This window comes from Sphingosinithalassobacter sp. CS137 (assembly GCF_014334115.1).
Lineage (GTDB): Bacteria > Pseudomonadota > Alphaproteobacteria > Sphingomonadales > Sphingomonadaceae > Sphingomonas.
Genome location: NZ_CP060494.1, coordinates 57,672 through 514,305 on the forward strand (window position 1 = coordinate 57,672; position 456,634 = coordinate 514,305).

Below are 456,634 nucleotides of genomic sequence, written 5' to 3' on the forward strand. Positions count from 1 at the left end.
ACCTTCGCGATGATGGCATTTTCCTTGGGCTTGCGCGCCTCGAACAGCTCGGCGACGCGCGGCAGACCGCCGGTGATGTCGCGCGTCTTGGCCGATTCACGAGCGACACGGGCAAGCACGTCGCCGCCTTGCACCTGTGCGCCGTCCTCGACCGAGATCACTGCACCCGGCTGGAGCATGTAGCGACCTGCCTCCTCGGCGCTTTCGCCGGTGAGAGTGAGGCGCGGACGCAGATCCTCCTTGGCCTTGGCGGCACCGCGGTATTCGGTGACGACGCGCTGGGCGATGCCCGTTGCTTCGTCGACCTGCTCGGTGAGCGTCTTGCCATCGATCAGGTCCTGGTACTTCACGACACCCGGGTTTTCCGTGATCACCGGTGCGGTGAACGGATCCCATTCGGCCATCCGATCGCCCTTGGACACGATGTGCCCGTCGTCGAACATCAGATAGGCACCATAGGGGATGCGGTGCACCGCGCGCTCGCGGCCTTCCTCGTCGAGGATCGCCAGCTCGCCCGAACGGCTCAGTACGACGCGGCGGCCGCGCTGATCCTGGATGACGCGCAGATCGCGGAACTCGACCTTGCCGTCGGCCGGAGCCTCGAGGTTGGACTGTTCGTTGAGCTGCGCCGCACCGCCGATGTGGAAGGTGCGCATCGTGAGCTGCGTGCCCGGCTCGCCGATCGACTGGGCGGCGATGACGCCCACCGCTTCGCCGATGTTCACCGGCGTACCGCGGGCGAGATCACGCCCGTAGCACTTGCCGCAAACGCCGATCTTCGCTTCGCAGACGAGCGGCGAGCGGATCTTCACGCCCTGAACGCCGATCGATTCGATCTGCGCGACCATCGGCTCGTCGAGCAACGTGCCGGTGGGGATCACCACTTCGTTGGTCTTGCTGTCGACGATGTCCTCGGCCGTGGTGCGGCCCAGGATACGCTCGCCGAGCGACGCGATGGTCGAGCCGCCCTGCACGATCGCCTTCATCTCCAGCGCGCGCTGGGTGCCGCAATCCTCCTCCATGACGACGCAGTCCTGCGACACGTCGACCAGGCGGCGGGTCAGATACCCCGAGTTCGCCGTCTTGAGCGCGGTGTCGGCCAGGCCCTTGCGGGCGCCGTGAGTCGAGTTGAAGTATTCAAGGACGGTCAGGCCTTCCTTGAAGTTCGAGATGATCGGCGTCTCGATGATCTCGCCCGACGGCTTGGCCATCAGGCCGCGCATGCCGGCGAGCTGCTTGATCTGCGCCTGCGAACCGCGGGCACCCGAGTGGGCCATCATGTAGATCGAGTTGATCGGCTTTTCGCGGCCGGCATTCTCGCCGTCCTCGAACCGCTTCACCGCCTTGATCTCGTCCATCATGGCGCTCGCCACCTGGTCGCCGCAGCGGCTCCAGGCGTCGATCACCTTGTTGTACTTCTCCTGCTGCGTGATCAGGCCGTCCTGATACTGCTGCTCGTAATCCTTCACGAGCGCACGCGTTTCCTCGACCATTCCCTCCTTGGCGGCGGGGATGATCATGTCGTCCTTGCCGAACGAGATGCCGGCCTTGAACGCGTGCTGGAAGCCGAGCGTCATGATGCCGTCGGCGAACAGAACCGTCTCCTTCTGGCCGGTGTGACGATAGACCTCGTCGATCACGTCGCCGACGTCCTTCTTGGTCAGCAGGCGGTTGATCGTCTCGAACGGCACGCGGTGCGACTTGGGCAGCTTCTCGGCGAGGAGCATGCGGCCGGGGGTCGTCTCGACGCGCTTGAGATATTCGTTGCCGTCCTCGTCGGTCTGCGGAACGCGGGCAGTGATCTTGGTGTGCAGCGTCACGGCGCCGGTATCGAGCGCGTGATGCACCTCGGCCATGTCGCCCAGGATCATGCCTTCGCCCGGCTCGCCTTCCTTCTCCATCGAGAGATAGTAGAGGCCCAGCACCATGTCCTGCGACGGCACGATGATCGGCTTGCCGTTCGCGGGGCTGAGGATGTTGTTGGTCGACATCATCAGCACGCGCGCTTCCAGCTGCGCCTCGAGGCTCAGCGGAACGTGCACGGCCATCTGGTCACCGTCGAAGTCGGCGTTGAACGCCGAGCAGACGAGCGGGTGGAGCTGGATCGCCTTGCCTTCGATCAGCACCGGCTCGAACGCCTGGATGCCGAGACGGTGAAGCGTCGGCGCGCGGTTCAGAAGCACGGGGTGCTCGCGAATGACTTCGTCGAGGATGTCCCAGACTTCCTTGCGCTCCTTCTCGACCCACTTCTTCGCCTGCTTGAGGGTCATCGAAAGACCCTTGGCGTCGAGGCGCGCGTAGATGAACGGCTTGAACAGCTCAAGCGCCATCTTCTTGGGCAGGCCGCATTGGTGCAGCTTCAACTCCGGACCGGTCACGATGACCGAACGACCCGAATAGTCGACGCGCTTGCCGAGCAGGTTCTGGCGGAAGCGGCCCTGCTTGCCCTTGAGCATGTCGGACAGCGACTTGAGCGGACGCTTGTTCGCACCGGTGATGGTGCGGCCGCGGCGGCCGTTGTCGAACAGCGCATCGACGGCTTCCTGCAGCATGCGCTTTTCGTTGCGGACGATGATGTCCGGCGCGCGCAGCTCCATCAGCCGCTTGAGGCGGTTGTTACGGTTGATCACGCGGCGATAGAGGTCGTTCAGATCCGAGGTCGCGAAGCGGCCGCCGTCCAGCGGGACCAGCGGGCGCAGTTCGGGCGGGATGACGGGAACGACGTCGAGGATCATCCATTCGGGGCGGTTGCCCGATTCCAGGAAGCTCTCGACGACCTTGAGCCGCTTGATGATCTTCTTGGGCTTGAGCTCGGACTTGGTGACCGCGAGTTCCTCGAGCAGCTCCTTGCGCTCGTTCTCGAGGTCGAGATCCATGAGCATGATCTTGACCGCCTCGGCGCCGATGCCGGCGGAGAAGGCGTCCTCGCCATATTCATCCTGCGCATCGAGCAGCTCGTCCTCGGTGAGGAGCTGGAACTTCTCGAGCGGAGTCAGGCCCGGCTCGGTGACGATGTAGCTCTCGAAGTACAGCACGCGCTCGAGCTGCTTCAACTGCATGTCGAGCAGCAGGCCGATGCGCGAGGGCAGCGACTTCAGGAACCAGATGTGCGCGACGGGGGCGGCGAGCTCGATATGCCCCATCCGCTCGCGGCGGACCTTCGACACCGTGACTTCGACGCCGCACTTTTCGCAGACGATGCCCTTGTACTTCATGCGCTTGTACTTGCCGCACAGGCATTCATAGTCCTTGATCGGACCGAAGATGCGCGCGCAGAACAGGCCGTCACGCTCGGGCTTGAACGTGCGATAGTTGATCGTCTCGGGCTTCTTGATCTCGCCGAACGACCAGCTGCGGATGCGGTCAGGCGACGCAATGCCGATCTGGATCTGGTCGAAGGTTTCCGGCTTGGCCACCGGGTTCGCGAAATTGGTCAGTTCGTTCATTTCTTGGTCCTTCCAACTCCCCTCCCGCGCGCGGGAGGGGAAGGGGCCCAGGCGAAGCCTGGGAAGGGGTGGGCACCCGGTCTCAGCCATTCACTCCGCTACAGGCCGGGAGCCCACCCCCCGGCCCCCTCCCGCATGCAGGAGGGGGAGTGTCGTTCTTACTCCGCCGCCTCGGGCAGCTCGCCGATATCGTCCTCGTCCTCGTGGTTCTTCAGTTCCACGTTGAGGCCCAGCGAGCGCATTTCCTTGACGAGCACGTTGAAGCTCTCGGGAATGCCGGCCTCGAAGGTGTCGTCGCCCTTGACGATCGCCTCATAGACCTTGGTGCGGCCGACCACGTCGTCGGACTTCACCGTCAGCATCTCCTGCAGCGTGTAGGCGGCGCCGTACGCCTGAAGCGCCCACACCTCCATCTCGCCGAAGCGCTGGCCGCCGAACTGCGCCTTGCCGCCCAGCGGCTGCTGGGTGACGAGGCTGTACGGCCCAATCGAACGCGCGTGGATCTTGTCGTCGACCAGGTGGTGCAGCTTGAGCACATATTTGTAGCCCACCGTCACCTTGCGGTCGAAGGCGTCGCCGGTCCGTCCGTCGAACAGCGTCACCTGACCCGAATCATCGAGCCCGGCCAGCTTCAGCATCGCCGACACATCGGCCTCGACCGCGCCGTCGAACACCGGCGTGCCCATCGGGACGCCCGCGCGGACATTCTCGGCCAGATCGACGATCTGATCGGTCGACCGCTGCTCGATCTCGTCGGCATAGCTGTCGCCATAGACCTCCTTGAGCAGCCCCTTCACCGCTTCGGGCGGCTCGCCCGGCTGCGGGTTCGGGTTCGCCTCGCGCCACGCGTCGAGCGCGGCACCGATCTTCCGGCCCAGGCCGCGCGCGGCCCAGCCCAGATGCGTCTCGAAGATCTGCCCGACGTTCATGCGCGAGGGCACGCCCAACGGGTTGAGCACGAAATCGACCGGGGTGCCGTCTTCGAGGAACGGCATGTCCTCCTGCGGCAGGATGCGGCTGATGATTCCCTTGTTGCCGTGGCGGCCGGCCATCTTGTCGCCCGGCTGAAGCTTGCGCTTCACCGCGACGAATACCTTGACCATCTTGAGCACGCCCGGTGGGAGCTCGTCGCCACGCTCCAGCTTCTCGCGCCGATCGTGGAACTTGTCCGTGATCTTCTTGGCAGCCTCGTCGTACTGGGCCTTCACCGCTTCGAGGTTCGACTGCATCGCGTCGTCCTGAACGGCGAACTTCCACCATTCGTGACGATCGACCGAATCGAGCAGATCCTCGTCGATTACCGAACCCTTCTTGATGCCCTTGGGCGCGGCCGTGGCGGTCTGCCCCAGCAGCATTTCCTTCAGGCGCGACCAGGTGGCGCGATTGAGGATCGCGCGCTCGTCGTCCGAGTCCTTCTTCAGGCGCTCGATCTCCTCGCGCTCGATCGCCATCGCGCGCTCGTCCTTGTCGATGCCGTGGCGATTGAACACGCGCACTTCGACGACGGTGCCGGCAACGCCGGGGGGCAGGCGCAGCGACGTGTCGCGCACGTCCGACGCCTTTTCCCCGAAGATGGCGCGGAGGAGCTTTTCCTCCGGAGTCATCGGGCTTTCGCCCTTGGGCGTGATCTTGCCCGCGAGGATGTCGCCCGGCTCCACTTCGGCGCCGATGTAGACGATGCCCGCCTCGTCGAGGTTGCGCAGCGCTTCCTCGCCGACGTTCGGGATGTCGCGGGTGATGTCCTCCGGCCCGAGCTTGGTGTCGCGGGCCATGACCTCGAATTCCTCGATATGGATCGAGGTGAAGACGTCGTCCTTCACGATGCGTTCGCTGATGAGGATCGAGTCCTCATAGTTGTAGCCGTTCCACGGCATGAACGCGACGAGCACGTTGCGCCCCAGCGCCAGCTCGCCGAACTCGGTCGAGGGACCATCGGCGATGATGTCGCCGGCGTTCACCAGATCGCCCACCTTCACCAGCGGGCGCTGGTTGATGCAGGTGTTCTGGTTCGAACGCTGGAACTTCATCAGCGTGTAGATGTCCACGCCCGATTCGTTCGCATCGACTTCGCCGGTGGCGCGAACCACGATACGGGCCGCGTCGACCTGATCGACCACGCCGGCACGCTTGGCCGAGATCGCGGCGCCCGAATCGCGGGCCACCGTCTCTTCCATGCCGGTGCCGACGAACGGCGCCTCGGCGCGGACGAGCGGCACCGCCTGGCGCTGCATGTTCGAGCCCATGAGCGCGCGGTTGGCGTCGTCATTCTCGAGGAAGGGGATCAGCGAAGCCGCGACCGACACGAGCTGCTTGGGGCTCACGTCCATCAGCGTGATCGTCTCGCGCATCGCCATCAGGAACTCGCCGGCCTGACGGGCCGAGACGATTTCCTCGACGAAGCTGCCGTCCTCGTTCAGCTCGGCATTAGCCTGGGCGATCGTGTGCTTCGCCTCTTCCATCGCCGAGAGATAGACGACTTCCTGCGACACCTTGCCGTCGATCACGCGACGATAGGGCGTTTCGATGAAGCCGTACTTGTTCACGCGGCTGAACGTCGCGAGCGAGTTGATCAGACCGATGTTCGGCCCCTCGGGCGTTTCGATCGGGCAGATACGACCATAATGCGTCGGGTGAACGTCGCGCACCTCGAAGCCCGCGCGCTCACGCGTCAGGCCGCCCGGCCCGAGCGCCGAGACGCGACGCTTGTGCGTCACTTCGGAGAGCGGGTTGGTCTGATCCATGAACTGCGAGAGCTGCGACGAACCGAAGAACTCGCGCACCGCGGCGACAGCGGGCTTGGCGTTGATCAGGTCGTTCGGCATCACCGTCGACACGTCGACCGAGCTCATGCGCTCCTTCACGGCGCGCTCCATGCGGAGCAGGCCGACGCGATACTGGTTCTCGAGCAGCTCGCCCACCGAACGCACGCGGCGGTTGCCGAGATTGTCGATATCGTCGACTTCCCCCTTGCCGTCCTTCAGGCCGACGAGCGTCTTCACCACCGCGAGGATATCCTCGGTGCGCAGCGTCGTCACCGTATCCGGGCAATCGAGCTCGAGGCGCATGTTGAGCTTGACGCGGCCCACGGCCGAAAGGTCGTAGCGCTCGGGATCGAAGAACAGGCCGGCGAACAGCGCCTCGGCGGTTTCCAGCGTCGGCGGCTCGCCAGGGCGCATCACGCGATAGATGTCGGACAGCGCCTGCTCGCGCTCCTCGGCCTTGTCGACCGCGAGCGTGTTGCGGATCCACGGGCCGGTCGAGACATGGTCGATGTCGAGCAGCTCGACGCGATCGATGCCCGCCTTGTCCAGCTTCTCCAGATTCTCGGCGGAAACCTCGTCGCCCGCCTCGATATAGATCTCGCCGGTGGACTCGTTGATGAGGTCATAGGCCGAATAGCGGCCGAAGATCTCCTCGGTGGGGATCAGCAGCGCCTCGAGACCGTCCTTGGCGGCCTTGTTCGCCGCGCGCGGGCTGATCTTCTGCCCGGCGGGGAACACGACTTCGCCCGACTTGGCATCGACGATGTCGAACATCGGCTTCGAGCCGCGCCAGTTCTCGGGCGCGAACGGAATCTGCCAGCCGTCGGGACCGCGCACGAAAGTGACGGTGTTGTAGAAATAGTTGAGGATTTCCTCGGAGTTGAGGCCGAGGGCATAGAGCAGCGTCGTCACCGGCAGCTTGCGCTTGCGATCGATGCGGACGTTGACGATGTCCTTCGCGTCGAACTCGAAATCGAGCCACGAGCCGCGATAGGGGATGACGCGCGCGGCAAAGAGATACTTGCCCGAAGCATGCGTCTTGCCGCGATCGTGATCGAACAGCACGCCCGGCGACCGGTGCATCTGCGAGACGATGACGCGCTCGGTGCCGTTGATGATGAAAGTGCCGTTGTCGGTCATCAACGGCATGTCGCCCATATAGACGTCCTGCTCCTTGATATCGAGCACGGAGCGGGCTTCCGTATCGGGATCGACCTCGAACACGATGAGGCGCAGGGTGACGCGCATCGGCGCGGCATAGGTGATGCCGCGCTGGCGGCATTCCTCGGTGTCGAACTTGGGCGGCTCGAGCTCGTAGTTGACGAAGTCGAGCTCGGCCGTGCCGGCGAAGTCGCGGATCGGAAACACCGAGCGCAGCGTCTTCTCGAGCCCCGAGACATAGTCGATCGAGGGGTCGGACCGCAGGAACTGTTCGTAGGATTCGCGCTGAACCTCGATCAGGTTCGGCATCTGCACCACTTCGTGGATGTCGCCGAACACCTTGCGGATGCGGCGCTTCAGCGTGCCGCCCTCGATTGCCTTGGTTGCCATGGGTATGGATCGCCTCGCTCAGGTCAAAACTCGTCCCGGATTGCTGCCGGGGCAGGCGCATTCCAACGCGAAAAAGCCGCAAGTCTTCCGGTTTGGAAAACAGCAGCTTTCAGCGACTTGTCGGAACCTCCGCGATCCATCCGTCCGGTGCACTGCGCGACGGCGCACCATTTCTCGATCGTGAAGTTGGAAACGGGGATATAGGGAGCGGGGAGCGGCGTGTCAAACAGGGTCGCGACGCCCGACCTGTCACCGAAATACCACCGCCCAGTCATTTCCGCGTCGCAACGAAATTGTCGCTGCGGTGCAGCGCAACTGTCATTGTTCCACCCCAAGGGGCCCTCCGCAACCCACGGAGGAAACAGTGAAGAACAAGAAACTCGGGATCGTGCTCGCGCTTATGGGGTCCGTTTCGGCGACTGCGGTGCAGGCGCAGGACGCGGCGAGCCCTGCGGGCGGCCAGGTCGACGCCAACGAGATCGTCGTCACCGCGCAGAAGGTCGAGCAGCGCGCCGTCGACGTGCCGATCACCATCTCCGCGGTCACTGCCGAGCGCATGGAGCAGCTCGGCGTGGACGACCTCGACGAACTGGCGAACTATATCCCCGGGCTCAACGTCCAGGAGCAGAGCGCCAACAACCCCGGCATCGTGATCCGCGGCATCACTTCGGACAGCGGCTCGGCACAGCAGGCCGCGCGCGTCACCCTCTATTACAACGGCATCGACATCTCGCGCTCGCGCGGCTCGTACCAGGCGATCTACGACCTTGATCGCGTCGAAGTCATCAAGGGTCCGCAGGCGACGCTGTTCGGCACCGCATCGGCGGTGGGTGCGATCAGCATCATCTCGGCGCGTCCGCGTCCCGGTTTCTCGGGCGAACTGACCGGCGGCATCGGCAATTATGACGAGCGGCTGCTTGCCGGGCACCTGAACGCGGGCAGCGACGTGATCGCCGGCCGAGTCGCCTTCGAATGGAAGCAGCGCGACGGCTATGTCGAGAATCTCTCCGACACGCAGGACGATCTCTATGCGCAGGACCAGCTCGGCGTTCGCGCATCGCTCCGCTTCACGCCGTCCGATGCGCTGACGCTCGACCTGATCGGTACCTATGACCGCCAGCGCAACAGCGGCACGCCGTTCATTTCGGGCAACTTCCCGACCTCGGCGGGACCGGCGAACGTGTTCGGCCCGGCCAACCTGTCGGGCTCGCCCGTTTCCGAAGCGGCGCTGGGCGCGGCGGAGCTGGGCCTCGACCGCGACGTCTATGACGTGAACCTGACGCTCGCCTATGAGTTCGACGAGGGTTGGACCTTCACCACCGTCAATGGCTATCGCGAGTTCGACTCGCTCGAGATCTTCGACGCCGACGGCTCGGCCGCCTGGTATCTCGAATTCGCCGAGGGCGCCTATGGCTGGCAGGCGAGCCATGAATCGCGCTTCACCTATACCGACACCAACGTCCGCGCGAATTTCGGCTGGAACTTCTTCCATGAGGACGGCCGCCAGGAAGTGCCCTTCTCGAGCGAGGAAGGCATCTTCCTTCAGTGCACCGCGCGGCTCGTTCCGGGCCTGCCCTGCATCGCGCCCGACGGCACGGTAGCCGCTGCCGCGGCGACGGCGCTGATCACGGGCGGTGCGGCGACGGTGCTGCCGTACCGCTCGATCTTCGGCAATGTCGGTGTCAACGACAGCTATTCGGTGTTCGGCGACCTGACCTGGTTCGTGACGCCGCGGCTCGAGCTGACCGCGGGCGTGCGCGCGCTGATCGAGCAGCGCAAGTCGGGCTTCTTCGCCGACGTTCCGAACACGGTGATCACCGGCGGGCCGCTGATCCCCAGCCAGCGCGACACCAACGGCACGATCTGGAGCCAGGACAGCTTCCAGGCATTCCTGCCGCGTTTCAACGCGCTCTATCGCGTCACCGACGCGGTGAACGTCTTCGCGACGATTTCCAAGGGCCGCCGTTCGCCGTCGGTCAGCGTCGGCGCCACCTCCGTGTCGGTGGTCCCCGAGGAGACGGTGTGGAACTATGAAGCCGGCGTGAAGGCCGCGACCGGCATCGTTTCGGGCTCGCTCGGCGTCTATTACCAGAAGTATGACGACTTCCAGGTCTCGCGCATCGTCAGCGATCCCAACGATCCTTCGGGCCGACCGGTCGGCTCGACCGTCACCGAAAGCGCCGGCTCGGCGAGCAACCTCGGCGTCGAGGCCGAAGTGCAGGTGCGCCCGACCAACTGGCTGAGCGTGTTCGGCAATATCGGCTATATCGACGGCGGTATCGACGACGAAGCGGCGAACGGGATCTACGCCGGCGATCGCTTCCGGCTCCAGCCCGAAGTACAGGCGGCGGCCGGTTTCACCATCGACGCGCCGCTCGGCAACGGACTGCGCGTGTTCGCCACGCCCAGCGTCACCTATCGCAGCAAGATCTACTTCGAGACGCCGAACAGCGAAGCGCTCTCGCAGGAAGGCGTCACGCTGGTGAACGCGCGTGCGGGCGTGAGCTTCGCCGACGAGCGGATCGAGATCGCGGGCTATGTCCGCAATCTCACCGACGAGGACTATCTGCTCGACGCCGGCAACACCGGCGGTTCGTTCGGCTATCCCACCTTCATCCCGGCCGAGCCGCGCTTCTATGGCGTGGCGGTGACGGGTCGCTTCTAAAGGGGGAGAGGCGCCGCGCGGCCGCAAGGTCGCGCGGCGCCTCTTTATTCGAGGTTCCGAACGCCTCCCGAGCATGGGGTGGCGCGCTCGGCCTAACGGCCGCTGCGCCCAAGCACTTCGTCGATCCGCGCGGCCAATTCGGCGTCGGGCTCGCGCGCGCGCGCTTCGAGCAGCGCCTCCACAGCATCGGCCGGCCAGCGATCCGCACCCCAGCGCTCCAACGTGCGCAGCGCCATATAGCGTGCGCGCATCAGCCGCCCGGAAAGCGCGATGCGCACCAGATCCCAACCGGTCCCGGGGAAGCGATCGAGCTCCTGCACCAGCGTGGCGAGGGCATCGTCTTCCGCCGTTTCGGGCGCGAAGCTCTTCTCCAGTCCCGGCCCCGATCCGATCGCCGACAGGTCGCAGCGCGCGCGTGCCACATCCAGCAGCCGTTCGACCCGCGCGGGATCATCGGTCTGCATCAGCTCCAGCCAATCCTCGCCGCGCCTGTCGATCAGCCGCTCGTACCGCCGTAGCCACACGTCGAGCCCGCATGCCGCGCCGACGCGGCACGCCTGCCAGAAATCGGACGGATCCTCGGAAACGCTGAGTCCCTCGGCGACGCTGCGCCAGTGCGGCCGGGCCAGATAGTCGGCCGTCGCGACCGCGAGCGAGCGCAGGTCCGCGTCGGTCCAGCCATCCGGCGGCGCGGGGTTGCGCTGCTCGGCGTGCAGCGCCTGTCGCATCGCATCAACGGTCAGAAAGCGCCGCAGCACCGTCAGCGGAGAGGCGGAGAGGTGGCGCAGATAATCGGCAACCGCCTGCGCGCCTCCCGGCTCCTCGAAATAGCCGATGCCCGAATCCGGGTGCACCAGGTTTCCGATCAGCTCGGTCAGCGAGTCGAGCATCGGCTCGTCGAGCGTGGGACGGGCAAGCGCCTCGAACAGCCCCCCGATCTCCGCGCACTCGGCGGCGATCTCGTCCGCCATCATCGTTCGGTGTCCGTCGCGCAGCAGCCAGTCGCGAATGTCCGGGTCGGTGGCGCCCCACAACCGGCGGATCGCCTGGACGCGGCCCCAGCCGCCCGAGCCGCGCGCAATGGCGTAGACTGCGCGGTGCGGGTCTGGGGCCAGCTTCGCCGCGGCCACGGTGGCGAACAGCGTCAGTTCGGGCCATCGCGCGAGCAGCGACAGCAGGGGCAGGTCGTCGGCTGTCCCATAATAGCCGAGCAGGACGATCGCGAGCTTGACCGAGCTGGGATGCGGCGAGCGGCGGGCGAGGCTGCGCGCGACATTGGCGGCGGCCTCGGGTGCGAGCGCTTCGCCCCGGATGCGCTCGATCAGCGCGTCGGCGATCGTGACGGCGCCGGTCTCGGCCCAGAGCGCATCGAGATGCGCCAGCGCGTCGGGAGAGGGGTGGCGCACGGCCCGGCCGAATGCGGCTGCGGCGGCGCGCACGGCGGTCTGCGCGGCGCTGTCGTCGCGTTGGTGGAAGCTGGCGTCGGCCAGCCCAGGCGCCAGGCGAAGCGTGCCGGTATCGCGATCGTCATGCGGGATGCGCACCGCGCCCTCGGCCCGCTCCGCCGCGGCGTGCGCGATCTGGTCGTGAATCGCGCGCGGCGGGCTCATGGCGCAAGGATTGCCCAGCCAAAGGCGCCGCGCAAGAAAAAGGGGCGGCCCGTTTCCGGACCGCCCCTCTTTTTCTTCGCCGCGTACGGCGTCGAGATTACTTGAGCTCGACGGTGCCGCCGGCTTCCTCGATCTGCTTCTTGAGCTTCTCGGCCTCGTCCTTCGACACGCCTTCCTTGACGGCCTTCGGCGCGCCTTCGACGAGCGCCTTGGCTTCGGTCAGGCCCAGGCCGGTGATGGCGCGGACTTCCTTGATGACGTTGATCTTCTTGCCACCGTCGCCGGTGAGGATCACGTCGAACTCGTCCTTCACTTCTTCGGCCGGAGCCGCACCGCCGCCGCCGGCCGGGCCGGCAACCGCAACCGCCGCAGCGGCCGAGACGCCCCACTTCTCTTCGAGCAGCTTCGAAAGCTCGGCAGCTTCGAGAACGGTCAGCTCGGAGAGCTGGTCAACAAGAGCATTCAGGTCAGCCATTTGAGTTTCCTTCGGTAAATCGGTTCAAAAACAGGGATGCAGTCGCGAAAGCCTTATGCGGCTTCCTTGGCGCCATAGGCACCGAACACACGCGCCAGCTGGCCCGCCGGTGCCTGAGTGACCGACGCGAGCTTCTGCGCCGGAGCCTGGACCAGGCCGACGATCTTCGCGCGCAGTTCATCAAGCGACGGGAGCTCTGCGAGCGCCTTCACGCCATTCACGTCGAGCAGGGTGCTGCCCATCGCGCCGCCGACGACCTCGAGCTTTTCGTTGGTCTTGGCGAAATCCACGACCACCTTGGCGGCGGCAACGGGATCGACGGATGTGGCAAGCGCCGTCGGACCGGTCAGCAGGTCGGCGAGACCCGCATAATCGGTGCCGTCGATCGCGATCTTGGCAAGACGGTTCTTCGCGACCTTATAGGTGGCGCCGGCATCGCGCATCTTATTGCGGAGGTCCGTGGACTGGGCCACGGTCATCCCGAGGTTGCGGGTGATGACCACCACGCCGACCCCGTTGAAGGTGCGGTTCAGCTCGGCAACAGATTCGGCTTTTTGGGCGCGATCCATGCCGTTCTCCTCATCATGCTCCGGCACGAGCCGGAGCGGTTACGCCGGGAACGGGCGGATGCCGCGTTCCCAAATCGTCCGAGGGGCATGATCGTCGCGGCCAGAGGCATCCCTGGCTGACCCGGACGCTCCATCGCACGGAAGCTGCCGGTAAATCCTTCCCCGTCTTGGCGAGAAATCAAGACCGGCAGATTCCGGTCACTCGCTGTCTCGGACGGCAACGCCGGCAGGGCAGGGCCCGGCCGGCGAAGGCGCGCTGATAGCGTGAACCGGCGAAAAGTCAATCGCCGGCGCGGCGGATCAGTTCGCCGGCTGCTCCAAAGGAGCGTCGTTCGCCGGCACGCTGCGATCGACGCGGGTCGTCATCCCGGTCGCGGCGGCATCGTCAAGCAGTTGCTCGTCGGTGGTCAGCTCGCCGCGCGAGGGGATTTCGACCGGTGCGGCGTCTGCTGCAGGCGCCTCGGGAAGCGTGAAATTGTCCATCGGTTCGGCGAGCATCGGCTCTTCGGTATTCGCGGTTTCGACGATCGTCTCGATGTTCATCTCCTCGCTTTCCACCTCAGCGGGCTCGGAGGAGCAGGCGGCGAGCGAAAGCGCGGCGAACGACGCCAGGACGAGCGGCAGACGGACGGAACGAAGCATCGAAGTCTCCTCAGTTGGCAGCGAGCTGCTGGGCGGCGCGGCGCTCGATCTTCGCGGCGAGCATGCGGTCCCAGTCATAAGGGTCGTCGAGGAACACCATCCCGCCGTCGGGCGTGGCATAGGCGGTCCAGTAGAGCAGGTACACGGGCACCGATGCGGTCAGCTCGGCGCGCGTCGTCTCGCCGGAGGCGATGGTCGCGTCGATCGCTTCGGGCTGCCAGTCGGGATTGTCGGCCAGCAGCATCCGCGCGAGCGCCGCCGGGCGGGCGAGCCGCACGCAGCCGTGGCTGGCGAGGCGGTCCTGCCGGTCGAACGCCGCCTGGGCAGGCGTGTCGTGGAGATAGACCGCATAGGGATTGGGGAAGTCGAACTTGTAGCGGCCGAGCGCACTCAGATCGCCCGCGCGCTGCTGAAGCCGCGAATTGCCATTGCCCAGATCGATCACGCGAAAGCCGTTGCGCGCCAGATAGCCGGGATTGCTCCGTTCCTTTGGCCACAGTTCGGCATTGGCGATCGAGGTCGGCACGTTCCACGGCGGATTGAGGACCACGCTGTGGATCTCGGAGCGCAGCATCGGCGTCTCGTGCCCGGGGGCGCCCGTGACCGCGCGCATCGAACCGGTCGGACGATCCTCGTCGAATACGGTGAGCACCGCGGCGGCGATGTTCACCTGAATGCGGCGCGGCTGGAGCTCGCGCGGCATCCAGCGCCAGCGCTCCATGTTCGCCATGATCTGGCGGATGCGCTCGGCAACCGGCTTGTTGAGCGCCCGCAGCGTGCGGCCGCCGGCGATCCCGTCCTGACCCAGGCCGTAGCGCGCCTGGGCGCGCTTCACTGCTTCGGTGAGCTCCGCGTCGAAGACCTGGCCGGTGACGACCACCTGCGCGTCCTCGACCGCGAGCCGCGTGCGCAGCGCCTGAACGCGTGCGCCCGTATCGCCTTCGCGCAGCGGCGCGCCAGCGGGGATTTCGCGCCAGCCACCGCTCGCCTCGACCTGGCGGTACCGCGCGAGGCCGTCGCGCAGCCCGTCGTAGCCGGCATAGGGCGGCGGCAGCGCGCGCAGCCATTGTTCGAGCCGGTTCTGGGCGACTGCCTCGGCAAAGGCGAGGAGAGGATCATAGGGATCGGGGCGCAGGCCCCAGTCGGACTGGAAATCCTCGGCAGCGAGGCGTCCCGAATGGACCGCCCGGGCATAGTCGAGCGCGGCGCGCACGAGAGCGTCCCCCGCCAGGGGTTGCCGCGCGTCGGTCGGGCCGTAGCGCAGGCCCTGGCGATGGTGGAGATCGGCCAGCAGCGCCGACAGCTCGACTGCCTGTTGCGCGCTCAGGGCCGGGAGCGGGCGCGGTGCCACGGCGGCGGGGGTCATCCCCGCCGGCGATCCCGGCAGCGGCTGGACGAGCGGTGTAGGGGAGGGAGCCGGCGCCGGGCGCGCGGTCTGCGCCGACGTCGGCAACGCGAGGCCGATCCCGCCGGCGGCGGTCAGGGCGAGAAACGTGGATCGGGTGATCCGGGGCATCCAATCAAGTCCTTCTGAACAGCCTGAACGGCGACGGCGTGCTTCCCACCATAAAGCGGCTTGCTGTTTGCTGAAAGCAGCATCGCCGTGCTCCTGTCACAGCCGGTGTCGGCGAGATAGCGGCTTTGTACGCTATCCGCGCGATACCCACATGAGCGCGTTGCGCGACTCCCTGTCCAGGGGCGATGCCTGGCTGCGTACCCTGCTGAAACGAAAAGGGCCGGGATCGCTCCCGGCCCTTTCCTATCTTCGGCTGATGCGGCCTCAGGCGGCGCTGACTTCCGCCACATCGACCTTCACGCCCGGGCCCATCGAGCTCGAGAGCGCGATCTTGCGGACGTACTTGCCCTTGGCGCCCGACGGCTTGGCCTTGACCACCGCATCGACCAGCGCGTCGAAGTTGGCGCGCAGATCTTCGGTCGGGAAGCTCGCCTTGCCGATGCCGGAATGAATGATGCCGGCCTTTTCGACGCGATATTCGACCTGGCCGCTCTTGGCGTCCTTGACCGCCTTGGCCACGTCCATCGTCACCGTGCCGAGCTTCGGGTTCGGCATCAGTCCCTTGGGCCCCAGCACCTTGCCGAGACGGCCGACGATGCCCATCATGTCGGGCGTGGCGATGCAGCGATCGAAATCGATCGTGCCGCCCTGAATGGTTTCCATCAGGTCTTCGGCGCCGACGATATCGGCACCGGCGGCCTGCGCCTCCTCGGCCTTGGCGCCGCGCGCGAACACCGCGACCTTCACGTCCTTGCCCGTGCCCTTGGGCAGGTTGACGACGCCGCGGACCATCTGGTCGGCGTGGCGCGGATCGACGCCCAGGTTCATCGCGACTTCGATCGTCTCGTCGAACTTGGCGTTGGCATGGTCCTTGATGAGCTTGAGCGCTTCATCGACGCCGTACAGCTTCTCGCGGTCGACGGTCCATGCCTGCTGCTTCTTGGTCTGCTTCGCCATGATCTCAGCCCTCCACCACTTCGAGGCCCATCGCGCGGGCGGAGCCTTCGATGATCTTGGTCGCGGCCTCGAGATCGTTGGCGTTCAGGTCCTTCATCTTCACTTCGGCGATCTCGGTCAGCTTCGACCGTGCGATCTTGCCCGCGGAAACCTTGCCCGGCTCCTTCGAGCCCGACTTCAGGTTCGCCGCCTTCTTGATGAGGAAGGTGGCCGGCGGCGTCTTCGTCTCGAACGAGAAGCTGCGGTCGGCGTAGACGGTGATGATCGTGGGGATCGGCATGCCTTTTTCGAGCTCGCCGGTCGCCGCGTTGAACGCCTTGCAGAATTCCATGATGTTCACGCCGCGCTGACCCAGCGCAGGGCCGATCGGCGGCGAGGGGTTTGCGGCGCCCGCAGGCACCTGCAGCTTGATATAGCCGGTAATCTTCTTTGCCATTGCTCTCACTCTGTCACGGGGCAGCCGGCAGTGCGGCCGCCCGGTTCAAGTTCAGCGGTCCAAGCGGCCCGAGCCTAAACGGCCCCGCCTCCCGCAGTTCCATTGCCGATGCTCCGGAAGCGCGCGCGTCTAGCGCAAAGCCGGCGCCGAAGCAACTGCGCAAGGCGACGGGAGACTTGTCGACTGCTACACGTTCGGCAGCCATTGGAACCGAGTGGAGTGGACTTTATGAATCGCCGTATCGCCAGCCTGACGATCCTTGCCGCCGCAACCTGCGCTGCCGCTCCGGTCGCAGCACAGGATCGGGACGGAGGCGACCGCTGGCGCGTCGGCGTGGGCCCGCAACTCACGCCGAGCTATCCCGGTGCCGATACGCTGAGCCTCGGCCCGTTCTTCGTTGTCGACCGCAGCGACGACGGCGGGCCGCTCGAATTCGAGGCGCCGGACGAATCGACTGGCTTCGCGGTGCTGGAGACGGGCGGTTTCGCCTTCGGGCCTTCAATCGGATTCGAAGGGTCCCGCAAGCCCGAGGATGTCGGCGCCGCAGTCGACGAGGTCGGGTTTACCTTCGAACTCGGCGGGTTCGTCGAATATCGGTTCGACGCGCCGGTTCGGTTGCGGCTCGAGGCGCGGCGCGGCCTCGGCGGTCACAAGGGCTGGGTGGGCGTGGCGAGCGCCGACTATATCCTGCGCGAGGGCGACAAATGGCTGTTTTCGGCAGGGCCGCGCGTCACGCTGGCCGACGAGAGCTACCATGAGGCCTATTTTGGCGTCTCGCCTGCCGCCGCGGCGCGCACCGGCTTGCCCGAATTTGACTCGGACGGCGGCGTCCATGCGGTCGGCGCCGCGGCCGGTTATCTGACGCAGCTGAGCCCGCGCTGGGGGATCTACGGTTATGTCCGCTACGATCGGCTGGTCGGCGCCGCGGCCGATTCGCCGCTGGTGCGCAGCTATGGTTCGCGCGACCAGTTCTTCGGCGGCGCCACGCTGACCTACAGCTTCGGGCGCGGCATCGACTGAGATCGAACGGAAAGAGGCCGGCGCCTCGCGGCACCGGCCTCTTTCGAACGTTGCCCTGCCGGCGATTACTTCGAGCGCTCGACCTGTTCGAAATCGAGCTCGACCGGCGTTGCGCGGCCGAAGATGCTGACGCTGACCTTGACCTTCGACTTGTCGAAGTCGAGCTCTTCGACGATGCCGTTGAAGCTGGCGAACGGGCCGTCGAGCACCTTTACGCTGTCGCCGATCTCGTAATCGACCTTGACCTGCTGCTTCGGCGCGGCGGCGGCTTCCTCCTTGGTGTTGAGGATGCGCGCGGCCTCGGCCTCGCTGATCGGCTGCGGCTTGCCCGACGAGCCGAGGAAGCCGGTCACCTTCGGCGTGTTCTTCACCAGGTGATAGACGTCGTCGTTCATCTCGAGCTTCGCGAGCACATAGCCGGGAAAGAACTTGCGCTCGGACTGGACCTTCTTGCCCCGGCGGACCTCGGTGACGGTCTCGGTCGGAACCTCGACATTCTCGACCAGCTGCTCGAGACCCATGCGGGTTGCCTCGGACATGATCGCGTCACGAACCTTGTTCTCGAAGCCCGAATAGGCGTGGATGATGTACCAGCGCGACATTGGATTCCCTGTTTATTCGGCCAGCGCCAGAAGCGCGCCGACGATCGCGTCGAAGACCGAGTCGATCCCGAAGAAGAAGAGCGCGAGCAGCGTCGTCATGATCATCACCATCACGCCGGTCATGATCGTTTCGCGGCGCGACGGCCAAACGACCTTCGCGGTCTCGGCGCGCACCTGGCGCATGAATTCGACGGGAGAGGTTTTCGCCACAGTCTCTGCTCGCTTCTCTTCGTGCGACTGCGAGGCACGGGTCCGCTGCCCGGTCCTTCCGAAAGGAACCGGTGCGGCCAACCAACGCTGTCGGATTGGGTACCGCATCTAGCGAGTCGCGGGGGCATGTGCAAGCGGCAGGCTAGCGCAGGCCGCGCATCCAGAACTGCATCGGGTGCGGATCCGATTCCGCGCGATCGATGTCCTTCCACTCGAAGCTGGTGGTGAGCCCTTTCACGGGGGCATAGCCGCGCTTGCGCCAGAAGCCGTCGAGCGGGCGATTGTCCGCAGGGCGGAGGGGGTGGTCGGAAGGTCGGACGACGGCGCAGAAGGTCGTTCGGTCGGCGCCGCAGGCGCGAGCGTGCGCCTCCCGGGCATCGAAGAATGCGTGGCCGACGCCGCGGCCGCGATACTCGGACAGCAGTACCGACTCGCCGAAATAAAACAGGTCGTCGATCGGGATGTTGCGTTGTGCGAAGGGGGATCTAACCTCCGCATCTTGCCCGGTCATAGGCGATGCAGTGGCCGCTCCCACGATCGTTCGGCCGTCGCGCGCGACGACGAGAACCGCGTGCGGCGCGCAGGCGAAAGCGCGCAGATACTCGCGCTCGTAGCGCTCGTCGCCCTGGTACAGATAGGGCCATGCGCGGAAAACGGCGATCCGCAGGCGCGCGAGTTCGGCGATCATCGGTTCAATCGAGGCGCCGGTGAGCGACAGGATTTCAGGAGAGGGCATCGCTCGCTTGTCGCGAAGTCGCCGCGCCGAGGCAAGGCGAGTGCATTTTTAGTACTACGCGTTCGTTTCTTTGCAGAAACGATTCTGCTGCGGGCGCAAGGAGCTTCGCCACAAAGAGAAGAGACGTCCCAGCGATGGCCGGGACGCCTCAGTCTTTCGGCAAGCGCCGTGGAATCACGGGCTGTCGGGATCGTCGTCGCCGAAGATGTTGATCGCTTCGGTGACTTCGAGGATCGCCACCACGCCGACGATGCCGCCGATGATGAACAGCGGGCTGAACTCCGCCGCCTGATCATTCGCTTCCGTCGCCGCCGTGCTGGCGCGGGCGAGGCTCAGAGCATTCGCCGAAGCAGCTGCCTGCGCGACACCTGCCGACGCCACGAGGGCAATTGCGGCTGCCGATGCCGCGATCTTCTTGAAAGCCATACGCTCCCTTTCACTTAGCGCCCGGAATCGGGCGCGGCAGTCGTATAGTATAGTTTTCGCATCGCATCAACGCGCAGCGCCGCAACAATATAGATGTAGATCAAATAATGGTGACAACTGCAAAGCCCGCAGCAAGTAAGGCAAGGAAAATCCAAGCAAAAAGATCGAGCCGCTTTTCGATGAACGCCTGCACGGGCGCGCCGAACCGTTTCAGAAGTGCGGCCACGAGGAAAAAGCGGATGCCGCGCCCAACCAGCGCGAGGATGACGAAAAAGGCGAAGTTGTAGCTGAAGAAGCCGTTGGCGATGGTGATCAGCTTGAACGGCAACGGCGTCACGCCTGCGGTCAGCGTAACTGCGGCACCCCATTCGTCGTAGAGCGCCCGCAGTGCCACGACCTTGTCCTCAAGATGGTAGAGTCCGATCAGCCACTGGCCGACGGTATCGAACAGGAAATAGCCGATCGCATAGCCGAAGATTCCACCCGCCACCGATGCGAGCGTGCAGACGGTAGCGATCCAATAAGCCTTCTCGCGCCGCGCGAGCACCATCGGGATCAGCATCACGTCGGGCGGGATTGGAAAGAAGGAGCTTTCGGCGAACGACACCGCCGCCATGCTGCGCATCGCGTGGCGATGATGCGCCATGCGGAGCATCCAGTCGTACAAGGCGCGAAACATCAATCCCCCCGGAACACGCGCTCCGCGGCCGCCATGGGTTCGCGGCGGTGATGGCAGGGGCGCTCGGATTCGAACCGAGGGCCTTCGGTTTTGGAGACCGACGCTCTAACCAGCTGAGCTACGCCCCTGTGCGGCTGGCGGATGTAACCGCAGCCCGCGCATTCGGCAAGCGCGACGTTCACGCCGCCGCATAGTTTCCTGGGCGCCGGATGGCGAGACCGCGTGCTTCCTCCACAGGAAGCGGCCGCCCGAAATAATAGCCCTGCACCTTGGTGCATCCCAGCGCCTGCACCATGTGATGCTCGTCCTCGGTTTCGACGCCTTCGGCCGTCGTGGCCATGCCCAGGCTGTCGGCGAGCGCGACGACAGCGCGGATGATGGCGATGGCCTCTTTCGTGCCTTTCGACGCCCCCTGAACGAAACTGCGGTCGATCTTAATCGACGAGAAGCGCGTGCGGCTGAGATAGCCGAGCGACGAATAGCCGGTGCCGAAATCATCCAGGCTCAGGCGCACGCCCAGATCGAGGATCTTGTCGAGCACCTGCACGGCTGCGGTGCCTTCGCGCATGAAGACGCTTTCGGTCACTTCCAGCTCGAGACGATCGGCGGGCAGCCCGGATTGTGCGAGCGCCTGAGCGACCACGCCGACGAAAGCGGGATTGTGGAGCTGCTCGGGGCTGACGTTCACTGCCACCCGGATCGACGAATCCCAGCGGGCGGCCTCGTCGCACGCGGCGCGCAGAACCCATTCGCCCAAATGTCCGATCAGCCGTGCGTCTTCGGCCAGGGGCACGAACTTGGCCGGAGAGACATTGCCGAACTCCGGATGCGTCCAGCGCAGCAGCGCCTCGAAGCCCATCAACTGCCCGCTCGCGGCATCCACCACCGGCTGGTAGTTGAGGTGCATCTGGTTGTTCTCGACTGCGGTGCGCAGTGCGATTTCCAGCACGCGCCGTTCTTCGGCGGCCATGTGGAGCTGCGGTTCATAGGCATGGAAGACGCCGCCGCCCGCGTCCTTCGACCGATAAAGAGCAAGATCCGCCGAGCGGATCAGCATTTCGGCCGTGCGCCCGTCCCGGGGCCCGATCGCAAGCCCCACTGATGCACCGATGTACAGCGTGTGCTGATCGACCTCGTACGGGCGCGACAAGGTCTCGATGATCGTGTGTGCGAGCCGTTCTACCCGGACGGTGTCCGAGGCGTCGCCGACAACCACGGCGAACTCGTCGCCGCCCAGACGGCCGATCATCTCGTTTTCGGTGATGAGCTGTTGCAGGCGCTCCGAAACGCGCCCGAGCAGGCGATCCCCGATCGGGTGACCGAGCGTATCGTTGACTGCCTTGAAGCGATCGAGGTCGATCATCATGAAGGCGCAGCGCGCGCCCCATTTCTCGGCCTCGCCCATCGCCTTGGCGAGCGCTTCGTTGATGAACAGGCGATTCGGCAGTCCGGTCAACGTGTCGAAGCGCGCCATCTTGTTGATCTTATCCGCCGATTCGCGCTGCTCGGTCACGTCCGAACCGACACCGCGGAACCCGCGGAAGGCGCCGCGATCGTCGAATCGCGGGCTGGCGGCCATTTCCCACCAGCGCTCGGCGCCATCGACATAGACCGGCAGCAGCAGATCGCGGAACGGCTCGCGCGCCTTCAGCTTCTCGGCGAGTTCGCGCAATCCGGCTGCGAAATTGCCGGCTTCCCAGGTCGGGCCGGCGAGCACCTGAAGAATGGGCATCCCGTTGATCGCCTTGGGATCGACGCCCAGCGAGACGGCGAAGCGCGGGTTTGCGCGCACCACGCGGCGTTGCGCATCGATTTCCCACAGCCAGTCCGAGCCCGATTCCTCGAATTCGCGCAGCAGCAGACTCACCGTCTCGTCGCGCTCGGCGATCGCCATTTCGCCGGCGCGGATGACCACCAGCGCCTTGCCGCGCGCGAACGTCGCCATCGTCAGCAGCAGCGTGAACAGCAATGCCGCTCCGGCCAACACCGGCGATCCGATCCCCAGCGCCAGCGTCGCCGCCATCGAGACGCCGACAATGCTGACGAACACGATGGTCGCGAGCGGAAGCGCCGCCATCGCGACTGCCGAGGCAGTCATCAACAACGAGAGGACGGTCCACAGTCCGAGGATCGCGTTCGCATCCGCGGCATAGCCGAAGGCAAGCGGCGGCACCGACCAGACGGCGCCAAGCGAGACACCGTCGAGCACCGTATCGCGCACATGCGCGAGCGTCGCGGTCGTACCGGTGCCGTTGCGCACCGCGAGGCGGCGGAAAGCGACGGCTGAAGCGACTGCGGCGGCAACAGCGCTCCAGCTTGCGAGCTGCCACAGGGGCACCAGCGGCGCGAGAATCAGCACGACCAGCGCCGCGCCGACGACATTCGCGCCGAGCATGAACAAGGCAAGCTGACTGCCGGCATGCATCTGCGCAGCGCGAATCGGGCCCCAGTCGGTCGTATCCGCGGGGTCGTAAAGCCCGAGCAGCGCCCGCGCGTCGATCCTCGGCTTGGCAAATTGCGAGTTGGTCTGACTGGTCACACCGCGGCAATAGCTTGCGGAGGTTATCGAGAGGTTAGACGCGCCCGGTCGCGGAAAAAAAAGCATGCGCTGCGGACAGTTCCAGTCAGTCGCAACCGAAGGCGAGCGGACGCGAAGCCGCGGCCGCCGGAGACGGAATCCGGCGGCGGACCAGTAGGGTTACGATTCGGTCAGGCCGCGATGTCGTAAGGCTTGATTTCGCCGGCAAGGTAGAGATTGCGTGCCTTGGCGCGGCTGAGCTTGCCCGAGCTGGTGCGCGGGAGCGTGCGCGGCGGAACCAGTTCGATGACGCAGTTCATGCCGGTGACCGAACGCACGCGTTCGCGGATTTCCTCGCGCAGACGCACGCGTTCCTGCTCGTCGGAGGTACGGCACTGGACGAGCACCGCGGGGGTCTCCTCGCCGCCCGGCGTGGTTATCGCGAAGGCCGCGATGTCGCCCTGTTTGAAGCCGGGCAACTGCTCGACCGCCCATTCGATGTCCTGCGGCCAGTGATTGCGGCCATTGACGATGATCATGTCCTTGGCGCGCCCGACGATGTAGACATAGCCTTCGGAAATATAGCCCATGTCGCCGGTATCGAGCCAACCGTCCTTCATGCAGGCGGCGGTGGCGGGTTCGTCGCGGAAATAGCCCACCATCACGCTGGGGCCGCGGCACCAGAGCTTGCCGATCGCCTTCTCGGGTAGCGGCGTGCCATCCTCTTCGCGGATTTCGACTTCCATGTCCTTTACCGGCTTGCCGCAGTTGACGATGGCGCGGAAGCGCTGCGGCCGATCGGCGCCATGGCTGGCCCCCGATAGCTGGGTCTCCTCGACGAGTTCGACCTGGATACCTTCGCCGGGAGGCATGATCGACACGGCCAGTGTCGCCTCGGCCAGGCCATAGCTCGGAAGGAAGGCCGAAGCCTGAAACCCGGCGTCGGCGAAGGCATCGACGAACGACTGCATCACGTCGGGCCGGATCATGTCGGCGCCATTGCCGGCCACGCGCCAGCGGCTGAGATCGAAACGCTCGCTCGCCTTGGTCTGGCTCGACATGCGGCGCGCGCAGATGTCGTAGCCGAACGTCGGCGAATAGGAGAGGGTAGTGCCCGGATTGCGGCTGATGAGGTCGAGCCACGCCAGCGGACGCCGGGCGAAATCCTCTGTCTTCAGATAATCGGTCGAAACCTGGTTCGCGACCGGCGACAGGAAGCAGCCGACGAGCCCCATGTCGTGATACCAGGGCAGCCAGGAAACGCAGCGATCGCCTTCCTGAAGCTCCATTCCGTGACTGTGCGCGGACAAATTGTTGAGCAGCGCGTGGTGCGTGATCGCGACGCCGTGCGGAAAGCGAGTCGATCCGCTCGAATATTGCAGATAGGCGATGTCGTCGGTGGATGCGGGCGGCAGTTCCGCCGGCGGCGCCGGGCGTTTGCCGAAGCTGTCCCAGTCCATCCCCTGGACACCCGCGATCCGTGCAGCCTCTTTCGCCATCGCCGAAAGCTCGGCCGGATAGATCAGCATCAAGGGATCGCAGCTCGAGAGCTGGACGCGCAGTTGCTCGATGTACGAACTCGCGCCGCCGAACGAGGTCGGCAGCGGCAGCGGCACCGGCCAGGCCCCGGCATAGACCACGCCGAAGAAGAGGCTGGCGAACTCGGTTCCCGTTTCCGCGATCAGCGCGATACGATCCTGCGGGCGCACGCCTGCCGCGATCAGGCGATGCGCCTGCGCAAGCGCATCCGCGCGCAACTCCGCGAAGCTGTATGCCCGCGCAAGCTTTCCCCGCGCATCGTGGAAATTCAACCCGCGAACACCCCGCGCGGCATAGTCCAGCGCCTCGCCGAGTGTCGCGAAATCGGCGAGCCGGCGCGGCAATATGGTATCATCGGTCGGCGTCGGAGCCAGTGTCGCCGGCGTTGCCGCGATGGTGTCGAGCGATCCCGTAACGTCCAATTCCATTCTTTCCCGTGCCCCTACCGTGGCAGGCCGAAGTTCCCCCACGCAGTACCACTGCGCTCGGCTCTGCTACGCACTCTCGTTCAAAATCGGTTGGCACTGTGGCACAATCATGGCGCATGCGCCGCGAACGTCGTCCTCCGCAACCGCTCGATCCCGCAGCTCTGGAGCGGCTCGCGCTACGCTATGTCGAGCGTTATGCGACCACGCGTGCCCGGCTGTCGGCCTATCTCGAGCGCAAGCTGCGCGAGCGGGGCTGGGCCGGCGAGAGACCGGCGGACACTGCTGCGCTGGCCGAGCGGATGGCCCAGCTCGGCTATGTCGACGATCGCGGCTTCGCCGAATCGCGCGCGGCGGCAATGGCCCGGCGCGGTCTTGGCGCACGCCGCGTCCGCCAGGCGCTCTATTTCGCCGGCATTGACGAAAGCGATGCGGCCGCAGTCATCCCGGCTGCGGAGGCGGAGGCGACCGCAAGCGCGCTCGCCTTCGCCCGACGGCGGCGGATCGGGCCCTATGGCCGGGAAGCGGCGGACCGCGATCTCCGCGAGCGCCAGGTGGCGGCAATGGTGCGCGCCGGGCATTCGCTCGCGCTGGCGCGGACGATTGCCCGGATGGCGCCGGGAGACGACCCCGAGACACTGCTGGAGACGGATTAGCACAAAGCAATTCCATTTCTGGGAAATGCTGTGTTAATGTCGTTCCTCGGGGGACAACGAAAATGCGTGCCGAGACGCAGCGAGCGCAACACGAATATGAGGTCGCGGCGCTCGAGTCCGATGAACTGGACTCGGCGGAGGATCGCGAGGGACAGCTCTTGTCGGGCGTCGTCAAATGGTTCGACGTCACGCGCGGGTTCGGATTCGTCGTCGCCGACGATGGTACGGCCGGAGACATTCTCGTCCATTTCACTGTCTTGCAGGAACATGGCCGGCGCAGCCTCCCGGAAGGCGCGCGAATCGAATGCGTTGCGGTGCGCCGGGAGCGCGGCCTGCAGGCGCGCAGCATCACGGCGATCGATCTGAGCGAAGCAGTGGAGCCGCAGCGTCCGCGTTGCACCGAATCCGCGGACCGGCTGAAGCTGATCGCCTCCGCCGGGCCGTTCGAGCCGGTCGCGGTCAAGTGGTTCAATCGCCTGAAGGGCTATGGATTCCTGGTGCGTGAGTCGAAACCGGGCGATATATTCGTCCATATCGAGACGCTGCGGCGGGCCGGGATCGAGGAGGTTGAGCCCGGCGAGCCGCTGCGCGCGCGAATCGTCGAAGGCGAAAAAGGACCGCTCGCGGCGGCCGTCGAAAGGAACTGTTGAACTCATGATCCGTATGCGTGCTTTCGGAACCGCTCTCGCGGCCGGCTTCCTCGTGCTTGCCGCCGGCTGCCGCGGTGATGCAGGCGCGAACCAGTCGGCGGGCACTGTCGCCGCCGCGAAGATCCCGGTGACGATCGAAACCGGGGAGGGCAGCCACACCTTCAATGCCGAGGTGGCGGCGACACGCCAGGAGCAGGACCGCGGGCTGATGTATCGCACCGATCTGGGGCCCGACGACGCCATGATCTTCACTCCCTATCCGGCGGAAGGCGGGCCGCCGCGCGAGGCGAGTTTCTGGATGCAGAACACGCCGACTCCGCTGGACATCATCTTCATCCGCGCGGACGGCACGATCGCGCGAATCGTCGAGAACACGATTCCCTATTCGCAGGATCGCATCCGCTCGGGCGAGCCGGTCAGCGCCGTGCTCGAGGTGGTGGGCGGACGCACCGCCGATCTCGGGATCTCCGAGGGCGATACCGTGCGCTGGCCGGGGCAGGGCGGCTGAGTTCGGGCTGCCGGCACAGCGAAGCGGGCGCACTGGCATGTCGCGGGATACAGCGGGCCATTGCCCGCCGCCCGCCTCCGGGCTAATCGGCGGACCATGGGCATTTTGAAGTCGATCTTTACCTGGTGGGATGGCGCCACCATCGGCACGCGTCTCAGCCTTCGCGGTATGGACAAGGTGGGCGAGGATTCGCTCGGCAACGTCTATTACGAGGGCGGCAAGGACGTACATGGCCGACCCCGCCGCTGGGTGATCTACAGCGGCGCAAATGACGCGAGCCGCGTGCCGCCGGAATGGTTCGGCTGGCTCCACCATCAGATCGAGGAACGGCCTGACGCCGCGCTGCCGCCGGTGCGCGCCTGGCAGAAGCCGCCGGTGCCTAATCTCACGGGTACTGCGCTCGCCTATCGCCCCCCGGGCGCGCTCGACGCGGGCGGACAGCGGGTGCGCGCCACTGGCGACTATGAGGCGTGGACGCCCGACGCATGATGCGCATCGGGCCGATCGGGGGAGGCGCGGCGCTGCTGCTGCTGGTGCTCGCCGGCTGCTCAGGCGAATCGGAGGAAAACGGCAACGCCGCGATCGACGAGATCGTGACGAGCGCGGCACCGCCCGCGCCGGGGCTCGATGCGTCCGGTGCGGAGGTGGTGACCGTCGGCACGGGATCGGCCGCGCTCACCGAAGGCGCGACTCCGATGGCGGAGCGAGTCGCCGTGCTCGGCCTGCTCAACAAGCGGAACGGCGAAACCCGCGAAGTGGAACTGCGGCCCGGTCAGGCGGCGCGATGGGGCGACATGATCGTGCGGCTGCGCGCGTGCGAAAAGACGGCACCGTGGGAGCCGGATGAGTATACCGGCGCGTTCGTTCAGCTGGACGTCCAGCAGTTCGACGAGAGCTGGAACCGAGTGTTCTCCGGCTGGCTCTACAAGGAGCGGCCGGCGCTGAACGTCGTCCGCCACGGCATCTACGACGTGTGGCCCAAAAGCTGTGCGATGACTTTCCCCGACAGCGGCCCGGCGACGGTTTCGGCCGCCGCCGTGGCTTCGGGCGGCGGAACAGCCGCAGTCACCAGCCGGTCGAGTGCGCCGAATGCGCCTGCCGAGGACAGCGCGGAGAGCGCACCGGAGCCGACGCCGCCTGCGGAGTCGCCGAGCGCCGAGGACAGCAGCGACAGATAAGCGTCGCGCGGGATTTCCACTGCGCCCATTGAGGCCAGGTGGTCGGTCTGAAACTGGCAGTCGAGCAGCGTGAAGCCGCCGACCTTCAGCCGCGCGACCAGCCAGGCAAGCGCCACTTTCGATGCATCGCGAACGCGCGTGACCATGCTCTCGCCGAAAAAGGCGCGGCCCAGCGCAAGTCCATAGAGGCCGCCGGCCAGCCGGTCGCCGTCCCAGCATTCGATCGAATGGGCGAAGCCGCGGCGGTGAAGCCGAGTGAAGACCTGCGCGATCGGTCCGTTGATCCACGTATCCGGGCGGTCCTCCGACGCTTCGGCACAGAGCGCCAGCACGTCCTCGAACGCTGCGTCGGCGGTCAGTCGAAAGCGGTCGGCGACGATCGTCTTGCGCAGCGACTTGGAGAGATGAAAGCCGTCGAGCGGCAGCACGCCGCGCAGCTTGGGCTCCACCCAATAGACACTCGAGGCGGCGCGATGGTCCGCCATGGGAAAAACGCCCATGGCATACGCCCGCAGCACCAGTTCGGGGTCGATTTCCTGACTATGCCGGATCGGGTGACTCATCGGGTCAGGACTGCGCCGCCAGCCGCCGCTCGATCGCCTGCCAGAGATCGGCGAAGGCACGCGCGGCGGCGGTGCGCGGCGCGAAGCCCCCGACGGGCCGACGCCGGACCGCCATCGATTCGACGATGCTCGCCATCGGGATCACCGGCCAGTCGGGATGATGCTCCAAGGCTTCGGCGTGGAGCTTGCGCCGCCGGTCGACCATCGAATGGACCGGCATCAGCGCAGTCTTGCCCTTCTGCTTGCCGAGATGCCGCGACACTTCCTCGAACGCGCGGGCGGAGAGTGGGGAGGGGATCACGGGCACGACGATCAGATCGGCGGCACGCATCACCTGCTCGCTGGTTTCGGTGAGCCCCGGCGGACAATCGAGCAGCATCCTATCATAGGCCTTGTCGAGCTGGCCCAGCAGCTTGGCGAGCCGCTTCTTCTTGTCGATCTCGTGGAACAGCAGGTCGAGCGTGCGCAGCGAGGTGTCGGCGGGGATCAGGTCGAGCCGTTCGATGTCGGTGCGGCAGACCAGCTTCGATGGCTCGATGTCCTTGGTGAAGACCGCCTGCGCCGGATCCTTCGCCTTGGGCTGTACTCCGGCGAGGTAGGTCGAGGCGGCCTGGGGATCGAGATCCCACAACAAAGTCCGCCGCGCCGAGGTGATCGCCGAACACCAGGCGAGATTGACCGCGAGAGTCGTTTTCCCGACGCCGCCCTTCAGGCTGTAGATCGCGATGGTCGCCAAGCCCCGATTCCTCCGCTTTTCGACTACCCCGAAGGTGCAGCCTGCGCGCCGCGGGTGCAACGAAAAAGGGCCGGCGAATCGCTTCGCCGGCCCCGCTGGTGATGGAGTTTCGCGCCCGATCAGGTGCTGCAGGTGAGCGTCGGCCCTTCGGGCTGGTCGAGTGTCACGCCGGTGCGGTCGCCGGTGAGCGTATAGCCTTCGCCGGTGTAGGGCTGGCCGGCGGCTTCGGCGCGCAGCATCGTGCCGGTCGGCGCCTCGGGATCGACGCGCAGATTGGCCTGCTCGTCGCCGGTGAAGAAGTCGACGGCGATGACTTCGTTGCCCGGCTGGCAGCGGAAGGTGACGCTGGCGCTGATCGCCGGCGGCAGCTCGACCGGCGCGGCGTTCGCCAGCTCGGACGCCATCGGATCGGGCGCGCGGCTGTCGACTTCCTCGACCTCGTTCTGGCAGGCCGCGAGCGAGAGAAGCGCAGCGGCGGCGGCGGTGCAAAGGGTGAATTTCTTCATAGGATATGCTTCGCTGATGCAGCAACAATCGTCAAGATAGGGCTTGTTGCGGGGGTTGTGAGTTTTTGCATCGCAATGATGCCGATCGGTTCAGGTTCGCGTAACAATATAACTTGTCGCGTGCAAGGCCGCACTCATTCGTGAAACTCGCTTGCCTCGGGGATGCGGCCGAAAGCGATGCCGGTGCCGATCCGATCGAGCCGCCCTCCGTTGAGCGGGCCGACGCTCACGGCGTTGCGGCCGAAGCGCGCGTTGAGCCGGTCCATCGCCCGGCTGAGCGCAAGCGTGCGCGTCTCGCGCGCGAGCGGATCGCCCGGATCGAGCGCGGCGAACAGCGAGCCCTGATCGGCGCCGACGGGCTCTATCTCGCACAGAGTGACACCGATCATGCGCAGGCGGAACCCGCCCGGACGCGCGCGCCCCGCCTCGGCGAGCCGCGGCCAGAGCCGGTCGAGCGCGGCGAGGATCGCGAAACTGTCCTGCGTGGCGGGCAGGCGGACGCTGGTGCGCCAGACGGTCTTGTCGTCCTCGAACCGGCCATGGAGCACGAGCAGCCGGCTGCGATATTCCTTGCGGCGCAGCCGGGCCGCGGCCTTGAGCGCGAGGCGCCGCGCAGTGAGCCGGGCCGGCTCCAGCCCGCGCCGCTGCGGCGACAGGACGTGGCTGTGGCCGATGGTGCGGCTTTGCGTCGGCTTTTCGGGCAAGTCGAAGCCATGGAGCAGATACCACAGCCGGTCGCCGTTCACCCCGCCCCAGGCGCTCCCCGCCTCGCGCGGGCGGCGGGCGCAGAGCTGGCGGATGTCGAGGATGCCGTCCTGCGCCAGCCGCCGCTCCATCTTGGCGCCGATCCCGGCGATGTCGCGCAGCTTGAGCGGGTAGAGCGCGTGCGGCAGCATGTCGGCGGTCAGCACCACCAGCCCGTCGGGCTTGCGCAGATCCGACGCGAGCTTCGCGAGCAGCCGGTTGGGCGCAATGCCGATCGAACTGGTGAGGCATTCGCCCACATTGGCGCGGATGCCCGCCTTGATCCGCCCTGCCAGCGCCACCGCCGCCTCGGGGCTGTTCTCATTGTCGAGCAGCCGGCAGGCGACTTCGTCGATCGAACAGACTTTGTCGACCGGGACATGGCGCCAGACCTCGGCGATCACGGCTTCGTGAAAGGCGACGTAGCGATCGTGCCGGGCGGGCGTGATGACGAGATCGCGGCACTTGCGCTTCGCTTCCCACACCGGCGTGCCGGTGCCGATGCCGAAGCGCTTCGCTTCGACCGAAGCGGCGATGGCGACGGTGGTGTCGGCATCGACCGGCGCGACGATCACCGGCCGCCCGCGCAATTCGGGCTGGAGCTGCTGCTCGACGCTGGCGAAATAGCTGTTGAGATCGAGAAACAGCCAGCGCAGCGGGCGGGGCGGCAGCGCAAGCGGCTTCGCTTCGCAGTTTTCGCGGCGATTCATCGCGAAAGTTGCGCCCGGCTGTTCGATCATTGCGCGACTCGCAAGAGGGATGCGGAACAATAGCGGAACGCACGCCTGTAGGACAGTCCCGCCGAGCGCCCTGCAACGCGACGCCTGCGTTGACGGCGGCGGCGGCGGAAGACAGGGTTCGTGCGCTTGCGACAGGAGAGGCGGATGCGCGTGTTGATGGCGGGGATAGCGGCGGCGCTGCTGGCGGGATGCGGCGGCGGCGAAGAGGCGTTGCCGGCGAACGACGCGGTCGAGGAGAATGTCTCGACACTGGCAGGCGGTCCGATGCTCGGACCCGTCGATCTGTCCCAGCCGGTGCGCGCCTTCGGCAACGATCCCTATTGGATGGTCGATCTGGCGCCCGGCACAATCTATTATTTCGACCATGCCGGCGACGCGCCCGAGCCGCAGCAGCTCTATTTCGTCGCGCCCGAACTGACCGGCGACAGCGCCGTCTACACCACCCAGAACACCGAAGGCACTCCGGCGGTGCTGACGCTGACCGTCGAACCCTGCACCGAGGCGGGCACGCCCGAGAACGCACTGCCGCTGACCGCGCAGCTGCGGCTGGGGGACGTGCTGCTCCGCGGCTGCGCGGGGCAGGGGCTGGAGGATGCCGAAGCCGATCCGACGGCGGCGAACGAAACGGCGGCGGAGTAGCGGACCGAACCGACAGCGCCCTCAAGTTTCGCTTGCTTGCCGAGGCGCCGCCTGCGTCCCTATCTAGCGGCCATGCATGCGACTTCCGACACGCTCGCCCTTATCGGCAACACGCCGCTCGTGCGCCTGAAGGGGCCGAGCGAGGCCAGCGGCTGCGACATTTTCGGCAAGTGCGAATTCGCCAATCCCGGCGCTTCGGTGAAGGACCGGGCGGCGCTGTTCATCGTCCAGGACGCCGAGGCGCGCGGGCTGATCGAGCCGGGCGGCACGATCGTCGAGGGGACGGCGGGGAACACCGGCATCGGGCTGGCGCTGGTCGCCAACGCCAAGGGCTATCGGACGATCATCGTCATGCCCGAGACGCAGAGCCGCGAGAAGATGGACACGCTGCGCGCGCTGGGCGCCGAGCTCGTCCTGGTTCCGGCCGCACCCTATTCGAACCCCGGCCATTTCGTGCACACCAGCCGCCGCATCGCCGAGGAGACGCCGAACGCGATCTGGGCCAATCAGTTCGACAATATCGCCAACCGCAAGGCGCATATCGTCGGCACCGCCGAGGAGATCTGGCAGCAGATGGAAGGCCGGGTCGACGGTTTCACCTGCGCGGTGGGGACCGGCGGCACGCTGGCCGGCGTGGGGTTGGGGCTGAAGGAGAAGGATCCCGATGTCACCATCGCGCTCAGCGATCCGCATGGCGCCGCGCTGTACGAATATTATGCGCATGGCGAGCTGAAATCCGAAGGATCGTCGGTCGCCGAGGGGATCGGGCAGGGGCGGATCACCGCCAATCTGGAAGGCGCGCCGGTCGATACGCAGTTTCGCATTTCCGACGAGGAAGGGCTCGAATGGGTGCGCCGGCTGCTCGACGAGGAGGGGCTGTGCCTGGGCCTTTCGTCGGGAATCAACGTGGCGGGCGCGGTGCGGCTGGGGCGCGAGCTGGGGCCGGGCAAGCGCATCGCCACCATCCTGTGCGACACCGGATTTCGATATCTGTCGTCGCTGTACAATCCCGAGTGGCTGGCGGCGAAGGGGCTGCCGGTTCCGCTGCGTCTCGAACAGGAACGTTCCTGAAGGATGACAGCGCCGATTTCCGGCGTTACATTTATGCCACAGTGATGAGACCGGGTTCGCAGGATTCAGCACAGGCGATGCAGCGCGTTCGGGTCGGCATGACCGGGCTGGCGATGGTGCTCATCCTGATGGGGCTCGCCAGCGCGATCTTCACTTCGGCCAATCGCGACGATCCGGTGTCCGCGGTGGGGGCGCCCAAGGCCGATGTCGTCGCGAACATGACGGCCGAGAGCAGCGGCAACACCACCGCCGAGCAGAGCGACGAGCCGCTCGCCGAGCTGGGCGTCGCGCCGCCGAGCACCGCCGCGACCGAATCGGTCGACGCTTCGGCGATCGCCCGGCAGCTCGAGGCGCAGCGCGCGGCACAGCGCGAAGCAGGCGAGGCGGCGCTGCGCGCGGAGGCGGAATCCCAGGCGGAGCGGGAGCGCTAGGCGCGGCCCGCCGGGCCACTTCTTGCAGGACAGGGGCTCAACGGCGCCGGGCACCCCGAACCGCATTGGCCCCACAAGCATTTGCCTCACCAGGGCGCGCGAGGCGCGATGGGAGACCGGCCGTGCGCCGCAAGGCCGGGGCGCTTACGGTCCACCATTCCCTCCGCAACAGGCGCGGCCCCTCTCTGCATCGCCGGGGCACCTGCTGAGCGCGCGGCTGATCCGTCGAGCATGCGCCGCCGAAGCGGAGTCTCACGCGACGGCGGCGGGCATTTCGGGGATCGCGGGGGATTTGCCCCCATTCCGGCCGCAGCGGCGCGATTAACCATGTATCTGCCGGAGAAGGGGGAAAACGAACAAAGAACAAAAGCAGAAGTTAAATAAAACTCTGGTGGCAAAAGGGGCTGAGTGGGGCTAATTCCCCTGTAATCCCCGTCTGGCCCGTTGCCTCCCAATGCGTTTCTTGCTACCAATGATGGTTAAGGGGGCACGTCCCTTTTCTCCGTCGGCTGGGTGCAGCCGGGGCCGGTCACGCGACCGCGCTTCCCGGGGCGGGAAAGTGCGTGCCTCGTGCAGGGGTGCGCGTGACGGATCGGGAACTCTACGAAGGCTTCGCGCTGCAGTCGGTCGACGAAAAGGGTCGCGTCGCGATCCCCGCCGACCTGCGCAACGCGGCCGAGCGGAATTCCGACGTGCGCCAGGTCGTCGTCGGCATGAGCGAAATCGATCCCTGCCTCACTGCCTATGATCTTGCCTGGTCGAAGGAGCTGCATGCGCGGCTCGAGCGCATCGAGCGGCTGGCGATCGACCGCGGCGAAACCGTCGATCTGCGCGCCAAGCGCCGCGCCTTCGGTCAGGTGGAAAAGGCGCCGTTCGACGGCAGCGGCCGCTTCGTGCTGCCCACCTTCTTCCGCCAGAAGGCGAAGATCGGCCGCTGGGCCTTTTTCTCCGGCGCGGGCGATACTTTCGACATCTGGGCGCCCGAGCAGCTGATGCAGGCGCCCGACGTCGATCCCTTCCTGCGCGAGATGTGCGAATTCCTGTGCCAGCAGAAGGGAGTCGCGCTGTGACGCACGACGCCCCCCATATCCCCGTCCTGCTCGACGAAGTCGTCGCGGCGCTCGCCATCGTGCCTGGCGAGAGGCATGTCGACGCGACCTTCGGGGCGGGCGGCTATACCCGGGCGTTCCTCGAGCGGGGAGCCGAGGTGGCCGCCTTCGATCGCGATCCGAACGCGATCGAGGGCGGTCAGCCGCTGCTCGCGGCGAGCGGCGGGCGGCTGGTGCTGATCGAGGCGCCTTTCTCCGCGATGGAGGGCGAGCTGGACCGTCGCGGGCTCGCGCCGGTCGATGGCGTGACGATGGATATCGGCGTCTCGTCGATGCAGCTCGACGAGGCCGATCGCGGCTTTTCGTTCCAGGCCGACGGGCCGCTCGACATGCGCATGAGCCGATCGGGGCTGACCGCGGCGGAATGGCTGAACACCGCCGACGAAGGCGAGATCGCCGACGTGCTCTATCGCTATGGCGAGGAGCCGCGCTCGCGCCGGGTGGCTGCGGCGATCGTCTCCGCAAGGCCCCTTAAGCGGACTTCCGAACTCGCGAACGTGGTTAGGAAAGCGTTAGGGCATCGGCCGCACGAGAAGAAGGACCCGGCGACGCGGGCGTTCCAGGCCATCCGCATCCACCTCAATCGCGAGCTCGACGAACTGGCCGAGGGGCTGGAGGCCGCCGAGCGCGTGCTGAAGCCGGGCGGGCGGCTGGCGGTGGTGACGTTCCACAGCCTGGAGGACCGGATCGTGAAGCGCTTCCTGCGGACGCGCAGCGGATCCGAGCCTGCGGGATCGCGTCATCGCCCGGTCATCCGCGATCGGGCAGAGCCGAGTTTTGAAACACCCCGGCGCGCGGTGCGCGCCAGCGAGGCGGAAATCGCCCGAAACCCAAGGGCCCGGTCGGCGACGCTGCGCGTGGCGCAGCGGACCGCGGCCGCCCCCTGGTCGACGCGTGAAGGAGTAGAGTGATGGCGGATTATGGCTTGAAGGGACTGGGCTGGTTCCTCTGCGGCATGATCGTGGCGCCCGCCTGTTATCTGGTGACCAGCCAGGTCGCCGCCGAGCGCGCCGATCTCGCCGCGATGGAAGCGGCGATCGCGAAGGCGCACAAGGACATCCGCGACCTGGAGACCGAGTTCAACACGCGCGCCAACTTCGCGCAGCTGCAGCGCTGGAACGGCGACGTGCTGGCGATGGCGGCGCCGGGCCCGGACCAGTATCTTGCCGATGCGCAGCAGCTCGCCAGCCTCGACGCGATGGAGGGCGGATTGCAGCACGCCTCGCTGCTGGTGCCGGCCGATGCGCCCTCGCCGACGGCGGCCGCGCCGATCGAGCAGGCGGAGAATGTCGCGCCGAGGCCTGCAGTGCGCGCCGCGCCGACCCCGGCGCCCGCCCGCGCCGCTGCGCCGGAGCAGGAGCGCCAGCGCGAGCCCGTGCGCGGCCCGGTGCGCTATGCCCAGCGCGACAACCGCCTGATCGAGCGCGGCGCCGGCGAAGCGGTTGCGATGCTCGACGACAGGCTGCTGAGCGCGGGCACGCTCGCCGAACTGCGGCAAAGCGCACAGGCCGAACGGGCGTCGCTGCAGTGATCGTGCTGGTCGCACCTCCCGCGCAGGAGCGGTCCGGCGGCGCGCGTGCGTCGCTGGTCGCCGTCGCGCAGGTGCGGCTGATGATGCTGCTGCTGCTGTTCGCCGCGGCGGTGCTGGCGATTCTGGTACGGCTGGCGGTGCTCGGCATCGGCGCCGAACCGCGTTCGATCCGCAACACCGCGGCGGTGCTGCTGCCGCTGCGCGGCGACATCGCCGACCGCAACGGCACGCCGCTGGCGCGGACCATCGACGCCTGGACGATCGGCGTGCATCCCGATCGCGTGATCGGCGACAAGGCCGAGCTGGCGCGCGAGCTGCATGCGCTGATGCCCGAGAAGAGCGCCGCCTGGTATCATCGCCAGCTGACCGCGGACACGAGCTTCCGCTATCTGCGCCGCCGCGCGCTGCCCGAGCTGGTGGCGCAGGTGAACGCGCTGGGCGAGCCGGGCATCGGCTTCAGCCGCGAGCCCGAGCGGCTCTATCCGCAGGGAGCGCTGGCGGCGCATGTGCTCGGCTACGTCAACCGCGACGGCAAGGGGCTGCGCGGGATGGAGCGCGTGCTCGACGCGCAGCTCACCGATCCCGAGGCGCGCTCCGAGCCGGTGCAGCTTTCGATCGACCTGCGCGTGCAGGCGGCGCTGGAGAATGAGCTGGCGCGCGCGATGGCCGATTTCCAGGCAGCCGGCGCGGCGGGCGTGATCCTCGACGTGGCGAACGGCGAAGTGCTGGGCATGGTCTCGCTGCCGAGCTTCAATCCGAACAACGTCAACGGCACCGTGGCGCCGATGAACAACGTCACGCAATCGGTCTATGAGCTCGGCTCCACCTTCAAGCCGATTGCCGCCGCGCTGGCCGTCGAGAGCGGTGCGGTATCGTCGATGGCGCGGCGCTTCGACGCGACCGAGCCGCTCAAGGTCGGCCGATTCACGATTCGCGACGACCATGCGCAGAACCGCTGGCTCAACATTCCCGAGACACTGATCCACTCGTCGAACATCGCGACCGCCCGGATCGCCGCCGAGCTGGGCCGCGAGCGGATCGAGGAGATGTTCCGCAAGCTCCATTTCGACACTCGCCCGCAGATCGAGATCGAGACCGGCCGCACGCTGTGGCCGAACTATTGGGGCGAGACGACGACGATGACGGTCGCCTATGGCCATGGCATCGCCGTAACGCCGCTGCATCTCGCGCAAGCCTATGCCGCGCTGGTGAACGGCGGCATCTGGCGCCCGGCGACGCTGCTGCGCACGCCCGCGGGCGCGCCGCCCGAAGGCGAGCGCGTGTTTTCCGAAAGCACCAGCGCGCGGATGCGCCAGCTCCTGCGGCTGATCGTCACCGAGGGCACCGGCCGCAATGCCGATGCAGCCGGCTATCGCGTCGGCGGGAAAACCGGGACCGCCGAGAAGACAGGCGACGGCGGCTATTCGCACAGTCAGAACGTCTCGACCTTCGCAGCGGCTTTCCCGATGGACGCGCCGCGCTATGTGGTGATCGCCATGCTCGATTCGCCTCAAGGAACCGCCGCCTCCTTCGGACAGCGCACCGCCGGCTGGACCGCCGCGCCGGTAGTCTCGCGCGTGATCCAGCGTACCGGCCCGATGCTGGGAGTGATTCCCGATCCGCGCCGTGACGTGAACCTCGCCGAACTCCAGCCGCTGCTGTGGAAGGCGCCCGGCCAGGAAGCGGCGGGCCAATGAAGCTGGGCAGCTTGACCGGCGGAAACGAAACCGCCGTCGTGACCGGATTCGCGATCGATCATCGCAAGGTGGCGCCGGGAACGGTGTTCGGCGCCTTTCAGGGCGCGCGCGTCAACGGCGAGGATTTCATCGCCGAAGCGGTGCGCAGCGGCGCGGTCGCCGTGGTGGCGCGGCCCGAAGCGCGTGTCGAAGGCGCGGTCCATATCGCCGACGCCAACCCGCGCGAGCGCTTCGCGCGGCTGGCCGCGGCCTTTTTCGCGCCGTTCCCGGAAACCGCGGTCGCCGTCACCGGAACCAACGGCAAGACCTCGACGGTCGAGCTCACCCGCCAGCTCTGGCGGATGGCGGGGCATCACGCGGCCTCGATCGGCACGCTCGGCGTGTCGACCGCCGACGAAAGCGTCTCGACCGGGCTGACGACACCCGACGTCGTCACCTTCCTTTCGAACGTCGCCGGGCTGGCGCGCGAAGGTGTGACGCATGTCGCCTTCGAAGCGTCGAGCCACGGGCTTACCCAATATCGGACCGAGGGGATCCCGGCGCAGGCGGCGGCATTCACCAACCTCAGCCGCGACCATCTCGATTATCACGGCGACATGGCGGCCTATTTCTGCGCCAAGCTGCGGCTGTTCACCGACGTGCTGGCGCCGGACGGAACCGCCGTGGTGTGGGCCGACGACGGCGAATATTCGGCACGGGTGATCGATCTCGCCCAGGCGCGCGGCAACCGGCTCGTCACCGTCGGCACGCGCGGCGACACGCTGCGGCTGGTCTCGCGCGATCCGACGCTGCTCGGCCAGGGGCTGGTGGTCGAAGCCGAGGGGCGCGCGCACAAGCTGACGCTGCCGCTGATCGGCGCCTATCAGGCGGCGAATGCGCTGACCGCAGCCGGGCTGGTGATCGCGACCGGCGGCGACGTGGCGCAGACGCTGTCGAACCTTGCCCGGCTGCAGCCGGTGCGCGGGCGGCTGGAGCGCGCGGTCATCACCAAGGCCGGTGCTCCGGTCTATGTCGATTATGCGCATACGCCCGATGCGCTCGAGGCGGCGATGGCGGCGCTGAAGCCGCACACGGCGGGGCGGCTGATCGTGGTGTTCGGCGCGGGCGGGGACCGCGATCGCGGCAAGCGCGAGCCGATGGGCATGGCCGCCCGATCGGGCGCCGACGTGGTGATCGTGACCGACGACAATCCGCGCAGCGAGGACCCGGCGGCGATCCGCGCCGAGATCCTGAAGGGCGTGGCCGGTGCGCGCGAGATCGGCGGGCGGCGCGAGGCGATCGCCGCGGCAATCGCCGAAGCGGGGCCGGAGGACATCGTGCTGCTGGCGGGCAAGGGGCATGAACAGGGGCAGATCGTGGGCGAACTGGTGCTGCCGTTCGATGATGTGAGCGTCGCGCGCGAGTGCGCGGCGTGAGGCGGTGCGACACAGGGGAAGGCTCGTATCCCGATCCGATCGTGTCGAGCGCAGTCGAGACACCTCGCCTGTCGTTCGCGGCACGTCCCTCGACTTCGCTCGGGAAGAACGGGGCGGCGCATGACGGCTGACAGCCTCTGGACCTCTGCCGAAATCGCCGCCGCGACGAACGGCACTGCTTCGGGCGACTTCGCCGTCACCGGGGTCACGTTCGATTCGCGCGAAGTCGCTCCCGGCGATCTCTTCGTCGCGCTCTCGGGCGAGACGACCGACGGGCATCGTTTCCTGCCCCAGGCGTTCGGGCGCGGCGCGGCGGGCGCGCTCGTGAGCGCCGAATGCGACCAGCCGCATGTCCGCGTGGCCGACACGATGGCGGCGCTCGAGGATCTGGCGCGCGCGAGCCGCGCGCGGACGGCGGGCAAGGTGATCGGCGTGACCGGATCGGTCGGCAAGACCGGCACCAAGGAGGCGCTGTTCGCGGCGCTCGACCGTGCAGAGCCGGGGACCGCGCACCGCTCGGTCAAGAGCTACAACAACCACACCGGCGTCCCGCTGAGCCTTGCGCGGATGCCGCGCGACGCGCGCTTCGGCGTGTTCGAAATGGGGATGAACCATGCCGGCGAGCTGGCCGCGCTCACCCGCATCGTGCGCCCGCACGTGGCGCTCGTCACGACGATCGCGCCGGCGCATACCGAATTTTTCCGCGACGAGAGCGCGATCGCCGACGCCAAGGGCGAGATCTTCCAGGGGCTCGAGCCCGGCGGCACTGCGATCGTGCCGTTCGACAGCCCGCATCGCGACCGGCTGATCGCCGCGGCCAAGCCGCACGCGGAGCGGATCGTGACCTTCGGGCTGAATGAAGGCGCCGACGTGCGCGCGGTCGAGACGATGAAGACCCGCACCGGCGGCACCTTCATCACCGCGCGGCTGCCGGGCGGCGAGCTGAGCTTTACACTGGGGCAGCCGGGCAGCCACTGGGTGGCGAACGCCATGGCGGTGCTCGCCGCGGTGGACGCCGCCGGCGGCGATCTGGAGCTTGCCGGTCTGGCGCTGGCCGAACTGGGCGGCCTGCCGGGGCGCGGCGCACGCTTCCTCGCGGCGGTGGACGGCGGCGAGGCGCTGGTGATCGACGAGAGCTACAACGCCAATCCGGCTTCGATGCGCGCGACGCTGGCGGTGCTCGCCGAGGCGCAGGGCACGCGCAAGCTGGCGGTGCTGGGCGAGATGCGCGAGCTGGGCGCGGCGAGCGCCGACTATCATGCCGGGCTTGCCGAGCCGGTGCGCGCCGCAGGCGTCGGCTATGCGATTCTGGTGGGTGATGCGATGGCCGCGCTCGCGAAGGAACTTGAGGGCAGGGTCGAATTCGTCCATGTGGCCGATGCCGCGTCCGCGCGCGATCGCCTTGCGGCGGTTCTGGCGCCGGGGGATGCGGTTCTCGTCAAGGGATCGAACGCAATCGGGCTGGCGAACGTGGTGGCGGCGCTGGCGGGAAGGGCATAATGCTGTACTGGCTCGCCGACCTTCTGGGGTTCCCCGGCGTTCTCAACCTGTTCCGCTATCTGTCGTTCCGCACCGGCGCGGCCGTGGCGACGGCGCTGCTGATCGGCCTGATCATCGGCCCGCGCTTCATCGGCTGGCTGCGCGTGCGCCAGGGCAAGGGCCAGCCGATCCGCGACGACGGGCCGCAGAGCCATCTCGCCAAGCGCGGGACGCCGACGATGGGCGGGCTGATGATCCTCACCAGCCTGGTCGCGTCGATCCTGCTGTGGATGGACCTGTCGAACACCTTCGTCTGGGCATGTATGTTCGTGACGTTCGGCTTCGGGATGATCGGATTCCTCGACGATTACGACAAGGTGCGCAAACAGAAGACCGCGGGCGTTTCCGGCCGCGTGCGGCTGGCGGGCGAATTCCTGATCGCGGGCGTCGCGAGCTGGATCATCGTCCAGCAGAGCGGGACCGAGCTGTATCTGCCGTTCGTCAGCCAGCGGTTCGACCTCGGCTATTTCTACATCCCCTTCGCCGCGTTCACGATTGTGGCGTTCGGCAATGCGGTGAACCTGACCGACGGGCTCGACGGGCTGGCGACGATGCCGGTGATCATCGCGTCGATCGCGTTCATGATGATCGTCTATCTGGTCGGCCGTTCGGACTATGCGACCTATCTGGGCATTCCGCACGTCGCCGGCGCGGGCGATCTGGCGATCTTCTGCGGCGCGATGATCGGCGCGGGGCTGGCGTTCCTGTGGTTCAACGCGCCGCCGGCGGCGGTCTTCATGGGCGATACCGGCAGCCTGGCGCTGGGCGGCGCGCTGGGCGCGATCGCGGTGACCGCGCATCACGAGATCGTGCTGGGGATCATCGGCGGCCTGTTCGTCGTCGAGGCGATGTCGGTCATCATCCAGGTGTTCTTCTACAAGCGGACCGGCAGGCGCGTGTTCAAGATGGCGCCGATCCATCATCATTTCGAGCAGATGGGCTGGTCCGAGCCGACGGTGGTGATCCGGTTCTGGATCATCGCCTTCGTGCTGGCGCTCGCGGGACTTTCGACTCTCAAGCTGCGATGATCATATCCACCACCTGGAGCGGCAAACGCCATGCGGTGCTGGGGCTGGCACGCTCCGGGACGGCGACGGTGAGCGCGCTGCTGGCGAGCGGCGCCCGCGTGACCGCGTGGGACGGCGACGCGGCGCGGCGCGATCAACTCCTCCCCGGTACGGGGAGGGGGACCGCGCGCAGCGCGGTGGAGGGGGGTGGCGGCGACGCACACGCTCTCGATACGACCGAGTCTCGTGAGGCGCTCCCCCTCCACCATCCTTCGGATGGTCCCCCTCCCCGTACCGGGGAGGAATTGACGCTTGCCGATCCGCTCTCTCTCGATCTCACCGGCTATGCGGGCGTCGTCGTGTCTCCCGGCGTGCCGATCAACCGGCACCCGATCGCCGCGCACGCGCGCGCCGCAAACGTGCCGCTGATCGGCGACATCGAGCTGTTCGCCCAGGCGCGGCCTGAACTGCCGCCCCATCGGGTGGTCGGCATCACCGGCACCAACGGCAAGTCGACCACGACGGCGCTGATCCACCATATTCTCGATTCGGCAGGGATTCCGGCTCGGATGGGCGGCAACATCGGCCTGCCGATCCTGGCGCAGGACCCGCTGCCCGAGGGCGGAGTCTATGTGCTCGAGCTGTCGAGCTATCAGATCGACCTCACGCAAAGTCTCGATTGCGAGGTGGCGGTGCTGCTGAACATCACGCCCGACCATCTCGACCGCTACGATGGGTTCGAGAGCTATGCCGCGTCGAAGGCGCGGCTGTTCGCAATGCAGTCGGCCGGGCATGCCGCGGTGATCGGGATCGGCGACGCGGCCTCGGCGGCGATCGCGCGCGACCTGGCGACCTCCGGCCGATCCGAAGCGCTGACGAAGATCGCGCCCGGCGCGTGCATGGTGCAGGACTGGCCGGCGTTGCAGGGTCCGCACAATGCGCAGAACGCGCTCGCCGCGATCGCCGCGTGCGAGGCGCTTGGCGTGGCTCGCGAAGACATCGACGCGGGGCTGGCGAGCTTTCCGGGGCTGCCGCACCGGATGGAGCGCGTGGGGACGAAGCACGGCGTGCTGTGGGTGAACGACAGCAAGGCGACCAATCCCACGTCAACCGCGCCGGCATTGCAGGCGTTCGAGCGGATTCACTGGATCGTCGGCGGCCAGGCCAAGACCGACGAGCTGGAGGCGTGCCGCCCCGGCTTCGGCAATGTCGTGCGCGCCTATGCGATCGGCGAGGCGGCCGCGCTGTTCGAGACGCTGCTCGCTCCCGAAATGCCGGTGGTGCGTTGCGACACGCTCGACCGGGCGGTGCAGGCGGCCGCGGCCGCCGCCGTTCCGGGCGACACGGTGCTGCTCTCGCCGGCCTGCGCCTCGTTCGACCAGTTCCGCGACTATGAGGATCGCGGCGACGCATTCCGCAGGCTGATCGAGGCCATGGCATGAGCGCCGCGCGTCCCGATGGCCTGCGCGGCCGAGTCGCCAACCAGCTGGGGCGGACGAGCAAATCGCCCGCGGGCCTGTGGTTCTGGGAGATCGACCGCGTCCTGATCCTGCTCGCGCTGCTGCTGATGGCGATCGGGCTGGTCGCGGTGGCGGCGGCGTCGCCCGCGACCGCACGGCGCTATTCCGACGGCGCGGTGCAGGTGCCCGCGATGTATTATTTCTGGCGCCAGATCGCCTGGGTGGCGATGTCGGTGCCGGTGATGGTGGCGATTTCGATGTTCCCGGTGCGGATCGCGCGGCGCGGCGCCCTGATCGGAGCGGCGCTGTTCTTCGTGCTGCTGGCGCTCACGCCGTTCATCGGAGTCGAGGCGAACGGCGCGCGACGCTGGCTGGGGGTGGGCATCGCCGAGTTCCAGCCCTCGGAATTCCTGAAGCCGCTGTTCATCGTCGCGATCGCCTGGGTGCTGTCGCTGCGCGCGAAGGATCCGGGCCTTCCGGTGCTGTTCATCACCGGCGGGATGACGGCGCTGGTGGGCGCGTTCCTGATGATGCAGCCCGATTTCGGGCAGACGATCGTGTTCGGCGCGGTGTGGCTGATCCTGCTGATGATCGCGGGCTTCTCGCTCGCGTGGATCGGCGGGCTGATCGGGCTTGGACTGGCGGGCGTGGTTGCCGCCTATCTTTTCTACGACACCGCGCGCAACCGCATCAATTCCTTCTTCTTCCCCGACCCGAACGGCGCGCTGGGCGACCAGTATCAGACCAACATGGCCGAAGCGACGCTGACCGCGGGCGGGCTGACCGGCACCGGGCCGGGCGGCGGAACGGTGAAGTTCCGCCTGCCCGAGGCGCATACCGATTACATCTTCTCGGTGGTCGGCGAGGAATTCGGCCTCATCACCTGCGGCATCATCGCGATCCTCTATCTCGCGATCGTCGTGCGCGTGTTCATGAAGCTGCTCGACGAGGAGGATGTGTTCCGCCTGCTCGCCGCGGCGGGACTCGCGGCGCAGTTCGGCGTGCAGGCGGTGATCAACATGGCGGTCAACACGGGACTGGCGCCCTCCAAGGGGATGACGCTGCCGTTCATCAGCTATGGCGGGTCGTCGATGATCGCGCTGTCGCTGGGGATGGGACTGCTGCTCGCATTCACGCGGCGAAACCCGTATCTGACCCGCTCTGCTTATCTGGCGCGCGGGAGCGGCACATGAATCAGCCACGAAACTATGTCCTCGCAGCCGGCGGGACCGGGGGCCATATGGTGCCCGCCGCCGCGCTGGCGGCCGAGCTGCGCGAGCGCGGCCACCACGTCGCTCTGGTGAGCGACGATCGCGGCGTCCGCTTTCCCGGACTGTTCGACGACATCGAGACGCATGTGCTGCCCGCCGGGCGGCTGGGCGGGGGACCGCTCGGCTGGCTGAAGGCGGCGCGCAACGTGATGGCGGGGCGCTCGATGGCGCTGCAATTCTATCGCAGCTATCGCCCGTCGGCGGTGATCGGCTTCGGCGGCTATCCCGCGCTGCCCGCGCTGATGGCGGCGTTCCGCGCGGGGATACCGACGATCGTTCACGAGCAGAACGCAGTGCTCGGGCGCGTGAACCGCTTCGTCGCCGGCAAGGTGGACGCGATCGCCACTTCCTATGCCGAAGTCGACCGGATGAAGGACGGGTGGCGCGGCAAGACGCACCTCGTCGGCAATCCGGTGCGCGAGGCGGTGCTGGCGCTGCGCCAGCGCCCCTATCCGCTGCTCGAGGAGGACGGCATCTTCCGCGTGCTGGTGACCGGGGGCAGCCAGGGCGCCTCGATCCTGAGCCAGGTGGTGCCCGACGGCCTCGCGCTGCTGCCGGTGCATTTCCGCCGCCGCATGCAAGTGACTCATCAGGCGCGCGTCGAGGACATCGATCGGGTGCGCGCCAAATATGCCGAGCATGGCATTCCCGCCGAAGTCGCCACCTATCTGCCCGATCTGCCCGAGCATCTCGCCTGGGCGCATATCGTGATCGCGCGCGCCGGCGCCTCGACCCTCGCCGAGCTGACCGCCGCGGGTCGGCCGGCGATCCTCGTCCCGTTGCCCAGCGCCACCGACGACCATCAGACCGCCAACGCGCGCGAGATCAGCGATGCAGGCGGCGCGCGGACGATCCAGCAGAAGAATTTCACGCCGTCCGAACTCGCCAAGCAGATCCAGAAGCTCGGGCTCGACACGCAGGGGCTGGAGAATGCCGCGGCGCGTGCGCGCGGTTGCGGCCGGCCCGACGCCGCGCGCGACCTCGCCGATCTGGTGGAAAGCATCGACGCGCCGTGGGAATCGGCGGGCCTCGGAATCGCCCGGGCAAAGCCCCGGGCCGCGAACGGAAGGCTGGCGCCGGCATGAGGGGAGTCGCGACCGACATCGGCACGATCCACTTCGTGGGCATCGGCGGCATCGGCATGTCCGGCATCGCCGAGGTGATGCACAATCTGGGCTATCGGGTGCAGGGATCGGACATCGCCGAGAGCTATGTCGTCCAGGGCCTGAAGGCGCGCGGCATTCCGGTGATGATCGGCCATGCGCCGGACAATGTGGCCGATGCGGCGGTGGTCGTGATCTCCACTGCGATCCAGCGCGGCAATCCCGAAGTGGAGGCGGCGCTCGAACGGCGCATTCCCGTGGTCCGCCGCGCCGAGATGCTGGCCGAGCTGATGCGGCTGAAGTCCACCGTCGCGGTGGCCGGCACGCACGGCAAGACGACCACCACCAGCATGGTCGCTGCGCTGCTCGACGCGGGCGGAGTAGATCCCACCGTGATCAACGGCGGCATCATCAACAGCTATGGCTCGAACGCGCGGCTGGGCGCGAGCGACTGGATGGTCGTCGAAGCCGACGAAAGCGACGGCAGCTTCCTGCGGCTCGACGGCACGATCGCGGTCGTGACCAACATCGATCCCGAGCATCTCGACCATTATGGCAGTTTCGACCGCGTGAAGGACGCATTCGTCGAGTTCGTCGAGAATGTGCCTTTCTATGGCGCCGCGCTGCTCTGCCTCGACCACCCCGAAGTGCAGGCGATCATTCCGCGCGTGCGCGACCGGCGGATCGTGACCTATGGCTTCGCGGCGTCGGCCGACGTGCGCGGCGTGAACGTGACTCCGGTTTCCGGCGGCAATCGCTTCGACGTGGTGGTGCGCCAGCGCGACGGATCGACTCGCACGCTCGAAGGCGTCGAATTGCCGATGCCCGGGCGCCACAATGTTCAGAACGCGCTGGCGGCGATCGGCGTGGCGCTGGAGCTGGGTATCGCCGACGAGACGATCTGCAACGGCTTCGCGCAGTTCGGCGGCGTCAAGCGCCGGTTCACCAAGGTTGGTGAAATATCCCTCGACGGTGGATCGCCGGTCCAGGTGATCGACGATTACGGGCACCACCCGGTCGAGATACAGGCGGTGCTGGCGGCGGCGCGCGAAAGCGCCGAAGGGCGCGTGATCGCCGTGATGCAGCCGCACCGCTATTCGCGGCTCGGCAGTCTGATGGAAGAGTTCGCGCGCGGCTTCAACGACGCCGACATGGTGCTCGTCACTCCCGTCTATGCGGCGGGCGAGGAACCGGTCGAGGGCGTCGATTCGGCGGCGCTGGTCGAAACGATCAAGCTGCGCGGCCACCGCTCGGCAGCGACGGTGGAGGATCAGGCGGAGCTGGCGACGGCGCTCGCCGACGCGATCCGGCCCGGCGACAGGATCGTCTGCCTGGGCGCGGGAGACATTACGCGCTGGGCCGCCGAGCTGGCCCCGGCGATCGAGGAGCGAATGGCGGAAGCGGAGGCACGGGCATGAGCGACTGGTTCTCGACCGCAGTGGAGATGCAGCGCGAAATTCTGCGCGCGCAGCAGGCGCAGATGAAAGCCGCGCAGAAGATGGTCGACACGAGCGCGCAGGCGCATCGCGACGCGACCCAGCAGATGCTCGACGCCGGAAAGCAGATGGAAGCGATGCAGCAGGCCGGCCGCAAGGCGGTGGAGGCGAATCTCGACGCATGGAAGGCCTGGGCGAGCTTCTGGGGGTGGAAGTGAGCGCATTGCCGCATACCGCTGCCGAGGCCCGGGCCGGGGTGGCGATTCCCGAGGTGCAGGGCAGCGTCGAGCCGAACGGCAGCCTCGCCGACTTCATCTGGTTCCGCACCGGCGGGCCCGCCGAGTGGCTGGTGCGCCCCGACAGCGTCGACGCGCTGGCCGATTTCCTTGCCGCGTTGCCGGCGGAGGTGCCGGTGCTGCCGGTAGGCGTCGGATCGAACCTGATCGTTCGCGACGGCGGCGTGCCGGGCGTGGTGATCCGGCTGCCCAAGGCGATGGCCAAGCTCCAGGTCGAGCCGGGCAACCGCATCCGCGTCGGCGCGGCGGCGATGGGGATCACCGTGGCCAGCGCGGCGCGCGACGCGGGAATCGCGGGACTCGAGTTCCTGCGCGGCATTCCCGGCACGGTGGGCGGCGCGGTGCGGATGAACGCGGGTGCCTATGGTCGCGACGTTTCGGACATATTGGTCGAGGCGATGGTCGTCACGCGCGACGGCTATATCCAGAGCTGGCCCGCCGAGAAGCTCGCCTATACCTATCGCCATTCGGCGCTGCCGGAGGGCGCGGTGGTGGTCGGCGCGCTGTTCGAAGGCGTTCCGGGCGACCCGGCGACGATCGGCGCCGAGATGGACCGCATCGCCGCCGAGCGCGAGGCGAGCCAGCCGCTGCGCAGCCGCACCGGCGGATCGACCTTCAAGAACCCCGACGGCGCCAAGGCATGGGAGCTGATCGACAAGGCCGGCTGCCGCGGGCTTCGCAGGGGCGATGCGCAGGTGAGCGAGAAGCACACCAATTTCCTGCTCAATCTGGGCGACGCCACCAGCGCCGACATCGAGGCGCTGGGCGAGGAAGTCCGCGCGAAAGTGAAGGCGGCGAGCGGCGTCGAGCTCGAATGGGAAATCCAGCGCGTGGGAGTGGCGAAGTGAGCTGCAACCGTCGCTCCCGCGAAGGTGGGAGCCTATCTCTGGTTGAGGCTTCGCACCGACCGACACCGCGGGCGGGCGATGTGCCGCCGACGGTGGTCCGCGACGAAGCAGCCATGGGCCCCTGCCTGCGCAGGGGCGACGGGTTGGGCTTACAGAATCCCGACGGGTACAAGGCCTGGGAGCCGATTGACCGGGCCGGACGCCGCGGCCTGCGCAGGGGCGACGGGTTGGGCTTAGAGAATCCCGACGGGTACAAGGCTTGGGAGCCGATTGACCGGGCCGGACGCCGCGGCCTGCGCAGGGGCGCCGCGCAGGTGAGCGAGAAGCACATGAATTTCCCGCTCAACCTGGGCGCGGCGACGAGCGGTATCGCGCTCGAAGGGGAAATCCGGCGCGCCCGGGTGGCCGTACGCCGCAACCGTCGCTCCCGCGAAGGCGGGAGCCTATCTCTGGTTGGATTGCCCCGCCGGTCGACACAGGGCGCGGGCGATGTGCCGCCGATGGTGGTCCGCGACGAAGCAGCCATGGGCCCCTGCCTGCGCAGGGGCGACGGGTTGGGCTTAGAGAATCCCGGCGGGTACAAGGCTTGGGAGCCGATTGGCTGGGCCGGACGCCGCGGCCTGCGCAGGGGCGCCGCGCAGGTGAGCGAGAAGCACATGAATTTCCTGCGCAACGTGAGCGCGGCGACGAGCGGTATCGCGCTCGAAGGGGAAATCCGGCGCGCCCGGGTGGCCGTACGCCGCAACCGTCGCTCCCGCGAAGGTGGGAGCCTATCTCTGGTTGAGGCTTCGCACCGACCGACACTGGGCGGGGGCGACCTGCCGCCGGCGGTGGTCCGCGACGAAACCGCCATGGGCCCCTGCCTGCGCAGGGGCGACGAGGAATTGTGGTGACAGAGTTTGCTCCCCTTCACATCGCCGTGCTGATGGGCGGCTGGTCGGCCGAGCGCGAGGTTTCGCTGATGTCGGGCACGGGCATCGCCGATGCGCTCGAATCGCTCGGGCATCGCGTGACGCGGATCGACATGGGGCGCGACGTCGCGGTGAAGCTCAGCGAGGCGCGGCCCGATCTGGTGTTCAACGCGCTCCACGGCACCCCCGGCGAGGACGGCACGGTGCAGGGCATGCTCGACCTGATGGGGCTGAAATACACCCATTCGGGGCTCGTCACGTCGGTGATCGCGATCGACAAGCAGCTCACCAAACAGGCGCTGGTGCCGCATGGCATCCCGATGCCCGGCGGGCGCATCGTGCGCACCGAAACGCTGTACGAGCGCGATCCGCTGCCGCGACCCTATGTGCTCAAGCCGGTCAACGAAGGATCGTCGGTGGGCGTTGCGATTGTCACCGACGAAGGCAATATGGGCAATCCGATCGCGCACGACGCGCGCGGCCCCTGGCAGGAGTTCGACGAGCTGCTCGCCGAACCGTTCATCCGCGGGCGCGAACTGACCAGCGCCGTGCTCGGCACCGACGCGCTGGGCGTGACCGAGCTCAAGCCCAAGAGCGGCTTCTACGATTATGACGCGAAATATACCGACGGGCTGACCGAGCACGTCTTTCCGGCGGAAATCCCCGACGAGATCGCCGACGCCTGCATGCGGATCGCACGCGAGGCGCACCGGCTGCTCGGCTGCAAGGGAACGTCGCGTTCCGATTTCCGCTGGGACGACAGCCAGGGAATCGACGGGCTGTTCCTGCTGGAAGTGAACACCCAGCCGGGGATGACTCCGCTCAGCCTGGTGCCCGAGCAGGCGCGGCATTGCGGCATCGACTATGCCGCGCTGGTCCAGCGGATCGTGGAGGAGGCGCTGCAGTGAGCCGCCGTCCGGCCCGACGCACGAACACGCGGCGCAAGCCGGCCACCAAGCGGCGGCCGCAGGCGAAGCGAAAGGCACGCAAGCCGAGCATGCTCGACCAGGCGATCGCCGCGCTGCCGCTCAGCGAAGCGGCGCTGCGGCGGGTGGCCACGGCGGGCATCGTCGGCGTGGTGCTGGCGGTGGCGCTGGGCATCGCGACCTGGTTCGGACTGCCGCAGCGCGCAGGCGTGGCGACGGCCGAGGCAGTGGGGCGCGCGGGCTTCCGGGTCGCGCAGATCCAAGTGACCGGGCTCGACCGGATGGATCGGATGGCGGTCTATGCCCAGGCGCTCGACCAGGAGAGCCGGGCGATGCCGCTCGTCGACTTGGAGGGCGTGCGCGAGCGGCTGATCCGCTTTCCCTGGATCGCGGATGCACGCGTGTCGCGGCGGCTACCCGATACGCTGATGATCCATGTCGTCGAGCGCGAGCCGGCGGCGATCTGGCAGCAGAACCAGCAGCTGATGCTGATCGACGCGAGCGGCGAGCTGCTCGAGCCGGTGCGGCGCGAGGCGATGCCCGATCTGCCGCTGCTGATCGGCGAGGGCGCGAACGAGAAGGAAGCGGCGCGCGAGCGGCTGATGATGGCGGCGCCGGCGCTCAAGCCGATGGTGCGCGCATCGCGCTGGATCGGCAACCGGCGCTGGGACCTGTTGTTCGACACCGGCGAGCGGCTGCAGCTTCCCGAAGGCGAATCGGCGGCGGCGACCGCGCTGGCGAAATTCGCCGAGCTCGACCGCGACCAGCGGCTGCTGGGCCGCGGCTATATCAGTTTCGACATGCGCGACCCGTCGAAGCTGGTGCTGCGGCGGCAGGGCTCGGAAACCACGGCGCCCGGCGCGGGCGTGACGACGACCTCGTAACGGGCAGGACAGGGGCAGGGACATGGCGAAGGCGGCACCCGAAGGACTGATCACCGCACTCGACGTCGGCTCGTCGAAAGTGTCGGCGCTGATCGCGCAGAAGGCCGAGGGCGGCGAGCTGATTGTGCTCGGCACCGGCCAGCGCGAGAGCAAGGGCGTGAAGCGCGGCTATGTCGCCGACATGCACGCCACCGAAATCGCGATCCGCGAAGCGGTGGAGCAGGCCGAGCGCATCGCCGGCACCAACATCGAGGACGTGTGGGTCAGCTTCTCGGCGGGCGGGCTGATCTCGGACATCGTCAAGCTCGAAGTCGATCTGGGCGGACACCGCGTCGAACAGGGCGACATCGACGCGCTGTTGCGCGCCGGCCGCGACGCGATCGACCCGATGGGGCGGATGGTGCTCCATGCCCAGCCGACCCGCTATACGCTGGACGGGCTGGCGGGGGTGAAGCGGCCGCTGGGGCTGCACGCCGACCGGCTGGGAGTCGACGTGCATGTGGTGGCGACCGAGGGTTCGCCGGTGCGCAACCTCGACCTGTGCGTCCGCTCGGCGCACCTGAACGTGCAGTCGATCATCGCCGCGCCGGTCGCCACCGGCCTGGCGACGCTGAGCGAAGAGGAGCGCGAGCTGGGCGTGGCGCTGGTCGAGATCGGCGCGGCCGTGACCAATGTCTCGGTGTTTCAGGGCGGGGTGCTGACCGGACTCGCTTCGATCGCGATGGGATCGGCCGACATCACCGACGACGTCGCCTCGGCGTTCGGCACCGGCCGCGCCTGGGCCGAGCGGGCGAAATGCTATCACGGCTCGGCCAATATGAGCCCGCGCGACAATCACGACATGATCGACGTGGCCCCCGCCAATGCCGAGGACGGCGCCGAATCGTCGCGGATCACCAAGGCGCAGCTGATCGCCGTCGTCCGCCAGCGGCTCGACCGGCTGATGCAGGAAATCCAGAAGGAGCTGCGCAAGCTCAAGTTCGAGGATCCGGTGGGGCGCCAGATCGTGCTCACCGGCGGCGGCGCCGAGCTGAAGGGGATCGCCGATTACGCGCAGCAGGCGCTGGGAAGTGCGGTGCGCGTCGGACGGCCGAAGGGCTTGGTGGCGCTGCCCGACGCGCATGCAGGACCGGCGTTCGCCACGCTCGCAGGGCTCGCGAAATACGCCGCGTCCGACCCGGTCGATCTGCGCGCGCTCCAGCCCGCGCACCAGCTGGTGACGCGGGCGAGCCCGCGTGCGATGCTGGCTCGGCTGATGGCGGCATTCCGGGCGAACTATTAAAGAATTGCGACGATATTCCGTGTTTGCACTAGAGTCGGCGGAATCGTTCGTGCAGAAGGCGTTTGAACCGCGTTCCGGGGTGCAGCGAACGCGACAGGAGACCAGGCGATGAGTATCGAATTCCTTCCGCCCGAAGTGGACGAGCTGACGCCCAAGATCACCGTCATCGGTGTGGGCGGCGCGGGCGGCAACGCGATCGCGAACATGATCCGCGCCGATGTGCAGGGCGTGGAGTTCCTGGTCGCGAACACCGACGCGCAGGCGCTCAAGCTCAGCGAGGCGGGGCACCGCATCCAGCTGGGTGCCAAGATCACCCAGGGCCTCGGCGCCGGATCGCGGCCCGAGATCGGCCGCGCCGCGGCCGAGGAGACGATCGAGCAGGTGCAGAAGGCGCTCGAGGGCGCACATATGTGCTTCCTCGCGGCGGGCATGGGCGGCGGCACCGGCACCGGCGCCGCACCGGTGATCGCCAAGGCCGCGCGCGACATGGGCATCCTGACCGTCGGCGTCGTCACCAAGCCGTTCGCCTTCGAGGGCAAGCGCCGGGCGAATTCGGCCGAGGCGGGCATCGAGGAGCTGCAGAAGTACGTCGATACGCTGATCGTCATTCCCAACCAGAATCTCTTCCTGATCGCGAACGCCAACACGACGTTCAAGGAAGCGTTCGAAATGGCGGACGAAGTGCTGCAGCAGGGCGTGCGCGGCATCACCGACCTGATGGTCATGCCGGGCCTCATCAACCTCGACTTCGCCGACGTGCGCGCGGTGATGCAGGAGATGGGCAAGGCGATGATGGGCACCGGCGAGGCCGAAGGCGACGCCCGCGCGATCGAGGCGGCGCAGAAGGCGATCGCCAACCCGCTGCTCGACGGCGTGAGCATGAACGGCGCCAAGGGCGTGATCGTTTCGATCACCGGCGGCGAGGACATGCGCCTGCTCGAAGTCGACGAAGCGGCGAACCACATCCGCGAACTGGTCGATCCCGACGCCAACATCATCTGGGGTTCGGCGTTCAATCCCGAGCTGGAAGGCAAGATCCGCGTTTCGGTCGTCGCGACCGGCATCGAGGCCGGCGAGGGCACCGAAAGCGCGGCACCGGCGCCGAGCGCCGCCGAACAGCCGCGCGTCTTCTCGTTCGGCACGCCGCGCCGTTCGGCCGAGCCGGGTTTCTCGCAGCCGCAGATGGCGCCCGAGCAGGCCGGACAGAGCGAGCAGCCGGAGACGCAGGAGCGCCAGGCTGCACCGGCCCCGGCCGTGCCCGAGGAATATTCGCCGCCGCAGGCCGCGGCCGAGCCCGAAGCGCCTTCCGCGCCGGCCGATGCCGACGATGGCGAGTCCGACGAGCTGATCCTCGGCAGCGACGCGGCCGTGCCCGAACAGCCGGCACCGACGCCGCAGCAGCCTGCACCGCAGCCGAGTGCCGAACGTGCGCCTCCGGGCGACTTCGGCAGCCGCCGCCGCTGGCTCACCGACGGCGATGGCGAGGAAGAAGCGGCGCCTGCGCCGGCATCGGCGCCCGCGCAGCGCGGGGGCCGCGCCAAGACCGGCGGGACCTTGTTCGAGCGCATGGCCTCGGCCTCGCGCGGGGGCGGCAAGCAGGACGAGGACGATGCGGACAAGGATCCGCTGGATATTCCGCGCTTCCTGCATCGCCAGAACAACCAGTAAGGGCTTCGTCGCCGTTGCGGCTCGGCTGACCGAGCGCAGCGGCGGCGCCGCTTGCCCACGGGCGGCGGCGCACCCTAGCCTGGAATCACGCATGAGACGGATTCGCCTTTTCTCCGCGAGTGGGCTTGCGCTGGCGCTCGCGGTGCCCGGCGTGAGCGCGCCTGCGCGTGCGCAGGAAGTCGTCATGCCGCCGACTCCGAACGCCGATCGCCTGGCCCAGGAGATTCGCGTCCTCACCGAAGATCCGCAGGACCTGCGCGCGCTGCTTTCGGCCGGCGCACTGAGCGTCCGGCTGAACGATCCTGCCGCCGCGCTGGCCTTTTTCGCGCGCGCCGAGGCAGTCGAGCCGAACGATCCACGAATCCTCGCGGGCCGTGCCGCGGCGCTGGCGCTGCTGCAGCGGCCGGGCGAGGCACTGCACCTGTTTGCCCGGGCAGAGGCGGCGGGAGTGCCGCCCGTGCGTTTCGCGCGCGATCGGGGCTTCGCCTATGATCTCCTCGGCGCCCAGGCGCTGGCGCAGCGCGATTACCGGCTGGCGCTCGAGCAGGAGCCCGACGACGAGACGATCCGGCGGCTCGCGCTGTCGCTCGGTATTTCGGGAGAAGCCGAGGAGGCGATGGCGCTGCTCGATCCGTTGCTGCGGCGGAGCGACGGCGCGGCCTGGCGCGCGCGCGCCTTCGTCATGGCGATGAACGGCGATGTCGCCGGCGCCGAGCGGATCGCCGAGAATGTGCTCCCGGGCAATATGGGGCTGGCGCTGACGCCCTTCTTCCGCCGGCTGGCCGAACTCGGCCCCGCCGATCGCGCGTTCGCTGTCCACTTCGGCGAGATTTCGGCGACTCCGGAGCGGCTGGCCGATGCGCAGCTGGCGCCCCCGCTGCCGCGCGTGGCCGCTGCGCCGCCCGCCACTTTCGCGCAGGCCGGGCCACAGCCGGCTCCGGCCGCGCGATCCGATCGCAACAGCCGCCGTCGCGCCCGCGAGGCGGCGCGGCAGCAGCGGCGGCAGCAACAACAGAGTGCGCCTCGGGGTTCGGCGGTGCGCGTGGCGCCAGCGCCCAGTCCGGCGCCTGCCCCTGCACCAACCCCTGCCGCTCCGCCCGAACCCGTGCCTGCGCAGACAGCCGCCCCGACGCCTGCACCGGCACCGGCCCCCGCACCCGTGCGGGCGGTGGCCGAGGAGCCCGCGACTCCGGCCGCGGCAATGCCCGAGCGAGAAGCGCCCGTCACCGGAGCGGCGAGGCAACAGCCCGCATCTCCGCCGGCCGCGACGCCGACACCCACACCCACACCCACACCCACACTCACACCCACACCGGCCGCCACGCCGCGCGCCGAGCGCCCGGCGGCGCGTCCGGCCGCGCGCCCCGATCCGCGGGTCGAGGAGCCGGCGCGCTACTGGGTGCAGGTGGCCGGCGGCGCCGATGAATCGGCGCTGCCCTTCACCTGGCGGCGGCTGGTGCGGGAGGCGCCCGAAGCATTTCGCGGAATGCAGGCGTGGACCACGCCGCTGCGCGCGACTAACCGGCTGCTCGTCGGCCCCTTCGCCAATGCGCGCGAGGCACAGGCGTTCGTCAATCAGCTGGCGGCCGAGCAGATCGACGCCTTCACTTTCCAGAGCGAGGCGGGCCAGCGCATCCGCCGCCTTCCGACCCGGTGAGTCCGCGCGCGCCCTGGGCGTGCGATCCCCACGCCAGCCGCGGCCGTCTTTACGAAGAACAGACCGGGACCACGCGCGGCCCGCGCGACGCGTTCCAGCGCGATCGCGACCGGATCGTCCATTCGATCAGCTTCCGCCGGCTGCGCCACAAGACCCAGGTATTCATGGCGCCCGACGGCGACCATTTCCGCGTGCGGCTGACGCACAGCCTCGAAGTCGCGCAGATCGGCCGCACGATCGCACGCGCGCTGGGGCTGAACGAGGATCTCACCGAGGCGCTGTGCCTGGCGCACGACATCGGCCATCCGCCGTTCGGCCATGCCGGCGAGCGCGCGCTGAAGAACGCGCTGGAGGGGCGCGGGGGGTTCGACCACAATGGCCATACGCTGCGCGCGCTGATGTGCCTCGAAAATCCCTATCCGCTGTGGGACGGGCTGAACCTCAGCTGGGAGACGCTGGAGGGACTGGCCAAGCACAATGGGCCGGTGCGCCATCCCGGCTGGGCACTGGCGGCGGCGGACGCGGCGTTCCCGCTCGATCTGGGCAGCTATTCGTCGCTGGAGGCGCAGGTCGCGGCGCTCGCCGACGACATCGCCTATGACAATCACGACATCGACGACGGGCTGCGCGCGGGGCTGCTGACGCTCGACCAGTTGCTCGAACAGCCGATGGTCGCCGAGGCGTGGCGCGGCGTGGAGGCGCGCTTCCCCGGCGTCGATCGCAAGCGGCTGCTGCGCGAGCTGGTGCGCGCGCAGATCGGCATGATGGTGAACGACCTGCTCGAAACCACGCGGGGGAAGATCGCGGCGTCGGGCGTCGAGAGCGAGGCGGATGTGCGCGCGGCGGGCGAGTGCCTGGTCTGTTTCTCGCCGGGGATGCGCGACGGCGAGCGCGCGCTCAAACGCTTCATGTACGCCAATCTCTATCATCACCCGCACCAGCTCACCGCGGCCGATCATGCCGAGCGGATTATCGCCGGGCTGTTCGCCGCCTATGCCGCCGATCCGGGGCTGATGCCCGATGGCTGGGACGCGCAGCTGCCCGCCGAGGAGCCCTGGCGCAGCCGCCACATCGCCGATTTCATCGCAGGGATGACCGATCGCTATGCCGTCGCGCGCTATTGCGAGGCGGTCGGTCCCATCGACCTGCCCGAGGGATTTTAGGCCGAAGCGCCCGCGGCACGCGCCGAACCGGGCCGCTGACACACTTCTGCGACAGCTGCTTCCTATTTTGGGGGCCAGCCACCCGAGGAGGTGCCGCGTGTCCGACGTCAGTATCGCGCTCAATCGCTTCGGCCTCGGCGGCCGCGCGGGCGACGCGCCGCCGCAGGCGCCGAAGCGCTGGCTGCTCGACCAGTTCGGGGCGTTCGAGGCGCGCCCAGTTGCGCTCGCGCAGCTGCCGAGCACCGCCGCGATCGCCGCCGATCTTGCCCATTATCTCACCGACGTGCGGATGCAGCGCCGCGAGATGCGCCGCGCCGCGCCGGAGACGATGGCCGATCCCGATCCCGATGCCGCGCCGATGCGCGACCCCGCGCAGCAGGCGCGCGCCTTCGCGCGGCGGCAGGGGCGCGAGGTCTATTCGGCGGCGGTCGGCGCGCGCGCCGCGGCGGCGCTCGATACGCCCGCGCCGTTCGTCGAGCGGTTGGTGCATTTCTGGGCGAACCATTTCGCCGTGTCCGCCGACAAGCTCACCGTCACCGGACTGGTTGGAGCGTTCGAGTTCGACGCGATTCGCCCCCATGTGCTGGGGCGCTTCGCCGATATGCTCCAAGCGGTCGAACGGCACCCCGCGATGCTGCTCTATCTGGACCAGGCGCAGTCGGTGGGGCCGGACAGCGTCGCGGGAAAGCTCGTGCGCCGCCGCCGGCCCGATCGTGCGCTCGGCCTCAACGAAAATCTCGCGCGCGAAATCCTCGAGCTGCACACGTTGGGGGTGCGCACCGGCTACGACCAGAACGACGTCACGGAGTTCGCGCGCGCGCTCACCGGGTGGACGGTCGCGGGGCTGGGCAACGGGCCGGGCGCACGGCTCGCCGGAGTGGGCGACGCGCCGGGCAGCTTCGTCTTCGCCGAGCGGCTGCACGAACCGGGCACGCGCACGATCCTCGGCCGCGCCTATGCGCAGGAGGCGGGCGAGGGGCAGGCCGCTGCGGTGCTCGACAGCCTCGCGCTCCATCCCGCCACCGCGCGCCACGTCGCGACCAAGCTCGCGCGACATTTCGCCGGCGACGAGCCGCCCGCATCGCTCGTCGCGAAGCTTGAGGCTGCATTTCTCCGCACCGGCGGCGACCTGCCGAGCCTCTATCGCGTGCTCGTCGAGGCGCCCGAATGCTGGGTGGCGGCACCGGTGAAGTTCCGCACGCCCTGGGAATGGTCGCTCGCGGCATTTCGCGCGCTCGGCACGCGCGAAGTGCCGACGCAGGGCGTGACGAACCTCGTCAACCAGCTCGGTCAGCCGATCTGGCGGCCCGGATCGCCCGCGGGATACGACGATATCGCCGCGAGCTGGGCCGGACCCGACGCGCTGATGCGCCGGGTGGAGGCCGCCGAACGGATGGCGCAGCGCACGCGCAATCTTGTCGATGCGCGTGCGCGCGCCGCCGAGCTGTTCCCCGATGCGCTGAGCGAGGGAACGGCGCAGGCGATCGCGCGTGCGGAAAGCCCGGGGCAGGGGCTGGCGCTGCTGCTGGTCGCCCCCGAATTCCTGCGGAGATGATGCGATGATCACGCGACGCACTCTGATGGCGGCCGGCGGCGCCGCGCTGCTCGCCTCGCCGCTTGGCGGCACGATGCTCTTCGCCGCAGCGCCGACCGCCAGGCGGTTCGTCTTCCTGATCCAGCGCGGTGCCGCCGACGGGCTGGGCATCGTGGCGCCGGTGGGCGATCCCGCTTTCGCCTCGCAGCGCGGCGTGCTGGCGGAGGATTTCGCCGACGCGCCGAAGCTGGACGCGATGTTCGCGCTGCATCCGGCGCTCGCTGGTGTGGCGGCGCTCTACCGCGCGGGTGAAGCGCGCTTCGTTCACGCGGTCGCCTCGCCCTACCGCGAACGCTCGCACTTCGACGGGCAGAATGTGCTCGAAACCGGCGGGACGGCGGCATACCGGCTGCGCGACGGCTGGCTCAACCGGCTGTTGTCGCTGTTGCCGGCGCAACAGGCGCGCGCGATCTCGATCTCGGCGGCGGTGCCGATGGCGCTGCGTGGCGCGGAGGACGTCGCTTCCTACGCGCCCTCCGCGCTGCCCGACGCATCCGACGATCTGCTCGCGCGCGTCGCTTCGCTCTACGAAGGAGACGCGCAGCTGCATGCTGCTTGGGAAAGCGCGACCGCGACGCGAATGCTCACCAGCGACCTTGCCGCCGACAATGGGCGCAACGCCGCCGCCACCGGCGCGCTGGCCGCGCGGCTGCTCGCGGCGGAGAATGGCGCGCGGATCGCGATGATCGAGACCGGCGGCTGGGACACGCATGCGCAGCAGCGCGGGCGGCTCGCGGCACAGCTGCGGGGCCTCGACTCGCTCGTCGGGGCGCTCAAGCAGGGGCTCGGCCCGCTCTGGAGCGAGACGATGGTGCTCGTCGCAACCGAGTTCGGCCGCACGGTGAAGGTGAACGGCACCGGCGGCACCGATCACGGCACCGCCTCGGTCGCGATGCTGCTGGGCGGTGCGGTCGACGGCGGGCGCGTGACCGCGGACTGGCCCGGGCTCGGCGACGCCGCGCTGTTCGAGGGGCGCGATCTGCGGCCCACGCTGGGTATCGATTCGCTGTTCGGCGGCGCCGTTGCGGGGCACTTCGGGCTCGACCCGGCGCGCACCATGGCGACGCTGTTCCCGGACAGCCGCGCCGGCGCGACGGACGGGCTGGTCCGCGCCTGATCCGTTCGCCCGCGCGGCGGCATTAGCGCAGCTTGGGTCGCCCCTTGCAGATCGCGCGTTGTCGCCGTGCCTCGGGAGGCCTAGGTGCGCGCCATGCTCCAGCCGCCTCCCGCCCCCGAAACGCCGCCCGTCAGCCGCGCCGGCCTGGCGCAGGGAGTCGCTGCCTATGCGCTCTGGGGGCTGCTGCCGCTGTATTTCGCGCTGCTGCGCGGCGTGGACGCGGGCGAAATCGTGGCGACGCGAATCCTCTGGTCGCTGGTGCTGCTCGCGGTGCTGATCGCGGCGTTGCGCCGCTGGCCGCGGCTGCGCGTGGCGATGGCGAGTCCGCGCACGCTGCTGATGCTCAGTGCGAGCGCGCTGCTGATCGCAGTCAACTGGCTGGTCTATATCTGGGCGGTGCTCAACCATCACGTGCTCGAAGGCAGCCTCGGCTATTTCCTCAACCCGTTGATCAACGTGCTGCTGGGCGTGCTCGTGCTGCGCGAGCGGCTCGACCGGGTGCAGGCCGCGGCGGTGGGCCTGGCGGCGCTGGGCGTGCTCGTGCTTGCGGTAGGCGCGGGCGCGGGGCTGTGGATCAGCCTGGTACTCGCGGTGTCGTTCGGGCTGTACGGACTGGTGCGCAAGCTGGCGCCGGTCGATTCGATCGAGGGGCTGACGATCGAGACGGCGATCCTCGCGCCGGTCGCGGGGCTCTACCTCCTGTGGCTCGGCGAGCGAGTCGCCTTTGGCGAGGAGCTGACGCTCAGCCTGTTGCTCGCCCTGGCAGGCGTGGTCACGGCAGTGCCGTTGCTGCTCTTCGCCGCGGCGGCCAAGCGGCTGCGCTATTCGACGCTGGGGCTGCTCCAGTATCTCGCGCCGACGATGCAGTTCCTGCTCGCCATCTTCGTCTTCGGCGAGCATATGACGCGCGCGCATCTCGTCTGCTTCGTGCTGATCTGGAGCGGGCTCGCCCTCTATGCCGGGCGCGGCACCTGGGAAGCACGGCGGCGCCGCCTGCCGGCATAGGATCGTTTTGCGCAGCGCGAGCCGCTGCGCTAAGCGCGCGGCCATGACGCTCTACGCACGCTATGCCGCCCATATCGACACCGTTCTCGACAGCCTCGTGGCTTCGGGCGATCTTCCTGCGGGGCTCGAACGCCGCGCCGTTACGGTCGAGCCGCCGCGCGACGCCAGCCACGGCGACCTGGCGACCAACGCGGCGATGGTGCTCGCCAAGCCCGCCGGCACCAACCCGCGCGCGCTCGCCGAGAAGATCGCGGCGGGGCTGGAGGCAGCGGAGGGCGTTGCTTCGGTCTCGGTCGCCGGGCCGGGCTTCATCAACCTGACGCTGACCGACGACAGCTGGCGCGACGAGCTGCGCGCGATCCTCGATGCGGCCGACGCCTATGGCCGGTCGCAGGCGGGGGCGGGCACCACCGTCAACATCGAATATGTCTCGGCGAACCCGACCGGGCCGATGCACATGGGCCATTGCCGTGGTGCGGTGGTGGGCGATGCGCTCGCCAACCTGCTGGAATGGAACGGCGCGCGGGTGATCCGCGAATATTACGTCAACGATGCCGGCGGGCAGGTCGACGTGCTCGCCCGCTCGGCGCACCTGCGCTATCGCGAGGCGCTGGGCGAGACTATCGAGATCCCCGAGGGGCTGTATCCGGGCGACTATCTGAAGCCGGTCGGCGAGAAGCTGGCGGCCGAACATGGCGATGCGTTCCGCACCGCGCCCGAGAGCGACTGGCTGCCGCTGTTCCGCAAGACCGCGGTCGCGATGATGATGGACATGATCCGGGCGGACCTGAAGCTGCTCGGCATCGAGCATGACGTCTTCGCTTCCGAAGCCGAGCTTCAGGCGGCGGGCAAGCCCGAGGCCGCCGAGGCGTGGCTGCGCGAACGCGATCTGGTGTACGACGGCGTGCTCGAAGCGCCCAAGGGCGAGACGCCCGAGGATTGGGAGCCGGTCGAGCTGCCGCTGTTCCGCTCGACACGGTTCGGCGACGACCAGGATCGGCCGATCAGGAAGTCGAACGGCCAATGGACCTATTTCGGCGCCGATCTCGCCTATCATTTCCAGAAGGCGCAGAATGCCGACGCGCTGATCGACATCTGGGGCGCCGATCACGCGGGCACGGTGAAGCGGATCGTCGCGGCAGTGGCGGCGCTGACCGAGGGGAAGACCCGGTTCGACGTGAAGCTGGTGCAGATGGTGCGGCTGCTGCGCGCGGGCGAGCCGGTGAAGATGTCGAAGCGCTCGGGAAATTTCGTCACGCTGGCGGACGTCGTCAACGAAGTCGGCAAGGACGTGGTCCGCTTCACGATGCTGACGCGCAAGGCCGACGCGCAGATGGATTTCGACTTCGCCAAGGTGGTCGAGGCGTCGAAGGACAATCCGGTCTTCTACGTCAACTATGCGCATGCCCGGATCGCGTCGCTCCACCGCAAGGCACAGGAGGCGGGGATCGTCTGCGGCGCGGTGGATCTGTCCCTGCTTGGGACAGACGAGCTGGCGCTGGTGAAGCGCGCGGCGCAGTTCCCGAGGCTCGCCGAAGGCGCCGCGGCGGCCCGCGAGCCGCATCGAATCGCCTTTTACCTCTATGATCTTGCAGGTGAGTTCCACGCATTGTGGAACCAGGGCAATGACGATCCGGCGCGGCGCTTCCTGCTTCCGGAGAATCCCGACCTCACCTGTGCGCGGCTTTTCTTGGCGCGTGCGATCGGGCAGATTATCCGCAACGGCCTCCGCATCATGGGCGTGGAGGCGGTGCAGGAGATGCATTGATGAGCAGCCGCGGGGATGCGGGATACGGCGACGACGATCGGTTGCCGTGGCTCGAGTCCGTCGATGAGGATTATTCCGAGGGACCGTCGTTCTGGCGGATCGCGCTGCTGGTGCTGCTCGCGCTCGCGGTCGTGGCGGCGGCTCTCTTCGGCTATTACTGGTATCAGCAGCGGGAAAGGCTGCATGGCTCGGGGCAACTGATCGAGGCGCAGGAAGGCGACTATAAGGTCGAGCCCGACGAGCCCGGCGGCATGCCGGTGGAAGGCGAGGGCGATGCCGTCTTCGCCGCGAGCGAGGGCGATATGCCCAATGCCTCGATCGCGGTCGGAGCCGAACCCGAGGCGCCCGTCGCAGGAACGGTCGCGCCGCGCCCCACCCCGGCGGCGGAGGCGACCGGAGCGGCGCGCGTCACCGTGCCCGTGCCCGCGCCCGGCGAGCAATCCCGGGCAAAGACTGCGCCGCGCACTTCGGGCGGAGCCGCGGTGGTGCAGCTCGGCGCCTTCCCGGACGAGCAGGGGGCGGAAGGCGCGTGGAACCGGCTTTCGCGCGAGCACACGTTCCTAGCGTCGCTCGGCAAGTCGATCGAGCGCGGCGAAAGCGGCGGACGCACCGTTTATCGCCTGCGTCTCAACGCCGGCAGCGCCGAGCAGGCGCGCGACATCTGCGAGCGGCTGCAAGCGGCGGGCGCAAGCTGCTACATCGCCAATTGACCAGGCCACGCCGCCGGACGAAGTGAGACCGTAGCCGCATGAAACCCGTGATCTACGGCCTCGCCGGCCAGCAGCTCAGCGCCGACGAGCGTGCCTTCTTCAAGGATGCCGATCCGCTCGGCTATATCCTGTTCAAACGCAACTGCGGCAGTCGCGATCAGATGCGCGCGCTGACGGATAGCCTGCGCGACCTTTCCGGCCGTTCCGACGTGCCGATCCTGATCGATCAGGAAGGCGGGCGAGTGGCGCGGATGCAGCCCCCCGAATGGCCGGCCTTTCCCGCGCCCGGCGCGTTCGACACGCTGTATGATGTGGCTCCCGTCTCGGCGATCGAGGCCGCGCGCGCCAATGCGCACGCGCTGGCGCTGATGCTGGCCGAGGTCGGGGTGACCGTGAACGCGCTGCCGCTGCTCGATGTGGTGCGCCCCGAAACCAGCGACGTGATCGGCGATCGCGCACTCGGCGGCGAGCCGATGCGCGTCGCGGCGCTCGGCAAGGCAGTGCTCGAGGGGCTGCGCCGCGGCGGCGTGATCGGCATCGTCAAGCACATGCCGGGCCATGGCCGCGGCAAGGTGGACAGCCACAAGGAACTCCCCGTGGTCGACGCGAGCGCGGAAGAACTCGCGATCGACATCGCGCCGTTCGCCGCGCTTGCCGACGCGCCGATGGGAATGACCGCCCATGTCGTCTTCACTGCCTGGGACAAGGAGCGGCCCGCCACGCTCTCGCCGACCGTGATCGGCGAGGTGATCCGCACGCGGATCGGCTTCGACGGGCTGCTGATGACCGACGATATCGACATGAAGGCGCTGAGCGGGACGGCAGGCGAGAAAGCGGCGGCGGCCGTGGCGGCGGGCTGCGACGTGGCGCTCGATTGCTGGGCGCGGATGGACGAAATGGTCGAGATCGCCGAACGGCTGGACGACGCCGGGCCCGAGACGCTCGCGCGGCTGGAGCGCGCACTGGCGAGTGTGACGAATGGCGCCGAAGAAGCTGACTTCGCCGAACTGATCGCAAAGCGCGACGCGCTGCTCGCGGTGGGGTGATCGCGCCGATCGGGGTGGAGGTGGACTCATAGGCCGCCAGCAGCGAGCGCGCAGCTCTGGGCGTTCACCAACCCGGCAGCTTCGCGCCCTAATCTCTGTCATTCAAGCTGCCGCGCTCTCTGCCTTAAAGCTGCCGTTGGTTTGCGCCACCCTTGGTGGCAGTCATGCCCCCAACTTCAGAAAATCGAGATCAGTTCTCGTCGCTTGGCGACGCGGCCACGTTGAAGGATGCGACGGCCGTGCCCCATAGCGTCGGCAGGAAGTTGGGCATCACGGTCCAGCGTCCGTCGGGCGCGCCGCGCACACGCACCTCGAACTTCTCGTGATTATAGATTAGCCGCATCACCTGCGTGCCCGACCACGGGCTATCGTTGAGGATGCCCTCCACCGCAACGTCAACTTCACTGATCGCCGGTGCTTCGTCGCGCACGCCGGTAATGGACCAGCTCGTGAGCTTGAGGTCGCCTAGTTCCTCCCGATGGCGGCCGGCCCGATAGCCGATCGAGCGGAGGGGATAGTCGATGGTCATCTGCGCGAGCGTTCCAAAGTTGCGGGCGGCGATGGCATCGAGATAGGTAGCCGCTGCCGCCTCCGGGCTTCCGGCCTCCACGCTGTGAGGTTTACCCAGCTCAGCAAGTGAATGTCCGGACACAGCCGGCCGAGCCTTCCATGCCTCGATCCTGCGCTTGGTGTCCTGCGTCGCGGACATCGTAGCAGCCAGTTCCGACCAAGATGGTTCGCGTTGATCCTTCGCCGCCTTGGCGATTCGCTCCTCCTCATCCTCGCGCCGATCGAAATAATCGACCATCGTCTGAAGCAGGTTCACGGTCTTGGCCGCGACCAGCGCGTTCCCAAAATTAGGATTGAGGCCGTGCAGAATGCCGTGGCGATAGGGGCTCTCGATTGGGTTGGTAGCGAGCTTGCGCCGCGTGGCTCCGAGAATGGCAAGCCCGTCGGAGAGGCCGCCGGGGCCGGTCGTCTCGGTGTCGAAGACGGGTGCATCTGCGCCGCCAGAGAACGGATGCTTGCCGGTCTTTGTGGTGCAGATGCCGTCGATGATGATGAGCAGCAGCGGAACGGCTGAGAGATAATCCTGTGCGAGCAGCCGCTCGACCGCGCGCCCATAGATATCATGCCACGCCTCGAACCGGCTGGTGTTGAATCGATATCCCAGGAACGACAGGATATCCGCGTCGAGGTGATGGGCCACCAAGCCCTGATCGGCGAGGTTATCGTCGCTCTCCGCGACCGCGACCCGCAGTGCCTCGACTGATAGGCGGTCGAAGATCGTCCAGCCGCGCGGGCCGAAGCGAGCCGCGAACTTCTGGCGGTCTTCCTTCATGCGTTCCACATCCGCGAACTGCTTCTCAAGCTCTCTGGCCTGCCTGCGAACATCACCGCTGAACAACCCGAGCAGTCCGAGTAGCGGTCGCATTTGCTGATACTGGCGGGTGATATGCTCACCGGTAGGTAGCGGGGTGTCTTCGTCGGCCATCAGCGCAAGATGGCTTGTGCGCGATCCCAAGCAAGACCTGCCGTGTTCTCAAGTGAGGAGACCGAGCGTCGCTCAATCAATCTTCCTGCGAGTCTTGGCAAGCTCGCCCCCGCGCTGCAGGCCCCGACCGACTCAATAGCCGACTGGCAGCTAGCTCTAGTTTCTGTCAGAAAGTAGACTTTCCGGTTGCGGCTCGCTTCCAGCCACGGGTTCAGCCTCGGCAGGCGTCCGCGTTCCGCGTCGAGGTGCAACCGGTGTATCGGCGCGATATGGGTGGAAAGCGATCATTGCACGCTGCGGGGCCGCCCGCTAGATTTTCGATATGTTCTCCAATCCTCACTTTGATCGCGTGCGACAACTGTTCGCCGATCAGTTCTCCGATGACTCACGGGGAATCGTTTATCGTAAGGGTCAGAAGGGCGCGCCAGTTCGCGTAAGCGAGATTGAGCGAGACGAGTTTGTAGCGACGTTCAACAAGCGCATCCGTTATGCGGGTTGGTCCATTTTTCCGGCCACACTTGGTCTAATACTACTTCTAGTTTGGCTTACTCCAGATGCTGATAGCCCCTCGGCGCAAATCGCGATGTGGATTGGCATCGCAGCGATCTTGGTGCCCTTCATGGTGATCTATTATTGGGCTTGGAATGCTCCATCCCGCGAGTTGGAGCGCCGAACCCCGGAAGGAGCTCCATTGACGAAAGAGGAAGCCCGAGTGCTGGCTTTCTCGAAGATCACCTATGGCCAACTGCTGCTAGCGGCGTTGATGGGAGTTGGACTTGTTTGGAAGATGTCCGCTGAGTCCGATGTCTTTCATGGTTGGGGAATGGTTTGGCTGATTCTTGGAGGAGTGCTAATCTTCCTTGCCGGAGTTCAGGCAGTTCGAAAGTGGCGCTTCGGTCAGCAATAGGCCGTCGAATTGTCTTGCGTACGCAGTTGATTGGCAGCTGACCGGCTGCATTGCGCGTTCCTCGGATCGCAAGCTGACGGGGAGCAGCTCGCCCATACCGCGCCATCCCAACAAGTGCCTTCATAGACCGTGTTCCACCATCTCCACCTTGCCGCTCCTTCGGAATCGCCACCCGTCCGCCGCAGACACTCGCCAGACGGCGAGAGACGGAGGCTCCGCCGCCCCGCAGCGCCGTGTAACATTCCGCTGTCCTACAGCCCCGGCGCCGGTGTAGCCTTGGGCATGCGCATCGCCTTCGCCCTTGCCCCGCTCGCTGCCCCGATCGTGCGGTCCCTCGCGCGCGTGGGGGCGCGCGTGCGCGTTGAGGTGCGACTTTTGTGTGACCTTCGGCGGAAAACCGCGGGTTCGGGGGTGGCGGGTGGCCGCCTGCCCCGGTCGGTCTGATCGCGCGATGGATGCTGCTTCCGACACCGCCGAAACGCTGACGCTCGACATCGACGGGTGGGAAGGTCCGCTCGACGTGCTGCTCGCGCTTGCGCGGACGCAGAAGGTCGATCTCAAGGCGATCTCGATCCTCGAACTGGTCGAGCAATATCTGGCGTTCGTCGAGCAGGCGCGCTCGCTCAAGCTGGAGCTTGCCGCCGACTATCTCGTGATGGCGGCCTGGCTCGCCTATCTGAAATCGGCGCTGCTGCTGCCGCGCGATCCCGAGGAGACGCCGAGCCCCGAGGAGCTGGCGCTGCGGCTTCAGCTGCGGCTCGAACGGCTCAACGCGATGCGCGAGGCAGGCGCGCGGCTGATGGCGCGCGACCGGATGCACCGCGACGTGTTTCCGCGCGGCGCGCCCGCGGGGCTGCGCACGGTGCGCCAGGCGCGCTGGGAAGCCGAGATCTACGATCTGATCGCCGCCTATGGCCGTGTTTCGGCGCGCACCCGGCCGGTGATGCACGTCGTCGCGACGCGGCCGGTGATGACGCTGGAAGTCGCGATCGAGCGAGTCGGGCGGCTGATCGGCACCAGGCTCGACTGGAGCACGATCGAGAGCTTCCTGCCGGGCGACGCGGCGGGCGGCTATCGCAAGTCGGCGCTTGCCTCCAGCTTCGTCGCCGCGCTCGAGCTGGCGCGGCAGGGCCGGCTTGAGATGCGGCAGAAATCGCCGTTCGCGCCGCTCTATCTGCGCGGCACGGCATGAGCGAGACGATCGCGACCGAGCGCGCGGTGGAGGCCGTGCTGTTCGCCGCCGAGGCGCCGTTGAGCCTGGCCGAGCTGCGCGCGCATGTGGGCGAAGCGGCGGACGTGCGGGGGGCGCTCGAGGCGCTCGAGCGACACTATGCGGGGCGCGGCGTGCAGCTCGTCCGGCGCGGCGACCGCTGGCACTTCCAGACCGCCGCCGATCTTGCCCATGTGCTGCGCCGCGACCGCGAGGAGAGCCGCAAGCTCAGCCGCGCGGGGATCGAGACGCTGGCGATCATCGCCTATCACGAGCCGGTGACGCGCGCCGAGATCGAGGCGATCCGCGGCGTGCAGATATCGAAGGGAACGCTCGACGTGCTGATGGAGGCGGGCTGGATCCGCCCCGCGGGCCGGCGCGAAGTCCCCGGGCGGCCGCTCACCTATGTCACCACGGCCGAATTCCTCAGCCATTTCGGGCTCGCCAGCCGGCGTGACCTTCCCGGCATCGACGATTTGCGCGCCGCCGGGTTGCTGGACCCGGTCGATCTGGCGATCGAGCAGGGCGAGGTGGAAAATGTCACAGAGGACGACTAGATAGGGCCGGAATCAAGGAGACGTTCCATGGGTGGTTTCAGCCTGATGCACTGGCTAGTGCTGGGTGTCGTCGCGATCCTTCTGCTGGGTGGCGGTCGCTTCTCCAGCATGATGGGCGACGTCGCCAAGGGCATCAAGAATTTCAAGAAGGGCATGGCCGAGGAAGACGAGCAGCAGACGCCGCCGTCGCAGATCGAGGGCAAGCGCGCTCCCGAACCTTCGGCGACTCGCGAAGCCGAGCGCACGCGCGAAGAACAGCGCTGAGACGGCAGGCGTGCGCGGATCGCCGCGCACGCCGCCGCATCTTGCCGGAACAAGGGCCCAGGCCGGTAGCTTCCGGCAGCGTCGGCGAGCAGCGGACTCGCCGGACCTTCTGCAGAACAGGAATCGATGTTCGACATCGCGCCCACCGAGCTGATGCTGGTCGCCATCGTGGCGCTCATCATCATCGGCCCAAAGGACTTGCCCAAGGCGATGCGTTTCGTCGGCCACTGGGTCGGCAAGGCACGCAGCGTGGCGCGTCAGTTCCGCTCGGGATTCGATGCGATGGTGCGCGAAGCCGAGCTTGCCGAGATGGAGAAGAAATGGGCGGAGGAGAATGCGCGGATCATGCGCGAGCATCCGCCCACAGGCGCGCTGCCCGCGCCGGTGCCCGCACCGGCCGCGGTCGATACGCCGCCGCCGGCGTCGCCAGCGCCGGAGACGCCCGCCGAGAATGACGCGCCGCCCGTGATGGTGGAGCAGCCGGTGACGCGGCCGGACGGCGATCCCGCGCCCGGACCGTCGGACAGTGGCGACAAGAGCGCGTCATGACCGAGCAGAACGAAATCGACGAGAGCCAGGCGCCGCTGCTCGATCATCTGATCGAGCTGCGCAACCGGCTGCTGTGGTGCGTCGGCGCGCTGCTGGTGACGTTTTTCGTCGCTTATTATTTCGCCGAGACGATCTTCGCCTTCCTGGTCCAGCCGCTGATCGCGGCGGGGCAGGGGACGATCATCTTCACCCAGATCTTCGAGGCTTTTTTCGTTCGCGTGAAAGTGGCGTTCTTCGCCGCGCTGATGCTGTCGTTTCCGGTGATCTCGAACCAGCTGTGGCAGTTCGTCGCGCCGGGCCTGTACAAGAACGAGAAACGGGCGCTGTTGCCGTTCCTGCTGGCGACACCGGTGCTGTTCCTGTCGGGCGCGGCGCTGGCCTATTATGTCAGCGTGCCGGTGGCGCTGCATTTCCTGCTGAGCTTCCAGGGCGATATCGGCGGCATCCAGCAGGAAGCGCTGCCCTCGGTGGGCAATTACCTCGATTTCGTCACCCAGTTCCTGTTCGCGTTTGGCGTGGCATTCCTGCTGCCGGTGCTGCTGATGCTGCTCGAGCGCGCGGGCATCGTCACCTATGAGCAGCTCAAGAGCGCGTGGCGCTATGCGGTGGTGGGGGCATTCGCGATTTCGGCGGTGCTCACACCGCCCGACGTCGGATCGCAGTTCCTGCTCGCGATCCCGCTGATCGGGCTCTACTTCCTGTCGATCGGCGGCATCTGGCTTACGCGCCGCCGTCGAGCGCGCCGCGAGGCGAGCGAGGCCGAGGCCGGCGCCTGACGGTCCCGGCCGGCCCGCCAGCGCGCCGGGTCGGGGTCACTTCAGATCGTCGGCCGTTTCGGCTACGGCGTCGCCCGCCGAGGAGACGTCCTGACCGACGCCTTCGACCGTGTTGCACGCCGAAAGCAGCAGGACGCCGGCAAGTCCGGCCACTCCAAGAAACCTACGCATGGGAATATCTCCAGCTTGAACAGCCGCGACCGCGGCTCGCGCGACAATGCGGGGCGGCGCATTTCGTTCCCCGGCACAGGAAGCCGCGGTCCGGATCGAAAGCAAAGCTCGTGGAAAAGTTTAGGCCCGGAAGCGCCACCGGGGGGGGGGAGGGGGTAGACGCTTCCGGGCCCATGTCTTGGATAGCGAGAGCGGGGGGGCAAAAGGTCACTATCCGAAGTGCTGAACGAGCATCCCGAGCCCGGGTTCCTGCCATCGGTGCTTTTTTTTCGAAGAAATCACGATTCGCCCGTGATCGCGATCGCCATTTCATAGGCGCCGACCAGTGGATCATAATGCATCTTCGTCCGAAGCTGGCGGGTGAGGCCGCCAATTACGCGTCCGTAGCGATTTTCGAGCAACGATTCCATCGCGGCACTTTCGATCAGCGCCGGCGAGCTGACTCGCAGCTGCGCCCGGTTCGGCTCCTCGCCCAGCCGAACCGAGATCCGGATCTGGGCCGTGGGATTGCAGCTCATCGCGAGCTCGATGATCTCGGTAAGCACGAACGCGACCGCAACCGCCACGTCCTGAGTCACCAGGAAAGGAGCGACGTCTAGGGTGATTCCGAGCTGCGAGGATTGCGGCGGCGCAGTCGCCCGGATGTTCGCGGCAAGCTCGCCGATGACGGACCGTAGTTCGACCCCGCGGTTTTCCTCCAGCTCGGCATAATGGTGGCGGTGGACCACCGCGAGCGCGTCCACCCGGCGCTGGATGGAGGCATAGGCTTCCGCCGCTTCCGGGCCGCGCGCGCTGCGGGCGTGGAAATTGATGAGGCTGGCGATCACCTGAAGATTGTTCTTCACCCGGTGGTGAACCTCGCGCGTCAGCCGCGTCTGGCGCACGAGCCCCTCGGCAAGATCGGCCTCATGCGCCCGAACCGTCCGGCTGATTTCGCGAAAAGTCTCGCCCAGCTCGCGAATTTCCTCGGCTGGAAGCGTCCCGAACCGTTCGGCGTCGATCACCTCGCCCGGCTGATAATTGCCGACGCTCGTGTGCAGCCGGCGAAGCGGACGGATCAGCAGCCGATCGACCACGAACCAGGCGATCCCGGCCGCGGCGATCCACATCAGCAGCGGGAGCAGCATGGCGACGAGCAGCGGCGCCGTAATCGGCGCGCCGGGCATCGCCATTTCCAGTGCGACGCGGTCGAGCCCCAGAGTGTGCCGCACGACCTCGCGCCGGTCCCAAGGACCAGGCATCACCAGTTCGCGCAGCGTGAGCCGGTTGTCGTCCTGCACCAGCGCCGCGCCATAATGCGGCATGAAGCCACTCGGACGGCCGAGCGCGTCGAGCGCGGCGACCGGATAGAACGCCGTGGCGGTGCCGCCCGAGCGGCCCGCGATCCGCATCGTCAGACCCTCGCCGGGCACGATCGCTGCCTCGATATCGTTCGGCTGGAGCAGGGCCGCTCCCGCAACCGTGAACCGCTCGCCGCACAGCACCCGTCCCTGCCGGTTGGCAATGGCGAACCGTACGCCGCTGGCCGAAAGCGAAGCGAAGGTTCCTTCGAGGCGCGAGCATGCAGGCGCATCGCCGGAGTTCCGCTCCAGCGCCGCCAGCGCGTCCCGGAGCTGAGCGGCATGATTGGCGAAAAAGCCGCGAAGCACCGCGGCGCTTTCGGTCGCGGCGACATTCACGCGCGCCCGCGCCTCGACATCCGCGAGGCGAGTCGTCTGAAGCGTGGTGAAGAGCGCGATCAGGGCGAGCGGCAGCAGCGCGCCCGAAAGGATGAGGAAGACCTTTGCCCCGGTGGGCATGCGCCCCAGCGCCGCAGCAGCTCTCGGCCGGCGCGGCTGCTGATCCGATTCGTCCATGACAGGCTGGCTAGTCGAGCTTCTTCAGGAGGTCGAGCATCGAATCGGGCACGGCTTCCGCGACCGTTTCGTCATATGCCTGGCGCAGCGCATCGCCAACGTTCCGGCCCGCGCGCTCCTTGTCATCTCGGTCTTTCTGGGTCGGCAATTTTTTCGCCTTGTCTTCCTGCGACCGCACCATTCCCCCCTTCACGTCCCGCGCGCGTCGGCAGGACTAAGAACCAAACCAGCCGCAGGCAAGCCCGCGGTTCGAGCGGCCGGAGAAACCGGCGGCCGTTGCGTGAAACCAAAAACGAGCTCGATTGTTCCGCATGCAGTGCAATTCCGGGGAGGGGCTTCTTCGGGTGCGCAGAATCATTTGCAAAGTCGGCCCGGGCCAGCAAGGCTGGGGCTTTCGCGAAGGAGAATGACCCGACCATGTCGCTTGGACAGCAACTCGCGCCGCATCTTCCATTCCTGCGGCGTTATGCCCGTGCGCTGACCGGCAGCCAGAGCGAGGGCGACCGTTTCGTGCGCGCCGCGCTGGAAACGATCGTCGCCGCCCCGGAGGAATTCCCGCGGGACGTGGAGCCACGCCTGGGCCTGTATCGCACCTTCCAGGCGATCTGGCAGACGACGAACATCGAAGAGGGCGATGCCGGCGCGACCGGCTCGAACGACAGCGAGGCCATCGCCCGCGCGCGTCTCGCCCGGCTCGCGCCGCTTTCGCGCCAGGCGCTGCTGCTGACGGCGATGGAAGGATTCACGCCCGAGGATACTGCCTATCTGATCCAGAAGGAGCCCGAAGAAGTGTCCGAACTCGTGTCCGAAGCGATCGCCGAAATTGAATCGCAGACGCGCACGCGCGTGCTGATCATCGAGGACGAGCCGCTGATCGCGATGGATCTGGAGACGATCGTTCGCGACATGGGCCATGATGTGACCGGCGTGGCCGTCACGCGCGACGAGGCAGTGGCGCTGGCGATGGAGGATCGGCCGGGTCTGGTGCTCGCCGACATCCAGCTCGCCGACGACAGCTCGGGCATCGACGCGGTGAAGGACATCCTCGCCGAGTTCAACGTGCCCGTGATCTTCATCACTGCCTTCCCCGAGCGGCTGCTGACCGGCGAGCGGCCGGAACCGACCTTCCTCATCACCAAGCCCTTCCAGCGCGAGACGGTGAAGACGACGATCAGCCAGGCGCTGTTTTTCGACGACGCCACTGTGCCGGCGAGCAATTGACAGGGCGCCGCCGCCGCGCCGCGCGGCGGCGGTTCCATATGATACGGACCCAAAACGGTTCTCGGGGGTTGAGGCACCATGGCTGAAGAAAACGACCACGTCGAAGTGAACACCGACCGAGCTCGCGCCGGCGCGACACCGGGGATGACTCGCTATATCCTTCTATTCTCGATGATTTTGATCGTCGCGCTCTTCGCTGCCTTGCTCTGGGTGTGGTAGCGGCATCCCGGATGCCCCTGGCATCCGCCGACACATCCACCATCTTGGCCTCTCGACAGGGGGCGCGCCACAGCGAACGGAATGGCATGAAACGATCCGAACAGGCCGAGGATATGCGCGCCGAGCAGGACGCGGAGGAGAAGACCGAGCACGTCGCGCTCTCCGATCCCGAGTTCAAGAAGCAGCTCGCGATGGTGATCCCGCACCTGCGCGCCTTCGGGCGATCGCTGTCGGGCAGCCGCGACCTGGCCGACGATCTGGTGCAGGAGACATTGCTGAAGGCCTGGGCGGCGCGCCAGCGGTTCCAGGCAGGCACCAACATGCGCGCCTGGACCTTCATCATCCTGCGCAACCTGTATCTCAGCCAGATGCGGCGCGCCCGCTTCAAGGGCGAGTGGGACGATCTGGTCGCGGATCGGCTGTTGGCCGCGCCGGCAAGCCAGGATCGGCACGTCGAACTTTCGGACATGCAGCGCGCGCTGCTCCACCTTCCGCAGCCCCAGCGCGAAGCGCTGATCCTGGTGGGTGCGGGCGGCTTTGCCTATGAAGAGGCGGCCGAGATCTGCAATGTGGCGGTCGGCACGATCAAGAGCCGTGTGGCCCGCGGCCGCGTCGCGCTCGACGCGCTGCTGACTGACGGCCAGCTCCCTTCGCGGCGCGATTCAGCCGGAAACGCCGACAATCTCAGCGCGCTCGATTCGATCATGGGCGAAGTGGATGACCTCAGCCGCGACCGTTGAGGCCGTCCGCCAAATCCGTGGGTGCGAACCGGTGCGCTGAGGCGCACTGTTGTGTCAGTGCGAGGAGTGGGAGTCGTTCCGGCCGTTCAGCTGCCTGAGCAGCGCGGCCATGTCGTCCGGGAGGCCATATTCCTGATCATAGGCGTCGCGCAACGCAAAGCCGATCGCGTCACCCGCGCGCGGGGCCCGCACCTGATAGCCGGATGCCTCAGTGGCCTGTCGGGAGTTTGAACGTGCCATGTTCCTGAAAACGACTAAATTCGCGATTTGTTGCTTGACTTGTAAGAAAAGCCGAGTCGCAAGCGTAATCAGTACATGCCGGTGACACTCGTTTCGCCAGCCCTTGCCGATGCCGTACATCGCGCCCGGGAATATGCGCCATTCCTTGCGGCTACGCTGGGCCTCGAATCTCATATCACTGAAAATCTATCGGAATTTCTAGATGATCCCTGGGTCGCGATCGAGCGGGCGGTGCCGATCGAGCCGATTTCGGCACGGTTGCGAATCGAGCGGCGGCGACTGGCGCTTCTGGTCGCGCTCGGCGACCTGTCGGGGCGCCATGACCTGACTCGAGTGACGACGCTGCTCAGCCGGTTCGCCGATCGCGCGCTCGACCTGGCGATCCGCACCGCGATTTCCGAGCGGACACCCGATGCGGCATTCGGCGGCTTCGCCGCGATCGCGCTCGGGAAGCTCGGCAGCTGCGAGCTCAACTATTCCTCCGACATCGACCTGATCCTGCTCTACGATCCGGCAACGCTTCCCTTGCGGCCGCGTGAAGCGCCCGAGGATGCGGCGGTGCGGATCGCGCGCCGCGTGCTCGATCTGCTGCAGACCCGCGACGGCAACGGCTATGTCTTTCGCGTCGACCTGCGCTTGCGGCCCTCGCCGGAAGCCACTCCGATCGCGCTGCCCGTGGATGCGGCGATTTCCTATTATGAATCGCAGGCGCTTCCCTGGGAACGCGCCGCCTTCATCCGCACGCGCGCCGCAGCCGGCGACATCGCGTTGGGCGAGCGCTTCCTCGATGCGATCCGGCCGTTCGTATGGCGGCGCGCGCTGGACTTCGGGACGATCGGGGAAATCCGCGCAATTTCGCACCGGATCCGGGATCACCACGCCCAGGGGCAGGCGTTCGGCCCCGGCTTCGATCTGAAACGCGGGCGCGGCGGCATTCGCGAGATCGAATTCTTCGCCCAGATTCACCAGCTGATCCACGGCGGGCGCGACCCGGCGCTGCGCGTTCCGGCGACGCGCGACGCACTGGCGGCGCTGGCCGACGCCGGATGGATCGATGGCGATGACGCCGGTGCACTGTCAGCCGCCTACACCCAGCTCCGCACGATCGAGCATCGCGCGCAGATGGTGAACGACCTGCAGACGCATCGGATTCCCGAGGACGGGGCAGCGCTGGACCGGCTGGCGCATCTCGACGGCCTCGCCGATGGGGACGCGCTGCTGGAGCTGCTGCGCCCGCATGTCGAGCGGGTAGGCCGGATCTATGATTCGCTGGCTGCCGATGCCGATCCGCGCCTGCCGAACGATCCGCAGCTTCTGGAACTGCGGCTCGGAGAATCGGGCATCGGCGACGTCCCGACGGCGCTGCGGCTGATCCAGGGATGGCGCGCGGGCACCTATCCAGCGCTGCGCAGCCCCGCGGCGCGCGAGGCGCTCGAAGCCGTGTTGCCCGGGCTGATCGAGGCGCTGGCGGAGGCACCGGCGCCGGATCGGGCGCTGGTGCGCCTCGATGCGCTGCTCTCGCGACTGCCCAGCGCAATCAACTTCTTCCGCCTGTTGGAGGCGCAGCAGGATCTGGCGCGCCTGTTCGGACGCATCCTCAGCCATGCGCCCACGCTGGCCGAGGCGTTGGGGCGGCGCGTGGAGCTGCTCGACGGGCTGATCGACGCCAGCGCGCTTGAGCCGGTGCCGCCGGTGGAAACGCTGGTGACCGAAATGCGCGGGCAGGATCGCAACGACTATCAATGGCTGCTCGATCATGTCCGCCGTGTGGTGAACGAACGGCGGTTCGCGCTGGGCACGCAGATCGTGGCGGGAGTGAGCGATCCGCTGGAGGTCTCGGCGGGTTATGCCCGCGTCGCCGAGGCGGCGATCGAAGTGCTCGCCGACGCGACGATCGCGGAGTTCCGGGAGGCACATGGTCAGGTGCCCGGTAGCGAGCTGGTCGTGCTGGCGCTCGGCCGGCTCGGCGGACGCGCGCTCACCCACGCATCGGATCTCGACCTGATCTATCTGTTCACGGGCGATCATATGGCGGAATCCGACGGACCGAAGCCACTCAGCGCCGTCACCTACTACAATCGCCTGGGGCAGCGGCTGAGCGGCGCGCTTTCGGTGCCGACCGCCTCCGGTCCGCTCTACGAAGTCGATACGCGGCTGCGTCCTTCGGGGGCGCAGGGGCCGCTGGTCGTCTCGCTGGAGGGGTTTCGCCACTATCAGGAAGCGGATGCCTGGACCTGGGAGCATATGGCGCTGACGCGCGCCCGTGCGGTATTCGGATCGCCCGAGGCGCGCGCGGCGGTTTCCGACGTGATCCTTCGCGTGCTCAACGGCGCCCGGCCCGAGCGCGACATCGTGATCGACGCAGCGCGGATGCGGGCCGAGATGGCGGACCACAAGCCGCCGCAGGGGCCGCTCGACGCCAAGCTGCTGGAGGGCGGGCTCGTCGACCTCGAGTTCGCAGTGCACACGTTGCAGCTGCTCCACCGGACCGGGTTCGACCCGGAGCTCGGACCGGCGATCGACGCGCTGGTCGCGGCGAAGCTGCTGGCGCCCAAAATACGCGAAGCCCATGATTTCCTGACCCGGCTGCTGGTGACGCTGCGGCTCGTCGCACCCGACTGTCAGCCGCCCGCGCCGGCAACTCAACGGCTCGTCGCGCGCGCCGTGGGCGCCGACGACTGGGATGCAGTGGTTGCCTCGCTCGAAACGACGCGGCAGGAGGTGCGCCAATGCTGGGCGGAAATCCGCCTGGCCAGCGTGCGGAGCGAATGATGGCGATCGAAGAAGGCGAGCCGATTCCGGCGATCGAGCTGACGGCGGTGAACGGCGAGGCGCTGGTGCTGAAGGAACTGACCGGCCAGCCGCTGGTGCTGTATTTCTATCCCCGTGACGATACCTCGGGCTGCACGCGCGAGGCGCAGGATTTCAGTGCGCTGCTGAGCGAATTCGAGGCGCTGGGGGCAAGGGTGCTCGGCGTGTCGAAGGACAGCCCGATCAAGCACCAGAAGTTCATTTCCAAATACGACCTCACCGTCCCGCTGGCGACCGATGCCAATGGCCAGGCGATGGAGGCATTCGGCGTGTGGGTCCAGAAGTCGATGTATGGCAAGACCTATATGGGCATCGATCGTTCGACCTTCCTGTTCGATTCCGCGGGACGGCTGGTACGCGCCTGGCGGAAAGTGCGCGTGCCGGGCCATGCCGTCGATGTACTGGAGGCCGTGAAGGACCTGGTCGAGGGGCGGTGACGAGCGCGGGAGAAGCTGCGCGCGCGGTTCTGCTCGCGGGAACGCCTGACGCCAAGGTGAAGGCGGCCCGCAAGGCGGCGCGCGACTGGCGGCTGGGGCGGCTGGGGCACCGTTTCGAGGTGGAAATGCCCGAGCAACCCGCGCGCCCTTCGACGCCCGAGCTGCTTCCGCCCAACCGGATGCCCAAGCGCGGCAAGGGCGGCTCCGAGCGGGGCCGGATCGCGCTGATCCACGCGCTCGCGCACATCGAATTCGTCGCCATCGACCTGGCGTTCGACCTGGTCGGGCGGTTCGGCGGGCACTTTCCGCGAGGCTTTACCGACGACTGGATGGCGGTGGGCGGCGACGAGGCGATGCATTTCGCGCTCCTCGAGCGGCGGCTGCGCGCACTTGGCAGCCACTATGGCGCGCTGCCCGCACACGCCGGCTTGTGGGACGCGGCATCCGAGACGGGGCACGATCCGCTGGCACGGCTTGCCGTGGTGCCGATGGTGCTCGAGGCGCGCGGGCTCGACGTCACGCCGGCGACGATCGAGCGCTTCGCCGCAGCCGACGACCAGCCGACGCGGCGCATCCTGGAGCGCATCCTGAAGGACGAGGTTCGCCACGTGCGGGCCGGAACGACCTGGTTCGAATCGCGGTGCAAGGCCGAGAATCTCGTTCCGCACACGCAATGGCAGTCGCTTGTCACTAGGTATTTTCGCGGAGTGCTTAAGCCTCCGTTCAACGACTCAGCGCGCGACTCAGCCGGTCTAACGCGCGACTACTACCAATCGCTTGCCCTACCGGCGGGCTTCGTCCCATGAGACTCCCTACGTTCTGACGCGGAGGGGCTGCTGTCAGGCATTTCGGATTGAGGCACGCGCGAGCGCATCGCCGCGTATGCGTCTATGGTTGCCGGGGAATTATGACCAACGCTTCGACCACCAAAAACGCGAACCTCGCTGCACGGTTCCGCAATTTCTTCACTACCCGAGATTTCATCTTCCACGACGGGCGCGATCTGCGCCGGTTCAGCGTCGCGGGGCGCACTCAGGCACTGCTCGCCGGGATCGCGACGATCACCGTCGCCTTCTCCGCCTATGGCGTGTCGCAGGCGACTGCCGGCGCGATTTCGATCAGCGGCGTCGCCGGCGTCCAGCTGTCGCCGGAAATGCAGGTCGAGCAGATGCGCGCCGAAGTGGCGCGGATGCAGGCCGATGTCGCCGCCGCCAAGGAAGCGGCGCGGGCGCATGCCGCACGGGTCGAGCAGCGCCAGGCGCTGATTTCCGCCGTGCTTTCGGGCAAGGGCGATCCCGAGGTTCTGAACCGGCCGCTGCCTCAGGCGCCGGTGACCGGCGCCGTCACCAGCGAAGTGATCGAGCCGCTGCGCCGCATCGAGCAGCGCCAGCTGGTCTTCGCCGCGCGCGCCCAGGCGGCCGGCGAAGCGCGCTATCAGGAAACGGCGCGCCACCTGCGTCGCCTTGGCCTGCGCCCCGAGCGCTATGTGAGCGGCGCGATGGGCGGCCCCTATGAGCCCGCCGCCGGCGGCGGAAGCGATGGCGAGGCGTCGGGCGGCGAAGCCGAGGCGCAGTTCCGTTCGCTGTTCCGCACCTGGAAGAAGCTCGACGTGCTCGAGCAGTCGGTGATCTCGGTGCCGTCGATGCAGCCGGTCGAGGATCTGGTGTTCACCTCGCGCTACGGCGTCCGCTCGGATCCGTTCCGCGGCACTGCCGCGATGCACTCGGGCGTCGATATTCCCGGCCCGGTCGGCACGCCGATCTACGCCACCGCCGATGGAGTGATCTCGCGCGCCGGACGCGCAGGCGGATACGGCAATCTCATCGAGATCAATCACGGGCGCGGCATCCAGACCCGCTACGGCCATCTTTCGCAGATCCTGGTGCAGGACAATGCGCGCGTGCGCCGTGGCCAGATCATCGGGCTGATGGGCTCCACCGGCCGTTCGACCGGCAGCCATCTTCATTATGAGGTGCGCGTCGACGGCAATGCGGTGAATCCGATCCCGTTCATGCAGTCGGGCGAGTATTTCGCGGCGATCCAGGATCGCACCCAGAACGCAGTCGGCGGCCCCGCCGACTAAATCCGGCGAAACGTGCCAGGAGAGGAGAGGGGCCGCCCAGGCAGGCGGTCCCCTCAACCGTCGCCGGCGCGGTTGCCGAGAGCGATCGTTCCTCCTATCTCCGCCTTATGGCGACGCAGACCCATTCCGACATCGCGTTGACGGACGCTGCCGCGGCCCGCGTCGCGGCGATCGCCCAGAAGCAGGGCAAGCCCGCCATCCTCCGGCTATCGGTGGAAGGCGGCGGTTGTTCGGGCTTTCAGTACAGGTTCGGCTTCGCCGACGCGGTGGAGCCCGACGATATCGTCGCCGAGACCGATGGTGTGCGGCTCGTGGTCGACTCGGTCAGCCTCGACCTCGTGCGCGGGTCGCACGTTGATTATGTCGAGTCGCTGGGCGGTGCGGCGTTTCGCGTCGAGAACCCCAACGCCGCCGCAGGCTGCGGCTGTGGCTCCAGCTTCTCCGTCTGACGCGCACCAAGTTGCGGATCGTCACCTACAACGTCAACGGCATCAAGGCGCGGCTGCCGCGCCTGCTCGAATATCTTGCCGAGCAGAAGCCCGATATCGTGTGCCTGCAGGAATTGAAGGCGTCCGACGAGACCTTCCCCGAGGCCGATATCCGGGAAGCGGGCTATGGCGCCGTGTGGCACGGCCAAAAGAGCTGGAATGGGGTGGCGGTGCTCGCGCGCGACGCCGATCCGGTCGAGCGGCAGCGCGGGCTGGCGGGCGAGGATGAGGACGAGCACAGCCGCTATCTCGAGGCGGAGGTGAACGGGCTGGTCGTCGCGTCGATCTATCTCCCCAACGGCAATCCGAATCCGGGACCGAAATTCGACTATAAGCTGCGCTGGATCGAACGGCTTTCAGCGCGCGCGCGCGACCTGCTTGCCGAGGAGCGGCCGGTGGTGCTGGCCGGCGACTATAATGTGATCCCGAACGACGACGACGTCTATTCGGTGCGCGCGATGGCGAGCGACGCGCTGATGCAGCCCGAGAGCCGCCAGGGATACCGCCGGCTGCTCGCCCAGGGCTGGACCGATGCGCTGCGCACGCGCTTTCCGGGCGGCGGCGTCTGGACCTTCTGGGATTATCAGGCGGGTGCCTGGCAGCGCGACGCCGGGTTTCGCATCGATCATCTGCTGATGAGCCCGCAGGCCGCGGACCGTTTCGTCGATGCGGGCGTCGACAAGGAGTATCGCGGCCGCGAAAAGGCAAGCGACCACGCCCCCACCTGGGTCACGCTGCGCTAGGCGCCAATATCTGGCGCGTTTTACCGTGCTAGATTAGCAATACACATCGTGCGGTGCGCTGAACCATTGAGATTGCGTGCTTCCAGTGTATGGCACGCATAATGCACCTCTGTCGTCGCAGGCGAGACAAGCGCTCGCCTGCGTCAAGGAAAGCAGAGGAGGATCGCATGAACATTGTCGTACGTAGCGTCGGAGCCGCCGCAGCATTCGCTCTCGCGCTGGGAACCAGTCTGCCGGCCGCCGCCGGTCCGCACGATCCGACGGGCAGCGAACGCGGTACCGCCGCCGCGCCGCGCGCGGCCGCGACGCCCGCCGCCGCCCGATCGCTCGAGCCGCAATTCTGCGTCGTCAATCGCAAGGTGAATGGCGTGACGCGCGAATGCCACAGCCAGCGTGACTGGCGCTTCCTGAAGGGCTGGGATCCCGTGCGTCACTGCAACGCCGAGCCCGCCGGCACCTGCACGCGCTCGGACGGTTCGGACTGGCGCGACTGACAAGCCATGCCGGGGCCGCTCCGGTGCGGCCCCGGCAGCTTCCCCGCGTTACATATGATTGAGTGTGCCTGCGGCGATCGGTTTGGCGTAGATCAGATACTCGCGGTTGACCCGGCTGCGGATCGCGTCGGCAATCGCGACCATCCCCTGATTGTCGTCAAGGATCCAGCCGATCTCGCCACGCGTCGCACCATATTCGGAGACGGCGGCGCGACGGATATATTCGATCATCATGAAGGCCAGCTGGCTCGCCATGCGCGAGCTTTGCAGGTGCTTGACCACTCCCATCAGCGGCACGCGCATACTGCGCACCTTCGGCCGCCGCAGCCACAGCAGCAGCTTCGCCCAGCCGAATGGGAGCAGGTTTCCGTTCAGCGGCGCGATCGCCTCGTTGAGATCGGGCAGGGTAATCATGAACGCCACCGGCTCGCCGTCGAGTTCGGCGATCATGATCAGATCCTCGAACACCAGCGGCTTCAGCTTCTTGCCGACGTCGGCGACCTCGGCATCGGTGAGCGGCACGAAGCCCCAGTTGTCCGACCAGGCATCGTTGAGGATGCCGAGGATGATCGCCGCTTCCTCGGCGAAGCGCGACTTGTCGACCCTGCGGACGTTGATCCGCGAATTCTTTTCGCCGGAGGCGATGATCCGCTGAATGATCGGCGGAAACTGCTGCCTGACGTCTAGTTCGTAGGTGAGCAGCTTCTTGGCCGGGGCATAGCCCATGGCTTCGATCCAGCCGGCATATTCGGGCCGGTGATGCCCCATCATCACGACCGGGGCATGATCGTGGCCGCGCACGAGCAGCCCCGGCTCTTCCCACACGGAAAGGCTGACCGGCCCGAGCACGCGTGTCATGCCGCGCGCGGCGAGCCAGGCTTCGGCTTCGTTGAGCACCGCGAAGGCCGCGTCCCAGTCTTCGGCCTCGAACAAGCCGAAGAATCCGGTGCCCGGCCCGAATCCCTGCTCCGGCGGCTGTTCGAGCGCGAGACGATCGATGTGCGCGGAGATGCGCGCGACCGGGCGCCCGTCGCGCTCGGCAAGGAAAAGCTGGGCCTCGGCATGGCTGAACCAGCCGTTCTTCTTGGAATCGATCGTGCCGGCGACTTCGCTTCTGAGTGGCGGCACCCAGTTGGGATCGTCCTGATTGAGGCGATAGGCGAGGTCGATGAACGCCTTGATGTCGCGCTTTCCTGAGATGGGGCGCACGCGCGTCTGAGTGGTCAAGCTGGCCTCGCGTTGATGGAGCGCAATGCAGTTCCGTTTCGCCACTGCATTGTCAAGCGAACGGCTTTTCCGATCACTGTGAACGGCGCAAGCCCCTGCAAATGCCACCATCGTGCCACTATCTGGTGGGAAAAGAGGTGATGATGAAATCGGTAGCACTCGATCTGCGCGAGACGGCGGATCTACCCGAAGCCGTCACGCCGACGGCAAAGCAGCCGCGAATCACGCTTTCGGGTGTGCCGGACGACCGCGCCATGCTGCGCGCGGCCGCCGAGATGACGCGCGACCTGCAGAAGCCGAAGCCCTGGATCTACTGGACCGACTGTTTCATCTCGGCCGCGGTCGGCTATGCGGCGCTGATCGGCGCGATCCTGGCACCCTCGCTCGGCTGGGGGCTGCTCGCCGGGCTCGTCTCGGTGCTGGCGCTCTATCGCGCGACGCTGTTCATCCACGAGATCACGCATCTCAAGCATTCGTTGCTGCCGGGCTTTCGCGTCGCGTGGAACGTGCTGGTCGGCTTTCCGATGATGCTCCCGTCGTTCATGTACGAGGGAATCCATGCAATCCACCATTCGCGCACGCGCTATGGCACGGCGGAAGACCCCGAATATCTGCCGCTGGCGCATATGAAGCCGCATACGCTGCCGGTGTTTCTGCTGGTTTCGGTGCTGATGCCGGTCGGGTTGCTGCTGCGCTTCGGCATTCTCGCCCCGCTCTCGATGCTGTCGCCCAAGCTGCGCCGCGTGCTCGTCGCCAAATATTCGGGGCTGCAGATCAACCCCAGCTATGAGCGCCGCGCCCCCGAAGGCGAATTCCGGCGGCAATGGGCCTGGCAGGAGGCGGGGACAAGTGTGTGGGCGATCGGCGTGATCCTCGCCGTCGCGACCGGGCTGATGCCGCTCCACGCCTTCGCCATCTATATGGGCGTGATCAGCGCCGTGGCGGTGATCAACCAGGTGCGCACGCTGGTCGCGCATCTCTGGGAGAACGAGGGCGAGCCGCTGACGGTCACCGCGCAGTTCCTCGACAGCGTGAACGTGCCGCCGCCGTCGGTGCTGCCCTATCTCTGGGCGCCGGTGGGGCTGCGCTATCACGCGCTGCACCATCTGCTGCCGAGCCTGCCCTATCATGCGCTCGGCGAAGCGCACCGCCGGCTCACCGCCGCGCTGGAAGGCGAGTCGGCCTACCATCGGGCGAACTATCCGCATCTGCCGGGGCTGGTCGGCCGCCTCGCGGCGAGCACGATGGGCGGCGCGCGGCGGGGGTGAGCCGGGCGGCGGCGCCCGGCGGATCGAGCCGTGTAGCGCCTGTCGCTTGAAGCCGATCGTCTGGATCGGTGCCGAACCACCTTCCCGAGACTGGGGAACTGCGCCACAGGCTGAGGGTCGGGCTTCAGAGCGCGGGCCTGTCGGTTGAGGCGACTGCCCCTCCACTGCCTTCCGCGGTCTCCCCCTCCCCTCGGGAGAGAGTCGGGCTTGGCGCTATTCCTCGGAGCGGAGCAGCACCGCTTCGCCGATCATCAGGAACAGGAAGAAGGGCGCCCAGGCGGCGAGGAGCGGGGGATAGGCGCCAAGATTGCCCATCGCCAGCGCGAAATTGTCCGCGACGAAATAGAGGAAGCCGAGTGCCATCCCGATGACGGCGCGCAGGAAGAGCTTGCCCGAACGGGCGATGCCGAACGCCGCCACTGCGCCGAGCAGCGGCATCAGCACCGAGGAGAGCGGCCCCGAGAGCTTGTGCCACAGGGCGCCCTCCAGCGCCTTGGTGGGCCGTCCGGCCTCCTTCAGCTCGGAAATGGCGGCGGAAAGCGCGCCGAACGACAAGCCTTCCGCATTTACCGAAGCCAGGGTGAATCGATCCGGGCTCACGCCTTCGGCGACGCGGGCGGTGCCGACCTGCGCGGTTTCGCCCGAAGCCACGTCGAAGCGCTGCGCACCCTGCACCTGCCATGCGTTCCCGACGAATTCACCCCTCTCTGCCGTGAGGATGGAGCGGAGCTGGTTGTCGCCGCGCTCGTAGATTCGGATGCCGTTCAACTGCGCCGCTTCGCCGCGGCCGCGGATCTGCTGCACCTGGATGAGATCGCCTGCGCTGCGCACCCACACGTTCGAGCGATCGCCGCGATCGATGGGAATCTGGCCGAAATCGACATTCTCCCAGGCCTCGAGCGTGGCCGTGGCGCGCGCGACGATCCGATCGTTGAACGCGAAGGAGATGATGGCGACGCCGAAGCCGGCGAGGATGAGCGGTGCGAGCACCTGATGCGCCGAAAGACCGGACGCCTTGAGCGCGATCACTTCGCTGTTCTGATTGAGCGTGCTGAGCGTGATGATCGTGCCCAGCAGCACGGAAAAGGGAAGAAACCGGGAGATGATCTGCGGCACGCGCAGGCTCACATAGCGCCAGATCTCGGCCTGGCCGTTCTCCGGGTTGGCGAGGATGCGCCCCGATTCGCTCAGCAGGTCGAGCGCCTGGAGCACCAGCACCAACGCCAGCAGAATGGCGAAGCTGCGGATGAGGAACATCTTCGCCAGATAGACCGAGACGGTCCGCGAGGGGAACAACTCGGCCCCGATCATGCCTTCTTCCTCGACAGGCCTGGAATGCGGGAAACGATTGCCTTCACTCCCTTGGCAAAGACCCGTTCGAGCGCGCCGATCGGCTGGCCGCCGGGGACATAGGCCACGGTGTAGTACATCCACACGATCAGCGCGCCGAACAGCGCGAACGGCACCCACAGCGCCACAGCGGGATTGATCAGCCCCAGACTGCCGACCGATTCGCCATATTCACAGACCTTGTGAAAGGTCACGACGATGACGACCGAGAGGAACACGCCCAGCGCCGAAGTCGATCGCTTCGGCGGGATGCCCAGCGCCGCGGCCAGCAACGGAAGCAGGAACATCATGGCGACTTCGGCGAGGCGGAAGTGGAGCTGCGCGCGGCTGGTGGCGCGAAGCTCGTCGTTCGCAGCCGGATCGCCGCCGATCTGCGCCAGTTCGGGCAGCGTTCGCTCGAGATTGTCGTCACCACGCTGCCGGAAATTCTCGAACTGCGGCAGATTGATCGGAAGGTCGTGCGCCGTGAAGGTCAGCACGCGCGGCACGGGGGATTGGCTGCTGTGATGCGCCAGCGTTCCATTGGTGAGACGGAAGATGATGACGTCAGGATCGTCGGTACGCAGGAACGTGCCTGTCTCAGCAGTTACCGCCAGCCATTCGCCATCGCCCCTCGTGGCATGAACGAAGATGCCGGAAAGATCGCGCCCCTCGTTCTGGCTGTCCTCGATGCGCAAGGTCATCTGGTCGCCGAACTGCGTGAACTCCCCGACCTTGATCGATGCGCCCAGTGCGCCCGAGCGCAGCTCGTAGCGCAGCTCCTCGTAGTTGTAGCGGGCGTAGGGCTGGACGAAGCCGACGATCACGAGCGTGAGCGCGGCGAGCGCGACCGTGTACATGTACGGCACGCGCAGCAGCCGCCCATAGCCCATGCCGACCGCGCGCATCACGTCGAGCTCCGACGAAGTGGCGAGCCGGCGGAAGGCGAGCAGCACGCCGAGCAGCAGGCCGATCGGAATGCCGAGGCCGAGATACTCGGGCAGCAGATTGGCGAGCATCCGCCAGACCACGCTCACCGGACCGCCCTCGGTCGCGACGAATTCGAACAGGCGCAGCATCCGATCGAGCACCAGCAGCATCGCCGTGATCAGCAATGTCGAGATCAGCGGAATCGCGATCAGCCGCGCCATATAGCGATCGATCGATTTCATGCGCTGCCCAGGGCACCTTTTGCAGGGGAACGGAACGCACGCCGCGCGCATCGCGGCGCGTGCAGAAGTGGCAAGCCTATAGCCGGGGCAGGCGAGGGCGTCAGCCGGAAAATGGCCGTTGCGGTGCGGGGCCGCGGCTCAGCCATGGGCAAAGCGCCGGCGTGAACCGCGCGTGGAGGGGACAGCCTCTTCGACCGCGCGCGCGAGCGTGGCCATCGTATAGGGCTTGCGCAGCACGGGGCGCCCGCCGAACACCGCGGGATCGGTTTCGCCGGCATAGCCGGTGACGAACAGCACGGCCGCTCCGTCGAGCCGCCCCTCGGCTTCCAGCGCGGCGATCATCTCCGGACCGGTGCGATCCGGCATCAGCACGTCGGATACGATCAGGTCGAGCGCTGCCATTTCCGCGAGCCGCGCCGGAGCTTCGATCGGATTGTCGCAGCCGATGGCGCGATGGCCGAGCTCGGAGAGCGCCTCGACCGTGGCGGCAAGCACGCGCGGGTCATCTTCCACGACCAGAATGTCGAGCGGCCGCGCCGCCGCGACCGGGTCGACAACGGATTCGGGAGTCGCCGGCGTCGCGGTGCCGAAGTAGCGCGGCAGATACAGCGTGACCGTCGTACCTCTGCCGGGCTTCGTTTCGATGCCGATCTCGCCGCCGGACCGGCGCGCAAAGCCGAAGATCTGGCTCAGCCCAAGGCCCGTTCCCTGGCCGACCGGCTTGGTGGTGAAAAAGGGTTCGAACACGCGCTCGAGCACTTCCGGGGTCATGCCGCATCCGGTGTCGCTGACGGCGATGCTTGCGTAATCGCCGGCCGCGCAGCTGCCGATTGCGCCCGCGGCAAGCGTCGCGCCCGCAGTAGCGATCGTCAGCGTGCCGCGCCCCTCCATGGCATCGCGCGCGTTCACGGCGAGGTTGAGCACGGCATTTTCGAGCTGGTGGCGATCGACCCAGACGCACCAGCCGGAGCCGGCATCGTGCGTCTCGACCGAAACGGCATCGCCGAGCGTACGGTCGAGAAGATCGGCCATGCCGCGGATGAGCGCGCCCGGCTCCACCGCTTCGGGCAGCAGCGGCTCGGACCGGGAGAAGGTGAGCAGACGTCGGGTGAGCGCCGCAGCCCGATTGGCGCCTTCCATCGCATTCTCGATGTGGCGCTTCGCGGGGGATTCGTCGCGATCGAGTTGGCGCCGCGCGAGTTCGAGGCCGCCGACAACAACTGCCAGCATATTGTTGAAATCATGCGCGATCCCGCCTGTGAGCTGCCCCACCGCTTCCATCTTCTGCACCTGGCGCAGCCGCGCCTCGGTCTCCTCGCGCTCGCGCGCCTCGGCGCGCAGCTGCGCAGTGGCGGCGGCGACGGCCTCCTCCAGTTCGGCCGAACGGACCCGCTCGGCGACGGCTTCCGCATCGGCTTCGCCACGCTCGCCGAGCACTTCGACCATGAACCATCCGAGCAGCACCGCGCCCAGCGCCAGCAGCAGGCCGAAGGCGGCGAGCGCCCGAGTGGCGGTGCTCGCCTCGTCCACGGCGGCCGCGGATTCGCGGTTGCTCTGCGCGAGCGTGGCGCGCTGCCGCTCGAGAAGGCGATCGAGACCGTCGTTCAGTCGCGTGAGCGCGGGGCTGGAGCGGATCGCGTAATAGCTCCCCAGCGCATCGCTTCCGCGCCGGTGCGCCAGATAGCTCGCGGTTTCGGAAAGTTCGGTGCCGCGTTCGTGAAAGGCTTCGCGGACCTGCGCGATCCGCGCGGCCTCGGCCGGATCGCCGCGCGAAAGCGTCGCCAGCCGGTCGAGCTGATCCCGTGCCTGGTTCCAGGCGTCGCCGAAGCGTTGCCCCATCGCTCGGTCGTCGCTGATCACATAGCGGCCGAGCGTCGCCTCTGCCTGGGCGATGCTGGCCGACAGCGCGGCGGCCCGGATCACCCGCTCATAGCTCTGCGCCTGGGCGGCGATCGCTGCGTCGCGCCGGATTTCGCTGCGCACCTGAAGCACGAACAGCGCCACCAGCAACGCCGTGCCCGCAAGCGCGATCACCGCGAGCGTGGCAATGCGCCGGTTCCGATTGCGAACCGCGCCGGCTTCCGATCCGTGGCTCATCGCTGCAGCAATCTAGATGCTCGCACGACTCCTGAAAAGCCGCGCGCCCCGGTTCAGCCGATCACACCCACGGCATGGCCCGCCGCCTGGAACATGCCGAGGATCTGCTCGACCTGTTCGGCGCTGTGCTCGGCGCAGAGCGAGCAACGCAGCAGATAGGTGCCGGCAGGGGTCGCCGGCGGGCGTGCCATGTTGACGTAGAGCCCCGCTTCCAGCAGCGCCTGCCACATCATCACTGCCTGAGTCTGGTCCTTGAGAATCACCGCGATGATCGCCGACTGCGGCGTTTCGGTACCCAGCGTGAAGCCCATCTCGCGCAGCCCGGTGTGCAGCCGTCGGCTGTTCTCCCACAGATGCGCGCGCTTCTCGCCCGCGTGCATCAGCTTGCGGATCGAGGTGGCGGCGGTGGCGACGACGCTGGGCGGCAGCGACGCGGTGAACACATAAGGGCGGCAGACGAGCCGCATCACGTCGAACTTGGGATGGTTCGACACGCAGAAGCCGCCGACGGTTCCGACCGACTTGGAAAAGGTGCCGACGACGAAGTCGATATCGTCCTCGCAGCCCATCTCCTCATAGACGCCGCGGCCGTTGGGGCCGAAGAAGCCCATGCCATGCGCTTCGTCGCACAGGATCATGGCGCCGTGCTTCTTGGCCACCGCCACCATCTCGGGCAGCGGTGCGACGTCGCCGAGCATCGAATAGACGCCTTCTAGCACGACGAGCTTGCCGGCGTCGGCGGGCAGGCGGCCGAGGCGCTTGTCGAGATCCTCGACCGAATTGTGGCGGAACCGCACCACTTCCGCATTGCCCATCGCGCAGCCGTCATAGATCGAGGCATGGCTGTCGGCGTCGAGGATGATGTACTCGCCCTTGCCGGCGAGGGTGGAGATCATGCCCAGATTGGCCTGATAGCCGGTCGAGAAGACCATCGCGTGCTTGGTGCCGTAGAACTCCTTGAGCGCGTCCTCGCAGTCCTTGTGCCCGCCATAGGTGCCGTTGAGCACGCGGCTGCCGGTCGTGCCCGAGCCGAATTCGTCGAGCGCGCGCTTGCCGGCGGCGATCACGTCCGGATCGAAGGTCATGCCCATGTAATTGTAGGTGCCGAGGAGTATCGTCTCCCTGCCCTTGATGATCGCGAGAGTGGGCGACTTCACTTCGTCCATCACGATCGCGAACGGATCGCGAACGCCGCTGTCGAGCAGCGCCTGGCGCTCGGCGATCAACGGATCGAATTTGGAGAAGAGATCCCGCTCGGGAGCGACGTCCCGCGGTTCGCGAGGAAGTTGATGCGCGGTCTGGGCGGCTTCGGTCATGTCATATGTCCCCGATCCGTTCATGTGGAGCGAAGTCAGGACACGCTGGCGTCGCGCCGGCGGCCGTCCCGCGACTTCGCTCGGGACGAACGGTGGCTATGCGTTGTGCTTGAGCTTCTGAACTGCATCGACGAGCTGACCGACGGTCTCGATCTCGGCCTGCATGTTCATCGTTATCAGAATGTCGAACTCGTCCTCGATCGCGGCGACGAAATCCATCACCGTCAGACTGTCCCATTCGAGATCGCCCGCAAAGGTCGTGCTTTCGCTCAGCGCGACGCCCTTCTTGTTGAAGGGCTCGATCAGCCGCGCAACGGTATCGAAGATTTCCTGACGATCGCTCACATCGGTTCCTTGAGACAGCGAAGCGCCGCACGTGCCAAGCAAATGCGGCCTCTTTTCGGCGCTAACGAAAGGCTGCCTATAGCAGCCCCTGCGCGCGATACCATGCCGCAGTCGCTGCCAGCCCGTCCGGCGTGGCGACCCGGGGCTGCCACAGCTGCATCGGCGGGCGACGCGCGGCATCGGCGACCCAGTCCCGATGGCAGAAATAGGCGACACGATCCGGAGTGAGTTTGGCGTCGCGACCGCGCACCAGCCGGTCGAGATGCGCGCCCGCCATCATCAATGGACGGGGGAGGGCGATCGCCGCGACTCGCTTGCCGATCGCAGTGCCGATAGCCTGGGCGAAGTCGCGGTGGCTCCAGCCGCTTTCGGTGCCGTCGTCGGCATCAAGGATGATGCGGCCGGGATCGGAGTCGGTGAGCGTGAGCAGAAGCCGTGCGAGATCGCTCACTTCGATGACCGAGAGGCGGCCGCCGGGCGGCAGCAGGGCGAGGCCGCGCCGGGCGAGCTTGAACAAGTCGAGCATTTCGAGATCGCCCGGACCATAAACGGCGGGCGGGCGAACGATCGTCCAGGCAAGCGGCGAATCCTGCACCAGCGCATCAGCCTCGGCCTTCGAGAATCCATAGGCCGACATGCCCGGCTCGCGCGCGGCGAGCGACGAGACATGGACGAAGCGCTCGACGCCGGCCTTGCGCGCGGCAGCCAGCATGTTGCGCGTGCCATCGATGTTGCCGCGCACGAAGCCGGATTTGTCCGGCGCATTCACCACGCCCGCGACATGGATCACGGCGTCGGCGCCCTCGGCGAGCGTGGTCAGCGCCTCGACATTGTCGAGCGCGCCGCGAATCCAGGTGATGCCTTCGCGCTCGGCCTGTTTCCGCCGAGTGAGTGCCCGCACCGCATGCCCTTCGGCGAGCGCCAGTTCGATCAGCTTGGTGCCGACGAAACCGGTGCCGCCGGTGATGGCGAGCGTGAGCGGCTGCATCAGAGCAGCGCCATATGGTTGCGGTGGACGAGCGCCGAGCGCGGCGAATAGCCGAGGATTGCCGGCACTTCCTCGCTGCGGCAGCCGACGATGCGGCAGGCGTCGCTGGCGTCATATTCAGAGAGCCCGCGTGCGATGCGGGTTCCCTTGGTATCGACGATCAGGACCAGATCGCCGCGCGCGAAATTCCCTTCGATCCGCAGCGTGCCCGCCGGGAGAAGGCTGTTGCCGTTCTGCAGCGCCTGGACCGCGCCCTTGTCGATCCAGATCGTCCCTTCTTCGGTGAGGCCGCCCGACAGCCACGCCTTGCGCGCGCCATGGGTGCCTTCGCCATAGAAGACAGTGCCGTGCCCGGTATCGAAGAAATGCCGGAGCGCATGTTCCTTGTGGCCCGAGATGATCGCGAGATCGATGCCCGCGCTCGCTGCGATCCGCGCCGCCTCGATCTTCGAGACCATGCCGCCCGAGCCCATGCCGGAGGAGGACTTGCTGTCGGCCATGCCCATGATCTTCTCGTCGATCTCGCGGACGACGGGGATCAGCCTGGCATCGGGATTGGTGTGCGGATTGGAATCATAGAGGCCATCGATGTCTGAGAGCAGAATCACGCCATCGGCTTCGGAGGCCTGCGCCACACGCGCTGCCAGCCGGTCGTTGTCGCCGAAGCGGATGCGCTCGGTTGCGACGGTGTCATTTTCGTTGACGATCGGAACCACGCCGAGCGACATCAGCCGCCCCAGCGTGGCCGATGCATTGAGATAGCGGCGGCGGTCCTCGAAATCGCCGAGCGTCACCAGCACCTGCGCCGCCTGGAGCTCTTCATGGTCGAGCACGTCGGCCCACACCTGGGCAAGCGCGATCTGGCCGCGCGCGGCGGACGCCTGAGCGTCCTCCAGCGTGTTGCGGCCGCCGCCGGAGAGGCCCAGCCGCCGCGCGCCGAGCGCGATCGCGCCCGAGCTGACGATCGCGACCTGCTGACCCGCGCGGAACCGCGCGCCGATATCGGCAGCCAGGGTTTTCAGCCATTCCTTGCGAACCTCGCCATCGGGTCCGACCAGCAGTGCCGAGCCGACCTTGACGATCAGCCGCGGGCACCGTTCGGGGGAGAAGCGATCCGCTTCGCTCACAATACCTCCAATATCTCTGTTCTGGCGTCTTTCTGAATCATAGCGGCGACCATTCCACCGGTTCTTCGCTCGAATCCTCGCCGGTGTCGGGAACGCCGCCCTCGGCGGGGCCGATCGCCTCGACCAGCCGGTCGAGCACTGCCTCGAGTCCGGCGCCGGTCGCGCCCGAGAGCGGCAGCACCGGAGCGCCGCTCGCTTCCGCAAGCTCCGCCGAAAGCGCGTCGGTGAGCTCGTCGTCGAGCAAGTCGACCTTGTTGAGCGCGATCACTTCGGGCTTGGCGACCAGACCGGCGCCATAGGCCTCCAGCTCGTCGCGCACGATGCGGTACGCCGCTGCCGGATCGTCGCCATGGGCATCGACGAGGTGCAGCAGCACCTTGCAGCGTTCGATATGGCCCAGGAAGCGATCGCCGATGCCGGCGCCTTCGGCCGCGCCCTCAATCAGCCCCGGAATGTCGGCGAGCACGAACTCGCGGCCCTTGTGGCTGACCACGCCGAGCTGCGGGCGCGTGGTGGTGAAGGCATAATCGCCCACCTTCGCCTTGGCGTTGGAGACGCGATTGATGAAGGTGGACTTGCCTGCATTGGGCAGGCCGACGAGGCCGGCATCGGCCAGCAGCTTGAGCCGCAGCCACACCCACGCCTCGTCGCCCGGCCAGCCCGTACCGTGCTGGCGCGGCGCGCGGTTGGTGGATGTCTTGTAGCTGGCATTGCCGCGACCGCCGTCGCCGCCGCGCAGGAAAACCTCGCGCTGGCCGGCCTTGGTGAAGTCGAGCAGCACATGCTCCTTGTCTTCGGAGATCACCTGCGTGCCGACCGGCACCTTGATGACCAGATCGCGGCCGCCGCCGCCGGTGCGGTTCGCGCCTGCGCCGCCCTTGCCGCGCTGGGCGCGGAAGTGCTGAGTGTAGCGAAAGTCGATCAGCGTGTTGAGGCCAGGGACCGCCTCGAACACGATGTCGCCGCCCTTGCCGCCGTCGCCGCCGTCGGGCCCGCCATATTCGATGAACTTTTCGCGCCGGAAGCTCACTGCGCCGGGGCCGCCGGTACCCGAGCGAACGAAGATCTTGGCCTGATCGAGGAAATGCATGGAGGCCATATAGGCGATGCCGCGCCACAGTCACCCCGTGGCGGCATCGCAGCAGGGGCCGCGACAGCGAAGCGAGGCTCCGCCGCCGTGTCGACTCTCGGCCGGTGGAAGCCGCGGCGCTAAGGATCGTTGGCGCCGCCAAGGCATTCGAGGCCCTTCTCACGCAGCAGCGATTCCCGGAGCTGACGCGCCGCGATCTCCCGCGCCGCGGTGCGCGGAAGCGACAGGGCGCTCGCCATCGGGCCTCCCAACAGCGCGTCGCCGAGAGCGGTCAGCACCAGCGCGAGCGTATCTTCGTGGAACGTGCGATCCTGATGGCCTTCGAGCGCCAGTTCATCGACCAGCCGGTGAATCGCGCCGAGAATCGGGTCGAGCGCGTCTTCGTTGCCGGACAGGATCATCCAGCTCGCCAGCGCGCCTGCGCCTTCCTTGCCGAACGCATCGAAGGCGAGATCGACGACTTCGCTCGGATCCTGATTCTCGTCCTGGCGCGCCCGGATCACCGCTTCGCCGATCTTGGCGCAGACCGACTCCGCGATCAGCGCCGCCAGCGCCTTCTGCAGCCCGGCCGCAGAGCCGAAATGGTGCAGCAGATTGGCATGCGTCCTTCCGATGCGCGCGGCGACCGCCTTCAGCGTAACGGCTTGTGGGCCAGCCTCGATCAGCAGCGTTCGTGCAGCCTCGAGCGCGATATCGCGCGACTCTTCCGGGCTGAGGCGTTTGCGAGATATTGACATCAATGTCAGTATTGACTACTTCGAGGAATGCGAACTCTGCGTAGTGGAGGAAACTCATGGCGAAAGCAAAGACTCCCGCCGATCTGACGATCACGCCGCGCGATCGGCGCTTCGGCCGTACCGCACGCCGCGAGCGCTGGTGGATGAACGGAGATCCGATCGCGACGGCATTCTTCAATGCGCTGTCGGTCACCTTTCCGAAGGGGGAGGCCTTCTTCATCGAATCGGTGAAGGCGCACCGCGACGGTGTGGAGCCCAAGCTGGCGCAGGAAATCCGCGCGTTCACGCAACAGGAAGTGATGCACAGCCGCGAGCATATCGTGTTCAACAAGGCGGTGGTCGACGCCGGCTACGACATTTCCTCGCTCGACGCGCGGGTCGACGAGATGCTGGCGATCGCCAATGCGCGGCCGGCGGTGGTCCGCCTCGCCGCGACGATGGCGCTCGAGCATTACACGGCCATTCTGGCGTCGCTGATCCTCGAGCACCCCGAACTGTTCGAGCAGACCGACGCCGAACAGGCGGACATGTGGCGCTGGCATGCGATCGAGGAAGTCGAGCACAAGGGAGTCGCCTACGACACCTGGGCGCATGCGACCAGGGACTGGAGCGGCTGGAAACGCTGGAAGACGCGGTCGCTGGTGATGTTCCTGGTGACCGTCAACTTCTGGCGTCACCGGATCGAAGGCACGCTCGAGCTGCTGCGCCAGGACGGGATCACCGGCTGGTCGGCGAAGCGGCGGCTGGCGCGCTATCTGCTCTGGTCACCCGGGATCGTGCGCAAGATCGTGCCGAGCTGGCTCACCTATTTCCGCCCGGGATTCCATCCTTGGGATCACGACGACCGCGCGCTGATCGGCAAGGCCGAAAGCGATTATGCGGCGGCGGCGATGCCGGCGACCGCCTGAGCGCCGCCGCCGGCAAATGCCTCACGCCGCCATTCGCGTTCGCGCAGGATCGTCGTCGCATGCCGGCTGATCGGCCAGTTCGCGCGTGAAGCGGACCGTCTCGACTTCGCCGCCACGGCCGCGCGAGTGCGTCATGCGCAGCTCGCCGGTCGGCACGAAGCCGAGCTTGCGCAGCACGCGGCCGGAGGCGGGATTGTCGACGAAATGGCCTGCCTCGACTCGGCGAATGCCCAGTGCATGTGCTGCGGCGAGCGCGCCGCGCGCCGCCTCGGTCGCATAGCCGCGGCCCTGGGCGTCGGGGGTGATCCAATAGCCGAGCTCGTGCGCGGCGCTCGCGAGCGGCTCCACGCCGACCATGCCGATAATGCGGACCGAACCGGCGGCATGCGCGCAGATCACGAACCTGGGCATCTCGGGACCGCCGAAATCGGCGAGGAACGCCTCGGCGTCCGCCAGCGCATAGGGCCAGGGCGCGCGTGCCAGATTGCGCACGACGCCTTCTTGGCCGATCGCCTGCGCCAGTTCGGGAGCATCCTCCGGCCAGCCGGGCCGCAGGGTCAGTCTTGGGGTACGCACGAACATGCCCGACTCTCCTCGGTCGTTGCGGCGTGCGTTGGACGAGCGATGTGTCGTCCAGATTGCAGCCGCAGGTGAGGGAGCATGAAAAAAGGGAGACCGGGGCGACCCGTCTCCCTTTTGCGCTGGTCCGAATGCGGACCCGGGTCGCCCTGGTGGGCAACCCGGCCGGTTGCCCGATGTTACTCGGCTGCCTCCGCAATCATGTCTACCGAGCAGAATTTGCGGCCGAGGCGGCCTTCCTTGAACGACACGCGGCCGTCGGTAAGCGCGAAGAGGGTGTGGTCCTTGCCCATGCCCACGTTCGTGCCCGGATAGAATTTGGTGCCGCGCTGGCGCACGATGATGTTGCCGGCGACGACTTCCTGTCCGCCGAACTTCTTCACGCCGAGACGCTTGCCTGCCGAATCGCGACCGTTGCGCGACGAGCCGCCTGCTTTCTTATGTGCCATTGCCCGTTACTCCTCGTGTCTCGATCAGGCTTCCGCGGCCGGCGCTTCGGCTTCCGCCGGAGCTGCCTCTGCCTTGGCGGCCTTCTTCGCCTTCTTCGCTTCGCCGCCGATCGCAGTGATCTTCAGGATCGTGTGCTGCTGACGGTGGCCGTTCTTGCGGCGATAATTGTGACGGCGACGCTTCTTGAAGACGATGACCTTCTCGCCCTTCGCCTGCGCCACGATCTCGGCCGAGACGGTCAGGCCGTCGGTCGACTTCAGATCGCTGCCTTCGCCGGCGAGCAGAACGTCGTCCAGCGTGATCGAATCACCGGCTTCGCCGCCGAGCTTCTCGACGACGATTTTGTCTCCTGCGGCGACGCGATACTGCTTGCCGCCCGTGCGCACGATAGCGAACATGGGTCTAGTCTCGTTTTCTAAATGCATGTGCCCCGCGCACGGCGAACCGGCTCGGGAAGAACGGCGCAGCTAGGGGAAAGGGCGGGTCAAGTCAACCGCGACTTGCCGTTTTCGCGGCCGATCGCCTGTCCTCAGTGCCGATGTTCACGCTTGAGCCGGTACCGGCCCTTGGAAAAGGCATCGAACAGGCCGCCGATCGCGGGATGATCGACCGGCTCCTCGCTTTCGTCGACCACCAGATTCTGCTGGCTGACATAGGCGATGTAGCTGGATTCCGTGTTCTCGGCGAGGATGTGATAGAAAGGCTGGTCCTTGCGGGGCCGCACGTCCTGCGGAATCGCCTCGTACCACTCGTCGGAATTGGCGAAGACCGGATCGACATCGAAGATCACGCCGCGGAAATCGAACAGCCGGTGTCGCACGACATCGCCGATCGTGAAGCGGGCATGGCTGACGGGGGGCATCGGCACTCCCGCGTCGAACGGATCGGGCGAGGTGGTGAGGCTGGACATGTCTCCAATCTAGTGGTTTCGCCGCGCGGCACAAGCACACCGCTTGTGCGGCCCGAATCTTTGGGCTAAGGGCCCGCGCTCAGTCGACCGGCGCGCGGTTCCGCGAGGAACAATCCAGTGCGCCGCCCCTCGCGGAGAGGTGCCGGAGTGGTCGATCGGGGCGGTCTCGAAAACCGTTGTGCCCTTGCGGGTACCGTGGGTTCGAATCCCACCCTCTCCGCCACTTCCCTGCGCTTCCTGATCTTCAGATCCGTGCCGCACCGCTCGGTGGACGGCACAAGCGGGTTTGCTGGGAAGCTCCGCGGCCGAGAGAGCGGAGTAGCCGATGGTCTCGAGCTGCTGTGTATCCTGGTCGCGCAGCACATAGCGGAAACCGAGCCCCAGGTCCGCATTGTCGAACGCGGCCTTCGGATCGAGCGCGCCATCGAACGTGACGCAACCGCTATTCGCGCCGGTAAAGGGCACGAAAGCCTCGATCCGGTTGCTCGTGGGCGCCAGCCGCACGCCGAGAGGATCGCCGTCGTTCGTCTGGAATGCGATGAACGGCGGCGAATTGATCGCCGATGCCGAGAATTTCAGCGCGTCGCCGGCGATCGCCAGCCGCGTCTGGTTCAGGATGTGGAAGGCCGCGTTCGAACCGAACGGCAGATTGAGATCCGCCGTCGCCTGATAGACGCTTCCGAAATAGAGGAAGGGCAGTCCGTAGCGACTGAAGTCTCCGAACACGACCGGATCGGCGGAGGCGAGCCAGACCACTGCACGGTTTCGGGTCGCGGCTGCGATATAGCGCAGTGCCTTAGTGGCGAACCCCGCCGGATCCTCGTCGATCCCGGCGGGGCGCTCGGTGCAGAACAGATAATGCCCGTTCTGGTCGGCAAGCGAATCTTCGAAGGCGATCGCGTCGGGAAGGCCGGGCTCGGGCGAAAGAAGGTAGCCGGCCCAGCCGACGGAGCCCGCCACCTTCGTCTCGTATACCGAACTCGTCCCGATCTGTTCGAAACGCGGTGCGGCGGGCGCGTCCACGATCCTATCCGATCGGGAAAATGCCGAGCAACGTCCCGGAAAGCCTGTACAGGCCGCCGTTGTCGGCAATCTCTCCCTGGGTGATCGTCACGGTATATTGAGTGGAGCCGAGCGCGGCGTATTGGACCGTGATCCCCTTCATCCAGACGGTCGTTCCGATCGCGATGTCGTTCCCGAGCGTCACCGAGGGCTGTGCCTGGGAGACGACCGGCGTCCAGACCGGAATGCGTCCCTGATATTGAAACGAGAGGAAGGTCGTGTTGTTCGTGTCTCCGCTCGGCGTGGTGACGACGTTGCTGTTCGGGCTGGTCGGCGTATTGACCGACGAGATCGCCTTGAAAGTCGCCACCTCCAGTCCCGAAGTGTCGATCGCCGGAGCCTCGAAGCTCGCTTGCTTCTCGCTGCTCGATCCGATCGGGAAGATGCCGAGCGTGAGGCCGCTGAGCGTATAGAGGCCGCGGTCGTCGACGATCTCGCCCGAGGTGATCGTCACCGTATATTGGGAGGCGCCGAGCGCGCTGTACTGGACCGTGATCCCCTTCTTCCACGTCGTCGATCCGATCGTGATGTCTTCGCCCAGGGTGACCGTCTGCTGCGCTTGGGAGACGGCAGGGGTCCACACCGGAATCCTTCCCTGATACTCGAACGTAAGTTGCGTGGTGTTGTTGGTGTCTCCGGACGGAGTTGCCACGACATCGGTGTTCGGGCTCGTCGGGGTGGTTGTTTTCGACGGAACGGCGAAAATGAACTTTTCTTTACCCAAGGCGCATCTCCAATGATTTCAGCAGAAACACGAAGCTCCACTGGATGAAACACAACCGATCTGTGAAAACATTGATCGTTGATTTGGAGAGTTTGCGTCAATCTACATTTGATTGAATGTGGACCTTTATAAATGGGTCCATTCAGGTTCAATATTTACACCATTACAGCGCTATGCTTGCGCCGGCGCCGCGGAGCCAGGGCGTCTCAAATACTCGACCGCCCGTTTCGCGACGGGATTCCTCGAGAAGACGCCCAGACTTGCTCCTTCGAAGACATGAGGCGTGCCGCTGTCGATGATCGTGCCGTAGAGGAGCACCGTATAGGTGCCGGTCGGGCCGCCGAGCGGATTGAAGGTGATCGTCAGCCCTTCCGAAAGCGTGACGCCGAGGGCAGTGATCGCCTCTTCGAGGATTACATGCTGGTTGGCGATCGAAAGCAGAGCCTTCCAAAGCGGCAGAGTGCCGGCGCTGAGCGTGATCCAGGTCGAATCGTTGAGATCGAAAGTAGCGCGGGTCTGGGCGCTGCAGTTCACCGTCAACTGCGTGTCGACGATCTGTCCCGATGTCAGGAAGGTTGCGACAGGCAAGATGGTTTCGCCCTCCTCGCTGACGCTGGTGCGTCCCCGCATGTCTTCCTTGAGCGTGTCGCGATGCGATTTCAACCGTCGCAGGGCAGGGGCGGAGTCCGCGCCCACAATCGGCCGTCCCGCCGTTCCTCCGTTGGGGATGCATGCCCCGGCTGGCCGCCCCGACGCATCATTTGCGGCGTTGGTGCATTGTCGCCATGCCCGGGGGCCGGAGCATTCCGTCCGTCCTCCGCATGCTGACCAGTAGAGGAGATGAAGATGGAGCGCGATCTCGAGCAGCGAATCCGCGAGCGGGCGTATGAGATATGGCAGGAGGAAGGTCGGCCCGAAGGTCGTGAAGAGGAGCATTGGCAGAAGGCGGCTTCCGAGTTCGGCGAGGCGCGCGAGACCCCCAGCAAGCCCTCCGCCAAAGCTGCGGGCTCTGCAAAGCACACAACCACGAAAAAGCCGGTCGCGGCCGCAGCCGAGGCGACGCCTGCCGAAGAACCCAAGGCGAAGCCCGCGGCGCGCAGTCCGCGGGGCGCCACCTCCGGCAAGGGCAAGGGCAAGACCAAAACGGATTGATCCGGCTCGGCAATTCGCTGCCTTGGCGAGAGGGAACGATTGCCCCGCTGTGCGGTTGGTCTGGAAGTGTTCACCGGCCCAGGGAGCCTGCCTTGCCATCCGCAACCATCGTCCTTTCGGTACCACAACACCGGGATCGTGAAGCAGGAGAGGCAGAAGAGGCATTGCGCTGGGGCGAACTCGCCCGCGAGATCGGCTGCGACGCGCTGCTCGTCGAAGGGCGTGTGCCGCTGTTCGGCCCGAACGGCACCGAGGCCGACGAGCGCTTCGCGATTCCCGAGGGGGTCGCCGTCTATCGCGAAGTCGATCTGGCGCGGTTCCCGCTCGATCATCCGCTGGTTGCGTCACATCCCGAAGCATTCACGATCCGCCGCGAAAGCGCCGAGGCAGTCATCGACCCGCGCCGGCCGATGCCCGCCGCCGGCGAGGCGCTGGCGCGGCTGCGCAATGCCGAAACCGCTGAGATCGTGATTGCGCCGATCGCCGAGTCGCTGGCGCGGCTTGTCGATCGGGGCGTAACCGGCTTCCGCTTGCTCGAGCCGCAGCGGCTCGCGCCCGAGCTGATTGCTGCGTTGCGGGCGCGGTTGCCGGGCATTCGGCTGATCGCGGGGCCGCTTGCCGGCGATCGCAGTCGCGCGCGAGCCTTGGCGGAGGCGCTCGACCATCTCGTCTCCTCCTTCGCTTGGTGGGACTATCGCGCCAGTTGGCTGGTCGAGGAGCGCGAGGCGCTTTGCGGCGCCGCGCCGCTGCTTGCCGAACTGCGCCCGGATGCGTCGATTCCCGAGCGTGCGTTGGGTGCTGCGGCTGCGACCGCCGACGGGCTGATCCTGCCCGCCGAGCTGCTGCACACGCCGCACCTGCGCGCAGCAGCGGCCAGAGCGGTTCGCCAGGCGAGAGCGCTTGCCGAGTTCAGCGGCGGGATGCGGCAGCTCACCGGGCCTGCCGCGCCGGTAACCGCACTGCTGCGCGCCGATGCGCCCGATCTGCGGGAGGCTGGGCAGGCCGCCGTGATCCTCATCAATTCAAGTGCCGAGACCGCCGATGTCCCCTCGCTTCCCGCAGTGCTGCAGCCCGCCGGAATTGCCCTGTGCGACTTCGAGAGTCTCGACGGCGACGGAGCGCCGGACGCGCCGCTCGGCCCGGGTGAGGTGCGGGTGCTGAAGGGAAGCCGAGCAGCGAGCGTCATTCTGCCGCGCAATACTGCCGGCGATGCCGCCAAGGCGCGCGACTGGCCGCGGCTCGTGATCGAGGAAGTGAGCCCCGGCGTCGATGGGGGCGATTTCGCCGTAAAGCGCGTGGTCGGCGATACGCTCACGGTTCGCGCGACGATCTACACCGATGGGCATGAGCAGCTTGCAGCCGAACTCCGTTGGCGGGCAGCGGATGCGAAGGGCTGGAGCACGGCGCGGATGGCTCCGCTGGCCAATGATGTGTGGCAGGCCGAATTCCCGCTCGACCGGCTCGGGCGCCACGAATTTTCGGTCGAAGCGTGGCTCGATCGCTACGGTGGCTTTCGCCGGGATCTGGCGAAGAAGCGTGCTGCCGAAGTCGACCAACCCGTCGACCATGCCGAGGGCAGGGCGATGATCGAGGAGGCGATGCAGCGCGCGAAGGGCCGACAGGCCACGGCGCTCAAGAGCGCCTTGCGCCGTGCGGAAGCGGCCCCCGATCTGGACGCCAGCGCCGAGGCGCTGCTCGACGAGGATCTCGCCGCGCTGATGGGCGTAGTCGACGATCGGCCGCACGCGCTTCGTTCGCCAGTGCAGCGAGTGGATGCCGAGCGAATCGCGGCCCGCTTTTCCAGCTGGTACGAGCTGTTTCCGCGGTCGCAGACCGACGAGAAGGCCCGCCACGGCACCTTCGCCGATGTGATCGGCCAACTGCCGCGCGTGCGCGAAATGGGATTTGACACGCTCTATTTCCCGCCGATCCATCCGATCGGCAAGACCAATCGCAAGGGCCCCAACAACACGCTGACTCCGGGGCCCGACGATCCGGGCAGCCCCTATGCCATCGGCAGCGCCGAAGGCGGGCACGACGCGATCCATCCCGAACTCGGCAGCTTCGAGGATTTCGATCGGCTGGTGGCCGCGGCGCACGAACATGGGCTGGAGATCGCCCTTGATTTCGCGATCCAGGCATCGCCCGATCATCCGTGGCTCGGCGAGCATCCCGGCTGGTTCGCGTGGCGGCCCGACGGCAGCATGAAATATGCCGAGAACCCGCCGAAGAAATATCAGGACATCGTCAACGTCGATTTTTATGGCCCCGACGCCGTGCCCGGCCTGTGGACCGCGCTGCGCGACGTGATCCTGCTGTGGGTCGAGCATGGCGTGAAGACGTTCCGCGTCGACAATCCGCACACGAAGCCGCTGCCGTTCTGGGAGTGGATGATCGCCGACGTGCGCGCCCGGCATCCCGAAGTGATCTTCCTGTCCGAAGCCTTCACGCGGCCGACGATGATGTACCGGCTGGCGAAGGTCGGATTCTCGCAGAGCTACACCTATTTCACCTGGCGCGATCGCAAGCACGAGCTGATCGACTATGTCACCGAGCTGGCCACTACCGCGCCGAAGGAGTTCTATCGCCCGCACTTCTTCGTCAACACGCCCGACATCAATCCCTTCTTCCTCCAGACATCGGGACGGCCAGGCTTCCAGATCCGCGCGGTTCTTGCCGCGACGCTCTCCGGCCTGTGGGGCGTCTATTCGGGGTTCGAGCTGTGCGAATCCGATCCGCTAGGTCCGGGCAAGGAAGAGTATCTCGACAGCGAGAAGTTCGAGGTTCGGCCGCGCGACTGGAATACTCCGGGCAACATCGTCGAGGATGTGACGCTGCTCAACCGGCTGCGGCGCGCCCATCCCGCGCTGCAGACGCATCTCAACACGCGCTTCTACGAAGCGCACAACGACAACATCCTCTGGTATGGAAAGCCGGCGCCCGACGGCAGCGAGATGATCGCGGTGATGGTCAACCTCGATCCGCATCACGCTCAGGAATGCGATTTTGCGGTGCCGCTGTGGGAGTTCGGCCTGCCCGATGACGGGACAATCCAGGTCGAAGATCTGCACCAGGGGCATCGCTTCGCCTGGCACGGCAAGTATCAGCACACCCGGATCGCGCCCGATCTGCCCTATCGGATCTGGCGGCTCTTTCCGGAGGATCGGGCATGAACGCGCCCGCGCAAACCGCCACCGGGGCTGCGGCGATCACCGCTGCCGACGACCCCTTGTGGTACAAGGACGCCGTCATCTACCAGCTCCACGTCAAATCCTTCTTCGATTCCAACAACGACGGAATCGGTGACTTCGCGGGGTTGATGGCGAAGCTCGACTATGTCGCCGATCTGGGCGTGACGGCGATCTGGCTGCTGCCCTTCTACCCCAGTCCGCGCCGCGACGACGGCTACGACATCGCCGAGTATCGCGACGTCAGCCCCGATTATGGCACGATCGAGGATGCGCGCCGCTTCATCGATGCGGCGCACGAGCGCGGTATCCGCGTCATCACCGAGCTGGTCATCAATCACACCAGCGATCAGCACCCCTGGTTCCAGGCGGCGCGCAAGGCGCCTCCGGGCAGCCCGGAGCGCGACTTTTACGTCTGGTCGGACGATGACAAGCTCTATTCGGGCACGCGGATCATCTTCCTCGATACCGAAAAGTCGAACTGGACCTGGGACGACGAGGCCCAGGCCTATTTCTGGCACCGCTTCTATAGCCATCAGCCCGATCTCAACTTCGACAATCCCAAGGTGCTCGAGGAAGTGCTGTCGGTGATGCACTTCTGGCTCGACGCCGGGATCGACGGGCTGCGGCTCGACGCGATTCCCTACCTCATCGAGCGGGATGGCACGTCGAACGAAAATCTGGCCGAGACGCACGACGTCCTGAAGAAGATCCGCGCCGATCTCGACGCGCATTATCCGGATCGCATGCTGCTCGCCGAAGCGAATATGTGGCCGGAGGATACGCAGCAATATTTCGGCGGTACGCCCGATGGCGCCAGCGACGAATGCCACATGGCGTTCCACTTCCCGCTGATGCCGCGGATGTACATGGCGGTGGCGCAGGAGGACCGTTTCCCGATCACCGACATCATGCGCCAGACGCCCGACATCCCCAGCGATGCGCAATGGGCGATCTTCCTCCGCAACCACGACGAGCTGACGCTCGAAATGGTAACCGATGCCGAGCGCGACTATCTGTGGAACACCTATGCCGCCGACCGGCGTGCGCGAATCAATCTCGGCATCCGGCGCCGCCTCGCGCCGCTGATGGAACGCGACCGGCGTCGCGTCGAGCTGATGAACGCGATGCTGCTCACCATGCCGGGGACGCCCGTACTCTATTACGGCGACGAGATCGGCATGGGGGACAATATCTTCCTCGGCGATCGCGACGGGGTGCGCACGCCGATGCAATGGTCGCCCGATCGCAACGGCGGGTTCAGCCGCGCCGATCCCGCTTCGCTCACGCTGCCCGCGATCCAGGATCCGCTCTACGGCTATGAGGCAGTGAACGTCGAAGCACAGGAGCGCGACCGTCACTCGCTGCTCAACTGGGTGAAGCGGATGCTGGCCGTGCGCCGCGAGCATCAGGCGTTCGGCCGCGGCAGCCAGACTTTCCTGCGGCCGGCGAACCGCCGCATCCTCGCCTATCTGCGCCAGCACGAGGACGAGACGATCCTGTGCGTCGCGAATCTCTCGCGCACCGCCCAGGCAGTCGAGCTCGACTTGAAGCAATTCGAAGGGCGCACTCCGATCGAGCTTTCGGGCGGGGCGGCATTTCCCAAGGTGGGGCAATTGCCCTATCTTCTCACGCTTCCGCCCTATGGCTTCCTCTGGTTCGAACTGACCGACAGCGAGGCGCCCGAATGGGCCTCGGCCGCGCCGGGAAGCGAAGTGGAGCGGCACACGTTCGTCCTGCGCCGGTCGCTGGGCGAGATTGCGAGCGGCACGAACAAGGGCGTCCTCGAACGCGACGTACTGTGCGATTATGTGCGCCAGCGCCGCTGGTTCGGCGCCAAGGACGAGCAGATCGCAAACGTGCGGCTGTTGAGCGCCACGCCGATGCCCGCCGCCGATGATCTTCTGCTCGGCGAAATCGCAGTCGATACGGACAGCGGCGAGGCGACCTATATGCTGCCGCTCGGCATCGCCTGGGAAGGCGAGGGGCAGGGCCCCTATGCCTCGAACCTGGCAATCGCGCGGGTGCGGCGTGGCCGTACTGTCGGCCTGCTGACCGACGGATTCGCCCTGGGGGACTTCGCGCGTTCGGTGCTGACCGGCATGCGGCATGGAACGACACTGCCGGTGCACAGCGGGGAAATCCGGTTCGCCGCCACGCCGGAATTCGATCTGTCGCCCGATGACGAGGCCGAATGGATCGCTGCCGAGCAATCGAACAGCACAATGATCGTCGGGCGCAAGGCCGTGCTCAAGCTGCTGCGGAAGGTGGCGCCGGGCGTCCATCCGGACGTCGAGATGGTCCGCTATCTGACGCGCAACGGCTATGCCAATGTGCCGGCGATCCTGGGAACAGTGACTCGGACCGAGGGCGACGCCGAGACGCTGATGATGCTGGCCCAGGCCTTCGTCTACAACCAGGGCGACGGCTGGGAGTGGACGCTGGGGACGCTTGGAAGGCTCCATACCGATACCGACTGGAGCTTCTCCAACTATGTGAACTTTGCCGAGAATCTTGGGCAGCGGCTCGCGGAAATGCATGGCGTGCTCGCGCGGGAGAGTGACGATCCCGCTTTTGCGCCCGAGCCGATGTCACTCGAGGATGCCGACAAGCTGGGCGGGCGGATCAAGGGCGAAGTCGACAAGGCTCTGGGACGCCTGCGCGGAGCGACGCTCGACGATAGCGCACGCGGCCATGCCGAACGCCTGTTCGAGCAGCGCGATGCGTTGATCGACCGGATCGGCGAAGCTGCGCGGCTGGCTGTCGGCCGATCACGCACGCGCATTCACGGCGACCTGCACCTCGGGCAGGTGCTGGTCACCGGCAACGACGTGATGCTGATCGATTTCGAGGGCGAGCCGACGCGGCCGCTCGGCGAACGCCGGGCGAAGGACCTGCCCGAGCGCGATGTGGCCGGGATTCTTCGCTCGTTCGATTATGCGGCCGCGGTGGCCGAGCGCGATCGGCCCGCGGGCGCGGAGACCTGGGAGGTTCGCGCCGAAGAGGGTGCGGCGATGTTCCGGGTGCGCGCGAACGACGCTTTCCTCGCAGGGTATCGCTCGGCGGCGGCCGAGGGCGCGACCACGGACGCGTTGCTCGACCTCTTTCTGCTCGAAAAGGCGGCGTATGAAGTCGCCTATGAAGCCGCGAACCGGCCGGACTGGATCGGCGTGCCCGTTGCCGGCCTTGCCGCCGCGGCCGCCAATTTGCTCGACAAGGAGACCGCATGACCGCATTCGACGAGATGCTTGGATCGGCGGCGTCCGCACTGCTCGAGGGCAGGCTGCACGATCCCTTTTCGCTCCTGGGCCCGCATCGCAGCGGCGACACGCTGGTGGTCCGCACCTTTCAGCCGGGCGCCGAGGCGGTGTCGCTTCTAGCGCGCGACACGGGCGAACCGATCGGCGCGCTCGACGAAGTGGCGCCGGGTGTGTTCACCGGCTCGCCGTCGCGCGACACGGCCTATCTGCTCCGTATCTCCTGGCCCGGCGGAGTCGAGCAGGAGACCGAGGATCCCTATGCCTTTGGCACGGTGCTCGGCGACCTCGATCTGCACCTGTTCGCCGAAGGAAGGCATCTGGAGCTTGCGCGCGTGTTCGGCGCGCAGCCGCGCGTGCTTGACGATGTTCCGGGGGTGGCGTTCTCCGTCTGGGCGCCGAACGCCCGGCGCGTGTCGGTGGTCGGCGATTTCAACAATTGGGACGGGCGACGCCACCCGATGCGGCTGCGCCATTCAGCCGGCGTCTGGGAGCTGTTCGTGCCGCGGCTGGGGCCGGGCACGCGCTACAAATTCGAAGTCGCCGGTGCCGACGGCAGCATCGTCCAGAAGGCGGATCCCTGTGCGCGCCAGACCGAGCCGCCGCCCGCGACCGGATCGGTCGTGGCGCCGCCGCCCGACTATCGCTGGACCGACGAGGACTGGATGGAGGAGCGCGCGCGCCGCCACGCTCCGGACGCGCCGATCAGCGTCTATGAGGTTCATGCCGGATCCTGGATGCTGGCCGACGGCGAGGGACAGCGCACGCTCGACTGGGCCGGGCTGACCGACAAGCTGATTCCCTATGTCGCGGACATGGGCTTCACGCATGTCGAGTTGTTGCCGATCATGGAGCATCCGTTCGGCGGTTCCTGGGGCTATCAGCCGCTGTCGCAATTCGCGCCCTCGGCACGGTTCGGCCGGCCCGAGGACTTCGCCGGGTTCGTCGATGCGTGTCACCGCGCGGGCATCGGCGTGATCCTCGATTGGGTGCCGGCGCATTTCCCCACCGACGCGCACGGTCTCGCCCGCTTCGACGGGACACACCTCTACGAACATGCCGATCCGCGCGAGGGCTTTCACCAGGACTGGAACACGCTGATCTACAATCTGGGGCGGCGCGAAGTCTCGGGCTTCCTGCTCGCTTCGGCGGTGTGGTGGCTGGAGACGTTCCATGTCGACGGGCTGCGCGTCGATGCCGTCGCGTCGATGCTCTACCGCGACTACAGCCGCAATGCCGGCGAATGGGTGCCGAACGTCCATGGCGGGCGCGAGAATCTGGAGTCGGTCGACTTCCTGAAGGCGATGAACGGCATCGTCGCCGATCGCTGCCCCGGTGCCGTCACCATCGCGGAGGAATCGACTGCCTGGCCCGGCGTCACCGCCCCGCTCGCCGACGGCGGACTCGGTTTCGGCTACAAGTGGAACATGGGCTGGATGCACGACACGCTCACCTACATCGAGCGCGACCCGGTCCATCGCCGCTGGCACCATGGCGAGCTCAGCTTCCCGATGGTCTATGCCTATTCGGAGAAATATCTCCTGCCGATCAGCCATGACGAAGTGGTGCACGGCAAGGGGTCGCTATGGAACAAGATGCCGGGCGACCGCTGGCGGAAGTTCGCCAACCTGCGCGCCTATCTGGCGTTCATGTGGACGCATCCCGGCAAGAAGCTGCTGTTCATGGGCTGCGAGCTCGCGATGGAGCAGGAGTGGAACCACGATGAATCGTTGCCCTGGGGCCTGCTCGATTCCCCGGAGCATGCGGCAGTCCAGCGGCTGGTACGCGACCTCAATCGGCTCTACGCCGCCGAGCCGGCGCTGCACGCGCGCGACTGCGAGCCCGGCGGATTCCGATGGCTGACTGCGGACGACGCCGAGAACAGCGTCTATGCGTTCGTCCGCAGCGGCGGCGATGGCGCTCCACTCGCCGTCGCCCTGAACCTGACGCCCGAGCCGCAGCGCGACTATCGTATCGGCCTTCCGCACGGCGGGGCCTGGCGCGAGGTGCTGAATTCGGATGCGGCGCATTATGGTGGCGCGAACATCGGTAACGGCGGAGTGGTCACCGCCGACGGCGGAGGGATGCATGACCAGCCGCATTCGGCCGCGATAACCTTGCCCCCCCTCGGCGCGATCCTGCTGCGCCATGAAGGAGCCACTGCTTGACTCTGCTGCCGCGCCGGCTGGAACCCGGTATGCCCTATCCGCTCGGAGCGACCTTCGACGGGCTGGGCGTCAATTTCGCCGTCTTCTCCGCCAATGCCGACCGGATCGAGTTGTGCCTGTTCGAACCGAGCGGTCGCCGCGAGATCGCGCGCTATGAGCTGCCGGAATGGACCGATGAGGTGTGGCACGGCTATCTGCCGGATGCGCGGCCCGGGCTGCTCTACGGCTTTCGCGCGCACGGCCGCTACGACCCCGAGGCGGGCCACCGGTTCAATCCGAACAAGCTGCTGCTTGATCCCTATGCCAAGAAGCTGGCGGGCGAGTTGCGCTGGACCGATGCGCTGCACGGCTATCGCGTCCGTTCGTCGCGCAAGGACCTGAGCTTCGACCGACGCGATAGCGCGGCGGCGATGCCCAAGGCCGTGGTTGCCAGCACGAGTTTCGATTGGACGGGCGACACGCTGCCGAACACGCCATGGTCCGACACAGTGATCTATGAAGCGCATGCCAAGGGGCTGACGAAGCTGCTGGAGGATGTGCCGGCGCGCGAACGCGGCACATTCGCCGCGCTGTCGCATCCGAAGGTGATCGCGCATCTGCAGCGGATCGGCGCGACCGCGATCGAGCTGCTGCCGATCCATTCCTTCGTGCAGGACCGGCGGCTGCAGGAAGCCGGCCTCACCAACTATTGGGGCTACAACACCCTGAGCTTTTTTGCGCCCGAGCGGCGCTACATGGCCAGCGACGACGCGGACGAACTGCGCATCGCGATCCGGCGGCTGCATGCGGCGGGGATCGAAGTGATCCTCGACGTGGTCTACAATCACACGGCGGAAGGAAGCGAGCTTGGCCCCACCTTCAACTTCCGCGGGCTCGACAATGCCACTTACTATCGGCTGATGCCGGACGAGCCTCGCTATTGCGTAAACGATACGGGCACCGGCAACACGCTCGACCTCAGCCATCCGCGCGTGCTGCAGATGGTGGCGGATTCGCTGCGCCATTGGGCGCAGAGCTTTCACGTCGACGGGTTTCGGTTTGATCTGGGAGTGACGCTGGGCCGCGACGGACACAATGGCTTCGATCCGCGGTCCGGCTTTTTCGACGTGCTGCGCCAGGATCCGGTGCTGAACGGCCTGAAGCTGATCTCCGAACCTTGGGACATCGGCCCGGGTGGCTATCAGCTCGGCAACCATCCGCCCGGGTTTGGCGAATGGAACGACAAGTTCCGCGATTCCACCCGCCGCTTCTGGCGCGGCGACAGCGGTATGCGACCCGAATTCGCCAACCGCATCTCCGGATCGGCCGATCTGTTCGATATGCGCGCGCGGCGACCGTGGGCGAGCATCAACTTCGTGACCGCACATGACGGCCAGCCGCTCGAGGACGTGGTCAGTTACGAAGAGAAGCACAACGAAGCCAATCTGGAAGACAACCGCGACGGCCATTCGGAGAATTACTCGTGCAACTGGGGCATCGAGGGGCCGACCGACGATCCCCGGGTCCGCGAGCTGCGCGATCGCGTGAAGCGTTCGATGCTGGTGACGCTGTTTGCGTCGCTGGGCACGCCGATGCTGCTCGGCGGCGACGAGTTCGGCCGGACCCAGCATGGCAACAACAATGCCTATTGCCAGGATAACGAGATCAGCTGGTTCGACTGGTCGCTTCTGGAGAGCGATTATGGCCATGCGATGAGCGATTTCGTGCGGCGGCTGACGGCGGTCCGCCGCCATTACCCGCTGGTCCGCGCCAACCGCTTCCTCCACGGCGAAGTGGAAGTGGCGCCGGGCATTCTCGACATCGACTGGTTCGACGAGCGCGGCGAGCATCTTTCAGAGGACGACTGGCACAATCCCGAGGGGCGGGCGCTGGTGGTGCGGCGAACGCGGCGCAAGAAGAACGGCGACCTGGAGGCCGTGACGATGCTGATGAACGGCTCGCACGAGCCGCTCGTTTTCCACCTCCCGCCGCCGCTGCTGAGCCGGTTCCTGGTGATCGACAGCGCCGACCCACAGGCGCCCGAACGGGCGGTCGGCGAGACCATCGAAGTTCTCGATCGTGCCGCGATGCTGATCGTGGGGACGGATCCGCCGTGATGCAGCGCTGGGGTCCTGAATGGCTCGAGGACGGCAGAGCATGTTTCCGGCTGTGGGCACCTGACCGCACCGCCGTGACACTGGAGCTCGCCGGAGGCGAGCGCGTGCCGATGGAGCCGGCCGGTGACGGCTGGTTCGAGGCGGTCGCTGTTGCATCCGCCGGTGCGCGCTATCGCTTCTCGCTGGAGCCGGGCCTTGCTGTCGCCGATCCCGCGTCGCGGGTGCAATCGGGCGGCGTCCACGGCTGGAGTGTTCTCGTTGACCCGAAACGCTATTCGTGGCGCTGCACCGAATGGCGCGGCCGACCCTGGGAAGAAGCAGTAATCCAGGAAATTCACGCCGGCGTGGCGGGCGGCTTCACGGGCGTGTCGGAGATGCTGCCGGGACTGGCGGATCTCGGCGTAACTGCGATCGAGCTGATGCCGGTGGCGGCGTTCAGCGGTACGCGCAACTGGGGTTATGACGGTGTGCTGCCCTATGCCGTCGCCGAAAGCTACGGCAGCCCGGACGCGCTCAAGGCACTGATAGACCGGGCCCACGAACTGGGCCTGATGGTGCTGCTCGACGTGGTGTACAATCACTTCGGCCCCGACGGGAATTACCTCGGGGCCTATGCCTCCCGCTTTTTCGACTCCCGCACCGAAACGCCCTGGGGCGGAGCGGTCGCCGTGTCCGAGCCGGCGGTGCGGCGGTTTTTCATCGACAATGCAAGGATGTGGCTGGAGGAATACCGCTTCGACGGGCTGCGCTTCGATGCCGTTCACGCGATCGGTGACACGGGCTTTCTGGACGAGATGGCAGCCGAGCTTCGCGCGGCTGTGCCAGAACGACATATCCATCTGGTGCTCGAAAACGAGCATAACGACTCCGATCGGCTGAAGCCCGGCGGCTATGACGCGCAGTGGAACGATGATTTCCACAATGTTCTGCATGTGCTGCTGACCGGCGAGAGCGAAGGCTATTACGCAGGGTTTGCGGACGAGCCGACGGCGAAGCTCGCCCGCTGCCTGGGCGAAGGATTCATCTATCAGGGCGAAACGCCCCCGGGCAGCGACCAAGCCCGTGGCAAGCCGAGCTCCGCGCTGCCGACCACGGCCTTCGTAGCCTTCCTCCAGAACCACGATCAGATCGGCAATCGCGCGTTGGGTGAACGACTGACGCTGCTCGCCGACGCCGGCAAGCTGCGCGCGGCGACTGCATTGCTGCTTCTCTGTCCGCAGATCCCTCTGCTGTTCATGGGTGACGAAAGCGGCAGCCGGTCTCCCTTCCTGTTCTTCACCGATTTTCACGACGCGCTTGCCGATGCCGTCCGCGAGGGCCGACGGCGCGAGTTTGCCAAATTCGCTGCCTTTGCCGGTGCGGAGGCACGGGCGCGCATTCCCGATCCGAACGATGAGGACACGTTCCTGCAATCGGCACCGCGGCCCGGACCGGACGCGGGCGAGTGGCAGGCGCTGTACCGCGAATTGCTCGCCCTGCGGCGGCAGGCAATCGTTCCAAGGCTAAAGGGTGCGCACGGGCTCGGGGCCGAGGTGCTCGGCACGGGAGCAGTGGCGGCGCGCTGGCGAATGGCCGATGGCGCGGAGTTGGCGCTGGCGGTGAACCTCGGCGAGGCGGACGCCCGCTTTCCTCGGCTGCCAAGCGAACCGCTGTTCGCGCTGGGCGAGCCCGGTGCACCGAGAAGCTTCGCGGCATGGCTGACCCCGTGAGCGAGCTCGATCGGCTCGCCGCCGCCGTGGGGCTCCAGCGCGACTGGGAGGACGCGAGCGGAAAGCCGCAGCGCGTTTCGGACGAGGCGCTGCGGCGCGTGCTGACCGCCCTGGGGCGCCCCGCGGAAACCGCTGCCGATATCTCCCGCAGCCTCGAAGAACAGGCGCAGGAGGAAGACGACTCCCGTTTCCTCTCCGCCGACGCCGGATCGCCGGTGCCGCTGCCCGGCGGATGCGCGGCCTCCGGTGAAGCCGAACTCCTGCTGGAGGATGGCGGCAGCCGGCGCCTGGCGATCCGCTCCGGCCGGGCCGGCGCAATGCTGCCTCCGATCACCGAGACCGGCTATCACCTGCTGCGGATCGGCGATCGCGAGCTGCGAATTGCTGTGGCGCCGGTGCGCTGCTTCGGCGTCGGCGATGTGGCGCAGGGCCGACGACTCTGGGGACCGGCCGTGCAAGTGCCGGCATTGCGCGACGGGCGCGACACCGGATTCGGCGATTTCGGTACGCTCGCTGCGTCCGCCGAGGCGTTTGCCCGGCGCGGAGCCGATGCTTTGGCGATCAGCCCGACTCACGCGCTATTTCCGGCGGATGCAAGGCGCTTCAGCCCCTATGCACCTTCGAGTCGCTTGTTTCACAACATCCTGTTCGGCGATCCCGCGCTTGCCGGGCATGCCGCACCGACTGCCGCCCCGCGCGATCTGATCGGCTGGGAGGAAGCGATTCCCGAGCGGATAGAGGCACTCCGCGCAGCGTTCGCGGGTGCATCGGAGCCGGTTCTGGCTGCGGTCGCCGAGTGGCGCCGCTCGAAAGGCAGGGAACTGGAGCGGCATGCGACCTTCGACGCGCTCCATGCGCACTTCCACGCCTCGGGCGCGCACGGCTGGCAGGATTGGCCCACCGGCTATCGGGATCCCGAGAGCGAGGCGGTCGCGGCCTTTGCTGCGGAGCATCGCGACGAAGTCGACTTCTACGTCTTCGCGCAGTGGCTTGCCGCGCAGAGCCTGACCGCGGCGCAGGAGCGGGCGACGGGCGCAGGCATGGCGCTGGGGCTGATCGCCGATCTCGCGGTCGGGATGGATGCAGGCGGCAGCCACGCCTGGAGCCGGCGTGACGAGCTGCTTACCGGGCTCTCCATCGGAGCGCCGCCCGACCCGCTGGGGCCGGACGGGCAGGACTGGGGGATCACCGGCTTTTCGCCGAGCGGACTGCGGCGGACCGGCTTCGACGCCTTTATCGCTACCCTCCGCGCGGCGCTCGATCATGCCGGGGGCTTGCGGATCGATCATGCGCTGGGGCTGCGGCGGCTGTGGGTCGTGCCGCATGGTGCCAGCTCGGCCGAGGGGGCATATCTCCGCTACCCGCTCGACGACATGCTCCGCATCCTGGCACTCGAATCCCAGCGCGCGCGCGCGATCGTGATCGGCGAGGATCTCGGCACCGTTCCCGAAGGGCTGCGGCCGAAGCTGGAGGCGCGGGAGATTCTCGGCATGCGCGTACTTTGGTTCGAACGGACGCGCAGCGGCGGCTTCGTGGCGCCCGAGCGCTGGCGGCCGCAGGCGGTGGCGATGACGGGCACCCACGACCTGCCCACCGTGGCCGGATGGTGGAGCGGGCGCGACATCGAATGGGCGTGGGAACTCGGCCGACGGTCCGAAGCCGCCGATGAGGCGACCGCGCGCTCCGACCGCGCGAAGGAGCGAACCCGGCTTTGGGACGCGTTTTGTGCTTCGGGCGCCGCCGAGGGGCCGGAGCCGCCCGCCGCTTCCCCCGAGCCGGCCGTCGACGCCGCGCTGGCGCATGTCGGTGCAACTCCCTGCACGCTCGCGCTGGTGCCGATGGAGGATGTGGTCGGCGCCGTCGAACAGCCGAACTTGCCCGGCACCATCGACGAGCATCCGAACTGGCGCCGGCGCATGCCGGGGACGACCGAGGCCTTGCTCGCCGAACCTGCCGTCGATGCGCGGCTGGAGCGGCTGAACTTGGAGCGCCGGCGATGACACCGCGCGCGACCTATCGGCTTCAGCTCCATCGCGATTTCGGTTTTGCCGATGCCGAGGCGCTGGTTCCCTATCTCGACGCACTCGGCATCAGCCACATCTATGCCTCGCCGATCACCATGGCGGCACCGGGATCGATGCATGGCTATGACGTCGCCGACCCGACGCGGATCAGCGCGGAGCTGGGCGGCGAGGCGGGCTTCCGCAGCCTGGTCGCCGCGCTGCGTGCGCGCAACATGGGTATCGTGATCGACATCGTGCCCAATCACATGGGCGTCGCGGGCGGCAACAATCCCTGGTGGAACGATGTGCTGCGAAACGGCCGCAACAGCCGCCACGCATCATTTTTCGATATCGACTGGCGCGAGAAGCTGTTGCTTCCGATCCTCGGCGCACCGCTCGACACGGTGCTGGCGGAGGGGCAGATCGGCGTCGTCGAGGAGGGGGGCGAGCCGGTGCTGCGCGTCTACGACAGCCACCGCGTACCCATCCGGCCGGAGGACCATGCGGCGGCGCGCGTCGGCGCATCGTTGCGCGAGCTGCTCGATCGCCAGCATTATCGCTTCGGCTGGTGGCGGCAGGCGAACGATGACCTCAACTGGCGGCGCTTCTTCACGATCAACGATCTCGCCGGGCTGCGCATCGAGGATTCGGAAGTGTTCGAGGCGGCGCATGCACTCTACTTCCGCCTCTGGGGCGAGGGTCTGATCGACGGGCTGCGGATCGATCATGTCGACGGACTGACCGACCCCGCAGGCTATTGCCGGCAGCTGCGCGCGAGGATCGACTCCATTCCGCGGCCGGCCGATGCGCCACAGGGTTCCGCCTGGATCGTGATCGAGAAGATCCTTGCGCCGGGCGAGCCGCTAGCAGGCGACTGGGGCGTGGACGGGACCAGCGGCTATGACTTCATGGCCGATGTCGGCGCACTCTTGCACGATCCGGCAGGAGAGGCGCCGCTCACGCGCCTGTGGGAATCCATCAGCGGCGAAAGCGGCAGCTTCGAGGATGCCGAGCTGCGTGCGCGGCAGGAAATGCTGTCCTGGTCGTTCGAGGGGCAGTTGCGCGCCTGCGTCGAGGGCTTCCTAGCGCTCGCGAAGACGGCTCCGGAGACGCAAGGCCTCACCGGTGGCATGCTGCGTCGGGCGATCGAACGGGCGCTGTGGGTGTTTCCGGTCTATCGAACCTATGGCACCGGAAAGGCGGCGCCCGCCGCCGATGCTTCGGTGCGCGACGCCGTGCGCCGAGGCGCGGCGCGCTTCACCCCGCCGGGCGAGGCCGAAGTGCTCGAGCGGCTGCTCGGCTGGCTTGCGGGCGAGGGACCCGGCGATCTTGCGCGCGCGTCCGAAGCCGTTCGTCGGTTCCAGCAACTCTCCGCGCCTGTCGCGGCGAAGTCGGTCGAGGACACTGCCTTCTATCGCTACGGCCGGCTGCTGTCGTCGAACGAAGTTGGCTCCGATCCGGCGCGGTTCGCCATGGCGCCCTCAGCGTTTGCCGACGCGATGGCAGAGCGCGCGTCCAGCTTTCCGCATGCGATGCTCACCACGGCTACGCATGACCACAAGCGCGGCGAGGACGTGCGCGCGCGGCAGGCCGTGCTGAGCGAGCTGCCGGAGGAATGGGGCGCCCGCGTCTCCGTCTGGGACGAAGCGAGTGGCGGAGCGCAGAGCGGCATCGCGGGAGCCGACCGGTATATGCTGTATCAGACGCTCTACGGCGCCTGGCCCAGCGATCTTGCTCCCGACGACCGCGCCGGTTGCGCCGCCTTTGCAGCGCGGGTGAACGGCTGGCAGGAAAAGGCGCTGCGTGAAGCGAAGCTCCGCTCCTCATGGGAGGCGCCGGATGCGGCCTATGAGGCCCTATGCCGAGAGTGGATCCGGACGCTGCTCGACCCGAGTCGTTCGGCGGGCTTTCTGAGTGACCTAACCCGATTCGTCCGCCACATGATGGCGCCGGCACGCGCGAACGCCCTGGTGCAGGCCGCACTGCGCTGCATGCTTCCCGGCGTGCCCGATCTGTACCAGGGTGCCGAGCTCGACGATCTCAGCCTCGTCGACCCCGATAATCGGCGGCCGGTCGATTACGCGCTGCGCCGTGCCGTGCTCGCTTCGCCGCAGCACGCAGCGTGCGGCGACCGGAAGCTGCGGATCATCGCGCAGCTGCTGGACCTGCGCCGACGCCATCCCGAGCTGTTCGCGACGGGCGACTTCGTGCGCCTCGAAGCGGAAGGCGAGCGCGCGGCCCACCTCTTCGCATTCGCACGGACGCACGAAGGAGTGACGCTTACGGGTGCGGTTGCGCTCCACTGTGCGCGGGAGACGGGGGGCGGCACGGCGTTGGTGCCTGCGGCCGCCTGGTGGAGCAACACGCATCTGGTGACTCGCGCCGGCGAACGATTGGCTGCCGCCGAGCTTTTCTGGGATGCACCGGTATTCGTGTCGGTGGAGAGCTGACGCGGACCTGGGCCGCTCGCGCGTCAGATCCGGATCCGGACGGGCACCGATTTGGCGGCCGGCGTCTTGGATGCATGGTCGTGATGCGCCAGCGGGATCAGCGGGTTCAATTCGGGATAATAGCCCGCGACGCATCCGTCGGGCAGGCGGTAGGGCGTCACTGCCAGCCCGTCGACTTCGCGCGCTACGCCGTCGCCGGCATCGCTCACCAGCGTCACGCGCTGACCTTCGGAGAGGCCGGCGCGGCGCATCTCCTCGGGGTTCATCAACAGCACTTGGCGCGTCCCCTCGATTCCGCGCAGCCGGTCCGAATAGCCATAGATGGTCGTGTTGAACTGATCGTTCGAGCGCAGCGTGATGAGGCGCCAGCGACCGCTTTCATCCGCATATCCGGTGGCGTTGAGCACGTCGGGCACGGTAAACTCGGCCTTTCCGCTTTCGGTCTTCCAGATCCGCTCGCGCGCCGAATTGCCGCGATAGAAACCGCCGGGGGTGAACAGCCGATCGTTGAAATCGACGAACATGTCCGGATAGGTCGCTTCGATCGCGTCGCGCACCTTGGCATAGTCGCCGACCCACGCGTCCCAGGGGACGTTCGGATTCGGCTCCAGCGTGGCCTTGGCGATTCCGGCGACGATGGCGAGTTCCGAGCGCAGGTCCGGGCTGGGCGGCTTGCGCTTGCCGATCGAGCCATGAATGCAGCTGAGGCTGTCTTCCATCGTAACGACCTGGGGGCCGCTCGCCTGAATGTCCTCTTCACTGCGGCCGAGGCAAGGGAGCAGATAGGCAACCCGCCCATTGATCAGATGGCTGCGATTGAGCCGCGTGGCGATGTTGACGGTGAGCCGCATCCGCTGCCACGCCTCTTCCATCCGCCGCGTTTCTGGAATGGCGCGGACGAAATTGCCGCCAAGACTGAGGAACGCCTTGATCGAGCCATCGAGGATGCCTTCGCACGCTTCGACCGTATTCACGCCATCCTCGCGCGGCGGATCGAAGCCGAACTGTTCGGCGAGGCGATCGAGCGGCACCAGCTTCGTCTTTTCGGCGATGCCGACGGTGCGCTGCCCCTGCACGTTCGAATGGCCGCGAACCGGCGAAACACCCGTGCCCTGGCGGCCGATGTTGCCCTTGAGCAGCAACAGATTGACGACGCTGGCGACATTCTCAAACCCGCGAACGTGCTGAGTAAGCCCCATGCCGTAGATGCCGATCGTCCGCTCGGAATCGACGTATATCTGGGCTGCTGACTCAAGGTCGGCGCGGGCGAGGCCGGACTCGCGTTCGATCTCCTCCCATCCGGTGCCGCGCACCTTCGCGACGAACTCGCGGAAGCCGTGGGTGTGCTGTTCGAGAAAATCCCAGTCGAGCACATGTTTGCCGTCCGCGGCCAGGCGCCGGTCGTCCTCGGCCAGCACATGTTTGCAGAGCCCGAGAATCGCGGCGATGTCGCCGCCGGCCTTCACTTGATGATAGTCGGAGGAAATCTCGGTCTTGCCGCCGGTCACCATCTCCGTACTCTGCGGATTGCGGAATTCGAGCAGCCCCTTTTCGCGAAGCGGATTGAAGGTCACGATCCGGCAGCCGCGTTTCGAGGCCTCCGCAAGCGTGTGGAGGAACCGCGGGCTGTTGGTCCCGGTGTTCTGCCCGAAGAAGAAGATCGCGTCGCAATGATTGAAGTCGTCGAGCACCGAGGTGCCGATGGGCGAACCGATCGTCTTCGAGAGTGCTACCGACGTTGTTTCGTGGCACATGTTCGAACTGTCGGGCAGATTGTTGTGCCCGTAGAGCCGCGCGAACAACGCCCAGGCGTAGCTGGTTTCCAGGCTTGCGCGCCCCGAGGTGTAAAAGACGGTGGATTTCGGTTCCAGGGCGCGCAATTCGGCTCCGATCGCCGCACAGGCTTCTTCCCAGCTACAGGGAACGTAATGGCCGCTCGCCTCGTCGAACCGCATCGGGTGCGTCAGCCGGCCGGCTTCTTCGAGATCATGGTCGCTCCAGCGCTGCAGCTCGGCGACGCTGTGGCGCGCGAAGAAGTCGGGGGTGCAGCGCCGGCGCGTGGCCTCCCACAAAGTGGCCTTGGCGCCGTTTTCGCAGAATTCGAACGGGTGGGGATGCGCGGGCTTGGTCCAGGCGCAGGAAACGCACATGAATCCGCCTGGTTTGTTCTGCCGCGCCAGCGTGCGAAACGCAGCGGGATCGCTCCCTTCCGTGCGTGCGATACGCGCCATCCCGCGTACCGATCCCCAGCCGCCGCTCGGGCTCGAATAACCGACAGTCCCGTCCTTCGCCTTCTTCATCGCTGCCTCCCGCCACCGGAGAAGTAGAGGCTATTCGCTTGCGCGGGGGAAGCCTAACCTCGGTGAATGCCCGAATGGTCCGAAAGTGCCGCTGTTTCCTTCGCCTGCATTCGCCGCGACGGATCGAGCGCGACGATCAGCCGCACGCTTGCCGGCGAAGTGCCCGTCGCGATCGAAGTGAACGGCATCGGCTATGCGGTTATGATGGCGACGCCGGCGGCGCTCGAGGACTTCGCGACGGGCTTCGTGCTTGCCGAGCGGCTCGTGCGGGACGGCCGGCAGATCGTGGATATCGAGCCGCATCCAGTTGATGCCGGGGTGCTGCTGCGGGTGACTCTAGCGCCTGATTGCACGGAAGCGCTGCACATGCGCGTCCGCCATCGCACCAGCGACTCCTCGTGCGGCATCTGTGGCATCGACAGCCTCGAGGCTGCCCTGCGGCCGCTGCCCCGCGTCGCCGCGGCAAGCGAGGCGGGAGCGGGCGCCGTGTTCGACGCGCTGAATGCGCTGCACCAGCACCAGCCGCTGAACGCGGAGACCGGCGCGATGCATGCCGCCGCTCTCTGCGCAGCCGATGGTTCGATCCGAATGGTGCGCGAGGACGTTGGCCGTCACAACGCATTCGACAAGCTGATCGGAGCCATGGCGCGCGGCGCGATGGGCTGGAATGGCGGCTTCGCGCTGCTGAGTTCGCGCTGTTCGTTCGAGCTGGTGGAGAAGGCCGTCCTTGCCGGCTGTCCGCTGCTCGCGACGATCTCCGCGCCGACCGCGCTGGCGGTCGAGCGGGCGCGGTCGGCGGGACTGGCGCTGGCGGTTGTGGCGCGCAGCGATTCGCTGCTGTGGCTGGGTCGCGAGGCGGCATGACTCGGATCTTGGGCGCAGTGCTCGCCGGCGGCCGCGCGACGCGATTCGGCTCCGACAAGGCGCTGGCGATGCTCGACGGGCGCACGCTGCTCGATCATGCGCTGGCAACGCTTGCCCCGCACGTCGAGCGTCTGCTGGTCTGCGGGCGGGCATGGCGGGATGTCGACTGGGTCGCGGATCGCCCGGCTCCCGATCTCGGACCGCTCGGCGGACTGAACGCAGCGCTGCACAGCGCCGCCGCACGCGGGTTCGATGCCGTCCTCAGCACGGCGTGCGACGTTCCGTCACTGCCGCAGCCGCTTGTGCGACAGCTGGTGAGCCGCGGCAGCGCCGCATTCGTCGCACAACTCCCCGTCGTCGGCTTCTGGCCGGTCGAGCTGGCACCGCGCCTCGATGCACATCTGGCGGGTGGTGGGGATCGCTCGCTGCGCGGGTGGGGGCGTGCCGCGAACGCGCAGCGAATCGCGGCGGAGAGGGCGCTGACGAATGTCAACACCGAGGCTGATCTGAGCGCGCTGATAGCGAATAGTTAAACAGACATCAGTATATTTCTCATGTCGGCCGGTTTCGAGTAAAGCCCACAGATTCGCGGCAAAAACCGTTTGCTCACGAGGGGATTGCTATGGGCGGCCTGTTCGCGCCCTTCTGGAACGGGAGTTACGCGCCACACGGCTATTGTCTGCTCTGGCAGCGCGAACTGGTGTGGACGCACGTCATCGCCGACGGCCTGACGGCAGCGGCCTATTTCTCGATTCCGCTCGCGATCATTGCGCTGGTGCGGCAGCGCCGGGACCTCGTCTTCGGCTGGGCCTTCTGGTGCTTTGCGATCTTCATTCTCGCGTGCGGCGTCACCCATCTGATGAGCATCTGGACGCTCTGGCAACCGGTCTATGGCCTTCAGGCGCTCGTCAAGGTGATCACCGCCGGGGCATCGGTCGCGACCGCAGCGCTGCTGTGGCCACTGCTTCCCCGAGCAGTCGCATTGCCGTCGCCAGACCGATTGCAAGCCGCCAATGCCGAGCTGGCGACGATGATCCGCGAGCGCGACACGGCGCTGGAGGAACTGCGCGCACAGATCGCCCAGCGCGAGCGCGTCGAGGCCGCATTGCTTCAGTCGCAGAAGCTGGAGGCCGTGGGCCAACTGACCGGCGGGATCGCGCATGATTTCAACAATCTGCTGCAGGCGGTCGCGGGCAATCTCGAACTGATCGCGCGCAAGCCGGATGATTCCGATCGCGTCGTCCGCTGGGCCGGCGCCGCACTCGACGCCGTCGAGCGCGGGCGCGCGCTGAGCGGACAGCTGCTCGCATTCTCGCGCAAGCAGCGGCTCGAACTCGCGCCGGTACCGGTGCAGGAGCTGATCGGCGGGATGCGCGAGCTCGTCGCGCGTGCAGTGGCGCCGCTGTCGCAGGTCGAGATCGCGCCGATCGACCCGCTGCTTCGGGTGGAGGCCGATCCGTTGCAACTCGAGCTGGCGATCCTCAACCTGGCGTTCAACGCGCGCGATGCCATGGGCGACGGCGGTACATTGCGGATTTCCGCTACGAGCGAACGCGGTGTCGCGCCGGCGGGCCTTCCTTTGGGCGACTGGGCGGCGATCACGGTGAGCGACAGCGGGCACGGCATGACGCCTGACGTGCTCGCGCGCGCCACCGAGCCTTTCTTCACCACCAAGGAAGTCGGGCGGGGGACCGGCATGGGACTCGCCATGGTGTTCGGCGTCGTGACTCAGTCCGGCGGGACGGTCCATATCGAATCGGCACCCGGCGAGGGAACGGCGGTGACGCTGTACCTGCGCCAAAGCACGAAGGCGCGCGGCCGGACGCGCACGCCGAAGGATGCCGAGGCGGTGCCGGTGAGCCTGACGGGTGCGACCATCGCGCTGGTCGATGATGATGCGCAGGTTCGCGCGACGCTCGCCGACATGCTGGAGACGGCGGGAGCGACCGTCGCGCAGGCGGGCGATGGGGCGAGCGCGCTCGAGATGGTCGCGGCGCGCCGGCCCGATGTGCTGATCGTCGACTTCGCCATGCCGGGCATGAGCGGAGCCGAGGTGGTACGGCGGATCCGCGAGCAGGATCGGACGCTGCCGATCGTGCTGGTGACCGGCTTCGCCGAGACCGCGGCAATCGATTCGCTCGACAACGGCCAACTGACCATCTTGCGCAAGCCATTCGAAACGCGTGACTTGCTGCGTCGCGTGCAGAGCCTGCTCGGAGACGACTGACGCGGGCTCCGCTGCAAGGCGCGACAGCCGCGGCTTCCATGCTATGCAAGCCGCGAACGTCACAGCAGGAGCCTGGTGCAGCATGATCGATTCGAAGCGGCCGCGCATGATCCCGTTCGCATCGCTCCTCCGCGTCGCTCTGGCGCTCCTGTTTCTCGTTGCTCCTCCGGCGCTTGCCCAGCAGCAGCAGCAGCCGCCGCGTGCCAGCCCGGCCGATGCGAACGGGATCAGCGTCGCGACGCGCCATGCGCCTCCCTTCGTGATCCGCGAAGCGGACGGAAGCTACAGCGGCCTCGCGATCGATCTGTGGAGCGACGTCGCGGCCGATCTCGGCGTGCGCTACACGCTGGAGGAGACCGATCTCGACGGCATGGTCGATGGCGTTGCCGAGGGCCGCTACGCGCTCAGCGTCGGCGCCCTGACCGTGACGCCCAGCCGCGAGGAACAGGTGGATTTCAGCCACCCCTATCACACCACCGGCTTCGGCATCGCCGTGGCGCAGGCGCCGCCCAGCTGGCTGCTGCTGCTGCGCAATTTCTTCAGCTGGGGATTTCTCCAGGCGGTGCTGGCGCTGAGCGCGCTGCTGCTGCTGGTGGGCGTGTGCTTCTGGCTTGCCGAGCGGCGCGACAATTCCGAGGAGTTCGGCGGCGGCCCGGCGAAGGGGATCGGCGCGGGCTTCTGGTTTTCCGCAGTGACGATGACCACCGTCGGCTATGGCGACAAGGCGCCGCGCACCCGGGCGGGCAAGGCCGTCGCGCTCGTCTGGATGTTCGCGGCGATCCTGATCATCTCGACCTTCACCGGGATGATCGCCTCCTCCCTGACCGAGGGGCGGCTGGCGGGCGGGATCCAGGGCCCCGAAGGGCTGACCAGCGCCGCGGTGGGATCGATCGAGGGATCGGCGGCGGACGAGTGGCTGCGCGAGAGCGGCATCGGCTTCTCGAGCTTTCCGAGCGTCGAGGCGGGGCTGGAGGCAGTGGCGGCGGGCGAGATCGACGCCTTCGTCTATGACCGGCCGCTGCTCACCTATCTGCTGAAAGGCGAGGCGGGCGACGCGCTGCGGCTGGTGCCGGGCAGCTTCGGCCGGCAGGATTATGGCTTCGCGCTGCCGCCGGAAAGCCCGATGCGCGAGCGGCTCAATCGCGCATTGCTCGAACGGATCGAAAGCCGCGCCTGGTCGAATCGGCTGACGCAGGTGCTGGGTCGCGACGACTGACGCTTGGCTTCGCAGTTTTCGCGCCTATTCATTCCGAACGTTGCGCACGCCCGAAACATCCTTGCGTCGGCGCGCGGCGATCAGCTCGACAGTTCAAAGAGCGTCCGCAAGCGGAGCAGCTGAAATCCTAATTTGCAAGGGTGCGGGGGAGTGAGGCGGAGGGATATGGGCCGAATGCGGACAGGCAGGTTTCGGGCAGCGAACCACAGGTGGCTGCCCTTCCTCGCTCCGCCGCCGCTAAGGCGGCTGCCGACCCGACCTCGTTCCGAGCTCGGCGCTTACACATCCGCTCACGCCAAGAACCGGTCATTCACATACAATCCAGAAGCCAGACGGCAGTGTGCTCCATTCCAGCCGTTCAGTATCGACCCCGGTCACTCCACAAGCTGCCGTACGTTCAACGGCCCCTGCCGACGGCCTGCCGCATCAGCGTGACAACCTTCCGACGAGCGCCTCCTGAGTAGAACAGATTAAGTCCACTGCGATACAGCTCTGGAACGAAGAAGTCGTCACCATACCTAAAAAGAACGCCATTGTCCTCCAAAATTCTGACATCATCGCTGCCCAGCAATTCGTGCGCACGCTCGTATGACCAAGGTAGTTCTCGCTGATTGCCGACTAGACTCCCAATAGTTCGAAATATTCTCTTAAGATCTACATTTTCTTCACCAGTTTCGAAAACACGCTCTTTGCTGCACGGCCCAATTGCATCGCGCATCGCCCGTGGACTTAAGAGCCTTTGATCGTGGTAGGCATCACTCGCCGTAGAAAGCGACGCGGACTCGGCGAGAAAGCGAACGAGATCTCGGGCTTTGATGCTTCGATTGAAATCCGACAGCGATGACATGGTCCATTCGAGCGACCTCGCCTCACGAGACGTGTTAGGCCCCATCTTCCAGCCCCATAATTCGACAAGGGCTTGACTACGCTGCTCTTCGTCCAGCGTTGTTAAGCTCTCGGGAGATACTGTCGGGGGTAAGCTGCCAGCTTGTTGTGCAACCCATAGCGCTAATGCCGACGCCTCGGCCCAGTTCCATCGGAGAGCAAAAGCTGAATACCGATCAGCGAATTGCTTGAAGTTGTTGACCAGCGCGTATCGCGCCAAGTCCTCTCTAATAAATACGACACAGCCCACGTTCTTTGTTGGAAGCTGCGAAAGCCAATCAGGAACAAGTCGTAGCAGCGCCTCTACCGCTGCCTGCTCATGTTCACTGGTTCGTAACCTTGAGAACAGGGTCTCAATTCCGTCGAAAATACCGACGGCCGCGTGACCCGGTTTGAGCGCTTCGGCAAATGGCTCGAATGCATTAGGTGTACCCGGCGTAAATCCAGCGCGCCACGCAATCATATCTAGCCAGAATTGCCGCCAAGACACGGCACTGCTTGCATCTGGCCTTTGCAACTGCTGCTGAACAGCATCCGCGATTAGCTGATCGTTGAGGGGCTCTCCGCCCGTCAACGCCTTTGCCGCTTCAGTTGTTACCCTACGTTCTGCCTCACGAGCATCGTGGTCCAGGTCCTGCGATGGAGTTACGGGTAGCACCAAGGCTTCTGTGGATTGTGTCTGCGTCGGATTCGCTACACCCAGCCTTTCAGAGAAGGTTCCCCACGTCTTAGATAGAGCTAGGGACATGAAGGTATATGACTTGCCCGACCCCTTTTCACCGATGACAGTAACCGTTGGAGGAGCGCTTTGATGGCGCTCGGCTAGGTTAACCAGGGAAGCTGTGGGATAGATGTCCACTTGCGGCTGGCTTTCGGCGAAAATGCTCTTTCGCGCGTATGCTGCAAGTCTCTCACGCCGCTGCTGCGCCTCTGTGTGAACCTCGTTCCGCTCAGGGTCAGACGGCGCGGAAAGCGGGACGAGTGATCCAAAAATTGAGTACATTTGATCGGGGAGGCTCGTTCGGGTCAACGCGCGCTGCGTTTCTCTCAAGTCTCGGGGTAGAATTGCCACCGCCGGCTCTGCATCCACAATAGAGGTCGTGATCGACGCCTCCTGGAACGGGTTCTCGGTTACGTCGGCGGGCTGTTCAGACGACTTTAATTGCTCCAAAAATAGGCGGATCTCCTCCTCAAATACCGCCATCGCGTCCAACGCGCCCTCTTGTCCAAACCCACCATCCTTAAGTCCAGGAGGGCTTTGATTGATGATGACTGTCGGAAGACTCGCATCAAATTCTGCGGTCGACGCGGCTCGCCATCTGGAAGCCATCTCACGCATTCGATCCAGCAGCATGATGGTTCCATCAATGGCTTGGCCGTTCAATGTCGTTACGAGAGCGTGCTGAAGACGGGGATCAAGGAATAGGGATGCGACTAACTCAGAAAGACCGGCGCGAAGGTCGATGATGACGAGATCGGCTCCAATTCTCTTCCCAAGGCGTGCAACAAGCGAGCCTACAAAGAAGGGAGATCGCTTTTCGGATAGGGTAAGAGCCTCTGGTGAGACGCTGGGAAGACCAAGATCGCGTGTGCAAGGTAGAACGACTAGGCCATCTATCTCTTGATCCGCGAGCCTACCAGCCACCGTTTCGATTGCGTCGTCGGCGTCGATCTCAGAAGATGTGAATGCGATTGCGAGTAAATCCGCAAATGCGATGCGTGGGCTCGGCATTGAATGTCTGAGGAGACTGGAAATTCCAGGAGCTTCGAAATCTGCGTCGATGAAAAGAACGCGACGGCGAACTTTTTGCACCGCCGCCGCCAAGGCGAGTGCAAGCGTGGTCCGCCCCATGCCACCTTTGAACGAATGAAAAGTAAGGACGGGCGGACAATCGCTAATCTCATCAGTCTCGGCGACTTCATACGGCGTGTTGTAAACAACTACGGACCCCGACGTGAGGGTTGGCCGGAGACGCAGGCGCAGCCCCGATATCCAATCCTCGCCAACCCTCTCGAACTCTATCGGAAGAAGGCGCGGCGAGGCGGAGCTTGCCGTCTCAAGCGCGATCGCAAGCTCATCCTCCAGAAAGCGTGGGCCGAACGTTTGCCGAAGCCACACCTTGACCGGCTCCATCGCCGCTTGAGGAAGTAGGGAGAGCGCTAGGCGAGATGGTAGCGGCTGTGCTCTGAGCACCTCCTTCGGAGCGGAGCGAACCGCGTCATTATCGCGCAGGCGATCGAGCACGTCGAGATAGGTGTAAAACTCTGCCATCTCAAATTCCCTGTGTCGCCATTCGCGTGTCAACCGCCTGCAATATGCGCTCCAGCCATTGCTCTACACTGCCCAAGTAGCCGTCAGCTACCTTGACACCATAGCGAGCAGCCTCGTGTAATTTATACGGTGGGAATGTGTCTCCATTAACTACGAACGAAGTAGGTGTGCTTCCAACATCAACGGGGAGGAGGCTGGCGGCAAGACAAAGTTGCTCAATGTCGTGCAGATCAATCTGACTCTTTGGCAGGCCCAAGCTGGCCACCAAGGCATTCTTCAGATCGCCGGTGCTTGGAAGCGACCCGGACATCATCACCAAATACTTCAAGCCGCACTCCGCGGCGTAGAAAAGCGAAACGAACCGGGAGCGTCTCGGCATGCCTGCGACGCTCGACGCGGAGCGATGGCGCTGGAAGGCTCGCCTGATATCAACAGGATCAGAGGAGACTTGAGCCATTCGCATCCTCCTCCGCCTTCGGCTCTCCGTTCGTCACCGCTTTGCCTCCTTCGTTAGTGCCGCGTTTTAGCAGGACTCATAGGCCAAGGCATTACGGCCGCGGAATGTTGAAGCAAGGCATAGATGGAGAGGGATTTGCCGCCCCCTGCGAGAGGCAGCTATGCAGGAGGCGCTTGCCGGAACCGGTCAAGTCGTTAATGGTCATTTGCTCATCTCTCGCCCCGGGTGCGATCAACCAGAATCATCCGGTTCTGGAGGAAGCCGTCGTTGGCGACTGCCGCCGAGAATGACGGGACTGTCCCAGATCCGGTCGCCCAAGCCGATCGGCAACGCCGTCCGCTCTCAGGCGATCGGCTAGCGACCTACAATGACCGATATTAGGGCGCAAAGCAGACGTCGCCGCCCGCGCACCCCGCACCCCCACCTCCCTATACCTCCGGCAGCGCGCTCCGCAGTTCGTCGATCCACGGCCTTGCCGTCCCGTCGGAAGGCGCGCGCCAGTCGCCGCGGGGGCTTAGTGCGCCGCCGGCCGAGACCTTTGGGCCGTTGGGGATGGCGGAGCGCTTGAACTGGCTCGTCTGGAAGAAGCGGATCAGGAAGATCTCGAGCCATTTGGCGATGGTGGCGAGATCATATTCGTTGCGGCCCGCCTCGGGGAAGTCGATCGGCCACAGCCCTTCCTTCGCGTCCCGCCACGCATGCCAGGCAAGGAAGGCGATCTTCGACGGGCGCATGCCGCGGCGCACGACATAGTGGAGGAAGAAGTCGTGCAGCTCATAGGGGCCGATGCGATCCTGGGTGCTCTGCATGCCGCCCTCGGCATCGGCGGGGACGAGCTCGGGCGAAATCTCGGTATCGAGGATCGCAGTGAGCACCGCATCGGTCTGTTCGTCAAACTGGTTTGTACTCACGCTCCAGCGGATCAGATACTGGATCAGCGTCTTGGGAACGCCGGTGTTGACCGCATAATGGCTCATCTGATCGCCGACGCCATAGGTGCACCAGCCGAGCGCCATTTCGGAAAGATCGCCGGTGCCGACGACGAAGCCCTGCCGCTGATTGGCGAGGCGGAAGAGATAATCGGTGCGCAGCCCCGCCTGCACATTTTCGAAAGTGATGTCGTACACCGGCTCGCCCTGCGCGAAGGGATGGCCCATGTCGGTCAGCATCTGCCGCGCGGCGGGGGTGATGTCGATTTCCTCGCCGGTGACGCCGAGCGTCTTCATCAGCGTCCAGGCGTTCGACCTGGTGGTGTCGCCGGTGGCGAAGCCGGGCAGGGTGAAGCCGAGAATGTCCGAGCGGGGGCGGCCGAGCCGGTCCATCGCCTTGGCGGCGACGATCAGCGCATGCGTCGAATCGAGCCCGCCCGAGACGCCGATGACGAGATGCTTCGCGCCGACCGAGACGATGCGCTTGCGCAGCCCCTCGACCTGGATGTTGAAGGCTTCGTAGCAATCCTCCTCGAGCTTCGCCGGCGTGTTCGGGACGAAGGGAAAGCGGCGCACGGGGCGGCGCAGGCCGACATCGTCGAAGGCGGGCTCGTGGCGGAAGCCGATGCGCCGGAAGCGGGTTTCGGGATGGCCCGCGGCGACGGCGGCGTCGTTGAAAGTGGGAAAGCGCATCCGCTCGAGCCGCAGCCGCTCGAGATCGATGTCGGCATAGACCGCCTCGGGCGCGAGATCGAAGCGCTGCGACCCGGCGAGGAATTCGCCGAGCTCGTAGATCAGCCCCTGACCGTCCCAGGCGAGATCGGTGGTGCTTTCGCCCGGCCCGGCGGCCGAATAGAGATAGGCCGAGACGGTGCGCGCCGATTGCGAGGCGCAGAGCAGCTGGCGCTCGCGGCTCTTGCCGATCACGATGTTCGAGGCGGAGAGATTGCACAGCACCAGCGCACCGGCGAGCGCGGCGAGCGAGGAGGGCGGCGTGGGCGCCCAGAAATCCTCGCAGATCTCCATATGGAAGACGAAATCCTCCAGATCCTGCGCGGCGAAGACCAGATCGGTGCCGAAGGGAGCGGTCTGCCCCGCGACCTCGATCTCGAGACCGGCGAGGCCGATGCCCGAGGCGAACCAGCGCTTTTCGTAATATTCGCGGTAATTGGGCAGGAACTGCTTGGGGACGACGCCGAGGATGCGGCCGCGGTGGATCGCGAGCGCGCAATTGTAGAGCCGCCCGTTGCGGCGCAGCGCCGCGCCGACGCAGAGCACGGGGCGCAGATCGGCGCTCGCCTCGACCAGCCGGGCGATGCCGGCCTCGGTCGCGTCGATCAGCGCGTCCTGGAGATGGAGATCGTCGATCGCATAGGCGCTGATGTTGAGCTCGGGAAAGAGCAGCAGGTCGGCGCCATGGGCATCGCCGTGGCGGGCGGCCTCGATCGCGGCATCGGTGTTGGCGGCGGGATCGCCGACGGTCGCCAGCGGCGTGCACACGCCGGTGCGGATCATCCCCTGGCGGTGAAGCGAATGGAAGGAGTGGGGTGGTTTAGTCACAGTGCCTCCGAGAACATCTCAAGGGCAACGCGCAAACACTCGATTCGTACCGCGCCGCGGCCGATGTCGCCGAAATGCGCCTCGCGGTGGCGGGTTTCGCGGCCGATCGCGGCGCAGCCGAAATGGACGAGGCCGGGCTCGTCGTCGGGTCCGCCCGCGCCCGCGAAGCCGGTGATCGAAACGGCGACGTCGGCGCGGCTGGCCTTCAGCGCGCCATCGGCCATGGCGAGCGCGACTTCGCGGCTGACCGCGCCGCAGCCCTTCACCGTATCGCGCGCGATGTGGAGCAGCTCGCACTTGGCTTCGTCCGAATAGACGATGAAGCCGCGCTCGAACGCGTGGCTCGCGCCGACCACGTCGGTGAGCAGCGAGGCGAGCATGCCGCCGGTGCAGCTTTCCGCCGTCGCGAGCTTCTTGCGAAGGTCGCAGGCGGCGGAAAGGACCGCGCGCGCGGCGGTGTCGATTTCTGGGGGAAGGGCGGGGGAGAGGGTTTCGCTCATGCCGCCGGTGGTACGCCCGGCGGCGCGGCGCTGCCAATCCCCCGCGAGACGATCAGGCGAGCCTGGACGAATAGATCATCCGGCCCTGGCCGAGCATCGCGAATACATCGTCGCGCTGCGCCTCGGGCAGGGCGAAGCAGCCCTGGCTGCGGCCGAGCTTACCGTGGCGGGCGATCATCTCCGGATTGGCATACCACGCGCCGTGGATCACGATCGCGCGGTCGCGCGCCAGATCGTTGGTCGGATCAAGCCCGTCGAGCCGCTGCGAGCGATCATGCTGGCCGACATAATATTCGGACAGGAGATAGGCGCCCTCGCTGGTCGCGTTCGATCCCGGCACGTTCGAGAAACGCTGAAGGAAGCCGGTGTGCCCCGGGTCCGACCCGCTGCCGTGCGAGACGAGCACCGAATGCGATTCGCCGCTGCCCAGATTGATGACGTGGAACCGCGGCCGGTGCGACGGCGCAGTGAAATCGGCGATCGCGATCTTGTCGTGATTGGGGATGCGCATCGAATGCCGGTCGAGCGCGGCGATCGCTTCCTTGAAGATATTCGGATCGACGCCGCGCGGCGCCTGCGGACGCGTGGCGACGGCGGCCGGAATCGGATCGGGCCGCACCGGCGGCTGCGGCACCGGTACCGCCGGCGCGCTGACGATGCGCGCGGCACGCGGCGTGCACGAGGCGGCAAGCGCGCCCCCGCCGACCACCAGCGCCGATCGAAGAAGTGCGCGCCGACTGCGCGCGATGTCCAATGCGTTACTCACGTTACTAATTGCCCTTGGTATCATTCCCGCTTGCTTCTCTTATACCAGAAGGACAGGTGAAATTGGGCTGAACCTGTGTCCCAATCGCAACAATTCGGCGCGGACTCAGCGCGTTTCGCCGAGAATTGGTCGCGCCGAGCGGAACAACCTTCTCGCTGCACGAGGCCAAGCGGGCCGGGATTCGGACGGCACCAATTGCGGATAACATCGTTAACGGAGTACGAACCCTTTGCGGAGCCGCCCCCGGCGGGCCGCGAACCGTTACGGAGACTGCAATGCCCCGCGCCCTCGTGCGCTCTGCCCTGATCCTGGCGCTTGCCGCGATGCCCGCCGCGACGCCGGCGGCCGCACAGGCGGTCCAGGCGGTGTCCGATCGGATCGAGGCGCTGCGGCCCAATCGCTACGTCTGGTTCGATCAGGACCCGCGGCTCGTGCCGGCGCGGCTCGACGCGGGGGGCGAGGTCTCGATCGTCATCAGCATCCCGCAGCAGCGCGCCTATGTCTATCGCGGCGGGACGCTGATCGGCGCGGCGGCGGTTTCGACCGGCAAGCCGGGCAAGGAAACGCCGACGGGCGAATTCACCATCCTCCAGAAGAACCGGCATCACCGGTCGAACCTCTACAGCAACGCGCCGATGCCGTTCATGCAGCGGCTGACCTGGACCGGCATCGCATTGCACGGCGGGCATAATCCGGGCCGGCCGGCGTCGCACGGCTGCATCCGCCTGCCGCACGCCTTTGCCGAGCGGCTGTTCGGCCTCACCGAGATGGGCGGGCTGGTGATCGTGACCGGCGAGGCGATCGACCATCCCGAGATGAACCTGTGGGCGCCCGCGCTGCGCCCCGACACGACTCGGCTGGGCGGCGAGGCATTCAATATCGTGACCGCGAGCGCCGAGCCCAATGTCGCGCCCGGTCTGCCGCTACGCGAAGGGGCGATGTTCCCCGTAACCGCGCCCGACGCCGACTTCGATTCGCCGCCGCCGCCGTTCACGCGCCGCGCGCCGGCGACCTATCCGGGATCCGGCACCAACTAGCCGCCGTCGACCGGGGAACGGGCGATGTGCCGCCGGCGGTGGTCCGCGACGAAGCAGCCATGGGGTCCCTGCCTGCGCAAGGGCGACGAGGAATTGGCGACAGAGTTTGCTCCATAACAGGGCGTGTGCGCCGCGCGCGGGATGCGCTAGAGCGGCGACCATGACGGCAATGGATTTCGATGCGGCGCGCAGCGCGCTGGTGGCGGTGGGGCGCAGGCTGGACGCGCGCGGCTGGGCGCCGGCGACGTCGGGCAATTATTCGGCTCGGCTGGACGACGGCAGCTTCGCCGTGACCGTTTCGGGACGGCACAAGGGCCGGCTGACCGAGGACGACATCATGCGCGTGGACACCGAGGGGCAGGCGATCGGGGCGGGAAAGCCGTCGGCCGAGACGGCGCTGCACCTCGCGCTCTATCGCAGCTTTCCCGATGCGAACGCCGTGCTGCACGGCCATTCGCCGCAGGCGGTGGGGCTGAGCCGTGCGGTGCCCGACGCGAGCGAATGGGTGTTTCGCGGCCACGAGATGCTGAAGGCGTTTCCCGGGATCACCACCCATGACGCACAAGTGCGGCTGCCGATCGTCGACAACAGCCAGGACATGCGCGATATCGAGGCTGCGGTCGGCCCGGCGCTGGTGGCGGAAGGCGTGGCGCCTGCCTATCTGATCCGCAGTCACGGCCTCTATGCCTGGGGCCGCGACCTGGACGAAGCCGAGCGCGTGCTGGAAGCGACCGAATGGCTGATCGCCGCCGAGCTTGCCGAGCGCGGCTTCAGGAACGGAATGAGCGAATGACGCATCTGAGAATCTTCGATTCGAGCGACGGCGCGGCGCCGCGCATCGACACGCGCGATCCGCAGGCGATCGCCGAGGCGCTGGCGCCGCTGGGCGTGCGCTTCGAGCAATGGGGCACGCGCGCGCTGCCCGAGGACGCGAGCTCGGAGGCGGTGCTGGAGGCCTATGCCCCCGAAGTCGAGCGGCTGACGGCGGAGAAGGGCTATCGATCGGTCGACGTGATCCGGATGACTCCCGAGCATCCCGACCGCGCCGTGCTGCGCACGAAGTTCCTTTCCGAGCACCGCCATTCGGAGGACGAAGTGCGCTTCTTCGTCGAAGGCGAGGGACTGTTCACGCTGCGCGACGAGGACCGCGTCTATGCCGTGCTGTGCGAGGAGGGCGACCTGATCTCGGTGCCGGCGGGGATGCGCCACTGGTTCGACATGGGGCCGAGCCCGCGCTTCACCGCGATTCGGATGTTCATCAGTCCCGACGGCTGGGTCGCCGATTTCACCGGCGACGCGATCGCGGACCGGTTTCCGCGCCACGAGCCGGCCAGCGCCTGAGCGCGGGCACATCCAACCCGTCCGCCGCTTTCCGGCGACTCCATTCCCCAAGCCTCTCCCCCGGCGGGAGGGGAGACGAGCTTCGATGAATCAGCAGCAGCAGCCGAACGCGATCCTCCTCGACATCGAAGGGACGACGAGCAGCATCGCCTTCGTCGCCGATGTCCTGTTTCCCTATGCCGCACGGCATTTGCGCGACTATGTCGAGCGCAATCCCGAACAGGTGGCGCCGATCCTGGCGCAGGTGCCGGGCGACGATCCGGTCGCCACGCTGCTCGGCTGGATCGAGGCCGACGCCAAGGAAACGCCGCTCAAGACGCTGCAGGGGCTGATCTGGGAGGCGGGCTATCGCGACGGCACGATCCGCGGCCACGTCTATCCCGACACCCCCGAGGCGCTGGCGCGCTGGGGAAGGGCGGGGGTGCCCGTCTATATCTATTCGTCGGGATCGGTGGCGGCGCAGAAGCTGCTGTTCGGCCATAGCGAGGCGGGCGACCTGACGCCGCGGATCGCGGGCTATTTCGACACCAACATCGGCCACAAGCGCGAGGCGGATTCCTATGCCGCGATCGCCCGCGCGCTGGCGCTGGAGCCGGCGACGATGCTGTTCGTTTCCGACATCGAGGCCGAAGTCGACGCGGCGCGGGCGGCGGGCATGCAGGCGCTGCTGATCGATCGCGACGGCGAGCGCGGCGACATCCGAACGCTGGCGGAGGTGCTGCCATGATCCTGGACGGCAAGGCGACGCGATCGATCGCGCGCACCGAAGACGGCAAGGGCGTGCGCATCCTCGACCAGCGGCAGCTCCCCTGGGAAATCCGCTGGGTCGAGCTGCGCAGCATGGACGAGGCCGCGGTCGCGATCCGCGAGATGTGGACGCGCGGCGCGCCGATGGTGGGCGCGACGGCGGCCTATGGCCTGGCGATGGCGCTCGCCGTGGATCCCAGCGACGAAGCGCTGCTGGCGGCGCGCGACACGCTGTTGCACACGCGGCCGACCGCAGTGAACCTGCGCTGGGCGCTCGACGCGGTCGGTACCGCGGTGGGCGATCTGCCGCCCGAGGAACGTGCCGAGGCCGCCTTCGCCCGTGCCGACGCGATCTGCGACGAGGATGTCGAGCTGTGCCGCGCGATCGGCGCGAGCGGCCTCGAGCTGATCCGCGCGCTTCATGCGCAAAATCCCGGGCGGCCGGTGCAGATCCTGACTCATTGCAACGCCGGATGGCTGGCGACGGTCGACTATGGCACGGCGACCGCGCCGATTTATCTGGCGCATGACGCGGGCATTCCGGTGCATGTGTGGGTCGACGAGACGCGCCCGCGCAACCAGGGCGCGCTGCTGACCGCGTTCGAGCTGCGCAACCATGGCGTGCCGCACACGGTGGTCGCCGACAATGCCGGCGGGCTGCTGATGATGCAGGGCAAGGTCGATGCAGTGATCGTCGGCACCGACCGAGTGACGGCCAACGGCGACGTGTGCAACAAGATCGGCACCTATCTGAAGGCGCTGGCGGCGCACGACAATGGCGTGCCCTTCTATGTCGCGCTGCCCTACACCACCTTCGATGCCGACCTGCCGAGCGGCGACGCCATCCCGATCGAGGAGCGCGCGGCCGAGGAACTGACCGAGGCGACCGGTCCCGATGCCGAGGGGCACGTGACGACGATCCGGCTGACTCAGTCGCCGGCAGCCAACCCCGCCTTCGATGTGACGCCCGCGCGGCTGGTGACCGGATACATCACCGAAAAGGGCGTGCTCGACCGCATCGGCGGCTGATACAATCGGACGGAGTTGCGACACGCTTCGGTCGCAATTCCGCCGCGCTCGCGCGCCTTCTATATCCGGGCGCGCCCTTGTCCCGCTTGCCAGAAAGTCGTCGTCCCTCGTGAAGCTCCCCGCGATCCGCATCGACCGCGACGCATTGCGCGAAGGATTGCGCCGGCGCGGGCCGGGATTCGTGCTGGCGCTGCTGGTGGAGGGGCTGCTGGCGCTGCTGCTGCTGACGATCGTGCCGCAGATCACGCGCGACGAAGTGCCGGTGATGGAAGTGTTCAGCGTCGATCCGGGCAGCGAAGGCGCATCCGCGCCCGAACCCGAGCCGCAGCCCGAGAGCGCACCCGCCGAAGCCGCCGAGCAGGCGCCCGAGCCGCCGGTGCCCGAGCCGCAGGTCGATTCGGCGCCGACTCCGCTCGAGCGTCTCGCGCCCAACCCGGTGCCTTCACCGCCGCCGCTGATCCGGCTCGATCCCGATGCGATGGCTTCGGCCGACATCGCCCGGCCAAGCGCGGCCGCGCCGTCGCGTTCCGCACCGCGCGTCTCGGGCCCGCCCAACCCGGGGCCGCGCCCCGGCTGGGGGGACACTCCGCGTGCCGAGGGGAGCGGGCCGAACGGCGAGCCGCTCTATGCCGCCGCCTGGTATCGCGAGCCGTATGAAAGCGAGATGCGCGGCTATCTCCAGACCGTGCAGGGGCAGGGCTATGGCGTGATCGCGTGCCGGACCGTGCCCGAATATCGCGTCGAGGATTGCGTTCCGGTCACCGAATATCCCGAAGGATCGGGTTATCTGCGCGCGGTGCTGGCGATGGCCTGGCAGTTCCGCGTGCGGCCGCCGCGGCTGGGCGGGCAGCTGCGCTATGGCGAATGGGTGCGCATCCGCATCGAGCGGTCGGGACCGCCGCGCTAGCGGGCGAGCGCCGCGCGCGCGGCGGCGATGCGCTCGAGCGCCGTATCGAGAGTCGCGTCCTGCTTGGCGAAGCAGAAGCGGACGACGCTGGTGACGGGATCCTCGGCATAGAAGGCGGAGACGGGAATCGCCGCCACGCCCGCTTCGTCGAGCAGCCGATCGCAGAAGGCGACGTCGCCGCGGCCGATCCCGCTGGCGGCAAGATCGATCGACAGGAAATAGGTGGCGGCGCTGGGCAGGGTGGCGAAGCCGAGTTCGTGCAGCCCCGCCGCCAGCCGGTCGCGCGAGCGCCGGAAGCCGGCGGCGGTTTCGGCCACCCAGCCGTCCTGCGTCACCAGCCCCTCGGCGACGGCCCATTGCAGGTTGGGCGGCGTGGTGAAGGTGAGGAACTGGTGCGCCTTGCCGAGCGCGCGCGCGAGCTCGGGCGCGGCGCACATCCAGCCCACCTTCCAGCCGGTGAGCGCGAAGATCTTGCCCGCGCTGCCGATCTTCACCGTCCGCTCGCGCATGCCGGGAAAGCCGATCAGCGGCAGATGGCGCGCACCGTCGAAGGTGACATGCTCCCACACCTCGTCGCAGATCGCAGTGAGATCGTGCGCGACGCAGAAATCGGCGAGCAGCGCCAGCTCCTCGGCCGAGGCCATAGTGGCGGCGGGATTGAGCGGATTGTTGAGCAGCAGCAGCCGCGTCTTCGCCGTGACCGCCGCGTCGAGCGCGTCGCGCGTCACGCGCCAGTGCGGCGGCTCGAGCCGGACGAAGCGCGGCACGCCGCCGGCACGGAGGATCAGCGGGACATAGGCATCGTAGAGCGGCTGGAAGCACAGCACTTCGTCGCCCGGCTCGATCAGGGCGAGCAGCGATGCGGCGAGCGCTTCGGTGGCGCCCGAAGTGACGATCACTTCGTCGGGCGCGAGGTTCAGCCCCTGATGCCGGGCATAGTGATCGGCGACCGCCTGGCGCAGCTCGGGCAGCCCGGCCATCGGCGGATATTGATTGGACTTTTCGAGCAGCGCGCGTGCCGCCGCTTCGAGCACCGGCGCCGGGCCGGTGCCGTCGGCGAAGCCCTGGCCGAGATTGATCGCGCCGCGCGTGCGTGCGCGTGCCGACATGGCTTCGAAGATGGTCGTGCCCATGCGGGCGTAGAGCGGGTTCATGGCGGCGCTTGTGCATTGCGAGGGCCAAGGGCGCAATGCGCGCGCGATGCGGCGGGAGCGGTCTTGCGAAGCCGGGCGGCGCGGGTCCATGGTGCAACCCGCGCTCCACCGGGTTCGTTGGTGGGGTTTCGAAACCGATCAGGATGACGATGACCGATACGCCCCCCGTTCCGAACGAAAACAAGTCCCCCTATCCGATCGAGGAGGCGCCGCACGCGGGCGGCGGCGAAGCGATCTCCGCTGCCAAGGACGCCAAGGAATCGCGCGCGCGCGGGCTTTCGGCGACGACGCTGGGCGTGGGTGCCGCCGTCGGCATCGGATCGGCCGCGATCGTCGCGGCGCTGCTCTATGCCCGCAGCGGCAGGAAGAACGGCGAAAAGAGCTAGGCCGCGCGGCGACGGGCGCGGCAGGGCCGATTCCAACGCATCGCCGGGAAGAAGAAATGGCGCGCCCGGCAGGGTTCGAACCTGCGACCCCAAGCTTAGAAGGCTCGTGCTCTATCCAGCTGAGCTACGGGCGCGCGCGGGTCTTCGTTAGCGTGGATTGCCTAAGCACGGAACCGCGATCATAACGATCCGCATGACCGAGGGGGACGGCAGACCGGTGCAGGTGCGCGCGCGCGAGATCGCGGGCGGCCATTTCCGCTATTTCGATTATGTGATGGTGGCGTTCGTCGTCATCCTGCTGCTGTCGAACGTGATCGGCGCGGGCAAGGTGGCGCAGATCTGGCTGCCGGGCGTGGGCTTCTGGCCGTTCGGCGCCGGGATCCTGTTCTTCCCCGTTTCCTATGTCATCGGCGACGTGCTGACCGAGGTCTATGGCTATGCCCGGGCGCGGCGCGTGATCTGGGCGGGATTCGCCGCCGTGCTGTTCATGGCGCTGATGAGCTGGATCGTCGTGATCCTTCCTCCCGCGCCCGACTGGGAGAATCAGGCCGCCTATGAAGCGATCTTCGGCCAGGTGCCGCGGATCGTGTTCGCATCGGTGATCGCTTTCTGGTGCGGCGAGTTCGTCAACAGCTTCGTGATGGCGAAGATGAAGCTGTGGACCAAGGGCCGGCATCTGTGGAGCCGCACGATCGGATCGACGGTGGCGGGGCAGGGAGTCGACAGCTTGATCTTCTATCCGCTCGCCTTCTGGGGCGCGGACGGCTGGACCAACGAGCTGGTGCTGACGGTGCTGGTCACGCAATGGGTGTTGAAAGTGAGCTGGGAAGTGCTGCTGACGCCGGTCACCTATCTGGTGGTCGGCTTCCTCAAGCGGCGCGAAGGCGTCGACGTCTATGACGAGGAAACGAACTTCACGCCCTTCGCCGTCCGCGTCTGACCATGAACATCTTTCAGGAAACGAAGCTGTGGCTCGTCGAGCATCTGCTGCTCGCGAAAGATGCACTGCACATCTACGTCGGGCTGATTCTCTTCTTCGGCGTTGCGCTGGTCTTTCGCTGGCGGATCGGCGGCTGGAAGCCGTGGGCGGTCGTGCTCGTCGCGGCGCTGGCGGGCGAGGCGTGGGACATCGTCGATACGGCGCGCGCGGGCATCCCGCAGCTGCCGTGGGAGAATCTGAAGGACATCTGGAACACGCTGTTCTGGCCGATCGCGATTACCGCGCTGGCGCGGTGGACGCGGGTGTTCGAGCGCGAAGGCTCAGGCGACCGCTTCTAGCAGCCCTTCGAACAGGCGGCGCCCGTCGGTGCCGCCATGGGCGGCTTCGATCCGGCGCTCGGGGTGCGGCATCATGCCCAGCACGTTGCCCTGCGCGTTGAGGATGCCGGCGATGCCGCGTGCCGAGCCGTTGACGTCGCCCGCATAGCGGAAGGCGACGCGGCCTTCGCCTTCGAGCCGGTCGAGCGTTTCGGCATCGGCGAAATAATTGCCGTCGTGGTGCGCGACCGGAATCGTGATCTGCTCGCCCGAGCGATAGCCGCTGGTGAAGATCGACTGGCTGTTGTCGACGGTGAGCGGAACGTCGCGGCAGACGAAATCGAGCCGCTCGTTGCGCATCAGCGCGCCGGGCAGGAGCCCGGTTTCGGTGAGCACCTGAAAGCCGTTGCAGATGCCGAGCACCGGCATGCCGCGCTCGGCGGCGTCGGTCACGGCGCGCAGGATCGGCGAGCGGGCGGCGATGGCGCCGCAGCGCAGATAGTCACCGTAGGAGAAGCCGCCGGGCAGCGCGATCAGGCCGATGCCGTCGGGCAGCTCGGTCTCGCGATGCCAGACCATCGCCGGCGCCGTTCCGGTGACCTGTTCGAGCGCGGTCGCGATGTCGCGGTCGCAGTTCGAGCCCGGGAAGACGACGACGGCGGTCTTCACAGCTTTTCGACCCGATAATTCTCGATCACCGTATTGGCGAGGAGCTTGCGGCACATGGCGTCGATATCCGCGTCGCTGGTGCTGTCGGCGACGTCCATCTCGAACAGCTTGCCGGCGCGCACGTCGTCGACCCCGGCGAAGCCGAGCGAATCGAGCGCGTGCTGGATGGCCTTGCCCTGCGGGTCGAGCACGCCGTTCTTGAGCGTCACGATGATGCGGAGTTTCATGCCCCGCCCTATGGCCCCGCCGCGCGCCGCCCGCAAGGGGATCAGAAGTAGCGCGCCACTCCGATGCGGAAGCGCAGCCGATCGTTGGCGAAATAGGGGAGCGAGGAATCGGTGCGGGTGTAGCTGGCGCTGAGCTGGGGCGAGAAGCCGAGCAGCCGGATCTTGCGATTGCCCAATGTGGCGCGCGCGGTGTAGCGCCAGTCCTCGCGCGGATCGGGCGAGAAGAAGGCCATCGGCGCATCATATTCGGCGCGGCTGACCGTGCCCGACAGGCCGAAGCTGATGCCATGCGCCAGTTCGCCGCCGACGCCGGCGATCACGCCGAGTTCGGTGCTCGAATAGGTCTCCGCACCCAGCGAATCGCGCCGTCCGAACACGCCTCCGGACACGACGATCGCGCGCGCGACCGCACGCTCATAGGTGGCATAGGCGCCGATCTGCCAGCCGCTATAGGCATCGTCGAAGCGGGCCTCGGTGTGCCGCGCGTCGAGCTGGAGGCCGATCTGTTCGCGGTTGCTGAGCCGGGCCTGGAAGCCGGTCTTCACGCCCGCCTGACGGCTGACGAGATCGCCGCCGTACCAGCGCTGGGCGCCGACCGCCTGCACCGAAACGCTGGCGGCGGAGGAGAGACGGAATTCGGGGCCGGCGGCGAGCTGGACGAGATAATCGTCGTAGGATTCGCCCGAAAAATTGGTGCCGCTGCTGTCGAGATCGACGAGCATCAGCGTGCCCTCGGCGACCGGCAGGCGCAGCCCGGCGGATATGACCGCGCTCTGGCCGGTGCCCGAACGGGCGCGCGCCTCGTCGTCGAGCGTGAGCGGGATCGGCGTGTCGCCGAAGAGGATGTTGATCCGCTCTGCATCGGTGGCGTTGTTGATGTTGCTGTCGGGCACGAGCGCGAAATCGACGTCGAAGCGCCAGCCGCGCTGCTGGCGGATCACGTCGCGTACCGCGCGGATCGTGCGGGCGACGTCGGGCGGCAGATCCTGGTCCTGCGCGGCGATGCGGAACTGGCGGTCGGCGCTCGCGGTCTTGCCCATCGCCAGCATGGCGCGGGCGAGCTCGAGCCGCACGCGGGTCTGGCTCGGGTCGTCGGCCAGGATCGCGCGATACTGTTCGGCGGCGGCGGCGTGATCGCCTGCGGCGGATGCGGCGATTCCAGTGAGGAAGCGCGTTTCGAGCCGCAGCGCCGGGACATGGGCGAGCGCCTGGAGCATCGGCCGCGCCTCTTCGGTGCGGCCCGCCAGGACGAGCCGCTGTGCCTCGGCGAGAAGTTGAGCGGGCGTGAGCCGCGCGACGCAGGTGGACGCGGCGCACTGGTCGATCAGCGCCTGCGACTGCGCCTGCCCATGGGCCTGCGACTGCGACTGCGCCTTGGCGGGCAGGGCGGCGGCGAGCGGCGCCACCAGCAGCAGCGCCGCCCCGGCGAGCCGGGGGAGACGCATCAGCGCTTGCCCGTGAACGCACCCAATATGTCGACGCGCTGATCGGGGATGCCGCCGACGACGCGGAAGCCGCCGCCGATTTCCTCGCCATTGGGGCCGAAGAAGGCGCCGTCGATGCTCGATCCGGCGACGTTCACGCTGATCTCGCGCGCGCCGTTCGCAAAGGTGAAGCCGGCCGGCGCGGTGAAGACGAAATTTCCGCCATCGGCGAACGAGCCGATGAACCCGCCGGTGCCGGCGAGATCGATCCGCGCGGTGCCGCTGCCGGTGAAGCTGCTGCCGGCCGTGACGAAAGCGGTCTGCGGCCCGGTTTCATGGTCGTAATACGGATCGAGGACGATACCGGCCAGCGAGAGCGTGAGGTTGCCCGTGGCGAAGTTCACGCTGACGTTCGAGCGACCCGAGAGCCACTGGAAATAGGTGGGGAGAACGGCGCCCATGTCGCCGTCGAAAGTGGGGTTATAGACCATCGTCGCGAGCATGTTGCCGCTGTAGCTGCCGCTGCCGCTGGTCGGGACGGCGCCATTGCTGGTCTGCACGCCATAGGCGAAGGCGCCGCGCTCGAGATGCCAGCGCGTCTGCTTGATCGTGGTGCCGCCGACCGTGACTTCCTCGAACCCCAGCGCATTGCGGACATAGCCGGCCAGGCTGACATAGCGGGTATTGGTGCCCGGCTTTTCGTAGAAGAGCGTCGTCGAGGTGTAGCTCGAGCCGACCTCGCCGTTCGGCGCGGTGTCGTTGTCGCCCGGATCGACGAAGCCGGTGCCGCTCCAGCTATAGGGTGCGCGTGGATCGCCGTCGCCGGCCTGGAGATACTGGACGTCGGGGTTCGCGGCCGCGCCGGCGGGAAGTCCGTTCAGATTGGGGACGCCCCACTGCGGCTGCTGCGCTCCGCCGAAGTTGGTGCGTGCCGCCGGATCCTGGAAGCGGGTGCCGGCCGCGGCGCCGCTCTTGGGATCGTTGATCGTGAGGGTGAAGATCGCCGAGCGCGGATCATAGGCGACCGCGATCTCGCTGTTGCGGACGGTGCTCGCCTCGCCCGAATAGATCTGGCCCTGCTGATCGCAGCAGTTTCGCGAATCGGTGGTATATTCATAGACCTGGACGCCGCCGATGCCGGTGTAGCTGCGCGCCTCGACGGGGTTCACGAACTGGCTGTAGCTGTCCGTGGGAGCAGGGGTGCCACCGCCCGAGGGCGGGGCGACGCTGCCGACCGTCTGCGGCGACGTGTCGCCGCCACAGGCCGCGAGCGTGAGCCCGCCGGCGAGGACGACATAGTTCCGGATCGAGCGCATCGCGAAGTTCCTCTGCTGCGTATCGCCGCAGAACTACCGGTGCGATGGTTAAGAAGCCTTTTAAGCGGGCCGCGCCGCGCTGCCTTTCGGACGATATCGGACGCCGGAGCGGGGCCGGCTCAGCGGCCCCGGCGCTTGCGGTGCGATTCGAGGTCGAGCACTGCCGAATCCGCGCCCTCCGGCAGCAGCCCGAGCCGGCGGGCGACTTCCTGATAGGCTTCGACTTCGCCGCCGAGATCGCGGCGGAACCGATCCTTGTCGAGCTTTTCGTTGGTCGCCATGTCCCACAGGCGACAGCCGTCGGGGCTGATTTCGTCGGCGAGGATCACGCGCGGATAGTCATTGTCCCAGATGCGGCCGAATTCGAGCTTGAAGTCGACCAGACGGATGCCGATGCCGGCGAACAGGCCCGAGAGGAAATCATTCACCCGGATCGCCATGTCGGCGATGTCGTGCAATTCCTCCTGCGCCGCCCAGCCGAAGGCGAGGATATGCTCGTCGGTCACCATCGGATCGTTGAGCGCATCGTCCTTGTAATAATATTCGATGATCGTGCGCGGCAGCTGCGACCCTTCCTCGATGCCGAGGCGGGTGGCGAGGCTGCCGGCGACGACATTGCGCACCACGACTTCGATCGGGATGATCTCGACCTGGCGAATGAGCTGCTCGCGCATGTTGAGACGGCGGATGAAGTGAGTCGGAATGCCGATCCCGCCCAGCAGCGTGAAGACATGCTCGCTGATGCGATTGTTGAGCACGCCCTTGCCGTTGATCGTGCCCTTCTTCTGCGCGTTGAACGCAGTGGCATCGTCCTTGAAATACTGGATCAGCGTGCCCGGTTCGGGACCCTCGTACAGGATCTTGGCCTTGCCTTCGTAAATCTGGCGGCGGCGCGGCATGCGACGGGTCCCCTGAAATGCGCTGCCCCGGCGGCGCGGGTCACGCGCTCGTGCCGGGGCGAAGGCTTGCGGCTATAGCCAAAGGACCGGCGGGGCGCAATCAGCCGCCGTGCAGAAAGCGGGGCGGTCTATCGCTCGTCGTCGTCCTCGTCGCGGGCGAACCAGCGCTGGATGAGATTGCGATCGTCGCCGGAGTCGCGATCCTGCACCGGCACGGCGTTGGGCACCGGATCCTCGCCCTCGGTGCGCGGACGGCTGGTGCTGTGGATCACCAGCCGCAGCAGGAACACGATGACGATCATCAGCACCAGCCATGGGCCGATCCCGGCCAGCAGCTGAACCACGCCCGCCACCGATTTCTCGAGCGTCTCGCCGGCGTTGCGGAAGCTGGCGTCGGGAGTCGAGCCGAGCGGCGTCAGCGCATTGCTCGATTCATAGGTGATGAGCACCGGAGCGGTCGCGTAGGATTCGGTACGGCCGTCCTGAACCTCGGAAATCGTCGCCAGCGCCGCCCGGATGCGATCGGCGCGGGCGGCGGCCTCCGGCCCCGGGCGCTGCTCGGCCTCTTCGAGCGCCTGTTGCAGCCGATCGGTCAACGACGCGGTGCGCCGCGCGGTCAATTCGCCGCCTGCGATTTCGGTATCGACGAGCTGCCCGTCGGCGCTTGCCACCGCTTCGGTGACGGCATCGCCAAAGGCGCGGGCGATCGCCGGATCGATCTTGACCGTGAGCACCGCGGTGACTCTGCTCGCATCCTTGACGCGATAGCGCACCGCAAGCACGCGACAGCGCTGCTCGCCCAGCCGGTCGCAGGCGTCGGCATTGCTTTCCAGAACGGGCTTCACGCGATCGCCGGGCAGGCGGAAGGCATAGCGATAATCGAAGGGGCTGCCGGTGGCCGCAAAGGCGGCCGCAGCCTCGCGCGACGCGAAATCGGGCGCCGCCGTCTCGGTTTCGTCTCGATCTCCGCCGATCGGATCGCATCCGCCGAGCAACATCAGCGCAGCAAGTGCCGCAAACCTTGCCTCGATTCGCATCGAGCCCTCCCTGTCCAGGCTGCCGAATAGCGAAGATTTGGTTAATTCCCAACTCCGGCACGCCTCGACTGTTCCGTTTCGGGAACGATTGTGACTTGCGTATTGCGGCCGCCCCGGCGGCCCGCCGAGTGCCTTCGCGGTTGCAGCCGCACGGGGTGCCCCGCTATCGCCGCGCGATGGCCCTCGATCTCGTTCCTCCCGAACCCACGGACGTCCCCTTCGACAGCGCGCTTTCCGAGCGTTACCTCGTCTATGCGCTGTCGACGATCACCGCGCGGTCGCTGCCGGACGTGCGCGACGGGCTGAAGCCCGTCCATCGCCGCCTGCTGTGGGCGATGCGGCTGCTGCGGCTCGATCCGGCGAGCGGATACAAGAAGTGCGCGCGCGTGGTCGGCGACGTGATCGGCAAATATCATCCGCACGGCGACGCATCGGTCTATGACGCGATGGTCCGGCTCGCGCAGACCTTCGCGCTGCGCTACCCGCTGGTCGACGGGCAGGGGAATTTCGGCAACATCGACGGCGATAACGCCGCCGCCTATCGCTACACCGAGGCACGGCTGACCCAGGTCGCGATCGACCTGATGGAAGGGCTGGACGAGGACGCCGCCGACTTCCGCCCGACCTATAACGGCGAGGAACAGGAGCCCGAGCTGTTTCCCGGGCCGTTCCCCAATCTGCTGGCGAACGGCGCGCAGGGGATCGCGGTGGGCATGGCGACCTCGGTCCCGCCGCACAACGCCGCCGAGCTGCTGAGCGCGGCGATCGCGCTGATCGACACTCCGCATGCCGACGATGGCGTGGTGCTCGAACATGTGAAGGGCCCGGATTTCCCGACCGGCGGGATCGTCGCCGATTCGCCCGCGGCGATCGCCGAGGCCTATGCCAGCGGCCGCGGATCGTTCCGCGTGCGGGCGAAATGGCATCAGGAGGATCTGGGCCGCGGCACCTGGGTCACGGTGGTCACCGAGATCCCCTACGGCGTCTCCAAGGGCAAGCTGATCGAGGCCATCGCCGCGCTGATCAACGACAAGAAGCTGCCGATCCTGGCCGATGTGCGCGACGAGAGCGCCAAGGACATCCGCATCGTGCTCGAGCCGCGCAGCCGCACCGTCGATCCGGGCACGCTGATGGACGGGCTGTTCCGCCTTTCCGAGCTCGAGACGCGGGTGCCGCTCAACCTCAATGTGCTCGACAAGAACCACACGCCGCGGGTGATGGGCCTGCGCGAGGCGCTCGCCGCATGGGTCGAGCATCAGTTCGTCGTGCTGCGCCGGCGTTCCGAGCATCGGCTGGCGAAGATCGGCGATCGGATCGAGCTGCTCGACGGCTATCTGATCGCGTTCCTCAATCTCGACCGAGTGATCGAGATCATCCGTACCGAGGACGAGCCCAAGCCGGTGATGATCGCCGAGTTCGCGCTGACCGACCGGCAGGCCGAGGCGATCCTCAACATGCGGCTGCGCAGCCTTCGGCGGCTCGAGGAGATGGAACTGCGCCGGGAGCGCGAGGGGCTGGAGAAGGAAAAGGGCGAGCTGGAACAGCTGCTCGGTTCCGAGGCGCGGCAGCGCACGCGGCTGAAGCGCGATTTCGGCAAGATGCGCGAACGCTACGGCCTCGAGACCGAGCTCGGCCGCCGGCGCACCGTGGTCGAGGAAGCGGCGCCCGCGCGCGACATTCCGCTCGAAGCGATGATCGAGCGTGAGCCGATCACGGTGATCCTCTCGCAGCGCGGCTGGATCCGCGCGATGAGGGGGCATGTGGAGCTTTCCGCCGCCGAGACGCTGAAGTTCAAGGAAGGCGACGGGCCGCTGTTCGCCTTTCATGCGCAGACGACCGATAAGCTGCTGCTCGCCGCCGACACTGGCCGGTTCTATACGCTGGCAGCGGACAAGCTGCCGGGTGGGCGCGGCTTCGGCGAGCCGGTGCGGCTGATGATCGACCTGGAAGGCGAGCGGAACATCGTCGGGCTCTTGCCGGCAAGCGCGGCCGAGCGGCTGCTGGTGGCGGCGAGCGACGGACGCGGGTTCGTCGTGAAGACCGGCGACGTGCTCGCCGAAACGCGCAAGGGCAAGCAGGTGGTCACGCCGCGGGCGGGCGCGGCGCTTCAGGTCGTGCGGCCGCTGGCGCCGGAGGACGATGCGGTCGCCGTGATCGGCGACAACCGCAAGCTGCTGGTCTTCCCGCTGTCCGAAGTCGCCGAACTGGCGCGCGGGCAGGGTGTGCAGCTCCAGCGCTATCGCGAAGGCGGGCTGGCCGACGTCACGGCTTTTCGCATGGAAGACGGGCTGCGCTGGCGGATGGGCGGCGAGCAGGGACGCATTCGCACCGAGACCGATCTGACGCCGTGGCGCGCGGCGCGTGGCGCTGCCGGGAGAATGCCGCCGCAGGGTTTCCCGAGGGACAATCGGTTCTGAGACGATAGGGTTCTCGCCTCGCCGAGTTTTTGCTTGCTTCAGCAGCTCTTAACCAATGTCCGGTAGCGCCATCGATGATGGTGTCCCGAAAAGCACGCCTTGCGACTTCTCGATCCGTGCCGGACACTCCGGCTGCGGAGGCGCCGCCGTTCGGTCCGCAGGCGAGCTCGATCGTGCTCGATTTGCTGCCCGTTCCGGCAGCGCTCGTCGATCTGAACGGGGATCGTTTCGCGTTCGAGGCCGTGAACCGGCCGTTCCGGATGGCCGGTCTCGGCACCGTGGCGGCGGAATCGCCGGTGATCCGGCTGCTCGGCTCGCGCATTCGAGGCTTTCTTGAATCGGACGAGACTCATCTCGAATTCGCCTGGCAGTTCGGCGACGAAGTCGACTGCCGCTATTTCCGGGTGATGTTCGCGCGGCGCGCGGGCAGGCGGTCCGCCCTGCGGTGCCTGGTGACGCTGGTGGATCAGACCGCCGAGCTGCGGACCGAGCACAGTTTGCGCCGCGAGATGATGACCGACAGCCTGACAGGACTGCCGAATCGCGCGGGCTTCAGCGACATGCTGGAGAATGCCGTCGGGGCGGATGCGATCGAAGGCTATGCTGTGCTCGCAGTCAACCTCGACCGGTTCAGCCGAGTCAATGCCTGCATGGGCGCGCTGGCGGGCGACGAGCTGCTGATCTCGCTCGCGCGGCGGCTGAAGGGTGCGCTGCGCGGCCGCGACGTGCTGGCGCGGATGGGCGGCGACGAATTCGGCATCCTGCTGACGCTCGACGACGGGCCGGGGGACGCGCTGCACGTCGCCAAGCGCATCCATGCCGCGCTGGCGAATCCGTTCCGGCTTTCCGATTTCGAGATCCGAGTGGAATGTTCGATCGGCGTGGCGCTGGGATCGCACGACATCGAGGACCCCGAGGATCTGATCCGGCACGCGCAGTTCGCCGTGAAGCGATCCAAGAAGAGCGGGCGCACCGAAATTTATCAGGCCCGCACGTTCGACATTGCGCGCGAACAATTCGGGATGGAAACCGAGCTGCGCCGTGCGATCGACAGCGGCAAGCTGACGCTGAGCTTCCAGCCGATCTGCGATCTGGCCAGCGGCCGGATCGTCTCGTTCGAGGCGCTGGCGCGCTGGACGAACGAGCAGGGCGTACGGCTTTCACCCAGCGAGTTCATCCCGGTAGCGGAGGAATCGGGGCTGATCGTTCCGCTCGGTCGCTGGGCGATGGAGGAAGCCGCGCGGACGCTGGCCGAATGGGACGCGACGGCGGGAGGCGATTGCGGCGTGAAGGTGGCGGTGAACCTGTCGGCGATCCAGCTGCAGCGCGACCAGATCGCGCCGATGGTGAAGGCGGCGCTCGACACGCACGGCGTGTCGGGCACGCGGCTGACGCTCGAGCTGACCGAAAGCGCGATCGTCACCGATCCCGATCGAATCGCGCAGACGATGAAGGCGTTGAAGGATCTCGGCACCACGCTGGCGATGGATGATTTCGGCACCGGCTATTCGAACCTCGCCTATCTCCAGCGGCTGCCGATCGACCTGCTCAAGATCGACCGCAGCTTCGTTTCCGGAATGCTCGCCGACCGCGACAAGGTGGCGATCGTCCGCGCGATCCTGAGCCTGGCACATGCGCTGGGGATGGAGACCACCGCCGAGGGGATCGAGACCAACGAACTGGGACAGACGCTGGCGGCGCTGGGCTGCAACTATGGGCAGGGCTTTCTCTATGCCCGGCCGCTCGAAGCCGGTGACGCCTATGCGTTGCTTCAGGAACGCAACGCCTGAGCCACTTCCGCGTCGGCGATTTCGCTGACACGCGCTGCGTCCGGGAACCCCTCGTCGATCCAGCGATCCTCCACCCGGCGCAGCGTGCGCGCGACGTCGGGCCCCTTGCTCAATCCGCGCGCGATGAGCGCGCCGCCGGTAAGCGGCAAGCGGGGAACCTCCCAGTGCGACAGGTGCCGCGCTGCGATCACCGCATCCGTCGGCTCGGCGACGTGCACCAGCATCCGGTCAATCGCTCCCTCGCGACCGAGGAGATAGGCGGCCCGATAGGGCGACTCCATGAGATCGGGGACGACCGCGCTTGTAAGCCGGTTTCGATGTGCCTTCGACAGCTTGAGCCGCGTGGCGATGCCCTCCGCCAGTTTCGGATCGTCCGGCAGCAGCGCCGCAAGCCGGCGGATCGGATCGGGAGATATCTCCGCGGCGGCCTCGGAGTCGGCACAGCGTTCGAGCCGTGCGACGCCAGCCGCAGTGATTTCCGGCAGCACCGGCCGAAAAATGCCGTGTTCGATCATCAGCGACACCACGCGCACCGCGTCCCGCGCCACCAGCAGCTTCAGCAGCTCTTCGGCGATCCGTTCGCGGCTGAGCGCCATCAGGTCGTTCGCGCGCGCCGCGCAGGCAGCGAGCCCCTCGGGATCGGGCGCGTCGCCGAAGCGGGCGAGAAACCGGAAGAAGCGCAGGATACGCAGATGATCCTCCGCAATCCGGCGATAGGGATCGCCGATGAACCGCACGCGCCGCGCATCGAGATCGGCGAGCCCGTCGAAATAGTCGAAGATCGTGCCGCTCGCCGGATCGGCATAAAGCGCGTTCATCGTGAAGTCGCGCCGTGCGGCATCCTCTTCCCACGCATCGGTGAACGCGACGGTGGCGTGGCGGCCGTCGGTCGCGACATCGCGGCGCAGCGTGGTCACTTCGACGGGACCGCTTTCCAGCACCGCAGTGATGGTGCCGTGCGCGAGCCCGGTCGGAACCGCGCGAATCCCCGCCGCCTTCAGCAGCGCGAGCACCTGTTCGGGCGCGTGCCGTGTCGCGATGTCGATGTCGTGGACCGGCAGGCGCAGGAGCGTGTCGCGGACCGCACCGCCGACCAGCCGCGCCCTGTCGTCGCGCGCACCGAGCACTTCCGCCAGCCGGTCGAGCCCCGGGCGGTGCCGCCATTCGCCATCGGGAAGCGTTATGCGGTCCATCGCAGCCGCCGCGAGAGATTGACGACCATCGCCGCGGTCGCGCCCCAGATCCGGCGGCCTTCCCAGTGAATCTCGAAATACCAGCGCTCGCGACCCTGCCATTCGAGCGAGCCTTCCTTGTGATTGGCTTCGTCGAGCAGGAAGGAGAGCGGAACTTCGAAGACCTCCGCCACTTCGGCCTCGTGCGGGGTGAGATCCAGTCCGGGCGGCACGACCGAAAGCACCGGTGTGACTTCGAAGCCAGTGACGGTGCGATAGCGATCGGCAGTGCCGATCACTTCGACTCGGTTCGGATCGAGGCCGATCTCCTCCTGCGCCTCGCGCAGCGCGGCGGCGATCGCATCCTCGTCGGCATCGATCCGGCCGCCGGGAAAGGCGACCTGGCCGGCATGGGTGCGCAGAGTCTCGGTGCGGCGCGTGAGAATCACGCCCGGCTGGGGCCCGTCGGTGACGGCGACGAGCACCGCCGCCGGATAGGCGGCGACGGCCGGGTCCTCGTCGCGAAAGTCGCCGGTCAGCAGCACGGGATGGTCGCGGTCGGCGGCGGCGAGCGCGACGCGCAGGCGATCGGCGAGCTTCATGCGGGCTCCAGCGGGAAGAAGGCGCCATTGCTCCACACGCCCGGCGGCTCGCTGCCGTTCGCGAGGGCGATCTCGGCGAGTTCGTAATAGACCGGGCGGGCGATCAGCGCCTCCAGCCCGCGGCGGACGTGGAGATAGGGGCGGGGGCCATCGTCGCGCGCCTCGAAGCGCAGCGCATTGTCCGCGCCGGCAGCGACGACGTCGCCGGTGTTGAGCCGAAAGGCGAGCTTCATCGCCGCGCCGGCGCCTTCGCGCTTCAGCTCGACCGCAGTGAAGGCGGCATCCTCCACTTCGATGTCGAGCTTTTCGACCGGCGTGACCAGGACATGGCGCCCGTCGGGCTCGCGGCGGAGGATGGTGGAGAACAGCCGGACCATCGCCGGGCGGCCGATCGGCGATCCCTGATGATACCAGGTGCCGTCGCGGCCGATCCGCATCTCGCTGTCGCCGCAATGGTCCGGGTTCCACTGCTCGACGGGCGGCAGCTTGTTCTCCTCCGCAAGACGGGCGATGTCGGCGAGCGAGAGGTTGGCGAAGTCGGGCGGGGTCGGTGCGGGCATGGCACGCAGGTAGGCGCGCGCGCGCGGAAGCGCAAAGCCTGTCAGAAAGTCTGTCAGACGGTCTGCAGGATGCGGGGGCCCAGCAGGCCGGGGCACTCGGGCACGGCGGCGCCGCGCGCGAGCAGCCGGTGCGGCTCGAACGGGCCGGGGAGGCGCCAGGCGCCGGTGCGCTCGGCCGAGAAGCCGAAAAAGCGGCCGTAATATTCGGGATCGCCGATCAGCATCTGCGGATCGGCGGCGGTGCGGTCGGCCGCAGCGAGCATCGCGCGCATCAGCGCGCGGCCGATGCCTTCCTGCTGCAGCGCGGGTTCGACCGCGACGGGGCCGACCATCACCAGCGGCAAGCGCGCGCCCGAATCGCAGGCGAGCGCCACCGGCCAGCTTTGCAGCGTGCCCGCCAGCGTCCCGTCGGCGAGCCGCGCGGCGAAGCTGAGCGGAGCGAGCCAGTCCATCCCCTCGCGGATGCGGTAGGCGGTGCGGCCGTGCCGGTCGCGGCCGAACGCGCGATCCAGCAGCGCCTCTACGGCGGCGGGTGCGACGGTTTCGAGCGGCACGAGATCGAGCAACGCGGCTTTCCTTTCGCTGCGCCCCGGTGGACGTGCGGGGCCGCGCGCTTTAGCCTTGATGCAATATGACGCAAGGCTGAATCGGAGCAGGCCCACGATGAAACTCTATGACGCCGAATGGGCGCCCAGCCCCCGCCGGGTCCGCATCTTTCTGGCCGAAAAGGGAATCGAGGTGCCCCGCGAGACGATCGACCTGCGCAGCGGCGAGCAATTGCGCGATTCCTATCTCGAGATCAACCCGCGCGGCGCGGTGCCGGCGCTCGAGCTCGACGACGGGCAGGTGCTGTGCGAATCGAGTGCGATCTGCCGCTATTTCGAAGCGGTGCAGCCCGAGCCGCCGCTGTTCGGCACGACCCCGGTCGAGATCGGCCGGATCGAAAGCTGGACCCGGCGGATCGAAGGCGACGGCTATGCAGCGGTCGCCTATGTCTTCCGCAACACGCTGCCCGCGCTCGAGGGCCGCGCGATCGTGGGCAATTTCGGCATGGTGCCGCAGATCCCCGAACTCGCGACCCGCGGAACGATCATGTGGACCGGCTTTCTGGAGGCATTCGACCAGCAGCTCGCGGATCGCGAATGGGTGACCGGCGAGCGCTTCACTTTTGCCGACATCACTGCGCTGGTGACGCTCGATTTCGCCAAGGCAGTGAAACTGCAGGTGCCCGAACGCCATGCCAATGTGCTGCGCTGGCACGCGGCGGCATCGGCGCGGCCGAGCGCCGCGGCCTGAGCGGCGGGCTTTCGCCGACGGACACTTCTGCTAAGGGCGCGGGCGAACCTCGCGCGAAAGGCCCGCGATTGCCCGACCTACTCCAGCTCCAGGTCCATGATCTGGAAGTCCGCGTCCTGACCGGCGTCTATTCCGAAGAGACGCACCTGCCGCAGCCGCTGCGCATCTCGATCACCGCCGATCTCGACATGCCCGAGCGCTTCGCGCCGGACACGCCGCTCAGCGCCTCGAAAAGCTATCTCGACCTGAAGCACGCGGCCACCACCGCGCTGCCGAAAGACGTGCATTTCACGCTGATCGAAGGCGTCGCCGAGCATATCGCCGAGACGCTGTTCGCAGGCGACGCGCGCGTCCGCCGCGTGGAAATCCGCATCGTGAAGCTGGCGATCGCCGAACAGGGCGAATCGATCGGGATCACGATGGTGCGTCACCGGCGCTGAGGCCGGAGCTCAGCCTCGGCAGGGGCCGAGGTCGCGCAGCACCAGCCGATAATCCTCGCGCGCGACCCGCGCCGTCATGGGCGATTCGGCGGCGATCGCCGATTCGGGCAATTCGGGCGGCAGACCACAGGCGAGCCGATACCAGAGGAAGGTGTCGCGCTGCGGCGGACCGGCCGAATCATCGACGATCTCGCCGAGCGAGACCGCCCAGCGCGGCGCCTGATTGGGCCGGCGGAGGATCTGGAGCGAGATCGGATCGTCGTTCGCCGTCCGCAGGAAGATCTGGGTTTCGCCTTCGCCCGGCAGCGTCCCGGGAACGTGGAAGGCATTGCCGATCCCGATGATTTCGGGAGGCGCGTCCGGAGAAACCGCCTCGCGCGCGATCGAGCGGACCATGGCGTCGAGCGGGGGGCTCCACGGGCGCTGGCCGTCGAGGCCGGTGAGCTGGAGCTGATCGGGACGTCCGGAAACGGGACGCGCGAACACCAACACGCGCTCGCGCCGCAGCCGGGGCGGACGGCCGCGGAAATCGAGCGGTACATCAACGAGATAGCCGATTCGCGCCGGCAGACCCGTGGTGCCGCGGATCAGCGCGTTCACATCGGCGGTGACATAATAGCGCACTCGGCCGGGCGGCACGTCGGCCGCTTCCGCGCCGCGGATCGTGGCCGTGCTGCGGACCGTCGCGTCGACGATCAGCGGGGCGCCGAGCACCTGGCCGGCGATCTCGCCATAGCCGGGAAGCGCTGGAGAATCCGCCGCGATTTGCGCGGGTTGGGCACTCGCAGCCACGGGTGCCGTAGCGGCAAACGCAGCAGAAAAGAGGAGGCTCGGGATACGGATCATGGTTTCTGGCGTTACGCGATCACAACGCCTGGATACAGAAATAAATCTGCCACCCGCCGACGTTACGTGTGCTGCGTCCGACAAAGCGTTTGCGTCCCTCGGGTCGCCACGATAGAAACTCGCGCTCTGCCGCCGGACGCAGGAGTGCGATCGGCAGGTGGGTTCACGCGTGGGTTGCAATAACCCGGGCTACCGGGACCCGCATGACGGGGATAGAGGAGTGACGTCGCCGAATGGCTTACGCTGACCGGAACACAAGTGGCAGCAGGATCGTCGCGATCGTAATGGTCGCGCTGATCGTGGCTGGCCTCGGATATGCCTTCGTCACCGGCCTGGCTTATCAGTATGTCAAGAAGATCCAGGAGGACCTGGAGACGTTTGACATCGAGGAGCCGCCGCCGCCGCCGGAGGAGGTTCCGCCTCCGCCGCCGCCGCCGGACACGCCTGTGCCGCCGCCGCCCACCACCGTGGTCGTTCCCAAGACGATCGTGCAGGTGCCGTCGCCGCCGCCCCCCGTCCGCACGGACTTCAACATTCCGCCGGCCCAGCCGACGATACCGCCCGCGCCGCCGGCTCCGCCCGCGCCGCCGCCTCCGCCGCCGCCTCCCCCGCCTCCGCCGCGGGTGGCCCAGCGCGCGGAACTGCGCAGCGGCTCGATTTCGAACGACGATTATCCGTCGGCCGCGCAGCGCGCCGGGGACGAGGGTGCCACCACGGTCCGGTACACCATCGGTACGGATGGTCGCGTCAGCTCCTGTTCGGTGGTCAATTCGAGCGGCTCTTCGACACTCGATTCGACGACCTGCTCGTTGCTCCAGCGCCGCTTCCGTTTCCGGCCCGCAGAGGATCAGAACGGAAACCGGATCGCCGAAACGCGTACCCAGACGGTGCGCTGGGAACTGCAACGTCGGTAACTGAGTGGCCGGCGCGCCACAGCGTGGCCCGCCGGAGAGTGCAACGACCAAGCGCTTACATATCAGAGGAAAGAAGAGAACATGCTCACGACAATTCTCGCCGCAGGCGTCGCGGCCGCTCCGGCCGGCGAAAACCCCTATGGTCTGGGCCCCGCGCTTCGCGAGGGCGGGATCATCGCTCAGTCGACTTTCGGCATCCTGGTGCTGATGCTGTTCGTCTCGCTCTACATCTTCTTCACGAAGCTGTTCGAGCAGCAGAAGATCATCAACCAGTCCAAGCGCGTCCGTAAGAGCTTCTGGGCATCGAACAGCCTGCGCGAAGGCGCGGCCAAGCTCGACAAGAACTCGGCCTATCGCCAGATCGTCGACGACGGCATCCAGGCGCAGGAGCAGTATCCGCAGCTGAAGGATCCGGTGGAAGCCCACGACTGGCTGCACGGCTCGCTCGCCCGTTCGGAAGCGTCGATCAACTCGGACCTCAACGGCGGCCTGGCGTTCCTCGCCACGACCGGCGCGACGGCGCCGTTCATCGGGCTGTTCGGTACCGTGGTCGGCATCTATCGCGCGCTGATCAAGATCGGCGCGGCCGGCCAGGCCTCGATCGACGCAGTCGCGGGTCCGGTGGGCGAGGCGCTCATCATGACCGCGCTCGGCCTCGTCGTCGCGGTTCCGGCTGTGCTGGCGTACAACTTCCTGCAGCGCCGCAACAAGGCGATCGCGGAAGACCTGAACGCCTTCTCGAACGACGTGCTGGGGTACATGGCCTCCGAAGGCCGCGTGCGTCCGGAAGTGGCCGTTCGCGGCGGCGCCAAGCCGGCCACGAAGAGCGCGACGGCCGGCCAGGCCGGCGGCGTGCAGACCCGCGCGTAAGCCGACGTGAATACGGGGCCGCGCGGTCGCGTGGCCCCGACGCTGCCGGAAGTCCCGGCAGTTCAAGGATTGAAGGATAGGATAGCGCGCAATGGCGATGAGCGTTGGCGGCGGCGACGATAACGCCCCCTTGTCGGACATCAACACCACGCCCCTAGTGGACGTGATGCTGGTGCTTCTGATCATCTTTCTGATCGCGGTTCCGGTCGTGATCCAGACGGTCGAGGTGAACCTGCCGCAAGTGGAGTTCGAGCCGACGACCACCAAGCCTGAGAATGTGTCGCTCTCCGTCCGCGGCAACGCCGAGGGTTGCGAAGTGTTCTGGGGCCTTACCCCGGTGACCAGCGGCGAACTGCTCGAGCGTGGCGTCGAGAAGCTCGAAACCGAGATCGAGCGTCAGGGCGGCGTCAATGCGCCGGGCTTGGAGCTTCCCGAAGTGCATATCCGCGGCGATGTGAACACGCCCTACCGCTGCATCGGCGGCACCATCTTCACCATGCAGCAGGCGGGCTTCGCGCGCGTCGGCTTCATTTCGGAGCCGGCGCCGGGCGGCGCCCCCGCGCTCTGATCCGCGGCGTATCGAAGGAGTAAAGCCTTATGGCAATGAGCGCTGGCCGCGATGACGGCGAACCGATGATGGAGATGAACACGACGCCGTTGATCGACGTCATGCTCGTTCTCCTCATCATGTTCATCATCACCATCCCGATCCAGACCCATGCGGTGAAGGTCGATCTGCCGCAGGACAGCGGCCAGAACACCCCGCCGCCCGTCGAGCCGGATCAGAACAAGCTCTATATCGACCCGCAGGGCCGGTATTTCTGGAACAGCGTGCAGATCGACGACGTCACGCTGCGCCTCTATCTCGACCGCACGGTCCAGATGAGCCCGGAGCCGGAGCTGCACTTCCAGCCCGATCCGCAGGCGCGCTACGAGGCGGTCGACCAGGCGCTTGCGATCATCAAGCGCGCGAACGTGAACAAGCTCGGCTTCGTGGGCAACGAGCAGTATCGCGGCGCGTTCTGACGCAGTGCACGATCGTTCGGACCTTCGGGTTCGGACCAAGGAGAGGCGGTCTTAGGGCCGCCTCTTTTTTTGTGCCCGCGCGCCGTCAGCTTGCGTATGTGCAACTAAATTGTAACATGGGAGTCATCGAAGAGTAACACGACACAGGAGAGTATCATGCGCCTTCGCGTCCTTTGCCTCGCAGCCGCCGCGCCGCTCGCTTTCGCAGCGATGCCGGTCCAGGCCCAGCAGATGCACGCCAGCGCCGATGCCGCAGCCGAGACCATCCTCGGCGGCGAATATGACGCCGCGGAATCGGCGCTGCTGACGCAGCTGCGCGCAAACCCGGACCATCCGCCGCTGCTGATCAACCTTGCCGCCGTCTATGGCCAGACAGGCCGTGCCGACGAGGCGCGGGCGCTCTACACGCGCGTTCTCGACGCCGACGAGATCTGGATGGAGCTTTCGAACGGCCGGATCGTCCGCTCGCACGCGCTGGCCCGTGCGGGGCTCGACCGACTCGATTCGGCGCAGTTCGCCCGGCGTTGAGCGGGGCGGGCAGGCCGCGTCCCACAAGGAGAGGTGGCGCGCCGGAATCCGGGCTGCGGCAACCGCCCCGGCGGAGCGAGTCCGGCGCGACTAGCTCAGAAGGTCGGTGCAGCCGAGGCGTTGTCATCGGGCCGCCGAGAGGGCGCCCGAGCGAAGCGGGCGCAGGGGGAGAGGCTTCGGCGCCTCCGGTGTGCGCGGATCGCCCGCTGCGCGAATCTGGAGGGCCTGGAACTGCCCGGTTGACGGCTGCGCAGCGCCGCCAGAGGCCTTGGTCGAACCCTCGGGCGGCGTCGGGGCTAGAGCCGCGGCAGCGTCACGCCGCGCTGACCCATATATTTCCCCGCGCGATCGGCATAGCTCGTCTCGCACGGCTCGCTGCCCTGCAGGAACAGGAACTGGCACGCGCCTTCGTTGGCATAGATGCGGGCCGGAAGCGGCGTGGTGTTCGAGAATTCGAGCGTCACATGGCCCTCCCACTCGGGCTCGAGCGGAGTGACGTTCACGATGATGCCGCAGCGCGCATAGGTGGACTTGCCGAGGCAGATCACCAGCACGTCGCGCGGCACCCGGAAATATTCGACCGTCCGCGCCAGCGCGAAGCTGTTGGGCGGGATCACGCACACGTCGGTCTTGCGATCGACGAAGCTGTTCGCGGCGAAATCCTTGGGATCGACCACCGCGCTGTCGACATTGGTGAAGATCTTGAACTCGTCGGCGACGCGGGCGTCATAGCCGTAGGAGCTGAGGCCGTAGCTGATGCAGCCCTCGCGCCGCTGCGCCTCGACGAACGGCTCGATCATGCCGCGCGTCTGCGCCTGTTCGCGGATCCAGCGGTCGGAAAGAATGGCCATGGGTCGATCTATCGGGCGGGGTTCGGATCGGTCAACGGCGATCAGCCGATTCCGAGATCGGCGGGGCCGAAGGCGTGGGGCAGCAGATCGGACAGCCGGTGCGTCTCGAGCGTGTTGCCGTCGCCCGAAGCGCAGTGGATCGCAAGATCGCCGGTCCCCAGCTGCGCGGCTTCGTTGAGGATCTGGCGGCAGCGGCCGCAGGGGCGGACCGGGGCGTCGCCGGCGAGCCCGGCATCGGTGATCGCGCCGCCGACCACGCCGATCGCCACCACGTCGCGCAGCCGGCCCTGCGCATTGGCGGTGGCCAGTGCCACCGTCTCGGCGCAGAGCGAGAGGCCATAGCTGGCGTTTTCGAAATTCGTGCCGGTAACCACCGACCCGTCGGCCAGCAGCACGGCCGCGCCGACCGCAAATCGGGAATAGGGGGCGTGTGCGTGCGACGCCGCCAGCCGTGCGGCGTCGATCAGGGCTTCGGGAGTCACGTCGCTCATGGCGCCAGTACGTTCCAGTTCACAGGTTCATGCATTCCGTCGATCCGGCGGAAGCTGCTCGTCTGCCACAGCGTCCAGGGCCTGGCGAGGTAATTGGGCGGTGCGAGGGGCTGAATTGCCCAAAGCGGCCGCCGGACGGCCTCGCTGACCCGATAGGCGCGTTCGAAGTCGTGCGGGATCTTGAGGATCGCGCGCCGGCCGAGATGGCCTTCGACGCCGGCGAGCAGGATGCGCACTTCGTTCACCAGCACCGCGCGATCGGGTCGCGCCGGGCAATCGGGCTGGAAATCGAGCTCGACCGCCGGCGGCAGCTGTTCGGGCGTCGGGCGAACGGTGGTGACGAAATTGCGCACCTGATCGGCGGCGAGCCGGCACATCGAGAAGACGTGGATCGCGCCGCGCGGGATGCCGGCTTCGTACATGCCGCGCCAATATTCGGCGAAGCGCGTGTCGCGGCGCTCGGCGCCCAGCGTGGCGCGGGCATAGGCGAAGCGCACGCCGTGCGCGCGCAGCGTGAACCAGTCGATCCGCCCATGCGATTCGCGCACGTCGATTCCCTGCACCGGATATTGTGCGAAGGGCGGGCGCCAGGTGACCGCCGCCAGCGCGGCGACGAGCGCGATCAGCGCGAGCGCCAGCGTGATCCCCGCCAGTATTCGCAACCGCCGGGCAAGGATGCGCGGCGGAACCACCGTCTCAGCCCTTGATGTGGAGGACGCAGATCAGCGTGAAGAGGCGCCGGGCAGTGTCGAAATCGATCTCGATCTTGCCCTCCAGCCGTTCCTTCAGCAGCTCCGCGGCATCGTTGTGGACGCCCCGGCGCGCCATGTCGATCGTTTCGATCTGTTGCGGCGTGGCGTTGCGGATCGCCTGATAATAGCTGTCGCAGATCGCGAAATAGTCTCGGATCGGGCGCTTGAAGCGGGCAAGGCCGATGACGAGCGTTTCGAGATGGCTTTCGTCCTCGCGCATGATGTCGATCGCGAGCCGGCCCTCCTCGACGCGCAGGTTGATCCGGTAGGGCCCGGCGTAGCCGTCGGCATGCTCGCGCTGGGGCGCGAAATGATTGCCTTCCAGCAGATCGAAGATCGCGATTCGCCGTTCCTGCTCGATATCGGCCGAGCGCCACAGGATGGTGCGCTCGTCGAGCTTGACGTCGATGATGCGGGGATCGGCCATTGCGCCGCACCTATCGGGGCAATCACCGTTTTCCACAAGGCGTGGCGATTGATGAAGCGGCGCGGATCGGCGAAGAGGGCGGATGGCCCAGCCGATCCCCCTTACTCCGCACAACGACGACGAGAGCGTGCAGCTGCCTCAGAACATCGAGGCCGAGGCTGCGCTGCTCGGCGCGATGATGATCGACAATCGCGTCGCCGAAGACGTGATGCAGCGGCTTGCGCCCGAGCATTTCTTCGAGCCGCTGCACGGCCGCATCTATGAGAAGATCGCCGATGCGGTGGGCAACAACCGGGTCGCCAATCCGGTGACGCTGAAGCCGCTGTTCGCCGAGGATTCGGCGATGAAGGAACTGGGCGGCACTGCCTATCTGGCGCAGCTGACCGCCAATCCGGCGGCGCTGATCGGCGCGCGCGCCTTTGCCGACCAGATCTATGACCTGGCGATGCTGCGCGCGCTGGTGACGGTGGGGCGCGACATGGTGGAGGGGGCGCTCGACACCAGCCAGGAGATCGACCCTTCGGGCCAGATCGAGAAGGCCGAGCTGCGGCTGTACGAGGTTGCCGAAAAGGGCGAGAGCGAAGGCGGAGTGAAGAGCTTCACGCGCGCCGCGGCCATGGCGGTGCGCCAGGCCGAGCGGGCGATGAATTCGGGCGGCGGCGTTTCGGGCGTGACCACCGGCCTTACCGACTTCAACGCGATGACCGGCGGCCTCAACCGATCGGACCTCATCATCCTGGCCGGACGGCCGGGCATGGGAAAGACCTCGCTCGCCACCAACATGGCGTTCAACGCGGCGATGCGCTGGGCCGACGACATGGAAATGGGGATCGACGAGAGCAAGACGATCGGCTCGCCGGTCGCCTTCTTCAGCCTGGAAATGTCGGCCGATCAGCTCGCCCTGCGCATTCTGGCCGAACAATCGGAGATTTCGTCGGAGAAGCTGCGCGCGGGCAATATCTCGACCAACGAATTCACCAAATTCGCGCGCGCGGCCGCGAATCTCGAGCGGCTGCCGCTGTTCATCGACGATACGCCGGGCCTCACCATCGCGGCGCTGCGCACGCGCGCGCGGCGGCTGAAGCGCCAGCACAAGATCGGCATGGTGGTGGTCGACTATCTCCAGCTGCTGCAGGGCAGCGCCCGCAGCGCCGGCGACGGGCGCGTGCAGGAAATCTCGGAGATCAGCCGCGGCCTCAAGACGCTGGCCAAGGAGCTCGACGTGCCGGTGCTGGCGCTTTCGCAGCTCAGCCGCGCGGTCGAGCAGCGCGAGGACAAGAGGCCGCAGCTGTCGGACCTGCGCGAATCGGGATCGATCGAGCAGGACGCCGACATCGTGCTGTTCGTCTATCGCGACGAATATTATCACGATTTCAAGGCGCCGCCGCAGCCGAACGAGCACTCCACCGCCGACGAGATGGAGAAATACCAGATCTGGTTCGAGCACCAGCAGAAGGTGGCGAACAAGGCGACGGTGATCATCGCCAAGCAGCGCCACGGCGCCACTGGCAGCGTCGACCTGCGCTTCCAGCGCGAGTTCACCAAGTTCAGCGACCTGGCGCGCGACGCGTTCTGACGCGGATCAGGCGCGGGGCGCGAGCGCCGATTCCATTTCGCCCGCAGTGCCGATCCGGCCATGGGCGCAGGGGTTGCCCGGCTGCGGAAAGATCGCATCGAGCCGCTCCTTGAGCAGTTCGGCGAAACCCGCGCGGTCGTGGACGCGGCGCGAAACGAGGATGTCGGCGCGGATCGCCTGCTTCACGCGCTCCATCGCCGCATCGTCGAGCACGCCTGCGGCGACCAGTTCGGCACAGAGCTGGACCAGGCCGACCGAGGTCGCCTGCGCCCGCAGGCCGATATAGTCGAGATTTTCGTGCAGCTCGGCTGCTTCGGCATGAGTCTTCCGGTCCATCCTCTCGCTCCTGTCGTTGGCGCCGACGAACGACGTCGGCTCGAAGGACAGGCTAGGATTCGGAACGGGGCAGCGTCAATGCGGGCAAGCCCCAGGGGCCGGCGCGATTAGAAGGCAGGCTGATCCGGGTCGCCGTCGGCAACCGGAGTGTGGATGCCGCACTCGGTCTTGTCCCAGCCGCGCCAGCGGCCGGCGCGCGGATCTTCGCCCGGCTTCACCTTGCTGGTGCACGGCTGGCAGCCGATCGAGGGGAAGCCCTGTTCGACCAGCGGGTGGCGGGGCAGATCGTGGCGCTCGAAATAGGCGTCGAGATCTGCGCGCGTCCAGCTTGCCAGCGGATTGAGCTTGAGCCGCCCGGCCGCGCTCGCGGTATCCAGCTCGAACCGGGGCAGCGCGGCGCGCGTGCTCGCCTGGAAGGCCTTGCGCCCGGTGATGCTGGCGTCGAACCCCGCCAGCGCGGCTTCGAGCGGTAGCACCTTGCGGATTTCGCAGCAGCCGTCCGGATCATAGGACCAGCGCAGCCCGGTCTCGTCCTTCTTCGCCAGCAAGTCGGCGTCCGGCTGGAGAATCCGCAGATCCCGGAGCCGCAGGAACTCGGCCAGCCGGTCGCGATAGGCGATCGTCTCTGGGAAATGCTTGCCGGTATCGAGAAACAGTACCGGAACCGAGCGATCGACCGAAGCGACGAGATGGAGCAACGCGGCGGATTCGGCGCCGAAGGAGGATACCACCGCGACATCGCCGAGCATCGCTTCGCCGAGCACGACGCGGAGCATCTCGTCGGTGTCGCGGCCGCGGAACAGATTGTTCAGCCGCACCGCCTCGCTCTCGGTGAAGCGCGGCCGCGGATCGATGCGGTCGACAAGGCGGCGTGCGGCCTCAGCCATGGCGGAGCTTCCATACCGGCACGCGCCCGCCGGCGGCTGGCTGATAGACATGATCGTAGCGCGCCAGCGCCGTATCGAGCACTCCCGCGTCGATCGGCGCGTCCGGGGCGAAACTGTCGAACCCGCAGCGGCGCATGAACGGGATCTGGTCGACCAGCACGTCGCCGGCGGCGCGCAGTTCGCCGGTGTAGCCCGCTTCGCGCAAAAGGCGCCCGGCGGAATAGCCGCGCCCGTCACGGAAGGTGGGGAAGCTCACTTCGACGAGCGCCAGCCGATCGAGGAAGGGGAGCAGCGCGCGGGCATCCTCGCCCGTCTCGAGCCGCACCGCCGTGGCGTTCGACTGATCGAGAAACGAGTCGAGCGTCACCGCAGGTTCCTCATGCGGCGCATCGTCGCGGAAGCGCAGCTGCGGCTGCGCGCCGCTGCCATTGGCGAAATTCTCAGCCATGGTTCGGCACCCGCGCGATCACCTTGATTTCGAAGCGGAAGCCCGCGAGCCAGGTGACGCCCACCGCGGTCCAGTTGAGGTCCGGCACGTCGCCGAGCAGGCGCTGCTTCACCTTCATCACCGCTTCGAACTGCGATTCGGGATCGACATGGAAGGTCGTCACGTCGACGATGTCGGCAAAGCCGCAGCCCGCCGCGGCGAGGACGCCGCGCAGGTTTTCGAACGCGCGTTCGATCTGCGCCTCGATCTCCTCCACCGGCGACCCGTCCGCCTGCGCGCCGACCTGGCCCGAGACGAACAGAAAGTCGCCCGAACGGATCGCTGCGCGATAGCCGTGCATTTCGTACAGCGCGTGCGGATTTTCCGGGGTAATGGCGGACTTGTCAGCCATAAAGCGCCTCCTTGAACGGCTCCATGCCGAGCCGGCGATAGGTGTCGACGAAGCGCTCGCCACCTTCGCGCCGGGCGAGATAGACATCGGTGACTTTCTCGACCGCGTCGACGATGCCGTCCTCGTCGAAGCCGGGGCCGGTGATCTTCGCGAGGCTGACGTCCTCCGCGCCCGATCCGCCCAGCAGCAGCTGGTAATTCTCGGTGCCTTTGCGGTCGACGCCGAGGATGCCGATGTGGCCCGCGTGATGATGGCCGCAGGCGTTGATGCAGCCGCTGATCTTGAGCTTGAGCTCGCCCAGCTCGCGCTGGCGGCCGAGATCGGCGAAGCGGCCCGCGATCTTCTGCGCGACCGGAATCGAGCGCGCATTGGCGAGGCTGCAATAATCGAGCCCGGGGCAGGCGATGATGTCGCTGATGAGATCGAGGTTCGCCTCGGCGAGTCCGGCCTCGGCCAGCGCCTGCCAGACGGCGGGCAGATCGGCCTTGCGGACGTGCGGCAGGACGATGTTCTGTGCGTGCGTCACGCGCAGCTCGTCGAAGCTGTAGCGCTCGGCGAGATCGGCCATGAGGTCCATCTGCGCCGAGGATGCGTCGCCGGGGATGCCGCCGGCGGGCTTCAGGCTGATCGTCACCACCGAATAGCCGGGCGCCTTGTGCGCATGGACGTTCTGATCGACCCAAAGGGCGAAATCGGGATCGGTGCGGTCGATCGCGTCGCTCAGCCCCGTTTCGAACGCGGGATCGGCGAAGAAGGCGGCGATGCGATCGAACTCGGCCTGTGGCGGATCGATGCCGAGCGCCTTGATCGCGGCGAATTCCTCTTCGACCTGGCGGGCATATTCCTCCGCACCGATCTCGTGGACGAGGATCTTGATCCGCGCCTTGTAGATATTGTCGCGCCGGCCGTAGCGATTGTACACGCGCAGGCACGCCTCGAGGTAGGATACGAAATCAGCGAACGGCACGAAGTCCTTGATTTCGGGCGCGATCATCGGGGTGCGGCCCATGCCGCCGCCGACGAAGACCTTTGCGCCGAGCGCGCCGTCGCGCTCGACGATCTGGATGCCGATGTCGTGCAGCCGCATCGCCGCGCGATCGGTGTCGCTGGCGATCACCGCGATCTTGAACTTGCGAGGCAGATAGCTGAATTCCGGGTGGAAAGTGCTCCACTGACGGAGCAGCTCCGCCCAGGGGCGCGGGTCGGTCACTTCGTCCGCGGCGGCGCCGGCGAACTGATCCGAACTGATGTTGCGGATGCAATTGCCGCTCGTCTGGATCGCGTGCATCTCGACGGTCGCCAGATCGGCGAGGATGTCGGCGGCGTCCTCCAGCTTGATCCAGTTGTACTGGATGTTCTGACGCGTGGTGAAATGGCCGTAGTCGCGATCATACTTGCGCGCGATATGCGCGAGCATCCGCATCTGGCGGCTGTCGAGCGTTCCATAGGGCACCGCGACGCGCAGCATATAGGCGTGGAGCTGGAGATAGAGGCCGTTCATCAGCCGCAGCGGCTTGAACTGATCCTCGGTCAGCGCGCCCGACAGGCGGCGCTCGCACTGGTCGCGGAATTCCGCGACGCGCGCGTCGACGATCGACTGGTCGTACTGGTCGTATTTGTACATCGCGTTTCCTAAATCCTCCCCGAGCTAGCTCGGGGAGGAATTGAAGAGAGCCCTCATATCACCCAGCTCCCCGCATTCGGGTCGGCGGGCTTGAGCGTCAGGTCGGGGCGGACGGTGGGGCCGAGCGCGCGGACGCGATCCTTGATGTGCGCGGGGCGGGGGCCTTCGGGGGTCGCTACTGCGTCGATCACATAGGGGACGTTGACGCGCCGCGCGCCTTCCTCGGCCCGCGCGATCGCCTCGCCTTCCTCGCCGACGTCGGTCGCATCCTCGACATGGCGCGACCAGCCGGCGCCGGTCCACCAGACGACGTCGCCCGTCCTGAGATCGTTTCCGGTCAACAGCTTCATGCCAGTGCCTCCGCAGCCCGTGCCCAGCGGGCGAGCTTGTCCTGCGCGTCCGACAGCGCGACCACCTCGCCGACGACGATGATCGCGGGGCTCGCCACTGCCTCGCGCTCGACCATCGGGCCGAGATCGGCGAGCAGCGTGCGCATCGCCCGGCTGCCGTCGAGCGTGCCGCGTTCGAGCACCGCGACCGGCATGTCGGGCGCGACACCGTCGGCCATCAGCTTTTCCGAAATCGCCGACGCAGTCGCGACGCCCATGTAGATGACGAGCGTGCGGCCCTTTCCGGCGAGCCCGGACCAGTCCTGATCGGTCAGACCCTTGCACTGGCCGGCGACGAAGCTGACCGCGCTCGACCAGTCGCGATGGGTGAGCGGCAGCATCGCCTCGGCGGCGCAGCCGAGCGCGGCCGAGACGCCGGGGATCACTTCGACCGGAAGGCCGGCGGCGCGCACCGCCTCGACTTCCTCGCCGCCGCGGCCGAAGATGAACGGATCGCCGCCCTTCAGCCGAACGACGACGCTCCCCGTCTTCACATGCGCGACGATCAGCGCGTTGATCCCGTCCTGCGGCACGCTGTGGCGCGAGCGGCGCTTGGCGACCGAAATGCGCTGCGCGGCGGCGGGCGCGAGATCGAGGACGCGCGGATCGACCAGCCCGTCGTGGACGACCACGTCGGCGGTGCGCAGCGCCTCAACCGCGCGGACGGTGAGCAGCCCGGGATCGCCGGGGCCGGCACCGACGAGGATCACGCGGCCGCGTGCGGAGGGATCGAGCAAGGTGGCCATGACACCGAACATCGGCGCACGGCGCTTTCGCCGCAATCGAGCGTTGCTTGGGCCGGGGGTAGCTGCGCTTTCGCCAGCGCCGCCTCAGCCGAGCCCCTTGTTCGGATTGATGAGATATTTCTCGCCGGTAGCCTTGCGATCATAGGCGGCGAGAACCTCGGGCCGCAGCGCCTCCTCGAGCGAAATCTCGGCGGTGTAGCTGCTCGCGAAGGTGGTGGTGAGCTCGTCGGCGACGCGGCGACGCAGCCGGGCGGCGGTCTCGGCATCGAGCTTCATCAGGAACCAGGTGAGCAGCCAGCCGCTCACGCTCCACGCCATGCCGACGCGGCGGCTGATGATCGTCGGCGCGAAATCGAGGCTGCCGTAGATATAGACCTGCTTGAGCCGCGGCGATCCGTAGCGGCTGTATTCGGTCATCTGCGCCTGCAGCGCCGTTTCCATCGCGACCAGGATCTGGCTGGCGAGCTTGCCGCCGCCCACCGCGTCGAAGGCGAGCGTGGCGCCGGTTTGCGCGACTGCCTCGGCCAGTCGATCGCGGAAATCGGGCTTGCTGCTGTCGACGATGTGCGGCGTGCCGATCTCGCGCAGGATGTCGCGCTGCGCATCGCTGCGGACGATATTCACCAGCGGCACGCCGTCGGCGAGGCAGATGCGTGCGAGCATGCGGCCGAGGTTCGACGCGGCGGCGGTGTGAACGAGTGCACCGTGCCCCTCGCGCCGCATCGTTTCGACCATCGAGAGCGCGGTGAGCGGATTGACATAGGCCGAGGCGCCCTGTGCCGCGGTCGCGCCTTCGGGAAGGACGAGACAATCGGAGGCGCGCGCCGCGACGTACTGCGAATAGCTGCGGCCCGAAAGGAGCGCGACGGTGCGGCCGAGCAGCTGCTGCGCGTTCGCGCCGGCGCGGACGATCGTTCCGGCGCCTTCGTTCCCGGCGGGCATCGGCTTGTCGAGCCGCGCGGCCATCGGCGCGAAGGCGCCCTCGGCCACCGGCAGGGTGAGCGTGGGGCCGTTTTCGTCACGACCCGGCACCGCGCGCGAGGAATCGGCGGTGCCGACCAGCAGGCCGAGATCGGACGGATTGATCGGCGCCGCTTCCATCCGCACGACGACCTCGTCGGGGCCGGGCTCGGCGATCGTCTCGCGCGCCAGCGACAGGAGCATCGTTCCGTCCGAACGCGCCTCGCTGCGCAGCGCAAGGCCGGTGAGGGGTTCGTGAGTCATGGCTTCTCTCCCATTGTCGCGTCCTGTTCAGGCGTCGCGCAGGCCCAGTCCGATCGCTGCGCGGGCCTGATCGGCTTCGCTGGAGACGACCGGATAGGCGCAATAATCCGCCGCATAATAGGCGCTGGGCCGGTGATTGCCCGACCAGCCGATGCCGCCGAAAGGGGCCGCCGAGCTGGCGCCGTTGGTGGGCTTGTTCCAGTTGACGATGCCGGCCCGGATATTCGCCCAGAACTGGTCGTAGAGCTTGGGATCCTGGCTGACGAGGCTGGCCGAAAGGCCATAACGGGTGTTGTTCGCCTCGGCGATCGCCGCTTCGAAACTGTCGGTGCGGAACACCTGGAGGATCGGGCCGAACAGCTCGACATCGGGCTTGTCGTTCGCGTCGGTCATGTCGATCAGGCCCGGCGTGAGGAACGGGCGGCCTTCGATCGGGCGCTCCATGTGCCGCAGCGGGCGGCCGCCGCGCGTGGAGAGCGCGAGAAAGCTCTCGGTGAGCATGTCGGCGGTGTCATTGTCGATCACCGGTCCCATGAAGGGGGCGGGATCGGCATGCGGCTCGGCGATGATGAGGCGGCCGATCAGCTTGTTGAGCTCGGTCATCAGCGGATCGAACAGCGTCTGGTCGACGATCAGCCGCCGCGCGGCGGTGCAGCGCTGGCCGGCGGTGGTGAAGGCCGACTGGATGACCAGCACCGCGGCCGAATAGAGATCGGGCGTGCCCCAGACCACGATTGGATTGTTGCCGCCCATTTCGAGCGCGAGGATCTTTTCGGGGCGAGTCGCGAACTGGCGGTTGAGCGCGATGCCGGTGTTCGCCGAACCGGTGAACAGCAGCCCGTCGATATCGGGATGGGCGGCGAGCGCCTTGCCTTCCTCCGCCCCGCCGACGAGCAGGCGCACGCAGCCGTCCGGAATTCCCGACGCATGAAAGCAATCGACCAGGAACGCACCGGTCGCCGGCGTCTTTTCCGACGGCTTGAACACCACGGCGTTGCCGGCGAGCAGCGCGGGAACGATGTGGCCGTTCGGCAGGTGCGCCGGGAAATTATACGGCCCCAGCACGGCCAGCACGCCGTGCGGCTTATGGCGCAGCGCGAGACGCGTGTTCATCGGCGCGTCGATCCGGCGCTGGCCGGTGCGCTCCGAATAGGCGGCGACCGAGATGTCGACCTTGGCGATGACGCTTTCGACTTCGGTACGCGCTTCCCACAGCGGCTTGCCGGTTTCGCGCGCGATCAGATCGGTGAAGGCGTCGCTCTTCTGCCGCACGACATTGGCGAAGCGGCGCAGCGCCTCGATACGATAGGCGAGCGGGCGCGCGGCCCAATCGGCCCAGCTCGCGCGAGCGATCGTCACTTCCGCGTCTGCGTCGCCTGCGCGCTGCTTCCACAGCACGGCGCCAGTCGCGGGTTCGGTGGAGATATATTCCTGTCCGGCCATTCTGTTCTGGTGTGGGTGCCCCGGGGTCAGCTGCTCTTGCCCGAAAAAGCTGCGCGACGCCACACCCCCTGACGCTCCCGGCCTAACGCAACGCAGCGCCCATTCTGCGGACGGCAGCGACCTTGGCGTGGAAAGGCGCCCAGTCGTCGTCACGATCGATCGCGGACCAGATCGCCTCGACCTCGTCGATCAGCATCGAGCAGGGTTCCGCATCGGACCAATAGGGGTGATCGCGAGGCTTGCGGGCGGTGTATTCCGCCAGCGCGGCGCGCAGGGGCGCGAAGGGCTCTGGATAGCTGTCCGGCAGCCTGCCTGCGAATGCATCGAAGAAGAAGCGGTCGATCGGCGCCTGCGTCTCGTGCAGCGCGGCTTCGAGCGCTTCGATCAGCGCGGTGTCGGCGGCGGAATCGCGCGGCTCCACGCCGAGCCTCCAGAGCATCGCGCGACGTATCGCCTCCTGATAGCGTGGGCCGAAGCGTTCCAGCACCTCGATCAGCGGCGGTGCCTCGCTCACCGTCCGCAGCGCGACGGCGAGCTGCATCGCGTCCCAGTGAATCGCCTCGGGCTGGCGCGCGAAAGCGTAGAGGCCCGCGTGATCGAAATAGGCGGCGGTGAAGCCGGGCTCCCAGCTCGGGGCGAAGCGCCACGGGCCATAGTCGAAGCTCTCGCCGGTGATGTTGATGTTGTCGCTGTTGAGAACGCCATGGACGAAGCCGGCCGCCATGTAACGCGCCGCCAGCTCGGCGGTGCGCGACACGACATGGTCGAGCAGCCGTACTGCGCCGTCGGTGCCCGGCTCCTCCCCATAGAGATGGCGCAGGACATAGGCGATCAGCCGCTCCATCGCCTCGCCGTCGCGATGATAGGCCAGCCGCTGGAAGGTGCCGATGCGGATATGGCTGTGGCTCAGGCGCACGAGCACCGCCGAGCGGGTGGGGGAGGGCTCGTCGCCGCGATGCAGCGCTTCGCCGGTTTCGATCAGCGAGAAGGAGTTGGAGGTCTCGACACCGAGCGCCTCGAGCATTTCGGTGGCGAGCACTTCGCGGACCCCGCCCTTCAGCGTCAGCCGCCCGTCGCCGAATCGGCTGTGCGGCGTCTGGCCCGATCCCTTGGTGCCCAGATCGAGCAGTCGGCCGTGCCCGTCGCGAAGCTGGGCGAAAAGAAAGCCGCGCCCGTCGCCGATTTCGGGATTGTACACGCGGAACTGATGGCCGTGATAGCGGAGCGCCAGCGGCTCGCGCAGAGTGTCCGGCAGCGGCTCGAACCGGCCGAAATGCGCGACCCAGCGTGCATCGCTCAGCTCTCCGAGCCCCACCGCCGGCGACCAGCGATCGTTGCGGAAGCGCAGGAGGGTCTTGGGAAACGCCGCCGCTTCGACGCGATCGTAGAAGGGCTCGCCCAATTCGAGGATCGCCGCTTCGGGCGTGTAGCTGAACGCTTGCGGGGAAAAGGCCATGCAGCGATATGGGGGGCGATGTCCGATCGACGCAACCTGACCGCCTGGGCGGATGGCTATTGGTGGTCCAACGACGGACTGCGGCTCCACTATCGCGACTATCCGGGCCGCGACGACCGGCCGCCGATCCTGTGTATCCCCGGGCTGACGCGCAACGCGCGCGACTATGAAGCGCTGGCGCAGCGGCACGCGGGCGAATGGCGCGTGATCGTGGTCGAACTGCGCGGGCGCGGGGAGAGCGCCTATGCCAAGGATCCGATGACCTATGTGCCGCTCACCTATCTTCAGGATCTGGAGGCGCTGATCGCCGAGCTGAAGCTCACCCGGTTCGTGGCCATCGGCACGTCGCTTGGGGGCATCCTGTCGATGCTGCTGGCGTCGACGCATCCCGAGCGGATCGCGGGCGCGGCGCTGAACGATGTGGGCCCCGAGCTCGACCCGGCGGGGCTCGCGCGGATCCGCACCTATGTCGGCAAGCCGATGTGGCATGCCACCTGGGTGCATGCGGCGCGCTCGGTCGCCGAGGCGAATGGCGACGTCTATCCGCACTATGGCATCGAAGACTGGCTGCGGATGGCCAAGCAGCTCTACCGGCTGACTCCGGCCGGGCGGATCGTGCTCGACTATGACATGAAGATCGCCGAGCCGTTCCGGCTGCCGGGGAGCGAGGCGGGGCCGGACATGTGGCGCGCCTATGACGCGCTGGAGGGCAAGCCGCTGCTGCTGGTGCGCGGCGGCCGCTCCGATATCCTGTCCGCGAGCGTCGCCGAGCGCATGGTCGATCGGCTGCCGGGAGCCGAGCTGGTGACGGTGCCCGAGGTCGGCCATGCGCCGACGCTCGAGGAGCAGGAAGCGGCGGCGGGAATCGACCGGCTGCTGGCGAAGGTGATGGCGGCATAGCCGCCGGCCGGTCGAGGGAACTTCCGTCGCCGCCTGTGCCGCGCTAAGCGCCCGCCATGGCGATCCACATCCTTCACTTGCATTCCACTTTCGATCCGGGCGGCAAGGAGTTGCGCGCGGTGCGGCTGATGAACGCGTTCGGCGACCGTGCCCGGCACACGATCGTTTCGGCAGTGCCCGAGGCGCTGGGTGCGCGCGACTATATCGCCAAGGATATCAACTACGAGATCGCGCAGAATCCGCCGCCGCTCAGCGGCAAGCCCTCGATCAAACGCTATGAGGCGATCGCCGGATTTCTGAGGCGGTTCGATCTGGTGCTGACCTACAACTGGGGCGCGATCGACGGAGTGATGGCGGCGCGCGTCTCCGGCGGCGCGCTGCCGCCGATCGTCCATCACGAGGACGGGTTCAACGAGGACGAGGCACGCGGACTGAACCCGGTGCGCAACATGTATCGCCGGATCGCCTTGCCCGCCGCGAATGCGCTGGTGGTGCCCTCCGAAATGCTCGAGCTGATCGCGCTCGGCACGTGGAAGCAGCCGCGCGAGCGCGTGAAGCGGATCGCGAACGGCATCCCGGTCGCGCGCTATGCCGGCAAGCCCGATCCGCGCGTGCTTCCCGGATTCACGAAAAAGCCGAACGAAGTGGTCGTCGGCACGATCGCGGGCCTGCGCAGCGTGAAGAACCTGCCGCTGCTCGTCCGTGCGGTTGCCGGCGTGACGGCACGGGTGCGGCTGGTGATCGCCGGCGAAGGGCCGGAACGGCAGGCGATCCTCGACGCCGCCGAGGCCAATGCGCTGGAAGACAAGCTGCTGCTGCCCGGCTTCGTCTCCGAGCCGCATCGCTATGTCGGGCTGTTCGACATCTTCGCCCTGTCGTCCAAGAGCGAGCAGGCGCCGATTTCGGTGATGGAAGCGATGGCGGCGGGCCTGCCGGTCGCGTCGACGCCGGTCGGCGATATTTCACGGATGGTGGCTCCGGAAAACAGGCAGTACATCAGCCCCGACTGGGCCGAAGTGAACCTGCGCGATTGCATCCAGATGCTCGTCAAACATCCCGAGGAACGCGCGCGGGTGGGCGAGGCGAACCGTGTGCGCGCCCGTGCGTTGTTCGACGAGAGCGTAATGATCGCCGAATATGGAGCGCTGTATAGCGCCGCGCTCGGCCGGCCGGGGGCGCTCGGCTAAGGCGAAACCGCTCGCCTCTCAAGAGGCATGCGGCTAGCACAGGCGAAATCGATTGCTGGAGGAAGTGTTTGTTCAAGGGTCTGAAGCCGATCAGCTACGGTGGCCGCGAAGTGTGGCCGCTGGTCGAAGGCGGCAAGGGCGTATCCGCCACCAACCATGCCAGCGCGGGCGCCTGGGCCGCGGCGGGCGGGATCGGCACGGTGAGCGCCGTCAACGCCGACAGCTACGACGCCGAGGGCAAGATCATCCCCCAGGTCTATCGTGCGCTCACGCGGCGCGAGCGGCATGAGGAACTGATCCAATATGCGATCGAAGGCGCGGTCCAGCAGGTGCAGCGCGCCTGGGACATCGCCGGCGGCAAGGGCGCGATCAACATCAACGTGCTGTGGGAAATGGGCGGCGCGCAGCGCGTGCTTCACGGCGTGCTCGAGCGGACGCGCGGGCTGGTCGCGGGTGTGACCTGCGGCGCGGGGATGCCGTACAAGCTCTCCGAGATCGCGACTCAGTATAACGTCAGCTATCTGCCGATCGTCAGCTCGGGCCGCGCGTTCCGCGCCCTCTGGAAGCGCGCCTATTCCAAAGCGCAGGAACTGCTCGGCGCAGTGGTGTACGAGGATCCGTGGCTGGCCGGCGGGCATAACGGGCTTTCGAACGCCGAAGACCCGTTGCAGCCGCAGGATCCCTATCCGCGCGTGAAAGCGCTGCGCGAGGTGATGCGCGAAGGCGGTATCTCGGACGAAGTGCCGATCGTGATGGCGGGCGGCGTCTGGTATCTGCGCGACTGGAACGACTGGATCGACAATCCCGAGCTGGGGCAGATCGCCTTCCAGTTCGGTACCCGCCCGCTGCTGACGCAGGAAAGCCCGATCCCCGAAGCATGGAAGGCGCGGCTGATGACGCTCGACGAGGGCGACGTGCTGCTCCACCGTTTCTCGCCGACCGGCTTCTATTCGAGCGCGGTGCGCAACCCGTTCCTGCGCAGCCTGGAGGCGCGCAGCGAACGCCAGATCCCCTATTCGACCGAAAGCGCGGGCGATCACACCTTCCAGCTCGACGTGGGCGTGAAGGGCAGGAATTTCTGGGTGACGCGCAACGATCTGCTGCGCGCGCGCGAATGGTTCGGCCTCGGCTATACTTCGGCGCTCAAGACGCCCGACAACACGCTCGTATTCGTCGCCGAGGACGAGAAGGCAGTGATCCGCAAGGATCAGGCCGATTGCATGGGCTGCCTCAGCCAGTGCCAGTTCTCGAGCTGGGCGGACACCGAGACGAATTCGACCGGCCGGCTCGCCGATCCGCGCAGCTTCTGCATCCAGAAGACGCTGCAGGACATCGCCCATGGCGGCGATCCCGAGGAGAATCTGATGTTCGCGGGCCATGCGGCGTTCAATTTCAAGAAGGACCCCTTCTATTCGAACGGGTTCGTGCCGACCGTGAAGCAACTGGTCGACCGCATCCTTACCGGCGATTGATCCGGGGGCGCCGGCGGCAGGCCGGCGCCGACTAGAGCCAGCCTTCGAGAACCTGATCCGGCGGGCGGTGCCCGTCGGCCCAGACGCGGATGTTGGCGATCACCTTCGCCCCCATGTCCTCGCGCCCCTCGAAGGTGGCGGAGCCGAGATGGGGGAGGAGTACGACGTTGGGCAGCGCGATCAGCCGCGAGTCGACCGCAGGTTCGCCGACATAGACGTCGAGCCCCGCGCCCGCGATGCGGCGGCTTTCAAGCGCCGTCACCAGCGCCTCGGGATCGACGATCTCGCCACGCGCGGTGTTGACCAGCCAGCCCTCGGGACCGAGCAGATCGAGCCGGCGCGCGTCGATCAGCCCTTCGGTTTCCGCAGTGTGCGGCGTGTGGATCGTCAGGATGTCGACCGTGCGGAGCATCGAGTCGAGATCGTCGTGGAAGGTCGCGCCGAGCTGCGCCTCGAGCGTTCCGGGCATCCGGCGGCGGTTGTGATAATGGACCTGGAGACCGAAGGCGCGGGCGCGCTGGGCGACCGCCTCGCCGATCCGCCCCATGCCGAGGATGCCGAGCCGCTTGCCGCCGATCCGGTGGCCGCGCATCGCCGTGGGGGCCCAGCCGGCCCATTCGCCCGAGCGCACCAGCGCATCGCCTTCGACCAGCCGGCGCGGCACGGCGAGGATCAGCGCCAGCGTCATGTCTGCAGTGTCCTCGGTGAGCACGCCGGGCGTGTTCGAGACGAGGATGCCGCGGGCGCGCGCGGCGGCGAGATCGATATGATCGACTCCGGCGCCATAGTTGGCGATCAGCCGCAGTCGTTCTCCGGCGCCTTCGATCAGGCCCGCGTCGATGACGTCGGTGACGGTGGGGACCAGCACGTCGGTATCGGCCATGGCGGCGGCGAGCTGCGCGCGCGAGAGCGGCGAATCGTCGCTGCGCGGCACCGCGTCGAACAGCTCGGCCATGCGCGCCTCCACCGCTTCGGGCAGCCGCCGAGTCACGGCAACTTTCGGGCGGGAGGGGCGCGCTGTCTGTACCATGATGAGCGGCTTGGCGGGACGAGCCGAAGCAGTCAACGGTTGAAGCCCGCCGCTCCGACACGGTAGACGCGTGGCGAAGGCACGCGAGGGGGTGGCATGCGGATCTCGGGTTGGCTCACGTTCGGTGCCGTCGTGCTGGGACTGGCCGCGGTTTCCTACGACGAGGCGCAGGCGCAGCGCAGCCCGCCCTATTATGCGTCGATCTCCGCCAGCCGGGCGCGGATGCGCACCGGGCCGGGGCGCAACTATCCGGCGATCTGGCTCTATGTGCGCGAGGACCTGCCGATCCGTGTCGTCGACATCTATGGCGACTGGCGCAAGATCGAGGATCCGGACGGCACCCAAGGCTGGATGCAGGTCAATCTGCTGAGCGACACGCGCACCGCGATGGTGGTGGGCGCGACGGTGGAAATGCGCGCGGCCGCGCGTGAGAATGCCCGCATCAACTGGCGCGCGCAGGCGGGCGTGGTCGGCCGGATCAGCAAATGCGGGCGCGGCTGGTGCTGGTTCGACGTGCGCGGGCGCGGCGGCTATGTCGAGCAGACGCGGCTGTGGGGAGTCGATCCGGGCGAGGACGTTCCCTGACGCCGCTCAGAAGCCGGTCCGGAACGGCGCCATGAACCGTTGGCGTCAGCCTCCGGGCGCCGTCCCCGGACGCAGGCACGGCAGGGCATAGGCTACATAATCCACCTTGCCGAGCGGCGCGCCGTGGTGCCGCAGGACGGCATAGGCCGCGTTGAGGTGGAAATAGAATTGCGGCAGCGCCCAGTCGCGGACATAGGCCTCGCCGCTTTCGAAATCGAAGATCATCCCCATCGGCAGATCGAGCGCGACCGCGCGCTGTGCGCCCGCATCCATCGCCCCGTGATCCATCGCGCCCATCATCGTCAGCGTTTCCGCGATCCGCGCCTGCGCGGCGGCGAATGTGCCCGCCGTCTCGCCGGCGGCGGCGCCTTCGTTGCGGATCGCGACGGCCGAGTCCGCGACCGGATGGCCCGCGAGCCGATAGCAGGGCTCGAGCGCCTGGAAACAGGCGAAGCGGACCTGCGACGCCAGCGGGAACATGTCGGGCGCTAGCCGCAGCCCCATCAGCGCATCGGCATCGTCCGCCTCCTCACAGGCCTTGTCGAGCCAGGCAGACAGGCAGCGTAGCGATTGGGCACATCCGGTGAGCAGGAGCGAGCTCGGCGTCATTCCCGCTTCATAGCAGCGGCTATGGCGGTGCCTAGGGCATGTTCGCTTCAGGCGACAGTGGCACCGCCCCGGCCAGGCGCCTCAGCGCAGCATTTCCACTGCCATGGCCGTCGCTTCGCCGCCGCCGATGCAGAGCGAGGCCAGGCCGCGCTTCTGGCCGGCGCCCTCGAGTGCCGACAGCAGGGTGGTGAGCACCCGCGCGCCGCTGGCGCCGATCGGATGGCCGAGCGCACAGGCGCCGCCATGGATGTTGAGCACGTCGTGCGGGATCGAAAGATCGCGCATCGCGATCATCGCAACAGCGGCGAAGGCCTCGTTGACTTCGAACAGATCGACGTCGCCGATCTCCCACCCCGCCTTTTCGAGCGCCTTGCGCATCGCGAACACCGGCGCGGTGGTGAAGCGCGCGGGCGCATGGGCGTGCGCGGCATGCGCGACGACGCGGGCGACCGGATCGAGCCCGTATTTCTCGGCGATGCTAGCGCGAGTCAGCACCAGTGCTGCGGCGCCGTCGGAGATCGAGGAGGCGTTGGCGGCCGTGATCGTGCCATCCTTGGAAAAGGCCGGCTTGAGCGTGGGAATCCGCGCAACGTCGCCGCGCGAGGGCTGTTCGTCGAGGCTCACGGTGGTGCTGCCCTTGCGGCCCTGCACCTCGACGGGAACGATCTCGCGATCGAACGCGCCCGATTTCTGCGCCTGTTGCGCGCGGGTGAGCGATTCGATCGCATAATCGTCCTGCGCCTCGCGCGTGAACTGATATTCGCGCGCCGTTTCCTCGGCGAAGGCGCCCATCAGCTTGCCGGGCTCATAGGCGTCCTCGAGCCCGTCGAGATACATGTGGTCCTTCAGCACGTCGTGGCCGATCCGGGCCCCGCCGCGGTGGCGCATCGAGAGATAGGGGGCGTTGGTCATGCTCTCCATGCCGCCCGCGATCACGATGTCGGCCGAACCCGCACCAAGCGTATCGGCGGCCATGATCGCCGCCTGCATCCCCGATCCGCACATCTTGTTGACCGTCGTGCCTTCGATATGATCGGGCAGGCCGGCGCGGATCGCCGCCTGGCGGGCAGGGGCCTGGCCGAGGCCGGCGGGCAGCACGCAGCCCATGTAGATCCGGTCCACCGCCTCGCCCTTCAGACCCGCGCGCTCGACCGCCGCGCCAACCGCCGTCGCGCCGAGATCGGTGGCGCTGGCGCCGGTGAGGCAGCCCTGAAAGCTGCCCATGGGCGTGCGGGCATAGGAAGCGATGACGACGGGATCGGTGGACATGTTTGCTCCTTCGCGGGTTTGCACGCGATCTAGGGACGTCGGGGCCGGTTTGCAAAAGCCGCTCGGCGCCCGCATGAACGATGCGAAAGGGTTCCGATGCCGCTCGTCGAAATACTCAAATGGTTTGCCTCGATCAGCGGAATGATCGCCGCTTTCATGGTGTCGCTCGACCTCGGCCGCCGAGTCATCGGCTTCGGCTTTCTGTTGTTCGTCGCCTCCAGCATTGCCTGGATCGCCGGTGCGCTCCTTTCGGACGATCCGCCGCTGCTCTCGCAGAATCTGGTGCTGTTCGCGATCAACATCTTCGGAGTCTATCGCTATCTGATCCGCAAGAAGCCGCCGCACGCCGATGGATGAGGCAATTGCCTGGCCGCTTCTGCTCGGCGTGCTGGGGCTGGTGTTCGGCAGTTTCATCGCGACGGTGGCGATCCGCTGGCCCCAAGGGCGTTCGGCGCTTTCCGGACGATCGATGTGCGACGCGTGCGGCGCGACGCTGAAGGCGCACGAGCTGGTGCCGGTGGCGAGCTATCTGGTGCAGCGCGGGCGCTGTCGCAGCTGCGGCGCCGCAATCGCGCCCGGTCATCTGATCGTCGAGCTTGCCGGCGGCGCGATCGGCATCGCCGCGGGGCTGCTCGCGCCCGGATGGGAAGGAGCGGCGGGGGCGCTCTTCGGCTGGCTGCTGCTCGCGCTGGGGACGATCGACCTCGCCGCCTTCTGGCTTCCGAACGAGCTCACCGGCGCGCTTGCGCTTGGCGGAGTCGCCACCGGACTGCTGCACCTGCCTCCGCATGGACCGCCGCTCGATGCCCGGCTGCTCGGCGGCGCCGCGGGCTATGCGTCGCTCCAGATCGTCCGGCTCGCCTATCGCGCGCTGCGGCGGCGCGAAGGGCTGGGGGGAGGCGACCCGAAGCTGTTCGGCGCGATCGGGTTGTGGCTCGGCTGGCAGGCGCTGGCGCCGGTATTGCTGATCGCGTGCCTGATCGGTCTGGCCGCGGTGCTTGCGTTTCGGCTCGGCGGGCGCAGGATGCGTTCGACCGATCGGGTGCCGCTGGGCGTGCTGCTGGCGATTTCGGCGTGGACGTTTTGGGTCGGCACGACGCTGGACTATGCAACAAGGCCCGCAGGGCCGGTGATCCTGCTGGTCCCACAGGGGGAAGTGCGATGAAGGACATTCTCGAGCGGCAGCGCGCCGCCTTCGATGCGGAGCTGCCGGTAACGCTGGAGGTCCGCAAGGATCGGCTCGCGCGGGCGATCGCGATGGTGCGCGACAATGCCGGGCGCTTCTGCGAGGCGCTGTCGGAGGATTTCGGCCATCGCAGCCGCGAGCAATCGATGATCACCGACATCGCCGCCTCGGTGGCGCCGCTGGCGCATGCGCGCAAGCATCTGGAGAAATGGGCGAAGCGCGACAAGAAGCCGGTGCTCTTCCCGCTCGGCCTGTTCGGCGCCAGGGCATGGGTGGAATATCAGCCCAAGGGCGTGGTCGGGGTGATCGCGCCGTGGAATTTTCCCGTCAATCTGGTGATGAGCCCGCTCGCCGGAGTGTTGGCGGCGGGCAATCGGGCGATGGTCAAGACGTCCGAATTCACGCCGGTCGTCGCGGCATTGTTCGAGGAGCTGCGCCCGAGCTATTTCGCCGACGAGGAACTGGCGTTCGTGAGCGGCGGCCCCGAGGTGGGCAAGGCGTTCGCCGAGCTGCCGTTCGATCATCTGCTCTTCACCGGCGCGACCGGCATCGGCCGCCACATCCTGCACGCAGCGGCCGACAATCTGACGCCGGTGACGCTCGAACTGGGCGGCAAGTCGCCGGTGCTGCTCGGCCGCTCGGCCGATGTCGACAAGGCGACCGAGCGAGTCGTGACCGGCAAGATGATGAACGCCGGGCAGATCTGCCTCGCGCCCGACTACATGCTGGTGCCGGCAGAGCGCGAGGCCGCGGTAGTGGAGGGACTGAAATCGGCCGCCGCGCGGCAATATCCGACGCTGCTGGCGAACCCGGATTATACCGCGATCATCAACGATCGCCATTTCGAGCGGCTGAGCGGCTGGATCGACGACGCGCGGGCGAAAGGCGCCGAGATCGTTACGGTCAACCCCGGCAACGAAGACTTCGCCGCCTCCAACGCGCGCAAGATGCCGCTCACCATCATCCGCAACGCGACCGACGAGATGACGGTGATGCAGGAGGAACTGTTCGGCCCGGTGCTGCCGGTGCGGACCTATGAGCATGTCGACGGGGCGATCGGCGAAGTGAACCGTCGCGATCGGCCGCTTGCGCTCTATTACTTCGGAAGCGATTCGGACGAGGAGCGGCGCGTGCTCGATCGCACGATTTCCGGCGGAGTGACGCTCAACGACGTGATCTTCCACGTCAGCCAGGAGGAGCTGCCGTTCGGCGGGATCGGCCCGTCAGGCATGGGCGCCTATCACGGCGAGGCGGGCTTTCGCACGTTCAGCCACGCGCGCAGCCTCTACCGCCAGCCGAAGGTGGACGTCGCGAAGCTGGCGGGAATGAAGCCGCCCTATGGCAAGGCGACGCAGGCGACGATCAAGCGCCAGATGAAGGGCTGAGAGCGGAAGCGGCGTGCGGACACAGCACGGGCCGAGCGCAAAAAAATGGGCGACCCGAGGGCCGCCCTTTGAAAAGTTTAGGAGAGGATGCCTGAAAGGCACGGCTCTTGTGCACTGCAGCACGCGATGTTGCAAGTGCGAAGAAATGCCGGTGCCGTTGCATTTTTTGCAACTCAAGGATCGGGCGCGGGTTCGATGCGGTAGTGAATCGGCTTGAAGCTGCCGCCGTTCGAATCGGGCGCCGAACAGGCAGTGAGGCCGATCACCAGATCCATCGCGGCGCGCAGCTTGATGTGATCGCCCGCCTTGCTGAGCGGCGGCAATACGCGCAATCGCCCGGTCTCGCCGTCGACGGGGACGTTCATGAAGCAGTTGAACGCGACCGGGATACGATCGCGGGCGACGCCATAGGGCTCCAGCGCCTCGGCTAGATTGCCGAAGCAGCCGCGGTGCGGCGGCTGGTCCGGATAGAAGTGGTGGAACGTATCGACCGAGCAGGGGGTCAGCAGGAAATCGTGCATGCCGACCGTGTCCTCGACGATGTCGAGGAGCACGTTCGAGCGGTTCGAATAGAGGCTGTGGCCGGTGGTGAGGCGGATCGTCTCGGCATAGTCGAGGGTGCGCCCGGACGAGATCACTTCGTCCATGTCGTCGGCGTTGAACGCGAGGAGATCGGCGACCTGTTCGCCCTTCGGATCGATCACCACCAGCGTTTCGCCGCGCGCGAGCCGGAACGCAGTGCCGCTCCGCACCGCAATCACTTGAGTGTCGATGACGTGTCTCCCGCATAATGAAAGGGGCAGGACCATTCCGATCCGACCTGGCGGCCGCTGTACTGGCGCGCCTCGCTCAGCTCGCCGTGCCGCGCGAGCATCGGATTGCGCGAGCCGGCAAGTGCCTCGTCACGCACCAGGATCTTTTCGCGCATGCCTTCATATTTGCCTTCGGCGCGCAGCGTTTCGAACTGGTCATGCAGGTTGAAGACCATCGCCGGACGATCGAACCGGCGGGCAGGGCGGCTGGCATTCGGGTGCAGACCGACGATGAAGAAGGCCTCGCCGCCGAAGCTCAGCGAGAAATGCGGATTCTCCGGATCTGCGCTCACGCGGGGGTCATATTTCTGGCCGCGCCAGACGTCTTTGTCCGACAGCGACTGGACGCGTTTCCACAGCGCGGTCTCGAACGCAGCTTCATCCAAGTTGCCGGGGCCTTCGAAGATGACCGCGAAGCTGCGGAACAGCGTCCTGTCGCGCGCATATTCCTGCGCGAAGTGAAGCAGCCGGTCATGGATGCGGACATCGTCCCAAGCGCTGTCGATCCGGTTGCAGGCGAGCACTTCAAGCGTGCCGCGCGCAAGTGCCGCCTTGGCGCCCACGCAGGGAAAGTCCGCCGCCCGAACATGCTCGAACAACATCGTCTGCAGTCGATCCTGCGCTTCGTGCTTCCAGGGATACATGGGGTTGCTCGCGGCTAATGGTCTGTTTTTGTTCGGTCTCTACCGTGCCTCTACTACGTGCGAGCAGGGCTCCGGGTTCCCGCCCGCAACCGGGCTGTTGTGCGTTGCGCACCGCTCGGCGTAGCAAGGAAGCCATGGCCGACACGCTGAAGCTCGACGCGTTTCTTCCCTATCGCCTGTCGATCGCGTCGAACCGCGTGTCGAACGCGATCGCCACCACCTATCAGGCGCTGTTCGGGCTGCGTATTCCCGAATGGCGGCTCGTGGCGGTGCTCGCCGAGGGCGGCGCGATGACGCAACAGGCGCTCGGCGCCCGGACGCATATGGACAAGGTGACGGTGAGCCGGGCCGCGATCGCGCTGGGCGACCGGGGGCTCGTGACGCGCGCGCCCAACCCGGCCGACCAGCGCTCGCACCTGCTGACGCTCAGCGAGGCCGGCTGGCAGCTCTATCGCGAGATCGCGCCCAAGGCGCTCGAGCTGGAACGGCAGATCTTCGAGGCGTTCAGCGCCGAGGAGCTTGGACGGTTGCGCCAGATGCTCGAGCGGCTGGAGGCCGCTGCGGCAGCGGTGGAGCCCGACCGGGGTTGATCGGCGGAGCCTCGCTGGCGTAAGCGCGTTCCGCCCTCCCCAGGCCGAAAAGATGCAAAGCCGAACAGGAGGACCCATGCCCGCAACTGTCGATCGCGCCACCCTGAAGGTCGCCAGGCCGCTCGCCGAGTTCATCGAAGGGCAGGTGCTGCCCGGCCTCGACTTCGGCGCCGAGGACTTCTGGAACGGCGTTGCGGCGATCTTCGAGCGCTTCGTGCCCGAGAACCGCGCGCTGCTCGCCACGCGCGACGCGCTGCAGGCGAAGATCGATGGCTGGAGCGCGCAGGACCCGCAGCGCGCGGCCGATCCGAAGGCGCAGGAGGCGTTCCTGCGCGAGATCGGCTATCTGGTGCCCGAGCCCGAGCCGTTCGCCATCGGCACGAAGAATGTCGATGCCGAGATCGCCACGATGGCGGGTCCGCAGCTCGTCGTCCCCGTGCTCAACGCGCGCTTCGTGCTCAACGCCGCCAATGCGCGCTGGGGAAGCCTGTACGACGCCTTCTACGGCACCGATGCGCTTCCCGGCACGGCGAAGCCGGGCGGCTATGACCCCGGGCGCGGCGCGCAGGTGATCGCCCGCGCCAAGGCGTTCCTCGACGAGGCGGTGCCGCTCAAGGGCATGTCCTGGAGCGATTTCCGCAGCGGCGACCTGCCGCTTGCCGATCCGGGCCAATTCGTGGGGCAGCGCGGAGAATCGCTGCTGTTCCGGCACAACGGCTTGAACATCGAAGTGACGATCGATCGCGACCATCCGATCGGCAAGGACGATCCGGCGGGCATCGCCGACGTGCTGCTTGAAGCGGCGATCACCACCATCGTCGATCTCGAGGATTCGGTCGCGGCGGTCGATGCCGAGGACAAGGCGGCCGCCTATGCCAACTGGCTGGGGCTGATGCGCGGCGATCTGGAGGAGACGTTCGAGAAGGGCGGACGCAGCGTGACGCGGCGGCTCGCCGAGGACCGGACCTACGCCCGGCCCGACGGAACCGAATTCACGCTTCCCGGCCGCTCGCTGCTGTTCGTGCGCAACGTCGGCCATTTGATGACGACGCCGGCCGTGACGCTTGCCGATGGTGGCGAGGCGCCCGAGGGTATTCTCGACGCGATCGTCACCAGCCTGATCGGCCTCTACGATCTTCGAGGCCTCGGCAAGCTGCGCAACAGCCGCACGGGCAGCATCTATATCGTGAAGCCGAAGATGCACGGACCCGAAGAGGCGGGGTTCACCAATCGGCTGTTCGATGCGGTCGAGGATCTGCTGGGGCTCGAACGCCACACGGTGAAAGTGGGCGTGATGGACGAGGAGCGGCGCACCTCGGCCAATCTCGCCGCGTGCATCCATGCGGTGAAGGATCGCATCGTCTTCATCAACACCGGCTTCCTCGACCGCACCGGCGACGAGATCCACACCAGCATGCGTGCGGGCCCGATGATCCCGAAGGGCGAGATGAAGTCCTCGACCTGGATCCAGGCCTATGAGGACCGCAACGTGCGGATCGGCCTGGCCTGCGGGCTTTCGGGCAAGGCGCAGATCGGCAAGGGCATGTGGGCCGCGCCCGATCGTATGGCCGACATGATGGACGCCAAGATCGGCCACCCCAGATCGGGCGCGAATACCGCCTGGGTGCCGAGCCCGACCGCGGCGACGCTGCATGCGCTGCATTATCATCAGGTCGACGTGTTCGAGCGGCAGAAGCATATCGCGGGCGAGGCGGTGCCGGGGCTGGAGCCGCTGCTCACCGTTCCGCTGGCGCTGGGGCGCAACTGGACGCCGGAGGAAGTGGCACGCGAGCTCGACAACAATGCGCAGGGCATCCTCGGCTATGTCGTCCGCTGGATCGATCAGGGCGTCGGCTGTTCGAAGGTGCCCGACATCAACGACATCGGGCTGATGGAAGACCGCGCAACGCTGCGCATCTCCTCGCAGCACATGGCGAACTGGCTGCTGCACGGCGTGGCCACCGCCGAGGATGTCGAGGCGGCGCTTCGGCGCATGGCCGCGAAAGTCGATGCTCAGAATTCGGGCGATCCCGCCTATCGTCCGATGGCCGGACACGAGGACGAAAGCCTGGCGTTCCAGGCCGCGCGGGCGCTGGTGTTCGAGGGCGTGGCGCAGCCGAACGGCTATACCGAGCCGCTGCTCCACAAGTTCCGCGCGCGGCTGAAGGCGGAGGGCTGACGCCCCGTGGTCAGTATTTATCGCGGCGGGGCTTGTGCTGGCGCTTGCTGGGCAGCGTGTCTGCCATGGTGGCGCCGCGCTGGCCCCGCGGACGCGGCGGGCCGGTGGTCGAATCGGCGCTGGTCTGCCGTTCGGCCTCGGCATTGATCTCGGCGCCGATCAGCACCGCATAGGCCGAGACATAGAGCCACATCAGCAACACGACGACGGCGCCGAGCGCGCCATAGGTGGCGTTGTAATTGGCGAAATTGGCAGTGTAGACGCCGAGCAGCAGCGTGGCGAGCAGCCACAGCACCGTCGCGGCGACCGAACCGATCGACAGCCACTGCCAGCGGGCGTCGGCGCGATCGGGGCCGTAGCGGTACATCGCCGCGAAGCCCGCGCTCGCGATCGCCGCCGCCAGCAGCCAGGTGACGATCTGGACCGCCAGCACGCCGGCACCGCCGAGCGAGCCGACCGCGCCGCGCAGATAGCCGAGCGCGCCGGCGGAAAAGAGGCCGACAAGCGCGGCGAGGATCGCGCCCACCGTGATCGCGGCGGCGGTAAGCGTCGTCTTGATGATGTTGCGGCCTTCCTCTTCCTCATAGATCACGTTGAGCGCCTGCATCACGGCCTTGGAGGCGCGCGTCGCGCCATAGATCGACACCAGCAGCGCGATCGCGAGACCGAGCCCCGCTTCCGACGAGGCGGTGCTGGTGACGCTGAGCAACTGATCCTGGATCAGCCCCGCGGCATCCGCGGGAACCGCTTCGATGATCGTTTCCATATGGCGGGCGACAGCCGCGGGATCGGCGAACAGGCCATAGGTCATGACGATCGCGCCGAGCAGCGGAACGAAGGAGAGAAAAGCGTAGAACGCCACGCCCGCGGCCATCAGCGAGAGATTGTGATAGCCGTTCATCGAATAGACGCGCGACAGGACGGACTTCCACGCCCGCCAGGGATGTTCCCACGGATGCCGGGACTCGGATCCGGGGTGCGTCGCGGGGGGCGGAGCGGTGGTGTCGGTCATCATGCGTCCCTGATTAGCGTCACGCCGGTCAACGCGGCCTGATGCGGAAGGGATGCATCCTGCTGTCGATACGAAGGATTTCTTGCCGCACCGTAGCTGCCGGGGGGAGCCAAACGCGACTTTGGTCGTTACGGAGGCGAGAGGGCCGGAACCAAAGCGCGGCTCCTGGAGGAGGCGCGTGCGTCACGGCGTGAGAGCGGTTTGGGTTGCGGCGATTGCGAGTGCGGCGGTTCTTCCGGGAGCCGCCTGGGCTCAGGATGCGGCGGGGCAGGAAGCAGAAGCGGGCGCGCCCGGCGAGGTCGCGCCTGAATCGCCGCAGGATGCCGAGCCGATCATCCCCGAATCCGAATTCGAGGAAGCGCTGCCCGAGATCAGCGGCGATCTCTACGCGCCGCTCGAGCCGATCGATCGTTTCGAAGTGGTCGAGGACACGCAGGTCGTGGAGCCGACCGAATCCGCCGACGCGATGGATCGGACGCTGGAAGGCGAGATCGGCACCTTGCCGGCCGTGGCCGACGAAGCGCCCGAATTCGCCGAGCCGCTGACGCCTCTGGCCGAATTCGAAGTCGATCCGCGCGAAATCGAAGGCGTCGATCCCGCCGAGGAAGTCGAGGTCCGCTATGCGACCGTCGTGGAGGGACTCGAGCAGGTCGGTTTGCTCGATCGTTTCGAGGATCTTTCGGCGCTGGAGGAAGGCGACGGCGAGGCGGCAAACGCCGCGATGGTAGCCGCACGGGCGCGCGAGGACGAGAATCTCGCGACCCGATTGCTGCAGGCGGAAGGCTATTACGACGGCACCGCGACCGCATCGGTCGTCCAGGACCCCGAGCAGCCGAGCCGGCTGCGCGTGCGGCTGAACGTCGAACCCGGCCCGCTCTATCGGCTGGGTTCGGTCCGTATCGACAGTGCCCCCACCGAACCGCCGGGACTGATCGACGAGGCGCTGCCGCTCGAAGCAGGCGATCCGATCGACGCGGTTCGCGTAAAGGCGGCGGAGGCGAACGTCAGCCTGCGATTGCCGCAGCAGGGCTATCCGTTCATCGAACTGCTCGAGCGCGACATCCTGCTCGACGGCGAGACTCACACCGGCGCCTATACCCTTCCGGTCAATCTGGGGCCGCGTGTCTCGTTCAACGGGATCTCGACCGAGCCGGCCTCCGAGGAATCCGAGCTGGCGTTCGGGGCCGAGCACGTGCGGACGCTGGCGCGATTCGAGCGCGGCGAACTGTACGACAGCCGCAAGGTGGACGATCTTCGCGAGGCGCTGATCGCGACGGGGCTGTTCTCGACCGTCTCGGTCGAGGCGCAGCGGACCGGCGAGGAAGCGCCGAACGGGACCGAATATGTCCATCTGCTCGTCCGGCAGGATGCCGGGCCGCCGCGCACGCTCGCGGCCGAGGCCGGGTACAACACCGGGCAGGGCCTGCGGGTGGAGGGGAGCTGGACGCACCGCAACCTCTTCCCGCCCGAAGGCGCGCTGATCGCAGGCGGAGTGGCGGGCACGCAGGAACAGGGGCTTTCGCTGGTTTTTCGCCGCTCGAACGCGGGGCGGCGCGATCGCACGGTTTCGCTGCGGCTCGAGGCCAATCACAGCGACTATGAGGCATTCGAAAGCTACACCGGCACCTTCGCCGGCCGGATCGCGTTCGAATCGACGCCGATCTGGCAGAAGCGCTGGACCTATTATTACGGCTTCGAGATCGTCGGGACCAACGAGGACCGGTATAATTTCGATCTCGGCCGGCGCGATCGCGGAACGTGGCTGATCGGTGCGCTGCCCGCCTTCGTCGGCTTCGATACGTCGGACGACCTTCTGAACCCCACGCGCGGCTTTCGCATCAAGCTGAACGTGAGCCCCGAAACCTCGGTGCGCGGGGCGGCGCGGCCCTATGCCCGGGTGCTGCTGGAGGGCACCGCCTATTATCCGGTGAGCGACGATCTGGTGATCGCCGGCCGTGCGCGGGTCGGCACTATTCCGGGGATCGATCGCAACGACCTGCCGCCCTCGCGCCGCATGTACGCCGGCGGCGGCGGATCGGTGCGCGGCTTCGGCTATCAGGAGCTTGGCCCGCTCGCGCCCGACGGGCGACCGATCGGCGGGCGCAGCCTCAACGAATTCTCGCTCGAGGCGCGCTATCGCTTCGGCAATTTCGGGATCGTGCCGTTCATCGACGCGGGGCAGGTCTATGAGACCATCTACCCCCAGGGGCAGGATCTGCGCTTCGGCGTGGGCATCGGCGGGCGGTTCTACACCAATTTCGGTCCGCTGCGCGTCGATGTGGCGACACCGCTGAACCGCCGCGAAGGCGAGCCGAAGGTCGCCCTCTATATCTCGATCGGGCAGGCCTTCTGATGACCGACACCCAAGTTCATGATGCACCCGAGCGAGCCCCCGACGACACCGCGGGCGAGGAGCATGATGTCGACAAGCGTCCGCTCTGGCAGCGGGTGGCGAAGTGGATCGGCATCGTCGCCGGCGGCGTGGTCGTGCTGGTCGGTGCGCTGCTGCTGCTGGTCAACACGCCGTTCGGGCGCCAGTTCGTCGCCGATCGGCTCAGCAATCTGACGCTCGCATCGGGTCTCAACATCAAGATCGGGCGGATCGACGGGTCGATCTACGGCGAGATGGTGCTGCATAATGTGGCGGTGCAGGATCCCGAGGGGACGTTCGCCAGCGCCGAGCGGATCACGCTCGACTGGCAGCCGTTCGCGCTGCTTTCCAATCATCTCGATATCGACCGGCTCACCAGTCCGGAAATCCGGCTCGAGCGGCTGCCCGAACTGATCCCGAGCGAGGAGCCGCGCGATCCGGATGCGCCGCTGCTGCCGAACATCGACATCGACATCGATGCGCTTTCGATCGGTCGGCTGATCGTGGGCGAGGCAGTGACCGGCAGGCGGCATGTCGCCCGGCTGGAGGGAAGCGCGCATATCGACGATGGCCGGGCGCAGATCCGCGCCGAGGGCGCCACGCTCGCCGCGCCCGGGATGGCCGGCGGAGACCGGCTGGCGCTGATCCTCGACGCTGTGCCCGAAGCGAATCAGCTCGATCTCGACGTGCAGCTGGATGCTCCCGCCGAAGGGCTCGTCGCGGGCCTCGCCGGGATCGATCAGCCGCTCGAACTCTCCGTCCGGGGAGACGGAAGCTGGGAGGCGTGGGCAGGGCGGCTTGCCAGCACGCTGGGCGGCCAACGCTTCGCCATGCTGAACCTCGCGGCGCAGGATGGCACCTTCCGTATCGGCGGGGCAGTGCGCCCCGGGCTGGTGCTGGAAGGCGCGGTCGAGCGGCTGACTGCGCCGCAGGTGAACGTCGCGATCGTCGCGGCGATCGACGAAATGATCGCGGATACACGCGTGCAGCTGCGATCGGATGCGCTGTCGCTGGCGGCGGCGGGGAAGATCAACCTCGATCGCAGCCGGTTCGAGGACTTCCGGGTGGACGGCCTGCTGCTGACCCCCGGCGCGATCGCGCCCAATCTGGTCGGCCAGTCGGTGCGCGCCACGGTGGCGCTCGACGGCGCGTTCGGCACGCCCGTGGTCGACTACAAGCTGCAGGCAGGGGCGCTGGGATTTGGCGATACGGTCGTGCGGCAACTCTATGCCGAGGGTCAGGCGCGGGTGGATGCCGAGCGCATCCTGATCCCGGTACGGGCGCGGGCGGGGCGGATCACCGGGCTCGACGCCGTGGCGGGAGGGCCGATCGCCGACGTGGCGCTGCAGGGCGATATCGCCATCACCGGCGACCAGATCCTGTCCGACAATCTGCGCATCCTTTCCGACCGGGTAAACGCGACCGCGATCGTCGCCGCCGACATCAGCGAAGGCCGCTATACCGGCGCGCTGAAGGGCAGGATCAACGACTATCAGATCGACGGCATCGGCGTGGTGAGCGTCACCACCGACGCCGAGCTGTATGCGGCTCCCGGCGGCGGCTGGGGCATCCGCGGCCAGATCGCGGGACGTTCGCAGCGGATCTACAGCGACGGCATCCGCAATTTCCTGGGCGGAAACGCAGTCGCGTCGCTGCGGCTCGGCTTCGATCCCGAAGGCGTCATCACCTTCGACCAGCTGCGGCTGCGGGCACCCGAATTCCGCATCACCTCGGGCTCCGGGCGCTATGCGCCGGGCGGCGCGCTGCTGCTGAATGCCGATGCCTATTCGGAGCAATATGGTCCGCTCGCCGCGCGGGTGACGGGTTCGCTGGCGCAGCCGGAGGTGCTGCTGCGCGCGCCGCGGCCGGGGCTCGGCGTCGGTCTGGCCGGGCTCACCGCGCGGGTGCGCGGCAACGGCGGCGCCTATGCCGTCGAGGCGAGCGGCGAGACCGATTACGGCCCGTTCAACGCCGATGTACTGGTGCGGACCGGCGACACGCTGGCGATCGACGTGCGCAGCGCGCGCTTCGCCGGCATGGACATCGACGGGCAGATCCGTCAGACGCCCGCCGGTCCGTTCGCCGGAACGCTGCGCTTCGCCGGATCGGGCGTGCAGGGTCGGGCCGAGCTTGCTTCCCAGAGCGGCGTGCAGCGTGCGGCGATCACCGCGCGGGCGAACAACGCGCGCATTCCGGGCGTCGCCAATCTGCGCGTCGGGCGCGCGATCATCGATGCGACGGTGCTGCTTACCGAGACGCCGCAAGTGTCCGGGGATGCGCAGATTGCCAACCTTTCGACCGGACAGCTGACGATCGAGGCGGCGCGGGTGCGCGTGAACTACGAAGGCGGCAGCGGAACCGCGCAGTTGGTGGCGCGCGGCGCGACCGGCGTGCCGTTCAGCATCGCGGCCAACGCCCGGCTCGCTCCCGACCAGTGGCTGGTCGCACTGCGCGGATCGGCAAGCGGCGTGGCGTTCCGCACCGACGATCCCGCGCGTATCCTGCTGACCGACGACAGCTATCGGCTGCAACCCACGCGGCTCGTCTTCGATCAAGGATCGGCCCGGATCGCCGGCCGTTACGGCAATGGACTGGTGCTCCAGGCACGGCTCGACGAACTCGATCTGTCGGTCGTCAACGGCTTCGTGCCCGGTCTGGGCATCGGCGGTACGGCGACCGGGAGCCTCGACTTCGCGCAGCCGGACCCGGCGACGTTCCCTCGCGCCGATGCGCGGCTCGAGATCGACGACTTCACGCGCTCGAGCCTGTCGACCGTATCCGAAGCGGTGGACATCACCTTCGTCGGCAAGCTGCTTCCCGACGGCGGCGATGCGCGCGCGCTGATCAAGCGCGGCACCACGACGGTGGGGCGCGTGATCGCGACGCTACGGCCGCTGCCGCCGGGCGCCGGCCCGTGGCGCGAGCGGCTGATGGCGGCGCCGCTATCGGGCGGCATCCGCTACAACGGGCCCGCGGGCGTGCTGTTCTCGCTCGCCGGACTGCCGGACCAGACGCTGCGCGGACCGATCGGAGTCGCGGCCAATTTCTCGGGCCGGGTGCGCGCGCCCGAACTCGCCGGCGTCGTGCGCGCGAACAATCTCACCTACGAGAACGAGACCTATGGCACGCGGCTGACGAACATGCGGCTCGAGGGCCGGTTCACCGACGACCAGCTGGTGCTGAACGAGCTGCGGGCACGTGCGGGCGAAGGCAGCGTGACGGCCAACGGGCGGATCAGCCTTGCCGCCGACGAAGGTTTCCCGCTGCGGGTGCGCGCCGAGTTCGAGAACGCCACGCTGGCGCGGAGCGACGCGCTGGCCGCCGAAGCGAACGGCTGGGTCGAAGTGACGAACAACGCCGACTTCGCATTGGTTCGCGGCGAACTGACGATCCCCGAAGCCAGGTACCGGATCATCCGCCAGGGTTCAGCAGAGGTCGCCGAGCTGGAAGGCGTGCGGCGGCGGAACGGCGGCGATGCCGACCAGGCATATGCGAGGAACGAACGCCAGCCGGTGCCCGAGCACGAGATCCGGCTCAACCTCGTCGTTAACGCGGATAATCGGTTGTTCGTCTCCGGCATGGGTCTGGAATCCGAATGGGGCGCCCGGATCACCGTCGAAGGCACGGCCACGAACCCGAACATCGGCGGCTATGCGCAAGTGGTGCAGGGCACCTACTCCTTCGCCGGGCGGCGCTTCGAGCTGAATGAGAACACCAGCCGTGTCGACTTCGTCGGCGATCGGCTCGCCAATCCGACGCTGAACATTTCGGCGAGCACGACGGCGGAGGGGATCACGGCGATCATCCGGGTGACCGGTACGGCGCAGCAGCCGGACGTCGCCTTCACTTCATCGCCGACCCTGCCGCAGGACGAAGTGCTGGCGCGGCTGTTGTTCGGAAGTTCGGTGACGAACCTGTCGGCCACCGAAGCGATCCAGCTCGCCGCGGCGCTCAATTCGCTGCGCGGGACCGGCGGCGGGCTCAACCCGCTGGGCGAGCTGCGTCAGGCGGCGGGGATCGATCGGCTGCGAATCCTGGGCGCGGACGAAGTGAGCGGTCGCGGAACGGCACTGGCGGCGGGCCAGTATCTGACCGACGACATCTATGTCGAGATCATCACCGACGCGCGCGGCTTCACCGCTACGCAGCTCGAAATCGCGCTCACCCGCGCGCTGAGCCTGCTTTCGCAGACCGGCTCGTTCGGAGGGTCGAGCGTCAGCCTCCGCTATTCGAAGGATTACTGATCGATCCGTTGCGATCTGCGACCGAAACTGGAATAGTCGTTCGCGGAGAGGGCGCATGAGCGAATATTTCGACGTCGTGGTCGTGGGCGCAGGAATATCCGGCGTGGGCGCCGGCTATCACCTGCAGGACAAATGCCCCGACCGCAGCTATGTGGTGCTGGAGGGGCGCGACCGGATCGGCGGCACCTGGGATCTGTTTCGCTATCCCGGCGTCCGCTCCGATTCCGACATGCACACGCTGGGCTATTCGTTCCGGCCCTGGACCGCGGCGAAGTCGATCGCCGACGGTCCTGCCATCCTCGACTATATCGAGGATACGGCGCGCGAATTCGCGATCGACCGGCACATCCGCACGCAGCACCGCGTGGTACGCGCCGACTGGTCGACCGACGAAGCGGTGTGGAGGGTGGTCGCCGAGAAGGGGCCGGAGCGCGAGGAAGTGCGCTTCTGCTGCCGCTTCCTCTTCATGTGCACCGGCTATTACAACTATGATCGTGGCTACACGCCTGATTGGGAAGGCGTGCAGGACTTCGCCGGGCGCATCGTCCATCCGCAATTCTGGGGCGAGGACGTCGACTATTCGGGCAAGCGCGTGACCGTGATCGGCAGCGGCGCGACGGCAGTGACGCTGGTGCCCGAACTGGCGCGCGATGCGGCGCATGTGACGATGCTCCAGCGCTCGCCCACCTATGTCGTCTCGCGCCCGTCGAAAGATGCAGTCGCGAACTGGCTGCGCCGCTGGCTGCCCGACAAGACCGCTTATGCGATCACGCGGTGGAAGAATGTGCTGCTTCAGCAATATTTCTACCGCGCGATGCGCAGGCATCCGGAAAAGGCGAAGGAGCGGCTGATCCAGATGGTGCAGGAGCATCTGGGCCCCGACTATGACACGGGCACGCATTTCACGCCGCGCTACAATCCCTGGGACCAGCGGCTGTGCCTGGTGCCCGATGCCGACATGTTCGACGCGATCCGCAGCGGAACGGCCTCGGTCGTGACCGGCACGATCGACCGGTTCGTGAAGGAGGGGATCCGGCTGAGCTCGGGCGAGGTGCTCGAGGCCGATCTGGTCGTGACCGCGACCGGGCTGGAGATGCAGCTGATGAGCGACATTCCGCTCAGCATCGACGGAACGCCGGTCGATCCATCGAAGTCCCTGAACTACAAGGGAATGATGTATTCGGACATTCCGAACCTCGCCTCCTCCTTCGGCTATACCAACGCATCCTGGACGCTGAAGGTGGATCTGACCTGCGGCTATGTCTGTCGGCTGCTCAACGCGATGAAGAAGCGCGGGCTGCGGCAGGTGACGCCCCGGCTGAAGGCGCCGGTGGAAGAGCAGCCGCTGCTCGATTTCAGCTCGGGCTATGTCCAGCGCGGGCTGCCGAAATTCCCCAAGCAGGGCAATCGGCAGCCATGGCAGGTGCACCAGAATTATAGCCGCGACCTGCTGGCGCTGCGCTTCGGGTCGATGGACGCGGAAATGGAGTTCAGCAATCCCGCGCCGGGTCGCCGTACCGACAAGCCCGTGCGCGAGCCCGGCGAGCGCGCCGCGGAAACGGTTTGAACCCTCGGGCTGCCGGGCCGTTGTTCCGGCATGCGCAGCACGCCCGATTTCGAGCAGGCGCGCGCGACGATGGTCGATCGTCAGATCGCCGCGCGCGGTATCCGCGACGAACGCCTCCTCGCAGCGTTGCGCGAGGTGCCCCGCGAACGCTTCGTCTCCGAGGAGTTCGCCCGGTTCGCCTATGAGGACGGACCGCTGCCGATCGAGGCGGAGCAGACGATCTCCCAGCCCTATATCGTCGCGCACATGATCGAGGAGGCACGTGTGGCCCCCGGGCAGCGCGTTCTCGAAGTCGGTGCCGGTTCGGGATATGCCGCCGCAGTGCTCAGCCGGATCGCGGACCAGGTCTTCGCGATCGAGCGGCATGCCGAGCTGGCCGAGCTGGCGCGGCAGCGCCTGAAGACGCTCGGCTATGATAATGCCGAGGTTCGCGCCGGGGACGGCACCAAGGGCTGGCCCGAGGAGGCGCCGTTCGACGCCATATTGATCGCTGCCGGCGGGCCGCAGGTGCCCGAGCCGCTGAAGGCGCAGCTCGCGATCGGCGGCCGGCTGGTGATGCCGCTGGGCAGTGCGGGCGTGCAGAAGCTGATCCGCGTTACGCGGCGATCCGACAATGAGTTCGACACCGAGAACCTCGGTGACGTCCGCTTTGTGCCGCTGATCGGCGCGCATGGCTGGAGCGGCGGCGAGGAGAAGAAGCAGTCGCCCGTCGCGCTGATCCGCGACGCCGCCGAGCCGCTGCCGGACATCGACGATCCGGGTTTCGGCGCCGCGTTCGATCGCTTCGGCGACGCCCGCGTGGTGCTGCTGGGCGAGGCGAGCCACGGGACGAGCGAATTCTATCGCGCGCGGGCGGCGATCACGAAGCGGCTGATCGAGAAACATGGCTTTACGATGGTCGCGGTCGAGGCCGACTGGCCCGACGCGGCGGCGATCGACGCGCATGTCCGGCAGCGCCCCAATCCCGGCGCGGAGCCGCCGTTTCAGCGCTTTCCCACCTGGATGTGGCGCAATCGCGAGTTCGACGATTTCGTCGGCTGGCTGCGCGAGCACAATGCGACGCGCGCAGCCGAAGATCAGGTGCGCTTCCACGGGCTTGATCTCTATAATCTCAACGGCTCGATCCGCGCAGTGATCGACTATCTCGACAGCGTCGATCCCGAGGCGGCCGCAGTCGCGCGCGAGCGCTACGGATGCCTGACTCCGTGGCGCGACGATCCTGCGCGCTATGGGCGGATGGCAGTCACCGAAGGCTATGCCCGTTGCGAGGCGGAGGTCGTGCGGATGCTGAGGGATCTGGTCGAGAAGCAGCTCGATTATGCCGCCAGCGACGGCGAGGCGTTCCTCGACGCGACGCAGAACGCCCGGCTGATCGCCAATGCCGAAGCCTATTATCGCGTGATGTATTATGGCGCGGCCGAGAGCTGGAATCTGCGCGACGAGCATATGTTCGACACGCTGGAGCTGGCGCTGCGCGCGGGCGGCGAGGGTGCCAGGGCCGTGGTGTGGGCGCACAACTCGCATATCGGCGACGCGCGCCACACCGACATGGGCAGGCTGCGCGACGAGCTGAACCTGGGCCAGTTGGCGCGCGAGAAATGGGGCGACGAGGCGTGCCTGATCGGCTTCGGGACGCATGGCGGCACCGTGGCGGCGGCGACCGACTGGGACGGGCCGATGGAAGTGAAGCGCGTGAATCCCTCGCGCGAGGACAGCTATGAGCGGCTGTTCCACGACGCGGCGGTTTCGCCGGCGCTGCTCGACCTGCGGCCCGAGCGGCCGGTGCGCGAGGCGCTGTGCGCGGCCCGGCTCGAGCGGTTCATCGGCGTGATCTACCGCCCCGAAACCGAGCGCTGGAGCCATTATTCGGAGGCGGTGTTGCCTGAACAGTTCGACGGCTGGGTGTGGTTCGACGAGACCCGCGCCGTGACTCCGCTGGCCGGGCCCGAGCAGCCGTCCGGCGCGGGCGACGAGACCTGGCCGTTCGGCCTGTAGGCTGCGGCTCGTCCCCTAGTCCGAGCGCGGGATCGGCTTGGGTTCGCCTGCGTCTCCGCTGGTCAGATGCTGCGACTCTTCCTGTGCCTTGAGCGACCCGGAATCTCCGGCAACCGCCGGGCTGTCGGGATTCGACGGGGTGGCGGCCTGGTTCGTCCGAGTCGCGTCGGGCGCGCCTTCGGCCGCCGTCTGGCCGCCGAGGCCGCCGCCGCCGGGCTGATCGCGCGTTTCGTCGGTCATCACTCCGGCGGCACTGTCGCGGTCGCGTGCATCCTCGCCGATATCCTCGGGAGCGTTGTTGGGTCGGCTCGTCGGCATGGGTCGATCTCCTTCACCCCTGCCAACGCATTGCGGCGCAAAGAGCTTCAGTCGGCCGGGCGCGATCGCAGCAGCGCCGACCGCAGGCATTCACACACCACTTCGTCGCGCTGATTGAGCATGCGGTGCTTCCAGGTGACGATGCCCTGGCCGGGGCGCGAGTTGGAAGGACGCATTTCCACTACTTCGCTCTCGGCGCGCAGCGTATCGCCGATGAAGACCGGCTTGGGCATCACGAGCTTGTCGTAGCCGAGATTGGCGACCAGCGTTCCCGCGGTGGTGTCGCCCACGGTGATCCCCACCATCAGGCTGAAGGTGAAGGTGCCGTTGACGAGGATGCGGCCGAACTCGCTCGCCTTCGCCGCCTCGGCGTCGAGGTGCAGCGGCTGGCTGTTGTGGGTCATGGTGGTGAACAGGAGATTGTCGGTTTCGGTCACCGTGCGGCGCAGATCATGGGCGATCACGTCGCCGACCTGCCATTCGTCGTAGAAGCGGCCCGCCATCACTCATTCTCCCGAAGCTTCAGCTTGAATCCCTTGTGGCTCTGCTCCCAGCCGAGCCGCTCGTAGAAGCGATGCGCGTCGGTGCGGCTGTTCGACGAGGTGAGCTGCACCAGATAGCAGTCGCGCTCGCGGCAGCGCGCGACGGCCCAGTCGATCATCGCCGCGCCATAGCCGCGCCCACGGCAATGCTCGTCGATCCGCACCGCCTCGATCTGCCCTCGCCATGCGCCGCGGAAAGAAAGACCGGGCAGGAAGCTGAGTTGCAGCGTGCCGATCACTGCGCCCTCCAGCTCGGCGACGACGAGCAGCTGGTTCGGGTCGGCTTCGATCGCATCGAACGCGGCGGCGTAGCGCGGATCGTCGGGATCAGTCTCTCGGTCCGCGGGGATCGTGTCGGCGCGCAGCATCGCGAGGATCGCGTGCAGGTCGGCGCGGGTCGCGCGGCGGATCGCGAGTGTGCTCATCGGCGGTCGGTCCGAATCGCGCCCGCCGCGCGCACGGCGGCGAGATCGGGCATGCCGTTCACCGCCATCAGCAGATCCGCCTCGGCGAGAACCGACTTGAGCACATGCGCCGCGCCCTCGGCGCCGCCGAGCGCGAGGCCGTAGCTATAGGGGCGGCCGATGCCGACCGCGGTCGCGCCGAGTGCAAGCGCCTTGACGACATCGGTGCCCGAGCGGATGCCGCTGTCGAACAGCACCGGAACGCTGCCCGCGCCTTCGACCACGCCCGGCAGCAGGTCGATCGCGGCGATGCCGCCGTTCGCCTGACGCCCGCCGTGGTTCGAGCAATAGATCGCGTCGATCCCGGCATCGGCGGCGCGGCGCGCGTCGTCGGGGTGGCAGATGCCCTTGAGGACGATCGGCAGCTTCGTGAGGCCGCGCAGCCATTCGAGGTCGTCCCAGGTCAGCACTTTGCCGAACAGTCCGGCCCAGAGCATCACCGCGGCGCGGATATCGTCGCGCGGGTCCTTGCCGAGCAGTTCGCGGAAGACCGGGTCGGTGAAATAGTTTTCCAGAACGTGGCCGCGCAGCTGCGGGAAGTTGGCGGTGTTGAGATCGCGCGGGCGCCAGCCGGTGACCCAGGTGTCGAGCGTGACGACGAGCGCCTTGTAGCCGGCGGCTTCGGCGCGAGCGACGAGGCTTTCGGCGAGGCCGGGGTGCTTGGGCGTATAGAGCTGAAAGAAGGCGGGGGTGTCGCCGCATGCCTTCGCCACGTCCTCGAGCGAGTCGTTGGCGAGGGTGGAGGCGCACAGCGGCACGCCGGTTTCGGCCGAGGCATGCGCGGCGGCGAGGTCGCCGTGGCCGTCCTGCGTGCAGATGCCGGTGACACCGATCGGCGCCATGAAAATGGGCGAGGGGAGGGTGAGCCCGAACAGGTCCACCGAGAGGTCGCGGGTGGTGCAGTCGACCAGCATGCGCGGCACCATTCCCCAGTGGCGGAACGCGTCGGCGTTGGCATCCTGCGTATGTTCGTCGCCGCAGCCGCCCTGAACATAATCGAGCACCGAGCGGGGCATCGCGGCCTCGGCGCGCGCCTTCAGGCTGGCGAAATCGACCGGGAGTTTCGGGACGACGCCCGAGAGGCCGGCGAAATAAATCGCGTTCTGATAGTCGCCGTAGGGCATTTCGGTCTCTCCCTTCTCTCCCGATGGGGGAGAGGATACACGGGCTTGGCGGCTTTGCCGCCTAGCCGGGGTTGGAAAGGACGCGCCTGCGGCTTTCCCCTCACCAACTACGCCTAGGCGCCGCTCGCGCGGCACCAAGGCTTCGTATCCTCTCCCCGGCCGGGGAGAGGAGCTTATGCGTCCCCGCCGCGCTCGACCCGCACCAGCAGTGTGCCTTCGGTGACCTGGCCGCCGGCTTCGACGGTGAGTTCCGCCACGGTGCCGTCGAACGGGGCGGTGAGGCTGTGCTCCATCTTCATCGCTTCGAGCGTGAGCAGTTTCTGTCCCGCGCCCACGCTGTCGCCCTGCGCGACGTCGAGCGCGATTACCTTGCCCGGCATCGGCGCGAGGATCGCGCCGTCGGAGGCGGCACCTGCGCCAGCGCCCTCCACCCGAGCATCGGTCAGGCGCCAGGTGGCCCCCTGAAGCGTCAGATAGGTTTCGCCGTGCTGGTGATGGAGAAGGAGGAAGTTCGAGTCGTTCTCGGCCACGCGCGTGGAGAGATCGGCGACAAACACGTCGCCCCGATCGATGAAGCGCACCTGCTGTTGCGGCTGCGCATTCAGGCGGAACCCTGTCGGCGCCGGATAGGAGCCCAGCTGCGCGCGTGCGGCGATCGCAAGTGCCTTGGGCAGAGGTTCGACCGGGAAGATCACGTCTTCCTGATGGCGCTCGATGAAGCCGGTATCGACGTTTCCTGCGGTGAAATCCGGCTGGACGAGCAGCGCATGCAGGAAGGTGGCATTGGTGTGGATCGGCCAGATCTGCGCGTCTGCCGCCAAGTGAGCAAGGCCCGAGGCCGCATCCCGACGGGTGTCCGCATGGCAGATCAGCTTGGCGATCATCGGATCGTAGAAGGGGGAGATGCTATCCCCTTCCACCACGCCGGTTTCGATCCGAGGACGGCCGGGGGGCGTCCATTCTTCCGGTGCGCCGCCCGTCTCGGCACGAAAGCGCATCGTGCGAAGCGTTCGCGGGAGCGCGAAGCGATCGAGGCGGCCGATCGACGGCAGGAACCCCTTGACCGGGTCCTCGGCATAGAGCCGCGCCTCGATCGCCCAGCCGTTGATGCTAAGTTCGTCCTGACGTTTGGGCAGCTTCTCCCCGCTCGCCACGCGGAGCTGCCATTCGACCAGATCGACGCCGGTGATCTCCTCGGTCACCGGATGCTCGACCTGGAGCCGGGTGTTCATTTCCATGAACCAGATGCGGTCGGCGCGCAGGCCTTCGCTGGCGTCGGCGATGAACTCGATCGTGCCCGCGCCGACATAGTCGACTGCCTTGGCGGCGCGGACGGCGGCGGCGCAGATCGCTTCGCGGGTGTCGGGGTCCATCCCCGGCGCGGGGGCTTCCTCGATCACTTTCTGGTGGCGCCGCTGGAGCGAGCAGTCGCGTTCGAACAGGTGGACGATGTTGCCGTGGGTGTCGCCGAACACCTGCACTTCGATGTGGCGCGGCGAGAGGATGTATTTTTCGATCAGCACGCGATCGTCGCCGAAGCTCGACGCTGCCTCGCGCTTGCAGCTGGCGAGCATCTCCTGGAACTGCGCTGCATCATCGACGCGGCGCATGCCCTTCCCGCCGCCGCCCGCGACTGCCTTGATGAGCACCGGATAGCCGATCTTGTCGGCTTCGGCCTTGAGATGATCGGGGTCCTGGTTCTCGCCGAGATAGCCGGGCGTGGTCGGCACGCCCGCGTCCTGCATCAGCTTCTTGGCGGCGTCCTTCAGCCCCATCGCGCGAATGCTCGAAGGCGTCGCTCCAACCCAGATCAGCCCGGCGTCGGTGACGGCCTGCGCGAAATCGGCGTTTTCGGAGAGGAAGCCATAGCCGGGATGGATCGCCTCGGCGCCCGTTTTCTTCGCGGCGGCGATGATCTTCTCGCCGACGAGATAACTTCCGCGCGCGGGGCTGGGGCCGATGTGCACTGCCGCGTCGGCCTGGCGGACGTGCAGCGCCTGCGCATCCGCATCCGAATAGACGGCGACGGTGCGGATGCCCATCGCGCGCGCGGTGCGGATGATGCGGCAGGCGATCTCGCCGCGATTGGCGATGAGCAGGGATTGGATCATGGGTGCCGTTCCGGAAAGCCGTGGCGGGTGTGGAGCGCCGCCAGCAGGGGTTCGATTTCGTTGACGAAGCCGCCCTCGGCGAAGGCGAGCGCGGGGAGGTTCTGGTGTTCCTCGCCGAGCGCGGCGATCACCGCCGGGCGCGGGCGTGGCCACTCGACGCGGATCACCTCGAGCTTCGCGGCGCGATCGGGAAAGGTGGCGAGCAGCCCTTCCACGGTCATGCAATCCTTGCAGTAGAAGCTGCGGCCGGGGAGCGCGGGGTCGGGCGCTTCGACGGGCAGGAGGAAGAGGCGATCGCGGTTCATTCTGCGGCCGGGCAGCCCTGAGTGCGCTGCGTCCAGGTGACGTTGAGCACGCGCCACGCGCCGTCCTTGCGGACGAGATCGAAGTGATTGGTGCCGCAATGCGAGGGCTTGCCGTCGAGCGTGAAGACATAGGGCGTCCACACCATCGCGATGTCGCCATCGACATGCACGTGCGGATCGATGTTGCGCTCGATCGGGGTGCCGGGGATGCCGGGCAGGCGCTGCGCGAAACTGGCCCAGTCGCTGGTGACGATGCGCGGCGTGCCGCCGGGGGTGTGGACCGCGGCCGTGGCGTTGCCCTCGGGAAGCGTGACTGCGGTTAGCGCGGCGGGGTCTTTCGCGGTGAGTGCGGCGAACATCGTGTCGATCGTCGCGAGCACGGCGGCGGAATCCTCGTCCGACGCATGCTGGGCGAGCGCGGGCGAGGCGAAGAGGAGGGCGGGGACGAGGAGGAGATGGCGCATCATCGGTCAGGCTCCTTGGGCGAGATCCTCCCCGGGACGGGGAGGGGGACCAGCCGCAGGCTGGTGGAGGGGGCGAGCCAGCAAGGCTGCGATCGATGCTGCCACGGCAGCAGGGTCGCGCAGCACCTCGGCGGCGGGATAGCGAAGGATGCGATAGCCGTTTTCGCAAAGGAAGGAGTCGCGGATTGCGTCAGATCGGGTCCGTGTTCCGCGGTTATGTGCTTCACCATCGACTTCGACGATCAGCCGGTGCGCCACGCAGCAGAAGTCAGTGACGTACGGGCCGATCGGGTGTTGGCGGCGGAACTTCGCGCCGGTGCGTGCAGCGCGAAGATGCTCCCAGAGAAGCACCTCAGGAAGGGCGAGGGCGCGCCGCTGTCTGCGGGCGAGCGCGGTTTCAGGACGGATCGCGCGCGGCAGCCCCCCTCCACCACGCTTCGCGCGGTCCCCCTCCCCGTGCCGGGGAGGATCTTCGACGGCTTCCCCCCTCACATCCGGAAGACGCCGAAGCGGGGCGTCTCAGGGATGGGGGCATTCAGGCAGGCGGCGAAGGCGAGGCCGAGGACGTCGCGGGTCTGGGCGGGGTCGATGATGCCGTCGTCCCAGAGGCGGGCGGTCGCGTGCCAGGGGTTGCCTTCGTCTTCGTATTTCTGGCGGATCGGCGCCTTGAAGGCCTCGGCTTGCTCGTCGCTCCACGAATCCGCATCGCGGTGGACGGTGGCGAGGACGCTCGCGGCCTGCTCGCCGCCCATCACGCTGATCCGGCTGTTGGGCCAGCTGAACAGGAAGCGCGGGCTGTAGGCGCGGCCCGCCATGCCGTAGTTGCCCGCGCCGAAGCTGCCGCCGATCAGGATCGTCACCTTGGGCACGCTGGCGGTGGCGACTGCGGTGACGAGCTTGGCGCCGTGCTTGGCGATGCCCTCTGCCTCGTACTTGCCGCCGACCATGAAGCCCGAGATGTTCTGGAGGAACAGCAGCGGAATGCGGCGCTGGCAGGCGAGTTCGATGAAATGCGCGCCCTTGACCGCGCTTTCGCTGAACAGGACGCCGTTGTTGGCGAGGATCGCGACAGGCATGCCCCAGATATGCGCGAAGCCGCAGACGAGGCTGGAGCCGTAGAGCGCCTTGAACTCGTGAAACTCGCTGCCGTCGACGAGCCGCGCGATGACTTCGTGGACGTCGTACGGCGCACGGACGTCCTGGGGGATGATGCCGTAGAGTTCCGAGGGGTCGTACTTCGGTGGTCTTGGTTCTCGCCGTGCTCCGGCGGAGGCCGGAGCGTTGGCGGCCAGGGCTCCGGCCTGCGCCGGAGCACAGGCCATGCCGAGGTTCGAGACGATGTCGCGCACGATCGTCAGCGCATGCTCGTCATTCTCCGCGACATGGTCGACGACGCCCGACTTGCGCCCGTGCAGGTCACCGCCGCCAAGATTCTCGGCGCTGATCTCTTCGCCCGTCGCGGCCTTCACCAGCGGCGGACCGGCGAGGAAGATCGTGCCTTGTTCGCGCACGATCACGCTTTCGTCGGACATGGCGGGGACATAGGCGCCGCCCGCGGTGCAGCTGCCCATCACGCAGGCGATCTGGGGGATGCCCAGCGCCGACATGTTCGCCTGGTTGAAGAAGATGCGGCCGAAATGGTCGCGGTCGGGGAAGACCTCGGCCTGGTGCGGCAGGTTCGCGCCGCCGCTGTCGACCAGATAGATGCAGGGCAGCCGGTTTTCCTGCGCGATCTCCTGCGCGCGAAGGTGCTTCTTCACCGTCATCGGATAATAGGTGCCGCCCTTCACCGTGGCGTCGTTGCACACGATCATGCACTGGCGGCCCGAGACGCGGCCGATGCCGGCGATCATTCCGGCGCCAGGCACCTCGTCGTCGTACATGCCGTTCGCGGCGAGCTGGCCGATCTCGAGGAACGGCGAGCCGGGATCGAGCAGCCGCTCGACGCGGTCGCGCGGGAGCAGCTTGCCGCGCGCGACATGCCGCTCCCTAGCACGCTCCGATCCGCCGAGAGCGGCCTGAGCGACGTCGGCGCGAAGCTTCTGCGCCAGTGCCTGATTGTGCGCGGCATTCGCACGGAAGCCATCGCTGTCCCGCGACAGCTGGGAAGTGAGAGCGGGCGCGCTCATGCGGCGCCTACGAGCTCGCGGCCGATCAGCATGCGGCGGATCTCGTTGGTGCCGGCGCCGATGTCGAGCAGCTTGGCGTCGCGGGCGAAGCGCTCGACCGGCCAGTCCTTGGTATAGCCGGCGCCGCCCAGCGCCTGGATCGCCTCGAGGCTGACCTTCACCGCGCTTTCGCTGGCGAGCAGGATCGCGCCCGCCGCGTCGAAGCGCGTGGTGCGGCCGGCGTCGCAATTCTTCGCGACCTGATAGACATAGGCGCGCGCCGAATTGAGCGCGACATACATGTCGGCGATCTTGGCCTGGATCAGCTGAAAGCTGCCGATCGGCTTGCCGAACTGGCTGCGCTCGCGAACATAGGGGAGAACCACGTCGAGGCACGCCTGCATGATGCCGAGCTGGATCCCGGCGAGCACGGTGCGCTCATAATCGAGCCCGCTCATCAGCACGCCGACGCCGCCGTTCACCGGGCCCATGACGTTCGCCTCGGGCACTTCGCAGTCGTTGAAGACGAGCTCGGCGGTGGGCGAGCCGCGCATGCCCATCTTGTCGATCTTCTGGCCGATCGAAAAGCCGGGCATGTCCTTTTCGATCAGGAAGGTGGTGATGCCGCGCGATCCCTCGCCGGTCTTGGCATAGACCACCAGCGTATCGGCATAGGCGGCGTTGGTGATCCAGAACTTCGTGCCGTTGAGCAGATATCCGGTATCGGTCTTTTCCGCGCGCAGCTTCATGCCGACGACGTCGGAACCCGCGTTCGTCTCCGACATGGCGAGGCTGCCGACATGCTCGCCCGAAATGAGCTTGGGCAGATATTTCGCCTTTTGCTCGTCGCTCGCCCAGCGGCGGATCTGATTGACGCAGAGGTTCGAATGCGCGCCGTAGCTCAGGCCGATCGACGCGGAGGCGCGGCTGACTTCCTCGACCGCGACGACATGCTCGAGATAGCCGAGGCCGAGACCGCCCCATTGTTCCTCGACGGTGATGCCGTGCAGGCCGAGCTCGCCCATCGCGGGCCAGAGCTCGCGCGGGAACCAGTCCTCAGCGTCGATCCGTGCGGCGAGCGGGGCGATCTGGTCCTCGGCGAAGCGGCGGGTGCTCTCGCGGATCATGTCGGCGGTGTCGCCGAGGCCGAAGTCGAGGGTCGGTTGCATCGTCTCTCCTTGTGGCAGTGATTCTGCCCTTCTTTGAGTCTCTCTAACCGCTCCCGCCGCGCTTGTCGAAGGTCGATTTTCCGATTGGAGAATCGAGCGCCAACGCCTCAGCGCGTCATGATGATCCCGTCCTCCACTGCGATCGGCCAGGGGGTGAGGCGCGAACCGGTGCACGGTCCGCCGAGGCAGCGGCCATCGTCGATCGCGAAGGTGGCGCCATGCCACGAGCAGAAGATGCGGTCGCCGGCGTCGGTCACATAGCGATCAAGTTGCTGCGCAAGCGGCAGGCCCTGGTGCGGGCAACGGTCGACATAGCCGTAGACCGACTCACCCTGCCGCACGATAAACCCGTGGAAGCGGCCCGCGCGCATTTCGAGGACATAGTTGCGTGCGCTGCCATCGGGGATGGCATCGAGCGGGCCGAGCGCGACTCCGGCCGGCGTGGCGGTGAGGCGCTCCACTCAGTTCCTCCCCGCTTGCGGGGAGGGGGACCGGCCGCAGGCCGGTGGAGGGGGTTGGCGGCAGGCGGAGTGCTTGGGGCTAGCCCCCTCCACCATGCTGCGCATGGTCCCCCTCCCCGTGCCGGGGAGGATCTTCACGGCAGTCTTGCCTTGGGAAAGTCCTTCCACGCGGCGTCATAGTCCGGCTGCGCCGTATCGATCGCGAATTGCGTAGGGCGGTAGGGCCAGCAGCTTTCGACCATGAAGGCCATGGTGCCTTCGATCTTGTGCGGCTGGAGATCGGCGCTCGACGCGGCTTCCCAGCTCGCCTTGTCGGGGCCGTGGCCCGCCATCAGATTGTGGAGCGAGAGGCCGCCGGGCGCGAAGCCCTCTGCCTTGGCGTCATAGGCGCCGTGGATCAGGCCCATCGCCTCACTCATCACGTTGCGATGGAACCAAGGCGGACGGAAGGTGTCCTCCGCGACCATCCAGCGCGGCGGGAAGATCACGAAATCGGCGTTGGCGCGGCCGGGCACGTCGCTGGGCGAGGTGAGCACGGTGAAGATCGACGGATCGGGATGGTCGAAACTGACCGTGTTGATCGTGTTGAACCGCGACAGATCATAGCGCCAGGGCGCGAGACTGCCGTGCCACGCCACGACGTCGAGCGGGCTGTGGTCGAGCGTCATCGCCCAGAGGCTGCCGAGATATTTCTGGACCACTTCGGTCGGCTCGTCGCGGTCCTCGAACCAGGCGGCGGGGGTCTCGAAATCCCGCGGATTGGCCAGGCCATTGGCACCGATCGGGCCGAGATCGGGCAGGCGAAACAGGCTGCCGTGATTCTCGGCGACATAGCCGCGCGCTTCGCCGTCGGGAAGCAGCGCGCGGAACTTCACGCCGCGTGGGACGAGCGCGATCTGGCCGGGAGCGATGTCGATGCGGCCAAGCTCGGTGAGCAGGGTGAGGCGGCCCTGCTGCGGCAGGAACAGCAGTTCGCCGTCGGAATCGACGAATACGCGGCGGTCCATGTCCTTGTTGGCGGCATAGAGATGGACTGCGACGCCCTCCAGGTCCGCGGGGTCGCGGTTGGCGAGCATCGTCGTCATGCCGTCGATCAGGTCGGTCGGCGCGCTCGGACCTTCGAGCGGCGACCAGCGCAGGCGGTTCGGAGCAACCGGTCCGTCGACCGTGCCGGGGGCGAAGCGCTGCGCGCCTTCATAGCGCGTATAGGGCGGATGCTCTGCGGTGGGACGCAGGCGATAGAGCCAGCTGCGCCGGTTCTCGTGGCGCGGCGCGGTGAAGGCGCTGCCCGACAGCTGTTCGGCATAGAGGCCGAAGGGGGGCTTCTGCGGCGAATTGCGGCCTTCGGGCAGCGCGCCGGGCACCGCTTCGGTGCTGACGTGGTTGCCGAACCCGGGGAGATAGGAAGTCATGCGGCCTCGTCCTAGTCACGTGCAGGAGAAGTCGGATGAGGGGAAAGCGCCGGCTTCCCCCTCATCCTCCTGCGGCCTTCCCTTCCTGTGGAGGAAGGGAAAACTTGGGGCCGGGTTATGTCCCGGCTCTCCCCTCCAAACTGTGCGTGCCCCGCATGCGCGGAGCGCGCGGCTCAGGCATCGACCTTGATCACGCCGCGGCGGATCTGGTCGAGCTCGATCGATTCGAACAGCGCCTGGAAATTGCCGTTGCCGAAACCCTCGTTGCCCTTGCGCTGGATGATCTCGAAAAAGATCGGGCCGAACATATTCTCGGTGAAGATCTGGAGCAGGATGCCTTCTTCGGTCGAGCCGTCGATCAGGATGCGGTTCTTCTTCATCCGGTCGAGGTCTTCGCCGTGGTTCGGCACGCGCTTGTCGACCAGCTCGTAATAGGTCTCGATCGTGTCCTGCAGGCGCACGCCGCGCTCGCGCAGCTTCTCGACCGTTTCGTAGATGTCGTCCGTGGTCAGCGCGAGGTGCTGGATGCCTTCGCCCTTATACTCGCGGATGAACTCCTCGATCTGGCTGTTCTCGTCCTGGCTTTCGTTGAGCGGGATGCGGATCGCCTTGTCGGGCGCGATCATCGCCTGGCTGAACAGCCCGGTCGCCTTGCCCTTGATGTCGAAATATTTCTGCTCCTCGAAGTGGAAGAGCTTGGAATAGAATTCCGACCAGACGCGCATCTGTCCGCGGCGGACATTGTGGGTGAGGTGGTCGAGCATGTCGAGGCCGACGCCGTTCTTGCGCGCCTCTTCCTCCCAGCCGGGAACTTCGTTCCAGTCGGCGTAGAGGTCCGCATCGTCCTGGACGAGATAGAGATAGCTGCCGCCGATCCCCTCGATCGCGCAGCTGCCTTCGCCGAGCGCTCCGATCGTCTCGTCGACCGGCCTGGCGCCGTGATCGAGCGCGGCCTGACGCGCGCCCGCCGGATCGCCGACGCGGAACGCCATGCCGCTGGCGGACGGGCCGTGCGCCGCGCGGAATTCGGCGGCCTGGCCGGTCGGCTCGCGATTGAGGAGCAGGTTGATGCGCCCCTGGCGGAACCGGACGATGTCCTTGGTCGGGTGCGTCGCGGCGGGGACGAAGCCCAGGCGCCGGAAATGATCCTCCATCGCCTGGGGATCGGGCGAGGTGAATTCGACGAACTCGAAGCCGTTGAGGCCGAGCGGATTGGTCTGGTCGGTCATGCTGCGCTCTCCTGTTCGGGCCGGCGGATACCGTAGCGGCGCAACTAGTGTCAAATGATACCAGTTGCGCCGCTTCTCTTCAGGAGAACGCAGGTTCCTATCCGGAGGTCCCTGCCGCCGTGGCGACGACATAGCCGAGATAGCCGGCATAGCCCGCCAGGAGGAGACCGCCCGCGGCGCGGCCGTAGCGCAGCCGCAGGCCCAGGAGCAGCATCAGCAGCGCGGTTCCGAGCAGGATCGGCAGATCGCGCGTCAGCAGCTCGGGCGGAAGCGCTCCAGGGGCGACGAGCGCAGTCATGCCGCCGATGCCGAGCAGATTGTAGATGTTGGACCCGACGACATTGCCGAACGCGACTTCGCCATGGCGGCGCAGCGCGGCGATCACCGAAGTGACGAGTTCGGGCAGCGAGGTGCCGACCGCGACGATGGTGAGGCCGATCAGCGCCTCGGACATGCCGAGCCGCTCGGCCAGTTCGATCGCACCGCCGACGAGCAGATTGCCGCCGAGGACCAGCAACGCGAGTCCGCCGAGCACCAGGAGCGCGGCGCCCGCGCCACCGCGGCGTGCGGCGGGCGCATCGGCTTCCGCCGCTCCGGTTACGGGCGCCGCGGCCGCACGCTCGTTGCGATAGGCGAGGACGAGATAGCCGGCGAGCAGCCCGAGCAGCGCCACGCCCGCCAGCGTGCCGACCGGCCCCTGGAGGGCAAGGATGAACAGCAGCGCTGTCGCGGCAAGCGCCATGATGCCGTCGCGGCCGAGAGAGGCGCGCGTGACTGCGAACGGCGCCAGTACTGCCGCGAGGCCGAGGATCAGGAGCGTGTTGGCGAGGTTCGACCCGACGACATTGCCCCAGGCGATGCCGGGCGAGCCGAGCAGGGCGGCCTCGATGCTGGTGACGAGTTCGGGCGTCGATGTGCCGAAGCCGACGACGACCAGCCCGACCACGAGCGGCGACAGGCGCGCGAGCGCAGCAAGACGCACTGCGCCGCGCACCAGCGCTTCGCCTCCGGCGACGAGCAGCAGCAGCCCGCCCACGATCGATGCGAACAGGATCATGCGCGTGCGTTCCGAATGTGGATCATGTGAATTGGCATTGCCGACCTCCGTCGATGAACATCATCGATCGAGCGCGCGTCGGCGAGGCTCGGAGGGGGAGGGTTCGGGGACCGGCCGAACCTGCACCGAGCGCGCTCGATGCGGCCGACATCACGATGCCATCGAATGGCGCCGCCAGAGGGGCCCGGTCCGCGCCGATCCAGATCGTGTAGCGCCGGCCGCTTGTCAACCGCCCCCGGTGCTGCGGCGGGCACGATGGCCGCGAACCGCTGTCGCAGCGTCCGATCGGACGAGGCGAGCGTATGCGCCCAGAGCTGGGCTTTCGCCGCTGCGGGAGAAAATTGGTGGATCACCGCCATCACAGGCGATATCAGGGAGCGAACGCGCCAGGCAACCCACAAGGCTAGAAAAGTATCTCGATGATTCGCTCGATCAGCAGCCGTGAAGTAGTCAATACCTTCCTGAACTTCTTCGAGCAGAAGAAGCATTTGAGGATTCCGGGACATTCGGTGGTCCCTAACAACGATCCTTCGCTTCTGTTCATCAATTCCGGGATGGCGCCGCTCAAATCCTATTTTCTCGGAACCGAGCGCCCGCCGCAGCCCGAGCTCTGCGATATTCAGCGGTGCGTGCGCACCAACGACATCGAGGAAGTCGGCGACCGCCACCATCTGACCTTCTTCGAGATGATGGGCTCCTGGTCGATCGGCGGCTATTGGAAGGAAGAGGCGATCGCGCTCGCCTGGGAGCTGCTGACGAAGCACTTCGGCTTCCCGCCGGAATCGCTCTATGCGACCTATTATCGCGGCGATCCGGAACTCGGCATCCCGGGCGACGACGAGTCGGCCGGCATCTGGGAACGGGTCGGCATGGCGGCCGACCACATCATTCCGATGGGCGCGGACAATTTCTGGGGGCCGGCAGGCGAGTTCGGCCCGTGCGGCCCCTGTACCGAGGTGTTCTACGACACCGGCGACGCCTATGGCGAACGCTACGTGCCGGGCGGCCATTTCGACGACGTGAACCGCTATATCGAGATCTGGAACGCTGGCGTGTTCATGCAGTACAACAAGCTGCCGAGCGGCCTCGAGCCGCTCGACATGCGCAGCGTGGACACCGGATCGGGCGTCGAGCGCATCCTGATGGCGCTGAACGGCGTCGAGACGGTGTACGAGACCGACCTGCTGAGCCCGCTGACGAGCTTTGCCTCGGCGCAGCTCGACCTGCCGACCTCGGACCGGTCGGTGCGGCTGATCTCCGATCACGTGCGCGCGGCGACGATGATCTTCGCCGATCGCGTGAAGCCCGCCGCCAGCGGCCCCGGCTATATTCCGCGCCGATTGGTGCGCCGCGCAGTCGCGGCGGCACGGCAGCGGGCGCCGGAATTCGACTTCGCCTCCATGGTGGAAATCGCGATCGATAATGCCGGCGAATGGAATCCGCACGTCGCCGAGCGGCGCGACGAGATCAAGGCGGTGTTCGCGCGCGAGCAGGAAGAATTCGAGGCGACGCTCACCGCAGGGCTGGGCAAGCTCGAGGACGCCTATGCCAAGGGCGAAGGGCATATCGACGGCGCCACTGCGTTCAAGCTGTTCGGCACCTATGGCCTGCCGGTCGACACGATCCGCGAATATGCCCTCACGCGCGGCGGCAGCTTCGACGAAGCCGGCTTCCAGGAAGCGTTCGCCGAGCATCAGGAACTGTCGCGCGCGCTGAAGGACAAGGAAACCGGCTCGGGTGTGGCCGCGGCGATGGAGCACCTGCCGCAGACCGAATTCGTCGGGTACCGGCATCTGGAAGTCGACGGCAATGTGCTGGGCCTCTTCCGCGAGGAGGAGCGCGTCGAGTCCGCGCAGGCGGACGAGGAAATCGTGCTCGTGCTCGATCGGACGCCCTTCTACGCCGAGGGCGGCGGGCAGATCGGCGACCGCGGCGCGATCACGGCCGACGGCCTGCTCATCGAAGTGCACGACGTGGTCCAGGGCTCGCCCGGCGTATTCGCGCATCAGTGCACCGTCCGTGACGGCAGCGTGCGCGAGGGTCAGCGCGTGCATCTCGCCGTCGACAGCCAGCATCGTCACCAGGTGCAGGGGAACCACAGCGCGACTCACCTGCTGCACGCAGCGCTTCGCAAGGTGCTCGGCACTAACGTCGGCCAGGCCGGATCGCGCGTCGACGGCGATCGGCTCCGCTTCGACTTCACCTATGGCGAAAAGCTGTCCGACGAGACGCTCGCGACGATCGAGGAGATGGTCAACGACGCGATCCTCGCCAATCTGCCGCAGGTCGAGCGCAAGATGGGCTATGACGAGGCAGTCGAGGCGGGCGCGCTCGCGTTCTTCGGCGACAAATATGGCGCCGAGGTTCGCACGGTGACGTTCGGCGACGTTTCGATGGAGCTGTGCGGCGGCACCCATGTCGGCGCGACCGGAGAGATCGGCCCGTTCGTGATCCTCTCGGAAGGCAGCGTCGCGCGCGGTGTTCGCCGGATTCAGGCAGTGACCGGGCGTGCGGCCTATCGGCTGCTGCGCGATCACGACCGGCTGCTCCAGCGCGTCGCCGCCAAGCTCAACGCCAAGCCCGAGGAACTCGAAGGCCGGGTCGAGAAGCTGATGGCCAAGCGCGATGCCGTTCCGGCTGCAGGCGCCGCAGCCTCCGGGCCGAGCCCGGAGGCACTGGCGAGCCAGGCCGCTGCGCTGGCCGACGGCACCCCCGCGGTCATCGCCCGGATCGAGGCGCCCGCCGAGGCACTGCGCGGGCTGGCGCTCGACACGGCGCGGGCGATCGGCGGGGTCGTGGTGCTTGCTGTGACGGCGGAAGACCGCGCGAATGTGACGATCGCCGTGCACAATGATTGCGCTCCGCCCTGGCATGCCGGGCAAATGCTCAAGCGGCTGCTGCCGATCATCGACGGGCGGGGCGGCGGCAAGGATACGCTCGCGGCCGGCGCCGGGACGAATGTGCCGAAGCTCGACGAGCTGCTTGCCGAGGCACGCGCGCTCGCGCCAGCGGCGGCCTGAGGCACCTCGCGTGAGCTGACGCAGACGGGCGGCTGCCGAACGGGCTCCGGCCCGCGCGGCACACCGCCTGCGTTCAGCCCTGCGCTGCCGCGCGTCCGGCAGCGCGGCCGCTGAAGAGGCAGCCGCCCAAGAAAGTGCCTTCGAGCGAGCGGTATCCGTGCACGCCGCCGCCGCCGAAACCGGCGGCTTCGCCCACCGCGAACAGGCCGGGTACGGGATTGCCGTCGGCGCCCAATACCTGCGCGTCCAGATCGGTCTCCAGCCCGCCCAGCGTCTTGCGAGTGAGGATGTTCAGGCGAACCGCGATCAGCGGTCCTTCGCCGGGATCGAGGATGCGGCGAGGCCTGGCGGTGCGGAACAGCCGTTCGGTGCGGGCGCGGCGGGCATTGTGGATGCCCATCACCTGGAAGTCCTTGGAAAAATCATTCGCAAGCTCGCGATCGCGCGCGGCGATCGCCGTCTCGATCCGCGCAAGATCGAGCGGATGCGCGCCGGCGATGCGGTTTATGCCCGCGACCAGTGTCCTCAGATCGTCGGCGACGACGAAGTCCTCGCCGTGGCGCTTGAACGCCTCGACCGGACCCGGCGCGCTGCGGCCGACAGCGCGGCCCGCCACCTTGCGCCAGCTGCGCCCGGTGAGATCGGGATTCTGCTCCGAGCCCGAAAGCGCGAATTCCTTGCGGATGATCGACTGGTTGAGCACGAACCAGCTGTGCGGATTGCCGCCGCGCATCAGATGCTCGAGCGTGCCGAGTGTATCGTAGCCGGGCAGGTACGGCGCGGGCAGCCGATCGCCGGCGGCATCGAACCACATCGACGAGGGCCCCGGCAGGATCCGGATGCCGTGGCCGTTCCAGATCGGGTCCCAGTTCCGGAGGCCCTCGACATAGTGCCACATGCGATCGGGATTGATCACCCGTCCGCCCGCCGCCTGCGTGATCTCGATCATCCGCCCGTCGACATGCTCCGGCACGCCGCGCACCAGGAACTCGGGTGGCGTTCCGAGCCGATCGGGCCAGGCGCTTCGCACGCGCGCGAAATCGCCGCCGATGCCGCCCGAAGCGACGATCACCGACCCTGCGGAGAAGCTGAAATCGCCGGTCTCCACGCGCGAGCTGCCGGTGCCGCGCGGCGCGGCGCTCGGTTCAAGCACGCGGCCCGAGACGCCGGTGACGCGGCCGCCGCTCCGCTCGATCGCATCGACACGGTGGCGCCAGGCGAAGCGCAGCGTGCCCGCGCGCTCGGCCTCGCGCGCCAGCCTGGCGAAGGGCTCGACGACGCCCGGGCCGGTTCCCCAGGTGACGTGAAAACGCGGCACCGAATTGCCGTGGCCGGTGGCGCTGCCGTCGCCGCGCTCGGCCCAGCCGACGATCGGGAACAGCCGGTGCCCCTTGCTGCGGAGCCAGTCGCGCTTTTCGGTCGCCGCGAAGGTGACATAGGCCTCGGCCCATCGGCGCGGCCAATGATCCTCCTCGCGGTCGAAGCCGGCGGTTCCGATCCAGTCCTGCCATGCGAGATCCAGACTGTCGCGGATGCCCATGCGGCGCTGCTCGGGGCTGTCGACCAGGAACAGCCCGCCCAGCGACCAGAATGCCTGTCCGCCGAGGTTCGCCTCGGGCTCCTGTTCGACCACGAGCACGGTCGCGCCGCCAGCCACGACTTCGGTGGCGGCGACCAGCCCGGCAAGCCCCGCGCCCACCACGATCACGTCTGCGTCCATTATTGCGCCTCCCCCTGCTCCATGCGCATCCGGGCCGAGGGGCATCGCCTCCAGCCGCTGGCGCGATCGACTATACCACCGTTCCGGCTCGCCTGCCTCTGCCCGTCGGCTTTAACATTGACATTGGTGTCAATACACTTCGAGGCTGTCAATCGCGCGTGCGGCCCGAACGCCGGATCGGAAGTCCGCCGTCGGGCGTGGAGTTGCCTTGGCGCAGGCGGGGGCGCAGGAGGGGATTGATTTGCCTGATTGCTCGGAGATCCGTTCCATGCCTCAGTCCTCGCCGCGGCCGAAGCGGCGCAAGCGCAGCGCCGAGGAAGCGCGCAGCGAGGCGCTCGATGCGGCGCGCGCGCTGCTGATCGAGCGCGGGCCGGCGGCGGTCACGCTGGCCAATGTCGGCCGGGCGATCGAGATGTCGCACACCAATGTGATCCATCATTTCGGCTCGGCGGCCGGGCTCCAGACGGCGCTGATGGAATATATGATCCGCGATCTGGCCGATGCGCTCGCCGATGCGGTGAGCGCGCTCCACGTCGATGCGGCGGCGCCGACCCGGCTGGTCGACCATGTGTTCGATGCGTTCGGCGAGGGCGGGGCGGGTCAGCTCGCCGCCTGGCTCGCGCTGAGCCGCGAGTTCGAGCATTTCGACCTGCTGCGCGATGCGGTGGTCGATCTGGTCGAGGCGGTGCGCGCGCGGCTGCCCGATGCCCCGGGCGACGAGGAGCGCACGCGCGGGCTCGTCCTGCTCATCGCGATCTGCGCGTTCGGCGATGCGGTGATCGGGCCGCACCTGCGCCCGATGCTGGGACAGGGCGACGAAGCCACGCGCACCCTAGTCGCCCAGCTTCTTCCGCTGCTCGCGTCGCCTTCCGCCACGCGCTGAGACGGGCACCGCTTCCAGCCCGGAGGCTGTGCGCCGGCGTGTCCGAATCCGCGAGTGGTGCAATTCGGCATGTCTTTAAAAAATGCTTAACGCCGATCAAGCGCGCTTCTTTTCGCGTTGTGCGGTGGCGGTGTCGAGCGTACCGCCGCACGTGGAGTCGCTCTGAGTCCGAGCGTCCGGCAGGGGGCAGAGAAAATGCGTCGTATCGTTGTTGCGGCTCCGAACGGGGCTGTGCGCCCGATCCGTATGCGCGCGTTTGCCGCAGGACTTCTGCTTTCCGGAACCGCACTGACGGCGCCGCAAGTCGCGCGTGCTCAGGCGGTCATCGTTCACAACGCCAATACCAGCTACAATGGCACGGTGACCGAAAACGCCGATGTCTATGTCGGCGACGGCACCTCCGGCACGCTGAACCTCGGCACCGGCGGCACCTATACCAACACCGGCACGATGCGGGTCGGCCATCGGCCGGGCGGCGACGGCACGATCAACGCGACGGGCGGATGGAATTCGAACGGCGACCTGATCATCGGGTCGGACGGCGGCACCGGAACCGTCAATCTGAACGGTGCCGCCGCGCTGCGCGTGGGCTTGACCGGCACAGGCAGCATCTATCTCTCCAGTGACACCACAGGGACCGGCCGACTGCGGATCGGCAGCGCAGCCAGCAGCGTCAGCGCCGGTTCGATCGTGTTCAGCAGCGCGACCAGCGTGCTGGAGTTCGCGCACGGCAGCACGGCTCCATACGACTTCACGATCGGAATGGTCGGACTGTGGGACGCGGGCACGATCCTGCAGTCGAGCGGCATTACGCGACTTAGCGGAGACAGCAGCGGCTTCGGCGGTGTTGCCCGCGTCGTCGGCGGCACGCTGCTGCTGGACGGGTCGCTTGGCGGCGCGATCGACGTGCAGGGCGGGACGCTGGGTGGCGTCGGCTCCTCCGCCGGGTCCGTCACCGTCGCGGATGGGGCCAGGCTTTCCCCCGGCGGTGACGGGGCGGTCGGCACGCTCACGATGGGCGGCCTTTCGCTGTCCGGCGGCAGCATCCTGGCGTTCGACCTCGGCGCACCGCTGGAGATCGGCGGCACGACGAACGACCTGCTGGTCGTGAACGGCAACCTGACGCTCGACGGAACGCTCGACATCACCAACACCGGGATGGGCGACGGCTTCGGCGGCGGTCTCTACCGGCTCATCAGCTATACCGGCGCGCTGAACGATCAGGGTCTGGCGCTCGGCGCACTTCCGACGGGAACCGACGCCTCCAAGCTCGAGATCCAGACCGCGGTGGCGGGGCAGGTGAACCTGTTCAACGGCGCTGCGCCGAACTACGCCTTCTGGGACGGCAACAACCCCGCGCTGCACGGCGATGGGGTGATCCAGGGCGGAAGCGGCACCTGGACCGCCGACTCGTCCGGCAACGCATGGACGAATTCGGGCGGCGTGGCGATCGGCGGCTTCAGCCCCAATCCCGGTCTGGCGATCTTCGCGGGTTCGGCCGGCACAGTCACCGTCGATACCAGCGCCGGCGCGATCGGACTGACCGGAATGCAGTTCGCCACCGACGGTTATCGGCTGGAGGGCGGAACGCTCGATCTCGCGAGCACCCTGACCAACGTTCGTGTCGGCGACGGCACCAGCGCCGGCAGCGGCTGGCGCGCGACGATCGACACGATTCTTGCCGGTTCGGGCGGGCTCGAGAAGAACGATCTCGGCACGCTCGTCCTCAGTGGCATCAACAGCTATACCGGCGAAACGCGGATCAGCGCGGGGACGCTGGAGCTGCGCGGCGGCAGCGCCATCGCGGACGGCGGCGCCGTCACGCTCGGCAATGTGGGCAGTGCCCGGCTGCTCGTCCTCAATTCGGAGACGATCGGCGCGCTTTCCGGCGGCGGCACTTCGGGCGGCTATGTCGAGATCGCCGCGGGACAGCTGCTCACCACGGGGAACGGCACCAGCACCAGCTTCGGCGGGATCATTTCCGGCCCGGGCGCGCTCGCCAAGGCGGGAAGCGGCACGCTGACGCTAAGCGGGGCGAATACGTTCAGCGGCGGGACGGCGGTCCTGGCCGGGACGCTGATCGGCGGCGCGACCAATGCCTTCGGCAGCGGCGCAATGACGGTCGACGGCACGCTCGACATCGGCGGCTTCAACCAGCAAGTCGCTTCGCTGGCCGGATCGGGAACGGTGACCAACAATGGCACCGGCCGGACCCTGACGATCTCCGGATCGGAATCGACGACCTTCTCCGGAACGATTCGGAACGGCAGCGGGGTGCTCGGCCTCGTCAAGGCCGGAAGCGGCACGCTGACGATCACCGGCGCCACGATTCACAGCGGTGCGTTCGCGATCAACGGCGGCAGTGTCGTGCTGGATGGCCTGATCAGCGGCACCGGCACCCTTGCAGTGGCGAACGGTGCCTCGTTCGGTGGCCTCGGTTCGACGACTCGGACGGTTAGTGTCACCTCGGGCGGCACGATTGCGCCGGGTGCGGCAGGCGTCGGGACGCTGACGGTCGGCGGGCTCAACATGAGCTCGGGATCGCGGATGGCATTTCAACTCGGCGCGCCCGGGGCGTCCGGCGCGAGCGATCGCATTCAGGTCAATGGCGTAGTCACGCTGAACGGCGCGGTCGTCGACGTGACCGATGCCGGCGGGTTCGGACCCGGCGTGTATCGCCTGATCGACTATACCGACTTCCTGGACGGTTCGGGCGCCATCTCGATCGGCAACAAACCCGTCGGCACGGCGCTTTCGATCCAGACCGCGGTCGACTATCAGGTCAACCTGGTCAACTCGACTGGGCTGACGCTGCAATTCTGGGACGGCGGCGATCCGGCGCTGTGGAACAACGGCGCGGTCAACGGCGGCAGCGGCACCTGGTCGAACAGCGGCGTTGGCTGGACCGACGCCAATGGTCTCGTCACCGCGCCGATGCAGCCCGTCCCGGGCTTCGCGGTCTTCCAGGGCACGCCGGGCACGGTGACCCTGCAGTCGACGCCGCCTGCGAACTTCTGGGAGGACCCCACGCCGGTCCAGTTCACCGGAATGCAGTTCGCGTCGGACGGCTATAGCCTTGGCGGCGACATCGTTTATCTCAGCCCTGGCGACCGCATCTTTCGCGTGGGCGACGGCACCAGCGCGGGTGCAGGCTACACCGCCACGATCAACTCGACGATCCAGGGTTTCGGCACGCTGGTGAAGACCGACCTGGGGACACTGGTGCTCACCCAGGCGAACCAGAACAGCGGCGGCGTCCGCATCGAGGCGGGCACGTTGCGCGTCTCCACCGGCGCGCTGGGCAGCGGCGCCGTCTCGATGACCGGCGGCGTTCTGGACTATGCCAGCGGTGCCGCGATCAGCAATGCGCTGAGCGGGACGCTGACGCTGAACCAGACCGGCGGCTCCGCGACTCAGTCGGGCGCGATCAGCAGCGGTTCACTCACCAAGACGGGTGATGGCACGCTGACGCTGTCGGGAAGCAATAATTATTCGGGCGACACCATCGTTCAGGCCGGTCGTCTCACCCTTGCCAACGCCGGTGTGGCGTCGGCGCGAAGCAGCTTCACGATAGCGAGCGGCGCCACGCTCGCGCTGACCAGTTCAAGCCAGATCGGCGCGCTGTCCGGAGCGGGCACCGTGATTACCGGCGGAAACAATCTTGCGGTAGGAGGCAATAGCGCCGACGGAAGCTATTCGGGAAGCCTGACCGGTATCGGCGCGCTTCAGAAGCTGGGCTTGGGCACGCAGACCCTTACCGGCGCGAGCACCTATAGCGGCGGGACGGTGATCGCCGGCGGAACCCTGCAGATCGGCGATGGCGGCGCAACCGGTTCGATCACCGGTATCATCATCAACAACGGCAGGCTGCGCTACAATCGAACCGGCCTGCTCACCCAGTCGGATGTGATTTCGGGCATCGGTCGCGTGGAGGTTTCGGGCGGCATTCAGCTCACCCTCACCGCCACCAATAGCTATACCGGCGGCACGACCATCGACAACGGAAGCCAGCTGTGGATTTCCGGCACGAACGCCTGGATCGTCGGTGACGTGGTCAACAACGGCGTGTTCACCATCAGCCGCGCGGGGTCGAACACCTTCACCGGCACGATCTCCGGCTCGGGCGTGTTTCAGCAGGGCACGGGTGAGCTGATCCTCACGGCCGACAGCAGCTTCACGGGTCGCACGAACGTCGGCGGAACGCTGCGGCTCGGCGACGGCGGGACGACCGGATCGCTGGCGTCGGGCACGATCAACCTGATGTCGGGCGGCACGCTGATCGCCAACCGCTCCAACGATCTCGTGCTTTCGTCCGAGATCGCCGGCGCCGGCAGCTTGCAGCATGCCGGATCGGGCACGCTGGTCCTGACCGGCGCGGCATCGCATGGCGGCGGCACCGTGAGCAGCACGGGAACGCTGCAGATCGGCGATGGCGGGACCAGCGGGTCGATCCAGGGCGCGATCACCGCGGCCGGCGACATCGTGTTCAACCGGTCGGACGACCATGCCTTCACGGGCAGCATCGTCAGCGCGCAGAACGTGATCAAGCGCGGCGCCGGCACGCTGACGATGAACGGACTCTATTCGACCACCGTCATCGATTCGGGGACGTTGCGCCTCGTCGGATCGGGCGCGGGCGGATTCGAGACGCTGTACGTCAGCCCGGTCGTGAACAACGGCGCGCTGGTGTTCGATCGCTCGAACGCGACGGTGATGGACGGCGTCATTTCCGGCAGCGGCAGCGTGGAAGTGCGCGGCGGCCAGCTGGTGACGTTGCGCGGAGCGAACACCTATACCGGCGGAACCGTGATCACGAGCGGTCAGCTCGTACTCAACACGGGCTCGGTTGTCGGCGATATCGTGAACCAGGACCGGTTGGTCTTTGCCAGTCCGGGAACGTTCAACGGAACGATTTCCGGGACGGGGACGGTCCGCATCAGCGATGCGCTGACGATGACCGGTGCGCAGAGCTACACCGGCACCACCTATATCCACACCGGCAGCACGCTCGCGGTCCGCGGCTCGCTCGCATCCCGATCGATCGAGGTCGAGGGTACGCTGGTCGGCGAGGGCGCCGGCGACTTTACGGTGTCGGGCGCGATCAGCGGCCAGGGCGCCCTGCACAAGGCAGGCACCGGCACGATGGTGCTGACCGGTGCGGTCCTGCTCGACGGCGGCGCGCAGATCACGGGCGGAACGCTTCAGATCGGCGACGGGGGCAGCACCGGATCGATTTCCGGAACGATCACCAACGACGGCGTGCTGGCATTCCATCGCGACGAATGGACGTTCGACAGCCGGGTCGTCGGGACGGGCGTGCTTCGCCAGATGGCCGGCAAGACGATCCTGACCAATCTCGTCCGGCCTGGCGGCGGCACGCAGATCCTTGCGGGCGGGACGCTCCAGGTCGGCAATGGCGGCACGATCGGTGCGCTCGAGAGCGATGTCCAGAACGATGGCGCGCTGGTGTTCGCACGGAGCGATTTCTTCAGCTTCTCCCATTCGGTAACGGGCAGCGGCAGCCTGACCCAGGCGGGGCCGGGCACGCTTCGTCTGCTCAACGACAACAGCTATACGGGCGGCACGACGATCGCTGGCGGCACGCTGCAGATCGGCAACGGTGGCACCATCGGCTCGATCGTCGGCAGCGTCGTGAACAATGGCGTGCTGGCCTTCCAGCGTTCGGACGATGTGACGTTCGGCGGGGCCATCAGCGGCACCGGATCGCTGCAGAAGCTGGGCACGAATGTGCTGACGCTGACGGGCGAGAACAGCTTCGCCGGGGGCACGACGATCCTCGGCGGCACGCTGCGGATCGGCAATGGCGGCACGACCGGCACGATCACGGGACCGATCGCCAACAGCGGCACGCTGACCTTCGAGCGTTCGGACACGTCGAGCTATGGCGGCACGATCAGCGGCGCCGGGAGGCTCGTCAAGGCGGGCGCAGGCACGCTGGTGCTGACCGGCGATGCGCTGCACAGCGGCGGCACCACGATCGCGGCGGGCATGCTGCAGGTCGGCGGAGGCGGCACGACCGGCTCGATCGCGGCGGATGTCGTGACCAACGGCACGCTGGCGTTCAACCGCTCGGACCTGGTGACGTTCGGCGGCCCGATCAGCGGCACCGGGCAACTCGTGCAGGCGGGCAGCGGCACGCTGGTGCTGACGGGCGCGGCGACGCACAGCGGCGGCACGACGGTTGCCGCGGGCACGCTCCGCGTAGGCGACGGCGCGACCGGCGGATCGCTGGCGGGCGACGTGGTCACCAACGGCACGCTCGTCTTCGACCGTTCCGACAGCCACAGCTTCACGGGTGCGATCAGCGGCACCGGTCAGCTGGTGCAGCAAGGCAGCGGGACGCTGGTGCTGGCGGGAGCCGCCACGCACAGCGGCGGCACCACGATCGCAAGCGGCACGCTGCGCGTGGGCAACGGCGTGACCGGCTCGCTTGCGGGCGATGTGGTCAACGAGGGCGTGCTGGCGTTTCACCAGATGGGCGACGTCACTTTCGGTGGCACGATCAGCGGCACGGGCTCGCTTGAGAAGCTGGGCGCCAACACGCTGACGCTGACCGCCGATCACAGCTATGCCGGCGGCACGACGATCGCAGCGGGCATGCTGCGGATCGGCGACGGCGGGACCAGCGGGTCGCTGGTCGGGGCCATCATCAACGACGGAACACTGACCTTCGACCGCTCGGATACGTCCAGCTTCGGCGGCACGATCAGCGGCAGCGGTCAGCTTGTGAAGGCGGGCGCGGGCGCGCTGCTGCTCACCGGTGACGCAACGCACAGTGGCGGCACGACGGTGTCGGCGGGCATGTTGCAGATCGGCGGCGGCGGCACGAGCGGGTCGCTCGCGGGCGATGTCGTGACCAACGGCACGCTGGCATTCAACCGTTCGGACTTCGTCACCTTCGGCGGAGCGATCAGCGGCAGCGGGCGGCTGGTCCAGGCGGGCAGCGGCACGCTCGTCCTGGCAGGTGCAGCGACGCACAGCGGCGGCACCACGGTCGCGAGCGGTACGCTGCGGATCGGCGACGGCGGGACCGCGGGCTCGCTCGCCGGCGACGTGGTTAACAACGGGACTCTCGCGTTCGACCGCTCCGACATGTTCGGCTTCGCAGGCGCGATCAGCGGCACCGGCTGGCTGGTGAAGACCGGCAGTGGCACGCTGGTGCTGACCGGTGGCGCGACGCACAGCGGCGGCACGAGCATCGCCTCGGGCGCGCTGCAGATCGGCAACGGTGGCACGAGCGGTTCGCTCGCCGGCAATGTCGTCACTGCGGGCACGCTGATCTTCAATCGCTCGGACGACGTCAGCCTCGCCGGAACGATCAGCGGCACGGGCTCGCTGCAGAAGCTGGGCACCAACGTGCTGACGCTCACGGGCAACAACAGCTTCGCAGGCGGCACGACCATCGCGGGCGGCACGCTGCGGATCGGCGACGGCGGCACGAGCGGCGCGATCATCGGTTCGGTCTCGAACAGCGGCACGCTGGTTTTCGATCGTTCGGACACGCTGCGCTACGGCGGCGCGATCAGCGGCGCCGGCCGGCTCGTCCATGCGGGCTCGGGTACGCTGGTGCTGACCGGCAGCGCGCGTCACGACGGCGGCACGACCGTTGCCGGCGGTACGCTCCAGATCGGCGACGGCGGCACGACCGGCGTGCTGATGGGCCCCGTCATCAACAGCGGAACGCTGGTGTTCAATCGGTCCGACACCACCGACTTCTCGGGGTCGATCAGCGGTACCGGGAGCCTGGTGCAGGCGGGCAGCGGCCTCCTGCTGCTCACCAGCAGCCACAGCTTCACGGGCGGAACGCGCGTCGAGGCGGGCGGACTGGCGCTTGCCGGGATTTCGCTTCAGGGCGATGTTTCCGTCGTCGGCGGGATGCTGGGCGGCGTCGGCTCGATCGCGGGCCGGGTCACGATGGGCAACGGTACGCTTGCGGGCGGGCAGGGGCAGTTGCTCTCGATGGGCGCGCTTGCGCTCGACAGCCGTTCGACCGTTCACGTTGGGCTGGGCGCTCCGACGGGCGGCGGCGCGCTGTTCTCGGTCGCCGGCGACCTGACGCTCGACGGCACGCTCACTGTCACCGATCTCGGCGGCTTCGGCGCCGGGATCTATCGCCTGTTCGATTATGGCGGCACGCTCACCGACAACGGGTTCGCGTTCGGCACGCTTCCCGCGGGCATCGTCGCGGCGGATCTTTGGGTGCAGACCTCGACCGCCAATCGCGTGAACCTCGTCAGCACGGCGGGCGCGACGCTGAGCTTCTGGGACGGCAGCGCCGCCGCCAATGCGAATAACGGAGTCGTCGACGGCGGCGCCGGCACCTGGCGCGTGGATCTGCGCGGCTGGACCAGCGCGGATGGCAGCGTCAACGGCCGCTATTCGCCGAACCCGAGCTTCGCGATCTTCCAGGGAACTGCCGGGGCAGTGACGGTGGACGGCAGCGGCGGCGCGATCGGCGTCACCGGCATGCAGTTCGCAGTCGATGGCTATAGCCTCTCGGGCGATACGATCACGCTTGCCGATCCGCAGTCGATCGTTCGGGTCGGCGACGGCAGCACCGCCGGCGCTGCCACGCGCGCGACGATCGCGAACGTGCTCGGTGGGGCCGGCGGGCTCGTCAAGAGCGATCTCGGCACGCTGATTCTTGCCGGTGCGAACAGCTATACCGGCGGAACGACCGTCTCGGGCGGTGTGCTGCAGATCGGCGATGGCGGCACGTCGGGCTCGATCATCGGCGATGTCGTGACCAACGCCACGCTGGCGTTCAATCGTTCGGACGCAGCGACTTTCGGCGGCGCAATCAGCGGCACCGGTACGCTGGTGCAGGCCGGGAGCGGCACGCTGACGCTGACCGGCGCCGCGACTCACAGCGGCGGCACGACGATCGCGAGCGGCACGCTGCGGATCGGCAACGGCGGCATGACCGGCGCGCTCGCGGGCGATGTCGTGAACAACGGCACGCTGGTCTTCGACCGCGCCGGATCGGTCGCCTTCGGCGGCACCGTGTCGGGCAGCGGATCGCTCGTGCAGGCCGGGAGCGGCACGCTCGTCCTCTCGACGGCGCACAGCTACACCGGCGGCACGCGCATCGAGCGCGGTTCGCTGGTGCTTTCGGGCGGATCGCTCGCGGGCGACGTGACCGTGGGCGGCGGCGTCTTCGGCGGCAGCGGCAGCGTTGCCGGGCGCGTCTCGGTCGGAAACGCCACGCTATCGGCGATGCAGGGGCAGCCGCTGACGATGGGCGCGCTCACGCTTTCGGCCGGGTCGTTCGTCGACGTCGGGCTGGGCGCGCCGAGCGGTGCGGCGGTGTATCGCATCGGCGGCGACCTGACGCTCGACGGCACGCTGGGCGTGCTGGATCTCGGCGGCTTCGGCGGCGGCATCTACCGCCTGTTCGACTATGGCGGCACGCTGACCAACAACGGGCTCGAGATCGGCGGCACGCCCACCGGCGTCGCGGCAACCGACCTGCGCGTGCAGACCGCGGTGGCCGGCCAGGTGAACCTCGTCAGCACGACGGGCGTGACGCTCAGCTTCTGGGACGGCGCGGCAGCCGCCAACGTCGACAACGGAAGGATCGACGGCGGCACCGGCGTCTGGCGCGCCGACGGCCTTGGCTGGACCAACGCCGACGGCACGCTCAACGGTAGCTACAGCCCCAATCCGACCTTCGCCGTGTTCCAGGGCGCGGCAGGCGCAGTGACGGTGGACGGCAGCGCGGGCGCGATCGCCGTCACCGGCATGCAGTTCGCTGTGGACGGCTATACCGTCACCGGCGACGCCATCACGCTCGCCGACGCGCAGACGGTCGTCCGCGTCGGCGACGGCAGCGCGGCGGGGGCGGGCATTCGCGCCACGCTGGCGAACGCGCTGGTCGGCACCGGCGGACTCGCCAAGAGCGACCTCGGCACGCTGATCCTCACCGGCACCAACAGCTATTCGGGCGGGACGACGATCGGCAGCGGGACGCTGCAGATCGGCAACGGTGGAACCCTCGGCACGATCACGGGCGACGTCGTTAACAACGCCACGCTCGCCTTCGACCGTTCGGATGCCTTCGTCTTCGGCGGTGCGATCAGCGGCACCGGCGCTCTGGTGAAGGCCGGCGGCGGCACGCTGACCCTGACCGGAAGCGCGACCCATGGCGGCGGCACGACGGTCGCCGCGGGCACGCTGCGCGTCGGGGCCGGAGGGACCACGGGGTCGCTCGCGGGCAATGTGACCAACAACGGCACGCTCGCGTTCGATCGTTCCGACAGCCTGACCGTCGCCGGCAGCATCGCCGGCAGCGGTGCGCTGGTCCAGGCGGGCGGCGGCACGCTGGTGCTCACCGGAGTCGCGACCCACGGTGGCGGTACCACCATCTCCGCAGGCACGTTGCGGATCGGCAACGGCGGCACGACCGGCTCGATCGTGGGCAGCATCGCCAATGCCGGGGTGTTGGCGTTCGACCGCTCGGACGCGGCGACCTTCGCGGGCACGGTCACCGGCAGCGGGCGGGTCGTGCAGGCGGGCAGCGGCACGCTGCTGGTCACCGGCGCGCTGGCGCATGGCGGCGGCACGGCGATCACGCAGGGAACGCTCCAGCTCGGCACCGGCGGCAGCCTGTCGGGCGCGGTCGATCTGGCGGGAACGCTTGCCTTCGCACGTGCCGACGCGGTCGATTTTGCAGGCTCGATCAGCGGAGCCGGAACGCTTCGCCAGATCGGGGCGGGGGCGCTGACGCTCTCGGGCAACAGCAGCGGCTTCACCGGCGCGACTCTCGTGACCGCCGGCAGGCTCGCGGTGAACGGCGTGCTCGGCGCCAGCCAGTCGACGCTCGACGTGCAGGGCGGCGCCACGCTGGCCGGCACCGGAACGATCGGCGGGCGCGTGGCGCTGGCCGATGGCGCGACGCTGGCGGGCATCCAGGGGCAGACTCTCGCGATGGGGGCGCTTGCGCTGTCCTCGGGCTCGATCGTCGACGTGACGCTCGGCGGGTCCGGCACGCAGGCATTGTTCAGCGTCGCGGGCGATCTGACGCTCGACGGCACGCTCAACGTCACCGATCTCGGCGGGTTCGGCGTCGGCGTCTACCGGCTGTTCGACTATGCCGGTGCGCTCACCGATCGTGGACTGGCGATCGGCACGCTGCCGGGCGGCAGCTCGGCGGACGATGCCTATGTGCAGACTGCGGTCGCGAACCAGGTCAACCTCGTCAACAGTTCGGGCGTGACGCTGCATTTCTGGGACGGCGGCGATGCCGCCAATGCCAACAACGGCAGCGTGGACGGCGGCTCGGGAAGCTGGTCGAACAGCGGCCGCAACTGGACCGGTGCCGACGGTCGCGTGAACAATGCCATGACGCCGCAACCCGGCTTCGCCATTTTCCAGGGCGCTGCCGGTACGGTGCGCATCGACGGCTCGGCAGGCGCGGTGATCGCGACCGGCATGCAGTTCGCGAGCGACGGCTATCGCCTTGCCGGCGACGCGCTGACGCTTTCGGGCGAGCGGGCGATCGTGCGGGTGGGTGACGGCAGCGCGACGGGTGCGGGCTTCACCGCTACGATCGACGCCGCGATCGGCGGCAGCGCGGCGCTGGTGAAGACCGATCTGGGCACGCTCGTGCTTACCGGGGCCAACAGCTATACCGGCGGCACGATCGTTCAGGCGGGCACGCTGGTCGGCAACGCCGCCTCGATCCGCGGCGATATCGACACTGCGGGCACCGTCGTCTTCGATCAGGCGGGCGACGCCAGCTTCGGTGGAGCAATTTCCGGCAGTGGCACGCTGGTGAAGCAGGGCGCGGGCGCGCTCCGGCTCACCGGGACGAACAGCGCCGACTGGTCGGTGCTGGCGGGCGATCTGGTGTCGACGAGCGCGCTGTTCACCGGCGATCTCGACATCGCGGCGAACGCGACGTTCACCTTCGATCAGGCGACCAATGGCGTCTATTCCGGGAGCATCACCGGAGCCGGCTCGATCCGGTTCCTCGGTGGCGGTGTGGTCCAGCTCACCGCGGCGTCGAGCGGCTTCCAGGGTCTGACGACGATCGGCGAAAGCGGCACGAGCACCATGCTGTCGGTCAACGGCACGCTCGGAGGACGGCTGTTCGTCGCCAGCGGCGGTACGCTGATGGGCAACGGCACCATCGGCTCGACGACCGTTGAGGGCACGATCGCGCCGGGCAATTCGATCGGCGCGCTGCGCGTCGACGGCGATCTCGTGTTCGGCGCTTCCGGCACCTATCAGGTCGAGTTCAATCCGCTGGGGCAGGTCGACCGTGTCGACGTCACGGGAACGGCGACGCTGGGAGGAGCCCGGGTGGTCGCCATCGGCAGCGGCGGGAACTACGCGCCGCAGACCGACTATACCATCCTCACCGCCCAGGGCGGCGTGCAGGGGACGTTCGGCGGCGTGACGAGCGATCTTGCCTTCCTCACCCCCGAGCTCCGCTATGCGGCGAACAGCGTGGTGCTGCGGATGCAGCGCAACGACGTGTCGTTCGACCGGGTGGCGCGCAGCTTCAACCAGCGGAGCACCGCCGTCGCGGTCGAGGATCTCGGCTTCGGCACGCCGCTGTACACGGCGGTCGCCAACCTCTCGGCGGAGGACGCGCGCGGGGCGTTCGATCAGCTGTCGGGCGAGGATCATGTCACGCTGCGCGGTGCGCTGGTCGAGGACAGCCGCTTCCTGCGCGACGCGTTCGCTGCGCGCGGGGCGATGGGCGGGGCCGTCGAAGGCGCCGCCATCTGGGGCCAGGTGCTGGGTTCGTGGCGAAGCGCCGAGGGCGATGGCAACGCTTCGGGATACGACCGCTCGGTCGAAGGACTGATCGCGGGCGTCGAAGGCGCGCTGGGGGCCAACTGGCGCATCGGCGCCGCCGCCGGATACAGCACGACCGAGCTGCGGACCGACGCCGGAGCCGAGCAGCTGGTCGAGACGATGCATGTCGGCGGCTATGCGGCGGGCAGCTACGGCGGGTTCCATGCAACGCTCGGCGCCGGCTATGCCGCGCACGAGGTGAATGCGTCGCGCCGCGTCGCGTTCGGAGCGATCTCGGATACCGCCAATGCGGACCATGCGATGAGCACGGCGCAGCTGTTCGGCGAAATCGGCTACCAGCACGATTATGGTGGCTTTTCGCTCGAACCCTTTGCCGGGATCGCGCATGTCGCCCTCTCCGGTGCGGCACTTCAGGAGCGCGCAGAGCTCGTGGCGCTCCGCACGCGCACCGATGGCTTCAGTGCCAGCTTCGGGACGATCGGCGTCCGCGCGTCGAGCGCCTTCGATGTCGGCAGCGTCGGCATGCATCTGGATGCCGCCGTCGCGACGCGGCATGTGCTGGGCGATCGAATCCCCTCGGCCGATTTCAGCTTCGGCAGTGGCCCCGCGTTCCGGGTCCGCGGGCTGGGCATCGAGCGCAGCCTGGCGACGGCCAATCTGGGGATCGGCGTGGACGTCGGGCAGCGGACGAGCATCCGCCTGGCCTATGACGGCGCTTTCGGGAGCAGGAGCGAGGATCACGGCGTGCGCGCCGGGCTGACCGTTCAGTTCTGACGCAAGGCTCTGCGATCCGCTCGCATTGATAGTTCCGCGTGCGGAAGGGGGGCGCCAGAGGCCTTGCTGCCCCCTTCGGCTTTGCGCGCGCGAACAGCTGGACGCGCCGAACAACACGGCGGCCGAGGCGATCGCGGGCGGGAATTGCCGCGCCGAGGGTCGGATTTCAGGATGGGCATTGTACCTCAAGCACCCGAGCGCCGTCTGCTGGTCGGCCAGCCGCGGGCGGGGGCATGCCATTCGGTATCTCCGGCGAGAATGCGACTCTCCGAAACGCCCACCCCACCCGAACGCAGGAAGGCTATCGCGCGAAATCGCGCTGCACGGGCCGGAACACAATCGATCCGAAGTCTTCCGCGGCAGTCTTGGAGGCGGCCGCCATCGGCGGCGTCACACCGGCGTGCGCGATCGAGCGGCTGCCCGTCGCAAAAGCGCCTGGAACCCAGGGCTTGGACCGATGCAGATGATTCGGGTGCAGAGCCTAGCTTGGAGAGGCAATCTGGTGACCCCTACGGGAGTCAAGTCCTTTGCCTAATGCTTTGAAACACGCGAGAAATCTGCCCTTTCGGTGCAAGCGATACCATCAGAGATACCAGCAGATGTTTCGGATGCGATGAGCCGTTGCGAGATTGAAGAATGGCGAGTGAGGGGGCGCTAATCGCCGCCTTCGGGCGCGCCGATCAGTTGTGCTCGCGGGGGGTCATGTACCTCGCTGCTCGTCTATTCCTCCCGAGCCGATAGCCGATCTCGCCATAATCGAGGTCGTCGATCCGATGCAGCAGGAACACCGCGCGCGGCAACGTCTCCACGGTGTCGAGACGGCGGCGGAGTTCGTCCAGATCGTCTTCCATGTGGTTCTCCCTGCCTGCCCCCCCCCGTGCCTCGGACGGCGGGGTGGGCGGCAAGAGCGGACCGGCAGCCCCGCCGGCAGAGGCGGGGTGCACCCGCAGGGCCGTAACCTCGTGAAGGACCGGCGAAGCCGGTTGCGGCGCGCCGCGGCGGGGCTAAAGGGTAGCGACCGCCCGCACCGCTGGCCGAGGCCTCACGCCGGCGCGGGAACCGCGCCGACCGCATTGGCCGGGCAACGCCCGGTGGGAGCGGAGCGACCTGGCCCGCGCGTCAGCGCGGCCATGTCTCCATCGCAAAGCAGCTAAAGCGGCAAGAGATTCAAGCGCTTAGCACGCCCCTGGCACCAAAATAGCACCAGAGTCTCGCTCATGGTGCCACCTGTCTCCCTAAAAAACGATGTGCAGACAATGGCTTACCCCATAGGGGGAGCCATTCCCTTTATCTTGCTTTCAAAGTTCAAGTGGAACCTTGTTCAGCAACTTGTCCGTAGATTCGGACCACTCTTTAAGCAGGTCTTGTACGGCAGGCCATCCACCAGAGGACTGTGCCTCTCGTAGCTTTATCAGCTTGTCCGATATCGCTCTCGATCCAAAACAACCCTCTGCCACGTCAAGAAATTCATTAGCCTGATCAAAATTACTGCTTCTGACAAGGCATATAAGTCTGGTCCAGTCTGCGTATTCCCCCTTGATTTTCTTAAAATCAAGATACGAAACTAGTTGAATCGCTTGCCTAATAGGAGAAATTATCCGTCGATATTCATTAAATATTCCATCGAGCGGCCCCTCAAACGTGCTTAAATCAGCAACTCGTTCTCCGAGAGTCATGTGGAGAAAGGAAATCTCATCAAAAACAGGTAATATGAATGTCCAAATGTAGGTAGCCGATGGCGCCGCATCGATAGCGATTCCAGATAATATATCTTCGCTTCGCGCACCAATAAGGAAGTTTCCACTAGCGTGAAACCCAAATTTCTTCGACGCGCTCTTAATCTGCTTCTTGTCCAGCATCTTTAACCTGCCCCCGGCGCTTCCACGAGGCCGCATACGCCTGTCCCGGTCGGAAGGTTCTTTCTATAGTTTTCAATCTCCGATGGAGTCGGAACTGCAAAACCACTCTTAAGTTCAACTACATAAGAGGGTGCATTTATGGGGCCGTACACTCCGTCTGCTCGAACTGACCCCGGCGTGCCATAAGGCACAACCAAGCCATCCTTATAGGAAACCTCTGCATTGTAGAGGCCGCCAGTCGCCTTAATAGTCGCTGCAAACTGCGCATGGATACGGCTTCCTCGTATCACGCTAAACGGGAAAATCGAATACATCGGACGGTAGGGATTGTCGGCAAAGGCAGTGTTGGCCGCCCGCCGGAATGTGCCGAAGCTAGCTTCCGATCCGCAATTGTCGAGCTGGCGCGGGTTATTTTGCTGCGCATCTTGCTCAATGCCAGTACCGAGCCCACCACCAGCTCTACCACCACCACCACCGCCATAACGATATCCGCCGCCCGTGCCATAGGTATAGTATCCGGTGGATCCTCCCAGCCGCCAGCCATAGACACATATATCCGGCATGGCGTTCGAATTCTCTTGGCTCGAATCGCCTTGCTCTCGACATTCTTCCAACCCCAGCGGATCGGTCGCATTTACCGGATCGTTCCCGACATAGGCATACATATTCATGCCGTCGCCATATCCGATGGGGTCGGTCTGCAGGAACCTGCCGAGGCTGGGCGAGTACATGCGGGCCTTGTAATAGTAGAGGCCTGCTTCGGGAAGCCACGCCTGGCCGGTGTACTGGAACCGGCCGCTGTTCGCGCCGGGAATGCCGAACTCGTCGTAGCTGTTGATCCCGTTCGCGATCGGCACGCCGCTTGCGTTGGTGACCGCGATGATCGAGCCGCGCTCGTCGGGGACGAGGAACCGCCGGTCGGCCGTTCCCGCGCCTTCGTACCAGACGAGCGGATCGTCCATTCCCGGCGCTGATACATAGCGCTTCAGCAGCGTGCCCGCGCTGTCGTACTCGCCGGCGATCTCAACGCCGTCATACAGGAACCGCGTCTGAACAGTGCTGCCATAGCTCGTCAGGCGACCCAGCGGATCGTAGCTGAACGTCACGCCGTTCGACATGCCGGTGAGCAGATTGTCGAGATTATAGCCGTAGCCGATGGTGTTCGAACTGGTGAGGTTCCCGCGCAGGTCATAGCCGATCGGACTCGCTCCGATCGCCGGCAGCCGCGCCGCGGGTCTCAGCCGCTTCGATCGCCGTCACTGGCGACGCGACGAGGGAAAACAGCCATCTACGGCATGTTCTGGGATGCCTTGGGAAGGCATTTTGGTGACCCCTACGGGACTCGAACCCGTGTTTTCGCCGTGAGAGGGCGACGTCCTAGACCGCTAGACGAAGGGGCCGTGCTTGTGCGGAAGCGGGGCACTTAGTGGCGCCGGCCGCCCCCGTCAAGCGGGCGCACGCCGCAGGCCGAGCCAGCGGCGCGCCGCCGGCCAATGCCGCAACAGCGTCGCCTCGATCAGCAGCACGAGCAGCAAGGTCGCGCCGAAGAGCGGCATCAGCAGCCCGAGCAGGCAGATTGCGGCGACGAGCAATGGTCCGTAGCGCGGTCGCGCGACTTGGGGGCGGGGCGCCGAGCTTTCCTTCTGGACGCCGTCGCCACCACAGCACGAAGCTTGATAGCGACAGCGTGGCGAGGCCTAAGGCAGTGAGCGTGCCCAGCAACTGGTTCGCGCGCCCCGCGCTTTCGCGCGGACCGACGGCCTCGATCGTCTCGAAGCGATGTTCCAGCATCGCCTCGATCTGCGGCTTCCAGAGATAGATCGTGCCGGTGACCGTCAGCCACAGCACGAACGGCATCGTCAGCAATCCGGCGTAGAAGTGCCACCGCCACACGGCGTTGTACCAGCCGGCCCCCGCCACGCGCGCCATCAGAACGCCGCCCGCACGCCACCGAACACGGCGCGCCGCTCGACTGGGTAGAAGATCGCGTTCGCAGGCGAATAGGCGATCACCGCGCCGATATCGCCCACCTCGTCGCGGTCGGTGAGGTTGCGCGCGTCGAGGAACAGCGTCAGCCCTTCGCGCAGACGCGCTTCTGCGGTGAACCCGAGCAGCACATAGCCATCGGGGCGGAAGCTGTTGGCATAGTCCGCAAAGGCTCCGCGCGGCAGCCACTCGACGCGCGGCGCGACGTGCAGCGCCTCGCTGCCCAGCACGAGTTCACCGCGATAGAGATGCTCTGGGACCACGGGCAGGCGATTGTCGCCGAACTGCGGGTCGTCGCGGAACCGGAAGTCGTTGTACTGATAGACTTGCCGCAGCGTCGCCCAGCGCGCGAAGACGATGTCGAGCCCTGCCTCGATTCCCTGGTGGCGCGTGTCGCCTGCGTTGAACGTCGCTGCGGGAACGGCAGGCGGATTGACGTTGAACTGGAGCAGTTCGCCGTTGAGGTCCGCGCGATAGACGCTCACGTCGAAGGTGACGGGTCCGATCCTGCCGCGGCCGCCGATCTCCGCCGTCCATCCGCGCTGTGGATCGAGCGCGACGAAGCTGCCGGTCGGGATAGTCGGGCCGCTCTGCGCGAGCTCGCTATAGCCGGGCAGCTCGTGGCTGCGGCTGTAATTGGCGTAGAACTGCACATCCTGCGCGGGTTCGAACAACAGGCCCAGCTTGGGCGACAGCTCGTCGTAGCTGACCTCGTCGAACGCGGCGGCGGGGAAGACGAGCTCCTGCTCGCGCATGCCCGAGGTGAATACCGCGCCGGCGACCAGCGTAAGCCCGCTCATGGCCTCCAGGCGCGCCTCGGCATAGGCGTCGATCGTCCGCGCGGCGAGGTCTGCATCATAGGTGGGCGCACCGCGCCGGCCGGCGTTGTTGACGAAGCGCTTGGAATCCACCGTGCCGAAGCGCGCGCTCACGCCCGCGGTGAGCCCCAGCGCGCCGAAGCGCTGGTCGAGCCGGGCATAGAGGCCCCAATCGGTGGATTTATAGTCGAGCACCTGGAAGATGGGATGATCGAGCTGCTTGGCGTTGAGGAACATGCCCGCGTCAAGGTGTCCTTCGCCGATTTCGAAGCGCGTACGGTTCTGGAGGCGGATCGAGTCGATGTTGCGCCCCTGATCGCCTACGCTGTTGCCGGCGCGCGGCGTGTTGCGCACCGCCGTGTAGGTGAGCGCGCCCGGCAAATCCTGATCGAGCGATTGGGCACTTGCGTAGAAGCGAGTCTCGACGTCATCGGTCAGCCGGATGCCGACATTGCCGTTGAAGCGCAGGCCGCGCCGGTCGGCATGCACGCGATCTCCGTTTGACGTGTCGGCGGCGAGCGAGAGATAGGCGTCGCCGCGTGCATCTGCGAAGCCCACGCTGACGAGGCCGCGCAGCGTTTCGAAGCTGCCGCCGTCGATGCGGACGCGCCAACCGTTCGCGCTGCGCCCGGTCGGCGTCACGCCATTGATCGCGCCGCCCAGCGTCGAGGCGCCGTAGCGCAGCGCATTGGCGCCGCGGAACACCTCGATGCGCTGGAGGATCGTGGGGTCGAGTTCCTGAAAGTCGCCATTGTCGTCGGCGAGGTTGATCGGCACGCCGTCCTGAAGCAGCGTGAGCCCGCGCATGTGATAGCCGCGGCTGATGCCGGATCCGCGGATCGAAAGGCGCACTTCCTGGCCGAACCGCGGCTGCGCATAGACGCCCGGGGAAAAGGCGAGAGCCTCGCGCAGCGACACCGCGGCCTGATCGGCATAGTCGGTGGCGGGAACGACGTCGGCGCCGCCGGGGGTTTCCTGAACCTGCTGGATGGCGGCCTGAGTGATCTGCTCGGCCGAAACGATGATCTCCCGTTCGTCGGGAGTCCGGGGGCTCTGCTGGGCGGGTGCGGGTGCCGCGATGCCCAGCAGCGACGCGCCGCACAGGGCGCGGGCAATGGCGTGCATTGACTGAATTCCTTCGCATGACTGGAGCGCCGCGCGCGGACTGCGCACGGCAAGGGGTCAGGCGAAGGCGGGGGGACCGGTGGCGGGCGGGGGAGGGGCGGCGAGACCGCGGCCGGGCGCGGGGCCGGTCCGATCCGGGAAGGGGACGGCCCGATCAGCCGAGCGGGACGGGGCGCTTGCGGGCGGCGCCTGGGGCAGGCTGACCGCGAGCGCCATGCCGGCGAAGGCGCAGGTGGAATCGGCGCCTGCGTCGGGCGCCGGATCGCCCTCCGGCGCGGGCATTGCCGCTTCGAGCAGGGCCCGGGCCGAGTCGACCGCCGGGGCGCCGGGAAGCGCGTTGCAGAGCGCGATCCGGACCGTTCCGGCATGCGCCTGCGGCATCCATCCGGCGGGGATGGCGATCCGCACGAGCAGCGCGCAGGCGACGAGCGCCAGCACCAGCCGACCGCCAAAGCCCCCTTTGTTCCACACGCCGCGCATCTGGCCGGCCCCTTGGCGCCGATCCGTGCCGAACGCAAGCAGCATGGACCGGCGCCTGCGAGAGATCAGCCGCAGGGCGTGGGCGAAACGCCCTGCCGGGTCTGGCGGATCGGCAGCATCCTTCCGTCATCGTCGTAGCGCAGCGGCTCGACCGCCACGGCGCGGCGGAATTCGGAGCCCGGCACGCCGTCGATCGTCAGCGTTCCATCATGATAGAAGAAGTACCACTTGCCCCTGAACTCCTCGATCCCGGCATGGATGGTGAAGCTGTTCTCGGCCGCGCCGGTCAGCTCGCCGCGATAGGTCCAGGGGCCTTCCATCGACGGGGCGGTGGCATAGGAGATGTGCTCCGCGGTCTGCTCGCCTTCGACGAACGAGGCATAGGTCATGTAATAGAGGTCGCCGCGCTTGTGCAGCCACGGCCCCTCGAGGAAGTTGGTGAGATGCAGCTCGCGCGGCGGCCCGTCGAGCTCGATCATGTTGGGCTTGAGCTTCGCCAGATAGAGATTGGAATTGCCCCAGGCCATCCAGGGCGTGCCGTCGTCGTCGATCAGCACGGTGGGATCGATGTCGCTCCAGGCGCGCCACGTTTCCGGATTGTCGCGCACCAGCGCCGAGCCGCGCGCGTCGACGAAGGGGCCGGTGGGGCTGTCGCTCACGGCGACGCCGATCGCCTTGCCGGGATGGCTGTCGTCATGTTCGACGGTGACGTAGAAATAATATTTCCCGTCCTTCTCGACCATTTCGGCGGCCCATGCCTCGCCTTCGGCCCAGGCGAAGTCGGTGGGCTTCAGGATCGCGCCGTGATCGGTCCAGTCGCGCATGTCGCTGGTCGAATAGGCGACCCATTCGTCGATCCGGAATCCCTCGTCGCCCTCGTCGTGCCCGGCATAGACATAGAGGCGGTCGCCGACGGCGAGCGGCGCCGGATCGGCAGTGAAGCGATTGCGGAAGATCGGATTGCACGCCCCCGACGGCGCGGCGGCGGCCGAAGCTGCCGGTGTTGCCGACGCGACGGGCGCCGCAGCGGTGGCGGCGTTCGGCCCGGCCGTGCTGGTGCACCCGGCAAGCGCCAGCGCCCCCGCGAGCAGGGCGGCGGCGGCTGCGCGGCGCGGCGCGGCCGGAACGGAGGCGAACGGCAGGACGGAACGATGCGACACCAATGACTCTCCCTTGGTTGTGGCGCCTTCCCCGCGACGTGCGACGCGGGGGCCGGCGACCCGGCCCCCTAAGCACCGGCTCGGCCCGCGCGCGTCAAGAGCCGGCGGGGCCGATCGCGCGGCGCGCGGCGCTTCGCTTCGCAGTTTTCGCGTCGATCCTTTTCGAAAGTTGCCGGTGCCGGACATTTTCTAACAACCGCGCACGCGGGGCGGGGAAGGCCGGGAGGAGGTGGGCCGCGGCGGCACGGCGCGCGCGGCGTGCGCCCGGGGCTCGTGCGCCGCGCGGCCATAATGGTCGCGGAGCTGGACGCGCCAGTCGACCGGTTCGGACCAGTCGAACTCGGGCGCGTCGCGCTCGCGCCGCAGCGCGGGTGGAGCGGGCGCGGCATGCGCCCGGCGGGCGCGCAGCGCGGCGATCAGCAGCCGCTCGTTGACGCGCTCGCGCCAGCCGATGATGCGCCCGCGATACAGGACGGGCACCCGCTCGGGATCGGAGAGCGTGCCGAGCGCGGCGCCCAGCGCCTCGTCGCGCGCGCGATCGAGCGCGGCATCCCAGGCGGCGGCGAAGCCCTCCGCCCCCGGCCGCTCGCGCAGCTGATAGGCCGAGCGCGCCGACTTCCCCACCGACCGCGCCGCCCGCGCGACGACGCCGCTGCGCGCCAGCGCGGCGACGAAGGCGATCTGACGCTCCGAAGTCCAGCCGCCCGCCGTCACCCGCGCGAGCGGGACGGGCGCGAAGAGGAGGAGGTCGTCGGGAGTGGCGGAACGGTACATAAGGGGAACATGGCAGATTTTAGGCGTGTAGGAAAGGGGCGGGTATGCGCCCAAATGTCAGTCATTCGCTGAGCCATCGGCTAGCCCCGGAAACTGCCATCCGTTCAGATGACGCCATGACTTAGTCCCGTGGAGAGGAAGCGCCAAAGTTGCATCTTCCTTTCACAATTTGACTTTGTGAAACGGTAATGTATATAGATCGTGTCGATTAGGAAAGGCTCGACTATGGCTGCTACGCTTCACGTCCTCCGGCCGCAGACGCCGCCGCTCGCCGGCTTTCTCCGCCTCGGGCACACAGGCCACCGCAAGCTTGCTGAGCTTCACGCGGCCGGCCGCTTTCCTTTCAAGCGCGTGGTCGTCGATGCTGCACACTTCCTCGAACAGCGCGATCTGGTAAAGTCGCTGAAGGCGTCCGGCTGCGAAATCGTCATCGATCCGAACTTCGCCGAGATGGCGACGGCACGTTTCGGGTCGTCTGCGCTGCAGAAGCTCGGCTGGTCCAACGCGGACCGTCCTTGGCAGGACAGCGATTTCGGAACGCGCCGGAACTATGACGCAGCTCGCGCGATCGCGAAGTTCGCAATCGAAGCAGGCGTGCATGCGGTTCTTGCGCCGACCCACTTGATCGAGGCCAACCAGCAGAGTTGGCGGGCGGTTGATATGCGGATGTGCGAGGCACTTCGGCACGAGCTCGATCAGGCTGGGGGAAGAGAGATAGAGATTGACTATCAGCTTATCACGACCGCCGGGGTGCTGAAGGATGCTCCGCTGCGCGACAGCTTGGCGGCGGACATCGCCAGCCTGCCGATCTCGAATGTCTGGCTACGTGTCTCGGGCTTCGGTGCGACCGCGACAGGTTCAGGTACGCGCACTTTCGTCGAGACGGTGCGCGCTCTTCACACGATCGGCCGCCCTTTGATCGTTGATATGGCCGGCGGCTTTGCCGGTTTGGCGACGATGGCGTTTGGCGCTGTCGCGGGCATCAGTCATGGTGTGGGGCAGAAGGAAGGGTTCAAGGCGAGCGACTGGAGCAAGCCGCCTAGTGGCGGCGGCGGTGCCGGTGCCCGCACCTATATTCCGGAGCTTGACCGCTACCTAAAGGAAGAGCAACTCGCCGCCATCTACGCGGCGCGTGGTGGTCGCTCGCGGTTTAGCTGTAACGACCAAGGTTGCTGCCCGGGCGGCGCCGAGGACATGTTCGAAAATTCGCACGCGCATTTCATCAATCAGCGCCACCGGCAGATCGAGGACATCTCTGGGACGCCGGAGCTTCGTCGGAGCGAGCAGTTTCTCCTGAAGCATCTCGATCCCGCCATCCGGTCGGCGCGTTTTGGTGCGAAGCTCAAGATCGAGGACGCGAAGGTGGCGAAAACGGTGAATGCGGCGAAGGGTCGGATGATCCGTCTCCGCGATGCGCTCTCCGATCTTGATTCAAAAGGACAGCCTGATACCCGGTCGCGCGCCACCATCTTCAGGGGCGGATCAAAGGGCGTTAGCGCGGTTCTCGGACGATAAATATGGCAAGTGCAGTCGCTACAATCATCAATGACCTACGGGAGCGCGGAGGGCTGAAAGGCACTGACGTCGCGAACATCGCGGCCGTGTCCCCCGCCACGGTGTCGCGCTGGACCACGGGCACGTCGTTCCCGCAGCCTAAGACCCAGCTTCTGATCTCGGATCTTCGCTATGTCGTTGATCGGCTCGCCGACCTCTACGATCCCGAAGAGACGCGCCTCTGGCTCTACGCCAAGCATCGCTTGCTCAACGGTGAGCGCGCGATCGATCTCATCCACGGAGGTCGAGCGGATGAGGTGCTGGGTATCATCGAAGGGCTGAACGAAGGGACGTACAGCTAAGGTGATGGGCTCGCCGCGGGTGCATGACCGGGCGATCCTTGACGCCCTCGAGGCTACCGAAACGATAGCACTCACCTTGGACGTGTGGCGGATCACGCGGTCGGATCGCGATCCAATCCGCGGTTCTGCGGCTTCGGGGCGGTGGAGCCCCGGTGGTACCATCGAAGTGCTCTACACGAGCCTTGAACGCGATGGCGCTCTTGCCGAGATCGGGTTTCGGCTCGGCCTCGAACCGGTCTGGCCAAGTCGCATCTCGCATCAGATCCACGAGATTAGGGCTCAGACTGAGCGGACCCTCCAGTTCGCGGACGTGCCGGCGCTCGCCGCATTCGGCATCGACACCGATCGCTATTCCACCTTTGATTATGACGCATGCCAGGCGCTTGCGGCGGCTGCGCACTTCATGGAGTTTGATGGGCTTCTAGTCCCGAGCGCTCGACATCGCTCCCAGAATCTCGTCGTGTTCATGGACCGCGGCGCGGCGACCTCGCTTGAAGTCCGCTCAACCGACGACGTGGACTGGGCAGCATGGCGACGCGCCAACAAACCTTAGAACGGGCGCGACATCACGAGAAATCCAAAACGAAAGAGGCTGCCGGTCCCAATCGTGACGCTGGTATTGGTTGCGCCGCGGAGACGCGCTGTCAGGAAATTATATCGCTGCCAGCGCAGGCGGAGTGAGGACTTGATTCGCTCGAAGCCTTGGCTCCCCCGATGTCGCGGGTAATCTAGCATCACCATACCCAAGCTGCTGTCGAAGGCAGCTTTCCCATGCCGCCGGCCCGGAAGCTGAACGTCCGCCACCGGCCCAAAACCCGCCGACGCTCAAGTTGCGGAGCTACGCCGCCACCTTCCGGCGCTGCGCCATTTCCTCGTTCAGCATCTCCGCCAGCAGGAACGCCAGCTCGAGCGACTGGCCGGCGTTGAGGCGGGGGTCGCAGTGGGTGTGGTAGCGGGCTTCGAGGTCGGCCTCGCTCACGTCGATCATGCCGCCGGTGCATTCGGTGACGTTCTGCCCGGTCATCTCGCAATGGATGCCGCCGGCGAAGGTGCCTTCGGCGCGGTGGACGGCGAAGAAGCCGCGGACTTCGTCGAGGATGCGGTCGAAGGGGCGGGTCTTGTAGCCGTTGGCGGCCTTGACGACGTTGCCGTGCATCGGATCGCAGCTCCAGACGACCGGATGCCCCTCGCGCTTCACCGCGCGGACGAGGGCGGGGAGGGCGGCCTCGATCCTGTCGTGCCCGTAGCGGGTGATGAGCGTCATCCGGCCGGGGGTGCGCGCGGGGTTGAGCGTGTCGAGCAGGCGCAGCAGCGCGTCGGGATCGAGGCTGGGGCCGCACTTCATCCCGATCGGGTTGCCGATGCCGCGCAGGAACTCGACATGCGCGCTGCCTTCGAACCGGGTGCGGTCGCCGATCCAGAGCATGTGCGCGCTGGTATCGTACCATTGGCCGGTCAGGCTGTCCTGCCGCGTGAGCGCCTGTTCATAGGGGAGCAGCAGCGCTTCGTGGCTGGTGTAGAAATCGGTGGCGTTGAGCTGGGGCACGCGATCGGGATCGATGCCGCAGGCGGCCATGAACTCGAGCGATTCGCCGATGCGATCGGCGACGTCGGCGAAGCGCGCGGTCCACGGGCTCTTGCCCATGAAATCGAGCGTCCATTTATGGACCTGATGCAGATTGGCATAGCCGCCGGTGGCGAAGGCGCGCAGCAGGTTGAGCGTCGCCGCGGCCTGGCTGTAGCCCTGAATCATCCGCTCGGGATCGGGGATGCGCGCTTCGGGAGTGAAGGCGGCGCCGTTGACATTGTCGCCGCGATAGCTGGGCAGCTCGACGCCGCCGATCGTCTCGGTGGGTGCCGAGCGGGGCTTGGCGAACTGGCCCGCCATGCGGCCGAGCTTCACCGTCGGCAGCTTCGAGGCGAAAGTGAGCACCACCGCCATCTGGAGGATGACGCGGAAGGTGTCGCGGATGTTGTTGGGGTGGAACTCGGCGAAGCTCTCGGCACAGTCGCCGCCCTGGAGCAGGAACGCCTTGCCCTCGGCCACGCGGGCGAGCTCCTCGGTGAGCATCCGCGCCTCGCCCGCAAAGACGAGCGGCGGGAAGGAGGCGAGCCGCGCCGTGGCGGCATCGAGCGCGGCGGGATCGGGATAGTCGGGGAGCTGGCGCGCCTCGGCGGACTTCCAGCTGTCGGGGGACCATTTGGCCATGGCGTCGTCTCCGGCACGATAGGGCAGGAACCAGTCGGCATGATGGGCGATGCCATTGGCGGCGATCTGATTGACGGCGGCGCCGGTGGCGCGCTTGCCATGCTCCTCCCAGCCCTGGACGGTGGAGCCGGGCGCACCATACCAGGCGCCGAAGGCGGCACGGGAAAGGCCGCGCTCTTCGCGGAACCTGCGGATCTTGTGGCCGGCGAGCGTCGTCATGCGACGCGGCTTACTCCGGGAGAGTAAGGGGCGTCAACTCAGATCGGGTAATTCAATAGCCGGCAGCGAGATCGACGACGTTCTTCATCGGCTTTCCGGCGCGGAAGGCCTCAAGATTTTCGAGGAAGAGCGCGGCGGCGCGCTGGAACATGCGCGTCTGGCTGCGGCCCGAAAGGTGCATCGTCAGTATCGCGTTGGGCGCCGACCAGAGCGGGTGCTCGGGCGGCAGCGGCTCGGGCGTGACCGTGTCGAGGAAAGCGCCGGCGATGCGCCGCTTGACCAGCGCCTCGACCAACGCGTCCTGATCGACCATGTCGCCGCGGGCGATGTTGACCAGCCAGGCGGAGGTCTTCATCGCCGCCAGCGCGTCAGCGCCGATCAGCGCCTGCGTCTCGCCGGTCGAGGGGGCGGCGAGGATCACCCAGTCATAGTCGCCGATGCGGGCGCGCCAGGCGTCGGGCGTGAGCGTGCCGTCGCGGCCCGAGCGCGTGACGCCGGTGACATCGACGCCGAACGCGGCGAGGCGATCGCCGATCATCCGGCCGATCGTGCCATAGCCGACGATCAGCGCGCGGGTGTCGTAGAGCTCGAGCTTGCCGGGCGCGTCGGTGGTCCATTCGCGGCGATCGGCGAGGCGGACGACTTCGTCGAAGCGCTTGGCGGCGGCGAGCACGCCGAGCACGGCATATTCGGCGACCGCCTCGGCATTGATGCCGGTGCCGTTGGTGAGGATCGTGCCCTGCGCCTGCATCCGATCGAGATCGAACGGATCGACTCCGGCATAGAGAGTGAAGACCCATTGGAGCGCCTGGGCGCGGGCGAGCGTCTCGGCGGTGTAGCGCGAGCGCTGCATGTCGACCCAGGCGATGTCGGCATCGGCGATCGCTTCGCCGGCATCCTCGCGATCCTGGAACCAGTGGACCTGAAGGTCGGCCGGCAGGCGCGGCTCGAGCAGCGGGCGGGCGAGCGCGGGGAGAACGGCCTTCATAGCTGCACCTTCCATTCCCAGCCGAGCGGGTCGCCGTCCATGACTTCGACGCCGGCGGCAGTGAGTTCGTCGCGGATCGCGTCGGAGCGAGCGAAGTCCCTTGCTGCGCGGGCGTCGCGGCGCTCGGCGAGCTTCGCTTCGATCGCCTCGGCGGCGAGCGCGGCATCGGCGGGGCGGACGCGCAGCGCCTCGCGGCTGAGCGTGCGCAGCTCGAGCCCGAGCACTGCGTCGAACGCGCTCAGGAGCGCGGCCTTGGCGCCCGCGGCGAGGCGCTTGTCGGCGAGCATCGTTTCGAGCAGCGGGAGTGCCTTGGGCGTGTTGAGATCGTCGGCGACCGCGGCGTCGAGCTGCGCGAGATAGTCGCTGCCGCGCTCCGCGTCCTCCTCCTGCGTTTCTGGCGGGATCGCTTTGCGCGCCGCCATCACCAGCCGCTTGAGCCGAGTGAGCGCGGCAAGCAGATTTTCCGGGCTGAACTCGAGCTCGCTGCGATAATGCGCACTGAGGCACATCAGCCGATAGGCGAGGGGATGCACGCCGCGATCGATCAGCGACTGAAGCGTGGCGATGCCGCCCTTCGACTTCGACATCTTGCCGCCGCGATCGACGAGAAAATTATTGTGCATCCAGAAGCGGGCGCCGCTGTCGGCACAATCGCAAAAGGCCTGGTTCTGGGCGATTTCGTTGACGTGGTGGATCTCGCGATGGTCGATTCCGCCGGTGTGGATGTCGAACGGGAAGCCGAGATACTGGCGGCTCATCACCGAACATTCCAAGTGCCAGCCCGGCGCCCCGCGGCCCCAGGGCGAATCCCACTCCATCTGGCGCGTCTCGCCGGGCGGCGTGCGGCGCCATATCGCGAAATCCTGGGGATGGCGCTTGCCCGCGACCGGATCGATGCGGCCTTCGCCGGCGTCGTCCTGACCGCCCGCGAGCCGCCCGTAGTGCGGCACGGTGGTGCTGTCGAAGTAGAGGCCGCTGTCGATCTGATAGCAGTGCCGCTCCGCGATCGACTGCCCGAATTCGATCATCCCGGCGACATGATCGGTCGCGGTCGGCATGTGCGTGGGGGGCACGATGTTGAGATCGGCGAGGTTGGACTTGAATACCCCGGTATAATGCGCCGCGATGTCCCAGGCGCTCATCGCCCGCGCCTTTGCCGCCGCCTCCATCTTGTCGTCCCCGGCGTCGGCATCGGAGGTGAGATGGCCGACATCGGTGATGTTGACGACATGGGTGACGGCATAGCCCTTCCAGCGCAGCATCCGGGCCAGCGTGTCGGTGAACACATAGGCGCGCAGATTGCCGAGGTGCGGATCGCTGTAGACGGTCGGTCCACAGGAGTAGATGCGGACGCCGCGCTCGGGATCGAGCGGAGCGAACGGCTCAAGGCGGCGGGAGAGGCTGTTGTGAAGCGTGATCGGCGTGCCGGACATGGCGGCGGCATTAGCGCGGACACCGCCGCGTCACAAATCGCATTCACAAGGCCAATCAATCTGCGCATCCTTGCAAGAAAGCGAATCGGGGCGGGTGCTTTCCGGATCGGCGTCTGGAGAGTTGAGCATGGACAATGTCGCGATTCTGGGCGGAGTCGCAGCGATCATCGCGGCCGTGTTGCTGGTCCGCTACATACGGCGCCGGCGGGCGATGGAGCGCCGTGCGCGTCGGCGCAAGAGGCGCATCGCGCGCGAACACGCATGGAATCGGGTGTTCGGACGACGGCCAAGACGGCTGACCCATCGACTGGCGGACGACCCGACCGCGGACCAATAGGCCGGGCCGGGGGCTAGTCCTCGCCGAGCCCGGCGCGGACCATTGCCGACCAGATCTCGGCCGGATCGCTGCCTGCCGCCCGGCCGGCGGCGACCATTTCCGGAGTCGGTTCTCGCAGCGTGCGGAGCACTGCCTTGGCGCGCTCGACCTCCTGGTCCCAGCTCGCGTCGATCTGGCCGCTGACAGCCGCGGCGATGGCCGCGCCGCCGTTGGAAGTCTGGCCGTTGGGGCTGCGTGCCTCGGCGCAGATCACGCGGGCGACGCGCTCGATCGGCGAAGTGACGGAGATATCGGTCATGAAGCTGGCTCCGGGTTCCTGTTCGGCACTGCAACGCGCGGCCCGACGCGGCCGTTCCGAACGCGTACCGCTCAGCTGTTCAGCGCGTTCGAGGCGAACATCATCAGCGCGAAGCCGAGCGCGAAGCTGACGCTCGACCATTTGCGCGGCGGATCGGGCGCATCGCCTTCCGACAGCGTATCCTCGACCGTCGCAAGGAGCAGCACGCCGGCGATGAAGGCGAGGACGAGCGCCTGCGAGGAGCTGTCGCCGGTTTCCAGCCCGAGATAGCCGATCGCGGCGGCGACCGGCGCGACCACCGGAAGCGAAGCCATGGCGATCCAGCGCATCTTCTTGCCGGAGTTGCGCAGATTCGCGGCGGCGGCAAATCCGGTGGGAATATTCGCGACGACCTGGCTGGCGGCGAGCAGCGCGCCGAGACTGGCGGCGACCGACGAGCCGGCGCCGGTAAGAAAGCCATCGGTGAAGAGATCCACGCCCACCGCGGCCACGACCATCATCGCACCCGTGCGCACGCTTGCCTGAAGATGTCCGACGAGCCTGGCAATGCCGATCGAAACGAGCGCGCCGACGAGAAAGGCGAGTCCGACGCTCCACCCGCGCGCGTCCATCAGCGCGCGCGGCATCAGTTCGACCGCGACGATCGCGATGGCGATGCCAGCAGCGCCATGGAGCGCGACGCCGACGATCCAGCGCGCAGGCTTTGTCAGCAGCGCGATTCCACTGCCGATCGCGTTTCCGAGCCCCGGCAGCAGCGCCAGGGCGAGCACCGTCCAGAACTCACCCATCGGCGGCTGAACGGGCGAGTTCCGGATCGGTTCTGTGCTTCGCTAAAAAGATCGCCACTCAGGCGGCGATGGCATGCTGCCAGGCGGGCTTGCCGCTGGTACGGATCAGGCCGGTGCCGACAGTGCCCGTCGCCACGAGCGGCACGGCAGTGGAGCAGTGTGCGCATTCGGCGGTCATGCGGCCGATGATCCACTGCGACCCGCCACAGCCGGGGCAGTGATTCGCCTCGTCGGGGCGATAGGCGACGCGATACCCGGTGCGGGCCTGACGGATGCCAAAGTCGTACATCGTATGTCTCCCTGTAACCGGGGCAATGAACGAGCACGAATCAGAAATGGTTCCGTGAACAAATATTCAGAAAGTCAACAGGCGAGCGATGTGTCGTTTAAGCAACACGACAAGGCGAGTGGGCGATCCGCTCCTGCTTCCGGACAACGCCCGGGGCAGGCGCAGGTTTCGCGGCGCAATTAGGGAGCGCGCCGCCGGCGCGCGGGGGGCGTGCACGAATCGAAGGGGAAGAAGATGGAGGCCCGAGCCGGAATCGAACCGGCGTATACGGATTTGCAGTCCGCTGCGTCACCACTCCGCCATCGGGCCCCAAGCCGCGGGAGATGCGCAGCACGCGTGTTGCCTGTCAACATCCAGCTTGCGAAAATCGCACGGCCGGTCGCTTGGCGGCGCCGCATCGCCGCGATACAAGCCCGCATCAGCAACAAGTGTATTGCATAGCTAATACGGTTATGCGACAGGGCGGATGATGATGATGGTTTCTGCCGATACGCCGCAGCAGGGCGACGAGCGCTTCGCCAAGATGCGCCACGCGATGGTGGCGAGCCAGCTGCGCACCAGCGCGGTCAACGACCCGCGCGTGGTCGAGGCGATGGCGCGGGTGCCGCGTGAACGCTATGTTCCCGAAAGCGTCCGGGCAGTCGCCTATCGCGACGGCCTCTTGCCGCTGACCGCGGGGCGGAAGCACAATTCGCCGCTTGCGACCGGGCGCCTGCTGACCGAGGCCGGCATCCGTCCCGACGACAAGGTTCTGCTGATCGGCGCTGCCGGGGGCTATACGGCCGCAGTGCTGGCGCTGCTCGCGCGAGCGGTGGTGGCGCTGGAGTCGGACGACGCGCTCGTCGCGCATGCCCGCGCCGCGCTTGCCGACGAACCCAGCGTCGAAATGGTGCAGGGCCCGCTCGAAGCTGGCTGGGCCGCGGGAGCGCCGTATGACGTGCTGCTGATCGACGGCGCGGTCGAGCAAGTGCCCGAGGCAGTGCTGGCGCAGCTGAAGCCGGGCGGGCGAGTCGCGACCGGGCTGGTCGATCGCGGCGTCACTCGGCTGGCCGCCGGCCGGCGCAGCGAGGGCGGCTTCGGCCTGACCGATTTCGCCGATTGCGAATGCGCGATTCTTCCGGGCTTCGACCGGCCCCGGCAATTCCGTTTCTAGGCAGAAGTAGAGCGATGCGACTATCCAGATTCCTGCTCGGCACCGGCCTGGCTGCGCTTTCGGTGCCGGCGGCGGCGCAATCGGTGGCGCCGGTGACCCCCATCCGGGAAGTCGTGCCGCAGGACGAGGCGACGACCACGCTGCGCAAGGCGATGACGCGCGCCTATAACACCAGCCCCGAACTGACCGGCGAGCGCGCCAACCTGCGCGCGATCGACGAGAATGTGCCGATCGCGCGCGCAGGCGGGCTGCCGAGCCTGGATTCGACGGGCGGCGTGACCGAGAATGTGTTCGACAGCGGATCGACGGCGGGCCCGGCGCGACAGGCATCGGTCGGCCTGGACCTTTCGGTGCCGATCTACAGCGGCGGTTCGGTGCGCAATTCGGTGCGTGCCGCCGAGACTCGAGTGGAGGCAGGGCGCGCCAATCTGCGCGGCGTGGAGACCAATCTCTTCGTCGATGTGGTCGCCGCCTATCTCGACGTGATCCGCGACCAGGCGGTGGTGCGGCTGAACCTGCAGAATGTTCGCGTGCTCGAAGTGAACCTGCAGGCGACTCGCGACCGGTTCGAAGTCGGCGACCTCACCCGGACCGACGTCGCCCAGTCCGAGGCGCGACTGGCGCTGGCGCTGAGCCAGTTGCGCGCCGCCGAGGCCGAGCTGATCGCGAGCCGCGAGACCTATATCCGCGTGGTCGGCGCGCCTCCGGGCACGCTGGCATCGCCCCCGCCGCTGCCCGATCTGCCCGATTCGCCGCAGCGGGCAGTCGCCGTGGCGCTCGAAGAGAATCCGTCGCTCGACGCGGCGCGGAGCCTGCGCGAAGCGAGCGAATTCGATGTCGATGTCGCACAGGCCTCGCGGCGCCCCCGAGTCGCGATCGGGGTGGGGACGGATTATTACAGCTATCTCGGATCGGTCGGCGGGCAGGCGGCGCTGGCGGGGTTCGACAATGACGGCTTCTCGACTTCGGCCGGAGTGCAGCTCTCGCTCCCGCTGTTCCAGGGCGGCCGCCCGGCGGCACAGGTGCGCCAGGCGCAGGCACGCGAATCGGCCGCGATCGAGCAAGTGACGCTGGCCGAGCGGACGATCGTGGCGCAGGCGCGATCGGCCTTCGCCCGCTATCGCTCGGCACTGCGCGTGATCGAGGCGAGCCGCATCGCCGTGGAGGCGAGCCGGCTGTCGCTCGAAGGCGTGCGCGCCGAGAATACCGTGGGCACGCGCACCATCCTCGACATCCTGAACGCCGAGCAGGAGCTGCTCAACGCGCAGGTGCAATATGTGACCGCCGAGCGCGACGCCTATGTCGCCGGTTTCACGCTGCTCGCGGTGATGGGCCGCGCCGAGGCGGAGGATCTGGGGCTCGACGGCGGCGCGCTGTATGACCCCACCGCCAATTACGAGCGGGTGCGCGGGCGCTGGAGCGACTGGGGCAGCGATCCCGATCCCGAGCCGGTGGCGACTTCCACCGTCGACACGGCGGCACAGACCCCCGAAGTGGCCGAAACGCTCGATCCGCTGCTGCAGCGCCCCGTTGACAGCATGTACCCTTATCCCGCAGGTGAAGCGGCCGACCCGCCGAACTGAGCGAAAGGGTGCTCGATATGGGAGATATCAGTACCGAACCGTCGATGGAGGAGATCCTGTCCTCCATCAAGCGCATCATCGCCGAAGAGGGCGAGGGTGGCGGCGGTACGCGTGCGCGCCGGACGCCCAAGGCGGCGCCCCCCTCCGAACGCCGCGACGACGACGAAGTGCTCGAACTCAACGAGCAGCTCGCCGCGCCGCCGCGGCCCGCGCGCAGCGAAGCACCCGCCCAGCCCGCGCCGCAGCAGGCGGACGCCGACGAGTCCGAGGGGATCGGCGATGTGGCGACCGCCGCGAGCGACCTGGAAACGATCGTCTCGCGCCGCGCGGCCGAGGCGAGCCGCGGTTCGCTGGAGGCATTGTCGCGGATGATCGTGAAGCCGCAGACGCCCGGCGGGGACACGCTGGAGGGCCTGGTGCGCGAGATGCTGCGCCCGATGCTCAGCGACTGGCTCGACGCGCATCTTCCCGCGATCGTCGAGAAGATGGTGGCGCGCGAAATCGCACGGATCACCGGCCGCGAAGGCTGATCGCGCAGCCACAGACTTGTCTTGGCGAGCGCCCCGGCTATGTGCCGGTGCCATGACCGACTTGCCCAAGACCTTCGACCCCGCGGAAATCGAGCAGCGCTGGTATGCGCATTGGGAAGCGGAGGGGCTGTTCCGGCCCGACCGTCCCGACGCCGAACCCTGGACGCTGGTGAACCCGCCGCCGAACGTGACGGGCAATCTGCACATCGGCCATGCGCTCGACAATACGCTGCAGGACATCCTCGTCCGCCACGCGCGGCTGACCGGCAAGGATGCGCGCTGGGTGGTGGGCATGGACCATGCCGGGATCGCGACGCAGATGGTGGTCGAGCGGCAACTCGGCGAACAGCAGCAGAAGCGCACCCACTTCACGCGCGAGGAATTCGTCGCGAAGGTTTGGGAATGGAAGGCGCAGAGCGGCGGCGCGATCACCGGGCAGCTGCGCCGGCTGGGCTGCTCGATGGACTGGGCGAACGAACGCTTCACCATGGACGAGGGCTTTTCGAAAGCCGTCCTCAAGGTGTTCGTCGACCTGTACGATCAGGGGCTGCTCTATCGCGACAAGAGGCTGGTCAACTGGGACCCGCATTTCCAAACCGCGATCAGCGACCTGGAAGTCGAGACGCGCGAGCAGAACGGCAAATTCTGGCACCTGCGCTATCCGCTGGCCGATGGCAGCGGACACGTTCGCGTCGCGACGACGCGGCCCGAGACGATGCTCGCCGACATGGCCGTGGCGGTGCATCCCGACGACGAACGCTACCGCGAGCTGATCGGCAGGCAGGTGAAGCTGCCGATCACCGGGCGGCTGATCCCGATCGTGGCGGACGCGCATGCCGATCCGGAGCTTGGTTCGGGCGCGGTGAAGATCACGCCCGGCCATGACTTCAACGATTTCGAAGTCGGCAAGCGCGCCGGGATCAAGCCGGCGGAGATGCTCAACATGCTCGATGCCCGGGCGGCGATCTGCCAGACCGCCGACGGGCTGATCCCGCAGGAGCTGATCGGGCTCGACCGGTTCGACGCGCGTGCGCGGATCGTCGAGCGGCTCGATGCCGAAGGGCTGTTCGAGAAGGTGGAGGATCGCGTGATCGCGACTCCGCTCGGCGACCGTTCGGGCGCTGTGATCGAGCCGTGGCTGACCGACCAATGGTATGTCGACGCGGGCACGCTGGCGAAGCCGGCGATCGAGGCCGTGCGATCGGGCAAGACCAAGATCGTGCCGAAGGTTTGGGAAAAGACCTATTTCAACTGGATGGAGAACATCCAGCCCTGGTGCGTCAGCCGCCAGCTGTGGTGGGGCCACCGGATCCCGGCGTGGTACGGGCCGGACGGGAATGTGTTCGTCGCGGAAACCGAGGAAGCGGCACAGGCGCTGGCGGGCGCGGGCGTGCCGCTGACCCGCGATCCCGACGTGCTCGACACCTGGTTCTCCTCGGCGCTGTGGCCATTTGCGACGATGGGCTGGCCCGAGCCGGGCGAGTGGCAGCAGCGCTATCCCAACGACATCCTGATTTCCGGGTTCGACATCCTGTTCTTCTGGGATGCGCGGATGATGATGCAGGGCTTGCACTTCCTGGGAGAAGTGCCGTTCAAGACCCTGTATCTGCACGGGCTCGTCCGCGCCGCCGATGGCGCCAAGATGTCGAAATCGAAGGGCAATACGGTCGATCCGCTGGGGCTGATCGACCGATACGGCGCCGATGCGCTGCGCTTCTTCATGGCGGCGATGGAAAGCCAGGGCCGCGACATCAAGATGGACGAGAAGCGGATCGAGGGATACCGCAACTTCGCCACCAAGCTGTGGAACGCGGCGCGTTTCGCTCAGGCGAACGGCATCGGCGCGAGCGCGACGATCGAGCCGCCCGCGGCCGAGCTGGCGGTCAACCGCTGGATCGTCGCCGAGACGGTGGCGACGGTGCAGGCGCTCGACCTGGCCATCGCCGACCTGCGCTTCGACGAGGCGGCGAACACGCTCTACCAGTTCGTGTGGAGCCGCTTCTGCGACTGGTACCTCGAGCTGATCAAGCCGGTGCTGCAGAGCGATGCGGCGCCGGGCAGCCTTTCCGGCGACGAGATGCGCGCCGCGGCGGGCGTGCAGGGGCCGGTGAAGGAGACGCGCGAGGTCGCGGGCTGGGTGCTCGACCAGACCCTGGTGATGCTCCACCCGTTCATGCCCTTCATCACCGAGGAATTGTGGCATGCGATGGGCGCGCGCGCCTATCCGCTGATCGTGGCGAAGTGGCCGATGCCCGATGCGCGCGCGCTCGACCCCGAGGCGCAGAAGGAGATCGACTGGCTGATCCGGCTGGTGAGCGAGATCCGCGCGGCGCGCACCGAGCTGAACGTCCCCCCGGGCGCGCGGCTGCCGATGCACGTGCGCGACGCCGATGCGACGACGCAGGCGCGGCTGGCGGGGCAGGCGGCGGCGCTCGCGCGGCTGGCGCGAGTCGACCGGAACGACACCGAAGCGGGCGCGGGCGGCGCGGTGCAGATCGTGGTCGACGAAGCGACCTATGTGCTGCCGCTGGAAGGCGTGATCGACCTCGGCACCGAGCGCGCGCGGCTCGCCAAGGCAGTCGCGGCGGCCGAGAAGGAACGCGATTCGCTGGCCGGGAGGCTGTCCAACCCGAGCTTCGTCGAGCGCGCCAAGCCCGAGGCAGTCGAGAAGGCGCGCGCCGATCACGCCGAGAAGGCAGCGGAAGCCGAGCGGCTGACGGCGGCGCTGAGCCGGCTGGGATAGCAATCAAGGGAGCGGCGGAGCGCGGCGCTAACGCGGCACCAGCACTTCGATCGCGCCGGGCACGACTTCGACAGTGACCGGCGTGCGCGCCAGCACTTCGCCGTCGAGCGAGATCGGCAGCGGCGGATCGGTGGCGATGCGCAGCGCGGTGCCGCGCACGGTGACTTCGTCCTCATGCGCGGCGGGCAAGGGGAGCAGCTTGCCCGCCCAGTTGAGGACGAGTCGCCGCCGCGCGCGGCCGCGCACCGCCTGGACGACGATCGCACCGTCATCGGCGTGCGCCGATTCGACCAGCTCGGTGCCGCCGTGGAAGCCGGTGTTCGCGATCCGCACTTCGACCGCGCGAAGGCGCTCCGAGACGCCGTCGCCTTCGACGCGCAGATCGAAGGGGCGGAAACGCGCGAAGCGGAGCGCGGCCCAGGCAAGATAGCCGGCGCGGCCGAACCACCGCTTGAGCCCTTCGGGAACGCTGCCCGCGATCAGCGGCGAGAGGCCGATCGCGGCCATGCTGACGAAATGATGCGACTCGATCCGGCCGAGATCCACCCGGCGCCGCCGCCCCTCGACCGCGAGCCGCGCGGCAGCTTCGAGATCGAGCGGGACGCCGAGCCCGCGCGCGAAGCTGTTGGCCGTGCCGAGCGGCAGGACCGCGAGCGGGATGCCCGTGCCCACCAGCAGCGGCGCCAGCCTGCTGATCGTGCCGTCGCCGCCGCCCAGGATCAGTAGATCGGGCGCGGCGGCGATCGCGGCTTCCATCGCGGGACCGAGCCGTGCCGGGTCGCTCACGGCGCGGGCGTTCACTTCGATCGGCAAGCGATCGAGCGCGGCCCGGATCAGCGGCCAGTCGCCGCGGCCGCGGCGCGAATGGGTGTTGACGATCAGTTCTGCGGAAAGCCCCATGCGGCGTACAACGCTCCAACAGCCGAATGCGTGCCGCTTGCGTGGCTGCGATCGGCAGGATAGCGCGAGGCCATGTCCAGCTATCCCGCGCTTCGCCTTCGTCGCACCCGTGCCGCCGACTGGAGCCGGCGGATGCACGCCGAGACGGTGCTGACGTCCGCGGACCTCATCTGGCCGCTGTTCGTGACGGCAGGGGAGAGCGAGGAGCCGATCGGCACGCTGCCGGGCGTGTCGCGCTGGCCGGTGGCAGGGATCGTCGAGCGGGCCCGCGAGGCGCGCGACCTGGGGATTCCCTGCGTCGCGCTGTTCCCCAACACGCCGCCCGAGCTGCGCAGCGACGACGGCGCCGAGGCGCTGAACCCGAACAATCTGATGTGCCGCGCGATCCGCGCGATCAAGGAGGCGGTGCCCGAAGTGGGGGTGCTGACCGACGTGGCGCTCGATCCCTATACCGCGCACGGCCACGACGGGCTGGTCGACGACAATGGCTATGTGGTGAACGACGCGACCGCCGAAGCGCTGGCGCGGCAGGCGCTGGTACAGGCCGCCGCCGGTGCCGACATCGTCGCGCCCTCGGATATGATGGACGGGCGCGTGGGCCGTATCCGCGAGGCGCTGGAGGCAGGCGGCTATGCCAATGTCCAGATCATGGCCTATGCGGCCAAATATGCCAGCGGCTTCTATGGCCCGTTCCGCGAAGCGGTGGGCAGCAGCGGGCTGCTGAAGGGGGACAAGAAGACCTATCAGATGGACCCGGCGAACGCCGAGGAGGCGCTGCGCGAAGTGGCGCTCGACCTCGCCGAAGGCGCCGACAGCGTGATGGTGAAGCCGGGGCTGCCGTATCTCGACATCCTTCTGCGCGTGAAGAACGCGTTCGAAGTGCCTGTCTTCGCGTATCAAACCTCGGGCGAGTACGCGATGATCGAGGCCGCGGCGGCGACCGGCGCGGGCGAGCGCGACGTGCTGGTGCTCGAAACGCTGATGGCGTTCAAGCGCGCAGGCGCCTCGGGCGTGCTCAGCTATCACGCGGCACATGCGGCGCGGCTGCTGAACCGATGACGCCGCACGCCGAAGCGGCGGACGTGGCGATCGCGACCGAGCGGCTGAACGTGCGGAGCTGGCGCGAGGCCGACCGCGCACCGTTTCACGCGCTCAACAGCGATCCGCGGGTGATGGCGACGCTGGGGCCGGTGATGACGCGGGCGGAGAGCGACGCGCTGGTCGATCGGCTCGCCGCCGCCGAAGCGGCGCGGGGCTGCACCTTCTGGGCAGTCGAGCGGCGCGAGGACGGCGCGTTCCTGGGCTTTTGCGGCGTGCGCTGGAACGCGCAGGAGATCCCGATCCGCGGCATGCTGGAGATCGGCTGGCGGCTCGGCCATGCGCATTGGGGCAGCGGCTATGCCAGCGAGGCGGCTGCCGCGAGCCTCGACTGGGCGTGGCGCGAGACCGAGGCGGCCTGCGTGGTCGCGATCACGTCGGAGACGAACACGCGCAGCCAGGCGGTGATGAAGCGGATCGGGATGGAGCGGCTCGCCGACGGCGACTTCGACCATCCTGCCGTACCGGCAGGCGACCGGCTGCGCCGCCATCTGATCTGCCGCATCGACCGGCCGGGGCGCGCGGCATGATCGCGACCGAGCGGCTGCTGCTGCGTCCGCCCGCGCCGGACGACCGGGCGGCGCTGCACGCGATGTGGGCCGATCCGCGCGTGATGGCCGAGCTGGGACCGCTGAAGTCGGCCGCAGAAAGCGACGCGACGATCGCGCGGCACCAGGGCTATCGCACGCCGCACGGCCTGGGCTTTTGGGTGACGGCGTTGCGCGAGACCGATCGGGCGATCGGCTTCTGCGGCCTCAAGCCGGGCGCCGAGGATACGCCGGCGGCAGGCGAGGTCGAGATCGGCTGGATGATCGCGGCCGAGCATTGGGGACATGGCTATGCCCGCGAGGCGGCGGAGGCGAGCCTTGGCTGGGCCTGGGCGAACACGCCCGCCGCGCGGGTGGTGGCGATCACTTCGGCGCGCAACGCCAAGAGCCGCGCGCTGATGCAGCGGCTGGGGATGGTGCATCTTCCCGAATGCGATTTCGGGCATCCGCTCTATCCGCCCGACGATCCGCTGCGCGCGAGCGTGCTCTATGCGATCGAGCGGCCCGCCGAGCGATCGGTTCATCCCGCGGCAAGCAAGCGCGGCTAGAGGCTTTGGGACATTTGAAGGGGGAATCTGTGACCGAAGGCGACGGTGCGACTGCCCCCGCGCGCACGATGCGCTGGCCCTTCGTGGCGGCGATCCTGGCCGGATCGTTCCTGCTGTTCCTTGTCCAGCCGATGGTGGCGCGGATGGCGCTGCCCCGGCTGGGCGGCGCGCCCGCGGTGTGGAACTCGGCGATGCTCGTCTATCAGGCGCTGCTGCTGGGCGGCTATGCCTATGCCCACTGGCTGGGGCGCGTGCCGGTGCGGATGCAGGCGGCGCGGCTCGGCGGATGGCACGCCGCGCGGATCGTGTATGTGCCGAGCGCAGCGGAAATGGCCAAGCAAGCCACGGTTTCGGACTGGATCGCGCTGTCGAAGGATCCCGAGACGCTCGATCGGCTGACGATGGATTCGGCGCAATGGCAGCCGCTCGACCGCTATCCGGGATTCACGCCCTGGACCGACGATTTTGCGTCGATCCTCCCGCTGCTGCGTGCGTTCAACCCCGAGCTGAAGAACGACTGAGGCCTAGAGGCCCAGCGCGGCTTCGAGCGCAGCGATTCGCGCGCCCTGCGCCTGTGAGACTGGCTGTGCGGCTTCGATCGCGCCAGTGAGCGCCGGATAGGACGGCTGCCCCGCGACACCGCGCGCGATCGCGAGTTGCTCGAGCTCGACCAGAACATTGAGCGCCGGCGCGCGCAGCGTGTCGAGCGTGGCGAGCGCGGCCTGCGCATCGAGCCACGCATCGCTTCCCGGCGCCGTGCCGCGCGCGACCGCGATTCGCGCTTCGGCGGCCTGCGCCGCGGCCGCAAAGGCACGCTGCGCCTCGTCGAGCTCCGCGGCGAGCGCGGCGATGCGCGCGTCGAGCGCGGCGTCCGGCGTGGCCGGGGGAGCCGGTGCGGGAGACATGCCGGCCGCATCCTCCAGCTCCACCGCGCGCGGCAGCAGCGAGGGATAGCGATCGGATTCGGCGCTGCATCCCGCGGTGGCGAGCAGGACGACGAGCGGAAAAACGAAGCAGCGCATGGATCAGGGTCTATGCGTCGTAAAAAGGCGAAGCAACGGGCTTGCGCTCTGCCGCGGACCTTTCTATGTCCCGCCCTCCAATGCGCGCCCGTAGCTCAGCTGGATAGAGCATCAGACTACGAATCTGAGGGTCGGACGTTCGAATCGTTCCGGGCGCGCCAATTTTTCCAAGCCAATATAATAGTTTAGCGCTGCGCGCTTGGGTGGCCGCTGCTCGTCGCAGCACCGATAAGCAGACCGTGAGCAACTGCCCCGGCGCAGGCTCGCTATTCATGTCTTGGCGAGCCGATTCGGAACAAGTAAAGAACAGCCATGTCCGCTGTTCCTGAGACGCATCTCGGATGGGTTAGAAATCCTGAAGCGCTAGCCAAGCTGTCGCGCTCGAAACCAGATGCTTGCCAGAATCCAAATATCGTAGGGCGATACGATATGACTCCCAAGGGAGGCCGAAAGAGCCATCCCAATGGACCTTGGGTTTGGTGCTGTCACTGTCAGGCGTCGACTCACTGGAACGGGTTTGTGGTCACTGACGATGACGGCGCGCGTTTCTTGATTGGACAAGATTGTGGCGCGAAGCACTATGGGGGCGAGCGGTTTCGGGTTGCAACACGTCAGTTTGAGGACATCGAACGCGCTCGATACATAGATTACCGACTTTCGGCGATTTCAGATCTGAGCGCCGCAGTGGACGGCGAGATTGCATTGCTCTTGGAATGCGAAGCGCTCAAGGTCATTGAAAGTAAGCGAGCTGAGATCAAAGCGGCTTGTCCGCAGGCGGTTGACCGACTGGTTACCTATGCTCGGTCTGGACTGTCATTGACCGCGCACGCACGGGCGCGAGGAGTCAAAGGCGCAGGGTTCATCTCTAAAAATATTGGCCAGTTGGAGGGACCGGCACTGCTATTTACCGACGTTCGTTCGCGCTGCAGTGAATTGAAGGCTGCGATTGCGAATGCTGCAAAGGTTGTGCCTACTGAGTCCAGCTTGAAGGAGCGAACGTCTTCGGTAGATGCGGTCGAAAATGCGGCTCGGGACCTATTGAAAAGCGTTATTGCCCTGACGCAAGCGCATCGTTTTTTCCTTAAGCGAAATCAGCGACGGCTATCCCGATGGTCCGATGCTTGGGTTAGATTTTTCTCCTTCAGCACGGACGCTGAGAACCTCTTAGTCAACGAAGTTGGAAAGGGAACACGATCCATTGCACCACTAGATCAACAGCGGTTTCCCAGTCTCGAGTCCTGTAAGGCGCTAATCGGAGAGTGAAGCCATAGCAGCGCCCCGCACCTTTCGATGCAGGGCGCTGGCAGCGTCAGGACGGAGGAGACGTCAATCCCCGCTGCTGGTTCCGATCGATTTACGAGGGTCGGTTGCCTTAACCTCGGCGCGAGCGGACACGTGAGCCGCGCGGACGCTGAGGCACGGCGCTGGCACCGCGGTCAGCCTGCCGGGCAACGAGGCCGCTCGCCGGGCCCCGCCCGACGGTGCCGGAAAGCAATGTCGCAGATAGGGTCAGGCAGTCGGCGGACTGGCGGGCAGGACGACCATGATGCGCAGGCCGCCGATCGGCGAGCGGCCGGCTTCGATGCGGCCATGATGCGCCTCGACGATCGCGCGGGCAGTGGCGAGGCCGAGGCCGGACGCGGTCGCCATATCCTCGCGCGCTTCCGTCATGCGGTAGAAGGGTTCGAAGAGTCGCTGGGCCAGTCCGACATCGACGCCGGGGGCGCTGTCGTCGATGATCAGTCGCCATGCGTCGCGCGAGCCTTCGAGCCCGAGGACGATCCTGCCTCCGGCGGGGGTATAGCGCAGGCTGTTCTCGATCAGCGCGCCGAACAGCTGCTCGATCCGCTCGCCGTCCCATTTCACGAGGATCGTATATTCGGGCAGCGTACTGGTTTCGAGCCGGACGCCCATCGCCAGCGCACGCTTGGAATTGCCCCAGACCGCATTGTGGATCAGCGCGCGCGGATCGACGTTCGCGAAGCGCACGGGGAGACGCCCCAGATCGGCGAGCGCCACTGCGCTCAGATCCTCCGCCATTCGCGTGAGCCGGCGCTGGTCGTCTTCGAGCGCCGTCATCAGCTCGGCATCGGTCGGCGGCTGGGAAGCGGCGAGGAGGCTCAGCCGGTCGCCGAGCTCCTGCGTCGGGCGCTTGAGTTCGTCGGCGATGGAAACGAGCCAGGTGCGGCGCGCCGCTTCGACGCGGCTGAACTGGCGCGCGATCCGCTTCAAATTGCGGATCGTTCCGGCGATCTCCCGCGGCCCGCGCTCCTCGAACTCCACTTCGTCCTCGCCCTGAACCACGTCGCGGCTCATCCGATAGAGTTCTTCCTGCGGCCGAGCCCAGCGGCGGGCGATCTCATATGCGGCGACGAGCAGCGCGACGAACAGGCCGAGGACGATCGCCGCGATGCCGATATATTGCGTGGCGAGATAGTGGCGGTCTTCGCTAGTGAGCTGCGGCGGGCGCACCACCCGAGCGAGGGCGACCGTCTGGCCGTTCAGCACCACGGGGCGCTCGACGCGCGGCGGGGCAGTGGTGCTCGGCCCGGCGATCGGACGCCCGTCGGGGGTGACCAACGCAACTCGGCCACCCAAGCGCTGGGGATCGCGCATGTCGAGCTCGGGCATCAGCAATTCGAGGGGGCGGCCCGCGCGAGCGGCCTCGGCGGCAAGGGCGGCGAAAGCCTCGAGCCGTTCGCTGTCGCGCGCGGCGAGCTGGGCGATATAGGAACTGTGCATGTTCCAGACGAGCAGTCCGCCGGGCACGGCGGCCGCGAGCAGCGCCTGCCCGGCGAGCGTGAGGAACAGTCCGGTAAACAGCCGCACGCTTAAGAATCTCCCCCCGAGAGCATGGTAAATCGCCGGTTAGTCGTCAAAGCCCCGCGCGACAATCGGCTTCACCATTTCTGATTGTCGAGCGAATCCAGGATGCGGCCCCCCGCCATGAACACCGCGATCGGGCAGACGAAGAAGAGCAGCCAGCCGCCGAAGCCGGGAAACCGCTCGAGATAGTGGAGGCCGCGCTCCACCGCTCCCATGCTGAGGCCGTAGATCACGAGAAAGGCTTCGAACTTGGTCTTGATGGTGAAAAGGCGCGCAATCCTGTGCAACATGCCCGGAGTTAAGCAAGTGCCGCGCCAAGTGCGGAAAACCGCGAGACCAGGTTAATGTTTTTGGTTACCTGTCAATTAATTCGACAAGTCCGAGCTGATCGAGCAGCGCGCGCCGCGCTTCAGCGATCGCCGGCAGGAGCGCGGGATCGGCGATCCCGTCGAAGGGAATCGCCTCGGGCCAGTGGGCGGCGATCACTGCGCTGATCGCATCGAGCCGGGCCTCGTCGACAAGGAAGCGCGGATCGATCGTGGCGGGATCGGCGACGACGCGCAGACGCAGACACGCCGGCCCGCCGCCGTTCGCCATCGACTGGCGGACATCGACGACTTCGAGGTGCCGGATCGGCCCGTTCCCGGCGACATGCTCCTCGAGCCAGTTCCAGACGCTGGGGGTTTCACGTGCCTCCGAGGGCAGCACCAGTGCCTGACCGCCGGCGGGGAGCGTCACCAGCTGGGCGTTGAAGAGGTAGGAGGCGATCGCATCTTCAAGGCTCACCCGCGCCGCCGGAACCTCGACGATCTCGACCTGCGGCATGGCGGCGCGCAGCGCGTCGTGGAAGCCCTCCCTGTCGGCGAACGCCTGCTCATGGGCGAACAGCACCGTTCCGTTGGCGACGGCGACGACATCATTATGAAAGGCGCCGGCGGCGATCGCCGCGTCCGATTGCTGTACGAACAAGGTGCGCGCCGGATCGAGCCGGTGGCGGCGCGCGACCGCGGCACTCGCCTCGCGGTGCTGACGCGCCGGAAAGGGGCCGCCGGAAACGCCGTAGACGAAGACCTCGACGCCCGGGAGATCGTGCGCCGGCGCGAGCCGCATGTGGTTCGCCGCGCCTTCGTCGCCGAACGGCGGCGGCACCGGCGCGTGCACCCGGAACGAATCCCCCGCGAAGGCGAGGCGGAGCTGCGCCAGCGTCTCGGGCCATTCGTGGCTGCGATGCGGCATCGTCACCAGATTGGCGACGGTGAGATGGCAGCGGCCATCGGCGGTGTCGGGCGCGGGCGAAACCGTGGCTGCGTTGGCCGCCCACATCGCCGAGGCGGAGAGCGCCTGCGCCTGGAGATGCGGCGGCGCCTCGGCATAGCGAGTGGCGAGGCTTTCGAGCCAGCGATGATCGGGGCGCGCATGCGGCAGCAGAATGCCCTGCGGCAGCCCGAGCGCGAGATTGGCGCGCATCTTGGCAATCCCCTGCAACGCCGCTTCGCGCGGATGCGAGGTGAGGCCGCGGTTGCGGGTGGCGGCGAGATTGCCGGGACTGAGGCCCGCATAATTGTGCGAGGGGCCGATGATGCCGTCGAAGTTGATCTCGGTGAGCATCAGCGCCGCCCTCCGCACGACGGATCAGCGTGCGGCATACAGCACCTCCGTGCCTTCGGCGATATCGAGCGTCTCGGCGCAGAGCGGGTCGAGCGCGAGACCGGCCTCGCCGTGCTCCACCTGGCCATAGGCGCAGCGGAAATCGGCGAGCGTGCCGGTGGCGACGAGCGACGGCTCGCCGCCCTCGCGCACCGCCGCCACCGTGCCGGTGCGGGCTTCGCGCACCGTTTTCACCTGATCGGTGCGCGCGGTCATCGTCGGGCCGCCGTCGAAGATGTCGACGTAATTCTCATAAGCGAAGCCTTCATTCTCGAGCATCCGCATCGCCGCGCGGCCGCTGGGATGCGGCACGCCGATGACGTTGCGCGCGCTTTCGGTGAGCATCGCGGTGTAGATCGGATGCTTCGGCATCAGATCGGCGATGAACTGATTGCCGTGAATGGCATTGAACTGATCGGCTTCCTGAAAGCTCATGCCGAAGAAGCGGCCCGCAACACCGTCCCAGAAGGGCGAGCCGCCGGCTTCGTCGATCACGCCGCGCAGCTCGGCGAGGAGCCGCTCGGCGAAGCGGGCGCGATGGCGGCGGATGAAGAGATAGCGGCTGCGCGCGAGCAGCAGGCCGAGCCCGCCCGCGCGCTCGCCGGGATGGAGAAACAGGCCGCCGACTTCGGAGCAGCCCTCGAGATCGTTGACGAGGCCGAGGATTTCGGCGCGGAAGGTGCGTTTCAGCTCCTCGCTGTGCTTGGTCACGGTGGACAGGCGATAGCTGTAGAAGGGCCAGCGCTGGCCGACCTGCGTGAAGATCTGGCAGGTGCCGCGAACTTCGCCGGTTTTGGCGTTTTCCAGCACCAGCACGAACAGCTCATCGGCGACGACATCCTCGGTACGCGCGAAGGCGATATGGCTGCGCGCGAGCTTCGCCTTCAGCGCGTCGCGCTCGGGCGGCAGATTGGTGAAGCCGCCACCGGTGAGCTTCGCCATTTCGTAGAGATGCTGCAGGTCCTCGTCGCGCGCGGCGCGGATGCGGAAGCTCATGGGGCCCCTTTGTCGATCAGCCGGAGAATGGTGAGCGCCGAAAGCGCGGCGCGTTCGGCCAGGCTTTCGGGAATGAGATATTCGTCGGAGGAATGGATCGCGCCGCCGCGCGCGCCCATCGTATCCACCACCGGCACGCCGCAAGCGGCGATATTGTTGCCGTCGCACACGCCGCCAGTGGCTTTCCAGGCGACGGGCACGCCGAGATCGGCACCGGCCGACTTGACCAGCGCGAACAGCCGCTCGGCACCCGGATCGAGCGGCTTGGGCGGGCGATTGAAGCTGCCGTGGCGTTCGATTTTCACATCGTGGGCCGAGGCGACTTCGGCGAGCGCGGCGTCGATCGCGGCCTGGGCGGCGTCGATCGCCGCAGGGCTGCGCGGGCGGAAGTTGACACGCAGGATCGCGAGCTCCGGCACGACATTGTTCGGCCCGCCGCCGTCGATCCGGGCGGGATTCACCGACAGCCCCTCCTGCTTCGCCGCGGCGAGGCGGAGCGCCAGATCGGCGGCGGCGACGAGGGCGTTGCGCCCCTCCTCGGGATTGCGGCCGGCGTGCGCGCTGCGGCCGCGGACGACGAGTGCAAAATTACCGGTGCCGCCGCGCGCGCCCGCGAGCGTGCCGTCGGGCAGCGCGGGCTCGTAGGTGAGGGCGGCGGCCTTGGCTCGTGCGGCGCGGGCGAGGAGCGCGGCCGAGCTGTGCGAACCGGTTTCCTCGTCCGAGTTGAGGACGACCTCATAGCCGAACCGCGCGGCGAGCGGGCTTGCCTCGCATGCTTCGAGCGCGGCGAGCATCAGCGCGAGCCCGCCCTTCATGTCGGTGGCGCCGGGGGCGTTGAGATGGCCGTTGCCGAGCCAGCGCTCGGACTGGAAGGGGTGATCGACCGGGAACACCGTGTCCATATGACCGGTGAAGAGAAGCTGGACCGGCGCTTCGGGGCGGACCGCCACGTGCAGGTGGCGCCCGTGGTCGAGCGCCTCGACGCGGCCGTCCAGCGTCACGCTCTCCACCGGATCGGGCTCCTCCAGCGTCAGGTGGCCGGGCAGCGCGGAAAAGGCATCGGCGAGCGCGTCGGCCATGCGCGCGAGGCCCGGCAGGTTGCGCGTTCCGCTGTTGATCGCCGCCCAGGCACGGGTCCGTTCGAGCATCGGCGCGGCGCGTGCGCGCTCGACGGCATCGGCTTCGACGGAGGAAAGTTCTGTCATCGCCGGGGCACTAGCCCGAAATCGCGGCAAGGTGAACCGGCAGCGGCGCCTAGAAATCCACCACCACCGACGCGCGGGTCGTGGTGTCGGTGCTCACGCTGCCGGCGGGCGGCGCGCTTTCATACTGAAGCTGATAGGAAAGCTGCCCCGAAACCGGGCCGAAAAGCTTCGCGCGAACCGCCGTCTTGCTCAGCAGCGTGCTGTTGGCATTCTGGATATAGGCCGAGGCGTTCTGCAGGAAGCTGATCGTCGGCGAGAGCTTCCAGTCGAGATCGAGCGAGCCGCGGCCGCCCACCGTGCCTTCGGTGGCCCCGTCGGTGAAATTGGTCTGTCGAAACGCGGGGCCGAGTTCGAGCTCGACGGTGAGGCCCGAGCCGCGGACAGGGACATAGCCGAAGCCGGCGGAGAGCGAATAACGCTCGTCATAGCCGAGGAAACGGTCGCTTTCGAACTGTGCGGCGCCATAGACGTAGCTGCGGTCGTCGATCTTGTAGTTGGGCTCATAGGCGGCGAGATAATGTTCGCGGCTGATAACGCCCCGGCTCTCCTGATAATCGACCTGGAGCCGCAGCTTGTGACGCCACTTCAATGCCTCGCGCCGCATGTCGAGCACGCCGCTGAGGCCGGTGGTGTGGGTGTTGCCGGTGGTGGCATAGCCGCCGAGTTCGGCGCGGCCCTTCACCAGCTCGAAGAAACCGGCCTGGCGCAGTTCGCGCTCGTGCGCGCGGCGCCGCTCGGTGCGCCAGCTCTCGACCAGCGCCGCCACTGCCTCGGCGCTTTCGGGCGAGACGCCGCGGGCGTAGCGCATCAATACAGTGACGTCGCTGTCGCTGCCCGCTTCCATCGCAGCGTCGAGCATCGCCCGGATCGGCTGCGGAATGGTCTCCGGATCGCTCGTATTGGCGAGCAGCAGCGGCGCTGCGAGGAAAAGCAGGATACGCACGGCGAAGCTTTTAGGCACCGGGTTGCGGCGGGAAAAGGGCAGGCTCAGGCGGCTCCGCCGTTCCGCGCGAGCGGCTCGGCGAAGATTTCGAGCAGCCGCCGATAGAGATCGACCTTGAAGCCGACGATGATGTCCGGGAGTTCGGCGGGATCGGCCCAGCGCCAGGCGCGGAATTCGGGCTCGGGCGTGCGGATATCGATGTGATGGTCCTCGCCGGTGAAGCGGAAGAGGAACCAGCGCTGCCGCTGGCCGCGCCACTTGCCGTTCCAGACCACGCCGATCATCTCCTCGGGCAGATCATAGGTCAGTTCCTCGGGAGCCTCGGCGATCAGCTCGACATGATCGGGACGCACGCCGGTTTCCTCTCCCAGTTCGCGCAGCGCGGCCTGATAGGGATCCTCGCCGGGATCGATCCCGCCCTGCGGCATCTGCCACGCCTCGAGCACCGAATCGAGCCGCTGGCCCACGAATACGCGGCCGTCGCGATTGACGAGCATGACGCCCGCGCAGGGGCGGTAGGGAAGATCGGGCCTGGTCATCGCTTCTGTTCCTCACGCGCGCCGTGGCGAGTCGCGGGCCGCTCCTGCCAGCCCGGAAGTCCCGGCACAATTGCCGGCGTCATTCCGCCGCCTGCGCCATCACCCGCTGCGCTTCGGCTTCGCGGATCAGCCCCCGCAACGCGACGAGCGCGCCGGCGACGTCGCCGACGCTGGACGGAATGGCGCGGCGGAGCGTGATGAAGCCGTGGATATTGCCGACCGCCTCGCGGAAGATCACCGGCACGCCCGCCTCGATCAGCCGTCCGGCATAGGCGCGGCCCTGATCGCGCAGCGGATCGAGGCTGGCAGTGAGCACCAGCGCCGGCGGCAGGCCGTGCATCTCGCCCTGGAGCGGCGAGGCGCGCATGTGCTGGATATCGGCGCGATAAGCGTCGCCGAACCACTTCATGCCGTCATTGGTGAGGAGGAAGCCTTCGCCGAACAGCTGCTGCGAGCGATATTCGGTCTGGAGATCGACGGCGGGGTAGATGGGGAATTGCGCGACGACCGGCACTGCCGCCGAGCGATCGCGCAGCGCCATCGCCGTGACCACGGTGAGCGTGCCGCCCGCGCTGTCTCCGGCGAGGACCAGGCCGGTGACATTGCGGCCGAGCACGTCGGGGCTGGAGGCGATCCAGCGGGCGGCGGCTTCGGCATCGTCGGGCGCGGCGGGCCAGCAATGTTCGGGCGCAAGCCGATAATCGACCGAGATCACCGGCAGGTCGAGCGCATGCGACAGCTCGGCACAGAAGCCCGCGTGAGTCGCGACCGAACCGATCACGAACCCGCCGCCGTGATAAAAGACGAGGGCCGGGCCGGGCTCGCGATCATCGCGGCAATCGAACAGGCGTGCGTGGATCGGTCCCGGATCGCCGGGGATTTCGAGCGCGCGATCGACCGCGCAATCGCGGACGGGAAGATCGGCGAGATCCTTCATCGCGTCGAACTGCGCGCGCGCCGTCGCCGGATCGACTTCGTGCATTCGCGGCGTCGGCATCTTTTCCAGCATGTCGAGGAACTGGCGGACGTCGGAACGAACGAACGGATCGGACATAGGCGATACTCCAATGATGCGACCGGTTCGTAGAGGAGGCGGCCACCGCTGGTAAATGGCCGTGCGCGAGGCCCCGGCAAAGCGGCCGTTGCATCGGCCCTGCGTTTTTCTACCTTGGGAGAAGCGCTCGGCAGGCGTAATGCCACGCAGGACAAGAGAAAAGAACGACAGCAGGAACCGGCACATGGCAACCGCCACGCATCAGCTGACGCCCGAGGAGGCCTCGGCCAATCCGCCGCCCGAGGCGGTCGTCGTCCGCTTCGCAGGCGATTCCGGCGACGGCATGCAGCTGACCGGCGGCCAGTTCACTCTGTCGACCGCGCTCGCCGGCAACGATCTGGCGACCTTTCCCGACTTTCCCGCCGAAATCCGCGCACCGCAGGGCACGTTGTTCGGCGTTTCGGCCTTTCAGATCAACTTCGGATCGACCGAGATCGATACCGCCGGCGACGCGCCCGACGTGCTGATCGCGATGAACCCGGCGGCGCTGAAAGTGAATGTCGAGGCGCTCAAGCCCGGCGGGCTGATCATCGCCGACGAAGGCGAGTTCGGCGACCGCAATCTCGCCAAGGCGAAGTACGACTCCAATCCGCTCGAGGACGACAGCCTGGCGAAATGGCAGCTGATGAAGCTGAACATCTCGCAGCTGACGCTCGATGCCGTGAAGCCGTTCGGCCTGGGCAACAAGGAAGCGCTGCGCTGCAAGAACATGTGGACGCTGGGGCTGGCGCTCTGGATGTTCGATCGCGAGCGCCAGCCGATCGTCGACTGGCTCAAGGCCAAGTTCGCCAAGGCGCCCGAACTCGCCGAGGCGAACATCGCGGCGCTCAACGCGGGCCACGCCTATGGCGAGACCGCCGAGCTGGGCGGGCAGGTGGGCCGGCTGCACGTGCCTGCTGCCCCGGCCGAACCCGGCCTCTACCGCACCGTCACCGGCGCCGAATCGATCTCGCTCGGGCTGGTCGCGGGCGCGCAGCTCGCGTCGCTGCCGATGTTCTTCGGCGGCTATCCGATCACCCCCGCCTCGGCGATCCTGCATCACCTGAGCCGCCTCAAGGAATATGGCGTCACCACCTTTCAGGCGGAGGACGAGATCGCGGCGATCGCCGCGGCGCTGGGTGCTTCCTATGCGGGATCCCTCGGCGTCACCTCTTCCTCCGGGCCCGGCATCGCGCTGAAAGGCGAGGCGATGGGGCTGGCGATCATGACCGAGCTGCCGCTCGTCATCGTCAACAGCCAGCGCGGCGGCCCTTCGACCGGGCTGCCGACCAAGACCGAACAATCGGACCTCTACCAGGCAGTCTATGGCCGCAACGGCGACGCGCCGATGCCGGTGCTGGCCGCGCGATCGGCGGCCGATTGCTTCGACGTGGCGATCGAGGCGGTGCGGATCGCGACACAATATATGACCCCGGTGATGCTGCTGACCGACGGCTATATCGCCAATGCCGCCGAGCCGTGGAAAGTGCCCGACATGAGCGGCTATGCGCCTTTCCCGGTGCAGTTCCTGACGACGCCGCCGGCGGAGGGCGAGACCTTCCTGCCCTATGCCCGCGATGAAAAAGGCGCGCGCCCCTGGGTGAAGCCCGGCACGCCCGGCCTGCTCCACCGCATCGGCGGGATCGAGAAGGCGACCGGGACCGGCAACATCGACTATTCGCCGGGCAACCATCAGGCGATGACCGACGCGCGCCGAGAAAAGGTAGCGAACGTCGACGTGCCCGATCAGGACGTCGCGCTGGGCGACACCAGCGGCAAGCTGGTCGTGGTCGGCTGGGGCTCGACCTATGGGCCGATCTATCAGGCAGTGCGCCGCGCGCGCCGCAGGGGGCTCGACGTGAGCCACGTCCACATCCGCCACATCTGGCCGATGCCGAGAAATCTGGGCGCGCTGCTGAAGGGATACGAGAATATCCTCGTACCCGAGATGAACACCGGCCAGCTCAAGACCGTGCTGCGCGACCAGTTCCTCGTCGATGCCCGGCCGCTCAACAAGGTGTCGGGCCAACCCTTCCGCATTGCGGAGATCGAGGCGGCGATCGGCGCGTTCTTCGACAGGGTGCCGGACAACGAGGGCGGGGAAGTGCGCCCCGACGACAGCCAGTTGCCGAGCCCCGAGGCAGTGAACCCGTGACCGGTCGGCAAAGCTGCGCGGCGGCGCTGGGCCTTGCGGCGGCGGCGTCGCTGATGACGGTTCCGGCGCACGGGCAGGAGGCCGGCGCGGCCCCGCCGGGGTCGGCGGCAGTGGCGGCCTTCCATGGCGCGCTGCCTGCGCGCGTGGCGGGCGTTCCGCGGGCGGACGGTGGCTACGAGCCGGCGATGGCGGTCTATGCCGGCGCCGAGCCGCTCGATCCTGTGATCGCCGTCGCCTTCGCGGACATCGAGGCGCCGAAAACGCTCCGAGACCTGGCCGCACTGGGGCGGGCCGAGCCGCTGCGCGTGGGACTGATCGAGACGCTGTTCGAGGGGCGGTTCGCGATCCCCGGCCGTGCCGGAGCGCGCACCTTCTTCGGCGACTATCTGACGCATAGCGGCATACGGCAGGTCTGGATCGCCGAGCAGGACGGGGTTCGAACCACAGTCTCCGCGACGATCCATCGAGCCGAGGATCGCGGACGCGTCTTCGACGGAATTCGCCAGGCGCTGCTGGGCGGTGCGGAAATGGCCGCGCCGCTCGCGGCCGCCGAGACGAACTGAGAGAAGGTCCATGAACGAGATGACGCTTGTCAAGACCAGCCCCAAGGACTGGGAGACCGATCAGGAGGTCCGCTGGTGCCCGGGCTGCGGCGACTATGCGATCCTGAAGGCGGTGCAGCGCACCATGCCCGAGATCGGCGCCACGCCGGAGAACACGGTCTTCATCAGCGGCATCGGCTGCTCGTCGCGCTTTCCCTATTATATGGAAACCTATGGCTTCCACACCATCCACGGCCGCGCGCCGGCGGTGGCGACGGGAGTGAAGCTCGCCAATCCCGATCTCGACGTATGGATCATCACCGGCGACGGTGATGGCCTGTCGATCGGCGGCAATCACACGATGCACATCCTGCGCCGCAATCTCGATTGCCAGATCCTGTTGTTCAACAACGAGATCTATGGCCTGACCAAAGGGCAATATTCGCCCACCAGCCGCGAGGGGACGCGCTCGCCCTCGACTCCGTTCGGATCGGTCGATCATCCGGCCAAGCCCTGTGCCTTCGCGCTCGGCTCGGGCGCGCGGTTCGTCGCGCGGGGGATCGACGTCAACAAGAAGCTGCCCGAAGTGCTGAAGGCGGCGCATGCGCACAAGGGCGCGGCGTTCGTCGAGATCTTCCAGAATTGCATCGTCTACAACGACGAGGTTTTCGAGCCCTTCACTGCCAAGCCGAACGCAGTCACGAACCAGCTGTGGGTGGAGGACGGCGCGCCGCTGCTGTTTGCCGGCGGCACGAGGGGGCTGGCGCTCGATCGCGATACGCTGACGCTGAAGGTTGTCGAGGTGAACGACGGCGAGTGGGAAGCAGCGGGCGTGCTGGTGCACGACGTGACCAACCGCACCATCGCGCATCTGCTGGTCGAGATGCCGTTCGGGCCGTTCCCGATGGCGCTGGGCGTACTCTATGACGATCCGGCGGCGACGTTCGAAAGCGCGGTCGTCGCGCAGCACAGGGCGGTCGCCGAAGGAAAGCCTGCCGACCTGCAGAAGCTGGTGGCGAAGGGCCAGACCTGGATGGTGGACAAGGCGCCGCACGCGCTCTGACGGAACAAGCGGGGCCCTCCACCCATTCTTCCCTGCGGGTTTTTCGCAGAGGAGGAGAGAAGATGCGTTTTTCGAGCAGAATCGCGATCGGTTGCGCGGCACTGGCCGCCGCCGGCGTGCTGGCCGCATGCAATGCCGAGCCCGAAGTCGAGCCCGTCGAAACGACGGCGCTTGAAGACAACACCTATGTCGCCGTGCCGGTGCCGGTCGACATGATGAACGTCACATTGTCGCCCGAGCAGCAGCAGCGGCGCTCGGGGCTCGACCAGGCCGGCTATTATCGTGACGTACGCACGCTGGAGGACGAGTATCTCGCGACTGTCGAAGCGACGCCGATCCCCGGCGGCACCGGCAACATGAGCGGCGGAAGCGACATGGCCTCGACCGACTCCGGCGGAACGATGAGCGGCAGCGCGGGCTCGACGAGCAGCGACACGACCACGATGAGCGACTCCACCGGCAGCACGATGAGCGGCTCGGCCGGGAGCATGGCCAGCGGCGGCATGGACACCGGCCGGATGACGTTCGAGGAGCTCGACCGCAACGACGACGGCCAGCTTTCGGTCGCGGAGTTCGCAATCTATGCGGTGGGTCTCGATCCGAATGCGCCCAAGCCGAACGACGAGACGATGCCTTATGCCCGTCCCGAGCAGCTGAATCGCGCGGCGGACGGCTTCTTCTACTATGACACCAACGGCGACACCTATCTGCAGCCCGACGAGTTCGCGGCGGCGCGCCAGAATATGAGCTGACCGGGAGAAACCGGCACAAGCGCAGCGACGCGTCCTCCCCCGGCGGGGCGGGCGCGTCGTTCCGTATCGGGGGATGCGACAACGATGACGAAGCCCGTGCTGCTGTGGCTGCGCCAGGATCTGCGGCTGCACGACCAGCCCGCGCTCATCGCCGCCTGCGGAGAGGGGCCGGTGATTCCGGTCTATGTGCTCGACGATGAGACGCCGGGCAGATGGCGGATCGGCGCGGCGCAGCGCTGGTGGCTGCACCACAGCCTCGCCGCGCTCGCCGACGCGCTGGAAGGCAAGGGGGCGCGGTTGATCCTGCGCCGCGGCCGGGCGGCCGAGGTGCTCGGAGCGCTCGCCGGGGAAACCGGCGCCGAGCGCATCCACGCGATCCGCCATGCCGAACCCTGGTGGCGCGCGGCCGAGGACGCGCTGGGCGAGCGTCTGTCCCTGCACGATGGCAATCACCTGGCGCCGCTCGGCGCGGTCACCACCGGATCGGGCGGACAGTATAAGGTCTATTCCGCTTTCTGGCGGGCGCTGAGCGAGCGGATGCCGCCCGGCGACGCTCTCCCGAGCCCGCAACGCATTCCCGCACCCGAGCGATGGCCCGAAAGCGAGGCACTGGCCGACTGGAAGCTGCTGCCCGAGAAGCCCGATTGGACCGCCGCATTCGGCGACGACTGGACCCCGGGCGAAGCCGAGGCGCACCGGAAGGCGAAGCGCTTCGCGGCGCAGGTCGGCGCCTATAGTGCCCAGCGCGATCTGCCGGGCGCGGACGCAACAGCGCGCCTGTCGCCGCACCTGCATTTCGGGGAAATCTCGCCGCGCAGCCTGTGGAACGCAGTCGCGGCGGCCGACGCCGGCATGAAGTTTCGCAAGGAGCTCGCCTGGCGCGACTTCGCGAGCAACCTGGTGCTCGACATGCCCGATTATGGCGCGCGCAACGGACGCGCCAGGTTCGACGCGCTGCGCTGGCGGAGCGGGGCGGCGGCAGAGGCGGATCTGCGCGCGTGGCAGCGCGGCCGCACCGGCTATCCGATCGTCGATGCGGGGATGCGGCAGCTGTGGGCGACCGGATGGATGCACACTCGTGTTCGGATGATCGCGGCCAGCTTCCTGGTGAAGCACCTGCTGATCGACTGGCGCGAAGGCGAACGCTGGTTCTGGGACACGCTGGTCGATGCCGATTACGCCAACAATGCCGTGAACTGGCAATGGGTTTCGGGCACCGGGATCGATTCGAACATGTGGGGGCGGATCATGGCGCCGCTCGTCCAGTCCGAGCGGTTCGACGCCGGCGCCTATATCCGCGAGTGGGTGCCCGAACTGGCCGCGGTGTCCGCAGCGGCGATCCACGATCCCGAGGCGGAGGGATGCCGCCCCGCGGCCTATCCCGCGAAGATCGTGGCGCATCGCGAGGGCCGCCAACGCGCGCTGGAGGCCGCGGCGCGGCTCGGCTGAACCACGGTTGCCGCAAATCCGCTTGCCCCGCGCGGCGTCGCGTGCATCTAGGGCGGCGATGAGCGCACCGGTGCGGAACAGGGGCCGTCGGTACGGAGGGGGGCGTTCGGGCGCATGGCCGGGCGGCTGGTTGCTGGTGCCCTTCGCTCCCGTCTTCCGCAGGATGCTCGACCAGCTCGATGCGCGCATGGAATCGGGAGCGCTTCAACTCACCCTTCCCGACGGGAGCGGGCGAATGCTGGGTGGCCGTGCGCAGGGGCCCGCAGCGGTCGTCGAGCTGCGCAGCTGGCGCGCGCTGCTGCGGCTGGCGCTCGACGGATCGAGCGGCTGGTACGAAGCCTGGGCGGCGGGCGAATGGGCGAGCCCCGATCCCGTGCAGCTCTTCGCGCTGTTCAGCGCCAACCGCCGCACGCTGGCGCGGCAGGCGCGGGCGAGCGGGCCCGCGCGGCTCGCCAAGCGCGCCGCGCATTGGCTGCGCCGCAACAGCCGGATCGGGGCGCGTCGGAACATCGAATATCATTACGACCTGGGCAACGACTTCTACGAGGCGTGGCTCGATCCGGGCATGACCTATTCGAGCGGGCTCCATGCCGCTCCCGGCCAGTCGCTCGAGGAGGCGCAGGCAGCGAAGCTGGAGGCGATGCTGGCGCGGACCGGGACGGCGCCGGGCGACACGATCCTGGAAATCGGCTGCGGCTGGGGATCGTTCGCGGAAACCGCTGCGCGGGCGGGGCGCAAGGTGCACGCCATCACGCTTTCCAGCGAGCAGAAGCGCTTTGCCGAAGCGCGTATGGCGCGGCAGGGGCTGGATGGCGTCACCATTTCCCTTACCGACTATCGCGAAGTCGACGACCGCTTCGACGCGGTCGCGAGCATCGAGATGGTCGAAGCGGTCGGCGAGGAATATTGGAGCGCCTATCTGAGTGCCGTCGCGCGCGCGCTGAAGCCGGGCGGCAGGGCGGCGATCCAGTATATCAGCTTCGACGATGCGCTGTTCGCCGGCTATGCCCGCAACGTCGACTTCATCCAGACCTATATCTTTCCGGGCGGGTTGCTGATCCACGAAAGCCGCTTCAGGGCAATCGCCGAGCGCTGCGGCTTGCGCTGGGAGGATCGGGTGTCGTTCGGCGCAAGCTATGCCGAGACGCTGCGGCAGTGGCGGGCGAATTTCGACGCCGCAGTGGCGGCGGGCCGGCTTCCGACGGAATTCGACAGCGGGTTCATTGCCTTGTGGCGCTATTATCTGATGTATTGCGAGGGCGGATTTCGCGGCGGGAGTACCGATGTCGCGCAAGTCACGCTGATAAAGGAGAGATGATGCGGACGTTTCTGATGCTGTCGGCGCTGGCGCTGGCAACCCCGCTGGCGGCACAGGACGCGCCGGTCACCGCCGTGCCGCAGAGCGAAGCCGAGCAGAGCCGGCTGCGCCAGGTGGGCGCCGAGGTGCTGTTCTGGTCGCAGGAGCAGCGCGACGCGAACTTTCCGAACATGGAGAAGGTGTTTCCGGTGCATGTCGTCGAGGCGTCGGCGACGCCCCGGCCGCTGCCGCCGGGTGCGCCGCTGCCGATCGACGCCGCCGCGCTCGACGCGTTCATCGCCGAGCAGAATATCGCGGGGCTGATCGTGGTGCAGGACGGCAAGGTCCGGCTCGAGCGCTATGCGCGCGGCTATGGTCCCGAGGGGCGCTGGACGAGCTTCTCGGTCGCGAAATCTTTCACCTCGACGCTGCTGGGGGCGGCGATCGCCGACGGTTATATCGACTCGGTCGACGAGCCGGTGACCAAATATATCCCGGAGCTGGCCGGCAGCGCCTATGACGGGGTGAGCATCGCGCAGCTGCTGACGATGACCTCGGGGGCGCGGTGGAACGAGGACTATACGGACCCGAATTCGGACGTCGCGCGCATGTTCCTCGAGCCGGTGCCAGCGGGGGAAGACCCGACCGTCTATTTCATGCGCCGGCTGGAGCGCGAAGCCGAGCCAGGCAGCAAATGGGTGTACAAGACCGGCGAGACGAATCTGATCGGCGTGCTGGTGCGCAACGCCACCGGCAAGAGCCTGGCGGAGTATCTGAGCGAGAAGGTCTGGCAGCCCTATGGCATGGAGACCGACGCGGTGTGGATGGTCGATCCGTCAGGCAACGAGGTGAGCGGCTGCTGCCTTTCGGTGAGCCTGCGCGACTATGCCCGCTTCGGCCAGTTCATCCTGGAAGGCGCGCCGGGAGCAGTGCCCGATGGATGGGTGGCCGATGCGACTCGGGCGCACGCGACGGTGCGGCCCGGCGGCTTCGGCTATGGCTATCAATGGTGGACCTATCCCGAAGGCCGCTATGGCGCGCAGGGGATCTTCGGCCAGACCATCACGATCGACGCCGAGAGCCGCACGGTAGTGGCGATCTCCGGCGCATGGCCGCGCGCGAGCGATCCGGCGCTGTGGGCGGAGCGGGCGGCGTTCGTCGACCGGCTGATCGACGCGGCCGACGCCGAGTGATCGCCGCCGCTCGGGCTTAGTCTACTCGCTCGAAATGCCCGACTTCGAAGCCGTTCACGGCCAGCGCGAGAATGCGCTCCGCCACGGCTTCGGGGGGCTTGAGGCTCTGGGGATCCTCGCCGGGAAAGGCGCGCTCGCGCATCTTGGTGCGCGTTGCGCCCGGATCGACGATCGCGACCCGGATGCCGGTGATGTGGCGCACTTCCTCGCCATAAGCGAGCAGCAGCGTTTCGAACGCGGCCTTCGACGCGCCATAGGCGGCCCAATAGGCGCGCGGATTGCGGCCGACGCTGGAGGTGAGGCCGATCACCCGCGCGCCGCCCTCCGCCTTGCGGAGCAGCGGATCGAACGACGTGAGCAGTGCCGCCTGGGCGCTGACGTTGAGCGTCAGCACCTGTGCGAACTCCTTCGAATCGATCGCCGGAACGGCCGCGAGCGAGCCGAGCATCGCGGCGTTGAGAACCAGGATATCGAGTGCGGGCCAGCGTTCGGCGACGGCAGCGGCGAGCCGCGCGATCGAATCCTTTTCGGTGAGGTCCATCGGAGCGATGGTGGCAGTGCCGCCCGCCTGATGGATCGCTTCCTCGACTTCCTCGAGCGCGCCCGCGGTGCGCGCAGTGAGGATCACATGGGCGCCCTGCGCCGCGAGTGCCTTGGCAGTGGCGGCGCCGATGCCGCGGCTGGCGCCGGTGACGAGCGCGACCTTACCGGAGAGTGACGTTTCGGACATGCGCGCCGCCTAGGGGCTGTCAGGCGACCGGGTCAAGCAGGCCGAACTGCCCGTTGGTCTCGCGCTCGTCCTGATCGGTGAGCGACGTGGGATAATCGCCGGAGAAACAGGCGTCGCAATAGCTGGGGCGGAAGGCCGAGCGGCTCTTCTCGCCAAGCGCCTTGTAGAGCCCCTCGATCGAGACGAAGGCGAGGCTGTCCGCCTTGATGTGGCCGGTCATTTCGGCGAGGTCCATCTGCGCCGCCAGCAGCTTCGAGCGCTCGGGCGTGTCGACGCCGTAGAAACAGGGATGTTTGGTCGGCGGGCTGGCGATCCGCATATGCACTTCGCTGGCGCCGGCATCGCGCATCATCTGCACGATCTTTGACGAGGTGGTGCCGCGCACGATCGAATCGTCGATCAGCACGATGCGCTTTCCGGCCACGACCTCTCGGTTGGCGTTGTGCTTGAGCTTGACTCCGAGATGGCGGACCGCGTCGGTCGGCTGGATGAAGGTGCGGCCCATGTAATGCGAGCGGATGATCCCCAGCTCGAACGGGATGCCCGACTGATGCGCATAGCCGATCGCCGCCGGAACGCCCGAATCGGGGACCGGGATCACGATGTCGGCCTCGACCGGGGCCTCGATCGCGAGCTGGGCGCCGATCGCCTTGCGGACCGAATAGACCGATTGCTCCGCGGCGAGCGAATCGGGCCGCGAGAAATAGACATATTCGAAGATGCACGGACGCGGCGCATGGGGCGGCAGCGGGCGATGCGACGTCACTTCGGTGCCGCGGACTTCGATGAGCTCGCCCGGATCGACGATCCGCTCGAACTCGGCGCCGACCACGTCGAGCGCGACGGTTTCCGATGCGAAGATCACCGCGTCGCCGCGGCGACCCATCACCAGCGGGCGGATGCCGAGCGGGTCGCGGCAGGCGATCATGCCCTCGGGCGTCATGATGATCAGCGAATAGGCGCCCTCGACCTGCTTGAGCGCATCGACGATCTTGTCGAGCAGCGTGCGATAGCCCGAAGTGGCGACCAGATGGATGATGACTTCGGTGTCGGAGGTCGACTGGAAGATCGAGCCGCGCGAGATGAGCTCGGCACGCAGCCGCATGGCATTCGAGATGTTGCCGTTGTGCGCGACGGCGAAGCCGCCGCTCGCCAGCTCGGCATAGAGCGGCTGGACGTTGCGCAGCGACGTCTCGCCCGTGGTAGAGTAGCGGACATGGCCGCAGGCAACGGTGCCGGGGAGGCGGCGGATCACTTCCTCGTCGTTGAACGTCTCGCCGACCAGCCCCATCGCGTGGCGCGTGTGGAAGCCGTAGGAATCGTGGCTGGTGATGCCCCCGGCCTCCTGGCCGCGGTGCTGGAGTGCGTGCAGGCCGAGCGCAGTGAGCGCGGCCGCACCCTCGGCTCCTGAAACGCCAAAGACGCCGCATTCCTCACGCAGCTTGTCATCATCGAACGGATTGGTGGTCAGCATCGGCCCTCGGGGGAGATGGTGTCGCGCGGCATATAGGGATCGCGGACGCGTTTGTCGCCCTTTTGTCACACTCGTTTGAACTCGGGGTGAATTCAGGAGTTTTCCGCAGGGAAAGGAGGGTTTCCCATGGCCAAGGACCACGGCAGCCAGATCAAGAACGACGACACCTACGAGGCGCTGCGCGACAAGGGCGCCTCGAAGGAGAAGGCGGCGCGAATCGCCAACGCGCAAGCCAACGACTCGATCAGCCAGCGCAAGGGCACGCTCGACGAGCGCAGCAAGGACGAGCTGTACGACGAGGCGAAGGAGATCGGCATCGAGGGCCGTTCCAAGATGGACAAGGGCGAATTGATCGACGCGATCCGCAACCATTGAGCGCGGCATTGAGCGTGGCGCCGGATCGCGTAGAGACGGGCGCATGGACGAGATGCGCGAGAAGGGCCTGGCCCTCGACCCGAAATGGAACGCCGAAGGTCTGATCACTGCGGTGGTGACCGATGCCGCGAGCGGCGCCGTGCTGATGCTGGCGCATATGGACGCAGAGGCGCTCGCGCGCACGGTGGAGACCGGCGAGGCGCATTTTTGGTCGCGCTCGCGCAAGCGGTTGTGGCGCAAGGGCGAAGAGTCGGGAAATGTGCTGCGCGTCCGCGAGGTGCGGATCGACTGTGACCAGGATGCCGTGTGGGTGATCGCCGACCCGGCGGGGCCGGCATGCCACACCGGCGCAGCGAGCTGCTTCTACCGCCGGATCGAAGGCGATCGGCTGGCGCGCATCGAATGAGGCGAACCGCTGCCGCACTTTTTCTGCTCGCGGGCTGCTCGGACGGAACGGCACCGGGCGATCGCAATGCCGCCGCGCCGACAGCCGATCTGGAAACCGCCGCCATCGAGCGCGGGCTGGTGCGCGATCCGGCCGAGACCGAGATAGCAGGCCTGTATGCGCGCGACGGCGACCGGCTGTGCATCGTCCCGGACGGCTATGGATATCGCGTCGGCGCATATGTCGATTACGGCGACGGGATCGGCTGCAGCGGAAGCGGGCGCGTGAGCCGGGCAGGCGACACGATGCGAGTCGAGCTTGGCGAGGGATGCAGTTTCGACGCCGAATTCGACGGCGAGCGCATCCGCTTTCCCGGGCAAGTGCCCGGCGCCTGCGGCGAACGCTGCACCCAACGCGCATCCTTCGCCGGATTCGAAGCGACTCGGCTGAGCGAATCGGAAGCGGAGGCAGCGGCGCTGCGTGATCCGCGCGGGCGGCAGCTCTGCGCCTCGGAGGGTTGACGTTCACGTAAAGGTAAGCTAGTTACGCTCCATGTCCGCCGCACCGGATCTTTCGGGCTATGCGCCCATTGAGCCGCGCACCGACCGCGAGCATTTCTCGATCTCGGACCTGTGCGCCGAGTTCGAGGTCACGGCGCGCGCGCTGCGCTTCTATGAGGACGAGGGGCTGATCGCGCCGGAGCGGCGCGGGACGACTCGCGTCTATTCGCATCGCGATCGCGCGCGGCTCGCCTGGATCCTTCGCGGCAAGCGCGTGGGTTTCAGCCTGGCCGAAATCCGCGAGATGATCGACCTGTACGACGTCGACGACGACAGAAGCGTGCAGCGCCAGGTGACGCTCGAGCGTTGCCGTAACCGCATCGACTTGCTCGACCGGCAGAAGCAGGACATCGACGCAGCGATCGCCGAGCTGGCGGCGTTCGTCGATCTGCTGGAAAGCCAGCCCGACCCTAACGCCTGAGGAACCATCACATGCCGCAATATACGCCGCCCGTGCGCGACACTCGCTTCATCCTAGACCGGGTGATCGGCCTCGATCGCTATGCGGAGCTGTCCGGCTTCGCCAACGCCAGCCCCGACATGGTTTCGGCGGTGCTCGACGAGGGCGGCAAATTCGTGGCCGAAGTGCTGTTCCCGCTCAACCAGTCCGGCGATCAAGAGGGCTGCACGCGCCATGACGACGGCAGCGTGACGACTCCCGAAGGCTTCAAGGAAGCCTATCGCCAGTTCGTCGAGAGCGGCTGGGGCACGCTTTCCGCACCGGCCGAGTTCGGCGGGCAGGAAATGCCGCACGTCGTTTCGACTGCGTTCCAGGAATATATGATCTCCGCCAACATGGCGTTCGCCATGTATCCGGGGCTGACGCACGGCGCGATCGCGGCGCTGCTCGCCAAGGGATCGCAGGAGCAGAAGGAGAAGTACGTCCCCAAGATGGTGTCGGGCGAATGGGGCGGCACGATGAACCTCACCGAGCCGCAGTGCGGCACCGACCTCGGCCTCATCAAGACCAAGGCCGAGCCGCAGGGCGACGGCAGCTATTCGATCAGCGGCACCAAGATCTTCATCTCGTCGGGCGAGCACGACCTGACCGACAACATCATCCATCTGGTGCTGGCGAAAACGCCCGGCGCGCCGGACAGCACCAAGGGGATCTCGCTGTTCGTGGTGCCCAAGTTCCTGGTGAACGACGACGGATCGCTGGGCGAACGCAATGCCGTCTCGTGCGGGTCGATCGAGCACAAGATGGGCATCCACGCCAATTCGACCTGCGTCCTCAACTATGACGGCGCCAAGGGCTGGCTCGTCGGCGAGGAGATGAAGGGTCTCGCGGCGATGTTCATCATGATGAACGCGGCGCGGCTCGGCGTGGGTCTGCAGGGACTCGGTATCGCCGAAGTCGCCTATCAGAACGCCGTCATCTATGCCGCCGATCGCCGGCAGGGGCGGGCGCTGACCGGGCCGAAGGAACCCGACGAAAAAGCCGATCCGCTGTTCGTCCATCCCGACGTGCGCCGCATGCTGATGGAAGCCAAGGCACTGACCGAAGGGCTGCGGGCGCTGTGTCTGTGGGGCGGCCTTCAGGTCGATCTGGCACAGGAGGCGCAGGACGAGGAGGCGCGGCAGCTTGCCGACGATCTGGTCGGGCTGCTGACCCCGGTCATCAAGGGCTATGGCACCGACATCGGCTATAAGGTCGCGACGGATGCGCAGCAGGTCTATGGCGGCCATGGCTACATCGCCGAATGGGGCATGGAGCAATATGTCCGCGATGCGCGGATCGCGATGATCTATGAAGGCACCAACGGCGTGCAGGCGATGGACCTCGTCGGCCGCAAGCTGGCGCTGAACGGCGGCCGCGCCGTGCAGGCCTTCTTCAAGGTAGTGACCGACGAAGTCGCGGCGGCGAAGGAGATGGCCGAGCTGAAGGACTTTGCCGAGCGGCTCGAGAAGGCGCTGGGCGACCTGCAGGGCGCCACCATGTGGCTGGCCTCGAACGGCTTCCAGAACCCCAATCACGTGGGTGCCGGCGCCTATCCCTATATGAACCTGATGGGGACGGTCGCGCTGGGGCTGATGTGGCTGCGCATGGCGAAGGCGGCGACCGAGCAGCTGTCGCAGGGCGCCGAGGACGCCAAGTTCCTCGAGGCCAAGCAGATCACCGCGCGCTTCTTCGCCGAGCGCATTCTGCCGCAGTCCGAAGGGCTGCGCCGCCAGGTGGAGAGCGGCAGCGACGCAGTGATGGCGCTTGATGCGGAGATGTTCGCCGCGGCGTGAGCCGGTACGGTTTTGCTTGAGATGAAGCGGCGGCGGCGGCCATAAGCATGGCATGACGCTGCCGCTCGTCCCGCTGGAACCGCTCGAGCGCGGCTATCTTACAGTTCTGCGCGTGCGCGCCGCGATCGGGGCGCTGATCCTGCTCGTCGCCGCCGCACTCGGCGACGTGCTGTTGCTTCCCGAGCTGGGGCTTGCGCACGGCTGGATCATCGCGCCGGCGGCAGCGGTCGCCGTGTGGACCACCATAATCGCGCCGCCGCGCAGATGGCGCCGCTGGGGCTATGCCTTCACCGGGCGCGAGCTGCATGTAGCGCGCGGCTGGCTGTTTCGCGCCCACACCATCGTTCCGGTCGTGCGGGTTCAGCATATCGATGTGGCGCAGGGCCCGATCGAGCGCAGCTGCGGCGTGGCGACGCTGATACTGCACACGGCCGGGACCGATGCCGCCACCGTGGCGCTTCCGGGCATCACGCGCGCTGGGGCCGAGGAGATCCGCGACGCGATCCGCGCCCAGCTGACGGAACGGCCCTGGTGAGCGAGGACGCCGACGGCGCGCCGCGGCGGCTGCACCCGTTCGCGCCCGTCCTCAACATCCTCCGCAACGCGCCGTCGAACGTCGCCGGACTGCTGGCGGCGGGCGCCGTGGCCTTCCAGTCGATCGAGTGGGCCTCGCCCGCGATCGTGATCGCCCTTGCGGCCGCCGGTGGCGCGATCTGGCTGCTGTTCGCGTGGCTGGCGTGGCGGCGCTTCACCTATCGCGTCAGTGCCGACGAGCTGGTGATCGAGCGGGGTATCGTCAGCCGGCATCGCCGGTCGATCCCACGCGAGCGCGTGCAGGACGTGGCGATCGAGCAGGGCCTGCTCGCGCGGATGCTGGGGCTGGCCCGTGTGCGCTTCGAAACGGGTGGCAGCGAGACCGACGAGGGCCTGCTCGAATGTGTCTCGCTGGAGGAGGCGCGGCGGCTGCGAATGGTGGTGCGCGGCGGCGAGCCGCGGCAGCGCACCGCCAGTGACACGGAGGAGGAGGAGCCGGAGGAGCGCCTGCTCTACCGCCTCGCGCCCGGCCGCTTGCTGCTGTTCGGGCTGCTCAGCTTCTCGATGCTGTGGGTGGCGGCGCTGTTCGGTGCGGTCGAGCTGTTCGGCGGCATGTTCGGCGCCGAAATCGCCGATCTGGCGGATTGGATCGAGGACAGCGAAGCCGAACTCCGTGCCCGGATCACGGTGCAGGTGGTGCTGGGGTTGGTTGCCCTGGCGGTGGTGCTCGGCGTGCTTTCGGGGCTCGCCCGGACGGTGGTGCGGGACTTCGGCTTTCGCCTGACGAGCGCGGAGGGGCGGCTGCGGCGCGTGGCCGGACTGTTGCGGCGCAGCGAGACGGTGGTGGCGATCCGCCGCATCCAGCTGGGGCTGGTGCGGCGCGGCGGACTGACCGGTGCGTTCGGCTGGGGAGCGCTCGCCGTCCAGACGCTGGGCGGCAGCAACGACGCGTCCGGCAGGCAGCGGCTGGCGCCGTTTGCCCGGCGCGAGGAGATCGCGGAGCTCATGGCGGAGGCGGGCCTGCCCGCGTTCGAGCGGCTGGCGCTGCGGCCGGTTTCGTGGCGGCACGTGCCGCGGGCGATGGTGCATCACGTGCTGCTGCCTGCGCTTGCGCTGGGTGCAGCGGTCTTCTTCTTCCCGCCCGCCTGGCCGATTCTCTTTCTGCTGCCGTTCCTGCTCGGCGGTGCGCTGCTGGGCCGCCGCTTCCACCGCTACGGTCTGCTGCCCGAGAGCTTCCAGGTCGCCCGAGGCGTGTTGTCCCAGCAGGACTGGGTGGTGCCCTATGGCCGAATCCAGACGGTGACAGTGCGGCAGGGGCCGCTCCAGCGGCTGCTGGGAGTCGCCACCGTCGGCGTTGATACCGCCGGAGCGGCGGGGCTGCTGCGGCCGGATGTGACCGATGTCGCCGAAGCCGATGCAGTCGCGCTGGCGCGGGAATTGATCGAGCGCGTCTAGGGCGCGGGGGCGGGTGCGGCCGGGCTGGACGAAGCGGCCGGCGCGGGCACGGTGAACCGCACCGGCGGACGCGCCGCCGGACTGGGCGCCGGCTGAGGTTCGCCGCGGCGGCGCACCCCGGCGAGCGGCGCCGGGGCGGCGGCGGAGTCGATCGCGGGCGGCGCCGGCTCCGGAGTGGGCGCTGCGAGCGGCTGCGCGCGCATGCACTGGAGCGGGCTGGGCCGCTCAAAGCGGTTGCAGTTCCACAGCGCCTTGGCGAAGCCCTGGCGCTCGTCGCGCAGATAGCTGAACGCCATCGACGCAACCTGTTGCGAGCTGAGCGGCAGGCGCGACGGCGTGCTCGCGCGGTCGGTCCAGGCCATGAACTTGCAATAGGGACGGTCGCCGCACGTCCGGATCGCCAGCGCCGCGAAGCTGTCCGCGCCGATGGCGGGATCGAGCGTCACCAGAAAGCTGTTCGAGTCGCCGGCCAGCGGGCGCGGCACGGCGGCGTCGGGAAAATCCTCGGGAGCGAGCACGTCGCCTTCGGCGATCTCCTCGGTTCCATCGCCGGCATGGAGCGCCGACAAGCGGGCGAGACGCGGCTCCATCGGCTCGCTTCCGGCATAGCCTCGGCGGAACGCGCCGGGCGTTCCCCACCAGCCCGTCCAGCGGAAGAAGAGGTGCGTATTCACCTCGGTGATCTTCTCGAGACTCGAACTCCAATAGGGCACGACCCAATCGGTGTGATAATGGGTGGCGTGGCCGACGGGCGAATAGACCTCGCCATGCAGCGCCGCGCGGGCGATGCCGCGGGCGCGCTCCCAGGCGGCGGGCGAGGGCGCGCGTGCCAGTGCACCGTCGCAGGTGAAGGTGAACTGGCATCCCGTGCTGCGCTCCGCACCCTGGAACACGACGCCGCACACGCTGTTCGGGAAGGCAGGGTGGCGCACCCGATTCAGGACGACCTGCGCGACCGCGCGCTGGCCCACGGGATCATCGCCCGCTTCGTAATAGACGGCAGACGCAAGGCAATCGACTGCCCGTGCCTGGTCGGCGGCGTCGCCGAAGATGCGGAACGCGGCCGCCGCCGGATTGGGCGCAGTGGAGAATGGTACGGCGGCGTTGATCGAACGCGCGTCGTCGGGCGTCACTTCCGCCAGGGCAACCGGTTCGACCGGAGGCAGCCGGGTTTCCGGGATGACCGGCTTGCGGTCGGCCGCCGTGTCGGCTGCGGCAACCGCGGACGAATCGATGCGCGGCGTCGTCGCGACCAGCGTGGTGGGGACGGCGATTGCGAGCATGCCGACGAGCGCCAACACCGCAGCAAGGTGCGACGGGATGTGATGTTCGCTGCCCGGCGGCACGTGGCGTTGCCAGAGCGCATCGAGGCGGCGGAGCAGGTCGGGCAAGGGAACAGGCAAGAATCGCTCCGTGCGGGGCAGGCGCCCGTCCATAGCGCAGCGGCCGCCCGGGCGGAACAGAGCCGCGCGCGCCCTGCCGCACGACGACCAGTGCTCAGCGCGAGCGGATGTTCAGTCGGTCCAGACGCCCCGCGCTTCGCACAGATCCCACTGGTCGGAGGCCTTCAGGCGACACGCCGCACCCGCATTGCCCCGCTCGCACGCCCGGTTCTCCCGGCGGAAGCGGTTGTAGCAGCTCTCGGGCCGTTCGGTGACGCCGGACAGGTCCGGATCGAACCCCGCCCGAACGACTTGTGCCTGATCCCGCGGCACCGAGCGCGCCGCCACGACGGCACTGGATGCAGCCGCGCGAACCTCCCGAACGCCGCTCGGCGCATCCCCTCCGAATGCCAGCGGCCACCCGAGAAAGACGGCCAGCATGACGGTTATACAGATCATCGCATTTCGCACGAGTTCCCCCCGGAAGTCTCAAGCGTTGTCCCCCGACTCGGCTATTCTATCGTTAACCAGGGGTTCATGCGAGTCTCTCAGCTTTCCGGAAGGAACTCCGGAACCGACAAATAGCGCTCACCTGTATCATAATTGAACCCGAGGACGCGCGAACCCTCCGGCAAGTCGGGCAGCTTTTGCAGGATCGCCGCGAGCGTGGCGCCCGAGCTGATGCCCACCAGCATGCCTTCCTCGGACGCGGCGCGGCGGGCCATATCCTTGGCGACCGCGGCATCGACCTGGATGGTTCCGTCGATCGAGCCGGTGTGCAGATTGGTGGGGACGAAGCCGGCGCCGATACCCTGGATCGGATGGGGGCCGGGCTGTCCCCCCGAGATCACCGGAGAGAGTTCGGGCTCGACGGCATAGACCTTCAGGTCCGGCCACTCCTTCTTCAGCGTCTCGGCGACGCCGGTGATGTGCCCGCCGGTGCCGACGCCGGTGATGAGGACGTCGATCGGAGAGTCCCGGAAATCCTCGAGTATCTCGCGTGCCGTCGTGCGGACATGGACGTCGATGTTGGCCGGGTTCTCGAACTGCTGGGGCATCCACGCACCCGGCGTCTGCGCGACGAGCTCGTTCGCGCGTTCGATCGCGCCCTTCATGCCCTTCTCGCGCGGCGTGAGATCGAAGCGCGCGCCATAGGCGAGCATCAGCCGTCGCCGCTCAATCGACATGCTTTCCGGCATTACCAGAACGAGCTGATAGCCCTTTACCGCGGCTACCATCGCGAGGCCGACGCCGGTGTTGCCGCTGGTCGGCTCGACGATCGTGCCGCCCGGCTTCAGCTCGCCCGACTTCTCGGCGGCCTCGACCATCGCCAGAGCGATGCGATCCTTGATCGAGCCGCCGGGGTTCGACCGTTCGGACTTGATCCAGACCTCGGCATCGGGAAACAGCCGCTGGATGCGGATGTGCGGCGTGTTGCCGATGGTGTCGAGGATCGTCTGGGCCTTCATCGCATGCACCTCCTGATGTTTCCTTGGCGTGCGACTTGGGGGGAGGAAATGGCGAGCGCAAGGTGCGCGGCGCCTCAGCGCGCGCAGTCCATCCAGCGATAGGCGACCATGCCCGCGCCGCCGGCCGCCGCGAAGCTGAGATAGTAGGAGGCTCCGACGAAGATCAGCAGCGGCCCCAGCAGTGCGTGCCACAACATGCCTTCCAGGAAATAGCCGCGCACGCGCGTTTCCCCGTGCAGCTCGAGGCGATTGCGGATGCGCGGCGCGAGCAGCGAGAACAGGATCGCCAGATAGGTCGCGACCAGCACGGCGCCGGCGCCGAGCGGCTCGGGCAGGAGCGAGGACTGCGGCAGCCAGCCGGCAGTGGCGCGGCTCAGCCAGATGAACACCATCACGGCGACCATCGCGCCGATCACGCGCGTCTCCGCGCGCGGGCCCGTCCGTGGCTGAGGAGTTGGAGGAATCAGGCTGTCGGACGCGGTCGGCGCGTCGCGTCGGCGCCACCGCGTGCGCTGGGTGGTTCGTGCGGCGAGGCCCTTGTCCGTGTGAATGCTCCCCATGCCGCGACGGTACACGGCAGAGCCGAAGGATCGGTAAAGGCGATGCCGCTATTTGGCCGGGGAGGGCGTGGTGGAGGTGAATTCGAAGCTCTCGGGCGGATCGAAGGTGCGCGCGCGGCGCAGCTCGGGGAAGATCCGCGCCCAGAGACCGGTAACGAGGATGGCGCCGATGCCGCCGCCGACGACCGCCGCCACCGGGCCGATGAGCGCGGCGAGGAACCCCGATTCCGCTTCGCCGAGCTCGTTCGAGCCCGAGATGAAGAGGGTGGAGACCGCGCCTACGCGACCGCGCATCTCGTCCGGCGTATAGAGCTGGATGAGTGACTGGCGGATATAGACCGAGACCATGTCCGCAGCGCCGAGCACGAAGAGCGCCGCCAGCGAGAGCAGCACGGCAGGAGCGAAATCGTGGCCGACCGCGCCCGGCCCGATCAACGGCTCGAGCACCGGCCCGGCAAGCCCGAATACAACGGTTGCCGCACCGAACGCGCCGACCGCCAGCAACATCTTGCGCCCCACCTCGGTACGAAGCGGACGCCAGGAAAACAGCAGTGCCGTCACCACCGCGCCGAGCGCAGGCGCGGCGCGAAGATGGCCGAGACCATCGGCCCCGACATGCAGGATGTCGCGGGCATAGACCGGCAGCATCGCGGTGGCGCCGCCGAGCAGCACCGCGAAGAGATCGAGCGAGATGGCGCCGAGCACCAGCCGGTTGCGACGGACATAGCGCAGCCCGTCCACCATCTGCGCCCAGGGATTGCGCGCGCCCTTGATCGCGCGGCGCGGGACCGGCGTGATGAGCATCAGCATCAGGAAGGAAAGCGTGAACAGACCGCCCGACACGGCATAGGGCAGCCATTGCGCGGCGGCATAGAGATAGCCGCCCATCGCCGGCCCGATCACCGATCCGCCCTGCCAGGCGATCGAACTGAGCGCGATCGCGGTGGGCAGGATCGCGGCGGGAACAAGGTTCGGGGCCAGCGCCTGGAGCGCCGGGCCGGCGAAGGCGCGCGCCACTCCGAGGAGCGCAGCGATGGCGAACAGCGCGGGGAGCGTGATGGCGCCGCTATAGGTGAGCCAGCAGAGCGCGAAGGCGCACCCTGCCTCGAGCGCGACCGCGCCGCGCGCGATCCAGCGCCGGTCCACACGGTCCGCTACCCAGCCGGCAACCAGCGAGAGCGCCAGCAGCGGCAGGAACTGCGCGACGCCGATCAGGCCGAGCTGGAAGGACGCCTCCTTCACGCTCATCGTCTCGCGGGCGATGTCGTACACCTGCCAGCCGATGACGATCACCATCGCCATCTGCCCCAGCGTCGCGCAGAGCCGCGCGACCCAATAGGCGCGGAAGTTGTGGACGCGGAACGGATGCGACGGTGCGGTGGCGGACATGACGATCGCTTAGTCGCCGCTGCTGCTGCTCGGCAATCGCGTTTTTTTTGCGCCCGGGAGCGGATTTCGGCGAGTCGCGGGACTGGCGCCGCGCTGCGCAAACTGCCAGCATCCTGCGCAAAGCGATTCGGAGAGAGACTGCATGCGCATCAGCCTGTGGCTCGGCGCGGGGCTTCTGGCGCTGGCGGCCTGTTCGCCCGGCGACGAAGTGGCGGTGACGGGCAATCAGGTCACCCCCAGCGCCGCAACGGCGAGCTGGGACGAGTTTCGCGACGCGACCATCGAACAGTGGTTCGTGATCGATCCCTATTTCGCGGTCTATCAGGGCCGCCACGAGTTCGACGGCAAGCTGCCCGACTGGAGCGCCGAGGGGCTTCGCGCGCGCGGCGAGTTCCTGAAGGGTGTGATCCGCCAGGCACGGGCGTTCGGCGGGCTGACTCCCCAGCAGCGGTTCGAGCGCGACTATCTGGTGAAAGCGGCCGAAGGGCAGCTCTTCTGGCTGGAGGATGCCGATCAGCCGCAGCGCAACCCGGCCTGGTATGTGGGCGGCGGACTCGATCCCAATGTTTACGTGGCGCGCGACTATGCCGATCCGCTGACGCGGATGCGGGCAATGATCAATTTCCTGAAGGCAGTGCCCGCCGCGACCGAGCAGATCCGCGCCAATCTGTCCACGCCGCTGCCCGCGAGCTACATCGACTATGGCGTCGCCGCGTTCGGCGGCTTTGCCGATTATTACGTCGGCGACGCCAAGCAGGCGTTCGTCGGCGTGGGTGACGCCGGGCTGCAGCGCGAGTTCGACGCCGCCGCTGCCGAAGCGAGCGCGGCGATGCGCGGCTTGCGCGACTGGATGGCCGGGCAGCGCGGCAATGCCTCGCGCGATTTCGCACTCGGGCCCGAGCGGTTCTCGCGGATGCTGAAGCTGACCGAGGGCGTCGACGTGCCGCTTGCCGAACTGGAAGCGGTGGGCCGCGCCGACCTGCGGCGCAACCAGCAGGCGCTGGCGCAGGAGTGCGCACGCTTCGCGCCGGGCCGGACGGTGCAAGCGTGCATCGCCAAGATGAACGCGATCAAGCCGGAAGGGGGCCCGGTGGCGGCGGCGCGGCGGCAGATCCCCGAGCTGCGCGCCTTCCTGACCGAGCAGGATCTCGTGTCGATCCCGGGGGCCGAACAGGCCGAGGTGCGCGAGAGTCCGCCGTACAACCGGCAGAACTCGGCCTATATCGACATTCCCGGGCCCTATGAGGACTCGCTGCCCTCGACCTATTACATCTCGCCGCCGGACCCGAGCTGGCCCGAGTCGGTGCAGCGTGCCTATGTGCCGGGCGAGCCGGACCTGCTGTTCACCACCGTCCACGAAGTCTGGCCGGGGCACTTCCTTCAGTTCCTCCACGCCAACCGCGTCAGCTCGCCCGTCGGGCGGCTGTTCGTCGGCTATGCCTTCGCCGAGGGCTGGGCGCATTATGCCGAGGAGCTGATGTGGGAAGCGGGGCTGCGCGACGGCGACGCGGCCACCCATATCGGCCAGCTTTCGAACGCGCTGCTGCGCAACTGCCGCTTCCTCGCGGCGATCGGCCTGCATGCCCAGGGGATGACCCAGGCCGAAGCGCAGCGGATGTTTCAGGAGCAATGCTATCAGGACGAGGGCAACGCCCGGCAGCAGGCGGCGCGGGGCACCTATGACCCGGCGTATCTCAATTATACGCTGGGCAAGCTGATGATCCGCAAGCTGCGCGACGACTGGACCGCGACCCGCGGCGGACGGGCGGCGTGGAAGCAGTTCCACGACCGTTTCCTGAGCCACGGCGGTCCGCCCATCCCGCTGGTGCGCCAGGCGATGATGGGCGAGGATTCGCCGCGCGCAGTCTTCTGACGCGCGGCTGTCAGCCGGCCGACAGCGCCCGGACCAGTTCTTCCTTCGACATGCCCGAACGGCCGGGCAGGTCGCGCTTCTTCGCTTCCTCGTAGAGCTCGGCCTTGCTCATCGCGGCGTAGTCGGGTGCGGCAGTGGCGGGCGCCTTGGCCTTTTTGGGGGCAGGCGCGGGCTGAGCGGCGGCCGGATCGACTGCGGGCGCGACCTTGGCGGGTGCGGATTTCGGCTTGGCGGCGGTCGCCTTGGGCTTGGCTGCCGGCTTCGGCGCGGCCTTCGGCGTGGCGACTGCCTCCGCCTTCGCGGCCGGCTTTGCCGCAGGCTTCTGCTTGGGCTTTGCGGGCACCGGATCGTGGCGCGGGCCCCCGACCGGGGCCGGCGGCGCCAGCTCCTCCGGGCGTGCCGCAGGCGCGGGTGCAGCGGCGGGTTCCGGAGCGGCAGCGGGTGCAGCGGTGGGCTCCGAAGCGGCAGCGGGGGCAGGGGCGGGAGGAGCCGCGGGAGCGGAGTGCGACGGCGCTGCGTCCGTTTCCGATCCGCTGCCCGTGACGAGCGCCTTCAGGCGTTGCCAGATGCTGGGGCGGGGGCGGTCGGTGTTCGGCATCGCAACTACTCTCCGGATCGGCTGATGAAAGGATGCAGGTCTTCTAATCGGACTTCCGCCCGCGGCCAAAGCGGAACTTCGGCTGCGGGCCGGAGATCGCGTTCAGAGTCACATTCCGCCGCATTCCTCGGCCAGATAGAGGAAGACGGCGTGGAGCATCTCGGCATCATCGCGGCTGGCGAAGCTGAGCACCGAGCTTTCGCCGGAGGCCATATGGTCGGCCTGAAGATGGACATGCCGGTCGCCGCTCCAGCGGACGTCGCGCACCTGAGCCCAGTTGATCCCGTAATAGCCGACCGGTCGGCTGTTGGTCTGTTCGACGACCGTGGGGGTTTCGAGCCGAGTGAAGCAGCGCTCAGTGGAAGTGGCGCCCGTGACTCGGCGGACCATGTGCCAATGGCCCGCGCTCCCCGCCTTTCCCAGGCTGTTGCGGATCGTGACGCCGCTGCCGCCGGCGAAGAAGACTTCCATCGATCCCTGAAGCTGCTCGACCGTCTGGGCGGCGGCGGGCGTGGCGAGCGATATCAGTGCAGCGGAAACGGTTGCTGCAAGCATGCGTATCATCGTCATGGCCCCCCCTGGATCGATCCGCACACTAGCAGTAAATCCCCTGCCGAGCGCAAGTAAAAGGCGCAGCCAAGCCGCCGGGCAAAGCAACGCATGTCATGCCGTGCAGCCGATGCAGTGCGGTACGGTCGTTCTCCAGCCGCGGGGGCACGACAGCGATTTGCCGGCAAATCCATGGAAACGAGTGCCACGTCGCGCGGGGGGTGGCGCCCGAAAGCCACGGTTTTCCGACGAAGGTCACACGAAAGTCGCACCTCAACGCGCATGCGCGCCCGCACGCGGGTGCGTGCGCGCGCAAGCGCTCGGCAATGACAGCGAGAGACTCGAAAAACGGCATCCGCCGATCCATGCGACAGGCGGACGCGTGTAGGACAGCGAAAAAGCGCGCGGCGGGCGGGCGCCCTTAGCGGCGATTGCCACCGCCGCGACGCGGGCCGCCGAAGCCGCCGCCGGCCACCTTCTCGCGGAAAATCAGCCGGCCCTTTTCGAGATCATAGGGCGACATTTCGACCACGACGCGATCGCCGACGATCGTGCGGATGCGAAACTTCCGCATCTTTCCGGCGGTATAGGCGATGATCGTGTGATCGTTTTCGAGCCGGACGCGGAAGCGGCCGTCGGGCAGCACTTCCTCGACCTGCCCGTCGAAGGTCATCAGTTCTTCCTTGGCCATCAGGCGGTAACCTCTGCCGTCTCGGCGCCGTGCGCCCGCTGAAGCTCGGTGATGCGATCGGCATAGCCGTCGGCAAGGCCGAGATGCGAACGGCGTGCCTCGGGCGAGGCGGCGGCATCGGCGCGCATGAGCGATATCTGGTGTCGGTAAAGCAATTGGTTGAGGTCCATGACGGTCTCCCTGTCGGCAAGCGGGAGCACGTACAGTCTCTCCAGTCGCAGGCGGCTATGCGTTTCGAAGGATTCAGTTTTGCCAGCGATGGAGCGGGTATAGCATAGGGCGCCGCGATTGTCGAACCGCTGCTGCAGCGCAATGCCGATCAGGCGTTCGCGCTCTCGCGCGCCCGATGCTCCTTGTACAGTTCGATGAACTTCGGAAACACCCCGCGCAGATAATAGGCGAGCAACGGCAGATCGTCGGGCTCGCGACCTTCCTGCCGGGCGTAGCGGGCGATCAACGCGTCGCTTTCGGTCTGCCAGTCGCCCGGTGCGGTCTCGACTGCGGGATAGCTGGGCTCGATCCCCGCCGCTTCGAGCGTGCGGCGCAGCTCGGCCTCGGCGTCGTCGCCCTTTTCGAACACGATGAATTCGAAGCGATCGGCAATGCCCAGGTCGGTGAGCGCGATACGCAGCTTGAGGCAGAAGGGGCAGCTGGCGAGCAGCCAGGCGCGCGGGCGGAACTGCGGGTTCATGGCGACTCCATGCGAGGTCTGTTCCACCCTAGAACGCCCGGCGCGGCGGTCGGGTTCGACACTGGTGTTGCTGCACTGCAACATCGCGTATAGAATGGGGGTATGAAGCTACCCGTCGACCACGACCGCCCCGAACCCGCCCCCAGCCCCAGCGCCGTCGTGCTGGAAGCGATCGTGCGGCGGCGGTGCCTCTCCGTGACGTATAACCGCAAGCGGATGATCCTGGCACCGCACATCCTCTACATGCGCAACGGCAGCCCGCATCTCGACGCGGTGACCATTTCGCTCGAGATGATGGCGCCCAAGGTCGTGAAGGTCGGCACCTTCAAGCTCGACGGCCTGGGCGAGCTGCGGCTGACCGAGCGGGAGTTCGCCGTGAGCGACCTGTTCGACGCGGCCGACCCGAAATACGCCGGCGGCGCGTTGCTGGTGGTGGAGTAACGGCGCTCAGAGGCCGCCCCGCCCGCTATTTCAGCGCGGCGAAGCGTTCGACGTCCTCGATGCGGCCGGAGACGATCAGCAGATCGTCGCGGCGGACCACGGTGTCGGCCTGGGCATAGGTGAAGCTGGCGTGGGGCGACTTGAGCCCGACGACGGTCACGCCATGCGACTTGCGGATGTCGCTGTCGGCCAGGGTGCGATCGTGAAGGATCGCCGGTGCGCGAGTCTTCACCAGGGCGAAATCCTCGTCGAACTCGATATAGTCGATCATCTTGCCGGCGATGATGTGCGCGACGCGCTCGCCCATCCGCGCTTCGGGATAGATGACGTGATGCGCTCCGGTGCGCTCGAGGATCCGGCCGTGGCGCGCGTTGTTCGCCTTTGCCCAGATCACGTTCATTCCGAGATCGACCAGCGCCATGGTGGTGAGCACGCTCGCCTCCATGTCGGTGCCGATGCCGACCACCGCCGCCTCGAAGTCGCACACGCCGAGCTGGCGGAGGGCGTTGATATTGGTCGAATCGATCTGAACCGTCTGTGTCAGCTTGTCGGCCATCGATTCGACGAGCTGCATGTCGGCGTCGGCGCCCAGCACCTCATGCCCCATGTGCATCAGCGATTCGGCGACGGCGCTGCCGAAACGGCCGAGGCCGATCACCAGGATCGTCGAGCCGCGACGCTGGCGGCGGCGGGAGAACAGCTTAACCAACGATCGGTTGCTCCTGTGGATAGCGGATGTGGTTGCGCACCTGCCCCAGCGCGAGACCGGTGGCGACGGTGATGGTTCCGACGCGGCCGACGAACATCAGCACGATCAGCACCAGCTCGCCCGATGGCGGGAGGCTGGCGGTGATGCCCATCGAGAGCCCGACCGTGGCGAAGGCGGAGATGACTTCGAACAACACGGTATCGAGGCCGTGGGTGGTGGTGCCGAGCAGGATCGCGGTCGCCACGCCGATCAGCGTGAGCGCGAGCAGGATGACGGTGAGCGCCTGGCGCTCGACATGGCTCCCGACCCGCCGGCCGAAGATCACCGCGTCGCGCTGACCGCGGATTTCGGACCAGACCACGATGCCGAGCAGAAAGAAGGTAGTGATCTTGATCCCGCCCGCGGTGCCGGCGCTGCCGCCGCCGATGAACATGAGGACATAATTGGCGAGCACCGTTTCGCTGCGGATGGCCGACACGTCGATCGCGTTGAAGCCGGCGGTGCGGGTGACCACCGAATGGAACATGCCGTTGAGCAGCTTGTCGCCCCAGGCCATCGGCCCGAAAGTCGCCGGATTGCCCCATTCGGACGCCGTGATCCACACGAAGCCGCCGAGCAGCAGGATCACCGTTCCCATCAGCGTGATCTTGGTGTGGAGCGTCCATCGCGCGGGCTCGCGCCGGTTCGCCCAGAGATCGCGCAGCACCGGAAAGCCGAGGCCGGAGACGATGATCGCGACCATGATCGGCACGAGGAAGAGCCAATCGGTCTGGAGCCCGATCAGGCTGTCGCTGTAGGTCGAGAAGCCGGCGTTGTTGAACGCCGAGACCGAATGGAACACGCCGTTCCACAGCGCGGTGCCGAGCGGCTCGCCATGCCCGAGGTGGAGGCGCAGCGCGAGCCACAGCGCCAGCGCGCCTTCGACAAGCAGCGTGACGCCGAGCACCATGCGCAGCACGCTGGCCGCATCCGCGCGATCGAGGCGGCTGCGCTCGACGTCGGTGACGAGCCGGTCGCGCAGCCGGAAGCCGCGGCCGGCGAGGAGGCCGAGCAGCGTCGCCGCGGCCATGATGCCGAACCCCCCGATCTGGAACAGCAGCAGGATCACCGCCTCGCCGAAGCCGGTCCAGTAGCTGGGGGTATCGACGACGATCAGCCCGGTGACGCAGACCGCCGAGGTGGCGGTGAACAGCGCCGTCAGGAACGGCGCGCCGCCGGGCCCCGCGCGCGCAATCGGCAGCATCAGGAGGATCGTTCCGATCGCCATCGCCGCGAGGAAGGCAAGCGGGACCACGCGAGTGGGGCGCGTGACGACGGACTTCATGCGACGCATCGGCGCGCGCTCTACGCCTCTGCCGAGCGCATGGAAACAGCTAGTTCACGCGATGCTGACGAAGCTGTCCATCACGCGCTTGCGGCCGGCCTGCTCGAAATCGATCTCGAGCTTGTTGCCTTCGATCTCGACGATTTCGCCATAGCCGAACTTCTGGTGGAAGACGCGCTGGCCGAGCGACAGATCCTCGCGCGGCTTGGCGCCGAAGCTGACGGCGCTGGCGCGGCTTTCGAGGACGCGCGTGGGCTCGCGCGAGAAGCTGCGCGGCTTCCACGCGCCGCCGGGGTTCTTCACGTCGACGCCCGCCGCGCGCTGCCAGCCCGGGCCACGGCCGGTGCCGCGGCCGATATCGGCGAAAGGATCGGCGCGCTCGGACCAGTTGGCGCGCCACAGGCTCTCGCCGCCGGTCATGGTGGTCTCCGCCTCGACGTGTTCGGGCGGCAGCTCGGCAACGAAGCGGCTGGGAAGGCTGCTCGTCCACTGGCCATAGATGCGGCGGTTGGCGGCATGGAGGATCACCGCGCGACGGCGCGCGCGCGTGATCGCGACATAGGCGAGGCGGCGCTCCTCCTCGAGACTGGCGAGCCCGCCCTCGTCGAGCGCGCGCTGGCTGGGGAAGAGACCTTCCTCCCAACCGGCGAGGAACACGGTGTCGAATTCCAGCCCCTTGGCGGCGTGGATCGTCATGATCGTCACCTTCGCCTCTTCGGCATTGGCTTCATTGTCCATGACCAGGCTGACATGCTCGAGGAAGGCGCCGAGCGTCTCATATTCCTCCATCGCGCGGACGAGCTCGGTGAGGTTTTCGAGCCGGCCGGCGGCCTCGGCCGAACGATCGGCCTGCCACATCGCGGTATAGCCAGATTCGTCGAGGATGATGCCCGCGAGCTCGGCGTGCGAGGGCGCCGAGCTTTCGCCCGCGGCGCCGTCCTCGTCGTCGCCGGCGCGGGAGGATAGCATCGCGCGCCAGCGGGCGATGTCGCCGATCAGATTGCCGAGGCTGCGCCGCGCCTGGGGCGTGAGTTCGTCGGTGTCGAGGATACGGGCCGCGGCGGTGGTGAGAGGTATCCCTTCGCGCCGGGCGAGCTGGTGAACCTTCGCCACCGCCTTGTCGCCGAGGCCGCGCTTGGGGGTGTTGACGATGCGTTCGAAGGCGAGATCGTCGGCGGGCTGGGCGACGACGCGCAGATAGGCGAGCGCGTCGCGGATCTCCTGCCGCTCGTAGAAGCGGAAACCGCCGACGATGCGGTAGTTCAGCCCGATCGCGATGAACCGGTCCTCGAACTCGCGCGTCTGGTGCTGGGCGCGGACGAGGATCGCGAAATCGTCGAGCGACTTGCCGGAGCGCTGGCCGGCCTCGATCTCCTCGCCGACGCGGCGCGCTTCCTCGGGACCGTCCCAGACGCCGATCACCTGAACCTTCTCGCCAGCATCGACCTCGGTCCAGAGCGTCTTGCCGAGCCGGCCCGAATTATTGGCGATCACGCCCGACGCCGCGCCGAGGATGTGCGGAGTAGAGCGGTAATTCTGTTCGAGCCGGATCACCTTCGCGCCGGGAAAATCCTTCTCGAACTTGAGGATGTTTTCCACCTGGGCACCGCGCCAGCTGTAGATCGATTGGTCGTCGTCGCCGACGCAGGCGATGTTCTTGCGCTCCTGCGCGAGCAGGCGGAGCCAGAGATACTGGACGCTGTTGGTGTCCTGATACTCGTCGACCATGATGTAGCGGAAGCGCTGCTGATAGCTTTCGAGCACGTCGCGATGCGTGCGCAGGATCACCAGCATGTGGAGCAGCAGGTCGCCGAAGTCGCAGGCGTTGAGCGTTTTCAGCCGCTCCTGATAGGCGGCGTAGAGTTCACGCCCGCGGCCGTTGGCATAGTGTTCGTTCTCGCCGGCATCGAGATCGGCGGGCGCGCGCCCCTTGTTCTTCCAGCCGTCGATCAGCCCGCCGAGCTGGCGCGCGGGCCAGCGCTTCTCGTCGAGATCGGCGGCCTGGATGAGCTGCTTGAGCAGGCGCAGCTGATCGTCAGTGTCGAGAATCGTGAAATTGCTGTGGAGCCCGACCAGCTCGGCGTGGCGGCGGAGCATCTTCGCGCCGATCGCGTGGAAGGTGCCGAGCCAGGGCATGCCCTCCACCGCTTCGCCGACCAGCCTGCCGACGCGCTCGCGCATCTCGCGTGCAGCCTTGTTGGTGAAAGTGACCGACAGGATTTCCGAGGGATAGGCCTTGCGCGTCCACAAGAGGTGCGCGAGCCGCGCGGTGAGCGCCGCGGTCTTGCCCGTCCCCGCGCCGGCGAGGACGAGCACGGGTCCCTCGGTGGTCAGCACCGTTTCGCGCTGCGGATCGTTGAGGCCGCGCAGATAGGGCGGGTCGGCTTGGGTCTGGGGCAGGCTGGTCACGCGCGAACAACTAGGGAACGGCGCGCGTCGGGGCAAGTCGGGGCCGGCGAGCGACGGGAACTCGAGCTGGGGGCGGCGTGGCTGCTTTGCCTGGCAAGAGAGCGGGCGCCGTCCGGCGCGCGCGTGTTCGTGCAGGCGCGCTTCCGAGCGGCGTTGCGCGGCCCTCGCGCTTCGCCCAGAATGGCGGCGCAACGGGGAGACGAGACGATGGACAGGCGCAGACGGCGCTGGCGATTGGGGCTGCTGGTCGGCGTGGCGGTCGCCGTGCTGTGGGCGGCATGGCGTCTGGGACCGGGCGAGCCCGGCCTGAAGGAGGAATGCACGCCCGGCCGCGTGATCGAACGCGACGATGCGGGCGAAGTCGTCGAGATCCGCAGGACCGAATGCCGCGAGGCGGAATAGCGGGCTCGCACAGACTTCCGCACGATCCGCGTCACCGGTAGCGTGCGGCGGCCGCCGCGAACGAATCGCGATGCGGCAGGACGAACCGAAATGCCATTTCTGATTGCGGCAGGGATGCTGGTGCTCGGCGGCAGCTGGGCACGGGCGCAGGATGCGGACAAGCCGGTGGTCCACGTCGATGCGGACCGCGCGGTAGGCGGCTGCATCACGCCCGAAGACGGCGCCCGGCCGCTGTCCGACTTCAGCGAGGCGGAACGGTATGCGATGATCGCCTGCGTCACCGCCGAGGGCGCGGAGCAGATCAATCGCCAGCTGCCACGGCAGATCGACGCGGGCACGACGCTGGAGCGAGTCGTCGCCTCCGGAACGACGCTCACCTATCACTATCGGCTCGACGTGAGCGCCGCAGAGTTCTCGCCGGAACTGGTGGAGCAGTTGAAGGCGGGGACGCGCGCGAACGTGTGCAGCCAGGAACAGATGCGCAATACGATGGCGATCGGCGGGGCCTATGCCTATGCCTGGACCGATCGGAAGGGCGAGACGATCGACACCATACGGATCGTTTCCTGCCCGGAGACGCACTGACCGGGCAGGCTCGGTCGCGCCGAGCGGCTGCGGCGGATTCCGCCCAGGCCCGCGAAACAGAAGCAGCGGGTCGGCGTAGGCGGTTAGACGGGACGCAGCAGCGTGAGCTTCGCCTTGCCGTGCACGCGCTCGGCATCGACTGCGAAGCCGGCGACTGCGACTGCCTCGTCCTTGCGCGTCTCGATGCTGATCCAGGTCGCGGGGCCGGTCCAGCCGAGCCGCGCAAGCTTGTCGAGCGCGACGAGGCCGGCTCCCGTGCCATAGGGCGGGTCCATCAGGATGCAATCGAGCGGCGCGGGCGCGGGGCCGAGCGCCAGCACCGACGTCGCGCGGATATCGGGCCGTATCCCCAGCTTTTCGGCATTGGTGCGCAGCGCATCGAGCGCGGCGCGATCCTGCTCGACGAAGAGGCACGAAGCGGCACCGCGCGACAATGCCTCGAACCCGAGCGCGCCCGATCCCGCGAAGAAATCGCCGACCGCGAGCCCTTCGAAGCTGCCGACCCGGCTCGCCAGCATCGAGAACAGCGCTTCGCGCGTGCGATCGGCGGTGGGGCGGGTTTCCTGCCCCTTGGGCGCGACGAGCGGGCGGCCACGCCACTGGCCCGAGATGATGCGCATCAGCGCTTCGTCCGCGGCTTGCGCGGCGGGCCCGAGCGGGGCTTGGGCTTGGCCCAGCCGGTCTTGCGCTTCTGCGGCGCGGCGCGGTCAGGCGTGGCGGGATCGCCGGTCTTCCCGATCGCCGGATCGGCGGATTTTCGCACGCGCTGCGCGGCAGGCTTGCGCCGATCGGACTCGGTGCGCCGGGGCCCCGAACGCGTGGCTCCGGCGCCCGCCTCGGCAGGCGCAGGTCTCGCCGGGCTGGACGGTTTCGAGGGACGGCGCTCGCCGCCACGTGCGCGGGCGGATGGCGCCGGCTTCGGAGCGGCGGAGTCGCGGGGGAGATAGGGGCGCACCGCCAGCTCGAGCGCCGAAGCCGCCTTGCCGCCACCCGGGCCCGCGAGCGCGCGGCGGAACGCGATCAGATCATGCTGGCGCACCTCGTCGACCGCGCCGAGCGGCAGATCGGCGAGATGGAAGGGCCCGTAGCGGGTGCGGATCAGGCGCGAGACCTTGAGCCCGAGATGTTCGAGAACGCGGCGGACCTCGCGGTTCTTGCCCTCGGTGAGCGTCATCTCGATCCACACATTCGCGCCGGTGCGGCGTTCGAGATTGGCGTCGATCTGGCCATAGCGCACGCCGTCGATCTCGACGCCCTCGATCAGTTGCTCGAGCTGGTCCTGAGTCACGGCGCCATAGGCGCGGGCGCGATAGCTGCGCTCGACGCCGCTCGACGGCAGCTCCAGCTGGCGCTTCAGCTCGCCGTCGGTGGTCATCAGCAACAGCCCCTCGGTATTGAGGTCGAGCCGGCCGACCGGCATCAGCCGCGGCAGATCGCGCGGAAGCCGATCGTAGATCGTCGGCCGCCCCTTGGGATCGCGCGCGGCGGTGAGCAGGCCCTGCGGCTTGTGGAAGCGGAACAGGCGCGCGGGCGCGGCGGCCTTCACCGGTTCGCCGTCGACAGTGACGCCTGCGAGCGAGGGCAGCAGCGTCGCCGGAGTATCGAGCACGGCGCCGTTCAGCGCGACGCGCCCTTCGGCGATCATCCGCTCGACATCACGGCGCGACGCGATTCCGGCACGGGCCAGCAGCTTCGCGATCCGCTGGAGTTCGTTGGGCTTGGATGGGGACACGGGGCGAGCCTATAGCCGAACTGTGGTCCGCCGCAAAAAGAACTGCGGCCACGGGCACTCGGGCGCGGACTATGCGTTGGAACGTTCCGGCAACGGCACGGCCGGGACCGCGTTCAGAGGGGCAGAGAAGCGATGTTGTTCGGGCGTAAGAAGCGGCGAATCGGGCGCGTGCTCGTGGTGGAGGACGAGCCGCTGGTCGCGTTCGACACCGAGCACTTCCTGCAGGACGAGGGCTTCCACATCGTCGCCACGGTCGATTCGGTGGCCGATGCGCTGGCGGTGCTCGCGCGCGGCGAATCGATCGAGCTGGTGATCGCCGACATCAATCTTGCCGATGGCACGGGCATCCGGGTCGCCGAGGAAGCGAAGCGCCTCGAAGTGCCGGTGCTGTTCGTGACCGGCAATTGCCCGGGCGAAGCGGAGAAGCTGGCGGCAGGCTGCCTCGCGAAACCCTATCAGAAGCGCGACCTGCTGCTGGCGATCGAGGCGATCGAGGCCGTTCTGGAGGGCGAGGAGCCGCGCCGGCTGCCCGCGCACTTCAGCCTGTTTCCGCGCGCCGCCTGAGCCGCCCCGCCCGAGCGGGCTTTGCTTGCGCGAATTTGCCGCTAGGCTCGCCCCCCTCAGGAACGGGGCGGGGAGCGGACGGGCGATGACGGATACGGCGGCGACCGAACAGCGCAGGAAGCTGAAGGGATTCGCGTTGCTGGGCGCGGCGCTGACCAATCGCAAGATCGGAGTGATGCTGGCGTTCGGTTTCGCCGCGGGGCTGCCCTATGCGCTGCTGCTGGGCACCCTCTATGCCTGGCTGAGCGACGCGCAGGTCGATCTCGAGACAATGGGCGTCTTTTCGCTGATCGGGCTCGCCTATGCGTTCAAATTCCTGTGGTCGCCGGTGATCGACCGTACGGCGCTCCCCGGCATGTCGCGGTTCGGGCGGCGGCGGAGCTGGCTGATTCCGGCGCAGGCGGCGCTTGGCGTGATCCTGATCGTCCTCTCCATGCTCAATCCGCAGACGTCGCTCGGCTGGTTCTCGCTGCTCGCCGGCTTCGGCGCTTTCGCCTCGGCAACGCAGGACATCACGATCGACGCCTGGCGCGTCGACCAGGCCGACGATGTCGCGACGCTCGATATCCTTTCGACCGTCTATCAGCTCGGCTATCGTATCGCCGCGCTGGCGGGCGGCGCGCTGGCGCTGATCGTCGCCGAGCGGACCGGCTGGCCTGCGGTCTATTTCGGCATGGGCGTGGCGATGCTGGTGGTGCTGGGGGTCACCTTCCTCGCACCCGACAGCGATCGCGTGACGATCGCGAACGAGGACGAGCACGGGCTGCGCGAGGCAGGCGCGCTCACGCCCGCGGTGCGGCGGACCGCGCTGGCGATCGTCGGCGTGCTCTGGGGCTGGGCACTGGTGACGGTGATCGTGTTCATGGTGCGCTCGCTGGGCGCCGCGCCCGAGGACCGGCCGAACCCGACCGAGTTCATCCAGCTCTATGGCCCGCTGATCGTCGTCGCGACCGTGATCGTGCCGTCGATCATCGCCGCCGTCCTCGATCACTGGCAGCGGACCGGCCGGCACGTGAACCCGGCGGCGATCACCGCGACATCGCGGCTCGATCGCGCGATCGACCATGGCTATGGCGCGCTGATCCTGCCGCTCTCCGAGCTGGTGGGGCGGCTCAAATGGGCCGCGATCCTGGTGCTTGCGCTGATCCTGAGCTACCGCTTCACCGACGCGGTGTGGGGTACCTTCGCCTATCCCTTCTACCTCGGCGAGCTTGCGTACACAAACGACGAAGTGGCGGTCGCCTCCAAGTTCTTCGGAGTCGGCATGACGATGCTCGGCATCACGCTGGCGGCGGTTCTGTTCAGCTGGATCGGGAGGATGGCGACGGTCGTGCTGGGCGCGGCGATCGCAGCGGCATCGAACCTGCTCTACGCCGATCTGGCGCTGGGCGGCGGAGGGCTCGACGCATTCGGCCGCGCGACCGGGCTCTACTGGCTGTTCGGCCTGTTCGGATCGGACGAGCGGCTGTCGCGGCTGCTGCTCGCGATCTCCGGCGAGAACATCGCCGGCGGCCTCGCCGGGGCGGCGTTCGTCGCCTATCTCTCGTCGATCGCCTCGAAGCGATACAGCGCAGTCCAATATGCGCTGCTTTCGTCGCTGACCTTCCTCGTCGGATCGCTGGGGCGCGGCGCGCTGGGCGAAGCGATCGAAGTCCATGGCTACGCATGGGTCTTCTATCTCACCGCGGCGATCGGGCTGATCGCGGTGGTGCTTTCGATCCTCGAGTGGATGCGCGAGCGGGCGAGCCGCTATCGCGACGTGGCGCCGCCGACCCGCCCCGAGGCGGAGGCCGCAGTCTAGTCCCCGCCGAGCGGCAGGCCGAGATCGGCGAACGCACCGGCGAGCGCGTGCGCGGTGGCGAGGACGCCACCCGCGTCGCGCTTGCCTAACAGGTCCGCGAGCAGCATGTGCGCGGTCTCGGGATGGCCGGCGGCGCGCCCGAGCACGGCGAGCAGAGTCGCTTCGGCGCCGGTCATGCGCGGGCAGCACCAGGGCGCGATCTGAATCGGCCCTTCCGCGGCGCTCGACATATCCGACATCAGCGCGCGAAGCAGCATCAGCGGACGACGGAATTCCCGGCCGAACGCCATCAGGAACGCCTGCGCCGCGCAGGCATCATAGAGCCCATGCGCGCCCATCTGGCGCACGCCGAACAGCAGCAGGCGCGCACCGGGATCGTCGGGCTGAAGCGCCGGAAGCGCGGCGGCGAGGCTGGTGGTGCTGGTCACGAATCTGGTCTCCCGCTTGAGTGGGGCCAGCCTCGCAACCCTGTTATTGCAAGTCAATAGCAACAACTACGGATCGACCGATCAGTCGGGCAGCTCGCCATTCGCTTCCAGCACCATGCCGGCGAGATAGAGTGAGCCGAGGATCAGCACGACGGGCCGGGAGGGCGCGGCTGCGCGCGGCAGGGCTGCCAGCGCGGCTCGAATGTCGGGCGCAGCCGCAGCCGAAGCAATGCCGAGGCTGGCGGAAAGGCCGGCGAGGTGGGCAGGAGCATGATGCGCATGGCCTGGCACCGGGACCGCAGTGAGGCTGGTGGCGAAGCTCGCGAAGGGCGCGATCAGCGCCGCGGCGTCCTTGTTGGCGAGCATGCCGAGGATCAGGTGGAGCGGCCGCTCCTTCGCCAGATCGCGCGCCGCGGCGGATACCGCGGCAGCGGCGGCGGCGTTGTGGCCGCCGTCGAGCCACAGTTCCGCGCCGGGGGGGAGCAGGGCAGCGAGCGGGCCCGGCGCGAGCCGCTGCATCCGCGCCGGCCAGCGGGCATGGCGCGCAGCCGCGACGAAGGCTTCGTCCGGCACGTCGAGCTGCGCCTGGTGCCGGAGCATCGCGATGGCGAGCGCGAGATTGCCGGGCTGGTGCGGACCCGGAAGCCCCGGAAGCGGAGTAGCGACGTCGGCGGCGGCATCCGAATAGCGCAGCCGGTCGCCGTCGACCGCCCAGTCCCAGGCGTCGCCCGCTGCGCGGACCGGCGCACCCGCCGCCGCGGCCACCTCCGCCACGCGTGCGGCGACGCTTTCCGAGTAGCGCATCGTGACGAGCGGCACGTCGCGACGGGCGATGCCTGCCTTCTCCGCCGCGATTCCCTCGGGGCTGTTTCCCAGAAATGCCTCGTGATCGATGCCGAGCTGGGCGATGCCGGTGACGAGCGGCCGGGGGACGACGTTGGTCGCGTCGAGCCGGCCGCCGAGCCCGACTTCGAGGATCGTCGCATCGGCGGGCGTGCGCGCGAAGGCGAGCATCGCCGCGGCAGTGGTGACTTCGAAGAAGCTCGCGCCGATGTCGCCGCCCCGATCGAGCACTTCCTCGAGCAGCGGCGCGAGCGCGGCGTCGTCGATCAACCGTCCCGCGAGGCGGATGCGCTCGTTGAAGCGGACGAGATGCGGGCTGGAATAGACGTGCGCGCGTAACCCCGCCGCTTCGATCGCGGCGCGCAGAAAGGCGCAGGTCGATCCCTTGCCGTTCGTGCCCGCGACATGGAGCACCGGCGGCAGCGCCTCGTGCGGATCGCCAAGGCGCGCGAGCAGGCGGCGAATGCGATCGAGCCCGAGAATGTCGGCGCCCGGCGACAGTGCGTTCAGGCGATCGAGCTGCGCCTGGACGGCGGGGTCCGACGACGTGGCGAAGTCTGGCATCGCTTCGGTTCCGGTTTGCAGAGAGCCGCGCAGGAGGGAAGGTCGCGCAGTCGCGGAAGCACACCCTCCCCCGACCCCTCCCGCAAGCGGGAGGGGAAAAGCGTCATGCCGCGGCCTTCTCCGTTTCCAGCAGGTCGATCAATCGGCCGAGCGTTTCGCGCAATTCCTTGCGGTGCGTGACCATGTCGACGAGGCCGTGATCGCGATAATATTCGCTGGTCTGGAAATCCTCGGGCAGCTTTTCGCGGATCGTGTTCTCGATCACGCGGCGGCCGGTGAAGGCCAGCGTGGCGCGCGGCTCGGCGATCTGGATGTCGCCCAGCATGGCATAGGCCGCCATGACGCCGCCCGAAGTGGGATCGGTGAGCACGACGATATAGGGAAGGCCCGCGTCGTGCAGCATCTCGATCGCGACGGTGGTGCGCGGCATCTGCATCAGGCTGAGAATACCCTCCTGCATGCGCGCACCGCCCGAGGCAGTGAATACGACATAGGGCGCTCGCGCGGCGATCGCGGCTTCGGCGCCGGCGATGAACGCCTCGCCCACCGCCTGGCCCATCGAGCCGCCCATGAAGGCAAAATCCTGAACGCCCACGACTGCGCGGCGGCCATGGATCGAGCCCGAGGCATTGACGAACGCATCCTGCTCGCCCGTATCGGCGCGGGCCGTGCGCAGGCGATCCTGATAGCGTTTGGAATCGCGGAACTTGAGCGGATCCTCGGTCACCCTGGGGGCGGGGAGGAGATCGTAGCGCGCATTGTCGAACAGCATGTCGAACCGCCGCTTTGGCCCAATCCGCTCATGGAAATCGCAATGCGGGCAGACGTGAAGATTCTCCTCCAGCTCGCGATTGAAAACCATTTGCCCGCAGCCCTTGCACTTATGCCAGAGCGTGTCTTCGGACTGAGCCTTGGGATAGACGAACGACAGCGCGTTGCGGACGCGGCCGAGCCAGGTGGTTTCGGTGCTCATGCGACTTCCTTTCGGGCAGCGGCGATCGCTGCGCTGAGCGACTGGACATAGGTGCGGACATGGGCGGGCGCATCGGCGCCATGGCGTCCGATCAGCTCGACGATCGCCGAACCGACGACGAGGCCGTCGGCGACGCGGGCGATCTGCGCCGCCTGTTCGGGCGTGCGGATGCCGAAGCCGACCGCGACCGGCAGGTCGGTGGCGGCCTTGAGCCGCGCGACCGCCTGTTCGATCGAATCCTGCGCCGCCTGCTGCTTGCCGGTGACGCCTGCGACCGAGACGTAATAGAGAAACCCGCCGGCACCTTCGAGCACGGCCGGCAGGCGCGCGGCGTCGGTAGTGGGCGTGGCGAGACGGATAACGTCGATGCCGCGCTCGCCGAAGGGAGCGAGTTCCGCGGCCTCCTCGGGCGGGATATCGACGACGATCATGCCGTCGACTCCGGCATCGCGTGCGCGATCGGCGAAACCGGCGGGCGTGGGACGCGTCATCGTGTTGGCATAGCCCATGAGGACCAGCGGCACGTCGGGATGGCGGCTGCGAAAGGCTGTGGCGATGGCGAGCACGTCGGCGGTCTTCGTGCCCGCACCCAGGCTGCGCAGATTGGCGAGCTGGATCGCCGGGCCGTCGGCCATCGGATCGGTGAACGGCATGCCGAGCTCGATCACATCGGCACCACCTTCGACGAGCGCGTCGAGGATCGCGCCGGTAGCGGCGGGTGTGGGATCGCCAGCGGTGATAAAGGTGACCAGCGCGGCGCGGCGGTCGGATGCTGCATACGCGAACGCTCTTGCGATTCTACGCATCGCCAGCCAGCCTCCGGTCGCGCTCAATCAAGTACCAATCAACGCCAAACCCGGCCAAACATGCCACTAAGACGCCGGTGGGCAAGACGATATCTACCGGCTGTCGATTCCACAAATCTTGGGCAAGCGTGGGTGCGCCAAATGCGATTGCCTGCGATCCGCGCAACCATACTGCGGCTCTAAAACTTTCGGGCGGCTCGTATGTCGTAAACGCATAGACCAGGATCGGCAGTATGACGATGAGCAAGAGAAACAGAGCAAAAAGCACCCAGGTCGGATCGATCATATCGCCACCCCCAGCGCCTGCGCGACGGTGAAGATGTCCTTGTCGCCGCGACCGCAGAGATTAGCCAAGATCACCTGATCTTTCTTCATTTCCCGTGCCTTGCGCGTCACTGCTGCGATCGCGTGCGAAGGTTCGAGCGCGGGAATGATGCCTTCGGTGCGGCAGAGCAGCTGGAATGCGTCGAGCGCTTCGGTGTCGGTGACGGCGGTGTATTCGACGCGGCCAATGTCGCGCAGCCACGCATGCTCGGGGCCGATGCCGGGATAGTCGAGCCCGGCCGAGATCGAATGCGCCTCGGCGATCTGGCCGTCTTCGTCCTGGAGCAGATAGGTGCGGTTGCCGTGGAGGATGCCGGGTTCGCCGCCCGCGAGGCTCGCGGCGTGCTTGCGGTCGAGCCCTTCGCCCGCCGCCTCGACGCCCAGCATCGCGACGTCGGGATCGTCGAGAAAGGGATGGAACAGGCCGATCGCGTTCGATCCGCCGCCGATCGCCGCGACCAGCAGGTCGGGCAGGCGTCCCGTTCGGCTGAGCATCTGCTCGCGCGCCTCGCGGCCGATCACGCTCTGGAAGTCGCGGACCAGTTCGGGATAGGGATGGGGACCCGCCGCGGTGCCGATGATGTAGAAGGTGTCATGGACGTTGGCGACCCAGTCGCGCAGCGCCTCGTTCATCGCGTCCTTCAGCGTGCGCGCGCCGCTCTCGACGCCGATCACTTCGGCACCCAGCAGCTTCATGCGGAAAACATTGGGCGCCTGCCGCTCCATGTCGCGCGCGCCCATGTAGATCACGCAGGGGAGGCCGAAGCGCGCGGCGACGGTGGCGGTGGCGACGCCATGCTGACCCGCGCCCGTTTCCGCGATGATCCGCGTCTTGCCCATGCGGATCGCGAGCAGGATCTGGCCGATGCAGTTGTTGATCTTGTGCGCGCCGGTGTGGTTGAGTTCGTCGCGCTTGAACCAGATCTGGGCACCCATGCCCTCCGGCGCGTCCTTGCGCAGCGCCTCGGTCAGCCGCTCGGCATAGTAGAGCGGGCTGGGGCGGCCGACATAATGTTCGAGCAGATCGTCGAACTGAGCGGCGAAGGCGGGATCCAGCTTTGCCGCGCGATACTCGCGCTCGAGGTCGAGGACCAAAGGCATCAGCGTCTCGGCGACGAAGCGGCCGCCGAACTGGCCGAAATGCCCATGATCGTCAGGCTGGGTGCGGAAGCTGTTGGGGGCGTTCATAGCGGGATGCGTTTAGCATCGCCTGCGAGCGTGTCGAGCCGCGGCGCCGTCAGCTCGCGGCAACCGCGCGGAGGAACGCTGCGATCCTGGCGGGGTCCTTGGCTCCCGGCGCGGTCTCCACGCCCGAGGAGACGTCGACGAGCGTGGCGCCGGTCGTGCGGATCGCCTCACCGACATTCTCCGCGTCGAGGCCGCCCGACAGCGCCCAGGGCAGCGGATGCGCGAAGCCCTGGAGCAGCCGCCAATCGAAGCGCAGGCCCATTCCGCCGGGCAGCGCCGCGCCCTCCGGCGTCTTGGCGTCGTAGAGGATGCGATCGGCCGCACCGCGGAAGCGGGCGGCGGAATCGAGATCCGCGCGCGTCTTGACTGCAACGGCCGCCCAGACCGGCAGGCGCGCGCGCGCACGGATCGTCGCCGCCCGCTCGGGGGCGGTCTTGTGCAGCTGGAGCGCAGTCAGCCGTGCGGCGTCGATCGCCGAATCGAGCAGTGCGTCGTCGGGATCGACGAACACGCCGACTCGTCCGGTCTCTCCGGGCATTGCTGCGGTGAGCGACGCGGCGCGGTCGAACGCGAGGTTGCGTGGGCTGGGCGGAAAGAAGACGAAGCCGATGTGGGTCGCGCCCCCTGCCAGCGCGGCGTCGACCGCATCGGGGGTGGAAAGGCCGCAGATCTTGGCGGAGACTCGCATGCCGCGCGCTATAGGGCCCCGCGGCGAACGGCGCGAGCCAGTCTATGCGGTGCGGGAAGCCGGTGTGATGAGCATCAGCACCGCCGCCATCAGCATCGAACCGAGCCAGAAGGCGCCGTAGAGCAGCAGCTCCCTATGACCCGCGGAGAAGCCGCCCATCGGCGCGAATACTCGGTCGAGCAGCCGGAGCGCGGCATAGCCGAGCGGCAGCGACAAGGCCGCGAAGGTGCCGAACTGCACCGGAAAGCTCTCCCCGCGCGTGAGCGAGTGCGCGCCGAGCGCCGCGACGCAGTTCACCGCGGCAAAGGGAAGCGCGGCGGCGCCGCCGATGAACATGCCGACTCCGGCCGCATAGAGAGTGGAAGGGGAAAGGTCGGTCTGGCGCAGCATCGGAACCATGCCGGCGAGCAGACCGACATAGACTGCGGCGACCGACGCCCATTTCACGCTGAACTGGAGCATCGCATCCTCCCCGGCTGCGCATAGCACGGAGCCGGTTACCGAATCGCGAACCGGCTACAGCGTCGCCTCGATCGCGCGGGCAGCCTGGTCGGGATCTTCGGCCTGGGTGATCGGGCGGCCAACGACGAGGATCGAGGCGCCGCGATCGAGCGCCTGGCGCGGCGTCACGACTCGCTTCTGGTCGGCGTGCGTGCCGGAGGCGGGGCGTACGCCGGGGACGACGAAGAAGCCGTCCTTCCATGCGGCATGCGCGGCCTTCACTTCCTCGCCCGAGCAGACGATGCCGTCGACTCCGGCCGAGCGCGCGAGTTCGGTAAGCCGGACGACCTGTTCGTGCGGATCGGGCGCGAGGCCGATCGACTCGAGATCGCTGCCGTCGAGGCTGGTGAGCATCGTAACGGCGACCACCTTGGTACCGGTCGGCGCGGCGGCCTTCGCATCCTCGAGCATCGCGCGGCCCCCGGCGGCGTGGACCGTCAGGATCGCCGGCTCGAGCGGACGCAGCGCCTCGATCGCCTTGGCCACCGTATTGGGAATGTCGTGAAACTTGAGGTCGAGGAAGATCGGCAGTCCGATCTCGTGCATCTCGTGCACGCCGTGGCGGCCGTTCGCCATGAAGAATTCGAGGCCGAGCTTGATCCCGCCGACATGCGCCTTCACGCGCTCTGCGATCGCCCGCGCCTTGGCGAGATCGGGCGTATCGAGCGCGACATAAAGCGGCGAGGTCATGCGCGGTCGGTCTCCGGTGCGGGAAGGGTCTCGGCGGGCGCGGGCTCCGGTTCGGCGGCAGTCACGGGTGCCGGGCTCGGGGCGACCGCGCGCAGATCGGCAAGCGCGCGCTCCAGGCCGGCGAGGCGCTGGCGCATGCGCCACCGATAGCCGTGATAGGCGAGCAGCATCGGCAGGAAACCGGCAAGGAACACCACGATCAGCAGCATCGGCAGGCTGAAGTCGGCGATGAGGCCGCCCCACAGGTGAATCGCGACACGTTCGTCGCCGTTGTAGATCACGAACGCCGCGACGAGGCCGCCCAGCAACAGCCAGAACAGGACCTTCAGAAACCGCATGCGGACGCTTCCTCCCCCAGTGACGCGGGCGTGATCCTAGGCGTGCGCGCGGCGCATTGCCAGCCTCAGCCGATTTCGGCGCGAAGCTGGGCGAACAGCTCCGGGATCGCCTTCAGCCGAGGCTCCTCTTCGTTGAGGATCGCGAGGAAGAGCGCGCGCTTCACTTCGCCGATGCGATGCTCGGGAAAGGGAGTCGTGGCGGGCAGCGTCGAAAGCATGATGTCGACCAGCCGGTCGGCCCCGTGGAGGCGCCCCCAGAGATAGTCGTTCTCGCGATAGGCGCGGCTGAAGAAGGCGCCGAAGGTGCCGAGCTGGATCCCCTTGAGCGTCGCCTGAGTTCCCGACCGGATCGCCGTCGCATCGTTGGGCGAGATGCGGTCGACTCGGATCGGATCGAATTCGTCGAGGCCTTCGCCGCGCAGCAGCGGCAGTGTCGCAATGTCGAAGAAGGGAAAGCCGAGATGCGCAAGCAGGATCGGGCGGCGCAGGTCGCGCGAGAGACGGCTGAATCCTTCCGAGAGCCGCGCATCGGTTTCGTCGTCGAGGCGGTCGAGGTTCATCAGCGCGCCGAGCCGATCGAGGATCGGACCGGCGTCGTCGGCAGGGCCAAGTTCGCGCACTGCTTCGCGCAGCTCCGAGAAATGGTCCGAACGCCGGCATTCGAGATAGGCGGCGAGCGATTCGTACACCGCCTCGCGCATTTGCGAGAGTTCTTCCTTCTCGTGTTCGGCGTCGATTTCGGTGAGCCGCCGCGCGAGCAGGCGCAGGCGGCGAACGCGGAAGCCGAGATCATGCGCACGCAGGAACACAAGCGTCTCCGGACTGGCCCCGTTGGGCAGCGCGGCGCCGAACTCGTCGATTCCGCGCGCGCGGACGGTGCGCGCGATCGCGTCGCGGATGTCGAGGCGTCGATCCGGCCCCGGCTGATCGCCGATCCCATGCAGAAGCTGCGCCGTCCGGTCGATCACTGCATCGACCTTGAGCAGGCCATAGGCGGTATGGCCGTATCCAGCGCGCGCCGCCGCGGCGACCTGGGCGCGGCGACGCCATGCCGCAAGCCGTTTGGGCGTGGGATAGTCGAGCCACAGCGTATAGCCGAACAGCGCCTCGACCTGCGCCTCCACTTCGGCGCGGATGCGCGTGACGATCGCGAGCATCCGCTCGATCCGGTCCGACCGCTCGGCGATCGACTCGAGATTGTCGCGGATCGGCTGCTCGCGCGGTAGCTCCGAAAGGGCGCCGAGCAACGTCTGGAAGAATCCGGGGTTTTCGCTCGGCGATCCGTAGAAATCCCAGCGCAGATCGGGTGTCGGATCGATATAGACGAAGCGCCGGTCGACCTGTCGCCGTGCCGGACGCTCGCGCAGCGCATCGATCGCGGGGCGGAACGGCGCATTGGCGAGCACCGATCCGTCGATCAACACCGCCTGTTCCGCCCCGTTCGCCAGCCACTGCCGGGGCAGGACGTGTTCGAGAAACGCGTCGCGGTTCGGCCAGGCGAGCTCGCGCTCGGCGACCACCTTGTCGATTTCGCTCACGCGGACCGGCGGAAACGCCCCGGGAAAGCTCGACGTCGCGCGCGCGGCGAAGGCAAGTTCGATCGGATCGCCGAGCGGGATCGAGGCTTCGCCGTGATCGGTGAAGGAAAAGACCAGCCGGTGCTCGGTCTCGGTCACCTCGGGCGGCGAGTTGAGCCGCAGCCGCTCGGGATGGCCGCGAAAATCGGTGACGGTGACGAACAGGTCGAGCGGCTGGCCGTCGGGCAGCAGCCGCTTGCCGGCCGGCGCCTTGCCCATGGTCTCGAACGCGTCGAGCAGCATGTTGAGGAGCTGCGGCCCTCCGAAGGGAGGCTCGAACCAGCGCGAACGGACGAAATGCTCGAGCTTGCGGCGAAATTCGTCGCGCGAGCCGGCGTCGACTTCCTGCTCGATCGTGTTGCTGCGCCCCATCGCCATCCAGGCGATCGGTGCGGCCCAGAATTTCGAGAATCGGCTCGATGGCGCATGATCGGGATCGATCAGCTTTTCGACATCGGCATAGTCGAGCCAGAGGTCGGTGAGCGGTTCCAGCGACTGGCCGGTGGTGATCGCCTGGCCCAGATAGATGGCATTGATCCCGCCCGCCGAGGCGCCGGACAGGATATCCACCAGCACGCGCAGGCGAACACCGGTGAGCTCCTGGATCTCGTGCAGCAGCGCGCGATAGACGCCCTGGCTGCCGAGCGCGGCGGGATCGCCGTCACGCGCGGCGCGACTGGCGCGGGCGACTCGCCAAATCTCCTTGGTGATGCCGTGCATGTAGACGGCGAGGCTGATGCCGCCATAGCACACCAGCGCGAGCCGCAGTTCCTTGTCGCGAATCTGAACCATCAGGAGCGCGCGAGCTCGGCCCAGACAGGCAGATGATCGGAAGCGATGCGGGCGGTCACGCTTTCGTGCACTCCGGTTTCGGTGATCCGCAGGTCCGGCGACACGATGATGCGGTCGAGCCGCGCCACCGGCCGATGCGCATGAAAGCTGCGCCCGGTGTCGGCAATGCTGAAATCGCGGCCGAAGTCGCGCAGGCAGCCGGAGCCGCGGCTCCATTCGTTGAGGTCGCCCATCAGGATCGTGGGATATTGCCGACTGCTGGAAGCGAGATGCGCGAGGATGGCGTTCGCCTGGCGCCGCCGCCAGAGCCCCGACAGATCGAGATGCATGCCGACGACCCGCAGCGCCGTGCCGCCGATCCGAACGTCCGCGACCACCGCGCCGCGCGGTTCGAGCGCCGGCAAGTGAATGGCCTCGCAATCGAGGATCTGAGCTTCCTTGCGGACGAGAATCGCATTGCCGTGCCAGCCGATGCTGGTCTGGCGGATGCCGAAGGAAACCGGCTTCCAGGGGCTATGCTCGGAAAGCAGATGCGGGGTGAGCACGGCAGCGCGCGTGCCGAACCGCCGGTCCGCCTCCTGCAGCGCGATCACGTCGGCGTCGATCTCGCGCAGCACATGGAGCGTGCGGTCGGGCCGGCGCCGGCGATCGGTGCCGATCGACTTGCGGATATTGTAGCTGGCGACCTTGATCATCGGGCGCCCTTATCGCGGCGGGCACCCCCCGGGAGCAAGCGTTTCGCGCATGGAGCGCTCAGTCGTCGCTCTGACGCCGCGCCGCTTTCGCCGCCGCACTCAGGCTCGCGGCGGTCATCTCGGCTGCGTCGGGCGTCATGGCGATCGCCACTCCGTCGGGACCATCGAGCATCACCTGGCCCTGTTCTGCAGTTGCGGTGCCGCCGCGTCGCTGCGGCTGCGGCGGGGAGGAGTTGGTGTTCACCGGCTGTCTCTTTCGCGACGCTCGCGGATCGGACGGAGCGCTCGATCACGCGCTCTCCGGGCCGCCAAGCAGGAACCCGGAACAACGCACGGGCGGGGACGCGAGTTGCAGAAAGTCTCGTCATGCTCGTCAGATCGAGGGGTTTCAGCGATCCCCTGCCTCGGCCGGCGCGAAGGCGTGGGCACGTTCATCGAGCAAGGTCAGGAGCTCAGCCACTCGGCGACAACACGGGGATAGAGGCGATGTTCCTCGACGAGCACGCGGGCGGCGAGGCTTTCGTGCGTGTCGCCGGGGAGTATGGGAACGCGCGCCTGGCCAAGCACTTCGCCGCCGTCGAGTTCCTCGGTAACGAGGTGGACCGAGCAGCCCGCCTCCGAATCTTTCGCAGCGAGGGCGCGGGCGTGGGTATCGAGCCCCTTGTACTTCGGCAGCAGCGAGGGGTGGATGTTGACGATCCGCCCGCGCCATCGCGCGACGAAGGCATCGCTGAGGAGGCGCATATAGCCGGCGAGTGCGATCGCCTCGACGCCGGCATCGCGCAGCGCCGCCTCGATCTTCACTTCATAGTCGGACTTGGGAATGCCCTTCGGCGACTGGGCGAATGTGGCGACGCCCCGCTCGGCCGCCCAGGCGAGGCCCGGCGCCTCCGGACGATCACTGGCGACCAGCACGACCTCATAGGGGCAATCGCGCTCGCGCGCGGCCTCGACCAGTGCGGCCATGTTCGAGCCCCGGCCCGAGATCAGGATGCCGAGCTTGCGTTTCACGTCGAGCGCCCGCGGCTGGCGAAGCAGGCTTCAGGCCGCATGCGTGGCGCTCCAGTCGGCCCGCGCGCTCCAGCTTCCGGCGCTTCCCGCGACGGTGCAGCCGCGCGCGCCCTCGGTCACCGTACCGATCCGGTGAACGGTTTCTCCGGCGTCGGTGAGCGCTCCAGCGACCGCATCAGCGTCGTCCGGCGCGACAATGGCGACCATGCCGATCCCGCAGTTGAAGGTTCGCGCCATCTCCTCTGGCTCGATATTCCCCTGCGCCTGGAGAAACCCCATCAGCCGCGACTGCGGCCAGGCATCGGCGTCGACATGCGCGTGACACCCCTCGGGCAGCACGCGAGGGATATTCTCGAGCAGGCCGCCGCCGGTGATGTGGGCAAGGCCATGGATGCGGCCGGCGCGGAGCTGCGGCAGCAGGCTCCGGACGTAGATGCGCGTCGGCTTCATCAGCGCGTCGATCAGGAGCGTATCGGCATCGAACAGCGCCGGGCGATCGAGCTTCCACCCCCGATCCGCGGCGAGCCGGCGGACCAGCGAATAACCGTTCGAATGGACCCCGGTGGAGGCGAGCCCGAGGAGCACGTCGCCGGAAGCAACCTTGCCGCCGTCGAGCAGCCGATCGCGTTCGACCGCGCCGACGCAGAAGCCGGCGAGATCATAGTCTCCATCGGCATACATGCCGGGCATTTCCGCGGTTTCGCCGCCGATCAGCGCGCAGCCCGCCTGACGGCAGCCTTCGGCGATACCGGCGATCACCCGCTCGGCCACTGCGGAGTCGAGCCTGCCGCTGGCGTAATAGTCGAGGAAGAAGAGCGGCTCGGCGCCCTGGACGATCAGATCATTGGCGCACATTGCGACGAGATCGATGCCGACGCCGTCGTGGCGGTCGTGCTCGATCGCCAGCTTGAGCTTGGTTCCGACCCCGTCGTTGGCGGCGACCAGCAGCGGATCGGTGAAGCCCGCCGCCCTGAGATCGAACAGTCCGCCGAAACCGCCCAGATCGGCGTCGGCACCGGGCCTGCGCGTCGCCCGCGCAAGCGGAGCGATGGCGCGGACGAGCGCGTTGCCTGCGGCGATCGAGACGCCGGCGTCGGCATAGGTGTAAGGGCCTTCGCCCGGTTTCGGATCGGTCATGGCCAAGCGCCTAGCCACAACGCGCTTGGATTTCCACGCCCGCTTCGCCAAAAGGGCGGCGACATGTCAGCGCGCCGTTTTTCCCGCACCGTTCGCCTTGGCCTCGCGGCCGCCCTGCTGGGCGCCGGCGGGATGGTCTATGCCCAGATCGAAGGCGATCGCGGCGCCGCTCCGATCGACAGTTCGGGCAGCTTCGAAGTGAGCGGGATCGATGTCGACGTGCGCGGCGAGGATGCCGAGTCGGCGCGCGAAGCGGGCTGGCGGCTGGCGCAGCGGCTCGGCTGGCGCATGCTGGCGCAGCGGCTGGCGGGCCGCACCGCCAACCTCTCCGATTCGGCGCTGAACGGAGTCGTCACGGGAATCGTGATCGAGAACGAGCAGATCGGGCCCGAGCGTTATGTCGCGCGGCTGGGCGTGCTGTTCGATCGCGGCCGGGCCGGGCGCATCCTTGGCGTATCGGGTCAGGTCCGCCGCTCGCCGCCGATGCTCGTCGTTCCGGTCCAATGGTCCGGCGGCGTCGGGCGGGTCTTCGAGCGGACAACGCCCTGGCAGGAGGCCTGGGCGCGGTTTCGCACCGGCAACAGCTCGATCGACTATGTCCGTCCGCGCGGCACCGGCGCCGACCCGCTGCTGATGAACGCCGGCCAGACGGGGCGGCGCGGGCGCGGCTGGTGGCGCGAAGTGCTCGACAGCTATGGCGCGGAGGACGTGCTCATTCCCGAAGTGCAGCTCATCCGCAGCTATCCGGGCGGGCCGATCACCGGGATCTTCACCGCGAGCCACGGCCCCGACCGGCAGCAGATCGCGCGTTTCGCGCTGCGCGTGAACAGCGGCGATGCATTGGGCGCCTTGCTCGACGCGGGTATCGAACGGATCGACCGCGCCTATCAGAACGCACTCGCCTCCGGCGTCCTCGAGACGGACGCGCTGCTTGCTTTCCGCCCGCCCGAAGAGACCGAGGAGCCTGAGGCCGAAGAGAGCGACGAGGCCGAGGCCAGCGCAGCCGAAATGCCCGTCACCACGCCGACGGCGCCCGCGGCTGCGACCTATTCGGTGCAGGTCGATACGCCCAGCGCACAGGCGGTTACCGCATCCGAATCGGCGGTGCGCGGGATTCCCGGGGTGCGTTCGGCGAGCACGACGAGCGTGGCGCTGGGCGGAATTTCGGTACTCCGCGTGAGCTATGAGGGCAGTATCGCCAGCCTGCGCTCGGCGCTCGAGGCGCGCGGCTGGAGCGTGCAGGAGGGCGCCGGCGTGCTGCGCATTCGCCGCGGCGGCACGAGCACGCCGCCTCCGCCTCCGCCGTCCGCGCCGGAGGGCGATCCGGCCGAATGAGCCAGCTGCACCTGCCGCTCGGCGTGCCTGCCGATGCGCGCGATGTGGAGTTCCTCGTCACCGAATCGAACGCCCGCGCCGCCCATCAGCTCGATCGCTGGGGGATGTGGCCGGTGATGGCGGCGCTGCTGGTGGGGCCGCCGAAATCGGGCCGCAGTCTGCTCGCGCGGATCTTCGTCGAGCGCACCGGCGGCACTGCGATCGACAATGCCGAAAGCGCATCCGAGGAGGCGCTGTTCCACGCATGGAACGAGGCGCAGATCACGCGCAGCCCCTTGCTGATCGTGGCGGACGCACCGCCACCCGCCTGGGAAGTGGCGCTGCCGGACCTGCGCTCGCGGCTCGCCGCCTCGCCGGTGCTGCGGATCGATCCGCCCGACGACATGCTGATGCGGCTGTTGCTGGAACGCACGCTCGATCGGCTGGCGCTGGTGACTCGGCCGGAGGTGATCGCATGGCTGCTCGCGCGGATCGAACGGAGCCATCTGGCGCTGGCGCGCGTTGGCGAGGCGCTTGAAGCCGAAGCGCCGCGATTGCAAAACCGGCGCTTGTCGATCCAGGGAGCGCGCGCCACCCTGGAAAGCGCCGGCCTTCTCTTCGAACCGCCTTCGACCCAGTGAGAATGATCGAATGAACCGACCTGCAGCGACCCGTTTCGAAGACGATGATCCGTTCGTGGCGGGATCGGGTTCGAGCCGCTATTTCAATCGCGAGCTCAGCTGGCTGGCGTTTAACGGGCGCGTGATGGAGGAGGCGTGCAACGGCGCGCATCCGCTGCTCGAACGGCTGCGGTTCCTCTCGATCTCGGGTTCGAACCTCGACGAGTTCTTCATGGTGCGAGTCGCCGGACTGAAGGGCCAGCAGCTCCAGGACGTCGAGCAGCGTTCGGCGGACGGCCTCACTCCCGGGCAGCAGCTTTCCGCGATCGTCGCCGAAGCCGGCGAGCTGGTCGACAACCAGCAGCGCGTATGGGCCGATCTGCGCGGCGACCTGGCATCGGTGGGAATCATCGTCCTCGACGAGGGGGACATCGAAGGCGAAGTGGGCCGCTGGCTCGAGGCGCACTTCCGCGAGCAGATCTTCCCGATCCTGACACCGCAGGCGCTCGATACAGCGCATCCCTTTCCGTTCATCCCCAACAAGGGATCGAGCGTGATCTTCGATCTCGTCCGCAAGAGCGACAGGACGCCGGTGCGCGAACTGGTGCTGCTGCCGGCGACGACGCCGCGATTCGTGCGCATCCCCGGCGATACCGCGCGCTATGTGACGGTCGAGACGCTGCTCAAGCGCTTCTCGGGCCTGCTCTTTCCCGGCTACGACATCCTCGAAAGCTCGGCCTTCCGCGTGCTGCGCGACAGCGACATCGAAATCGAGGAAGAGGCCGAGGATCTGGTCCTGTATTTCCGCAGCGCAATCAAGCGGCGGCGGCGCGGGCGCGTGATCCGGCTCGAGATGGAGACGGGGATTCCGCCTGCGCTGGAAGCGGCCCTCAAGGAAGAGCTTGGCGGCAGCGAGGCGATCCTCACCGAGAAAGGCGGTTTTCTGGGCATCGGCGACCTGTCGATGCTGGTCGACGAGGATCGGCCCGACCTCAAGTTCACGCCCTATTCGCCGCGCTTTCCCGAGCGCATCCGCGAATATGGAGGCGATTGCTTCGCAGCGATCAAGGCAAAGGACATCGTCGTCCACCACCCCTATGAGACGTTCGACGTCGTCCTCTCCTTCCTGAAGCAGGCGGCGGCGGACCCGGACGTGGTCGCGATCAAGCAGACGCTCTATCGCGCGGGCAAGCAGTCGGCAGTGATCAACGCGCTGATCGCCGCTGCCGAGGCCGGCAAGTCGGTGACTGCGATCGTGGAGCTGAAGGCGCGATTCGACGAGGAGCAGAATCTGCTCTGGGCCGCGGCGCTCGAACGCGCCGGCGTGCAGGTGGTGTACGGCTTCATCGACTGGAAGACGCACGCCAAAATCTCGATGGTGGTGCGCCGCGAAGGCTCGGGCTATCGCACCTACTGCCACTTCGGGACCGGGAACTATCACCCGATAACCGCACGCATCTATACCGATCTAAGCTTCTTTACCGCCGATCCTGCGGTCGGCCGGGATGCGGCGCAGGTATTCAACTATATCACCGGCTATGTGCAGCCCGAGGGGCTGGAGCTGCTGACGCTCAGCCCGCGCGATCTGCGCCAGGAAATCGTCGCGTGCATCGATGGCGAAATCGCGAACGCCCGCGCGGGCAAGCCCGCGGGCCTCTGGGCCAAGATGAATTCGCTCGTCGATCCGGGCATCATCGAGAAGTTGTACGAAGCGAGCGGCGCGGGCGTGCAGATCGATCTGGTGATCCGCGGCATCTGTTGCCTGCGCCCCGGCATCGAGGGGATGTCGGAGAATATCCGTGTCAAGTCGATCGTCGGCCGGTTTCTCGAGCACAGCCGCATCTGGGCCTTTGCCAACGGCAAGGCGCTGCCGAGCGACGCGGCCAAGGTCTATATCTCCTCGGCCGACTGGATGCCGCGCAACCTCGACCGGCGAGTCGAATTCATGCTGCCGATCCGCAACAAGACGGTGCACGACCAGATCCTCGACCAGGTGATGGTCGCCAACCTGCTCGACAATGAACAGAGCTGGGAACTCGAGCCCGATGGAAGCTATCAGCGCGTCCATCCCGGCACTTCCAAGCCGTTCAACCTGCACCGCTATTTCATGACCAATCCCTCGCTTTCGGGCCGCGGTGCGGCGCTGGAGGCAGGCGGCGACGCCGTGCCCAAGCTCACCATCCGCCGCCGCCGTACCCCGACGCGCGACCGCGACGCCGCCGAATGAGCGACGGCGTAGTCTCCAGCCTGCTGTTCCGCAGGGCGCGCACCGAAGCGGCCGCGGCGCCGCCCGAGCGCGCGGCGATTATCGACATCGGATCGAATTCGATCCGCCTCGTCGTCTATCAAGGCCCCAGCCGGCTGCCCTCGGTGCTGTTCAACGAGAAAGTCATGGCCGGGCTCGGCCGGTCGCTCGGCGCCACCGGCGCAATCGACGAAGCGGCGCTTTCCACCGCGCGCGCCGCGCTGTCGCGGTTCGCCATGCTGACGCGCGAGATGCAGGTCACCAGCCTGCGTACCGTGGCGACCGCCGCCGTGCGCGAGGCATCGAACGGCGACGTGCTGATCGCCACGGCGAAGTCGCTCGGGCTCGAGGTCGAGCTGCTTTCGGGAATGGACGAGGCGATGGGCGCGGGGATGGGGGTACTCTCGGGCATCCCGGACGCCGACGGGATCGTCGGCGACCTGGGCGGGGGCAGTCTCGAGCTCGTGCGCGTGGTGGCGGGCACCGTGACCGATCGCGCATCGTTCCCGCTGGGTGTGCTGCGCGTGGCGCCGTTCCGCGAGAAGGGAAAGGCGGCGCTCGAACGCAAGGTTTCCGCGCTGTTGCACGAGGCCGGGTGGCTCGGCCGCGGCGCGGGTCTGCCTTTCTATCTGGTCGGCGGATCGTGGCGCGCGCTGGCGCGTCTCGACATGCATCTTTCCGGCTTTCCGCTGCCGGTGATCCACCAATATGCTATGTCGGCCGAGCAGGTGGCGCGCCTGGGGCGAACGCTGAGCCATATTTCGAAGGGCAAGCTGCGCACCGTGCCGGGGCTTTCGAGCGGGCGCATCCCGACGCTCGGCGATGCCGCGGCGGTGCTGGGGAGCGTGCTCAAGGCACTGGGATCGACCGAAACCGTCGTTTCCGCGTTCGGACTGCGCGAGGGGCTGGCGTTCGCGCGGCTCTCGATCGAGGAACGGCAGCAGGATCCGCTGATCACCGTCGCGCGCGAGGAAGGTGCCCGGCTCGGCCGCTTTCCCGAACATGGCGATTTGCTGGACGCGTGGATCGCGCCGCTGTTCGAAGCCGAACCTGCCGAGATGCAGCGGCTGCGCCATGCGGCCTGCCTGCTCGGCGATGTGGGCTGGCGGGCCAATCCGCAGTTCCGCGCCGAGCGCGGCATGGAAACGGCGCTGCACGGCAATTGGGTGGCGATCGACGCGCGCGGGCGCGCGATTCTCGCGCAGGCGCTGTTCACGGCCTATGGCGGCGGCACGGAAACGCCCGAGCCGCTGAACCAGCTCGCCGATGCCGCCGAGCTGGAGCGGGCCCAGCTTTGGGGCCTCGCGATCCGTCTTGGACAGCGGCTGAGCGGCGGCGTGGCCGCGCCGCTTCACCGCACCCGGCTGGATGCCGCACCGGGCGCAGTGCGGCTGACGATCCGCGCCGGCGACGAGGCGCTTTATGGCGAGGCGGTCGAGCGCCGCCACCGCGCGCTCGCCAACCGCATGGCGGCGGACGCCGTGGTGGCGGCGTGACGCACGTCAGTTCGAGCAGGTCGCCGAGCGCAGAATGAACGAACGATTCGGCTGCAGATCGATTCGACCGGGCACCGAGCGGGAATAGCCGAACTCCTCGCAGGCCTCGCAGGCGAAATGCGTACAGCCACCGGCGCTGCGAAGCGAAATGCGTGCGGCTCAGCCGCAGGTCACTTCGATGATGATGCCCTGACCGTTGGTGACGAGATTCAGCCGGTCTTCGCGGTAATCCATCGTGATCGGCTGACCCTGCTCATAGACGCGTACCATTTCGGCACCGGCGACTCGCCGCGCTTCCTGCCGGGTCGCTTCCGCACGCTGGCCGATGAACGTCTGCGCCGGCGCGGCGTCGCAGCTGCCGTTCGCCGGCGGAGTGGGGGCGGGCTCGCCACCGTCCTGCATCGTGCAGGCGGCAAGGGTGACCGCGGCGGCCGAAAGTGTGAGGCGGATCATGACGTCTCCTCGGTTCGAGTCATCTTGAGCTTGCCGTTGCGGACGGTGAACCCGAGCTGACCTTCGACCAGCGCCAGCGCATCGCGTCCGAACTGTTCGTAGCGCCAACCCTCGAGGATCGCCAATCGATCCCGCTGGCCCGCGGCGAGCGCCTCGAGATCGTCCGATCGGGCGAGCAGCCGCGCGGCGACGTTGATGTCGCGCGCACGAATCTTGAGCAGCAGCTTGAGGAGATCGGCGACGAGGGCGCCATCCTTGCCGAGCGAAGGCTTGCGCTCGTCGCGCGTCGGCAGCTCGTCCTTGCCGAGCGGCTGGGCTTCGGCGAGCGACGCCATCAGCCGCCCGCCGATATCGTTCGAGGCCCATGCGGCGGAAAGGCCGCGCACGCGCGCGAGATCCGCCTGCTTCTTCGGCGGATTGCCGGCGAGATCGGCGAGCGTCTCGTCCTTCACGATACGGCCGCGCGGAAGATCCTTGCCTTGCGCCTCGAGCTCGCGCCAGCGCGCGAGCGCCTTCAGCCGGCCGAGCACATCGGCCTTGCGACTGGCGATGCGCACGCGCTGCCAGGCGAGATCGGGGTCATTGCGATAGTTTTCGGGATTGGCGATCCGCTCCATCTCCTCGTCCAGCCAGGCGCCGCGGCCGGACTTGCGGAGCTTTTCGAGCATCTTGGGAAAGATGCGGCTGAGGTGAGTCACGTCGGCGATCGCATAGTCGATCTGGCGCTTGTCGAGCGGGCGGCGGCTCCAGTCGGTGAAACGGGCGCCCTTGTCGACCGAGATGCCGAGATAGGTGTCGACCAGATTCGAATAGCCGATCTGTTCGCCCTGGCCGAGCGCCATCGCCGCGATCTGGGTGTCGAACATCGGATGCGGGGTCGTGCCGGTGAGATTATAGACGATCTCGACGTCCTGGCCGCCGGCATGGAAGATCTTGAGGACGTCCTCGTTCTTCGTCAGCAGGTCGAGCAGCGGGGTGAGATCGATCCCCGGCGCCAGCGGGTCGACCGCGGCGGCCTCCTCGTCGTCGGCGATCTGGATCAGGCAGAGCTCGGGCCAGTAGCTGTTCTCGCGCATGAACTCGGTGTCCACGCAGAGATAGGGCTTGGTGGCGAAGCGGGAGCAAAGGTTCGCGAGGGCGGCGGAGTCCTCGATCAGGCCGTGTATGTGCATCACGGCCCTTTAGACCGGTGCGTGCGGCTTGACAAAGGGCCGTGCTGCGGGGATTCGCGCGGCCACGGTTTTCACCCGTCATTTCCGGCAGCGGCCGGAGTCTCTTTGCCTCCCAAGCGCGCGCTTGCGGCACGAGATCCCGGCATTCGCCGGAACGACGGCTTATCAACGAGAGACGTCATGCACCCGTATCGCACGCACACTTGCGGCCAGCTCACCGCCGACGCCGTCGGGCAGGAGGTCCGCCTTTCGGGCTGGGTTCATCGCAAGCGCGACCATGGCGACCTCGTGTTCATCGACCTGCGCGACCATTATGGCGTTACGCAGATCGTCACCGAAGTCGATGGCCCTGCATTTGCGGTGATCGAATCGCTGCGCAGCGAATCGGTGGTGACGATCACCGGAAAGGTCGTCGGGCGTGCCGCCGAGGCAGTGAACCCGAACCTGCCGACGGGGCAGATCGAAGTGCGTGCGCTGGACGCGACGGTGCAGAGCCAGGCGCAGGAGCTGCCGCTGCCGGTGTTCGGCGACAGCGAATATCCCGAGGATATCCGGCTGCGCTATCGCTACCTCGATCTGCGGCGCGAGAAGGTGCACAAGAACATCGTCCTGCGTTCGAACGTGATCTCCAGCCTGCGCCGTCGGATGATCGAGCAGGGCTTCACCGAATTCCAGACGCCGATCCTGACCGCGTCGAGCCCCGAAGGCGCGCGCGACTATCTCGTCCCCAGCCGCGTCCATCCGGGCAAATTCTACGCGCTGCCGCAGGCGCCGCAGATGTTCAAGCAGCTGCTGATGGTCGCCGGCTTCGACAAATATTTTCAGATCGCACCGTGTTTTCGCGACGAGGATGCGCGCGCCGACCGGTCGCCCGGGGAATTCTATCAGCTCGACTTCGAGATGAGCTATGTGACGCAGGACGATGTGTTCGCCGCCATCGAGCCGGTGCTGCACGGCGTGTTCGAGGAGTTTGCCGACTGGGAGGGCAAGGGTCGCAGCGTCAGCCCGCTGCCGTTCAAGCGCATCCCGTATCGCGAATCGATGCTGAAATACGGCAACGACAAGCCCGACCTGCGCAACCCGATCGTCATCACCGACGTGTCGAAGCATTTCGAGGGGTCGGGCTTCGGCCGCTTCGCCTCGATCGTCGAGGCGGGCGACGTGGTGCGCGCGATCCCCGCGCCGGGCACCGCCGAGCAGAGCCGCAAATTCTTCGACGATATGAACAGCTGGGCGCAGTCGGAAGGCTTTCCGGGGCTCGGCTATGCGACGCGCAAGGGCGGCGAATGGGGCGGCCCGATCGCCAAGAACCACGGCCCGGAGAAGATGGACGCGCTGGCGAATGAGCTCGGGCTGGGGCCCGACGACGGCATCTTCTTCGCCGCTGGCAAGGAAGCGCAGGCGGCGAAGCTCGCGGGCCTTGCGCGGACGCGCGTCGGGGAGACGCTGGGGCTGATCGACAAAAGCCGGTTCGAATTCTGCTGGATCGTCGACTTCCCGATGTTCGAATATGACGAGGACGCCAAGAAGGTCGATTTCAGCCACAACCCCTTCTCGATGCCGCAGGGCGAGCTGGAAGCGCTGGAGACCAAGGATCCGCTCGATATCCTGGCCTGGCAGTACGACATCGTCTGCAACGGCGTGGAGCTGTCGTCCGGAGCGATCCGGAACCACCGCCCGGACATCATGTACAAGGCGTTCGAGATCGCCGGCTATACCAAGGAAGACGTCGACACGAACTTCGCGGGCATGATCAACGCGTTCAAGTTCGGCGCGCCGCCGCATGGCGGATCGGCGCCGGGCGTCGACCGCATCGTGATGCTGCTCGCCGACGAGCCGAACATCCGCGAAGTGATCGCCTTCCCGATGACGCAGCGTGCCGAGGACCTGATGATGGGCGCGCCGAGCGAGGTTTCCGAGAAGCAGCTCAAGGAACTGCATATCCGGCTCGCGCCCTCGGTGGCGGCGGAGAAGGCGAAGAAGGACGCGTCCGAGCTGGTGGCGCCCGAGGGCACCACCCCGCAGCCCTGACGCATCCGGACGGGCGGGGTCAGGCCGGGGCGAAGTTCCCGGCCTCGTCCATCACGTGGAGCACGCCGTCGCTGATCGCGAAATAGGCGCCGCGGATCTTGAGCTTTCCGGCCGCCTCGCGCTCGGGAATGCAGGGGAAGGTGCGCAGATTCGCGATCGAGACGCGCACCGTTTCGAGTTCGAGCGCGCGCACCGCGGCTTCGCCCTCGCCATGTTCGGCGATCACCCGTTCGCGCGCTTCGTCGAGCAGGTCGACCCAATGATCGATGAAGCCGCCCGCGCCAGGGGCCTTGCCGTCGAACACCTGGGTCAGCGCGGCATGCACGCCGCCGCACATGCCGTGGCCGAGGATCACGATCTCCTCCACCTCAAGCTGGGTGACGGCGAATTCGAGCGCGGCGGAGACGCCATGACGCTTCCCGTCCAGCTCGAAGGGCGGGACCAGATTGGCGACGTTGCGGACGACGAAGATCTCGCCGGCAGTGGTGTCGAAGATCTGCGCCGGATCGACTCGGCTGTCCGAGCAGGCGATGACCATCACCTTCGGGCTCTGGCCGCCGACCAGTTCTTCCCAGCGAGCGCGTTCGCGGGTCCAGGCAGTCGCGCGGAACCGCTGATAACCGGCGACGAGATCCGAGAATGAAGCCACGTGATTGTCCTCCGCTTGACCGGCTCGCGATGGTGCCGGCTCTGTTTCGCCTGGCGGGTTAGAAGAAAGCGGAGCGGTTCGACAAGCGCGACCGCAAGGATGAGGGTCGCAACGTGGGCGCGAGGTTGTGAGCGGGCGCAGCGCTCGCTATCTGCTTCGCATGAACGAGCACAGCCCGCTGCCCCAGCCGACTCAGCGCCCAGAGCGTCAGCGCAAGCCCGACTGGATCCGCGTGAAGGCGCCGACGTCGGTCGGCTTTGCGGAGACCAAGGCGCTGATGCGCGCGAAGAACCTCGCCACCGTGTGCGAGGAAGCAGCGTGCCCGAACATCGGCGAGTGCTGGTCGAAGAAACACGCCACCGTGATGATCCTGGGCGACACCTGCACGCGCGCCTGTGCTTTCTGCAACGTGAAGACCGGCATGCCGCGGATGGTCGACCCCAAGGAGCCCCAGCATGTCGCCGACGTGGCGGTGCAGATGGGGCTCGAGCATATCGTGATCACTTCGGTCGATCGCGACGACCTGCCCGACGGCGGGGCGGGGCAATTCGTCAAGGTGATCCGGGCACTGCGCGAGCAGGCGCCGAAGACGACGATCGAGATCCTGACGCCCGATTTCCGCAACAAGCACGAACGGGCGATCGAGATGATCGTCGAGGCGCGCCCCGATGTGTTCAACCACAATCTCGAGACGGTGCCGCGCAACTATCCGACGATCCGCCCCGGCGCGCGCTATTATGCCTCGCTGCGGCTGCTGGAGACGGTGAAGAAACTCGACCCGTCGATCTTCACCAAATCGGGCATCATGCTGGGGCTGGGCGAGCAGCGGCTCGAAGTTCATCAGGTGATGGACGACATGCGCTCGGCCGACATCGATTTTCTGACCATGGGCCAGTATCTCCAGCCGACTCCCAAACACGCCAAGGTGGAGGATTTCGTGACGCCGCAGGCGTTCGATGCCTATGCCGCCGTGGCACGGGCCAAGGGCTTCCTGCTGGTCGCATCCTCCCCGCTTACGCGCTCGAGCTATCACGCCGGCGACGATTTCGAGCGGATGCGCGCGGCGCGCGAAGCGAAGCTTTCCCGTTCGGCGAAGTGAATGCCCAAACATACCGAGACCCGCAGCCTGCCGTACAGCCCGGAGCAGATGTTCGATCTGGTCGCGGACGTGCGCCGCTATCCCGAGTTTCTGCCCTGGGTGGTGGCGATGCGCATCCGCTCCGACAGCGAAACGGCGACGGTCGCGGACATGATCGTCGGCTTCAAGGGCCTGCGCGAAACCTTCACCTCGAAGGTGGAGAAGCAGCGGCCGAGCCATATTCGAGTCGATTATGTCGACGGGCCGCTGAAATATCTCAATAACGACTGGCAGTTCCGATCGAACGGAACGGGCGGCTGCGAAGTCGAGTTCTGCGTCGATTTCGCGTTCAAGAACCGAGTGTTCGAGATGCTGGCGGGGCAAGTGTTCGATCGCGCGTTGCGCAAGATGATCAATGCGTTCGAGGAACGCGCCGCGCAGCTCTATGGCGCGGGCGCTTCCTCGGGGGGCGCTTCCTCGGACGGCGGATCGCCCGGCATCAGCAGCTCGAGCGCGCACAACGCCGCCTGAAGGCGGATGCCGCCGCGGCCGTTGTCTTCAAAGTGGCGCGAGTCGGCCACCACGTGCGACGGATCGGCGCCACGTTCGGCCCGCGCGAACACCACGGTTCCCACCGGCTTCTTCTCGCTGCCCCCGCCGGGCCCCGCGATACCCGTGATCGCGACCGCGACATCGGCCTCGCTCTTCGTGAGCGCGCCCTGCGCCATGCTCCAGGCGACTGCGATCGAGACCGCGCCGAAGGTCTCGAGCACGTCCTGGCTGACCTTCAGAATGTCGAGCTTGGCGTCGTTCGAATAGGTAACGAACCCCGCTTCGAACACGTCGGACGCACCGGGAAGCTCGGTCAGCGCCGCCGAGACCAGCCCGCCGGTGCAGCTTTCGGCGACGGCGATCCGCCTGCCGCGCGCGCGGTTCGCCTCGAGCACGCGGCGCGCGGCTTCGACCAGTTGCTCAGGCAGCAGTGCGTCCATGCTCGGTCAGCCTGCCGCCGCCGGACAGATGCGGAACGGCAGCGGACTGCCGTCGCCCTCCTCGCCGTCGCGGTTCGCCTGCGCCAGCCCGAGTTCGGCCAGCATCACGGTGATGCCCGCGAGATTCTCGGCCGGAAGCGGTTCGAGCAGGCGGAGCGCACGATCGAGCGGGGCGCACACCTCGGGCTTGATTTCCTGTGCGAGCGCCGGGGCGACGAGCGCATCTAGCATCGTCGTGAGGATTTCCGGCTGGCTGGCGAATTGCGCGGGGATCGTCTCGCCATCCTTGTTGGCGATGCTCAGGATCGCGCGGACCGCATCGGGTGTCCGGAGCTGCGCGGCCTCGCGATAGCGCTGCACCATCGCTTCGCCGCGGGTCGCGAGGAAGGAGGTTTCCCCGAGCACCGGCGTGCACGTCTGCCGCGCGGTCGAGAGGGCGGCAGGAGCCAGGAGGAGCGCGATCGATTCGACATCCGTACGCGAGAGGCACTGTGCCTGCGTCGCTTGCTGCGCATGTGCCGAAGTGGCGGCCAGAGCGGCCCAAGCCGCAACCGCGGCAGTAATTCCCTTGCGCTTCACAGGCTTGTCTCCGGCAATCTAATGGTTGCGATGGCGTGGGCCGCCATGCCCTCGCCGCGGCCGGTGAATCCGAGCCGCTCGGTCGTGGTGGCCTTGATGCTAATCCGCTCCACCGGCAGCCGCAACAGACCCGCGACGCCAGCGCGGATCGCCTCACGGTGCGGTCCGATCTTTGGCGCCTCGCAGATGATGGTGCAGTCGACGAAGTCGATGATCCCGCCGCGCGCCGTGACCAGCTCTGCTGCACGCTCCAGGAACCGGCCGGAGGCGGCGCCGCGCCACTGCGGATCGCTCGGCGGGAAATGCATGCCGATGTCTCCGGCGGCGATCGTCCCGAGCAGCGCGTCGGTAATCGCATGGAGCACCACATCGGCATCGCTATGGCCGGAGAGGCCGCGATCGTGCGGGATCAGGATGCCGCCCAGCCACAGCTCCTCGCCCTCGGCGAAGCGATGGACATCATATCCGGCGGCGCTGCGCGAGATCATCGCGCTGCCATGCCGCCGCTCGGCGGACGCGAAATCCTCGGCATGCGTGACTTTTTCCAACAGGGGGTCTCCGGGAACCACGGTTACTACATGGCCGCTGTCGCGCACCATCTGCGCGTCATCGGTTGCATCGATACCCTGCGGCCAGCTGCGGTGCGCGGCAAGCGCGGCGTCGAACGCGAACGCCTGCGGCGTCTGAACGCGGTACAGGCGATCGCGCGAAACGGTCTCGCCCATCGCATCGTCGTAGCGGACAAGCGTGTCCGCGACCGGCAGGGCAGGGACGGCGCCCTCGACTCTGTTCAGGGCAGCCAACAGTCGATCGATGACCGCCGGCGGCAGGAACGGGCGCGCCGCGTCGTGGATGAGCACGCGCGCCACATCGCCCTCGCGCGCCAGCGCCTCCAGGCCGTTGCGAACCGATTCGCGACGAGTCGTTCCGCCGATGACGAACGCGGCGTCCCCAAGCGTATCGGAAAGCAGTTGTTCCTGACCGGGGCCGATCACCACCAGCACCGAATCGATCGCCGGATGCGCGGCGAGCGTGGCGTGGCTGTGGGCAAGCATCGGCTTGCCCGCGAGTGGCGCGAATTGCTTGGGGATCGTGCCGCCGGCGCGGGTTCCCTGTCCTGCGGCGACGATCAGCGCGACGGTGCGGCTCATGGCGGCGCGCCGTAGCGCAGCGCGCAGCCGCCCGCCAGCCTTGCCAATCAGCGCTTGTGCCTTTAGCCGCCACTGCCTATTTTTCGGGCACATCATGACGACTCTCGCTCCCATCCACGTCGGTCCGGTGCGGATCGACAGCCCCGTGCTGCTCGCGCCGATGACGGGCGTGACCGACCTGCCGTTCCGGCGGGCGGTGCGGCGCTATGGCTCGGGGCTCAACGTCACCGAGATGATCGCCAGCGCAGCGGCGATCCGTGAAACCTATCAGTCGGTCCGGAAGGCGGCCTGGGATCCGATCGAGGAGCCGGTGTCGATGCAGCTCGTCGGCTGCGATCCGCAGGCGATGGGCGAGGCGGCGAAGCTGAACGCCGATCGCGGCGCGGCGATCATCGACATCAACATGGGCTGCCCGGTCCGCAAGGTGACCAATGGCTATGCCGGATCGGCGCTGATGCGCGAGATTCCGCTGGCGACGCGGCTGATCGAGGCGACGGTGAAGGCCGTCGACGTGCCGGTGACGCTGAAGATGCGGATGGGCTGGGATCACGACAGCCTCAATGCGCCCGAACTGGCGCGGATCGCCGAGGATCTTGGCGTCAAGATGATCACGGTTCACGGCCGCACCCGCAACCAGATGTACAAGGGCTCGGCCGACTGGGGATTCGTCCGTAAGGTCAAGGACGCCGTCTCGGTGCCGGTGATCGTCAACGGCGACATCTGCTCGGTCGACGATGCGCGTGAGGCGCTCCGCCAATCGGGCGCGGACGGGGTGATGATCGGCCGGGGTGCCTATGGGCGGCCGTGGCTGCTGCGCGAGGTGATGGATGCGCTGAGCGGCGGCGAGCCCCGCGCCGAGCCGACGATCGACGAGCAATATCACGTAATTCTAGCGCATTACGCCGAAACTCTCGACCATTATGGCAACGAGGTTGGCGTTAACATGATGCGCAAGCACATCGGCTGGTACACCAAGGGGCTGCATGGATCGGCCGAGTTCCGCAACAAGGTGAACCAGGAGCCGGACGCAACGCGCGTGCTGGCGATGCTGGCCGAATTCTACGCGCCCTGGCGCAGTCGGGAGGCCGCCTGAAGCGCGGACGCGGGAGCGCAGCCGCAGGCGCGCCTGCCTTTGCGGAGCTGTTCGCCGGACTGCCGGTCGCGGTGCTCGTGATCGATCCCGACGGCCGCATCGCCCACGCCAATGCCGCGTGCGAGCTGCTGCTCAACCACAGCGAGCGGACCATGGTGGGCCAGCCCTATGACGCCGTGCTGCTGCCGCCCGAAGCCTATTCCGAGCGGCGCGACGGCCATGGCTTCTCGGCGTTCGACGTGGAGATCGAGGCAGTCCGCGGTCCGCGCGTGCGCGTGGACTTCGTGGAGACTGCGGTGCCCGACCGTCCCGGCTGGCGCATCGTGACGCTGCATCACGCCCCGGCCTCGCGACGGATGACACAGGGCGCCGAACGCACGGCCGGCGCTCGCGCTGCCGTGGGCGCGGCGGCGATGCTGGCGCACGAGATCAAGAACCCGCTTTCGGGGATCCGCGGCGCGGCGCAGCTGCTGCGCCGCGACGGCGAGGGGCGCGAGGAACTGACGGGGCTGATTACGACGGAAGTTGACCGGATTACCGCGCTGATCGACCGGATGCAGGATTTCACCGACACGCGGCCATTGAAGCTCGAGGCTACCAATCTCTATCCGCTGCTCGATCACGCCCGGCGCGTGGCGCTGGCGGGTTTCGCGCGCGGCATTCCGATCGAGGAGCGGTTCGATCCGTCGTTGCCGCCGGTGCTGGTCGATTCCGACGCATTTCTGCAAGTGCTGCTGAACCTGCTCAAGAACGCCGCCGAGGCGCTGGACGGCGTTACGGCGCCACGCATCACGCTGTCGACTGCCTATCGCCACGGCATGTCGGTGCGCGCAGGGCCGGGGCTGCCGCGCCAGCCGCTACCGATCGAAGTGCTGGTCAGCGACAACGGCCCGGGCGCCCCGACGGACATCGCCGAGCATCTGTTCGAGCCGTTCGTCTCGGGCAAACCGGAAGGCAAGGGGCTGGGCCTGCCGCTGGTGGAGAAGCTGGTTCGCGGCATGGGCGGCATCGTTCACTATCTGCGCGAGGAGGATACGACTCTGTTCCGGGTCTTGTTGGCGAGGGCGCGAGCATGAGCGAGGCGGCAACCGTGCTGGTCGTCGACGATGACGCGGCGATTCGAACCGTCGTCAGCCAGGCGCTGAGGCGCGCGGGCCATTGCGTTTCGACAGTCGCTTCGCTCGCCGAACTGAGCGAGGCGCTCAGGAGCGGGCTGCCCGACGTGCTGGTGACCGACGTGGTGCTGCCCGACGGCAATGGGCTCGACTACGTCGCCGGTCTGATCGCCGAACACCCCGAATTGCCGGTGATCGTGTTTTCGGCGCGCAATACGCTCGCAACCGCGGTGCGCGCGACCGAAGTCGGCGCTTTCGACTATCTGCCCAAGCCCTTCGATCTGGACGCACTTGGGCGCGCAGTCGCCAGTGCGAGCGCCCGGCGGAAGCGCGAACCCGCCGTTCTGCCGACGGCCGACGAGGGCGCCAGCACCACGCTGATCGGCCGATCGCCGGCGATGCAGCAAGTGTATCGCGTGATCGCGCGCGTCGTGGCGAACGACCTGACCGTCCTGATCACGGGTGAATCGGGAACCGGGAAGGAGCTGGTCGCGCAGGCGATCCATGACCTGGGCGCGCGGCGCCGGGCGCCGTTCGTGGCGCTCAACATGGCGGCGATCCCGCGCGAGCTGATCGAAGCCGAGCTGTTCGGTCACGAGCGCGGCGCCTTCACCGGTGCGCAGGCGCGCGTCGCCGGCAAGTTCGAACAGGCGGCGGGTGGGACGCTGTTCCTTGACGAGATCGGCGATATGCCGCGCGAGGCGCAGACACGGCTGCTGCGCGTGCTTCAGTCGGGAGAATTCACCACGGTGGGCGGCGCGCGATCGATCAAGGCCGATGTGCGCATCGTCGCCGCGACCAACCAGGACCTCGCGCAGCTTGTCGCCGCCGATCAGTTTCGCGAGGACCTGTTCTACCGCCTCAACGTGGTGCCGGTGGCGCTGCCGGCGCTGCGCGAACGGCGGCAGGATATTTCCCTGCTCGCGCACCATTTCCTCGAGCGCGCCGCCGAGGACGGACTGCCGCACAAGCAGCTGGACGCCGATGCGGTAGCGGCACTGACCGCCTATGATTGGCCGGGCAATGTGCGGGAGCTGGAAAATCTGATGCGGCGGATCGCTGCGCTGAGCCGCGACGAATGGATCGATGCGGACGCGGTGCGCACGGCCCTCGGCGCCGGCGCGACTGCTCCCGTGGCGCGCGACGAGGGAATCGAGACGGCCGTGCGCTCGCGGCTCGAGCGCCTGGCGATCGAGGAACCGCACGTGTTGGAGGACGGAACGCTGTATGATCGGATCATCGGCGAAGTCGAACGTCCGCTGATCGAGGCGATGCTTGCGCGCCATCAGCACAACCAGCTGCGCGCCGCACGCGCGCTCGGCATCAACCGCAACACGCTGCGCAAGCGGCTTGACACGCTCGGAATCGACGGGGCGCGGCAGGAAGGTACCGAATAGCGACAGCATGACAGGTTTTCTGTGTTTTCCGGGCAACGGTTGCGTTGTATTCCTGCAACGATGGACGCCGTGACCCAGCCAGTCGCCGAAACGCGCCCGCGCCGGACGTGGCTGCGGCGGATCGTCGTGACGCCGGCGGCGGAAGTCGCCGTGCTCGCGGTTTGGGTCGTCATCGCGGTGGCAACCTATTTCATCGTGAGCGGTGAAAGCTCGGACGAGCAATTGCTCACGCCGCTGCTGGTCGCTCTGCTGCTGGTCGCGAATCTCGTGCCGAGCATCGCGCTGCTGGTGCTGCTGGGGCGCCGCATCGCCCGGCGCCGTGCCGCACGGCAGGGGGGCGGCGAGGGGCGACTGCATGTGCGGCTGGTCGCGCTCTTCTCGGTGCTGGCGAGCGTTCCGATCCTGCTCGTCACTATCTTCGCCTCGCTGCTCATTCAGTCGGGCGTGGAATTCTGGTCGTCCGACAGGGCGCGGGGCATGCTCGACAATGCCTCGGCGATCGCGCGCGCGAACTATACGCGCGAACTGACCGACGTTGGCCGTGAAACCGTCACGATGCGCGAGGATCTGCGCTCCTATCTCGAGGCGATGCCGATCGACAGCGACGAATTCGCCTATGGATTCGGGCTGCAGGTCTATCGTCGCGAGCTGTCCGAAGGGATGATCCTCGAGGTGGGCGAGGATCACGAGATCCGATCGGTGGCGATCGTCAATCCGCACGACCGCGCGCTCGATACGGTGGTGACACGCGACATGATCGCCCAGCTGGAGCAGGGGCGCGAAGTGGTGCTGAGCCGCACGCGCGATCGCATTCAGTCGCTGACCACGTTCGAGCCGGGGAACGGCACCTATCTCTACGGCGCACGCACGCTCGATCCACTGCTGGGCGAGCAGATCCAGCGCGTGGATTCGATCATGGCCGACTATCGGGCGCTTCGCGAGCGATCGCGCACGCTGCAGCTGCGGTTCAACGTGGCGCTGCTCGGCGTGTCGCTTCTCATCGTCGGGCTCGCGGTGTTCGTGGCCCTGGCAGTCGCCGACCGGTTGGTGCGGCCAGTGCGCGAGCTGGTCGAGGCCGCGCGCCGCGTCGCCGGAGGCGATCTTACGGCGCGAGTCGCCGATCCGCGGACGAACGACGAACTCGGCACCTTGGCCAACGCCTTCAACCGCATGACGGGGCGGCTCCAGGACCAGACGGGGGCGCTGGTCAGCGCGAACGAACAGATCGAAAGCCGCCGCGCACTGATCGAAGCGGTGATGTCCGGCGTGAGCGCGGGAGTGATCTCGATCGACCCCGATCGTATCGTCCGGCTGGTGAATGCTTCGGCGATGGTGTTGCTGCGCTCCGGCGACACCAGCCCGGTCGATCGGCCGCTGGTGGATGTGGCGCCCGAACTCGATGCGCTGCTCGATGGCGCCGAACGCGAGGCGATCGTGCAGATGACGACCGGCGGCGAGGCTCGGACGCTGGCGGTGAAGATCACGCGCGACGAGCATGGCCAGGTGCTGACGTTCGACGACATCACCCAGCAGCTGCTCGATCAGCGCCGCGCCGCCTGGTCCGACGTCGCCCGGCGGATCGCGCACGAGATCAAGAATCCGCTCACACCCATCCAGCTTGCCGCCGAGCGGCTCCAGCGGCGCTACGGCAAGACGGTGGACCCGGAGGACGGCGTCTTCGCGCGGCTGACCGACACGATCGTGCGGCAGGTGGGCGATCTGCGCCGCATGGTCGACGAATTCTCGTCCTTTGCGCGGATGCCCAAGCCCGTCTTCCGGCGCGAGTCGCTGCTCGACATCGCGCGGCAGGCGCTGTTCCTTCACGAAGTCGCGCATCCGGGCATCCGCTTCGCGCTTGAGGCGCCCGACCCGCCCCCGCAGCTCGTTTGCGACCGGCGCCAGATCGGCCAGGCGCTCACCAATGTCGTCAAGAACGCGGTCGAGGCCGTGCAGGCGCGCGGCGAGAATGCGCCCAAGGGCGAGGTCCGCATGGCGCTGCGCGAAGGGGAGGGCGGGCTGCTCTATGTCGAAGTCACCGACAACGGCATCGGCCTTCCGCCCGAGCGGGACCGGATCGTCGAGCCCTATATGACTACGCGCAGCCGCGGCACGGGGCTTGGCCTGGCGATCGTCAAGAAGATCGTCGAGGAGCATTGCGGTACGATCGATTTCGCCGACAGCGACAGCGGCGGCACGCGCGTGACTCTGTGCTTCGACGCGAGCGCGCTCGATGCGCTCGAAGCCGCCAATGGCGGCGACGCGGCGGCCATACGGCCCGCTGAACTCACTCAGGATGGTGGACGCTCATGACACTCGACATTCTCGTCGTCGACGACGAACGCGATATTCGCGAGCTGGTCGCCGGCGTGCTCGAGGACGAAGGCTATGAGACCCGCGGCGCGGCGGACAGCGACGAAGCGCTCGAAGCGATCGCGGAGCGCCGGCCGAGCCTGGTGCTGCTCGACGTGTGGCTGCAGGGCTCCCGGCTGGACGGGCTCGAGCTGCTCGACGAGATCAAGCGACGCGACCCGTCGCTGCCCGTGCTGGTGATCTCCGGCCACGGCAATCTCGACACTGCCGTCGCGGCGATTCGACGGGGCGCGGCCGATTTCATCGAGAAGCCGTTCGAAGCCGAGCGGTTGTTGCTGATGGTAGAGCGCGCAACCGAGACCGAGCGGTTGAAGCGGGAAGTCGCTTCGTTGCGTGCGACGGTGGGCCGTGACACCGATCTCACCGGAAATTCGACTGCGATCAACGCAGTGCGCGCGACGCTCAAGCGCGTGGCGTCCACCGGCAGCCGCGTCCTGATCACTGGCGGGCCGGGGACCGGCAAGGAAGTGGCGGCGCGCCTGCTGCATGGCTGGAGCATGCGTGCCGGCGGACCGTTCGTGATCGTCAGCGCGGCGCGGATGACGCCCGAGCGAGTCGAGGAGGAACTGTTCGGCGTGGAGGAGGGGGGCGACCTGGTGCGCCCGGGGCTGCTCGAGCAGGCGCACGGCGGCACGTTGTTCCTCGACGAGATTGCCGACATGCCGGTGGCCACGCAGGCCCGGATCCTGCGCGTGCTGACCGACCAGAGCTTCAGCCGTGTCGGCGGCCAGCGCACGGTGCGCGTCGACGTGCGCGTCGTCTCCGCGACGTCACGCGACCTGATGGGCGAAATCGCGGAGGGACGCTTCCGAGAGGATCTGTACTATCGGCTCAACGTCGTGCCTGTCGCAATTCCCGCGCTGACGGATCGCCGCGAGGACATCCCGGTGCTCGTGGAGCATTTCGTAGCCCATTACGCGCGCGAGCGCCGCGTTCCCACGCCCGAAGTGGCGGGCGACGCCATGGTGGCGCTGCAGAGTTACGAATGGCCCGGCAACGTCCGCCAGCTGCGCAACGTCGTCGAGCGCACCGTCATTCTGGCGCCCGGCGACCGTATCGGCCGGATCGATCTCGACCTCCTGCCGCCCGAGGTGCTGGGCAATGCAGCGGATTCGAACAATGGAGTCGCCTCGACCGCGATCATGGGGACGCCGCTCAAGGAAGCGCGCGAGACATTCGAGCGCGAATATCTTCGTATCCAGATCCGGCGCTTCTCGGGGAATATCTCACGCACGGCGAGCTTCATCGGAATGGAGCGATCGGCGCTGCACCGCAAGCTCAAGCTGCTCGGGATCACCGAAACGCGCGAGGACTGACGCGAGCGGCCGCGCCGCAATCGCCACGCTGGACGCGGGCCGCGCCAGCACCTAGATTGGCGCGTGCCCGCCCTCCGGCGGGTGCTCCGACGCCGGGGAACGGCGCGCCGCGGGAAAATTCCGCCAAGAACAAGGAGGCGACATGGCCGAAAAGCAGGCTTCGCTCCAAGACCTTTTCCTGAACTCGCTGCGCCGCTCGAAAGTGCCCGTGACGATGTTCCTCGTAAAGGGCGTGAAGCTTCAGGGTATCGTCACCTGGTTCGACAATTTCTCGGTGCTGCTGCGCCGTGACGGCCAGTCGCAGCTGATCTACAAGCATGCGATCTCCACCATCATGCCCGCCGGTCCGATGGATACCTCCGCGCTGCTCGAAGCGGTTGGAGAGTTCCAGCACAAGAACCCGGTATTGCAGGAGATCTTTCTGAACGCTGTGCGAAAGGCCGAGGAGAACGTCACGATGTTCCTGGTGAACGGGGTGATGCTCCAGGGGCAGATCGCCGGGTTCGACCTGTTCTGCATGCTGCTCCAGCGCGAGGGCATGGCGCAGCTCGTCTACAAGCATGCGGTGTCCACCATCCAGCCCGCGCACCCGCTCAATCTCGCCGACGAAGCGAGCGGATCGGACGCCGATTGAGCACGGGATTCGATCGCGAGGCGGATGATTTCGCCCGTGGCGCGCGTGCGGTCGTGGTGTATCCGGACATCGGCGGCTCTTCGCGCGATTCCGAGGCTCGGCTCGAGGAAACCGCCGGGCTTGCCGCGGCGATCGGGATCGAGGTGCACGAGCGCGTTTCGTTTCGGCTGCGTCAGCTCAAGCCGGGCACGCTGATCGGATCGGGACAAGTCGACACGCTGGCGGAAACCGTGCGCGACCAGGAGTTGCAGCTCGCCGTCTTCGATGCCGCACTGACGCCGGTGCAGCAGCGCAACCTGGAAACAGCGCTCGGCTGCAAGGTGATCGACCGTACCGGCCTGATCCTCGAAATCTTCGGCGAGCGTGCGCGCACCGCCGAAGGCCGCTTGCAGGTCGAACTCGCGCATCTCGACTATCAGGCAGGTCGGCTCGTTCGTAGCTGGACCCATCTCGAGCGGCAGCGCGGCGGCTTCGGCTTTCTCGGCGGCCCGGGGGAGACACAGATCGAGGCCGACCGTCGGCTGATCCGCGACCGCATGGCGCGGCTGCGGCGCGAGCTCGATCAGGTGAGCCGCACCCGCACGCTCCAGCGTGACAGGCGCCAGCGGGCACCCTGGCCGGTAATCGCGCTCGTGGGCTATACGAACGCCGGAAAGTCCACGCTTTTCAATCGGCTGACCGGCGCTGACGTCATGGCGGAGAATCTGCTGTTCGCCACGCTCGATCCCACGTTGCGGCAGATTTCGCTGCCGGGGATCGACAAGGCGATTCTTTCGGACACGGTGGGGTTCGTGTCCGAACTGCCGACGCAGCTCGTCGCGGCCTTCAGGGCGACGCTGGACGAAGTGGTTTCGGCCGATCTGTTGATCCATGTCCGCGACATCGCCCATCCAGACACAGAGGCGCAGCGGGCCGATGTCGAGAAGGTTCTCGAAGAGATCGGCGTGGCCGAGACGACTCCGCGCTTCGAGGCGTGGAACAAGATTGACCTGATGGACGAGGAGCGCCGGGCCGAATTGCGCGAACTCGCCGATACCAGAGAGGATATCGTCACCGTATCCGCATGGACGGGCGAGGGGATCGACACGCTTGTCGAGAAGGTCGCGGCGAAGCTGACTGCTGGCCACCGGCGCTATACGATCCTGCTCGATCCTGCGGATGGCGCCGGAGCGGCCTGGCTGCATCAGCATGGCGACGTGCTCGACCAGCGCGTGGAGGAAGGAAGTTCGGTGTACGAGGTGCGAATGGCGCCCCGGGATTATGAGCGGTTCGAGGCGCGAACCACCTGAACCACCGTCAGAAACATGACGATTGACTAGGAAACAAACTGCCTGTAGTTTCCTAGGCAATTATCGAGTCGTGCCATGTCCGAACTTCCATCTCTGACTTCCCACCTCGGCTATTGGCTGCGGCTGGTTTCGAACCAGGTGTCGAGCCGATTCGCGCGACGGCTGGAGGGGGAGGGCGTCACGGTGGCCGAATGGGTGGTGCTTCGCGAGCTCCATGATAGCGGCCCAGTGCCGCCGAGCGGCCTGGCCGAACGCCTCGGGCTGACCCGAGGCGCAGTGACCAAGCTGGCCGACCGCCTGGAGACGAAGGCTCTGGTGACGCGAGACCGCGACGGGGAGGATCGCCGCAGCCACCGGCTCGCGCTGACCTCAGCCGGCAAAGCCCTCCTCCCGGCACTGGCGGCGGCGGCGGATGCGAATGAGGACTCGTTTTTCGGCCGTCTGGAGGCCGACGACCGGGCCACGCTCGAACGGATATTGAAGCAACTTGTCGACGACCACGCGATTGCCGGCGCGGCGATCGACTGACCTCTGAGAGAAGGAAGCGATATGACACCCGTACAGCGGAAGACAGCGGAGCTTTGCCTTCGCGACGCGGAAACCGGCACGGCGGAATTCCCCGCGATCGTGGCCAGGCTCATCGACGCTGGATTCGACGGCTATCTGGTCGATCTGCGCGCAGGCACGGCGCGTTACTATGACGCCTCCGGCGACAGTGTCGATGTTGCGCATCGGCAGGGGCCGGAGCGAGTCGAAGCCTGTTTCACGCCCGACGCGCTGCAATCAGCGATCCGCGAAGCGCAGACGAAAGCTCCCGGTTACAGCTACCCGGGTTTCTGCGCCAAGGCGGCGGAGGCAGGGTGCGCGGGCTATCTGGTCTCATTCCCCGGACGGCGCGTTCTGTATTTCGGCCGCACGGGCGATACGCACGTGGAGCATTTCCCAACGGCCGACTGAATGGCGGATGCAAGCGGCGGTGCGAACACGCGTCCCGCCGCCAGCGACTGCCTCAGCGCGCTTTGACTCGGGTCCAGAGCGCCTCTTTGGCCTCGAGATCGAGAGCGGCGAAGCGCTCTCCGGCTTCGTTCTCCATCGCCCGGAAACGCCGCTCGAACTTTGCATTCGCCGACCGTAGCGCGGCTTCGGGATCGACGCCTTGCTTGCGCGCCCAGTTGACGACGGCAAACAGCAGGTCACCGATCTCCTCAGCACGATCCACGTCGTTTTCGGCCGCCTCGACCTCCGCCAGCTCCTCATCGATCTTGGCTCGGGCGCCACAGGCATCGGGCCAGTCAAAGCCCAGGCGGGATGCACGTTTCTGTAACTTTTCCGCGCGTAACAGGGCAGGGAGGGAAAGCGCGACTCCCGCCATGGCGCTGTCGTCGGTCGCCTTCTCGCCCCGCTCCTCGGCCTTGATGTGTTCCCAGTCGCCGCGGTGCTCGGCATCCCCGAAGATGTGCGGGTGGCGCCGCTCCATCTTGTCGCAGATGCTGGCGATGACATCCGGCAGCGCGAAATGGCCGGATTCCTCGGCAATGCGCGCATGGAAGACGACCTGGAGCAGCAAGTCGCCGAGTTCGTCCCGCAGGTCGCGCATGTCGCCGCGGTCGATCGCGTCGGCGACCTCATAGGCTTCCTCGATCGTGTAGGGCGCAATGGTCGCAAAACTTTGGGCGACGTCCCATTCGCAGCCGCGCTGCGGGTCGCGCAGCCGCTCCATGATCGCGGTCAAGCGCGCGAGATCTCCGGGAGCGGTCATCGGCTGCGACCCTTTCCAAGCCACATGCTTGGAACGATAATATACATTATGTAAAGTTCACTCGAGTTCGGCCTTGGCGCCGTTCGATGGGCTCTCGACGCTCTGCGCGCTGCTCCCCGGCTCCAGGATGAGCGTGTTGTTCTCGACGCGCCACGAACCGAGCCGCGACAGGAAGTTCATGCCTAGCACGTCGAGATTGCCGAAGCTTGGCGCCACGACAACGCCGAGGTTCTCGGTGCGCAGCGGCCCCAAGGCCACGCGCTCGATGCGGGCGCGCTGCGCGGCAACGCTGCCGTTGGCGGTCTGGATCACCACCGGGAAACCCGCGCCGCCGGTCTCGATGCCCGCGGCCTGTGCAGTCTGCTCGGAGATTGCAGTGATCGTTGCGCCCGAGTCGATCAGCATCCGTCGCGGCACTCCATTGAGAGTCGCCCGCGCCCAGAAATGGCCATCGGGGCTCATCCGGATGCGTACCGTCTCGCCCTCGACGCGCTGGCTCCCGAGACCCAGCTGGTCGCCGACTCGAGCGAAGACGCCGCTCAGTTCGTGGCGATGCGAGATGACGACGAACAGGATGAGCCCGATCCCCGTCCACACGGCGAGCCCGCGCAGGATCGTCCCGACGCTCGTGCGGCGCGCAGCGAGCGCGCTCACCACCAGGACGAGCACTCCGACGGTCCAGAGGAGGTTGATCGTCTCGCTTTCGCTCACGCGGCGATCTCCAGCCCGTCGAACCCCGGCTCGACGCCTTCGGGCAACTCGGCGGCAAGCGTAGCATAGTCCATGCTGTTATCCATATGCATCAGCGCTGACCGGCGCGGGCGCAGTTCAGCGATCCAGCCGAGCACGGCGTCGAGCGTCGAATGGCTCGGGTGCGGCTCGCGCCGCAACGCGTCGACGACCCAGATTTCCAGCCCTTCATACAGGCTGCGCATGTCTTCGGTCATCGCATTGAAATCCGTGGCATATCCAATCGACTTGCCGCCATGTTCGAAGCGCAATCCGGCCGAGGTTATGCCGCCATGCGGCTGATCGGTGACGCGGATCCGCAAGTCGCCGATCGTGAGTACGTCCGGCAGCGGCGTCATGGTGGCAGTCGGGCGGTAGCCGCCGCGGCCGAAGAAAACATAGTCGAACCGCTGCTCGAGCCGTTCGGCGGTCCAGGGCCGGGCGAAGCCCGGGACCGGGGAGCCGCGCTCGTGCATGATCTGCCGCAAATCGTCGATGCCGTGGCAATGGTCGGCGTGATCGTGCGTCCAGATCACTGCGTCCACCGCAGCCACGTCGGCCGCGAGAAGCTGAGCGCGCATGTCCGGCCCCGTGTCGACCAGCACGGTCGTCGTGGCAGTGGAGACGAGCACGGAGGCGCGCGTTCGCCGGTTTTTCGGCTCGGCCGGATCACAGCGGCCCCAGTCATTGCCGAGCCGCGGCACACCCGAGGATGTGCCCGATCCAAGGATGCGGATCTTCATCGTGCCTTGCGTGCCGCCGCTCAGGTTCGCGTCCTCGCGAACAGCGTGTGGAAATTCTCGCGTGTCGCCTGGGCCAGTTCGCCGGGATCCTCGCCGCGCAGCTCCGCCAGGAACCGGCAAGTGTCCGCAACGAACGCCGGCTCGCCGGTCTTTCCGCGGTGCGGCACCGGCGCGAGGAAGGGCGCATCGGTTTCGATCAACAGCCGTTCGCGCGGCAGCCGGGCTGCGGTCTCCTGGAGATCCTTGGCGTTGCGGAACGTCACGATACCGGAAATCGAAATGTAGAAGCCAAGATCGAGCGCGATATCGGCGAAGGCGCCGCTAGCCGTGAAACAGTGGATCACGCCGGGAAAGCCGCCCTTCCCCATTTCCTCCCGCAGGATTTCGGCGGTGTCGTCCTCGGCGTCGCGGGTGTGGACGACGATCGGCAGCTGCGTCTCGCGGCACGCGGCGAGATGTGCGCGGAAGCTTGCCCGTTGCCGGTCGCGATCCGAATGGTCGTAATAATAGTCGAGCCCGCTTTCGCCGATGCCGACGACGCGCCGATGGGCGGCGCGGGCGACCAGCTTGGCAGTGTCCACGTCGGGATGCTTGTCGGCTTCGTGCGGATGGATGCCCACAGTCGCCCAAACGTCTGGCTCACGCTCGGCAGTGGCGAGCACGTCATCCCATTCGCTCTCGCGCGTGGCGATATTGAGCATGGCGACGACCCCCCGCTCCCGCGCACGCGAGAGAACGGCGTCCTGATGCTCGACCAGACCCTTGTAATTGAGATGGCAATGGCTGTCCGCCAGCATCATGCCGGTGCATCCTCCGTCTGCTGCAAGTCCAGCCTGGGGAAGATGGGGGTCGGAGGCGCGATGCGAAACCCCGAATTCGCCAGCCGATCATACCACTCCGCGTCGGCGAGAGCGGCGTGGCTGCGATCCTCGATGCCCAGCTGGTCGAGCAGCTTCCCCGCCGAGGCAGGCACGACCGGCAGAATCGCGATCGCGAGGTCGCGGATCGCGCGAAGCAGCGTTCCGAGCACGGCGTGCATCCGATCGGGATCAGTCTTGCGCAGCGCCCAAGGGGCCTGGGTGTCGATATAGGCATTGCAGGCGAACACGGCGCGCATCCACGATTCCAGCGCCTGGGTGATCGCGAGCTCGGCGAAATGCGACCGATATTCGTCGATGCAGCTGCGGACAGTATCGAGCAGCGCATCGTCGGCGGCGTCGCCCTTCCCCGCCTCCGGGAACGCCCCTTCGAGGTTTTTCGCGATGAAGGCGAGCGTGCGCTGCGCAAGGTTTCCGAAACTGTTTGCCAGATCTGAATTCGCCCGCAGAACAATGGCTTCATCCGAATAGCTACCATCGTTTCCGAAGCTGATGTCGCGCAGCAGGAAATAGCGGAGCGGATCGACGCCATAGCGCTCGGCCAGCGCCACCGGGTCCGCGACATTGCCTGCCGACTTCGACATCTTCTCGCCGCCGCGGGCAAGCACGAAGCCATGGCCGAACACTTGCCTGGGCAGCGGCAAGCCTGCCGACATCAGGAACGCCGGCCAGTAGACCGCGTGGAAGCGGACAATGTCCTTGCCGATCAGGTGCAGGTCGGCAGGCCAATAGCGCGCAAAATCGCCGCCCCTCTCCGGATAGCCGACACCAGTGATATAGTTGGTGAGCGCATCGACCCAGACGTACATCACATGGCCGGGCGATCCCGGCACCGGCACGCCCCAATCGAAGCTGGTTCGGCTGACCGAAAGGTCGACCAGCCCGCCCTCGACGAAACGCAGCACTTCGTTCCGGCGGCTCTCCGGCCGGATGAAGTCGGGATTGGCGGCAAAATGATCGAGCAGCGGCTGCTGATATTTCGAAAGGCGGAAGAACCAGGTTTCCTCCGCCGTCCATTCGACCGGCGTGCCCTGCGGCGAGAGCTTCTGTCCGCCCTCGCCTTCGACCAGTTCCTTCTCTTCGTAGAAGGCTTCGTCGCGAACGGAATACCAGCCCTCATAGCGATCGAGATACAGGTCGCCCGCATCCGCCATCGCCTGCCAGATCGCCTGGCTGGCGGCGAAATGCGCAGGCTCGACCGTGCGAATGAAACGATCGGATGAAATGTTCAGATCGTTCACGAGATCATTGAAATATCCCGACATTTCATCGGCAAGAGCGCGCACCTCAACATCGCGCCCGCGCGCCGTCTGCACCATCTTGAGCCCGTGCTCGTCGGTACCGGTCTGGAAGCGGACGTCGCGGCCCGCCTGCCGCTGGAAGCGCGCGATCGCATCGGCGGCGATCATCTCATAGGCGTGCCCGATGTGCGGACGCCCGTTCGGATAGTGGATCGCGGTGGTGATATAATAGGGATCGACCATGCGCGCGGCTTAGAGCGATTTGCCGGGCGCGCAAAGAGGCGACGCCTCAGTTGCGAGGCGCGAGGCGCGCCACCAGGCCGCTCATCTCGAACACGGTCGCGCCGGAATCGAGCGAGAGGCCGACCGCGCTTCCGGCGAGTGCCACGGCTGCCTCATAGGCATCGAGCGCCTCACGAAGCGCCGGCCCCCGCAGCGCGCGGGCGCGTTCGGCAATGAAGCTCGGTGCGCGATCGAGAAACGCTTCGTAGCGCGCCTGCGCCGCCTTTGTGCCGAGCAGCTTGGCAAGGCGCGCGCGCACCACGTTCGAAGGGTCGCCGCCTTCGGCCAGGGCGAAAAGCTCGGTCTCCAGCGCCGCCAGATCGAGCCCGGCGAAGCGCAGGGCGCGACCGGGCGAGCCCTCCCCCGCGCGCTTCAGCGCATCGATTTCCGCCGCGCTCGCTTCCGGCAGTTCGGTGCGGAGGATGGCAGTGATCTGGGCATCGCTCAACGGTTCGAAGCGCAGCAGTCGACAGCGCGAACGGATGGTCGGCAGCAGCCGGCCCGGCGAATGGCTGACGAGCAGGAAGATCGTGCCCGCAGGCGGCTCTTCGAGGATCTTCAGCAGCGCGTTGGCAGCCGATCTCTCCAGATCATCGGCGCTGTCCACGACGACCACCCGGCGCGACGACAAGGCAGGCTTCGCCCCCGTCGCATGGATGAGCGCGCGCGCCTGATGCACGCTGATGCCGCGTCGAACGGCCTCGTCCTTCGCCTCGATCTCGTCGGGCGGCGAAAATTCCGGAAAGCTGGCGCGCAGGAAGCGCACCCGGTCCGGCGCAACGATGCGGTTCAGCGCCGAATAGCTGGTCTTGTCGGGCGCAACGGAGCCAGGCAGCCGGGCGAGCTCGAAATAGTCAGGATGCGCCGCCGCGGCGAACATCCGCGTCGTCCTGTCCGCCATCAGCCGGTGCCAGGGCATGTCGAACGGCTCGGGCCCGCTCGCCGATGCCAGCAGCCTCAGCGCCGCGAACCGCGCGAAGCTGGCCTTGCCCAATCCTTCCGGACCGGCGATCAGCCAGCCATGATGGAGGGCCTGACCGCTTACCGCATCCGCGAAGGCTGCCCGAGCGGCTTCGTTTCCGACAAATCCCGGCTCGGCGGCGGACCGGTCAGGCAAGACCGAGCAGCGACATGAGGCCCACCCAGATGCGCCGGAAGAAGCCCGCTTCGGCGACGTCCTTCTCCGCCACCAGCGGAAGCGTCTGGGGCTCCATGCCGGGAATGGTGACGATCAGGTCGGCGATGTGGTCACCGGCGGCGATCGGCGCCTGGATCGGCCCCTGATAGACGACGCGCGCCTGCATGTCCGGTGCGGAGCCGGCGGGCACGGTGACGGTCAGTGCCTGCGGTGCGACGAGACCGACGCTTCCGGCCGAGCCACCCTGCACTTCGGCGGTTTCGACGACACGGCCCTGGTTCACGATGGGGCGCGCGTTCCAGGCGCGGAAGCCCCACTGCATGAAGCGCACCGACTCCTCGGCGCGGCCGCCGTAGCTGTCGAGACCGGCAAGGACCATCACAAGCCGGCGGCCGTTCTGCTCGGCCGATCCGGTGAAGCCATAGCCCGCTTCTTCGGTGTGGCCGGTCTTCAGCCCGTCGGCGCCCTCGACCCGGCCGAGCAGCGGGTCGCGATTGGGCTGGCGAATGGTGGTCCCGTCGGCAGTCGTCCAGGCGAAGTCGTGCTGCGAATAGAAACGCTCGTAGAGATCGGGGAAATTCTGGATCGTCGCCGCCGCCAGCGTGGCCAGGTCACGCGCCGAGACATAGGTGCGCCCCTCGTCCGGCCAGCCGTTGGAATTGCCGAAGTGGCTGTTCGAAAGGCCAAGCTCGCGTGCCTTCTGGTTCATCAGATTGACGAAGGCTTCCTCGGTCCCTGCGATGCCCTCGGCGAGCACCACCGATGCGTCATTCCCCGACAGCGTGACGACGCCGTGGAGCAGATCGCCGATGCTGACCTGCTGGTTCGCCGAGAGGAACATCGTCGAACCCTGCGAATGCCACTGGCGCCAGGTTTCGGGCCGCACCTCGACCTTCTTGTCGAGGCTCAGCTCGCCGCGCTTGATGAGGTCGAACGCGACATAGGTCGTCATCATCTTCGCCATCGACGCGGGCGGGATGCGCCGATCGGGGTTGCGCGCAAACAGCACCGCACCCGACGAGAGATCCTTCATGAAGGCGATTTCGGCCGGCGTGTCGAACGACGGCGCCTGCGCGGCGGCGGGGATGGCAAGGAGCAGCGCGGAGAGAGCGGCGAACAGCTTCTTCATGATGTCGTGGTCCGGGGATCTGGAGGGTGGTTAGTCGTTGGTGAAGACGCGCGCGTCGCCGAAGCCGCGCTGCGCGGCGCGCGCGCGGGCGCTTTCGGCCTCGGCAGCGGTGGCGAAGGGCCCCATTTGAACGCGATAGAGGCCGCGCGCCGGCTGCACGAAGCCGCCGAGGCTCTGCGCGAGCGACTGGGCGCGGCTCTGGTTCGAAAGCGCGGCGACCTGAACATAGTAGCGGCCGCGCGGTGTCGCCGCAGCCGGCGCAGCGCCGGGCGGCGGATAGCCGGCACCCGGAGCAGCGCCCTGCACGGGCGGTGCGGCGGCCACGGCAGGCGGCGCGGCACCGAGCCGGTTGCGCAGCCCGACGAGCAGCGGTTCGGGCGCGTCGATCCGCGGCGGAGCCGCGCCGCCGGCGCGCACCGCCGCCTGATCCTGCGCCGAGGGATTTACCTTGCGGACGCGCACCGGAGTCGTGTCGCGGATGCCGAGCTGCTGCGCCGCCGCCGGAGACAGGGCGATTTCGCCCCTGCCCGGCGCCATCGCGCCTGTGACCAGCACCAGGATCGTGCGCCCGCTGTCGAGCGCCGTGACTTCGACGAAGGTGCCGGTCGGCAGCACCGGGTGCACCGCAACGACCTGACTCGCGGTCGCTGGATCCTCGCTGGCAAGGCCGCGCACGCTGGCATAGCCGACCTGATCGTAGCGGCTCTCCGTCGGATCGGTCTGGGATGTCCCCTGCGGGCCGCTGCTGGGCGGCGGGCCACCCGGCTGCGGCATCGCGGCCGGGTAGTCGGGGTAGCCTTGCTGCGGGTAGGGTACCGGTGCTGCGCCCTGCTGCATATCCGCGGGATAGACCCATTCCGGATCCTCGCGCATTGCGCCACAGGCGGACAGCGACAGCAGCGCGCCCAGCGCCGCGAGGCTAACGTGCGACTTCATCAGCCAGGATCCCCACCGAGAGCGCATAGAAATTTGAGCAATTATAGTCGAGGATGACGCGATAATTGCCCGTCAGCAAATAGGCTGTGTTCCCCGGCCCGTCGGGTTCGAGCAGCGTCGCCTGGACGTCGTCGGCGGGCCACATGCCGCGTTCGGGAACGACGCCCATCGCGCGCCACTCCGCCATGCTGCGCCACTGGCTGTGCCGTTCGTGCACGCGCGGGCACCGCGGCGAAGTCGTTTCGTTGGCGATCGCGATCCGATCGAGCGTGTCGGGCACGCTGACGGGAATGCCCCAGGGCTGGTTCGGCCGCCACCCGGCGTTGGAAAGATAGTTGGCGATCGAAGCGAGCGTGTCGGCGTCGCTCGACCAGATATCGGCCAGCCCGTCCCCGTCGCCGTCGCGCGCCAGCCGCAGATAGACCGACGGGAGGAACTGCGGCCCGCCGAGCGCTCCTGCCCAACTGCCGGTCAGTTTGTCGCGCGGCACGCCCATGTCGATCATCTTCAGCGTAGCGAGCAGCTCGCCTTCGAACAGTTCGCGCCGCCGCCCTTCATAGGCCAGCGACGCCAGCGCGCGCGGAGCATCGAAGCCGCCCATGATCGCGCCATAATTGGTTTCGTGGCCCCAGATCGCGACCATGATCGATTCGGGAACGCCGGTTTCCGCTTCTATGCCCGCAAGCCGGCTGCGCTCGCGACGATAGGCCGCCTGCCCGCGGGTGATCCGTGCGGTATCGACGTGCCGTTCGCGATAGGGCGCGAACATCGGGATCGGCGCATTGGCGCTCCCGCCCGGCTGGTCGCGGTCGAGCTCGATCACCCGCTGGTTCAGCGTCAGCCCCGGCAGCACGGATTCGATCGCGCGGCGACTGATCCCCTGGGCCTCGGCTTTTTGCGCAACGGTCTGCAGATAGGCCTGGAAGCCTGCCTCGTCCTGCGCAATCGCCGATCCACCGGCAAGCGCCGCCGCCGCAACGGTCAGCGCACCGATCACAGTTCCACGCAACGCAACTCGCAATGTTCGCATGGGTCACTCTCTGCCACAGCGGCGGCGCGGGCTGAACCCCCAAAGACGACTTGCGCGCAAGATCACACCGCAATAGCGGACGAATAACAGGGAGAGGTGGCCGAGTGGTTTAAGGCAGCGGTCTTGAAAACCGCCGTGGGTTCACGCTCACCGTGGGTTCGAATCCCACCCTCTCCGCCATCATTCGTCCGTCAGCAGGGTCCAGGCTGCGCTGGCGATTCCCCCACGAACGGTCACTTGTGGTGTGTCGCTGTCGCCGTCCATGCGCACCTCGATGCGCGTGTCGATCGCCGATCGGCCGCGATGCGGCCGGCGCTCGTCCCGGAGCCCGGCCGAAACGACATGAAGGCGCTGATCGTCGATGCGTTGGCCGCGGTCCTCAGCGACGCTCCAGGCAGCCTCAGCAGCGCTCGGGGCGGCGCCGAAGCGGGCGGACGGCGCCTCTGCACCGTGGGCGAGAAAATCATTGCCGAATGCGCGGGAGCGCTCCGGAACCGTCATCGTCTCGAATGTCGAGAAACCGGGAGTGGCGGCGGACCGGCCCGCATCCCTCCCGCGCCCGGTCAAGTTCGCCGACAGGAGATTCGGCGAGGACGGAACGCTATCGGAGGTGACCCGCTGATCGAGGAGGAGCAGCAACAGGACGTCGCGCGTCGGCAGAGCAGTTCGGCCGTCGCTCTGATCTCCAGCGGCAGGCAGCGCCGCCTCCAGCAGTAGCATGCAGAGCCAGCCAGCCTGCATCGCCTGATCCCCTGCAACGAAGAAGCAGAGGATGGCCGCTCGATCGGGGCGATGCAATCATGCGGTTACGGTCGCTGTCGGAAAGGCGCGGAGCGAATCAGGAGGCGACGAGCGCCTCGAAAGCCTCGACGGGCAGCGGATTTCGGAATTCGCAGCCGGCCTCGAAATCATCGGCCCAGACGACGCGTGCGGCGCAATGTCCCACATTGGGAAGGGTCAGCCAGACCATACTTCCCGCCTTGAGTGCCGAGTAGGTCTGGAGGCGTGCACCGTGCATCGAAAGATCGGTCACCTTGCACAGCGCCCGATCAAGGCCCCCGCGCCCGATCCTCGCGTCGAGCGAGACCGGCGCGCGCGAGCTGCGCCGACGGCCGAGCCCTTCGGCGGGCTCGACCTCGGCCGCGAACATGACGGATCTGCCCTGCATCATCCGTGCAAGGCTAATCAGATGTGGCTAATGGCGCGTTAACGCCGCTGCCGGATCACTTCTTGCGAAGCGAGATCCCGCCGCCGAAGCGCTTGTTGAAGCGCGCGACCTGGCCGCCGGCATCGAGGAGGCGCTGGTTGCCGCCGGTCCAAGCCGGATGCGCGAGCGGGTCGATGTCCAGCTGCAGCGTGTCACCTTCGCTGCCCCAGGTGGAGCGCGTTTCGAACACGGTGCCGTCGGTCATCTGCACCTTGATCATGTGATAATCGGGGTGCGCGTCTTTCTTCATGTCTCAAATCCTTGGAAATCCCGCCGGTTTCCGACCGGCAGCGAAGGCGCGGCCCCTAGCAGAGCCGCCCGCCGCTGGCAATGGGCGGAGCCGCGTCAGCCTGCCTTGGGCGGATCGGCGATCATCGCAGTGAATTCGCACTCGGTCGCGATGTCGTCCCCGAGCAGGGCCTTGCCCGCGAACTTGCAGACGCGCGCGCGCTTCTGAACGAATTCGACCTCGAGCCGCAGCAGCACGCCCGGTTCGACCGGCTTGCGAAACTTCACGCCGTCGATGCTCATGAAGTAGACGAGCTTGCCCGATCCGGCGAGGCCGAGGCTCTCGACCGCGAGCACGCCCGCCGCCTGCGCAAGCGCCTCCACCTGGAGGACGCCCGGCATGATCGGCCTTCCGGGAAAATGCCCCTGGAAGAACTCCTCGTTCATCGACACGGCCTTGATCGCGACGATCCGCTGATCGGGAACGAGTTCCTCGACTCGATCGACCAGCAGCATCGGGTAGCGATGCGGCAGTGCGGCCATCACGCGGCCGATGTCGAGCGGGCCGATCACGGCCCGCTCGTTCGTGTCGGCGGCGTCGCTCACCGGCCCTGCGGCTGCGCCTGGGGCGCGGCCTGCTGCTGCTGCTGCTGCTCGCCACCGGGCTGCCAGCCGGCCGGCGGGGTCGTCGAAACGCTCGGCAGCGCCGTGTTCAGTTCGTTCACCACATCCTGCGTCACATTGACCGACGGGAGAAACTTCACGGCGGAGTCGGGACGCAGCACGATCGCGAGCTGACGGTTCTGCATCACGCGATCGACCGCGGCCTCGAGCTGCGCAACGACCTGCTCCTCGGCATAGGCCTGGGCGAGCGCGACCGGCTGGAGGATCGTGTTCAGTTCCTGCTGGGCGGCCTGCTCGCGCTGCTGAATCGCCTGATACTGCTGCGTCAGCGCCTGACGATCGGCGTTCTGCGCCTGCTGCGCCTGCTGGAACGCCTGCACCTGCGGCTGCAGCTCGGTCTGGATCGCCTGGCGACGCTGCTGTGCCTGCTGGATCTGCGCGGCATAGGTCGTCTGGATCTGCTGCATCGCGGCCTGATAGGCGGCCGAGCGCTGCACGACTTCGGGCAGATTGACGACGCCGATGCCCGGCGCGGTCTGCGCGGCGGCGGGAACTGCGACGGCGACGGCCGAAGCGGAAACGAGTGCGGCGGTGAGTGCCGTTGCGAAGCTCTTCATCAGAATTGTGTCCCTACGTTGAAGGTGAACAGTTTGGGGTCGTCGCCCTCTTCGGTGATCAGCGCCTTGGCCACGTCGATCCGCAGTGGGCCGAAGGGAGAATTCCAGTTGACGCCGACCCCGACCGACAGGCGCGGCATCGCGGAGTTCCCCACGAACCGCTCGAAGAACGGCGCAGTTCCGGGTGCCGTGGGGTTTACCGCCGTCCCCGAGCAGGGCTCCGAGGCGCTGGCCGCATAGCCGATCGAACAGGTGGTCAAACGGCTCGCCAGGACGCCGGAGCTGGTGGTGTAGCTGTTGACGTAGAGCTGATTGCCGGCATCGTCCAGCTGCGGGCTGGGCAGCAGAGTCGGCGAGCCATCGGCGTTGGTCAGCGGATTGCCTGCCGCGTCGGTGGCGCGCGGGAAAGCCACCGTCCGCAGCGGTTCGGTAATGTCAAACAGAGCACCCGCCTGCACGAAGACCGAAGGGCGCAGGCCCAGCTCGCGCGCGCCGCTTCCGAGCGGAATCTCGAGCTCGGCCTTGGCGAGATAATAGGCCTTGCCGCCGATCGCATCGTCGATAATCCGATCCTCGTCGGTCACCAGCAGCTGCGTGCCCGTCGTCGGATCCCCGGTGTAGGGAATCCGCTGCACGCGCGGACCGACGCCGCGAATATCGAATCCGCGGAACTGCGGCTCGCCGAGATAGAATCGGTCGGTAATGCGGACCGGATCGATGCCGGGGCCCGGGCTCTCCTCGAGCGAGTGAATATAGCCGCCTTCGGCTCCTACCGAGAAGATGAAGCCGCTGCCGACGTCCCAGTATTTGTCGAACTCGGCACGGCCGCGAAGATAGCGCACGTCGCCGCCGAGACCCGCGAAGTCGAGGCCGAGCACGAGTCGGTTGCCGCGCGACGGGCGGATCCGGCTGTTGAGGCTGTCATGGATCACCGACACGCCGATCATCGACGTGAGCCGCTCGCCCACGGCCTCGCAATAGTAGCGGCCGGCGCGCGCGGGATCGCAATTGCCCTGCGCGTCGTTGAACGAACTGTCGAGGAACACATCGTCGTACGTCAGCGTGTAACGACCCGAGAGCGTCCAGAATTCGGTGAGCGGAACGCCGGTGACGAGCTGGAAACCGGTCGAAACCTGGCTGTAGGTCGTCTCGCGATCATTGCCGACATAGTTGAACGCATTGTAGTCGCGGCGGAAGATCGTTCCGCCCAGTGCGATGTTGCGATCGAACAGATAGGGCTCGGTGAACCCCAGCTCGGCCGATTTCGAATAGGACGAGTAGCTGAGCGAGGCGGACAGCGTCTGCCCCTTGCCGCGGAAATTCCGCTGCCGGATCGAGCCCTGAAGGATGAAGCGCTCGAGGCTCGAGAAACCGGCCGACAGCGTGAGTTCGCCGGTCGCCTTTTCCTCGACGTTCGCCGCCAGGATGATGCGATCGGGCGACGAACCCTCCCGCTGCTCGATCTCGAAGCCTTCCTGGAAATACCCCAGCGAGTTGATGCGGTCCTGCGAGCGCTTGACGAGGAAGGTGTTGAAGGCATCCCCCTCCGCCACGCGGAACTCGCGGCGGATCACTTCGTCCTGCGTCTGGGTGTTGCCGGTGATCTCGATCCGCTCGATGTAGGTGCGGTTCGCCTCGGCAACGTTGAAGTTGATCCCCATGGTGAGGTCTTCGCGGTTGCGCTGGAACTCGGGCCGCACGTCGGCGAAGGCATAGCCGTACAGACCAGCCATCTCGCTGAGCTGGTCGACTGCATCCTCGACCTTCTTCGCGTCGTACCAGTCACCTTCGCGGAACGGCAGCGAGGCAGCGAGCGCCTGATCGTTGAAATCGCGGATCGCACTGTCGACCGTCACGTCGCCGAATTTGTAGCGTTCCCCCTCTTCCACGACATAGGTGATAATGAAATCGCGGTTGTCCGGCGTCAGCTCGGCCACTGCCGAGATCACGCGAAAATCCGCATAGCCCTGTGTCAGATAGAATTGGCGCAGCTTCTGCTGGTCATAGGCGAGACGATCCTGGTCATAGCTCGTGTTCGAGCTGAAGATCGTCCAGAGCCGGGACTGTTTCGTCGCCATCTCGCCGCGCAGCTCGCCGTCGGAGAACTGCTCGTTGCCGATGATGTTGATCTGGCGAACCTTGGACTTCGGCCCCTCGCGGATCTCGAACACCACGTCGACGCGGTTCTGGTCGAGCATCACCATCTGCGGCTCGACCACTGCGGCGAACCGCCCCTGGCGACGATAGAGCTCGACGATGCGGGCGACATCGGCACGAACCGCGGTCCGCGTGAAGATCTGGCGCGGCGCGAGCCGGATTTCCGGAGTGATCTTGTCGTCCTTGAGGCGCTTGTTGCCTTCGAGGAGCACGCGGTTGATGATCGGATTCTCGCGAATGCGGATCACGATGTCGCCCGTCTCGGCGCCGGCGATCGTCACGTCGGCGAGCAGGTCGCTCGCGTAGAGATCGACAATCGCCTGGTCGAGCGTTTCGTTCGTATAGGGCTGGCCGACACGAAGCTGGGTGTAGGAAAGCACCGTCTCCCGCTCGATGCGCTGCGCACCCTCGACCTGGAGCGAACGGATCACGCGCTGCTCCTCCTGAGGAGCCGCCACCGGGGCCTGGGCAGGCGCCGGAGCTTGCTGCGGAGCAGAGGCCTCCTGGGCGAGGGCAGGCACCGCGATCACGAGGCCCGCGAGCATCGAGCCCGCGAGCAACGTACCGGTGGCGCGTGCGCCGAAATTGCTAGCCTTGATCGCTGTCACCATCCCACCCCAAGTCGGAAAATCGTCATGGCCCGGCTGCCCTGCCTGCACCCGAACCGCCCTGCCCCACCTTCGTCAGCCGATCAAGCCGGCCAGATTCTTCCAGACTCCGAACGCGCCCAGGTCATTGAGCGTGACCAGCAGCATCAGCGCGAAGATTGCAGCGAGCCCGCCGCGAAACGCCCATTCCATCACCTGCGGATCGACCGGGCGCCGGCGCACTGCCTCGACTGCATAGAAGAACAAATGACCGCCATCGAGCATCGGAACTGGCAACAGGTTGATGAATCCCAGATTAATTGAAATCAGCGCGATCAGGAACACGAACTCGGTCGGTCCCAGAACCAGCCGCTGCCCCGAAATCTGGGCCATGCGGAGCGGCCCGCCGAGCTCTTCCACCGATCGGCGACCGGTGATGATCTGCCCGAGCCCGTCGACCATCGTACGGACGATGTCGGCAGTCATCGTGACTCCGACGATCGGAGCCTCCAGCACGCCGACCGGCTCATGAACGGGTTCCCCCGGCCCGACGCCGAGCTGCCCGATGCGGAACTCGTTGCCGAACCGATCCCGCTCCAGGCGCGTCGCGAGCACAGCCTCGCCCGACAATTGCTGGCTGCCGCGCTGATAGGCGACCGAGACACGCTCGCCCGGCCGAAGCTGAGTATATTGCGCCATTTCGCTGAACGTCTCGACCGGTCGGCCGCCGATCGCGAGGATCTGGTCGCCTTGCCGCAGACCGGCTTCGGCAGCGGGGCTGCCCGGCACGACGCTGCCCACGACCGTCGGCGTGCGGTTCTGGCCGAACGCCAGCGCGAACGCAGCGAGGATCAGGATTGCCACCAGGAAGTTTGCCACGGGCCCAGCGGCGACGATGATCGCACGCTGCCAGAGCTTCTTCGCCTGGAACGTCCGCGCCCGCTCCTCGGGCGGAAGCTGGAGCCATTCCTGGCTGGGCTGGCTTGCCGGATTCATGTCGCCGGCGAAGCGGACATACCCGCCAAGCGGCAACCACCCGAACTTCCACCGCGTGCCGTGCCGGTCCGTATAGCCTGCGACCTCACGGCCGAAGCCGACCGAGAACACCTCGGCCTTCACACCGAAGCGACGGCCCGCGAGATAATGGCCGAGTTCGTGGAGAAAGACGAGCGGCCCGATCACGAGCGCGAAAGCAAGGACCGTGAAGAGGATACCGGGGGATTCGATCAAGCGACGCAGTCCTTCACACGCTCGCCGGCAACGCGCCGCGCCTCGGCGTCGATTGCCAGTACGGCGTCGAGCGTTTCCGGAGCGGCCGGGTCATAGCACTCCAGCGTATCGGCAACGATTGCGGCAATTTCAAGAAAGCCGATCCGCCGGCGCAGGAAAGCCTCGACAGCGACCTCGTTGGCGGCATTGAGGATCGCCGGGCGCGCTCCGCCTGCCTCGAGCGCGCCACGCGCGAGCCGCAGCGCCGGAAAGCGAACCGGATCGGGCGCCTCGAAATCGAGCCGACCGATCCGCGCGAGATCGAGAGGCTCGCACGGCGTGGCCATGCGATCGGGCCAGGCGAGCGCATAGGCGATGGGCGTCCGCATATCGGGAGTGCCCATCTGCGCCAGCACCGAACCGTCGACATATTCGACCATCGAATGCACGACCGACTGGCGATGAACGAGGACGTCAAGTTGATCGGCGCGCACCGGAAACAGATGGAACGCCTCGATCAGTTCGAGCCCCTTGTTCATCATCGTCGCGGAGTCGACCGAGATTTTCGCGCCCATGCTCCAGTTGGGATGCGCCACCGCCTGCTCGGGCGTGATGGTGCGCATCGCTTCCAGCGGCGTTTCGCGAAAGGGGCCGCCGCTCGCCGTCAGGACGATCCGGCGAACGCGATGCGCGGCGGCGGAATCGAAGCATTGGAACACTGCATTATGCTCGGAATCGACCGGCAGCAGCGTCACCGTCGATGCGCGTGCCGCGGCCATCATCACGTCGCCGGCCGAGACCAGTGCCTCCTTGTTGGCGAGCGCGATGATTCCTCCCGCTTCCATCGCCGCCATCGTCGGGCGCAAGCCTGCGGTCCCGACGATCGCGGCCATCGTCCAATCGGCGCCCATCCGGGCTGCGTCGCATACGGCTTCCGCACCGCCCTGCGAGTCGATGCCGGTTCCTGCGAGCGCGTCGCGCAACGCGCCGAGGCAGCTCGCGTCGGCGACGACGGCGCGTTTCGCATTGGTCCGGATCGCGGCCGCGGCGAGCCTCGCCACGTCGCGGTTGGCAGTGAGTGCGAGCACTTCGAACTGTTCGGGCGCGCGCTCGACCAGATCGAGAGTGGAGCTTCCGATCGAGCCCGTCGCGCCCAGGATGGTGATCCGCTTCATGAGATCCAGGCGGGCAAGAGTACGAGTAACACGGCTGCCGGTGCTACCGGCACGAGACCGTCGAGCCGATCGAGCAGCCCGCCGTGGCCGGGCAGGATCGTTCCGGAATCCTTCACGCCGGCGCGGCGCTTGAGGCTGCTTTCGAAAAGATCGCCGGCCTGCGCAAGCAGCGCGAGCAATGCAGTCACCAGCACCAGACGAAGCGGCAGGCCCAGCGGCATGAGCAGTGCGGCGAAGACCGTCGCGGCAACCGTTCCCCCGATCAGTCCAGACCAGGTCTTGGCGGGGCTGATCGCTGGCGCGAGCAATGGACCCCGCAGGCTGCGCCCCGCGAACAGTGCGCCCGTGTCGCATGCGGATACCAGACCCATCGCCCAGAAGGTGAGCAACAGCCCGTCTGGCTGCGCGCGCAGCAACAGCAGCGCGAGGATCGGCAATCCGATATAGAGCGCGCCGCCGGCAAGCCGAGGATTCCGCGTCACCGCGGCGATGAAGAATGCAGCACCGACGAGCAAGCCGATCGCGAAGAAGCCGGGGCCCGCCGCCAGCGGGCACAAGATGGCGAGCGGAACCGAAAGGGCATATTGCGCGAGCCGCTTCTGCCGCTGGCCGGCGCCGGTCAGCGCCGCCCATTCGCCCATCATCAGCACGCCGACGATCGCAGTCACGAGCCAGAAACCGAAGCCCCCGGCCAGCAAAGCAGCCACGCCGAGCCCAATGAGCGCGAACGCGACCGTTGCGCGAACCGCCAGTTCCGAAGTCGGCGTTGTCACAGGCCTCCGAAACGGCGCTGCCGCCGGCCATATTGGCGCAGCGCGTCGTTCAGCGCCGCCTCGTCGAAATCCGGCCACAGCGTGTCGATGAACAGCAGCTCGGCATAGGCGGCCTGCCATAGCAGGAAGTTCGACAGGCGCTGTTCGCCCGACGTCCGGATCACAAGGTCGAGCGGCGGCAGATCCTGTGTCGCGAGAGCGGCCGCGAAGCGATCCTCATCGATATCGGCAGGGGCGAGCGTGCCGGCCGCGACCTGCTCGGCAAGCTGGCGTGCAGCCGACGCGATTTCCGCCTGCGAACCATAGTTCAGCGCGATCACCAGCGTCGGACCGGCATGCGCGGCGGTGCGCGCGATCGCCTGATCGATCATCCGGACCAGATCGGGCGCCAGCCTGTGATAGTCGCCGATCACCCGCAGGCGAACGCCCTCCGCCACCAGATCGTCGAGTTCGCTCGAAAGAAAGTGGCGCAGCAGCCCCATCAAGTCGCTGATCTCCTCCTCCGGCCGCCGCCAGTTCTCGGAAGAAAAGGCGTAGAGGGTGAGGACTTCGATGCCGGCGGCGCGCGCCGCCCGCGAGACGCGTCGCACTGCCTCCACGCCTTGGCGATGTCCAGCGATTCGCGGCAGGAATCGAGCCTTTGCCCAGCGCCCGTTGCCATCCATGATGATGGCGACGTGGCGCGGGACGATGCCGGGCTCTGCGGCCGGAGCGGCGCGGGCAGCCATGGCGTTAGGCCTCCGCGTCCGCGGGTGTGCCGCCGCCATCGACCCAAGGCACGTGCCCAGGCATCACTTGCCCAGGATTTCCTTTTCCTTCGCAGCGGTGACGCTGTCGATGTCCGCCACCGTCGCGTCGGTCAGCTTCTGGACTTCGGCCTCGAGCCGCTTCTGCTCGTCCTCGCTGATTTCGCCCTTCTTCTCGTCGGTCTTCAGGCTGTCCATGCCGTCGCGGCGAACGTTGCGGACGGCGATGCGCGCCTTCTCGGCATATTGCCCGGCGAGCTTCGCGAGTTCCTTGCGGCGATCCTCGGTAAGATCGGGAATCGGCAGCCGGAGCGTCTGACCATCGTTGATCGGATTGAGCCCGAGCCCGGCCGAGCGGATCGCCTTCTCGACCGGCCCGACGTTCGTCTTGTCCCACACCTGAACCGAGAGCATCCGCGGCTCGGGAGCCGAAACGGTCGCGACCTGATTGAGCGGCATCTGCGCACCATAGACCTCGACCGTCACGGGATCGAGCAGCGACGTGGAAGCGCGGCCGGTGCGAAGCCCCGCGAGATCACTCTTCAGGCTCTCGACGGCGCCATTCATGCGGCGTTCGAGATCGGCCTTGTCGTAAGCGGCCATTCCGGTTTCCTCTTATGCGTTCGTCGGTTCGGTTTCGTTCCGGACCACGGTGGAGCGGCCTTCGCCGCGCAACACTGCTGCCAGATTCCCCGATTCGCGGATATTGAACACCACGATCGGAATATTGTTGTCGCGACACAGCGCAACGGCGCTGGCGTCCATCACCTTCAGATTGTCTGCCAGGACGCGATTGAAGCTGAGCGTATCGTACCGCCGGGCGTTGGCGACCTTCTTCGGGTCGGCATCGTACACGCCATCGACGCTGGTTCCCTTGAGCAAGGCGTCACAGCCCATTTCCGCCGCCCGCAGCGCCGCGGTCGTGTCCGTCGTGAAGAACGGCAGCCCGGTGCCCGCAGCGAACAGGACCACCCGGCCCTTCTCCATATGCCGCTGCGCGCGCCGCCGGATGTAGGGTTCGCAGACGCTTGCCATCGGAATCGCCGACTGCACCCGCGTCTGGACGCCGACCTTCTCGAGCGCGTTCTGCATGGCCAGCGCGTTCATCACCGTCGCCAGCATGCCCATATAGTCGGCGCTGGCGCGATCGAAGCCCTGGGCCGCGCCCGCCAGCCCGCGGAAGATGTTGCCACCGCCGACGACCAGGCAGATTTCCAGCCCGCTGTCCTTCGCCTCCTTCACCTCGAGCGCCACGCGCTCGCAGGTCGCCGGATCGATCCCGAACTGCCCCGGCCCCATCAGGACCTCGCCGGAAAGCTTCAGCAGAACGCGATTGAGACGGGGAAGTGTCATGGAATCCAAATATCAAGGGAGCGGCATGCGCGGCGGCGCGGACCTTAGAGGCGCGCGCTGGGGATGCCAAGCGGAGAAGGCTGCGGCTGCTCGCGGGCGCGAGCCGCACAGGAGCCGTACACAAAAAGGGCGCGGCCACCACGGGTGACCGCGCCCCTTGATCGTGACGTTCAGGCGACGCTTACTTCTTGATGCCCGCCGTCGCGGCGACTTCGGCGGCGAAGTCGCTCTCTTCCTTCTCGATGCCTTCGCCGAGCTGAAAGCGGACATAGTCCTTCAGCGTGATCGTCGTGCCGGCATCCTTGCCAGCCTTGGCCACCACGTCCGAAATCGGCGTTTTGTTGTCCATGACGAACAGCTGGCTCATGAGCGCGTTTTCCTTGGCAAACTTCGCCACGGCGCCGTCGACCATCTTCGCGACGATCTCGGCGGGCTTGCCGCTTTCCTGTGCCTTCTCGGTCGCGACTGCGCGTTCGCGCGCGATCACGTCCTGATCGAGATCCTCGGCATTGAGCGCCAGCGGGAAGGCTGCGGCGATGTGCATCGCGATCTGCTTGCCCAGCGGCTCGAGCACATCGACGCCCGCATCGCTCTCCAGTGCGACCAGCACGCCGATCTTGCCGAGGCCCGGCGAGGCGGCGTTGTGGACGTAGGGGATCACCGCGCCCTTCGACACTTCGAGGCGCTTGGCGCGACGGATCGACTGGTTTTCCCCGATGGTCGCGATGTTGTTGGTCAGCGTTTCCTCGACGGTGGTGCCCGACGGCATGCTCGCCGCCTTGATCGCGTCGATGTCGTCGCCAGCCTCGAGCGCGATCTGCGTCACTTCACGGACGAAATCCTGGAAGCGATCGTTCTTCGCGACGAAGTCGGTCTCGGAGTTGACTTCGACCGCCGCGCCCTTGGTACCGGCAACCGCCACGCCCACCAGACCCTCGGCCGCCGTGCGGCTCGACTTCTTGGCAGCAGCGGCAAGGCCCTTGGTGCGCAGCCAGTCGACGGCGGCTTCCATGTCGCCGCCGGTCTCGTTCAGCGCCTTCTTGCAGTCCATCATGCCGGCGCCGGAGCGCTCGCGCAGTTCCTTGACGGCGGATGCGGTGATCTCGGCCATGTTTCTTTCCTCGATGCTAAAAAAGACGGGCGGAGCAGTGCGCCTGGCCCTGCCCCGCCCCGATTACGGTTCGATGACGAGGCTCAGGCGTCGAGCTGGCGCTCGCCCTCGGCTGCGGTCTCGGGCTCGGTCGCCGCGGCGGGCTGCTCGGGTTCAGCCGCCGGCGCCGGCTCACCGCTCTCGGTGCCGGTGTCGGCAACCGCAGCCTCGACCGGCGGCTCCTCCATAGCGCCGAAATCACGGCCGCTGCTCACCATCGCATCCTGGCCGCCGCGGGTGGCGGCGATCGAGACGGCCTCGCAGTACAGACGGATCGCCCGGCTGGCGTCGTCGTTCGCCGGAACGGGGAAGGCGATGCCGTCGGGCGACACGTTCGAATCGAGGATCGCGACGACCGGGATGCCGAGCGTGTTGGCTTCCTTGATCGCCAGCTCTTCCTTGTTCGCGTCGATCACGAACATGATGTCGGGAATGCCACCCATGTCGCGGATGCCGCCAAGGCTCAGCTCGAGCTTGTCGCGCTCGCGGGTGAGGTTGAGGATTTCCTTCTTGGTCAGGCCGTGCGTGTCGCCGCCCAGCTGTTCCTCGAGGTTCTTCAGGCGGCGGATCGACTGGCTGATCGTCTTCCAGTTGGTGAGCATGCCGCCCAGCCAGCGATGGTTGACGAAATGCTGGCCCGAGCGGCGCGCGGCCTCGGCGATCGGCTCCTGCGCCTGGCGCTTGGTGCCGACGAACAGCACCTTGCCGCCCGAGGCGACGCTGGCGTTGATGAAGTCGAGCGCGCGCGCGAACAGCGGCACGGTCTGCGACAGATCGATGATGTGGACGCCATTGCGATCGCCGAAGATGTACGGCTTCATCTTCGGATTCCAGCGGTGGGTCTGGTGACCGAAGTGCGCGCCCGATTCGAGCAGCTGCTGCATGGTGACGACGGGAGCCGCCATAGGGATAGTCTCCTTCCGGTTGATCCTCTGGGAAGCGATGACTCCGGGTGCGTTCAGGCACCGGCGGAGCACCGGGTTATGTGCTTCCCATGCGGGTTGAGCGCGGGCCCTTAGCCGAGACGCGGACGAAATACAAGCGTTGACACCGGAACACACACGGAACATACCGTGGTCGTAACGGGATTGACGGTCGTTCCACTGCGGATCAGGCGGAACGGCTTCCGCTTCGATACTGCCACAAAGGGGAGATGTTCGATGATGTCGCTGCTCACTTCGCTGCTGTTCTCAGGCGTATTGCTCGCTTCGCTATGGACCATCATATCCACGGTCTTGCCGCGCGCGCCGCGCGCGCTGTTCCTGCTGCGCTACGGGCCGGTGGTCGGCGCCGAACTCCCACCGCGGCCGCGCGGAGCGGGTCGTGGCCCGGTCGTGCGCGTGCAGACGGTGTCGGCGCGCGGCATCTCGGTCGCGGCATGACCGCTATTGCGCCACCCCGGTAACGGAGCCCGCTCCCCTACGGGCGAGCACGGTCTCGCCCGCAATCGTGCGCTGACCGAGCGCAACCTGGCAGCCATAATCGTCAGGCAAATAGACGTCGACGCGGCTACCGAAGCGGATCAGCCCCACACGCTGGCCGCGCACCACCATGTCGCCAGGCTTTACGAAGCTGGTAATCCGCCGCGAGACGAAGCCGGCGATCTGCGTGAAGCCGATCCGCAGCCCGTCACGATCCTCGACGACAATATGCTGCCGTTCATTCTCCTCGCTCGCCTTGTCGAGATCGGGATTGAGGAAACGGCCGGAGACATAGACGACCTGGCGCACACTGCCCCCGACCGGCGTGCGGTTGAGATGCACGTCGAAGATGCTCATGAAGATCGATACGCGCGTGAGCGGAGCGTCGCCCAGTCCCTGCGGGCCGGTGAGCTCGGCAGGCGGAGGCAGGCGCTCGATCATTGTCACCAGCCCGTCGGCAGGCGAAATGATCAGTCCCTCCCCCTGCGGCGTGACACGCACCGGATCGCGGAAGAACGCAGCGACCAAAGCCGTTAGAATGATCAGCGGCCAGGTCATGAAGTCCAACAGCAGCCACGCGAGGAACGCGGCGACGCCGGCAATCAGCACATATTTGCGACCTTCCGGGTGAATGTCGGGTATCCGCCACTTCACAGTCGCGGCGGATGACGTCTCGTTCGCTGGCATGTTGCAGCTATAGCTGTGTCGCAGGTGCAACACAAACCTTCCCCGGGGCCCCCGCCCCGAGCCGCAGACGGCTTAAACCCATGCGATAAAACAAGTGCTTGCTGCGTTCGCACCGTCCTCGTTGCGCTATATTGGGAAGGTGCGGCTCCGCGCGGGGCGGTGTCGCGAAGGAGCGGTTTATGCTCAATCGTGTGTCGATTTCCCACAAGCTCGCCCTTGCCTTCGCGCTGGTCCTCGCGACCGCTGCGGCAATGTGCATCTATGTCTTCGCCACTTCGGCGCATGTCGCGGCGCTGACCCGGACCAACGACCGGATCGATCACGAGCAGGCGCTGTCCGCCGAGGCGGAGAATGCACTGCTGCTCGCCGTCACCAATCTGCGTGGCCATGCGGTTAGCGGCGATCCCGCCGATCTGGCGGCGTTCCGCGCGAGCCTCGACCATTTTCGGCGCGCGGCCGGCGAGCTTCAGTCGCTTCTCGAGGATCCGGCCGAAAAGGCGGCGCTCGCCGATGCGGTCGAGCGTGCCGAACAGTGGCAGCATGCCCACGCGGATCAGGTCATGGCGGGGCTCTCCCCCGAGGTTGCGGCGCAGGTGCAGCGGCTTGCCGCCACTGGCGGCGAAGGCGAAGTTGCCGAACTGATCGGAGGAGTGGAGGCGATCCGTGTAGCCAAATACGAGGCCGTGCAGGCGAGCCTCCACGAAATCGGTGTCGCCAGCGTGCATGAAGAGATTGCAGTAGTGGTGAGCGGCGTCCTGCTGGTGATCATCATCGGCGCATCGTGGTTCCTGTTGCGCCAGATGCTCAGCCGTCCGATCGTCGAGATGACCGGCACGATGCGCGACCTTGCCGCCGGGAACAATGACGTGACGGTGCCCGGCACGCATCGCGGCGACGAGATCGGCGCAATGGCCAGTGCCGTGCTCGTTTTTCGCGATACGGCCGTTGCCAAGGCCGCTGCCGATTCCGAGCGCGCGCGTGCGGAAGCCGAGCAGAGGCTGGTGGTCGAAACCCTCGCGGTTCAGCTCGGGCGCGTGGCGGAGGGCGATCTCGCCGCCGATATCGGCCCTGCCTTCCCCCCAACCTATTCGGGCGTCAGGACCAGCTTCAACGACGCGCTCGCATCGCTGCGGGAACTCGTCGGGGCGGTGATGACCAGCGCCGCCGCGATCCGGGGCAGCGCCGATGAAATCGCGACGGCGACCGAAAGCCTCGCCAAACGGACCGAGGCGAACGCCGCAAGCATCGAGCAAAGCTCGGCCGCCATCACGCAGATGAAGGCGCGGGCGGAAGCCACCGCCGGCGCTGCGCAGCGCACGTCGGGAAGCGCCGGCGAGGCGACGACGGTCGTCGCCGACGGGCGCGCCGTGGTGGACCAGGCGGTCGCCGCGATGGTGCGCGTCGCCGATAGCGCCACCAGCATCGACGGAGTCATCGACGGGCTCGACAAGATCGCCTTCCAGACGCGGGTGCTCGCCATGAACGCGGCGGTGGAAGCTGGCCGTGCCGGCGAGGCGGGCCGCGGCTTCGCGGTGGTTGCCGATCTGGTTTCGGCCCTCGCGATGCGCGCGGAGGAAGAAGCCGGACGCGCCCGCAGTCAGCTTTCCACCACGCGCGGCGACATCGAGTCCGCCGTATCCGCAGTCGATCAGGTCAATGGTGCGCTCGACACAATCCACACTAGCGTCGAGGACGTCCAGGCGCTGGTGAGCGGAATCGCGGGCGACAACCACGCGCAAGCCTCGGCAGTCGGCGAAATCAGCGGCGCGATGCTCTCGATGGACCGCGCGACGCAGCAGAATGCCGCAATGGTCGAGGAATCTGCGGCGGCGACCCGCAGCCTCTCGGGCGAGATCGCGTCGCTGGTCGAGACTGCGGCACGCTTCCGGGTGACGGCTCCAGGCCTGGGGGCGCCGCCGCACGGCTCTGCGCGCCGGGCCCCGCAGACACTCGCCGTCGCGGCCTAACCACGGGCGGGTCGATCGTCGGCGCGTGCCCGGTTGATCCGCCGTCGGCTTGGTCCTAGACGCTCCGGCAAACTTCCCCCTAGGACGAGCGAGACATTGATGGCTAAGATTCAGGTGAAGACTCCCGTCGTGGAGATCGACGGCGACGAGATGACTCGGATCATCTGGCAGTGGATCCGCGAGCGCCTGATCCAGCCGTATCTCGACATCGACCTCGAATATTACGACCTGTCGATCCAGAAGCGCGACGAGACCGACGACAGGATCACGGTCGAGGCGGCCAAGGCGATCCAGAAGTACGGCGTCGGCGTGAAGTGCGCCACGATCACGCCGGACGAGCAGCGGGTCGAGGAATTCGATCTCAAGAAGATGTGGAAGTCGCCGAACGGCACGATCCGCAATATCCTGGGCGGCGTCGTCTTCCGCGAGCCGATCGTGATGAAGAACGTCCCCCGCCTCGTTCCGGGCTGGACCAAGCCGATCGTCGTGGGCCGCCATGCCTTCGGCGACCAGTACAAGGCGACCGACTATCGCGTCCCCGGCCCCGGCAAGCTGCGCCTGGTGTTCGAAGGCGACGACGGCACCGTGATCGACGAGGAAGTGTTCCAGTTCCCGAGCGCCGGCGTCGCGATGGCGATGTACAATCTTGACGATTCGATCCGCGATTTCGCGCGCGCCAGCCTGAACTACGGCCTGGACCGCAAGTGGCCCGTCTATCTGTCGACGAAGAACACGATCATGAAGGCCTATGACGGCCGCTTCAAGGACATCTTCCAGCAGGTTTTCGAGGAAGAGTTCGAGGCGAAGTTCAAAGAATTGGGCATCGAGTATCAGCACCGCCTGATCGACGACATGGTCGCCTCCGCGCTCAAGTGGCACGGCGAGTTCGTCTGGGCCTGCAAGAACTATGACGGCGACGTGCAGTCGGATACGGTCGCGCAGGGCTTCGGCTCGCTCGGCCTGATGACTTCGGTGCTGATGACTCCCGACGGCAAGACGGTCGAGGCCGAGGCGGCGCACGGCACGGTCACGCGCCACTATCGTCAGCACCAGCAGGGCAAAGCGACTTCGACCAACCCGATCGCGTCGATCTTCGCCTGGACCGGCGGGCTGAAGTATCGCGGCAAGTTCGACGGTACTCCCGAAGTGACCAAATTCGCCGAGACGCTCGAGCGGGTCTGCGTCGAGACGGTCGAGGGAGGCCAGATGACCAAGGATCTCGCGATCCTGATCGGTCCCGATCAGCCGTGGATGACCACCGAGCAGTTCTTCGAAGCCATTCGCGAAAATCTGGAGCGTACGATGGCGAAGCAGGGCTAGTCTTCAGCCGGAGGCGCCGCTTCCCCGCGACGCCTCCGGCGAATGAATATGGTCGGAGCGGTGCCCGCGCTGCCGAGCCGGACCAAGCTCCGATCGAGCCGGTCGACGTTTCCGGTCAGCAACCTGGCCGGCTCCCGGTCCGGCAGGATCTGCCGTTTCGCCGCTCGCAATCGCGACATCGGCGTCCAATTCGGCAACTCTGCATGACAAGCGGCGGCGCAACCGCTTAGATACGCAGATGCTCAACGTCGACAACAGCGGTTTCAGCGATGCGCTCGTGATCCTGGGCGCGGCCGGGCTTGTGATCCCGGCGTTCGCGCGGTTCCGGATCAGCCCCGTGATAGGCTTCATTCTGGTCGGGATCCTCGCCGGCCCGGCGGGTCTCGGATCGCTCGTCGACGAATATCCCTGGCTCTACCACATCACCATTTCCGATCCGCACGCGATCGAACCCTATGCCGAGTTCGGCATCATCCTGCTGCTGTTCTCGATCGGCCTGGAGCTGTCGTTCAAACGGCTCTGGATGTTGCGGACGCTGGTGTTCGGCGTCGGCGCGGCGGAGTTGCTGGGAGCAGGCATCCTCATCGGAGTGGGGCTGCATCTCATCGGTCAGGCATGGGGCGGCGCAATCGGGCTTGGTCTCGCGCTCGCGCTCTCCTCCACCGCGCTGGTCCTGCCGATGACCGGCACCGCCTCACCGGTCGGCCGTGCGGCATTTTCGATGCTGCTGTTCGAGGATGTCGCGCTCGTGCCGATCATCTTCATGCTCGGCGCGATGGCCCCCACCGCCACCGAGACCGGCTGGGTGGGGCTTGCAAGCGTCGCCGGCTGGGGGCTGCTGACCATCGCAGTGCTGTATGTCGGCGGCCGCTTCGTCTTACCCAAGCTCTTCGCCCAGGCGGCGCGCACCAAGAGCCCGGAACTGTTTCTGGCGGCGAGCCTGCTCGTCGTCATCGTGGCGAGCCTCGCCACCACGGCGTCAGGCCTCTCGCCGATTGTCGGCGCACTGATCGCGGGACTGCTGATCGCCGAAACCGAGTATCGCAGCGAAGTCGAGGCGATTACCGTCCCGTTCATCGGCCTTGCGCTGGGCGTGTTTCTGATCACCGTGGGCATGCAGCTGGATCTTCGGCTGGTGGCGGCGAATTGGACCGAGCTGCTGATGGCGATTCTGGGAGTGATGGCGATCAAGGTCGCCGTCACAGTCGGGCTGCTCAAGCTCAACGGGGCCCGCACCGGCGTAGCCGTCGAAACCGGCGTGCTGATGGCCAGCCCGTCGGAGACCACGCTGATCGTGCTCGGCGTAGCGGCGGGCGCGGGGCTGATCCTTCCTTCCACCGCAGCCTTCTGGACCACGGTGACGGCGATCGGCCTCACGGTCACGCCGCTGCTCGCCAGCGCCGGCAAGGCAGTCTCCCGACTGATCGAGGGCCGCGCACAGGCAGCCGAGCCGGAAGCCGCGATCGCTCCGGAAGGGCCGGGCACGGTCGTGATCGGTTTCGGGCGCGTGGGGCGCACGGTAGCCGACATGCTCGCACGCCACGGCCAGCGCTATGTCGCGGTCGATGCCGACATCGACACAGTGAGCACCGCGCGGCGCGAAGGCTATCCGGCGCTGTTCGGAAACGTCACGCGATCCGAGTTCGTCGATCGGCTCAATCTCGGCCGTGCGACCGCGCTGGTGCTGACGATGGACGATCCCGTGCTGACGGTGCACCTCACTCGGCGCGTCCGCAACTGGGTGCCGCATTTGCCGATCATCGCCCGCGCCCGGGATTCGAGCCATGCAGCGGAACTCTACAAGGCCGGCGCCACCGATGCAGTGCCCGAGACGCTGGAAAGTTCGCTGCAGCTTTCCGAGGCGCTGCTGGTCGACCTCGGAATTGCCGTGGGGCCAGTGATCGCATCGATCCACGACAAGCGCGACGAGATGCGCAAATCGATCAAGGAAGCCGCGGGACTCGAACGCGAGCCGCGGCTGCGCAACTCGCGCAAACGCGACATCGAGGCAGAGGCCTGAGCGGAGAGGAATTCGATGGCACGCTATGCCCCGCGGACCGCGTTGCAGACGCATGAGGTCACCAACCAGCCGCCCGAATTCGGCGGCCGCAACTTCTTCGCCACCGACGCTGCACTGCGCGAGGCGGCGCTACGCGAAGGCGGCGCCTGGCTGGAGGCGCCGCTCGCCGCACTTGGCGCCGCAGTGGGGTCCGAGCATGTGCTCGAACTGGGCGAGCTCGCCAACCGGCACCTGCCCGAACTGATCCGGTTCGACCGCTATGGCCGGCAGATCGACGAGGTTCGCTTCCACCCCGCCTATCACGAGCTGATGACGCTGGCGATGGAGCATGACATCCACGACATCGCCTGGCGGCGCGAGGGACCGGGCGGGCATGTCGCCCATGCCGCGATGCTGGCGCTGTTCACGCAGGCCGAAGCGGGCGTGATGTGCCCGATCAACATGACCTATGCCGCGGTGCCCGCGCTGCGCACCGACGCCGAGACCGCCGGGCCCTGGCTCGCCGCGCTGATCGGCGGCGAATATGACGCGCCGCTGGTGCCGATTCCGGGCAAGCGCGGCATCACGCTGGGCATGGCGATGACCGAGAAGCAGGGCGGCAGCGACGTGCGGGCGAACACGACGCGTGCCGAGCGCGACGGGCGCGGCTGGCGGCTGACCGGCCACAAGTGGTTCTGCTCGGCGCCGATGAGCGACGGCTTCCTGACGCTTGCCTACACCGACGCGGGGCTGAGCTGCTTCCTGGTGCCGCGGATCGCACCCGACGGCAGCCGCAACGCGATCCATGTGATGCGGCTGAAGGACAAGCTGGGCAACAAATCCAACGCCTCGTCCGAGATCGAATATCACGGCGCCCATGCCGAACTGCTCGGCGAGGAAGGCCGCGGCGTGCGGACGATCATCGACATGGTCCACCACACCCGGCTGGGCACGGTCGCCGGAACGCTGGGCATCATGCGGCGCGCGCTGGCCGAAGCGGTGCACCACGTCCGCCACCGGCGCGCGTTCCAGAAGACGCTGATCGACCAGCCGGCGATGACCGCGGTGATCGCCGATCTCGCAACCGAATATGAGGCGGCGGTGCTGCTGGTGATGCGGGTCGCCCGCGCGTTCGACGACGAGCCGGCGTTCGCCCGGCTGGGCGTAGCGGTCGCCAAATACTGGCTGACCAAGCGCTGCGCCAATTTCGTCTACGAGTGCATGGAATGCCTGGGCGGCGCGGGGTACGTCGAGGAGACGCCCCTGCCCCGCTATTATCGCGAGGCGCCGCTCAACGCGATCTGGGAAGGATCGGGCAACGTCATTGCGCTCGACATCCTGCGCACGCTGGCGAAGGAACCGGCGGCACTCGAGGCGTTCCGCACCGAGCTGGCGGCGGCAAGCGGCGGCGATGCGCGGTTCGACCGCGAAGTCGTCGCGCTCGCCGAGCGACTGGGCGAAGGCGCGCCCGCCGAGGCGGAGGCCCGCTTCGTCGCCGAGCGGCTGGCGCTGCTGCTCCAGGCGTCGCTGCTGATCCGGCACGCGCCGGCGGCGATAGCCGATGCGTTCGTCGCGACGCGCATCGCGGGCGGCGGCGGCCGCAGCTTCGGCACGCTGCCGAGCGGATGCGACACGCAGGCGATCGTCGCGCGGCAGTGAGTCGCGGCGTCGGCGGCGCTTCGCTTCGCGGTTTTCCCGCCGATCCTTTGCGAATCTTGCGCCGCCGCGATCTTAAGTTGCGCGGAGCCGCAAGCGGGGATCGACCGTGTCAAAGAGCCTGCCGAGGCTGGCAGATCGTCGGCGTGTAGGACAGCCATTTCCGCACGCCGCAACAAAGCCCCGCCCGGCCACGTTCCCCACGGACCCGCAGAAGAGGAGCAGATCGCACGATGGAGGACGCCATCCTCGAGGAAGCCGCGCCCGCCGGCAGCGGACGCCGCATGCAGGTCAATCCGCCGGTGTTCTTCATCTCGGCGGCACTGATCCTCGCCTTCGCGCTGGGCGGGGCGCTGTTCGCCGAACAGGCGGGCGTGCTGTTCGGCCGGATTCAGGCGCTGATCGTCGAGGATTTCGGCTGGTTCTACATCCTCGTCGTGGCGGGGTTCCTCGTCTTCGTCCTCTATCTGATGCTGAGCCGCTTCGGCGACGTGAAGCTGGGCCCGGACGAGAGCGAGCCGGACTATAGTTATCTCAGCTGGTTCGCGATGCTGTTCAGCGCAGGGATGGGCATCGGCCTCATCTTCTTCGGCGTCGCCGAGCCGGTGCAGCATTATGCCACGCCGCCGGTGGGAGAAGGCCGCACGCTCGATGCCGCGCGGCAGGCGATGATGCTCACTTTCTTCCATTGGGGGCTGCACGCCTGGGCGATCTATATCGTCGTCGGGCTGGCACTCGCCTATTTCGCCTTCCGCCGCGGGCTTCCGCTGGCGATCCGCTCGGCCCTCTATCCGCTGATCGGCAAGCGCATCCACGGCCCGATCGGCCATGCGATCGATATCTTCGCGGTGCTCGGCACGATGTTCGGCGTCGCGACGTCGCTCGGCCTCGGCGTGCTCCAGGTGAACGCGGGCTTCGGCTATCTGTTCGGCCTGCCGACCTCCACCTCGGTCCAGCTGATCCTGATCGCGGCGATCACCGGCATGGCCACGCTTTCGGTCGTCATGGGGCTCGACAAGGGCGTGAAGCGCCTTTCCGAGCTGAACATCGTGCTGGCGGTGGCGCTGCTCGCCTTCGTGCTGTTCGCCGGATCGACGGTGTTCCTGCTCCAGGCGTTCGTCCAGAACATCGGCACCTATCTGGGCGCGGTCGTGCAGCGGACCTTCCGCATGTACGCCTATGAGCCCAATCCCTGGCTGGGCGACTGGACGCTGTTCTACTGGGGCTGGTGGATCGCCTGGTCGCCGTTCGTCGGGATGTTCATTGCCCGCATCTCGCGCGGGCGAACGATCCGCGAATTCGTGATGGGCGTGCTGCTGGTGCCGGTCGCCTTCACCTTCCTGTGGATGACCGTGTTCGGCAACACGGCGATCGGGCTCGACCTTTCAGGCGCCGCGCCGATCGCGGCGACGGTGGCGGACAATCTGCCGATCGCGCTGTTCGAGACGCTGAGCGCGCTGCCGCTCGCGACGATCACGTCGGGGATCGCCACGCTGCTGGTCATCACCTTCTTCGTGACATCGGCCGATTCGGGCGCGCTGGTGATCGACATCATCACGTCGGGCGCAGCGGAGAATCCGCCGGTGTGGCAGCGGGTGTTCTGGGCCGTGACGGCCGGCGGCGTCGCGGCGGTGCTGCTGCTCGCGGGCGGGCTACAGGCGCTGCAGACGGCGGCGATCGCGAGCGCCCTGCCCTTCGCAGTGGTGATGGTGTTTATCGCCTACGGCCTGCTGCGCGCGCTCCAGATGGAAGGCAAGGCGAGCTCGATCGACATGGGCGTGGCCGAGGAAACCCCACCCGGACCGCATCTGAGCTGGCAGCAGCGGCTGGCGAGCATCACCAGCCACAACGACAAGAGCGACATCGCGGATTTCCTGACGGGCACGGTGCGGCCGGCGCTCGACGCCGTGGCGGCCGAGCTGCGGGCGGCGGGGCTGGAGCCGAACTTCACCGGGGACGGCGAGCATATCGACGTGACCGTGCCGCACGGCGAGCGCGGCGCATTCCGCTACACCGTGCGCGCGCGGGGCTTTCGCTCGCCGAGCTTCGCCTGGGCCGAAAGCCGCAAGGCCGAGGCGGGCGAGCGGCGCCATTTCCGGGCCATGGCGTCCTCTTCCGAAGGCGACCAGCCGCACGACGTGACCGGATTCAGCGGCGACCAGATCATCAACGATCTGCTCAACCGCTATGCCCGGTTCCGCCACACCCGGCGGATGGAATAGCGGGCAGCGCGCGGCCGGTCAGCCGAACGGCCGTTCGATCGACGGCGGCGGCTCGCTAAACCAGCGCGGGCCGGCTTCGGTCATGTAGAGGCAATCCTCGAGCCGGATGCCGAAGCGACCGGGCAGATAGAGGCCGGGTTCGTTCGAGAAGCACATCCCGGGCGCGAGCGGAGTCGTCTCGCCGCGCACGAAGTTCACCGGCTCGTGCCCCTCGAGCCCGATGCCGTGACCGGTGCGGTGCGAGAGGCCGGGCAGCGCATAGTCCGAGCCATAGCCGAGGCTTTGGTAATGGGCGCGCACGGCATCGTCGACGGCGCCGGCGGGGCGACCGATCCGAGCCGCATCGAACGCGATCTGCTGGCCCTGGCGGACATGGTTCCAGACCCGGCGCTGCTCGACGCTCGGATCGCCGAACACGAAGCTGCGCGAGACATCCGACTCATAGTCGTGCACCGAACAGCCGCAGTCCATGAGGACGACTTCGCCGGGGCGGACCTGCTGCGGCTGGCCCGACCCGTGCGGATAGGCCGAAGCCTCGCCGAGCAGGATCAGGTTGAATTCGACGCTGCCGCCGAGCCGGGCGGTGGCCGCGCTCATCAGCGCGCCGATGTCGCGCGGGCTCATCCCCGCCTCGATCCGCGGCCAGGTCCAGCGATAGGCGGCGACAGTAACGTCGGTAGCGGCCTGCATCAGCGCGATCTCGTGCGGCGACTTGAGCATGCGGCAGCCGCGGACGACCGGATTGCCGGACACGATTTCGGCACCCGGAAGCGCGCGGGCGAGCCCATCGACCGCGAAGTGGCGCACCGTCTCCTCGATTCCGACCGGCCGGTCCGCCAACCGCTTCTCGCGCAGCCAGCCGGCGACGACCGCGAGAGGATCCTCATGTTCCTGCCAGACGCGGACCTCGGCATCGATGCCGAGCGATTCGCGCACCGACGGCTCCTCGAAGAAGGGCGTGACGATCAGCGGATCGCCTTCGACCGGGAGCACGACCGCAGTGAGTCGTTCGCTGCGCCACCAGCGCACGCCGGTGAAGTAGATCATGCTGGCGCCGGGCTCGATCAGCACCGATCCGATGCCGTGCCGCCGCATCAGCGCCTGGGCACGGGCGATCCGCGCGCGCCGCTCGTCGGGGCCGATCGGCTGCACGCCGCCGGTGATGTCGGTCAGCTCGGCGGCATCCTGCATCGCCCAGGCGAAGCGCGGGGCGAGCAGCGGCGCGGCGGAGGCTGCCGCCAGCATCGCACGGCGCGACAGGCGCATCATGCGACCACCGGCTCGGCCGCTTCAGGGCCATCCTGTTCGCCGCGCGACACCACCGTGGCGAGAACCAGATCGCCCACCACGTTGAGCGTGGTCCGGCACATGTCGAGGAAGCGATCGACGCCGAGCACGAGGCCGATCCCTTCGGGCGGGACGCCGACCATGCCGAGGATCAGCGCGACCACCGGCAGCGAGCCGGCAGGAACGCCCGCCGTGCCGATGCCGCCGAGGATGCAGATCAGCATGACCGTGAGCTGCTGCAGGAAATCGAGCTCGACGCCGAAGAACTGGGCGAGGAACAGGACGGTGACGCCCTCGAACATCGCCGTGCCGTTCTGGTTGGCGGTGGCGCCGACAGTGAGCACGAAGCGGGCGACCTTGCGCGGCAGCTTGAGCTCCATGTCGGCGACGCGCAGCGCCGTAGGCAGCGTGGCGTTCGACGAGGCGGTGGAGAAGGCCATCACGCTGGCTTCCGAGGTCTGGCGGAAGAAGGCGATCGGGCTCTTGCGCGCGATCAGCACCAGCAGCAGCGGGAAGACGACGAACATCTGCGTGCCGAGCGCGAGCAGCACCACGCCGACATAGGCCGAAAGCCGGGCGATCAGTTCCCAGCCGAACAGTGCCGCCAGATTGAACATGAAGCAGAAGACCGCGAGCGGCGCCATCTTGATGACGATACCGATCAGCTTCATCGCGACGGTGAAAATGCCCTCGATCCCGCGCTGGAGCACCTGCACCTCGGGCCGGTTGCCGGCGATGAGGATGCCGATGCCGAAGAACAGCGCGAAGAACATCACCGCGAGAATGTCGTTCGCGGTCATCGCGGCGATCACGTTCGACGGGACGATCGAGAGCAGCGCGTCCATGCCGGTGGGTGTCGAGCCGGTGCGCTCGAGAATCGCGCTGGCGCCTGCCCCGGCTTCGTCGAGCATCGCCTGGACGACGGCGAGATCGGTGCCGTCGCCCGGACGCAGCCAGTTGACCCAGCCGATGCTGATGAGGACGGCGACCGAGGAGACGACGACGGTGAGCAGCAGCGTGCGCAGGCCGACGCGGCGGAGCGAGCGGACCTCGCCCATCTCCGCGATGCCGACGACGAGCGCCGAGAAGAGCAGCGGAATGACCAGCATGAACAACAGCCGCAGGAACAGCTGGCCGATCGGGCCGGTGACATAGGTGGTGACGAACGCCACCCAATCGGCACCCGCGGCGTAGAAATGGACGATCAGGCCGAGCGCCAGCCCGAGCGCGAAGCCGCCCAGCATCCACCATTGCAACCTGCTCTCGCGCTGATCCTCGCGCGGCGGCGTCGCTTCCATTCCAGTCCCCCCGGTTATGTCGTTCGCGTCACGCATAGGCATAGGGGCCGCCCTTGGCGAGAGCCGAGCGATAGGCCGGGCGGGCGTGGATCGTCTCGAGCCAGCGGGCGATGTGCGGGCGGCCCTCCGCGGCGCCGGCGCGCGCGACCGCCGCTTCGAGCGGGAAGCTCATCATCACGTCAGCGGCGGTGAATTCCTCGCCGGCGAACCAGGGGCGGCCGGCGAGCTCGGCTTCGATCCAGTCGAGATGGACGTCGATCATCGGCTGGATGCGCTTCTGCGCGCTCCTGCCGAAGAGCGGGATGCGGCCGAGCACCAGCTTGAGCAGCAGCGGCGGCATCAGCGAGCCTTCGGCATAATGGAGGAACTGGCGATAGCGCAGGACCGACTCGCGGTGCGAGGGCGGGCCGAGGCGGCCGTCGGCCTTCTCGACCAGATATTCGACGATCGCGCCGGTTTCGGCGACCACGCGCGGACCCGCGGCAGTGCTGGTGTCTTCGATCACCGGCGACTTGCCCAGCGGATGGACCTTGCGCAGCTCGGGCGGGGCCAGCATCGCCCTGGGGTCGCGCGCGTAGCGGACGACTTCATAGGGAAGCTCGAGCTCCTCGAGCATCCAGAGCACGCGCTGCGAACGCGAATTTTCGAGATGGTGGACGCGAATGGTCATCCGGGCTCTCCTGATCGGCGATAGCGCGCCTGCTTGAGCACGAAACGGCCGCCGCGTCGACCGGACGCGAAAAGACCCGGCGCAGGGAGTGCGCCGGGTCCTTCGACGGGAGAGGCTCCCATCGCCGTCGCGCCGCGCCGCCGAGGGCGGGCGACGGCGGCGTCTTCTACGCGATCAGAGATCGTCCTCGGCGTCGGGGCCGGTCATCATCTCCTCGGCGACCTGCTCGGTGCGGCCGCGGATCGCGGCCTCGAGCCGCTGACAGATCTCGGGATTTTCCTTGAGGAAGGTCTTGGCGTTCTCGCGTCCCTGGCCGATGCGGACACTGTCGTAGCTGAACCAGGCGCCCGCCTTCTCGACCAGCCCGGCCTTCACGCCCAGATCGAGGATCTCGCCGATCTTGGAAATGCCCTCGCCGTACATGATGTCGAATTCGACCTGCTTGAACGGCGGGGCGACCTTGTTCTTCACCACCTTCACGCGCGTCGAATTGCCGACGATGTCGTCGCGATCCTTGATCTGGCCGGTACGGCGGATGTCGAGACGGACCGAGGCGTAGAATTTGAGCGCGTTGCCGCCCGTCGTCGTCTCGGGGTTGCCGTACATCACGCCGATCTTCATGCGCAGCTGGTTGATGAAGATCACCATGCAGCGCGATCGGCTGATCGAGCCGGTGAGCTTGCGCAGCGACTGCGACATCAGCCGCGCCTGCAGGCCGACATGGCTGTCGCCCATCTCGCCTTCGATCTCGGCACGCGGGACGAGCGCGGCGACCGAATCGACCACCAGCACGTCGATCGCGTTCGAGCGGACGAGCGTGTCGGTGATCTCGAGCGCCTGCTCGCCGGTATCGGGCTGCGAGACGATCAGCTCGTCGATGTCGACGCCCAGCTTGCGGGCATAGACCGGATCGAGCGCATGCTCGGCGTCGACGAAGGCGGCGGTGCCGCCCATCCGCTGCGCCTCGGCGATGACGTGGAGCGCGAGCGTGGTCTTGCCCGAGCTTTCCGGCCCATAGACTTCGATCACGCGGCCGCGCGGCAGGCCGCCGACGCCGAGCGCGATGTCGAGCCCGAGCGAGCCGGTCGAGATCGCCTCGACCTGCATCGCCTCCTTCTGGCCGAGCTTCATCGCGCTGCCCTTGCCGAACGCGCGGTCGATCTGGGCGAGCGCCGCGTCGAGCGCCTTCTGGCGGTCGCCCGCCGCCTTGTCCGTGGATGCTGCCATCTTGCCGTCGATCACCTTGAGAGATGCCGCCATTTCGAAGCCCTCGCCGCTAGAGGATTGCCGTCACGCATTCAACGTGAATGGTGGCGTACACCAAATGTTCCAACGGAACAAGAGCGGAACTTTTCGCCACTCCCCTTCCCCGCCCCTGGCGGCTAGAAGCGCCCGGTGAGCATCATTGAACAGGACATACGCGACCTTCTGGCCGAACGCAGCGGGGTGGCGCGCGACCGGATCCGCGGCGATTCGCGGCTGCTGCAGGATCTGGGGCTGCACGGCGACGCGGCGGTGGGATTCTTCACTGCGGTCGCGGCGCGCCACCAGGTCGAGCTGACGGCGCTATGGAAGCGTTGGGACCGGCATTTCGGGCCGGAGCGGCTGCCGCTCGTCGCATGGCTGGCGTTCCTGCCGGCAGCGGTCGGCGGCGCACTCGCGGGCGACTGGCTCGGCGAAACGCTCTACCTGACACGCGACGGCACCCGCGTGCTCGCGATCGGACTGGCGATCGGCGCGGTGTGGCTGATCGCCCGGCTCGCACCGCGGCGCGGCCAGGCGCCGATCCGCGTCGACGAAGTGGTGGCGGCCGCCCGGCGCGGCCGCTGGTGAGGCGAGCGCCTCAGCCCAGTGAATCGAGCGCGGCCTCGACGCCTTCGAGCGTGAAGGGCTTGGAGAGCACCGGGCGATCCTTGTAGACCTCGACAATCGTGTCGTCCGATCCGCCGGTGGCGAGGACGAACGGGATCCCCGCCGCGGCCAGGGCATCGGCGACCGGCCAGCTCTTTTCGCCGCCGCGCAGATTCACGTCGAGAATCGCGGCATCGATATCGCCGGTCTCGATCCGGGGAATCGCAGTCTCGCAGCTGTCGGCCGTGCCCGCGACGCGGCGGCCGAGCAGATCGAGAAAATCCTCGAGCATCATCGAAATGAGCGGTTCGTCCTCGACGATCAGGACGCGCTGCGGCTCAGCCATGGAGCTTCGCCACGCCCGCGGCCGTCGAACGGCTCGCCCTCATTCCGCGCGCAGCACTTCGGTGCCCGGACCCACAAAGGCGCATTCGACACATACTCCCCCACTCGCCGCACACGCTACGGCAGTCCAGCCCATGCCAAAGACTTCATTTCGTTGCAAGAACGTCGCGCGCGGCCTCGGCGAGCTGCTGGACGGAAAAGGGCTTGGGGAGGAAGGCGATATTGTCGAGATCGATCGACTTGCGCAGCTGTTCCTCGGCATAGCCCGACATGAAGAGAATCGGGATATCCGGATAGCGCGCCCGCACGCGGCGCGCCATCGTCGGCCCGTCCATCGACGGCATCACCACGTCCGACACCAGCAGATCGGGCTTGTCGCACCGATCGAGCAGTTCGAGCGCGACTTCGCCGTTCTCCGCCGTCAGCACGGTATAGCCCTGGCGCGTGAGCGCACGCTCGGCCACCGCGCGGACCATATCCTCGTCCTCGACCACCAGCACCGTGCCGCTGCCCCAGAGATCGGCGGGCTTCTCCTTCGGCGCGGCGGGTGCCTTGCTCGCCTCCGCGGCGGCGTGGACGGGGAGATAGATGGTGAAGGCGGTCCCCTGCCCCGGCTCGCTTTCGGCGAAGATGAAACCTCCCGACTGCTTGATGATGCCATAGACGGTCGAGAGGCCGAGGCCGGTACCCTTGCCCACTTCCTTGGTCGTGAAGAAGGGCTCGAAGATCTTGGGCAGCACCTCGGGCGGAATACCCGTCCCCGTGTCCGAAATGCGCAGCGCGGTATAATCGGCGAGCGGAAGGACATCCTCCTCCATCTGGCGCACGTCGGCGGCGGTGACCGTCATCGTCTCGATCGTGAGCATGCCGCCACCGCTGGGATTCTTGGCGAGCATCGCGTCGCGCGCGTTGACGGCTAGGTTGACGACGACCTGTTCGAGCTGCCCCGGATCGGCGCGGACCGGACCGAGATTGCGGCCGTGCTTGACCTCGAGCCGGACGGTCTCGCCGAGCAGCCGCTTGAGCAGGTTCGAGACTTCGGAGATCACGTCGGGCAGCTGGAGCACCTGCGGCCGCAGCGTCTGCTGGCGCGAAAAGGCGAGCAGCTGGCGCGTCAGGCTGGCGGCGCGATTCGAATTGGCGCGGATCTGCTGAATGTCGTCATAGTCGCTGTCGCCGGGCGAATGGCGCATCAGCATCAGATCGCAATGGCCGATGATCGCGGTGAGGATGTTGTTGAAATCATGCGCGACGCCGCCGGCGAGCTGGCCCACCGCCTGCATCTTCGTCGCCTGCGCGACCTGGCGCTTGAGCTTGCCCTCCTCCCCCGAATCCTTGAGGCTGATGAGGACCGCCGCCTCGCCGAGCCCGCGCGCGGCGGCGATCGAGACGGCGACCGGCTCCTCGGGCGCATCGGCGAGGCGGATCGCCATGTCGGTCGCATGCGCGGCACCGCCGGCGAAGCGGCGGACCGCATCGGCGAGCGCGGCCTTGTCCTCGCGCACGACCAGATCGCCCGGATAGAGCGGCGGGGCAGCGGCATTGACGCGCGTCGCCCGCACGAAGGCGTCGTTCATATGGACGAAGCGGCCGTCGCGATCGACCAGCGCCATGCCGAGCGGAAGCAGCGAGATGAGCGAGCGGACATGCGCGCTGGCGCTGCCGCCGATCGCGGGCGAGTTCACTGCGCTCGTCTCTTCGTCGAGCAGCGCCACCAGCATCGGGGCGTCCTCGCCGTCGAGGAACGGAATCTGAAGCACGCGCAGCGGCGTACCGGTCGTCCCCTCGCGCTCGAAACGGACCTGCCCGCTGCTGTCGGTGATGAGGAAGCGCGTGAAATCGCGCCCCTCGATCGCGGCTTCCTCATGCCCCATCGCGCGCAGGCGCAGCACGCGGTTCGCGGCGCGCACCCGCCCCTCGGGCGAAACGAGCGCAGTCATCACTCCGGCCGAGGCGAGACGATCGCCGGTGTGGCCGGCAATGAGGGTCTGGACGGTCTGGGCGAGATCGACCGCCTGAACGCCGGCGAAGCGCCAGACGAGCATCTCGTCATTCACGCGCTCGACACTGGCGGTGACGCGCGCGCCGGAGACGTCGAGCGCGTCGGTGCGGCCGCTGCCGTCGCGCCAGGCGGCGCGACCCGCGGCGCCGAGCGCCGAAAGCGCGGCATCGCCGACGGGCAGGCTGGGCGGTGTGGGAAAGCCGCCGAACAGCGATTCGTAGCGGGCGTTGGCGCAGACCAGCCGGCCGGCGCGATCGGTGACGGCGAGCGCATCGTCGCTCGCCGCCGCGAGCGCGTGGGCGACGGCCCAGTCGACGACGGGCTCGGCTGCGGCATCGGACGCGAACAGCCGCCGGAACGTATAGAGCCCGCCGGCGATCAACAGTCCGGCGGCGACGAAGCCGACCGCGAGCGCACGATCGCCGATCGTCGTGAGGATCAGCCCGGCCGCCGCGATCCCCGCGACGAGCGCAGCGGCGAGCGGCAGCAGGGTGCGATTGCGAACGGGCTTGGAACCGGCGGGAAGCGTGGCCATGCCCCGTCCTGTGCCGGAGCCGCGCGCCGGTCAAGCGGGCGCGCGGCTCGGGCCGGGGATCACCAGATGTTCACGCGCTCGGCCGGCTCGAGATAGAGCTGCTGGCTCGGCTGGGGATCGAACGCGCTGTACCAGGGATCGAGATTGCGGACGACCCAGGTGCGCTGCTGCGACGGCGAATGCGGATCGGTGAGCAGCCGCTGGCGCAGGTTTGCCTCGCGATAGTTGCGCCGCCACACCTGTGCCCAGCCGAGATAGAAACGCTGATCGCCGGTGAAGCCGTCGAGCACCGGCGGCTCCTGTCCGACGAGCGAATCGCGATAGGCCTTGTGCGCGACGGTGAGGCCGGCGAGGTCGGCGACGTTCTCGCCCAGCGTCAGATCGCCCTGCACCCGCATGCCGGGCAGCGGCTCATAGGCGTCATACTGCGCGCTGAGCGCCGCGGTGCGCGCTTCGAACGCGGCGAGATCCTCAGGCGTCCACCACTGCTCGAGCTGGCCGGTGGCATCGTATTTCGAGCCCTGATCGTCAAAATGATGGCTGATCTCGTGCCCGATCACCGCGCCGATGCCGCCATAGTTGAGCGCCGGATCGGCATTCGGATCGAAGAACGGCGGCTGAAGGATCGCGGCGGGGAAGACGATTTCGACCATGCCGAAATTGGCATAGGCGTTCACCGTCATCGGGGTCATGCCCCATTCCCAGCGATAGATCGGCTGGCCGAGCTTGCCGACGTTGTAATTGTGCGCCCACTGGTTCGCGCGCCAATTGTTGCCGAAGGCATCGCCGGGGCGGATCTCGAGGTTCGAATAGTCGCGCCAGCGATCGGGGTAGCCGATCTTGGGCGTGAAGGCGGCGAGCTTGGCAAGCGCGCGCTCCTTCGTCTCGGCCGACATCCAGTCGAGCCCGCGGATGCGATCGCCCATCGCCGCGATGACGTTCTGGACGAGCTCGTCCGCCGCCGCCTTGGTCTCGGGCGGGAAATAGCGCGCGACATATTCCTGGCTCACTTCGTCGGCGAGCGCCGCCGAAGTGAAATCGACCGCGCGCTTCCAGCGGGCCTGCTGCTCGGGCGTGCCCGAAAGGGTGGTGCCGTAAAAGGCGAACTGCGCGTCGTCGAAGGCAGTCGGCAGCACGTCGGCGAAACTGTCGAGCGAGCGGACCATCAGCTGGTCGCGCAGCACCTGGACCGGCGTGTCGGCGATCAGCCGCGCGATCCCCTCGACCGCGCTCGGCTGAGCGACGATCACCGAATCGACCGGCGCGCCGATGCCTTCGAAATAGCGCACGAAATCGAAACCGGGCGCGCGCGTCGTGAGATCGGCGACCGTCATCTTGTTGTAGGTCTTGTCGGCATCGCGGCTGTCGACGCGGGTCCAGTGCGCCCGCGCGATCGCGGTTTCGAAATCGAGGACCGCCTGCGCGCGTGCCGCGGCATTCGGCTCGCCCGCCAGCGTCAGCACGCGCGCGAGATGCTCGCGATAGGCGTTGCGGGTTTCGGTGAGCCGCGCCTCGTCGGAAAGATAATAGTCGCGGTCGGGCATGCCGAGCCCCGCCTGGGCGAGGCTGAGCGCATAGACTTCGGGATTCTTGTCGTCCTGACCGACATAGGTGGCGAAGGGGATCGGGATGCCGGCGCGATCCGCCTCGGCGGCGAGCGCGGCATAGGCGCCGGTGTCGGTCACGGCGGCGATCCGGTCCAGCCAGGGGCGGATCGGTTCGAGCCCGCGCGCGTCGATCGCCTGACGGTCAAGATAGGCGGCATAGGCGGTGCCGATCTTCGACCCTTCGGCCTTGGCTTCTTCGAGGATCGAATGGGTGCGCTCCTGCGACAGATCGGCGAGCACGCTGAACATGCCGAAGTTCGACTTGTCGGACGGGATTTCGGTGGTGCGCGCCCAGGTGCCGTTGGCATAGGCGTAGAAATCCTCGCCCGGCGCGACGCTGCGGTCCATGCCGGCGACGTCGAAGCCGAAGCTGCCGATCTGCGGCGCGGGCGCCGGAGCGGGCGTGACGGGGCCGACGGCGGCTTCGCCGACGGTCTGCGTCTGCTGGGCGACCGCCGCGGGGGCGGGCCGTTCGGCGCGGGTGCAGCCCGCGAGCAGCGCGGGCGTGGCGAACAAGGTGGTGGCGAGCAGCAGGCGGCGCATGGGAACTCCTTGGAAAGGCATGTGCCGCTGTATTACGTAGCTCCTACGCTCAGTCAAACGGCAGCAGCGATCGCCGGGCGCCGCGGCGCCGCCATTTGCGGGCGACCCACAGCCGCCAGCCGATCGCGCTGGCGAGATAGCCGAGGAGGCCTAGCGCCAGCGTGATGGTGAGCAGGCCCGCGAGAGTCGCGGGGCCGGCCTCGGCGACAATCCAGTCGGTCCAGCTCTGCTCGGGCGCCGAGATTCCGGGCAGCGCGCCCTTCAGGTCGAGCATCCAGCTGCCGAGCCAATAGGCGCCGACCCAGAGCGGCGGCGTGGTGACCGGATTGGTGACGAAGGTGGTGGCGGCGGCCGCAGGAATGTTCGCGCGGAGCGGCAGCGCGAGCACCGCGGCGGCCGGGATCTGCCCCATCGGGATCAGAATGCCGGTGGCGATGCCGAGTGCAACGCCGCGCGGCACCGAGCGGCGGGTGAAGCGCCAGAGCGACGGCGCCATGATGCGGCGGGCGAAAGGCCGCGACCAGCGATGCGATTCGATCGTCTCGCGAGTCGGCATCTGGCGCGCGACCCAGCTGCCGAAGCGGTTCGGCGCGGGCGGGGAATCAGCCGCGATCGCGGAGCAGTCGTCCCTGCTCGCGCTTCCAGTCCCGCTCCTTGATCGCCTCCCGCTTGTCATGCGTCTTCTTGCCCTTGGCGAGCGCCAGTTCCACTTTCGCGCGCCCGCGTCCATTGAAATAGATGCTGAGCGGCACGAGCGTCATCCCCTCGCGGGCGACGGCGCCATGGAGCTTGTTGATCTCCCTTTCATGAAGGAGCAATTTACGCGGGCGCTTCGGCTCGTGATTGAAGCGATTTCCGTGGCTGAATTCGGGAATGTTCGAATTGACCAGCCAGACTTCCTCGCCCCGCACCTCGGCATAGCTCTCGGCGATCGAACCCTCGCCGAAACGCAGCGATTTCACTTCGGTGCCGCTCAGCACGATCCCTGCTTCATAGACGGTTTCGATGGCATAATCGAACCGCGCGCGCCGGTTTTCGGCGACGGTCTTGACCTTTTCTGCGGGGGGACGGGGACGAGCCATGGGGAGGCGCATGTAGACACCGGCACCGCCGATGGAAAGGGCGCCTCGCCGCACGCTCCGGCGCAGCGCCGCCTCGCCCTGGCGCATCTTGCGGCGAAATGCGGGATTATGTGCATTCGCGCCGCGCCGTGACGGAACGGACCGCAGCAGGGTGCGTTGCAGCATTTTGGTAGGTGGGAGAAGAATTCATGCGCTCCAAGATTGCAACCGGCGTGCTCGGCTCGCTGCTCGCTATTTCCGCCGCGGCGCAGCCTGCGCTTGCGGCGGATCCGGCCTCGGCGCTGTCGCTCGCGCCGACACGCGCGGCAACGACATCCGAAGGCGCTTCGGACCAGATGGCGAGCCCGGGCATCGGCGTGATCCTCGGTGTCGTCGGGATCATCGCGGGCGCGGTGATCGTCGTCGCCGACTCGGACGACGAACCCGACAGCCCCTGAGCCGAGCGATCGCGCACGCGACGGCGGTGACGCCGTCGCGGCGGATCACCCGCACCACTCCCTTCAACGAGGTATCGTTCATGATCTCGAAATTTCTTGCCGCAACCGCGGCGCTCAGCCTTTCCGTCACGCCCGCGCTCGCGGCGAGCGCCGACCCGGCGGCGTCGCTGTCGCTGAGCCGCGCCAGCACCGATAGCGTCGGCAACGATCAGATCGGCGGCGAAGGCGTAGGCATCGGCCTTGCCATCGCGATCGGCGTCGCTGCCGTTGTCGCGGGTGTGGTCGCGACCGACGACGAGGACGAACCCGACAGCCCCTGACGCCTGCGTCAGGGGACGCTGAAGCCGCATCGCTCGCCTGACCCCAGTGTCAGGCGAGCTTGGCGTGTGCGAGTGCCGCGTCGACGGCCTTTTTGCTCGCGGCCGAGGGCTCGGTCATCGGCAGCCGCAGTTCGGCGGGAAAATCCGGCCGAACCACCGACAGCGCATATTTGACCGGCCCCGGCGACGCGTCGCTGAACAGCGCGCAGTGCAGCGGGAAGAGCTTGTCCTGATAGGCGAGCGCCTGCGCATAATCGCCGGACGCGCACGCCGCCTGGAACTCGGCACAGAGCCTTGGCGCGACATTGGCAGTCACCGAGATGCAGCCGCTGCCACCCATCGCCATGACTGCGAGCGCGGTTTCGTCATTGCCCGAAAGCTGGCAGAAATCCGGCCCGCACGCCTCACGCTGCGCCGAGATCCGGCCGATCACGCCGGTGGCGTCCTTCACGCCGACGATCACTTCCGGAAACGCCTTTCTGATCCGCGCCATCGTCTCGACGGCGATGTCGGTGACCGTTCGCGCGGGGACGTTGTAGAGCAGGATCGGCAGGCCGCCGTCGCGCGCCAATACTTCGAAATGGCGGAACACGCCTTCCTGGTTCGGGCGATTGTAATAGGGCGGGACGAGCAGCGCCGCGGCGGCCCCGGCTTCCTTCGCGCGATGGATGTGGTGCAGCGCGACGGTGGTGTCGTTGGATCCGCAGCCGGCGATCACCGGCACCCGCCCCGCCGCCTGCTCGACGCAGACCCGCACGACATGATCGTGCTCCTCGATCGTCATGGTGGCCGCTTCGCCCGTGGTGCCGCACGGGACCAGCGCCGAGGAGCCCTCCGCGATCTGCCAGTCGATCAGCGCGCGAAACTCGGATTCGGCGAAGAAACCATTGCGGAACGGCGTGGCAAGCGCGGGAATCGAACCGGAAAACATGCGCTCCGAAAAGCTCCAGGACGGGAAAATCAGGACTGGCAGATAGGGCCCGATTCCTTATGTTGTCCAGCATGCTGGCTTCGCTTCTCAAGAACACGCTTCTGCTGGCGAGTGTCTCGGGCCTCGCAGCGACCTCCGAGCTGACTCGCGAGCAGATCCAATGGTATGCCGAGCGGCTGGAAAGCGCCGCGCCGCGCCAGGCGCCCGGCTATATCCAGACCGATCAGCTCGCCGAGGCGCTGGTCGAATGGAAACGGCTGCAACAGTCGGACAGCTATCCGTTCGCCGATTACGCGAATTTCCTGCTGCTTCACCCGGGCTGGCCGGGCGAGACGAGCCGCCGTGCGGCGGCCGAGACGATCCTGGACTCGGGCGAGGACGCACCATCGCTCGCGATCCGCTTCTTCGAGCGTTTCCCGCCGCTGACCGGCGCCGGGCATCTGCGCTATGCCGAGGCTCTCGCGGCGCGCGGCGAGATGGAGGCCGCCGCCGAGCAGGCGCGCACTGCATGGCGGACGAGCCGTCTGCGCCCCGAGGACGAGGCTGCGCTGATCGGACGCTTCTCGAGCGCGCTGCGCCCCGCCGATCATGACGCGCGGATGGACATGCTGTTGTGGAACGATTCCACGAGTGCGGCCGAACGGCTGATCGGCATGGTATCCCCCGACAAGCGGCCGCTTTTCGCCGCGCGGCTCGCCTTCCGCACCGACGCGGCGAATGTCGACGAGCTTTCGGGCGCGGTCGACGACCGGGGGCGGGCCGATCCCGGCTTCATCGCCGACCGGGCGAGCTGGCTGCGCAACAACGGCCAGAGCGCGACGATGCGCCAGATCCTCGCCCAGCCGCGCCAGCTGAGCGCGCTGCCCGGCGATGTCGAGGAATGGTATGAAGTGCTGCTGGCGGCGGCGCGCGCGGCATCGAACGACGGGCAGCACCAGCTCGCCTATCGGATCGCGAGCCAGGTCGACGACGCCTATCCGGCGGGCACCGATGTGAGCGACCGCCCCTATGGCGAGCGCGACGATTACACGAGCCTGGTGTGGCTCGCAGGCACCACGGCGATGCGCGAGCTCGGTCGCCCGCAGGACGCGGTGGGCATGTTCGCGCGCTACGCCGGCGGATCGCGGACTCCGCAGACTCAGTCGAAGGGCCTCTATTGGGCCGGCCGCGCGGCGGAAGCCGCGGGCGACGAGGCCGCCGCCGCCGCTTTCTACCAGCGCGCGGCGGGTTTTCCCGATCTCTATTACGGCCAGCTCGCGCTCGAGCGGACGGGCGGCGCGCTGCGCGCCCCTGCCCCGCTCGACACCAGCACGGTCGCCGATGCCGAGCGCGAGGCCTTCTTCAACCGCGAGATCGTCCGCGCCGCGCAGATGCTGGGGACGATGGGCGCCTGGGAGGAACAGAGCCTGTTCGTCCGGCAGATCGCCAGCGCCGCCGAGAGCGACTCCGATCATGCGCTTGCCGCCGAACTGTCGCGCGCGATCAACCGGCCGGATCTGGGCGTGATGGTGGGGCGCTCGGCGCTGCAGAGCGGCTATTCGGATTTCACCGCCGCCGGATATCCTTCGGTGCGCGTGCCCGCTTCGCAGCAAGATTACTGGACGATCATCCACGCCATTGCGCGCCAGGAAAGCCAGTTCGACCGCGCCGCAGTGAGCCACGCCGGCGCGCGCGGGCTGATGCAGCTGATGCCGGGCACCGCGCGCGAAGTCGCCGGCCAGCTGGGCCTGGGCTATAATCGGGAATCGCTGACCAGCGACACCGATTACAATATCCAGCTAGGGTCGAGCTATTTCCAGCGCATGCTCGACTATTATGCCGGCAGCTATCCGCTGGCGGTGGCGGCGTACAACGCGGGCCCCGGCAATGTGAACCGCTGGATCCGCGCCAACGGCGATCCGCGCCTTCCCTCCGTCGACACGCTCGAATGGATCGAGAACATCCCGATCTTCGAGACCAAGAACTATGTTCAGCGGGTGCTGGAGAATGCAGTCGTGTACGACCTCATGAACCCCGAGCGGGCGCGTTCGCGCGGACCGAACAATCTGAGCTGGTACCTCGGAAAGAACAATCCGGGCTGACCAACCCCGCGCCCGGGACGACAGAGACCATGGACCGCCCCAATTATATAACGCCCGCGGGCTATTCGGCGCTGAAGGCCGAATATGACGCGCTGTTTGCGGTCGAGCGGCCCAAGCTGGTCGAGACGATCGCCTGGGCGGCAGGCAACGGCGATCGTTCGGAGAACGGCGATTATCTCTACGGCCGCAAGCGGCTGCGCGAGATCGACCGGACGCTCAATCGTCTTTCGCGCAAGATGAAGGCCGCCAAGGTGGTCGATCCGGCGCGGCAGCCCGATCGCGACCGCGTCTATTTCGGCGCCACCGTGACGATCGCCGACGAGGACGACGCGCAGCGGACGCTGACGCTGGTGGGCGACGACGAAGCCGATGCCGCGGCGGGACGGATCGGCTGGAATGCGCCGATCGCGCGTGCGCTGCGCGGCGCGGCGGTGGGCGACCTGCGGATCGTGCGGTTGCCGGCGGGCGACCGCGAATATGAGATCGTCGCGATCGCCTATCCCGGCGCCTGACCGCGCCGATGCGTGGCGAATGCACGCCGGAACGGGTTTCACTTGCGCTCCCGCCCCGCCTACAGGGTGCTCCGCGCGCGGTTTCGCGCGCCGGTTCGGAGTAGAGATCAATGGGTTCCCGGAAGTTGGTGGTAAGTGGTGCGGTGCAGAATGTGGGCTTTCGCGACTGGGCGGTGCGCATCGCGCGCGAGTGGAATCTCACTGGCTGGGTCCGCTATGTGAACGACGGGCGCGTGGAAATCCTGGCGCAGGGCGACGACAACGCGATCGACGCCTTCGCCGACGATTGCCGCACGGGACCGCCGCGCGCACGGGTGAGCGACGTGCAGATCGAAACGGTGCCGCCGGTGAGCGCCAAGGGGTTTACCAAAAGGCTTACCGGCTGAGGCGGAACGCGGGCACGGTCTCGGCCATTGTCTCCGGTGAAAAGGAGATATGCCATGGAAAACCCGCGCACCCAGACCGCCCGCGACAATGACGACAGCGACATCATCGACAATGCCGGCGGCGCCCCCGACAAGACCGGCCGCGAAGGCGGCAATCTGCAGCGTGACGTGGGCACCCGCGACGAGCTGGCACGCGTCGACAAGCCCGAGACGCATACCCGCGTGACCAAGGCCGACGATATCGAGAACGACGCGCGCTATCCGAAGGACCGCCGGGGCGACATGTGACAACAGCGCAGCCGAACGCTACGCCCGCCCGATGAACAAGCCCCCCGAAGGCAATGTCGCGCTGCTGATCGATGCCGACAACGCCTCACCGCAATCGATCGACCCGGTGCTGACGGTGCTGGCCGAGCTAGGCACCGTCAACATCCGCCGAGTCTATGGCAACTGGCGCAAGCAATCGCTCAAGGGCTGGGCCGACATGACGCTGCGCCACGGCATCGAGCCCTATCAGCAGTTCGACATCACCAAAGGCAAGAACGCGACCGACATGAAGATGACGGTCGACGCGATGGACCTGCTGTTCCACGGGCGAGTGACCGGGTTCGGCATCCTCTCGTCGGACAGCGACTTCATGCCGCTGGCGATGCGGATCCGGCAGGAAGGATTGCCGGTCTATGGCTTCGGAACGCCTCGGACTCCGGAGGGATTCCGCCAGGCGTGCACGCGATTCATCGACGTCGCGGCGCTGATGAAGCCGAGTGCGCGCGAGGCCGACTCGCCTGCTCCGGTTTCGGCGGACGGGGCCGTGGACGAGACGCTGCTCAAGCTGCTGGTCGATGCCTATAACAGCGCGAAGCGCGACGAACGCGGCTATGCGAGCCTTTCCGACGTCGGCCAGCGCGCGGGCAACCGATCGAGCTTCGACGTGCGCAACTATGGCTACAGCCGGCTTTCGGACCTGATCGAGAAGATCCCCAATTTCCAGACCGAGCATCGCAGCGGCGGCGTCTATGTGAAGCGGCTGCGGTGATCGCGCGGCGCTATCTGGTCACCGGCCGGGTACAGGGCGTCGGCTATCGCGACTGGACGGCGCACCGGGCGCGGGCGCTGGAGCTGACCGGCTGGGTTCGAAACCGCTCCGACGGAAGCGTCGAAATCGTCGCGCACGGCAACCAAGACGCGCTCGACCGGCTGGCACAATCGCTTGTGCAGGGCCCGCCCGCCGCGCAGGTCCGCAGCGTGCGCAGCGAGGATGCGCAGGCACCCGAAGCCGGGGAATTCTTCGTCCGTCCCACCCTGTGACTCATCGATAGGGTCGCACGGGTGGCCTTTTCTGCTGCAGCGCGCTAGGCAACGCCGCCATGCAGACAGGAACGATCGTAAGCCTCGCCATCTACTTCATCGCGATGCTGGCCATCGGCGTCTATGCCTGGGCCAAATCGACCGACGACAGCGAAGGATATCTGCTCGGCGGACGCCAGCTTCCCCCTTCGGTCGCCGCGCTGTCGGCAGGCGCGTCGGACATGTCCGGCTGGCTGCTGCTGGGCCTGCCCGGCGCGCTTTATGCCACCGGCCTCGTCGAGGCGTGGATCGGCATCGGACTGTTCATCGGCGCCTTCGCCAACTGGATCCTCGTCGCGCCGCGGCTGCGCCAGCAGACAGAGGAGCTGGACGACAGCCTGACCATCCCCGAATTCCTGTCGCGCCGCTTTCCGACGCAGGCCATCCCGCTGCGCGTCATTTCGGCGCTGATCATCGTCGTGTTCTTCTCGGTCTATACCGCCGCTGGCCTCGTCGGCGGCGGGCTGCTGTTCCAGACGAGCTTCGCCGGGCTGTTCGGCGACGTTCCCGCCAGCCTCGGCGCGTCCGACTACAGCTTCGGCATCTGGATCACCGCGGGCGTGGTGCTGGCCTATACGATGGTGGGCGGGTTCCTGGCAGTGAGCCTGACCGATTTCGTCCAGGGCTGCATCATGGTGGTGGCGCTGGTGCTGATGCCGATCGTCGCAACGCTGGGCGAAGGCGGGATCGGCCCGATGACGAACGCACTGACGGCGATCGATCCCGACTTCCTTCACATCACCGCCGGGCTGACCTTCCTCGGCTTCCTCTCGGCCGTGACCTGGGGGCTCGGCTATTTCGGCCAGCCGCACATCATCGTGCGCTTCATGGCGATCCGCTCGCTGAAGGACGTGCCGACCGCGCGCAACATCGGCATGAGCTGGATGGGGATCGCGCTGCTCGGTTCGATCGGCGTGGGCATCGCCGGCCGCGCCTTCGCCGAGCGCAACGGCATTCCGGTCGAGAATTCCGAGACGATCTTCATCGTCCTTGCCGACATGCTGTTCCACCCGCTGATCACAGGGTTCCTGCTCGCCGCGCTGCTCGCCGCGATCATGAGCACGATCTCGTCGCAGCTGCTGGTCGCTTCCAGCTCGCTGACCGAGGACTTCTATCGGCTGTTCCTGCGCAAGCAGGCGAGCGAGAAGGAGATGGTGAACGTGGGGCGCGTCTGCGTGCTGCTCGTCGCGGTGGTGGCGGGCGTGATCGCGCTCGATCCCGAAAGCGAAGTGCTGGGACTCGTCTCCAACGCCTGGGCAGGGTTCGGTGCCGCCTTCGGCCCGCTGATCCTGTTTGCGCTGATGTGGAAACGGATGACCGGCGCAGGTGCGGTGGCCGGGCTCGTCACCGGCGCGGCGGTGGTGATCCTGTGGATCGCGCTCGGCTGGAACAGCAGCTTCCTGGGCGGCGAAGGGATTTACGAGATCATCCCGGGCTTCCTGGCGGCGACCGCGGCGATCGTGCTGGTGAGCCTCGCCGGGAAGGCGCCCGAGCCGCGGCGCGCGCCGCTCTCCGCCGAATAGCCCCGCCCTGCCCGCAGAGCGTTTCTTCTTCTATGGGACGCTGCAGCGCGGCGGATGCTATTGGCGCACGCTGGAGCTGGGCCGGCGCGCGCGCTTCGTCCGCATCGACTGGATTCGCGGTCGGCTGTTCGATCTGGGTGCCTATCCCGCCGCGCGGCTCGATCGGCCGGGCTGGATCCGTGGCGAAGTCTTCCAGGCGCGCGAGCCGGCACTGCGCGCGGAAGTCGATGCAGTCGAGGACTATTGCCCCGACGCGCCCGAGCGTTCCGAATATGTGCGGCGGCGCGTCACGACGCGCTCGGGGCTGTCGGTCTGGGCCTATGCCTATCGCGTCGAACCGAGCGACGCGCTGCCGATCCGGGGCGGGCGCTGGCGTCCGCCGGGCTAGGCCGCCGGACTAGCCTCTCGCCGCGCTGTGCAGCCTGCCCCTTCCAAGGCGGCGAGCACATCGGCGAGCGGCGCCGGCCGGGCGACCGCATAGCCCTGCACCGCGTCCACCCCGAGCGCGCGCAGCATCGCCAGCTCACCTTCGGTCTCCACGCCCTCCGCGACCAGGCGACTGCCCGTCTCCTGCGCGAAGAGACGCAGCGCGGCGGCAAGCGCGCGCTTGCCGGGATCGTGCTGGATGCCGTGGATGAGGAAGCGGTCGAGCTTGATGAGGTCGGGCCGGAGCTGCAGGATCTGCTGCAGTCCGCTGTGGCCCGCGCCGGCATCGTCCACCGCAAGGCGGACGCCCCGCGCGCGCAGCGGGGCGACGGCATCGGTCAGTGCGACGAAATCGTCGACGCAGTCATGTTCGGTGATCTCGAGCACGATCCGTTCCGGAGCATGGCCTTCGATCGCCGCCTCGATCCCGCTCAGCACCGTCGCGGGAGACGCATTCACGGCGACATAGACGTCCTGAGGAATCAGCGGGAGCGCGGCGAGCGCACGGCGGATCGCCATCCGCTCGAGTTCGGGCCCGAGGCCTACCGCAGCGGCTTCCGCAAACCACAGGTCCGGCGTGCGGGCAGGCGTGCCGGGGAAGCGCGACAGGGCCTCCAGGCCGATCGTGCGCCCGTGCCGCATGCTCTGGATCGGCTGATAGACGATGTCGATCGCTTCGCCGTCGAGCACGTCGCGGACGCGGCTCGCACGAGTGTCGCGGTCCTGCGCGGCGCGGCGGTCGCGGTCGATCTGGAACGCTGCGAGTTCGGCGAATGCGCGCATCATCCCGAGATCGCGCGCGTTGAGACTGGGATCGGCCTGCGGGCCGAGGCAGCAGAACATGCCGTAAAGCGCGCCGTCCGGAAGCCGCAGCGGCACGCTCACATGCGCGCCGATCGGCACGGCGGCAGTAATCGGCATTGCCATCGCGAGCGGTTCGGCGGCAGTGTCCGGGATCAGCTCGGGCAGCCGGCCAGCGAGGATGTGGCGGCAATAGACTTCGTCGAGCGAGCGCGCGTCGCCCGGCTTGATCAGATGCTCGAGCCCCGGCGCATCGACCGCGCGGAACACCGAAAGATCGCCGACGAATTCGGAGACATAGGCGACCTGCAGACCGAGGTGGAGGCGCACCGCCTGGAGCGCGCGTCGGACAATGTCGTCGGCTTCGGGGGAGAAGAGGATGTCGCGAAAGCCGGCAGCAGCCGAAAGCGAGGAGAGTTCAGCCATCGAGACACTTTCGGAGGGTTGGGCACCTCTCCTACCCCTCGACCGGTAAACAAGCCGCTGACGGGTCGTTGCCGGTACGGAACGAACATCACGATCGGATGGGAACCTTGCGCGGCCGCGAGGACTTTCTTCAACGAAACCGCTTGGGGAGGAATGAGATGCTTGCCAAACGCCTGCTGCTTTCCGTCTGCGCCGCGCCGCTCGCGCTGGCGTCGTGCACCACCGGCCTCACCTCGGCCCCGGCCGTCGTACCCGGTCAGGCTGCGCCGATCAGCAGTGCCGAGCGCCAGCAGGGGCAGCAATCGAGCGCCCAGCTGATCGAGGAATTCGGCGGCGCCTGGACCGGCGCGCCCTCGGCCTATGTCGAGCAGGTGGCGCGCCGGGTCGCCACCCAGTCGGGCCTTTCCGCAACGCCGCAGGACTTCACCGTCACCGTGCTCGACAGCCCGGTGGCGAACGCCTTCGCGACGCCCGGCGGCTACATCTACATCACGCGCGGCTTGCTCGCGCTGATCGACAACGAGGCCGAGCTGGCGGCAGTGCTGGGCCATGAGGTCGGTCATGTCGCCGCGCGGCACAGCCAGCGGCGGCAGGAAGCCGCGAGCCGCAACAGCCTGCTCGGCGCGCTGGGCCAGCTGCTCGTCGGCGCCGTCGCCGGCGATTCCGGGCTCGGCCAGCTGCTCGGCCAGGGGATCGGCACCGGCACTCAGCTGGCGACGCTCGGCTATTCGCGCAGCCAGGAAGAACAGGCGGACGATCTGGGCATCGCCTATCTGCTCGACGCGAGATATGACACCGAGGCGCTGGCGAGCATGCTCGCGAGCCTCGCCGAACAGAACAACCTCGAGCAGCAGCTGGCGGGCGACGCGCGTATCCTGCCCGAATGGGCGAGCACCCATCCCGATCCGGCGAGCCGCGTCCGCGAGGCGCTGGCGCAGGCACAGCAGGCCGGAGGCACCGAGCTTCCGCGCAACCGCGACGCCTATCTCTCGGCGATCGACGGCATGCTCTATGGCGACAATCCGCGCCAGGGGATCATCGAAGGCCGGACCTTCCGCCATCCCGAGCTGCAGATCGCCTTCACGGTGCCGCAGGGCTTCAGCATGACGAACGGCACCCGCGCAGTGACGATCACCGGCCCGAACACCCAGGCGCAATTCTCGACCGCGTCCTTCTCGGGCGATCTGCAGGGCTATGTGCGATCGGTGCTCCAGTCGCTGGGCGGGGCGAACACGAATCTCCCTGCCGCGAACGTGCAGACCACGCGCGTCAACGGGCTGCCCGCCGCCTATGCGCAGGTGCGGGCGAACACGGGCCAGAGCCAGGTCGACGTCACGGTCTTCGCCTATTCGGCAGGTAACCGCGCCTATCATTTCACGGTGCTCACCCCTGCCGGCCAGGGGCTGGGCGCGGCGAGCTCGCTCGTCCAGTCGTTCCGCACGCTGAGCCAGTCCGAAGCGGCGCAGATCCGACCGAAATATCTGCGGGTCGTGCCGGTCCGCGCGGGCGACACCATCGCGTCGCTCGCGGCGCGGATGGACTATGAGAGCAACCAGCTCGAGCGCTTCCTGGTGCTCAACAGCCTCTCTCGGGACTCGACGCTGCGCGCAGGCGATCGCGTGAAGATCGTGACCTATTGAGACGAAGCGCGCTCAGCCAAGTCCGGCGCAGTTCCCACCGAGCCGAGTGGAGAACCCGCCGGGCGAACGCGCGCCGAGCTCGGCACCATCGGCCTTGGCGATCAGATAGGTCGTCTCCGCCCCGGAGCCGGGATCGACGGCGAGTGTCCAGGCTTCCAGAGGGCCGCGCGGCGTCTCCACTGTCTCGGACCCGGTGACCGCGATCGAGAAGCTGCCGAGGCCCTTGTCATATTGGTAGAAGGGAAGCCGGAACGCCGCACCCTCCGCAAGCGGAAGCGCGCCGAAAGTGAGGCCCCAGAGATTGCCCTCCAGCACCGGCCCCGGGAGCGCGACGTCGATCGGCGTGGTCGTGCCCTCGGCGGTGCGGCTGCCATGGACCTGATCCGCCGCATAGGCGAGCGACACCGTGTGCGGATGGCCGGTCCGCGCCGCCTTCGCCGCGTCGCGGCTGTCGAAGCGGATCGGCGCAAGGTCGGTTCGCCGCAGGACGAAATGGTCGCGCAGATCAAACGCGCCGCCCGCCAGCCGCTGATGGACGACGATGTCCCAGGCGGGCACGCCATCGACTTCGGTCGCTTCCACCGTCTGGAGCGTGGCTCCGAGTTCCCGATCGCCGCGGAGCACCGCATAACAGGCGCTGCCCGGCGCCAGCCGCGTGCCGTCGATGCCGGGCAGGCTGGTGGCCTGCGGCCCCAGCAACAGCAGGATCGTGCTCAGCAACGGCATGAAGCTCTCCTCTCACTCGGTCCCGGAACAGTCGGCGAGTTCGGTGATCGCCCGGTCGAAGCGGGGACGCACCTGTTCGGGCGTCAGCTTCGCGAGCGCCTCGAGCGACATGCCCTCGCCCACCTGCCGTGCGATCCGATAGCCGAGATAATAGCCGAAGCGGCCGGGGAAGCCGGTCGCGCCATCGGTGCTGAAATAGAAGAACGGCGCATAATCGGCGTCTTCCTCGGAATTCCGCTTCGCGGCGAGCAGGCACATCGCCTCGTCGAACCGCGGATCGACTGCTTCGCGAAGCGAAACCGGCAAGTGCAAGAGCAGCTGGCGATCGGTGGCGCCGGGATTCATCCGCTCGGCGACATAGGTGGCAAGCCCTTCGCGCCACGCCGAGCACCACAGCGGCTCGCAGGAGAAGAAGCGCTTGTGGTACATGTGGAAGAGCTCGTGATCGAGCAGCGGGCCGACCGTGTCGGCATCGTGGAGCTGCGCGATCATGTCGGCGCCGAAGATCAGGTAGGTCGTGCCGTCGATAGTGCGCGTGCCGCCATCCATCTCCCCCATCGACTGGACGAGATGCACCGGCATGGTAACGCCGAAATCGGGAAAGACGGCCTGCATGCGCGGCAGGCCGGTCGCGAAGCTCTCCGCGAACGCAGCGTCGACGGCGAGGATGCGCTCGCGCAGCCGCGGATAGGCTTCCAGCGCCTGCGCGATCCGCGCTTCGTGCCGCGCTTCATCGCGGCCGCGCAGCGCGTAGAAGCCGGGGAAGACATCGGCGAAGCGGGCGCGAAACAGCGCGACTCGCTCGGCACGCTCCGTCGTGGCGGTCTCCACCGCGAAGCGATCGAATTCCGCGACGTGCGAGGTGAAGGGCTGCTCCTCGCCCGCCGGCTGCGCGGCAACGGAAATCGGAAGAAACGCGAGCATGGCCGCGACGAGGAACCGAATCATGGAGCCGTGTTAGCCGACTAACACAACCCCTACCAGCCCCGCGCGATCGGCGGCCCCGCCGCGAGAGGTGCGCTCGCTTCGTGCGAGCGGACCCCGTCGCGGCCGGTGTCCCGTCAGCGCGTCAGCTTCTTGTACGCCAGCGCGGTCGGACGATCGGCGGCATCGCCGAGGCGGCGGCGCTTGTCTTCCTCATAAGCTTCGAAATTGCCTTCGAACCATTCGACATGGCTGTTGCCTTCGAAGGCGAGGATGTGAGTCGCGAGACGATCGAGGAAGAAGCGATCGTGGCTGATGACCACGGCGCAGCCCGCGAAATTCTCGATCGCTTCCTCGAGCGCGCCGAGCGTCTCGACGTCGAGGTCGTTGGTCGGCTCGTCGAGCAGCAGCACGTTGCCGCCGCGCTTGAGCATCTTGGCCATATGGACGCGATTGCGTTCGCCGCCCGAGAGCTTGCCGACGCTCTTCTGCTGGTCCTGGCCCTTGAAGTTGAACGCGCCGACATAGGCGCGGGTCGACATGTCGTGGCCGTTGACCTTCACATAGTCGAGCCCGTCGGAAATCTCTTCCCAGACATTGTGCTTGGGATCGAGGTCGTCGCGGCTCTGGTCGACATAGCCCAGGTGCACCGTGCTTCCGAATTCGACCGTGCCCGAATCGGGCTGTTCCTGACCGGTGAGGATCTTGAACAGAGTCGACTTGCCGGCGCCGTTCGGGCCGATCACGCCGACGATGCCGCCGGCGGGAAGCGAGAAGGACAGATTCTCGAACAGCAGCTTGTCGCCGAACGCCTTAGTGACGTTCTCGACCTCGATCACCTTGCCGCCGAGACGCTCGGGCACCTGAATGACGATCTGCGCCTTGCCGGGCGCGCGATCCTTCTGCGCCTCGACCAGCTGGTCGAACTTGGCGATACGCGCCTTGGACTTGGTCTGGCGACCCTTGGCGCCCTGCCGGATCCATTCGAGCTCGTCCTTGATCGCCTTCTGGCGCCCGGATTCCTCGCGATCCTCCTGCTCGAGCCGCTTGGCCTTCTTTTCCAGATAGGTCGAGTAATTGCCTTCGTAGGGGAAGTATTTCCCGCGATCGAGCTCGAGGATCCACTCGACGACGTTGTCGAGGAAATAGCGGTCGTGGGTGATCATCAGCACCGCGCCGGCATATTCCTTGAGGTGGTTTTCGAGCCACTGGACGCTTTCGGCGTCCAGGTGGTTGGTCGGCTCGTCGAGCAGCAGGATCGACGGCTTCTGGATCAAGAGGCGCGTGAGCGCGATGCGGCGCTTCTCACCGCCCGACAGATTCTCGACCGACCAGTCGCTGGGCGGACAGCGCAGCGCTTCCATCGCGATCTCGAGCTGGTTGTCGAGCGTCCAGCCGTCGACCGCGTCGATCTTGGCCTGAAGCTCGCCCATCTCCTCCATGAGCGCGTCGAAATCGGTGTCGTCCTGGGGGTCGCCCATCTCGGCCGAGATGGCGTTGAAGCGATCGACCATGTCGGCCACGTCGCGCGCGCCATCCTTGACGTTCTCGAGCACCGTCTTGTTCGGATCGAGCTGCGGCTCCTGCGGCAGATAGCCGACGGTGATGTTCTCGCCCGGCCACGCCTCGCCGGAGAAATCGGTGTCGATCCCGGCCATGATCTTCATCAGGGTCGACTTGCCGGCGCCGTTGGGGCCGACGATGCCGATCTTGGCACCCTGATAGAATTGCAGGTTGATGTTCGACAGCACCGGCTTGGGTGCGCCGGGGAAGGTCTTGGTCATGTCCTTCATGACGAACGCGTATTGGGCGGCCACGGGAGCGGTCTCCGTTGGTAGGCAGGGTTGCGGGAAGTTGCCGCGCATGTAGCGATCGCCACCGCCGATGGCAACGCGGCGGGCATCGCGGCGATTGGCAAGCCGTGCGCGCCGGGCTAGCACTTGCGCCATGACGCTTCGCTACTCCCTGCTCGCCGCGGCCGCCGCGCTCGCCCTTCCCCTCCCCGCGCTTGCCCAGACTGCGCCCGACGTCGCGGCGATGCGCGACGCGGCGCTCGACGACAGCGTCGCATGGGACATCGTCGAAGGACTGACCACCGAAGTCGGCCCGCGCCTCGCCGGCACCGAAGCCGAGGCGCGGGCGCGCGACTGGGCAGTTGCCCGGCTGCGCGCGCTCGGCTTCTCCAATGTCCGCTCCGAGCCGTTCGACATGCCGGTGTGGGTGCGCGGCGAAGAACGCGCCGAAGTGACCGCGCCCTTCCCCCAGCCGCTGCACCTGACCGCGCTCGGCAATTCGGGCGCGACCGGCCCCGAGGGGCTGGAGGCCGAAGTCGTCTATTTCCCGACCTTCGCCGATTTGGCGGCGGCGCCCGACGACAGTCTCGCCGGCAAGATCGCATTCGTCAGCCATGCGATGCGCGCGACGCAGGACGGCTCGCATTACGGCCAGTTCGGCCAGGCGCGCCGCGCCGGTCCGGCAATCGCGGCGCGCAAGGGCGCGGCGGCGATCCTGATCCGCTCGATCGGCACCGACTATCATCGCAACCCGCACACCGGCGGCACGAGCTTTCCCGAAGGCGTCGCGCCGATCCCGGCCGCCGCGCTGGCGCTGCCCGACGCCGAGCAGCTCGAGCGCATCCTCGCGCGCGGGCGCCCGGTGCGCGTGCGGCTGGTGCTGACGCCGCAGCAGATCGGACCGCGTCAGTCGGGCAACGTGATCGCCGAGGTCCCCGGCAGCGATCCCGACGCCGGCATCATCGTCGCGGCCTGCCACCTCGACAGCTGGGATCTGGGCACGGGCGCGTTCGACGACGGCGCCGGATGCGGCATCGTCACCGCCGCCGCCAAGCGGGTGATGGAGGCGGGCACGCCGCGCCGCACGATCCGGCTGCTCTGGGCGGGCGCCGAGGAAGTCGGCGTGTTCGGCGGCCGCGCCTATTTCGACGCGCACAAGGACGAGCATCACGTACTGGCCGGCGAATCCGATTTCGGCGCGGATCGCGTGTGGCAAGTGAGCAGCGGGCTTCCTGCCTCGGCGGAACCGCTCGAACAGCGGATGGCCGCGGCGCTGGCGCCGCTCGGCATCGCGTGGTCGGCAACCCCCGCCGGTGGTGGCGCCGACATCGGCCCGCTGGTCCGCGCGGGCGTTCCGGCGATCGATCTGGCGCAGGACGGCACGCGCTATTTCGACTATCACCACACCCCCGACGACACGCTCGACAAGATCGATCGCGAGCAGCTGCAGCAGAATGTGGCGGCGTGGACGACCGTGCTCGCGCTGGCAGCGAACGCCCCCGAGGAACTCGCCCCGAACATGGCAGAAATGCGGTAACCCGATTCGCTTGCGGAACGTCCCGAGCGTTTCGAATGAGGCGATTCGCGCGTTTCTGCTGCGCTGCGCAACGGGAGGAACGGCGGAAAACCGCGGATTAACCTTGCCAGAAGCTGAATATCCGTTGACGCGCCCACGCGCCGCGCTATTGCGGCGACTTCGCGACGGCATTCGGGCCGGATGCGAAATGACTGCTTTTCTTTGGGAGCAACCGAGATGAAGAAGATCCTCACTGTCGCTGCTGCCGCCGGCCTGATGACGCTCGCCGCCTGCGAGCCGGCGACCGTCGAGAACGACACCGCGGCCAACATGATCGAAGAACTCGAGGCAAATGCCGCGATGTACGAGAACGCCGCCGACATGGCTTCGAACGAGATGATGGAAAACGTCTACGAGAACACCGCCGACGTTCTCGAGAACCAGGCCGACATGGTCGAAGACAATGCGATGGAAGCCGAAGACACCATGTAATGGTGCGCCGCTCCCGAGGGAGCGGCTCGGCCTCGCGTCGAAATGAAAAGGGCGTCCCCAACGGGGCGCCCTTTTTTCATGCTCCGACGACAGGCACCCGAGGGGGCTTGCGGCACGGCGGCCGGCGCGCGCATGCGCCGGCCACCCTGCGGATCAGAAGGCGGCGCGCAGCGTCACCTGGAAGAGCTGCCCCGATTCCTCGCGCTCGATCTCATATTCGTCGAGATCGCCTGCGGCGCGGTTTTCGAGGATCTCGGTCAACGAATCCCCGTCATATTTGCGGAAATCCTCCTTCTTTTCGCGATTGAGGATGTTCTGCACCGAAAAGCGGAGCACGAAGCTGTTGCCGAACCGCTTCTCGACAAAGGCCTCGAGATCCGGATCGTAGCGCAGCCACACCAGCTCGTCGAAATTGGATTCGAACGCTTCGCTGCGGCCCGAGATGGTGGCCCCGAAGCTCAGCTCCGCCGGCGCGACATTCTGGATGAACCCGGCGTTGTAGATATGGTGCGGCTGGTTGTTGAACCGCCGCTCCTCGCCGGTGAACGGATCGATCGTCGTGCTGTCGAGATAGGTGTAGTTGGCGAACAGCCCGGTCTGGCCGAAGCCGAACAGCTGCACCGGCGTGGAGAAATCGACTTCGACACCCCAGGTCTCGCCGTCGCCGATGTTGCGCGGCGTGAAGCTCTGGCCGTCGGGGCCGTTGGCGCCGGTCACCACCAGCTCGATCAGATCGCTGATATCGCGATAGAAGAGATTGACGCCGACGATGCCGCGCGTGCCCAGCCGGCGCTCATAGCCGACATCAAGACCCCAGGCCTGTTCGTTGCGCAGATTCGGGTTGCCGATCGTCAGATCGTCGTCGCCGGGCGTCTCGTCCTGCTCATAAGGCGAGATGAGATCATAGTTCGGACGCCGAACGGTGCGCGCGAACGATGCACGGAACTGGTTCACGCTGTCCGGGGCGTAGCGCAGGTGCAGCGACGGATTGAGCATTTCGGAGTCGTAGGAGCCCGAGGCGGCCGTCCCGATCACGTCGCGGCGCGTGATTTCGTATCGCAGTCCGGCATCGACCGTGAACTCCGACCCGAATTCCTGCGTGACTCGCAGATAGGGGTCGTAGCGCTCTTCCTCGATGGTGAAGGCGTCGGACGTGAGCAGTCCGTCGTTCAGCCCCTCGCGATGCTTGGAGAGGAAATCGACCCCGGCCTTGATCCGCAGTCCGGCCGCATTCGACCAGGCGCCGTACAAGGTGCCGGTATATTCGTCGTCGTCGATCGCGATGCTCTCCTCTTCGTCGATCTCGACATCCTCATAATCGTCTTCATTGTCGCCGACGAAAACGACCACGTCGGTGCGCTCGCGATAGGCATTCCAGCCGCCGGCGACGCCCAGCTCGAAGTTCCCGAGCGGCAGTCGGCCGTCAAAAGTCGCGGCATAGGTCTGCTGGCTGATGTCCTCATGCTGAAGTTCGACCTCGTCGAAATCGAGCGTGTCGCCTTCGAAGGTGAGCGAGCGCTCGCGCTCGTCGCGATCGGTGTCGACGATCAGCCCGCCGATCCGGAACCGCCCGCCGTTGCCGATCTCGGTCGAGATCTCGGCGCTGGCCGAAAGATCACTACCGTCGCGCGTATCGTCCTGACGCTCGAGATCGTCGAACTCGGGGTCGGCGACATAGGTCGCCTCGTCGGCGTCGAGCTGCTCCGGCTCGCCGCCGAAGCGATAGGAGATCTTCTCCTTGGGATTGCGCCGTTCCTGATAGTTGAGCGCGAGCCAGAAATCGGTGCGATCGCCAAGATGCCCCGAATAGGCGAGCGCCGCGGACGGACGCACTTCGCCGTCGGCGTTGAACAACGCGCCGCCCTTCACGAAACCGCCTTCGAACGCGACCGCTTCCTTGGTGACGACATTGAGGGTGCCGGCGACGCCGGTGCTCGGCTGATCGGCGCGTGGCGAGCGGACGATCTCGATCCGCTCGACCAGCTCGGCGGGAATGCGATCGACGAAGAAGCTGCCGTCCGCTTCGCCGCCGGGCACGCGGCGGCCGTTGATCAACACCTGGGTGAACCCGGCGGGAAGGCCGCGAAACTGGACCTGATCATATTCGAGCACGTCGGACGTGAAGGTCACGCCGGGCACGCGCTTGAGCATCTCGCCCACCGACACCGGCTCGAACCGCTGGAAATACTCCAGATCGTAGGACAGCACGGGATTGGGATCCTGGGTGCGATTGCGGAAGAAGATCTCACCGGTGACGAGGATGTCCTGCGCGCTCTGTTCGGTTCCCGTCTGCGCGGCCGTTTCGCCGGGCGCGGCGTTCTGGGCCAGGGCAGGCGTGGCAGTGGCGAGCGCCGCAAGGGCGGCCCCGCCGAGAAGGCGCGACATCGTCATGAAAACTTCCCCCATCTGGATTAGCGGCCTAGGTGCCGCGTGAAATCACGCTCGCGGAGAACAGGAGGAACATGACACCGATGCTACGGACTCGTTTCGCAGGCGTTGCAGGCGCGATTTTGGTCACAGGTTGCACCGCGGCCACACCGCCGCAGCTCCAGCTGCCGGCAAGCACAGTGCAGGCCGCCGCAGAGACCCGCCCGGTCGAGACCGCAGCCTCGGTGGACGCGGCCGACGACCCGGCGATCTGGGTGCCGGCGGGCGGCAATACGACGCGGTTCGCCGGCCGCGACGTTGCCGGAGTGATCCTGGGCACCGACAAGAAAGCGGGCCTCTATGCCTATGACCTGACCGGCGAGGTGCTGCAGTTCCTGCCCGACGGGCTGCTCAACAACGTCGACCTGCGCCCGGACGGCGATGGCTTCATCGCGGCAGCATCGGACCGGGGGCGGATGGGCGTGGCGCTGTATCGCTACAGCCCCGGCGGCGAACTCGTGCCCGCGGGCTTTATCGCCTCCGACGTCGGCGAACCCTATGGCATGTGCCTGGGGCGCTGGAACGATACGCTCGTCGCGGTGCTGGTCGCCAAGGACGGCGCGGTGCGGCTCTACCGGCTCGACGGGGACGGCACCGAGCTGCGGGGCAGCGAACAGGTGCGCTTCCGCCTCGCATCGCAATCCGAAGGCTGCGTGGTCGACGACGCGACCGGCGATCTCTTCATCGGCGAGGAAAACCGCGGCGTGTGGCGGTTCACGCTTACCGATCCCGGCGCGCCGCCGGTGCTCGTCTCGGCCGTCGGCGACGGCGCGCTGGTCGCCGATGTCGAGGGTCTCGCCATCGTGGACGACGGGGGAACGCGCTATCTGATCGGATCGAGCCAGGGCGACGACGCCTTCGCGGTGTGGCAGCTGGGCGGCGATATGCCCGTGTATCGCGGGCGCTTTCGCGTGACCGGATCGGACGCGGCGGACGCAGTGACCGGGACCGACGGAGTCGCGGCGCTGGGCGGCGCCGTGGGCCCGTATCCGCAGGGGCTGGTCGTGGTGCAGGACGATGTGAACACCGGCGGGCCGCAGAACTTCAAGCTGGTCGACTGGCGGGCGATTCGCGCCGCGCTGGAGCTTTGACGTAGGCGATCGGCTCCCCTAGGCTCCGCCCGCGCGCCAGCTTCTCTCCGGCGCGCGTTCGGAAGCCGTTACCGCACGGGGCGGCGATACAGGAACGAAGGGAATTTCCATGAAGCGATCGATTCTGATCCCCGCCGCGGCCGCACTCGCCGCGTTTGGCGTCTCCGCATGCAGCCAGGAAGCCGAGACCCAGACCGAGCAGGCCGCGGACGCGATCGGCGACGATATCGAAGCCGGTGCCGATCAGGTGGGCCAGGAGGCTTCCGAGTTCGGCCAGGACGTCGAGCAAGGCGCCGAGGCGGTCGGCCAGGAAATCGAAGAAGGCGCCGAGCAGACCGGTGCGGCGATCGAGAATGGCGCGGAAGCAACCGAAGCCGAGATCGAGGAAGAAACCGACGGACGCCCCGACATGTGATCCGCCTTCCGGGCCGCGGCGCTCCCGCGGCCCGGAATATTCACTGCCCCGGCCCCGGGCCCGCCTTCTCCCGCGCCGCTCCCTCCCCTTTCCCTCCGATAGCCGGCCGACCCGTGACCGTTCGGCCCCCGCGCTCGCTTCGGCCGTGACCGCACTCCGGCGAGCCGCCCCACTCCGCTCCTCCACAGGCGCACTGCGCCCAGCCCCTCGGAACTCACCAGCGCGCGGAACGCTGTGAAAGCCGACGGTTGCGCGCATCGAAGCCGCGGGGAGGAGATCCATTGCCCGACACATCCGACACCCGGACCCGCTCCTTCGGTTTCATCGGACGCGTGCTGATCGTCCTCGGGCTCGCGAGTCTGGTGTTCCTGCTGTGGCAGTTGCGGTCGATGCTGCTGCTGATCTTCGGCGCGATCCTAGTGTGCGTCATCATCCGCGCCCTCGCCCGCAGAATCCTGCGTTATCTTCCGGTTCCCGATGGTGTCGCGGTGGCGATCAGCGTGATCTCCATCACTGCGGCCCTCGGTTTGGGCGGCTGGCTCTTCGGCGAGCAGATCAGCGCCGAAGTGGAGGAAGTCGCCCAAAACCTTCCGGACGCCTGGACGGCGCTCGAGCAACGGCTGGTGCAGGTCGGGCTGGACGGCGAGCTGCAGCAGGCGGTAGCCAGCATCCGCGACAGCGCAGGCGCCGTGCTGGCCAACGCCGGGCGCTTCGTGCTGGCGATCGGCGGCGGGATCACCGACGCGATCGTCGTGATCGTCGGCGGCGTCTATCTCGCCGCGCAGCCCGGGATGTACCGCCGCGGCACCATCAGGCTGTTCCCGCCGCGCCGCAGGGACGTCGCAGCGGACGCGCTGGACAAGAGCGGCAAGGCGCTCCGGCTCTGGCTGAAGGGCCAGCTCATTTCGATGACCGTGGTCGGCGTTCTCACCGGGCTGGGCCTGTGGCTGCTCGGCGTGCCGGGCGCGCTGGCACTGGGCCTGATCGCGGCGCTTCTGGAATTCATTCCGCTGATCGGCCCGATCGCCGCGGCCGTGCCGGGGGTGCTGCTCGCGCTCGCGGTGGATCCGATGCTCGCGGTGTGGACCGCGCTCCTCTATCTGGTGATCCAGCAAGTCGAGGGGAATCTCCTCCAGCCGCTGGTGCAGCAATATGCGGTGCACCTGCCGCCGGTGGTGCTGCTGTTCTCGCTGATCGGCTTCGGCCTGTTGTTCGGCGCGCTGGGCGTGCTGCTGGCCGCGCCGCTGACGGTGGTCACCTATGTGCTGGTGCAGCGGCTCTATGTCGAGGAAGCACTGGAGCGGGAGGAACCCCGCGCCCGCAGCTGACGTAGCGCCACGGGCGCGTCTCGGCAGGAAAATGGTCGGGGAGACAGGATTCGAACCTGCGACATCTTGCTCCCAAAGCAAGCGCGCTACCGGGCTGCGCCACTCCCCGACGCTCGTGCCGCCTAGGCGCTTGAGAGCGAACGCACAAGAGCGGCCGCTGGTGGGCCCGGCAGGACTCGAACCCGCAACCTAGCCGTTATGAGCGGCCAGCTCTAACCGATTGAGCTACAGGCCCCCAGCGCCACCGGCGATAGCGGAGGTTTCGGTCTTCCTGCAAGCGACTGCGGGCCGCGCCGCATCGGCGGCCTTCAGCACCGCTTCGACCGATGCCGGCGCGACGCCGTGCCGATCGAGCGCGTCGAGCATCCGTTCCCACCAGCGATGGAAGGCAGTGAGATCGGCCAGATCGCGGACATAGGGCGTATGGCCGGGCACCAGCGACGGCGAGTGATAGGAGAAGTTGAGAACCCGGACACCCTCGCCCAGCGCGATGCGCACTGCCTCCAGCGCTTCGTCGAGCGGCATGTCCTCGGGCGTGAGCGCGACTCGCGACAGCAGCCTCAGCCGGGCCGCGACGCCGCGCCCGCGCGGAACGCGACCGAGCGCGCGGTGCAGGCCAGACCCCGCGCGGCGGGCTCGCCCAGTGAAGACAGTGGTCAGCGGGAGCTCCACCAGCGTGCGCTCAGGCCCCGCGAAAAAGGCGTGGTTGCCGATCGCGGAGAAATCGGGCCCGGCTTCACCCGAATAGTCATAAGCCGCCCGCATCGAGCTATCGAGGCGATAGCCCTCGGCCGCGAGCAGCGCGAGCGTATCGGGCCCGAGGCCGTAGCGCCCGGCCCGATAGACCAGCGGGCGGAAACCGAATGCCCGGGCGATCGCCTGAGTCAGTTCGCGCAGCTTCGCCGCCTGGAGCGCGCGCGGCAGATTGCCGGTGAAGCTGTTCGGCCCGCTGACCGGCTCGTCATGCGGCGGATTGACCCACGGGTGGAGCTGCGCCCCGATCGTCGAACAGCCGTCGTCGAGCAACCGGCGCAGCACCGCGACCGCGCCCGGCGACATGGCGACCGGATGATCGACCAGATAGGCCACCGGCACGCCGCGCTCGGCAAAGCGGGCATGCATTTCCGGAAGCGCCTCGATGGCCGTGGTAGAGCGCGCTTCCCGACGGAAGGGCTGGCTCCAGTCGAACTCCTCTTCGGTATCGACGAACACGGTGAACCGCGTCCCGAACGAATCCGGCCATGGGATCAGTGCGTCCGCCGCTGGCGGCGGAACGCGATAGCCCGAAGGCTTCCCGGCGGCGGGCGGGCGTGTGCGCTTCCCCTGCCCCGGCATCAGTTCAGATGTGCTTGCTCCACCGGCGCACTAACCGCCGCGGGAAGGCGCAATGTCAAGCTGTCCGCGCCGATCACCAGCGATCCGTCGAGCTCCTTGGCGAGATTGCGCGCCAAGCGAAGCGCAAATCCGGTGCCGAGCAGGGTCGCGTCGCTTCCCTCGTCGTCGATCCCGAGCATCGCCTCGCCGGGAAAATCGGCCAGAGCCGCCGGACGTTCGAGCCAGATGGCGACGGTATCGGCGCCTTCGATTCCCATGCGGACGCCCACACGTTCGCCGCGGTCGCTGGCGGAAACCAGCGTGGCCATCAGCCGCGAGAGCAGTCGCTCGACGGCGCGCCGATCACCGCTGACGGAGAGATTGTCGACCGGAAGCGCGATCCACGACCCACGCAGCTCGGCGAGCGGAGCGAGGTCGTCGGCGATGCCGCAGAGCAGCGGACGCAGCGCCACCGTACCGGGAACCAACGCCAGCGCGTCGCTTTCGATCCGGGCCGCGAGGTCGAGATCGTCGATCGCTCCGAGCAGTTCCTTGGCCTGGGTGCGGATCACGCCGGCGCGATCACGATAGGGCTCGGGCACCGGGCCGAGGATCTGGGTTTCGATCATCTCGGCGAAGCCGGCGATCGCATTGGTGGGCGTGCGCAGCTCGTGAACGAGCTGGCGCAGCGAATCGGCCGGCGTCGCCGGCGCGGGACGGCTCGGCTCGGCACGCTCGTCGGTGCGCGGGCGGCGCGCCGTGCCGCGATAGCCGGTGAAGCGTCCGCTCGCGGGATCGAACACCGGAATGCCGGAGATGAGCCAGTCGCCGGCTGCGTCGGTCTCGCCCTCGACCGAGAGCCGCGCGTTCGAAAAACCGGCGCGGCGCCGGAACGCGCCCGCAGCGACTCCGTCGACTCGCGCAGTGCCGGGCACTCCCTGCAGATCGAGTGAGAGCCCGACGAGCGGTGCGCGCGAAACACCCTCAACCCAGCGGATCACCCCCTTCAAATCGGTTTCGAAGCGGAAACCCGCCGCTTCGGGCTCGCGCACCGGCGAAGGGGATTCGGGCGCTTCCTGCTGGCGGCGCCAGAAGGCGTCGATTCGCGCGACGACTTCGGAAATCTGGAACGGCCCCTCGGGATCGGCGCCCGGCCCGGCCTCGCGTTGCGCCTCCGGTTCGGCTTCCGCTTCCTGCGCGGCCGCCGCCGTGTCGCGCTCCGCGAGCATCGTTTCTTTCCCGGTCATCGCCGGACCTTGAGCCACGCCACCGGGCTCGGCAACCGTTGCGTCGGCCGGTTCGGCGCTCGCTGTCCCGCTTTCGGGCGGAGCCGGCGCGGGGACGGCCTGTACGGCGCCCGCAGCATAGGAAGCCGCCACGCCGGCAAGCGCGACGAAGGAGAAATCCTCTTCGGCCGCTTCCTGGGGCTCGGCAGCGACAGCGGGTGCCGCAATCGGGTCGGGCAGTCGTGCGCGCTCGGGCGCGAGCACAAGCGGCGGCTGAGGCGGTTCGGCAGGCACCGGCAGGGCCGCGACTGGCTCGACCGGCTCCGGCGGCTCGACCCCCTCCGGCGCCGGGCTCGCGACGACGTGCGCCCAGTCGAGCACCCGGTCCTGCGCCATTTCCAGCTCGGATGCGGGAGCAGGTTGCGGCGCATTCACGGCCATCACCGGCGCGGGCGAAGCGATGACATCGTTCCAGTCGATCGGCTCCGCCTCGGCTGCGGGTGCGACTTCCTCGGCCGACACGACCTCCGCCGCCGGTGCTTCGGCAAGCGCTGAAGGCTCGCCGGCCAGGATGAAATCGGCCGATCCGAATGCGTCGAGTGCCCGCTTCACGGCCGGACCGAGCTCGCGCCGTCCGCGCAGCACTGCGCGCGCGGCGGAGGAAATATCGGGGAGCAGCGCGATCCATTCGGACGAGGTGAGCCGAGCGGTGCGCAGCACCGGCGCCGCGATCTTGATGTCGTCGACTGCGAACAGCCGCACCAGTGCCATCGGAGGATCGGCATATTCCAGCCCCCGCGCACTGGCGGCACGCACCGGCGCGGGAACATGGGGGCGGATCGTATGCAGCGTCGAAAGCGCGCGCGCGTCCGGCGGCACGCGGCGGCGGCCGATCAGATCGACGAGCTGGCGCCAGGCGGACTGCATGCCGAAGGGCGACGACACATCGCCTGCCAGGACCGTCTCAAGAGTATCGTCGAAGCGCACGCGCCGCCTTGTTCCTCTGCTGCCGCGTTCGCCGCGGCGTAAGGATTTCTTAACGGCTGGGGCATTCCTTCGGAACACTCGATTTCGGCACGTCGCAATGTGGGACAATTGCGTTGCCGAGTAATAATATAAGGCTTATCCCGGCTGCCGAGCACGATCGGTGCGCCAAAGCGAATCTGGGGGACGAATGCGGTTCGACGAAATTGATGTGCGCATCCTGGGATTGCTCCAGGAGAACGGGCGCATGACCAATGTCGAACTGGCCGAACGCGTGGGCCTTACTGCCCCTCCCTGCCTGCGCCGCGTGCGCGCGCTGGAGCAGGAAGGCGCGATCCGGGGGTATCATGCCGCACTGGATGCGGAAGCACTGGGCTATGGGTTGACCGTCTTCGCCATGGTGAGCCTGCGCAGTCAGGCAGAAAGCGACTTGCGCGCATTCGAAACGCTGGTGGCAGACATTCCCGAAGTCCGCGAATGCCACATGCTGAACGGCGAAATCGACTTTATTCTCAAGATCGTAGCGACCGATCTTCAGAGCTTTCAGAAGATCCTCACGACGCGACTGACCACCGCACCCAATGTCGAGAGCGTGAAGACGTCGCTCACGATCCGGACTTCGAAGCTGTTGCCGGGCGTGCCCGTTCCGCCGGCCTGAACTGAAAAGGGGCGGAGTCGGCGCCCGGCCGATCCCGCCCCCTTTCCGATCAGTTCGCCGTTGCGGCGGGCTGCGCAGCCGCTTCCGACGCAGGAGCAGGCGCCAGCTCCGGCAGATCGATCCACGTCGTCCAGAAGCGCGCGATGTCCGCCGTCGCGCCGGTGCCGCTCACCTGAGCGAAAGACTGCTTCGCGGCCGTCTCGTTTCCGGAGCGCGCCTGGGCGATGCCGAGGCGCAGATTGACCACGTCGGTGTCGACACCGCCCTTTTCGAGCGCGAGCTGATACAGCTCGATCGCCTTCGTGTCGTTGCCGGATGCCAGATAGGCGTCGCCGGTCTGCGCGGCGAGCTCGCCGTTCGCGGCGGCGGTGGCCTGCCGCTCGTAGGTGGAAAGCGCCTGCTCGTTGCGGACCGCGCGCTGCGCCTGGGTGTAGATCTGGTTGAAGGTCGGCTCGTTGCTGGCGATCGAACCGCCGGCACGTCCTTCCTCGATCACCGTCACTGCCTCCCAGGGGAGACCCGCATTCACCGCGGCATCGGCATATTCATAATAGGAACGCTCGTCGGCGAGCGCGCCGCTGGCGCGCATCAGACGATAGAGATCGATCTTCTGCCGCGCACCGAGCTGCGCACCGGCGGTGTCGTTGCTCTCGCGATAGAGGATCAGCACGCGGCGCCAATTGGGGATGGTGGGATAGGCTTCGACCTGGCGCATCAGCCAGCCCGCCGTGGCGGCGCGATCGCCCGTGCCGTAGAGCTTCGCGACGGCGAGGTTGTACCAATCCTCGGGTGCCTTGCGGCCCGCGGCTTCCTCGGCCTGGATCGCACGCTCGAGCTCGGCGATGCCCTCGGAAACCTGATCGTTTTCGAGATAGGAGCTGGCGAGCAGCAGCGGCAGGTTGGCACTGGTCGAACCCAGTTCGCGCGCGCGCAGCAGGAAGGGGATCGCCTCGGCGCGGCGATCGAGCACGATCGCGCGGCGGCCGCGCTCATAGTTGAGCGCCGCCTGATTCTCGGCCGGGACGCGTGGGCTGGCGATCAGCGTGTCGAGCGCGCGGATCACGCCTTCATCGTCGTCCTTGCCGGTGGCGACCTGAAGCCGCATCCATGCGGCGAAATACTGCTCGTCGGGATTGTCGGCGGCCGCTTCCGCCCGCGCCAGCGGGGCCTCGGCGGCGTCCCAGTTACGCGCTTCGACCGCAGCCTGCGCCTCGGCGGCGGGCTCGCGGAAATCCTCGCTCATTTCAAGCTGCTGCTGCTCCTGCTGCTGGCCACGGCGCTGCGCCGAAGCCGGATCGGCGGTGAGCGCGAAGGCGCTGAGCGAGAGGGCAGTCGCAAGCGTGAGCTTGGAAACGAATGTCATGTGAGACTCTCCTAACTGGGCCCGCGCGAGCGGAATTCGCGCTCGCCTCTAAAGGGCGGATCGGCACCATTCAAGCCGACGCGGGGCCGTGCCGAATGGCATCGGCGAACTGAACGCGCATTGAACGCGCCGGCTCCCTGCCGCTTTGACTCACGCGCTCGACGGCGGCTAGGCGCGCCGAATGATTGCGGTCCTCTCCCCGGCGAAGACGCTGGACTATGCCACGCCCCTCCCCGCCTCGATCGAGCCCACCGCGCCGCGGCTCGGGGCAGAGGCGGAAACACTGGCGCAGGGTGCGGCCAAGCTGTCGAAAAGCCGGCTCGGCGCGCTGATGCATATTTCGGACAAGCTGGCGGCGCTCAACGTCGATCGCTTCCGGGGCTTCGCCGAGCAACCCGAGCGACCCGCGCTCTATGCCTTTGCCGGCGACGTCTACAGCGGCTTCGAGGCACGCACGCTCGAGGAGCCGGCGATCGCCTTCGCGCAGGATCATGTGCGGATCCTTTCGGGGCTTTACGGGCTGCTGCGCCCGCTCGACGCGATGCGGCCCTATCGGCTCGAAATGGGAACGCGCTGGGCACCCGGGCGGGCCAAGGACCTCTATGGCTGGTGGCAGGACCGGATCGCCGACCTGCTTGCAAGCGACATCGCGGCGGAAGGATCGGGCACGATCCTCAATCTTGCGAGCCAGGAATATTGGCGCGCAGTAGCGGGCAAGCTTCCCGCGGGAGTGCGGATCATCGAAGTCGATTTCCGCGAACCGGGCCCCGACGGACCCCGCTTCGTCAGCTTTCACGCGAAAAAGGCGCGCGGAATGATGGCGCGCTGGATGTGCGAGCATCATATCGCCGATGCCGAGGCGATGCGCGGCTTCGACAGTGCGGGCTATCGCTTCGACGCCGCGGCGAGCGAGGCGGACCGCTGGACCTTCGTGCGCAGCGGCGAGGCGAGCTGATGCCGCGCTCGGCAGTGGTGATCGGCGCGTCCGGCGGCATCGGCGGCGCGCTGCTGGCGGCGATCGAGGACGAAGGCGGCTTCGACGCGGTGCATGGCTTCGCACGCTCGTGGCAGGGCGACCGCCACCTCGACCTGACCGACGAAGCGAGCATCGCCGCCGCTGCGGCGCATGTGGCCACCGGCCCCGCGCCCGAACTCGTCGTCGTCGCGACCGGGCTGCTCCACGAAGCGGGCCGCGGCCCCGAAAAGGCGCTGAAGGAGCTCGACGCAGAGTGGCTGGCGCGCACCTATGCGGTCAATGCGATCGGTCCGGCGCTGGTCGCAAAGCATTTCCTGCCGCTGCTTCCGCGCGCCGGCACTCCCGTGTTCGCTGCGCTGTCGGCGCGAGTCGGCAGCATCGCCGACAATCGGCTCGGCGGCTGGCATGGCTATCGCGCCTCGAAGGCCGCGCTCAACATGCTGGTGCGCAACGCCGCGATCGAAGCGAAGCGCGCGAACGACCGGTCGATCGTCGTGGCGCTGCATCCCGGCACGGTGGACACCGCATTGTCGCGGCCGTTCCAGGGCAATGTCGCGCCCGGCGCTCTGTTCGACGCGGAGCGCGCCGCGCTCCAGCTGCTCGACGTGATCGAAGATCTGAAGCCGGTCGATTCGGGCAAGCTCTTCGCCTGGGACGGCGCCGAGATCCCGTTCTGACACGCCAGCCGCTCGCACGCGTACGCGCGTGCACGCGCGCGCGGCCCTTGGCAGCAGGTGCCCCAGCCGCTAGGGCTGTCGCACAGCTGAAACACTCTCCGGAAAGCCCTGGCCCTTGACCGACGAGACCCTCCTCGCGGACCCCTCCGACATTACCCCGATCTCGATCGTCGACGAGATGAAGACCTCGTACCTCGATTACGCGATGAGCGTGATCGTGGCGCGTGCGCTCCCCGACGTTCGCGACGGGCTGAAGCCCGTTCACCGCCGGATTCTCTACTCGGCCTCGGAAAGCGGATTCTTCTACAACCGGCCCTATCGCAAGTCGGCGCGCATCGTCGGCGACGTGATCGGTAAATATCACCCGCACGGCGACACCGCGATCTACGACGCATTGGCGCGCATGACCCAGGACTGGTCGATGCGCGTCCCGCTGATCGACGGCCAGGGCAATTTCGGATCGATGGACCCCGATCCGCCGGCGGCGATGCGCTACACCGAGGCGCGGCTCGCGCGCGCGGCGAGCGAGCTGCTGATCGATCTCGACAAGGACACGGTCGACTTCGTCCCCAACTATGACGGGTCGGAAACCGAGCCGTCGGTGCTGCCCGCGCGCTTCCCCAATCTGCTGGTCAACGGCGCCGGGGGCATCGCGGTGGGCATGGCGACCAACATCCCGCCGCACAATCTGGGCGAAGTGGTCGACGCCTGCCTCGCCTATATCGCCAACGGGGCGATCACCGCCGAAGAGCTGATGGAGATCGTCCCCGGGCCCGACTTCCCGACCGGCGCGATCATCCTCGGCCGGTCGGGCTGCCGATCGGCGTACAGCACCGGCCGCGGATCGGTGATGCTGCGCTCGCGCCACACGATCGAGCAGCGCGGCGACCGGCGCTCGATCATCCTTACCGAAATCCCCTATCAGCAGGGCAAGAACGCGCTCGTCGAGAAGATCGCCGAGGCCGCGAAGGAAAAGCGGATCGAGGGCGTCAGCGACATTCGCGACGAATCGAACCGCGAAGGCGTGCGCATCGTCATCGACCTGCGCCGCGACGCGACGCCCGAGGTGGTGCTGAACCAGCTATGGCGGCACACGCCCGCGCAATCGAGCTTCGCGGCGAACATGCTCGCGATCCGCGGCGGGCGCCCCGAGCTGCTCAACCTGCGCGACATCATCGAGGCGTTCGTCAAGTTCCGCGAGGAAGTGATCACGCGGCGCTCGAAATACGAGCTGGCCAAGGCGCGCGACCGGGCGCACATCTTGCTCGGCCTCGTCATCGCGGTCACCAACCTCGATGAAGTGGTGCGGATCATCCGCGGCTCCTCCTCGCCCGCCGAGGCGCGCGAGAAGCTGCTTTCGCGCGAATGGCCGGTGGCCGAGATCGCGCCCTATATCCGGCTGGTCGAGGCGGTCGAACACGAAGTCGAAGGCGACACCTATCGGCTGAGCGACACTCAGGTGCGCGCGATCCTCGACCTGCGGCTCCACCGCCTGACCGCGCTCGGCCGCGACGAGATCGGCGACGAGCTCCGCGCGCTTGCCGACAGCATCGCCGAGCTGCTCGAAATCCTCAGCAATCGCGCCAAGCTCTACGAAGTGATGCGCGAGGAGCTGCAGGCGGTGCGCGATCAGTTCGCAACGCCGCGCCGCACCGAAATCGCCGCCGCCGCCGACGGGATCGAGGACGAGGATCTCATCGAGCGCGAGGACATGGTCGTTACCGTGACCCACGGCGGCTATATCAAGCGCACGCCGCTCGCCACTTTCCGCGCCCAGGCGCGCGGCGGCAAGGGCCGCGCCGGAATGGCGACCAAGGACGAGGATGCGATCACGAATCTGTTCGTGACCTCGACTCACACGCCAGTGCTGTTCTTCTCGACTGCGGGCAAGGTCTATCGCCTGAAGGTGTGGCGCCTTCCCGAAGGCGGGCCGCAGACGCGCGGACGCCCGATGGTGAACCTGCTTCCGCTCGAGGCGGGCGAGACGATTTCCAACGTGCTCGCCCTGCCCGAGGATGAAGGCGAATGGGCCGATCTCCACATCGTCTTCGCGACCAAGAACGGCGCGGTGCGCCGCAATTCGATGGACGCGTTCACCAATGTGCCGTCGAACGGCAAGATCGCGATGCGCTTCGACGAGGGCAGCGACGACCGGCTGGTAGGCGTCGCGCTGCTGACCGAAGAGGACGACGTCCTGCTCGCCAGCCGCCAGGGCAAGGCGATCCGCTTTGCCGCGACCGACGTGCGTGAGTTCCAGAGCCGCACCGCGACGGGCGTGCGCGGCATGACGCTGAAGGGCGACGATCAGGTCATCTCGCTGTCGATCCTCAAATCCTCCGAAATCGACATGGAGGAGCGCGACGCCTATCTGCGCGCCGCGCCGTGGAAGGAGAATGAGAACGGCCCGACGCTTTCCGCCGAGCGGATGCAGGAGCTGAGCGCCGCCGAGGAGTTCATCCTCACCGTCTGCGCCAACGGCTATGGCAAGATCTCGAGTGCCTATGAATATCGCCGCACCGGCCGCGGCGGACAGGGCATCACCAACATCGACAACATCCGCCGCAACGGACCCGTGGTGGCCAGCTTCCCGGCACATACCGACGAGCAGCTGATGCTGGTGACCGATCAGGCGAAGATGATCCGCATGCCGCTCGACAGCCTGCGCGTGATCGGCCGCGGTTCGGCGGGCGTGCGGCTATTCTCGGTGGCCGAGGGCGAGCATGTCGTCGGCGCCGCGCGGATCGACGAAGAGGAAGCGCCGGAGAACCCCGCCGAAGAGAAGGTCGCCGAGGAGCGTGCCGGGGCCGCCGCCGGTCCGGCGGGCGACCTGCGCGTCGACGATGGCACCGGGCCCGAGACGATGGACGAGCACGTCGATGAGAGCGACGACGAAGGGAACGAGCCATGACCCGCGCGCAGACCGGATATAAGGTGCTGACTGCCGATCAGATGGCGGTGCTGGAAAAGGACGGCGTGTTCACCGGCGCGCCGGTCGACATCCAGGACGGTTATATCCACTTGTCGACCGCCGAGCAGCTCACCGAAACCGTCGACAGGCATTTCGCCCGGCAGGACGGACTGTGGGTCGCCGCCGTCGATCTGGTCGCACTGGGGGATGCGGTGAAGTGGGAGGAATCGCGCGGTGGCGCCAGCTTCCCCCATCTCTATGCGCCGCTGCCGCTTTCGGCGGTGGTCGGCTATTCGGAGCTGGTCCGCGACGCCGACGGAACGGTGCGCCTCCCGGTCACCGGCTGACTGCCGAGCCGCTTTGCAGGCGGCGCAGCCCGAAGGCGCCGATCACGGTGGTGAAGCCCGCGAAGATCAGGCTGAGCGCGAGCGCGATGCCGAGGAACTGTACCGCCGGAAACGGATAGTTGGCGAGCAGCAGCACGCCGAGGATGATGTCGAGCAGCGCGGAAAGGAACAGCAGCGCCTTGCCGGTGCCGTCGTCGCTGCGGAAGGCCGACACCAGTTCGAGCGCGCCGCGGAACAGCAGCCAGAAGCCGACCGCGAACGTGAGCGACATCGATCCGGCGAGCGGAAAGGCGAAACAGTAAAGCCCGACGAGGACGGCGACCACTCCGAACAGGATGTCGGTCCAGCGCCGCGACGGCCGCGCCGACTTCGCCCCGACGACGATCCCGCCGATGCCGAGGACGACGAGCGCAGCGCCGACGAGAGTCGCTCCGGCAACCGCCGTGATGAGCGGCGCTCCGAAGAGCAGCAGGCCGAGCAGGATCATCACCACGCCGAGCGCGAGCACCCAGCCCCAGCTGGTGGTGTCGGATCGCGTGCGGCGTGCGGCGGTGTCGGTCACGTTCTGCCCCTGTGTTGCATATGGCCCTGATCGCGACAGCGGCGGCGGAGCGAAAAAGTTCCGATCGCGCGGCGCTCAGGGGAACAGGTCGACCGGTTCCAGCCCCTCGCCCTCCGCCGCGAGCAGAAGCGTCCGGTGGCAGAGCGCGGGGTCGCGCTCGTAGCAGAGCAGCGCCGACGGAGCAGCTTCGACAAGCTCCCGCATCCGCGCCGCCTGTGCCTGTGCTTCGGGAAGCTCGAGCTGCCCCGAATAGACCGTCTCCAACGTCGCCCGGTCGCCCTTTTTCGCGGCGTCGCGGCCCGGCTTGGGCGTGCCGAGCGCCTTCAGATGGACATAGTCGATCCCCGCTTCGGCAAGCCCCGCCGCGAGCGCCGACTTGGAGAAGCCGGGACGACGCGACAGCGGAAGCGCGCGCACGTCGATCACTTGCCGGACCCCCGCCTTTCGCAGCGCCGCCAGCAGATCGTCGAACGTCGCGGCCTCATAGCCGATGGTGAACACCCGCGTCATGCCCCCTCGCGCCGCAACCGAGTGACGACTCCCCAGGCGATCAGCGCCTGTCCGCCGAAATAGGTCGGCCAGATCAGCAGCCCCGGTAGCTCGGACCCGCCGAGCGGACCCATTCGCGCGAAGATCAGCAGGTCCGACAGCACGAACAGCGCCGCTCCCAGCGGGACGATCACGGGAAAGCGACTGATCCCCGCCGCACCCGCCATCGCGCCGAGGCCGAGCGCATAGAGCGCGACGCCCGGCGCCTCGGCGCGCGCATCGGGCAGAAGCCAGGCAGTCCCGGCAACGGCAATTGCGACGAGGGCGACGATCCCGAGCGGACGCTCGCGATGGCGCAGATAGAGGAGGATCGCGATCAGATGGCCGGCGAGAAACGCCAGCGCCCCCACCGTCAGCCCCGCCGCTTCGAGCAGCACGTCGCCCGCCGCGCCGAACGCCAGCACCGCCGCGATCGTCCAGCCATCGCGCCGCCGCGCAAGCGTCGCGGCCCAGAGCGCGAGCAGCCCGACGCCGCCGCCCTTCCAGACGATCGCCGGAACGCCTTCGAAGCCGATCCAGCGATTGGCATAATAGCTTGCCCCGACCGCCAGCGCGGCGAAGAACAGGAGCTGCGCGTTCCGGCCAGCCTGCTGCATTCTTTCCCCTCCCCCCGATCTCCGCCGGCTTTGTCAGCCGCGCGCGCCGCCGCTATCTGCACCCGCATGACTCACGATATTCACATCATCGGCGGCGGGCTAGCCGGATCGGAAGCGGCATGGCAGCTGGCCGAAGCGGGCTGGCAGGTGCGGCTTTCCGAAATGCGCGGCGGGGGCAGCATGACGCCGGCGCACCAGACCGACGGCCTGGCCGAGCTCGTCTGCTCGAACAGCTTCCGCTCGGACGACGCCGAGCGCAACGCCGTCGGGCTGCTGCATCAGGAAATGCGCGACCTGAACTCGATCATCATCGCTACGGGCGATGCACACAAGGTGCCGGCGGGCTCCGCTTTGGCGGTCGACCGCGACGGATTTTCGCAGGCAGTGACCGCCGCACTCCAAGCCCATCCGAATATCAACATCGTGCGCGAACGTATTGATACTATTCCGGAAAGCGGCATGACGATCATCGCCACCGGGCCGCTGACCGCCGACAGTCTGGCGGGCAGCATCGCCCGTGCAACCGGCAAGGATCAACTCGCCTTCTTCGATGCGATCGCGCCGATCGTCCATTTCGAGAGCATCGACATGGACGTGGCGTGGAAGCAGTCGCGCTGGGACAAGGGCTCGGATGTCGGCGACGGCGCCGATTACATCAATTGCCCGCTGGACAAGGAGCAGTATCGCGCCTTCGTCCAGGGGCTGCTCGACGGCGAGAAGACCGAGTTCCGCGAGTGGGAGAACGTCCCCTATTTCGAAGGCTGCATGCCGATCGAAGTGATGGCCGAGCGCGGCATCGATACGCTGCGCCACGGCCCGATGAAGCCGGTGGGTCTCGACAATCCGCACGACCGCACTCCCGAATATCCGCAAGGGCGCTGGCCCTATGCCGCCGTCCAGCTGCGCCAGGACAATGCCTCGGGCACGCTCTGGAACATGGTCGGCTTTCAGACGAAGCTCAAATATGGCGCCCAAGTCGCTCTTTTCCGGACCATTCCCGGACTCGAGAATGCCGAGTTCGCGCGGCTGGGCGGGCTGCATCGCAATACGTTCATCAAGTCGCCCGAGCTGCTCGACACCACGCTGCGGCTGAAGGCGCAACCGCACGTCCGGTTCGCGGGCCAGATCACCGGATGCGAAGGCTATGTCGAGAGCGCCGCGATCGGCCTGCTCGCCGGACGCTTCGCCGCCGCCGAGCTCGCCGGGGCGCTGATGGCGCCGCCCCCGCCCGAGACTGCGCTGGGCGCATTGCTGGCGCACATCACCGGCGGCGCCGAGGCGGCGACCTATCAGCCGATGAACGTCAACTTCGGCCTTTTCCCGCCGATCGAGGGCCGCTCGAAGAAGGCCGACCGCAAGCTGCTCTACACCGCCCGCGCCCGCGAGGCGCTGCGCGAGTGGCTGGCGGCCTGAGCGTCACTCCTCCTCGTCCGGCGCCGGGCAGCGGCACGGCGTGGGCGAGGCGCGCGGCCGCCGCACCACGCGCGTCGTGGCGAATTCGGCTCTGCTGAGCGCGCCCGAGCGGTCCGCGTCGGCGCCCGCGAATTTGGTCGTCGTGCGCACCGCCCATTCGTCGAACGACAGCCGTCCGTCGCCGTTGGTGTCGAGCCGGGCATAGGCGCGGCGGCGATTGCGCAAATATTCCTCGCGGGTGATCGATTCGTCGCGATCGCGGTCGTAGCGGTCGAACCGCTTTTGCTCGCGCGTGCGATCATCGGCGCGCGGCGCCGCCTTTGGGAGCGGCGGAGGCTCGGCTTCGGCCGTTTCCACCGGCATCGGCGGCGGCAGTGCGGCGGCGGTTTCGGGCTCTGCCGAGCCGCGGAAGAAGAACAGGCCGGCGGCTGCGAGCAGCAATGCCCCGGCGGCACCCACGAAATAGCGCCACATCGTCGCGACTCCCCCTGTTGCCCGTGCGACAGGCTACGCTTCCGCGCGCCGCGGGCAAGCCGCTATCGTCCGGTGAAGCGGTGCCAGAGCAATCGCCCCACCCGCGACGGCGCGCCGACCGGCGGCGGCGCTCCCGGCGGGAGGGCAAGATCGCGGCGGGCGAGATGCGCGAGTGCACCGAGCGCGCGGCCGTTGCGGCTCCACTGCACTGCGGTCGCGGTCGCCAGCATCGGGGCCGCAAGCGCGCGCGCGGCTTCAGCCTCGCCGCTCCGCTGGAGATGCCGGCCCAGGTCGGCGAGTGCCCAGCCCGTGCCTGCCACCTCGACCGGATCGTCGGGTGCGCCGCCCAGCACGGCGGCAGCCGCGGCGAACAGCGCCCCGCCCCGCCCGCTGCCATGGGTACGGAGTGCGGCCGCATCGAGCAGGTCGGCCTCGATCAGCACATCCCATCCGGCCACCATCTCGGCCAATGCGCTGCCCGCTACGCCGCGCGGGAGCACGTGCTCGGCCAGCCCCTGCAGCACCGGCTCGGCCGGCGGCGGAGCTTCGTCGAGCCCCGAAAGCCGATCGCGCCACCATTGCAGCCGGATCTGGCCGAGCGCGGGCTCGCGCGTGGTACGCAGCAGGGTAGCCAGGGCATCGTCGAGCGCGAGCAATGCGGCGAGCCCGGCGCGGCGATCGGGCGCGGCATAGCTCAGGATCTGACGCCGTTCGGCGGCTTCGGGCGTCATCGCTAGCCTCCGGTCCCGCAACGTAACCGGCGCATTAACCATGCTGCTTGATCCGCCGTTATCCTCACAGGCGCCATATCCGCCCATTGATCGGGGCAACTGGGCTTTGGCATGAGCAATCGGCACGAGCGGACAATGGCTGACGCGCGGGCGTGGCTCACTGCGCTCGTCCGCGATACCCGCGCCAACACCATCGCGATCATGGCGATGGCGATGATCCCGCTGGCGGGCATGGTGGGCGGCGGCGTCGACATCAGCCGCATGTACATCGTCAAGACGCGCCTGCAACACGCCTGCGACGCCGGAGCGCTCGCCGGACGCAAATCGATGGGTGCCGGCGTCTGGAGCTACAATAATTACTGGGCGCGTGGCGTCGCCGAGAAATTCTTCGACGCGAACATCTCGGCCACACCCTATGGCGCCTCCAACCTCACCCGCAGCTTCAGCGAACAGGCGGGCAAGGTGATCGGCACGGCCTCGGCGACGGTGCCGATGACGCTGATGCGGATTTTCGGCCGCACGAGCGAAACGCTGACCGTGACCTGCGACGCCGAGATGCGGCTCCCGAACACCGATGTGATGTTCGTGCTCGACGTCACCGGATCGATGGCCAGCAGGGCCGTGTCGTCGGACAGCGACACCAAGATCGAAAGCCTCCGCACCGCCGTGAAGTGCTTCTACGAGATCGTCGCGCGGCTCGACACCGACGCGATGTGTACCCACGGACAGCCGGCCGGCGGCACGGGCGATCAGGTTCAGATCCGTTTCGGCTTCGTGCCGTACAACACCAATGTGAACGTCGGGCGGCTGCTGTCGCCGGACTGGTTCGCGAACGAATGGAAGTACCAGTCGCGCGAGCCGGTGTGGCATACCGAGACGACGACGACCTATCCCAACCCGATCGAGACCGATCGCGACGTATCGAACAACACCTCCGCATGGAGCCCGTTCGAGGATACCAGCACCTACATCGACTGGTGGGGCGGATGCCCGGCGATCCCCACACCCAATCCCGGCACGCAGGTGATGAACGGGACGACCACGACCTCCGACCCGGTGATCGATCCGCAGACGGGCGTGAAGACCTGGACCGAGACCACGGTCAACGGAACGTTGCAGACTCAGTACCGCACCGTGAAGCAAGGCTGGGGCGACATTCGCTGCATGCTCCAGAAGAGCACGCGCACCACCGGATCGAAGGTGACGATCACCTACAGCGCGCAGCCGGTTACGACGACGGAGAAGACCTTCCAGCGGTGGCGCTACGCCCAGGTGACGCACGACATCAGCGGCCTCAAGGATCCCGCCGACGTCCATCAGTGGAACGACACCGGCACCGTGGAACTGCCGATCGGCGCCGACGGAGCGATGCGCAGCATCCCCTGGGACGGCTGCATCGAGGAACGCGCCACCGTGCGTGCGACCAACTACAGCCCGATCCCGTCCGGCGCCTATGACCTGAACATCGATCTGGTGCCCGCCGAGAATGATCCGGCAACGCTGTGGGGCCCGGCGCTGCCCGGTGCGATCTTCACGCGGCAGGCGACGTGGAGCTCGAACGGCAGCACCAACGGCTGGAACTCGGCGGAGGTGTTCAGCGAGCAGAATTACGTCAACAATTCCAGCTACTCGTGCCCGAGCGAAAGCCGGCTGCTGCAGACCTGGCCCACTGCGAGCGCGTTCGAGGACTATGTCGACGGGCTGACGCCGAACGGGAATACCTATCACGACATCGGGCTGATCTGGGGGGCGCGACTGATTTCGCCGACGGGGCTGTTCGCCGCGTCGAACGCCAAGACGCCCAAGGGCGGCGATATCGAGCGCCATCTGATCTTCATGACCGACGGCGATACGGTGACCAGCGCCGCCAACTATGCCGCCTATGGCCTGCCGTGGTTCGACCGCCGCCAGACGAGCGCGAGCGCGGTGCCGAGCAGCGGCGACCTGACCAATCAGGTCAACGCGCGCTTCGCAGCGATGTGCACCGCGGTGAAGAACATGAACATCACGCTATGGGTGATCTCGTTCGGATCGGGCTCGAACGAGACGACCGAGCAGCGGCTGGAGAATTGCGCGAGCGCCAACCGCTATTTCGTGGCGCGCGATTCGGCGACGCTTCAGCAGACGTTCCGCTCGATCGCGGACGAGATTTCCCAGCTCAGGCTTACCCGGTGACGCGGCGATTCTCCCTCCGCCGCGTCGCTCCGCGCGCACTCGCGCGCGACAAGGCGGGCGCCACGGTCGTCGAATTCGCGATCGTGGCGCCTGTCCTCTGCCTGGTCCTTCTCGGCGCGTTCGACATCGGCCACACGCTCTACATGCGCTCGGTGCTGCAGGGAATCCTGCAGAAGGCCGCGCGCGACGCCACGCTGGAGAGCGGCACCGAAGCGACGCAGCAGGCACTGCTCGACGAGAAGGTGCGCAAGCAGGTCCGCGCGCTGGCGAACAATGCGACCATCGACTTCTCCCGCCGCTACTACCGCACCTTCTCCGACGCCGCGGCGGCACGCGCCGAGCGCTGGACCGACAGCAACACCAACGGCCGCTGTGACAATGGCGAGCCCTATGATGACGAGAACAACAACAGCGTGTGGGACGCCGACGGCGGCAACGAAGGCCAGGGCGGAGCCAAGGACGCAACGCTCTACACGGTGAAGGTCCGCTATCCGCGCTTCTTCCCGATCTACCGCTTCGTCGGCGGTTCGGACACGACCCGGCTGACCGCATCCACGGTGCTCCGCAACCAGCCCTATGGCGACCAGGGCAGCTATGAGCCGCCCCAGGTGCGGAACTGCACGTGACGCCGCCCCGCATCCTCGCGCTGCTGGCGCGGCTGCGCAGCGATACCAGCGGCCTCGCGCTGCTCGAATTCGCCTATACGCTGCCGATCCTGCTGGTGCTGAGCCTGACCGGCGCGGAGCTCACCAACTATATTACGACCAAGATGCGAATGAGCCAGATCGCGCTGCATCTGGCGGACAATGCCGCGCGGATCGGATCGGGAAGCCAGCTTTCGGCCAAGCAGATCACCGAGGCCGACATCAACGACCTGCTGACCGGAGCGGACCTACAGTCAGGCGAGCTCGACCTGCTGCAGCACGGGCGTGTCATCCTCTCGAGCCTCGAGCCGATGTCAAATCCCAATACCAGCGGGCGATATCGCATCCGCTGGCAGCGCTGCGGCGGCGCGAAGGTCGGGCACAAATCGAGCTACGGCGAGGCCGGAAAGTCGAACGGCACCAACATGGCGGGCATGGGCCCCAGCGGTCGCCAGGCGATCGCGCCTGACAATGGCGTGACGATGTTCGTCGAGGTCTATTACGAATATCAGCCGCTGGTCGGCGGATCGCTGGCGCCCGACGCGGCAATGACCGAGATTGCATCGATGATGGTGCGCGATCGCCGCGACACGACCGGCGGCACCAACGGAGTCTATCCCGTTTCCGGTGTGACGCCTTCGACCTGCTGACCCTCGCCGCCGCTCGAACGGCGCCGAGGGCCCGGCATTCAGGTGCGGTAGGTGACTTTCTTCACCGCGGCGACCACGCGCTCGGCATCGACCAGCGCCAGCTTTTCCAGATTGGCGGCATAGGGCAGCGGCACGTCCTCGTTGGTCACGCGCGTCACCGGCGCGTCGAGCCAGTCGAAGCCCTCCTCCATGCAGATCGCCGAGATTTCGGACGCGATCGAACAGGTCGGCCAGCCTTCCTCGACCACCACCATGCGGTTGGTCTTCTTCAGGCTCTCGAGCACCGCTGCCTTGTCGAGCGGGCGCAGCGTGCGCAGGTCGATCACTTCGGCCTCGATCCCTTCGCCCGCCAGCTGCTCGGCGGCTTCGAGCGCCACGCCGACGCCGATCGAATAGCTGACGATGCTGACGTCCTTGCCAGGCCGCACGACCCGCGCCTTGCCGATCGGCAGCACCCAATCATCGAGCTTGGGAACCTCGAAGCTGCGCCCGTACATCAGCTCGTTTTCGAGGAACACGACCGGATCGGGCGACCGGATCGCCGCCTTGAGCAGTCCCTTGGCATCGGCCGCGTCATAGGGGGCGATCACGATCAGCCCGGGGACGCTGGCATACCAGGGCCCGTAATTCTGACTGTGCTGCGCGCCAACCCTGCTCGCCGCGCCGTTCGGCCCGCGGAATACCACCGGGCAGCGCATCTGGCCGCCCGACATGTAATTGGTCTTGGCCGCCGAGTTCACGATATGGTCGATCGCCTGCATCGCGAAGTTGAACGTCATGAACTCGACGATCGGGCGCAGACCGCCCATCGCCGCGCCGGTGCCGACGCCGGCGAAGCCATATTCGGTGATCGGCGTGTCGATCACGCGCTTGGCGCCGAATTCGTCGAGCAGCCCCTGCGTCACCTTGTACGCGCCCTGATATTCGGCGACTTCCTCGCCCATCACGAACACGCGCTCGTCGGCCCGCATTTCCTCGGCCATCGCGTCGCGCAGCGCCTCGCGCACGGTGAGCTTCACCATCTCGGTGCCCTCGGGCACCTCGGGATCGGCGAGCTGCGGCTTGCTGTCGGCGAGCTGGCTCGTGCCGCTCGCCTTCGGCTCGGCCTTGGGCGCTTCGGATTCGGCGGCCTTCTGCTCCTGCGCCGGCTTCTCGGCGGGAGCCTCGACCGCATCGGCGCTCTCGCCTTCCTCGGCCAGCATCGCGATGACGGTGCCGACCTTCACATTGTCGGTGCCCTCGGCGATCAGGATCTTCGCAATCGTGCCTTCATCGACTGCCTCGAACTCCATCGTCGCCTTGTCGGTCTCGATCTCGGCGAGGATGTCTCCCGACGAAACGCTGTCGCCTTCCTTGACCAGCCACTTCGCCAGCGTGCCCTCTTCCATCGTGGGCGACAGCGCCGGCATCTTCAGTTCGATCGCCATCTCAGTAGGACTCCACCAGAACGTCGGTATAGAGCTCGGCCGCGTCGGGCTCGGGCGTCGATTCCGCGAAATCGGCGGATTCGTTGACGATCTTGCGGATCTCCTTCTCGATCTCCTTCAACGCGCCTTCCTCGACGCCCAGCGCGGCCAGCTCGCGCTTGGCGTGCTCGATCGGGTCGGACTTGTCGCGCATCGACTGGACTTCCTCGCGGCTGCGATATTTGGCCGGGTCCGACATCGAATGGCCGCGATAGCGATAGGTCTTCATCTCGAGGATCACCGGCCCCTTGCCCGAGCGGACCCATTCGAGCGCGGTCTCGGCGGCGCCGCGCGCGGCGAGCACGTCCATCCCGTCGACCTGGATGCCGGGAATGCGGAAGCTCTCGCCCCGCTTGTAGAGCTGATCCTCGGCCGATGAGCGATTCACGCTGGTGCCCATCGCATATTGGTTGTTCTCGATCACGAAGACGATCGGCAGCTTCCACAGCTCGGCCATGTTGAAGGCCTCGTACACCTGCCCCTGGTTCGCCGCGCCGTCGCCGAAATAGGCGAGCGTGACGCCGCCGTCCTGATTGTACTTGTGCGCAAAGGCGAGGCCCGTGCCGAGCGCGACCTGCGCGCCGACGATACCGTGGCCGCCGTAGAACTTCTTCTCGGTCGAGAACATGTGCATCGACCCGCCCTTGCCCTTCGAGATACCGGCGGCGCGGCCGGTCAGCTCGGCCATGATCTCCTTGGGATCGATGCCATAAGCGAGCATGTGACCATGATCGCGATAGCCGGTGATCACGCTGTCCTTGTCGCCGTCGAGCGCGGACTGCAGGCCGACGGCAACCGCTTCCTGGCCGATGTAGAGATGGCAGAAACCGCCGATCAGGCCGAGGCCGTAGAGCTGGCCCGCCTTTTCCTCGAACCGGCGGATGAGCAGCATCTGGCGATAGAATTCGAGCAGCTCGTCCTTCGAGGCCTTGTACCGTTCCGGCTCGTTCGGCCGCTCGCGATTGGACGGTGCGGGTTCGCTCTTGCGGCGGGGTGCCGGTGCTTTGGCCACGATCGGGAAATCCTCGTTCCTTGGGGAGGAAGAAAGCCCGAGCCTATAGGCGCGTTCCGCCCCGCTGCGCAACGTCCCCGCGCGGCGGAGCGGTGTTCCGCGCCTCAGTCGTCGTAGCGGAACTCGCCGGGCGGCAGCAGCTCCTGCGCCGCGGCGAGGTCGACCTCGGCGGCCGCGGGATCGGTGCAGCTCTTGCGCGAGATCGTCCCTCCGTCGCGCTGGACGAACAGCCCCGCCGAGAATTCGGGCGCGTTCCCGCCCTCCCCGAAACCGGTGCGCACCGTCCTGCTGTAGACGACATAGGTGTAGGCGCCGTTGTCGAAGCTGATCTGTGCCTCGCCGCCGCCCGAATAGGGCGTGCTGGACCAGGCGAGCGTGCCCGATCCGAACGGCTGCGCCGGGTGCTGCAGCTCGAGCGCGTCGGCGGTGCCGTAGCGATATTGGACATAGCGGGTCTCACCCGAGCCGCCGGCGCAGATCGCGACCGTCCGCTCGCCGAGCCCGCATTCGAAGATCACCTGCTCCACCGGCTTGCACAGGGCCGATGCGGCGGCCGGGCCCGGCGTGGCGGGCTGTTCCTCGACGGCGGCGGCCTGCTCGCGGGCCGGACATGCGGCGGAACCGAGCAACAGCGGCGCCAGCGCGATGAAAGCCGTTCCGATCTTCCGCATCCGCTCTCCCCTGTCGTGCGGTTTCGTGCCTGCGCCGTCAGTCGAGCGGGATGATGATCTCGTCGGGACGCGCGACGTTGAGCTGCTTGCGCGCCAGTTCCTCGACCAGATCGGGGTCGGCGCCCCGCTCCGAATCGAGCAGCTCGACTCGATTGCGCAACTGCGCCCGCTGCTTGTCGAGCGCCTGGTACTGCTCGGTCCGCTCGGCGAGCTCCTCCTGCACCTCATGGTGCGCAAGCGCGCCATTGGGGCCGAGCACCGCATAATAGCCGAAGAAGGCCATCGCGATCAGCGCCGCGGCGGGAAGCCCGGCGCGACGGAGGATCGACTGCAGGGGCGACCGGCGCGACATGCCTAATAGTCGCTTAATTTCCCTGCAGCTTCAAGCCGTAGTTGTCCGGAAGCCTATTTCAGCACCTGCCGCCCGGCATAGCGGGCCGCGTCGCCCAGTTCCTCCTCGATCCGGATCAGCTGGTTGTACTTGGCGAGCCGATCCGAGCGCGCGAGGCTGCCGGTCTTGATCTGACCGCAGTTGGTGGCGACGGCGAGGTCGGCGATCGTGGCGTCCTCGGTCTCGCCCGAGCGATGCGACATCACTGCCGTGTAGCGCGAGCGCTGCGCGAGGTTCACCGCCTCGAGAGTTTCGGTGAGCGTGCCGATCTGGTTGACCTTCACCAGCAACGAATTGGCGAGCCCGCGGCCGATCCCGTCGGCGAGACGGGCCGGATTGGTGACGAACAGGTCGTCGCCGACGAGCTGCACCTTGCTGCCGAGCTTGTCGGTCAGCAGCTTCCAGCCTTCGAAATCATCCTCGCTCATCCCGTCCTCGATCGAGAGGATCGGGTAGCGGGCGACGAGATCGGCAAGGAACTCGGCGTTCTCGGCGGGAGTCATCGTCCGGCCCTCGCCTTCCATCACATAGCGGCCGTCCTTGAAATATTCGGTGGCGGCGCAATCGAGCGCAAGCATCACATCGTCGCCGGGCGTGTAGCCGGCCGCTTCGATCGAAGCCATGATGAAGTCGAGCGCATCGGTGGTCGAGGCAAGCGCCGGCGCGAAGCCGCCCTCGTCGCCGACCGAAGTGGCGAGGCCCTTCTCAGCGAGCTTCTTCTTGAGCGTGTGGAAGATTTCCGAGCCGCAGCGGACCGCCTCGACGATATTCTCGGCGCCGACGGGCATCACCATGAATTCCTGGATGTCGATCGGATTGTCGGCATGTTCGCCGCCGTTCACGATGTTCATCATCGGCACCGGCAACAGATGCGCGCCGACGCCGCCGACATAGCGATAGAGCGGCAGTCCGCGCGCCTCCGCCGCCGCCTTGGCCACGGCGAGGCTGACGCCGAGAATGGCATTGGCGCCGAGCCGCCCCTTGTTCGCGGTGCCGTCCAACTCGATCATCGCCGTGTCGAGATCGGCCTGATCCTCGGCGTCCATCCCGAGCACCGCCTCGGCGATGTCCTGATTGACTGCCTCGACCGCCGCCTCGACGCCCTTGCCCATCCAGCGGCTCTTGTCGCCATCGCGCTTCTCGACCGCTTCGTGTGCGCCGGTGGAGGCTCCCGAGGGAACCGCCGCGCGGCCGAAGCTGCCGTCCTCCAGCAGGACATCCACCTCGACCGTGGGATTGCCGCGGCTGTCGAGGATCTGGCGCGCGTGGAGGTCGATTATTGCGGTCACGTAACGGTCTCCTTAAGGGATGGCGAACAGGCCGGAGATGGCGCGGCCGAGCCTGTATCGGCTTCGCGCTCGTCGGGCAATCTCGGCGGCGTGGAACAAGGCGCCCGCGCTGTTGTTGTCATTGGAAACGCAAGAAAGGGCCTCAAGCGATGGTGGACAACACGACTCCCGGCGCAACCTCCGGCGGTGCGCCGAACGCAACTCCCGGAACCGGCGCGACGATGACGACCGAAGCCCCGATGAAGACAACCGGCACTGCGAGCGACGCCGCCGGCGGCAACGAAGGCGGATCGTCCAGCGCAAGCGGCAGCGGAACCAGAGACAAGATCCGCGAGGAAGCCTCGAAGCTGGGCAGCCAGGCGGCGGAACGTGCCCGCGGCTATGCCGGCCAGGGCAAGGAACGCGCGACGGGCGCGCTCGACGAGCTGTCGCGCATGATGGGCGACGCGGCGGGCGACGTGGACGAACGGCTGGGCCCGCAATATGGCAAATATGCCCGCTCGGCCGCGAGCAGCGTTCAGAGCTTCGCCGATACGCTGCGCAGCCGCGAAGTCGACGACCTGCTCCAGGATGCGAGCGCATTCGTGCGCAAGAGCCCGGCGATCGCAATCGGCACCGCGGCCGTCCTCGGCTTCGCATTCGCCCGGCTGATCAAGTCCGGCGTCGAAGCGTCGTCGGACGTCACCGACACGACCGCCAACGGCTGATCGGATCGCGAGCATGGCGTTGCACGATCCCGAAGACCCGAGCATCGGCCAGGTCCTCACGCGGCTGATCGCCGACGCGAAGGAATATGGCCGCGCTGAAGTCGATTATTACAAGACGCTTGCCGCGGCGCGGAAGAACGACGCAGTCACCGGCCTGATCGCCGGCGTTGCGGCGGCTGTGCTCGGCCTGGGCTTGGTCTGCGCGCTGCTCGTGGGACTGATCCTCACGCTGGCGACGCTGATCGGCCCGGGGCTGGCGACGCTGGCGGTGGTCCTGCTGACCGCCGCGGTGATCGCGCTGCTGGCACGAATGGCGATCGACCGGTTCCGCCACGCCTTTCGGGCGCAGCCGGGGAGCAAGCGATGACCGCGACCGAGAGAGACGTGAAAGCGGCAGCGGAACGGACGCACCTTGCCCGCATCCGCCTGAATCAGAGCATCGCCGACGCGAAGTATCGGCTCAAGCCGGGAACGATCGCGCACGACGCAGTGGAGAGCGCCGCGGACGGCGCCGCATCCGCAGCACGCAAGGGAGTCGATGCCGCCCGAGCCAAGCCGATCGTCACCGCCTCCGTGGTCGGCGCGGTCGGCATGTTCCTGGCGCGCGGGTGGATCGGCCGGAAACTGGCCGAGCGCCGGGCCCGCAAGGCGGCTGTGCCGATGGAAACCGTCGAGACGCGGCCGGCACCGCTTCCCGCCGTGCAACCGACTGCTCCGCACCGAGTTAGACCGCACGCGAAAGAAGGAATCCAATTATGACCGACGCAACCACAGCCGAAAACTCCGGTGGCCGCTCGAGTCGTCTCGACTCGGCGCGCGAATCGGCGAGCCACGCCTATGAGGCAACGCGGGACCGCGCACGGCGCACCGCCGAAACCACGCGCGACCGCGCCCGGCAGACCGCCGAGACCGTAGGCGACAATCCGCTGGCGCTGCTTGCCGGCGGCATCGCGCTCGGGGTGCTCGTCGGCGTGCTGCTGCCCCGCCATCCGCGCGAGCGCGAACTGCTCGATCCGCTGGGCAAGCGCCTCGCCGAGGGTGCCACCGCAGCCGCAGTGGCGGCGCGCGACGCAGGCAAGCAGGAGCTCGACCAGCTGCTCCCGAGCGGGGAACAGGCGAAGTCGCGCGCGAGCAACGTGCTCGAGAGCGCTCTCGGTGCCGCCCGCGAGCGGGTCAGCCAGTCGCAGTGATCCCCGCTTCGGGTTCCTCCGGGGTTGAGCGTGGCGGCGCAGGCGCTACAGGCATGGGCCGTCCGCTCCCCGGGAGGAAAATTTGAGCAAGCTGCACCTCGTGTTCGGCGGCCGCGTGGCCGATCCGCGCACCCTCGACTTCAACGATCTGGCGACGATCGACGTCGTCGGCGTATTCCCCGACTATGCAAGCGCGGAAAAGGCGTGGCGCGCCGCCGCGCAGCGGACCGTGGACGATGCCGAGATGAAATATGTCGTCGTGCATCTCCACCGCCTGCTCGAGCCGGACGTTCCGCTGGACGATCCGGAAGACTGAACCGCTCGGTACCTCGACTGGGCCGGCGCTGCGGCGTTCGGCCCGGTCAGGCCCTGCGCCAGCGCAGCAGCAACAGCGGTCGCGCGAGCACAAGCCCGCCGATGAACCCGCCGATATGCGCCGCCGCCGCGATCTGCAGCCCGCCGCCGAGAAGCGCCCACCACATCAGCAGATTGACGACCGTCCAGGCGACGGCGAGCCAGAGCACATGGACGACGCGCTCCGGAATCGGCCCGATCGCACGCACGCGGGGCTGGCTGAACAGCAGCGAATAGGCGCCGATCACCGCCGAGGCGGCGCCGCTCGCCCCCACCATCGGGATCAGCGCATCCGGATCGAGCAGCCATTGCGCCGCCGCGGCGCTGTAGGCGCCCGCGACGTAGAGCAGCAGCAGCCCCGCGACGCCCACGGCCCGCTCGGTCTCACGCCCGGTGAAGCCCAGCATCAGCATGTTCATGCCCAGGTGCAGCACGCCGGCATGCACGAAGGTGCAGCTGAGCGGCGTGAGCCACACCGGCAGCAGGCCATAGCCCTCGAACCCCGGCACGCCGCTGGCGCGCGCAGGAATGAAGCCGGCGATCACACTGGCATCGACCAGCGCGCCGGACAGGACGATGATCAGGCTCACCGCCGATGTGGCGAGCACCAATGCCGCAGTCGCCGTCCGTACCGGCATCGCGTCAGATGAATTCGATTTTCGAAACCAGATAATAGCGGTCGCCCGACGGAACGGTGACTTCCACTTCGTCATCGACCTTGCGGCCGATCAGCGCGCGGCCCAGCGGCGAGCTGTAGCTGATCCGCCCGGTCTTGGCGTCCGCCTCGGTCTGGCCGACGATCTGGTACTTCACCGGCTTGTCGTCCTCGTCGAGCAGCGTGACGGTTGCGCCGAACACCACCTTGTCGCCCGACAGATCCTTGGGATCGATCACCTGCGCGCGGCTCAGCCGGTCCTCGATGTCGTTGATCGAGGCTTCGATCTGGCCCTGACGCTCCTTCGCCGCGTGATATTCGGCATTTTCGGAAAGATCGCCGTGCGCGCGCGCTTCCTCGATCGCGTCAACGATGATCGGACGTTCCGCTTTAAGGCGCTTCAGCTCCTCGGTGAGCTTGCTATAGCCCTCCGCCAGCATCGGCAGCTTCTCGACCGTCGCCATACGCTTCGTCCTTCCGACGCCCCCTCCCCAGCCGGCCCCACCCGGAGCCGTCCGCACAGCATAGCCAGTTGCGGGGGATCAATTGTGCGAACGCGAATAATAGGCCTGCAACGGAGATACTTCAAGGGAGTGCCGCGCCAGCGCGGCGATCGCCTGCGCCGCCGCGACGCTCGCCGGAGCGGTTGTGAAATAGGGCACTTTCTTCGCCAGAGCCGAAGCGCGGATCGACGCCGAATCCTTCAGCGACTGCCAGCCCTCGGTGGTGTTGAAGATCAGCGCGATCCGCCCGTCCTGGATCGCGTCGACGATGTGCGGCCGGCCCTGCGCCACCTTGTTGACTCGCTCCACCGCCACGCCCTGCTCCGCCAGATAGTCGGCGGTGCCGCCGGTCGCGGCGATGGTGAAGCCGTGTTCGGCGAGCAGCCGCACGCCCGGCAGGATCACCGGCTTGTCGCTGTCCTTCACGCTGACGAACAACGTGCCCGACTGTGGCAGCGTCACGCCCGCGCCGAGTTGCGACTTGGCGAAGGCGGTGGCGAAATCGCGATCGATTCCCATCACTTCGCCGGTCGATTTCATTTCGGGGCTCAGTACCGGATCGACGCCCGGGAAACGGCCCCAGGGGAACACTGCTTCCTTCACTGCGATATAGTCGATGTTCCGGTCGATCGCGGGCAGGTCGGCGAGCTTCTCCCCCGCCATCACCCGCGCGGCGAGCTTGGCGATGGGCATGCCGATCGCCTTGGCGACGAACGGCACGGTGCGGCTCGCGCGTGGGTTCACTTCGATCAGATAGACCTGACCGTCCTTTACCGCGAACTGGATGTTCATCAGCCCGCGCACCGAAAGCGCGCGCGCCAGCGCCTCGGTCTGCCGCTCGATCTCGGCGATGATCTCGGGCGGCAGGCTGTAGGGCGGGATCGAGCAGGCGCTGTCGCCCGAATGGACCCCGGCTTCCTCGATGTGCTGGAGCACGCCGGCGACCACGACATCGGTGCCGTCGGCGATCGCATCGACATCGACTTCGATCGCGTCGCGCAGATATTGGTCGATCAGCACCGGTGAGCCAGGCGAGACCTGCACCGCCGTCTCGATATAGTCGTGGAGCTGCTGCGTGCCGTCGACGATCTCCATCGCGCGCCCGCCGAGCACGTAGCTCGGCCGCATCAGCACCGGGTAGCCGATCCGCTCGGCCACCGCGACTGCCTCCTCGCGGCTGCGCGCGATGCCGTTGTCGGGCTGGGTCAGCCCCAGCCGCGTCACCAGAGCGGCGAAGCGCTCGCGGTCCTCGGCCAGGTCGATCGCGTCGGGCGCGGTGCCCAGGATCGGGATTCCCGCCTTTTCCAGCGCGCGGGCGAGGTTGAGCGGCGTCTGTCCGCCGAACTGGACGATCACGCCGACGAGCTCGCCGGCCGAGCGTTCGACCTCGAGGATCTCGAGCACGTCCTCGGCGGTCAGCGGCTCGAAATAGAGCCGGTCCGACGTGTCATAGTCGGTGCTCACCGTCTCCGGGTTGCAGTTGACCATGATCGTCTCGAAGCCGGCGTCCTCCAGCGCGAAACAGGCGTGGCAGCAGCAGTAATCGAATTCGATCCCCTGCCCGATCCGGTTCGGCCCCCCGCCCAGGATCGCGATCTTGCGGCGGTCGCTCGGCGCCGCCTCATTCTCTGGCTCGCCGAAGCTGGGTGCTTCGTAGGTCGAGTACATATAGGGCGTCTTCGCCTCGAACTCGGCAGCGCAGGTGTCGATCCGCTTGAACACGGGACGCACGCCGAGGCGGTGGCGCAGCGCGCGCACCTCGTCCTCGGTCACGCCGCCGGTCATCGCCTTGATCGCTTCGTGGACCACGCCCGAGCCGCGCGCGGCGCTTTCCAGCCCGTCGCGCAGATGGACCGAGCGGAGCGCGAGGAAGGCGAGCCTCTTGTCCGAAAAGCCCATCGCCTTGAGGCGACGCATCCCGGCCGCATCGCGCGGCAGGCCGTTCGCCAGCACTTCGCGCTCGGCGGCGACGATCTCGGCGATCCGCTCGAGGAACCAGGGATCGTAATGGGTGATCGCGTTGACTTCCGCGACGGTGAAGCCCTCGCGCAGCGCCTGCGCCGCCACCAGCAGCCTCTCGGGACTGGTGGCGGCAAGCGCCGCCTCGATCTGGGGGCGCGGCGCACCCACCAGCCGCTCGACCTCATCGAAGCCCGACAGACCCGTCTCCAGTCCGCGCAGCGCCTTTTGCAGCGATTCGTGGATCGAGCGGCCGATCGCCATCACTTCGCCCACGGATTTCATCGCGGTGCCGAGCGACACTTCGGCGCCCTTGAACTTCTCAAAGGCGAAGCGTGGGATCTTCGTCACCACATAATCGATCGTCGGCTCGAAGCTCGCGGGCGTGGCGCCGGTAATGTCGTTCTCGATCTCGTCGAGCGTGTATCCCACCGCCAGCTTCGCAGCGACCTTGGCGATCGGGAAGCCCGTCGCCTTCGACGCCAGTGCCGAGGAGCGGCTGACGCGCGGGTTCATCTCGATGACGATCAGCCGGCCGTCCTTGGGATTGACTGCGAACTGTACGTTCGATCCGCCGGTCTCGACGCCGATCTCGCGCAGGCAGGCGATGCTGGCATTGCGCATCACCTGATATTCCTTGTCGGTCAGCGTCAGCGCGGGCGCGACGGTGATCGAATCGCCGGTGTGGACGCCCATCGGGTCGAGATTCTCGATCGAGCAGACGATGATGGCATTGTCGTTGCGATCGCGCACGACCTCCATCTCATATTCCTTCCAACCGAGCAGCGATTCCTCGATCAGCACTTCGGTGGTCGGCGACGCGTCGAGCCCGCCCGCGACGATGCGGACGAACTCTTCCTTGTTATAGGCCACGCCTCCGCCCGTGCCGCCCAGGGTGAAGCTGGGGCGGATGATCGCGGGCAGCCCGGTATGCTCGAGCGCCTCGAGCGCCTCCTCGACGCTGTGCGCCACCGCCGAGCGCGCGCTTTCGAGGCCGATCTTGTCCATCGCCTCGCGGAAGCGGCGGCGGTCCTCGGCCTTGTCGATCGCATCGGCGTCGGCGCCGATCATCGTCACGCCGAACCTGTCGAGCGTGCCGTCGCGGAACAGCGCCAGCGCGGTGTTGAGCGCGGTCTGCCCGCCCATCGTGGGGAGCACCGCGTCGGGCCGCTCCTTCTCGATGATCTTGGCGACCACCGCGGGCGTGATCGGCTCGACATAGGTCGCGTCGGCCAGCTCGGGATCGGTCATGATCGTCGCCGGGTTCGAATTGACCAGGACGATGCGATAGCCCTCTTCCTTGAGCGCCTTGATCGCCTGCGTGCCCGAATAATCGAACTCGCACGCCTGGCCGATCACGATGGGACCGGCGCCAATGACGAGGATGGAGGAGATGTCGGTGCGTTTGGGCATTAGTTCTGCGGAAGTCCTAAATAGGCGAAATAAGCGGATAACGAAGCGGCCATTGCAGCAATTAGACTTGCCAAAAGCGTTACGATCACAACTAGTTTCTTGCTCCCTCGGTTACTGATAAGAGCGAAATAGTCGACGGAGCGCCGATATCGCACCGCTCGGATACCGCGATCAGAAAAGATAAATTTGCGCTGCAGTTCGAAGCCGTCATCATGCTGCTCAGCGCGCCCCCAGCCCCATTTCTCCCAAAGTGAAAGCACTTGCTCTACGTAAAGACCTCGGGACGCTTCACATTGCAGGTGCGATATCGGAATGTCGCGAGTGCCGTAGAAGAGAGCGTGCTTTCCAGCGAACCGCAAAAGCTGAGACGAGGCCTTATTGACCGCCCGCTTCTGCAGCGGATTCACCACATCATCCCCACGAACCGCTCGAACAGATAGAAGCTGTCCTGCGGCCCCGGGCTCGCCTCGGGGTGGTACTGCACGCTGAACGCCGGCTTGTCGGTCAGTTCGATCCCCGCATTCGATCCGTCGAAGAGCGACACATGCGTTTCGCGCGCGTTCGCGGGCAGGCTGTCGCGCTCGACCGCGAAGCCGTGGTTCATGCTGGTGATCTCCACCGCGCCGTCCTCCAGCCGCTTGACCGGATGGTTGGCGCCGCGATGGCCCTGGAACATCTTGGTCGTCTGCGCGCCCACCGCCAGCCCGAGCAGCTGATGGCCGAGGCAGATGCCGAACAGCGGCTTGCCGGTTTCGAGCATCTTGCGGATCACCGGCACGGCATATTCGCCGGTCGCGGCGGGATCGCCGGGGCCGTTCGACAGGAAGAAGCCGTCGGGTTCGAGCGCCATCACTTCGTCGAAGCTCGCGGTGGCGGGCAGCACGGTGACGCGCGCGCCGGCGGCGACCAGGTTGCGGAAGATGTTGCGCTTCGAGCCATAGTCGATCGCGACGACATGGGGGCGCTCACTCCCCCCTCCCGCAAGCGGGAGGGGAGAAGCGCTGTCGTCATACCCCGCACCCAGCCGCCACATGCCGCCCTGCCAGCCGTAATGCGTCTCGCACGACACGGTCCTGGCGAGGTCCATCCCCTCCAGCCCCGGCCACTCGCGCGCCATCTGGAGCAGCATCGGAATGTCGAAAGTGCCGTCCGGCGCATGCGCGATCACGGCGTTGGGCGCCCCGCCCTCGCGGATGCGGCGCGTGAGCGCGCGCGTGTCGATCCCCGAAAGCCCGATGCGCGCATGGCGCTTCATCCAGTCGTCGAGCCGCTCGGCCGAGCGGAAGTTGCTCGGCTCGGTCACGTCCTCGCGCACGATGATGCCCAGCGCGTGGGGATCGTTCGCCTCGATATCCTCGGCATTGGTGCCGACATTGCCGATGTGCGGGAAAGTGAAGGTGATGATCTGCCCGGCATAGCTCGGGTCGGTCAGCACTTCCTGATAGCCGGTCATCGCGGTGTTGAAGCAGACTTCGCCGACCGCCTGGCCCTGCGCGCCGAAGCCTCTCCCCCAGATCACGTCGCCGCTTGCCAATACCAATACGCCCGTGGCTCCGGCGGGCGCGTGCGAGGGATTGGCGTCGGCCATTTTGGGCGGGCACTCCTATGGGGTCTGGCGATGTCGCTAAGATGCGGGCGCTAGACCCGCGCGCCGCGCCCGTCAACTGCTTCCCCCGCGCGCCGGCACCGACTATCGTCGCTCGCTTACCGTTCATCGAGAGAGACCATGATTCGCGACGACATCAAAGCCGCGCAGATCGCCGCCATGAAGGCCGGCGACAAGGAAAGCCGCGCCGCCATCAGCCTGATCCAGGCCGCCATCAAGAATCGCGACATCGAGGCGCGCACGCAAGGCCCCGTCGCCGACGACGACGCGCTGGTGGTCGAAGTGCTGCAGAAGATGGTGAAGCAGCGCCGCGAGTCGATCGAGATGTACCGCCAGGGCGGCCGCGAGGAACTTGCCGCCGCCGAGGAACGCGAAGTCGCGGTGATCGAGCGCTTCCTTCCCGCGCAGATGAGCGAGGAAGAGACAAAGGCCGCGATCGAGCGGATCAAGGCCGATCTCGACGCCCAGGGCATGAAGGACATGGGCCGCGTGATGGCCGAGCTGAAGGCGCGCCACGGCGCGTCGCTCGACATGAGCAAAGCAAGCGGGCTGGTGAAGGCGGCGCTGAGCTGAGTGCATTCTCGCTGGCGCGAAGCTAGTCTCCCCTCCCGCTTGCGGGAGGGGTCGGGGGAGGGCCTGTTGGACAAAGGCTATAAACGACCCACGGCCCGCTCCCGCGAATTGCGCACCAATGCCACGCTGGCGGAACGCGCGCTCTGGAACCGGCTGCGTGCGCGCCAATGCGCCGGCACGCGCTTCAACCGCCAATTCCCGATCGGCCCGTTCATCTGTGATTTCGTCTCGCGCTCTGCAAAGCTGGTGATCGAGGTCGATGGCGGCCAGCACGGCTGGCAAGCGGCCGCCGACGCGGCGCGCACCCGCTACATTGAGGCAAGAGGCTACCGCGTGATCCGCTTCTGGAACAACGACGTGCTGGAGCGGACGGAGGGAGTCGTGGGCGAAATCGAACGTGCGCTCCGTGAGGGAAACAGGCCCTCCCCTAGCCCCTCCCGCAAGCGGGAGGGGAACATCGTTCCGCAAAATCTCCCCTCCCGCTCGCGGGAGGGGTCGGGGGAGGGCCCTTCCCCAGGCGCACCGCCAGGGCCCCCGATCGCCCCCTCCCCACACGACTCGCTGCCATGACCCTCTCCCCCGCCTTCCTCGACGAGCTGCGCGCGCGCACCCAGCTTTCCACGCTCGTGGGGAAGTCGGTGAAGCTGCGCCGCGCCGGGCGCGAGTGGACCGCCTGCTGCCCGTTCCACAACGAGAAGACGCCGAGTTTCTACGTCAACGACGAGAAGGGCTTCTATCACTGCTTCGGCTGCGGCGCGCATGGCGACGCGATCCGCTGGATGACCGACCAGCGCGGCCTGCCCTTCATCGACGCGGTGAAGGAACTCGCCGCCGCCGCGGGGCTCGACATGCCCGAGCAGGACGCGCGCTCGGCCGAGCGCGAGCGCCGCGCCAAGGGGCTGCGCGAGGCGATGGAGGACGCCGCCGCCTGGTTTTCCGAGCGGCTGCACGGGATCGAGGGTGCCGAGGCGCGCGCCGCGCTCGAACGGCGCGGCATTTCGGCCGAGACCGCGCGCGCCTTTGGCCTGGGCTTCGCGCCCGATGCCCGCGGCAAGCTGCGCGCGGCGCTCGCCGACTATGGCGATGCGCTGCTGGTCGAGGCGGGGCTGCTGATCCAGGTCGACGGCAAGGAGCCCTATGACCGGTTTCGGGGGCGGCTGATGATCCCGATCCGCGACGCGCGCGGGCGGTGCATCGCCTTCGGCGGGCGCATCCTGAGCGAGGGCGAGCCCAAATATCTGAACTCGCCCGAGACGCCGCTCTTCGACAAGGGACGCACGCTCTACAATCTCGATCGCGCCCAGTCCGCCGCGCGCAAGGCGGGCCGGGTGATCGCGGTCGAGGGCTATATGGACGTGATCGCGCTCGCCCAGGCCGGCTTCGGCGAGGCCGTGGCGCCGCTCGGCACCGCGATGACCGAGCATCAGCTCGAGCGGCTGTGGCGGATGGTCGAGGTGCCGCTGCTGTGCTTCGACGGCGATGCCGCGGGGCAGAAAGCCGCGGTGCGCGCCGCGCATCGCGCGCTGCCCGGACTCCAGCCGGGCCGCAGCCTGGCATTCGTGACCTTGCCTGAGGGGCAGGATCCCGACGATCTGGTGCGCGCGCAGGGCTCCGCCGCCTTCGAGGCGCTGCTCGCGGCGCCCGAGCCGCTCGTCCAGCGGCTGTGGGCGCACGAGCTCGCCGCCGAGCCGATCGACACGCCCGAGGCGCGCGCGGGGCTGCGCCGGCGGCTCACCGAGCTGGCGCAGACGATCCAGGAGCCGACGGTGCGCTCGGAATATGTCGCCGAGTTTCGCCGGCGATTCGATGCTTTGTTCGCCGCGGCGCCGCGCGGCCAGGGTCAGCAGCGCCAGGCGCGCGGCTTTCGCGACCGGCACGGGAAATGGCAGCCTCCCGAGCGGCCGCTGTCGGCCGTTGCGCGGGGCGTTCATGCCGGGGGGATCGATCCGGTGCTCGCCAAGGCGATCCTTGCCGGGCTGATCCGCCATCCCGCCGAGATCGCCCGGCATATGGAAGTGCTCGGATCGCTGCGCCTGGCCGGCGGCGCGCTCGGACGGCTGTTCGAAGCCGTCGTCGATGTGGCGCTCGAGGACCGGCAGCTTGATAGCGACCGGCTACGCACCATATTGGCGAAGTCCGGTTTCGACCAGATGGCGGCCGACCTGCTGCGAGCCGACACGCTCCCCTTCTCGTTCACCCGCGCCAATGTGGCGGACGAGGCGCGGGCGCGCGCCGATCTCGACGAGGCGATCGCCGTGATGGTGGCACGGCCTGCGGTGGAAGCGGCGCTTGCCGAGGCAACGGCGGCGATGAACGAGCGTTTGGACGAAGAGACCTATGCTCGGCAGCAGATGCTGCGGGCCCAGCGCCACGAGCTGGACGCGCGGCTTGCAAATCTGCTGCAGGCGGACAAAGACGAGTATAATGGCGGCAGTGCCGACGGCTGAGGGCCGAGGCGCGGCGATAGCGAATTTCGAGGGTTATTGATGGCGAAGGCGAACATGGCGGACGTCGCCGACACGAACGAGGCAAGCGACGCGCCGCTGATCGACCTGAACGAAGGTTCGATCAAGAAGCTGATCGCGCGCGCCAAGAAGCGCGGCTACATCACGGTGGACCAGCTCAACGAGATGCTCCCGCAGGACCAGATGTCCTCCGAGCAGATCGAGGACGTGATGTCGACGCTCAACGACATGGGCATCAACGTCGTCGAGAATGAAGACGCCGGCGAGGATGAACAGCCCGAGGACGACACGCCCGACGAAGTCGACGGCGGCGACGGCCAGGAAGACGCCGCGCCCGCGTTCGAGGCGGCGAAGAAGAAGGAGACGGTCGATCGCACCGACGATCCCGTCCGCATGTATCTGCGCGAGATGGGCGCCGTCGAGCTGCTCAGCCGCGAGGGCGAGATCGCCATCGCCAAGCGGATCGAGGCCGGCCGCGATACGATGATCCTCGGCCTGTGCGAATCGCCGATCACGTTCAACGCGATCATCGGCTGGTCCGAGGCGCTGAACGAAGGATCGATGCAGCTGCGCGAGATCCTCGATCTCGATGCGATGCTCTCCAAGGATCCCGCACCCGAAAGCCTGTCCGACGACGAGGATTCGGACGACAACGAGATTTCTGAAAAGACCGCCGGCCCCTCCTTCAAGGAGGAAGAGGACGTCGAGGAGGAATCCGCGGACGACGACGAGGATTCGATGACCGAGCGCCGCGCGCGCCGGCCCTCCGACGAGGAGGAGGAAGACAACACCCTCAGCCTCGCCCAGATGGAAGAACAGCTCAAGCCGCAGGCGCTCGAGCGGTTCGCGAACATCACGGCGCTCTACAAGAAATTCTCCAAGGTCCAGCAGGCACGTATCGACGCTATGGCGGCGGGCGGCGAACTGACTCCGGCCGACGAACGCAAATATCAGAAGCTGCGCGAGGATCTCACCGCCGAGGTGGAGAGCGTGCAGTTCCACCAGGCCAAGATCGAATATCTCGTCGACCAGCTCTACAGCTTCAACCGGCGCCTTACAGCGCTGGGCGGCCAGATGCTGCGCCTTGCCGAGCGCCACAAGGTGAAGCGCAAGGATTTTCTCGATTCCTACATGGGCAGCGAGCTCGACGAGAGCTGGCTCGGCTCGGTCGCGGGAATCGACAAGAAGTGGAAGGCCTTCGCCGAGAACGAAGGTGCCGCCGTCGATCGCATCCGCACCGAGGTCGCCGAGATCGCCCAGGCCACCGGCATGAGCCTCGACGAATTCCGCCGCATCGTGAACATGGTGCAAAAGGGCGAGCGCGAGGCGCGGATCGCCAAGAAGGAGATGGTCGAGGCGAACCTGCGCCTCGTGATCTCGATCGCGAAGAAATACACCAACCGCGGGCTGCAGTTCCTGGATCTCATTCAGGAAGGCAACATCGGCCTGATGAAGGCGGTCGACAAGTTCGAGTACCGCCGCGGGTACAAGTTCAGCACCTATGCCACCTGGTGGATTCGCCAGGCGATCACCCGCTCGATCGCCGATCAGGCGCGCACGATCCGTATCCCGGTGCACATGATCGAGACGATCAACAAGCTGGTGCGTACCAGCCGCCAGTTCCTCCACGAGCAGGGCCGCGAGCCCACGCCGGAGGAAATGGCCGAGCGCCTTTCGATGCCGCTCGAAAAGGTGCGCAAGGTGATGAAGATCGCCAAGGAGCCGATCTCCCTCGAAACGCCGATCGGCGACGAGGAAGACAGCCATCTGGGCGACTTCATCGAGGACAAGAACGCGATCATTCCGGTCGATGCCGCGATCCAGGCGAACCTCAAGGAAACGGTCACCCGCGTCCTGGCCAGCCTCACCCCGCGCGAGGAGCGCGTGCTGCGCATGCGCTTCGGCATCGGCATGAACACCGACCACACGCTCGAGGAGGTCGGCCAGCAATTCTCGGTCACGCGCGAGCGCATCCGCCAGATCGAGGCGAAGGCGCTGCGCAAGCTCAAGCACCCGAGCCGCAGCCGGAAGATGCGCAGCTTTCTGGACCAGTGAGATACCTTTCCCTCCCCTTGCGGGAGGGGCCCGGCGGACAAGCAAAGGGCGGGATACTCCCGCCCTTTTTGCTGCGCCCATTTCTGCGGCGCACGTGCAGCGCCGCCCGTTTCCTCCCCGGGGGAGCGAAGCCTCGCTCGATGCTCGACGCACACCGCCCGACAGGACGGAGCGCGCCCGCGTCCCGCGCTGGGACACCGGGTTCGCGGGTGGTAAACGACCCGTAAACCAGCTATTTACGTGCTTCGGTATATCCCTGTGCTTCATGTGGAGAGCGCCCCGACAATTCGGCGGCGGCACTCTTTGAGTAAGGGGGCGTATGCCGTTCGATTCGGTCCAGATCGCGCGTCAGGGAGGCATTTGGGGAGCACTCGATGCCCTCGCCGCATCCGACGGCAGCGCCGGCCATCCTTATGTCGGGCGGCTGCGGCAGAACATGGAACCGCTGCGCGACCTTGCCGACGCGGCCCATTATCTTTGCCTGCTGCACGGCCGGCATCCCGGCGTGATCGATCATGCGCTCCCGCACGCTCGCGACTCGGTGGAGCGCGCCTGGCTGGAAGCGGCCGCGGAGGCCTTCGCCGCCGAGCGCGCCCTGCTCGTCCAGCTCGTCGCGGCCGCCGGCCCCCTGCCGAGCACGCCCGGACAGGCGGAGAGCGACAACGCCGCGCTGCACCAGCGTCATGCCGTCGAGATGCTGTCGCAATCCGATCGTGCCGGCTGCGCCACCGGAACGGCGCTTGCCCTTGTGCTCGATTGGACCGCGATCCGTGCAGTGCTCAATTCCGCGGCCGAACGGCTCGGTCTCGAGATGCCAGAGACCCGCCTGCCGCCGATTGAGGAGACCGCGAGCGTCGTCGCCGAACTGAGCGGCGAAACGATCATCGAGCGCGCCATCCTGTTCGGCGCGGAGCAGCTGTTCGCCCAGCATCGCGGGCTTTGGGAGTTGCTTGAAGCGCGGATGGAAGCCCGCGGCCGCGCCTAGCGGCGGCCATCGCCGCCATCTCTCCCGGGTTGCGCGCGGCGGCGCGCGCCCGTACCTGCGGTTCGAACATCCGAGAGGAACCGCATGCGCTTCGAAGGCACCCAGAGCTATGTCGCGACCGAGGATCTGAAGGTCGCGGTGAACGCCGCCGTCACGCTCCGCCGCCCGCTGCTCGTCAAAGGCGAGCCGGGAACGGGCAAGACCGTGCTGGCCCATGAGATCGCCAAGGCCGTCGACGCCCCGCTGATCGAGTGGAACGTCAAGTCGACAACCAAGGCGCATCAGGGCCTGTACGAATATGACGCGGTTGCGCGGCTGCGCGACGGACAGCTCGGCGACGAGCGTGTGCACGACATTTCCAACTATATCCGCAAGGGCAAGCTGTGGGAGGCGTTCACGTCGCCGCGCGTGCCGGTGCTGCTGATCGACGAGATCGACAAGGCCGACATCGAGTTTCCGAACGATTTGTTGCAGGAACTCGATCGGATGGAATTCCACGTCTATGAGACCGGCGAGACGGTCCGCGCGCACGAGCGCCCGATCGTGGTCATCACGTCCAACAACGAAAAGGAGCTGCCCGACGCGTTCCTGCGCCGCTGCTTCTTCCACTATATCCGCTTCCCCGATCGCGAGACGATGCAGGCGATCGTCGACGTCCATTTCCCGGGCATCCAGAAGCTGCTGGTGAAGAAGGCGATGGACGTCTTTTACGACATCCGCGACGTGCCGGGCCTGAAGAAGAAGCCCTCCACCAGCGAGCTGATCGACTGGCTGAAGCTGCTGCTGCACGAAGACATGCCGCTCGACGTGCTCCAGTCGCAGGATCCGTCCAAGGCGATCCCGCCGCTTCACGGCGCGCTGATCAAGAACGAGCAGGATCTGATGCTGTTCGAGCGGCTGGCCTTCATGAGCCGCCGTCAGCAGAACAAGGGCTGAGCGCGACGATCGGGCCGCTACGCTAAGCGCTTGGTCGACAGTCACCGACTGGAAACGCTTTCGATCTATTCCGGGCTCTGCTCGACGCCTGTGCGAGCCGAACCGAAGAGGCGGAAGCGAAGAGGCCGAAGCGAAGCATGAAGCTGCTGCCCCCTTTCGTCGCCCTCCTGGCGCTCGCCCTGGGCCTTGTGGGCTGTAACCAGTCGCGCAGAGGCGGGGAGTTGCGCCTGAAGCACAGCGTGACCGTGATGACGCCCGATGGCCCGCGCTCCTTCTTCAGCGTCGTCAGCCTGGATGGAATCCAAGCCTATAATCACGGGTTCGGCGGCTCCGGCTGGGGCGCGATCAGCTGCACGCTGACCGGCGAGGCCGTCCGCGTTCCGATCGGCGGAAGCGACTTCTACTTTCTGTTGGCGCGTCCCGGCGGGTACACGCCGGCCTGGACTCAGATCAAGCTGGTCAAGTCACATTTCGGTCTGCCCAATCACACCGACGACGCGCGTTGGGTGAAGCAGTGGCGCGCGCTTGCGCAAAGCGGCAGCGCCGTCGATCTGGCGCCGGAGGCGTTTCCGGCAATCGCGGTCATGCCCGCCGGGGGATGGATGAACGACGCCCGTCTGGTGTCGCCGGCCGAAGCCGAAACATTGGGGCTGCACGTGCTGCGCTATCGACTCGAAATCACGCGCGATCCGGTCGGAGCCTATCCAGGCGCGGCGGTGCGCTACCGCGAGCGCGACCGCACCGCGCCGAACACCGGGATCGGCAGGGAGCTGTTCACGGTCGTCGACGGAATCGCCTAGCGGCGGGTCGCGCCACGGCTTCGCCTGCCAGCAGCCCCCTTGCGGCACTTACGCCCCAGGCAGATCGAGATCGGCCGTGTCGGCGACATAGCCGAGCAGTGCGCCCGGCTCGCAGTCGAGCACCAGGCACATCTTGGCGAGCGTGGCGAAGCGGATGCCGCGCACCTTGCCCGAACGGAACAGCGAGAGCTGCGTCTCGCTGATCCCGATCCGTTCGGCGAGTTCCTTGCCGGTCATTCCCCGCGCGGCGAGCATCGCCTCCAGCGTCACCGTGACCGGCATCAGATGATCTCGTCGAGTTCGACGCGCATCTCCCCCGCCTGACGCAGCAGTTGCGCGACGAGAACGAGCGTTGCGCCGATCACACCGAGCGTCACTGCCGCGCCGTCGAATCCCAGGATCGTCATCTGGCGCAACAAAAGCCCCGTGAGCAGCGGCGTGCCGATCACATTGAACAGCGCTCCGAAGAACAGCGCCAGCCCCACGCGAAGCAGCAGCCGGGGCACCACCATGTCGAACAACGCGCCGCCCGCCAGCGCCTTGAGCGCCTGACGCACCATCCAGATCGCCCAGACATAAACGTACATCGGGAGATAGAGCAGCAGCAGGCTGGGCGCGAAGCTGGGCGCGCGCACCATTCCCCAGAGCTGTACCAGCGCGAGCAAGAGCAACAGCGCGAAGGGCGCCGTGACGAGCCACATCAGCATGCGCGCACGCTGACGGAGGGAGTGAACAGCCATCGAGACGCTCCAGCGAATTTAATCTTGACTTAAATTCGCACCCACAGCAGCTTTAAGCAAGAGTTAAATCATAGGAGCCGCGACCGATGGTGCCTGCGCTTGAGACCGACCGACTGAGCAAGCGTTTCCGCAAGACCTTGGCGGTGGACGCAGTGTCGATCACCGTGCCGCGCCGCGCGATCTACGGCTTTCTCGGCGCGAACGGCGCGGGGAAGACGACGACGCTCAAGCTGGTGCTTGGCCTGCTGCGTCCCGACGCGGGCAGCATTCGCCTGTTCGGCAACGATCCGGCGCAGGCGCGGCTGCGCATCGGCTCGTTGATCGAAACGCCCTCGCTGTACGACCATCTCACCGGGCGCGAGAATCTCGATCTCACGCGCCGTCTGCTCGGCCTTCCGACGCGCGAGATCGACCGGGTACTCGACATCGTCGACCTGCGCAGCGCGGCGCGGCGGCGCGCAGGGGGATATTCGCTCGGCATGCGCCAGCGGCTGGCGATCGCCCGCGCGCTGCTCGGCGATCCGCGTCTGCTCATCCTCGACGAGCCTTCGAACGGGCTCGATCCCGATGGCATCCGCGACATGCGCACGCTGCTCCGGCGCCTGCCGGAAATCGGCGACGTCACGCTGATCGTGTCGAGCCATCTGCTCGCGGAGATCGAACTGGTGGCGAGCCACGTCGGCATGCTCCACAAGGGAAAGCTGCTCGTCGAAGCGCCGCTCGGCGAACTGACCGCGGCGGGCGGCGCAGTCGAGGTGCGCACGGGCGATCTCGCCGCCGCCGAGCGGATCGTCGGCGAGGCCGGCTTCGCTTTCGAACGCGTGGACGGCGACGCCCCGCTGCTCGTGCGCGGCGCTCCACCGGAGGCGATCGCGGCGCTCCTCGTCAGCCGCGGCCAATCGCTCTCGCACCTCGCGGCACGACGCAACTCGCTCGAGCAAATCTATCATCGGCAAGCTGCCCAGGCAGCGTGAGGAGACCATGATGCTGCACCGCTATCTGATCGTCGAAATCCTCAAGCTGCGCCGTTCGCTCGCGCTGCTTCTCTGCCTGGCGGCGCCCAGCTGCGTCGCGATCCTGAACCTGCTGATCGGCCTCGACAGCGAAGCCCCTGAGATCGAACTCGCGCGGGTCGGCGCCAGCTGCGCGGCGATCTGGTCGTTCGCGATGCTGCCGCTCGCCGTGACGGCACTGAGCGTGCTGATGGCACAGATGGAGCACGGCCCGCGCAGCTGGAACCACCTTCTCACGCTGCCTGGCGCACGCCCCAACGCGTTCCTCGCCAAGGCGCTGGTGATGCTGGTGCTGATCGCCGCGATGTCAGCACTGCTCTGGCTGGAGGCGCTGGGCGCCACCTGGCTCCTCGGGCAGCTGAAGCCACAGGCGACGGGCAACGCAGAGCCCGCGGCGCTCGCACTCACGCTCGCCAAGATGGCGGTGGCATCGATGCTCGTGGCGATGCTGCAGCTTTGGGTTGCGCTCCGATTTCGCAGCTTCGTGCCGCCGCTCGTCTTCGGGATCGCGGGCACCTTCGTCGCGATCGGCGCCACGACGGCACGGCAGGGCGTCTATTTCCCCTGGTTGCTGGCAGTGAACATCCTTTCGCTGCCCGAGCGCCAGAGCATCGCGCTTTGGCTGGGCAGCCTCGGCGGCGCCGCGGCACTGCTCGCCATGCTGGTCCACCTCAGCCGCCGCGAAGCCTAGCCGAACGTGGAATGCAGAGCTATGCGGCGCCGATGGCGGCACTGCATACCCCGGCCGAACGGCGATTGTGGCTGGCGATCGGAGCATTCGCAGCGTTCGGGCTGGCGCTGCGGATCGCTGCCGGACAGGGCGCGCTCTGGCTCGATGAGGCCTGGTCCGCCTGGTATGCGGATGCGACCGGGACGCCGCTCGGCGTCTTCCTGAACATCAACCACGACAACAATCATCATTTGAACACGCTGTGGTTGCAGCTGGTCGGAGCCGATGCCCCGCCGCTCGTGCAGCGGGCGCTCTCGATCCTCACCGGTACCGCCGCCGTTTTCGTCGCCGCGATGATCGCCCGGCGCCAGGGCGCGTGGCCGGCGCTGCTGGCGGCGCTGCTGTTCGCCGTGTCGCCGATGCTGGTGACCTATGGCGCAGAGGCGCGCGGCTATGCGCCGATGCTGCTGGCGCTCCTGCTCGTCACGCTGGTCGTGCTGCAGTGGCTCGATGCGCCGAGCGAGCGCCCGCTGCATGCGGGCGGCGTCGCCATCGCCGTAGCGCTCGGCATGCTGGCACAGCTCACGATGATCTTCGGCCTCGCCGCGATCGCGGTTGCAGCGGGCGCGGGGCTCCTGCTGCGCATGCCGTGGCGCAGCGCATTGAAGCAGGGGCTTCCGCTGATGCTGGCCTTGTTCGCCCCTGCGCTCGGAGTGATCGCGCTGGTTCTCGGGATCGGCGCCGCGCAAGACGGCTTCCAGTTCGGCAACATCGACACATTCAGCCCCACGGCATGGGCCGAGGGACTGGCAATGCTGCTGCGCTATGCGGTCGGCGGCCCCGTGGCTCTTGCCGTCGCGATCGCGCTGGCCGTGTTCGCAGCGACTCGCTTGAAGTCGCTGACCAGCGACGTGATCCTCTTCGTCACGATGACGGTCGCGGTGCCGCTGGGCCTGCTCGTCCTTCAGTTCGGAAACGCGGGCATGCCGCGATACCATCTCGTCGGCGGCGTCGGCTTGCTGATGCTCGCGGCCGTGGGCGGCGGGACGTTGTTCGCCCGGCGCGGCGCCGCGCACTGGATCGCGGCCGCGTGCCTGGTGACGATCACGGCCGGGGCACTGATCGCCGACCGCTCGATCATCGAGAATCGCCGCGCCGATCCGAGCCTCGCCATCGAGGCGATGCAGCGCCGCGCTCCCGCCGGCACGGCGGTGGCAGTCGAGCGCGATCGCGCCTTCGCCGTGCTCGAGATCGCGGCGCTGCAGGCGAACTATCCGCTCGTCATCGAAGAGGCCCGCTGCCCGGCCGCGCGCTTCCTGTTCATCGACCGCGACGGCAACCAGCCCTTCCCCGCCCAGCCGCAACGCTGCGGTGTGCGCTTCGCCACGGTCGCCGAGAGCGAAGCCGAAGGGCTGTCGGGATCACATTGGCAGCTCTACCAGGCCATCCCATAGTTGCCCCGGGCCGCCCACAAGCGCACAAGGGGCCCCATGTTCTTTTCCTTCGTCGACGAACTGCGCGCCGCCGGCATCTCCGCCAGCATGAAGGAGCATCTGCTGCTTCTCGAAGCGCTCGACCGTGATGTGATCGAGGCGACGCCCGAAGCCTTTTATTACCTCGCGCGCGCCACGTTCGTGAAGGACGAGGGACTGCTCGACCGGTTCGACCAGGTGTTTGCGAAGGTGTTTCGCGGCATCGCCAGCGACTATGGCGTCGCGCCCGCCGAAATCCCCGAGGAATGGCTCAAGGCCATCGCGGAGAAATATCTCAGCCCGGAGGAGATGGAAGCGATCAAGTCGCTCGGCTCGTGGGACGAGATCATGGAGACGCTGAAGAAGCGCCTCGAGGAGCAACAGGGCCGGCATCAGGGCGGCAACAAATGGATCGGCACCGGCGGCACCTCGCCCTACGGCAATTCGGGCTATAATCCCGAAGGCGTGCGGATCGGCGGCGAAAGCCGGCACAAGCGCGCGGTGAAGGTGTGGGACCAGCGCGCCTTCAAGAACCTCGACAACACGCGCGAACTGGGCACGCGCAACATCAAGGTGGCGCTCCGCCGCCTGCGCCGCTTCGCGCGCGAGGGCGCCGCCGACGAGCTGGACCTGGACGCCACCGTCGCGGGAACCGCGCGGCAGGGCTGGCTCGACATCCAGATGCGTCCCGAGCGCCACAATGCGGTCAAGCTGCTGCTCTTCCTCGACGTGGGCGGATCGATGGACCCGTTCATCAAGGTCTGCGAGGAGCTGTTTTCGGCCGCGACCAGCGAATTCAAGAACCTCGAATTCTTCTACTTCCACAACTGCCCCTATGAGGGGGTGTGGAAGGACAATCGCCGCCGCTTCAGCGAGCGGACGCCAACGTGGGACGTGCTCCACAAATATGGCCACGACTATAAGCTGGTCTTCGTCGGCGACGCGTCGATGAGCCCCTATGAAATCACGCATCCGGGCGGATCGGTCGAACATTTCAACGAGGAAGCGGGCGCGGGGTGGTTGCAGCGGCTGACCAATACCTATCCGGCCGCGGTCTGGCTCAATCCGGTGCCCGAGCAGCATTGGGGCTATTCGCAGTCGGTTCGCCTGATCCGCGAGCTGATGACCGATCGCATGTACCCGCTGACGCTCGACGGGTTGGACGAGGCAATGCGGGAACTGAGCCGCAAGCGCTGACTCGGCTCAGAGCCGATCGACTGCCCTGCCCAGCTTGCGCAGCATTGCGGCATCGCCGGGCCGGCCCTCCGCCGCCTCGTTCGCCAGCGCGAGGAGGCGCACCGCGCCGAAGCTCGCGGCGAGCCCCTTGAGGCGAAGTGCCGCCGACTGCCACTCCACGGCGGTGTCCGCCGCCTTCATCGTCTGAATGCCGCGCTGTGCGCCTTCGAGAAACGCTTCGCGCAACTCTGCGATCAGCGCGGGCTCGTCGCCCACGGCCGCCGCGAGTGTCGCATCGATTGCACCAGGATCATACGCCATCGGAAAGCTTCTAACCGGCATCGGCTTAATGCTTCGTTTCGGCTGGTGTTGGTTGCCTGAAGAAACGTGGTAAATAGACGAGATGACAGGGGCATCGAACGCGGAAGCCGCAGTGACGGCAAGGCACGACGGCGACGAGCTGTTGCTTTCGGACACCGTAGAGGATGCGGCCTCCGCATCGCCGCCGGCCGAGCGGGACGACACGGCGTTCGGCGACGAAGGTCCGGCGGGACGCAGCTTCGGCTGGATGCTGCCGGCGCTCGCGATACTGGCCGTGCTTGCCTGGTTTGCCGGAATGCTGTGGCTTGCCGCTCCGGCACTGCGCACGCCCCTGGCGCCGATCGAGCTGGTGCAGTTCATCGGCGCGCTCTGTGTCCCGCCGGCCCTTGTGGGCATTCTCTATCTGCTCGGACTGCGCACCAGCAGGGCGGAGGCGCGTCGCTGGAGGAGCACCGCCCGCGCGATGCGCGCCGAAGCCGCGAGCCTGGAGCGCGTGCTCGGCACACTTTCGACCAAGCTCGATGCGAACCGCAGGGAACTCGCCGAGCAGACGACCTTGCTCATCACTGCCGGGGACGGCGCGGTCGAGCGATTGCAGGCAGTGGCGAACGGCATGGGGCACGAGGCGCGGTCGGTCGAGACGAGCGCCACAACGCTCAGTTCGGCGGCGCGCGATGCCACGAAGAGCATCGAGATCATTCTCTCGTCGGTACCCAAGGCGCACGAGCAGCTCCGCGACATGCGCGAGACGATCGATGCCGCCGGCCTGGGCGCGGGCGAGCGCGCCAGTGCGCTGGAGGCGCAATTCGTGGCGCTCGCCGAGCGCGGCCGGGAAGCCGATACGATCGCCGGCGGCGCCGCGCAGAAGCTTGCCGCGCACCTCCAGCGGATGGAAGCGACGAGCGAAACGACGCGCAACCGGCTCGAGGAAGTCACCGGGCACATGTCTGCCGCAGTGGAGGATATTCTCGCGCGAACGGCACAGGCGGTCGACGAGGCCCGGCGGGGGATCGACGCGCAGGGGGCGGCGATTCGGGCGATGCTCGACGCCAATCAGGCGGCGCTGGATCGGTCCGGCAAGGATGCCGCCGATGCGCTAGCCGAGCGCGTGTCGGCGGTCGAGGAGACGCTTTCGCGCGTGTCGCTGCGGCTGGGCGAGGAACAGGGGCGGAGCGATGCGCTCTTTGCGGGGCTTTCGGAAGGCATCGCTCAGGCCAATGCCGACTTCGCCGATCTCCATGCAAGCGGCACCGAGCGGGCACAGGCACTCGCGGCAACGATCAGTGCGCTTACCGGCTCGATCGGCGCGATGACCGAGGCGATGCGAACCGGCGACGACACGGCGCACAAGGTGATCGGCACCGCCGAGGAACTGCTGACCGCGCTGGATGCCTCCGCGCGCGAGATCGACGAGACATTGCCGCAGGCGTTGGAGCGGCTCGATGCACGGATCGGCGCGAGCCGCAAGGTCGTGGCCGATTCGAAGCCGGAACTGCTTGCCCTGGTGACCGCCGCCGAAAGCACGCACGATGCGATCGAGGCGATTGCGGACGTCGTCGCCAAGCAGCGCGAGACGCTGGACAAGACCTCGCAACAGCTGCTCGACACCCTCGACAGCGGGCGCGAGAAGGCACAGTCGCTCGAAACCATCGTCGACGAGGCAATCACCACGACGCAACGCTTTGCGGAGGATGCCGCCCCTGCCCTGGTCGAGGCTCTGGTGCGCGTTCGAGAGACCGCGGCAGCGGCTGCCAAGCAGGCGCGCGAGACGCTCGGAAGCGTGGTGCCCGAGGCGGAGCGCGCGCTGGAGGATGCCGGCGCCGGTGCGCTTCGCCGGGCCGTGGACGGCGCCGTGAAGCGTCAGCTTGCCGAGCTTGCCGAGACTACCGAGGCGGCGGTGGGCGCCGCGACACTGGCTTCGGAGCGCCTCGCGCAGCAGATGCTCGCTATTGCCGAGACCACTGCCTCCGTCGAGAGCCGCATCGAGGACGCACGCGCCGAGCGCGAGCGGGCCGACAGCGACAGCTTCGCGCGCCGCGTCTCGTTGCTGATCGAAGCGCTCAATTCAGCGTCGATCGATATCACCAAGAGCTTCTCGCAAGAGGTATCCGACAGCGCCTGGGCGGCCTATCTGAAGGGCGACCGGGGGGTTTTCACTCGGCGCGCGGTGCGGTTGCTCGATGCAGGCGAGGCACGGCAGATCGCAGCGCTTTACGATGCCGACGAGGGCTTCCGCGACAACGTCAATCGCTACATTCATGATTTCGAGGCGATGCTGCGCCAGATCCTGGCGCTGCGCGACGGTTCGCCGCTCGGCGTGACGCTTCTTTCTTCGGACATGGGCAAGCTGTATGTCGCGCTCGCCCAAGCGATCGAGCGGCTGCGAACCTGAAGATCAGCGCGCCCAGTCGAGCATGTCCGGCGTGATCCAGCCGTAGGTATAGTTCAGATAGAAGAGCGTGAAGAAGATCGTACCGACGATCGTCGTGCGAATCAGCATCCGCCCGAAACGGAAGCCGTGGGGCGCACTCTCGGCCTGACCCGGGACCAGCTCGGCACCCGCCTCCTCGTCGGTCCGGACGCCGAACGGGAGCACCAGGAAGACCGAGAACACCCAGAACAGGAAATAGATCGCAATCGCAGATTCGATCCCCATCGCGTCACACCTCCACGATCAGCACATCGACGACCGGCTTCTTGCCCGTCCAGCGTGTCGCCGCCCGCCGCACCGCGAGCCGCACCGCCTCGCGCAGCGCATCGATATCGCGCCCTTCATAGCCGCGAACGGCCTTCGCCGCAGCCTCCGCCGCTTCGGCGAGGAACGGCTCGCGATCCTCCTCGACCGGCACGCCCTGGAGGCGGATTTCCGGATTGCCGCGCAGCACCCGCCCCTGCCCGATCGCGACCGCGACCGAAATCTGGCCGTTGAGGCCCAGCTTGCGGCGCTCGTTGATCGTGCCGCCGTCCGCAGGAAGGATCACGTCGCCGTCCAGCACGAGTCGGCCGACGGGCGCCTGCCCAACGACCTCGGGCGTGCCGGGCGCCAGGCGGATCACCTCGCCGTTCACCTGAAACACCGCACCGGGGACCCCCTGCTGCACGCCGAACCGGGCCTGCTCGATCAGATGACGCACCTCGCCATGGACCGGCAGCAGGATCTGGGGCCGGATCCAGCGATACATCTCGGCCAGCTCGGGGCGACCCGGATGTCCCGAAACGTGAACGAATGCCTGGCGATCGGTGACGATCTCGACGCCCTTGTGGGCGATCGTGTTCATGATCCGGCCGATCGCCAGCTCGTTGCCGGGGATCTGCTTGGAGGAAAAGACGACCAGATCGCCCTTGTCGAGCTTGATCTGATGGGTGCCGTCCGCGATCCGCGCGAGCGCCGCGCGCGGCTCGCCCTGCCCCCCCGTGGCGACGATCATCACGCGCTCGCGCGGCAGCCGCATCGCGGTATCGAAGTCGATGGTGTCCGGAAAATCGCGGAGATAGCCGGACGCCTTGGCAACCCGCAGGATCCGGTCGAGCGAACGGCCGGCGACGCACAGCTCGCGGCCGGTGTCGCGCGCGACTTCGCCCAGTGTCTGCAACCGTGCGGCATTGGACGCGAAGGTGGTGACGAGGACGCGGCCCTTGGCGCCCGCGATCACTTCGTCGAGGCCCTTGCGCACCTCGGCTTCGGAACCGGACGCCTGGGCATTGAAGACGTTGGTGGAATCGCAGACGAGCGCCAGCACGCCCTCGTCGCCGATCGCGCTCAGCTCCGCGCCGGTCGAAGGCTCGCCGAGCAGCGGTGCCTCGTCGAGCTTCCAGTCGCCAGTATGGAAGACGCGGCCATGGGGCGTGTCGATCAGCACCGCATTGCCCTCGGGAATCGAATGGGCGAGCGGCACATAGCGGAAACCGAACGGCCCGAGCCGGAAGCTGCCCTCGCGCTCGATCACGTTCAGCTCGACGCGGTCGGCAATGCCCTCCTCCTCCAGCTTTCCGCGGATCAGGCCGGCGGTGAACGGAGTGGCGAAAAGCGGCACGCCGAGATCGCCCGCCAGATAAGGCAAGGCGCCGATATGATCCTCATGCCCATGGGTGAGGACGATGCCGAGCAGATCGTCGAGCCGCTCCTCGATGAACTGAAGATCGGGCAGGATCACGTCGATGCCGGGATAGCCCGCGTCACCGAAGGTGATGCCGCAATCCACCATCACCCATTTTCCCTGGGTGCCATAGAGATTGACGTTCATTCCGATCTCGCCCGATCCACCGAGCGCGACGAAGAGCAATTCGTTCCTGGGAGTCACTGATATCCTAACGTTTGGCGCCGAATGGGCCGTACCGGGATGAAAGCAGACAGATAGGAAGGGCCGGCCGGTTTTGCACGTGCACGCCCGCTCCTACCGGAGCCGCTCCCACAGCATCGCCAGCCCCTGGATCGTCAGGTCGGGCTCGATCGCGTCGAACACGTCCGTCTGCTCTTCGAACAAGACGGCCAGCCCGCCCGTGGCGATCACCTTGGCAGGCCGGCCGATCTCCGCCTTCATGCGTGCGACCAGCCCCTCGATCATCGCGACATAGCCCCAATAAATGCCGATGTGCATCTGATCGACCGTGTTGCGCCCGATGACGCTCGGCCCCTGTGGCGCCTCGATCGCGATCCGCGGCAGCTTAGCGGCGGCGCTCACCAGCGCATCGAGCGACAAATTGATTCCCGGGGCAATGATTCCGCCCTTATAGGCGCCGCTGAAATCGACAACGTCGAACGTAGTGGCGGTGCCGAAATCGATCAGGATCAGATCGCCGTCGTGCCGCGCATGGGCGGCCAGCACGTTGAGCGCGCGATCGGCGCCCAGGCTCTGCGGCTCCTCAACATCGAGCGCAAAAGTCCATTGCGCCTCGCCCTGCCCCGCGACCACCGGATCGGTGCCGAAATATTTGCGGCTCAGCACCTGAAGGTTATGGAGCGCCCGCGGCACAACTGTGCCGATGATCACGCCGGAAACGATCGAGCGGTCGAGATCTTCCAGCTGCAGGAGCTGGCTCAGCCAGACTGCATATTCGTCGGCGGTGCGCCGCGGATCGGTCGCGATCCGCCAGCGCGCGCGGATCGCCGTGCCGTCGACAAGCGCAAAGACGACGTTCGTATTGCCGGCATCGATCGCAAGCAGCATGGGACCTTGGGCTCTTTCTTCAGATCAGGAACACGTCGCCGGCGTGCATGACATGAGTGCTTCCGTCCGCCAAGCGCAGGATGAGCGCGCCGTCTCGATCAAGCCCCGCGAACAGGCCCTCGACGGTGCTTCCGTCGGACGTGCGTGCGGTGAGCGCCGTATCGCGCGGATGCGCGCGATCGATCCAGCGATCACGCACCGGCGCCAGCCCCTCGCTGCGCCAGCGGGCGAGCCACCGGGCGAAGGTTTCGGCCAGCGTCTCGACGAACAGCGACGGATCGGGAGCGGCGCCGTGCGCGGCGAGGCTGGTTACCGGACGGTCGAGCCCTTCGGGATGGTGCGACAGGTTGGCGCCAAAGCCGATCACCACGACGTCGCCCGCCCGCTCGAGCAGGATGCCGGCCAGTTTCGCGCCCGCCAGCATCAGGTCGTTCGGCCATTTCAGCGCGAGACCGGAGCGATCCCCGCGAAGCATGGCGACGGTCTCTTCCAGCGCAACGGCCGCCACCAGCGCGAGCGTGGCAGCGGGCGGATCGCTTCCGCGCAGCCGGACAAGTGTGCTCGCATAGCAGTTGCCGGGCGGGGACACCCACGACCGCCCTTGGCGGCCCCGCCCCGCCGTCTGGCGTTCGGCGCGCAGCCAAACCCCTTCGGCCGCACCCGCGCCTGCAAGCGCCAGCAGATCGGCATTGGTCGATCCCGTCTCGCCGACGGTGCGGATCATCCCCGTCAGAAGAGCGCCCGCGCCGCGTTCATCGTCCAGAAGCCGAGCACCGGGATCAGGAGATAGCCGAGCGGCGATATGAACGCCGCCGTCAGCACGATCAGCCCGCCTTCGACCGGACCCGTACCGCGCGCGAAGGCGGGAGCGGGCGCATCGAAGTACATCGTCTTGACGATCTTGAGATAATAGAAGGCGCCGATCACCGAGGCGACGATACCGATCACCGCCAGCGGGAACAGGCCGGCCCGAACCGCCGCCTCGAACACTTCGAATTTCGCCCAGAAGCCGAATAGCGGCGGAATACCCGCGAGGCTGAACATGAACATCGCCAAAGCCAGCGCCAGCGCAGGCCGTGTGCGCGACATGCCGGAGAGGCTGGCGATCGTCTCGATCGTCTGGCCATCGTCCCCGCGCATCTGGAGCACCACCAGGAAGCTGCCGAGCGTCATCACGACATAGATGGTCATGTAGAAAAGGACGCTGGCGACCCCCTCCTGCGTACCGGCGGCAAGGCCGATCAGCGCAAATCCGACGTTGTTGATCGACGAATAGGCAAGCAGCCGCTTGATGTTGGTCTGGCCGATCGCGGCAACCGCGCCAAGGATGATCGAGGCGAGGCTGGCGAACACGACGATCTGCCGCCAGTCGCCGACCGCAGGCGCCATCGCTTCCATCGCGACGCGCACCGCGAGCGCGACTGCCGCGACCTTCGGCGCCGAAGCGAAGAAGGCAGTGACCGGCGTAGGTGCGCCTTCGTACACGTCGGGCGTCCACATATGGAACGGCACGGCCGAGATCTTGAACGCCAGCCCGGCGAAAACGAACACCAGTCCGAACAACAGCCCGATCGAGCGCTCCTCACCGGTGACGGCATAGGCCAGCGCGATCCCGTCGAACAGGGTGGTGCCCGAGAAGCCATAGACCAGCGAAATGCCGTAGAGCAGGATTCCGCTCGCCAGCGCGCCCAGCACGAAATATTTCAGCCCCGCCTCGGCCGAGCGCGCATCGCGGCGCATGAAGCTGGCCAGGACATAAGCCGCGAGGCTCTGAAGCTCGAGCCCGACATAGAGCGTGATGAGATCCCCGGCGGAGACCATCATGCCCATGCCCGCGGCTGAGAAGAGAATCAGCACCGGATATTCGGGCCGGAGATCATCGCCGCTAGTGCGTGCGAAGAACTTCGGCGCGATCACCACGGCGACCGCCGCCGCACCGAAGATCAGCACCTTGGCGAAGGCTGCGAAACTGTCGGCGCGATAAAGGCCGTAGAATGCCTCGCCGCCCGCCGAGGCCGGACCGGCGAGCGCGATCCCCGCACCCGCGAGAACCGCCACCGCGGCGATACTGACGGCGCGGGTCGCGCTCTGGCCGCCCCAGGCGGCGACGAGCATGAGGACAATGCCGCCGACCGCGAGCACCAGCTCGGGAAGCGCCATCATCAGCTGAGTCGAATAGTCCATCAGTGCGCCTCCCCGTGCGCCGGGGCCGTTTCGCCATGCCCGCCTTCGAGACCGTGCCCGGCCGCGGCCGGATTGCCCGGCGTGGGCCGTGAATCGCCGATCGGGCGGGCGCGGTCGACCCGCTCGACCAGCCGGGCGACGTCGGCGCGCATCGGGGCGAGGAACGGTTCGGGATAGACGCCCATCCACAGCACCACCGCCGCGATCGGCGCCAGCAGCGAGATTTCGCGCATGCTGAGATCAGGCATGGCGGCGGCATCGGCATTCCGCTGCACGCCGAACACGACCCGGCGATAGAGCCAAAGCATGTAGCCCGCAGCCAGGATGATGCCGGTGGTGCACAGGAGCGCCGCCCAGGTGGAGACCTGATAGGTCCCGGCAAGGCTCAGGAACTCGCCGACGAAACCGCTGGTCCCCGGCAGGCCGATCGATCCCATGGTGAAGAGCAGGAACAGCACTGCATAGCGCGGCATGTTGACGGCCAAGCCGCCGTAGCGGTCGATCTCGCGGGTATGCAGCCGGTCGTAGATCACGCCGACGCACAGGAAGAGCGCGCCCGAAACCAGCCCGTGGCTGAGCATCACCACCATCGCGCCTTCGATGCCCTGGGCATTGAACGCGAACAGGCCGATGGTGACGATCGCCATATGCGCGACCGAGGAATAGGCGATCAGCTTCTTCATGTCCTGCTGCACCAGCGCGACGAGGCTGGTGTAGATCACCGCGATCGCCGACAGGCCGAAGACCAGCCAGACGAGCTGCGCCGAAGCTTCGGGAAACATCGGCAGGCTGAACCGCAGGAAGCCGTATCCGCCCAGCTTCAGCAGCACGCCCGCCAGGATCACCGACCCGGCGGTCGGCGCCTGGACATGCGCGTCGGGCAGCCAGGTGTGCACCGGCCACATCGGCATCTTGACCGCGAACGACGCGAAGAAGGCGAGCCACAGCCAGATCTGGACGTCCGGCGGGAAATCATAGGCCATCAGCGTCGGGATGTCGGTCGTGCCGGCGGTCACCGACATGTAGAGCATCGCGATCAGCATCACGAGCGAGCCGAGCAGCGTGTACAGGAAGAATTTGTACGAGGCGTAGATGCGGTTCGCGCCGCCCCAGATGCCGATGATGAGATACATCGGAATGAGACCGGCTTCGAAGAACATGTAGAACAGGAAGATGTCCTGCGCGGCGAAGGTGCCGATCATCAGCACTTCGGTGAGCAGGAACAGCGCCATATATTCGGGCACGCGCTCGGTGATCGCGCGCCAGCTCGCGCCGATGCAAATCGGCATCAGGAAGACGCTGAGCATGATCAGCATCAGCGCGAAACCGTCGATGCCGAGCGCCCAGCCGAAACGGCCGAACAGCGGCAGATACTCGACGAACTGCCATTGCGCGCCGCCGACGTCGAAATTCGCCCAGACGATGCAGCCGAGTACGAAGTCGATCAGCGTGGCGACCAGCGCGATCGTGCGCGCAGCGCCAGCGCTCGCGAAGAGGCACAGCACCGCCGCCACTGCGGGAACGGCAAGCATGATCGAGAGCATGGGGAGATTTTCCATCACTCCGCCCTCACCGCGTCACGACCCAGGTGACCGCGGCCGTGAGCCCGATCAGCATGATGAAGGCATAGGTATAGACATATCCCGATTGGAGCCGCCCGCTGGCGACGCTGCCCCATTGCACCACCCGCGCCAGGCCGTTGGGGCCGAAGCGGTCGATCGTGCCTTCGTCACCTGCCTTCCAGAAGAAGCGGCCGATTGCCAGCGCCGGGCGCACGAAGACGATGTTGTAGAGTTCGTCGAAATACCATTTCCGCAGCAGGAAGGCATAGACGACGCGGAACGTATCCGCGGCGCGCGCCGGGAAACCGGGAGAGACGATATAGGCGAGCCAGGCGGTGACGAGCCCTGCCAGCATCGCCACGGTCGCCGAAATCTTCACCCACAGCGGCACTTCGTGCATCGCGTGCGCAAGATGCGCGTCATGGAAGAGGCTGCCGCGCCAGAATTGCTCGCCGGCCTCGACCTCGATGAAGAAATGGTGGAACACGAAGCCCGCCAGCACCGCACCCAGCGTGAGCACCAGCAGCGGGACCAGCATCACCCAAGGGCTCTCGTGCGGATGATAACCGCCGGTGCCCTCGGGCGCATACTGCTCCGCCGCTTCGGGCGCAGGCGCATGGCCGGCATCCTCGGCCGCGGGGTTGTCGATCACGTCATGGCCGTGCGCACGCCCGTCCTCGGCGCCATGGCCATCGCCATGATGGTGCGCGTCGTGCACCGCATGCTGGATATGCTCGGAAGCGATCCAGCGCGGCTGCTGCCAGAAGGTGAGGAACATCAGCCGCCACGAGTAGAAGCTCGTCAGCAGCGCGACGATCACGCCCACCCAGAATGCGGGCGCCGCGCCTGCCGCCCAAGCGGCTTCGATGATCGCATCCTTCGAATGGAAGCCGGCGAAACCGATCGGCGCGTTGCCGAAGATCCCGGGAATCCCGACGCCGGTGATCGCCAGCGTTCCCGCCATCATCGCCCAGAAGGTGATCGGGATCGCCTTCCGCAGCCCACCGTAGAAGCGCATGTCCTGCTCGTGGTGCATCGCGTGGATCACGCTCCCCGCGCCGAGGAACAGCAGCGCCTTGAAGAAGGCGTGGGTGAACAGGTGGAACATCGCCGCGCCGTACATGCCGACGCCGGCGGCGAAGAACATGTAGCCGAGCTGCGAACAGGTCGAATAGGCGATCACGCGCTTGATATCGGTCTGCACCAGCGCGACGGAGGCCGCGAACAGGCAGGTGGCGGCGCCGATGAAGGTGACGAAGCCGAGCGCGATCGGCGCGGCCTCGAACATCGGCGAGAGGCGGCACACCATGAACACGCCCGCCGTGACCATCGTCGCGGCGTGGATCAGCGCGGACACCGGCGTCGGGCCTTCCATCGCGTCGGGAAGCCAGGTGTGCAGCCCGAGCTGGGCCGACTTGCCCATCGCTCCGATGAACAGCAGCAGGCAGAGCAGCGTCATCGTATCGACGCGATAGCCAAGGAAGCCGATCGTGGAGCCGGCCATTGCTGGAGCGGCCTCGAGGATCGCGGGGATCGAGATCGTGCCGAACACCAGAAACGTGCCGAAGATGCCGAGCATGAAGCCCAGATCGCCGACGCGGTTGACGACGAAGGCCTTGATCGCAGCGGCGTTGGCGCTCGGCTTGCGGAACCAGAATCCGATCAGCAGGTAGGAAGCGAGGCCGACGCCTTCCCAGCCGAAGAACATCTGGACCAGATTGTCCGCCGTCACGAGCATCAGCATCGCGAAGGTAAACAGCGACAGATAGGCGAAGAACCGCGGCTGATCCGGGTCCTCGGCCATATAGCCCCAGCTGTAGAGATGGACGAGCGCCGAGACGCTGGTGATCACGACCAGCATCACCGCGGTCAGCGCATCGACGCGCAGCGCCCAATCGACCGACATGTCGCCCGAGACGAACCAGGTGAAGACGGGCGCGACGCCGGCCTCAAGCGTTCCCGACAGGAAGCCGAGGAAGATCGGCCAGCTGAGCCCGCACGCAATGAACAGCGCGCCCGTCGTCACGAGCTTGGGAAACGCAGTCCCGAACGCACGGTTCGAAAGGCCGGCGACGATCGCCGCCAGCAGCGGAAGCCCGACGATGAAGTGAATTGCCTGCACCGGACGTTTACCCCTTCATCCGGTTGACGTCGTCGACCGCGATCGAACCGCGGCCGCGGAAGTAGATGACGAGAATGGCGAGGCCGATCGCCGCCTCGCCCGCCGCGACCGTCAGCACGAACATCGCGAAGACCTGTCCGACCAGATCGCCCAGCGCCGCCGAGAAAGCGACGAGATTGAGGTTCACCGAGAGCAGGATCAGCTCGATCGCCATCAGGATGACGATCAGATTCTTGCGGTTGAGGAAGATCCCCAGCACGCCGAGCGTGAACAGGACGGCCCCCACGACCAGATAATGCGTGACTCCGATCACAGATCGACTCCCTTGCCGACCGGCGGCTTGGCCATGCGGATCGCGTCCTTCGAACGGCGGTTGATCTGGCGCGAGACGTTCTGGCGCGTCACGCCACCGCGATGGCGATACGTGAGCACGATGGCACCGATCATCGCGACCAGCAGGATCAGCCCGGCTGCCTCGAACGCGAACAGATAGCGCGAATAGAGCAGCCGCCCGACCGCCTCGATGTTCGGCACGCCGGCCTCGATCGGGCTGATCCGGCGGCTAAGCTCGATCCCGCCCACGCTCCACGCGCCCACCGCGATGAAGATCTCGGCGACCAGCGCCACGGCGAGCGCGAGGCCCACCGCCGCATAGCGCACGAATCCGGCGCGCAGCTCCGCGAAATCGATGTTGAGCATCATCACGACGAAGAGGAACAGCACCGCGACCGCGCCGACATAGACGATGACCAGCAGCATCGCGATGAACTCCGCGCCGACGAGCAGCATCAGACCGGCGGCGTTGAAGAACGCCATGATCAGCCAGAGCACCGAATGCACGGGATTGCGCGAGAAGATCACCATCACTGCGGAGGCGATCACCACGACGGCGAAGAGATAAAAGGCGATAGCCTGGATCACGAGAGTTGCTTGCCCCCAAGGCGCCGGTCGGTCCGGGCAGACGGGTTAGAATCGATTGGCACGCCGCTTACCGATAGGGTGCGTCGGCGGCAAGGTTCGCCGCGAGGACGCTTTCCCAGCGGTCGCCGTTCGCGAGCAGCTTTTCCTTATGGTAGATCAGCTCCTCGCGGGTTTCCGTCGCAAATTCGAAGTTCGGCCCTTCGACGATCGCATCCACCGGACATGCTTCCTGGCACAGACCGCAATAGATGCACTTCACCATATCGATGTCGTAGCGCGTGGTTCGGCGGCTGCCGTCGGCGCGCGGCTCGCTTTCGATGGTGATCGCAAGCGCGGGACAGACCGCCTCGCACAGTTTGCACGCGATGCACCGTTCCTCGCCATTGGGATAGCGACGCAACGCATGCTCGCCCCGGAACCGCGGCGAGACCGGGTTCTTCTCGTACGGATAATTGATCGTCGCCTTGCGCTTGAAGAAGTACTTCAAGGTCAGCGCATGCGCCTTGAGGAACTCCCACAGCGTGAAGGATCGGATGGTCTGGGCGAAACTCATTGGGTCACTATCCCGGGTTCGATCGTGGAACGGCAGATGCCGTCGGTGGGATATTGCGGCCGGTCGGCCGCGTAGGTCGTACCATGCACGGTCACGCGCTCGAGGTAGACGCGTTCGCTGGGCGCACATTCGGTGCCCACGCGCGTCAGCATCAGAAAGCCCGAGATGAGGAACACGAAGAACAGCGACAGCGGCAGGAAAACCTTCCAGCCCAGCCGCATCAGCTGGTCGTAGCGATAGCGCGGCACCGTCGCCTTCACCCAGCTGAACAGGAAGAAGAAGAACAGGATCTTGGCGAACAGCCAGATGATCCCGGGCACCCAATAGAGCGGCTCCCAGTCGAACGGCGGGAGGTACCCACCCCAGAACAGGATCGCATTGAGCGCGCACATCAGGAGGACGTTCGCGTATTCGCCGAGCCAGAACAGCGCGAAGCTCATCGAGCTGTATTCGGTCTGATAGCCCGCGACGAGCTCGGATTCCGCTTCGGTGAGGTCGAACGGCGCGCGGGCGGTTTCCGCGAGCGCCGAAATGAAGAACACCACCGCCATCGGGAAGATCAGCGGATTGAAGCCATGGCCGTTGATGAAGCCGTAATAGCCGCGCTGCGTCTCGACGATGCCGGTGAGGTTGAAGGTTCCCGACCAGAGCACGACCGAGATGAGGACAAAGCCGATCGCGACTTCATAGCTGACCATCTGGGCCGCCGCGCGCAGCGCCGAATAG

The 456,634-nt window shown here is 67.3% G+C and carries 424 protein-coding genes, 9 tRNA genes and 2 pseudogenes (2 of these 435 only partly in view); 202 read left to right on the plus strand and 233 right to left on the minus strand.

Features of this window, described 5'->3' with window-relative positions:
- On the minus strand, positions 1–3,446 hold the 5' portion of the coding sequence (rpoC, locus tag H7V21_RS00280; protein ID WP_188054671.1) for a DNA-directed RNA polymerase subunit beta'. It extends 847 nt beyond the left edge of the window; 3,446 of the gene's 4,293 nt are visible here — the first part of the coding sequence; the start codon lies at positions 3,444–3,446; its stop codon lies off the left edge, out of view.
- Between the two features lie 158 nt (positions 3,447–3,604).
- Positions 3,605–7,759 (minus strand): DNA-directed RNA polymerase subunit beta, encoded by a 4,155-nt coding sequence (rpoB, locus tag H7V21_RS00285; protein WP_188054672.1) that lies wholly within the window; start codon positions 7,757–7,759, stop codon positions 3,605–3,607.
- Positions 7,760–8,159: 400 nt separating this feature from the next.
- Between rpoB and H7V21_RS00290 the strand changes: the two genes are divergently transcribed.
- On the plus strand, positions 8,160–10,424 hold the full coding sequence (locus H7V21_RS00290; protein ID WP_188056272.1) for a TonB-dependent receptor: 2,265 nt from the start codon (positions 8,160–8,162) through the stop codon (positions 10,422–10,424).
- Between the two features lie 92 nt (positions 10,425–10,516).
- On the opposite strand, the gene H7V21_RS00295 is transcribed toward H7V21_RS00290, so the two are convergent.
- The 7 genes from H7V21_RS00295 to rplK form a co-directional block, all read right to left on the minus strand.
- Positions 10,517–12,034, minus strand: coding sequence for a hypothetical protein (locus H7V21_RS00295; protein WP_188054673.1), 1,518 nt, complete (start codon positions 12,032–12,034; stop codon positions 10,517–10,519).
- A gap of 97 nt (positions 12,035–12,131) precedes the next feature.
- Positions 12,132–12,509, minus strand: a complete 378-nt coding sequence (gene rplL / locus H7V21_RS00300; RefSeq protein WP_188054674.1) for a 50S ribosomal protein L7/L12 — start codon at positions 12,507–12,509, stop codon at positions 12,132–12,134.
- 53 nt (positions 12,510–12,562) lie between these two features.
- On the minus strand, positions 12,563–13,078 hold the full coding sequence (rplJ, locus tag H7V21_RS00305; protein WP_188054675.1) for a 50S ribosomal protein L10: 516 nt from the start codon (positions 13,076–13,078) through the stop codon (positions 12,563–12,565).
- A gap of 300 nt (positions 13,079–13,378) precedes the next feature.
- On the minus strand, positions 13,379–13,720 hold the full coding sequence (locus tag H7V21_RS00310; RefSeq protein WP_188054676.1) for a hypothetical protein: 342 nt from the start codon (positions 13,718–13,720) through the stop codon (positions 13,379–13,381).
- 10 nt (positions 13,721–13,730) lie between these two features.
- Positions 13,731–15,236, minus strand: a complete 1,506-nt coding sequence (locus tag H7V21_RS00315) for a murein L,D-transpeptidase (RefSeq protein ID WP_188054677.1) — start codon at positions 15,234–15,236, stop codon at positions 13,731–13,733.
- A 264-nt stretch (positions 15,237–15,500) separates the two neighbouring features.
- Positions 15,501–16,193, minus strand: coding sequence for a 50S ribosomal protein L1 (rplA, locus tag H7V21_RS00320; protein WP_188054678.1), 693 nt, complete (start codon positions 16,191–16,193; stop codon positions 15,501–15,503).
- Between the two features lie 4 nt (positions 16,194–16,197).
- On the minus strand, positions 16,198–16,629 hold the full coding sequence (gene rplK, locus H7V21_RS00325) for a 50S ribosomal protein L11 (RefSeq protein WP_188054679.1): 432 nt from the start codon (positions 16,627–16,629) through the stop codon (positions 16,198–16,200).
- Between the two features lie 228 nt (positions 16,630–16,857).
- On the opposite strand from rplK, the gene H7V21_RS00330 reads away from it, so the two are divergent.
- Positions 16,858–17,649 (plus strand): MipA/OmpV family protein, encoded by a 792-nt coding sequence (locus H7V21_RS00330; RefSeq protein ID WP_188054680.1) that lies wholly within the window; start codon positions 16,858–16,860, stop codon positions 17,647–17,649.
- Positions 17,650–17,714: 65 nt separating this feature from the next.
- Here the strand turns inward: H7V21_RS00330 and nusG are convergent, their stop codons facing one another.
- From nusG to H7V21_RS00370, 8 genes are all read right to left on the minus strand, one after another.
- Complete coding sequence (nusG, locus tag H7V21_RS00335) at positions 17,715–18,251, minus strand: transcription termination/antitermination protein NusG (RefSeq protein WP_188054681.1); 537 nt, start codon at positions 18,249–18,251, stop codon at positions 17,715–17,717.
- 12 nt (positions 18,252–18,263) lie between these two features.
- A complete protein-coding gene (secE, locus tag H7V21_RS00340; protein ID WP_188054682.1) occupies positions 18,264–18,461 on the minus strand; it encodes a preprotein translocase subunit SecE in 198 nt (65 codons plus the stop codon).
- Between the two features lie 142 nt (positions 18,462–18,603).
- Positions 18,604–19,197 carry a GNAT family N-acetyltransferase gene (locus H7V21_RS00345; RefSeq protein WP_188054683.1) on the minus strand — a complete coding sequence of 198 codons (594 nt, stop codon included), beginning with the start codon at positions 19,195–19,197 and terminating at the stop codon, positions 18,604–18,606.
- A gap of 174 nt (positions 19,198–19,371) precedes the next feature.
- The gene (locus H7V21_RS00350) at positions 19,372–19,623 is read right to left on the minus strand and encodes a hypothetical protein (protein WP_188054684.1); all 252 of its coding nucleotides are present in this window, start codon (positions 19,621–19,623) and stop codon (positions 19,372–19,374) included.
- 100 nt (positions 19,624–19,723) lie between these two features.
- On the minus strand, positions 19,724–20,302 hold the full coding sequence (locus H7V21_RS00355) for a YqaA family protein (RefSeq protein ID WP_188054685.1): 579 nt from the start codon (positions 20,300–20,302) through the stop codon (positions 19,724–19,726).
- 51 nt (positions 20,303–20,353) lie between these two features.
- A tRNA-Trp gene (locus H7V21_RS00360) sits at positions 20,354–20,430 on the minus strand.
- A 50-nt stretch (positions 20,431–20,480) separates the two neighbouring features.
- Positions 20,481–22,907, minus strand: coding sequence for a GGDEF and EAL domain-containing protein (locus H7V21_RS00365; protein WP_188054686.1), 2,427 nt, complete (start codon positions 22,905–22,907; stop codon positions 20,481–20,483).
- 104 nt (positions 22,908–23,011) lie between these two features.
- Positions 23,012–24,787: a fatty acyl-AMP ligase gene (locus H7V21_RS00370; protein WP_188054687.1), complete on the minus strand. Its 1,776-nt coding sequence runs from the start codon at positions 24,785–24,787 to the stop codon at positions 23,012–23,014.
- 116 nt (positions 24,788–24,903) lie between these two features.
- On the opposite strand from H7V21_RS00370, the gene H7V21_RS00375 reads away from it, so the two are divergent.
- The 5 genes and pseudogenes from H7V21_RS00375 to H7V21_RS15785 all read left to right on the plus strand — a co-directional run.
- Entirely contained in the window at positions 24,904–25,440 is a 537-nt protein-coding gene (locus H7V21_RS00375) for a regulatory protein RecX (RefSeq protein ID WP_188054688.1), read from the plus strand.
- Between the two features lie 62 nt (positions 25,441–25,502).
- A complete protein-coding gene (locus H7V21_RS00380; RefSeq protein ID WP_188054689.1) occupies positions 25,503–26,090 on the plus strand; it encodes a cold shock domain-containing protein in 588 nt (195 codons plus the stop codon).
- A gap of 4 nt (positions 26,091–26,094) precedes the next feature.
- Entirely contained in the window at positions 26,095–26,598 is a 504-nt protein-coding gene (locus H7V21_RS00385) for a DUF192 domain-containing protein (RefSeq protein ID WP_262503931.1), read from the plus strand.
- 96 nt (positions 26,599–26,694) lie between these two features.
- Positions 26,695–27,087: an NADH:ubiquinone oxidoreductase subunit NDUFA12 gene (locus H7V21_RS00390; RefSeq protein WP_188054690.1), complete on the plus strand. Its 393-nt coding sequence runs from the start codon at positions 26,695–26,697 to the stop codon at positions 27,085–27,087.
- A 206-nt stretch (positions 27,088–27,293) separates the two neighbouring features.
- A pseudogene (locus H7V21_RS15785) lies at positions 27,294–27,527 on the plus strand (DUF2155 domain-containing protein); the annotation flags it as partial.
- A gap of 35 nt (positions 27,528–27,562) precedes the next feature.
- On the opposite strand, the gene aat reads toward H7V21_RS15785, so the two are convergent.
- The 4 genes from aat to H7V21_RS00415 form a co-directional block, all read right to left on the minus strand.
- Positions 27,563–28,339, minus strand: coding sequence for a leucyl/phenylalanyl-tRNA--protein transferase (gene aat, locus H7V21_RS00400; protein ID WP_188054691.1), 777 nt, complete (start codon positions 28,337–28,339; stop codon positions 27,563–27,565).
- Between the two features lie 4 nt (positions 28,340–28,343).
- The gene (locus H7V21_RS00405) at positions 28,344–29,075 is read right to left on the minus strand and encodes a ParA family protein (protein WP_188054692.1); all 732 of its coding nucleotides are present in this window, start codon (positions 29,073–29,075) and stop codon (positions 28,344–28,346) included.
- Positions 29,076–29,194: 119 nt separating this feature from the next.
- On the minus strand, positions 29,195–29,581 hold the full coding sequence (locus tag H7V21_RS00410) for a hypothetical protein (RefSeq protein ID WP_188054693.1): 387 nt from the start codon (positions 29,579–29,581) through the stop codon (positions 29,195–29,197).
- A 134-nt stretch (positions 29,582–29,715) separates the two neighbouring features.
- A complete protein-coding gene (locus tag H7V21_RS00415) occupies positions 29,716–31,035 on the minus strand; it encodes a type VI secretion protein ImpB (protein ID WP_262503932.1) in 1,320 nt (439 codons plus the stop codon).
- Positions 31,036–31,209: 174 nt separating this feature from the next.
- Between H7V21_RS00415 and H7V21_RS00420 the strand changes: the two genes are divergently transcribed.
- From H7V21_RS00420 to nagZ, 29 genes are all read left to right on the plus strand, one after another.
- Positions 31,210–31,704, plus strand: coding sequence for a hypothetical protein (locus H7V21_RS00420; RefSeq protein ID WP_188054695.1), 495 nt, complete (start codon positions 31,210–31,212; stop codon positions 31,702–31,704).
- Positions 31,705–31,776: 72 nt separating this feature from the next.
- On the plus strand, positions 31,777–32,775 hold the full coding sequence (locus H7V21_RS00425; protein WP_188054696.1) for a cysteine synthase A: 999 nt from the start codon (positions 31,777–31,779) through the stop codon (positions 32,773–32,775).
- Positions 32,776–32,819: 44 nt separating this feature from the next.
- Positions 32,820–33,206, plus strand: coding sequence for a hypothetical protein (locus H7V21_RS15790; protein ID WP_262503933.1), 387 nt, complete (start codon positions 32,820–32,822; stop codon positions 33,204–33,206).
- A gap of 584 nt (positions 33,207–33,790) precedes the next feature.
- A complete protein-coding gene (locus tag H7V21_RS00435; RefSeq protein ID WP_188054697.1) occupies positions 33,791–34,276 on the plus strand; it encodes a division/cell wall cluster transcriptional repressor MraZ in 486 nt (161 codons plus the stop codon).
- On the plus strand, positions 34,273–35,226 hold the full coding sequence (rsmH, locus tag H7V21_RS00440) for a 16S rRNA (cytosine(1402)-N(4))-methyltransferase RsmH (protein ID WP_188054698.1): 954 nt from the start codon (positions 34,273–34,275) through the stop codon (positions 35,224–35,226). The genes H7V21_RS00435 and rsmH overlap by 4 nt, the downstream gene beginning before the upstream one ends.
- Positions 35,226–35,846, plus strand: a complete 621-nt coding sequence (locus tag H7V21_RS00445; protein WP_262503934.1) for a hypothetical protein — start codon at positions 35,226–35,228, stop codon at positions 35,844–35,846. Before rsmH ends, H7V21_RS00445 begins: the two co-directional genes overlap by 1 nt.
- Positions 35,843–37,543, plus strand: coding sequence for a peptidoglycan D,D-transpeptidase FtsI family protein (locus tag H7V21_RS00450; RefSeq protein ID WP_188054699.1), 1,701 nt, complete (start codon positions 35,843–35,845; stop codon positions 37,541–37,543). Before H7V21_RS00445 ends, H7V21_RS00450 begins: the two co-directional genes overlap by 4 nt.
- Complete coding sequence (locus H7V21_RS00455) at positions 37,540–38,958, plus strand: UDP-N-acetylmuramoyl-L-alanyl-D-glutamate--2,6-diaminopimelate ligase (protein ID WP_188054700.1); 1,419 nt, start codon at positions 37,540–37,542, stop codon at positions 38,956–38,958. Before H7V21_RS00450 ends, H7V21_RS00455 begins: the two co-directional genes overlap by 4 nt.
- Before the next feature lie 120 nt (positions 38,959–39,078).
- Positions 39,079–40,458, plus strand: a complete 1,380-nt coding sequence (locus H7V21_RS00460) for a UDP-N-acetylmuramoyl-tripeptide--D-alanyl-D-alanine ligase (protein ID WP_188054701.1) — start codon at positions 39,079–39,081, stop codon at positions 40,456–40,458.
- Positions 40,458–41,525, plus strand: coding sequence for a phospho-N-acetylmuramoyl-pentapeptide-transferase (gene mraY, locus H7V21_RS00465; protein WP_188054702.1), 1,068 nt, complete (start codon positions 40,458–40,460; stop codon positions 41,523–41,525). Before H7V21_RS00460 ends, mraY begins: the two co-directional genes overlap by 1 nt.
- Positions 41,522–42,946 (plus strand): UDP-N-acetylmuramoyl-L-alanine--D-glutamate ligase, encoded by a 1,425-nt coding sequence (gene murD / locus H7V21_RS00470; protein ID WP_188054703.1) that lies wholly within the window; start codon positions 41,522–41,524, stop codon positions 42,944–42,946. Before mraY ends, murD begins: the two co-directional genes overlap by 4 nt.
- Positions 42,943–44,157, plus strand: coding sequence for an FtsW/RodA/SpoVE family cell cycle protein (locus tag H7V21_RS00475; protein ID WP_188054704.1), 1,215 nt, complete (start codon positions 42,943–42,945; stop codon positions 44,155–44,157). The genes murD and H7V21_RS00475 overlap by 4 nt, the downstream gene beginning before the upstream one ends.
- Entirely contained in the window at positions 44,154–45,320 is a 1,167-nt protein-coding gene (gene murG / locus H7V21_RS00480; RefSeq protein WP_188054705.1) for an undecaprenyldiphospho-muramoylpentapeptide beta-N-acetylglucosaminyltransferase, read from the plus strand. Before H7V21_RS00475 ends, murG begins: the two co-directional genes overlap by 4 nt.
- Complete coding sequence (gene murC / locus H7V21_RS00485) at positions 45,317–46,756, plus strand: UDP-N-acetylmuramate--L-alanine ligase (RefSeq protein WP_188054706.1); 1,440 nt, start codon at positions 45,317–45,319, stop codon at positions 46,754–46,756. The genes murG and murC overlap by 4 nt, the downstream gene beginning before the upstream one ends.
- Entirely contained in the window at positions 46,753–46,992 is a 240-nt protein-coding gene (locus H7V21_RS00490) for a hypothetical protein (RefSeq protein WP_188054707.1), read from the plus strand. Before murC ends, H7V21_RS00490 begins: the two co-directional genes overlap by 4 nt.
- On the plus strand, positions 46,956–47,918 hold the full coding sequence (gene murB, locus H7V21_RS00495; RefSeq protein WP_188054708.1) for a UDP-N-acetylmuramate dehydrogenase: 963 nt from the start codon (positions 46,956–46,958) through the stop codon (positions 47,916–47,918). The genes H7V21_RS00490 and murB overlap by 37 nt, the downstream gene beginning before the upstream one ends.
- A gap of 92 nt (positions 47,919–48,010) precedes the next feature.
- The gene (locus tag H7V21_RS15995) at positions 48,011–48,811 is read left to right on the plus strand and encodes a hypothetical protein (RefSeq protein ID WP_262503935.1); all 801 of its coding nucleotides are present in this window, start codon (positions 48,011–48,013) and stop codon (positions 48,809–48,811) included.
- Positions 48,812–48,843: 32 nt separating this feature from the next.
- On the plus strand, positions 48,844–49,737 hold the full coding sequence (locus tag H7V21_RS00505) for a D-alanine--D-alanine ligase (RefSeq protein ID WP_262504115.1): 894 nt from the start codon (positions 48,844–48,846) through the stop codon (positions 49,735–49,737).
- Complete coding sequence (locus H7V21_RS00510) at positions 49,734–50,639, plus strand: cell division protein FtsQ/DivIB (RefSeq protein ID WP_188054710.1); 906 nt, start codon at positions 49,734–49,736, stop codon at positions 50,637–50,639. Before H7V21_RS00505 ends, H7V21_RS00510 begins: the two co-directional genes overlap by 4 nt.
- A gap of 22 nt (positions 50,640–50,661) precedes the next feature.
- Entirely contained in the window at positions 50,662–51,921 is a 1,260-nt protein-coding gene (ftsA, locus tag H7V21_RS00515) for a cell division protein FtsA (RefSeq protein ID WP_188054711.1), read from the plus strand.
- A 108-nt stretch (positions 51,922–52,029) separates the two neighbouring features.
- Positions 52,030–53,589 carry a cell division protein FtsZ gene (gene ftsZ / locus H7V21_RS00520; RefSeq protein WP_188054712.1) on the plus strand — a complete coding sequence of 520 codons (1,560 nt, stop codon included), beginning with the start codon at positions 52,030–52,032 and terminating at the stop codon, positions 53,587–53,589.
- Between the two features lie 91 nt (positions 53,590–53,680).
- On the plus strand, positions 53,681–55,246 hold the full coding sequence (locus H7V21_RS00525; RefSeq protein WP_188054713.1) for an SPOR domain-containing protein: 1,566 nt from the start codon (positions 53,681–53,683) through the stop codon (positions 55,244–55,246).
- A complete protein-coding gene (locus tag H7V21_RS00530) occupies positions 55,243–56,409 on the plus strand; it encodes a deoxyguanosinetriphosphate triphosphohydrolase (protein ID WP_188054714.1) in 1,167 nt (388 codons plus the stop codon). Before H7V21_RS00525 ends, H7V21_RS00530 begins: the two co-directional genes overlap by 4 nt.
- 97 nt (positions 56,410–56,506) lie before the next feature.
- Positions 56,507–57,964, plus strand: a complete 1,458-nt coding sequence (locus H7V21_RS00535) for a DUF1800 family protein (protein ID WP_188054715.1) — start codon at positions 56,507–56,509, stop codon at positions 57,962–57,964.
- 4 nt (positions 57,965–57,968) lie between these two features.
- A complete protein-coding gene (locus H7V21_RS00540) occupies positions 57,969–59,120 on the plus strand; it encodes a DUF1501 domain-containing protein (RefSeq protein ID WP_188054716.1) in 1,152 nt (383 codons plus the stop codon).
- 93 nt (positions 59,121–59,213) lie between these two features.
- Positions 59,214–60,125 carry an EamA family transporter RarD gene (rarD, locus tag H7V21_RS00545; protein ID WP_188054717.1) on the plus strand — a complete coding sequence of 304 codons (912 nt, stop codon included), beginning with the start codon at positions 59,214–59,216 and terminating at the stop codon, positions 60,123–60,125.
- A 43-nt stretch (positions 60,126–60,168) separates the two neighbouring features.
- Positions 60,169–61,893 carry an arginine--tRNA ligase gene (argS, locus tag H7V21_RS00550; RefSeq protein ID WP_188054718.1) on the plus strand — a complete coding sequence of 575 codons (1,725 nt, stop codon included), beginning with the start codon at positions 60,169–60,171 and terminating at the stop codon, positions 61,891–61,893.
- Positions 61,893–62,603: an SPOR domain-containing protein gene (locus H7V21_RS00555; protein WP_188054719.1), complete on the plus strand. Its 711-nt coding sequence runs from the start codon at positions 61,893–61,895 to the stop codon at positions 62,601–62,603. The genes argS and H7V21_RS00555 overlap by 1 nt, the downstream gene beginning before the upstream one ends.
- A 38-nt stretch (positions 62,604–62,641) precedes the next feature.
- On the plus strand, positions 62,642–63,649 hold the full coding sequence (gene nagZ, locus H7V21_RS00560) for a beta-N-acetylhexosaminidase (RefSeq protein WP_188054720.1): 1,008 nt from the start codon (positions 62,642–62,644) through the stop codon (positions 63,647–63,649).
- A 190-nt stretch (positions 63,650–63,839) separates the two neighbouring features.
- On the opposite strand, the gene H7V21_RS00565 is transcribed toward nagZ, so the two are convergent.
- Positions 63,840–65,144 carry a hypothetical protein gene (locus H7V21_RS00565; protein WP_188054721.1) on the minus strand — a complete coding sequence of 435 codons (1,305 nt, stop codon included), beginning with the start codon at positions 65,142–65,144 and terminating at the stop codon, positions 63,840–63,842.
- Between the two features lie 322 nt (positions 65,145–65,466).
- Here H7V21_RS00565 and H7V21_RS00570 point away from each other — a divergent pair, with 322 nt between their 5' ends.
- From H7V21_RS00570 to tatC, 6 genes are all read left to right on the plus strand, one after another.
- The gene (locus H7V21_RS00570) at positions 65,467–66,051 is read left to right on the plus strand and encodes a hypothetical protein (RefSeq protein ID WP_188054722.1); all 585 of its coding nucleotides are present in this window, start codon (positions 65,467–65,469) and stop codon (positions 66,049–66,051) included.
- 451 nt (positions 66,052–66,502) lie between these two features.
- A complete protein-coding gene (locus tag H7V21_RS00575) occupies positions 66,503–67,243 on the plus strand; it encodes a segregation and condensation protein A (protein ID WP_188054723.1) in 741 nt (246 codons plus the stop codon).
- On the plus strand, positions 67,240–67,818 hold the full coding sequence (scpB, locus tag H7V21_RS00580; RefSeq protein ID WP_188054724.1) for an SMC-Scp complex subunit ScpB: 579 nt from the start codon (positions 67,240–67,242) through the stop codon (positions 67,816–67,818). Before H7V21_RS00575 ends, scpB begins: the two co-directional genes overlap by 4 nt.
- A gap of 27 nt (positions 67,819–67,845) precedes the next feature.
- Positions 67,846–68,082, plus strand: a complete 237-nt coding sequence (locus tag H7V21_RS00585) for a twin-arginine translocase TatA/TatE family subunit (protein ID WP_188054725.1) — start codon at positions 67,846–67,848, stop codon at positions 68,080–68,082.
- 126 nt (positions 68,083–68,208) lie between these two features.
- Positions 68,209–68,631, plus strand: coding sequence for a Sec-independent protein translocase protein TatB (gene tatB / locus H7V21_RS00590; RefSeq protein ID WP_188054726.1), 423 nt, complete (start codon positions 68,209–68,211; stop codon positions 68,629–68,631).
- Positions 68,628–69,407, plus strand: coding sequence for a twin-arginine translocase subunit TatC (gene tatC / locus H7V21_RS00595; RefSeq protein WP_188054727.1), 780 nt, complete (start codon positions 68,628–68,630; stop codon positions 69,405–69,407). The genes tatB and tatC overlap by 4 nt, the downstream gene beginning before the upstream one ends.
- 36 nt (positions 69,408–69,443) lie before the next feature.
- On the opposite strand, the gene H7V21_RS00600 is transcribed toward tatC, so the two are convergent.
- From H7V21_RS00600 to H7V21_RS00610, 3 genes are all read right to left on the minus strand, one after another.
- A complete protein-coding gene (locus tag H7V21_RS00600) occupies positions 69,444–69,578 on the minus strand; it encodes an entericidin A/B family lipoprotein (RefSeq protein WP_188054728.1) in 135 nt (44 codons plus the stop codon).
- 278 nt (positions 69,579–69,856) lie between these two features.
- Positions 69,857–71,434, minus strand: a complete 1,578-nt coding sequence (locus tag H7V21_RS00605) for a sensor histidine kinase (RefSeq protein ID WP_262503936.1) — start codon at positions 71,432–71,434, stop codon at positions 69,857–69,859.
- A 10-nt stretch (positions 71,435–71,444) separates the two neighbouring features.
- Positions 71,445–71,582, minus strand: coding sequence for a NepR family anti-sigma factor (locus tag H7V21_RS00610; protein ID WP_262503937.1), 138 nt, complete (start codon positions 71,580–71,582; stop codon positions 71,445–71,447).
- Between the two features lie 269 nt (positions 71,583–71,851).
- Between H7V21_RS00610 and H7V21_RS00615 the strand changes: the two genes are divergently transcribed.
- From H7V21_RS00615 to H7V21_RS00625, 3 genes are all read left to right on the plus strand, one after another.
- Positions 71,852–72,655, plus strand: coding sequence for a response regulator (locus tag H7V21_RS00615; protein ID WP_188054730.1), 804 nt, complete (start codon positions 71,852–71,854; stop codon positions 72,653–72,655).
- A gap of 78 nt (positions 72,656–72,733) precedes the next feature.
- Complete coding sequence (locus H7V21_RS00620; protein ID WP_188054731.1) at positions 72,734–72,874, plus strand: hypothetical protein; 141 nt, start codon at positions 72,734–72,736, stop codon at positions 72,872–72,874.
- Between the two features lie 113 nt (positions 72,875–72,987).
- Positions 72,988–73,614, plus strand: coding sequence for a sigma-70 family RNA polymerase sigma factor (locus tag H7V21_RS00625; protein ID WP_188056276.1), 627 nt, complete (start codon positions 72,988–72,990; stop codon positions 73,612–73,614).
- Between the two features lie 54 nt (positions 73,615–73,668).
- On the opposite strand, the gene H7V21_RS00630 is transcribed toward H7V21_RS00625, so the two are convergent.
- Positions 73,669–74,028 carry a hypothetical protein gene (locus H7V21_RS00630; RefSeq protein WP_188056603.1) on the minus strand — a complete coding sequence of 120 codons (360 nt, stop codon included), beginning with the start codon at positions 74,026–74,028 and terminating at the stop codon, positions 73,669–73,671.
- Between H7V21_RS00630 and H7V21_RS00635 the strand changes: the two genes are divergently transcribed.
- The 7 genes from H7V21_RS00635 to H7V21_RS00665 all read left to right on the plus strand — a co-directional run bounded on the left by H7V21_RS00635 (position 73,930) and on the right by H7V21_RS00665 (position 80,910).
- Positions 73,930–76,626, plus strand: coding sequence for a bifunctional [glutamine synthetase] adenylyltransferase/[glutamine synthetase]-adenylyl-L-tyrosine phosphorylase (locus tag H7V21_RS00635; protein WP_188054732.1), 2,697 nt, complete (start codon positions 73,930–73,932; stop codon positions 76,624–76,626). The two genes, H7V21_RS00630 and H7V21_RS00635, sit on opposite strands and share 99 nt — an antisense overlap.
- Positions 76,623–77,102: a peroxiredoxin gene (locus H7V21_RS00640; RefSeq protein WP_188054733.1), complete on the plus strand. Its 480-nt coding sequence runs from the start codon at positions 76,623–76,625 to the stop codon at positions 77,100–77,102. Before H7V21_RS00635 ends, H7V21_RS00640 begins: the two co-directional genes overlap by 4 nt.
- Positions 77,099–77,908 carry a ferritin-like domain-containing protein gene (locus H7V21_RS00645; RefSeq protein ID WP_188054734.1) on the plus strand — a complete coding sequence of 270 codons (810 nt, stop codon included), beginning with the start codon at positions 77,099–77,101 and terminating at the stop codon, positions 77,906–77,908. Before H7V21_RS00640 ends, H7V21_RS00645 begins: the two co-directional genes overlap by 4 nt.
- A gap of 101 nt (positions 77,909–78,009) precedes the next feature.
- Complete coding sequence (locus H7V21_RS00650; RefSeq protein WP_188054735.1) at positions 78,010–79,185, plus strand: M23 family metallopeptidase; 1,176 nt, start codon at positions 78,010–78,012, stop codon at positions 79,183–79,185.
- A 107-nt stretch (positions 79,186–79,292) separates the two neighbouring features.
- Positions 79,293–79,634 carry an iron-sulfur cluster insertion protein ErpA gene (erpA, locus tag H7V21_RS00655; RefSeq protein WP_188054736.1) on the plus strand — a complete coding sequence of 114 codons (342 nt, stop codon included), beginning with the start codon at positions 79,293–79,295 and terminating at the stop codon, positions 79,632–79,634.
- Between the two features lie 11 nt (positions 79,635–79,645).
- Positions 79,646–80,416: an exodeoxyribonuclease III gene (gene xth, locus H7V21_RS00660; RefSeq protein ID WP_188054737.1), complete on the plus strand. Its 771-nt coding sequence runs from the start codon at positions 79,646–79,648 to the stop codon at positions 80,414–80,416.
- Between the two features lie 167 nt (positions 80,417–80,583).
- Positions 80,584–80,910 (plus strand): hypothetical protein, encoded by a 327-nt coding sequence (locus H7V21_RS00665; RefSeq protein ID WP_188054738.1) that lies wholly within the window; start codon positions 80,584–80,586, stop codon positions 80,908–80,910.
- 48 nt (positions 80,911–80,958) lie between these two features.
- On the opposite strand, the gene H7V21_RS00670 is transcribed toward H7V21_RS00665, so the two are convergent.
- Positions 80,959–82,137, minus strand: a complete 1,179-nt coding sequence (locus tag H7V21_RS00670) for an N-acetyltransferase (RefSeq protein WP_188054739.1) — start codon at positions 82,135–82,137, stop codon at positions 80,959–80,961.
- A gap of 140 nt (positions 82,138–82,277) precedes the next feature.
- Here H7V21_RS00670 and H7V21_RS00675 point away from each other — a divergent pair, with 140 nt between their 5' ends.
- Positions 82,278–83,405: a fatty acid desaturase family protein gene (locus H7V21_RS00675; protein WP_188054740.1), complete on the plus strand. Its 1,128-nt coding sequence runs from the start codon at positions 82,278–82,280 to the stop codon at positions 83,403–83,405.
- A gap of 213 nt (positions 83,406–83,618) precedes the next feature.
- Here the strand turns inward: H7V21_RS00675 and lptG are convergent, their stop codons facing one another.
- From lptG to H7V21_RS00720, 9 genes are all read right to left on the minus strand, one after another.
- Positions 83,619–84,716: an LPS export ABC transporter permease LptG gene (gene lptG, locus H7V21_RS00680; protein ID WP_188054741.1), complete on the minus strand. Its 1,098-nt coding sequence runs from the start codon at positions 84,714–84,716 to the stop codon at positions 83,619–83,621.
- Entirely contained in the window at positions 84,713–85,906 is a 1,194-nt protein-coding gene (gene lptF, locus H7V21_RS00685) for an LPS export ABC transporter permease LptF (RefSeq protein WP_188054742.1), read from the minus strand. The genes lptG and lptF overlap by 4 nt, the downstream gene beginning before the upstream one ends.
- Before the next feature lie 138 nt (positions 85,907–86,044).
- Entirely contained in the window at positions 86,045–88,003 is a 1,959-nt protein-coding gene (locus H7V21_RS00690; RefSeq protein WP_188054743.1) for an ATP-binding protein, read from the minus strand.
- 53 nt (positions 88,004–88,056) lie between these two features.
- Positions 88,057–89,319 (minus strand): serine palmitoyltransferase, encoded by a 1,263-nt coding sequence (gene spt, locus H7V21_RS00695; protein WP_188054744.1) that lies wholly within the window; start codon positions 89,317–89,319, stop codon positions 88,057–88,059.
- A 96-nt stretch (positions 89,320–89,415) separates the two neighbouring features.
- Positions 89,416–89,664 carry an acyl carrier protein gene (locus H7V21_RS00700; RefSeq protein ID WP_188054745.1) on the minus strand — a complete coding sequence of 83 codons (249 nt, stop codon included), beginning with the start codon at positions 89,662–89,664 and terminating at the stop codon, positions 89,416–89,418.
- Positions 89,665–89,740: 76 nt separating this feature from the next.
- Complete coding sequence (locus tag H7V21_RS00705) at positions 89,741–90,652, minus strand: NAD-dependent epimerase/dehydratase family protein (protein WP_188054746.1); 912 nt, start codon at positions 90,650–90,652, stop codon at positions 89,741–89,743.
- A complete protein-coding gene (proB, locus tag H7V21_RS00710; protein ID WP_188054747.1) occupies positions 90,652–91,779 on the minus strand; it encodes a glutamate 5-kinase in 1,128 nt (375 codons plus the stop codon). The genes H7V21_RS00705 and proB overlap by 1 nt, the downstream gene beginning before the upstream one ends.
- Positions 91,780–91,816: 37 nt before the next feature.
- Positions 91,817–92,869 carry a GTPase ObgE gene (obgE, locus tag H7V21_RS00715; RefSeq protein WP_188054748.1) on the minus strand — a complete coding sequence of 351 codons (1,053 nt, stop codon included), beginning with the start codon at positions 92,867–92,869 and terminating at the stop codon, positions 91,817–91,819.
- A 119-nt stretch (positions 92,870–92,988) separates the two neighbouring features.
- Positions 92,989–93,606 (minus strand): TetR/AcrR family transcriptional regulator, encoded by a 618-nt coding sequence (locus H7V21_RS00720; RefSeq protein ID WP_188054749.1) that lies wholly within the window; start codon positions 93,604–93,606, stop codon positions 92,989–92,991.
- Between the two features lie 56 nt (positions 93,607–93,662).
- Between H7V21_RS00720 and H7V21_RS00725 the strand changes: the two genes are divergently transcribed.
- Positions 93,663–94,514 (plus strand): metal-dependent hydrolase, encoded by an 852-nt coding sequence (locus tag H7V21_RS00725; protein ID WP_188054750.1) that lies wholly within the window; start codon positions 93,663–93,665, stop codon positions 94,512–94,514.
- A 21-nt stretch (positions 94,515–94,535) separates the two neighbouring features.
- Here the strand turns inward: H7V21_RS00725 and H7V21_RS00730 are convergent, their stop codons facing one another.
- The 4 genes from H7V21_RS00730 to hspQ form a co-directional block, all read right to left on the minus strand.
- The gene (locus H7V21_RS00730; protein WP_188054751.1) at positions 94,536–95,096 is read right to left on the minus strand and encodes a GNAT family N-acetyltransferase; all 561 of its coding nucleotides are present in this window, start codon (positions 95,094–95,096) and stop codon (positions 94,536–94,538) included.
- A gap of 176 nt (positions 95,097–95,272) precedes the next feature.
- Positions 95,273–95,542, minus strand: coding sequence for a 50S ribosomal protein L27 (gene rpmA / locus H7V21_RS00735; RefSeq protein ID WP_188054752.1), 270 nt, complete (start codon positions 95,540–95,542; stop codon positions 95,273–95,275).
- 24 nt (positions 95,543–95,566) lie between these two features.
- Positions 95,567–95,941, minus strand: a complete 375-nt coding sequence (gene rplU, locus H7V21_RS00740; protein ID WP_188054753.1) for a 50S ribosomal protein L21 — start codon at positions 95,939–95,941, stop codon at positions 95,567–95,569.
- Between the two features lie 131 nt (positions 95,942–96,072).
- On the minus strand, positions 96,073–96,453 hold the full coding sequence (gene hspQ, locus H7V21_RS00745) for a heat shock protein HspQ (protein ID WP_188054754.1): 381 nt from the start codon (positions 96,451–96,453) through the stop codon (positions 96,073–96,075).
- Positions 96,454–96,586: 133 nt separating this feature from the next.
- Here hspQ and H7V21_RS00750 point away from each other — a divergent pair.
- Positions 96,587–96,676, plus strand: a tRNA-Ser gene (locus H7V21_RS00750).
- A gap of 207 nt (positions 96,677–96,883) precedes the next feature.
- Positions 96,884–97,123, plus strand: a complete 240-nt coding sequence (locus H7V21_RS00755) for a hypothetical protein (protein ID WP_188054755.1) — start codon at positions 96,884–96,886, stop codon at positions 97,121–97,123.
- 357 nt (positions 97,124–97,480) lie between these two features.
- Here H7V21_RS00755 and H7V21_RS00760 read toward each other — a convergent pair whose 3' ends face one another.
- Positions 97,481–98,167, minus strand: coding sequence for a hypothetical protein (locus H7V21_RS00760; protein WP_188054756.1), 687 nt, complete (start codon positions 98,165–98,167; stop codon positions 97,481–97,483).
- 243 nt (positions 98,168–98,410) lie between these two features.
- Positions 98,411–98,869, minus strand: coding sequence for a hypothetical protein (locus tag H7V21_RS00765; RefSeq protein WP_188054757.1), 459 nt, complete (start codon positions 98,867–98,869; stop codon positions 98,411–98,413).
- A 216-nt stretch (positions 98,870–99,085) separates the two neighbouring features.
- Between H7V21_RS00765 and H7V21_RS00770 the strand changes: the two genes are divergently transcribed.
- From H7V21_RS00770 to treY, 8 genes are all read left to right on the plus strand, one after another.
- The gene (locus H7V21_RS00770) at positions 99,086–99,391 is read left to right on the plus strand and encodes a DUF2934 domain-containing protein (protein WP_223177038.1); all 306 of its coding nucleotides are present in this window, start codon (positions 99,086–99,088) and stop codon (positions 99,389–99,391) included.
- A 92-nt stretch (positions 99,392–99,483) separates the two neighbouring features.
- The gene (locus H7V21_RS00775; RefSeq protein WP_188054759.1) at positions 99,484–102,564 is read left to right on the plus strand and encodes an alpha-1,4-glucan--maltose-1-phosphate maltosyltransferase; all 3,081 of its coding nucleotides are present in this window, start codon (positions 99,484–99,486) and stop codon (positions 102,562–102,564) included.
- The gene (treS, locus tag H7V21_RS00780) at positions 102,561–105,809 is read left to right on the plus strand and encodes a maltose alpha-D-glucosyltransferase (protein ID WP_188054760.1); all 3,249 of its coding nucleotides are present in this window, start codon (positions 102,561–102,563) and stop codon (positions 105,807–105,809) included. The genes H7V21_RS00775 and treS overlap by 4 nt, the downstream gene beginning before the upstream one ends.
- The gene (gene glgB, locus H7V21_RS00785; protein WP_262503938.1) at positions 105,806–108,004 is read left to right on the plus strand and encodes a 1,4-alpha-glucan branching protein GlgB; all 2,199 of its coding nucleotides are present in this window, start codon (positions 105,806–105,808) and stop codon (positions 108,002–108,004) included. Before treS ends, glgB begins: the two co-directional genes overlap by 4 nt.
- Positions 108,001–110,100, plus strand: a complete 2,100-nt coding sequence (gene glgX, locus H7V21_RS00790; RefSeq protein WP_262503939.1) for a glycogen debranching protein GlgX — start codon at positions 108,001–108,003, stop codon at positions 110,098–110,100. The genes glgB and glgX overlap by 4 nt, the downstream gene beginning before the upstream one ends.
- Positions 110,100–111,809 (plus strand): malto-oligosyltrehalose trehalohydrolase, encoded by a 1,710-nt coding sequence (gene treZ, locus H7V21_RS00795; RefSeq protein ID WP_188054761.1) that lies wholly within the window; start codon positions 110,100–110,102, stop codon positions 111,807–111,809. The genes glgX and treZ overlap by 1 nt, the downstream gene beginning before the upstream one ends.
- Positions 111,794–113,809 carry a 4-alpha-glucanotransferase gene (gene malQ / locus H7V21_RS00800; RefSeq protein ID WP_262503940.1) on the plus strand — a complete coding sequence of 672 codons (2,016 nt, stop codon included), beginning with the start codon at positions 111,794–111,796 and terminating at the stop codon, positions 113,807–113,809. The genes treZ and malQ overlap by 16 nt, the downstream gene beginning before the upstream one ends.
- Positions 113,806–116,262: a malto-oligosyltrehalose synthase gene (gene treY, locus H7V21_RS00805; protein WP_188054762.1), complete on the plus strand. Its 2,457-nt coding sequence runs from the start codon at positions 113,806–113,808 to the stop codon at positions 116,260–116,262. Before malQ ends, treY begins: the two co-directional genes overlap by 4 nt.
- 23 nt (positions 116,263–116,285) lie before the next feature.
- Here treY and H7V21_RS00810 read toward each other — a convergent pair whose 3' ends face one another.
- Positions 116,286–118,562 carry an FdhF/YdeP family oxidoreductase gene (locus H7V21_RS00810; protein WP_188054763.1) on the minus strand — a complete coding sequence of 759 codons (2,277 nt, stop codon included), beginning with the start codon at positions 118,560–118,562 and terminating at the stop codon, positions 116,286–116,288.
- A 66-nt stretch (positions 118,563–118,628) separates the two neighbouring features.
- Here H7V21_RS00810 and fdhD point away from each other — a divergent pair, with 66 nt between their 5' ends.
- The 4 genes from fdhD (at position 118,629) to H7V21_RS00830 (ending at position 122,869) form a co-directional block, all read left to right on the plus strand.
- On the plus strand, positions 118,629–119,426 hold the full coding sequence (gene fdhD, locus H7V21_RS00815; RefSeq protein ID WP_188054764.1) for a formate dehydrogenase accessory sulfurtransferase FdhD: 798 nt from the start codon (positions 118,629–118,631) through the stop codon (positions 119,424–119,426).
- The gene (locus H7V21_RS00820; protein ID WP_188054765.1) at positions 119,423–119,959 is read left to right on the plus strand and encodes a molybdenum cofactor guanylyltransferase; all 537 of its coding nucleotides are present in this window, start codon (positions 119,423–119,425) and stop codon (positions 119,957–119,959) included. Before fdhD ends, H7V21_RS00820 begins: the two co-directional genes overlap by 4 nt.
- 89 nt (positions 119,960–120,048) lie before the next feature.
- Entirely contained in the window at positions 120,049–121,653 is a 1,605-nt protein-coding gene (locus H7V21_RS00825; protein WP_188054766.1) for a response regulator, read from the plus strand.
- 82 nt (positions 121,654–121,735) lie between these two features.
- Positions 121,736–122,869, plus strand: coding sequence for a transporter substrate-binding domain-containing protein (locus H7V21_RS00830; RefSeq protein ID WP_262503942.1), 1,134 nt, complete (start codon positions 121,736–121,738; stop codon positions 122,867–122,869).
- A 397-nt stretch (positions 122,870–123,266) separates the two neighbouring features.
- Here the strand turns inward: H7V21_RS00830 and H7V21_RS00835 are convergent, their stop codons facing one another.
- The 5 genes from H7V21_RS00835 to H7V21_RS00855 all read right to left on the minus strand — a co-directional run bounded on the left by H7V21_RS00835 (position 123,267) and on the right by H7V21_RS00855 (position 130,238).
- Entirely contained in the window at positions 123,267–126,026 is a 2,760-nt protein-coding gene (locus H7V21_RS00835; protein ID WP_188054767.1) for a KGGVGR-motif variant AAA ATPase, read from the minus strand.
- Position 126,027: 1 nt separating this feature from the next.
- Entirely contained in the window at positions 126,028–126,483 is a 456-nt protein-coding gene (locus H7V21_RS00840; protein WP_188054768.1) for a hypothetical protein, read from the minus strand.
- A 428-nt stretch (positions 126,484–126,911) separates the two neighbouring features.
- The gene (locus H7V21_RS00845; RefSeq protein ID WP_223177058.1) at positions 126,912–128,927 is read right to left on the minus strand and encodes an NAD(+) synthase; all 2,016 of its coding nucleotides are present in this window, start codon (positions 128,925–128,927) and stop codon (positions 126,912–126,914) included.
- Positions 128,928–128,968: 41 nt separating this feature from the next.
- A complete protein-coding gene (locus tag H7V21_RS00850) occupies positions 128,969–129,472 on the minus strand; it encodes a CinA family protein (protein ID WP_188054770.1) in 504 nt (167 codons plus the stop codon).
- A gap of 52 nt (positions 129,473–129,524) precedes the next feature.
- A complete protein-coding gene (locus tag H7V21_RS00855) occupies positions 129,525–130,238 on the minus strand; it encodes a murein L,D-transpeptidase catalytic domain family protein (RefSeq protein ID WP_262503943.1) in 714 nt (237 codons plus the stop codon).
- Positions 130,239–130,513: 275 nt separating this feature from the next.
- Between H7V21_RS00855 and H7V21_RS00860 the strand changes: the two genes are divergently transcribed.
- The 6 genes from H7V21_RS00860 (at position 130,514) to H7V21_RS00885 (ending at position 135,299) form a co-directional block, all read left to right on the plus strand.
- Complete coding sequence (locus tag H7V21_RS00860; protein WP_188054772.1) at positions 130,514–131,275, plus strand: L,D-transpeptidase family protein; 762 nt, start codon at positions 130,514–130,516, stop codon at positions 131,273–131,275.
- Positions 131,276–131,435: 160 nt separating this feature from the next.
- Positions 131,436–132,068, plus strand: a complete 633-nt coding sequence (locus H7V21_RS00865) for a methylthioribulose 1-phosphate dehydratase (RefSeq protein WP_188054773.1) — start codon at positions 131,436–131,438, stop codon at positions 132,066–132,068.
- Positions 132,065–132,616: a 1,2-dihydroxy-3-keto-5-methylthiopentene dioxygenase gene (locus H7V21_RS00870; RefSeq protein WP_188054774.1), complete on the plus strand. Its 552-nt coding sequence runs from the start codon at positions 132,065–132,067 to the stop codon at positions 132,614–132,616. The genes H7V21_RS00865 and H7V21_RS00870 overlap by 4 nt, the downstream gene beginning before the upstream one ends.
- 85 nt (positions 132,617–132,701) lie before the next feature.
- Positions 132,702–133,343: an acireductone synthase gene (gene mtnC, locus H7V21_RS00875; RefSeq protein WP_188054775.1), complete on the plus strand. Its 642-nt coding sequence runs from the start codon at positions 132,702–132,704 to the stop codon at positions 133,341–133,343.
- The gene (gene mtnA, locus H7V21_RS00880; RefSeq protein WP_188054776.1) at positions 133,340–134,392 is read left to right on the plus strand and encodes an S-methyl-5-thioribose-1-phosphate isomerase; all 1,053 of its coding nucleotides are present in this window, start codon (positions 133,340–133,342) and stop codon (positions 134,390–134,392) included. Before mtnC ends, mtnA begins: the two co-directional genes overlap by 4 nt.
- Positions 134,393–134,501: 109 nt before the next feature.
- Complete coding sequence (locus H7V21_RS00885) at positions 134,502–135,299, plus strand: hypothetical protein (RefSeq protein WP_188054777.1); 798 nt, start codon at positions 134,502–134,504, stop codon at positions 135,297–135,299.
- Here the strand turns inward: H7V21_RS00885 and H7V21_RS00890 are convergent.
- Positions 135,296–136,453, minus strand: a complete 1,158-nt coding sequence (locus tag H7V21_RS00890; protein ID WP_188054778.1) for an aminotransferase — start codon at positions 136,451–136,453, stop codon at positions 135,296–135,298. The genes H7V21_RS00885 and H7V21_RS00890 overlap by 4 nt on opposite strands.
- A gap of 149 nt (positions 136,454–136,602) precedes the next feature.
- On the opposite strand from H7V21_RS00890, the gene H7V21_RS00895 reads away from it, so the two are divergent.
- A complete protein-coding gene (locus H7V21_RS00895; protein WP_188054779.1) occupies positions 136,603–136,839 on the plus strand; it encodes a hypothetical protein in 237 nt (78 codons plus the stop codon).
- A 57-nt stretch (positions 136,840–136,896) separates the two neighbouring features.
- On the opposite strand, the gene H7V21_RS00900 is transcribed toward H7V21_RS00895, so the two are convergent.
- A tRNA-Arg gene (locus H7V21_RS00900) sits at positions 136,897–136,973 on the minus strand.
- Between the two features lie 59 nt (positions 136,974–137,032).
- On the opposite strand from H7V21_RS00900, the gene H7V21_RS00905 reads away from it, so the two are divergent.
- Positions 137,033–137,779: a queuosine precursor transporter gene (locus tag H7V21_RS00905; RefSeq protein ID WP_188054780.1), complete on the plus strand. Its 747-nt coding sequence runs from the start codon at positions 137,033–137,035 to the stop codon at positions 137,777–137,779.
- A gap of 2 nt (positions 137,780–137,781) precedes the next feature.
- Positions 137,782–138,117, plus strand: a complete 336-nt coding sequence (locus tag H7V21_RS00910) for a hypothetical protein (RefSeq protein ID WP_188054781.1) — start codon at positions 137,782–137,784, stop codon at positions 138,115–138,117.
- On the opposite strand, the gene purQ is transcribed toward H7V21_RS00910, so the two are convergent.
- The 6 genes from purQ to H7V21_RS00940 all read right to left on the minus strand — a co-directional run bounded on the left by purQ (position 138,100) and on the right by H7V21_RS00940 (position 143,668).
- Positions 138,100–138,765, minus strand: a complete 666-nt coding sequence (gene purQ / locus H7V21_RS00915; protein ID WP_188054782.1) for a phosphoribosylformylglycinamidine synthase subunit PurQ — start codon at positions 138,763–138,765, stop codon at positions 138,100–138,102. The two genes, H7V21_RS00910 and purQ, sit on opposite strands and share 18 nt — an antisense overlap.
- Positions 138,762–138,992, minus strand: a complete 231-nt coding sequence (gene purS, locus H7V21_RS00920) for a phosphoribosylformylglycinamidine synthase subunit PurS (RefSeq protein WP_188054783.1) — start codon at positions 138,990–138,992, stop codon at positions 138,762–138,764. Before purS ends, purQ begins: the two co-directional genes overlap by 4 nt.
- A gap of 41 nt (positions 138,993–139,033) precedes the next feature.
- On the minus strand, positions 139,034–140,437 hold the full coding sequence (locus H7V21_RS00925; RefSeq protein WP_188054784.1) for a surface lipoprotein assembly modifier: 1,404 nt from the start codon (positions 140,435–140,437) through the stop codon (positions 139,034–139,036).
- Positions 140,437–141,732 (minus strand): transferrin-binding protein-like solute binding protein, encoded by a 1,296-nt coding sequence (locus tag H7V21_RS00930; RefSeq protein ID WP_188054785.1) that lies wholly within the window; start codon positions 141,730–141,732, stop codon positions 140,437–140,439. The genes H7V21_RS00925 and H7V21_RS00930 overlap by 1 nt, the downstream gene beginning before the upstream one ends.
- Positions 141,733–141,851: 119 nt before the next feature.
- Positions 141,852–142,631 (minus strand): phosphoribosylaminoimidazolesuccinocarboxamide synthase, encoded by a 780-nt coding sequence (purC, locus tag H7V21_RS00935; RefSeq protein ID WP_188054786.1) that lies wholly within the window; start codon positions 142,629–142,631, stop codon positions 141,852–141,854.
- A gap of 128 nt (positions 142,632–142,759) precedes the next feature.
- Entirely contained in the window at positions 142,760–143,668 is a 909-nt protein-coding gene (locus H7V21_RS00940; RefSeq protein ID WP_188054787.1) for a hypothetical protein, read from the minus strand.
- Between the two features lie 176 nt (positions 143,669–143,844).
- Between H7V21_RS00940 and parC the strand changes: the two genes are divergently transcribed.
- Entirely contained in the window at positions 143,845–146,085 is a 2,241-nt protein-coding gene (parC, locus tag H7V21_RS00945) for a DNA topoisomerase IV subunit A (protein ID WP_188054788.1), read from the plus strand.
- Positions 146,086–146,162: 77 nt separating this feature from the next.
- Positions 146,163–147,875 carry a bifunctional diguanylate cyclase/phosphodiesterase gene (locus H7V21_RS00950; protein WP_188056281.1) on the plus strand — a complete coding sequence of 571 codons (1,713 nt, stop codon included), beginning with the start codon at positions 146,163–146,165 and terminating at the stop codon, positions 147,873–147,875.
- Here the strand turns inward: H7V21_RS00950 and H7V21_RS00955 are convergent.
- The 4 genes from H7V21_RS00955 to H7V21_RS00970 are packed head-to-tail and all read right to left on the minus strand — an operon-like array spanning position 147,857 to position 150,775.
- Positions 147,857–149,068, minus strand: coding sequence for a CCA tRNA nucleotidyltransferase (locus H7V21_RS00955; protein ID WP_188054789.1), 1,212 nt, complete (start codon positions 149,066–149,068; stop codon positions 147,857–147,859). The two genes, H7V21_RS00950 and H7V21_RS00955, sit on opposite strands and share 19 nt — an antisense overlap.
- Positions 149,056–149,649 carry a CoA pyrophosphatase gene (locus H7V21_RS00960; protein WP_188054790.1) on the minus strand — a complete coding sequence of 198 codons (594 nt, stop codon included), beginning with the start codon at positions 149,647–149,649 and terminating at the stop codon, positions 149,056–149,058. The genes H7V21_RS00955 and H7V21_RS00960 overlap by 13 nt, the downstream gene beginning before the upstream one ends.
- Positions 149,646–150,209 (minus strand): DUF1285 domain-containing protein, encoded by a 564-nt coding sequence (locus H7V21_RS00965; RefSeq protein WP_188054791.1) that lies wholly within the window; start codon positions 150,207–150,209, stop codon positions 149,646–149,648. The genes H7V21_RS00960 and H7V21_RS00965 overlap by 4 nt, the downstream gene beginning before the upstream one ends.
- Before the next feature lie 53 nt (positions 150,210–150,262).
- A complete protein-coding gene (locus H7V21_RS00970; protein WP_188054792.1) occupies positions 150,263–150,775 on the minus strand; it encodes a GNAT family N-acetyltransferase in 513 nt (170 codons plus the stop codon).
- A gap of 97 nt (positions 150,776–150,872) precedes the next feature.
- On the opposite strand from H7V21_RS00970, the gene H7V21_RS00975 reads away from it, so the two are divergent.
- Together H7V21_RS00975 and H7V21_RS00980 are read left to right on the plus strand one after the other, a co-directional pair.
- Entirely contained in the window at positions 150,873–151,505 is a 633-nt protein-coding gene (locus tag H7V21_RS00975) for a glutathione S-transferase family protein (protein WP_188054793.1), read from the plus strand.
- A gap of 68 nt (positions 151,506–151,573) precedes the next feature.
- The gene (locus H7V21_RS00980) at positions 151,574–151,945 is read left to right on the plus strand and encodes a dihydroneopterin aldolase (RefSeq protein WP_188054794.1); all 372 of its coding nucleotides are present in this window, start codon (positions 151,574–151,576) and stop codon (positions 151,943–151,945) included.
- 9 nt (positions 151,946–151,954) lie between these two features.
- Here the strand turns inward: H7V21_RS00980 and H7V21_RS00985 are convergent, their stop codons facing one another.
- Positions 151,955–152,737 carry a hypothetical protein gene (locus H7V21_RS00985; protein ID WP_262503944.1) on the minus strand — a complete coding sequence of 261 codons (783 nt, stop codon included), beginning with the start codon at positions 152,735–152,737 and terminating at the stop codon, positions 151,955–151,957.
- A gap of 338 nt (positions 152,738–153,075) precedes the next feature.
- Here H7V21_RS00985 and H7V21_RS00990 point away from each other — a divergent pair, with 338 nt between their 5' ends.
- From H7V21_RS00990 to H7V21_RS01010, 5 genes are all read left to right on the plus strand, one after another.
- Positions 153,076–153,705 carry a TonB family protein gene (locus tag H7V21_RS00990; RefSeq protein WP_410482667.1) on the plus strand — a complete coding sequence of 210 codons (630 nt, stop codon included), beginning with the start codon at positions 153,076–153,078 and terminating at the stop codon, positions 153,703–153,705.
- Positions 153,706–153,786: 81 nt separating this feature from the next.
- Positions 153,787–154,575: a MotA/TolQ/ExbB proton channel family protein gene (locus tag H7V21_RS00995; RefSeq protein ID WP_188054796.1), complete on the plus strand. Its 789-nt coding sequence runs from the start codon at positions 153,787–153,789 to the stop codon at positions 154,573–154,575.
- Between the two features lie 91 nt (positions 154,576–154,666).
- Positions 154,667–155,143, plus strand: a complete 477-nt coding sequence (locus H7V21_RS01000) for an ExbD/TolR family protein (protein ID WP_188054797.1) — start codon at positions 154,667–154,669, stop codon at positions 155,141–155,143.
- A gap of 29 nt (positions 155,144–155,172) precedes the next feature.
- Complete coding sequence (locus H7V21_RS01005; RefSeq protein ID WP_188054798.1) at positions 155,173–155,601, plus strand: ExbD/TolR family protein; 429 nt, start codon at positions 155,173–155,175, stop codon at positions 155,599–155,601.
- Positions 155,602–155,757: 156 nt separating this feature from the next.
- Complete coding sequence (locus H7V21_RS01010) at positions 155,758–156,129, plus strand: tetratricopeptide repeat protein (protein ID WP_188054799.1); 372 nt, start codon at positions 155,758–155,760, stop codon at positions 156,127–156,129.
- 296 nt (positions 156,130–156,425) lie between these two features.
- Here H7V21_RS01010 and dcd read toward each other — a convergent pair whose 3' ends face one another.
- Genes dcd through H7V21_RS01030 form a run of 4 tightly spaced genes read right to left on the minus strand, consistent with a single transcriptional unit; the run spans position 156,426 to position 158,650 of the window.
- Positions 156,426–156,980 carry a dCTP deaminase gene (gene dcd / locus H7V21_RS01015; RefSeq protein WP_188054800.1) on the minus strand — a complete coding sequence of 185 codons (555 nt, stop codon included), beginning with the start codon at positions 156,978–156,980 and terminating at the stop codon, positions 156,426–156,428.
- A gap of 41 nt (positions 156,981–157,021) precedes the next feature.
- Positions 157,022–157,471, minus strand: coding sequence for a cytidine deaminase (locus H7V21_RS01020; RefSeq protein ID WP_188054801.1), 450 nt, complete (start codon positions 157,469–157,471; stop codon positions 157,022–157,024).
- Positions 157,468–158,163: a GH25 family lysozyme gene (locus tag H7V21_RS01025; RefSeq protein ID WP_188054802.1), complete on the minus strand. Its 696-nt coding sequence runs from the start codon at positions 158,161–158,163 to the stop codon at positions 157,468–157,470. Before H7V21_RS01025 ends, H7V21_RS01020 begins: the two co-directional genes overlap by 4 nt.
- Before the next feature lie 4 nt (positions 158,164–158,167).
- A complete protein-coding gene (locus H7V21_RS01030; RefSeq protein WP_188054803.1) occupies positions 158,168–158,650 on the minus strand; it encodes a UPF0262 family protein in 483 nt (160 codons plus the stop codon).
- A gap of 82 nt (positions 158,651–158,732) precedes the next feature.
- Between H7V21_RS01030 and H7V21_RS01035 the strand changes: the two genes are divergently transcribed.
- Positions 158,733–160,226 carry a replicative DNA helicase gene (locus H7V21_RS01035; RefSeq protein ID WP_188054804.1) on the plus strand — a complete coding sequence of 498 codons (1,494 nt, stop codon included), beginning with the start codon at positions 158,733–158,735 and terminating at the stop codon, positions 160,224–160,226.
- Between the two features lie 6 nt (positions 160,227–160,232).
- Here H7V21_RS01035 and H7V21_RS01040 read toward each other — a convergent pair whose 3' ends face one another.
- From H7V21_RS01040 to H7V21_RS01085, 10 genes are all read right to left on the minus strand, one after another.
- The gene (locus tag H7V21_RS01040) at positions 160,233–160,562 is read right to left on the minus strand and encodes a hypothetical protein (RefSeq protein WP_188054805.1); all 330 of its coding nucleotides are present in this window, start codon (positions 160,560–160,562) and stop codon (positions 160,233–160,235) included.
- Between the two features lie 107 nt (positions 160,563–160,669).
- Positions 160,670–161,449 (minus strand): phosphoadenylyl-sulfate reductase, encoded by a 780-nt coding sequence (locus tag H7V21_RS01045; RefSeq protein ID WP_188054806.1) that lies wholly within the window; start codon positions 161,447–161,449, stop codon positions 160,670–160,672.
- Positions 161,442–161,897, minus strand: a complete 456-nt coding sequence (locus tag H7V21_RS01050; RefSeq protein WP_188054807.1) for a DUF934 domain-containing protein — start codon at positions 161,895–161,897, stop codon at positions 161,442–161,444. Before H7V21_RS01050 ends, H7V21_RS01045 begins: the two co-directional genes overlap by 8 nt.
- Positions 161,890–162,288, minus strand: coding sequence for a RidA family protein (locus tag H7V21_RS01055; protein ID WP_188054808.1), 399 nt, complete (start codon positions 162,286–162,288; stop codon positions 161,890–161,892). Before H7V21_RS01055 ends, H7V21_RS01050 begins: the two co-directional genes overlap by 8 nt.
- Complete coding sequence (locus H7V21_RS01060) at positions 162,281–163,912, minus strand: nitrite/sulfite reductase (protein ID WP_188054809.1); 1,632 nt, start codon at positions 163,910–163,912, stop codon at positions 162,281–162,283. Before H7V21_RS01060 ends, H7V21_RS01055 begins: the two co-directional genes overlap by 8 nt.
- Before the next feature lie 53 nt (positions 163,913–163,965).
- On the minus strand, positions 163,966–164,262 hold the full coding sequence (locus tag H7V21_RS01065) for a DUF2849 domain-containing protein (RefSeq protein ID WP_188054810.1): 297 nt from the start codon (positions 164,260–164,262) through the stop codon (positions 163,966–163,968).
- Positions 164,259–165,047 carry a uroporphyrinogen-III C-methyltransferase gene (gene cobA, locus H7V21_RS01070; RefSeq protein ID WP_188054811.1) on the minus strand — a complete coding sequence of 263 codons (789 nt, stop codon included), beginning with the start codon at positions 165,045–165,047 and terminating at the stop codon, positions 164,259–164,261. Before cobA ends, H7V21_RS01065 begins: the two co-directional genes overlap by 4 nt.
- Positions 165,048–165,131: 84 nt before the next feature.
- Positions 165,132–166,271, minus strand: coding sequence for a zinc-binding dehydrogenase (locus H7V21_RS01075; RefSeq protein WP_188054812.1), 1,140 nt, complete (start codon positions 166,269–166,271; stop codon positions 165,132–165,134).
- A 27-nt stretch (positions 166,272–166,298) separates the two neighbouring features.
- Positions 166,299–167,714, minus strand: a complete 1,416-nt coding sequence (astD, locus tag H7V21_RS01080; protein ID WP_188054813.1) for a succinylglutamate-semialdehyde dehydrogenase — start codon at positions 167,712–167,714, stop codon at positions 166,299–166,301.
- A gap of 82 nt (positions 167,715–167,796) precedes the next feature.
- Positions 167,797–169,170 (minus strand): protein adenylyltransferase SelO family protein, encoded by a 1,374-nt coding sequence (locus tag H7V21_RS01085; protein ID WP_188054814.1) that lies wholly within the window; start codon positions 169,168–169,170, stop codon positions 167,797–167,799.
- A gap of 18 nt (positions 169,171–169,188) precedes the next feature.
- Between H7V21_RS01085 and H7V21_RS01090 the strand changes: the two genes are divergently transcribed.
- The 3 genes from H7V21_RS01090 (at position 169,189) to H7V21_RS01100 (ending at position 172,729) form a co-directional block, all read left to right on the plus strand.
- Complete coding sequence (locus H7V21_RS01090; protein WP_410482668.1) at positions 169,189–170,070, plus strand: alpha/beta fold hydrolase; 882 nt, start codon at positions 169,189–169,191, stop codon at positions 170,068–170,070.
- A 56-nt stretch (positions 170,071–170,126) separates the two neighbouring features.
- Positions 170,127–171,257 (plus strand): glycosyltransferase family 4 protein, encoded by a 1,131-nt coding sequence (locus H7V21_RS01095; RefSeq protein ID WP_188054815.1) that lies wholly within the window; start codon positions 170,127–170,129, stop codon positions 171,255–171,257.
- Positions 171,258–171,325: 68 nt separating this feature from the next.
- Positions 171,326–172,729, plus strand: a complete 1,404-nt coding sequence (locus H7V21_RS01100; protein ID WP_188054816.1) for an NAD(P)H-dependent flavin oxidoreductase — start codon at positions 171,326–171,328, stop codon at positions 172,727–172,729.
- A 31-nt stretch (positions 172,730–172,760) separates the two neighbouring features.
- On the opposite strand, the gene H7V21_RS01105 is transcribed toward H7V21_RS01100, so the two are convergent.
- Complete coding sequence (locus H7V21_RS01105) at positions 172,761–173,759, minus strand: 2-hydroxyacid dehydrogenase (protein ID WP_188054817.1); 999 nt, start codon at positions 173,757–173,759, stop codon at positions 172,761–172,763.
- Between the two features lie 96 nt (positions 173,760–173,855).
- Here H7V21_RS01105 and H7V21_RS01110 point away from each other — a divergent pair, with 96 nt between their 5' ends.
- Positions 173,856–174,344, plus strand: a complete 489-nt coding sequence (locus tag H7V21_RS01110) for an SH3 domain-containing protein (protein ID WP_188054818.1) — start codon at positions 173,856–173,858, stop codon at positions 174,342–174,344.
- 45 nt (positions 174,345–174,389) lie between these two features.
- Here H7V21_RS01110 and H7V21_RS01115 read toward each other — a convergent pair whose 3' ends face one another.
- Both H7V21_RS01115 and H7V21_RS01120 read right to left on the minus strand, forming a co-directional pair.
- Entirely contained in the window at positions 174,390–174,953 is a 564-nt protein-coding gene (locus H7V21_RS01115) for a DUF1993 domain-containing protein (RefSeq protein WP_188054819.1), read from the minus strand.
- An 81-nt stretch (positions 174,954–175,034) separates the two neighbouring features.
- Positions 175,035–176,222 carry an acetyl-CoA C-acyltransferase gene (locus tag H7V21_RS01120; RefSeq protein ID WP_188054820.1) on the minus strand — a complete coding sequence of 396 codons (1,188 nt, stop codon included), beginning with the start codon at positions 176,220–176,222 and terminating at the stop codon, positions 175,035–175,037.
- 96 nt (positions 176,223–176,318) lie between these two features.
- On the opposite strand from H7V21_RS01120, the gene H7V21_RS01125 reads away from it, so the two are divergent.
- From H7V21_RS01125 to H7V21_RS01135, 3 genes are read left to right on the plus strand one after another with little or no spacing between them, the layout of a single operon-like run.
- Positions 176,319–176,579 carry a hypothetical protein gene (locus H7V21_RS01125; protein ID WP_188054821.1) on the plus strand — a complete coding sequence of 87 codons (261 nt, stop codon included), beginning with the start codon at positions 176,319–176,321 and terminating at the stop codon, positions 176,577–176,579.
- Positions 176,572–177,387, plus strand: coding sequence for a prepilin peptidase (locus tag H7V21_RS01130; protein WP_188054822.1), 816 nt, complete (start codon positions 176,572–176,574; stop codon positions 177,385–177,387). Before H7V21_RS01125 ends, H7V21_RS01130 begins: the two co-directional genes overlap by 8 nt.
- Positions 177,384–178,793 carry a coniferyl aldehyde dehydrogenase gene (locus H7V21_RS01135; RefSeq protein WP_188054823.1) on the plus strand — a complete coding sequence of 470 codons (1,410 nt, stop codon included), beginning with the start codon at positions 177,384–177,386 and terminating at the stop codon, positions 178,791–178,793. The genes H7V21_RS01130 and H7V21_RS01135 overlap by 4 nt, the downstream gene beginning before the upstream one ends.
- 173 nt (positions 178,794–178,966) lie before the next feature.
- Here H7V21_RS01135 and H7V21_RS01140 read toward each other — a convergent pair whose 3' ends face one another.
- Together H7V21_RS01140 and gntA are read right to left on the minus strand one after the other, a co-directional pair.
- Positions 178,967–179,602: a DUF1989 domain-containing protein gene (locus H7V21_RS01140; protein WP_188054824.1), complete on the minus strand. Its 636-nt coding sequence runs from the start codon at positions 179,600–179,602 to the stop codon at positions 178,967–178,969.
- Complete coding sequence (gntA, locus tag H7V21_RS01145; RefSeq protein WP_188054825.1) at positions 179,551–180,249, minus strand: guanitoxin biosynthesis heme-dependent pre-guanitoxin N-hydroxylase GntA; 699 nt, start codon at positions 180,247–180,249, stop codon at positions 179,551–179,553. Before gntA ends, H7V21_RS01140 begins: the two co-directional genes overlap by 52 nt.
- Before the next feature lie 134 nt (positions 180,250–180,383).
- Between gntA and H7V21_RS01150 the strand changes: the two genes are divergently transcribed.
- Complete coding sequence (locus tag H7V21_RS01150) at positions 180,384–180,839, plus strand: MarR family winged helix-turn-helix transcriptional regulator (protein WP_188054826.1); 456 nt, start codon at positions 180,384–180,386, stop codon at positions 180,837–180,839.
- A gap of 76 nt (positions 180,840–180,915) precedes the next feature.
- Complete coding sequence (locus H7V21_RS01155; RefSeq protein WP_188054827.1) at positions 180,916–183,018, plus strand: malate synthase G; 2,103 nt, start codon at positions 180,916–180,918, stop codon at positions 183,016–183,018.
- A gap of 10 nt (positions 183,019–183,028) precedes the next feature.
- Here the strand turns inward: H7V21_RS01155 and H7V21_RS01160 are convergent, their stop codons facing one another.
- Positions 183,029–184,033, minus strand: a complete 1,005-nt coding sequence (locus tag H7V21_RS01160; RefSeq protein ID WP_262503948.1) for a YihY/virulence factor BrkB family protein — start codon at positions 184,031–184,033, stop codon at positions 183,029–183,031.
- A gap of 187 nt (positions 184,034–184,220) precedes the next feature.
- Between H7V21_RS01160 and H7V21_RS01165 the strand changes: the two genes are divergently transcribed.
- From H7V21_RS01165 to H7V21_RS01180, 4 genes are read left to right on the plus strand one after another with little or no spacing between them, the layout of a single operon-like run.
- On the plus strand, positions 184,221–186,383 hold the full coding sequence (locus H7V21_RS01165) for an autotransporter assembly complex protein TamA (RefSeq protein WP_262503949.1): 2,163 nt from the start codon (positions 184,221–184,223) through the stop codon (positions 186,381–186,383).
- Entirely contained in the window at positions 186,383–190,645 is a 4,263-nt protein-coding gene (locus H7V21_RS01170; protein ID WP_188054829.1) for a translocation/assembly module TamB domain-containing protein, read from the plus strand. Before H7V21_RS01165 ends, H7V21_RS01170 begins: the two co-directional genes overlap by 1 nt.
- A gap of 55 nt (positions 190,646–190,700) precedes the next feature.
- The gene (locus H7V21_RS01175; protein WP_188054830.1) at positions 190,701–192,212 is read left to right on the plus strand and encodes a flavin-containing monooxygenase; all 1,512 of its coding nucleotides are present in this window, start codon (positions 190,701–190,703) and stop codon (positions 192,210–192,212) included.
- A 30-nt stretch (positions 192,213–192,242) separates the two neighbouring features.
- Positions 192,243–194,207, plus strand: coding sequence for a protein-L-isoaspartate(D-aspartate) O-methyltransferase (locus tag H7V21_RS01180; protein WP_188054831.1), 1,965 nt, complete (start codon positions 192,243–192,245; stop codon positions 194,205–194,207).
- A gap of 15 nt (positions 194,208–194,222) precedes the next feature.
- Here H7V21_RS01180 and H7V21_RS01185 read toward each other — a convergent pair whose 3' ends face one another.
- The 14 genes from H7V21_RS01185 to H7V21_RS01250 form a co-directional block, all read right to left on the minus strand.
- Entirely contained in the window at positions 194,223–194,525 is a 303-nt protein-coding gene (locus H7V21_RS01185; RefSeq protein WP_188054832.1) for a hypothetical protein, read from the minus strand.
- A gap of 47 nt (positions 194,526–194,572) precedes the next feature.
- On the minus strand, positions 194,573–195,028 hold the full coding sequence (locus H7V21_RS01190) for a MaoC family dehydratase (RefSeq protein ID WP_188054833.1): 456 nt from the start codon (positions 195,026–195,028) through the stop codon (positions 194,573–194,575).
- Positions 195,028–195,492, minus strand: a complete 465-nt coding sequence (locus tag H7V21_RS01195) for a GNAT family N-acetyltransferase (RefSeq protein ID WP_188054834.1) — start codon at positions 195,490–195,492, stop codon at positions 195,028–195,030. Before H7V21_RS01195 ends, H7V21_RS01190 begins: the two co-directional genes overlap by 1 nt.
- Positions 195,489–196,655: an alpha-hydroxy-acid oxidizing protein gene (locus H7V21_RS01200; protein ID WP_188054835.1), complete on the minus strand. Its 1,167-nt coding sequence runs from the start codon at positions 196,653–196,655 to the stop codon at positions 195,489–195,491. The genes H7V21_RS01195 and H7V21_RS01200 overlap by 4 nt, the downstream gene beginning before the upstream one ends.
- Positions 196,656–196,828: 173 nt before the next feature.
- A complete protein-coding gene (locus H7V21_RS01205; RefSeq protein WP_188054836.1) occupies positions 196,829–198,766 on the minus strand; it encodes an acetyl/propionyl/methylcrotonyl-CoA carboxylase subunit alpha in 1,938 nt (645 codons plus the stop codon).
- Positions 198,763–199,071 (minus strand): DUF3088 family protein, encoded by a 309-nt coding sequence (locus H7V21_RS01210; RefSeq protein ID WP_188054837.1) that lies wholly within the window; start codon positions 199,069–199,071, stop codon positions 198,763–198,765. The genes H7V21_RS01205 and H7V21_RS01210 overlap by 4 nt, the downstream gene beginning before the upstream one ends.
- Positions 199,068–199,538: a nuclear transport factor 2 family protein gene (locus H7V21_RS01215; RefSeq protein ID WP_188054838.1), complete on the minus strand. Its 471-nt coding sequence runs from the start codon at positions 199,536–199,538 to the stop codon at positions 199,068–199,070. Before H7V21_RS01215 ends, H7V21_RS01210 begins: the two co-directional genes overlap by 4 nt.
- 3 nt (positions 199,539–199,541) lie before the next feature.
- Positions 199,542–200,027 (minus strand): endonuclease domain-containing protein, encoded by a 486-nt coding sequence (locus H7V21_RS01220; protein WP_316715486.1) that lies wholly within the window; start codon positions 200,025–200,027, stop codon positions 199,542–199,544.
- Complete coding sequence (locus H7V21_RS01225) at positions 200,024–201,664, minus strand: carboxyl transferase domain-containing protein (RefSeq protein ID WP_188054839.1); 1,641 nt, start codon at positions 201,662–201,664, stop codon at positions 200,024–200,026. The genes H7V21_RS01220 and H7V21_RS01225 overlap by 4 nt, the downstream gene beginning before the upstream one ends.
- Positions 201,661–202,812 (minus strand): isovaleryl-CoA dehydrogenase, encoded by a 1,152-nt coding sequence (locus H7V21_RS01230; protein ID WP_188054840.1) that lies wholly within the window; start codon positions 202,810–202,812, stop codon positions 201,661–201,663. The genes H7V21_RS01225 and H7V21_RS01230 overlap by 4 nt, the downstream gene beginning before the upstream one ends.
- Before the next feature lie 107 nt (positions 202,813–202,919).
- Entirely contained in the window at positions 202,920–203,273 is a 354-nt protein-coding gene (locus H7V21_RS01235) for a Rieske (2Fe-2S) protein (protein WP_262503950.1), read from the minus strand.
- A 134-nt stretch (positions 203,274–203,407) separates the two neighbouring features.
- Positions 203,408–204,685 carry a homogentisate 1,2-dioxygenase gene (gene hmgA, locus H7V21_RS01240; protein WP_188054841.1) on the minus strand — a complete coding sequence of 426 codons (1,278 nt, stop codon included), beginning with the start codon at positions 204,683–204,685 and terminating at the stop codon, positions 203,408–203,410.
- 173 nt (positions 204,686–204,858) lie between these two features.
- The gene (gene hppD, locus H7V21_RS01245; RefSeq protein WP_188054842.1) at positions 204,859–205,914 is read right to left on the minus strand and encodes a 4-hydroxyphenylpyruvate dioxygenase; all 1,056 of its coding nucleotides are present in this window, start codon (positions 205,912–205,914) and stop codon (positions 204,859–204,861) included.
- Positions 205,915–206,011: 97 nt separating this feature from the next.
- Complete coding sequence (locus tag H7V21_RS01250; protein ID WP_188054843.1) at positions 206,012–206,971, minus strand: calcium/sodium antiporter; 960 nt, start codon at positions 206,969–206,971, stop codon at positions 206,012–206,014.
- 419 nt (positions 206,972–207,390) lie between these two features.
- Between H7V21_RS01250 and alaS the strand changes: the two genes are divergently transcribed.
- The gene (alaS, locus tag H7V21_RS01255; RefSeq protein ID WP_188054844.1) at positions 207,391–209,991 is read left to right on the plus strand and encodes an alanine--tRNA ligase; all 2,601 of its coding nucleotides are present in this window, start codon (positions 207,391–207,393) and stop codon (positions 209,989–209,991) included.
- A 73-nt stretch (positions 209,992–210,064) separates the two neighbouring features.
- On the opposite strand, the gene H7V21_RS01260 is transcribed toward alaS, so the two are convergent.
- Positions 210,065–211,711: an FAD-binding dehydrogenase gene (locus H7V21_RS01260; protein ID WP_188054845.1), complete on the minus strand. Its 1,647-nt coding sequence runs from the start codon at positions 211,709–211,711 to the stop codon at positions 210,065–210,067.
- Positions 211,712–211,979: 268 nt separating this feature from the next.
- On the opposite strand from H7V21_RS01260, the gene H7V21_RS01265 reads away from it, so the two are divergent.
- Together H7V21_RS01265 and H7V21_RS01270 are read left to right on the plus strand one after the other, a co-directional pair.
- Positions 211,980–212,594 carry a TetR/AcrR family transcriptional regulator gene (locus H7V21_RS01265; RefSeq protein WP_188054846.1) on the plus strand — a complete coding sequence of 205 codons (615 nt, stop codon included), beginning with the start codon at positions 211,980–211,982 and terminating at the stop codon, positions 212,592–212,594.
- A gap of 246 nt (positions 212,595–212,840) precedes the next feature.
- Complete coding sequence (locus H7V21_RS01270) at positions 212,841–226,154, plus strand: autotransporter-associated beta strand repeat-containing protein (protein WP_188054847.1); 13,314 nt, start codon at positions 212,841–212,843, stop codon at positions 226,152–226,154.
- Between the two features lie 680 nt (positions 226,155–226,834).
- Here H7V21_RS01270 and H7V21_RS01275 read toward each other — a convergent pair.
- The 9 genes from H7V21_RS01275 to H7V21_RS01315 all read right to left on the minus strand — a co-directional run bounded on the left by H7V21_RS01275 (position 226,835) and on the right by H7V21_RS01315 (position 234,356).
- Positions 226,835–227,005, minus strand: coding sequence for a sigma factor-like helix-turn-helix DNA-binding protein (locus H7V21_RS01275; protein WP_188054848.1), 171 nt, complete (start codon positions 227,003–227,005; stop codon positions 226,835–226,837).
- Positions 227,006–227,452: 447 nt separating this feature from the next.
- Entirely contained in the window at positions 227,453–228,013 is a 561-nt protein-coding gene (locus H7V21_RS01280; RefSeq protein ID WP_188054849.1) for a hypothetical protein, read from the minus strand.
- A 2-nt stretch (positions 228,014–228,015) separates the two neighbouring features.
- A complete protein-coding gene (locus H7V21_RS01285; RefSeq protein WP_188054850.1) occupies positions 228,016–229,131 on the minus strand; it encodes an RHS repeat-associated core domain-containing protein in 1,116 nt (371 codons plus the stop codon).
- Positions 229,132–229,337: 206 nt separating this feature from the next.
- Positions 229,338–229,413 (minus strand) — tRNA-Glu (locus H7V21_RS01290).
- A complete protein-coding gene (locus H7V21_RS15800) occupies positions 229,391–229,942 on the minus strand; it encodes a PepSY domain-containing protein (RefSeq protein WP_262503951.1) in 552 nt (183 codons plus the stop codon). Before H7V21_RS15800 ends, H7V21_RS01290 begins: the two co-directional genes overlap by 23 nt.
- On the minus strand, positions 229,942–231,942 hold the full coding sequence (locus H7V21_RS01300) for a TonB-dependent receptor family protein (protein ID WP_188054851.1): 2,001 nt from the start codon (positions 231,940–231,942) through the stop codon (positions 229,942–229,944). The genes H7V21_RS15800 and H7V21_RS01300 overlap by 1 nt, the downstream gene beginning before the upstream one ends.
- Before the next feature lie 57 nt (positions 231,943–231,999).
- Positions 232,000–232,467 (minus strand): hypothetical protein, encoded by a 468-nt coding sequence (locus tag H7V21_RS01305; RefSeq protein WP_188054852.1) that lies wholly within the window; start codon positions 232,465–232,467, stop codon positions 232,000–232,002.
- A gap of 20 nt (positions 232,468–232,487) precedes the next feature.
- Positions 232,488–233,582, minus strand: a complete 1,095-nt coding sequence (locus H7V21_RS01310; protein ID WP_262503952.1) for a family 43 glycosylhydrolase — start codon at positions 233,580–233,582, stop codon at positions 232,488–232,490.
- Positions 233,583–233,771: 189 nt separating this feature from the next.
- On the minus strand, positions 233,772–234,356 hold the full coding sequence (locus H7V21_RS01315; protein WP_188054854.1) for a hypothetical protein: 585 nt from the start codon (positions 234,354–234,356) through the stop codon (positions 233,772–233,774).
- A gap of 225 nt (positions 234,357–234,581) precedes the next feature.
- Between H7V21_RS01315 and H7V21_RS01320 the strand changes: the two genes are divergently transcribed.
- Genes H7V21_RS01320 through H7V21_RS01330 form a run of 3 tightly spaced genes read left to right on the plus strand, consistent with a single transcriptional unit; the run spans position 234,582 to position 236,765 of the window.
- Positions 234,582–235,871, plus strand: coding sequence for a hypothetical protein (locus H7V21_RS01320; protein ID WP_188054855.1), 1,290 nt, complete (start codon positions 234,582–234,584; stop codon positions 235,869–235,871).
- A gap of 2 nt (positions 235,872–235,873) precedes the next feature.
- Positions 235,874–236,212, plus strand: a complete 339-nt coding sequence (locus H7V21_RS01325) for a helix-turn-helix domain-containing protein (protein ID WP_066706670.1) — start codon at positions 235,874–235,876, stop codon at positions 236,210–236,212.
- Between the two features lie 4 nt (positions 236,213–236,216).
- Positions 236,217–236,765, plus strand: a complete 549-nt coding sequence (locus H7V21_RS01330) for an RES family NAD+ phosphorylase (protein ID WP_188056287.1) — start codon at positions 236,217–236,219, stop codon at positions 236,763–236,765.
- 285 nt (positions 236,766–237,050) lie between these two features.
- Here H7V21_RS01330 and H7V21_RS01335 read toward each other — a convergent pair whose 3' ends face one another.
- From H7V21_RS01335 to H7V21_RS01365, 7 genes are all read right to left on the minus strand, one after another.
- Positions 237,051–238,421 carry a class II 3-deoxy-7-phosphoheptulonate synthase gene (locus H7V21_RS01335; protein ID WP_188056288.1) on the minus strand — a complete coding sequence of 457 codons (1,371 nt, stop codon included), beginning with the start codon at positions 238,419–238,421 and terminating at the stop codon, positions 237,051–237,053.
- 271 nt (positions 238,422–238,692) lie between these two features.
- Positions 238,693–239,628, minus strand: a complete 936-nt coding sequence (locus H7V21_RS01340) for a D-2-hydroxyacid dehydrogenase (RefSeq protein ID WP_188054856.1) — start codon at positions 239,626–239,628, stop codon at positions 238,693–238,695.
- Positions 239,625–241,061, minus strand: a complete 1,437-nt coding sequence (gene cysS, locus H7V21_RS01345; protein WP_188054857.1) for a cysteine--tRNA ligase — start codon at positions 241,059–241,061, stop codon at positions 239,625–239,627. Before cysS ends, H7V21_RS01340 begins: the two co-directional genes overlap by 4 nt.
- Positions 241,062–241,411: 350 nt before the next feature.
- Positions 241,412–241,696 carry a hypothetical protein gene (locus H7V21_RS01350; protein WP_188054858.1) on the minus strand — a complete coding sequence of 95 codons (285 nt, stop codon included), beginning with the start codon at positions 241,694–241,696 and terminating at the stop codon, positions 241,412–241,414.
- A gap of 71 nt (positions 241,697–241,767) precedes the next feature.
- A complete protein-coding gene (locus H7V21_RS01355) occupies positions 241,768–242,484 on the minus strand; it encodes a ZIP family metal transporter (protein WP_188054859.1) in 717 nt (238 codons plus the stop codon).
- Between the two features lie 58 nt (positions 242,485–242,542).
- Positions 242,543–242,773, minus strand: a complete 231-nt coding sequence (locus H7V21_RS01360; protein ID WP_188054860.1) for a hypothetical protein — start codon at positions 242,771–242,773, stop codon at positions 242,543–242,545.
- 235 nt (positions 242,774–243,008) lie between these two features.
- Positions 243,009–243,082, minus strand: a tRNA-Cys gene (locus H7V21_RS01365).
- 160 nt (positions 243,083–243,242) lie between these two features.
- On the opposite strand from H7V21_RS01365, the gene H7V21_RS01370 reads away from it, so the two are divergent.
- Genes H7V21_RS01370 through H7V21_RS01385 form a run of 4 tightly spaced genes read left to right on the plus strand, consistent with a single transcriptional unit; the run spans position 243,243 to position 248,782 of the window.
- On the plus strand, positions 243,243–243,926 hold the full coding sequence (locus H7V21_RS01370; protein WP_262503953.1) for a protein-L-isoaspartate O-methyltransferase family protein: 684 nt from the start codon (positions 243,243–243,245) through the stop codon (positions 243,924–243,926).
- Between the two features lie 14 nt (positions 243,927–243,940).
- Positions 243,941–245,509, plus strand: coding sequence for a TolC family outer membrane protein (locus H7V21_RS01375; protein ID WP_188054861.1), 1,569 nt, complete (start codon positions 243,941–243,943; stop codon positions 245,507–245,509).
- Between the two features lie 17 nt (positions 245,510–245,526).
- Positions 245,527–246,039, plus strand: coding sequence for a DUF2497 domain-containing protein (locus tag H7V21_RS01380; protein ID WP_188054862.1), 513 nt, complete (start codon positions 245,527–245,529; stop codon positions 246,037–246,039).
- A 52-nt stretch (positions 246,040–246,091) separates the two neighbouring features.
- A complete protein-coding gene (locus H7V21_RS01385; protein ID WP_188054863.1) occupies positions 246,092–248,782 on the plus strand; it encodes a valine--tRNA ligase in 2,691 nt (896 codons plus the stop codon).
- A gap of 27 nt (positions 248,783–248,809) precedes the next feature.
- On the opposite strand, the gene H7V21_RS01390 is transcribed toward H7V21_RS01385, so the two are convergent.
- Entirely contained in the window at positions 248,810–249,682 is an 873-nt protein-coding gene (locus H7V21_RS01390) for a diacylglycerol/lipid kinase family protein (protein WP_188054864.1), read from the minus strand.
- 72 nt (positions 249,683–249,754) lie between these two features.
- Between H7V21_RS01390 and hemB the strand changes: the two genes are divergently transcribed.
- From hemB to H7V21_RS01410, 4 genes and pseudogenes are all read left to right on the plus strand, one after another.
- Positions 249,755–250,741 (plus strand): porphobilinogen synthase, encoded by a 987-nt coding sequence (gene hemB / locus H7V21_RS01395; protein WP_188054865.1) that lies wholly within the window; start codon positions 249,755–249,757, stop codon positions 250,739–250,741.
- Entirely contained in the window at positions 250,738–251,310 is a 573-nt protein-coding gene (locus H7V21_RS01400; protein WP_188054866.1) for a GNAT family N-acetyltransferase, read from the plus strand. Before hemB ends, H7V21_RS01400 begins: the two co-directional genes overlap by 4 nt.
- Positions 251,307–251,876, plus strand: a complete 570-nt coding sequence (locus H7V21_RS01405) for a GNAT family N-acetyltransferase (protein WP_188054867.1) — start codon at positions 251,307–251,309, stop codon at positions 251,874–251,876. Before H7V21_RS01400 ends, H7V21_RS01405 begins: the two co-directional genes overlap by 4 nt.
- Before the next feature lie 68 nt (positions 251,877–251,944).
- Positions 251,945–252,148 (plus strand): annotated as a pseudogene (locus H7V21_RS01410) (hypothetical protein); the annotation flags it as partial.
- A 252-nt stretch (positions 252,149–252,400) separates the two neighbouring features.
- Here the strand turns inward: H7V21_RS01410 and H7V21_RS01415 are convergent.
- On the minus strand, positions 252,401–252,898 hold the full coding sequence (locus H7V21_RS01415; protein ID WP_188054868.1) for a hypothetical protein: 498 nt from the start codon (positions 252,896–252,898) through the stop codon (positions 252,401–252,403).
- Between the two features lie 84 nt (positions 252,899–252,982).
- Here H7V21_RS01415 and H7V21_RS01420 point away from each other — a divergent pair.
- Positions 252,983–253,059, plus strand: a tRNA-Arg gene (locus tag H7V21_RS01420).
- Between the two features lie 358 nt (positions 253,060–253,417).
- Positions 253,418–254,161, plus strand: coding sequence for a hypothetical protein (locus tag H7V21_RS01425; RefSeq protein ID WP_188054869.1), 744 nt, complete (start codon positions 253,418–253,420; stop codon positions 254,159–254,161).
- Positions 254,162–254,407: 246 nt separating this feature from the next.
- Here H7V21_RS01425 and H7V21_RS01430 read toward each other — a convergent pair whose 3' ends face one another.
- The 8 genes from H7V21_RS01430 to H7V21_RS01465 form a co-directional block, all read right to left on the minus strand.
- The gene (locus H7V21_RS01430; RefSeq protein WP_188054870.1) at positions 254,408–255,727 is read right to left on the minus strand and encodes an ATP-binding protein; all 1,320 of its coding nucleotides are present in this window, start codon (positions 255,725–255,727) and stop codon (positions 254,408–254,410) included.
- Positions 255,728–255,798: 71 nt separating this feature from the next.
- The gene (locus tag H7V21_RS01435; RefSeq protein WP_188054871.1) at positions 255,799–256,014 is read right to left on the minus strand and encodes a hypothetical protein; all 216 of its coding nucleotides are present in this window, start codon (positions 256,012–256,014) and stop codon (positions 255,799–255,801) included.
- Positions 256,015–256,078: 64 nt separating this feature from the next.
- Complete coding sequence (locus tag H7V21_RS01440) at positions 256,079–257,332, minus strand: N-succinylarginine dihydrolase (protein ID WP_188054872.1); 1,254 nt, start codon at positions 257,330–257,332, stop codon at positions 256,079–256,081.
- A gap of 24 nt (positions 257,333–257,356) precedes the next feature.
- On the minus strand, positions 257,357–258,367 hold the full coding sequence (locus H7V21_RS01445) for an arginine N-succinyltransferase (protein WP_188054873.1): 1,011 nt from the start codon (positions 258,365–258,367) through the stop codon (positions 257,357–257,359).
- Complete coding sequence (locus H7V21_RS01450; RefSeq protein ID WP_188054874.1) at positions 258,364–259,572, minus strand: hydrolase; 1,209 nt, start codon at positions 259,570–259,572, stop codon at positions 258,364–258,366. The genes H7V21_RS01445 and H7V21_RS01450 overlap by 4 nt, the downstream gene beginning before the upstream one ends.
- Before the next feature lie 49 nt (positions 259,573–259,621).
- On the minus strand, positions 259,622–260,515 hold the full coding sequence (locus tag H7V21_RS01455; protein ID WP_262503954.1) for a YdiY family protein: 894 nt from the start codon (positions 260,513–260,515) through the stop codon (positions 259,622–259,624).
- Between the two features lie 44 nt (positions 260,516–260,559).
- A complete protein-coding gene (locus H7V21_RS01460; RefSeq protein WP_188054875.1) occupies positions 260,560–261,054 on the minus strand; it encodes an RNA pyrophosphohydrolase in 495 nt (164 codons plus the stop codon).
- 79 nt (positions 261,055–261,133) lie between these two features.
- A complete protein-coding gene (locus H7V21_RS01465; RefSeq protein WP_188054876.1) occupies positions 261,134–262,108 on the minus strand; it encodes an alpha/beta hydrolase in 975 nt (324 codons plus the stop codon).
- 184 nt (positions 262,109–262,292) lie between these two features.
- On the opposite strand from H7V21_RS01465, the gene H7V21_RS01470 reads away from it, so the two are divergent.
- The 7 genes from H7V21_RS01470 (at position 262,293) to H7V21_RS01500 (ending at position 270,538) form a co-directional block, all read left to right on the plus strand.
- A complete protein-coding gene (locus tag H7V21_RS01470) occupies positions 262,293–264,242 on the plus strand; it encodes a 2-oxoacid:acceptor oxidoreductase subunit alpha (protein ID WP_188054877.1) in 1,950 nt (649 codons plus the stop codon).
- Positions 264,239–264,805, plus strand: a complete 567-nt coding sequence (locus H7V21_RS01475) for a hypothetical protein (protein ID WP_188054878.1) — start codon at positions 264,239–264,241, stop codon at positions 264,803–264,805. The genes H7V21_RS01470 and H7V21_RS01475 overlap by 4 nt, the downstream gene beginning before the upstream one ends.
- Positions 264,806–264,815: 10 nt before the next feature.
- Positions 264,816–265,847 (plus strand): 2-oxoacid:ferredoxin oxidoreductase subunit beta, encoded by a 1,032-nt coding sequence (locus H7V21_RS01480; RefSeq protein WP_188054879.1) that lies wholly within the window; start codon positions 264,816–264,818, stop codon positions 265,845–265,847.
- A gap of 62 nt (positions 265,848–265,909) precedes the next feature.
- Positions 265,910–266,599, plus strand: coding sequence for a hypothetical protein (locus H7V21_RS01485; protein WP_188054880.1), 690 nt, complete (start codon positions 265,910–265,912; stop codon positions 266,597–266,599).
- Positions 266,600–266,683: 84 nt separating this feature from the next.
- Positions 266,684–268,048, plus strand: coding sequence for a cryptochrome/photolyase family protein (locus H7V21_RS01490; protein ID WP_188054881.1), 1,365 nt, complete (start codon positions 266,684–266,686; stop codon positions 268,046–268,048).
- Between the two features lie 58 nt (positions 268,049–268,106).
- The gene (locus tag H7V21_RS01495) at positions 268,107–269,366 is read left to right on the plus strand and encodes an SAM-dependent methyltransferase (RefSeq protein ID WP_188054882.1); all 1,260 of its coding nucleotides are present in this window, start codon (positions 268,107–268,109) and stop codon (positions 269,364–269,366) included.
- The gene (locus H7V21_RS01500) at positions 269,363–270,538 is read left to right on the plus strand and encodes a serine hydrolase domain-containing protein (RefSeq protein WP_316715487.1); all 1,176 of its coding nucleotides are present in this window, start codon (positions 269,363–269,365) and stop codon (positions 270,536–270,538) included. Before H7V21_RS01495 ends, H7V21_RS01500 begins: the two co-directional genes overlap by 4 nt.
- Before the next feature lie 16 nt (positions 270,539–270,554).
- Here the strand turns inward: H7V21_RS01500 and H7V21_RS01505 are convergent, their stop codons facing one another.
- Together H7V21_RS01505 and purF are read right to left on the minus strand one after the other, a co-directional pair.
- Positions 270,555–271,268 (minus strand): SDR family NAD(P)-dependent oxidoreductase, encoded by a 714-nt coding sequence (locus H7V21_RS01505; protein ID WP_188054883.1) that lies wholly within the window; start codon positions 271,266–271,268, stop codon positions 270,555–270,557.
- Between the two features lie 19 nt (positions 271,269–271,287).
- The gene (gene purF, locus H7V21_RS01510) at positions 271,288–272,742 is read right to left on the minus strand and encodes an amidophosphoribosyltransferase (RefSeq protein ID WP_188054884.1); all 1,455 of its coding nucleotides are present in this window, start codon (positions 272,740–272,742) and stop codon (positions 271,288–271,290) included.
- Positions 272,743–272,868: 126 nt separating this feature from the next.
- Here purF and H7V21_RS01515 point away from each other — a divergent pair, with 126 nt between their 5' ends.
- Genes H7V21_RS01515 through H7V21_RS01545 form a run of 7 tightly spaced genes read left to right on the plus strand, consistent with a single transcriptional unit; the run spans position 272,869 to position 278,286 of the window.
- Positions 272,869–273,117, plus strand: coding sequence for a Rho termination factor N-terminal domain-containing protein (locus H7V21_RS01515; RefSeq protein ID WP_188054885.1), 249 nt, complete (start codon positions 272,869–272,871; stop codon positions 273,115–273,117).
- A 43-nt stretch (positions 273,118–273,160) separates the two neighbouring features.
- Positions 273,161–273,523 carry a phosphoribosyl-AMP cyclohydrolase gene (hisI, locus tag H7V21_RS01520; protein ID WP_188054886.1) on the plus strand — a complete coding sequence of 121 codons (363 nt, stop codon included), beginning with the start codon at positions 273,161–273,163 and terminating at the stop codon, positions 273,521–273,523.
- The gene (locus H7V21_RS01525) at positions 273,520–274,023 is read left to right on the plus strand and encodes a hypothetical protein (protein WP_188054887.1); all 504 of its coding nucleotides are present in this window, start codon (positions 273,520–273,522) and stop codon (positions 274,021–274,023) included. The genes hisI and H7V21_RS01525 overlap by 4 nt, the downstream gene beginning before the upstream one ends.
- Positions 274,024–274,054: 31 nt before the next feature.
- Complete coding sequence (locus tag H7V21_RS01530; protein WP_188054888.1) at positions 274,055–274,483, plus strand: MerR family transcriptional regulator; 429 nt, start codon at positions 274,055–274,057, stop codon at positions 274,481–274,483.
- 11 nt (positions 274,484–274,494) lie between these two features.
- On the plus strand, positions 274,495–276,297 hold the full coding sequence (locus H7V21_RS01535) for an acyl-CoA dehydrogenase C-terminal domain-containing protein (RefSeq protein ID WP_188054889.1): 1,803 nt from the start codon (positions 274,495–274,497) through the stop codon (positions 276,295–276,297).
- Between the two features lie 52 nt (positions 276,298–276,349).
- Positions 276,350–276,832: a PH domain-containing protein gene (locus tag H7V21_RS01540; RefSeq protein WP_188054890.1), complete on the plus strand. Its 483-nt coding sequence runs from the start codon at positions 276,350–276,352 to the stop codon at positions 276,830–276,832.
- The gene (locus H7V21_RS01545) at positions 276,829–278,286 is read left to right on the plus strand and encodes a PH domain-containing protein (RefSeq protein ID WP_188054891.1); all 1,458 of its coding nucleotides are present in this window, start codon (positions 276,829–276,831) and stop codon (positions 278,284–278,286) included. The genes H7V21_RS01540 and H7V21_RS01545 overlap by 4 nt, the downstream gene beginning before the upstream one ends.
- Here the strand turns inward: H7V21_RS01545 and H7V21_RS01550 are convergent.
- The 5 genes from H7V21_RS01550 to H7V21_RS01570 form a co-directional block, all read right to left on the minus strand.
- Complete coding sequence (locus tag H7V21_RS01550) at positions 278,283–279,689, minus strand: cell wall hydrolase (RefSeq protein ID WP_262503956.1); 1,407 nt, start codon at positions 279,687–279,689, stop codon at positions 278,283–278,285. The genes H7V21_RS01545 and H7V21_RS01550 overlap by 4 nt on opposite strands.
- A gap of 111 nt (positions 279,690–279,800) precedes the next feature.
- Positions 279,801–280,127 (minus strand): hypothetical protein, encoded by a 327-nt coding sequence (locus H7V21_RS01555; RefSeq protein WP_188054892.1) that lies wholly within the window; start codon positions 280,125–280,127, stop codon positions 279,801–279,803.
- 89 nt (positions 280,128–280,216) lie between these two features.
- The gene (gene cysK, locus H7V21_RS01560) at positions 280,217–281,137 is read right to left on the minus strand and encodes a cysteine synthase A (RefSeq protein ID WP_188054893.1); all 921 of its coding nucleotides are present in this window, start codon (positions 281,135–281,137) and stop codon (positions 280,217–280,219) included.
- A 74-nt stretch (positions 281,138–281,211) separates the two neighbouring features.
- Positions 281,212–281,553, minus strand: a complete 342-nt coding sequence (locus H7V21_RS01565; RefSeq protein WP_188054894.1) for a hypothetical protein — start codon at positions 281,551–281,553, stop codon at positions 281,212–281,214.
- 192 nt (positions 281,554–281,745) lie between these two features.
- Positions 281,746–283,086 (minus strand): MFS transporter, encoded by a 1,341-nt coding sequence (locus H7V21_RS01570; RefSeq protein WP_188054895.1) that lies wholly within the window; start codon positions 283,084–283,086, stop codon positions 281,746–281,748.
- A 142-nt stretch (positions 283,087–283,228) separates the two neighbouring features.
- Between H7V21_RS01570 and H7V21_RS01575 the strand changes: the two genes are divergently transcribed.
- Positions 283,229–284,959, plus strand: a complete 1,731-nt coding sequence (locus tag H7V21_RS01575) for a DUF885 domain-containing protein (RefSeq protein ID WP_188054896.1) — start codon at positions 283,229–283,231, stop codon at positions 284,957–284,959.
- A 10-nt stretch (positions 284,960–284,969) separates the two neighbouring features.
- Here H7V21_RS01575 and H7V21_RS01580 read toward each other — a convergent pair whose 3' ends face one another.
- The 5 genes from H7V21_RS01580 to H7V21_RS01600 form a co-directional block, all read right to left on the minus strand.
- Positions 284,970–285,557: a Rho termination factor N-terminal domain-containing protein gene (locus H7V21_RS01580; RefSeq protein ID WP_188054897.1), complete on the minus strand. Its 588-nt coding sequence runs from the start codon at positions 285,555–285,557 to the stop codon at positions 284,970–284,972.
- 108 nt (positions 285,558–285,665) lie between these two features.
- The gene (locus tag H7V21_RS01585; protein ID WP_188054898.1) at positions 285,666–286,127 is read right to left on the minus strand and encodes a hypothetical protein; all 462 of its coding nucleotides are present in this window, start codon (positions 286,125–286,127) and stop codon (positions 285,666–285,668) included.
- Between the two features lie 400 nt (positions 286,128–286,527).
- The gene (infA, locus tag H7V21_RS01590; RefSeq protein ID WP_188054899.1) at positions 286,528–286,797 is read right to left on the minus strand and encodes a translation initiation factor IF-1; all 270 of its coding nucleotides are present in this window, start codon (positions 286,795–286,797) and stop codon (positions 286,528–286,530) included.
- A complete protein-coding gene (locus tag H7V21_RS01595) occupies positions 286,797–286,967 on the minus strand; it encodes a hypothetical protein (RefSeq protein ID WP_188054900.1) in 171 nt (56 codons plus the stop codon). Before H7V21_RS01595 ends, infA begins: the two co-directional genes overlap by 1 nt.
- A 149-nt stretch (positions 286,968–287,116) precedes the next feature.
- A complete protein-coding gene (locus tag H7V21_RS01600) occupies positions 287,117–287,488 on the minus strand; it encodes a glutathione S-transferase N-terminal domain-containing protein (RefSeq protein WP_188054901.1) in 372 nt (123 codons plus the stop codon).
- A gap of 102 nt (positions 287,489–287,590) precedes the next feature.
- Here H7V21_RS01600 and H7V21_RS01605 point away from each other — a divergent pair, with 102 nt between their 5' ends.
- Positions 287,591–287,929, plus strand: a complete 339-nt coding sequence (locus tag H7V21_RS01605; protein WP_188054902.1) for a hypothetical protein — start codon at positions 287,591–287,593, stop codon at positions 287,927–287,929.
- Between the two features lie 25 nt (positions 287,930–287,954).
- On the opposite strand, the gene H7V21_RS01610 is transcribed toward H7V21_RS01605, so the two are convergent.
- The 3 genes from H7V21_RS01610 to H7V21_RS01620 are packed head-to-tail and all read right to left on the minus strand — an operon-like array spanning position 287,955 to position 292,371.
- The gene (locus H7V21_RS01610) at positions 287,955–288,638 is read right to left on the minus strand and encodes a potassium channel family protein (protein WP_188054903.1); all 684 of its coding nucleotides are present in this window, start codon (positions 288,636–288,638) and stop codon (positions 287,955–287,957) included.
- The gene (locus H7V21_RS01615) at positions 288,631–289,962 is read right to left on the minus strand and encodes a TrkH family potassium uptake protein (RefSeq protein WP_188054904.1); all 1,332 of its coding nucleotides are present in this window, start codon (positions 289,960–289,962) and stop codon (positions 288,631–288,633) included. The genes H7V21_RS01610 and H7V21_RS01615 overlap by 8 nt, the downstream gene beginning before the upstream one ends.
- A gap of 54 nt (positions 289,963–290,016) precedes the next feature.
- Positions 290,017–292,371: an ATP-dependent helicase gene (locus H7V21_RS01620; protein WP_262503957.1), complete on the minus strand. Its 2,355-nt coding sequence runs from the start codon at positions 292,369–292,371 to the stop codon at positions 290,017–290,019.
- 207 nt (positions 292,372–292,578) lie between these two features.
- Here H7V21_RS01620 and H7V21_RS01625 point away from each other — a divergent pair, with 207 nt between their 5' ends.
- Positions 292,579–292,773, plus strand: a complete 195-nt coding sequence (locus tag H7V21_RS01625) for a hypothetical protein (RefSeq protein WP_188054905.1) — start codon at positions 292,579–292,581, stop codon at positions 292,771–292,773.
- Positions 292,774–292,863: 90 nt separating this feature from the next.
- On the plus strand, positions 292,864–293,358 hold the full coding sequence (locus tag H7V21_RS01630) for a hypothetical protein (RefSeq protein ID WP_188054906.1): 495 nt from the start codon (positions 292,864–292,866) through the stop codon (positions 293,356–293,358).
- A gap of 83 nt (positions 293,359–293,441) precedes the next feature.
- Here the strand turns inward: H7V21_RS01630 and rsmD are convergent, their stop codons facing one another.
- Together rsmD and H7V21_RS01640 are read right to left on the minus strand one after the other, a co-directional pair.
- Complete coding sequence (gene rsmD, locus H7V21_RS01635; protein WP_188054907.1) at positions 293,442–293,978, minus strand: 16S rRNA (guanine(966)-N(2))-methyltransferase RsmD; 537 nt, start codon at positions 293,976–293,978, stop codon at positions 293,442–293,444.
- Positions 293,978–295,090: a pseudouridine synthase gene (locus H7V21_RS01640; protein ID WP_188054908.1), complete on the minus strand. Its 1,113-nt coding sequence runs from the start codon at positions 295,088–295,090 to the stop codon at positions 293,978–293,980. Before H7V21_RS01640 ends, rsmD begins: the two co-directional genes overlap by 1 nt.
- Before the next feature lie 132 nt (positions 295,091–295,222).
- On the opposite strand from H7V21_RS01640, the gene H7V21_RS01645 reads away from it, so the two are divergent.
- Both H7V21_RS01645 and H7V21_RS01650 read left to right on the plus strand, forming a co-directional pair.
- The gene (locus H7V21_RS01645) at positions 295,223–295,654 is read left to right on the plus strand and encodes a response regulator (RefSeq protein ID WP_188054909.1); all 432 of its coding nucleotides are present in this window, start codon (positions 295,223–295,225) and stop codon (positions 295,652–295,654) included.
- 85 nt (positions 295,655–295,739) lie between these two features.
- The gene (locus tag H7V21_RS01650) at positions 295,740–297,455 is read left to right on the plus strand and encodes an AmpG family muropeptide MFS transporter (RefSeq protein WP_262503958.1); all 1,716 of its coding nucleotides are present in this window, start codon (positions 295,740–295,742) and stop codon (positions 297,453–297,455) included.
- On the opposite strand, the gene H7V21_RS01655 is transcribed toward H7V21_RS01650, so the two are convergent.
- From H7V21_RS01655 to purM, 15 genes are all read right to left on the minus strand, one after another.
- Positions 297,452–297,883 (minus strand): DUF6628 family protein, encoded by a 432-nt coding sequence (locus H7V21_RS01655; protein ID WP_188054910.1) that lies wholly within the window; start codon positions 297,881–297,883, stop codon positions 297,452–297,454. The two genes, H7V21_RS01650 and H7V21_RS01655, sit on opposite strands and share 4 nt — an antisense overlap.
- A gap of 81 nt (positions 297,884–297,964) precedes the next feature.
- Entirely contained in the window at positions 297,965–299,290 is a 1,326-nt protein-coding gene (locus H7V21_RS01660; RefSeq protein ID WP_188054911.1) for a bifunctional folylpolyglutamate synthase/dihydrofolate synthase, read from the minus strand.
- Positions 299,291–299,393: 103 nt separating this feature from the next.
- Entirely contained in the window at positions 299,394–300,263 is an 870-nt protein-coding gene (accD, locus tag H7V21_RS01665) for an acetyl-CoA carboxylase, carboxyltransferase subunit beta (RefSeq protein ID WP_188054912.1), read from the minus strand.
- Positions 300,260–301,069 carry a tryptophan synthase subunit alpha gene (trpA, locus tag H7V21_RS01670; protein WP_188054913.1) on the minus strand — a complete coding sequence of 270 codons (810 nt, stop codon included), beginning with the start codon at positions 301,067–301,069 and terminating at the stop codon, positions 300,260–300,262. The genes accD and trpA overlap by 4 nt, the downstream gene beginning before the upstream one ends.
- Entirely contained in the window at positions 301,062–301,355 is a 294-nt protein-coding gene (locus tag H7V21_RS01675) for a hypothetical protein (protein ID WP_188054914.1), read from the minus strand. The genes trpA and H7V21_RS01675 overlap by 8 nt, the downstream gene beginning before the upstream one ends.
- Complete coding sequence (trpB, locus tag H7V21_RS01680) at positions 301,352–302,581, minus strand: tryptophan synthase subunit beta (protein WP_188054915.1); 1,230 nt, start codon at positions 302,579–302,581, stop codon at positions 301,352–301,354. Before trpB ends, H7V21_RS01675 begins: the two co-directional genes overlap by 4 nt.
- Before the next feature lie 49 nt (positions 302,582–302,630).
- Positions 302,631–303,269 carry a phosphoribosylanthranilate isomerase gene (locus H7V21_RS01685; RefSeq protein WP_188054916.1) on the minus strand — a complete coding sequence of 213 codons (639 nt, stop codon included), beginning with the start codon at positions 303,267–303,269 and terminating at the stop codon, positions 302,631–302,633.
- A 42-nt stretch (positions 303,270–303,311) separates the two neighbouring features.
- Entirely contained in the window at positions 303,312–303,731 is a 420-nt protein-coding gene (locus H7V21_RS01690; protein WP_188054917.1) for a hypothetical protein, read from the minus strand.
- A 54-nt stretch (positions 303,732–303,785) separates the two neighbouring features.
- The gene (pyrF, locus tag H7V21_RS01695) at positions 303,786–304,460 is read right to left on the minus strand and encodes an orotidine-5'-phosphate decarboxylase (protein ID WP_188054918.1); all 675 of its coding nucleotides are present in this window, start codon (positions 304,458–304,460) and stop codon (positions 303,786–303,788) included.
- Positions 304,457–304,798 (minus strand): LapA family protein, encoded by a 342-nt coding sequence (locus H7V21_RS01700; protein WP_188054919.1) that lies wholly within the window; start codon positions 304,796–304,798, stop codon positions 304,457–304,459. Before H7V21_RS01700 ends, pyrF begins: the two co-directional genes overlap by 4 nt.
- A gap of 65 nt (positions 304,799–304,863) precedes the next feature.
- Positions 304,864–307,167 carry a patatin-like protein gene (locus H7V21_RS01705; RefSeq protein WP_188054920.1) on the minus strand — a complete coding sequence of 768 codons (2,304 nt, stop codon included), beginning with the start codon at positions 307,165–307,167 and terminating at the stop codon, positions 304,864–304,866.
- Positions 307,167–307,862, minus strand: coding sequence for an endonuclease/exonuclease/phosphatase family protein (locus H7V21_RS01710; RefSeq protein WP_188054921.1), 696 nt, complete (start codon positions 307,860–307,862; stop codon positions 307,167–307,169). Before H7V21_RS01710 ends, H7V21_RS01705 begins: the two co-directional genes overlap by 1 nt.
- 58 nt (positions 307,863–307,920) lie before the next feature.
- Entirely contained in the window at positions 307,921–308,106 is a 186-nt protein-coding gene (locus H7V21_RS01715; RefSeq protein WP_188056604.1) for a hypothetical protein, read from the minus strand.
- A 200-nt stretch (positions 308,107–308,306) separates the two neighbouring features.
- A complete protein-coding gene (purN, locus tag H7V21_RS01720) occupies positions 308,307–308,828 on the minus strand; it encodes a phosphoribosylglycinamide formyltransferase (protein WP_262504118.1) in 522 nt (173 codons plus the stop codon).
- Between the two features lie 75 nt (positions 308,829–308,903).
- The gene (purM, locus tag H7V21_RS01725) at positions 308,904–310,010 is read right to left on the minus strand and encodes a phosphoribosylformylglycinamidine cyclo-ligase (protein ID WP_188054923.1); all 1,107 of its coding nucleotides are present in this window, start codon (positions 310,008–310,010) and stop codon (positions 308,904–308,906) included.
- A 63-nt stretch (positions 310,011–310,073) separates the two neighbouring features.
- Between purM and H7V21_RS01730 the strand changes: the two genes are divergently transcribed.
- The 4 genes from H7V21_RS01730 to H7V21_RS01745 are packed head-to-tail and all read left to right on the plus strand — an operon-like array spanning position 310,074 to position 315,685.
- The gene (locus H7V21_RS01730) at positions 310,074–311,345 is read left to right on the plus strand and encodes a heavy-metal-associated domain-containing protein (RefSeq protein WP_188054924.1); all 1,272 of its coding nucleotides are present in this window, start codon (positions 310,074–310,076) and stop codon (positions 311,343–311,345) included.
- Entirely contained in the window at positions 311,342–311,965 is a 624-nt protein-coding gene (locus H7V21_RS01735) for a chromosomal replication initiator DnaA (RefSeq protein WP_188054925.1), read from the plus strand. The genes H7V21_RS01730 and H7V21_RS01735 overlap by 4 nt, the downstream gene beginning before the upstream one ends.
- 10 nt (positions 311,966–311,975) lie before the next feature.
- Entirely contained in the window at positions 311,976–314,171 is a 2,196-nt protein-coding gene (locus H7V21_RS01740) for an RNA degradosome polyphosphate kinase (RefSeq protein WP_188054926.1), read from the plus strand.
- Positions 314,168–315,685: a Ppx/GppA family phosphatase gene (locus tag H7V21_RS01745; protein WP_188054927.1), complete on the plus strand. Its 1,518-nt coding sequence runs from the start codon at positions 314,168–314,170 to the stop codon at positions 315,683–315,685. The genes H7V21_RS01740 and H7V21_RS01745 overlap by 4 nt, the downstream gene beginning before the upstream one ends.
- Before the next feature lie 159 nt (positions 315,686–315,844).
- On the opposite strand, the gene H7V21_RS01750 is transcribed toward H7V21_RS01745, so the two are convergent.
- Together H7V21_RS01750 and rnd are read right to left on the minus strand one after the other, a co-directional pair.
- A complete protein-coding gene (locus tag H7V21_RS01750) occupies positions 315,845–316,138 on the minus strand; it encodes an I78 family peptidase inhibitor (RefSeq protein ID WP_188054928.1) in 294 nt (97 codons plus the stop codon).
- On the minus strand, positions 316,135–317,310 hold the full coding sequence (gene rnd, locus H7V21_RS01755) for a ribonuclease D (protein WP_188054929.1): 1,176 nt from the start codon (positions 317,308–317,310) through the stop codon (positions 316,135–316,137). The genes H7V21_RS01750 and rnd overlap by 4 nt, the downstream gene beginning before the upstream one ends.
- A gap of 180 nt (positions 317,311–317,490) precedes the next feature.
- Here rnd and aspS point away from each other — a divergent pair, with 180 nt between their 5' ends.
- Positions 317,491–319,341, plus strand: coding sequence for an aspartate--tRNA ligase (gene aspS / locus H7V21_RS01760; protein ID WP_188054930.1), 1,851 nt, complete (start codon positions 317,491–317,493; stop codon positions 319,339–319,341).
- Between the two features lie 19 nt (positions 319,342–319,360).
- On the opposite strand, the gene H7V21_RS01765 is transcribed toward aspS, so the two are convergent.
- Positions 319,361–319,990, minus strand: a complete 630-nt coding sequence (locus H7V21_RS01765) for a carbonic anhydrase (RefSeq protein WP_188054931.1) — start codon at positions 319,988–319,990, stop codon at positions 319,361–319,363.
- 160 nt (positions 319,991–320,150) lie between these two features.
- On the opposite strand from H7V21_RS01765, the gene lipA reads away from it, so the two are divergent.
- Both lipA and H7V21_RS01775 read left to right on the plus strand, forming a co-directional pair.
- Entirely contained in the window at positions 320,151–321,089 is a 939-nt protein-coding gene (gene lipA, locus H7V21_RS01770) for a lipoyl synthase (RefSeq protein ID WP_188054932.1), read from the plus strand.
- Positions 321,090–321,599 carry a type II toxin-antitoxin system RatA family toxin gene (locus H7V21_RS01775; protein ID WP_188054933.1) on the plus strand — a complete coding sequence of 170 codons (510 nt, stop codon included), beginning with the start codon at positions 321,090–321,092 and terminating at the stop codon, positions 321,597–321,599.
- On the opposite strand, the gene H7V21_RS01780 is transcribed toward H7V21_RS01775, so the two are convergent.
- Genes H7V21_RS01780 through H7V21_RS01790 form a run of 3 tightly spaced genes read right to left on the minus strand, consistent with a single transcriptional unit; the run spans position 321,512 to position 323,790 of the window.
- Positions 321,512–322,060 (minus strand): CinA family protein, encoded by a 549-nt coding sequence (locus tag H7V21_RS01780; RefSeq protein ID WP_188054934.1) that lies wholly within the window; start codon positions 322,058–322,060, stop codon positions 321,512–321,514. The two genes, H7V21_RS01775 and H7V21_RS01780, sit on opposite strands and share 88 nt — an antisense overlap.
- A gap of 6 nt (positions 322,061–322,066) precedes the next feature.
- Positions 322,067–322,639, minus strand: coding sequence for a hypothetical protein (locus H7V21_RS01785; protein WP_188054935.1), 573 nt, complete (start codon positions 322,637–322,639; stop codon positions 322,067–322,069).
- Positions 322,636–323,790 carry a bifunctional 2-C-methyl-D-erythritol 4-phosphate cytidylyltransferase/2-C-methyl-D-erythritol 2,4-cyclodiphosphate synthase gene (locus H7V21_RS01790; RefSeq protein ID WP_188054936.1) on the minus strand — a complete coding sequence of 385 codons (1,155 nt, stop codon included), beginning with the start codon at positions 323,788–323,790 and terminating at the stop codon, positions 322,636–322,638. The genes H7V21_RS01785 and H7V21_RS01790 overlap by 4 nt, the downstream gene beginning before the upstream one ends.
- A 94-nt stretch (positions 323,791–323,884) precedes the next feature.
- On the opposite strand from H7V21_RS01790, the gene dusB reads away from it, so the two are divergent.
- The 9 genes from dusB to H7V21_RS01835 all read left to right on the plus strand — a co-directional run bounded on the left by dusB (position 323,885) and on the right by H7V21_RS01835 (position 333,961).
- A complete protein-coding gene (dusB, locus tag H7V21_RS01795; RefSeq protein ID WP_188054937.1) occupies positions 323,885–324,883 on the plus strand; it encodes a tRNA dihydrouridine synthase DusB in 999 nt (332 codons plus the stop codon).
- Entirely contained in the window at positions 324,859–325,959 is a 1,101-nt protein-coding gene (locus H7V21_RS01800) for an ATP-binding protein (RefSeq protein WP_188056295.1), read from the plus strand. The genes dusB and H7V21_RS01800 overlap by 25 nt, the downstream gene beginning before the upstream one ends.
- Positions 325,956–327,395, plus strand: a complete 1,440-nt coding sequence (gene ntrC, locus H7V21_RS01805; RefSeq protein ID WP_188054938.1) for a nitrogen regulation protein NR(I) — start codon at positions 325,956–325,958, stop codon at positions 327,393–327,395. Before H7V21_RS01800 ends, ntrC begins: the two co-directional genes overlap by 4 nt.
- A 60-nt stretch (positions 327,396–327,455) precedes the next feature.
- A complete protein-coding gene (locus tag H7V21_RS01810) occupies positions 327,456–329,705 on the plus strand; it encodes an ATP-binding protein (RefSeq protein WP_188054939.1) in 2,250 nt (749 codons plus the stop codon).
- The gene (locus H7V21_RS01815; protein WP_188054940.1) at positions 329,702–331,081 is read left to right on the plus strand and encodes a sigma-54-dependent transcriptional regulator; all 1,380 of its coding nucleotides are present in this window, start codon (positions 329,702–329,704) and stop codon (positions 331,079–331,081) included. Before H7V21_RS01810 ends, H7V21_RS01815 begins: the two co-directional genes overlap by 4 nt.
- A gap of 142 nt (positions 331,082–331,223) precedes the next feature.
- Positions 331,224–331,715: an RNA chaperone Hfq gene (gene hfq, locus H7V21_RS01820; RefSeq protein WP_188054941.1), complete on the plus strand. Its 492-nt coding sequence runs from the start codon at positions 331,224–331,226 to the stop codon at positions 331,713–331,715.
- Complete coding sequence (gene hflX / locus H7V21_RS01825) at positions 331,712–333,004, plus strand: GTPase HflX (protein WP_188054942.1); 1,293 nt, start codon at positions 331,712–331,714, stop codon at positions 333,002–333,004. Before hfq ends, hflX begins: the two co-directional genes overlap by 4 nt.
- 75 nt (positions 333,005–333,079) lie before the next feature.
- Positions 333,080–333,532: a MarR family winged helix-turn-helix transcriptional regulator gene (locus H7V21_RS01830; RefSeq protein ID WP_188054943.1), complete on the plus strand. Its 453-nt coding sequence runs from the start codon at positions 333,080–333,082 to the stop codon at positions 333,530–333,532.
- Between the two features lie 21 nt (positions 333,533–333,553).
- Entirely contained in the window at positions 333,554–333,961 is a 408-nt protein-coding gene (locus H7V21_RS01835; RefSeq protein WP_188054944.1) for a DUF1398 family protein, read from the plus strand.
- Between the two features lie 52 nt (positions 333,962–334,013).
- Here H7V21_RS01835 and mazG read toward each other — a convergent pair whose 3' ends face one another.
- Genes mazG through H7V21_RS01880 form a run of 9 tightly spaced genes read right to left on the minus strand, consistent with a single transcriptional unit; the run spans position 334,014 to position 342,869 of the window.
- Complete coding sequence (mazG, locus tag H7V21_RS01840) at positions 334,014–334,763, minus strand: nucleoside triphosphate pyrophosphohydrolase (RefSeq protein ID WP_188054945.1); 750 nt, start codon at positions 334,761–334,763, stop codon at positions 334,014–334,016.
- Between the two features lie 57 nt (positions 334,764–334,820).
- Positions 334,821–335,474, minus strand: coding sequence for a TIGR02281 family clan AA aspartic protease (locus tag H7V21_RS01845; protein ID WP_188054946.1), 654 nt, complete (start codon positions 335,472–335,474; stop codon positions 334,821–334,823).
- Entirely contained in the window at positions 335,471–336,235 is a 765-nt protein-coding gene (locus H7V21_RS01850; protein WP_188054947.1) for an MBL fold metallo-hydrolase, read from the minus strand. Before H7V21_RS01850 ends, H7V21_RS01845 begins: the two co-directional genes overlap by 4 nt.
- Positions 336,236–336,255: 20 nt before the next feature.
- Complete coding sequence (locus tag H7V21_RS01855) at positions 336,256–337,032, minus strand: TatD family hydrolase (protein WP_188056296.1); 777 nt, start codon at positions 337,030–337,032, stop codon at positions 336,256–336,258.
- Positions 337,032–338,597, minus strand: a complete 1,566-nt coding sequence (metG, locus tag H7V21_RS01860; RefSeq protein WP_188054948.1) for a methionine--tRNA ligase — start codon at positions 338,595–338,597, stop codon at positions 337,032–337,034. The genes H7V21_RS01855 and metG overlap by 1 nt, the downstream gene beginning before the upstream one ends.
- A gap of 46 nt (positions 338,598–338,643) precedes the next feature.
- Positions 338,644–339,753 (minus strand): DNA polymerase III subunit delta', encoded by a 1,110-nt coding sequence (locus tag H7V21_RS01865; protein WP_188054949.1) that lies wholly within the window; start codon positions 339,751–339,753, stop codon positions 338,644–338,646.
- Complete coding sequence (locus H7V21_RS01870; protein WP_188054950.1) at positions 339,746–340,903, minus strand: D-alanyl-D-alanine carboxypeptidase family protein; 1,158 nt, start codon at positions 340,901–340,903, stop codon at positions 339,746–339,748. Before H7V21_RS01870 ends, H7V21_RS01865 begins: the two co-directional genes overlap by 8 nt.
- Before the next feature lie 30 nt (positions 340,904–340,933).
- Positions 340,934–341,839 (minus strand): SPOR domain-containing protein, encoded by a 906-nt coding sequence (locus H7V21_RS01875; RefSeq protein ID WP_188054951.1) that lies wholly within the window; start codon positions 341,837–341,839, stop codon positions 340,934–340,936.
- Positions 341,823–342,869 (minus strand): lytic transglycosylase domain-containing protein, encoded by a 1,047-nt coding sequence (locus H7V21_RS01880; RefSeq protein WP_188054952.1) that lies wholly within the window; start codon positions 342,867–342,869, stop codon positions 341,823–341,825. The genes H7V21_RS01875 and H7V21_RS01880 overlap by 17 nt, the downstream gene beginning before the upstream one ends.
- A gap of 90 nt (positions 342,870–342,959) precedes the next feature.
- Here H7V21_RS01880 and H7V21_RS01885 point away from each other — a divergent pair.
- Positions 342,960–343,049 (plus strand) — tRNA-Ser (locus tag H7V21_RS01885).
- Here the strand turns inward: H7V21_RS01885 and H7V21_RS01890 are convergent.
- The 14 genes from H7V21_RS01890 to rpsB all read right to left on the minus strand — a co-directional run bounded on the left by H7V21_RS01890 (position 343,050) and on the right by rpsB (position 355,600).
- Complete coding sequence (locus H7V21_RS01890) at positions 343,050–343,667, minus strand: hypothetical protein (protein ID WP_188054953.1); 618 nt, start codon at positions 343,665–343,667, stop codon at positions 343,050–343,052.
- 40 nt (positions 343,668–343,707) lie between these two features.
- Positions 343,708–344,019 (minus strand): PilZ domain-containing protein, encoded by a 312-nt coding sequence (locus H7V21_RS01895; protein ID WP_188054954.1) that lies wholly within the window; start codon positions 344,017–344,019, stop codon positions 343,708–343,710.
- A 73-nt stretch (positions 344,020–344,092) separates the two neighbouring features.
- A complete protein-coding gene (gene rpmE / locus H7V21_RS01900; RefSeq protein WP_188054955.1) occupies positions 344,093–344,326 on the minus strand; it encodes a 50S ribosomal protein L31 in 234 nt (77 codons plus the stop codon).
- A 95-nt stretch (positions 344,327–344,421) separates the two neighbouring features.
- The gene (gene fabZ / locus H7V21_RS01905; protein WP_262504119.1) at positions 344,422–344,847 is read right to left on the minus strand and encodes a 3-hydroxyacyl-ACP dehydratase FabZ; all 426 of its coding nucleotides are present in this window, start codon (positions 344,845–344,847) and stop codon (positions 344,422–344,424) included.
- 59 nt (positions 344,848–344,906) lie between these two features.
- The gene (locus tag H7V21_RS01910; RefSeq protein WP_188054956.1) at positions 344,907–345,545 is read right to left on the minus strand and encodes an OmpH family outer membrane protein; all 639 of its coding nucleotides are present in this window, start codon (positions 345,543–345,545) and stop codon (positions 344,907–344,909) included.
- The gene (bamA, locus tag H7V21_RS01915) at positions 345,545–348,313 is read right to left on the minus strand and encodes an outer membrane protein assembly factor BamA (RefSeq protein WP_188054957.1); all 2,769 of its coding nucleotides are present in this window, start codon (positions 348,311–348,313) and stop codon (positions 345,545–345,547) included. The genes H7V21_RS01910 and bamA overlap by 1 nt, the downstream gene beginning before the upstream one ends.
- A 72-nt stretch (positions 348,314–348,385) precedes the next feature.
- The gene (locus tag H7V21_RS01920) at positions 348,386–349,519 is read right to left on the minus strand and encodes a M50 family metallopeptidase (protein WP_188054958.1); all 1,134 of its coding nucleotides are present in this window, start codon (positions 349,517–349,519) and stop codon (positions 348,386–348,388) included.
- Positions 349,516–350,673: a 1-deoxy-D-xylulose-5-phosphate reductoisomerase gene (dxr, locus tag H7V21_RS01925; protein WP_188054959.1), complete on the minus strand. Its 1,158-nt coding sequence runs from the start codon at positions 350,671–350,673 to the stop codon at positions 349,516–349,518. Before dxr ends, H7V21_RS01920 begins: the two co-directional genes overlap by 4 nt.
- The gene (locus tag H7V21_RS01930) at positions 350,670–351,380 is read right to left on the minus strand and encodes a phosphatidate cytidylyltransferase (protein ID WP_316715488.1); all 711 of its coding nucleotides are present in this window, start codon (positions 351,378–351,380) and stop codon (positions 350,670–350,672) included. Before H7V21_RS01930 ends, dxr begins: the two co-directional genes overlap by 4 nt.
- A 62-nt stretch (positions 351,381–351,442) precedes the next feature.
- A complete protein-coding gene (locus H7V21_RS01935) occupies positions 351,443–352,174 on the minus strand; it encodes an isoprenyl transferase (RefSeq protein WP_188054961.1) in 732 nt (243 codons plus the stop codon).
- Between the two features lie 63 nt (positions 352,175–352,237).
- Complete coding sequence (frr, locus tag H7V21_RS01940; RefSeq protein ID WP_188054962.1) at positions 352,238–352,795, minus strand: ribosome recycling factor; 558 nt, start codon at positions 352,793–352,795, stop codon at positions 352,238–352,240.
- A 12-nt stretch (positions 352,796–352,807) separates the two neighbouring features.
- Positions 352,808–353,545, minus strand: coding sequence for a UMP kinase (gene pyrH, locus H7V21_RS01945; RefSeq protein WP_188054963.1), 738 nt, complete (start codon positions 353,543–353,545; stop codon positions 352,808–352,810).
- 181 nt (positions 353,546–353,726) lie between these two features.
- Complete coding sequence (gene tsf / locus H7V21_RS01950; protein ID WP_188054964.1) at positions 353,727–354,656, minus strand: translation elongation factor Ts; 930 nt, start codon at positions 354,654–354,656, stop codon at positions 353,727–353,729.
- Positions 354,657–354,739: 83 nt separating this feature from the next.
- Positions 354,740–355,600, minus strand: coding sequence for a 30S ribosomal protein S2 (rpsB, locus tag H7V21_RS01955; RefSeq protein WP_188054965.1), 861 nt, complete (start codon positions 355,598–355,600; stop codon positions 354,740–354,742).
- 255 nt (positions 355,601–355,855) lie between these two features.
- Between rpsB and H7V21_RS01960 the strand changes: the two genes are divergently transcribed.
- Positions 355,856–356,077 (plus strand): hypothetical protein, encoded by a 222-nt coding sequence (locus H7V21_RS01960; RefSeq protein ID WP_188054966.1) that lies wholly within the window; start codon positions 355,856–355,858, stop codon positions 356,075–356,077.
- 3 nt (positions 356,078–356,080) lie between these two features.
- Here the strand turns inward: H7V21_RS01960 and H7V21_RS01965 are convergent, their stop codons facing one another.
- Positions 356,081–356,803 carry a phosphatidylserine decarboxylase gene (locus H7V21_RS01965; protein WP_188054967.1) on the minus strand — a complete coding sequence of 241 codons (723 nt, stop codon included), beginning with the start codon at positions 356,801–356,803 and terminating at the stop codon, positions 356,081–356,083.
- A 179-nt stretch (positions 356,804–356,982) separates the two neighbouring features.
- Between H7V21_RS01965 and H7V21_RS01970 the strand changes: the two genes are divergently transcribed.
- The 5 genes from H7V21_RS01970 (at position 356,983) to H7V21_RS01990 (ending at position 365,967) form a co-directional block, all read left to right on the plus strand.
- Positions 356,983–358,770 (plus strand): methyl-accepting chemotaxis protein, encoded by a 1,788-nt coding sequence (locus H7V21_RS01970; RefSeq protein WP_188054968.1) that lies wholly within the window; start codon positions 356,983–356,985, stop codon positions 358,768–358,770.
- A 99-nt stretch (positions 358,771–358,869) separates the two neighbouring features.
- On the plus strand, positions 358,870–360,090 hold the full coding sequence (locus H7V21_RS01975) for an NADP-dependent isocitrate dehydrogenase (protein WP_188054969.1): 1,221 nt from the start codon (positions 358,870–358,872) through the stop codon (positions 360,088–360,090).
- A 238-nt stretch (positions 360,091–360,328) separates the two neighbouring features.
- Positions 360,329–362,110 (plus strand): cation:proton antiporter, encoded by a 1,782-nt coding sequence (locus H7V21_RS01980; protein ID WP_188054970.1) that lies wholly within the window; start codon positions 360,329–360,331, stop codon positions 362,108–362,110.
- Positions 362,111–362,125: 15 nt separating this feature from the next.
- Complete coding sequence (locus tag H7V21_RS01985; protein WP_188054971.1) at positions 362,126–363,748, plus strand: acyl-CoA dehydrogenase family protein; 1,623 nt, start codon at positions 362,126–362,128, stop codon at positions 363,746–363,748.
- A 230-nt stretch (positions 363,749–363,978) separates the two neighbouring features.
- Entirely contained in the window at positions 363,979–365,967 is a 1,989-nt protein-coding gene (locus tag H7V21_RS01990) for a BCCT family transporter (RefSeq protein ID WP_262503961.1), read from the plus strand.
- Positions 365,968–365,985: 18 nt separating this feature from the next.
- Here H7V21_RS01990 and H7V21_RS01995 read toward each other — a convergent pair whose 3' ends face one another.
- The 4 genes from H7V21_RS01995 to recA form a co-directional block, all read right to left on the minus strand.
- Positions 365,986–367,233: a M24 family metallopeptidase gene (locus tag H7V21_RS01995; protein ID WP_410482679.1), complete on the minus strand. Its 1,248-nt coding sequence runs from the start codon at positions 367,231–367,233 to the stop codon at positions 365,986–365,988.
- The gene (locus H7V21_RS02000; protein ID WP_188054973.1) at positions 367,233–368,552 is read right to left on the minus strand and encodes a dicarboxylate/amino acid:cation symporter; all 1,320 of its coding nucleotides are present in this window, start codon (positions 368,550–368,552) and stop codon (positions 367,233–367,235) included. The genes H7V21_RS01995 and H7V21_RS02000 overlap by 1 nt, the downstream gene beginning before the upstream one ends.
- Positions 368,553–368,580: 28 nt before the next feature.
- Positions 368,581–369,222, minus strand: coding sequence for a glutathione S-transferase family protein (locus H7V21_RS02005; RefSeq protein WP_188054974.1), 642 nt, complete (start codon positions 369,220–369,222; stop codon positions 368,581–368,583).
- Positions 369,223–369,396: 174 nt separating this feature from the next.
- A complete protein-coding gene (gene recA / locus H7V21_RS02010) occupies positions 369,397–370,482 on the minus strand; it encodes a recombinase RecA (protein ID WP_188054975.1) in 1,086 nt (361 codons plus the stop codon).
- 135 nt (positions 370,483–370,617) lie between these two features.
- Between recA and H7V21_RS02015 the strand changes: the two genes are divergently transcribed.
- Positions 370,618–371,055 carry an acyl carrier protein gene (locus H7V21_RS02015; protein ID WP_188054976.1) on the plus strand — a complete coding sequence of 146 codons (438 nt, stop codon included), beginning with the start codon at positions 370,618–370,620 and terminating at the stop codon, positions 371,053–371,055.
- A gap of 10 nt (positions 371,056–371,065) precedes the next feature.
- Here the strand turns inward: H7V21_RS02015 and H7V21_RS02020 are convergent, their stop codons facing one another.
- The 5 genes from H7V21_RS02020 to smpB all read right to left on the minus strand — a co-directional run bounded on the left by H7V21_RS02020 (position 371,066) and on the right by smpB (position 377,187).
- A complete protein-coding gene (locus H7V21_RS02020) occupies positions 371,066–371,419 on the minus strand; it encodes a response regulator (RefSeq protein WP_188054977.1) in 354 nt (117 codons plus the stop codon).
- Between the two features lie 145 nt (positions 371,420–371,564).
- The gene (locus tag H7V21_RS02025; RefSeq protein ID WP_188054978.1) at positions 371,565–373,955 is read right to left on the minus strand and encodes a PAS domain-containing sensor histidine kinase; all 2,391 of its coding nucleotides are present in this window, start codon (positions 373,953–373,955) and stop codon (positions 371,565–371,567) included.
- A gap of 59 nt (positions 373,956–374,014) precedes the next feature.
- Positions 374,015–376,105: a M13 family metallopeptidase gene (locus tag H7V21_RS02030; protein ID WP_188054979.1), complete on the minus strand. Its 2,091-nt coding sequence runs from the start codon at positions 376,103–376,105 to the stop codon at positions 374,015–374,017.
- Positions 376,106–376,154: 49 nt separating this feature from the next.
- Positions 376,155–376,661, minus strand: a complete 507-nt coding sequence (locus tag H7V21_RS02035; protein ID WP_262503963.1) for a DUF2062 domain-containing protein — start codon at positions 376,659–376,661, stop codon at positions 376,155–376,157.
- 46 nt (positions 376,662–376,707) lie between these two features.
- Positions 376,708–377,187 carry an SsrA-binding protein SmpB gene (smpB, locus tag H7V21_RS02040; protein ID WP_188054981.1) on the minus strand — a complete coding sequence of 160 codons (480 nt, stop codon included), beginning with the start codon at positions 377,185–377,187 and terminating at the stop codon, positions 376,708–376,710.
- 188 nt (positions 377,188–377,375) lie between these two features.
- Between smpB and H7V21_RS02045 the strand changes: the two genes are divergently transcribed.
- Entirely contained in the window at positions 377,376–377,624 is a 249-nt protein-coding gene (locus tag H7V21_RS02045; protein WP_188054982.1) for a hypothetical protein, read from the plus strand.
- An 80-nt stretch (positions 377,625–377,704) separates the two neighbouring features.
- Positions 377,705–377,944, plus strand: coding sequence for a hypothetical protein (locus tag H7V21_RS02050; protein ID WP_188054983.1), 240 nt, complete (start codon positions 377,705–377,707; stop codon positions 377,942–377,944).
- A gap of 49 nt (positions 377,945–377,993) precedes the next feature.
- On the opposite strand, the gene dapA is transcribed toward H7V21_RS02050, so the two are convergent.
- Positions 377,994–378,875 carry a 4-hydroxy-tetrahydrodipicolinate synthase gene (dapA, locus tag H7V21_RS02055; protein ID WP_188054984.1) on the minus strand — a complete coding sequence of 294 codons (882 nt, stop codon included), beginning with the start codon at positions 378,873–378,875 and terminating at the stop codon, positions 377,994–377,996.
- A 71-nt stretch (positions 378,876–378,946) separates the two neighbouring features.
- Between dapA and H7V21_RS02060 the strand changes: the two genes are divergently transcribed.
- The 8 genes from H7V21_RS02060 (at position 378,947) to H7V21_RS02095 (ending at position 385,112) form a co-directional block, all read left to right on the plus strand.
- Positions 378,947–380,956, plus strand: coding sequence for a lytic transglycosylase domain-containing protein (locus H7V21_RS02060; protein ID WP_188054985.1), 2,010 nt, complete (start codon positions 378,947–378,949; stop codon positions 380,954–380,956).
- Positions 380,957–380,985: 29 nt separating this feature from the next.
- Positions 380,986–381,468, plus strand: coding sequence for a transcription elongation factor GreB (gene greB / locus H7V21_RS02065; protein ID WP_188054986.1), 483 nt, complete (start codon positions 380,986–380,988; stop codon positions 381,466–381,468).
- 110 nt (positions 381,469–381,578) lie between these two features.
- Positions 381,579–381,854, plus strand: a complete 276-nt coding sequence (locus H7V21_RS02070; protein WP_188054987.1) for an acylphosphatase — start codon at positions 381,579–381,581, stop codon at positions 381,852–381,854.
- 54 nt (positions 381,855–381,908) lie between these two features.
- On the plus strand, positions 381,909–382,142 hold the full coding sequence (locus H7V21_RS02075; protein WP_188054988.1) for a hypothetical protein: 234 nt from the start codon (positions 381,909–381,911) through the stop codon (positions 382,140–382,142).
- Positions 382,143–382,173: 31 nt separating this feature from the next.
- Positions 382,174–382,890 (plus strand): NYN domain-containing protein, encoded by a 717-nt coding sequence (locus tag H7V21_RS02080; RefSeq protein ID WP_188054989.1) that lies wholly within the window; start codon positions 382,174–382,176, stop codon positions 382,888–382,890.
- Positions 382,887–383,162: an acylphosphatase gene (locus H7V21_RS02085; RefSeq protein ID WP_188054990.1), complete on the plus strand. Its 276-nt coding sequence runs from the start codon at positions 382,887–382,889 to the stop codon at positions 383,160–383,162. The genes H7V21_RS02080 and H7V21_RS02085 overlap by 4 nt, the downstream gene beginning before the upstream one ends.
- Before the next feature lie 59 nt (positions 383,163–383,221).
- Positions 383,222–384,724: a sodium/proline symporter PutP gene (gene putP / locus H7V21_RS02090; protein ID WP_188054991.1), complete on the plus strand. Its 1,503-nt coding sequence runs from the start codon at positions 383,222–383,224 to the stop codon at positions 384,722–384,724.
- 76 nt (positions 384,725–384,800) lie between these two features.
- The gene (locus tag H7V21_RS02095) at positions 384,801–385,112 is read left to right on the plus strand and encodes a gamma-glutamylcyclotransferase (RefSeq protein WP_262504120.1); all 312 of its coding nucleotides are present in this window, start codon (positions 384,801–384,803) and stop codon (positions 385,110–385,112) included.
- Here H7V21_RS02095 and H7V21_RS02100 read toward each other — a convergent pair.
- Positions 385,109–386,377: an EAL domain-containing protein gene (locus H7V21_RS02100; RefSeq protein WP_188054992.1), complete on the minus strand. Its 1,269-nt coding sequence runs from the start codon at positions 386,375–386,377 to the stop codon at positions 385,109–385,111. The genes H7V21_RS02095 and H7V21_RS02100 overlap by 4 nt on opposite strands.
- Before the next feature lie 158 nt (positions 386,378–386,535).
- On the opposite strand from H7V21_RS02100, the gene H7V21_RS02105 reads away from it, so the two are divergent.
- Positions 386,536–388,017, plus strand: coding sequence for a M48 family metalloprotease (locus H7V21_RS02105; RefSeq protein WP_188054993.1), 1,482 nt, complete (start codon positions 386,536–386,538; stop codon positions 388,015–388,017).
- Between the two features lie 12 nt (positions 388,018–388,029).
- Here the strand turns inward: H7V21_RS02105 and H7V21_RS02110 are convergent, their stop codons facing one another.
- From H7V21_RS02110 to ettA, 3 genes are all read right to left on the minus strand, one after another.
- Positions 388,030–388,743 (minus strand): hypothetical protein, encoded by a 714-nt coding sequence (locus tag H7V21_RS02110; protein WP_188054994.1) that lies wholly within the window; start codon positions 388,741–388,743, stop codon positions 388,030–388,032.
- Between the two features lie 12 nt (positions 388,744–388,755).
- Positions 388,756–389,691 (minus strand): hypothetical protein, encoded by a 936-nt coding sequence (locus H7V21_RS02115; RefSeq protein ID WP_188054995.1) that lies wholly within the window; start codon positions 389,689–389,691, stop codon positions 388,756–388,758.
- A gap of 113 nt (positions 389,692–389,804) precedes the next feature.
- On the minus strand, positions 389,805–391,484 hold the full coding sequence (gene ettA / locus H7V21_RS02120; protein WP_188054996.1) for an energy-dependent translational throttle protein EttA: 1,680 nt from the start codon (positions 391,482–391,484) through the stop codon (positions 389,805–389,807).
- A gap of 130 nt (positions 391,485–391,614) precedes the next feature.
- On the opposite strand from ettA, the gene H7V21_RS02125 reads away from it, so the two are divergent.
- Positions 391,615–392,997 (plus strand): M28 family peptidase, encoded by a 1,383-nt coding sequence (locus tag H7V21_RS02125; RefSeq protein WP_188054997.1) that lies wholly within the window; start codon positions 391,615–391,617, stop codon positions 392,995–392,997.
- A 216-nt stretch (positions 392,998–393,213) separates the two neighbouring features.
- Positions 393,214–393,468, plus strand: coding sequence for a hypothetical protein (locus H7V21_RS02130; protein ID WP_188054998.1), 255 nt, complete (start codon positions 393,214–393,216; stop codon positions 393,466–393,468).
- A gap of 153 nt (positions 393,469–393,621) precedes the next feature.
- Here the strand turns inward: H7V21_RS02130 and H7V21_RS02135 are convergent, their stop codons facing one another.
- Positions 393,622–395,859 (minus strand): TonB-dependent receptor plug domain-containing protein, encoded by a 2,238-nt coding sequence (locus H7V21_RS02135; protein ID WP_188054999.1) that lies wholly within the window; start codon positions 395,857–395,859, stop codon positions 393,622–393,624.
- A gap of 176 nt (positions 395,860–396,035) precedes the next feature.
- On the opposite strand from H7V21_RS02135, the gene H7V21_RS02140 reads away from it, so the two are divergent.
- The 3 genes from H7V21_RS02140 to H7V21_RS02150 all read left to right on the plus strand — a co-directional run bounded on the left by H7V21_RS02140 (position 396,036) and on the right by H7V21_RS02150 (position 398,729).
- Positions 396,036–396,986, plus strand: coding sequence for a phytase (locus H7V21_RS02140; protein WP_262503964.1), 951 nt, complete (start codon positions 396,036–396,038; stop codon positions 396,984–396,986).
- 109 nt (positions 396,987–397,095) lie between these two features.
- Positions 397,096–397,401 carry a hypothetical protein gene (locus H7V21_RS02145; protein WP_188055000.1) on the plus strand — a complete coding sequence of 102 codons (306 nt, stop codon included), beginning with the start codon at positions 397,096–397,098 and terminating at the stop codon, positions 397,399–397,401.
- 281 nt (positions 397,402–397,682) lie between these two features.
- A complete protein-coding gene (locus H7V21_RS02150; RefSeq protein ID WP_188055001.1) occupies positions 397,683–398,729 on the plus strand; it encodes an AI-2E family transporter in 1,047 nt (348 codons plus the stop codon).
- Positions 398,730–398,761: 32 nt separating this feature from the next.
- Here the strand turns inward: H7V21_RS02150 and H7V21_RS02155 are convergent.
- The 4 genes from H7V21_RS02155 to H7V21_RS02170 all read right to left on the minus strand — a co-directional run bounded on the left by H7V21_RS02155 (position 398,762) and on the right by H7V21_RS02170 (position 402,256).
- A tRNA-Pro gene (locus H7V21_RS02155) sits at positions 398,762–398,838 on the minus strand.
- A gap of 49 nt (positions 398,839–398,887) precedes the next feature.
- Positions 398,888–398,964 (minus strand) — tRNA-Ile (locus H7V21_RS02160).
- The gene (locus H7V21_RS02165) at positions 398,955–400,064 is read right to left on the minus strand and encodes a polysaccharide deacetylase family protein (protein WP_262503965.1); all 1,110 of its coding nucleotides are present in this window, start codon (positions 400,062–400,064) and stop codon (positions 398,955–398,957) included. The genes H7V21_RS02160 and H7V21_RS02165 overlap by 10 nt, the downstream gene beginning before the upstream one ends.
- Complete coding sequence (locus H7V21_RS02170; RefSeq protein WP_262503966.1) at positions 400,064–402,256, minus strand: sensor histidine kinase; 2,193 nt, start codon at positions 402,254–402,256, stop codon at positions 400,064–400,066. Before H7V21_RS02170 ends, H7V21_RS02165 begins: the two co-directional genes overlap by 1 nt.
- Before the next feature lie 187 nt (positions 402,257–402,443).
- Here H7V21_RS02170 and H7V21_RS02175 point away from each other — a divergent pair, with 187 nt between their 5' ends.
- Positions 402,444–402,911 (plus strand): Lrp/AsnC family transcriptional regulator, encoded by a 468-nt coding sequence (locus tag H7V21_RS02175; RefSeq protein ID WP_188055002.1) that lies wholly within the window; start codon positions 402,444–402,446, stop codon positions 402,909–402,911.
- 49 nt (positions 402,912–402,960) lie between these two features.
- Here H7V21_RS02175 and H7V21_RS02180 read toward each other — a convergent pair whose 3' ends face one another.
- Positions 402,961–404,274 (minus strand): tetratricopeptide repeat protein, encoded by a 1,314-nt coding sequence (locus H7V21_RS02180; RefSeq protein WP_188055003.1) that lies wholly within the window; start codon positions 404,272–404,274, stop codon positions 402,961–402,963.
- A 181-nt stretch (positions 404,275–404,455) separates the two neighbouring features.
- Here H7V21_RS02180 and yaaA point away from each other — a divergent pair, with 181 nt between their 5' ends.
- The 4 genes from yaaA to H7V21_RS02200 all read left to right on the plus strand — a co-directional run bounded on the left by yaaA (position 404,456) and on the right by H7V21_RS02200 (position 409,182).
- Positions 404,456–405,229, plus strand: coding sequence for a peroxide stress protein YaaA (yaaA, locus tag H7V21_RS02185; protein WP_188055004.1), 774 nt, complete (start codon positions 404,456–404,458; stop codon positions 405,227–405,229).
- Positions 405,229–405,927, plus strand: coding sequence for an SDR family oxidoreductase (locus H7V21_RS02190; protein WP_188055005.1), 699 nt, complete (start codon positions 405,229–405,231; stop codon positions 405,925–405,927). The genes yaaA and H7V21_RS02190 overlap by 1 nt, the downstream gene beginning before the upstream one ends.
- Positions 405,928–406,042: 115 nt before the next feature.
- Positions 406,043–408,835: a DNA gyrase subunit A gene (gyrA, locus tag H7V21_RS02195; RefSeq protein ID WP_188055006.1), complete on the plus strand. Its 2,793-nt coding sequence runs from the start codon at positions 406,043–406,045 to the stop codon at positions 408,833–408,835.
- On the plus strand, positions 408,832–409,182 hold the full coding sequence (locus tag H7V21_RS02200) for a DUF952 domain-containing protein (RefSeq protein WP_188055007.1): 351 nt from the start codon (positions 408,832–408,834) through the stop codon (positions 409,180–409,182). Before gyrA ends, H7V21_RS02200 begins: the two co-directional genes overlap by 4 nt.
- Here the strand turns inward: H7V21_RS02200 and H7V21_RS02205 are convergent.
- From H7V21_RS02205 to H7V21_RS02215, 3 genes are all read right to left on the minus strand, one after another.
- Positions 409,172–409,744 (minus strand): HdeD family acid-resistance protein, encoded by a 573-nt coding sequence (locus H7V21_RS02205; RefSeq protein ID WP_188055008.1) that lies wholly within the window; start codon positions 409,742–409,744, stop codon positions 409,172–409,174. The two genes, H7V21_RS02200 and H7V21_RS02205, sit on opposite strands and share 11 nt — an antisense overlap.
- Positions 409,745–409,819: 75 nt before the next feature.
- On the minus strand, positions 409,820–410,254 hold the full coding sequence (locus H7V21_RS02210; protein ID WP_188055009.1) for a DUF488 family protein: 435 nt from the start codon (positions 410,252–410,254) through the stop codon (positions 409,820–409,822).
- A complete protein-coding gene (locus H7V21_RS02215) occupies positions 410,251–410,889 on the minus strand; it encodes a lysoplasmalogenase family protein (RefSeq protein ID WP_188055010.1) in 639 nt (212 codons plus the stop codon). The genes H7V21_RS02210 and H7V21_RS02215 overlap by 4 nt, the downstream gene beginning before the upstream one ends.
- Positions 410,890–410,955: 66 nt before the next feature.
- On the opposite strand from H7V21_RS02215, the gene trmFO reads away from it, so the two are divergent.
- Entirely contained in the window at positions 410,956–412,302 is a 1,347-nt protein-coding gene (gene trmFO / locus H7V21_RS02220) for a methylenetetrahydrofolate--tRNA-(uracil(54)-C(5))-methyltransferase (FADH(2)-oxidizing) TrmFO (protein WP_188055011.1), read from the plus strand.
- Positions 412,303–412,305: 3 nt separating this feature from the next.
- On the opposite strand, the gene H7V21_RS02225 is transcribed toward trmFO, so the two are convergent.
- Positions 412,306–412,776, minus strand: a complete 471-nt coding sequence (locus tag H7V21_RS02225) for a histidine kinase (protein ID WP_188055012.1) — start codon at positions 412,774–412,776, stop codon at positions 412,306–412,308.
- Between the two features lie 62 nt (positions 412,777–412,838).
- Complete coding sequence (locus tag H7V21_RS02230; RefSeq protein WP_188055013.1) at positions 412,839–413,507, minus strand: squalene/phytoene synthase family protein; 669 nt, start codon at positions 413,505–413,507, stop codon at positions 412,839–412,841.
- Positions 413,508–413,642: 135 nt separating this feature from the next.
- Between H7V21_RS02230 and H7V21_RS15805 the strand changes: the two genes are divergently transcribed.
- The 3 genes from H7V21_RS15805 to H7V21_RS02240 are packed head-to-tail and all read left to right on the plus strand — an operon-like array spanning position 413,643 to position 416,976.
- Positions 413,643–415,682, plus strand: coding sequence for a TadE/TadG family type IV pilus assembly protein (locus tag H7V21_RS15805; RefSeq protein WP_262503968.1), 2,040 nt, complete (start codon positions 413,643–413,645; stop codon positions 415,680–415,682).
- Positions 415,679–416,308 (plus strand): TadE/TadG family type IV pilus assembly protein, encoded by a 630-nt coding sequence (locus H7V21_RS02235; RefSeq protein ID WP_262503970.1) that lies wholly within the window; start codon positions 415,679–415,681, stop codon positions 416,306–416,308. Before H7V21_RS15805 ends, H7V21_RS02235 begins: the two co-directional genes overlap by 4 nt.
- Positions 416,305–416,976 carry a TadE/TadG family type IV pilus assembly protein gene (locus H7V21_RS02240; protein WP_262503971.1) on the plus strand — a complete coding sequence of 224 codons (672 nt, stop codon included), beginning with the start codon at positions 416,305–416,307 and terminating at the stop codon, positions 416,974–416,976. Before H7V21_RS02235 ends, H7V21_RS02240 begins: the two co-directional genes overlap by 4 nt.
- A 38-nt stretch (positions 416,977–417,014) precedes the next feature.
- Here H7V21_RS02240 and H7V21_RS02245 read toward each other — a convergent pair whose 3' ends face one another.
- From H7V21_RS02245 to eno, 5 genes are all read right to left on the minus strand, one after another.
- Complete coding sequence (locus H7V21_RS02245; protein ID WP_188055015.1) at positions 417,015–418,403, minus strand: pyruvate dehydrogenase complex E1 component subunit beta; 1,389 nt, start codon at positions 418,401–418,403, stop codon at positions 417,015–417,017.
- Between the two features lies 1 nt (position 418,404).
- A complete protein-coding gene (gene pdhA / locus H7V21_RS02250) occupies positions 418,405–419,454 on the minus strand; it encodes a pyruvate dehydrogenase (acetyl-transferring) E1 component subunit alpha (protein WP_188055016.1) in 1,050 nt (349 codons plus the stop codon).
- Positions 419,455–419,558: 104 nt separating this feature from the next.
- On the minus strand, positions 419,559–420,125 hold the full coding sequence (locus H7V21_RS02255; protein ID WP_188055017.1) for a hypothetical protein: 567 nt from the start codon (positions 420,123–420,125) through the stop codon (positions 419,559–419,561).
- A 37-nt stretch (positions 420,126–420,162) separates the two neighbouring features.
- Positions 420,163–420,477, minus strand: a complete 315-nt coding sequence (locus H7V21_RS02260; protein ID WP_188055018.1) for an FtsB family cell division protein — start codon at positions 420,475–420,477, stop codon at positions 420,163–420,165.
- Positions 420,478–420,530: 53 nt separating this feature from the next.
- Positions 420,531–421,805, minus strand: a complete 1,275-nt coding sequence (eno, locus tag H7V21_RS02265) for a phosphopyruvate hydratase (RefSeq protein ID WP_188055019.1) — start codon at positions 421,803–421,805, stop codon at positions 420,531–420,533.
- A gap of 221 nt (positions 421,806–422,026) precedes the next feature.
- Between eno and H7V21_RS02270 the strand changes: the two genes are divergently transcribed.
- The 5 genes from H7V21_RS02270 (at position 422,027) to H7V21_RS02290 (ending at position 424,018) form a co-directional block, all read left to right on the plus strand.
- Positions 422,027–422,512, plus strand: a complete 486-nt coding sequence (locus tag H7V21_RS02270; RefSeq protein ID WP_188055020.1) for a hypothetical protein — start codon at positions 422,027–422,029, stop codon at positions 422,510–422,512.
- A 13-nt stretch (positions 422,513–422,525) separates the two neighbouring features.
- The gene (locus tag H7V21_RS02275; RefSeq protein WP_188055021.1) at positions 422,526–422,879 is read left to right on the plus strand and encodes a phage holin family protein; all 354 of its coding nucleotides are present in this window, start codon (positions 422,526–422,528) and stop codon (positions 422,877–422,879) included.
- Positions 422,876–423,271 carry a hypothetical protein gene (locus H7V21_RS02280; RefSeq protein WP_188055022.1) on the plus strand — a complete coding sequence of 132 codons (396 nt, stop codon included), beginning with the start codon at positions 422,876–422,878 and terminating at the stop codon, positions 423,269–423,271. Before H7V21_RS02275 ends, H7V21_RS02280 begins: the two co-directional genes overlap by 4 nt.
- Positions 423,268–423,702 (plus strand): hypothetical protein, encoded by a 435-nt coding sequence (locus tag H7V21_RS02285; protein WP_188055023.1) that lies wholly within the window; start codon positions 423,268–423,270, stop codon positions 423,700–423,702. The genes H7V21_RS02280 and H7V21_RS02285 overlap by 4 nt, the downstream gene beginning before the upstream one ends.
- Before the next feature lie 82 nt (positions 423,703–423,784).
- Complete coding sequence (locus H7V21_RS02290) at positions 423,785–424,018, plus strand: DUF4170 domain-containing protein (protein ID WP_188055024.1); 234 nt, start codon at positions 423,785–423,787, stop codon at positions 424,016–424,018.
- Positions 424,019–424,064: 46 nt separating this feature from the next.
- Here the strand turns inward: H7V21_RS02290 and H7V21_RS02295 are convergent, their stop codons facing one another.
- The 5 genes from H7V21_RS02295 to carA all read right to left on the minus strand — a co-directional run bounded on the left by H7V21_RS02295 (position 424,065) and on the right by carA (position 430,174).
- On the minus strand, positions 424,065–424,694 hold the full coding sequence (locus H7V21_RS02295; RefSeq protein WP_188055025.1) for a rhomboid family intramembrane serine protease: 630 nt from the start codon (positions 424,692–424,694) through the stop codon (positions 424,065–424,067).
- 4 nt (positions 424,695–424,698) lie between these two features.
- Positions 424,699–425,175 (minus strand): transcription elongation factor GreA, encoded by a 477-nt coding sequence (gene greA, locus H7V21_RS02300; RefSeq protein ID WP_188055026.1) that lies wholly within the window; start codon positions 425,173–425,175, stop codon positions 424,699–424,701.
- A gap of 78 nt (positions 425,176–425,253) precedes the next feature.
- Complete coding sequence (gene carB / locus H7V21_RS02305; RefSeq protein WP_188055027.1) at positions 425,254–428,586, minus strand: carbamoyl-phosphate synthase large subunit; 3,333 nt, start codon at positions 428,584–428,586, stop codon at positions 425,254–425,256.
- Positions 428,586–428,993 (minus strand): hypothetical protein, encoded by a 408-nt coding sequence (locus tag H7V21_RS02310; protein ID WP_188055028.1) that lies wholly within the window; start codon positions 428,991–428,993, stop codon positions 428,586–428,588. Before H7V21_RS02310 ends, carB begins: the two co-directional genes overlap by 1 nt.
- Positions 428,990–430,174 carry a glutamine-hydrolyzing carbamoyl-phosphate synthase small subunit gene (gene carA / locus H7V21_RS02315; RefSeq protein WP_188055029.1) on the minus strand — a complete coding sequence of 395 codons (1,185 nt, stop codon included), beginning with the start codon at positions 430,172–430,174 and terminating at the stop codon, positions 428,990–428,992. The genes H7V21_RS02310 and carA overlap by 4 nt, the downstream gene beginning before the upstream one ends.
- A gap of 138 nt (positions 430,175–430,312) precedes the next feature.
- Here carA and H7V21_RS02320 point away from each other — a divergent pair, with 138 nt between their 5' ends.
- The 7 genes from H7V21_RS02320 to H7V21_RS02350 all read left to right on the plus strand — a co-directional run bounded on the left by H7V21_RS02320 (position 430,313) and on the right by H7V21_RS02350 (position 438,006).
- Positions 430,313–430,765: a GatB/YqeY domain-containing protein gene (locus H7V21_RS02320; protein WP_188055030.1), complete on the plus strand. Its 453-nt coding sequence runs from the start codon at positions 430,313–430,315 to the stop codon at positions 430,763–430,765.
- A 66-nt stretch (positions 430,766–430,831) separates the two neighbouring features.
- On the plus strand, positions 430,832–431,335 hold the full coding sequence (locus tag H7V21_RS02325; protein WP_188055031.1) for an endonuclease domain-containing protein: 504 nt from the start codon (positions 430,832–430,834) through the stop codon (positions 431,333–431,335).
- Positions 431,332–433,212 carry a DNA primase gene (gene dnaG / locus H7V21_RS02330; protein WP_188055032.1) on the plus strand — a complete coding sequence of 627 codons (1,881 nt, stop codon included), beginning with the start codon at positions 431,332–431,334 and terminating at the stop codon, positions 433,210–433,212. The genes H7V21_RS02325 and dnaG overlap by 4 nt, the downstream gene beginning before the upstream one ends.
- Before the next feature lie 39 nt (positions 433,213–433,251).
- Positions 433,252–435,285 (plus strand): RNA polymerase sigma factor RpoD, encoded by a 2,034-nt coding sequence (rpoD, locus tag H7V21_RS02335; RefSeq protein ID WP_188055033.1) that lies wholly within the window; start codon positions 433,252–433,254, stop codon positions 435,283–435,285.
- A gap of 319 nt (positions 435,286–435,604) precedes the next feature.
- Positions 435,605–436,270, plus strand: a complete 666-nt coding sequence (locus H7V21_RS02340) for a DUF6975 family protein (protein ID WP_188055034.1) — start codon at positions 435,605–435,607, stop codon at positions 436,268–436,270.
- An 84-nt stretch (positions 436,271–436,354) separates the two neighbouring features.
- On the plus strand, positions 436,355–437,206 hold the full coding sequence (locus H7V21_RS02345; RefSeq protein ID WP_188055035.1) for an AAA family ATPase: 852 nt from the start codon (positions 436,355–436,357) through the stop codon (positions 437,204–437,206).
- A gap of 137 nt (positions 437,207–437,343) precedes the next feature.
- A complete protein-coding gene (locus H7V21_RS02350; RefSeq protein WP_188055036.1) occupies positions 437,344–438,006 on the plus strand; it encodes a hypothetical protein in 663 nt (220 codons plus the stop codon).
- Between the two features lie 48 nt (positions 438,007–438,054).
- On the opposite strand, the gene H7V21_RS02355 is transcribed toward H7V21_RS02350, so the two are convergent.
- Both H7V21_RS02355 and H7V21_RS02360 read right to left on the minus strand, forming a co-directional pair.
- Positions 438,055–438,288, minus strand: coding sequence for a helix-turn-helix domain-containing protein (locus H7V21_RS02355; RefSeq protein WP_188055037.1), 234 nt, complete (start codon positions 438,286–438,288; stop codon positions 438,055–438,057).
- The gene (locus H7V21_RS02360; protein WP_188055038.1) at positions 438,288–438,746 is read right to left on the minus strand and encodes a DUF2975 domain-containing protein; all 459 of its coding nucleotides are present in this window, start codon (positions 438,744–438,746) and stop codon (positions 438,288–438,290) included. Before H7V21_RS02360 ends, H7V21_RS02355 begins: the two co-directional genes overlap by 1 nt.
- A gap of 86 nt (positions 438,747–438,832) precedes the next feature.
- Here H7V21_RS02360 and H7V21_RS02365 point away from each other — a divergent pair, with 86 nt between their 5' ends.
- From H7V21_RS02365 to H7V21_RS02380, 4 genes are read left to right on the plus strand one after another with little or no spacing between them, the layout of a single operon-like run.
- Positions 438,833–439,720, plus strand: coding sequence for an ATP-binding cassette domain-containing protein (locus tag H7V21_RS02365; protein ID WP_188055039.1), 888 nt, complete (start codon positions 438,833–438,835; stop codon positions 439,718–439,720).
- A gap of 7 nt (positions 439,721–439,727) precedes the next feature.
- Complete coding sequence (locus H7V21_RS02370; protein ID WP_188055040.1) at positions 439,728–440,450, plus strand: ABC transporter permease; 723 nt, start codon at positions 439,728–439,730, stop codon at positions 440,448–440,450.
- Between the two features lie 32 nt (positions 440,451–440,482).
- Positions 440,483–441,883: a glycosyltransferase family 39 protein gene (locus H7V21_RS02375; protein ID WP_188055041.1), complete on the plus strand. Its 1,401-nt coding sequence runs from the start codon at positions 440,483–440,485 to the stop codon at positions 441,881–441,883.
- A gap of 36 nt (positions 441,884–441,919) precedes the next feature.
- Positions 441,920–443,098, plus strand: coding sequence for a vWA domain-containing protein (locus H7V21_RS02380; protein ID WP_188055042.1), 1,179 nt, complete (start codon positions 441,920–441,922; stop codon positions 443,096–443,098).
- A 6-nt stretch (positions 443,099–443,104) separates the two neighbouring features.
- On the opposite strand, the gene H7V21_RS02385 is transcribed toward H7V21_RS02380, so the two are convergent.
- The gene (locus H7V21_RS02385; protein ID WP_188055043.1) at positions 443,105–443,398 is read right to left on the minus strand and encodes an Hpt domain-containing protein; all 294 of its coding nucleotides are present in this window, start codon (positions 443,396–443,398) and stop codon (positions 443,105–443,107) included.
- A 112-nt stretch (positions 443,399–443,510) separates the two neighbouring features.
- On the opposite strand from H7V21_RS02385, the gene H7V21_RS02390 reads away from it, so the two are divergent.
- Positions 443,511–445,790, plus strand: coding sequence for a hypothetical protein (locus tag H7V21_RS02390; protein WP_188055044.1), 2,280 nt, complete (start codon positions 443,511–443,513; stop codon positions 445,788–445,790).
- 3 nt (positions 445,791–445,793) lie between these two features.
- On the opposite strand, the gene H7V21_RS02395 is transcribed toward H7V21_RS02390, so the two are convergent.
- The 11 genes from H7V21_RS02395 to nuoH form a co-directional block, all read right to left on the minus strand.
- Positions 445,794–446,054 (minus strand): DUF1467 family protein, encoded by a 261-nt coding sequence (locus tag H7V21_RS02395; protein ID WP_188055045.1) that lies wholly within the window; start codon positions 446,052–446,054, stop codon positions 445,794–445,796.
- Positions 446,055–446,058: 4 nt separating this feature from the next.
- The gene (locus H7V21_RS02400; protein ID WP_188055046.1) at positions 446,059–447,699 is read right to left on the minus strand and encodes a ribonuclease J; all 1,641 of its coding nucleotides are present in this window, start codon (positions 447,697–447,699) and stop codon (positions 446,059–446,061) included.
- Positions 447,700–447,792: 93 nt separating this feature from the next.
- Positions 447,793–448,566 carry a type III pantothenate kinase gene (locus tag H7V21_RS02405; RefSeq protein ID WP_188055047.1) on the minus strand — a complete coding sequence of 258 codons (774 nt, stop codon included), beginning with the start codon at positions 448,564–448,566 and terminating at the stop codon, positions 447,793–447,795.
- A 19-nt stretch (positions 448,567–448,585) separates the two neighbouring features.
- A complete protein-coding gene (locus H7V21_RS02410; RefSeq protein ID WP_188055048.1) occupies positions 448,586–449,290 on the minus strand; it encodes a biotin--[acetyl-CoA-carboxylase] ligase in 705 nt (234 codons plus the stop codon).
- A 5-nt stretch (positions 449,291–449,295) separates the two neighbouring features.
- Positions 449,296–450,750 (minus strand): NADH-quinone oxidoreductase subunit NuoN, encoded by a 1,455-nt coding sequence (gene nuoN / locus H7V21_RS02415; protein ID WP_188055049.1) that lies wholly within the window; start codon positions 450,748–450,750, stop codon positions 449,296–449,298.
- Positions 450,750–452,309: an NADH-quinone oxidoreductase subunit M gene (locus H7V21_RS02420; protein WP_188055050.1), complete on the minus strand. Its 1,560-nt coding sequence runs from the start codon at positions 452,307–452,309 to the stop codon at positions 450,750–450,752. The genes nuoN and H7V21_RS02420 overlap by 1 nt, the downstream gene beginning before the upstream one ends.
- Positions 452,310–452,319: 10 nt before the next feature.
- Positions 452,320–454,434, minus strand: coding sequence for an NADH-quinone oxidoreductase subunit L (gene nuoL / locus H7V21_RS02425; RefSeq protein WP_188055051.1), 2,115 nt, complete (start codon positions 454,432–454,434; stop codon positions 452,320–452,322).
- A gap of 7 nt (positions 454,435–454,441) precedes the next feature.
- Entirely contained in the window at positions 454,442–454,747 is a 306-nt protein-coding gene (gene nuoK, locus H7V21_RS02430) for an NADH-quinone oxidoreductase subunit NuoK (protein WP_188055052.1), read from the minus strand.
- Positions 454,744–455,355 carry an NADH-quinone oxidoreductase subunit J gene (locus H7V21_RS02435; RefSeq protein ID WP_188055053.1) on the minus strand — a complete coding sequence of 204 codons (612 nt, stop codon included), beginning with the start codon at positions 455,353–455,355 and terminating at the stop codon, positions 454,744–454,746. Before H7V21_RS02435 ends, nuoK begins: the two co-directional genes overlap by 4 nt.
- A gap of 67 nt (positions 455,356–455,422) precedes the next feature.
- A complete protein-coding gene (gene nuoI, locus H7V21_RS02440) occupies positions 455,423–455,908 on the minus strand; it encodes an NADH-quinone oxidoreductase subunit NuoI (RefSeq protein WP_188055054.1) in 486 nt (161 codons plus the stop codon).
- Positions 455,905–456,634, minus strand: partial view of an NADH-quinone oxidoreductase subunit NuoH gene (gene nuoH, locus H7V21_RS02445; RefSeq protein ID WP_188055055.1) — the 3' portion only. 446 nt of this gene lie beyond the right edge of the window; 730 of the gene's 1,176 nt are visible here — the last part of the coding sequence; its start codon lies beyond the right edge, outside the window; its stop codon occupies positions 455,905–455,907. The genes nuoI and nuoH overlap by 4 nt, the downstream gene beginning before the upstream one ends.

Coding starts and splice junctions, on each gene's coding strand:
- greB (WP_188054986.1), top strand. CDS start 380,986: ATGGACCGCCCCAATTATATAACGCCCGCGGGCTATTCGGCGCTGAAG.
- bamA (WP_188054957.1), bottom strand. CDS start 348,313: ATGGTGACAGCGATCAAGGCTAGCAATTTCGGCGCACGCGCCACCGGT.
- H7V21_RS01315 (WP_188054854.1), bottom strand. CDS start 234,356: ATGTACCGTTCCGCCACTCCCGACGACCTCCTCCTCTTCGCGCCCGTC.
- H7V21_RS02130 (WP_188054998.1), top strand. CDS start 393,214: ATGAAGAAGATCCTCACTGTCGCTGCTGCCGCCGGCCTGATGACGCTC.
- astD (WP_188054813.1), bottom strand. CDS start 167,714: ATGGCCGGACAGGAATATATCTCCACCGAACCCGCGACTGGCGCCGTG.
- H7V21_RS00975 (WP_188054793.1), top strand. CDS start 150,873: ATGAAACTCTATGACGCCGAATGGGCGCCCAGCCCCCGCCGGGTCCGC.
- H7V21_RS01570 (WP_188054895.1), bottom strand. CDS start 283,086: ATGTCCGCCACCGCACCGTCGCATCCGTTCCGCGTCCACAACTTCCGC.
- rplL (WP_188054674.1), bottom strand. CDS start 12,509: ATGGCTGACCTGAATGCTCTTGTTGACCAGCTCTCCGAGCTGACCGTT.
- cysK (WP_188054893.1), bottom strand. CDS start 281,137: ATGAAGGCCCAGACGATCCTCGACACCATCGGCAACACGCCGCACATC.
- H7V21_RS02030 (WP_188054979.1), bottom strand. CDS start 376,105: ATGCGCCGCCTGCTGCTCGCCACCACCTTGTTCGCCACGCCCGCGCTG.
- carA (WP_188055029.1), bottom strand. CDS start 430,174: ATGGCCGACGCCAATCCCTCGCACGCGCCCGCCGGAGCCACGGGCGTA.
- H7V21_RS01305 (WP_188054852.1), bottom strand. CDS start 232,467: ATGCTGCTTGCGTTCGGCACGGATCGGCGCCAAGGGGCCGGCCAGATG.
- H7V21_RS00995 (WP_188054796.1), top strand. CDS start 153,787: ATGCTCACGACAATTCTCGCCGCAGGCGTCGCGGCCGCTCCGGCCGGC.
- H7V21_RS00725 (WP_188054750.1), top strand. CDS start 93,663: ATGGCGAAAGCAAAGACTCCCGCCGATCTGACGATCACGCCGCGCGAT.
- H7V21_RS01390 (WP_188054864.1), bottom strand. CDS start 249,682: ATGGGGCTTTCCGCAGAACTGATCGTCAACACCCATTCGCGCCGCGGC.
- H7V21_RS01265 (WP_188054846.1), top strand. CDS start 211,980: ATGCCTCAGTCCTCGCCGCGGCCGAAGCGGCGCAAGCGCAGCGCCGAG.
- cysS (WP_188054857.1), bottom strand. CDS start 241,061: ATGTCCGGCACGCCGATCACGCTTCACAACAGCCTCTCCCGCCGCCTT.
- H7V21_RS00420 (WP_188054695.1), top strand. CDS start 31,210: ATGCGCGTGTTGATGGCGGGGATAGCGGCGGCGCTGCTGGCGGGATGC.
- H7V21_RS02295 (WP_188055025.1), bottom strand. CDS start 424,694: ATGCCGGTACGGACGGCGACTGCGGCATTGGTGCTCGCCACATCGGCG.
- H7V21_RS01835 (WP_188054944.1), top strand. CDS start 333,554: ATGACACCCGTACAGCGGAAGACAGCGGAGCTTTGCCTTCGCGACGCG.
- H7V21_RS01435 (WP_188054871.1), bottom strand. CDS start 256,014: ATGTTGCACAGGATTGCGCGCCTTTTCACCATCAAGACCAAGTTCGAA.
- greA (WP_188055026.1), bottom strand. CDS start 425,175: ATGGCGACGGTCGAGAAGCTGCCGATGCTGGCGGAGGGCTATAGCAAG.
- H7V21_RS00630 (WP_188056603.1), bottom strand. CDS start 74,028: ATGAGATTCGAGGCCCAGCGTAGCCGCAAGGAATGGCGCATATTCCCG.
- H7V21_RS01745 (WP_188054927.1), top strand. CDS start 314,168: ATGAGCGACGGCGTAGTCTCCAGCCTGCTGTTCCGCAGGGCGCGCACC.
- H7V21_RS01625 (WP_188054905.1), top strand. CDS start 292,579: ATGGACAGGCGCAGACGGCGCTGGCGATTGGGGCTGCTGGTCGGCGTG.
- H7V21_RS02000 (WP_188054973.1), bottom strand. CDS start 368,552: ATGGAAGCGACGCCGCCGCGCGAGGATCAGCGCGAGAGCAGGTTGCAA.
- H7V21_RS01385 (WP_188054863.1), top strand. CDS start 246,092: ATGACCGACTTGCCCAAGACCTTCGACCCCGCGGAAATCGAGCAGCGC.
- H7V21_RS01740 (WP_188054926.1), top strand. CDS start 311,976: ATGAACCGACCTGCAGCGACCCGTTTCGAAGACGATGATCCGTTCGTG.
- H7V21_RS01175 (WP_188054830.1), top strand. CDS start 190,701: ATGAGCGAATATTTCGACGTCGTGGTCGTGGGCGCAGGAATATCCGGC.
- cobA (WP_188054811.1), bottom strand. CDS start 165,047: ATGGCCACCTTGCTCGATCCCTCCGCACGCGGCCGCGTGATCCTCGTC.
- H7V21_RS01325 (WP_066706670.1), top strand. CDS start 235,874: ATGGCAAGTGCAGTCGCTACAATCATCAATGACCTACGGGAGCGCGGA.
- H7V21_RS01260 (WP_188054845.1), bottom strand. CDS start 211,711: ATGGACGCAGACGTGATCGTGGTGGGCGCGGGGCTTGCCGGGCTGGTC.
- H7V21_RS02180 (WP_188055003.1), bottom strand. CDS start 404,274: ATGACATTCGTTTCCAAGCTCACGCTTGCGACTGCCCTCTCGCTCAGC.
- H7V21_RS00905 (WP_188054780.1), top strand. CDS start 137,033: ATGACCGAGGGGGACGGCAGACCGGTGCAGGTGCGCGCGCGCGAGATC.
- H7V21_RS00870 (WP_188054774.1), top strand. CDS start 132,065: ATGACGCATCTGAGAATCTTCGATTCGAGCGACGGCGCGGCGCCGCGC.
- murG (WP_188054705.1), top strand. CDS start 44,154: ATGAATCAGCCACGAAACTATGTCCTCGCAGCCGGCGGGACCGGGGGC.
- H7V21_RS02270 (WP_188055020.1), top strand. CDS start 422,027: ATGACGACCGAAGCCCCGATGAAGACAACCGGCACTGCGAGCGACGCC.
- carB (WP_188055027.1), bottom strand. CDS start 428,586: ATGCCCAAACGCACCGACATCTCCTCCATCCTCGTCATTGGCGCCGGT.
- glgB (WP_262503938.1), top strand. CDS start 105,806: ATGACCGCATTCGACGAGATGCTTGGATCGGCGGCGTCCGCACTGCTC.
- H7V21_RS02190 (WP_188055005.1), top strand. CDS start 405,229: ATGCCGCGCTCGGCAGTGGTGATCGGCGCGTCCGGCGGCATCGGCGGC.
- H7V21_RS02200 (WP_188055007.1), top strand. CDS start 408,832: ATGACCCGCGCGCAGACCGGATATAAGGTGCTGACTGCCGATCAGATG.
- H7V21_RS01110 (WP_188054818.1), top strand. CDS start 173,856: ATGCGGATCTCGGGTTGGCTCACGTTCGGTGCCGTCGTGCTGGGACTG.
- H7V21_RS01075 (WP_188054812.1), bottom strand. CDS start 166,271: ATGACTCACGAACCCCTCACCGGCCTTGCGCTGCGCAGCGAGGCGCGT.
- H7V21_RS01830 (WP_188054943.1), top strand. CDS start 333,080: ATGTCCGAACTTCCATCTCTGACTTCCCACCTCGGCTATTGGCTGCGG.
- rpoB (WP_188054672.1), bottom strand. CDS start 7,759: ATGGCAACCAAGGCAATCGAGGGCGGCACGCTGAAGCGCCGCATCCGC.
- H7V21_RS01125 (WP_188054821.1), top strand. CDS start 176,319: ATGCCGCTCGTCGAAATACTCAAATGGTTTGCCTCGATCAGCGGAATG.
- trpA (WP_188054913.1), bottom strand. CDS start 301,069: ATGCGTAGAATCGCAAGAGCGTTCGCGTATGCAGCATCCGACCGCCGC.
- H7V21_RS00600 (WP_188054728.1), bottom strand. CDS start 69,578: ATGCGTAGGTTTCTTGGAGTGGCCGGACTTGCCGGCGTCCTGCTGCTT.
- H7V21_RS02020 (WP_188054977.1), bottom strand. CDS start 371,419: ATGGCTGAGCCGCAGCGCGTCCTGATCGTCGAGGACGAACCGCTCATT.
- H7V21_RS01970 (WP_188054968.1), top strand. CDS start 356,983: ATGCTCAATCGTGTGTCGATTTCCCACAAGCTCGCCCTTGCCTTCGCG.
- nusG (WP_188054681.1), bottom strand. CDS start 18,251: ATGTCGCGCTGGTACATCATCCACGCCTATTCGGGCTTCGAGAACAAG.
- H7V21_RS00810 (WP_188054763.1), bottom strand. CDS start 118,562: ATGAAGAAGGCGAAGGACGGGACTGTCGGTTATTCGAGCCCGAGCGGC.
- H7V21_RS01870 (WP_188054950.1), bottom strand. CDS start 340,903: ATGAAGAAGCTGTTCGCCGCTCTCTCCGCGCTGCTCCTTGCCATCCCC.
- H7V21_RS00925 (WP_188054784.1), bottom strand. CDS start 140,437: ATGCGTCTCCCCCGGCTCGCCGGGGCGGCGCTGCTGCTGGTGGCGCCG.
- H7V21_RS02175 (WP_188055002.1), top strand. CDS start 402,444: ATGCGGTTCGACGAAATTGATGTGCGCATCCTGGGATTGCTCCAGGAG.
- fdhD (WP_188054764.1), top strand. CDS start 118,629: ATGCCCGAATGGTCCGAAAGTGCCGCTGTTTCCTTCGCCTGCATTCGC.
- aat (WP_188054691.1), bottom strand. CDS start 28,339: ATGAGTCACCCGATCCGGCATAGTCAGGAAATCGACCCCGAACTGGTG.
- rsmD (WP_188054907.1), bottom strand. CDS start 293,978: ATGCGCATCATCTCGGGCCAGTGGCGTGGCCGCCCGCTCGTCGCGCCC.
- H7V21_RS02405 (WP_188055047.1), bottom strand. CDS start 448,566: ATGCTGCTTGCGATCGATGCCGGCAATACGAACGTCGTCTTTGCGCTT.
- H7V21_RS01775 (WP_188054933.1), top strand. CDS start 321,090: ATGCCCAAACATACCGAGACCCGCAGCCTGCCGTACAGCCCGGAGCAG.
- H7V21_RS00950 (WP_188056281.1), top strand. CDS start 146,163: ATGGTGTCCCGAAAAGCACGCCTTGCGACTTCTCGATCCGTGCCGGAC.
- H7V21_RS00635 (WP_188054732.1), top strand. CDS start 73,930: ATGCCGGTGACACTCGTTTCGCCAGCCCTTGCCGATGCCGTACATCGC.
- H7V21_RS02345 (WP_188055035.1), top strand. CDS start 436,355: ATGCGCTTCGAAGGCACCCAGAGCTATGTCGCGACCGAGGATCTGAAG.
- H7V21_RS01460 (WP_188054875.1), bottom strand. CDS start 261,054: ATGACCAGGCCCGATCTTCCCTACCGCCCCTGCGCGGGCGTCATGCTC.
- H7V21_RS01270 (WP_188054847.1), top strand. CDS start 212,841: ATGCGCGCGTTTGCCGCAGGACTTCTGCTTTCCGGAACCGCACTGACG.
- H7V21_RS00315 (WP_188054677.1), bottom strand. CDS start 15,236: ATGCCCCGGATCACCCGATCCACGTTTCTCGCCCTGACCGCCGCCGGC.
- H7V21_RS00840 (WP_188054768.1), bottom strand. CDS start 126,483: ATGGCTCAAGTCTCCTCTGATCCTGTTGATATCAGGCGAGCCTTCCAG.
- H7V21_RS00955 (WP_188054789.1), bottom strand. CDS start 149,068: ATGGACCGCATAACGCTTCCCGATGGCGAATGGCGGCACCGCCCGGGG.
- trmFO (WP_188055011.1), top strand. CDS start 410,956: ATGACTCACGATATTCACATCATCGGCGGCGGGCTAGCCGGATCGGAA.
- H7V21_RS01815 (WP_188054940.1), top strand. CDS start 329,702: ATGACACTCGACATTCTCGTCGTCGACGACGAACGCGATATTCGCGAG.
- H7V21_RS01160 (WP_262503948.1), bottom strand. CDS start 184,033: ATGATGACCGACACCACCGCTCCGCCCCCCGCGACGCACCCCGGATCC.
- H7V21_RS02360 (WP_188055038.1), bottom strand. CDS start 438,746: ATGGCTGTTCACTCCCTCCGTCAGCGTGCGCGCATGCTGATGTGGCTC.
- H7V21_RS01360 (WP_188054860.1), bottom strand. CDS start 242,773: ATGTACGACTTTGGCATCCGTCAGGCCCGCACCGGGTATCGCGTCGCC.
- putP (WP_188054991.1), top strand. CDS start 383,222: ATGCAGACAGGAACGATCGTAAGCCTCGCCATCTACTTCATCGCGATG.
- H7V21_RS01685 (WP_188054916.1), bottom strand. CDS start 303,269: ATGCGAGTCTCCGCCAAGATCTGCGGCCTTTCCACCCCCGATGCGGTC.
- H7V21_RS02280 (WP_188055022.1), top strand. CDS start 422,876: ATGACCGCGACCGAGAGAGACGTGAAAGCGGCAGCGGAACGGACGCAC.
- H7V21_RS00425 (WP_188054696.1), top strand. CDS start 31,777: ATGCATGCGACTTCCGACACGCTCGCCCTTATCGGCAACACGCCGCTC.
- H7V21_RS01215 (WP_188054838.1), bottom strand. CDS start 199,538: ATGATGCGCCATCTCCTCCTCGTCCCCGCCCTCCTCTTCGCCTCGCCC.
- rplJ (WP_188054675.1), bottom strand. CDS start 13,078: ATGGATCGCGCCCAAAAAGCCGAATCTGTTGCCGAGCTGAACCGCACC.
- H7V21_RS02320 (WP_188055030.1), top strand. CDS start 430,313: ATGATTCGCGACGACATCAAAGCCGCGCAGATCGCCGCCATGAAGGCC.
- H7V21_RS01400 (WP_188054866.1), top strand. CDS start 250,738: ATGACGCCGCACGCCGAAGCGGCGGACGTGGCGATCGCGACCGAGCGG.
- H7V21_RS01630 (WP_188054906.1), top strand. CDS start 292,864: ATGCCATTTCTGATTGCGGCAGGGATGCTGGTGCTCGGCGGCAGCTGG.
- H7V21_RS00345 (WP_188054683.1), bottom strand. CDS start 19,197: ATGCCCTCTCCTGAAATCCTGTCGCTCACCGGCGCCTCGATTGAACCG.
- H7V21_RS02025 (WP_188054978.1), bottom strand. CDS start 373,955: ATGGCCACGCTTCCCGCCGGTTCCAAGCCCGTTCGCAATCGCACCCTG.
- H7V21_RS01350 (WP_188054858.1), bottom strand. CDS start 241,696: ATGACCGATATCTCCGTCACTTCGCCGATCGAGCGCGTCGCCCGCGTG.
- H7V21_RS01490 (WP_188054881.1), top strand. CDS start 266,684: ATGACGAAGCCCGTGCTGCTGTGGCTGCGCCAGGATCTGCGGCTGCAC.
- H7V21_RS01690 (WP_188054917.1), bottom strand. CDS start 303,731: ATGCTCCAGTTCAGCGTGAAATGGGCGTCGGTCGCCGCAGTCTATGTC.
- H7V21_RS02115 (WP_188054995.1), bottom strand. CDS start 389,691: ATGATTCGGTTCCTCGTCGCGGCCATGCTCGCGTTTCTTCCGATTTCC.
- H7V21_RS02420 (WP_188055050.1), bottom strand. CDS start 452,309: ATGGAAAATCTCCCCATGCTCTCGATCATGCTTGCCGTTCCCGCAGTG.
- lipA (WP_188054932.1), top strand. CDS start 320,151: ATGAACGAGCACAGCCCGCTGCCCCAGCCGACTCAGCGCCCAGAGCGT.
- hfq (WP_188054941.1), top strand. CDS start 331,224: ATGGCCGAAAAGCAGGCTTCGCTCCAAGACCTTTTCCTGAACTCGCTG.
- mtnA (WP_188054776.1), top strand. CDS start 133,340: ATGATCCTGGACGGCAAGGCGACGCGATCGATCGCGCGCACCGAAGAC.
- H7V21_RS15805 (WP_262503968.1), top strand. CDS start 413,643: ATGGCTGACGCGCGGGCGTGGCTCACTGCGCTCGTCCGCGATACCCGC.
- purF (WP_188054884.1), bottom strand. CDS start 272,742: ATGCTGACCACCAATCCGTTCGATGATGACAAGCTGCGTGAGGAATGC.
- H7V21_RS01465 (WP_188054876.1), bottom strand. CDS start 262,108: ATGTCCGATCCGTTCGTTCGTTCCGACGTCCGCCAGTTCCTCGACATG.
- smpB (WP_188054981.1), bottom strand. CDS start 377,187: ATGGCTCGTCCCCGTCCCCCCGCAGAAAAGGTCAAGACCGTCGCCGAA.
- obgE (WP_188054748.1), bottom strand. CDS start 92,869: ATGCATTTCCTCGATCAGGCCAAGATCTTCGTTCGCTCGGGTACCGGC.
- H7V21_RS02370 (WP_188055040.1), top strand. CDS start 439,728: ATGATGCTGCACCGCTATCTGATCGTCGAAATCCTCAAGCTGCGCCGT.
- H7V21_RS01750 (WP_188054928.1), bottom strand. CDS start 316,138: ATGATCCGCCTCACACTTTCGGCCGCCGCGGTCACCCTTGCCGCCTGC.
- H7V21_RS00940 (WP_188054787.1), bottom strand. CDS start 143,668: ATGCGAATCGAGGCAAGGTTTGCGGCACTTGCTGCGCTGATGTTGCTC.
- H7V21_RS00380 (WP_188054689.1), top strand. CDS start 25,503: ATGCGTGCCGAGACGCAGCGAGCGCAACACGAATATGAGGTCGCGGCG.
- H7V21_RS01445 (WP_188054873.1), bottom strand. CDS start 258,367: ATGAGCTTCCGCATCCGCGCCGCGCGCGACGAGGACCTGCAGCATCTC.
- H7V21_RS00930 (WP_188054785.1), bottom strand. CDS start 141,732: ATGCGCTCGATCCGGAACTATGTCGTCCTCGCCGGCGGGCTCACGCTC.
- H7V21_RS01005 (WP_188054798.1), top strand. CDS start 155,173: ATGGCAATGAGCGCTGGCCGCGATGACGGCGAACCGATGATGGAGATG.
- H7V21_RS02245 (WP_188055015.1), bottom strand. CDS start 418,403: ATGGCGATCGAACTGAAGATGCCGGCGCTGTCGCCCACGATGGAAGAG.
- H7V21_RS02215 (WP_188055010.1), bottom strand. CDS start 410,889: ATGCAGCAGGCTGGCCGGAACGCGCAGCTCCTGTTCTTCGCCGCGCTG.
- hspQ (WP_188054754.1), bottom strand. CDS start 96,453: ATGTCCAGCCTCACCACCTCGCCCGATCCGTTCGACGCGGGAGTGCCG.
- H7V21_RS01810 (WP_188054939.1), top strand. CDS start 327,456: ATGGACGCCGTGACCCAGCCAGTCGCCGAAACGCGCCCGCGCCGGACG.
- H7V21_RS00650 (WP_188054735.1), top strand. CDS start 78,010: ATGACCAACGCTTCGACCACCAAAAACGCGAACCTCGCTGCACGGTTC.
- H7V21_RS00490 (WP_188054707.1), top strand. CDS start 46,753: ATGAGCGACTGGTTCTCGACCGCAGTGGAGATGCAGCGCGAAATTCTG.
- H7V21_RS02080 (WP_188054989.1), top strand. CDS start 382,174: ATGAACAAGCCCCCCGAAGGCAATGTCGCGCTGCTGATCGATGCCGAC.
- H7V21_RS01035 (WP_188054804.1), top strand. CDS start 158,733: ATGGCCCAGCCGATCCCCCTTACTCCGCACAACGACGACGAGAGCGTG.
- murC (WP_188054706.1), top strand. CDS start 45,317: ATGAGGGGAGTCGCGACCGACATCGGCACGATCCACTTCGTGGGCATC.
- rnd (WP_188054929.1), bottom strand. CDS start 317,310: ATGCACATACACGGCCTGATCGAGGACTCCGCCGCCCTCGCGAACCTT.
- mtnC (WP_188054775.1), top strand. CDS start 132,702: ATGAATCAGCAGCAGCAGCCGAACGCGATCCTCCTCGACATCGAAGGG.
- recA (WP_188054975.1), bottom strand. CDS start 370,482: ATGGCGGCATCTCTCAAGGTGATCGACGGCAAGATGGCAGCATCCACG.
- rpmA (WP_188054752.1), bottom strand. CDS start 95,542: ATGGCACATAAGAAAGCAGGCGGCTCGTCGCGCAACGGTCGCGATTCG.
- gntA (WP_188054825.1), bottom strand. CDS start 180,249: ATGTATCCCTGGAAGCACGAAGCGCAGGATCGACTGCAGACGATGTTG.
- H7V21_RS00310 (WP_188054676.1), bottom strand. CDS start 13,720: ATGCTTCGTTCCGTCCGTCTGCCGCTCGTCCTGGCGTCGTTCGCCGCG.
- rarD (WP_188054717.1), top strand. CDS start 59,214: ATGCTCCAGCCGCCTCCCGCCCCCGAAACGCCGCCCGTCAGCCGCGCC.
- H7V21_RS02285 (WP_188055023.1), top strand. CDS start 423,268: ATGACCGACGCAACCACAGCCGAAAACTCCGGTGGCCGCTCGAGTCGT.
- H7V21_RS01605 (WP_188054902.1), top strand. CDS start 287,591: ATGAAGCTACCCGTCGACCACGACCGCCCCGAACCCGCCCCCAGCCCC.
- H7V21_RS01880 (WP_188054952.1), bottom strand. CDS start 342,869: ATGCGAACATTGCGAGTTGCGTTGCGTGGAACTGTGATCGGTGCGCTG.
- H7V21_RS01500 (WP_316715487.1), top strand. CDS start 269,363: ATGATGCGGACGTTTCTGATGCTGTCGGCGCTGGCGCTGGCAACCCCG.
- rplU (WP_188054753.1), bottom strand. CDS start 95,941: ATGTTCGCTATCGTGCGCACGGGCGGCAAGCAGTATCGCGTCGCCGCA.
- H7V21_RS01895 (WP_188054954.1), bottom strand. CDS start 344,019: ATGTTCGCGGCCGAGGTCGAGCCCGCCGAAGGGCTCGGCCGTCGGCGC.
- treS (WP_188054760.1), top strand. CDS start 102,561: ATGAACGCGCCCGCGCAAACCGCCACCGGGGCTGCGGCGATCACCGCT.
- erpA (WP_188054736.1), top strand. CDS start 79,293: ATGGCGACGCAGACCCATTCCGACATCGCGTTGACGGACGCTGCCGCG.
- argS (WP_188054718.1), top strand. CDS start 60,169: ATGACGCTCTACGCACGCTATGCCGCCCATATCGACACCGTTCTCGAC.
- H7V21_RS01150 (WP_188054826.1), top strand. CDS start 180,384: ATGGCCGACACGCTGAAGCTCGACGCGTTTCTTCCCTATCGCCTGTCG.
- H7V21_RS01480 (WP_188054879.1), top strand. CDS start 264,816: ATGAACGAGATGACGCTTGTCAAGACCAGCCCCAAGGACTGGGAGACC.
- mraY (WP_188054702.1), top strand. CDS start 40,458: ATGCTGTACTGGCTCGCCGACCTTCTGGGGTTCCCCGGCGTTCTCAAC.
- H7V21_RS01990 (WP_262503961.1), top strand. CDS start 363,979: ATGGAGGACGCCATCCTCGAGGAAGCCGCGCCCGCCGGCAGCGGACGC.
- H7V21_RS02125 (WP_188054997.1), top strand. CDS start 391,615: ATGACGCTTCGCTACTCCCTGCTCGCCGCGGCCGCCGCGCTCGCCCTT.
- rplA (WP_188054678.1), bottom strand. CDS start 16,193: ATGGCGAAGCAGACCAAGAAGCAGCAGGCATGGACCGTCGACCGCGAG.
- H7V21_RS01010 (WP_188054799.1), top strand. CDS start 155,758: ATGCGCCTTCGCGTCCTTTGCCTCGCAGCCGCCGCGCCGCTCGCTTTC.
- murD (WP_188054703.1), top strand. CDS start 41,522: ATGATCATATCCACCACCTGGAGCGGCAAACGCCATGCGGTGCTGGGG.
- nagZ (WP_188054720.1), top strand. CDS start 62,642: ATGAAACCCGTGATCTACGGCCTCGCCGGCCAGCAGCTCAGCGCCGAC.
- dcd (WP_188054800.1), bottom strand. CDS start 156,980: ATGGCCATTCTTTCCGACCGCTGGATCCGCGAACAGGCGCAGACGCGC.
- H7V21_RS01515 (WP_188054885.1), top strand. CDS start 272,869: ATGGCCAAGGACCACGGCAGCCAGATCAAGAACGACGACACCTACGAG.
- H7V21_RS01975 (WP_188054969.1), top strand. CDS start 358,870: ATGGCTAAGATTCAGGTGAAGACTCCCGTCGTGGAGATCGACGGCGAC.
- H7V21_RS01710 (WP_188054921.1), bottom strand. CDS start 307,862: ATGATCAAGGTCGCCAGCTACAATATCCGCAAGTCGATCGGCACCGAT.
- H7V21_RS02385 (WP_188055043.1), bottom strand. CDS start 443,398: ATGGCGTATGATCCTGGTGCAATCGATGCGACACTCGCGGCGGCCGTG.
- spt (WP_188054744.1), bottom strand. CDS start 89,319: ATGACCGAAGCCGCCCAGACCGCGCATCAACTTCCTCGCGAACCGCGG.
- H7V21_RS02375 (WP_188055041.1), top strand. CDS start 440,483: ATGGCGGCACTGCATACCCCGGCCGAACGGCGATTGTGGCTGGCGATC.
- H7V21_RS01060 (WP_188054809.1), bottom strand. CDS start 163,912: ATGTACAAATACGACCAGTACGACCAGTCGATCGTCGACGCGCGCGTC.
- H7V21_RS00720 (WP_188054749.1), bottom strand. CDS start 93,606: ATGTCAATATCTCGCAAACGCCTCAGCCCGGAAGAGTCGCGCGATATC.
- H7V21_RS01415 (WP_188054868.1), bottom strand. CDS start 252,898: ATGCGCTGCTTCGTTTTTCCGCTCGTCGTCCTGCTCGCCACCGCGGGA.
- treZ (WP_188054761.1), top strand. CDS start 110,100: ATGCAGCGCTGGGGTCCTGAATGGCTCGAGGACGGCAGAGCATGTTTC.
- H7V21_RS01535 (WP_188054889.1), top strand. CDS start 274,495: ATGCCGCAATATACGCCGCCCGTGCGCGACACTCGCTTCATCCTAGAC.
- H7V21_RS01875 (WP_188054951.1), bottom strand. CDS start 341,839: ATGAAGTCGCACGTTAGCCTCGCGGCGCTGGGCGCGCTGCTGTCGCTG.
- trpB (WP_188054915.1), bottom strand. CDS start 302,581: ATGAACGCCCCCAACAGCTTCCGCACCCAGCCTGACGATCATGGGCAT.
- H7V21_RS01585 (WP_188054898.1), bottom strand. CDS start 286,127: ATGACGATGATACGCATGCTTGCAGCAACCGTTTCCGCTGCACTGATA.
- yaaA (WP_188055004.1), top strand. CDS start 404,456: ATGATTGCGGTCCTCTCCCCGGCGAAGACGCTGGACTATGCCACGCCC.
- hppD (WP_188054842.1), bottom strand. CDS start 205,914: ATGACCGACCAGACCAATCCGCTCGGCCTCAACGGCTTCGAGTTCGTC.
- mazG (WP_188054945.1), bottom strand. CDS start 334,763: ATGACCGCTCCCGGAGATCTCGCGCGCTTGACCGCGATCATGGAGCGG.
- H7V21_RS02110 (WP_188054994.1), bottom strand. CDS start 388,743: ATGCCGTTGCTGAGCACGATCCTGCTGTTGCTGGGGCCGCAGGCCACC.
- H7V21_RS02060 (WP_188054985.1), top strand. CDS start 378,947: ATGCTGGCTTCGCTTCTCAAGAACACGCTTCTGCTGGCGAGTGTCTCG.
- H7V21_RS01210 (WP_188054837.1), bottom strand. CDS start 199,071: ATGAACCGCGATCGCCTCTTCCTCCTGCCCGTCGAAGCGCCCGACCCC.
- metG (WP_188054948.1), bottom strand. CDS start 338,597: ATGGTCGATCCCTATTATATCACCACCGCGATCCACTATCCGAACGGG.
- H7V21_RS01170 (WP_188054829.1), top strand. CDS start 186,383: ATGACCGACACCCAAGTTCATGATGCACCCGAGCGAGCCCCCGACGAC.
- H7V21_RS01045 (WP_188054806.1), bottom strand. CDS start 161,449: ATGGCTGAGGCCGCACGCCGCCTTGTCGACCGCATCGATCCGCGGCCG.
- H7V21_RS01580 (WP_188054897.1), bottom strand. CDS start 285,557: ATGCCGAACACCGACCGCCCCCGCCCCAGCATCTGGCAACGCCTGAAG.
- H7V21_RS00960 (WP_188054790.1), bottom strand. CDS start 149,649: ATGAAGCTCGCCGATCGCCTGCGCGTCGCGCTCGCCGCCGCCGACCGC.
- H7V21_RS02275 (WP_188055021.1), top strand. CDS start 422,526: ATGGCGTTGCACGATCCCGAAGACCCGAGCATCGGCCAGGTCCTCACG.
- H7V21_RS00565 (WP_188054721.1), bottom strand. CDS start 65,144: ATGGCCGACGAAGACACCCCGCTACCTACCGGTGAGCATATCACCCGC.
- H7V21_RS01525 (WP_188054887.1), top strand. CDS start 273,520: ATGAGGCGAACCGCTGCCGCACTTTTTCTGCTCGCGGGCTGCTCGGAC.
- H7V21_RS00835 (WP_188054767.1), bottom strand. CDS start 126,026: ATGGCAGAGTTTTACACCTATCTCGACGTGCTCGATCGCCTGCGCGAT.
- H7V21_RS01960 (WP_188054966.1), top strand. CDS start 355,856: ATGATGTCGCTGCTCACTTCGCTGCTGTTCTCAGGCGTATTGCTCGCT.
- H7V21_RS01790 (WP_188054936.1), bottom strand. CDS start 323,790: ATGAGCCGCACCGTCGCGCTGATCGTCGCCGCAGGACAGGGAACCCGC.
- H7V21_RS01250 (WP_188054843.1), bottom strand. CDS start 206,971: ATGATCCTGTTCGCATCGATCGTGGGCGGGCTGCTGCTGCTCGTCGCC.
- H7V21_RS01275 (WP_188054848.1), bottom strand. CDS start 227,005: ATGGAAGACGATCTGGACGAACTCCGCCGCCGTCTCGACACCGTGGAG.
- H7V21_RS01320 (WP_188054855.1), top strand. CDS start 234,582: ATGGCTGCTACGCTTCACGTCCTCCGGCCGCAGACGCCGCCGCTCGCC.
- H7V21_RS01120 (WP_188054820.1), bottom strand. CDS start 176,222: ATGTCCACCGATCCCGTCGTCATCGCTTCCTATGCCCGCACGCCCATG.
- H7V21_RS02355 (WP_188055037.1), bottom strand. CDS start 438,288: ATGCCGGTCACGGTGACGCTGGAGGCGATGCTCGCCGCGCGGGGAATG.
- H7V21_RS01030 (WP_188054803.1), bottom strand. CDS start 158,650: ATGGCCGATCCCCGCATCATCGACGTCAAGCTCGACGAGCGCACCATC.
- H7V21_RS00850 (WP_188054770.1), bottom strand. CDS start 129,472: ATGAGCGAAACCCTCTCCCCCGCCCTTCCCCCAGAAATCGACACCGCC.
- H7V21_RS00990 (WP_410482667.1), top strand. CDS start 153,076: ATGGTCGCGCTGATCGTGGCTGGCCTCGGATATGCCTTCGTCACCGGC.
- H7V21_RS01735 (WP_188054925.1), top strand. CDS start 311,342: ATGAGCCAGCTGCACCTGCCGCTCGGCGTGCCTGCCGATGCGCGCGAT.
- H7V21_RS01505 (WP_188054883.1), bottom strand. CDS start 271,268: ATGTCCGAAACGTCACTCTCCGGTAAGGTCGCGCTCGTCACCGGCGCC.
- H7V21_RS02395 (WP_188055045.1), bottom strand. CDS start 446,054: ATGGGGATCGAATCTGCGATTGCGATCTATTTCCTGTTCTGGGTGTTC.
- H7V21_RS01485 (WP_188054880.1), top strand. CDS start 265,910: ATGCGTTTTTCGAGCAGAATCGCGATCGGTTGCGCGGCACTGGCCGCC.
- H7V21_RS01225 (WP_188054839.1), bottom strand. CDS start 201,664: ATGAGCGCGCCCGCTCTCACTTCCCAGCTGTCGCGGGACAGCGATGGC.
- H7V21_RS00575 (WP_188054723.1), top strand. CDS start 66,503: ATGGATGCTGCTTCCGACACCGCCGAAACGCTGACGCTCGACATCGAC.
- tsf (WP_188054964.1), bottom strand. CDS start 354,656: ATGGCCGAGATCACCGCATCCGCCGTCAAGGAACTGCGCGAGCGCTCC.
- H7V21_RS01555 (WP_188054892.1), bottom strand. CDS start 280,127: ATGATCTGTATAACCGTCATGCTGGCCGTCTTTCTCGGGTGGCCGCTG.
- H7V21_RS02365 (WP_188055039.1), top strand. CDS start 438,833: ATGGTGCCTGCGCTTGAGACCGACCGACTGAGCAAGCGTTTCCGCAAG.
- H7V21_RS01065 (WP_188054810.1), bottom strand. CDS start 164,262: ATGAAGCTGTTGACCGGAAACGATCTCAGGACGGGCGACGTCGTCTGG.
- H7V21_RS01195 (WP_188054834.1), bottom strand. CDS start 195,492: ATGAGCACACTCGCGATCCGCCGCGCGACCCGCGCCGACCTGCACGCG.
- H7V21_RS01405 (WP_188054867.1), top strand. CDS start 251,307: ATGATCGCGACCGAGCGGCTGCTGCTGCGTCCGCCCGCGCCGGACGAC.
- H7V21_RS00770 (WP_223177038.1), top strand. CDS start 99,086: ATGGAGCGCGATCTCGAGCAGCGAATCCGCGAGCGGGCGTATGAGATA.
- hmgA (WP_188054841.1), bottom strand. CDS start 204,685: ATGACTTCCTATCTCCCCGGGTTCGGCAACCACGTCAGCACCGAAGCG.
- H7V21_RS02070 (WP_188054987.1), top strand. CDS start 381,579: ATGGGTTCCCGGAAGTTGGTGGTAAGTGGTGCGGTGCAGAATGTGGGC.
- H7V21_RS01730 (WP_188054924.1), top strand. CDS start 310,074: ATGTCAGCGCGCCGTTTTTCCCGCACCGTTCGCCTTGGCCTCGCGGCC.
- H7V21_RS00455 (WP_188054700.1), top strand. CDS start 37,540: ATGAAGCTGGGCAGCTTGACCGGCGGAAACGAAACCGCCGTCGTGACC.
- H7V21_RS01115 (WP_188054819.1), bottom strand. CDS start 174,953: ATGACGCCGAGCTCGCTCCTGCTCACCGGATGTGCCCAATCGCTACGC.
- H7V21_RS01370 (WP_262503953.1), top strand. CDS start 243,243: ATGATGATGGTTTCTGCCGATACGCCGCAGCAGGGCGACGAGCGCTTC.
- H7V21_RS01285 (WP_188054850.1), bottom strand. CDS start 229,131: ATGTCGAACGGCGTGACGTTCAGCTACGATCCGCTGGGTCGCCTGACG.
- H7V21_RS01135 (WP_188054823.1), top strand. CDS start 177,384: ATGAAGGACATTCTCGAGCGGCAGCGCGCCGCCTTCGATGCGGAGCTG.
- H7V21_RS00730 (WP_188054751.1), bottom strand. CDS start 95,096: ATGTTCGTGCGTACCCCAAGACTGACCCTGCGGCCCGGCTGGCCGGAG.
- H7V21_RS00845 (WP_223177058.1), bottom strand. CDS start 128,927: ATGATCCGCACCGGCGTGTGCACGCCGCTGGCGACCGTCGGCGATCCC.
- H7V21_RS01050 (WP_188054807.1), bottom strand. CDS start 161,897: ATGGCTGAGAATTTCGCCAATGGCAGCGGCGCGCAGCCGCAGCTGCGC.
- H7V21_RS02410 (WP_188055048.1), bottom strand. CDS start 449,290: ATGATCCGCACCGTCGGCGAGACGGGATCGACCAATGCCGATCTGCTG.
- nuoN (WP_188055049.1), bottom strand. CDS start 450,750: ATGGACTATTCGACTCAGCTGATGATGGCGCTTCCCGAGCTGGTGCTC.
- H7V21_RS02350 (WP_188055036.1), top strand. CDS start 437,344: ATGAAGCTGCTGCCCCCTTTCGTCGCCCTCCTGGCGCTCGCCCTGGGC.
- H7V21_RS02145 (WP_188055000.1), top strand. CDS start 397,096: ATGAAGCGATCGATTCTGATCCCCGCCGCGGCCGCACTCGCCGCGTTT.
- dxr (WP_188054959.1), bottom strand. CDS start 350,673: ATGAAGCGGATCACCATCCTGGGCGCGACGGGCTCGATCGGAAGCTCC.
- rpsB (WP_188054965.1), bottom strand. CDS start 355,600: ATGGCGGCTCCCGTCGTCACCATGCAGCAGCTGCTCGAATCGGGCGCG.
- treY (WP_188054762.1), top strand. CDS start 113,806: ATGACACCGCGCGCGACCTATCGGCTTCAGCTCCATCGCGATTTCGGT.
- H7V21_RS01910 (WP_188054956.1), bottom strand. CDS start 345,545: ATGAAGAGCTTCGCAACGGCACTCACCGCCGCACTCGTTTCCGCTTCG.
- H7V21_RS01140 (WP_188054824.1), bottom strand. CDS start 179,602: ATGGTCCTGCCCCTTTCATTATGCGGGAGACACGTCATCGACACTCAA.
- H7V21_RS02210 (WP_188055009.1), bottom strand. CDS start 410,254: ATGACGCGGGTGTTCACCATCGGCTATGAGGCCGCGACGTTCGACGAT.
- H7V21_RS02165 (WP_262503965.1), bottom strand. CDS start 400,064: ATGCCGGGGCAGGGGAAGCGCACACGCCCGCCCGCCGCCGGGAAGCCT.
- H7V21_RS01980 (WP_188054970.1), top strand. CDS start 360,329: ATGCTCAACGTCGACAACAGCGGTTTCAGCGATGCGCTCGTGATCCTG.
- H7V21_RS01300 (WP_188054851.1), bottom strand. CDS start 231,942: ATGCACGCCATTGCCCGCGCCCTGTGCGGCGCGTCGCTGCTGGGCATC.
- H7V21_RS00375 (WP_188054688.1), top strand. CDS start 24,904: ATGCGCCGCGAACGTCGTCCTCCGCAACCGCTCGATCCCGCAGCTCTG.
- H7V21_RS00415 (WP_262503932.1), bottom strand. CDS start 31,035: ATGAATCGCCGCGAAAACTGCGAAGCGAAGCCGCTTGCGCTGCCGCCC.
- H7V21_RS00965 (WP_188054791.1), bottom strand. CDS start 150,209: ATGCCCGCACCGACCCCGCCCGACTTCGCCAACCTCTCGCTCGCCGAC.
- H7V21_RS01615 (WP_188054904.1), bottom strand. CDS start 289,962: ATGAAGTCCGTCGTCACGCGCCCCACTCGCGTGGTCCCGCTTGCCTTC.
- H7V21_RS01440 (WP_188054872.1), bottom strand. CDS start 257,332: ATGCTCACCGAGATCAACTTCGACGGCATCATCGGCCCCTCGCACAAT.
- H7V21_RS00570 (WP_188054722.1), top strand. CDS start 65,467: ATGTTCTCCAATCCTCACTTTGATCGCGTGCGACAACTGTTCGCCGAT.
- H7V21_RS01985 (WP_188054971.1), top strand. CDS start 362,126: ATGGCACGCTATGCCCCGCGGACCGCGTTGCAGACGCATGAGGTCACC.
- H7V21_RS01190 (WP_188054833.1), bottom strand. CDS start 195,028: ATGGCGGGCCGCTTCTACGACGAATGGCAGGTCGGCGACGTGATCGCC.
- H7V21_RS02260 (WP_188055018.1), bottom strand. CDS start 420,477: ATGTCGCGCCGGTCGCCCCTGCAGTCGATCCTCCGTCGCGCCGGGCTT.
- H7V21_RS01780 (WP_188054934.1), bottom strand. CDS start 322,060: ATGGACGCACTGCTGCCTGAGCAACTGGTCGAAGCCGCGCGCCGCGTG.
- H7V21_RS02075 (WP_188054988.1), top strand. CDS start 381,909: ATGGAAAACCCGCGCACCCAGACCGCCCGCGACAATGACGACAGCGAC.
- H7V21_RS01000 (WP_188054797.1), top strand. CDS start 154,667: ATGGCGATGAGCGTTGGCGGCGGCGACGATAACGCCCCCTTGTCGGAC.
- infA (WP_188054899.1), bottom strand. CDS start 286,797: ATGGCCAAGGAAGAACTGATGACCTTCGACGGGCAGGTCGAGGAAGTG.
- H7V21_RS02105 (WP_188054993.1), top strand. CDS start 386,536: ATGCTTGCCAAACGCCTGCTGCTTTCCGTCTGCGCCGCGCCGCTCGCG.
- nuoI (WP_188055054.1), bottom strand. CDS start 455,908: ATGAGTTTCGCCCAGACCATCCGATCCTTCACGCTGTGGGAGTTCCTC.
- H7V21_RS02340 (WP_188055034.1), top strand. CDS start 435,605: ATGCCGTTCGATTCGGTCCAGATCGCGCGTCAGGGAGGCATTTGGGGA.
- H7V21_RS02100 (WP_188054992.1), bottom strand. CDS start 386,377: ATGGCTGAACTCTCCTCGCTTTCGGCTGCTGCCGGCTTTCGCGACATC.
- scpB (WP_188054724.1), top strand. CDS start 67,240: ATGAGCGAGACGATCGCGACCGAGCGCGCGGTGGAGGCCGTGCTGTTC.
- H7V21_RS00330 (WP_188054680.1), top strand. CDS start 16,858: ATGAATCGCCGTATCGCCAGCCTGACGATCCTTGCCGCCGCAACCTGC.
- H7V21_RS00830 (WP_262503942.1), top strand. CDS start 121,736: ATGATCGATTCGAAGCGGCCGCGCATGATCCCGTTCGCATCGCTCCTC.
- H7V21_RS01470 (WP_188054877.1), top strand. CDS start 262,293: ATGGCAACCGCCACGCATCAGCTGACGCCCGAGGAGGCCTCGGCCAAT.
- H7V21_RS01935 (WP_188054961.1), bottom strand. CDS start 352,174: ATGGCTGCCCGCGCCGCTCCGGCCGCAGAGCCCGGCATCGTCCCGCGC.
- H7V21_RS01280 (WP_188054849.1), bottom strand. CDS start 228,013: ATGCTGGACAAGAAGCAGATTAAGAGCGCGTCGAAGAAATTTGGGTTT.
- H7V21_RS01495 (WP_188054882.1), top strand. CDS start 268,107: ATGAGCGCACCGGTGCGGAACAGGGGCCGTCGGTACGGAGGGGGGCGT.
- purN (WP_262504118.1), bottom strand. CDS start 308,828: ATGGCCGCACTGGTCGAGGCCGCGCGCGAGCGCGATTGCCCCTATGAG.
- H7V21_RS01085 (WP_188054814.1), bottom strand. CDS start 169,170: ATGGCCTTTTCCCCGCAAGCGTTCAGCTACACGCCCGAAGCGGCGATC.
- H7V21_RS01850 (WP_188054947.1), bottom strand. CDS start 336,235: ATGAAGATCCGCATCCTTGGATCGGGCACATCCTCGGGTGTGCCGCGG.
- H7V21_RS00540 (WP_188054716.1), top strand. CDS start 57,969: ATGATCACGCGACGCACTCTGATGGCGGCCGGCGGCGCCGCGCTGCTC.
- H7V21_RS00705 (WP_188054746.1), bottom strand. CDS start 90,652: ATGCAGCCGCTCACGCTCGCCATCACCGGCGGCACCGGTTTCGTCGGC.
- H7V21_RS01095 (WP_188054815.1), top strand. CDS start 170,127: ATGGCGATCCACATCCTTCACTTGCATTCCACTTTCGATCCGGGCGGC.
- H7V21_RS00410 (WP_188054693.1), bottom strand. CDS start 29,581: ATGAAGAAATTCACCCTTTGCACCGCCGCCGCCGCTGCGCTTCTCTCG.
- fabZ (WP_262504119.1), bottom strand. CDS start 344,847: ATGGCCGCACTGCCGCATCGCTACCCGATGCTGCTGGTCGATCGAGTC.
- alaS (WP_188054844.1), top strand. CDS start 207,391: ATGATTCGCTCGATCAGCAGCCGTGAAGTAGTCAATACCTTCCTGAAC.
- H7V21_RS01675 (WP_188054914.1), bottom strand. CDS start 301,355: ATGATCGATCCGACCTGGGTGCTTTTTGCTCTGTTTCTCTTGCTCATC.
- H7V21_RS15790 (WP_262503933.1), top strand. CDS start 32,820: ATGAGACCGGGTTCGCAGGATTCAGCACAGGCGATGCAGCGCGTTCGG.
- H7V21_RS02380 (WP_188055042.1), top strand. CDS start 441,920: ATGTTCTTTTCCTTCGTCGACGAACTGCGCGCCGCCGGCATCTCCGCC.
- H7V21_RS02005 (WP_188054974.1), bottom strand. CDS start 369,222: ATGACCATTCGCGTCCACCATCTCGAAAATTCGCGTTCGCAGCGCGTG.
- parC (WP_188054788.1), top strand. CDS start 143,845: ATGGCCCTCGATCTCGTTCCTCCCGAACCCACGGACGTCCCCTTCGAC.
- ftsA (WP_188054711.1), top strand. CDS start 50,662: ATGGCGAAGGCGGCACCCGAAGGACTGATCACCGCACTCGACGTCGGC.
- H7V21_RS00860 (WP_188054772.1), top strand. CDS start 130,514: ATGCCCCGCGCCCTCGTGCGCTCTGCCCTGATCCTGGCGCTTGCCGCG.
- purC (WP_188054786.1), bottom strand. CDS start 142,631: ATGCCGCGCCGCCGCCAGATTTACGAAGGCAAGGCCAAGATCCTGTAC.
- H7V21_RS01040 (WP_188054805.1), bottom strand. CDS start 160,562: ATGGACCGGAAGACTCATGCCGAAGCAGCCGAGCTGCACGAAAATCTC.
- H7V21_RS01705 (WP_188054920.1), bottom strand. CDS start 307,167: ATGGTTCAGATTCGCGACAAGGAACTGCGGCTCGCGCTGGTGTGCTAT.
- H7V21_RS01375 (WP_188054861.1), top strand. CDS start 243,941: ATGCGACTATCCAGATTCCTGCTCGGCACCGGCCTGGCTGCGCTTTCG.
- H7V21_RS01155 (WP_188054827.1), top strand. CDS start 180,916: ATGCCCGCAACTGTCGATCGCGCCACCCTGAAGGTCGCCAGGCCGCTC.
- H7V21_RS00445 (WP_262503934.1), top strand. CDS start 35,226: ATGGCGGATTATGGCTTGAAGGGACTGGGCTGGTTCCTCTGCGGCATG.
- purS (WP_188054783.1), bottom strand. CDS start 138,992: ATGAAACTCCGCATCATCGTGACGCTCAAGAACGGCGTGCTCGACCCG.
- H7V21_RS00690 (WP_188054743.1), bottom strand. CDS start 88,003: ATGAGCCACGGATCGGAAGCCGGCGCGGTTCGCAATCGGAACCGGCGC.
- ntrC (WP_188054938.1), top strand. CDS start 325,956: ATGAGCGAGGCGGCAACCGTGCTGGTCGTCGACGATGACGCGGCGATT.
- H7V21_RS01020 (WP_188054801.1), bottom strand. CDS start 157,471: ATGAGCGACGTGACTCCCGAAGCCCTGATCGACGCCGCACGGCTGGCG.
- H7V21_RS02050 (WP_188054983.1), top strand. CDS start 377,705: ATGATCTCGAAATTTCTTGCCGCAACCGCGGCGCTCAGCCTTTCCGTC.
- H7V21_RS00475 (WP_188054704.1), top strand. CDS start 42,943: ATGAGCGCCGCGCGTCCCGATGGCCTGCGCGGCCGAGTCGCCAACCAG.
- H7V21_RS00555 (WP_188054719.1), top strand. CDS start 61,893: ATGAGCAGCCGCGGGGATGCGGGATACGGCGACGACGATCGGTTGCCG.
- H7V21_RS00765 (WP_188054757.1), bottom strand. CDS start 98,869: ATGCGGGGACGCACCAGCGTCAGCGAGGAGGGCGAAACCATCTTGCCT.
- H7V21_RS00890 (WP_188054778.1), bottom strand. CDS start 136,453: ATGAACCCGCTCTACGCCCGCATGGGCACGACCATCTTCGAAGCCATG.
- H7V21_RS00365 (WP_188054686.1), bottom strand. CDS start 22,907: ATGCTTTTTTTTCCGCGACCGGGCGCGTCTAACCTCTCGATAACCTCC.
- H7V21_RS01130 (WP_188054822.1), top strand. CDS start 176,572: ATGGATGAGGCAATTGCCTGGCCGCTTCTGCTCGGCGTGCTGGGGCTG.
- H7V21_RS01330 (WP_188056287.1), top strand. CDS start 236,217: ATGGGCTCGCCGCGGGTGCATGACCGGGCGATCCTTGACGCCCTCGAG.
- H7V21_RS02230 (WP_188055013.1), bottom strand. CDS start 413,507: ATGACGCCCGAAGCCGCCGAACGGCGTCAGATCCTGAGCTATGCCGCG.
- H7V21_RS00820 (WP_188054765.1), top strand. CDS start 119,423: ATGACTCGGATCTTGGGCGCAGTGCTCGCCGGCGGCCGCGCGACGCGA.
- H7V21_RS00385 (WP_262503931.1), top strand. CDS start 26,095: ATGATCCGTATGCGTGCTTTCGGAACCGCTCTCGCGGCCGGCTTCCTC.
- H7V21_RS01650 (WP_262503958.1), top strand. CDS start 295,740: ATGACGGATACGGCGGCGACCGAACAGCGCAGGAAGCTGAAGGGATTC.
- rpmE (WP_188054955.1), bottom strand. CDS start 344,326: ATGAAGAAAGACGCGCACCCCGATTATCACATGATCAAGGTGCAGATG.
- H7V21_RS00370 (WP_188054687.1), bottom strand. CDS start 24,787: ATGGAATTGGACGTTACGGGATCGCTCGACACCATCGCGGCAACGCCG.
- H7V21_RS00615 (WP_188054730.1), top strand. CDS start 71,852: ATGTCGCTTGGACAGCAACTCGCGCCGCATCTTCCATTCCTGCGGCGT.
- H7V21_RS01995 (WP_410482679.1), bottom strand. CDS start 367,233: ATGCGCCTGTCGCGCCGTGCGATGCTGGCGGCAGCCTCCGCCGCGCCG.
- H7V21_RS01645 (WP_188054909.1), top strand. CDS start 295,223: ATGTTGTTCGGGCGTAAGAAGCGGCGAATCGGGCGCGTGCTCGTGGTG.
- dusB (WP_188054937.1), top strand. CDS start 323,885: ATGACGACTCTCGCTCCCATCCACGTCGGTCCGGTGCGGATCGACAGC.
- H7V21_RS01600 (WP_188054901.1), bottom strand. CDS start 287,488: ATGAACCCGCAGTTCCGCCCGCGCGCCTGGCTGCTCGCCAGCTGCCCC.
- H7V21_RS01055 (WP_188054808.1), bottom strand. CDS start 162,288: ATGGCTGACAAGTCCGCCATTACCCCGGAAAATCCGCACGCGCTGTAC.
- H7V21_RS01575 (WP_188054896.1), top strand. CDS start 283,229: ATGCGCATCAGCCTGTGGCTCGGCGCGGGGCTTCTGGCGCTGGCGGCC.
- H7V21_RS00460 (WP_188054701.1), top strand. CDS start 39,079: ATGACGGCTGACAGCCTCTGGACCTCTGCCGAAATCGCCGCCGCGACG.
- H7V21_RS01450 (WP_188054874.1), bottom strand. CDS start 259,572: ATGACAGAACTTTCCTCCGTCGAAGCCGATGCCGTCGAGCGCGCACGC.
- H7V21_RS00675 (WP_188054740.1), top strand. CDS start 82,278: ATGATGAAATCGGTAGCACTCGATCTGCGCGAGACGGCGGATCTACCC.
- rplK (WP_188054679.1), bottom strand. CDS start 16,629: ATGGCAAAGAAGATTACCGGCTATATCAAGCTGCAGGTGCCTGCGGGC.
- H7V21_RS01205 (WP_188054836.1), bottom strand. CDS start 198,766: ATGATCCAATCCCTGCTCATCGCCAATCGCGGCGAGATCGCCTGCCGC.
- H7V21_RS01200 (WP_188054835.1), bottom strand. CDS start 196,655: ATGCCCTACGGCGACTATCAGAACGCGATTTATTTCGCCGGCCTCTCG.
- H7V21_RS00390 (WP_188054690.1), top strand. CDS start 26,695: ATGGGCATTTTGAAGTCGATCTTTACCTGGTGGGATGGCGCCACCATC.
- lptF (WP_188054742.1), bottom strand. CDS start 85,906: ATGAAATCGATCGATCGCTATATGGCGCGGCTGATCGCGATTCCGCTG.
- H7V21_RS01355 (WP_188054859.1), bottom strand. CDS start 242,484: ATGGGTGAGTTCTGGACGGTGCTCGCCCTGGCGCTGCTGCCGGGGCTC.
- pyrF (WP_188054918.1), bottom strand. CDS start 304,460: ATGACCTCGCCGCTTTATGTCGCGCTCGATACGCCCGATCTCGCCAAG.
- H7V21_RS00525 (WP_188054713.1), top strand. CDS start 53,681: ATGAGACGGATTCGCCTTTTCTCCGCGAGTGGGCTTGCGCTGGCGCTC.
- murB (WP_188054708.1), top strand. CDS start 46,956: ATGGAAGGCCTGGGCGAGCTTCTGGGGGTGGAAGTGAGCGCATTGCCG.
- H7V21_RS00620 (WP_188054731.1), top strand. CDS start 72,734: ATGGCTGAAGAAAACGACCACGTCGAAGTGAACACCGACCGAGCTCGC.
- H7V21_RS00505 (WP_262504115.1), top strand. CDS start 48,844: ATGGGCGGCTGGTCGGCCGAGCGCGAGGTTTCGCTGATGTCGGGCACG.
- H7V21_RS02035 (WP_262503963.1), bottom strand. CDS start 376,661: ATGCCGACTCGCGAGACGATCGAATCGCATCGCTGGTCGCGGCCTTTC.
- H7V21_RS00910 (WP_188054781.1), top strand. CDS start 137,782: ATGAACATCTTTCAGGAAACGAAGCTGTGGCTCGTCGAGCATCTGCTG.
- H7V21_RS01090 (WP_410482668.1), top strand. CDS start 169,189: ATGTCCGATCGACGCAACCTGACCGCCTGGGCGGATGGCTATTGGTGG.
- hisI (WP_188054886.1), top strand. CDS start 273,161: ATGGACGAGATGCGCGAGAAGGGCCTGGCCCTCGACCCGAAATGGAAC.
- H7V21_RS15800 (WP_262503951.1), bottom strand. CDS start 229,942: ATGGCGCGCGTGGCGGGGGCCGGCTGGTACAACGCCGTGTGGCGGTGG.
- H7V21_RS01965 (WP_188054967.1), bottom strand. CDS start 356,803: ATGCCAGCGAACGAGACGTCATCCGCCGCGACTGTGAAGTGGCGGATA.
- H7V21_RS00665 (WP_188054738.1), top strand. CDS start 80,584: ATGAACATTGTCGTACGTAGCGTCGGAGCCGCCGCAGCATTCGCTCTC.
- malQ (WP_262503940.1), top strand. CDS start 111,794: ATGGCTGACCCCGTGAGCGAGCTCGATCGGCTCGCCGCCGCCGTGGGG.
- H7V21_RS00350 (WP_188054684.1), bottom strand. CDS start 19,623: ATGGCTTTCAAGAAGATCGCGGCATCGGCAGCCGCAATTGCCCTCGTG.
- H7V21_RS02045 (WP_188054982.1), top strand. CDS start 377,376: ATGCGCTCCAAGATTGCAACCGGCGTGCTCGGCTCGCTGCTCGCTATT.
- H7V21_RS01335 (WP_188056288.1), bottom strand. CDS start 238,421: ATGGCCAAATGGTCCCCCGACAGCTGGAAGTCCGCCGAGGCGCGCCAG.
- H7V21_RS01595 (WP_188054900.1), bottom strand. CDS start 286,967: ATGGACCTCAACCAATTGCTTTACCGACACCAGATATCGCTCATGCGC.
- H7V21_RS00295 (WP_188054673.1), bottom strand. CDS start 12,034: ATGAGCCCGCCGCGCGCGATTCACGACCAGATCGCGCACGCCGCGGCG.
- H7V21_RS01530 (WP_188054888.1), top strand. CDS start 274,055: ATGTCCGCCGCACCGGATCTTTCGGGCTATGCGCCCATTGAGCCGCGC.
- hemB (WP_188054865.1), top strand. CDS start 249,755: ATGTCCAGCTATCCCGCGCTTCGCCTTCGTCGCACCCGTGCCGCCGAC.
- frr (WP_188054962.1), bottom strand. CDS start 352,795: ATGGCCGCTTACGACAAGGCCGATCTCGAACGCCGCATGAATGGCGCC.
- H7V21_RS01660 (WP_188054911.1), bottom strand. CDS start 299,290: ATGCCAGACTTCGCCACGTCGTCGGACCCCGCCGTCCAGGCGCAGCTC.
- rpoD (WP_188055033.1), top strand. CDS start 433,252: ATGGCGAAGGCGAACATGGCGGACGTCGCCGACACGAACGAGGCAAGC.
- H7V21_RS02135 (WP_188054999.1), bottom strand. CDS start 395,859: ATGACGATGTCGCGCCTTCTCGGCGGGGCCGCCCTTGCGGCGCTCGCC.
- H7V21_RS01340 (WP_188054856.1), bottom strand. CDS start 239,628: ATGAAGGCCGTTCTCCCCGCGCTCGCCCGCCCGCTGCTCGAGCCGCGC.
- H7V21_RS01180 (WP_188054831.1), top strand. CDS start 192,243: ATGCGCAGCACGCCCGATTTCGAGCAGGCGCGCGCGACGATGGTCGAT.
- H7V21_RS01380 (WP_188054862.1), top strand. CDS start 245,527: ATGGGAGATATCAGTACCGAACCGTCGATGGAGGAGATCCTGTCCTCC.
- accD (WP_188054912.1), bottom strand. CDS start 300,263: ATGAGCACCGAAACCACCTGGCTCGGCCGCGTCCGCAACGCGCTGTCG.
- H7V21_RS01230 (WP_188054840.1), bottom strand. CDS start 202,812: ATGCAACCGACCCTCGACTTCGGCCTCGGCGACACCGCCGACATGATC.
- H7V21_RS00605 (WP_262503936.1), bottom strand. CDS start 71,434: ATGGACGAATCGGATCAGCAGCCGCGCCGGCCGAGAGCTGCTGCGGCG.
- lptG (WP_188054741.1), bottom strand. CDS start 84,716: ATGATCGGGGCCGAGTTGTTCCCCTCGCGGACCGTCTCGGTCTATCTG.
- H7V21_RS01105 (WP_188054817.1), bottom strand. CDS start 173,759: ATGGTACAGACAGCGCGCCCCTCCCGCCCGAAAGTTGCCGTGACTCGG.
- dnaG (WP_188055032.1), top strand. CDS start 431,332: ATGACCCTCTCCCCCGCCTTCCTCGACGAGCTGCGCGCGCGCACCCAG.
- tatC (WP_188054727.1), top strand. CDS start 68,628: ATGACCGAGCAGAACGAAATCGACGAGAGCCAGGCGCCGCTGCTCGAT.
- H7V21_RS00355 (WP_188054685.1), bottom strand. CDS start 20,302: ATGTTTCGCGCCTTGTACGACTGGATGCTCCGCATGGCGCATCATCGC.
- H7V21_RS00825 (WP_188054766.1), top strand. CDS start 120,049: ATGGGCGGCCTGTTCGCGCCCTTCTGGAACGGGAGTTACGCGCCACAC.
- H7V21_RS01855 (WP_188056296.1), bottom strand. CDS start 337,032: ATGCTGGCGGACAGCCATTGCCATCTCAATTACAAGGGTCTGGTCGAG.
- ftsZ (WP_188054712.1), top strand. CDS start 52,030: ATGAGTATCGAATTCCTTCCGCCCGAAGTGGACGAGCTGACGCCCAAG.
- aspS (WP_188054930.1), top strand. CDS start 317,491: ATGCACCCGTATCGCACGCACACTTGCGGCCAGCTCACCGCCGACGCC.
- H7V21_RS01540 (WP_188054890.1), top strand. CDS start 276,350: ATGACGCTGCCGCTCGTCCCGCTGGAACCGCTCGAGCGCGGCTATCTT.
- H7V21_RS00625 (WP_188056276.1), top strand. CDS start 72,988: ATGCGCGCCGAGCAGGACGCGGAGGAGAAGACCGAGCACGTCGCGCTC.
- H7V21_RS00865 (WP_188054773.1), top strand. CDS start 131,436: ATGACGGCAATGGATTTCGATGCGGCGCGCAGCGCGCTGGTGGCGGTG.
- tatB (WP_188054726.1), top strand. CDS start 68,209: ATGTTCGACATCGCGCCCACCGAGCTGATGCTGGTCGCCATCGTGGCG.
- H7V21_RS00895 (WP_188054779.1), top strand. CDS start 136,603: ATGACCGATACGCCCCCCGTTCCGAACGAAAACAAGTCCCCCTATCCG.
- H7V21_RS00640 (WP_188054733.1), top strand. CDS start 76,623: ATGATGGCGATCGAAGAAGGCGAGCCGATTCCGGCGATCGAGCTGACG.
- H7V21_RS02255 (WP_188055017.1), bottom strand. CDS start 420,125: ATGCGGAAGATCGGAACGGCTTTCATCGCGCTGGCGCCGCTGTTGCTC.
- H7V21_RS00290 (WP_188056272.1), top strand. CDS start 8,160: ATGGGGTCCGTTTCGGCGACTGCGGTGCAGGCGCAGGACGCGGCGAGC.
- H7V21_RS02225 (WP_188055012.1), bottom strand. CDS start 412,776: ATGTGGCGCTATTTCGTGGGTGCCGCCGGGGCATTGCTGCTCGCAGCC.
- dapA (WP_188054984.1), bottom strand. CDS start 378,875: ATGTTTTCCGGTTCGATTCCCGCGCTTGCCACGCCGTTCCGCAATGGT.
- pyrH (WP_188054963.1), bottom strand. CDS start 353,545: ATGACACTTCCCCGTCTCAATCGCGTTCTGCTGAAGCTTTCCGGCGAG.
- H7V21_RS01185 (WP_188054832.1), bottom strand. CDS start 194,525: ATGCCGACGAGCCGACCCAACAACGCTCCCGAGGATATCGGCGAGGAT.
- H7V21_RS01700 (WP_188054919.1), bottom strand. CDS start 304,798: ATGCGGTTTCTGAAGGTCCTGTTCTGGCTGTTGCTGGGCGGCCTCGTC.
- H7V21_RS00585 (WP_188054725.1), top strand. CDS start 67,846: ATGGGTGGTTTCAGCCTGATGCACTGGCTAGTGCTGGGTGTCGTCGCG.
- purM (WP_188054923.1), bottom strand. CDS start 310,010: ATGACCGATCCGAAACCGGGCGAAGGCCCTTACACCTATGCCGACGCC.